This is a genomic window from Actinocorallia longicatena (assembly GCF_039534125.1).
GTDB classification, from domain to species: domain Bacteria; phylum Actinomycetota; class Actinomycetes; order Streptosporangiales; family Streptosporangiaceae; genus Actinocorallia; species Actinocorallia longicatena.
Window position 1 is genome coordinate 1 of the sequence record NZ_BAAAUV010000007.1, and the last position, 431,114, is coordinate 431,114.

Sequence of the window (431,114 nt, forward strand, 5' to 3'; positions counted from 1 at the left end):
GAGGGGGTGGTGTGGCCGGGGGCGGGGCAGGGGGACCGGAGACCGCGCGCAGGGTGGTGGCCGCTCGGGGGGCCGTGGGACGGGCTTCGGGGGCCGTCGACCGGCATCGGTGGCAGAGGGCGGTGGCCGCCGGGGGGACGGTGTCGGGGAGGGGGGTCGTGGGGGAGCGTTTTCCGGTCAGGCATTCGGTGAGCAGGATGCCGAGGGCGTAGATGTCCGCCGGCCGGGTGGGCGGGGCGGTCGTGGGCTGTTCCGGGGGGAGGTAGGGGAGGGCGTCCCAGGCCGGCTCGCGGGTGAGGCTGGGGGCCAGGACGCGCACGCCGTCGGGGGTGAGGAGCACCTTGGACGGCCGGATGTCGCCGTGGACGAGGCCCGCTCCGTGCACCTTGGACAGGGCCTCGGCGACCTGGGTGCAGACCTGGATGGCGGTCGCGACGGGGAGGGGGCCGCCGCGGATGCCGTCGGCGAGGCTCACTCCGTCGATCAGTTCCATGACGAGGTACGGGACGGGAGCGGCCTTGGCCCCGGAGGTCTCGTCGCTGTCGTAGACCGTCACGATCCCGTGGTGGGAGAGGGCGGCGCAGGCCAGGATGCCGTCGCGGACGCGGGTGCGGGAGGCCGGGTCGAGCAGGGGCTCGCCGGGCACCAGCTTGAGCGCGACGGGCCTGGCCAGGACCCTGTCCCAGGCGCGCCACACCTCCGTTCCGCGCCCGGAGTCGATCCGCTGCTCGAGCCTGTAGCGCTCGCCGAGCCATTCTCCGGAATCCACAGACCAGCCCCTTCCAGGAGACCCGGACCACCGGCACGTCCACAGGTACGCACGCGCTCCCCGGAAGGTTCGGATCACCCGGGTTCCGCCGCATATGTCTCCGCTCCGGCGAACAGGCCGCCGGGCGGCCGGGCTCGCTTCCGGGGCGAGCATCGGGGTTTCGGGCTGGGCATGTGCTGACAAAGTTCCGGTGATCATGGGTGGGGGCCGGGCTCCGCAGGGGATGTGCCGATCATGAGTGGTGACGTGATCGCCCGCGCCCCGGTGAGCCGGGAGGCCGGGATCGCCTCGCGGGGAACGGCCGGGGCGGCCGCCCCTGGTGTCCCCCGGTGACGAACGGCGCGGGGACGGACGAGGCGGGGACGGACGAGCGGCGGAGGATGCCGTTGCCGACTCTGACCGCGATGGTGGTCGGGTCGATGGTCGGCGCGGGAGTGTTCTCGCTGCCGCGGAACTTCGCCCAGGCGACGGGCGTGTTCGGCGCGGTGATCGCCTGGGTGATCGCGGGTGTGGGCATGCTGATGCTCGCGTTCGTGTTCCAGCTCCTCGCGGTCCGCAAGCCCCGGCTCGATGCCGGGGTGTACGCCTACGCGAAGGCGGGATTCGGGGAGTTCCCCGGCTTCTACTCCGCGTTCGGCTACTGGGCCAGTGCGTGCGTCGGCAACGTCACCTACTGGGTGCTGATCAAGTCCACGCTCGGCCAGGTGTTCCCTGCGTTCGGCGAGGGTGACACCGCCGTGGCCGTGATCGTCTCGATCGTCGGCGTGTGGGCCTTCCACTTCATGATCGTTCGCGGGGTCCGGGAGGCGGCGAACATCAACAAGATCGTGACGATCGCCAAGGTCGTCCCGATCCTCCTCTTCGTCGTCATCCTGGCCTTCACGCTGAAGGCCGACGTGTTCGCCGACAACCTCTGGGGCGGCACGGAGCGTTCGGCGGGGGCGCTGTTCGAGCAGGTGCGGTCGACGATGCTGGCGACGGTCTTCGTCTTCCTCGGCATCGAGGGCGCGAGCGTCTATTCACGGTACGCGCGCAAGCGCTCGGACGTCGGGCGGGCGACCGTCCTGGGCTTCCTCAGCGTCCTGGCCCTGTTCGCGTCCGTGACGCTCCTGTCCTACGGAGCGCTGCCCCGCGCCGATCTGGAGGAGCTGCGCCAGCCGTCGATGGCCGGTGTGCTGGAATCCGTCGTCGGCGCCTGGGGGACGAAGTTCATCAGCGTCGGCCTGATCATCTCGGTGCTCGGGGCCTACCTCGCCTGGACGCTCATGGCCGCCGAGGTCCTCTACGTGGCCGCCCAGGACAAGGACATGCCGGCCTTCCTGCGTCGCAGGAACGTCCAGGGGGCGCCGACCGCCGCCCTCGTCATGACCAGCGTGCTGGTCACCGCGGTCCTGGTGGTCACCCTCTTCTCGGACGACGCCTTCACCTTCACGCTCAAGCTCAGCAGTTCCCTGTCGCTGATCCCCTATCTGCTCGCGGCCGGATACGCCCTGAAACTGGGGATCCGCGGCGAGACCTACGCCGAGCGCCCCGACGGCCGTCGCAAGGAGACGGTGATCGCCTCGGTCGCCGTCCTGTACACCGGTTTCCTCCTCGTCGCGGCGGGCCCGGAGTTCCTGCTGCTGTCGTGCATCATCTACGCGCCGGGAACGGTGCTGTTCGCCATGACCCGCAAAGAGCAGGGACGCACGATGTTCTCCCGCCCCGAGCTCCTGCTCCTTGCCGTCACGATCGCCGGAGCGATCGCCGGCGTGATCAGCCTCGCCACCGGCGCCCTCACCATCTGACCGCGCTGGGAAGGCCAGGCCGCCGGGTGCGACGGCCTGGAAGGCGAGAGGGCCGGTCGGGCCGGTGACGGTGGAGTAAGCCGCCCCGACCGGACGGGCGTCATCGGCGAACGGGGTCATCTTGTACGGGCCGAGCTCGGACGGCGGCGCGGAGGTCCCCGGGTCGCCGGAGAACACCACGGCCGGACGCGGGCCGGCGGACAGGAGCCGTCGGCGGAGCGGCGGCTTGAACAGCTGGACGGTCGGCGTGGACACCCCGAGCTGCGGAATCCGGAGCGAGGCGGACGCCCCGAGGGTGCCGTCGAGGGTCCACCACGGGTCCTTGTCCTTGTCGGCGGCCAGGGACAGACCCGGTTCGAGGCTGATGCTCGGCCCGCCCACCCCGTACACCGCGACGGTCGGCTCGGCGCGCAGCCCGAGCTCGACCTTGCCGCTCGCGGTCAGCGGGGGAGCCTGCGCGAAGGAGGAGCAGCCGACCGAATCGACCGGCTTGACCTTGCCGCCCTCGTAGATGAGCCCGGCGGTGCCGGTCACGGTCGCCGAGACCCTGGCGGTCTGACCACCATGCCGCGCACACCCTTGGGCAAGCTGACGATGGAGACCTTCTGCGACGCCCGCTTCGGCGCCGCCGCGGGCGGAGCCGCCATGACCGGGACCCGGTCGACCAGATGTCCGAGCACGGCGAGGGCTCCGCCGAGCCGAGCGGTCATCCGAGAATCAGGCACCACCCGGCAGCCCGGTGGGGAGAGGTCAGCGTCATCGGGGTGCGGGCCCCGAGTGGTATGGCTAATGTGAGCTTTGCTCATGTATGTTCTGGTGCTCCACGTCGCCTTCGGGAGCCTCCTTGCCCTCGCGTCTGCTTTCCCCGCTGGTCTGCGGGAGCCTGCTGCTGCTGATCGTGATCGGTGCGGTCCTGGATCCGGTCGGGTTCTTCGCCCTGTACGGGATGCCGGGGCGGGTCGTTCCCGTCACGCGGTGGCAGGCGGCGCCGCTGGTCGTCCAGATGCCGCTGCTGCTCGCGGGGGTGTGGGTGGTGACGACGGCCTTCCGGCAGCTGGGGCGGTGGCGGAGGTTCGCCTCGATCTGGGGCGGGATCGTGCTCGTCTCCCTCGTCGCGAAGTTCGCCATGACGGTGGTGGCGACCGCGCCGTGGTCGGGCGCCGCCGATCTGGCCTGGGCGACGGGGTACACCGTGCCGAAGGCCGCGCTGTACGGTCTGGTCGCCGCCGGGACGTCCCTGCTCGTGCGGGGTCCGGGCGCGGTGCCGCGGACCGTCGCGGGGACGCCCTGGGCGTCGGCGGCGGGCGTCGCCGTTCTCGCGGGCGTCAGCGGGTCGTGGCTCGGGCAGGCCTGGGGGCGGGACCTGCCGCACGCGGTGCCCACGGTCTCCCCCTCGGGCGGCGTGCTCGGCCTGGCGGCCGGGCTCCTCGTGCTGTTCCTGGCCGCGGCGCGGACCCAGCGGACCTTCGCCCGCCGGTCCGGCGGACCGCTGGGGGACTTCCTCGGCGGATGGATCGCGACGCTCTGGGCGGGCGCGGTGCTCGGCCTGGTGCAGGCCGTCGCGATGGTCCTGGTCGACGGTGTGGGCAGCGCCCTGCAGACGCCCGCGCTGCTCTACGTGCGGGTCTGCGAGGGGGTGGCGTTCGGCGCGGCGATCGGCTGGGCGGCCGGGCTCGGCGCGCTGTACACCGCGCGCAGGCGGCGTGATCCGCTGCCCGTGGGCGCGGGAACGCGGCGGGCCGCCGTCACGGTGGCGCTCGCGGTCACCGGCGGTGCCGTGCTCGGCTCGGCCGGTGAGGCGGAGCCGCCCGTCCTGAGCGGCGGGGCGTCCGCCGCCACGCCGGGGGACGAGCTGCTGCCGCTGCACGCCGTGCGCGGCGAGCACCCTCGGATCGCCGACGCGGCGGGGCGGCAGGTCCTGCTGCGCGGCGTCAACGTGAACCAGCTCGTCGACTTCTACGCGCCCCGGCCCGAGGTTCCCGCCACCCGGCCGCTGACCGAGGCGGACTTCGCCTCGATGGCCGGGCTCGGCTTCGACGTGGTGCGGCTCGGCCTGTCCTGGTCGAAGATCGAGCCGTCGCCCGGCTCCTACGACCAGACCTATCTCGCCCGCGCCGACCAGGCGGTCGTCTGGGCCCGCGCCCACGGCCTCTACACCGTGCTCGACCTGCACCAGGACGGCTGGAACAACCAGCCGACACCGCCCGGGACCTCCTGCCCGGCCGGAACCTCGGCGATGGACGGCTACGACGGCGCCCCGGTCTGGGCGACCCACGCCGACGGAGCGGTGCGCTGCCAGTTCACCGGCCGGGACCTGTCCCCGGCGGGCGACCGGGCGTTCACGAACTTCTCCTACGACCGCGACGGCGTCCAGACCCGGCTCGTCAAGGTCTGGGGGATGCTCGCGGCCAGGTACGGCGACGACCCGTCGATCGCGGGCTTCGACCCGATGAACGAGCCCGGCTTCGGCGAGCAGGCCCCGATCACCTCGACGCTCCTGCTCGGCCGCTTCTACGACCGGGTCCTGAAGGAGATCCGGTCCACCGAGACCCGCCGCCACCTGTTCTTCTTCGAGCCGAGCATCTTCTGGTCGGGTCTCGGCTTCGACGCGATCCCCCGCGGCTCGTTCACCGACGACCCCGATCTCGTCTTCGCTCCCCACCTCTACGGCGAGTCGATCACGATGGACGCCTCGCTCGGCCTCCCCCCCGATCACCACGATCGAACACGGCTTCACCCTCGCCGAACGGGCCGCCAAGGACATTCCGATCTGGAGCGGCGAATGGGGCTACTGGGGTGACACCCCCACCGTCCAGGACAAGGTCCGCCGCTACGCCCGTGAGGAGGACGCCCACCGCATCGGCGGAGTGTTCTGGGTCTGGAAGCAGGCCTGCGGCGACCCGCAGAACGGCATCGGCCCCACCGGCAACGGCCTGGAGACCGTCGACTGCGCGACCGGCCGCGACCTCCCGCGCGACCCGGTCAAGGCCGCCGAGCTGTCACGGGCCTATCCGCGCGCCGTCCCCGGCGTCCTGACCGCCCTGTCCTCGTCGCCCGCGACGGGCACGGCGCCCCGCGCCCTCACCCTGGAGGGGACGGCGGGATCGGGCTCCTGCCGGCTGGACCTGTGGGTCCCCGGGGACGTCCGCCCTTCGCCCCTCGTCCGGAACATCACCGATCTCACCCTCCGGCAGGTGCCGGGCGGCTGGCGGATCGGCGGATGCGCCACCGGACCGTACCGGCTGACGCTCTGAGGCGCCGGACGCAGTCCGGACCCGGGATCGCCTCCGCCGAGGGCGCGGCTGAGACGGTCCCGGGGCCGGGGACCGGCGGCAGGCGTTCTCCGGCGCGTTGGAGAACGCCCGCCACCGGGGTTCACGGGGGTTAGAAGACGGTTCCGGCGTCGTGGGCGACGATGTCGTCGGTGGCACGTTCCGCGACCGCGGCGATCGTCATCGACGGGTTGCAGGCGGCGGTGGTGCCGGGCATGAGGGCGCCGTCCAGGACGTAGAGGCCGCGCTGGCCGTTGACCCGGCCGGACAGGTCGCAGACGGTCCCCATCGACGCCCCGCCCAGCGGATGCCAGGTCGAGGGGTAGACGGCGGTGGTGTCGGTGAGCAGGCCGCCGAATCCGGCGATCCTGGTGGCCCGCTGGTTGATGCGCCGGTAGAGAGTGTCGTCGGCGCCCTTGGTCCAGTTCAGGACGACGTCGTCCTTCGCCGCGTCGTAGGTGTAGCGGCCGCGGCCCTTGCTGACGCCGTAGCCGACCATCATGGTGGAGCCGATGTCGGGCAGCGGCGGCAGCGACGCCTGGATGATCGTGTTGGCGACGGTGGGGTCGTTCCATTCCTTGCTGCCGTAGACGACGGGGCCTCCCTGGGGGAAGTCGAAGTCGTCGAGCAGATCGGTCCACATGTAGATGCGGTCGCCGTTGGTGCCCCAGTTGGTGCCGAGACCGTCGGGCAGGTCGGGGATGAGGTTCTTGGCGTCGGCGCGCATGAGGAGCCTGGTGGTGTTGGCGGACCCCGCGGCCAGCACCAGCGCCTTCGTGGTGAGGATCTTCTTCTCCAGGACCGTGCCGTCCGTCGAGATCCGATCCACGTAGACGGTCCAGCGGCCGTCCGGCGCCTTCGCGACGTCCGTGACGTTGTGCAGCACCGCGACGGTCGCCAGCCCGGTCGCCTCGGCGGCGGCGATGTAGGTGACGTCGACCGAGTGCTTGCCGCCGTTGTTCACCCCCAGGGAGCAGTCGCCGTTGGTGTAGGCGGGTTTCATCTCGCCGTTGAGCTCCCGCAGGGCGAAGCTCCAGTCGATCGGCATCGGGATCTTCGACAGCTGGTAACCGGCGTTGGTGACGCCCCTGCCGAAGATCCGGGCCGCTTTGTAGGTCTTGCTGTTGATGAGGGCGTCGGGTGCCGTCTGGAGTCGCAGCATGTTCGCGACGCGCGGGTAGTAGACGCTGTTCATGCGGGCGTGGTCGAGGCCGTTCGGCATGGTCGCGTTGAACACCGCCTCGGACGGCTGGAGCGTCATGCCCTGGTAGACCAGGGATCCGCCGCCGACTCCGGACGCGCAGATGACGTCCATGCCGTTCCCGCCGATGGCCTGCAGCAGACCCGTGTAGGGGGCGTCGAACCCGCCGATCGTGATCCCGAAGATCTTCACGGGAGCTCCGAGCCAGAGCGCCCGCTTGTCCAGGGACGAGGTGACGCGCGGGAACGTCTCGGCGTTCGGCCCGGTGGGCCAGCGGATCCCCCGCTCCAGTACCAGGCAGGGCACACCGGCCTGGGCGAAGCGCAGCGCGGTCACCCCGCCGCCGAAACCCGACCCGATGATGACGACCCGGTGCTCCTCACGGGTGAGCGGAACCCTGGCCGCCGTCCGGGCGGCGGCGCGGGCGGCCGGAACGGTCCCGGCCATGGTCAGCGCGGCGGTGGCCGAGGCTCCGGCCAGCATGGAACGGCGCGTGATGGTGGACATACTGCTCCTCTGAACTGGGGGTGGGTGCGCTTGAGGCAGAGGTGGCGGCGCAGAGGTGGTGGGGTCCCTCCCGCATGGGCGACGGGAGGGACCCGGTACCCGGCCAGGCCGCCACCGGCCCACCGCGGACGAGGAGGAGGAGGAGTCCGCGGAGCGGGTCGGTCATGGCAGAACGGCGAGGCGGGCTCGGGGGAGGTGGCCTGTGCGGGGCCACCAGATCGGCAATGATGTTCTCTTCTGCGGAGACTGTGATTCTGCTCTCAGAAGTATGCACTTTCTTGGGACCGGAGGATTGTCACGGTTCCTCATGAACCCGAGAGGTTCCTTGTCACGAGCGCGATTACCGACGGGTAGCCGACGCGATGGACGCGCGCCCGCACCCGAGGCCAGAAAGATCCCGGCGGTCCCGCCCATGCCTGGACGGAGGAGAAAATGACCTCTCCGCATATTCTTACCGGCGAGTACGACCACGGATTTCGCGCCTTATCGCCGGGGACGTTTTCTCGGCTCTCCATCGCCTCCCACCAGGCGAAAGAAATTCTCGATTCTCCGAATCAAGATTTTCATAAGGTTCCGGAGAAGCCGAACACTCATGAGCTAGCATCACCGGATGAGTGCGGCGAATCATGACAAGTTCGACCCGACCGTTGCCAATGAGGCGCGCGTGCTCGACTACCTCAGGGGCGGCAAGGACAATTACAAGCCGGACCGCAGGCTGGGCGATCTGCTCCTGGAGGCGGCCCCCGAACTCGTCACGATGCTCAGGGAGGGCCGGAAGTTCCTGTCCCGGGCCGTCTGGTACCTGGCCGGGCAGGGCGTGCGGCAGTACGTGGAGATCGGGTGCGGCCTGCCCACCCGGGGAAGCCTCCACCAGATCCTCGCGAAGAGCGCACCCGACTCGAAGGTCGTCTATGTGGACAACGATCCGATGGTCGTGCGGTTCGCCCAGGCGCTCGTCGACGGCCCCTGCGAGGTCCGGGTCGTCGGCGCCGACGCACGGGACGCCAAGGAACTGCTGAGCCGTCCCGAGATCGGCGAGCTGCTCGACGTCCGGGAGCCGACGGCCGTCATCCTCCAGGGCGTGATCTCGACGATCCTCGACGACGACGTCGCGACGCGGATGGTCCGCGACTTCGCCGACTGGCTGAGCCCGGGAGGCTACGTCGTGTTCTCCCATCCGATCCAGGACCTGTGCGCGGAGCGGACCGACAAGCTCATCGACCTCTTCCACGAGGGCGAGTTCGAGGAGGGCGGCCGGCGGAACGGCCGGAGCCTGGAGGAGATCGCCCTGCTCCTCGACGGTCTCGAACTCGTCCCGCCCGGCCTCGTCCCCACCCCGGCCTGGCGTCCCCTCCGCGGCGAGCCCACCGTCGACATCACGACCTACTGGGGCATCTCCGCCATCGGCCGCAAACCCTGACGACCAGATTCTCGGCCCGCTTCGGTGAGGAAGCCGCGGGATCGGGCAGGGAAGGGGTCCAACGGACCTGACTGGGGACAGCCATGATGCTCGATGTGATCGTCGCGGCCGGGATCATCGGCGCCTTCGTCGGCGTCGTGGCGCGGCTGGCCAGGCCCCGGCGCTGACCGCCGCGGCGGCCCTCAGGGGCACGGGCCGCCGTACCCGACACATGAACGGGCGGAAGGTTGAAGTGATGGTGGTCACATTTCGGGGGAGACCAGAACTTTTCCCGATGAGCGCGACTCTGACTCCGCACTAGTCGCCGCGCCATTACGGGCGGCTCCGTGGTTTCGGGACGGACGTCCCGAAACCACGATCACCTAGGAGAGGAACAGTTCTCGTGCACAAGCGACTCATCAGCGGCGCCGTCGCCGCGACCGTCGCGGGCGGCCTGCTCCTGCAGGGCTCCCCGTCCTTCGCGGCTCAGGCGGTCTCCGCCGTTCCCGCCGTGGCCGCCGCCGCCCCCGCCAAGCTCGTCGCCGTCTCGGTGTCACCCCAGCGCACCACCGCCGGTCACAAGATCAAGCTCGCCGCCACGGCGCGGGTGCCCCGTGGGGAGGCCGCCGCGGTCTTCGCCGAGATCAAGCGTCCGACCGACGTGCTGAAGATCCGGCTCAAGTCCCGCGGGCACGGCCGGTACACCGGATCCTGGACGGCCCGCGGCGACTTCGCGGGCAAGATCACCTTCCGTCTGGTCGGCAAGTTCGCCGACTCGACGATCAGCAGGAAGATCGATGTCAAGGGGAGGCCGTCGGTCTACGACGGCAAGGCCACCCCGCCCGAGGTGCTGCCCAACGCCAAGACCACCCTGTCTGCGAAGGTCGTCGGACGCGGTGTCACCTCGGTGACCGCGGTCGTCGGCGCGCCCGGCGACCAGACGAACATCGCGCTGCGGCCGTCCGAGCGGCACAGCGGTTACGCCGTATGGAGCGGGCAGTTCACCGCGCCGGGCACCGACAAGCAGCTCAAGCTGCCGATCACCTATGTCGCCCGCAACAGCCGGGGCACGGCGCGGCTCACCACCGACGGCCTGACGGTCACCCCGCAGGCGCCGCCGGCTCCGGTCGTGGAGAAGGTCTCCGCGCCCGCGACGTCGGTCGTCTACAAGGGCGGCAACAAGTTCACCGTCACCGCGCAGGCGTCCAACGCCTCCGCCGGCGTGAAGATCTCCTACTGGGGGGCCGGCACGCCGTACCAGAACATCGACATGAAGCTCGTCACCCCGGACGTCTACACCGCGACCGTGGTCGTCCCCGGCACCGCCAAGGGCAAGATCGACTTCAATGTCAAGGCCTACGGCACGGCCGAGGTCAAGTCGGGCGGCTCCGTCGTGGTCAAGAAGGCCACGTGGCTGACGAAGTTCAACGCCTCGCCCGAGCCCGTCAAGAAGGGCAAGAGCATCAAGATCTCGGGCGTGCTGATCGGCCTCAACAGCGCCGGCACCGCCTACTCCGGTCTCAAGGGCGGCACGATCCAGATCCTCTTCCGGCCGACCGGCTCCAAGACCTACACGACGGTCAAGACCGTGACGTCCGGCTCCAGCGGCAAGATCTCGACGACCGTCACGGCGGCCGCGGGCGGCACCTGGTACACCAAGTTCGTCGGCACCGCCTACTGGAACCCCAGCGCCTCCGGCGGCGACTGGGTCAAGGTCACCGGCTGACACCCGTTTCGAAGGCAGAACCCTGAGGGCCCCGGCGCATCGACCGCGCCGGGGCCCTCTCCATGATGACGCAAGGCCGTTCCGGAGCGCGTAAGACGCGACGCGACCGGACCGTGTCCGACGCTGTGACCTGGGATGACGGTGTCCGGGACAGTGTCGTACAGGCTGACAACACGATCTTGTTGTGGACAGGGGGCGCCGACCGGAACTGTGGGTCGGGCCACGGGGAGCCGATCCCCGGGGACCGAACACAGGAGGTAGAGATGAGGGCGAGGACGTTCGCCGCCGGGGTTCTGGCGGCAGCGCTCGCCGCTTCGATGACCGGGGCGGCGGGGACTTCGGCGGCGGTGGCCGCGGATGCCAGGGCGCTCCCCAGCGTGAACATGGAGGCCGTCGTGAAGGCGGCCCAGATCGATCCGCGGCGGCGCGACAGCAAGCTGACGCCCGGGGCCAAGGCCGGGGTGCTGCTCGTCGAGAAGGCGCTGCGCGACCGGCACCTGCTGGACGCCCGCTGGGTGGACGGCTACTACGGGACGACCACGGTCACCGCGTTCGCCAAGTACCAGAAGTCGCTCGGGTTCCGCGGCATCGACGCCAACGGGCTGCCGGGGAAGGCCTCGCTCGCCAAGCTCGGGGCCGGCCGCTTCAAGGTGACCCGGGCCATCGGCCCCGGCGGACGGGTGAAGTTCGGCAAGGCCGTCGTGAACGTCCGGACGCGGACCATGCTGAACGAGGCCAAGCGGCTGCTCGGCCGCAAGCTCGTCCTCGACCAGGGGTCCTACAATCCCGGCGGCGACCCCACGTCTGCGGGGACGCATGACGGGGGCGGGGTCGTCGACGTGAGCGTCAAGGGGATGAGCGCCGCCACCCGCGTCTCGGTCGTGCGCGCGCTGCGCCGGGTCGGGTTCGCGGCCTGGGTGCGCAGCCCGCGGCAGGGCGACTGGCCGTGGCACATCCACGCCGTCGCCATCAGCGACACCACGCTCTCCGCCCAGGCGCAGCACCAGGCGGGCGACTACTACCTCGGGCAGAACGGTCTCTCCGGCCGCGGCAAGGACGACGGCCCGAAGGTGACCATCCGTACCTGGGAGGAGTACCGGCGACTTTAGAGCCTGTTCCGACAGGCCAAAGGAACTGTCCGGAATCCATCCGAACTCCCGGCCCCGACCGGCCATCCAAGATCACAGCTCCCCAGAAGAAAGAGATCGAGATGCGTACGCTCAACAGGATCCTCACCGGAACGACCGTCGCGGTGGCGCTCGGCGGTGCCGTGCTCGCGACCGCCTCCCCCGCCTCGGCGGCGACCCGCAACGGCGCCTGCCAGACCGGTGAGTTCTGCTACTACTTCAACAGCAACACCAAGGGGTCGGTCTCCGACTTCACCGGCTCCGTCGGCGACTACGGCACCAAGCAGCCCGGCTGCTTCGACTTCAAGGGCAAGGGCGCCGGCAAGGGCAAGTGCATCAAGAACGCCGCCGCCTCGGTCTGGAACCGCAGCACCAAGACCGTCCGGGTCTACTTCAACAGCGGTTACAGCGGCACCTACCAGGACTTCAAGGCCGGCGCGAAGGGCAACCTCAAGGCGTCGCTGAAGAACCAGAACGCCTCGCACCAGTTCAGCCCGTCGAACTCCAAGCGCGTCAACATGTCGTACGCGCTGTACAAGGCGAGCGGCGGCCACATCAGCTGCAAGTTCGACGGCTACACCAGCACCTCCGGCCGTCACGAGGGCATCGACATCGCGCGCCGGGTCGGCTCGGACGTCCACGCCCTGACCAGCGGCAAGATCATCTACATCGCGCGCGGCTTCAACGGCGGCCGTGGGCTCTCCACGATCTCCATCTACAACGCCTCGCTGAAGAAGACGGTCATCTACCTGCACTCCGCTCCGCGCTCCTCGCTGCGCGTCGGCCAGAACATCAAGCGCGGCCAGATCATCGCCGACGAGGCCTGGCACGGCGTGTCGTACGCCAGCGCCGCCCACACCCACGTGGAGATGCGCCCCGGCTACCAGAAGCTCGCCTCCAAGAGCGTCGGCGACCCGGTCCTGACCAACCCGAACCCCAACGCGTTCTGGGTCTCCCAGGGCTACAACGTCCGCTGACGCCCCGCGACCTCTGACGAAGGGAGGACCCCGTGTCCCCACGGATCACCCGGCTGATCTCGCGGTTCGCGGCCGTGACCACCGCGGCGGTGCTCGGCGGTGCGGCGCTCGCCGCCACCGCGACCCCCGCCTCGGCGGCGGCCCGCAACGGCGTCTGCCAGACCGGTGAGTTCTGCTACTACTTCAACAGCAACACCAAGGGGTCGGTCTCCGACTTCACCGGCTCCGTCGGCGACTACGCCGCCAAGCAGCCGTCCTGTTACGACTTCAAGGGCAAGGGCGCCGGCAAGGGCACCTGCGTCAAGAACCACGCGGCCTCGGTCTGGAACCGCAGCACCAAGACCGTCCGGGTCTACTTCAACAGCAACTACAAGGGGACGTACCAGGACTTCAAGCCCGGCGCCAAGGGCAACCTCAAGGCCGCGCTGAAGAACCAGAACGCCTCGCACAAGTTCCTCGGCAAGAGCTCGAACAGCTGCCTGAGCGACGGCACGAACACCCGGGTGCCCAAGACGATCCTGGTGTACCGGCAGTCGCTCAACCGGGTCGACCGGGTGTCGTTCAAGTACTACGTGAAGAACGTCCTGCCCAACGAGTGGTACTCGAACTGGCCCAAGGAGTCGCTCAGGGCCGGGGCGATCGCCGTCAAGAACTTCGGCTGGTACTGGTCGCTGAACTCGGCGAGCAAGACGCCGAGCGGCAAGTGCTACGACGTCACCGACCACACGACGAGCCAGGTCTACCGGCCCGGTTCGGCGACGGCCGCGACCAACGCCGCGGTGGACGCCACGTGGAACACCGAGATGACGCGCAACGGCAAGATCCTTCAGGCCCAGTACTGCCAGACCACGACGGCCTGCGGCCACTGGGTGACCGGCAACTGGATGTCGCAGAACGGCTCGCGTGACAAGGCGCGGGCGGGCTGGAGCCACTCCAGGATCCTGAAGTACTACTACCGCAACATCGTTCTCAGGTGACGACCCGCTGAGAACCCCCAGCTCCGACACCCCGCCGGGCCGCCACGGCGGGGTTTCGGGCGTCCGGAGCCCGTTGCGGGCCTCAGGCGCCGTCGACGTAGAGCTGGAAGTTGATCGCGCGGTTGCCGGGGAAGGTGAACCGGCCGGCGGCGTCGACCATCTTGAAGCGCGCGACGCACAGGCCCGGCTTCACCGGGGTGGTGACCTCGGTGCTGATGTCGACCGTCCCGCCGGGGGGCGTGTCCCTGATCGGCACGTGGGAGATGGTCTGGCACTGGTCGGCCTGCTGGGGGCTGTCGATCCGGCGCAGCCGGTAGCCCTTCCACGGCACGGTCCCGATGTTCTTGATCTGCCAGGTCTTGGTGACCGTCCGGCCCGCGTCGACGTGCGTGCAGTCGCCGAGCGTCACGTCCCTGACGAAGACGGCGGCGTCGCCCTCATGCTCCGGCGGAGCGGGCGGCGGATTGGGGAAGACCACCGGGCACCCGGCCGCGGCCGACGCCGGACCGGTCGCACTCGCGGTCGGCGTCTGCTTCCCCGGCTCCGACCCGCGGTCCACCGCGACGAAGACGATCACCGCCCCCACCCCGATGGCCGCCGCGGCGAGCACGCCGACGACCGGCCGGGACCTCCTGGACCGCACCCCCACCGCGGGACGGGCCGGCGGAACACCGCCCCCACCGGGCGGCGGCACCGGAACGGGCGCCGGACCGGTGGTCCCCGCCGCACCGGTCCTGGGCTCGATCGCCAGGTGGACGGCACGCCGCTCACCGGTCCCCGTGGCCGAAGCCGTCGCCGCCGCCGCGGGACGCGCCGCCGGATCCGCGGCCCCCGCCGTCCTGACCGCCCGGTTGGCGGCCTCCCAGCGCTCCCGGAACTCCCCGGGCTCACCCCCGCAGGCCCGCACGAACTCGACGGTCGTCTCCCAGCTGGGAAGACGATTGCCCTTCGTGGCCTCATGCAGAGTCGTGTGCGAGATCGCCCCGGATCGCCCGGACATCTCGCGAAAAGGTGGGTCGCCTACCGAGGCACGCAGTTCCCGCAGGTTCGCCGCGAAACCCTCGATCGCCTCAGCCCGTGCACGCCTGTCGTCCACCCGGCGAAGCTAACAGCACCCATGACCCTCACTCAACTCACAACCGTCGCGGGGGCCGTGGGACGGGTGGGGTGAAGGGTGTGGGGATTCGTGGGGGTAATTCGGTTCTGTTCATCTTTCTCTCATCGGGCGCTTGTAGCTTGGAGTGATGGAGCGGGAGGCGGAGAGGCCGAACGGTGCCGAGGCGCGGGAGTTCCGGGGGCGGGGCTCGCGGCGTGTGCTGGGCGTCGGGGTGGGCGTCGCCCTGCTCGTGGTGGTCGGGGTGCTCGGGTTCCGGGTGGGGGGTTCGGGCGAGGGGAACCGTGCTTCCTCGCCCACGCGGAGCCCGTCGGCGAGTGCCAGTGTCAAGCCGTCGGTCGCGGACGTGTTCAAGCGGGTCGGGCCGTCGGTGGTCGTCATCCGGGCGGACTCCTCGCTCGGGACCGGGGTGGTCGCGGCCGATGACGGGACGATCCTGACCGCGCATCACGTGGTCGAGGGGGCGAAGAAGGTCCGGGTGACCTTCTCCGACGGGACCGAGGTGGCGGCCCGGGTCGCCTCGGCCGATCCGAAACGCGACATCGCGACGCTGGCGCCCGCCGGGCTGCCGGAGATCCTCGTGCCCGCGACGCTCGGCGGAGGCCTCCAGGTCGGGGCGGAGGTCGTGGCCATCGGCAATCCGCTCGGGCTGACCTACAGCGTCTCGTCCGGGGTCGTCTCCGGGCTGGACCGGCGGGCCGACTCCAAGGGCTCACCGGGCATGACCGGGCTCATCCAGTTCGACGCCTCCGCCAACCCCGGCAGCTCCGGAGGACCCCTCCTCGACGCCCGGGGGCTGGTGGTCGGGATCGTCGTCTCGATCGCCGACCCCGGCCACGACGAGGCGTTCGCCGGGATCGCCTTCGCGGTGCCGATCGGCACCGCGCTGGGCGGCGCGGACGGGGAGGGACCGCCCGGGAACGGGCCTCAGATCTGACCTGAACGAGAAGGAACACGATGACCTCGAACCCCCTGGGACCGTCCGCCGCCGATGCCGTGAACCCGCTCGAACAGGTGCTGTTCGAGGTCAAGCGCACGATCGTCGGGCAGGACGTGCTGCTGGAGCGGATGGCCGTCGCCCTGATCGCCGGCGGGCACCTGCTCGTCGAGGGGGTGCCGGGCCTGGCCAAGACGCTCGCGGTGAAGTCGCTGGCCGCGGCGATCGACGGGCAGTTCCAGCGGATCCAGTTCACCCCCGACCTCGTCCCCGCCGACCTCGTGGGAACGCGGATCTACCATCAGCACTCCGGTGAGTTCCGGACCGAACTCGGACCCGTCTTCGCGAACCTGCTGCTGGCCGACGAGATCAACCGGGCGCCCGCCAAGGTGCAGAGCGCCCTGCTCGAGGTGATGCAGGAGCACCAGGTCACCATCGGACGGGAGACGTTCAGGGTGCCGCAGCCGTTCCTGGTCATGGCGACGGAGAACCCGATCGAGTCGGAGGGCACCTATCCGCTGCCCGAGGCGCAGGTCGACCGGTTCATGATGAAGGTCGTCGTCGGCTATCCGAGGCACGCCGAGGAGCACGCGATCGTCGACCGGGCGCTGCGTCCGCCCGAGGCGACCCAGCCGATGCTGGGCGCCGCCGACCTGGTCCGGATGCAGGAGCGGGCGCGGGAGGTCTACGTCGACCCGGCGATCGTCGACTACGCCGTGCGCCTGGTCACCACGACGCGTTCACCGGGGCAGGCCGGGCTCGGCGAGCTGGAGCGGTACATCACCTACGGGGCCAGCCCGCGCGCGTCGATCGCGCTCGTGGTCGGGGCGCGGGCCCTGGCGTTCCTGCGCGGACGCGACTACGTCCTGCCGCACGACCTGTCCGAGCTCGCCCTCGACGTGCTGCGCCACCGGATCGTGCTGTCGTACGAGGCGCTGGCCGACGAGATCGACGCCGACGCGATCGTCGCCCGGGTGCTCGGCGCGGTGCGGGCCCCCGAAGTCGTCCTGCAGAGCCGCTGACCATGCGGGCCGCCTCCGAGAAACTCCTCCTCCGTCTGGAGTGGCGGGTGCTGCGCCGCCTCGACGGGCGGATCCAGGGCGCCCACCGCACCGCGCACCGCGGGACGGGCATCGACTTCGCCGGGCTGCGCTCCTACCTGGAGGGCGACGACGCGCGGCACATCGACTGGAACGTCACCGCACGGCTGAACGAGCCGCATCTCCGGGTCTTCCACGAGGACAGGGAGCTGACGGCCTGGCTCGTGCTCGACCGGTCGGCGTCGATGACGGCGGGCAGGCCCGGACGGGGAAAGCACGACGTCCTCGCCGAGCTCGCGCTGGTCCTCGCCCGGCTGTTCGGCCGGGGCGGCAACCGGGTCGGCGCCCTGTTCTTCGACACCGGCAGGCCCAGGGTCGTCCCGCCGGGCGCGGGCCGCAGGCACGTCCTGCGCATCGGCGCCGAGCTGGAGCGCACCGCCGAATCGCACCGCGGCGGGACCACCGACCTGGCCGCGATGCTCGACGCGGTCGCGAACATCGCCCGCCGCCGCAGCCTGGTCGTCGTCGTGTCGGACTTCATCGGCGAGGGCGACTGGGAACGGGCGCTGCAACGGCTGGCGCGACGGCACGAGGTCGTGGCGCTCCGGGTCGTCGACACCGCCGACGACGTGCTGCCCGAGGCCGGGCTGATCGTCGTCGAGGACGCCGAGACGGGCGAGCAGCTCCTCGTCGACTCCGGCGATCCGCTGTTCCGGCTGCGGTTCCGCTCGGCCGTCGACGGCCGCGAGGCCCGCCTCGAGACCGGCATGCGCCAGGCCGGAGTGCCCGTCCACCGCGTCGACACCGACCGCGACCTGGGCGAGACCCTCGTCGAGGTCGTCGCGAGAACCCGGAGCCGGCCCGCATGACACTCGACTCCCCGCTCCTGCTCGCCGCCGGTCTCCTCGTCGCGGCGGCCCTCGGCTACGCCACCGTCGTGCTCGGACGCCGCCGCTCCACCGCCCTCTCCGCCGCCGGTCTCACCGTGGCCGCGGGCCGCTGGACGCGCCTCGGCGTCTGGGCGACCATCGGCGGCGTCGCGGTCCTCGCCCTCGCCATGGCCGGTCCGGCGGCGACCGTCCCGGTGCCGCGGGCCTCGGGCACCGTCATCCTCGCCATCGACGTCTCCAACAGCATGGGCGCCGACGACATCGCCCCGACCCGGCTGGCCGCCGCGCAGAAGGCCGCGCGGGCGTTCGTCGAGGCCCAGCCGGACAGCGTCGACATCGGGGTCGTCGCGTTCGAGCGCGGCGGCCTCACCACCGCGCGTCCCGACGCCGACCACTCCCTCGCGCTGGGCGCCATCGACCGGCTGAAGGTCACCGGCGGGACGTCCCTGGGCTCGGCCGTCTTCGCGTCGCTGTCGGCGATCACAGGGAAGACGGTCTCGGCCGGGCGCGACGGCGCCGTTCCCGACATCGGCTACTGGCCGTCCGCGACGATCGTGATGTTCTCCGACGGCCAGGACCAGGGCGAGGATGTCGACAAGGCCGCCGAGACGGCCGAGAAGGCGGGCGTCCACATCGACACCGTCGGCATCGGCACCACCGAGGGCACCTCGGTGACCGTCGACGGGTTCCGGCTGCAGACGGCCCTCGACGAGGACGCCCTGAAGTCGCTCTCGCAGACCACCGGCGGCGCCTACCATCCGGTCGCCGACCCCGGCGGGCTCGAGGGCGTCGCCTCGCGGATCGACCTGCGGCTCACCGTCTCCGACGAGCGGCTGCCGCTGGCCGGGGCGTTCATCGCGGTCGCCCTCGCCCTGCTGGCGGCGGGTTCCGTGCTCACCATCCTCCGTTCGGGGCGGGTGATCTGAGATGTCGTTCTCCTGGCCTTGGGCGCTGTCGGGGCTGCTGGTCCTGCCGCTGGTCTTCGCCGTCTGGTGGCTGACCCGGCGGCGGCGCAGGCGGGCCGCGGTGCGGGTCACCTCGATCGCGCTCGTCCGGACGGCGCTGCCGGGCCGCACCCGCTGGCGCCGGCGCGTGCCCGCGGCGTTGCTGATGACCGGGCTCGTGGTGCTCGGGGTCGGCGCGGCGCGGCCCCAGGCGAAGGTGCCCGTCCCGATGACCTCGGCGACGATCCTGCTCGCTCTCGACATCTCCGGCTCCATGTGCTCGACCGACGTCGACCCGAACCGGCTCACCGCGGCCCGCAAGGCCGCCGCCGGGTTCATCGAGTCGCAGAAGGGCGGCCCGCGGATCGGCCTGGTCACCTTCGCGGGCACCGCCGGGCTCCTCGTGCCCCCGACCGGCGACACCCAGGCCCTCCTGGACGCCCTCGACGGCCTCGTGACCTCCCGCGGGACGGCGATCGGCCAGGCCATCCTCACCTCGCTCGACGCCATCGCCGAGGTCGACCCGTCCGTCGCCCCGACCGGCGCCGACCCCAAGGACAGGGGTGACGGCGGCTACGCGAGCTCCGCGATCGTGGTCCTGACCGACGGCGCGAACACCCGGGGCGTCGACCCGCAGACCGCCGCCCAGCAGGCCGCGCTCCGCAGGGTCCGGGTCTTCCCGATCGGGTTCGGCACCACCGCGCCCGCGCCCATGGTCTGCGACAGCTCCCAGACCGACGGCAGTTTCGGCGGGCCTCCCGGCGGCGGCTTCGGTGGTTTCGGGGGCTTCGACGGCGGCGGCGGCCGCAACCCGCGCACGATCGACGAGCCCTCCCTCCAGCGGATCGCCTCCACCACCGGCGGCTCCTACCACCGCGCCGAGAACGCCGAGCAGCTCCGCGGCGCCCTCAGGAACCTGCCCAGCACCTTCACCGTGGTCTACGAGCGACGCGACATCGCCTCCTGGTTCGCCGGAATCGGCGGCGCCCTCGTCGTGACCGCCCTCGGCTTCTCCCTCTGGTGGAACCGCGCCAGGCTCCCCGCGACCCCGGGCGGCCCTCCGAAGTGATTTTCCTCGGTCCCGATGGTCTTCGATCATGCGGATCGGGGCATGTGACTTCGAGGGGCGGGGACGCCCCAGTCTGATCATCGCCAGGGCTTGAGACAGGCCCTAGGGTGATCTGGGGTTGTTCTGTGGCCGTATCGAGGGGTTGAAGCAGTGGACGACAGCGATATCACCCGGAGCTCCGAGTGGCTCGAGCTGGGCGAGCACCACCGGGCGGTGGAGGGCAGGACGCTGCGGGAACTCTTCGCCGAGGACCCGGAGCGCGCCGGGCGGATGAGCGTGTCGGCGGGGGAGCTGTTCCTCGACTACTCCAAGCACCGGGCCACCGCCGAGACCGTCGGGCTGCTGGTCCGGCTGGCCGAGCGGGCCGGGCTGCGGGAGTCGATCGAGAAGATGTTCGGCGGCGAGCACATCAACGTCAGTGAGGACCGGGCGGTCCTGCACACGGCGCTGCGCCTGCCCCGCGACGCCGAGCTCGTCGTCGACGGCCAGGACGTGGTCGCCGACGTCCACGCCGTGCTCGACGAGATGGCCGCGTTCGCCGACCGGGTCCGCTCGAAGGAGTGGCGCGGCGCGACCGGCGAGCCCATCGCGACCGTCGTCAACATCGGCATCGGCGGCTCCGACCTCGGGCCGTTCATGGCCTACGAGGCACTGGCCGACTACGCCGACGCCGGCATCGAGGCCCGGTTCGTGTCGAACATCGACCCGGCCGACATCTCGGGCAAACTCCGCGGGCTCGACCCCGCGACCACCCTGTTCGTGATCAGCTCCAAGACCTTCACCACGCTGGAGACGCTGACCAACGCCAGGGTCGCCCGCGACTGGCTCGTCGCCGCCCTCGGCGAGGAGGCCGTCGGCAAGCACTTTGTGGCCGTCTCGACCAACGCCGAGAAGGTCGGCGCGTTCGGGATCGACACCGCGAACATGTTCGGCTTCTGGGACTGGGTCGGCGGCCGGTACTCCTTCGACGGCGCCATCGGCCTGTCGCTGATGCTCGCGGTCGGCCCCGCGAACTTCCGCCGGATGCTCGACGGCTTCCACACCATCGACGAGCACTTCAGGAACACGCCCTTCGAGGCGAACATGCCCGTCCTGATGGGACTGCTCGGCGTCTGGTACACCGACTTCTTCGGCGCGCAGACCCGGGCCGTCCTGCCCTACAGCCAGCGGCTGCACCGCTTCCCCGCCTACCTCCAGCAGCTCACGATGGAGTCCAACGGCAAGTCGGTGAAGGCCGACGGCACCCCCGTCACCTCCGACACCGGCGAGATCTTCTGGGGCGAGCCGGGCACCAACGGCCAGCACGCCTTCTACCAGCTCCTCCACCAGGGGACCCGGCTCGTGCCCGCCGACTTCATCGGCTTCGCCGAGCCGCACGAGGACCCCGCGGGCATGCACGACATCCTCACCGCGAACCTGCTGGCCCAGACCACGGCGCTGGCCTTCGGCAAGACCGCGGAGGAGATCGCCGCCGAGGGCACCGCGGCCGAGATCGTGCCGCACAAGGTCATGCCGGGCAACCGCCCGACCTCGACGATCCTGGCGCCCCGGCTGACCCCCGAGGTCCTCGGCCAGCTCGTCGCGCTGTACGAGCACATCGTGTTCGTCGAGGGGACGGTCTGGGGCATCGACCCGTTCGACCAGTGGGGCGTCGAGCTGGGCAAGAAGATGGCCCTCGACCTCGCCCCGACCCTGACCTCCGAGGAACCGCCCACCGCCTTCCCGGACGCCTCGACGGAGAACCTCGTACGTAAGTACCGGCAGCTACGCGGAAGAAGAGTGTGACATGGAGCGTGCGGACGCCCTCGTCCTGTTCGGGATCACCGGCGACCTGGCCTACAAGATGCTGCTGCCGGCGCTCTACCGGCTGACCGCCGACGGGGTCCTCGACCTGCCGATCATCGGCGTGGCCAAGACCGACCTCGACCTCGACGGCCTGCGCGAGCGGGCCCGCAAGGCCTGCGGCGACAAGGTCGACGAGGCGGCGTTCGCGAAGTTCGCCGGCAACCTCCGCCTGATCTCCGGCGACTACAAGGACGCCGCCACCTTCGCCGCCATCAAGAAGGAGACCGAGGGCGCGGGCTTCCTCACGCACTACCTGGCGGTGCCGCCGTCGCTGTTCGCGGCCGTCGCCGACGGCCTCGCCGACGTCGGGCTGAACCGCAACGCCCGCCTGGTGGTGGAGAAGCCGTTCGGCCACGACCTCCAGTCGGCCCGCGACCTCAACGCCGAGCTGCTCAGGAACTTCGACGAGGACCATCTCCGCCGGGTCGACCACTTCCTCGGCAAGGAGCCGATCGAGGACCTCCTGGTGTTCCGCTTCGCCAACATGCTCCTCGAGCCGATCTGGAACCGGCACCACGTCCGCAACGTGCAGATCACCATGGCCGAGGACTTCGACGTCGCCGACCGCGGCTCGTTCTACGACGCCAACGGGACCGTCCGGGACGTCGTCCAGAACCACCTCCTGCAGATCCTCGCGATCCTGACCATGGACGCCCCGCCCTCCACCGACGCCCGGGCGTTCATCGACGAGAAGTGGCGGGTGCTGCGGGCCGTCCGGTCGATCGGCCCCGACGACATCGTCCGCGGCCAGTACGAGGGGTACCTGGGCACCGAGGGCGTCAGGGAGGGCTCGACCACCGAGACCTACGCCGCGCTGCGCCTGTTCATCGAGAACTGGCGCTGGGCGGGCGTCCCGTTCCTCATCCGGTCGGGCAAGGGGCTCGCCGCGACCGACCTCGAGGTCGTCGCCGAGCTCACCACCCCGCCGGTCACCCTCTTCGACGGCGAGATCGCGCCCAACCTGATCAGGTTCCGGATCCAGCCCGACGCAGGCGTCACCTTCGACCTGCTCGCCAAGGAACCGGGGAAGAACGCGACGCGCGGGGTGCCGATCAGCGTCGACTTCACCAAGACCCTCGGCCCGATGGAGGCCGCCTACCAGCGCATCCTCACCGACGCGGTCACCGGCGATCCCCGCCGTTTCGTCCGCTTCGACCTGGCCGAGGAGTCCTGGCGCATCGTCCAGCCGATCCTCGACCTCCAGGACGCCCCGCTCCCCTACGCCAAGGGCACGTGGGGCCCCGAGGAGGCGGACCGGCTCGTCGAGCCCGGCGGCTGGCACCCGATCTCGACGACCTTCGACTGAGTACCGGTTCTGAGTACCTGAGCGGATGTGCCCTGGTCGTCCCGGCGCGACGATCAGGGCATGAACGCACCGCGTTGTCCTGGTTGCACCGCATTTCTTCCGCGGCTGATGCCCGATGCCTGCGCCGTCTGCCACCTGCCCCTGGCCGGTGATCTGGCCAACGAGCTCTGGGAGCTCGACACCCGCCTGTTCTCGGCGCGGATCGAGATGGACCGGCTGCTGGAGCGCCGCTCGCGGCTGATGTACGAGCTGCGGCGCTCGGTCGCCCCGCCGGAGTACCGGGAGCCCGCCCGCGACCTGGACGGGCTCGGGGTCAGGAATCTCCTGCTGGCGCTCGGGGCCGGTCTCCTCGGCATCGCGGCCCTGGTCTTCACGGTCGTGAGCTGGGGCCATCTGGGCCTGACCGCCAAGGGCGCGGTGCTGACCTCGCTGGCGGCCGTCGCGCTCTACCTGCCGTGGCCGCTGGCCGGGCGCAGGCTGGGCGCCACGGCGGAGGCCGTCGGGGTGGTGGGGCTGCTGCTGACCGTCCTGGAGTGCTACGCGGCCTACTCCTACGGGGTCTTCGGCGAGGTGGACGCCCGCTGGTACACCGCGGGGGCCGCGACGCTGTTCACCGCCGGAACCGCCCTGTACGCCCGGTTCGGCCCCCTGGCCGCGCCCCGGATCGTGGCCGTGCTGTCCGCGCAGCTTCCGGTGCCGCTGGCCGCCTTCGCCCTGCACGCCACCGCGCTGGAGTTCGCCGCGTCGCTCCTGCTGACCTCCGCCCTGGGCCTGGCGGCCCTGGCGCGCTCCACCGGTGGCCGCGTGGTGCGGACCACCGGTGCCGTGACCGGCCTGGCCGGACTCGTGGTCGCGCTCGGAGCGGGCGCCCTGGCCCTGGCCGGGAACGGCGGGACCCCGGACGTGGCCGCCTGCCTGCGGGCCTCCGCCGGGATCGCGCTGGGCTGCGCGGTCGCCTTCCCGGCCGCCGCCACCGCCGGGGACGAGGGCGGGGGCGCCTGCTTCGCCGCCGCCGGAGTCCTGGTCATCGCGGCCGGGCGGGCCGTTCCCCCGAGATTCCGCACAGGCCTGTGGACGGCCGGTGCGCCGCTGCTCCTGCTGCCCGCCGTCTGGGCCGCGGTGGACGCCGCGGCCGCCATCGCCGGGCAGGCCGCTCCGCACGGCCAGAGCCCGGTGATCCTCCTCCTGCTCGCCTCCGTCCTGTTCGCGCTGCGCAGGCCGGTCGCCGGAACGGCCTTCACGGCCCTGGCGGCGACCGCGCTGCCCGTCCTGGCCGGTCTCCCCCTGCCGTGGGCGCTCACGGCGCAGCTCTCCCTGACCGCCTGCCTGCTGGCCCTGGCCGTGCTGCGGGAGGCGCCGGACGCCCGTCTCGAGGACCGCGGGCTCACCCTGCTCGGGCTCGCTGCGGCGGCCGTCGCGGTCGGCTGGGCCCTCGACGAGCGCCTCGCGACGGTCGTCGCGCTGTCGATCGTGTTCCTGCTGTGCACCGCCGTCGCCGTCCGCACCAGGACCAACGCGATCGCCGCGCTGTCCGCGGTGATCTCCTCCGGCCTGCTGTGCGGCGCGGTCGCGGCCCTGAACGGCTGGGCGGCCCCGGCCGAGGTGTACACGGTGCCCGTCACCCTCGGCGGGCTCCTGCTCGGACGGCTGTGGCGCGGCAGGCTCGCCTCCTCCTGGACGGCCTACGGGCCTGCTCTGGCGATCACCTTCGTGCCGAGCCTCGTCCTCGTCTGGGACCAGGCCGGCTGGCAGCGTCCCCTGGTCCTGGGCGCCGCGGCCCTCGCCGCCACCCTGATCGGGCTCAGGTACCGGCGCCAGGCACCGGCTCTCATCGGCGGTGTGGTGCTCGTGCTGGACGCCGTCCACGAACTGGCGCCGCGCCTCGTCCAGCTCGCCGGGCTGCTGCCCCGGTGGGCCCCGATCGCGGCGGCCGGACTGCTCCTGCTGGCCCTCGGCGCGACCTACGAGCGACGGCTCGGCGACGTCCGGCGCCTGCACGGCCGGTTCGCCTCGATGCACTGAGCGTAGGAGGAAATACCGGGAGTACACGGAGAGGCCAGGCATTTGACGACGTATCGCCGGGGCGTTACGGCGGCGTGAATATTGCGCGTGTTCCCGCCGGTCCCGGAATTCGCCGCCATTCCTCGTCATTCTTGAGTTCTCGGCTCCACGCCGGGACCCGCTCATCCTCTTCTCCGGAAGGCCTCCCTTGGACGACCTGGCCGAGCCCGCCGTCGAGAGCCTCCGCCATTCCGGCCGCCGATTCGCACCGGAGGCCGGATCCGTGCGCGAGATCCGCGACTACACCGCCGAGGTCCTGCGCGACTGGGACCTCGATCATCTGTCCGGCACCGTCCGCCAGCTCGTCAGTGAGCTGGCGACCAACGCCCTGCGGCACGGTCACGGCTTCGTCGAGGTCCGGCTGATCCGCGGCGACCGGCTGACCTGTGAGGTCCTCGACTCCTCCTGCCTGCTCCCCGAGCTGCGCTTCCCCGGCGAGGACGCCGAGTCGGGGCGCGGCATCCAGCTCGTCAGCCTGCTGGCGGACCGCTGGGGATGCCGGCCCCTGCCGACGGGGAAGGCCGTCTGGTTCGACCTCGATCTCCGGCCGTCGGGGGACGGCCGCTGAGCGGGGCTCAGCTCCGGGTGCCCGCCATCTCGGGATCGGCGGCCGCTCCCGCCGGAAGCGGCTGCTTCGAGCGGGATCCGGACAGCCGCCGGGCCGCGACCATGCCGTACCGCTGGACGAGATAGCCGGCGGCGAGGGTGGCCGCTCCGCCGACGGCGTCCAGGACGTAGTGGTTCGCGGTCGCGATGATCACCGTCAGGGTGGCCGGCGGGTAGAGCAGGCCGGCGATCCGCGCCCAGCGGGGCCGGGCGTAGAGGTAGAGCGACAGGCCCGCCCACAGCGACCAGCCCATGTGCATCGACGGCATCGCGGCGTACTGGTTGGACAGCGACGCCAGCCCGCCGGTCGAGAAGGACCCCCACGTCCCGTGGGTGATGATCGTGTCGATGTAGCCGGGCATCAGCCGCGGTGGGGCCAGCGGGAACAGGAAGAACCCGGCCAGCGCCAGCATCGTGGTGGTGAACAGGGTGCGGCGGGCGGGCCGGTAGTGCTCGGGCCTGCGGACGTAGAGCCAGACCAGGACGCCGAGCGTCACCGCTATCCACAGGGTGGAGTAGAAGTAGTTCATCGCGGTGATCAGCCAGCCGACGCCGTTGGCCGCCTTGTTGACCGTCTTCTCGAACGCGAGGCCGACGGCCCCCTCCCAGTCGAGAATGTCCCGCGCGTGCCGGTAAGCCGTCGCGGCGTGACCGTGCACCGAATTCTGGATCTTTGAGTACACCACGTACCCGGCTCCGACCAGGAGCACCTCCGCCCAGACCTTGGGCCGCGTTCGTTCCACCGCCGTCCTCCCTCCCCGCACCTCCCGCCATCTGATCTTCAACAAGGCGAGTAAGACCCCACATTCCATGGCAAAGCAACCCTCATCCGTGACTTTTACCTCATCCTAGGAACTCCCCTTCCATGATGAAGGGTCGGGAGATCTTGTGCGGCCGGTGAGTAGGGCGCGGTCCCGCCCCCGGGACAGGGTGGGGGACCTACCTCGAGGAGGCGCTGTGCGCGGAATCCGGCTGGCAACGGCCCTACTGGTGCTCGCTGTGACGACCGGCTGCGGGGGCGGCGGTGACGAGGGAACCGCTCCGCCGCCCGCCGTGCCGTCCCCCGGTGCGACCTCCGCGGCACCGTCGTCGTCGCCCGCCTCGACGGCGCAGCCGGACCCGGGGACATCGGCCCGTCCCACGGCCCCGCAGACCCCGACCGACGAGCAGCAGAAGAAGCAGCTCAGCAAGCTCGCCGCCTGCATGAAGAAGCACGGGATCGACATCCCGACCGACCCGTCGCAGACCTTCACCCCACCGCCCGGCTACGACCCCGTGAAGGCCCAGAAGGCCCTCCAGGAGTGCCTGCCGGCCGTCAGCCCGCGCTGACCTCCCTCCCCGGGTCAACGGGCGCGCAGCGCGGCGCGGGCGGCGTGGTAGCCGCCCATGCCGTGCACGCCCGCGCCCGGCGGGGTGGCCGCCGAGCACAGGAAGACCCCGGGAACACCGGTGGCATAGGGATTCAGCGCGGGCCGCGGCCGCAGGACGATCTGCCGCAGCGTGTTGGCCCCGGTGAGGATGTCGCCGCCGAGGTAGTTGGCGTTGTGCTCGGCGAACGCGGCGGGCGGGGTGGCCGCCATGCCCACGATCCGCTCCCTGACGCCGGGCGCGAACCGCTCGATCTGCCGCAGGATCGCCTCGGTGCCGTCGCCCGCGTACCCGGCGGGGACGTGCGCGTAGGCGTAGATCGGATGAACGTCGCCCGCCGACCGTGAGGGATCGGCGAGGTACTGCTGGGCCACCAGGACGAACGGCCGCTCCGGCATCTCCCCCCGCCACATCCGGCGTTCGGCGTCGGCGATCTCCTCGATCGTGCCGCCCAGATGCAGCGTGACGGCCTTCCGGCAGGCCTCGTCGCGCCACGGGACCCCTCCCTGGACGGCCAGATCGAGCTTGTAGGCGGCGGGGCCGTGCCGGTAGCGCAGGTAGGAGCGGCGGACCGCGGCGGGCAGCCGGTCGCCCGCCAGCCGGACCACGTCGCGCGGAGCCAGGTCCAGGATGATCGTGCGGGCCCGGCCCAGCTCGTCGAGGGAGCCGACCCGGACGCCCGTCTCGATCTTCCCGCCGTGCTCGGCGAGGAGCGAGGCCAGCGACCGGCTGATCATCCGCGAGCCGCCCACCGGCACGGGCCAGCCGACCCGGTGCACCGCCCCGATCATCAGGGCGCCGATCGCGGAGCTGGCCGGAGCGCTGAGCGGCGCGTAGTGGTGGGCGGCGACCCCGGCGAACAGCGCGCGGGCCCGCGGGGTGCGCAGGGCGCGGGCCAGGACCGTCGCCGGGGGCAGCGCCCGCAGCCCGAACCCCGCGAGTCTCACCGGATGCGACGGCACCCGCAGGATCGGCCCCATGACGTCCTCGGCGAGCCGGTCGAATCCGGCGGCCAGCGGCCCGAACAGCCGCTCCCAGGTTCTTCCGTCGGCCCCGAGCCCCGCCGCGGTCTCCTTCAGCGACCGGACGGCCACCGCGGTCCCGTCGTCGAGCGGATGGGCGATGTCGATCTCCGGCAGGGCCCACTCCAGCCCGTGCCGGTCGAGCCCGAGCCCCTTGAGGTAGGGCGACCCGATCCCCATCGGATGGACGCCCGAGCACACGTCGTGCAGCACCCCCGGCACCGTCAGCTCGGCGCTCCTGGTGCCACCGCCGATCTCCTCCGCCGCCTCCAGCACGGTGACGTCCAGCCCGTTGCGGGCGAGCTCGACCGCCGCGGCCAGCCCGTTGGGCCCCGACCCCACCACGATCGCATCGCTCATGACCCCAACGTACTCGGGCCGCGTGACGATCTAGAACCGGAGAAAGGATCTAGCCGACGTGGATCCACTTCGCGACGGACGGGACTCCCTTGGCGTCGGTGGCGAAGAGCATGTACCAGCCGGGCGGGGCGATGTTGCGGTTGTTGGTGAGCTTGAACTTCACGGTCCCGCCGCTGATCTTGAGCTTCTCGGGGGCGACGGCCCGCTGGTTGGGGTCGGAGGAGTGGGTGACGGCCACGGGCCGGATCAGCCAGGCCGTCTTGATCTTCCGGTTGGTCTTGAAGGTGTGGACCGAGCCGTAGGCCCACAGTTTGCCGTCCACTCCGGTGATCTTCGGCCGCGGGCCCTTGAACAGGTAGGGCGGGGAGAAGAAGGAGATGCGCGTCTCGTAGAAGCCGCTCAGCGGGTTGGAGCCCTGCGCCATGACCCGGCCGTCGGGGAGCAGCAGCGCGGTGTTGTGGTAGGTCCGGCCGACCGGGTCGCCGGCCATCTGGGTCCAGCCGAGGCCCGGACGCCGGGGGTCGTAGACGGCGGCCTCGTGGGTGTAGCCGGTGCGGTTGCCGGTGGAGCCGCCGGTCTCGAACAGGGTGCCGTCGGGGAGCAGCACCGCCGAGGCGTAGACCTTGGGGGTGCTGAGCGCGGGGCCCGCCTTGTACCGGGGGACGGCCGCGTTGAGGTCGACGATGTCGGTGTGGGTGTGCGCGGCCTGGCCCTGGTCGAAGTCCATGCCGCCCATGACCATGACCCGCTGGCGCTGGGCGGGGGCGAGCAGGACGCTCGTCGACTGGTCGCGGGCGAACGGCTGGCTGAGCCCGGCGACCGGCCACCAGGCGTTCGCGTCGGCCGGGTTGATCATGCCGGGGCCGAGGTAGGCGTCGTGGGTGTAGTTGTTGATGTCGCTCTTGCCGACCGGGTGGCCGAACACGCTGGAGCCGCTGTAGAACAGGCGGCCGTCCTGCATGAGGATCAGCGACGGGTAGGTCGCCCAGTTGATGCCGGTCTGGGCGACCTGGTCCTGCGGCAGCCAGGCGCCGCCCGTCTTGGAGTTCTTGGTGTACTTGAACCGCTCGGCCACCCGCGAGATGTGCTGCCAGCCGTTGGCGTCGTAGGTGTCGGCGTAGCCGCCGACGGAGTAGATGTCGCCGTTGCCGAGCTCGGTCGCCGAGGGGTACCAGTGGCCCTCGTTGGTGTTGTTGGTCTGGTGGTACTTGTTGTCGCGCGGGTCGAAGACGTAGGCGCGGTCCTCGCCCAGCCAGCCGTCGACCTGGCCCGGCTGGTCGGCCCTGGCGTCGGGGTACTTCTTGGTGCCGCCGACGACGAGCACCCGCCCGTCCGCGAGCTGGACGTGCCCGGCGCAGAACATGTCGGTGGGCGTCGGGATGGACTTGTGCTTGCCGGTGACCGGGTCGTACAGCCAGCTCACCAGGTGTCCGGCCTGGAGGCGCTGGTCGTAGTTGTCCCGGCTGTTGCCGGAGCCGGCGATCAGCAGCACCTTGCCGTTGGCCAGCAGAACGGCGTGCATCGCCCGCACGCCCTTCTTGATCCCCTGACCGGCGTCGCCGCCGTCGTTCTCGCCGTTGGGCACCGGGTCGCCGAACGAGCGGACCTTCCACTTGCCGCCGGTGCAGCCCCGGGGGTCGGTGCAGGGCCCGGACACGCCGGGCGCTCGCACCATCGCGTAGTCGTCGGTGATGATCGTGCCCTTGCCGGCGATGCCGAGGCCGAAGCGGATCGCGGTCGTCCCGGCCGGGACGAAGCCGGTGCGGACCCTGACCTTCTTCCAGGCCTGCGACGCCCCGCCGACGCCCAGGTTCCCCCAGTGGACCCACTTGCCCGCGGCCGTCCTCCGGAAGAACATCACCCCGGTCTTGTCGGAGGTGCTCCGCATGAAGAAGGACAGGTCGAAGCGCTGGCCGGCCTTGACCTTGATCGCGCAGGCCGGTGTCTGGATGAGGGCGCGCGCGCCGGACACCCGGACGCTCGCGGTGATCTTCACCGCGCGCTTGCCGGAGTGCCCCTTGACGACCGAGGCCGTGCCCTTGTTACTGCCGTACTTCCAGGGGGTCCAGCACTTCGGATACTTCCCGGCCATCGTCTCCAACCTGGGGTTGGGTACGAGGTTCGTGGCCGCGTGGGCGGTGGTCGCTCCCGGAATGACCGTGGCGGCGGCCATCGCGGAACCGAACAGCACGGCGCGAACGCGAGGGGATCGCGACGTGAACGACCCGCGGGCCGGGAAAGAGCGCTTTGACACGAGCCGGACGATAGCAGCCTGCTGATCACAGGTACTACCGGTTACGGGGGTCTCGGCGGCCTACGTCAGAGTTTGACGACCTTGGCGAAGGGAGCGGGGATGCGCCGCTGCTCCTCACCAAAGTTGATCACTACGGCGACGTCCTCGGTGACCTCGGTCACCCGGCCGACTCCGTACTTGTCGTGGCTGACGAGATCGCCGACCTCGAACTTCTCGAGCGGCGGCGGCGGGGGCGGCGGCTTGAAGGGGCTCGTCGGCAGATGGCGTGGGGTCGATCGTGAAGGTTTCATCTCCTCCAGTATTCGCTCTCCTGGGACCAGTCCGATACACCGACTCCCCTCTGATCTTTGGTTTTCACTCGCGAACCCTGCCCAGCCGGGCAAATTTCCCTCCGTCCGGGCATCCGACAGCACCCCTGCCCCACGGGCAGGGGTGCTGTCGGGACCGATCAGGCGCCCGGCTCGTAGGAAAGGTTGGGCCGGAGCCACCGCTCGACCTCGGTGATCTCCAGTCCGCGGCGGCGGGCGTAGTCCTCGATCTGGTCCCTGCCGACCCTGCCGACCGTGAAGTAGCGCGAGTCCTCGTGGGCGAAGAGCAGGCCGCTGACGCTCGCCGCGGGGATCATCGCGCCCGACTCGGTCAGCGCCATGCCGAGGTCGTCGGCCTTGAGGAGGTCGAACAGGTCCTGCTTGAGGCTGTGGTCGGGGCTGGCGGGGTAGCCGAGGGCGGGGCGGATCCCGCGGAAGCGCTCGGCGTGCAGGTCCTCCAGGGCGGGCTGGGCGTCGGGCTCGTACCAGCCGCGGCGGGCCTCGAGGTGGACGTACTCGGCGAACGCCTCGGCGAGGCGGTCGGCGAGGGCCTTCACCATGATCGCCTTGTAGTCGTCGTTGTCGGCCTCGTAGGCGGCGGCCAGCTTCTCCGCGCCCTGGATGGAGACCGCGAAACCGCCGAGGTGGTCGCCCTCGGGGGCCACGAAGTCGGCGAGGCTCCGGTTGGCGCGCCCCTCCGGCTTGACGGTCTGCTGCCGGAGCATCGGGAAGCGCACCGGCGTCTCGGTGTCGACGACGATGTCGTCGCCCTCGGCGTGGGCGGGCCAGTAGGCGTAGGCGCCGTGCGCCTCGAAGTGCCCGTTCTCGATGATCTCGTCGAGCAGGGCGTTGCCCTCGTCGAACAGCTCGCGGCCCTGCGGGGTGTCCAGGATCGCCGGGTACTTGCCCTTCAGCTCCCAGGCCAGGAAGAAGAACTGCCAGTCGATCATCTCGCGGAGCGCGCGGAGGTCGGGCCGGACGACCTTGAGGCCGGTGAAGGCCGGGACGGGCAGCGCGTCGAAGGAGACCTTCTCGGCGTTGGCCCTGGCCTGCTCGACCGAGAGCATCGGCTGGACCCGCCGGTTCTCGTGCTGCTCGCGCAGGACGGCCTGGTCGGCCCTGGTCGCGGCGGCCAGTTCCTCGGCCCGGTCGGGGTCGAGGAGGTCCGACACCACGCCGACGACGCGGGAGGCGTCCAGGACGTGGACGGTCGTGCCGGTGAACGCGGGCGCGATCCGGACGGCCGTGTGCTGCCGCGAGGTGGTCGCTCCGCCGATCAGCAGCGGCAGCTTCAGCCCGCGCCGCTCCATCTCCGCCGCGACGGCCACCATCTCGTCGAGCGAGGGGGTGATCAGCCCGGACAGGCCGATCGCGTCGGCGCCCTCGGCCACGGCCGTGTCGAGGATCTTCGCGGCCGGGACCATGACGCCCAGGTCGACGACGTCGTAGTTGTTGCAGCCGAGGACCACGCCGACGATGTTCTTGCCGATGTCGTGGACGTCGCCCTTCACGGTGGCCAGGACGACCTTGCCGTTGCCGCGGGAGGCCGCCTCGGCGTCCTTCTCGTCCTCGATGAACGGTTCGAGGTAGGCGACCGACCGCTTCATCACGCGGGCGCTCTTGACGACCTGGGGCAGGAACATCTTGCCCGAGCCGAACAGATCGCCGACGATCTTCATGCCGTCCATGAGCGGGCCCTCGATGACGTCGAGGGGGCGGGCGGCCTGGAGGCGGGCCTCCTCGGTGTCCTCCACGATGAAGTCCACGATGCCCTGGACCAGCGCGTGCGCCAGCCGCTCGGCGACCGGGGCCTCGCGCCACGACAGGTCGACCTCGCGCTTGGTGCCCGAGCCGCTGACGGTCGAGGCGAAGGTGACGAGCCGGTCGGTGGCGTCCTCGCGCCGGTCGAAGATCACGTCCTCGACGAGCTCCAGCAGGTCGGCGGGGATGTTCTCGTAGACCGCGAGCTGGCCGGCGTTGACGATGCCCATGTCGAGCCCGGCCCGGACGGCGTGCAGCAGGAACGCCGAGTGCATGGCCTCGCGGACGACGTCGTTGCCGCGGAAGGAGAACGACAGGTTGGAGATGCCGCCGCTGGTGCGGGCGCCGGGGCAGCGCTCCTTGATCCGCGGGAGCGCCTCGATGAAGGCCTTGGCGTAGCCGTTGTGCTCGGAGATGCCGGTCGCGACGGCCAGGACGTTCGGGTCGAAGACGATGTCCTCGGCCGGGAAGCCCGCCTTCTGGGTGAGCAGGTCGTAGGCGCGCCCGCAGATCTCGACCTTGCGGTCGGCGGTGTCGGCCTGGCCCTGCTCGTCGAAGGCCATGACCACGACGCCCGCGCCGTAGCCGCGGATCTTGCGGGCCTGCTCCAGGAAGGGCTCCTCGCCCTCCTTGAGGCTGATCGAGTTGACGACGCCCTTGCCCTGGACGCACTTGAGCCCGGCCTCGAGGACGCTCCAGCGCGAGCTGTCGATCATGATCGGGATCCGGGCGACCTCGGGCTCGGTGGCGATCAGGTTGAGGAAGGTCGTCATGGCCTCGACGCTGTCGAGCAGGTCGGCGTCCATGTTGACGTCGAGCAGGTTCGCGCCGCCGCGGACCTGCTCCAGGGCCACGTCGACGGCGGCCTGGTGGTCGTCGCCCTCGATCAGCCGGCGGAACTTCGCCGACCCGGTGACGTTGGTGCGCTCACCGATCATGACGAAGCCGGTGTCGGCGCCGATCCGGAACGGCTCGAGGCCGCTGAAGCGGGTGCCGGTGTCGGGCTTCCGGACGGTGCGCGGCGGCAGTCCCCTGACCGTCTCGGCGATCTTCCTGATGTGCGCCGGGCTGGTGCCGCAGCAGCCGCCGACGATGTTGGCGAGGCCGTCCTCGACGAAGCCGTGGAGCAGCCGGGCGGTCTCCTCGGGCTGCTCGTCGTAGCCGCCGAACGCGTTGGGCAGGCCGGCGTTGGGGTGGCAGGCGGTGTAGGTGTCGGCGAGCCGGGCCAGATCGGCGATGTGCGGGCGGATCTGCTCGGCGCCGAGCGAGCAGTTGACGCCCACGACCAGCGGCTTGGCGTGCTCGATCGCGGTCCAGAACGCCTCGACGGTCTGGCCGGACAGGGTACGGCCGGACAGGTCGACGATCGTCACCGAGATCCACAGCGGGATCTCCGGGGCCACCTCCTGGGCGGCGGAGATCGCGGCCTTGCAGTTGAGCGTGTCGAAGATGGTCTCGATGAGGAACAGGTCGACGCCGCCGTCGGCGAGGGCCTGGAACTGCTCGATGTAGGTGGCCTTCACCTGGTCGTAGGTGACGGCCCGGTAGGAGGGGTCCTCGACCTTCGGCGACAGGGACAGGGTCACGTTGAGCGGGCCGACCGATCCGGCGACGAACCGTCCGCCGAACTCGTCGGCGGCCTGGCGGGCCAGCCGGGCGCCCTGGAGGTTCATCTCGCGGACGTGGGACTCGAGGCCGTAGTCGGCCTGGGCGATCGCGGTCGCGGTGAAGGTGTTGGTGGTCGTGATGTCGGCGCCCGCCGCGAGGTACTGCCGGTGGACGTCGAGGATGACGTCCGGGCGGGTGATGTTCAGCAGGTCGGGGTCGCCGGTGACGTCCTTGGGGTGGGCGTCGGTGATGAGGTCGCCGCGGTAGTCCTCGGGGGTGAGCTTCGCGCCCTGGAGCATCGTGCCCCAGGCACCGTCGAGGACGGCCATCCGCTGGTCGAGCAGCTCGCGCAGGGCCTGAGTGGACGAAGACATGGGACGCCTCCCGCTCGGGGAGGCGCCCTTGTCGTCGTCAGGGGTGGCCGAGCGTGGCGGGGCTGTTCCCCGTTGCAGCGCCTCTCGACCTGTGTCCGAGGATACCGAAACCTCGCCTCAACCGGAGTAGAGGGCGGAGAGGAATCGGATGAGGAGCGCCTCGCGCGTCTCGGTGGGCAGGGCGTCGATGATGGCGTTGACCACGGCCATCTCCGGCTGGCCGTCGGAGGGTCCCGCGCCGACCGAGGCCAGGAGATCGGCGAAGCCCTTGTCGTCGACCGTGTCGAGGTCGAGGTCGGTGAGGAGCTCGACGATGCCCTCGGGGACCGGTGCCGGGCCGGACTCGACCGCCTCCGCCGCGGCCGTGGCGAGCACGTCGAGCAGGGCGTCGACCCCGGCGAGGCTGACGCCCGTCAGGGTGAGGTGGACGTTGGCGGGGATGCCGGGGTAGGAGAGCTGCGGCTGGATGAACCAGCCGTGGGCGCGCGCCTTGTCCGACAGGACGAACACGTCGAGACGCGGGTCGTCGGAGGCGATCGCGACCAGCGAGGCGGCCGGGTCGCCCATCACGCGCAGCCCCGGGATCTCCTTGACGCCCTCCGCGAGCCGGCGGGCGGCCGCGACGGCACCGGCGGCGAGGTCGCGGTAGCCCTGCGCGCCGATGGCCTGCATCGTGGCCCAGGCGCCGCCGAGCGGACCCGCCCCCTTGCTGCTCTGCACGGTCGAGTTGATGATCGTGTAGCCGGGCCAGTCGGCCGAGGCGAAGTAGGCGGCGCGGCGCAGCTTCTCGTCGGAGAACAGGACGACCGAGGCGCCCTTCGGGGCGTAGCCGTACTTGTGCAGGTCGCACGAGATCGAGGTGACGCCGGGCACCGACAGGTCGAACGGCGGGACCTCGGTTCCGGTGCCGCGCAGCCACGGCAGCAGCCAGCCGCCGACGCAGGCGTCCACGTGGCAGCGGACCCCGCGCTCGGCGCAGAGGGCGGCGATCTCCTCGACGGGGTCGATGACGCCCTGCGGGTAGGACGGGGCGGACACCACGACCAGCACGGTCCGGTCGGTGATCGCGGCGGCCGTCGCGGCGGGGTCGGCCCGGTAGGTCACGGTGTCGACGGGCACGGTGACCAGATCGACGCCCAGGTAGTGGGCGGCCTTGTGGAAGGCGGGATGCGCGGTCACCGGGACGACGATCTGCGGGTTCGGCGCGTCGGCGGAGTCCCGGGCGGCCTTCACCGCGAGGATGATCGACTCGGTGCCGCCGCTGGTGAAGATGCCCGGGGTGTGGGCCCCGCCGCCGAGCATCGCGGCGACCGCGCCGACGACGTCCTTCTCCAGGGCGACGATGCTCGGGAAGGCCGTGGGGTCGAGGCAGTTGACCTCGAGCATCTCCATGTAGGCCTTCGCGGCGACCTCGTGCACCTCGGGACGGCCGGTGTCGTACACGTACGCGGTGACCTTGCCGCCGCGCACCGGCAGGTCGGCGGCCTTCAGCCGGGTCAGCTCGGCCAGCAGGTCGGCGGCGGACCGCCCGTTCTCAGGCAGCATGGGTCCTTCTCTCGTAGGCGAGCAGCAGCGGCAGGCTGGCGAGCAGCAGCACCGCGGGCAGCAGGGTGTATCCGGCGGTGAGGCCGGTCAGCGCGGACTCCGGCTGGGTGACCGGGGCGTCGAAGTCGGCGGACCGGAATCCGGTGACCGCCAGCAGCAGCGCGAACAGCCCGGGGCCGAGGGCCAGCGCCCCGGTCTCGGCGGCCGTCCACACCCCGGTGAACGCCCCGGACTGGGCGTGTCCCGTCCGGCCCGCGTCGGCGTGGACGGTCTCGGGCAGCAGGGACAGCGGGATCAGCTGGACGGCGGCGTAGCAGACGCCGACCAGCGCGGTCAGGGCGAGGACCAGCCAGGTCGTCCCGCTCTGGAGCGCGGGGAACAGCGCGAGCGCGGCGAGGGCGAACAGCAGCACCGCGACCGCGTAGCAGCGCACCATCCCGTAGCGGCGGCGGAGCTCGGCCCAGGCCGGGACGGCGAGGGCGCTCGGCGCGACCATGCACACGAACATCACCGAGGTGAGGCCGTAGTCGTCGAGCCGGTAGGTCGCGGCGTACGGCGCCCCGGCGAGCATCGCCGCGACGGCCAGGGACTGCACGACGAACGCGCCGAGCAGGGCGAAGAACGGCCGGTTGCCGCGGGCCAGCCGGAGCGCGGCGGCGAAGCCGAGCTGCTTCGGCCCCGGCCTGGACTCGACCCAGCGGGTCGACAGCGCGGCCGTCAGCAGGGCGGCGCCGAGCACCAGCCCGATCACCACGCCCATCACGGCGTAGCCGGCGCGGCCCTCGCCCGCGGCGTCGACGATCGCGGGAGCCGCACCGCCCGCCAGCAGGATGCCGAGGGTCAGGGCGACGATCCGCCACGCCATCGCCCGGGACCGCTGGGCGGGCACCGCGGACAGCTCGGCGGGGAGCGCCACGTACGGCACCTGGAACAGGGAGAAGGCGCTGGCGGCCAGCAGGAAGGCGACCATCACCCAGACCGCGGCGGGCGCGGCGAACATGGCCGCGAAGAGGATCGGCAGGCTGAGGGCCCCGGCCAGCATCAGCCGGGTGCGCCGCCCGGTCCTGACGGCCTCGCGGTCGCTGGCCGCCCCGACGAACGGGTTCAGCAGGACGTCCCAGGCCTTGGGGAGCACGAGCACGACCCCGGCGAAGGCGGCCGAGACGCCGAGCACGTCGGTGAGGTAGTAGAGGAGCAGGAGCCCGGGCACCGCGGAGAACACCCCGGTGCCGACCGAGCCGACGGCGTAGCCGAGCAGCCGCTTGCGGGGGAGGGCCGTGTCCCCGGCCCGCGGGGCGCCGGTCGCGGCGGTCACGCGAGGCCCAGGAGACGGTCGGCGAGCACGTGCAGGTGGGCGCGGAAGCGGGCGAGGGCGTCGGGATCGTCGGTGCGGCAGCGGCGGCCCTCGGGATCGAGCACTCCGCCGCGGCCGAAGCCGTGGATGCTCCATATGACGGTCCACACCGCGAACTCCAGGTCGGTGCCGGGCCCCGCGACGTCCTCGACCAGCGCGACGACCTGCTGGATCAGGGGCCGGACGTACTCGGCCTCGAGCGAGGTGACGTCGTCGGCCTCCGACAGCCAGCGCCGCATCCACAGGGCGGGCACCTCGGGACGCTCCACGCAGAAGTCGAGATACCGGTCGAGCAGCAGGTGGATCCCCGCCCGGTCGGGTGTGAACACCTCCATCGCCCCTTCGAGGGCGGCCCGTTCGGCCAGGTGGGCGCGCTCCATCACCGCGAGGTACAGCTCGCGCTTGCCGCCCACGTGATAGCTGACGGTCGCGATGTTGAGCCCCGCGGCCTCGGCGATCAGCCGGGTCGAGGCGCCCTCGTAGCCGCGTTCGGCGAACAGCCGCGTGGCCGCCTCGACGATCCGATCCGTACTCATAGCCGCAAACTAGGACACTTCCCCTCCTTCCGTCAATCGATTGATGGGGAAGGTTCCCCGGCGGTCCCCTTCTGGTTTCCGGGGTCCGCGGGTACCATCGCCGACATGATCGTCGAGAGGAGCGAAGTTCTCACCGCGTGGTGAGGACTTCCGACACAGAGCGCCGGCTTCGGGCCGCCGCGATCCGCGATGAGTGGCTGGGCCGGGCGTACGCCTGCGAACCCGCCGACAGGGCCGCCGCCGAGGCGGCCGTCTCCGAGCTGTACCGCCTGATCGGCGAGGGTCCTCCAGAGTTCGTCTGGGTCCCGTCTCCGGCCGCGGCCCGGCCCCTTCTCCCAGCGCCCGTGCGGCTGCGCGGCACCGAGATGCCCGCCAGGCCGGCGGACTGGCCGGTCGCGACCCGCCTGGCCGGCCTGGCCTGCGACCTGCGCGGGCGGCTGGACCTCAGGACCGGGCGGAAGTGGTCCCCCTTCGGCTGGGAGCCGTTCTCCGGGCGGCCCACGGGGGAGATCATGGTCGAGGGCGTCCGGGATCCGCTCCGTCAGAGCGTCATCGAGGGGCTGCTGACCCCGCTGCGCACCGCGCTGATGCCCGACGGTCCGCCCCCGCTCGACCTCGCCTGGCGCGGGCAGCACGACGCCGCCTGGGTCGGCTACTACGACGCGTGGCGGCGGGCCGGGAGCATCGGCTACCGCCCGTCCGACGCCGCACAGCTCGACCTCTGGGCGGTGCTCGCCCGCTCCTGCGGCTGGTGGTGGCCGGGCGAGCACCGGTGCGTCATCGCCGAGCGGACCTCCTCGGTCCGCACCGAGGACCTGGGCGGCGGCCGGCACCGGCTGCACGACGCGACCGGACCCGCCGTGGTCTACCCCGACGGCTGGAGCGTGTACTCCTGGCACGGGACCCGCGTCCCCGCCTGGGTCGTCGAGGAGCCGACCGCGGAACTGATCTCCGCCGAGCCCAACATCGAGGTGCGCAGGTGCGCCATCGAACGGCTCGGCTGGGACACCTACATCGACCAGGCGGGCCTCCGGCTGGTCGGCGCCGCGCCCGACCCCGGCAACGACGGCTCCGAGCTGCGGCTCTACGACCTGCCGCGGACGGTGCTGAACCGTCCCGCGCGGGTGCTGCTCGTCGTCAACGGCTCGCTGGAGCGCGACGGCACCCGGCGCCGCTACGGCCTCGGGGTCCCCGCCCATCTGGACGATCCGCTGGCCGCCGCGGCCTGGACCTACGGCCTGCCCGTGTCCCGGTACGCCGAGCTCGCCCGCCGCACATGAACCGGCCCTCACGAAGGACAGGAGAGAACATGACGATCACCCTCGCGGAGCTGTCCCGGCGGACCGGGCTGAGCGTCCTCGACCATCTGGAGGACCAGCTCGAGATCCCCGTCATGGACGGGCTCCAGGCCCAGGGCGATCTGCTGATCGTCCCGCACGCGGCCGTCGCGGTGGCCGTCACGCTGCCCGTGCACCCGTGGCGGGAGGTCCCGCCGGCCGGGGTCGTGCTGCTGCGCGGCGCGGCGGGCGGCAATCCGCACACCCTGGTCGCCGACCGGGGCACCTGCACCTGGACGACCGACGTCCGCGACTCCTTCGGCCTGGCGCTCGGCGCCCTGCGCGCCACGGGCCCCGTCTACCTGCTGCATCCCGAGCACGGCGCGACGGGGCTGACGCCCGGCACCTACGTGGTCAGGCGGCAACGCGAGATCGGCCACCGCCCGCCGTCCCGCGGATTCACGGGCGGGGGCCATCGGCTCGTCGCCGACTGAAGCCGTCAGTCGGCGATGAACTCCTGGTAGGAGATCTCGCCGTCGTTGTTCTTGTCGGCCGTGGCGATGTAGGCGTCGATCTCCTCGACGGAGCGGGGATCGCCGGCGTTCGCGAAGGCGGCGATCAACTCGTCGCGGCTGAGGAACCCGGACCCGTCGGTGTCGAGGGCCCGGAACTCGGCGTGGTGGTCGGTGTTCGGGTTCTCATGCTTGCCCATGGCAGGTGATCGTACCCATCTCGGTAGGGTCGGTCCCGCTGTCGTGTCTGCTCGGGGGGCTGGAATGGGTGAGTTGCGGGCCGTCATGTTCGACATGGACGGGACGCTGGTGGACACCGAGGCCCCGTGGCTGGAGATCGTCAGGGAGGTCGCGGCGGAGTTCGGCCACGAGCTGACCGAGGCCGAGGTCCCCAGGGTGGTCGGGGCGGCCGTCGAGGACGTCATGGAACTCCTCGCGGCCGTCACCGGCACGGAGCCGCTCGCGCTGGGGCTGCGGCTGCACGAGGAGTTCCACGCGCGCATCGCCCAGGGCAGCCCGATGCGTCCCGGCGCCCTCGCCCTCCTGGACGCCCTCGCCGCGCAGGGCGTCCCGCTGGCCCTGGTCAGCGCGTCACCGCTGGACGTCATCCACACCGTGTTGAGAACGGTCGGCGCCGATCGCTTCGCCGTCATCGTCAGCGCCGACGACGTCGAGCGGCCCAAGCCCTTTCCCGACCAGTACCTCGCCGCGATGGCCGCGCTCGGCGTGGACACCACGTCCTGTGCGGCCGTCGAGGACTCGCCGACGGGCGTCGCGGCGGCGGTCGCCGCGGGCTGCCCGGTCGCGGTCGTGCCGATGGTGCTGCCCGTCGAGCCGGGTCCCGGCCGCCACCTGTTCGCCTCGCTGGAGGACGTCACCCCGGACGTCCTGCGCTCGCTTCTCTGACCACGGTCCCGACCCGGCGGACATTGTTACGTTACTGACTTCCGGTCGGATGAAACGTCAACCCACTGTGAGCTGCGGATAGAACAAAAGCGCCATGTGCGGCATTTGACCGGGCGAGAGTTTTCCTTCACGCTGAGTGCCAGCTCTCGGACTCCCCGGAGTCGGCGGGTTGTTTGATCACATATCGGGGCCTGCCAGCACAACCGTCCGATTGCCCGCGGACGGGCGTAGAGGGATGGTGGATGTGATTCGAGTCGTCATCGCCGACGAGGTCCGGCTCTTCCGGAGCGGCCTCACCGCGCTGCTCGGGACCGAACCTGACATGGAGATGGTCGACGCCGTCGAGGACGGCAGGACCGTGACCACCGCCGCGCGCGTCCAGGAGGCGGACGTCGCGCTCGTCGACCTGGAACTCCCCGACATGGACGCCTTCACCGTGACCGGGGCCGTCCGCGCGGCGGCGCCCCAGTGCGCCGTGCTCGTGCTCGCGGGCCGAAGGCGACCGGGCGACCTGCGCAGGGCCGTCGCCGCGGGCGCCGCCGGATTCGTGATGAAGGACAGCTCCCCCCACGAGCTCACCGACGCCATCCGCAGGGTCGCCCGCGGCGAACGCGTCATCGACGCCGATCTGGCCTTCGCCGAGCTCGTCACGGCACAGCCCGCGCCGCTGACCCCGCGCGAGCTGGACGTCCTGGGCGTCGCCGCCGAGGGCGCCACCGTCGGGGAGATCGCCGAACGGCTCCATCTGTCGCGCGGCACCGTCCGCAACTATCTCGGCCGGGTCGTCGCCAAGGTCGGCGCGCGCACCCGCATCGAGGCCATCACCATCGCCCGCGACAACGGCTGGCTGCTCGCCGAGGCACGCTCCAGGGGCGCCTAGGGTCTGTCAGCACGCGAGCCGGTCAGCATTCGAGCCGGTCAGCATTCGAGCCCGGTGTGGGCCGCGAGGAACGCCAGGAGATCGGCGACCAGTCCCGCCGCCCGGTCATGGGAGCGTCCGGCGTGCCCGACCTCCGGCTCGTGCCGGAGCACGATCGGCGCGGACGCGCCCGTCGCCCACTGGAGGGCGGCGCACATCTTGCGGGCGTGCAGCGGGTCGACCCTGGTGTCGCCGTCGTAGGTCGCGAACAGGGTGGCGGGGTAGCGGGTTCCCGGCCTGACGTGGTGGTAGGGGGAGTAGGCCAGCAGCGACGCCAGGTCGCCGGGGTCGCTCGCGGTCCCGTACTCGGCCGTCCAGGCGGGTCCGAGGCCGGTCCGCTCGTACCGGACCATGTCGAGCAGCGGGGCGGCGCACACCGCGGCGGCGAACAGGTCGGGCCGCTGGGTGATGGCCGCGCCGGCCAGCAGCCCGCCGTTGGACTCCCCCCAGACGGCGAGGCGCTCCGGGCTGGTCCTGCCGGTGGAGACGAGGAGCTCGGCGGCGGCCAGGAAGTCGTCGAAGACGTTCTGCTTGCGCGCCCTGGTCGCCTGTTCGCGGGTGCCGGGGCCGCCGCGGAGATGGGCGATGGCCAGGGCTCCACCGGAGGCGATCCAGGTCAGCGCGTCGGCGGCGAAGACCGGGGTCAGGGGGAGGCCGAAGCCGCCGTAGCCGTGCAGGATCGTCGGCCGGGGACCGTCGCCCGGCGGGGTCAGGAGGGTGATCCGCACCGGGGTCCCGTCGGCGGAGGTCGCGGTGAGGGTGTGGGTCTCGACCGCGGGGACGGCGATCCGGCCCGGCGCCGCCTCGAAGAGGGTGAGGCTGTTCTCGGCGTACTGCCACACCTGCGGCGGCGTGACCGGGTCGGTGTAGGTGAACCAGGCCGAGTGCCCGTCGGAGCTCAGCCGGCCGAGGGTGCCCGAGCCCGGCAGCGTGACCGGGTGCAGCGCCTCACCGGAGTCGCGCCGGTGCACGGTCAGCTCGCTGACCCCGTCGCGCAGCCGGACCACGAGCAGGACGTCGGGCAGGACGGTGAAGTCGGCCAGGAGGGCGTCCGGGTCGGCCGGCAGCAGAACCTTCCGGCGGGCCGGGTCCAGCGGGGACGCCACCTCGAGCGACATCCCCTCGGGCGTCGGCACCGCCAGATAGAGCCGCCCGTCGATCCCGACCGCGGCCGACACCGCCTCGTGGACGGCGCGCAGCGGGGGCGCGGTGTGCTCGCCCTCCCGCAGGTCGGCCAGGCCGAGACCGGTCCCGGTCGCGACGGTCAGCCAGCGGCCGTCCGCGCTGATGCCGAGGCCGATCCGCCCGGGCGGGGCCCCGCAGACCTCGACGTCCTCGCCGGTCACCCGGCGCAGCCGCAGCCGGCCGTCGAGCACGTAGTAGAACGCCTCGCGCGACAGCCACGCGACGGGGGAGTAGCGGCAGCCGGGGATCGGGGCGCCGAGCACGTCACCGGTCTCCACGTCCAGGACGTAGAGGGTGCCCTGCTCGGTGCCGCCCCTGGACAGCTGCACGGTGACCCTGCCGCCGTCGGGGGAGGGATCCCAGGCGTCCAGGACGGTCGTCCCCGACGGGTCGAGCGCGCCGGGGTCGAGCACGACCCGCTCGTCGGCGTACAGGACCGGGTGCATCTGCCCCGGCAGGCGCCGCAGCACGAAGCTCCGGCCGTCCCTGCGGACCGGGGCGGTGACCGTCCCGGCGTCGGCCAGGTCCAGGGCCCGCCGCAGGAGCCGCTCGCGGGCGGGCAGCGGGGTGGCGCGCCACAGGTCCTCCTGCGCCGCCGACCACCGGACGGTCTCCGCGTCCTCGGCGTCCTCCAGCCACCGGTAGGGGTCGGCGACGGGCTGCCCGTGCAGAAGCTCGACCAGGGAGTCCCGGGCGGCGGGCGGGTAGGTCGTGGTTCGCATCAGGTGGGCACCTTCTCGTCGAGGAAATCGGCGTAGCGCGGATTGTTCTCACGGAGCGTCTGATGAGTGCCGAGCGCGAGGTCGGGCCCGTCCATCAGCAGGACGCGGGGGGCGCGGAGCGCCGAGGTGGTGCGGTGGGCGATCACGACGAGGACCCCGCCGCGGCGCATGAACGCCTCCTCGGCGCGGGCCTCGGCCGCGGGGTCGAGATGGCAGGTCGCCTCGTCGAGGATCGTGATCCTCGCGGGCGCGAGATAGGCCCTGCCGAGGGCGATGAGCTGCCGTTCCCCCGCGGACAGTGCCCCGGGGTCGACCTCGCCGCCGAGCCCGCCGAGCCGTTCGGCGAACTCACCGAGGCCGATCTCGCCGACGGCCCTGGCGACCGCCGCGACGCCGGTGTCCGGAGCGTGGTAGCGCAGGTTCTCCAGCAGGCTCCCCCGGAAGACGTACGCCTCCTGGGGGATCAGGGTGCGGTCGGCGGGGTGCAGGGATCCGGCGTCGACTCCCCCGGCCAGCACCTCGCCCTTGCCGGGGACGAGCAGCCCGGCGATCAGCGCGGCGAGGGTCGACTTGCCGATCCCGCTCGGCCCGATGACGGCCAGGTGCTCGCCGTCGGTGAGCGTGAAGGAGAGGTTCTCGAACAGCGGCGCGGCGTGCTCCCCGTAGGCGAAGGCGACCTCGCGGACCTCGATCGCGGGCCGCAGGGCGCGTTCCCTGCGCGGTGCCGGGATCGACGGCGGGGTCAGCAGCCGGTCGAGGGTGACCACGAGCCGGACCCCGCTCATGCCCAGCCCCGACACGAGGCCGCCGAGCGCGGGGGACAGCGACTGCGTCACGTACGCCAGGGCTCCGACGACGTCGCCGGGGGTGACGTCCCGCCGCAGCAGCCAGGGGGTTCCGGCGAGGACGGCGAGCAGGGGCAGCCAGCCGCCCATCGCCAGCGCCACGGTCCGCATCCCGGTGACCGCGGCCAGGGCGCGTCCGGCGGCGGCCTGCTCCCGCACGGGCCCGGCGGCCCGGTCCCCCATCCGTTCCTCGGCTCCGCAGGCCACGACGTCCCGCAGGCCGGCCGCGATCTCGCCGACGGCCGTCACGCTGCGCTCGTCCGCGATCAGGAAGTCCCGCTGCCGCCGCGCCAGCACCGGCAGCGACACGAGGAACACCCCGAGCCCGGCCAGGAACGGCGGCAGCACCAGCAGCGCGATCTCGGGCGCCAGGGTCACCAGCCCGATGACCACGCCCGCCACGGTGAACAGGAAGGAACGCACCACGGTGATCACGGCGGCGAGGGCGTCCCGTGCCACCTCGACCTGGAGATTGGCCCGGGCCGCCGCGCCCTCCTCCTGCCGTGCGCCCTCGATCGACTCCCGCACCACATGGGTGAGCACGATGTCGCGGAACGGTTCGACGACCCGCGCGACCACGAGGACCACCCGCTGCGCTCCGATGGCCGCCGCCGCCCACACCGCCGCGAGGATCCCGAGCCACCGCACGGCCGAGCCGATGTCCCCGCCCGCGAACCCGCCGACGGCGCCCGCCACCGCGTGCCCGATGACGAGCGCGGGCAGCGCCTCGACGACCGACCATCCGGCGAGCGCCCTGGCGAGGCCCGGCTCCCGCCGCAGGGCCCGCCAGACGATCCACACGACGGCCCGCCGCCTCATGCGAAGACCGCCCGGTAGCCGGGGTCGTCCCAGAGGACACGGTGCGGCGCGCAGGCGCGGATCGCGCCGCCGTCCAGCCAGAGGACCTGGTCGGCGGCGGCGGCCGTGGCGGTCCGGTGGGTGACGACCAGCCGGGTGCCGGAGGTGGCGGTGAGGGTCTCGCCGACCCGCCGGGCGGTGACGGTGTCGAGGCTGGAGGTGGCGTCGTCGAGGATCAGCAGCCGCGGCCTCCCCGGCTCGGCGGGATGGGCGAAGGCCCTGGCCAGGCCGAGCCGCTGGCGTTCCCCGCCGGACAGCGGCGCCTCGGCGAGCGCCGTGGCATACCCCTCGGGCAGGGCGCGGACGAAGGCGTCGGCACCGGCGCGGGCGGCCGCGGCGGCCGGATCGGCGCCGGGGGCGCCGAGGGTGACGGCGTCGGCGAGAGTGTCGCCCAGCAGCACCGGACGGTCGAAGGCGTAGGCGACGCAGGCGCGGAGCGCGTCATGGGTGAGGGCCTCGATCGGGATCCCGTCGAGGGCGATGGGGAGCTCGGCGGGTGCCAGCCGCCCGATCTGTGCGGTGAGATGGGTCTTGCCGCTCCCCGAGTGGCCGACGATCGCGGTCAGGCTCCCGCCGGGCAGGACGACGTCGCCGAGGCGGAGCTCGCCGGGCCCGTCGGGGACGGGGGAGTTCCCGTAGGCGGGGCACGGCGCCTGGAGGATCTCCTCGACCCTGGTGCGGGCGGCACGGGCGCGGGCGAGGACCCCGATCTGGCCGAGCGCGGTGCTGAGCCCCGCGCCGAGCACGGCGTACCGGACCGCCGCGTACAGGTCGCCGACGCTGAGCGCGCCCTGGGTGAGCCGCCAGCCGCCGACGCCGAGCACCGCGATCTCCAGCAGCGGGACGACCAGCCCGGTCTGGACGCCCGCCCGCGCGTTCGCCGCCCACAGGGCGAGGCCGTGGCGCCGCAGTTCGGGCAGCGGGGTCAGCACCCGGGCGGTCTCGGCGCGGCCGGTGCCCGCCGCCTTGATGGTCCGGGCCCCGGCGAGCGCGTCGACGAGGCGTCCGGCGATCTCACCCTGGGTCCGCTGGTAGGCGGCGGCCGAGACGGCCGAGGCGCGGAAGAAGGTCTTGAGAGCCAGCGCGATGAGGACCAGCGCGGCCACGAGGGTGAGGGACAGCCACGGGTCGATCAGCGTGAGCGCGATCAGCCCGCCCGCCGTCGGGATCAGCAGGGCGACGGCCCCGATCCTCGCCTGGACGGCCTGCGCGGCCTCCTCGGCGTTGATCCCGGTCCTGGTGACGAGCTCGCCCTCGGGGAACCGGCGGGTCAGGGCGGGCCCCGCCCAGAGGATCCTGCGGACCATGCGTCCGCGCAGGTCGGCGGCCTCGGTGGCGCTGGTCGCTCCGGTCGCCCAGGTCTCGAGGGCGTCGCAGGCGACGGCCACGGCGATGAGCGCGGCGCAGAGGGCCAGCGGCCCGGTGTCACCGGCGAGCACGGAGTCGACGGTGCGGCCGAGCACGTACGGCAGCGCGAGCTGCAGGACGGCGCCCGCGAAGGCGAAGACCACGAGCCATCGCCGTATCACCGCGCCTCCCGTCCGCATCGCGGCAGAAAATGCGGGCTCGGCTCGTGGGACGGGTGCCACCACGAGCCGAGGGCTCCGCGTTTACTTCTTCACTTCAGGGGGTCTCCCGTTGCCGGGACGTCCATCACGGACGCGTGTCCGTGAGCGGCGTCCTAGTGGCAGAGCAGGAGGCTGAGGTTGCTGGGGGTGTGGGACTGGCAGCCCAGGACCGTCAGGGTGCTGCCGCCGCCACCGCCGTGGCCTCCGCCGCCGGGGGTCTCCATCGTCTGCAGGTCGAGCAGGGTCATTGCAGTTTCCTCTCGGTCGAGCCGTGTCTTCAGGGGGTGGTGCCACCGCTGGTGACCAGCGGCTCCCGCCGCCCGTCCCTCGGTTCGAGGAACGGGAGGAGGGTCCGCCCTTCAAGGGCGGAGTTCAGGGCGTGCAGGATGCCTGCGGTGCCGGTGGAGAAGTCCATGGAGAGCCTCAGGAGCTGGTCGCCGGGGAAGGCGAGCCCGCCGCCGAAGGGCAGCGCGTGCCAGCGGAGGCCGGCGATCAGCTCGGGCAGGTTCGGGTCGTCGTGCGGCAGCCCGGCGATGATCCCGGCGCGGCCGCTGAACAGGCCCGGCTGCACGAAGTAGCGGGCGCGGCCGACCAAACGCAGCTCGTCCAGGGCGAGGGCGAGCATCTCGTCGGGGCGGTGCCGCAGGTAGCGGGCGACGACCGGGGCGATGCCCGCCGATCCCTCCTCGAGGTAGGGCAGGCGCCGCCAGCCCTGGTTCACCTGGAGGGAGCCGTCGGGGCCGTGGACGCAGCGCCGCAGGTCCTGCCTGATCGCGTCGTGGGCCTTGTCGAGCCAGGCGGGATCGCCGTGCCGCTCGTAGGCGTCGAGGAAGAGCAGCGCCACCCCGGACGAGCCGTGCATCAGCCCGGCCCTCGGCCGGCCGCCGCCGCTCAGCTCCGGCACGTCGCGCGGGCCGCCGATCCGTTCGGCGCACCCGGCCGCCATCGCGTCGGCTGCCTCGTGCATCCCGAGCCCGGTGAGGGCGAGCGCCATGCCGGCGAGGCCGGAGAACAGGCCCAGTTCCAGCCCTTGCCAGGGCTCCTCGAGGCACCGTTCGGCCAGGCTCAGGGCGCGGCTCCGGTCACCCAGGAGGTTCAGGACATGGGCGACGCCGAGCGCTCCGTCGTAGAGCCCGAGGCCGCTGCCGGGGCGCAGGGCGCGGTCGGCCGTCCAGTCCTCATACTCGGGGAAGCGCCCCGCTCCGCTCTCGTACAGGGCGAGCAGCACTCCGGCGGAGCCGGTCGCGATGTTGACGGCGCCCGAGCCCTCGAACTGGGCGACGTCGCCCGGGAACAGCCGGTCGTCGCGTTCGGGGGTGGCGCTGGCGAGCAGCGCGTGGTGCAGGTCGCCGCGGACCTCGGGCCAGGCCTCGCGACCGTGCTTGACCAGCCGGTCGAGGCTCTCGAGGCCCTTGCGGGGACGGGTGTCGGCGGGCGAGCGGGTGAGGGTGGCGACGGCCTCGTCGATGACGGCCGGCTCGACCGGGAACGCCTCGATGACGAGCCGCGCGAGATGGTCGGCCTTGCCCGCGTGCAGCGGCAGGGTGATGGTCGCCTGCGGTGCGAACAGGCCCAGGGTGAGGCAGGCCAGCGCGTACCTGTCGGCCTCGACGCCGCCGCGGTCGGCGGGGGCGAGGAAGGCCGGGTGGGCGAGGGCGGGCCTGGCCTCCTGCTCGGCGAGGGTCGCGACCTCGAAGTCGATGAGGACCAGCCGGCCTTCGGCCGTCACGAGGATGTTGTTGGGGTGCAGGTCGCCGAACACGACTCCGCGATCGTGCAGGGCCGCGACGGCCCTCTCGGCCTTGGGCAGCATCTCGGTGACCCAGGCGGTGTACTCGGCGAGGTCGCCTTCGGTGCAGGTCGCCGAGGTCAGCGGGTACTTCTGCACCAGCAGCCGTTGCAGCGGGTTGCCGTCGACGAACTCCTCGACGAGGAACTCGTGGCCGCCGAGCTCGAAGTAGTCGACCAGCTCGGGCACCACGTCGAGGCCCGCGAGCCGTTCGAGCATCTCGCGCTCGTGCCGCGACCGGGTGACGGCGTCGCGGCCGTGGGAGTCGAGCCCCGCGCCCGGCCGCGCCTCCTTGAGGACGACCTGACGGCCGTCGCGGTCGCGGGCGAGGTAGACGCCGCCGCCGTTGGAGAACTGGAAGACGCTCTCGATCGTGTACGGCAGCCCGGCGAGCGTCACGGCGTTCCGGGCGGCGAGATGGGGTTCGAGGAAGGCCGGCAGCGAGGTCCAGTCGGGGACGGTGAAGGCGACGCCCCTGACGTCGGGGACCAGGGTGCCCTCTCCGTCCTCGACGGCCAGCACCCGCTCGCCGGAGGAGTTCAGGCACTTGCGTTCGGTGAAGGCGCCGTAGCGCACGTACATCGGCCCGTCGCCGTAGCGCAGGTCGCTCAGCACGTAGGGGCCCTCGACCCCCTCGAGCAGGGGGTCGAGCTCCGCCAGCACCCGCTCCAGCTCCAGCTCGTCCCTCGGGTAGAGGGTGACGAACTTCCCGCTGGACGCCCGGTCGGCCGCCTTGGAGTTGTGCATGACGAGCACGTGCTCGCCGCGCAGGAACTTGAAGGCCAGCTTGGTCCGCAGGCAGTACTCCCACACCACGTCCAGGACCCGCTGGGCGTCGCCGAGCCGCGTCGAAACGTGGATCTTCCATCCCTGGGCGGGCAGATCGCCCTCGGGCATGAAGTACATCCAGGTGTCAGTGGCATGACCGCGCCAGCCGGCGGGAACATCCCGGCTCACCTGCGGGTAGTCCGAGCCTTCGCGCACCGCCGTCTCGATCCGGTCGTAGAAGACGGGATCCATCTGGCAGTACAGCTCGTACTTGTCCACTGCTCTCCCTCCGCCACAGGTGCTGACAAGAAAGAGAATTCACGAAATCGTCGGCCACGCCAAGTAACATTCGGCAACAGAGAGTGATGAAATCCGCACCCCCCGGCCAGTGTGGAACGCACACTCCCCGCACCCGTGCGGATGCGGGGTGTGATCAGCCCGTCAGGGTCCGAGCAGCCGGTCGAGCTGTCCGGCGAGCGGCGGGGCGGTCAGCCGGTTGTCCACAGCGCGATGCGGGACGGGCGGCGGCTCCTCGGGGCGCATCCGGGCGAGAAACGCCTCGAAAGCCTCCAGTTTGCCCCGGTCGCGGGCGTGGCCGCGGACCGTGAGCCGGTGGTGGAGGGTGGCGGGATCGGAGCGGATCCACAGGAGGTGGACGGCGCCGCCGCCCAGGGCCGCGGTCCAGGCCTCCCAGCGGGCGGGGTCGCGGATCTGGGTGGTGAAGGGGCCGCTGAGCAGGACCGGGCAGCCGGGGGCCCGGATCTCCCTGGCGGCGGCCGTCATGCCCGCGTACTCGTGGTCCTTGACATGGGCGTCGTACCAGGGGCCCTCGCGTTCGGCGGGGTCGCGGCCCGCGGCGGCCAGGGCGGCGGCCACGAACGGCCCGTAGAGGGTGTCCTTGTCCAGCAGGGCGGGGACGGGCCTCAACCGGGCCAGGAGCAGGGCCGCGACGGTCGTCTTGCCGCTGCCGGGCGGGCCCGCCACGATCCACACAGGTCCTTGTTCCATCAGGCCAAGGTAGGGGCCGGAACCCTGGCGCGTCCCGGACGTTGCCTAGGGTGAAGGGGAGCCGACCGAGGGAGAACGATGAGCGTCGCACTGACACCGGGGGGCAACACGGGCCTGGCCGCCACCAGGATCACGGTCGAGGTCGCCGCGCCGGCCAGGCTGGACGTCTCGGCGCTGCTGCTCGACGCCACCGGCAAGGTCAGATCGGACGCCGACTTCGTCTTCTACAACGCCCCCAGCTCGGGCGGGGTCACCTACCGGCCCGCGTCGGGGAGCGACGCCGACAGCGTCACCGTCGACACCACGGCCGTCCCTCAGGCCATCGAGCGGATCGTCGTGACGGCCAGCGTCGAGGGCGGCACCTTCGCCGGGATCGAGCCGACCGCGGTGGCCCGCGACGCGGGTTCGGGCACCGTGCTGGCCACCTTCACCCCGCCGGGACTCGGCCCCGAGACCGCCCTGATCGTGGTCGAGCTGTACCGGCGCGGCGGCGACTGGAAGATCCGAGCCGTGGGCCAGGGCTACTCCAACGGCCTGGCGGGCATCGCCACGGACTTCGGCGTCTCCGTGGCCGAGGACGAGCCCTCCCCGCACGCGAGCGCCCCGAGCATCAGCGGCCCGCCCACGGCCCCCGCGAAGATCAATCTGGACAAGGGGAAGGTGTCCCTGACCAAGGGCTCCTCGGTGTCGCTGGTCAAGGGCGGCGCCCCGCTGCTGTCGCTGGTCCGGATGGGTCTCGGCTGGGACGCGGCCGTCTCGCGCGGCCGCCGCATCGACCTCGACGCCTCCTGCATCGCCTACGACGCGCAGCGCAAGGAGGTCGGCACGGTCTACTTCGGCAAGCTGACGGCCTTCAACGGCTCGATCCAGCACGCGGGCGACAACCTCACCGGCAAGGGCGACGGCGACGACGAGTCGATCGCGGTCCATCTGGGTTCGCTGCCGCCCCACGTGATGGGCCTGGTCTTCGTGGTCAACTCCTACTCGGGCCAGAAGTTCACCGAGGTCCGCAACGCCTACTGCCGCCTCCTGGACGGCTCCTCCGGCCAGGAGCTGGTCCGCTTCGACCTCACCTACGCCGAGCCCCGCACGGGCGTCATGCTCTGCAAGCTCGTCCGCCAGTACACGGGCGAGTGGGAGATGACCGCCCTCGGCGAGTTCGCCGACGCCAAGTCCGCCAAGGGCATGGTCAAACCCGCCGCCGCCCTCCTCTGACCCCGGGCCGGGGCCCTGGGCTTTTGTGATCATCCGGGCCTAAGGTGACGTTCGTGCTGAACGTCCCCCTTGCTCCGCGCGAGCGTTCACTGAGCGAGTCGACGGCCGCGATGCTGGCCATGCTGGCGGCCGTGGTCCTGGTCGCGGCGAACGTCGCCGACTTCCTCTCGGGCGATCGGGCGACGGCGACGGTGGCCTGGGTCGACGGCCTCGGCTTCCACCAGGTGCTGCCGATGCTCGTCGCCGCCTGCCTGATGCCGGTGCGCTCGCTCTTCCCGCTCGGTGCCGCGATCACGATCGGGTACGGCCCGCTCCGGGCCCTGGACGCGGCCGGCCGGATCGAGGCGATCGCCCGCGGCGGCCACGAGGAGTTCGCGCTCGGAGCCGGGCTGGCCCTGATCGCCGGGGCGCTGCTGCTCTGCGCCACGGGCTGCTCGGTCGCCGCGCTGGCCGGGCATGGCGAGCTGCGCCGCTCTCGTCGGTGGGCGGTCCTGTGGGCCGCGGCCGGAGGCCTGCTGGCGCTCGTCCAGCTCGTCGGGCTGTGGCTGCCGTGGACGCGGGTGAGCGTGGAGATGACCCGCGACGAGCGCCGGGTCGTCAAGGCCCATGAGTGCTGCACGATGTTCACCTCCGACGGCACCCTGTCGAGCAACGTCCTGACCGTCGCCGGCACCGTCCTGGCGGCCGTGGTGCTGACGCTCGCGCTGTGCCTTCTCTCGCGGGCGGCCGCCGCCGGGATGATCATCGGTGTCGGGGCCTTCTACCTGAGGGACGTCCTGGCCTCCGGGTCGACCTGGCTGATGGCGCGGGTCGCGCAGAAGGAGGTCCTCGCCGAGATGGGCGCGGGCCCCGAGGAGCTGGAGAAGTACCGGCCGGAGGTGAGCGTCACCCTGCTGCCCGGCATGTGGATCTCCACGGCCGGCGTCGGCCTCATCGTGCTGGCCGCCGTCGCCCGGACGGTCACGCGCGCCGCTCCCGAGGAACCGCCCGAGGAGCTCACCGGTCCCGTGATCGACCCCTACGGCATCGAGCGTCCGCATCCGGGCGTCGAGGTCATCAGCTCTCCCGGGCAGCGGTGGAACCGGCCGCACTGACGCCCGGACGCTCCTCCCCGGCCTGTGGACCATTCCGCGGGGAACCTTGCGCGGGGATGGATCCGCCCGCTTCCGGTGTCCATGCGCGCACCTGGATCATGAACAGTTCACGACCATGCGCCTGCACAAGATCATGATATTTCAACTCCATGCACATGCTTGGGCACGGCGTGCCATTGCACAGATCGCATTCGACGGAACGCGATCAGACGCGCGTGCTGACGACCCGCTTGAGCGCGCTCCCCTTGACCCAGGCCTTCCACGAAAGCTGATAAAACCCCCACCCGTTGTTCCAGGCGAGCGGCCGGGACGTGCCGGTGATCTTGACGATGTCACCACGATATGACCAGTTCATAAACCATTTGGCCTTATCGGCGGGCGAACGCACGCAACCATGACTGCAGTTGCGGTTACCCAGGCAAGAAGGATCATCCATGTTCTGGTGGATGTACTCGCCCGAAGCGGAGATACGGGTGGCCCACGGGACCTTCTCGTCGTACCACCCCGGATCGCCCTTCTTCTTACCGGGCGGGCGCATGCGCTCGAGCTTGCTGTGCGCCATCGTGAGGTGGTACCCGCTGGTGGTGACCTGGTGGTCGATGCCGTCGGGCCAGACGTCGCCGCCGCTGCCCATGCTGATCGGCCAGCTCGTGATGAGCTTCTTGTTCTTGTAGACCCTCAGCCGGTGGGTCTTGGCGCTCGCGACGATGTAGTGCGCGTCGCCGATCTTCCAGATCTGCTTGTAGTTCCGGATGCCGTAGATGCCCTTGCCCGACCGCACGCCCTTGAGCTTCGCCGCGAAGGCGATCTTGGTGTTGGCGGGCCAGTACTTCCCGTTCGGCGGCCGGAAGATCGCGGTCTGGACGCCGTTCATGACCGTCCAGAACCAGGCCCCCCGGGACGCCTTGGTGGTCTTGACGACCAGCATCCGCTCGACGGCCTTCTTGTCGGTGACCGTGCGGTTGAACTTCACGATCACCGGCATCCCGACGCCGACCTTCTCCCCCGGCATCGGCGTGATGTCGATGATCTGGAGGTTCTTGGCGGGCTTGAGCGTCTTGAAGGTGCTCGTCTCGGTGCTGACCTTGCCGTCCGGGTTCCTGGCGGTCGCGGTGACCGTGTACTCGGCGCTGGGCGCGAGCGGGTCACTGGCCTTCCAGGCGGTGCGGTCGGGGGAGAACTCGCCGGGGATCTCCTGCCCCTGGTAGGAGACCTTGACGTCGTCGAGCGTCCCGTCCGCCGACCGGACCACGACGCCCTTGTCCGGTGCGACCCCGGTCGCGGCGTTCCGCGGGCTGATGCTGATCGCGGCCGCACCGGCCGTGGTCCGCTCGACGCCGTCGACCTTCGTGGCCTTCTCGGGTGTCGAGGAACAGCCCGCGAGGAGCACCACCCCGCACACCGCGGCAACCATCCGTCGCACGTGGACCTTCTTTCCCCTCGACACCCCGAGCCCCCGGGGGACCTTCCGTACCTTACGATCGCTCTGCCTATGACTCCCCCACAGTCAGGAAAGTTCGGCACATCTCACAATTTTTCAGGTTGTGGCAAGGGCCGTGGTGGGGGAGAGCCGGGCCGCCCGGACGGCCGGATACAGCCCCGCGACGGCCCCGATGAGCAGCGTCGCGGCCAGCGAGCCGAGCACCGCCCAGGCCGGGACGACCGTCCGCCAGGACTGGGTGACCGCGTAGGCCCCGGTGACCCCGGTTCCCATCAGCACCCCGGCGAGACCGCCGAGCGCCGACAGCATCAGCGACTCGGTCAGGAACTGCAGCAGCACATGCCCGCGGGTGGCCCCGAGCGAGCGGCGCAGCCCGATCTCGGAGCGGCGCTCCAGCACCGAGATGACCATCGTGTTGGCCACGCCGACCCCGCCCACCAGCAGCGCGACCCCGCCCAGGCCGAGCAGCAGCGCGGTGAAGGCGCTGCTCGTGGCCTTGCGGGCGATGAGCACGTCGGACGGCCGCGACACCTTCACCTCGTTGGGCGCCTCCGGATTCGCCGTGGCCGCGAGGACGTCGCGGACGGCCTCGACCGCGTCGTCCCTGGTGCGCGTGTAGAGCATCGTCGGATGACCGTCGAAGCCCAGGAGATCCGCGGCGGCCTCGCGTCCGACCAGCGCGGCGGCGTCGAGTTCCGGCGCCAGCGGCACCGGCTCGAGCACGCCCACGACGGTGAACCACCGCCTGCCCACGAGGATCCGCACGTCGGGCCCCGCGGCCCCGATGCCCAGCCGCTCCGCCGCCGACGCCCCCAACACGACGGCCGGATAGCGGGCGGTGGCCCTGTTCAGCCAGGTCCCGTCCGCGATCCGTGCTCCCACGGCGCCGGGCAGGCCGAGGTCGGCGGCCTGGACCGTGATCCCTCCGCTCTCCCCCGCCGGGATCCGGTCGTTGCGGTACACCTTCGCGTCCGGGACCCGCCCGGTGGAGGCCGCGCTCGTCACCGGGCCGACCCTGGAGATCATCCGCACGGAGTCGAGGGGGAGCGTGGCGGCCTCACCGGACACCGAGTCCCCCGGCGCGACCGTCAGCAGGTTCGTCCCCAGCGCCGCGAGCTTGCGGTCGAGATCGTCCCGCCCGGAGGCGGAGATCCCGACGACCGCGACCATGGCGGCGATGCCGATCGCGATCCCGAGGGCCGACAGCACCACCCGGGTCCTGCGGGTCCGCAGCCCGGTCCCGCCGGCCCGCAGCACGTCACGGGGGCGCAGCCGCGACGGCGGCGGCAGCGCGTTCACCTCCGCCCGCCCTGCGTCGTGAGCAGCCGCCCGTCGAGCATCGGCAGCCGGACCGGCAGCGACGCCGCGATGTCGCGGTCGTGCGTGATCACCAGGACGGTCGTCCCGGCGGCGTTGAGGTCGTGCAGCAGACTCATGATCGATTCTCCGGAGGTCGAGTCGAGGTTCCCGGTCGGTTCGTCGGCCAGCAGCAGGGCGGGGGAGCCGACCACGGCCCTGGCGATCGCGACGCGCTGCCGCTCACCGCCGGACAGCTCGGTCGGGACATGGCCGAGCCGGTGCCCGAGCCCGACCCGCACCAGGGCCTCCTCCGCCCGTGCCCGCCGGCCCTTGAGCGGAAGGCCGGTGTAGAGCAGCCCGTCGGCGACGTCGTCCAGCGCCGGCTGCCCGTGGCTCAGATGGAACTGCTGGAACACGAAGCCGATCCGGTGCGCCCGCAGCGACGACAGCCGCCGGTCGGTCAGCCCCGCCACGTCGTGCCCCTGGATGCGGACCGTCCCGGTCGTGGGCCGGTCGAGGGTGCCGATGAGGTGCAGCATCGTCGACTTCCCCGAGCCCGAGGGCCCGACGATCGCCGCCATCTCCCCTTCTCCGACCGTGAGGCTCACCCCGCTGACGGCCGCGACCCCGCCCGGATAGGTCTTCGACACCTCGACGAGCTCGACGACCGGCGTCACGACGGCATCCCGACGACGAGCCCCGCCCGCAGGCCCGATCCGCCGACCTCCACCCGTCCCGACGCGAACAGCCCGATCTCCACCGGGACGATCCGCGCGGCACCGTTCTCCACCACCTGGACGCCGTAGCCGCCCTCCGCCAGGGCGAGCAGGGCGGCGACCGGCACGGTGAGCACGTCCTTGCGGCGCCCGGCGGTGAAGTCGACGTCGAGGGAGGCCTGGTCGAGCCCGTTCAGCGCGGCCGGCCGGTCGACCCCGACCGTCACCTCGAGCTCGGTGGTGTCGTCCGCCCCGTTCTCGCCCGGCTCCACCACGGTCCTGGACCGCAGGACCCGGCCCGGCACGCTCCTGCCCGACGGCAGCCGGACCGCCACCGCGACCCCCTTCCTCACGAGCCGCTGGTCGGCGACGTCCAGGGAGACGGTCACCACCCGGGCGCTCCCGCTGGTGGTCAGCACCGCCGCACCGGGCTGGAGGTCGTCCCCCTCGGAGGCCTTGCGCGCCGCCACCCTGACCGGCCCCCGCGCGAACAGGACCCGTCCCTCCTCGACGCTCCCCGTCTCCTCCAGCCCGAGATCGTCCTGCCACTCCCTGACGGCCTCGGCCGTGGCGGAGCTGTAGGTCTCATCGACGGTGAACCCGCGGTAGCCGAGCGCCCACAGGTTCCGCTCGAACTGCCTGACGTCCCGGCCCTTCACCCCGGCCGAAAGCGCCCGGTAGACGGGCAGGTCCCCGTACATCAGCACCACCGGGCCGTCGTCGAGGCGGTACAGCACCCGTCCCCTGGCGATCACCCTGCCGGTGGCGGGCAGCCAGGTCGCGGTCCCCGCCAGCCGGGTCGACAGGGTCCGGGAGCCGTCGAAGCCGAGGGTCCCGCTCTCCCGCCGGGTGTCGACGAGGGTCTGCCGGTCGATCGTCGCCGTCGTGGGCGGCAGCTTCCCGCGCGGCTGCGGCCGTCCCTGGCCTCCGGAGCCGATCCCGTTCGCCGCGGCCGCGACGACGGCCGTCCCGCCGACGGCGAGCAGCGCGGCGATCACCCGTCCGCGGCGTCTCACCCCTCCTCCCGGGTCGTGAGCCGCCCGCCGTCATCGCCCTCGGGCCGGTACTTCGCGCACGCCTTCTCCGCGGCCTTGAACTTCGCGCTCGTCGGGTCGAGGTCGTGGGAGCCCTGGATCTGGGTCGAGCCGTTCTCGTCGGGGTCGGGGAAGTCCGGCAGGCCGTTCTCCCGCATGCACTTGGCCAGCTTGCGCTGCGCCTCCACGACCTTCGGGTCGGCCTTCACCGGCTCACCGCCGTTGGGCAGCACCTTCTTGCACTTGAGGTTGGCGGCATCGGCCTTCTCGGGGTCGGCGCCCTTGGGCATACTGAGGCCCACGCCGCCGCCCTCCTCGATCTTCGGATCGGGGAAGTCGGGCACGCCGTTCTCCCGCATGCACTTCGAGTAGGCGAGCAGGGCGTCCTTCTCCGAACCCGCCTTGAGAGAGGCGCTCGCCGACGCGCTCGGGCTCCTGCCCCCGCCCGTCGCCACGTCGTCCCCGTTATCGGCCGGCGCACCGCACGCCGCGAGCGTCAGGGCCAGGACGGCCACCACGGCCGGAAATCTCATGTCGTCTCCCTTCGGCCCCGGAGCGGGGCCGTCGGGAGGGAGTCAAACGACCGGCCGGTTTCCCGGCCGTTACCGCGGACGCTAACGCCGGCGAAACACCGCCTCGGCTACTGATGACGCATGCGCATACTCGTCGTCGAGGACGAACCCCTGCTCGCCGGGGCCGTCGCGGAGTGGCTGCGCGGCGACGCCCACGCCGTCGACGTCGCAGGCGACGGCGGCACGGCCCTGGAGAACCTCGCGGTCCACGACTACGACGTCGTCGTCCTGGACCGCGACCTGCCCGTCGTCCACGGCGACGACGTCTGCCGCTCCATCGCCGCGGGCGGCTCCCAGGCCCGGATCCTCATGCTGACGGCCGCCACCGACATCGCCGACCGCGTCTCGGGCCTCACCCTCGGCGCCGACGACTACCTGCCGAAGCCGTTCGCCTTCCCCGAGCTCGCCGCCCGCGTCGTCGCCCTCGGCCGCCGTGCCAGGCCCGCCGCCCCTCCGGTCATCGAGCGCGCCGGGATCCGCCTCGACCAGCACCGCCGCGAGGTCTACCGGGACGGCCGCTACGTGCCGCTCTCCCGCAAGGAGTTCGCCGTCCTGTCGGAACTGCTGCGCGCCGACGGAGCCGCCGTCTCCGCCGAACGGCTGCTGGAGAAGGCCTGGGACGAGCACGCCGACCCGTTCACGAACGTCGTCCGGATCACCGTCCTGAAGCTCCGCCGCAAGCTCGGCGAGCCGCCCGTCATCCGCACCGAGCCCGGAGTGGGGTACCGCGTCCCGTGATCCACCGCATGACGATCCGCGCCCGCCTCGCCCTCGTCTACGGAAGCCTGTTCTTCCTCGCGGGAACCGTGCTCCTCGGCGTGACCTACGTGCTGGTCTCCAGCCGCATGCCCGCCTCCGGCGAGGAGACCTTCACCCGCGGCGGGCCCGAAGGGGGGATCCCGCCGGTCGGCGGGACCATCAGCTACCACGCCGCCCAGCAGGACGTCCTCGCCTCGCTCCTCACCCAGGGCGCGATCGCCCTCGTCATCGTCAGCGCCGCCGCCAGCAGCCTCGGCTGGCTCCTCGCCGGGCGCCTCCTCCAGCCGCTCAACCGGGTCACCGAGACCGCCCGCCGCATTGCCGAGGCGCCCGCCGCCGACCGCGGCCTGCACGAGCGCATCGCCCTGACCGGCCCTCCCGACGAGGTCAAGCAGCTCGCCGACACCTTCGACGTCATGCTCGAACGCCTCGACCACTCCTTCGACGGCCAGCGCCGCTTCATCGCCAACGCCTCCCACGAGCTCCGCACCCCGCTGACCCTGAACCGCGCCCTCCTCGAGGTCGCCGTCCACCGCCGCGACGCCCCGCCCGAACTCCGCCACCTCGGCGATACCCTCCTCGAGATCAACAGCAGGCACGAACGCCTCATCGACGGCCTCCTCATGCTCGCCCGCGCCGAACCCGAGGTCACCGAGCACTCCTACGTCGACCTGGCCGACATCGCCGACCATCTCGCCGCCCGGCTCCCGCCCGGCAAGACCGACCTCCGGCTGTCCCTCGAGGAGGCCCCCACCAGCGGAAACCCCGTCCTGCTCGAACGGCTCGCCCAGAACCTCGTCGAGAACGCCCTGCGCTACAACCTCCCCGAGGACGGCTGGATCCACATCACGACCTCGACCAGCCCCACCGGCGAGGCCGTCCTGACCGTCGCCAACACCGGCCCGGTCGTCCCCCGTTACGAACTGCCCGGCCTCTTCGAACCGTTCCGCCGGCTCGGCGAGCGCCTCCACACCACCGCGGGCGCCGGGCTCGGCCTCTCGATCGTCCAGGCCGTCGCCCGTGCCCACCACGGCGACATCACGCTGGAGGCCCGCGACTGCGGCGGGCTCACCGCCACCGTCACCCTCCCCGCACCAGGGTGACGTCCGGCCCCGCGGCCCTACGATGGCCCACGGTCCGTTTCCTCACCCCCGGAGACCCCCGTGACGTCCGACTGGCGCGACCTCGACCGCTCCACCCGCAAGGCCATCCTCCGCGGCGAGCCCGCCCCGGACGAGCGCACCGCGCACATCGCCGTCCACCACGCCACCACGGTCCTCGGCCAGAGCCTGTTCCGCCGCGCGCTGCCGCTGCTCGGCTGGGCCGTCGTCCTGGAGCTCCCCTACCTCGTCGCCCACGAGCTCGGCAGCCCCCTCAGCCCGCTCTTCCTCGCCGTGCTCGTCCTCGGCGCCCTCTTCCTGATGTACCGGGTCGCCGCCTCCCGGCTCGCCTACAACCGGGTCATCAACGGGACCGTCGCCTACCTGCCCGCCGCGCCCGCCCCCGCGCCCCTTCCCGCGACCGGCGAGCCCACCGCGTTCTTCCAGGACACCCGGCCGATCCTTCTGAAGATCACCGGCCTGACCGTGCTGTTCGCGGCGGCCTGCGGCCTCGGGTTCCTCCTTGACAGCACCCTGCTGGCCGTCACCGGAGCGGTCCTGACCGGGCTCCTGCTGTTCCTGCTCGGCTACTTCGTCCACACCTGCGTGCTCCGTCCCCGCCCGCTGTTCTCCTTCACCTCCGGCGGCATCGAGATCCCCTCCTGGCGGCTCACCATCCCCTGGCGGGAGATCGCCGAGATCCGGGTCACCCCGCTGCGCAACAAGCCGAACTCCCCCCACCGCGTCATCGCCTTCCTGCTCACCGACCCCGCCGCCACCATCGGCGCCCTCAGCCGCGTCAACGCCGTGGCCGCCCGCACCAGCCTGCGCTTCTACGCCACGCCCCTCGCCTTCGCCGACGCGACCCTCCACCACGACGCCGACGCCATCGCCCGCCTCGCCGCCCCCCACACCGCCGCCCCCGTCCTGCGCTCCGCGGTCTGAGGCGTGTCGTCCCCGCCCGGCACCGGACCCGATGGTCAGATGGGCGGATGCGCACGGCCCCGCTCCTGCTCGTCCTGCTGACCGGATGCGCCCCGACGGCGACCCCGGTGACGTCCACGACGACCGTCACGGCGGCTCCCCGGACACCGCAGCGGCTGCTCGCGGGCCTCAGGGTCGCCGCGAACCGCGACTCGGCGCACTACGACCGCGGGGCGTTCGGCCCCGGCTGGTCGGGCACCGGCACCGCCCCGCCGCTCCCCGACGGCTGCCGCGCCCGCGACGCCGTCCTGAAACGCGACCTCACCGCCGAGACCCTCTCCCGCACCAACCCGTGCCTGGTCATCGCGGGCACGCTCGCCGACCCCTACACCGGGACCACGATCAGCTACCACGTCGGCCGCGCCTACGAGGTCGAGCTCGACCACGTCGTCGCCCTCGGGGCCGCCTGGCGGTCCGGCGCCTCCCGCTGGACCGCCGCCCGCCGCGCCGCCTTCGCCAACGACACCTCCAACATGCTGGCCGTCGCCCGCCGGGCGAACCAGGAGAAGAGCAGCAAGGCCCCCGACCAGTGGAAGCCCCGCCGCGCCTACTGGTGCCCGTACGCCACCCGCTGGGTCACCGTGAAGTCCGCCTACTCCCTGACGATCACCGTCCGCGAGCGCGACGCCCTCACCGCCATGCTCGCTACCTGCGCTTGAACACGTTGAGGACGCCCCTGGCGATCTCCCGCCCCAGCGTCGTGCCCACCGTCCGCGTCATCGACCTGAACGCCGACGACTTCAGCACCTGCTCGACGGCCGACGCCTGCGGCTTCTCCTCCGGCGCGGGCGCCTTCTCCATCCGTCCCGCGAGCATCTCGTAGGCCGACTCCCTGTCCACCGCCTGTGCATAACGCGCCGTCAGCAGCGACGCGTCCAGGACGCCCCGCATCACCGCCGGATCCGACGGCGCCATCAGCGACCGCGGCGCCCGCAGCCGCGTCCACGCCACCGGCGTCGGCACCCCCTTGTCCGACAGCACGGTCACCACGGCCTCGCCCGTCGCCAGCGAGGTGAGCAGCTCACCCAGGTCGTAGTCCGTCTTCGGATAGGTCGACACGGTCGCCTTCAGCGCCTTCGCGTCGTCCGGGGTGTGCGCCCGCAGCGCGTGCTGCACCCGGCTGCCGAGCTGGGCCAGCACCTCCGACGGGACGTCCTTCGGCGTCTGCGTCACGAAGAAGATCCCCACCCCCTTCGACCGGATCAGCCGGACGGTCTGCGCGATCGACTCCAGGAACGCCTTCGACGCCCCCCGGAAGAGCAGATGCGCCTCGTCGAAGAAGAACACGAGCTTCGGCCGGTCGAGATCCCCCACCTCGGGCAGGTCGTTGAACAGGTCCGCCAGCATCCACATCAGGAACGAGGAGAACAGCGCGGGCCGGTCCTGCACGCCCGGCAGCTCCAGCACCGAGACCACGCCCCGCCCGTCCGGGGTGGTCCGCAGCAGCTCCGCGGTCTCGAACTCCGGCTCCCCGAAGAACTGGTCCGCCCCCTGGTCGGCGAACGCGATGAGCTGCCGCAGCAGCACCCCGGCCGTCTGCTTCGACAGCCCGCCGAGCGCCTTGAGCTGCTCCTTGCCCTCGTCCCCGACGAGAAACTGGATCACCGCCCGCAGGTCCTTCAGATCCAGCAGCGGCAGCCCGTTCTGGTCCGCGAAGTGGAACACCAGCCCCAGCGACGACTCCTGGACGGCCGTCAGCCCCAGCACCTTCGCCAGCAGCGTCGGCCCGAACGACGTCACGGTCGCCCGCAGCGGAATCCCGTCCCCGACCCCGCCGAGCGCGAAGAACTCACACGGAAACCCCGCCGGACGCCACTCCTGCCCCACCGAGGCGGCCCTCTCGGCCACCTTCGGATCATCCACCCCCGGCGTCGCCATCCCGCTCAGATCGCCCTTGACGTCCGCGAGGAACACCGGCACCCCGAGCTCGGAGAGCTGCTCCGCCATCACCTGCAACGTCTTCGTCTTCCCGGTCCCCGTCGCCCCCGCCACCAGCCCGTGCCGGCTGACGGCCTTCAACGGAACCCGGATCCCCGCCCCGCTGTCGACCATCCCGCCGACCACCAGCGCCCCGAGCTCCAGCACGGCCCCCTCGAACCGGTACCCGGCCGCCACGTCCACTCCGTCAGTCCCCATGGCTCATCCCCCCGAAAGATCACTTCCCCTCCGGCCCGCCCCGCGCGCCCCGATCCGGGCGAGAACAGGGCGGGAAAACGAAAAAATCCCCCAATGCACTGGGCATTGAGGGATGAATCCGATGAGAGCGGAGGTGGCGAGATTTGAACTCGCGATGGGCTTGCACCCAAACCGCATTAGCAGTGCGGCGCCATAGACCGTACTAGGCGACACCTCCGTGGCCCTGGGGCCGCCAACAGGTTACAGGGCCGACGGCGATGCGGCAAAGCAGAAAGCGCCGAGGTGGGGGGAACTAGTTCTGGGAAGGGGTGCAGAGCTTCTGGAGGGCGTCGGCGGTGGTGGCGACGCGGGTGGTGATCTGGGGGCCCGGGGGGCGGCCGAGGGAGACGGCGTCGGTGAGGGCGTCCAGGGCGTCGGCCACGGAGTTGGCGGCGGATTTGAGGGGCTGGTCGGTGGTGTTGGCGGCGGTGGCGCGGAACTGCTTGGCGGCCTCGGCGTAGGTCTGGGCGAAGGTCTGGCTTCCGGTGCCGGCGGTCTCGGGGACCGTCGTCCGGCCGAGGGCGTCGATCGTGGCCTGGATCTCGGCGCAGGCGGCCTTGCGGTCGGCCCCGTCGGAGCCGGTGCAGGCCGTCAGGGGCAGGAGGAGCGCGAGGGAGACGAGGGCGAGCAGGCGCATGGGAGGTTCCTGGGGGTGGGGGACTCCGTTGGGTGAACAGTATCGGGATCAGGCGGGTGCGCCCTCCGGGTTCCCGGCCGGCCGGGGGAGGGGGAAGTCGCGGCCGAGGTCGGTGTCGTCGCGGAGTTTGGCGACCGCGCGGGAGACGGTCGACTTGACGGTGCCGACGGTGACGCCCAGCCGCTGGGCGATCTCCGCTTCGGACATGTCCTCGTAGTAGCGGAGCATGACGGCCGTGCGCTGCCGGTCGGGGAGGCGGCCGAGGGCCCTGCTGAGGGAGTCGTTGAGCTCACAGCGGCGGGTGTGGTCGTCGACGGGCTGGTCGGGCAGGTCGCCGGTGGGGTAGATCTCGAGCTTGCGCCGCCGCCACCAGGAGATCTGGGTGTTGACCATGGCACGGCGGACGTAGCCGTCGAGGGCGGCGTGGTCGTGGATGCGGTCCCAGGCCAGGTAGGTCTTGGTGAGGGCGGCCTGGAGGAGGTCCTCGGCGTCGGCGCGGTCCCCGGTGAGCAGCAGGGCGGCGCGCAGGAGGGCGGGACCTCTTCCGGTCACGTACGCGGAGAAGGCCGCATGGGTGGGCTCGCCCACTACTGACCTCCGACCCGAGACCCGCGCTTGAGCGGTACTTTCGCACGAGGTCCGTCATTACGGCTTCATCAAAGCCCCATTTTCGGTTCAACCGGGTGGTGAGAACCTCTACCGGGTGCTGTAAATCCACTCCCGGACAGCAGCAGTTATGGACAAATTGGTCGACAGCAGTCCGGGGGTGGGTAACTGTTGACAAGCACTGTCCAACCGGATGAGTGGAGTGTTGATGCTACGTCGCCGCAGGTTGAGATCGGCGGTGCTGGGCGCGGCCCCGGAGCGGATCCTCTCACCGGGGGAGCCGCCGCTGCGGTCGGTCGAGGGCCGGATCGTCGACGCGAGCCCGCACCTGCTCGTGCTGCGGTACGGCGTGCGTGAGCTGCGGATGCCGATGTCGGAGAAGACGCTGGTCTGGTACGGGGGCCGGGCCGGCCTGGGGGAGCTGCTGCGGGGGCGCGACGTCGTGGTGCGCCCGACGGGCGACGGCCTGGCGGCCGACCGGATCTGGGTGGACATCGTGCGGGTGAGCGGGACGATCATCAGGGCGGAGAAGGACGTCGTCGAGGTCGACCAGGGCCCGCACCGGCCCCGCACCCGGGTGGTGATCCCGCGCCAGAACCAGAGCCAGATCCTGGTGCGTCATCCGCGGATGGAGCCGGGGCAGCTCTTCGACGTGATCGGCCGGTCGTCACGGCACGGGGTCGTCGCGGTCAAGCCGGGGACGGCTCAGCCGGGCGACATCGCGCCGCCTCCCGCGCGTCCGGGCGGCTCCGTGGTGCGGGGGACCGCGACCTGGTTCTCCGGCGCGGGGCGCGGGGCCGCCTATCCGCGCGTCGACCGGTGGGGCGACGCGGGCGGCTGCGCTGACGCCCCGCAGCCGTGCGCTCCGGTCCCCTTCCTGTCGGTGGGGAGCGCGATGAAGGTCCGCAACGACTGCACCCGCCGCTCGGCGGACGTGATCGTGCTGGAATGCGGCTGTGCCGGGGCCCGGTTCTGCGACCGGTGCGTGGAGTGCGGGACCTCGCCGCGGGGCCGGATCATCGAGCTGACACCGGCGAGTTTCGTGGATCTGGGCGGCGATCTCGCGGACGGCTGTTTCAACGTCACGGTGGCGGTGGGTGGGTGATGGACGCGTTCCGCGAGGCTCAGGTTCTCGTGCTGCTCGTGGTCTTCCTGCTGGCGTGCGTGGGGAAGACCGTGTCGCCGGGCAATCGTCACCAGCTCGCCTGGGCGGGCCTGGAGGGCGTGCTGTGCCTGCTCCTGCTGGTGTCGGGGCATCCGGCGGTGCGGCTGGCGACGGCGATGATCCTGGTGGCGGCGACCTGGATGCTGGGCGAGCTGAAGACGCGACGGCCGGAGGAGGGGTGCGGCTGTTTCGGTTCGATCAGCTCGTCCAGGATCGGCCGCCGGACGATCCTGCGCACGGGTCTGCTGGCGGCGGCCGCGGGGGCGGCCATGGGCGTGTCCGCGACGGGGGCCCGGATCTCCCTGGACGTCCTCGGCTGGCGGGGCGTGTTCCTGGTCGTGGAGCTGGGCTTCCTGATGGCGATCTCGCCGGAGCCGGTGGCGTTGCTGAAGCGCACCCGGATCACCTGCGACCGCCGGGACGTTCCGTTGCGGGCCACCATGGACGTCCTGCGCGGAAGCGACGCGTGGAAGACCTGGGAGGACCACGTGCCGGGAGAGCCGATCGAGGTGTGGCGGGAGCTGTGCTGGCGGTTCGTGGTGTTCGAGGTGGAGGGCGGCGAGCTGGTGTTCGCCGTCTCCCTCGGCCCGGACCGGGAGGTGCGCGTCACGCTGGTGGAGGAGGTCTCCGATGCCAGTGAGACGGGCCCGAATCCCGCCTATGTTCTCGTATAGCAATCTCTAGGCAAGTCGCTAGACAGCCGTAGAGGCCCCTGAGCAGGGGACTCTAAAGCTCTCTAGTAAAGACGCTAGAGATCCTTAGAAAGGGCGATGCCCGCTTCCGTCCTACTCCGGCTGTGCTCGCAGGAACTTGCCGAAGTGCGGGACGGTGAAGGCGACGATGCCGCGTTCCGCGCTGTAGATCAGGCCCTTCTTGATGAGGCCGTCGCGGGCCGGCGACAGGCTGGACGGCTTGCGTCCCAGCTCGTCGGCCACGGCGGAGGTGGAGACGGGCTCGTCGCCCAGGGCGGCCATGGCGCGCATGTAGTCGCGTTCGGCCGGGGTGGCGCGCTCGTAACGGCTGCCGAAGAAGCCGCCCGCGAGCTCGCTCTCGACCTCGGGCGAGGCGACCTTGATGTCGTGCTCGGTGATCGGGGTCTGCGGTGCCAGATCCCACACGATCTTCGCGTAGGCCTGGACGAAGTAGGGGTAGCCGTCGGCCGCCTCGTAGAGGGCGTCGAGGGCGCCCGGGGTGAAGGTGACGTCCTCACGCTCGGCGGGGGCGAGCAGCGCGTGGTCGGCGGAGTCGCGGTCGAGCCGGTCGATCCTGGCGTACCGGAACAGCCGCTCGGAGTAGGACTTCGACGCGCTGAGCACGGCCGGGAGGTGCGGCAGCCCCGCCCCTACCACGATCAGCGGCCCGCCCGTCTGCGACAGCTCGTGGCAGGCGGCGCACAGGGCGGAGACGTCGTCGGGCTGGACGTCCTGCATCTCGTCGACGAACAGGCCGATCCCGACGCCGAGGTCGGTGGCGACAGAGGCGGCCTCGACGAACAGCTCGAGGAGGTCGATCTCCATGTCGCCGGAGTCGGCCCGGCCGCGGGCGGCGGGCACGTCGATCCCGGGCGACCAGCGGTGCACGGAGGCCTTCTGCCGTCCGGCGCCCTCCTGCCCGGCCTGCGCGAACGCCTTCAGGATGCCGAGGAACTCCTCGATCCGGTCGGGGGCACGGTGCCGGGGGGCGAGCTCGCGGATGGCCGTGTGCAGCGCGGCGGCGACGGGCCGGCGCAGCGACTGCTCAGGCCGCGCCTCGATCTTCCCGGTGCCCCAGAGCCGCTGGATGGCCATCGAGCGGAAGGTGTTGAGCAGCACGGTCTTGCCGACGCCCCGCAGCCCGGTGATGATCATGCTGCGCTCGGGGCGCCCGCGCGCCACACGCTCGAGGACGACCTCGAACTGCTGGAGTTCCCGGTCACGGCCGGCGAGTTCGGGAGGACGCTGCCCGGCTCCGGGCGCGTAGGGATTGCGCACTGGGTCCACGCTCTCGGACTCTATGAGGGCGTATAGCTGCGGTCTTAGATTTCCGTATATACATCTACGGCGTGTCGCCAAAGTGGGCACAATTCACCCCCGTCCACCGGTCGCTCGACCCATCCCCTGGTCATCGAAGATGCGTTCGACTGTTCGAACACACTAGCGCACCGTTCGAGCGGCTGTCTGCCGCGTTACGCAATCTTTTGACGGGTAAACTCCCGCCCATGGGAGAACCCCGCTGGCTCGACGACGCCCAGCAGCAACAGTGGCGTGCGTACCTGCAGGGAAGCACCCAGCTCTGGGACGCTCTCGACCGCCGGCTGAAGTCGTCCTTCGGCCTGACCATGCCCGAGTACGAGATCCTCGCCCGGCTGTCGGCCGCCCCCGACCGCACCCGCCGGATGGCCGAACTCGCCGACGAGGCGCTCCAGTCGCGCAGCCGCCTCTCGCACACCGCGTCCCGGCTCGAGGCCAAGGGCCTGGTCATCCGCGAGCCCTGCCCCGACGACAGGCGCGGCATCAACGCGATCCTCACCGACGACGGCTTCCGGCTCCTGGAGAAGGCCGCCATCGACCACGTCGAGGCCGTCCGGGACTACTTCGTCGATCTGGCCGCCCCCGAGGACCTCGAGGCGATCGGCCGGGTCTTCGCCGCCGTCGCCGCCCGCACGGAGACGGCCTGACCCCGGCCCCGGGGTGCGGAACGGCCCGTCAGCTCAGCCCGGTCAGGAATCCCAGCGACAGCAGCGTCAGGGCCAGCCAGCCGCCGATCATCCCGAAGCCGAAGGCCCGCCACGCGCCGCCCACGACCCAGGCCAGCAGGGAGCCGACGCCGAAGGCCACCACGACGAGCACGACGGCCTGCGGCAGCGCGCTCACATGATGGTCGTGCAGCGGCACCCACATGACGATCAGGTTGACGATCGCGTACGTCACGAACCCGAACGCCGCGAGGATCCGGGTCTGCCACGACGGCACCGGCCCGAAGACCTGCGGCCACGCCGACCCGACGCCCAGCGCCTCCACCCGGGCCGCGCCCCCGCCGGTCTCCATCCCGAACAGTTCGTCCGAGAGTGTCGGCTGCTCATCGGGGGCCGTCATGCGGAATCCTGAGGCGATGGACGCCCGTGCTCACTCGAAACCGGCCCGCCGGACGCTCTGCGTCCTCGTGCTGACGCCTCTTCTGATCGGCGCGACGGCCGGATGTGGCCAGTCCGACCCGGCCCCGAAGCCGTCCTCCCCGGGGGGCGCTTCCTCTGCCGCGAAACCTTCTGAGAACCCGTCGTCACCCTCGTCCACTCCCTCCCCCACGGCCACCGACCTGCCGTTCCGAGCGACCATCGGCCCGGTGAACCGTCAGATGCTGCGATATTCGTGGAAATCCGGCTGTCCCGTGCCGCTGAAGGACCTGCGCGTCATCACGATGCCCTATTGGGGATTCGACAAACAGACCCATGCGGGCGGCAGGCTGGTGGTCAACGCGAAGGTCGCTACCGGCATCGTCAACACCTTCAAACAGATCTACGCCAAGCGCTACCCGATCAGGAAGATGGTTCTGGTCGACGAGTACAAGGGCAGCGACTTCGACTCGATCGAGGCCGACAACACCTCGGCCTTCAACTGCCGCGCCGCCACCGGCTCCTCGAACTGGTCCCGCCACGCCTACGGCATGGCCGTCGACATCAATCCGTGCGAGAACCCCTACGTCGACACGGCCGGAACGATCTACCACAAGCGCTGCGCGAGGTACTACACCAACCGCTCCGGCAAGCTGCCGGGCGTCATCACCGGCGGCGACGAGGTCGTCCGCGCCTTCCGCACCATGAACTGGAAGTGGGGCGGCTACTGGGCCGGCACCAAGGACTACCAGCACTTCAGCGCCTCCCGCTGACGACGGCCTAAGGGATCTTCCAGAGTTCGACGCGCTCGGACTCGGTGGCCACGGCGAGCCTGTCGTCGGCCCAGAAGGCGACCGCGGTGACGGTCGCCGACGCCTTCACGGTGCCGGGCAGCACGGCCATTCCCTCGCTGTTCCACAGCTTCACCGTGTCGCCGTCGGCGCAGGCGAGCATGGTGCCGTCGGGGCTGAACGCGATGGCCTGGATGGTCTTGCCCGTGCCGCTCAGGGTCTTCTGGCGGACCCCGTCCTTCCACAGCATGATCTTGCCGGTGTCGCCGCCGACGGCCAGCCAGCGGCCGTCGGGGCTGAACCGCACGACCGGCAGCACGCCGGGCGACTCCGCCAGCCGCCTCCGCTCCAGGTACACGCCCTCGACTCCGACGCGGGCGACGTCCCCCTGCCTGCTGATCGCGATGGCGAACGGGCCTCCCTCGGTCTTCGCGGGGGTCGTGGTCCGCTTGTGCGTCCGCACGGACCACTCGCTGAGCAGGCTGTTCCCCGCGATGGTCAGCTTGGCCGAGTCGGGCGAGAAGGCCAGGGAGTTCTTCTGGTCGAGCGCGAGCATGAGCTTGGAGGCGTCGAGGTCGGGCAGGTTCCACAGGAACGCCGGGGCGTCGTAACCGCTGGCCGCCAGGTGCTTGCCGTCGGGGCTGAACGCCAGGCCGAAGGTCGCGTACTGCGGCCCCTTGAGCACGGCCAGCCGGTGCTGGGCGTGCGGGTCCCACAGCTGGACCGACTTGCCGTCGGTGCCGACCGCGAGCGTCGCGCCGTCGGGGCTGACCGCGAGGGACCGCACGGAGGAGGCCCCCGTCAGCAGCTTTCCGGCGGCCTCCGGCAGCGCGGGGACGGGCTGCTCGGCCCGCGCCCTGACGGTGTCCGGCGGAGTGTCGCGGCCGGTCCAGAACAGCGCCCCCGCCGACAGGACGGCCAGCGTCACGATCGGCGCGAAGTAGCGGCTGCGGCGGGCCCTGCGGAGCTTCGCGGCCCGCCGCGGCCGGGACGGCAGCGTGACCTGCTCGCGCGGGGTTCCGGACTGGGTGGCGCCCGCCAGCAGCAGCGCGGTGTCGGAGGCGGTGAGCCGCTGGCCGATCTCCTTGATGAGCAGCCCGTCGAGCAGGGGCCCGAGCAGCCCGGCCCGGTGGCACGGCCGGTGCGGCGCGGTCAGGATCGCGTGGAAGACCTGGTTGGCGTTGGTGCCGGGGAAGGGCTGGTGCCCCTCGACGGCGTAGTAGAGGGTCGCGCCGAGCGACCACAGGTCGGAGGGCGCCTCGGCGCGGTCGCCCTTGGCGCGTTCCGGTGAGCAGTAGGCGGGCGCGCCCATCACGAACCCGCTCTGGGTGATCGAGGTGTCGCCCTCGATGGTGGCGATGCCGAAGTCGGTGAGGACCGCCCGCTTCGCTGTGATGATCACGTTGGACGGCTTCACGTCCCGGTGCACGACCCCCGAGGCGTGGGCGGCGCGCAGCACCTCGAGGAGCTGGAGGCCGATCTCGGCGACCTGCTCGACGGGCAGGGGGCCGTCCTCCTTGATGATGTCCTCGAGGGAGCGGCCCTTGAGGTACTCCATGACGATGAAAGGGCAGTCGTCCTCTTCGACGACGTCGTAGACGGTGACCGCGCCGCGGTGGTCGATCCTGGCGGCCGAGCGCGCCTCGCGCAGCGACCGGGTGCGCCGCTCCTTGCGCTGCCCCTCGGCCAGGTAGGCAGGCAGATACAGCTCCTTGACCGCGACTTCCCGGTCGAGGCGTTCGTCATGTGCCCGCCAGACGACGCCGAAGCCTCCCCGCCCGATCTTCTCGATCAGCCGGTACTGACCGGCCACGAGCCGGCCGATCTGAGCTACCACATGTAGAAAGATAACGAGAGCCGGCGCCCCTGCAAAGGGACCTATCGGACAGATGCATAGACGATGACGTTGGATGTGTAATGACCGCGGCTCTGGTCGAACGATCCGCCGCAGGTGATCAGCCGCAACTGGGCGTCCGGGGTGGGGCCGTAGACCGACGCCGTCGGGAAGTGGTCCTTCGGATAGGTGACGACCTGGTCGACCACGAACCGCACCGTGACCCCGGCGTCGTCCTCCACCAGGACCTCCTCGCCCTTCTTCAGCTCCCCGAGCTTCGCGAACACCCCGGGGCCGTCCTTGGAGTCCACATGCCCGGCGATCACCGCGGGGCCGGGGTCCCCCGGCTGGGCTCCGCCGCCGAACCAGCCCGCCTGCATGGCCACTTCCGGCGGCACGACCACTCCGGACGCGTCGGTTCCGAGGCGGATCAGGGAGCCGTCCACGCCGATCGACGGGATCCGCAGCCGCTTCGGATCCGCGTGGTCGGGCACCGCGACGCTCGTCTCGGGGACAGCGACCTGACCGGGCACCGCCGACCAGGTCGTCGAGGGCGCGGCGGATGCGGCCGCGGGCTCCCTGGCCGAGCCGCCGCTGCCGCACCCGGCCAGCGCGAGGACGAGCCCGAGCGCCGGGACGGCGGCACGGCGGAGATGGAAGCCGCATGGTCGCGATGGGGGCGCGGTCACCACCGCGACCATGCGGCGCTCAGGGGGTGTCATGCGGTTCTTCAGCCGGTGGTGCGGCGCCCGCGCACGACGAAGGCGGCGAGGGCGGCCGCGGGGAGCAGCAGCCAGAGCGGGGAGGGAGTCCGCGAGGGGCGCTCGGCGAGCCCGCCCATCCCGGTGTCGATCGCCCCGTTCGGGACGACCTTCCCGCCGGTCGTGTCGAGGATCGGCAGCAGGTCGAGCCCGGACGGCCGGTCCAGCACGACGACCGTGTACAGCGATCCGGCGCTGAGCGGCAGTTCCTTCGAGGCCGAGCCGTGCGCCCCGGTCACCTTCAGGACGCTCTTGCCGGCCTTGGCCTGCTGGTAGTCGGTGATCCCGGCGAAGGTGAGGCCCTTGAGCCGCAGCCCGGGAGCCTTGACGTCCAGCGTCGGGTTCTTGAGCGACGCGGCGAGCACCCGCACCCCGGCCCTGCCCGAGCCGAGGTCGGCGGCGTCGTCGAGGACCTGGAGCTTGATGCCCTTGTAGGGGCCCATCCCCGCGACGGTGTAGGCGCCGCCGGCCTCGACCTTCACCGAGGTCGACAGGACGGGATCGGAGGAGGCGGCGGCGTCGGCCGGCCGCATCGCGACGGTGTAGGAGCCGGTTCCGAGCTTCTGGTAGGGCGACAGCGCGCCGTATCCGACGTGCTTGAGGACCAGGCGCGGCTTCTTCTTGCCCGCGTCGTAGAGGTAGACGTCGACTGCCGGGGTGTCCGGTGACAGGTGCGCGAGGCGCACATAGCCGTCCTCGGGGGCCGCGTGGGCCGCGGCGGTGGGGGCGATGGAGGCGGCCGCCACGACGGCCACGGCGGCGATCCGGATACGAGGGGTCATGTCACGAACAATTACCTGTCAGAGAGCCACCATGCGACCACAACACCCAAATCCACCCCCGATCGATATCCCGCGTTCGTCAACTCAGGTTGACACCGCCCGGACGTCAACCTATGTTGACATCATGAACGACGGAGTCCAGCTCGCGCAGGACGCGAGCAGCCGCGACCCGGCCATCGGGCTGCGGGCGGTGCGGGCGCTCAGGGAACTGGCCGAACGGCTGGAGACCCTGCAGGTCCGCAACGCACGCGACCTCGGATGGTCGTGGCAGGAGATCGCCACGGTCCTCGGCGTCAGCCGCCAGGCCGTCCACAAGAAGCACAGGGGAGTCGACGAGCAGCGGCCGGGCTGGCTGCCGGGAAGGGGTAAGTGATGTTCGAACGCTTCACGAAGGAGGCCCGGTCGGCGGTCACCGCCGCCCAGCAGATCGCCCGGGGGATGAACCACGGCGGGATCGACACGGGCCATCTCCTGCTCGCCCTCTACGCCGAGCCCGCCGGTGCCGCCCACCGGTCCCTGGCCGCGCTCGACCTCGATCCGGCCGACCTGCGCCGCCGGGTCAAGAACACGATCGACGGCCTGGACCCCGAGGCGCTGGCGATGATCGGCATCGATCTCGACCGGGTCAGGGAGGCCACCGAGGCCAGTTTCGGACCCGGCGCGCTCGACGCGTCAGGACCGGTCAAATCCGGTCACATTCCGTTCAAGCCCGAATCGAAGAAGGCCCTCGAACTGTCGCTCCGACAGGCGATCAAGAACAAGGACACCTTCATCTGCGGCGGCCACGTCCTGCTCGGGCTGCTGATGCTGCCCGACTGCACCGCCGCGCGGGTCCTGCGTGAATGCCGGGTGAACACCGAATCGCTCAAGGTCGAGATCACCCGCGAAATCGCCGCGGACGCCGCCTGACACGCGGCCGAACTGTCCAATTTGCCGCCTTGTCGCCTCTTTCGGCTACGCTCGCGCGCATGACGGACAACGAACCGGATCCCGCGCGCAGCACGCAGCAGTTCCGTGCGTTCCAGCAGCAGCAGAGCCAGCCGGAGCAGGTACCCTCCGGCGGCTTCCCGACCGGCCTGGTCATCGGCGTCGCGGCGGTGGCCGTGCTGGTGATCATCGCGGTGGCCGCGTTCATGGTGTAGCTGCGGGACCGGAGCCCCGGACGGCGGAGGGTATGGGATTCGAACCCATGGGACCATCGCTGGCCCGGGCGCTTTCAAGGCGCCTGCACTCGTCCACTATGCGAACCCTCCAGGGTGCGGACACCAAGATATAGCGTGTGCCCCATGCATGCGATCTCGATTACCGAGCCCGGCGGGCCACAGTCCCTGGTTTGGGGTGAAGTGCCCGATCCCACCGCAGGTCAGGGCGAGGTTCTGGTCCGGGTGACGGCGAGCGCGGTCAATCGCGCCGACATCATGCAGCGGATGGGCTTCTACCCGCCGCCCGAGGGCGCCCCCGAGTACCCCGGCCTCGAGATCGCCGGGACGATCATCGCCCTCGGCCCCGAGGTCACCGGCTGGAACGTCGGCGACGAGGTCTGCGCGCTGCTGGGCGGCGGCGGATACGCCGAGCAGGTCGCCGTGCACCACAGCCTCCTGCTGCCCGTCCCTAAGGGCGTGGAGCTCCGGGACGCCGCCGCGCTCCCCGAGGTCGCCTGCACCGTCTGGTCGAACGTCTTCATGCTCGCCGGGCTGAAGAAGGGCGAGCGTTTCCTCGTCCACGGCGGGGGTAGCGGGATCGGGACCATGGCCGTCCAGCTCGCCCACGCGCACGGCGCCCGGGTGGCCTGCACGGTCGGCACGGAGGAGAAGGCGGAGCGGTGCCGGGAGCTCGGCGCCGACGTGCGGATCAACTACCGGACGGAGGACTTCGTCGAGTTCGGCCAGTTCGACGTCATCCTCGACAACATGGGCGCCAAGTATCTGGACCGTAACGTGACGGCCCTCACCAACGGCGGCCGGCTCGTCGTGATCGGCCTCCAGGGCGGCGCCAGGGCGGAGCTGGATCTGGGGAGGCTCCTGATGAAAAGGGCGAGCGTCCACGCAACCTCACTGCGGGCCCGCCCGTTGCAGGAGAGGGCGGCGATCGTCGCCTCGGTGCGCGAGAACGTGTGGCCGCTGATCGAGTCGGGCGAGGTCAGGCCGATCGTCGACCGGGTCCTCCCCATGGAGAAAGCGGCCGAAGCGCACCAGATCATGGAGAACAGCGGACACTTCGGTAAGATCATCTTGGAGAATGGGCATCATGAGTGAGCAGCAGGAACCCCAGGTAGTGATCGTCGGCCCCGGTGAGCTGAACGGGGAGGACGAGAACGAGAAGGGCGTCGTCGACATGGTCGAGCAGCCCGCCAAGGTGATGCGCATCGGCAGCATGATCCGCCAGCTGCTCGACGAGGCCAAGGCCGCCCCTCTGGACGAGGCCGCCCGGATCCGGCTCGCCGAGATCCACACGAAGTCGATCAAGGAGTTGAGCGACGGCCTCTCGCCCGAGCTGGTCGAGGAGCTGGAGCGCCTCGCCCCGTCCTTCAGCACCGAGGCGCCGAGCGAGGCCGAGCTGCGCATCGCCCAGGCCCAGCTCGTCGGCTGGCTGGAGGGGCTGTTCCACGGCATCCAGACCACGCTGGCCGTCCAGCAGATGACCGCCCGCGCGCAGCTCGAGCACATGCGGCGGGCCCTGCCGTCCGGCCTGGTCCAGCAGAACGAGTCCGAGCGCGGCGGCTCGACCGGTCCCTACCTGTAGGACCAGGGCACCGTTCCCGGGGCCGGGCCCGCCGGCGCTACTTCAGCAGGCGCTTGCGGAGCCCGGCCTTCTCCTTGGACGTGACGCGCAGGCCCTTGGCCAGGAAGCGGTCGAACGTCCCGTACCGCTTCTTGATCTCGGCGTACCAGGCGTCCAGGAAGGACCTCTGGACGTACAGCGTCGGCCGGATCAGGATCGGGTCGATGTGCTCGCTCTCGTACCACGTGAGCAGCTTCTTGTTGGAGGCGTCGAGCTCGGCGTTGGAGCGCAGGTAGTCGGCGTAGATCGTCTTCTTCGGCACGCCGAGGGCGGTCAGCACGATCGCCGTCATGACGCCGGTGCGGTCCTTGCCCGACGTGCAGTGGAACAGCAGCGGCTTCTTCGTCGCGGCGATCAGCCGGAAGGTCTTGGCGAACTGGGCCCGCTGCTTCGGGTCGCTCACGAAGCGGCGGTAGCCGTTCTGCATGAAGGTGACACCGGGGTTCAGCGAGATCGTTGTGAGGAGCTCGGCAAGGCTTCCGAACGGAATGCGGGCGGGCACCCGCTTCACCCCTTCGGGAAGCCGATCTGCCCCGTTGGTGTCGCGCTCGGAGGCCGACCGGAAGTCCACCGAGGTCTTGATCCCGAGCTTCTTGAGGGCCTTGATCCCCTCGGGGGTCACCTTGCTCAGGCTGGCCGAGCGGATCACCAGTCCGTAGCGGACCTTCTTCCCCTTGGCAGCGGTGTACCCGCCGATGTCGCGGACGTTGAGCGCGCCTCCGACCTTGATGATCCGGGGCGGCTCGTGGGCTGAGGCGGGCGCTGCGACCAGTCCTGCGAGCAGGACCGGGGGGAGGGTCAGGGCGACGAGTCTCATGAAGAGCCACTCTCACATACCCACCGGTCACTTATGCAACAAAATCAGGCAAACTGGGTGTCGATATGCCGAAACTCATCGCGTCAGACCTCGACGGCACCCTCCTGGGAGCCGACGGGACGGTCTCTCCCCGCACCGCAGCAGCCCTCCGCACCGCCCGCGCGTCCGGCGCCGGGTTCGTGATGGTCACCGGCCGCCCCGCCCGCTGGATCCACCAGATCGCCGACCAGGTCGACCACGCCGGGTACGCGATCTGCGCGAACGGCGCCCTCATCTACGACCTGTCCACCGAGCAGGTGGTCAGCAGCAGCTGCATCCCGCCGCGGACACTCGGCGAGGTCGTCGCCCGGCTCCGCGACGCCTTCCCCGACCTGCGCTTCGCCGTCGAGTACGGTCAGGGATTCGTCTTCGAGGCGCGCTTCAACCTCGGCAGCTGGGACGCCAAGGCGCTCCAGGGACGTCCCGTCGACGACGCCGAGCTGATCGCGACGCCGGCCGTGAAGCTCCTGGCGCTGCACCCCACCGCGGACCCGACCGAGCTCGCCGACCGGGCCGCCAAGGAGGTGGGCGACCTGGTCACGGTCACCCACTCCTCGTTCCGCGCCCTGCTGGAGATCAGCGCCCTCGGCGTCACGAAGGCCACCGCGCTCGCCGGCTACTGCGACGCCCGCGGCCTCACGGCGGCCGACGTCGTCGCGTTCGGCGACATGCCCAACGACCTGCCGATGCTCGCCTGGGCCGGACGCCCCTACGCCATGGCCAACGCCCATCCGGCCGTCCTGGCCGCGGTCGCCGACCACACCGGCGCGAACACCGAGGACGGTGTCGCGCAGGTGCTGGAGCGCCTGTTCCCCGGCTGACCTACTTGACCGGGGTGAGGACCTCTTTGCCGATGAAGCGCTGGAGGGCCTTGGGGACGCGGACGGAGCCGTCGGCCTGCTGGTGGTTCTCCAGGATCGCCACGATCCAGCGGGTGGTGGCCAGGGTTCCGTTGAGGGTGGCGACCGGGGCGGTCCTCCCCTCGCCGTCCTTGAAGCGGATCGACAGCCGCCGCGACTGGAACGTGGTGCAGTTCGAGGTCGAGGTCAGCTCGCGGTAGGCCTCCTGGGTCGGCACCCAGGCCTCGCAGTCGAACTTGCGGGCCGCGCTGGTGCCGAGGTCGCCGGCCGCGGTGTCGATCACCCGGAAGGGGAGCTCGCACTTGGCCAGCATCTCCTTCTCCCAGGCCAGCAGCCGCTGGTGCTCCTCGTGGGCGTCGGCGGGGTCGACGTAGGTGAACATCTCGACCTTGTCGAACTGGTGCACCCGGATGATGCCGCGGGTGTCCTTGCCGTAGGAGCCCGCCTCGCGGCGGAAGCAGCTCGACCAGCCGACGTACCGCTTCGGCACCTCGGCCAGGATCTCGTCCATGTGGTAGCCCGCCAGGCCCACCTCGGACGTGCCGACGAGGTAGAGGTCGTCGGCGGGCAGGTGGTAGACCTCGCTGGAGTGGTTGCCGAGGAACCCGGTGCCCTCCATGGTCTCCGGCTTCACCATCACCGGCACGTACATGGGCGTGAACCCGGCCTCGATCGCCTGCTCCATCGCGAGGTTCAGCAGCGCCATCTGGAGCTGCATACCCACACCGGTCAGGAAGTAGAACCGGCTGCCCGAGATCTTGGCGCCGCGCTCCATGTCGATCGCGCCGAGCAGCTCGCCCAGTTCGAGGTGGTCGCGCGGGGTGAAGTCGAAGACGGGAAGCTCCCCGACGTGCTCCAGGACCACGTAGTCCTGCTCGCCGCCGGCCGGTGCGCCCTCCTCGACCAGGTTCGGAACGGTCTTCAGCAGCTTCTCGAGCTCGGCGCCGAGCTCGGCGGCCCTGGCCTCGAGGTCCTTGACCTGCTGGGCCATCTCCTTGCCCTGGGCGATCAGGGCCTGCTTCTCCTCGCCCTGCGCCCGGGAGACGAGCTTGCCGGAGGCCTTCTGCTCGGCCCGCAGCTGCTCGAACGCGGTCAGCGCGGAACGGCGCTCCTCGTCCAGGCTGAGCAGGGACTCGACGACGGACTCGTCCTCGCCTCTGGCCCGCTGGGAGGCGCGCAGGACGTCCGGGTTCTCGCGTAGGGCTCGCAGGTCGATCACGCGTCCAGGTTATCGTCAGTGACATGCCCGAGGGCGACAGCATTTACCAGGCCGCATCCCGGCTGCAGAGCGTTCTGGGCGGGGAGACGCTGACGCGCGCCGATCTCCGGGTGCCCCGGCACGCCACCGCCGACCTCACCGGACGGAAGATCGTCGAGGTGGTGCCGCGCGGCAAGCACCTGCTCATGCGCATGCCGGATCTCACCCTGCACAGCCATCTCCTCATGGACGGCTCGTGGCGGATCTTCCGTTCCGGCGAGCGGTGGCGCGGTCCCGGCCATCAGATCAGGGCGATCCTCGAGGTGCCGGCCGCGAGCGTGGTGGGCTACCGGATCCACGATCTGCGGCTGGTCCGCCCCGCCGACGAGCGGCTGATCGTCGGGCATCTGGGCCCCGACCTCCTCGGTCCCGACTGGGACGCCGAGCTGGCCGTCCACAACCTGTGGAGGGAGCCGTCCCGGCCGATCGCCGAGGCGCTGCTGGAGCAGCGGAACCTCGCGGGGATCGGCAACGTGTTCAAATCGGAGATCCTCTTCGTCAGCCGGACCAGCCCGTGGGCGCCCGTCCAGCTCTCCGATCTGCCCCAGATCGTGGAGAACTCCTCGAAACTGCTGCTCGCCAACCGCGAGACCCGGGTACGGAACACCACGGGCTCCCTCCGCGATCCGGTGTGGGTCTACGGCCGCGCCGGACGCCCGTGCCTGCGCTGCGGAACCCCGATCAGGTCCGCCGAGCTGGCGGGACGGGTCACCTACTGGTGCCCCGAGTGTCAGCGGTGACGGCCAGCCACTCCGTGCCGCCCGCGTAGCGCAGGCGCCAGGTCCCCGCCCCGCCGGTGAGCGTCTTCTTGAAAGTGCCCTTCACCGTGAAGGTGCCCCTGGACACGAACGTCTTCGAGCCCTTCTTGCGGAAGGAGATCTTCACCCTGCCCTTGAGGGAGGACCAGGAGCCGTTCTCGATGGGCGAGCCCACGTACTGGACGAGCCGCGCGGACACGACGCTCCTGCCGCCCTTGCGGGTGATCTTCACCCGGGAGAAGCCGGTCTTGTACCGGGTGTTCGAGGTGATCTTCCGGCTGGTGGTCCCGTAGGCGGCCGTCCAGGTGCCGTCGTGCGGGAGGACGTGCCGCAGCGCGAAACGGCCCTGGGAGTCGCCGGTCAGCGGCACGTACAGCGAGTCGCCCGGACGGCCCTTCGGCACGTAGGTGAGGCCGACCGGCGCCTTCGCGACGCCCTTGCCGTCCTGGACGACGCGGCCCGTCACCGCGACGAAACCGTCCTTGCCCTGGACGGCCCTGAGGTCGCGGATCTGGGCGGCGGCGGCGTGTGCGGGCCCCGCCACGACGGCCCCGGCGAGCAGGGCCACCGCCGTGAGAAGAACCCGCACGAATGCCTCCTAAGCAATGAAGTGACAGCACTCTATGGCACGGTCACCGGACGTCGACGTAGTCGGCCGAACTCGTCGACCGGTAGTGATCTCCGTCGCCGTGGTAGCGGGCCTGGAACGAACCGTCCCTGACCGCCCTGGTCGTGAAGGTGTAACCGCCCCTGCGGCCCGTCCAGGCCCAGCCGGCGAACTTCCAGGCCTTGCCCTTCGGCTTGAACCAGATCCCGACGCGCACCTGGCGCACCGGCTTCCAGTGGCCGAAGACCAGGTCGGAGAGCGTGCCCTTCACGGTCAGCTTCCGGCCCTTGCGGACCGGCTCGGGCCGGGCGTCGGCCGACAGCCGCGTCCTGGCCTTGGTGTCGATGAAGATCCGGCACTCGACCGGGGGCACGACGGTCGCGTCGCCGGTGAAGCCCGGCAGCACGATCCGCCAGTGGGCGTCGTTCCTGGCGACGGCCTTGAAGGAGAACCGGCCCTTGCGGTCGGTCCTGGTGCGGGCGTAGGCGTCCCAGTGGACGCCGTCGGAGGAGGTGGACAGCTCGACCTTGGCCCGCCGGTTCGGCCGCCTGGTGCCGTCGGGCGAGACCAGCGAGGAGCGTCCCTTGATGGTGAACTTCGAGCCCAGGGTGAGCGTGGCGCTCTTGGTCAGGCCGTGGAGGGTGGCCACCTTGGTCACCGCGGGCTTGATGTCGACCAGGGTCGCCTCGGTCTGGCCGTCGGTGACGGCGTCGTCGACCGCGACCTTCCACTGCGCCTTGACCGTCGCGGGGGCGCTCACCCAGAACCGGCCGTGCTCGTCGGTCCTGGTGTTCTCCGCGGCCTTCCAGGTCTTGCCGTCGGCGGAGCTGAGCAGCGTGACCGCGCCCTGGTAGGGCACGGTCTTCAGGGCGGAGTCCCGGTAGGAGAAGGCTCCCTTGAAGATCACCTGACGGTTCTTCACGATCGGGCTCCGCGGCGGGGTGACCCCGACCGGGACGGCCTGGTACCGCAGGTCGAACTGGCCCGTGGCGGGACCGTCGGTGTACTCCTTCGTGACGGAGTCGTAGTACCTGACCCTGACATAGGAGTGCGGGGCGGCCACCCCGCTGAGGTCGAGATCGCTCTCGTAGAGGCCGTCGGCGCCCGTCTTGGCCGCGGTGGCCCCCTGTGCGGGGACGCACCCGAGGTCGCCGCAGACGCTGAAGGCCAGCGGCAGGTCGGCGATCGGCACGTCGGGGGTCGCCGGATCCGCGTCCGCGGTGACGAAGGAGCCCTTGACGCGCACCTTGTCGCCGACATGGCGGGTGGCGTCGCTGGTCGTGAGCGCCGCCGTCGCCTTGACGACGGGGGCCGGCGGGTCGGCGTGGGCGGGGGTGGACAGGAAGGGCACGGCCGTCAGCACGGCCAGGCCCGAGAGGAGTACGCGTTTCACGTGGGAGCCTCTCGCTCGATCTTTGGACCCCATGTGACGCGCGTCACGACCGATAAGTTCGGAAAATAACCAGAAAAGGCCGTCCTGATAAAGGACGGCCTTTCTGTGGCATTTGTTACTTAGCGAACGTTCACGTACGTGGTGCCCGAGTACGCCACGAAGTTACTGCCGCTGCCGTGGTACTTGACGCGCCAGTAGCCGTCGCGGGTGTCCTTGATCTTCTTGCTGTACTTGCCGTTGGCGCCGACCCAGGCCCAGCCCTTGAACTTCCAGGTCTTGGAGCCCTTGGCACGGAACAGGACCGCGACCCTGACCTTGCCGAGCGCGCTCCAGTGGCCGTCCACCTTGTGGACGAGCTTGCCGGAGACGGTGATCTTCTTGCCCTTGCGGATGTTGCGCGGCCCGACCTTGGCCGACAGGGACGTCCGGTAGCGGGCGTCCACCCAGACCTCGCGCTGCGTGCCGAGCAGGCCGTCCGCGACGGGGTTGGGCTTGAGCACGACGCGCCAGCGGGCGTCGCCGCCGGCGGTCTGGGTGAAGCGGAAGCCGCCGTCGCCGTTGCTGTTCGCCGAGGCGACCCAGTTCCAGACCTTGCCGCCGTCGGTGGAGGTCAGCAGGTCGAGACCGGCGGACGTGCGCTGGCTCTGGTCGTGCAGGTCCGAGTCCAGGCCGATCCGGTAGGTCGTGCCGGTGATGGAGAACGCCTGGTTCTTCTCCACCGGGTTGGGCCGGGCCTTGAAGTTGTAGATCGCGGTCCGGTACTGGATCGCGTAGTTCTGCGTCGTCGCCGAGGACTTCTTGTACGAGCCGTCCCCCAGGAAGCGGGCGCTCAGCACGCCGCTCTTGGGGAACTTGAGCTTGGCCACGAACAGCCCGTCGTCCGTGGTGGTGACGATCTTGTCGTTGCCCGCGGCGTCGAGCAGGACGGGACGGCCGGTGATGCCGTCGCCGTTCGCCTTGGACAGGGAGCCGACGATCGTGACGGAGTCACCGATGTAGTTCGGGGCGTGGTTGATGCTCTCGATCGTGATGACCGAGGTGGCGGGCGCCGCCAGCGCGGGGCTGGCGAACGTCAGGCTGCCGGCCGCGAGGGCCAGGCTGGTGGCAGCGGTGCCGATCTTCCGCACGGATCCTCCGAGGGGGGTACGTGCCCCTAAGGACACATGAGACGTATGCGGTGCGATCACCCGTTATACCAGTGTTTTAAGAAATCTTTCACAGTCGATGCAACCTTTGGGCCCACTCATGTGTCGGGTCTCCCGGCCCTCAGGGGCGGCGCCAGGTGAACCGGGGCGGACGCCGCTCCAGGAAGGCGGCGATGCCCTCGGGCGCGTCGGGACCGGCGATCTCGGCGTCGAGCCAGCCGCGGGTCCGCTCCCTGGTCAGGGTGCCGTCGGCCAGGCCGTTGACGATGTCCTTCGTCGCTTCGAGCGAGAACTGGGACCGGGACGTCAACGTGCCGGTCAGTGAGATGATCCTTTCGTCCAGATTGTTCGCGATCTCGGAGAGAAATCCGATGCGCAGCGCGTGTTCCGCCGGGACCAGGTCCGCGGTGTAGAGCAGGTACTTGGCCGAGGCCGGGCCGACGAGGCCGACCAGCCGGGCGATCGCCGAGCTCGGATAGACGATCCCGATCTTCGCCGGGGTGATCGCGAACCGGGCGTCCGGCGCGGCGATCCGCAGGTCGCAGGCCGCGGCGAGCTGGCAGCCGCCGCCCACGCAGAACCCCCTGATCGCCGCGATCGTCGGCTTCGGGAAGTTCGCCAGGGCGTCCTCGGCGGCCATCGAGAGGTTGGCCTCGCCGATCTTGTTGATGTCGGTCAGCTCGCTGATGTCGGCGCCGGCGCAGAAGTGCTCGCCCGCCCCGGTCAGCACGAGCATCCGCACCGCCGGATCCTTGGCGAACCCCGCCAGGAGCTCCGGCAGGGCCCGCCACATCTCCGCGTTCATCGCGTTCCGCTTGGCCTGGTTGTCGATCCGCACCGTCGCCACACCATCCGCGACATCCCACCGCAAGGTCATGAACGCGATCCTACGGCGCGGTAACTTCCCTCAGGCCTGCGGCCGGAGCAGCTTGATCTTCAAGGCCGCCTGCTGCGCCGGGCCGAAGCCGAGCCCCTTGGCCAGGAACGCGGAGAACGATCCGTACGAGGTGTCGATCTGGGTGAAGGCCGCGTCCAGGTAGGACGCCTGCACGCCGAGGACCGGCACGAGAAGATCCGCGTCGATGCCCTTGGACCGCAGGTAGGCGAGCGTCTGGGCGTTGCCCGCGGCGAGTTCGTCGTTGGAGCGCAGGAAGTCGGCGTAGACCGTCTCCTTCGGCACGCCCAGCAGCTTCAGCAGGACGGCCGTCATGACGCCCGTCCTGTCCTTGCCGGCGGTGCAGTGGTAGAGCACCGGCCGCCGCGAGGCGAGCAGGGTCCTGAGCGTGTCGCCGAGCGCCCGCCGGGCGGCCTCGTCGGTGACGATCAGCCGGTAGACCTGCTCCATCGCCCGAGCGCCCTTGCCGTCGCCGAGCAGGTCCCGGACCTGCTGCGGGGTCAGCGTGGCAAGGCTCGCCAGGGCCGTCAGAGGCGAGTTCGCGTCGCCGGGGGCGATCGGGGCCGCGACCGGCCGCACCCCGGCGGGCAGGACGTCGGCGCCGTCCCCCGCGACCTCGGACGGGCTGCGGAAGTCGATCGCGGCCGACAGCCCGAGCGGCGCCAGCGAGGCGGGGCCGGCCTTGCTGAGCTTGGCCGAGCGGAACACCCGGCCCCAGCGGACGGCGAGGCCGTCGCGGGTGGTGTAGCCACCGAGGTCGCGGACGTTGGCGGCGCCCTGGACCGGGACGACCCGGGTCGCCGCGATCTCGCCGAAGGGCACCCCCACCGGGGCGATCAGGAAGTACCAGCGGCTCGCCGGGTCGAGCCCGGCGACCCTGACGGTGGTGCCGCGGCCCGAGGCCACCCGCACCCGGTCCCCGCGCGGGACGTCCGGGTCCGTCGAGGCGAACACCTCGGTCCGCAGCCCCCTGACCTGCTTCCACGACACCTCGTGGACCCCGGCCGCGTCGAGGGTCACGACCGCTTCGGAGATCACCGCATGACGGGCGAAGTGCTGCTTCGCGGAGGGGGCCGCGATCGCGGGACCCGACACCGCGACCGTTCCGGCACCGATCATGACGGCAGTGAGCGCGGCGGCCGCGACCCGGTTCTTCGACATTAGGACAGACCCTCTTTCAACGGATTCAGTGGTACGAACCGTGACAGAGGGCCGAAAACCTCAGATGAACCCTACATATCCATGAAGGGACCGGCGTATGTGAACGGTCCTCGGATCTCCGGGTCGTAGGCCCGGAGGGGGAGGACCTGGAAGTGGGGGATCCACTCCTCGACCGGGGGATCGATGCCCAGGCCGGTGGAGAGGACGAAGCCGAAGCGGGAGTAGAAGGCCGGATCGCCGAGCAGGGCGACCAGGGGCTCGTTCCTGGCGTCGGCCTCGGCGACGAAGGCCGTCAAGAGCGTCCGGGCGATCCCCTGCCGCCAGCGGCCGGGCAGCACCGACAGGGGGCCCAGGGCCAGGACCGGGACGTCGCCGACGTGGGCGCGGGTGCCGAGGATGTGCCCGACCATCTCGGTGCCGTCGCGGGCGACCAGGGACAGGCCCGGAATCCATGCCTCGGTGGCCCTCAGCCGGTGCACCAGGCCGACCTCGACCGGGCGGCCCAGGTCGTCCAGCGGTGAGGGGAAGTGCTCGTTGGCCGCGAAGGCCACGTGCGTGACCGCCGCGATCTCCTCGATGTCGGCCGGGTACTCCGCCGAGACCCTCATCCGCGGAGTTCGTCGAGCCAGGCGGCGGCCTCGGCGAAGTCGGCGTCCGCGGTGCCCCGGCGCGAGTGCGGCGCGGTCCCGTCGGCACGGGCGTAGCTGCCGACGAACCGCAGGTCGGCGCAGACCCGGCGCAGGCCCATCAGCGCCTCGCCGACGCGGGCGTCGGAGATGTGGCCCTCGAAGTCCATCCAGAACAGGTACGAGCCGAGGCCCGCGCCCGTCGGCCGGGACTGGATCAGGGTCAGGTTGATGCCGCGGACGAAGAACTCCTGGAGGATCTCCAGCAGGGCGCCCGCGTGGTCGTCGCGGATGAAGGCGACGGCGGTGGTCTTGTCGGCGCCGGTGCGCTCCGGCGGGCGTCCCGGCCTGGCCAGCTCCACGAACCGGGTGACCGCGCCCTCCACGTCGTGGATCTCCGAGGCGAGGGCCTCGAGACCGTAACGGGCAGCCGCGAACGAGCCGGCGAGCGCCGCGTCGTACAGGCCGTCGGCGACGTGCTGGGCGGCCTCGGCGTTGGAGGTCGCGGCCCGCCACTCGGCGTGCGGGACGTGCGCCGAGAGCCAGCGCCTGCACTGCGGCTGCGCGTGCGGATGCGAGGCGACGGTCTTGATGTCGTCGAGGCGGGTGCCGGGACGCACCAGGAGCGCGAACTCGACCGGCAGATGGATCTCCGAGACGACCTGGAGCGGTTCGCCCGTGGCCAGTTCGTCCAGCGTGGTCGGCACGGACCCCTCGACGGAGTTCTCCAGCGCCACCACGGCCCGGTCGACGGTTCCGGAGCGGAGCGCGTCCAGCGCGGCCGGAACCGTCGGAAACGCGAACCGCTCCGCGGCCGCGGCGTTCGGCAGCGTCAGCAGTGCGGCTTCGGTGAAGGTGCCCTCTGGTCCCAGATAGGCGTAACGGTCCGGCATGAAAGCAAGGATAGCCAATACCGCCCCAGCGGCCCCCGGAGTCGCTCAGCTGTGGACGGCGTGCCCGAAGTCCGGGAGCGGGTCGTCCATGCCGACGACCGGGCCCTTGCCCAGCCGTGCGGCGCGCAGCGCCTGCTCCTCCTCGGGAGAGAGCATCGACAGGCCCCGGCCGTTCTTGACGACCTTGGCGTAGGTGCGGGTCTCGGTGCGGCCGTTGATCGAGCTGATCACGACACCGTCGCCCACGGCGTTGATGACGGCCAGGGAGAAGGACAGCTGTCCCGACATCTCCTTGAGCGCGTCGTAGTGCACGATCGCCATGTCGCGGAGGGCCTGTTTGTCGACCCCCGTCGCGACCTGCATCTGCCTGCGCAGCACATCGGCGCATTCCTCGACGACCTGGCTGACGCGGTTGTGCGCCACCAGTGCCACGGAAAGACCGGCCACCCCCGCGAGAGCTCCCACGACGGCCACGGTGATAAGCATCACGGGGCGAGCGTACCGACCTCCGCGGCGTCCTGAGAAACATCTTCGATATCCGCGGGTGTTTCCCGCCACATCCGCTTAACCAGCCAGACACCCAGAACGAACAGAAGCGCCACAGCGCCGAGGGCGTAGGAGCTCTGCATGATCCGGCCCAGGACCTTCTCCGGAACCGACTTCCACGGCTGGATGTGGGAGGTTCCCCACCAGGGGATGGTGAGCACGTAGAAAAGCCATGCCCCGGCCGCGGCGGCGACCCTCCGGCGGTCGGTCCCCGCACCCGCGAGAGCCCCGACGACCAGGACGATCCAGGCCAGATGGTGGATCCAGGCGACCGGCGAGAGCAGCACGGCGAGCAGGCCGGTGATCGCGACTCCGGCGATCTCGGCGCTCCAGGTGTCGGCCGGTCCGAGCCGTCCCGAGTCGGCGAGCAGCGACGCCCGGCGGGCGAACCTGAAGCCGAGGTAGGCCAGGACGGCGACCGCGATGAGCCAGACCAGCGCGGTGACCGCGTCCGGCCAGTACATCCGCAGCAGGAATCCGCGGAACGCCTGATTGGCGGTGCCGAAATTCGACCCGACCCGGTCCCCGTCGAACAGCGCCCCCTGGGAGTGCCAGGAGTGGAACGGCCACCAGAAGTCGAGGGAGTCCTCCGGCAGCAGCGCGAAGGAGACCAGGGTCGCCCCGGCCGCGGTCAACAGGGCGTTGGTCGCGGCCTCCCGGCGCCGGGTGATCAGCAGATAGATCAGGAAGACCCCCGGGACGAGCTTCACGGCCGTCGCGAACCCGATGAGGACGCCCCGCGGCCACCTCGTGCGCGGGGTGGCGCAGTCGGCGACGCACAGCAGCACCAGGAACAGATCGACCTGCCCGAACCGGAACTGGTCGTAGACCGGCAGCGGATAGGCCATCAGCGCCACCAGGACGCCCCACGCCAGCGGGCTCCAGTCCCCGGCGCGGGCGATCAGCGGCCGGAAGGCGTATCCGACCACGAGCACCAGGACCACGAAGATCAGCAGAGTCATGACGATCTGCGCGGCGGGCCACGACAGCAGCGCCATGGGCGTGGCGAGCAACGCCGCGAACGGCGGATAGGTGAAGGGCAGGAGCTGCGGCGGCTCGGTCAGGAAGTCGTAGACCGACGCCCCGCGCAGCACCGCGATCCCCGCGGTCCGGTAGACGTCGAGGTCCACCACCCGCTGGTCGATGGGGTTCGTCAGCCACCGGCCGACGATGGGGAGCATCGCCGCGACGGCGATCGACGCGCCGAGAAGGCAGGCGATCGCCCGCTTTCCACGCGAGCCGCCGGTGCTCTGACGATGAAATACGGGTCCGACCATGGGTCCATCCTGGCGTAATCCGACCACTAATCTGGGGACGGACCGTCTTGTAGGCCAGCAGTTGGAGGTGCCGTGGCCCGCAGGTGGGGTACCGCACGGGCGATGATCATTGCTCTCGTCGCAATGTTCGCCGTCCTGTTCGGCATACCCGCGAACGCCTCGTCCGCCCCGGCGAAGAGCGTAGTCGTCATCGGCGTTCCCGGTCTGCAGTGGAGCGACGTGACCCTCCGGGACACCCCCAACCTGTGGAAACTCACCGGCGAGAACGCCGCCGCCGCCATGAGCGTGCGGACCACGACGAACCGGACCTGCTCGATCGACGGCTGGCTGACCGTCTCGGCGGGCCAGCGGGCCCGGCTGAAGAGCGGAAGCTGTGCGCTGCCGCCCGAGCCCCAGCCGTCGGGGACGGGCGCCGTCGAACCCGGCTGGCAGGCGATCGTCGCCGACAACGCGAGCACGGGTTACGCGGCCAGGGTCGGGATGCTCGGCGACGCCGTCCACCGGGCGGGCGGCTGCACCTACGCCGTCGGCGCGGGCGGTGTGCTGGGCGCGGCCGACGCTTCCGGCTCGGTCGACCACTTCGCCCGCACGCCCTGGGACGTCCCCGCCGCCGACTGGACGAAGTGCGCGCTCACGATCGTCGACATCGACGAGCTTTCCGGCGTCTACGTCAGGGCCGGCGTCGACGCCTCGGGCGAGCAGGCGCCGGTCAGCCCCGCCCAGCGCGCCGCCGCGGCACGGGCCGTCGACGCGAGCGTCGGCCGGGTCGTCGCCGCCCTGCCCTCCGGAATCCCTCTGCTGGTCGCGGGCCTCGCGGACGCCACTGGAACGCCCCATCTCCACGCCGCGATCGGGACCGTCGCCTTCGAACGCGGCTACCTGACCGCGAACTCCACCCGCCGCGAGGGCCTGGTGACCCTCACCGACCTCCCCGCGACGGTCCTCCACATCCTGGGGATCCCGCAGCCGAGCGAGGCCGTCGGCTCCGCCTGGACCTCGGTGCCGTCCGCCGCCTCCGCCGCGCAGAAGGTCGAGAACCTCACCGACCAGGACATCGCCGCGCAGGCGATCCGGCTGATGAGCGGTGCCTTCTTCATCGTGCTGTTCGCCGGGCAGCTGCTGCTCTACGGGTTCGCCGCGATCGCGCTGCGCCGCGGCAGGCCCGGCCCCGGGCCGGTCACCCGCAGCCGGATCCTGGCCACCACCCGGGTCGGCGCCCTGGCGGGGGCGGCCGCGCCGGTCGGCACCTACCTGGCGAACCTGGTGCCGTGGTGGCGTTCCGCGCATCCGGCGCCCGCGCTCATGGCCTGTGTGCTGGCCGCCATGGCGCTCGTCACGGGTCTGTCGCTGGCCGGTCCGTGGCGGCGGACCGTCCTCGGCCCCGGCCTCGTCATCGCCGCGATCACGGCGTTCGTGCTCGGCCTCGACGCGATGACGGGCTCCGACCTGCAGATGAACGCCTTCATGGGGTACACCGCCCTGGTCGGCGGCCGGTTCTACGGCTTCGGCAACATGGCGTTCGCGGTGTTCGCCACCGCCTCGATCCTCAGCGCCGCCTGGCTGGCCGAGGGGCTGCTCGCCCGCGGCAGGCGGAACCCGGCGGTGGCCGTGGTCGTCACGATCGGGCTGGTCGCGATGGCCGTCGACGGGATGCCGGGCTGGGGCAGCGACTTCGGCGGGGTCGTGGCGATCCTGCTCGGCACCGCGGTCCTCACCCTGCTGATCGGCGGCTGGCGGGTCTCGGTCCTGCGTCTCGGGCTGGTCGGGCTGGCCGGGTCGGCGGTCGTCCTGGGGATGGCCTTCTTCGACTCGCTGCGGGCCGAGCCGACCCATCTCGGCAAGTTCTGGGACCAGCTCGCCGCCGGGGACGCCTGGGGCGTGATCATGCGCAAGTTCGAGGCGATGCTCCGCAGTTTCGGCTACTGGCCGTTCACGATCGTGGCGATCGGCGCGCTGCTCTTCCTGTTCCTCGTCCTCGCCAGGCCGCTGACCTGGCGGGCCGCCGCTCTGGAGGCCGCCTACCGGCGCACCTACACGCTGCGGCCCGCGCTGTTCGCCGGGCTGACCGTGGCCCTGGTCGGGATGCTGATGAACGACTCCGGCGTCGTGATCCCCGCCCTCGTGCTCACCCTGGCGGTGCCGCTGGTGCTCGCCGCGTGCGTCAGGGCGCTGGAACTCGACGCGGCGGACGCAGGCACGTCCAGATCAGAAGAGCCAGAACCGCGGCCGACACCAGCGGCATGACCGACGCGCGGAGCCCGGTCACCAGCCAGTGCAGGTCGTCGGGGAGGCCCGCCTTGAGCGGCGCCCTGGCCGGCAGGTAGGCCAGGCTCAGCAGGGACGTCCGCAGCAGCAGGACCCCGTCGAACCGCGACCACGGCAGCAGTGCCAGCAGCGCCCAGCCGAGCCCGTCGTACCAGGGCAGGGCGTAGGTCGCGGCGAACAGCCAGGCCAGCACCAGCGCCGCCGCCACCCGCAGGACGTCGCGGTCGTCGCCGGACGGCAGCGCCCTCGACAGCAGCCTGACCAGGTACAGCAGCAGGCACAGCGACAGGATCGAGATCAGCGGCTTGGGCAGGTCCATGCCGAGGACCCCGCCGCCCGCCCCGCCGAACAGATGCCAGACGTTGGCCAGGGAGATGAAGTCCGAGGCGTGCCTGACCTGGTCGAAGCCCTTCAGGCCGACGATCCCGTAGGCGACGCCGAAGGTCAGCCCTGCCCCGCCGAACAGGACGGCCGTCCCGCGGAGGTCGCGGGCGCTCCTCAGCAGGTGCCAGGCGGGCCCGCCGCCGACGAGCCCGGCGGGAAGCTTGATCGCCACGGCGGCGCCGACGATCAGGCCGGTGCCGAAGGTCCGCCAGAGCGTGGCGGCCCCGCGGGTGAAGACCGTCAGGGCCAGGACGGCCGCGGCGATCCCCCACACGTCGTTGTGGGCCCCCGACACGAGCTGGAACAGCAGCAGGGGATTGACCGTCCACAGCAGCAGGCCGCGCAGCCGGGCGCCCTCGTCGCGCGTCCGGAGGTACAGCACGAGCCCGACCAGGACGAACGCCACGCCGTTCAGCAGGGACAGGACGAAGACCGTGGTCCTGACCGACTCGCCGCCGATCCACGCGGCACCGGACTGGATCCAGGTGAGGATCGGCCCGTAGATCGACGGTGTGGTCCGCCACTCCTCGACGGCCCCCCCGAACGGCCCGCCCAGCTCCTCGGCCGTCGTCGTGTAGGGATTGAGGCCCTCCACGGCCATGTGCCCGTAGGCCGCGTAGTTGAGGTGGTCCGACGAGCCGACGGGGGGCGTCACGGCGAAGAGCGCCGCGACCGCGATCCCGGCCCCCAGCAGCCAGGCCGTGCGGGGCCGCCAGCCGCGCCGGGCGGCCACCAGGCAGCAGCCGGTGCCGGCCGCGCCCACCACGATTCCCGCGGCCATGAGGGAGATCGCCAGGTAGGGCGATGGATCCACGTGAAACATCCACGGCGCGCCGCCGCCGGGCAGGCGCGGCTGGACCGCCGAGGGGCCGGCCAGCGCCAGCCACAGGAACGCCGCCAGGCTCAGGCCGATCCCGGCCAGGCCGGTCGCGGCCCAGCCCCGATGACGGTCGGGAGCGGCCGGTTCGGCGGCGCGGCCGGAGGCGGGGGAAGCGGCGGTCGGTTCGGGAACGGCGCCGCTACCGCGCACGACGGCGAAGTTTGGCGAGCTGGTCACGGACGGCGGGATCACGGGTCGACAGGGCCCGCGCGACGTCCCGGAACTGCCGGGCCCGGTGGAGCTGGGCGCGGTAGTCGGTGCCGGTGGCCCGGTGCGCGAGCGGCACCTCGACCTCGGTGATCCGGAAGTCCTTGCGCAGAAGGTCGATGGTCATGGCCGTCTCGACCCCGAAGCCGGGGGCCAGGGGCCTGGCCGCCTCGAACGCCGCGCGGGTCAGGCAGCGCTGGCCGTTCAGCGGCTGGGTCGCGGTCCAGCCGGTCGCGCGCTGGATGCCGTCGCGGGAGAGCCTGACGACGAAGCCGTGCCCGCCGAGCTTCACCAGGCTGGAGAAGACCGCGATGGTCATGTCCGCGGTGCCGGAGGCGATGGGTTCGATCAGCGGGGCCGCGTCCCGGGCGGTGTCGCCGAGATCGGCGTCGAGGAAGAGCAGGTGCCGGGACGGTACCCGCTCGTGCTCGTCGAGCAGCCGGACGGCCTCCGCGCCGGTCTCCATGGCCGCGGCCTTCCCCCTGTTACGGGAGTGGCGCACGACCCGGGCCCCGGCGTCGGCGGCGATCTGGGCGGTGGTGTCGGCCGAGCCGTCGTCGACGACCAGGACGAGGTCGACGCCCGGCAGCCGGAGAGCCGCCCGGACGGTCGAGGCGATGCGGTCGCCCTCGTCCTTGGCCGGAATGATCACCGCGGTACCCGGCTGGACCGCGCCGGGCGTCGGTTCGGGCGTCGGTGTGGTGGGATCAGGCACAGCGCGATCGTAGCCGGGACGGCCTACATCGCGTCGAGCGCCGGGATGGCGTCGTGCACCGTGAAGACCGTGTCCAGGCCGGTCACCTGAAGGATCCGCAGCACGGCCGGGCGCGGCGCGGCCAGCTCGAAGACACCGCCGCGCTCCTTCACGCGCTTCATTCCGGACAGCAGCACGTTCATGCCCGTCGAGTCGCAGAACTCGACCCCGGACAGGTCGATGACGACCCGGTCGACCTCCTGCTCCCTGAGCAGTGCGACCAGGGCCTGCTGCAGCCTGGGCGCCGTGTACAGGTCGAGTTCGCCGACCGCAGTGACGACGGCGTGACCTGCCTGAGACACAGTCGAGACCTGAAGCTCCATGTGCGGCACCTTATCGGGCCCGGGGGCAGGTAGCCAGCCGAAGCGGTTCTGGGCAGGCGATTCGGGGTTATTGTCCGTAAATATCGCTTCTACCTGCGAGTATGGCACCGCGCGTCTGGCCGATTACGGCGCTGCGACCTTCCGCTTTTGGGAAGCTGAACAGGTGACGAACCAGCCCGACTGGCAGCGCTCCAGGCTCCGTGACCGCCTGGAGGCGATACGCGCCCGCTCGGCGAAGTCCACCTCCTGGCGCGGCACCACTTCGTACCTGCTCAAGCTGGTCAACCATGAGGGCCAGGTGCCCGTCAAGACCAGGCTGAGCCGCGAGGACCTCCTGTTCCTCACCTCCGCCCGCGACGAGCTCACCGGCTTCGCCGAGCTCGGGCTGCGGATCCTCGAACTCCACCAGCCCCGCGACGGCGGCGGTGTGTCGAGCGACCCGTCCACCCCGCTGCGGCGCTGCCGGAGCTGCATGGGCCGCTGGCCCTGCCCCACCTACCGGGCGCTCACCGACACCCTCGACCTCTGAGCCTCAGGGACCCGCGAGCGGGAGGGTGATCGTGAAGCGGCAGCCGGGACCGGTGTTGACCACGCCGATCTCGCCGCTGTGCGCCTCGACGATGCCCCGGGTGATCGCCAGGCCGAGCCCGGCCCCGCCGCCTCCGCCGGGCGTCCTGGCCGTCTCGCCCCGGAAGGCCACGTCGAACACGCGCGGCAGGTCGTCGGCGGGAATGCCGCCGCAGGCGTCCTCGACGGTCACCTCGACCCGGCCGTCCCTGACCGCCCCGACGATCTCGATGGACCCGTCGGACGGCGTGTGCCTGATCGCGTTGGTCACGAGGTTGCGCAGGGCCCGGCCCACCTCGGTCGAGTCGACCTCCAGCGGCAGCCCCCGCGCCGCCGACCCGTGCACCCGCACGCCCTTGGCCCTGGCCAGCGGCTCCGCCCCCGCGACGGCCTCCGCCACGAGATCGTCGAGCCCGACCCGCTGCCGCGACAGCCGCAGGGTCCCGGCGTGGATCCGGGACAGCTCGAACAGGTCGTCCACCATCTCGGCCAGCCGGTCCACCTCGACCCGGATCCGCGAGTGGTACCTGGCGACCGTCTGGGGATCGTCGACGACCCCGTCCTCCAGCGCCTCGGCCATCGCCCGCAGCCCCGCCAGCGGTGTGCGCAGGTCGTGGCTGACCCAGGCCACCAGCTCGCGCCGCGACTTCTCCAGCGCCTGCTCCCGCTCGTGCGCCTCGGCCAGCCGCCGGTAGGCCGCCTCCAGCTCCAGCGACAGCTCCCCCAGCTCGGCGGGCAGGGTCAGGGCGGGCCGCACGAAGGGCTCACTCCGCACGGCGTCGACGAGCGCCCTGTTCGCCATGGCCAGTCTCCGTCCCAGCATCCACGACACGGCCAGCCCGACCAGGCCCGCGACGGCGACCACGGTCACCGCGACGTCCCGGTCGTGCGTCGACACGTACATCTTCAATGTGATCACGACGATCCCCGCCGCGGTGGCCAGCACCGTCGCGGAGGCGACCACCGCGAGCTGGACCCCGATCGGCCTCGCCCGCAGCACCCACAGCAGGGCGGAGCCGAACACGCCGACGATCAGCGCGGCGATCCCCGCGGACAGCACGACGTCGAGGACGGCGGGAAGAGGCAGCATCATCGGTTCCGTTCACCGCGCGGGATCACCGGGCCGCGTCCCCGTAGCGGTAGCCCACGCCCCAGACGGTCTGGATGCGGGTCGGGTTGGTCGGGTCGGGCTCGATCTTCTCGCGCAGCCGCCTGACGTGGACCGTCACGGTCGAGGAGTCGCCGAACGACCAGCCCCAGACGTGCTCGAGGAGCTGCTCGCGGGTGAAGGCCTGGCGGGGATGGTCGAGCAGGTAGACCAGCAGGTCGAACTCGCGGGCGGTGAGGCTGAGGGGCTTGCCGTCGAGGGAGGCCTCGTGCGCGCTGACGTCCACGACGAGATCACCGTCGCGCAGCAGCCCGCTCCCGGCCGGCACCAGGGCCCCCTGGGCGCGGCGCAGCACCGACCGGACGCGCAGGGCCAGCTCGCGCGGGCTGAACGGCTTCACCACATAGTCGTCGGCGCCCATCTCCAGGCCGGTGAGCCGGTCGGCCTCCTCGCCGAGGGCCGTCAGCATGACGACCGGCACGGGGGAGTGCTCGCGGAGCTGTCGGCAGACCTCGAGACCGTCCATGCCGGGCAGCATCAGGTCGAGGACCACCAGGTCGGGCGGGTTCTCCAGGGCCTTGCTCAGGGCCATCCGGCCGTCGGGCACGCACTCGACGTCATGGCCGTCGCGCAGCAGATACCGCGCCACCACCTCGGCCACCGTCGGATCGTCGTCCACCACCAGGATCCGGCCCGTCACCTCGCTCATACGACCCACGGTAGGGCCAGAACCAGCTCAGCGGGTGATCCCGTCACCGCACCGTAAGACCGGGCGGGTCTTGGACGCTCGGAGTGCTGCCAACGGGGGCATGGCAGCACCCCGAGCTTGGAGGAACCCTAGCGGGTACCTTCAAGAAGATTTTGCACGGGGGTGCCCGAATCGTTCATCAGGCCCTCACCTGCGCCGACGCCGACCGCGGCCGGGGCGTGGAGCAGCGCCCAGACGGTGCTGCCGTGCTCGTCGCGCCGCACTCCCCAGGACTGCGCGAGGGTCTCGACGATGCCGAGGCCGCGGCCGCCCAGTGAGGACAGGGCCGGCTGGCCCTTGCGCGGCTCGGTGACGGCGCCGCCGTCGGTGACGGCCACCTCGACGGTGTCGCCGACCCTGGTCCAGGCGACCCGGACCTGGGAGGCCTCGCCCTCCAGCGGCCGGGCGTGGCGGAGGGCGTTGCTCAGGAGCTCGCTGACGATCACGGCCGCGTCGTCGGCGGTGTCATCCGACACCCCCGACGCCAGCAGTTCACGGATGAGGTGCCTGCGTGCCACCGAGACGCTGGCCGGAGCATGCGGCAGATACACGATGCTCAAGGCCTGCACCTCCTCCGGTTCGACTTCCACCACACACGTTGTACGACCGAAATGCCCATTTAGTGACATCCAGAAACCAGGCCGAAACGAACGCTTCCCAGCAGGGTCCACCTTCCACCAACGAGTGACTGACCGGGAAGTCACGCCCTCTCACCCCCGAATCAGTGGCACGATGCGGCCACACGGCCTCATATCCACGGAGAGGCATTTCCGCCCGGAGGGTTTCTTACGCGTCACACGGCCGTTTCGTACGTCACATTCACGCCATCGATACGGCGGTCACCCCGCGTCGGCCCGCGGAATCATCAACCGCAGGCGGGCGCCGCCGCCCGGTGCCGCCTCCGCCAGAACATCGCCGCCCTGGGCCGTGGCCAGGCGTTTCACGATGAAGAGCCCGAGGCCCACTCCCCCGAACCTTCGCCTGTCCCCCGTCTCGCCCTGGACGAAACGTTCGAAGACGCGTTCCCGGTCGGCCTCGGGGATGCCGATGCCCTCGTCGTCCACCGTCACGATCAGGTGACCGGCGAGGGCGTCGCGGCCCGGTGCGACGGTGACCCGGACGAGGCCTCCGTCCGGTGAGTACTTGACGGCGTTCTCCAGGAGCTGACCGATGATCACGTCGGTGGCCATGGGGTCGGCGCGGGCGTCCGGAAGGCCATCGGGAACGTCCCCTTCGAGCCGGTGCAGTTCCGACAGCGCCGTGAAAGCCGGGACGATCCTGAGCAGCAGCGCGCCGAGGTCGAACTCCTCGACCGCCACCGCGACGTCGTCGGCCCCCGCCCGCGAGCCGAGCAGCAGATGCTCGACCAGGCGTCCCAGCGAACGCGCCCGCTCGGCGATCATCCCGATGGCCTGACGGCGCTGGGCGTCGGGCAGCTCCTCCCAGCGGTTCACCAGGGTCTCGGCGAACCCCCGGACGACCGTGATCGGCGTGCGCAGCTCGTGGCTCGTGGTCGCGAGGAACAGGTCCTTGGCCTCCTCGAGCTCCTTGGCCGCCGTGATGTCGCGGAAGTCGAGGACCAGCTCACCGGTCTCCTCGATCTTCGCGCAGAGCACGTCGATCCAGGTGCCCGAGGGAAGCTGGCAGGTGACGGTCCCGCCGATCTCGAACTCGAACGGGGGAGGTTCACCGATCGCGTGCATGTGGTCGAGCCCGGTGATCCGGGTGGCCGCCGGGTTCCACTGGCAGACCAGGCCGTTGGCGTCCACGACCGCGATGCCGTCGGCGCTGGAGTCGATCACGGCCCGCTCGTGCGCCCGCTGCCGGACGACCTCCTGGTAGGCCACGACGTTCCCGACCGCGACCCCCGCGTGCCCGGCCAGCAGCTCCAGCAGCTCCAGCTCGGTCGGCCCGGCCGGGCGCTCGGCGAACAGCGCGTACAGCGCCCCGTAGGGCCGGTTCCCCAGGTTGGCCAGGGTCAGGGCCACGGTGTGCAGCCCTTCGAGCTCCTGCCAGATCAGGTCGTCGACCCGCTCCCCTGAGGCCAGCAGCACCGACCGGCCGCTGCTGAGGATCTCCCCGACCAGGCTGGACCGCAGCTCGACCTGGGTGCCGAGCATGTGCGGCGGCAGCCCGTGCGCGGCGACCAGCGTGAGCTTGTCGCCGTCGATGCTGACGAACCCGGCCGCGTCGGCGCCGGTCAGCTCGATGAGCGCCCCGGTGATCCGGTCGAGGACCACCTCGAGCTCGAGCTCGGCGTTGAGGTCGCCGAGGATGTCGTTCAGCCGGCGGACCAGCCGGGCCTTCTCGGCGACGGCCTGGTTCAGGCCCGCCTCGCCGTGCTGGTGGTAGACGCCGACCCAGCCGATGACCTCGCCGTCCTCGTCGTGCAGGGCGTTGGCGTCCACCCGGACGTCGACCTGCCGGCCCGACCGGGTCAGCCGCCGGGTGCTGAAGGAGATCGGGACCCCGTCGCGCACCCGTTCCAGGACCGCGTTGCGCTCGGCCTTCAGCTCGTCGGGGACGAGGCCGGGGACCCGGCCGAGCATCTCCGCCTCGGTCCAGCCGAACAGCCGCTCCGCGGCCGGGTTCCACAGGATGACCCGCAGGCCCAGGTCGACGGCCACGATCGGGTCCGCCGCCGACCTGATGACGGCGGACGTCGTCGGAAAGTGAGCGTCCCGTTGCACGAAGGTCATGGTGCCACCGGAACGCGGGCGGAACCGGCCGCTACGCCGATTTCCGCATCACACGGCCGATGATCCAGGCCGCGAGACCGGCCACGAGGAACGACAGCAGCGAGGCGCTCATCCACGCCTGCTTGGTGAAGCCGAGCCCATCCTGGACGTCCACCCAGAAGGACGTCCACCAGCCCGCGTCACCCGGGTTGATGATCTGGTAGACAGCGAAGCCGGCCAGCCAGGCCGCGATCATCCCCCAGCGGGACGGGGCGTCGGGGTCGGTGTTCCACTCGCCCTTGGCCCGCAGGAAGAAGTCCGCGGCCAGGACGCCCAGCATCGGCACGAACACGGACCCGATCAGGCCGAGGAAGCCGAAGTAGTCGTCCATCTTCCACCAGAGCGCGAGGCCGGTGATCAGCGTGCCGAGGCCGATCGACAGGACCCGCCGGTCGAGCCGGGGGAAGAGGTTCTGGATCGAGACCGCGGTGGAGTAGACGTTCGCGAACGACTGGTCGGCCTCGCGGACCACGAACACGAAGAAGAACAGCCCGCCGAGCGTGACCTGGAGGAACGGCCCGTAGACCCCGCTCTCCCCGGAGGCCAGCGCCAGCGCGAACAGGCCGAGCGTGTAGGCGATGATCTGGGTGATCGCGTAGGCGCCGCTGGCGGCGCCGAACGCCGCGCCGGTGCTCCTGGAGTGCCGGGTGTAGTCGGCGGCGACCGGCACCCAGGAGATCGAGACGGCCAGGGCGGCGTCGGTGGCGATCCAGAACAGGCTCCAGTCGACCCCGAACGGCCCGCTGCCCTCGGGACCGGGGTTCACGGTCAGGTCGGGCAGGCCCTCGCGCACGAACTGCACGTAGAACCAGACGAGCGCGACCAGGACCCCGGCGGTGACGAACCGGCGGAGCAGCCGCACCGAGCCGAGCGGCCAGATCGTCAGGACCGTGGTCAGCACGCCCGCGGCCAGCACGTAGAGCACGCGGGGCCCGCCGCCGAACAGCTCTTTGGCCGCGTCGGCGATGACGATCAGCTCGAAGGTGCCCCAGCCGATGAGCTGGGCCACGTTGAGGACCGTCGGCACGTAGGACAGCCGGGCGCCGAACAGCCCGCGCAGCAGGACCATCGCGGGCTTGCCGGTCTTCGCCCCGGGGACGGCGGCCAGGCCCAGCATGAGGCCGCCGAGGACCGTTCCCACGATCATGGCGACGATGCCCGCCGCGATCGAGATCTGCGGCAGGCCGTCCACGTTGGGGGCCAGCACGGTGTAGGCGCCGGAGAAGGCGAACAGGCTGACGCCGAGGTTGGCCCAGAAGGCGCTCTGGTCCCAGAAGGACAGCACCCTGGGGGCGGGCTCCTCCAGGGTGAGCGGCGCCTCGTGGCGCCCGGCTGAGGGCAGGGTCGATGAGGACATGCGCGAAGCACTCTCCCTACGCCGGCATTACCCGGACAGGTTCATGCGGTCGGCGGAGCGTGGGGCCCGCCCTCTCAGCCCGGCCATGCCCGAGCTCCCGCGGTGGGGGTTTCGGGCGAATTGTAGCGCTCGCTCAGGCGACGTAGGGGTCGGCTCCGCCGTCCGTCACCATCGGACGCCCGTGATGGGCCCACGCCAGCATGCCTCCGTCGACGTTCGACGCCTGCCAGCCGGCGTTGTTCAACGCCATCGTCACCTGGGCGCTCCGGCCGCCGACCCGGCAGATCACGTAGATGTCGCGGTCCTGCGGGATCTCCCCGGCCCGGTCGCGCAGCTGGCTCATCGGAATGTGGACGGCGTCGGGCGCGTGCCCGGCCACCCACTCGTCCGACTCGCGGACATCGAGCAGATACGCGTCGTTCGGCACCGCGGCGGCCTCAACAGTCGGTACGTTGTCCCCGAAAGCCATATCCGGTCTCTCCACCCCTCATCACGTATCCCATGGAACCCTGTGGACATCTCTCACGTCGAATCTCGCATGAGGACTCTTGCTCTCACGGGCCTGCTCACCGCCGCCGCGCTGGTGGCCGCGGCGGGATGTGGCAGCTCTGAGAAGGCTACGTCCGGGGACGGTGCGACCGTGTCACCGGCCCCCGCCCAGACGGAACTCATGATCACCCTCAAGAAGTCCCCGAAGGCGGAACCCGTCACCTGGACCCTCACCTGCGACCCCGCCGGGGGCACCCATCCTGCCGCCGAGAAGGCCTGTGAGCAGCTCGGGGGCGTCCCCGCGGACGTGTGGAAGCCCACCGCCGCCGGACAGGCCTGCACCGACATCTACGGCGGCCCCGAGCAGGGCGAGGTGACCGGCACCTGGAAGGGCCAGCCGGTCGAGGCCACCTTCTCCCGCAAGGACGGCTGCGAGCTGGACCGCTGGACCAAGGTCGGCGACCTGTTCGGCAAGCTCCCCAGGGTCCGCTAGCGGCCGGGGATCATTTCAGGAGGCGGGACATCCGGCGGTCGGCCAGGGGCTTGCCGCCGGTCTGGCAGGTCGGGCAGTACTGGAGCGCGGAGTCGGCGAAGCTGACCTCGCGGATGGTGTCGCCGCAGACCGGGCAGGCCTCGCCCGTCCGGCCGTGGACCCGCAGGCCCAGCTTCTTCTCCGACTTCAGGTCGCCCGCGGCGAGACCCTTGGAGCGCTTCACCGCGTCGTTCAGTGTGGTGACGATCACATCGTGAAGGTCGGCGATCTCCTCCTCGGTGAAGGTGGAGGCCATCTTGAACGGGGAGATCTTCGCCGCGTGCAGGACCTCGTCGGAGTAGGCGTTGCCGATCCCGGCGATGATCTTCTGGCTGCGGAGCAGGCCCTTGATCTGGGTCCTGCGGCCCTTGGTGATCTCGTACAGGGCGGCGGGGGTGAACTCGGGGGCGAGCGGATCCGGGCCCAGCTCCCGGATCGCCTCCACCTCCTGGGGGCTGTGGACGACATGGACGGCCAGGCCTTTCTTGGTGCCGGCCTCGGTCAGATCGAAGCCGGAGCCGTCGTCCAGATGGACGCGCAGCGCCACCGGGTTCTTGCCGCCCGGACGCATCGGCGCCTTGGGGATCTCGTCCTTCCAGCGCAGCCAGCCCGCCCGTGCGAGATGCACGACCAGGTGCAGGCCGTCGACGTCGAGATCGAGGAACTTGCCGTGGCGGGACACGTCCTTGATCTCCAGCCCCTGGAGGGCGTGGACGGGCGGATCGTAGGTTTTCAGCGCCGAGATCGCCAGCACGTCGACCCGCGCGACGACGCGGCCCACGGCGTGGTCCTTCAGGAACTCGACGAGCGATGCGACCTCGGGCAGCTCCGGCATGTCACCCAGTATGCCGCGCCCCTGTTTTCCCCACCCTTGTGGACGCCTGTGGAAATCGTCTGTGGATAACCGGCGGTGAGGTCGGATTCCGGGGCCATGACGTGGTTAAACTCCCCCAGAACCGGACTATTCACTACCTTCACCGACCGCCGGGTATTCCACAGGGGGTGTGGATAACTTCGGTGTGGACGACTTCAGGGTGGACGGCTTCAGGGAACGGACCAGAAGGCCAGTTCGTGGCGCATCCCCTCGCGGAACAGCAGCATCGCCCGTGCGGGGTCCGGCGCGGCCTCGTCGAGCATCTGTCCACAACGGGCCGCGAGCCCTGCGAAACCCGGGTCGGCGTAGGTGTCGACCCAGCGCCGGTAGCGCGGTTCGGCGGGCGGGTCCTCGGCCAGGAGCCGTCCGAGGGTGGAATATCCCCACATGCACGGGTAGAGGGCGGCGAGACCGTCGCCGTAGTTCGCGGCGGAGTCCAGGAGGAAGTTCGTGTAGTCCTCACAGGCCTTGCCCTTGACCGCTCCGTCCAGGTCCGCCCCGAACTCGCCGGACAGATCCCGGTGCAGGCGGAGTTCCTCGTGGAACGTGGTGTGCGCGAGGTCGACGAGGTCCCCGAGATGGGCTGCGGGCGCCTGCCAGGCGAGCCGCGAGAAGACCCGGACGTAGTCGAGGAGGAAGAGATGGTCCTGCTCCAGCCACGACCGGAAGACGTCCTCCGCCAGGTCCCCCGCCGCGATCCCCCTGACGGTCGGATGCTCCAGCTGCTCCTCGAGCAGCTCACGCCCGGCCCTTTCCAGCTCCCCAGCCAAACTCATCCCGGCATCCTCCCATCAAAGAGTGGAACGAAGTATTCCGTTCTGATACACTGGAACCATCAGCCCGACGGAAGAAGGAATGACATGACCTCCGGTTTCCCGCTTCTCGACCAGGCCCATGACGCTCTGCGGACCGTCACGGCGGGCGCGTCCGACCTGCTGGCCACGACCCCCTGCGACCTGTGGAACGTCACCCAGGTGATCCAGCACGCCGCGGGCGACCAGATCGCCTACGCCTCCTTCCTGACCGGCGGGCCGGGACCGGACTTCGACCCGTTCAACCCCGACGGCAACCTGGCCGTCCCGGCGGCCGAGATGATCGAGGACGCGGTCTCCAGGTCCGCCGCGGCCTTCGCCTCGATCGACCCCGAGGCCGCCGAGGTCCCCACCCCGATCCCGCCGAACAAGATGCCCGCCCGGCAGGCCGCGGCCGCCGCCGCGATGGACGCCGCCGTCCACGCCTGGGACATCGCCAAGGCCACCGGCCAGCCCAGCCCGCTCACCGACGAGCTCGCCGCCGCCCTCCTGCCGACCGCGAAGGCCCTGGTCGAGCCGCTGCGCGCCTGGGGCGCCTTCGCCCCGGCCGTCCCCGGCACCCCGGCCGACTCCCCGGCCGCCGATCTCCTGCACTACCTCGGCCGCAGGCCGTAACTTCTCCGGCCCACGAAAAAGCGCGCCCCGCGGGGCGCGCTTTTCGCTTGTCCCGGCTACGACCTGGGAGCCGCGGGGGAGGGGATCAGGCCGAGGACGGCCAGCAGGGTGAGCAGGGCGTCGTCCGCGGGGTCCCGGTGGGTGGCGATGGCCTCGCGCAGCGCCTCGGGGTCGACCTGCACGCCCGCCTTCGAGGCCCACAACGCCATCTGGGCGTGCAGGGCCTTGTTGTCGGCGCTGGGAACGGCGGGCAGCGGGGCCTCGTAGGCCCCGGCGTTGGCCTCGTTGAGGTAGAGCCGCCAGCAGGGCTCGCCGTCGAGGGTGCCGATGACGTCGGCGAAGTCGCCGTCGCAGACGATGGCCGTCAGGGCGGGGCCCGCGGTCTCCTCGATCGCGTCGGCCTCGAAGTCCCGCAGCGCCACCTCGGCGATCGACCAGCCCGGTGCCGTCTCCGGCGTCCATGCCTCGGCTCCGTGGCCGAGCAGGACGGCCGCGTCCGCGGGCCGGCGGCAGGCGAGGTAACCGGACCAGGTTCCCATGTGCAACTCCATCGTTCGGGGGGTGGCGGCAGCGTACAGGCCACTCCCGTTCGAGGGCAGGTCACAGGGCGGTCAGGGTCTCCCGGACGAGCCCCCGGAACCACCGGTGCGCCGGGTCGGCGTCGTGCCGGGGATGCCAGTCCGGCGACATCATCAGAGCGGCGCCGGTCCTGGCGAGCTCGGCGGTGGCGCTGTTCTGGTGGCGTCAGGCCCGCAGGTAGGACAGAAGGACCTTCTTGCACTCGGCGATCAGGGCGGGGTCGCCGTCGGGGTCGACCCGGAAAGCCAGCTTGAGGACGGCGTCGGCGCATTCCAGCGCGACCCGGACGGACAGGTCACCGGCCAGGGCGGGGAAGAGGTCGCGGACCCGGAGGGCGACGGCCGTGTTGTTGTCCACGGCGGGGTCGAGGACGTGCAGGAGCTCGGTCAGCATGGGCTCCGCCCGGCTCCCGGCACCGAAGTCGATCACTCCGAACCCCGGGACGGTCCTGCGCATCGCGACGAACGCCTCGACCGCTGCCTCGACGGTCCCCTCCAGCGTCTCGGGGCGTTCCACCGCGGCGAGCCGGTCGAGGTAGGCGTCCAGGTTGCGCGAGGCGAGGGCGTGGACGAGGACGCTCTTGTCCGGGAAGAACTGGTAGAAGGTCCCGATGGGCACCTCGGCCCTGCGGGCGACCTCCTTGGTGGTGAGAGCGGCGTAGCCCACCTCGTCGAGCAGGTGCGCGGCCGCGTCGAGGATCCGTTCGTACCGCTCCTGGCTGCGCCGCTGGACGGGCCGCCTGCGCACTGTTCCCTCCGCTGCCATGGCCCCCATTGTGCCGGGCAGATAACATGAGTCCGACTCATGTTAATTGGAGGCTCGATGACCGCCATGCCCGACTTCCCGCCCGGATTCGTCTGGGGCGTGTCCACCGCCGCCTACCAGATCGAGGGCGCGACCAAGGATGACGGCCGCGGGCCGTCCGTGTGGGACGTCTTCGCCGCCCGCGAGGGGACGATCAGCGACGGCCACACCGGGGACGTCGCGTGTGACCACTATCACCGGTGGCCGGAAGACGTCAGCCTGATGGGCGGCCTCGGCCTGACCGGCTACCGGTTCTCGATCTCCTGGTCGCGGATCCTGCCGTCCGGGAGCGGCGCGGTCAACGCCGCGGGCGTCGCCTTCTACGACCGTCTCGTGGACGGCCTGCTCGAACGCGGCATCGCGCCCGTCCCGACGCTCTTCCACTGGGACCTGCCGCAGGGCCTCGAGGACGGCGGCGGCTGGATGAACCGCGACACCGCCCACCGCTTCGCCGAGTACACCGAGATCATGGCCGACGCCCTCGGCGACCGGGTGAAGCGCTGGATCACCCTCAACGAGCCGTTCGTCCACATGGCCTGGGGGTACGCGCTCGGCAGCCACGCCCCCGGCCGGGTGCTGCTGTTCGACGCGCTGCCGACCGCCCACCACCAGCTCCTCGGGCACGGCCTGGCCACCCGGGCGCTCCAGTCCCGCGGCCTCGAGGCGATGATCTCCAACAACTGCACGCCCGTCTCGCCCGAGTCACCGGGCGACGAGGCCGCCGCTTCCGCCTACGACAATCTGCACAACCGCCTCTTCCTCGATCCGATCCATCTCGGCCGCTACCCCGACCTGTCGGCCTACGGCGACGACGGCACGCTCGGCGGCTCGGTCCGCGACGGCGATCTGGAGATCATCTCGACCCGTCCGGACGCCCAGGGGATCAACTACTACAACCCCACCCTGATCCGGACGCCCGCCGAGCCCGGGCTGCCGTTCGAGGAGGCCAGGATCGAGGGCGTCCCGCGGACGGCCTTCGACTGGCCCATCGTCCCCGACGGCCTGCGGGAGCTGCTCGTCCGGTTCAAGCAGCGCTACCCCGGCCTCCCGCCGGTCTACATCACCGAGAACGGCTGCTCGGTGGCCGACGAGGTCGTCGACGGCGCCGTGCACGATCCCGACCGCGTCGCCTACCTGGACGCCCATCTGCGCGCGATCCACGCCGCGATCGAGGAGGGCGTGGACGTCCGCGGCTACTTCACCTGGACCCTCCTCGACAACTTCGAGTGGGCCGAGGGCTACCACCAGCGCTTCGGCCTGATCCATGTCGACCACGAGACGCAGGTCAGGACCCCGAAGACGTCCTACGGCTGGTACCGCGACCTGATCGCCGACCAGCTCTCCAGGACGTCTTCCGGGACGTCTTAGACGTCCCGGATCGGGCTTAGGACGATCTGAGACGTCTTAGGCGCGCCTCCCTGGAACCCGGCCCCGGAGATAAGGCATCCGCCTCATGTGGGGCGGGGGGTCTTAGCGCGAGATTGAGGGTGTCGGAAAGAACCGCCCCCGATCCAGGGAGATCACCATGCACGCCGAGTTCGTCAAGCAGGCCGCCAAGGACCACGTAGCCCTCCTCCAGAAGGAGTCGGTGCTCCGCAAGCTGCTCCGCAAGGGCGTCTGATGCCAACGCCACGCCCTCGACCGGAAGAAGCGTCCCGCCCCAGGCGGGGCGCTTCTTCACTTCCCGGCACCAACCCCTGCACGACCCCGCTCCCTGCCGAACCCACCTACCCCGCATCCCTTCACCCCGAGCCCACCCGACCCCGCGACACCCAGCGCCGCCGCCGCACCCTCCTCTGCTCGGGGCGGTGACACACGGCGGTCAGCGCCTCGGCCACCCCGCCGGACCCCGGCCGCGGAATCCCGGCCACCGCTCCCCACCGGACTTCCCGCACCAGCCCCTGACCGGTCCCTTCACCGCCCCGTCCGCACCGAGCCCACCGCACCCGCGGCCCCGCCGCACCCCGCCCGGCCCCGGAAGCACCGGACTCCTGCTCGTCAGGCACCGGAAGTGCCGGAAGCACGCGACGCGGCGGACTCGATCCTCGTCACGAGGCCGAAAACGGCAGGACGGCGTTCGTCTCGGACACCGCGTGGATGCCGTGCCCCGCTTCGGCCGTCACCGGGGTAGGCACCCGGTAGAGCCACCGCGGAGCGGGACCGCCGCTCCTCACCGAACGTCCCGGTGGCATTCCGCGAGCCCCGGCCCGAAATCTCCGACGATCCGCTCGCCGATCTGACCCGGCCAGGGCAGCCGGTGGACGAACGAGACGGCGATGACGCCCCTGGCCTCCCCGTCCCCTTCGATGTAGGCACCCTCGAGAAACCCGAGGACGGCCCGCCAGTCCAGACCCTCGGTCCACTCCGACACCCGCCCCGAGTACGCCGAGACGACCTCCTCCGTCACCCCGTCAACGGCGAAGAACACGTGCGGCAACAGCCCACCGTTGTTCGCGAGATGACACTCATACATCTCCCCGAACTCCGGAAACCGCTCCACGAGCTTCTCCACAAGCCCGCACCCGTCCATGCACACCGTCCTCACCTGTGGACGACCACCCAGGAACCGTCACCTACCTGTGGACGACCGCGACCGCGACCGTCGAGGCGTTCGACCGCACCGCGCTCCCGCGCTTCAACCACTACGCACGCTCATCACTCATCGCCGGCATCGACCCCGCCCTCATACGCATCACCTTCCGATAGCCGGTACCGGGCACCCCGAATTCCCCGCTCGCGCTCAGCCCCCTGCGGACCACCGGACAGGCACCGTCATCCCGCATGTGGATACCCGCCGGGACCGTCGGCCCGCGTGTGGACGACCGGCCTGGAGCCGTCAGCCGCATGTGGATTTCGGCTCGGGGGCTGGCGGTGCGCCTGTGGACGGGTGGCCCGGTGTCGTCGCCTTGCCTGTGGATGACGTTGGAAGGAACGGGGGCTCGGCTGGTCGGGGTGCAGGGCGAGGGCTCTCAGGGGCCTCGGTTCGTCCGTGGATGCCGCAGTTCGGCCGCGCCGAAGTCCGGCGGGTGGCCGACTCCGCGTTCGGGGAGCGGGTCGGCGTGCTCCGCTGCTCCGCTCCCCTTCCCTTGCGCTTCTCCTGGGATGACACCCCTGCCCAGCCGTCTCGGTGTCCGTTCGCGTCTTGGTGTCATCTGACGCCGCCGTGTCCGCTCATGTCTCCATGCTGCACGCGGGGGTGCAGAGTCCGCCGGGTGATTTCTCGGCTGTGGACAACTCGCGTGGGCCGGTCAGGTGAGGGTGGAGGTGTCGATGACGAAGCGGTAGCGGACGTCGGAGGACAGGACGCGTTCGTAGGCGTCGTTGATGCGGTCGGCGTCGATGACCTCGATCTCGGCGCCGATGCCGTGCTCGGCGCAGAAGTCGAGCATCTCCTGGGTCTCGCGGATGCCGCCGATGGTGGAGCCGGCGAAGGAGCGGCCCTTGAGGATCAGGGAGAAGGCGTTGAGCTCCAGCGGCTCGGCGGGGGCGCCGACGTTGACCATCGTGCCGTAGACCTTGAGGAGCGACAGGTAGCGGTCGATCGGGAGTTCCGCGCTGACCGTGTTGATGATCAGGTCGAACGAGCCCGCGAGCTGCTTGAAGGTCGCCCGGTCGCTGGTCGCGTAGTAGTGGTCGGCGCCCAGGCGCAGCCCGTCCTCGCGCTTCTTCAGCGACTGCGACAGGACCGTCACCTCGGCGCCCATCGCGTGCGCGATCTTGACGGCCATGTGGCCGAGCCCGCCCAGCCCGACCACGGCGACCTTCTGGCCGGGGCCGGCTCCCCAGCGGCGCAGCGGCGAGTAGGTGGTGATGCCGGCGCACAGCAGGGGGGCCGCGGCGTCGAGCGCGAGACCGTCGGGGACGCGCACCACGAAGTCCTCGGCCACGACCACGTGGGTGGAGTATCCGCCCTGCGTGACGGTGCCGTCGGTGTCGACCGAGCCGTAGGTCATGGTGTTGCCCTTGAGGCAGTACTGCTCCTCACCGGCGACGCAGCTCGCGCACTCCCGGCACGACCCCACCATGCATCCGACGCCGACCCGGTCGCCGACGGCGTGCCGGGTGACCTCGGCCCCGACCGAGGTGACGATCCCGGCGATCTCGTGCCCGGGCGCCAGGGGATAGGTGGCGGGACCCCACTCGCCCCGGACGGTGTGGATGTCGGAGTGGCAGATCCCGCAGAACTTGATCTCGATGCCCACGTCCCGCGGTCCGACCTCGCGCCGCTCGATGGCCACGCGTTCGAGCGGCCCCTTGGCCGAGGTCGCGGCATAGGCGTTCACAGTCGTCATCGTCACTCCAGGGATCATGGCCTATCGAAAGAGCCGTACCCGACATAGATCTCACACGACTGCCCGCACCGCCAAAAGAACCTTTGCCGGACTGGTGCGCCGCACAAGATCCACCGGCTCGGACGGTCCCCGGCATAAGAGGCGCTTAAGCGGTCATTAAGCGCACCTGGAACGCCTGGCGGACGCGCCGAGACCGGGATTGGGTCGGGAACACGCAGGGACTCCTGCGGATGGATCGGCCCCTGGAGGTCTGATGGACAGGCGTTTTCTGGCGAGCGTGGTCGGAGTGGTCGTCGCCGGCACCGCGGGGACGGTCGCGACGGGAACCGGGGCTCAGGCCCACGGCACCCTGTCGAGCCCGGCGAGCCGGGTCTACACGTGTTACCAGGAGAATCCGGAGTCGCCGAAATCGGCGGCGTGCAAGGCGGCCGTGGCCGAGACGGGGCCGCAGGCCTTCTACAGCTGGAACGAGGTGTCGCTCGCGGACGTCGCCGGACGCCACCGCGACGTCATCCCCGACGGCAAGCTCTGCAGCGCGGGCCGCGACAAGTTCCGCGCGCTCGACCTGCGCCGCGCCGACTGGCCCGCGACCCCGGCCAAGGCGGGGGCGTTCCAGGTGAACTACCACGCGACCGCGCCGCACGCCGGAAGCGACTTCGAGTTCTACATCACCCGCGACGGCTGGAACCCGACCATGCCCCTGAACTGGGGCGATCTGGTCCATCTCACGACGTTCTCTAACGTCAACCCGGTCACCGACAACAAGTGGACCCTCGACCTGCCCCAGCGCAGCGGCCGCCAGCTCCTCTACTCGATCTGGCAGCGCGTCGCCGGCAGCGGCGAGGCGTTCTACACCTGCTCCGACCTCGATTTCGGCGGCGGCACGAGCACCCCGACCCCCACTCCCACCACGACCCCGAAGCCCACCGCGACGCCCACCACCGCACCGACGACGCCGGGCACGGCCACGCCGACCCCGAGCCGGACGCCGACGACCCGGCCCACGACGACGCCCCGCCCGACGGCCACCAAGACCCCGCGCCCCGGCGGCAAGCAGGCGTGGCGCGTCGGAGGCGTGTACAAGATCGGCAGCAGGGCGACCTTCCGGGGCCGCACCTACCGCTGCATCCAGGCGCACACCGCCTACGCGGGCTGGGAACCGCCCATCGTCCCCGCACTGTGGCAGCGGGTGTGACGCCGGTGCTGAGGATCATCGCCCCCGCGCTGGCGGCCGTCCTGCTCGTCTCGGGCTGCTCCGGCGGCTCGGCCGATCCCGGGACGCCGCCCGTCAAGGCCGCGCAGCAGCAGCCGGAGGACGTCATGTTCCTCCAGATGATGCTCCCCCACCACGAGCAGGGCCTTCAGATGGTCCGCATGGCCAGGACCAGGGCGAAGAACGGAAAGGTCAGGACCCTGGCCGCCGCGATCGAGGCCACCCAGTCGACCGAGGTCACCACGATGAAGGGCTGGCTGACCTCCTGGAACCAGCCCCTGACCGCCCCCGCCGGCTCCCACCAGGAGCACGGCGGCATGCCGGAGACCGCCGCCCGCCTGATCAAGGGCCTGGGCGGCAGCGACGCCTTCGACCGCGACTTCCTCAACCTGATGATCGGCCACCAGGACGACGCCGTTCAGATGGCCGTCACGGAATCGGCCGACGGCGCCGACCCGGAGGTCAAGGAGTGGGCCCACCAGGTGGAACAGTCCCGCCGAGGCCAGATCAAGGACATGCTCGCCCTCCTCAAGACCCTCCGCTGACCCCGGGCCCGGCGGAGTAACGGCCGCCGGGCCCCACCCGTCAACCGCGCTTGAGCCCGTCCAGCAGCGAAGCCCAGGTGGGCGCGCTGAGCCGCAGGTGAGAGTGCTCGGGATGCTTGGAATCGCGCAGGAGCACACGGGCGTCCCGGCCGGTGGAGGCTGCCTCGACGCAGGTGCTCGCGTCCGACTCAAAGGAGTGGGAGCTCTTTCGCCATCGCATAGTGCTTTACAACCTAGCCATCGGAGGCCGAGGGGTGAAGGGCGTCGTCTATGAGCTCACGCGTAGCCTCGGGGGACAGCGCCAGCCGCTTCAGTTCCTCGAACATCGAGTTGTAGAGCGCCACCTGGTCCAGGTCGTCGAGGAAGGTCGAGAAGGACCGGGACTCCACCAGGACGACCGAGAAGTCGCCCTCAAGGGCGTCGAAGACGATGAAGGCACCGCTCATGCCGGGATGGGTCTCAGCGGCGAACGGCATGATCTGGAGGCTGACGTTCTCCATCCTCGAAACGGTCAGGAGCGCCTGCATCTGCTCGCGCCAGACGGACTCTCCCCCGAACTTCTGCCTGATCACGGCTTCGGAGATGACAACGTGGAGCCGCGTCGCGGAGTCTCCGTGGAGGATCCTCTGACGCTCCATCCGGAAGGCCACCTTCGTCTGCAGATCCGGCTCGCGTTCCGCCTCCTCCGGAGTGGAGCCGCCCATCATCGCCGCCGCGTAGGCCGGTGTCTGCATCAGCCCCGGGACGACCATCGTCGAGAAGATGTCGATCCGCCCGGCCTCGGACTCGATGCTGAGGAAGTCCGCGCCCTTGCCGTCCACGACCTCCTTGTACTCCAGCCACCAGCCCTTCGCACGCCCGCGCTCCGAGAGGCGCAGGTAGGGCCCGCGCTCGGCGGCGTCGTACATCTCGTACTTCAAGAGGATGTAGTCGACTTCGGACGGCTTGAGCGCTACCTGGCCGTTCTCGAACTTGCCCAGGGCGGCCTTCGACTTGCTGAGCAGGTCGGCGGCTTCGGCGAGGTTCATGCCGCGGCGCTCGCGAAGCAGACGCATCCGCTTGCCGAGGATGGTCAGGCGTACGTTCGGTGATCCTTCCGTCACGGCATCCATATGAGCACATCTAGGAACAGGTGTCACCAGGAGCCGGAAAATCGAGACGTCTCGAAATCGGGGGGTCTCCCGGCGCCGGGGGTCTCGTTTTACCGGGGGTCTCGAAAGGGACGAAAAAGCTGATTTGACGGCACGGTCACACGCATTCTGTCGGCGGTGAGAGGACTCGGCGAAAGGAAAGCGAATGGACAAGGTCGGCGAGTTGACGTTGCCCGGGGTGACGCGGTCGGTGCGGATGGCGCGGCGGTTCGTGCGGGACATGATGCCCGAGGGATACGGGCGGTGCGACGATCTTCAGCTCTGCGTGAGCGAGACCGTCAGCAACGCGATCCTGCACACCGACAGTGGTCAGGACGGGTGGGTGACCGTCCGGATGGTGCTCGGCGCCGCCCTCGTACGGGTCGAGGTCGTCGACGACGGGGGCGGGGAGAAAGAGGCTCATGTGTGCCGTGGGGCCGACGGGGAGCATGGGCGGGGATTGCTTCTGGTGGAGGAAACGGCCGACCGGTGGGGCGTGGACGGAAGGAACGTGTGGTGCGAATTCGATGACTCCGTCAGACCCGTGACATAAATGAGTCATACCCGGATTCATATGACGTCTGGTGGCGAATGGCCCAGAGGTTCAATACTCCGTTGGATCTGAATGCGGAGGCGGAAATATGCTTGTTCGTCGAATTTTGACCGTTGGTGCGGCTGTCGTGTTCCTGGGCGCCGCGGTACCCGCGGTGGCCGATCCGGGCGACCCCACGGACACCCCCGCCACCGAGGCCCCCGCCTCGGACGCCCCCGCCGAGACCCCGCAGGCCCCGGAGACCCCGGAAGCCCCCGCGACCGACCCGCCGCCCGTGCCCGGGCAGCCCGTCTACTACCTGTCGATGGGCGACTCCCTGTCGACGGGCTACCAGCCGGGGATGGGCGACACCGACACCGGCTACCCCGACCAGCTCTACGCCACCCTCAAGGAGCGCACCCCCGGCCTCCAGCTCGTGAAGATCGGGTGCAGGGGCGAGACGACCGCGTCCTTCATCAAGGGCGGAAAGTGCTCCTACCCGACCGGCTCCCAGCTCAACGAGGCCCTCAGGTTCCTCAACGAGCACCCCGGCCAGATCAGGTACGTGACGATCGACATCGGCGGAAACGACGTCAACAGCTGCATCAAGAACAACTCGCCGGACGTGATGTGCCTGATCCGCAACGTCAGCGCTCTCGCCGGCAACCTGTGGACGATCGTCTCCAAGGTCCGCAGGGCGGGCGGCGCGGGCCCGTCCTACTCCGGAATGACCTACTACGACCCCCTGCTCGCGGCCTGGCTCACCGGCAAGAGCGGCCAGCGTCAGGCGAAGATCTCGGTCCCCCTGATCGAGTCGGTCAACGGCCTCGCCTGGACGATCTACGGCCTGGCCAACTTCCGCATCGCCGACGTCTCCCGCGCCTTCGAGACCAGGAACTTCACGATCCAGAACGGCCGCCCGGTCAACGTCAGCCGCATCTGCACGTGGACCCACATGTGCGCCCGGCGCGACATCCACCCCACCACCGACGGCTACACCCGCATCGCCCAGACCTTCGCCGCGACCCTCACGTAGGAAAGCCGCGAAAGGAAAGAGGACGGTCCGGGGGGGACCGTCCTCACCACCTCGAACCGGTGATCGTCATGCGGCTCCCGCTCCGTGCCCCTCGGCGAGTTCGACCTTCGGAAGCCTGCTGACCAGGGCGAGCGCGGTGGCGAAGACCGCGAGGTGCCACCAGAGCGAGCCGCGCATCGACCGGTTGAAGTCGTCGAGCCGGGCGTGCGGCACGGCGACGTCCTGAACGGCGGCGGCGACCTTCGCCTTCACCTCGGGGGCGGCGGGGGAGGCGGCGACCTCGGCGGCGACGGCCTTGCAGCTCTCCGGGGTCTCGGCCGGGTCCTCGGCGTGGGCCTGGTCGTCGAAGCAGGTCTCGAACCCCTCGACCACCCGGTCCTGCGCCTCGGTGGGCAGACCGGCCGCGACCAGCGAGGCCCTGAGCTGCGGCGTCGCGGCGGCCGACGAGCCCGCCGCGTTGGCGCCGATCAGGCCGAAGAAGACGACCCCGACCACCGCGACCCCGAGGGCCGCGCCGACCTGCTGGGCGGTGGCGAGCACTCCCGAGGCGGAGCCCGCGTCGTCCGATCGGATCCCGGCGAGGACCACATGGGTCAGCGGGGCCAGGAACAGCCCGCCGCCGAGCCCCGCGACGAACATCGGGACGACCAGGTGCCAGCCGCTCAGCGAGGTGCCGGTGCCGTACAGGACGGCCATGACCGCGGCCTGGCCGACCAGCATCAGCGCCGCGCCGAGCACCAGGATCCGGGTGCCCAGCTTCTGGGCCACCGCGGCCGACCGGGCCGATCCGACCGCCATGGCCAGGGCGAACCCGAGGGTGACGGTGCCCGCTTTGACCGGGCTGTAGCCGAGACCGGTCTGGAGCAGGATCACCAGGATCATGAAGAAGGACGGGATCCCGGTGAAGAAGACCAGCGACGCGGCCAGGCCGAGGGTGAACGGCTTCTGCCGGAACAGCTTCAGGTCGACCAGCGGGGCGGAGTGCCGACGCTCGGCCCGGACGAAGACGGCGAGGACCAGCGGGCTGACCGCCATGCAGATCCAGGCCCAGGCGGGCCAGCCCTGGTCGCGTCCGACGACCATCGGCATGACCAGCAGGAACAGCCCGGCGGTCAGCAGCACCGCGCCCCGGACGTCGAGGCGGGAGGCCTTGGCGGCCCGCGATTCGGGGATCATCCGCAGGCCCAGGGCCAGGGCCAGGATCCCGACGGGCAGGTTGATGTAGAAGATCGACCGCCAGCCGGATCCGAACAGGTCGGCGTCGATGAGCGCGCCGCCGGTGACCGGCCCGAGGACGGTCGCGAGCCCGACGGTGGCGCCGTACATGGCCAGGGCCTTCGCCCGCTGGGCGGGCCCGAACATGACCTGGAGGATGCCCAGGACCTGCGGGAACATCAGCCCTGATGTCAGGCCCTGGAGCACCCGTGCGGCGATCAGGGTGATCGCGTCCGGCGCCGCGCCGCACAGGGCGGACGCGAGGGTGAAGCCGAGCATCCCGGCCAGGAACATCCGGCGGCGGCCGTAGGTGTCGCCGAGCCGCCCGCCGAGCACGAGGACCGAGGCGAAGGCCAGCGTGTACCCGGCGACGACGAGCTGGATCTGCCCATAGGACGCGCCGAGGTCGGCCTGGATGGACGGGACCCCGACCATCGTGATCGTCGTGTCCAGGAGCTGCATGAACACGGCGGAGAGTGTGATCGCGAGGACCGCCCAGGGGCTGGTCTCCCGCTTCTTCTTCGGGGTTTCGGTGACGACGTTCATGGTTGCCGTCCCTTCTGTGGGGGGATGCCTCAGAAACTAATCGAGCGTTCGATTATTTACAAGACGGACGGCCGAGAAAAAATAATCACGTGCTTAGATAAGGGGCATGACCGAGACCCGCAGACGCGGGCGCCCCCGCAAGGAGGACGCCGGCGACACCAAGGCGCTCCTGCTCGAGGCCGCCATGGACCTGTTCTCCCGGCACGGCTACGCCGGCACCTCGATCCGCGCGATCGCCCGCCAGGTCGGGCTCAGCGAGTCGGTCCTCTACGCCCACTTCGAGAGCAAGCACGCGATCTTCGAGGCGGCCCTGGCCCAGATGGGCCCCCCGGGCGCGCACGCGCTCTTCGCCACCGTCGACCAGGACCTCGTCGCGACCGATCCGCCCGCGTTCGTCCGGGCGATCGCCCACCGGGTCATCGACGCCTGGACGGCTCCCGAGTCGCTCAAGTTCATGTCGTTCATGGGCCGCGACGGCCTCAGCCAGGATCCCGCCCTCGCCAACGGCGTCCGGGAGACCAACGAGGTCCTCGCCGGGTTCTTCGCGCGCTGGGCCGAGGAGGGCCGCCTCCCCGCCGGGCTCGAACCCGACGCCCTGGCCTTCGCCCTGCTCTCACCCATCGGCATGTGCCGGGTCCTGTGGTTCCACGCGGGAACGCCCCCTGAGGTCCTCGAAGCGGCCAGGCGACGCGCCCTCGACCACGTGGAGACCTTCATCCGCCTGGCGTTCGGCCCCGCATAGCCCTCTATCCACAACCTGTGGACAAGTTCTGTGGACGGCCTGTGGAAAACGCCGCCGGGCCCTGGGGAGAAGTCAGCCGAGCGAGGTGTCGCCGAGCGAGATCAGCAGCTTGCGCAGCTCCCCGGCCAGCACCGCCGGGTCCTCCAGCGCCTCGAGGACCCGGTTCTCGTTGGCGAAGTGGCCCGCCATCATCTCGTCGATCAGCCGGCCCCCCTCCGCGGTGAGGCTCACCCGGACCGAACGCCGGTCCGCCGGATCCTGCCGCCGCTCGACCAGGCCCTTGCGCTCCAGCCGGTCGATCCGGTTGGTGATCGCCCCCGACGTCACCATCGACGCCTTGAGCAGCGCTCCCGCCGTCAGCTCGCCGTCGTCACCGGCCCTGCGCAGCGTCGCGAGCATGTCGAACTCCCAGAACTCGAGCCCGAAGAGCCCGAAGTAGGAGTTGATGTGCTTCTCCAGCAGCCTGTTCAGCCGCGAGATCCGCCCGAAGACCCCCATCGGCGACGGATCCAGCTCCGGCCGGACCGTCCGCCACTGCTCCATCATCCGGTCCACGGCGTCGTCCATGCGCGGAGAATATCTCAACGTTGAACTACTTGACATCGCCTCGGCCCCGAGCGATTATCTCAATATTCGCTTAATCAACGTTGAGGGAAAATCATGGCCGTTCTGACCCAGCCCAGGCCGACCGCCACCGCCCCCGGTGGCGGGCTCCTCCGCGATCTCGCCCTCACCGCCCTGGCCCCCATGTCCTGGGGCACCACCTACGTCGTCACCGCGACCCTGCTGCCGCCGGACCGCCCGATGCTGGCCGCCGCGCTGCGCGCCCTGCCCGCCGGGCTCGTGCTGCTCGCCTTCACCCGGTCGCTGCCGCGCGGGATCTGGTGGCCGCGCACGCTGGTGCTCGCGCTGCTGAACTTCGGGGCGTTCTTCCCGCTGCTGTTCTTCGCCGCCTACCGGCTGCCGGGCGGGGTCGCCTCGACGCTCGGCGCGGTCCAGCCGCTGGCCGTCGCGTTCTTCGCCTACCTCGCCCTGCACGTCAGGCCCAGCGGCAGGACCCTGGCCGCCGCCCTGGTCGGCACGGGCGGCGTCGGCCTCATGACGCTCAGCTCCGAGGCCGCCATCGACCCGCTCGGCGTGGCCGCGATGCTGCTGGCCCTGTCGCTGATGGCGCTCGGGGTCGTGCTGGGCAAGAAGTGGGGACGGCCCGAGGGCACCAGCCTGCTGGCCTTCACGGGCTGGCAGCTCAGCCTCGGCGGGCTGATCCTGGTGCCGCTGACCCTGGCCACCGAGGGGCTGCCACCCGCGCTGACCGGCGAGAACATCCTCGGCTTCACCTTCATGGGCTCGGTCGGCACCGCCCTGGCCTACGCCCTGTGGTTCCGGGGCATCGAGCGGCTCCCCGCCACCTCGGTCTCGCTGCTCGGCCTCACCAACCCGCTGGTCGCCACCACCGCGGGCCTGGTCGTCCTCAACGAGACCCTCACCACCGGCCAGATGATCGGCTTCGTCATCGCCTTCGGCGCCCTCATCGCCGGCCAGCGCGCCCAGGCCCGGGCCACCGCCACGCCCTAGTCCAACCGGGACGGCACCGCGTTCCGCATCTGCTGGAAGACCATCGAGGTCTTGAACCCGGTGATCTCCCGGCGCTGGGAGAGCCGGTCCAGCAGGAACGCGTGGAGCTGGTCCATGTCACGGACGGCGACGTGCAGCAGGAAGTCGTCGCCGCCCGCCAGCACGAACACGCTCAGCACCTCGGGCATCGCCGCCGCCGACCGCTCGAACCGGGTGATCACCTCCCGGCTCAGCGGCCTGACCTGCACCGAGACCAGCGCCTGGGTCTGCCGGTTGAGCGCGGCGGGATCGATGTCGGCGTGGTAGCCGCGGATCACGCCCCGCCTGGTCAGCGCCCGCACCCGCTCCAGGCAGGTCGACGGCGCGACGCCCAGCTTGCGGGCCAGTTCCCGGTTCGACTGCCGCGCATCCGTCTGGAGAAGCCGGATGATCTCCGAATCAAGTTCGTCCACGGGCCCATTCTGTCCCGAATTCCGGCCGAACGTTCGGTGAGAGCCGATTCTGACCGAACGTTTGTCTACCGTCCGAAAGCATGACCTCCCTGAACAACGGTCGCCTGAACTTCGGTCAGGGGACCGCTCTGCTGATCGGCGCGGTGCTCGGCCCCGGCACCCTGGTGCTGCCCCGCCTCGCCTCCGACGCCGCCGGACCCGCCTCGATCCTCGCCTGGGCGGGCCTGCTGCTGCTCAGCGTCCCCGTCGCGCTCACCTTCGCCGCCCTCGGCGTGCGGCATCCGGGCAGCGGAGGCGTCGCGGCCTTCACGGCCCTGGCCTTCGGCCCGCGCGCCTCCGCGGTCGTCGGCTGGTGGTTCTTCGGCTCGGTCCCGGTCGGGACGCTCGCGGGGGCGCTCGTCGGCGGGGAGTACGTGGCCGCGACCCTGCACGTGGACGCCCGGATCGTCGCCTTCGGCCTGCTGGCCGCGGCCGTCGCGACGAACGCCCTAGGCCTCAGGACGTCGGGGCGGATCCAGCTCGGCCTGGTCTCGCTGCTGGTCCTCCTGCTGGCCACCGCGGTGATCACGGCCGCCCCGCACCTGCGCGCCGACCGGTTCACCCCGTTCGCCCCGCACGGCGCCCTCGGCGTCGCCCACGCGGCGGGGGTGCTGTTCTTCGCCTTCGTCGGCTGGGAGGCGGCCACCCATCTGTCCGCCGAGCTGACCGGGATCCGCCGCGCCACGCTCGCCGCGCTGACCGTGGTCGGCCTGCTCTACCTCGGGCTCGCGGTCACCACGACGGGGTTCGGCGCGTCCACGGTCACCGACCTCCTCACCCCCGTCCTCGGCCGTGCCGCGGCCCCGGTCACGGCCGTCGCGGCCCTCTTCCTGACCTTCGGCGCCATCAACACCTACATCGCAGGGGCGGCCCGCCTCGGGACCGCGCTGGCCCGCGACCGCCTCCTGCCCCGTGTCTTCACCGACCTGCACCGCAGCCTGCTCCTGATCGCCGCGCTGATGGCCGTCGCGGCCGTCCCGGTGGCGCTGTGGGACATCGGGCTCGACCCGCTGATGCGCGCCACCGCGGCCTGCCTCGCGGCCGTCACGACCGCAGGGGTGGCGGCCGCGGTCCGGCTGCTGCCGAGCCGCACCGCCATGATCGCCACGGTGGCCTCGGCGGTGGGCCTGCTCTGCTGCGGCCCCTACCTCCTGGTGCCCGCGCTCCTCGCCGTGGCCGTGGGGGGTGTAGCTGAGTACACCCTGGTTTCCGGGGGTTCGGTCTCCTGCGAACCCCGAGCAGAATGATCAGACTTGGAGGCGTTCCTCCCCCCATCGCAAGGAGTCCGCGCATGTTCCGCCTGAACATCGCCTGGCAGGGGTTCCTCCTGTACTGGCAGAAGCTTCTGGTCCTGGTCCTGGCGGCCCTCTGGCTGACGGCCCTCGCGGCCGTCCCGCTGGGCGTCGGCCTCGCCCTCCTGCCGCCGCTGACCGACCTGCTGCGCCGCTCCGCCGAGCACCACCGCGAGCTCGCCGGCCGCGCCACCGGCACGCCGGTGGCCAGCCCCTACCGGCCCGCCCCGCCCGGCGACGGAACCCTCCAGCGGGCCCGCTGGATCCTCACCGACCCGGCGACCTGGCGCGACCTGATCTGGTGGTTCGCCGACCCGGTCGTCGGCGGCCTGCTCGTGCTGCTGCCCGCCGCGCTGCTGCTGGAGGGCGTCTGGGGCCTGCTCCTGCCCTTCTTCTGGGACCGTCTCCTCCAGCAGGGCTACGACGACTGGTACCTGTTCCTGCACGTCCAGGGCTCGCGCTCCCTGCTCACCATCCCGCTCGGGCTCCTGCTGATCGCCGCCGGGTACCTGGCCGCCCCCAGCCTGTGGACGGCCCACGCCCGCTGGACGCGCGCCCTCCTGGCCCCCGACCCGAACCAGCGGATCAGGCACCTCGAGCACAGCCGCGGCGAGGTCATCGACGCCCAGGCCGCCGAGCTCCGCCGGATCGAACGCGACCTGCACGACGGCGCCCAGGCCCGGCTCGTCGCCATGGGCATGCACCTCGGGGCCGCCGAACGCCTCCTCGAATCCGACCCCGACGCCGCCCGCAAGATCCTCGCCGACCTCCGGCAGAGCTCGTCCCAGGCGCTGGCCGAGCTCCGCGACCTGGTCCGCGGCATCCATCCGCCCGTCCTGTCCGACCGGGGCCTCGTGGACGCCGTCCGGGCCCTCGCCCTCGACAGCGGCCTGCCCGTCGAGGTGATCACCGACCTGGACGGCCGCCCGTCCCCGCCGATCGAGTCGGCCGTCTACTTCACCGTCACCGAGCTCCTCGCCAACGCGGCCAAGCACTCCTCGGCCACCGAGGTCCTGATCGGCTTCGAGCACGACGACGACCTGCTCCGAGTGATCGTCAGGGACGACGGCCGGGGCGGCGCCCGCTTCGGCACCGGCCTGCTCGGGGTGCAGAAGCGCCTCGCGGCCTTCGACGGATCCCTGACCCTGTCCAGCCCGATCGGCGGGCCCACCGCCGTCACCATGGAGATCCCGTGCGCGTTGTCATCGCAGAAGACCTCGTCCTCCTGAGGGACGGCCTCGTCAGCCTGCTCACCGCCGGCGGCCACACCATCGTGGCCGCCGTCGGCACGGGCCCCGACCTGCTCGAAGCCCTCCTGGAGCACCGCCCCGACGTCGCCGTCGTGGACGTCCGGATGCCGCCCACCCAGACCGACGAGGGTCTTCGCGCGACGATCGAGGCCCGCAGGACCGTCCCCGGCCTTCCCGTCCTCATCCTCAGCCAGTACGTCGAGCAGCTCTACGCCCGCGAACTCCTCGCCGACGGCGGAGGCGGGGTCGGCTACCTGCTGAAGGACCGCGTCTTCGACACCGCCCAGTTCCTCGACGCCGTCGAGCGGGTCGCCGCCGGCGGCACCGCCCTCGATCCCGAGGTCGTCTCCCGGCTGATCACCCGCGGCGGTTCCGGCACCGACCGGCTGACGCCGCGCGAGTCCGAGGTGCTGGCGCTCATGGCCGAGGGCCGCTCCAACGCCGCCATCGCCCAGCGCCTGGTCATCACGGAGCGGGCGGTCACCAAGCACACCTCGAACATCTTCACCAAGCTCGACCTGCCGCCCTCCGACGACGACAACCGCCGCGTCCTGGCCGTCCTGGCCCACCTCGACGCCTGAGCACGGCTCTCGGTCCCCTCGGCGGTCAGTTCCGCAGCACGAGCCGGGCCACCCGGTCCCGCAGCCACCGGTGCGCGGCGTCCTTGTCGTGGCGCGGATGCCAGGCCATCGAGACGGCCAGCTCGGGCGGCTCGACCGGAAGATCGAAGGTGTGCAGGCCCAGCAGCCGCGGCGTCCAGGGGGCGAGCATCGAGGGGAACGGGCAGACCACGTCGGACTCCCTGGCCATGAACAGGCCCGCGGTGTAGCCCGGCAGCACGGCGACGACGTTCCGGCTCAGGCCGCTCTCGGCGAGAAGATCGTCGATCTCCCCGTGGGCCCGCCCCGTCCGCGAGACCGCCACATGGTCGGCGGCCGCGTACCGCTTCTTGGTGACGACCACCTCACTCAGCGGATGCCCCTCCCGCACCACCCCGATCAGCCGCCCGGTCAGCAGCGGCTCCACCCGGGTCGACGGATCGGCGTGCGCGATCACCCCGAGTTCGAGATCGACCCGCCCGTCCCGCAGCGCCGAGGTCCCGACGAGCTCGTCCGACCGGAAGCACAGCGACACCCCGGGCGCCTCGGCCCGCAGCCCGTCCACCAGGGGCGAGGCCAGCCCCGCCAGGAGCATCTCGTCGATCCGGAGCGTGAACCGGCGCAGCATCGCCGCCGGATCCGGCCCCTGTTCCGGCTGGAGCAGAGCCCGCCCGTACCTGACGACCTTCCGCACGTCCCCGCGCAGCTCCAGGGCCCGTGGCGTGGGGATCATCCGGTGCCCCGACCGGACGAGGATCGGGTCGTCGACCGCCTCCCTGATCCGCCCGAGCGTCCGGCTCATGACCGGCGGCGAGACCCCCAGACGCCGGGCGGCCGGTGTGACCCCGCCCTCCTCGAGCAGAGCGTCCAGCGCCACCAGCAGATTCAGATCGAGCCCGTTCAACCCACCCTCCCGGTTCCCCCTGCGGAAACCAGCAGTCGATCAGATTCCCCGGCTCACAACCCCGCCCAACCCGCCAAGGTCCCGGCAAGATCAGGACACCGGTCACCCCGCCACCCCCTGGCGCGAACCCGCTCCACCCCGTCAAAGTAGAGCCATGTCCCCACAAGGCACCCGATCTTGGCTGCGCCCTGCCAAACTCTCCGGAAACGCGAAAGCCGCCTCCGACTCCACGCTTGCGTGGGTCGAAGGCGGCTTGCCTTCGGTGGGCGAGGAGGGATTTGAACCCTCACACCCTTTCGGGCACACGGACCTGAACCGTGCGCGTCTGCCGTTCCGCCACTCGCCCGAGTGACTGCCCAGCTCAGCAAGTCATCCTTTCGGGTGACACGCTGTGCTTGGCGGCGCTTGAAAAGATTAGCACGGGTCACTCGGTGGTTTGGAAACGAGGACCGGGACCGAACCAGTCCGCAGATACGATCGTCTGACGAGCAGGGAGAGGAGGTGCCCAGTGGGCGTCCTACAACGCTTCGAACGTCGACTTGAGGGCATGGTCGAGGGTGCCTTCGCACGGGCGTTCAAGTCAGAGCTGCAGCCGGTGGAGGTGGCGAGCGCCGTCCAGCGGGAGATGGACGAGCGGGCCGCGATCGTCGCACAAGGCCGCACGCTCGTCCCGAACGACTTCGTGGTGGAGATTTCGCATCCGGACGGGCAGCGGCTCGAGGTTTACGCCGACAGCTTGAGCCAGGAACTGGCGAATCTGGCCAGGGAGTACGCGAAGGAACAGGGTTTCTCGTTCGTCGGCCCCGTGCGGGTGCGGTTCGAGCCGGCGCAGGACCTCGGGACGGGCATGTTCCGGATCAGGTCGGGCGTCGTCCGGGGTTCCACGATCGAGGGCGGCGAGATCCGCAGGCCGGTCAGCGACCAGCCGGCGGGCCGTCCGAGCGTCTTCCCCGGACGCCCGAGGCTGGACGTGACGACGGGGGACGGCCAGCGCCAGTCCTACGACATCACCACGCCCGTCACGCTCCTGGGCCGCGGAACGGACTGTGATCTGCGTCTGGTCGACCCGGGAGTTTCACGCCATCACGCAGAGATCCGCGTAGAAGGTCCCGAAATCGCCCTCGTGGATCTAGGGTCTACCAACGGCAGTTTCGTGAACGGTCAGCCGATCCGGCGAGTCACTCTCATCGACGGCACCCGCATCACGATCGGCCGGACCAACCTCGTGTTCCGCCGCGACCGGGAGTAGCACCCCTCGATGACCCCGATCACCCTGACGCTCATCAAGATCGCATTCCTCGCGGTCCTATGGCTCTTCGTCATCGCCGCGGTGGGCGTGATCCGCGCCGACCTGTTCGGTTCGCGGGCCGCCGAGCGCGCGGCCTCACGGCCCCCGCGCCAGCCCCGGCAGCGTGCGAACGCCCGTTCCCCCCGGACGTCGGAGACCTCTCCCGCGACGCCCCGTGGCGAACGGCAGGCCCCCCACCAGCAGCAGGCCCCCGTCCAGCAGCAGGCCTCGGCCGCGCCGACCACCCTCCTGGTCGTCGAGGGCCCCCTCCAAGGAACCACCATCGACCTCGCGACGTCGGGGCCGATCACGATCGGCCGGGCACCCGACTCGACTCTGGTGGTGACCGATGACTACGCGTCGAGCCGGCACGCCCGCATCCACAACCAGCAAGGTGTGTGGGTCGTGGAGGACCTGAACTCGACCAACGGCACTTTCCTGGGCCGGGCCAAGGTGACCCAGCCCACCCAACTCCCTGTCGGCGTCCCGGTGCGTATCGGCAAGACCGTAATCGAGCTGCGCAAATGAGCACACAACCACGTATCGGCATCCGTTATGCCGCCCGCTCCGATGTCGGCATGCTCCGTGAGGGCAACGAGGATTCGGCGGTCGCGGGGGCGCGGCTGCTGGCCGTCGCCGATGGCATGGGGGGCCATGTCGGAGGCGAGATCGCGAGCGCCGAGGCGATCGAGACGCTGCGCAAGCTCGACACCGACGTGCCCGCCGACCAGCTCCTGGTCGCGCTGGAGCACTCGGTGCGCGCCGCCAACGAGGCGCTGCGCCACCGGGTCGAGGGCGATCCGTCGCTCCAGGGCATGGGCACCACCCTGACGGCCATGCTGTGGTCGGGCAGCCAGGTCGCGCTCGTCCACATCGGCGACTCGCGCGCCTACCTGCTGCGCAACGGCGAGCTCTTCCAGATCACGCACGACCACACGCTGGTGCAGTCGCTGGTCGACGAGGGCCGGATCAGCCTCGACGACGCCGCGACCCACCCGCAGCGTTCCCTGCTGCTGCGCGCCCTCGACGGCCGCAGCGAGGTCGAACCGGACCTGTCGCTGCGCGAGGCCCAGGTCGGCGACCGTTACCTGCTCTGCTCGGACGGCCTGTCGGGCGTGGTCAGCGCCGAGACGATCCACCAGGTCCTCACCGCCCAGCCGGATCCCGAGCAGGCCATCCGCCAGCTCATCGACCTGGCCAACCGCGGCGGCGGCCCCGACAACATCACCTGTGTCGTGGCCGACGTGATCAACCTGGACGAGACCCCGCCCGCCGAGGGCCGTCAGGTCCTGGCCGGCGCCGCCGCGAGCAAGGCCCAGGAGGCGGCCGCGGCCGGCGCTCCCGGCCCGCTCCAGGCCGACTCCCCGGCGCTGCGGGCCCGCGACCACATCCGCGACACCCTGCCGCAGCCCCCCCTCCAGCTCGGCAACTCCGACTACGTGCCGCCGCCCGCGCCCGCCCCCTACCCGGGCGACCAGGGCCCCTACCAGCAGGAGTTCGCGGACTACGGCGAGCCCCAGCAGTTCCAGGGAGCGCCGCCCGTCGCCCCGCCTCCCGGTCACGGCACCGGCCCTCAGCAGCTTCCGCCCCGTCCGGGCGGCGGCGGCAGGAGCCGCGGCACCAAGGGCCCGCTGCTGCTCGGCGCGGTCGGCGTGGTCGGCCTGCTGGTGATCGGCGCCGGCTACTTCGGCTACAAGAGCTTCAACAGCGGCTTCTACCTGGCGCAGGACGGCAAGGAGGTCGCCCTGTACGAGGGGACCACCCGGACCATCCCGCTGCTCGGCAGCCCCGCGGGCAAGGCCAAGGACCAGCCGAAGATCGCCATCGACGATCTGCCGAAGCCCCAGCAGGACCGGGTCAAGAAGAAGATCAAGTCGGACACGAAGAAGGGCATCGCCGCGGAGATCGACAAGCTCCGCAAGTCCGTCTGCGTCTTCACGATCCAGAACCGTGAGAACAACGCCGTGATCGTCAAGGGCGCCGGCCAGGAAGGCTGCACCGAGATCCCGGTGAGCAAGGCCGCCGACGACAAGCCGCTCCCCGGCGTCGACACCCGCGCGCTCCCCAACGAGGACCGGGACAAGCTGGGCGCCATGCCGTTCAGCACGCTGGAGACGGCGACCCGTGAGCTGGAGAGGCTCAAGTCCGTCGCCGACAACTGCCAGGACAACCCGGGCGTCAACGGTTGCCCGAAACCGCCCAAGAGTTAGGACCTTCATTGAGCGCGGTAGCCACGCCGACGGCCCCTCCACGCCGGGCGGCCTCCCTGGGGCTGCTCATCTTCGCGATCATCGTGACGATCGCGGCCTTCGCCCAGGTGGGCCTGGTCCGTGACGGCCACCTGCCCACGCAGATGTTCACCTACGGCCTGGCCATCGCGGCCCTCGCCGGTGTGGCGTTCTATGTGATCCAGCGGTTCGCCCCCTACGCGGACCCGGTCCTGTTCCCGATCGCGATGCTGCTCAACGGCCTCGGCCTGGCGATGATCTACCGCATCGACCAGACCACCGCCGACGACTTCCAGGCCGCCGTCGAGGCGTACAAGCAGAGCCATCCGGGCGAGACCTTCAAGCCGTTCGGCGCCGGCGCCGACGTGCTGGGCCAGCTCCTGTGGACGGTCCTGTCGATCGCGCTCTTCATCGCCGCCCTGATCTTCCTCAAGGAGGTCAAGGCCCTCCAGCGCTACCACTACACCCTCGGCGCGATCGGCCTGATCCTGCTGGTGGCCCCGCTGGGCTTCCCCGGCATCAACGGCTCCAAGATCTGGATCCAGCTCCCCGGCCTGTCGATCCAGCCCGCCGAGTTCTGCAAGTTCGCGTTCATCACCTTCTTCGCGGCCTATCTGGTGAAGAAGCGGGCCGCGCTCTCCCTGGTCAGCCGGAAGGTCGGCCCCCTGGAGCTGCCGCGCTCGCGCGACCTGTTCCCGATCCTGCTGTTCTGGATCCTCGCGTTGATGATCGTCGCGGTCGAGAACGACTTCGGCACCGCGCTGCTGTTCTTCGGCCTGTTCGTCGCCATGGTCTACATCGCGACCGGCAAGGCCACCTGGGTCGTCATCGGCCTGACGATGTTCATCGGCGGCGCGCTGCTGCTCTACATCGGCGCCCACGTCATCGGCGGGCCGCTCGAGCACGTCAACCAGCGCATCGAGATCTGGCTGAACCCCGAGCCCTACTTCGGCGGCGGCTGCAAGCTCCCCAGCGGCGAGATCAAGAACATGGCGGGCGTCGGGTTCGCCCAGCGCGAGTGCTTCAAGATGGGCGGCGACTTCTCCACCAGCGACCAGCTCCTCAAGGGCATGTTCGCGATGGGGCAGGGCGGCGTCCTCGGCACCGGGCTCGGCCAGGGCCAGCCCTACCTGAACGACCTCGCGTTCTCCGACGAGATCTTCACCTCGTTCGGCGAGGAGATCGGCCTCACCGGCCTCATGGCCCTGCTCCTGATGTACGCGCTCCTGGTCGAGCGGGGCATGAAGATCGCGGTCGGCACCAAGGACGAGTTCAGCAAGCTCTTCGCGGGCGGCATCTCCTTCGTCTTCGCCCTCCAGATCTTCGCCATCGTCGGCGGCGTCACCAAGCTCATCCCGTTCACGGGACTCACCACCCCCTTCCTTACACAGGGCGGCTCCTCGCTGCTGGCCAACTGGATCCTCATCGCGATCCTGATCCGGCTCAGCCACGAGGCGCGCAAGCCCGCCCCCGTCGCCATCCAGGACGAGGGAATGACACAGATCGTGAATCTGGGGGGTCCGCGATGAGCAACGGCAACACCATGGACAAGCAGCTCCGGCGGGTCGCGATCGTCGGCCTCGGGCTGCTCGGGGTCCTGGCGATCAACATCAACTACATCCAGGGCTCGCAGGCCGAGAAGCTCCAGAAGAACGCCCTGAACACCCGCCAGTTCCAGGACATCTTCCTGCGCGACCGGGGCGACATCATCTCCGCCGACGGCGTCGTCCTGGCCTTCTCCGACCCGCTGAGCAAGAGCAACAAGCCCAAGTACCAGCGCAAGTACGTCCAGGACGGGGAGGCGTTCGTCCCGGTCACCGGCTTCTTCGCCGGGACGCTCCAGAAGAGCGGCCTCGAGGTCGCCTACGACTCCTACCTCGACGGCAAGGACAAGAGCCAGAACGTCGGCAAGTGGCTCGACCAGCTGTCCGGCAAGAAGCCGAGCGGCAGCAACGTCATCACCACGATCGACGCCAAGGCCCAGCGCGTCGCCTACCAGGCGATCCAGAAGACCGTGCGCCGCTCCTCCGCGATCGTGATCGACATCAAGACCGGCGCGATCAAGGTGGCGGCGAGCTTCCCGTCGTTCGACCCGAACACCGTCGCCAACGTCAACAAGGCCGAGGACGACCAGAAGGTCCTCACCAAGCTGAACGCCGACAAGCAGGGCACCCCGCTGATCAACAAGGCGTTCGGCGAGGTCTTCCCGCCCGGGTCGTCGTTCAAGGCGGTCGTCGCGGCGTCGTTCCTGCAGAACGGCAACAACAAGAACAGCACGGTCCCCTCGCCGGAGACCCAGGTGCCGCCCGGCGCCAGCCAGCCGGTCAAGAACGACTGCTCCGGCAACCCGACCGTGCTGCTCGAGGCCTTCGCCCAGTCCTGCAACAACCCGTTCGGCCTGATGGGCACGACCTCGCTGCTCGGCAACGAGAAGGTCGGCGAGACCGCGCGGGACTTCGGCTTCTACGAGAAGATCCCGATCGAGGAGGACCTGTCGGCCCCGGCCAGCCAGTACCCCGTCGACCAGGACACCGCGCTGGAGTACTTCGCCTCCTTCGGGCAGGGCGAGACCAAGACCACCACGCTGCAGATGGCCATGGTCGCCTCCGCGATCGCCAACGGCGGCAACCTGATGAAGCCCTACCTGGTCGAGAGCGTCAAGAACCAGAAGGGCGACGAGATCTACAGCGTCGACAAGAAGACGATGAGCAAGCCGCTCTCCAGCGACAGCGCCAGCGACCTCCAGGACATGATGCGCGCGGTCGTCGACCACGGCACGGCCCGGGACAGCGTCGGCGGCCAGAACATCGCCGGCAAGACCGGAACGGCCGAGCTCACCGAGACCCTGCGCGGCCTCTGGTTCGTCGGGTTCGCCCCGTCCAACAACCCCAAGTACGCCTTCGCCGTCCAGATCGAGGGCCGCCAGGGCCAGTTCGGTGCCAGCACCGCCGGTCCGATCGCCGCCCAGATCACCCAAGCCCTCCTGAACAAGTGACGGAGTTCTCCGCCGGCCCGCGCAGCGGCGCGACCATGGACAGGCAGCTGCGCCTGGTCGCGGTCGTCGGTCTCGGGCTGCTCGGAGTCCTCGCGGTCAACATCAACTACATCCAGGGCTCGCAGGCCGAGAAGCTCCAGAACGACGCCCTGAACACCCGCAAGTCCGGGCAGATCCTCCTGTACGACCGGGGCGACATCCTCTCGGCCGACGGCGTCGTCCTGGCCTCCTCCGACCCGGTCGGAGGAGGCAACAAGCCGAAGTACCAGCGCAGGTACGCCAAGGACGGCGCCGCGTTCGTCCCGGTGACGGGCTTCTTCGCCGGGACGCTCCAGCGCAGCGGCCTCGAGATCGCCTACGACTCCTATCTCAACGGCACCGACAAGAGCCAGAGCGTCGGCAAGTGGCTCGACCAGTTCGCCGGCGAGAAGCCCACGGGCGCGAACCTCGTGACCACGGTCGACGCCCGGGCCCAGCGGATCGCCTACAAGCGGCTCCAGATCAGCCAGCGGCGCGCGGCGGCCGTCGTGATCGATGTGAGGTCCGGCGCGATCAAGGTCGCGGCGAGCTTCCCGTCCTTCGACCCGAACACCGTCGCCGACATCGCCAAGTCACCCGCCGACCAGGAGACGCTCAACAAGCTCGACGCCCAGAAGTCCAAGGCGCCGCTGCTCAACAAGGCCTTCGGCGAGATCTTCCCGCCCGGATCGTCGTTCAAGACGGTCGTCGCGGCGGCGTTCCTGCAGAAGGGCAACACCAAGGACTCGCCGGTCCCCGCGCCCGCGACCCTGCCGGTGCCCGGCACGCGCAAGCCGATCAGCAACCACGGCAGCAACGGCATCTGCGCCTCGGCGGCCAGCCCGCTGATCGCGACGTTCGCGCAGTCGTGCAACACGACCTACGCCCAGCTCGGCGACGACGACGCGATCCTGGGGAACACGGCCGTCAAGGAGCAGTCGGAGCGGTTCGGCTTCTACAAGCCGATCCAGATCGAGCCCGACCTCGCCGCACCCGCCTCGCAGTACCCGCACAACGTGCAGGACCACGGCGAGATCCTGCGCGGCTCGTTCGGGCAGGGCGAGACCAAGGCGACGCCGCTGCAGATGGCGATGGTCGCGGCGGCCATCGGCAACGGCGGCACGATGATGAAGCCCTACCTGGTCGAGAAGGTCAGGACCCGCAAGGGCGACGTCATCCAGGAGGCCGACCGCAAGTCCCTGGGCAGGCCGATCAGCGGGGACACCGCCGACGAGCTCCAGGAGATGATGCGGGAGGTCGTCAGGACCGGCACGGCGACCAACCTCCAGGGCCACGACATCGCGGGGAAGACCGGCACCACCGAGCTCACGGCCACCTTCGGCGGTGCCTGGTTCATCGGCTTCGCCCCGGCGAACGACCCCAAGTACGGCTTCGCGGTCTTCGTCGAGGGCAACACCAGCTCCTTCGGCGCCACCACGGCCGGCCCCATCGCCGCCGCGATCACGGACTCGCTGCTGAAGTGACCACCGTCCTCGGCCACCGCTACCGCCTGCACGCGCTGCTGGCGGCGGGCGGCATGGGCGAGGTCTGGCGGGCCACCGACGAGATGCTGGACCGCGAGGTCGCGATCAAGGTGCTGCGGCGTGAGCTGGTCGCCGATCCGGGGGCGCGCGAGCGGTTCCGCGACGAGGCGCGGATCGCGGCGATGCTCCTGCACCCCAACATCGCACGGGTCTACGACCTCGGCGAGGACGGCGACCTGGCCTACCTGGTGATGGAACTGGTCACCGGCGATCCGCTGGCCGAGATCCTGCGCCGCAACGGCACCCTGCGCCCCGAGGCCACACTCGATCTGGTCGGCCAGGCGGCACGGGCCCTGGAGCACGCGCACCGCGCCGGGATCGTGCACCGCGACGTGAAGCCGGGCAACCTCCTCATCACCGAGGACGGCACCCTCAAGGTCACCGACTTCGGCATCGCCCAGACGGCCACCAGCAGCCGCCTGACCGCCACCGGGACGATCATGGGCACCGTCCAGTACGTGTCACCCGAGCAGGCCGACGGACGGCCGGCCGGCACCGCGAGTGATCTCTACTCGCTGGGAATCGTCGCCTACGAGTGCCTGGCCGGAGCCGTCCCCTTCGACGCCGAGACGCCGGTCGCGGTGGCCGTCATGCATCTTCAGGAGCCCCCGGGACCGCTGCCCGAGGACGTCCCGGACGCCACCAGGGCCCTGGTCGAGCAGCTCCTGAGCAAGGACCCGCTGGAGCGTCCCGGATCTGCGGGGAACGTCGCGGAGCGGTGCGAGGACCTCCGGCAGGCGATGATCTCGCTGCGCGAGGCCACCGAGGAGCTCCCGGAGTCCCCCGTGCGGCCTTTGGACCCCGAACGGCACTCCAGGGCCCTCCTGACGTGCCTGACGGCGGGAGTGGCCGTGCTCGGCGTGCTGACCGGGGCGGCACTGGTGCACAAGCCCACGGACGCTACCCTCAGCGGTGATGACCGACGCACGACGACCGAGACACCGGTCACACCGGGGAGTGAACCCGTGAGCACGGGTAAACCCAGCGTGGTGCCGGTGAAACCGCGCCGCACGGCGCCCGTAACAATTCCTGCAACCCCGTCTCACCCGGCCCCGGATCCCGCTAGCACTACCCCACGGGCGCTAGGTTCGGATGACAAGGTTTGACTCAGATGAGGGATAGAGCGAAATGACACAGCCTCGGCTGCTGGGCGGCCGTTACGAGCTCGGCGGGGTCATCGGCCGCGGCGGCATGGCCGAGGTGTACCGTGCGCGCGACCTGCGTCTGGACCGGACCGTCGCGATCAAGACCCTGCGCGCCGACCTCGCCCGCGACCCCACGTTCCTGGCCAGGTTCCGGCGGGAGGCCCAGTCGGCGGCCTCGTTGAACCATCCGTCCGTCGTCGCGGTGTACGACACCGGCGAGGACGAGATGGACGGCCAGCCGATCCCGTACATCGTCATGGAGTACATCGAGGGCCACACGCTGCGCGAGCTGATCCGTCCCGAGGGCGGCCAGGAGCGGCGGCTGCGTCCCGAGCGCGCCCTGGAGATCACCGACGGCATCCTGCGCGCCCTCGACTACTCCCACCGCGGCGGGATCATCCACCGCGACATCAAGCCCGCGAACGTCATGCTGACCCGCGGCCACGAGGTCAAGGTCATGGACTTCGGCATCGCCCGCGCGATGTCGGACTCGGCCGCCACGATGACGGCGACCGCCCAGGTGATCGGCACGGCCCAGTACCTGTCGCCCGAGCAGGCCCGCGGTGAGCGCGTCGACGCCCGCAGCGACCTGTACTCCACCGGCTGCGTCCTGTACGAACTGCTGACCGGCAGGCCGCCGTTCCAGGGCGACTCCCCGGTGGCGATCGCCTACCAGCACGTCCGGGAGGAGCCGATCCCGCCGTCCCAGCTCGACCCGGAGATCCCGCAGTGGGCCGACCGGATCGTCCTGAAGGCGATGGCGAAGGACCCGGCCCACCGCTACCAGTCGGCGTCGGAGTTCCGCGCCGACATCCAGCGCGCCATGCAGGGCATGCAGGTCGCCTCCCAGTCCACCTCGACCATGATCGCTCCGCCGGTGGCGGGCACCCAGGTCATGGGGCAGGTGCCGGGGCCGACCCGGGTCCAGCAGAACGTCGGGCCGGCCACCTACGCCGCCCAGGGCGGCTACGACGACCTGCCTCCGGTCCGCTACGACGACCAGCCGCAGTACGGTCCGCCCGGCGGAGCCACGGGCACCGCCCGGCGCGGCGACTACGACGAGCCCGGCAAGAAGGCCCAGAAGGCCGGCCTGTGGGTGCTCGCGGGCGTCGTCGTCGTGGCCCTCTTCGCCACGCTCGCCTACGTGCTGAGCAGCGGCGGGGACAACGGCGGCGACAAGGGCGACACCTTCGCGCTCAAGAGCTACAAGAACAAGGACAGCGTCCAGGTCCAGAACGAGCTCGACGGCCTCGGCCTGAAGGTCACCGAGAAGAAGAAGAACGACCCGGAGGTCGAGGCGGACAACGTCATCGGCACCGATCCGGCCGCCGGCACGCAGGTCAAGGCCGGTGACTCGATCATCGTCTTCACCTCGATCGGCCCGGCGAAGAAGAACGTCACCATCCCCACCGGCCTGGTCGGCCAGAAGTGGGAGAAGGTCCAGAAGCAGCTCCAGGACCTGAAGCTCAACCCGATCCCGCACGAGGTCGACGGCGGCAACCGTCCGGCGAACACCGTCATCTCGCTCAAGCCGAACTCGGGCTCCGTGCCCGAGGGCAGCGACGTCCAGGTCAACATCGCCAAGACGCCCGAGACCGCCACGGTCCCGCAGCTCCTCGGCCTGACCAAGGAGCAGGCGATCCCGCTCCTCAAGGAGGCGGGGATCACGAAGTACACCTTCATCCCGATGTCTCCCGAGGGCGACACCCAGCCGGGGACGATCTTCAAGGCCAATCCGGACTTCAACCAGCAGATCGCGAAGAACAAGACCCTGCTGATCTACATCGCGCGCGAGGAGACCACCCCGCCGCCGACCCAGCCGACGACCCCTCCCGTCACCGACAACCCGGACGACCCGGGCGACGGCGAGAACCCCGGCGGCCTCCCCCTCCCGTAGGGGACCCGCCGATCGGGAGCCCCCCGCCTCATCGAGGCGGGGGGCTCCCGTCGTTCCGGGACCGCCCGGAAAACCGGATGCGGTGCCCGCCGGGGTCACCTAACGTGCGGGACATGCGGGTCACCTTCACCAAAGGGCACGGGAACAGCTACGAGATCGCCGTGGAGCGCGAGACCGGGGCCGCGCTGGCGCCCCGGAACGGGCCCGGCGGGCATCCGTACCTGCCGCACGACCTGGTGCACTTCCTCGTCGAGGCGGAGGCCGGGATCGCCCTCGGCGTCTACGGGCGGCTCGCCGCGGGCGACGACGGCCTGTTCTGGGCGGCCGATCCCGCGGAACGGGCCAAGGCCGCCCGGCGGCGCAAGTCGAAGGGCGTGAAGTCCTCCGCGCGGGCCAAGGCCGACATGGAGCGCTCCGAGGAGCTGGCGGGGATCGCCCTGCCCGTGTGGGAGGCCCGCCACGGCCACGCGGCCGCGCTGCCGGCCCCTCTGGTGGCGCAGGGGATCCCGCCGGAGGTCGAGCGGATCGTGGCCCGGCTGGAGGAGCACGCGGGACGCTGGCACGCGCTGCCGGTCGGCGGCTCTCTCACGCTCGTCTGGTGATCCCGCCCGCCTGTTCCGGGCATGAAGAGAGGGCTTCCGCCACTCGGGGGCGATGGCGGAAGCCCTCACTCATGTCTTCGTCCGAAAGGGGAACGGCGTTACACGATCCTGGGATTCAGTTGAAGAATTCACAACCCGCGCAGCCAGGAGGCCAGGAGCGGGTGGCCGTGCTCGCTGAGGATCGACTCGGGGTGGAACTGGACGCCCTCGATCGGGGCGTCGCGGTGGCGGAGGGCCATGATGACGCCGTCGTCCGTCGTGGCGGTGATCTCGAGCTCGGCGGGGACCGTCGAGGGGTCGACGGCCAGCGAGTGGTAGCGGGTGGCCTTGAAGGGCGTGGGGAGCCCGTGGAAGATTCCTCCCCCCGAGTGGTGGATCTCGCTGGTGTAGCCGTGCACCACCTCGGGGGCGTGGACGACCTCGCCGCCGAGGGCGTGGGCGATGGCCTGGTGCCCGAGGCACACGCCGAGCAGCGGCCGGGAGGACGCCGCCGCCTCGTGGACGAGGTCGAGGCAGACGCCGGTGTCGGCGGGATGGCCGGGGCCCGGGCTGATGAGGACGCCCTGAGCCCGTGCGGCGTCGCTCAGGCGGGTGTCGGCCCGGTCGAGGACCGTGACGTCGGCGCCCAGCTCCCTGAGGTACTGGACGATCGTGTGGACGAAGCTGTCGTGGTTGTCCACGACCAGAACGCGCTCGGCGGAGTCCCGCCTAGCCCTCATTGATGGTGCCGTGGTCGAACTTGATGCGCGGCTCCAGCCACGGGAACGCGAAGTACCAGAGCGCCAGGGCGATCACCCCGATCAGGATGACCGTGATCGCGGCCTTGGCGGCGGGGGACTTAGCCGGGAGGTGGCGCCAGATCCACAGATACATGACTCAAGCCGCTTTCTTGCTCGGAGCGGTCACTCTGGGGACCTCGCTGACCAGCTCACCGAAGACGATATAGCGCTGGGCCGCCGAGTACTTCGGGTGGCAGGTCGTCAGCGTGATCATCTTCTTGGAGGGCAGCCGGCCCGGGTGGAACGGAACGGGGGCGATCACGTCGAGCTCGGTCGGCTGGACGATCTGATGCCCGGTGACCTTGTAGACGTACTGCTTGTCGCGGGTGTCGACGAGGATCTGGTCGCCCTGCCGCAGCTCGGCGGCCTTGTTGAACGGGGCGCCGTAGGTGGTGCGGTGCCCCGAGACCACGAAGTTGCCGAGCTGCCCCGGCAGCGCCGTCTTCGGGTAGTGGCCGGGACCCTTGCGCAGATCCGCCACCGTGACGCCCTCGACGACCACGAACTTGGTGTTCTTCCCGAACCGCGGAATCCGGATCATCGCGATGCCGTCACCGAGTTTGATCTTCTCGCTCGTGACCTTCGGGCCCTTCGCGGCCGGTTTCGCCCACTCCTCGTCCAGCTTCTTCGCCAGGCTGTTCTGCTGGGCATGGGTGTACTGGCCGGTTCCCCACAGCTCGTAAGCGACGAAGAACAGCAGGAGAAGCCCGAAGGTGATGCAGATCTCCCCGGTGCCCCTGATGAGGCCACGGATCATGGCGATTCCCTGATGACGGAGGGGCGGATGGACGAGTGGGGTCCATTATTCACGGACGTCGATCGGCTCCCATCGGCCCGGCTGTGGTCATGGGCTAATCGCGACTACACTTTGCCGGACTGCACGTTTGCGCGGTAGGCGCACGCGCGATACCGAGCGTCCCCGCTGAGGAGAATCCACCGTGGCCAAGTCCAAGACCCGCAAGAAGGCCGTCTACACCCCGCCGGTGCGGGCGGAGAAGGTCGCCGTCTCGCCGCGGTGGCTGGTGCCCGTCATGCTCGCCTGCTGGCTGCTCGGCCTGGGCTGGATCGCGACCTACTACGTGACGGCCAGCACCGGCGCCGACGTCCCCCTGATGACGGACCTCGGTAACTGGAACCTGGGGATCGGCTTCACCGCGATCATCATCGGCGTGGTGCTCTCCACCAAGTGGCGCTAGCCGCTACCCCGGTTTCACACAGCTCAATCCACGCATCTTTTCCACAGCCTGGGGACAAGTTCGGTACTTGTCCCCAGGCTGTGTGAAGTTATCCACAGGTTCGTCAGGACGTCAGGCTGGCGGTCTGCACGGCGATGACCGCCAGGACGACTACCAGGACCGCGACCGAAGCCCCCACCTGCACGGCGATCCGCCGCGCACGCGGCGCGTAGACATAGGCCAGGCCCAGCAGGAACCCGGTGACGAGCCCGCCGATGTGACCCTGCCAGCTGATGTTCGCGCCGAGGAAGGTTATCCCCAGGTTGAGGATGATCAGGAAGACCAGCGGCCCCATGCTCAGATTCAGCCTGCGGGCCAGCACGAAGAACGCGCCGAACAGGCCGTAGATCGCCCCCGACGCCCCCACCGTGAACGTGTCGGCGGCCAGTAGGTAGACCATCGCCGAGCCGCCCAGCCCGCTCAGGAAGTACAGCGCGCCGAACCTCACCCGGCCCAGCGCCGTCTCCAGGGGCTGGCCCAGCGAGTACAGCGCCCACATGTTGAACAGGATGTGCGGCGGGCCGTCGTGGACGAACATCGACGTGATGATCCGGTACCACTCGCCGTCGGCCACCGCCTGGCCGTTCAGGCCGAACTGGGCGATCTGCTTGGTGGAAGTGCCGTTCCTGAGCTGGCCCAGGAAGACCAGCAGATTGATGCCGATCAGCACATAGGTCACATACGGCCGGGCCACGGGAGCGCCGCCGAACTGGCCTTCGGCCTGGCGGACGCCCTTGTTGCCGTCCCGGACGCACTCCGGGCACTGGAAACCCACGGACGCCTCGACCATGCAGTCGGGGCAGATGTACCGGTCGCAGCGGACACACCGGACATGGGTCTCCCGGCCGGGATGCCGGTAACAGGTCGGCACCCCGGTCCGGTCGGGAGCCTGCGGAACCTCAGTCACGTCAGGTTCAACGACTAACGGCGCTCGATCGTCACCGTCTCGATGGCGACGTCCTGGAGCGGACGGTCGCCAGGGCCGGTCGCGACGTTGTTGATCGCGTCGACGACGTCGGTGCCCTCGATGACCTCACCGAAGATGGTGTGGCCGCCGTTGAGCCACGGGGTCTCCGTGGTGGTGATGAAGAACTGCGAGCCGTTGGTGCCACGGCCGCCGCGCTTGCCCGCGTTGGCCATGGCCAGCAGGTACTTGCGGTTGAACTGGTTCTGCGCGTGGATCTCGTCGTCGAAGTCGTAGCCCGGGCCGCCGATGCCCTTACCGAGCGGGTCCCCGCCCTGGATCATGAAGTTGTCGATGACCCGGTGGAAGATCGTCCCGTTGTAGAGCGGGGTGTTCGACACCTGGCCCGTGCCCGGGTGCTTCCACTCCTTGCTGCCCTCGGCCAGGCCGACGAAGTTGGCCACCGTGTTCGGCGCCAGGTCGGGGAACAGCCGGACCACGATCTTGCCGACGGTGGTGTTCAGGGTGGCGATCGTCTCCGCCATGTTTTTCCTCCTCGTGGGTACTCGAGGTTCATCCTCTCAGGTCCGGGGTATTCGCCAGTGCAGGGACCGCCATCATCGGGGGAGGAAAGCGTGCCCGTTCGAATTTTTGTTCGCAGAACGCCGGAACCGGAGATCTCCAAGTTGCGGGGGTTCGGCGCCAGCGCCATGTCCACCGCGCGTCACGGGGCTTCGTACGCGGCGAGGGGCACGGGGCGGGCCAGGCACATGGCCGCCGACGGCACCGTCGCCGCGCGCCGCATGGCCGCCGAGCGCACCATGGCCGCCCGTGGCTGGACCGGACCGCAGATGGAACGCGTCGCGTGCCTGTTCGACGACATGATCGCGCCGCGCATCAGCAACGCCATGCACGGAACCGCGGGCTGGATCGAGCCACCGCGCCCGGTCAGCCACCGCAGGCGCAACTTCGTCATGGGGTTCGTGGCGGCGTTCGCGGTGATCGGGGTCGCCGCAGTGGCCACCCAGTACCGCCGCGGCCAGCTCGCCGACATGCTCGAGCCGGAGGACGGCCTGGAGTACGAGCTCCGCTACCGCGAGGAGTCCGGGGAGGGCCGCGAGAGCGGCAACCTCTCCGGCACCTTCTCCTCCGCTTCGGGAGGCGCCTCGGGTGTCGGCCGCGGCGGCGGAACGGGCAGCAGCCGCGGCATCGGAAACGACTGACCGCGGTCAAAGCTCACGCAGGACAGGAACCGGTTGGGCTGCTCTTCGACTACCGACGAGTAGCCCATTCGGGGTTTACCGGTACCTTTCTCTCATGCTGAAGGACACCGCGCGCCGGCTCGCCGGGACCGCCGTGCACCGGGGCTACGCCCTCATCAGGCGCCTCGGCGAGATCAGCCCGGCCTCGCCGGGCGGCAAGCGCTTCCACCATCTCGGCGAGGGCGCCTGCATCGGCTTCCCGCAGGGTGCGATCTTCGGCGAGCCGTGGATCTCCATCGGGGCGCACACGCTGGTCGGGACCCATGTGTCGATCTCCGCGGGCTTCGTGCCGGATCTCGACCTCGGCCCGGACGTCATCGTCTCGATCGGCGAGAGCTGCTCGATCGGCCGGGGCAGCCACATCGTCGGCCATCAGTCGATCAGGATCGGCGACGACGTGTTCACCGGGCCGTACGTGTACATCACCGACCAGAACCACACCTATGCCGACCTCGACGCCCCGATCGGGCGTCAATGGCCGGAGAACGCGCCGGTCGAGATCGGTGACGGCTGCTGGCTCGGCACCCAGGCGATCATCCTTCCCGGCACCAAGCTGGGCCGGAACGTCGCCGTCGCGGGGGGAGCGGTGGTGCGTGGGGAGTTCCCGGACAACTGCGTCATCGCGGGCGTCCCGGCGAAGATCGTCCGACGGTACGACCCCGAGGAGGGGTGGCTGCCGCCGATGAAGACCCGGCCGCCGCTGATCTCCGCCGAGGAGCTCGCCCTGCTGTCCGTCGACGGGCTCGAGGGTCTCCAGCTCCTCCAGGACCGCATGATCGAGCAGAATCTCGAGGAGCAGGCGGGCTGATCAGCCCGGGCGGGGCGTCCGCCGGGCCTTGAGCCTCAGCGGGCCTCGTGGGCGTCGAAGTACTCCTTGCCAGGGACGGTCTCGCCGCCGAGCAGTTCCGTCACCGTGACCGGGGTGAGGCCCTTGTCCTCGCAGGCCTTCAGGATCCGCGGGACCGCGGCGACCGTCGTCGGGTAGATGTCGTGCATCAGCACGATCGACCCGCGGCGCAGGCCGCGGGTGGCCCGCCGGACGATCGAGGCGGTGTTCTGGCTCTGCCAGTCGAGGGTGTCGATGCTCCAGAGGATCTGGGCGAGGCCCTCCTTCTTGGTCTCGGCCCTGACCCGCTTGTCGGTGGCGCCGTAGGGCGGCCGGAAGACGGTCACGTCGACGCCGAGGAAGTCCTTGAGGGTCTGCCGGGTCCGGTCGATCTCGTCGTGGATCTTCTTCTTGGACATGGAGCGCCGGTTGAGCTGGAGATGGTGCTCGGTGTGCACGCCCAGCTCGTGGCCCTCCATGAACGCCCGCTCCACGTCGTGCTTGAAGTGCCTGGCCTGCGGTCCGACGACGAAGAACGTCGCGTGGACCTTGTGCTTCCTCAACGTGTCGAGCAGCCGGCCGGTGTCGAAGCCGGGGCCGTCGTCGAAGGTCAGCGCGACGCACTTGACCTCGGCGCAGTCGACCTGGGGGCGTTCGGGCCGCACCGGCGTGGTCGGCGTGGGCGTCGGCGCGGGGGAGGGAACCGGCGGATTCGGCTTCGCGACCATCTTCACGGTCGTGGGATGCCCTCCCACCCCGGATCCGGTCGCGAAGAAGGCCAGCGCGCCCAGCGCAGCCGCCCAGTAGCCGATCCCCCGACGCACGCGGTTTCCCCCGAATCACAGTGACTTTCGAGGATTCTAGACCCGCAAACAAGACAAAATGTGAAGACAGTAAGAAAGCCGGACACCTGAGGTGCCCGGCTTTCTTCTTCAGTACAGATCAGACGTTCGCCCTGCGCGCGCGGTAGGGACGGTCGCCGTTGTTGTGGCGCGGGGCGCCACCCTGCTGGCCGCCGCCCTGGCCCCGGTACGGACGCTCGCCGCCCCGGTTCTCGCGGTTGTCGAACGAGCCGCGGTTGTCGTGGCCGCGGTTGTCGTGGGAGCCGCCGCCCTGGCCGCGGTTGTCGTACGAGCCACCGGAGCCCCGGTTGTCGTAGGAACCGCCGCCGCTGTTGTAGCGCGGGGCGCCACCCTGCTGGCCGCCGCCCTGACCGCGGTACGGACGGCGCTCTCCGTCACGCTGCGGGCGACCCTGGCCGCCCTGACCGCCCTGACCGCCTTCGCGACGCTCGAACGGACGGCCCTCGGAGGAGCCTCCGCCCTCGTTGTCACGGCGGTAGGGCCGACGGGGTCCGCCGCGGCCGTTGCCGAAGCGTCCGCCACCGCCACCGCCGCCACCGCGACGGGCCGGGCGCTGCTCGCGCTCGGGGATGATCGGCTCGGGGATCGCGATGCCCGACGGCTGGCGCGCGCCGGTCAGCTCGACGAGCGCGGAGTCCATCGAGGTGACCTTGACGCGCTCGGCGTTGATGCCCGCGCGCTTCATCATCGAGGTCGTCGACCGGACCTGGTGGGAGAGGACCATCGTGATGACGGTGCCCTTCTCCCCGGCCCTGGCCGTGCGGCCGGCGCGGTGCATGTAGTCCTTGTGGTCCGCGGGCGGGTCCACGTGCAGAACGAGGCTGATGTCGTCGACGTGGATGCCGCGGGCGGCGACGTCCGTGGCGACGAGGACGCCGATCCGGCCCTCACGGAACTCCGCGAGGGTGCGGGTGCGGAGGTTCTGCGACTTGCCGCCGTGCAGGCCCGCGGCGCGGACGCCGACCTGGGTGAGCTGCTTGGCGATCCGGTCGACGCCGTGCTTGGTCCGGGCGAAGATGATCGTCCGGCCCTCACGGTTGGCGATCTCCGCCGTGATGAGGTTCTTCTCCTTCGGCGGCACCAGGATCAGGTGGTGCTCCATGGTGTCGACGGACTCGTCGATCTCGCCGATGGAGTGCTGGACCGGGTCCTGCATGTACTTGTTCACCAGCACGTCGACCTCGCGGTCGAGCGTCGCGGAGAACAGCATGCGCTGGCCGCCGGGGCGGACCTGGTCGATGATGTCGGTGACGTCGGGCAGGAAGCCCATGTCGGCCATGTGGTCGGCCTCGTCGAGGACGAGGATCTGGACCTCGGAGAGGTCCGCCGCGCCCTGGCGCATGAGGTCCTTGAGCCGGCCCGGGGTGGCGACGAGGATCTCGACGCCGCGACGCAGCGCGTCGATCTGCTTGGGCATGGACGTCTGGCCGATGACGGTCTTCATCCGCAGGCCGACGGCCCGGCCGAGCGGCTCGAGGTTCGTCTGGACCTGCTGGGCGAGCTCGCGGGTCGGGACCAGGATCAGGCCGAGGGGCTTCTTCGGCTTGGCCTGGCGGTGGGCGAGCAGGGTGAGCATCGGCAGGCCGAAGCCCAGCGTCTTGCCGGAACCCGTCTTGCCGCGGCCGAGGATGTCGCGACCGGCCAGGGCGTCCGGGATGGACGCGGCCTGGATCGGGAACGGGTGAGTGATGCCGCCGCGAGCCAGGGACTCGACGATGGCGGCGGGAAGCCCGAGCTCAGCGAACGAGGGGAGGTCGGAGTGGACCTCGTTGATCTCCTCGTTCTGGGCAGCATCGGACACGACGATGGAAACGTCTGACACGCAAAACCTTCCGAGAGGGGGGCACGTCTCGGGAGGCCCTGATCGTGGGTGCCATGACGACGGCACCTAAGGGTCGCTGCAAGGACGAGCCCGGCGGCCCTGCTAGGGGCGCGCCGCATGTGGGTTAACTCTGGGTCCAACGTTACGGAGGATGGGTCTTATTTCCGCAACAGCCTCCCAGCATACCCGGAGACGATCGAACACCCGACCGGCTTTTCCACGTCGGGGCCTCGGTGGCGGGCTCCGGACAGGCCTGCGGGCGGGGACTCTCCGCAGCGCAGCCGCTTGCGGGGCGTGAGGGGCCGATCGGGCTCTTCTTAGCAGAGTGATTCCGCCCACTCCCGCGCCGTGGGGCGGGTCACCCTCGCCCCACGGCGCACCGGCGCTACTTGGAGTGCTGGTGGATGATCTTCTCGACCTGCATGTTGAGCTTGGCCCCCTGCGGCCAGCCCGCGTAGTGGGTCAGGAAGATCACGATCTCGCGGAGCTCGTCGGGGGAGAGCTCCTTGTTGGTCAGGGCGGCCGGGATCTGGATGTCCAGGACGTCGTTGAGGCCGCTTCCGACGAGCAGGCCGATCAGCAGGAGGCGGCGGTCGCGCATCGACAGGCCGTCGCGGTTCCAGATCTCGGCGAACAGGTGGTCGACGGTGTAGCCGAAGAAGTCGCCGGGGCCGTCGCTGACGTCGAAGCCGTAGACCTCGGTCATCTTCTTCAGGCCGCGCTCGCGGATCTCACTCATCTGCCACTCCCAGGGATCGGGCGAAGTTCTCGATGGCCAGCCGGGCCAGCGGGACGTCGACGTCGAGTTCGTCGGCGAGGGCGATCGCCAGCGACAGGTCCTTGTCCCCCAGCGCCAGCGCGTGCTCGAAGGGCCCGCGCAGCGGATCGTCCGACGGGATCGGCGTCGCGGTCGACCTGATCATGATCGCGCCGGGACCGCCGGTGACCGCGTCGCTGTGGCGGACCACCCGGCCGAGCTTGCGGAGCGAGACGCCGCTCGCCTCGGCCAGCCGCGCCGCCTCCCCCGCCGCGGTGAAGGCGACGAAGTGCAGCAGGTTGCGGGCCAGCTTGGTGCGGGTCCCCGAACCGACCGGGCCCATGTGCAGGACCAGGCTGGCCCAGCGGCCGAACGGTCCCTCGCAGCGCTCGAACGCCGCCTGCGAGCCGCCGATCATGACGGCCAGGGTGCCCTCGGTGGCGCCCATGAACCCGCCGCTCACCGGGGCGTCGACGATCTCGATCCCCCGGACGGCGGCCTGTTCGGCGAGCTCCACCGCGGTGCTCGCCTGGATCGTGGAGTGGATCGCGATGACCGTGCCCGGCGCGACGAGGGGGAGCAGGACCCCGCAGACGTCCCTGACCTGGGCGTCGTCCCGGACCATCAGCGAGATCAGATCGGCCCCGGCCAGCTCCTCGAGCGACTGCGCGGGCTTCGCTCCGGCCTCGGCCAGGGACGCGGTCGCCTCGGGCACCACGTCGTAGACGATGACGCCGTCCGCGATGAGGCGCTTGGCCATCAGCGCGCCCATCTGGCCGAGCCCGACGAATCCTGTCGTCATGCGCGGAACACCTCTCCTCCGTCGACGTTGAAGATCTGTCCGGTGATCCAGCGGGCCTCGTCGGAGAGCAGGAACAGCAGCATGCCGACCAGGTCCTCCGGCTCCCCCATGCGCTTGATCGCCAGCTTGTCCCGGACGATCTTCTGCGCCATGTTGCCGGGCACGACGGTCCGGTTGGCCTCGGTGTCGATCGGGCCCGGCGCGATCGCGTTGACCCGGATGTTCAGCGAGCCGAGCTCGTGCGCGAGCTGCTGGGTGATGCCGTTGACGCCGACCTTGGCCAGCCCGTAGAAGCCGGAGTACTGCCAGGCCGCGGTCGACGACTGGTTGACGATCGCACCGCCCTCGGTCATGAAGGGCTGGACGTGGCGGGCGCACAGCAGCGCGCCGTCCATGTTCACCGCCATGAACTTCTTGTAGTAGTCCCACGGCACCGTGAACAGGAAGTCCAGCTCCATCGTGCCGAAGATGGCCGCGTTGTTGACCAGGTAGTCGATCCGGCCGGTGTGCTCGGCCGTCCGCTCGGCCATCTTCTGGACGGACGCGGGGTCGGAGACGTCGGTGTGGATGAAGATGCCCTCGATGTCGGCGGCGACCTTCTCCCCCTTGTCGCTGACGTCCGCGATGACGACGTGCGCTCCCTCGGCGGCGAGCGCCCTGGCGTAGGTCTCACCGATCCCCTGGGCCGCGCCGGTGACGATGGCCGTCTTGCCTTCGAATCTCATGCCAGCTCCGCGATCGACTTGGTTTCCAGGTATTCCTCGAAGCCCTGACGGCCGGACTCGCGTCCGATCCCGGACTGCTTGTAGCCGCCGAACGGCACGTCCGCGCCGTACCAGACGCCTCCGTTGACGCTCACCGTCCCGGTGCGCAGCCGCCGGGCGACGGCGTGGGCGCGTTCGGGGGAGCCGTGGACCGCACCGGACAGCCCGTAGGGGGAGTCGTTGGCGATCCGCACCGCGTCGTCGTCGCCGTCGTGGGGGAGGATCACCAGCACGGGGCCGAAGATCTCCTCGCGGGCGGCGCGGGAGGCGTTGGTGAGGCCGGTGATGAGGGTCGGCTCGATCCAGAAGCCCCGGTCGCGGTCGGCGCGGCGGCCTCCGGTGGCGAAGGAGCCGCCGTCCCGCTCGGCGATGGCGAAGTAGGACTCGACGCGGTCGCGCTGGCGGGCGGAGATGACGGGGCCGCAGATCGTCCCGGGGTCGTCCGGGTCGCCGGCGCCGAGGCTCTCCATCGTCTTGGCGGTGATGGCGACGGCCTCGTCGTACCGGTCGCGGGGGACCAGCAGCCGGGTCGTGATCGCGCAGCCCTGGCCGGCGTGGGGGAGCACCGAGAAGGCCGCGTAGGAGCAGGCGGCCTTCAGGTCGGCGTCGTCAAGGACCAGGAACGCCGACTTGCCGCCGAGCTCGAGGAAGACGCGCTTGAGGCCGGCGGCCGCGTCCGTCATGACCTGGCGGCCGGTGGCGGTCGAGCCGGTGAAGGAGATCAGGTCGACCCGCTCGTCCCGGACGAGCTGGGCACCCAGCCCGTGGTCGGAGCCGGTGATGATGTTGACGACGCCCGGCGGCAGATCGGTCTCCTCCTTGAGGAGCTGACCGAGCGCCGCCGCGACCCACGGGGTGTCGGGGGCGGGCTTGAGGACGACCGTGTTCCCCGCCGCCAGCGCGGGCGCCAGCTTCGCGACGGTGATCTGGGTCGGGAAGTTCCACGGGGTGATCGCCGCGACGACCCCGGTGGCCTCACGGCGGACCTTCCGCAGCGAGGCCATGCCCATGGGCTCGGCCCGGCCGAGATCGGTCTCCCAGTCGTAGGACTCGGCGAGCCCCGCGTACCAGAGCAGATCCTCGACGGGCGCGTCGAGCTGCGCCCCGTGGGTCAGGAAGCGCGGGGCGCCGACCTCGGCGATCGTGAGATCGCGGAAGCGTTCGCTGTGGCGGGTGAGGGCCTCGTTGAGCTGGCGGAGCACCCGCACCCGCAGCCCGAGATCGGTCGACCAGCCGGTTTCGTCGAACGCCCGCCTGGCCGCCGCGATCGCCGCGTCCATCTGGGCGGGGGTCGCGTCGGTGGCGAGGCCGACGACCTCTTCGGTGGCCGGATTGAGGGTTTCGAAGGACGCGTCGCCGACGGTCAGCTCGCCGTCGATGAGGAGGGGGGACGTCCCGGTGAACCAAGCGCTTGTACTGGACACCTGTCCAGACTACCGTTCAGGTCGGGGCAAAAAGCAAGGGCCGACCCGTTTTCCGGATCGGCCCCGCGCACCGTCTCTAGAAAAGGCCGAGCCTGCGGCGCGTGAAGAACAGGAAGACCGCGCCGGCCGAGAAGAACATCGTGCCGATGGAGGCGAACAGCAGGAGCGGGCCGCCTCCGGTCAGGGCCAGGTTGCCCGAGCCGGGGTCGCAGACCGGGGTGTCCCCCGCGTTGCCGACCATGAAGATCAGGGAGTCGGTGTCGGAGACCGCGGTCCCGTTCTCCAGGGTGCTCTTCTGGGTGAACTTGACCCGGTAGACGCCCTCCTTGGTGAACGCCCAGGTGCCATGGGCGTGCGTCCCGGCGGGGAGCGTGGTCGAACCCCTGCCGTTGAACACGACGGCCGGGGTCGTCGAGGTGCCTGTTCCGGTCGTGAACACGACGAGCTTGCCGGGTCCGGTCACCTTGTCGACCGTCCAGGTGACGGGCTTGGTGATCCCCTCGGTCGACCATCCGAGGAACGGGGTCCCGGTCGACTGGGTCTGCGGGAGCTGCCAGACGGTCGTCCCGGCCGAGCCGAGGAAGCTCTGGCCCGACGGGATCGAGATCGTCGGGGTCACCCTGACCGCCACCGACCCCGGCTCCTTCAGGTTGCCCGCGGCGTCCTTGATCTTCGAGTGGAGCGCGGTTCCCTCGATCTTCGCCGCGTAGTCGTAGTGACCGTCACTGATCACCGTGCACGTCACCGGGGAGGACGTGGTGGTCGGGCTGGTCGTCGTCGGCGTGGGCGTCGGGCTGGTGGTCCCGCCCGCCTTCACCGCGTAGCTCAGGGCGGTGGAGGTCGAGGCCGTGTAGTCGTCGGTGTACTTCGGCGAGTACTTCGCGGTCAGCGACTTGGTGCCCGCCGTCAGGGCCTTGGTCTTGAAGGTCGCGATGCCGTTCACCAGCTCGGCGTTGCCCAGGGAGGCCGTGCCGTCGAAGAACTCCGCGTAGCCCGTCGCCGTGTTCGGGGTGACGGTCGCGACCAGGGTGACCTCGTCCCCCGCCTTCGGCTCCGTCGCCGTCGCGATCGGCGTCGCGGTCAGCGCGGTCGTCGTCGCCGGCGCACCGACCACGAACGTCACCTTGACGGGGTCGGCCTTCAGCTCGACCGGGGTCGTCGTCGCGTTCTTCAGCGTGGCGGAGACGTCGAAGGTCGCCTGGTAGACGCCCTCCTTCGTGAACGCCCAGTTGACGTCCTTGTGCTCGGCGGGCGCCGCCTTGTAGGTGGTGAACTTGGTCTGGTCCATACTCGGGTCGGAGCTGAGCAGCCTGTTGAGGGTCCCCCCGGTGCCGCTCGCGGGGATGTCGGTCACCGTGAAGATCTCGAGCCGTCCCGGGCCGGTGACGGCGGACATCTTGACCGTCACGTCGCCCTGGAGCTTGTCGGCCGTCAGGTCGGCGAACGACCAGCCGAGCAGGGGCGACAGCGTCGTCGCCGAAGCGTTGCTCGGCGCGATCCAGATCTTCGTGTTCGCCGCGCCGAGGAAGTCCCACCCGGTCGTCGCCTCGGCCTGGGTGAGGGTGTGATCCTGCCCCACCTTGAAGATGAGGCCGGCCGGGTCGGCGTCCACCGGTGGCGTCCCGTGGCTCGTCTTCACCGCGAGCTTGGTATCCGCCCCGGTACCCGTGAGCCGACCGGCCAGCACGTCGGCATGGCCGGTCTTGATCACATTGGTGCGCGCAACGGGCGCGGGCGGGGCGTCGGCCAGGGCGGGCGCGGACCAGAGTCCGAGCGCGCCCACGGCGAGGCCAGCCAGCAGTCGCTTCATTGAGGAGTCTCCCCCGGTTTTCGCCATGGAAGGTTCACGGCGACCCCAACCGATCCCAGGAGATCACATCATGCCGCGACGGAACCTGTCACAACAGTCCCAGTATCAATCCGGATAGGGACAAATCCACAACAATGCCACCAGATGGCGCGCGTTCAGTAGCTGGACGGAGTCCGGTAGTAGCTCTCGGGCGCGACGGGCACATCCGCGAGGACGACCGTTCCCGCCATTTTGTCGTGCAGTGTCTGCTGGTAGGGCTTGTCCCAGAACTGCCAGAGCACGTTGAGAAGGCCGATTCCGGACCCGAGCAGCGGGATCAGCCCGATGACCATGAATCCGAACGGATACAGCAGTCCGCGGCCGAACGCCCGTCCGGTGGTCAGCGGCGCCATCGGGTTCGCGACGTCCGCGATCCGCAGCCTCATCAGCCGCTTCCCGACGGTTCTGCCGAACGCCACGAGCTGAAGCGGCTCCACCAGCACGATGGCCGCGAACACCCCGAGCCCCAGCACGACCCCCGCGAGCGTGCTCAACGGCCGCGCCTCACTGGGATCCGCCACCACCATCACCGGCACGACGACCAGCAGAACGACCCCGATGATGACAAGATCATCGATCATCCGCGCCCCGAGCCGCCGCCCCCGATGCGCCAGAACGGCCCCACCGGCGAACCCGCCGCCCCCGTACCCGCCCTGTGGATATCCACCGTGCGGATAGGCGTTCTGCGGATATCCACCCTGTGGGTATCCCGCCTGTGGATGACCCGCCTGTGGATGACCGGCGGGTGGATAGGCCCCTTGCCCGTACCCGGCCTGTCCATACTCCGACCGCCCGTACCCAGGCTGTGGATATCCCCCCTGTGGATAGCCCCCGGGCGGACCGGCTCCCTCGCTCATCGAACGGCACCTGTCTTCATGCCGCGAGATCATCCATGCCGCCACGAATGAGCGCAAGCGGAGATTTCCGCCCGCATCACGCCCCCACGCCCAGGAGAACGAGAAAACGGCCCCTCAGGCCTCCGACCGCTCTCGCTGATCGGTGACCCGAGGAACCGTTCCCTCCACGGTGGAGCTGAGGAGAATCGAACTCCTGACCTCTTGTATGCAAAACAAGTGCTCTACCAATTGAGCTACAGCCCCGCGTGAGAGACCAGGGTACCGAAGGTCGGGGCCTGGTCGCGCACGTATTTCCGGCGCCGGGCGGAGTGCGCCGGCGCCGGGATGGATCTTGGTGTTACTCGGCCGAGGTCGCCTCGGTCCACAGGTCGAGCTCGGCGCGGTCCTGCTGGAGGCGCTTCCAGACGGCGAAGCCGCCCAGACCAAGGATGGCGAGCACGAGAAGCTTCTTCACGGTGAGGACCCCTTCACCTCTGACAAGTGGACGGTTACGACTCTAGCAACGCCGACTCGGCGAACCGAACCCCCATGGTGCATTGGGGTCTGACCTGAAGCGGCGACCTTTCGTCGCCGAGGGCTCTCTGGGCGTACCGGCGTCGGGGTGGGGAAGGGCCTGGCCGGGCCCCTCCCCACCCGGAATCACCAGCCACCGCTCGCGCCCCGGCAGCGGCTGGAGCGGAAGGGAGACACCGATGGGCACTCCGGGAGAGCCAGCCGTCACCCGCGGGCCGCCCGGCGGACAGGGCGATGCGGGCCGGAACATCACTCGAAGGCAGTGATGGACCCGTTCACGACGGAAGCGGACAAAAGGACACCCGAATCGGTCCGTTCCCGTTCGCCTCTCGCGCTCCGTCCACAAACGGCGGCCCGCCGGGTCACCACAGCGGGACGGGCGCCTCCCCGCGCGGGTAGAAACCGGGGATCTTCGCCCCGGACGCCGCCCGCTCCAGCCTTCCCTTCATCCCGTCGGACAGGACGTCCGCCTTCATCATCTCGATGAAGATCGAGGTCACGTTGCCGAGGTCGAACCAGTCGCGCTGCCACGACCACTGCATGTTCCCGTCGTAGCGGAACCAGCTGCCGCCGATCCCCGCGACCTCGTACTTCGTCCCGTCGGGACGCGTCGCGTCGGCGACCTGCTTCCAGAAGCCGACCACCTCGCCCTTCACCTCGTCGATCAGGATCTGCTGGTAGGGGTACTCCCAGCCGTCGAGGCCGCCCATCTCCTGGCCGAGGGCGATGTCGCGGATCTCGTCGCGGCCGACGGCCATGAAGTCCTGGCCGGGGCCGAGGTTCCAGCCGTAGGTGGCGTCCTCGGTGTAGAGCTCGGCGAGCGGCTTCCAGTCGCCGAGCTCCTCGCAGCGGCGGTTGGTGTCCAGCCAGAGCTGGACCATCTCCTCGAGTTCGGCGCGGGGAAAGGTCATGACTCCTCCTCGAGTCTCAAAGCCTGGGTGGGGCAGTAGCGCACGGCGGCGCGCAGTTCCCGCGAGTCCGGCGGGTCGGAGTCGATCAGTACGGCCTTGCCCTTGTGCTCGACCTCGAAGACGTCGGGCGCCTCGAGCTCACAGACGGCGTGGCCCTGGCAGATGTCGAGGTCGATGCCGACCCTCACCGCTTCCTCCTCCGGTAGCGGACCGCACACGGCCTGGCGAGCTGGACGACCATCTTGGTGTGGTCGTTGCGATAGCTGTCGGACGGCTGCGCCAGCTCGAACTCCCAGTCCTGGAGCAGGACCGAGAAGATGGCCTTGAGCTGGATCATCGCGAAGTTGGCTCCGACACAGCGGTGCCTGCCCGCCCCGAACGGAACCCAGGTCCAGCGGTTGAGCAGGTCCTCCTCGCGCGGCTCGGCGTAACGGCCGGGGTCGAACGCCTCGGCGTCGGGGAAGTCGTCCTCGAGCCGGTTCGACACGGCCAGGGAGCAGCCGACCATCGTGCCCGCGGGGATGTCGTGGCCGAGCACCGACAGGTCCTTCTGCGCGACGCGCAGCAGCAGGATCAGCGGCGGATGCAGCCGGAGGGTCTCCTTGATCGCCGATTCGAGGACGGGGATCGCGCGCAGCGCCTGGAAGGAGACCTCCTCGCCGTTGGCGTAGAGGCCGTCGAGCTCGTCCACGACGCTGCTCATGAGCTGGGGATGGCGCAGGAGCTCGATGAGCGTCCAGGCGGCCGTGCCCGAGGTCGTGTGGTGCCCGGCGAACATCATCGAGATGAACATGCCGGTGATCTGGTCGGCGGTGAACGTCTTGAGCGAGATCAGGACGTCCAGGAGATCGCGTTCCTCGCGCGGGACCGGCGATGTTCCACGTGCGTCCATGATGCCCGTGACCAGCTCGACCAGGCCCGCGCGGGCGGCGTCCCGGCGGTGGAAGGACTCGATGTCGGCGTAGGGGTCCACATAGGCGATGGGATCGGTGCCGCGTTCGAGATCGTGGTAGAGCTCGGCGAAGCGGTGGTCGAGCTGCTCGCGGAACTTCGTGCCGATCAGGCAGGCCGACGAGGTGTAGATGGTGAGCTCGGCGAACCAGTCGAGCAGGTCGATCTCGCCCTCGTCGCCCCAGCCTGCGGTCATGCGCTCGACCTCGCCGGCGATCGTCGCGGCGTGGCCCTTGAGGAAGGAGCCCTTGAGCGCCTGGTTGTGCAGGGCCTCGCGGCGCTGCTCCGGCGTGGCGTCGAAGACGACGCCCTCGCCGAAGATCGGCGTCATGAAGGGGTAGGCCTCGGCCTGGTCGAGGTCCTCGTCGGGGGCTCGGAAGAAGAATTCGTTGGCCTCGGCGCCGGTCAGCAGGACGACCTCGCGCCCGGCGAGGGTGAACGCCCCGACGTCCCCGTGCTCCGCGCGCACCCGGCGCATCAGGCCGATCGGGTCGGTGCCCAGCTCTTCGAGGTGGTCGGGGCCGCCGGAGACCATCTTCGGCTTCATGTGAGGCTCCTACGGTGAAAGGTGCGGGTCATGACGGGAGGGGGCCTTCCGGCTGGATCTCCACCAGGGTCAGGTGGGAGCCCGGCGGCATCCCCACCATGTGAACGATGGCGTCGGCGACGTGCGAGGGGTCGAGGAACTGCGAGTGGCGGGCCAGTCCCCAGCTCACCCACTCGTTGAGGACGACTCCCGTGACCTCGGGGTCCCACGAGTAGCCCATCTCGGTGAAGGTCGGTCCCGGGCGCAGGATCGACGCCCGCACCCCGGTGCCCTCGAGCTCCATCTGCATGGCCCTGGCCATGCCCTCGACGCCGTTCTTCGCGGCGACGTAGGCGCCCATCCGGGTCCGGGGAGCCCGGACGACGTCGGAGGAGACGAAGACGATGTCGCCGCGGGTGCGTTCGACCATGTCGGGCACGAACGCCCGCACCAGCCGGTGCACGCCCAGCAGCTGCACGTTGAGCTGGGCCGCGAACTCCACGGAGTCCACCTCGTGGATCCGGTCGGGCTCCAGGTGGCCGGCGCTCGACACGACGATTTCCACAGGCCCCAGAGCGGTCTTGGTGGCTTCTGTGAAAGCTTCGACGGAGCCGGAGTCGCCGACGTCGAGGGGGTGCGCGAACGCTTCGCCGCCGTCCTTGCGGATCCGCTCGGCCAGCTCCTCGCACTTGTCCACGCGGCGGGCGCCCAGGGCCACGGGATGGCCCTGCGCCGCCAGCAGCAGCGCGGTGGCCGCCCCGATCCCCGAGGACGCCCCCGTCACGACCGCGGGACGCCGTTCGGGATGCGAAAGAGCCATATCGGAACCTCCTGGATGTGGGGGGTCAACGGGGGGTGGTGATGAGGGGGAGACGGGCGAACCCGCGGACGTTCGAGGAGTGGACCCGCACCGCGGCGGATTCGTCGATCTCGTAGTCGGAGATGCGGGAGGAGAGCTCGGCCAGGGCGATCTGGGCTTCGAGCCGGGCCATGTTGGCGCCGAGGCAGTAGTGCCGTCCCGCGCCGAAGCTGATGATCTGGGAGGTGTCACGGCTGAGGTCGTAGACGGAGGGATCGGTGAAGACCCGGGGGTCCCGGTTGGCCGCGCCGATCAGCAGGAGGAGCCGGTCGCCGGCCTCGACCTTCTGCCCGTGGTAGACGGCGTCCTGGGCGACGGTGCGGGCGATCTGCTGGCTGGAGGGGTCGTAGCGGAGCGTCTCCTCGATCCAGCCGTCCACAGGGTTGTGGAGGGCGTCGCGGGTGAGCCCGTGCTTCCACGCCCAGTAGAGGGAGTTGGCGAGCAGCTTGGTCGTGGTCTCGTTGCCCGCGACGACCATGAGGAAGAGGAAGGCGATGATCTCCTTGTCCTCGAGCCGGTCGCCGTCGATCTGGGCCTCGGTCAAAGCGGTGGTGAGGTCGTCGGCGGGCTTCCTGCGCTTCTCCGCGACCAGGTCGACGTAGTAGCCGATCAGGGTGAGGGCGGCCTCCATGCCGGCGGGCGGCACGTCGTTCAGGCCCTCCTCGCGGTGGACGACCATGTCGCCGAGCCTGCGCAGCTCGGCCCGGTCGGACTCCGGCACGCCCATCAGCTCGGAGATGACGTCCATGGGCAGCTTGCCCGCGAACTCGGCGACGAAGTCGAAGCTCCCCTCCTCGACGGCGGGCTCCAGGTACCGCTTCGTCAGCTCCAGGATGCGCGGGTGCAGCTCGCGGACCCGCCGTGGGGTGAACCCCTTGGACACCAGCGCCCGCAGGCGGGTGTGGCGGGGCGGGTCGAGCGCCAGGATCGACATCACCCGGTGCGCCTGCGGCCCCCAGGACGAGGGGTCGAGGGCGACCCCGTTGATGCTGGAGTAGGCCTCCCAATCGCGGAACGCCCCCGCGACGTCGGCATGCCGCGACAGCGCCCAGAACCCGAGTTCCTCGTTGCGGTAGATCGGCGCCTCCTCCAGGAGGCGCTCGTACACCGGGTAGGGATCCTCGTGAATCCGGTAGTCGTAAGGGCTGTAACTCAACTGACTGGACACGTGTCCAGACATTAGTTCAGTTGGCCCGCACTGACAAGAGCCCCACCCCCGACGGGGATGGGGCTCCGGCCGGAGGGAAGGCTCAGGAGGGTGCGATCAGCCCGGCGACCTTGTGGAGGCGGTCGGCCACTTCGGCGTAGGAGGTGTAGCCCATCCCCGCCTGGAGGAGGGCGCCGGAATAGGCCATCTCCAGGGCGTCCAGGATGACGGGGTCGTTGCGCCCGAGCGCCTGCTTCAACCGGTTGTGGATGGTCCCGCCGACCCTCAGCCGCAGTTCCTGGACATCCGGGTCGGAGGCGAGCATCGCGGTCGTGCAGGCGGCGGCCAGTTCGGGCTCGCCCGCCACCAGCAGGGCGATGTCGCGCAGGACCTCCGCGACGTCGCCGGTCGAGGGCGGCAGACCGTCGAGGCGGCGCCAGAAGACCTCGGTGAGCAGGTGGTTCTTGGAGGCGAAGTAGGTGTAGGCCGTCGCGGGCGCCACCCCGGCCCTGCGGGCGACGTTCCTGACGGTCAGCCCCTCGTACCCCGTTTCGCGGACCTCCGCGACGGCGGCCTCGGTCAGCCGCCGGACGGTGTCGGCCTGACGGTCGGTGAGCCGCCGGCGGGTGGATTCGTGGGGCGGATTCGCGCCGGCCGTGGCCCCGGGCGTGGACAGTTGTCCAGACATCTGTTCAGTATACCGTTGTCCGCAAGGATCCCTGACCACTCCGGTATGCCCTTAATGTGTGTGGTCCGGATATCCGAACGGGAGGTGGCGACGGTGGCAGAACCGCTGCCGATCGAGCGCGGCTCGCTCCGAGACCTGGCTTACGAGACCCTCAAGCGCCGGATCATCTCGGCCGAGCTCGCCCCCGGGCAGCGGCTGTTCGAACGCGACATCGCGGCCGAACTCGGAGTCTCCCGCATCCCCCTCCGCGAGGCGCTGCGCAGGCTCGAGACAGACGGCCTGGTGCTGGTCGTCCCCGGCAAGGGCGCCCTGGTCGCCCCCTTCACCCCCGCCGACGTCCGCGACCTGTTCGACCTGCGCGAGTCACTGGAGTCCCTCGCCGCCAGGCTCGCCGCCGAGCGGGCCGGCAAGGAGGGGCTGTGGCTGCTGCGCCGCCGGGTCCGGGAGATCGAGAAGGCCACCGCCCGCGCCGATCTGTCCCGGATCGCCCTGGCGAACGCCGCCTTCCACGCGGAGATCGTCCGGCTGGCGGCCAACCCGCTGCTGACGTCACTGATGCGCCCGGTCGAACTGCGGATGCAGCGCCTGTTCCACCTGACCGCCGAACGGGACATCGTCGAGCAGTGCGCCGAGCACGGCGACCTCTATGAGCAGATCGCCTCGGGCGACGGCGACAAGGCCGCCGACTGTGCTCTGCGCCACGTCGCCGACTGGCGGGAGCCGTCGGTCACCATGGCCCTGAGCTGGGCGGTTCCCGATTTCGACCCCGACAGGGTCGCCCGGGCACGGCGCAGGAAGCGCAAGCAGACCCCTTGATAGTAAGTATCCACTTATGCGACCGTGTCGCTCATGAGCAACGCGGTGGCCCCCCTGCCCTCCGAGCCCGGAGTGAAGGACGAGCCGATCCCCCCGATCGTCGACGACGCGCTGACCGGCCTGGCCCTCGCGGCCGCCTCGGCCAACATCATGATGCAGCTCGCCCGCCTGCCGGTCGGGCACGGCGTCGCCCACAGCAAGGTCGACAGCGGCCGGGTCGACCTGCACCCGGTGAAGCGGGCGCGCACCACCCTCTCCTACATCGCGATCGCGCTGATCGGCGGCGCCGACGAACGGCTGGCCTTCCGCGCCGAGGTCGACAAGCAGCACCGCCAGGTCCGCTCCTCGGCACCGGTCAAGTACAACGCCTTCGACCGCGAGCTCCAGCTCTGGGTCGCCGCCTGCCTCTACCTCGGCACCGAAATGGTCTACGAGATGCTCCACGGCCCCCTCGACGAGCAGGCCAAGGACGTCCTCTACCAGCACGGCGCCCGGTTCGGCACGACGCTCCAGATGTCCCGCGACCAGTGGCCCGCCGACCGCGCGGCGTTCGAGAAGTACTGGAACGACGGCCTCGACAAGATCGAGACCGATGAGACGACGCGCGCCTACCTGCTGAACCTCGCCCAGTTCGGCTTCCTGCCCGGACCGTTCCGCCGCACGCTCGGCCCGCTCGGCCTCTTCCTCACCACTGGCTTCCTGCCCCAGCGCTTCCGCGACGAGTTCGGCCTGCGCTGGGACGGCCTGAGCCAGCGCCGCTTCGACAACTTCATCCGCGTCTCGGCGAAGGTCAACAGGGCCATGCCGCGCGCGCTGCGCCAGTTCCCCTTCAACCTCTACCTGTGGGACACCCGCCGCCGCTTCCGCACCGGAAAGCCGATCGTCTGACCGCCCCGCAGGCCGTCCCTTCTAGCGGACGGTCAGCGCGTAGTCGACGCCGTTGGCGAAGGAGCCCGAGGCGCCTCTGAGCTCCAGGGTGTGCTCGCCGGCGGTGAGCGGGGGGATCCGGACGTACATTCCGCAGCCGAAGACCCGGTAGGTGCCCGGCTCCCACTCCAGCGGGTTGCCGGCCTCGGGCGTGGCGGTGAAGGGGGCGGAGGCCACGGTCTCCACCTCCAGCGACGCTCCGTCGAGCACCGCCGAGCCCTTGGCCGCCTTCATGAACTGCCGGCAGTCCTCCTCGCCCTCGGAGAACAGGTTGAGCAGCGGCGCGAGGATGTTGCGCCCCGCCGGGACGTCGCAGGAGCGCTGCACCGACCCGCCGAAGGTCCCCGCGAGGAACCAGACGTCCTCGGGCTGCTTCACCGCGCAGTTCGCGCCCTTGTCGTCACCGATCGGGCTGGTCGCGGTCTTGGTCGACAGCACCCAGTTCCACCAGCGGCCCTGCAGATCCGTGACGTTCGCGACGGGCTGCGCGAGCGGCTTGGCGTCCTCGTGTTCTCCGGACTTCTCGGCGCATCCGGTCAGAAGCAGCGAGATCCCAAGGGCAACAGCGGCGGTCCTGAACATTCCGGCACCTTAGCGCGCCCGATACGCCCCAGTGTGATCATTTCGTCTAACGGTCTGGCCTCAGCGGACGGCCAAAAGATCCTCTTCCACCGCCCGAAAGAGGTGCCACTCGCCGTCCAGTGGGAAGGGCACATCCGTGGAAGATCTCACAGCGACGACGCGCACCTGCCTGGAGAAGGCCCGTTCCGACGCCCACGGCCGCGGCGCCCACCTGTTCCTGACCCAGGGCCCCCTGCGCCAGACGGTGATCGCCCTGACCGCGGGATCCCGCCTGGAAGATCACAACGCTCCCCCGGCGGCCAGCCTCCAGGTTCTGACCGGCCGGGTCCTCCTCACCGCCTCCAGCGGCGACCAGGAACTGACCACCGCCCAGATCCACCCCATCCCCCAGGAACGCCACGGCCTCACCGCCCTGGAGGACTCCGCCGTCCTCCTCACCACGGTGACCAACCTCAACCCCTGACCCACCGGCATCCACACCCTGGGGATATCACCCCCGGCCATTTCCCCGACCACTTCATCAACGCCGAAGGGCCGGTTCTCTTTCACGAGAACCGGCCCTTCGACTTACGTGCTTCCGGTGGGCGTACCAGGACTTGAACCTGGGGCCTCATCCTTATCAGGGATGCGCTCTAACCGACTGAGCTATACGCCCGGGCGTTGCTCCGGGCTTTTGCTTCCCGGCAACGAGACAGAAGGTTACTCCATCTCGTTGGGCAACGCGAACTGGGTTACTCGGCTTCCTTGAGGGTGACCTCGACCCCGCCGACGAAGTCCGCGGCGAGGTTGTAGATCACGGAGCCGACCGTGGCGAGGGCGGTGATCAGCAGGACGTTCACGGCACCCAGGAGGGCCGTGTAGCCCAGGATGCGGCCGGCGCTGAACCAGGTGGCGGCGTCGGTTCCCGTGGTGTCCGAGGACGAGCGGGTCGTCTCGTTGATCGTCTCGGTGATCGAGTCGAAGACGCCGAGGCCGCTGAGGATCATGTAGAGGACCGTCACCGCCACGAACAGGACGACGAAGCAGACCAGCGACATGACGAAGCTGAACTTCATCACCGACCAGGGCTCGAACCGCGAGACCTGGAGGTGGGCCCTGCGGGCCGACTTCCCGTCGATGCTCGGGCTCGACCCCACGGCACGTCCGAACCGGGCGCTCAGGGACGAACCGGCGGCGCTCGCCACCGGCTTGTCGACCGGGGCCGTCATGGTCGCCGCGCCGGGCTCCGCCGTGTCCAGGGTCTCGACCGGGCTGAAGCCCGCGCCGGGGACCCGGTCGGCGAAGACCGAGTCCGAGGGCTCGGCCGCCGCGGTCCACGGCGGGTCGATCACGGTCGCCTCGGCCGGGTTCTCCGCGGCGGGAGAGGAGCCGTTCGCCTTCTGCTCGGCGCCCCCCTGCTCGGCGGAAACGGCCTCGTCCACGGTCTTCTCCTCGGCGTCGGGCTGTTTGCCCTCCGCCTTGCTGTCCTGGCTAGAGGTCGTACTCACGGGCTCTCACTTCCCTCTTCCCCCGGCTCGGCATCCGCGGAGTCCTCGATGGACTCTACGTTCCTCGCGATGGCGACCACGACATCGGATCCGCCCTCGGCGAGGTTGACGAGCCGGACCCCCATGGTCTGGCGACCGGACTGCTTGATCTCGCCCGCGCTGGTGCGGATGACGCCGCCGCTCGACGTCATAGCGAACACCTCGTCCTCGGGCCGGACCATGAGCGCCCCTACCAACCTGCCGCGGTTTTGCACGATCTTAGCGGTGAGCACTCCCTTACCCCCCCGGCCTTGAACCGGGTATTGGTCGGCGGGAGTCCGCTTGGCGTAGCCGCCCTCGGTCGCGACGAGCACCTCTTCGCTCTCGCCGGGGTGGATGACGTGGACGTCGAGGACTTCCTGCTCCTCCTCGAATCGCATGCCGATCACGCCCCGGGTGTCACGGCCCATGGGCCGCAGCTGGTCGTCGTCGGCGTGGAACCGGATCGCCTGGGCCGAGGTCGACACCATGAGCAGATCGTCATCCTGGGAGGCTAGCCGGGCCGCGATGACCTCGTCGTCATCCTTGAGGTCGATCGCGATGAGACCGGCCGAGCGCGGCGAGTCGTAGGCCGACAGCACCGTCTTCTTGATCATGCCGCTCTTCGTGGCGATGACCAGGTACGGGGCGACCTCGTAGTCGCGCAGGTCCATGACCTGGGCGATCTTCTCGTCCGGCTGGAAGGCGAGCAGGTTCGCGACGTGCTGACCGCGGGCGTCCCGGCCGGAGTCGGGCAGTTCGTAGGCCTTCGCCCGGTACACCCGGCCCTTGTTCGTGAAGAACAGGATCCAGTGGTGCGTCGTCGTCACGAAGAAGTGCTCGACGATGTCGTCCTGCTTGAGCTGCGCTCCCCGGACGCCCTTGCCGCCGCGGCGCTGGGCCCGGTACAGGTCGGTCCTGGTGCGCTTGGCGTAGCCGGAGCGGGTGATCGTGATGACCATGTCCTCTTCGGCGATCAGGTCCTCGATGGACATGTCGCCGTCGAAGGGGATGATCTCGGTACGGCGCTCGTCGCCGAACTTGTCGACGATGACGGCCAGCTCGTCCGCGACGATCTGACGCTGGCGCTCGGTCGAGCCCAGGATGTCGTTGTAGTCGGCGATCTCCGCCATCAGGGACTCGTACTCGTCCAGGATGGCCTGCCGCTCCAGGGCGGCGAGCTTGCGCAGCTGCATGTCGAGGATCGCGCGTGCCTGGATCTGGTCGATCTCCAGCAGCGCGATCAAGCCCTGCTCGGCCTCGGACGCCGACGGGCTGCGCCGGATGAGGGCGATGACCTCTTCGATCCGGTCGAGGGCCTTGAGCAGGCCGCGCAGGATGTGGGCGCGTTCCTCGGCCTTGCGCAGCAGGAAGCGCGTGCGCCGGACGATGACCTCGATCTGGTGGGTCACCCAGTTGCGGACGAACTGGTCGATCCGCAGCGTGCGCGGCACCCCGTCGACCAGGGCGAGCATGTTCGCGCCGAAGGTGTCCTGGAGCTGCGTGTGCTTGTACAGGTTGTTGAGGACGACCTTGGCGACGGCGTCGCGCTTGAGCACGATGACCAGGCGCTGGCCGGTGCGGCCCGAGGTCTCGTCCTTGACGTCCGCGATCCCGGTGAGCTTGCCGTCCTTGACGAGCTCCGCGATCTTCAGCGCGAGGTTGTCCGGGTTGACCTGGTACGGCAGGGCCGTGACGACCAGGCACGTCCGGTTCTGGATCTCCTCGACCTCGACGATCGCCCGCATCGTGATCGAGCCGCGGCCCGTCCGGTAGGCGTCCTCGATGCCGCGCTTGCCGACGATCAGCGCGCCGGTCGGGAAGTCCGGGCCCTTGATCCGCTCGATCAGCGCGTCGAGCAGCTCCTCGTCGGAGGAGCCCCAGTTGTCCAGGTACCACTTGACGCCGTCGGCGACCTCGCGCAGGTTGTGCGGCGGGATGTTGGTCGCCATGCCGACCGCGATGCCGGCCGAGCCGTTGACGAGCAGGTTCGGGAACCGCGCCGGCATGACGTCCGGTTCCTGCTGCTTGCCGTCGTAGTTCGGCGAGAAGTCGACGGTCTCCTTCTCGATGTCGCGGAGCAGCTCCATGGCCAGCGGGGCCATGCGGCACTCGGTGTAACGCATGGCCGCGGCCGGGTCGTTGCCGGGGGAGCCGAAGTTCCCCTGGCCGTCGACCATCGGGTAGCGCAGCGACCACGGCTGCGCCAGCCGGACGAGGGCGTCGTAGATCGAGGAGTCGCCGTGCGGGTGGTAGGAGCCCATGACGTCGCCGACGACGCGGGCGCACTTGAAGTAGCCCCGGTCAGGACGGTAGCCGCCGTCGTACATCGCGTAGAGCACCCGGCGGTGGACCGGCTTCAGGCCGTCCCTGACGTCCGGCAGCGCGCGGCCGACGATGACCGACATCGCGTAGTCGAGATACGACTTCTGCATCTCGACCTGGATGTCGACCGGCTCGATCCGGTCGTGCTGCGGACCTTCAGACACCTCAGTCACTTAATCCCCATTTACTACGTCAGTGGTCAAGAAGATGTGAAGGGACATCAGATGTCCAGGAAGCGGACGTCCTTGGCGTTCCGCTGGATGAATCCGCGCCGCGCCTCGACGTCCTCACCCATGAGGACGGAGAACAGGTCGTCGGCCTGCGCCGCGTCGTCCAGGGTGATCTGGAGCAGGACGCGCCGCGCCGGGTCCATCGTGGTCGACCACAGCTCGTCGGCGTTCATCTCGCCGAGGCCCTTGAAGCGCTGGATGCCGTCGCGGGTGCGCGGGTCGCGCTTGCCGTTGGCGATGCCGGCCTCGATGGCCTGGTCGCGCTCGCGGTCGGAGTACACATAGGTGTAGTCCGTGCCGGTCGTGTTCCACTTGATCTTGTAGAGCGGCGGCTGGGCCAGGAAGACGTGGCCCGCCTCGACCAGCGGCTTCATGAAGCGGAACAGCAGGGTCAGCAGCAACGTGCGGATGTGCTGTCCGTCGACGTCGGCGTCGGCCATCAGGATGATCTTGTGATAGCGCAGCTTGGTGATGTCGAACTCGTCGTGGATGCCCGCGCCGAGCGCGGTGATCATGGCCTGGACCTCGTTGTTCTTGAGGACCTTGTCGATGCGCGCCTTCTCGACGTTCAGGATCTTGCCGCGGATCGGCAGGATGGCCTGGAACTTCGGGTCGCGGCCGCCCTTGGCGGAGCCGCCGGCCGAGTCGCCCTCGACCACGTAGATCTCCGACAGGGCCGGGTCGGTCGACTGGCAGTCGCTCAGCTTGCCGGGCAGCGAGGTCGACTCCAGCAGCGACTTGCGGCGGGTCAGGTCGCGGGCCTGGCGGGCGGCGATCCGGGCGCGGGCCGCCTGCGACGCCTTGTCGATGATGGCCTTGGCCTCGCCGGGGTTCTCCTCGAACCAGTCCTTGAGGACCTTGTTGCAGGTCTTCTGGACGAACGAGCGGGCCTCGGTGTTGCCGAGCTTGGTCTTGGTCTGGCCCTCGAACTGCGGGTCCGAGAGCTTGACCGAGATGATGCAGGTCAGGCCCTCACGGCAGTCCTCGCCGCTCAGCCGCTCGTCCTTGCCCTCGCGCAGCAGGCCGCGGCCGAAGCCGTAGTCGTTGACGATGTTCGTCAGCGCCGAGCGGAAGCCCTCTTCGTGGGTGCCGCCCTCGGCCGTGTTGATGGTGTTGGCGAAGCTGTGGATGGAGTCGGCGTAGGAGCCGTTCCACTGCATCGCGATCTCGACGGCGATGCCCTCGCCCTCGGCGCCGAAGTCGATGACCGTCGGGTGGACGGCCTCCTTCTTGCTGTTGAGGTGCCGCACGAAGTCGGAGATGCCGCCCTCGTAGTGGTAGACGACCCGGAACGGCCGGCCGTCGTCGTCCTCGTGGCCCTCGCGCTCGTCGACCAGGGTGATCGACAGTCCCCTGTTGAGGAAGGCCATCTCCTGGAGCCGGCGGCTGAGGGTCTCGAAGCTGTACTCGGTGGTCTCGAAGATGTCGTCGTCGGCCCAGAAGGTGACGGTCGTGCCGGTGTCCTCGGCGACCTCTCCCTTGACCAGCTCGGTCTCGGGGACGCCGATCGCGTACTGCTGGCGCCAGTAGTGGCCGTCGGCCCTGACCTCCACCTCGAGCCTTGTGGACAGCGCGTTGACGACCGCCGCGCCCACACCGTGCAGACCGCCGGAGACCGCGTAGGACTGGCTGTCGAACTTGCCGCCCGCGTGCAGGGTGGTCAGCACCAGCTGGACGGCCGGCACCTTTTCCACAGGGTGGAGGCCGACGGGGATACCGCGGCCCCAGTCCTCGACCCTGACGGCGCCGTCGCGCATCAGCGTCACGACGATCCGGTCGTTGTGACCGGCCAGCGCCTCGTCCACGGCGTTGTCCACGATCTCGTAGACGAGGTGGTGCAGTCCTCGCTCTCCGGTGGACCCGATGTACATGCCGGGGCGCTTGCGCACCGCTTCCAGGCCCTCGAGAACAGTGATCGAACTAGCGTCGTACGACAAAGGGAAGCCTCCTGCCGGGGACACCCACCGTTTGCGCATGCCCCGTAACACACTTAAAGGCAACCCGTCGTCGGGTCGCCGCTACGGTGCAGTGTCCTGTACCCATAGTCAGTCTACCGGGTCAGGGCGTAGATAGTGGCACTGACGGGCCCTCAAGTCGTCGCAGAAGCCCGATGGGATCTCAGCGGATGTCCCCCTACTCGACCCGGGGGGTACTGGGGCGTACGTGCGGCTTGACAAACGAACTGGCGATGTCCAAAACATCCGCGCCCGGTTTGCGGCGGAATGCCTCAGCGGACGCGCCATTGCCCGGGCTTGCGCGGGGTCTGCGGCCCGACGACCTTCACCCTGGTGACGGTGTTGTCGCCCAGCTCCTGGTTGAGCCGCTTCACCAGCTGGCCCGCGAGCAGCCTGACCTGCTGCGCCCACGCGGGGGAGTCGCAGTTGACGACCAGCTCACCGCCCTCGAAGGCGCCGGGCGAGGTGTGCGCCGCCAGCTCGGGGCCGACGATGCCCGCCCAGTTGCCGAAGACGCCGCCGACGGCCGCCTTCTCCTCCCAGCCCCGGTCGGCGAGCAGTTTCTTGATCGTCGCTCCGAAGGCCTGGGGATCGCTGCGGCTGCGCTTGGGGTCCCGGGGCGTCACCCGGGTGTTCCTGCGGCGCTGTCCCGGCACCGACTGCCGCTTGGCGGCGTCGGCCCTGGCCTGCGCCAGCGCCTCGCGCGCCAGCTCGATACCGGTCTTCTTCGGCTGCTCGTCCTCAGACACGGGCCACCTCCCCGGAGGTGACGTTATAGGTCGCCCCCGACAGTTCTCGCGGGACGTCCTCGGGCACGGCCGCGGTGATCAGGACCTGCTCGGCGGGGGCGACCATCTCGGCGAGCCGGCGGCGGCGGCCGGAGTCCAGCTCGGCGAAGACGTCGTCGAGGATGAGGACGGGGTCGTCGCCGTCCGCCCGCAGCAGCTCATAGGCCGCCAGGCGCAGGGCCAGCGCGAAGGACCAGGACTCGCCGTGGCTGGCGTATCCCCTGGCGGGGAAGTCGCCGAGTTTCAGCAGGAGCTCGTCGCGATGGGGGCCGACGAGGCTCGTGCCGCGCGCCAGCTCCTGCCGCCGGACCTCCTGGAGCCCTGTCAACAGGAACTCCGCGAGCTGTGCACGGTCTGTGGACAACTCCCCTTCGCGCGAGCACTTGTACTCCAGCGCGGCGCCGCCGGTGGGGGCGAGCTCCTCGTAGGCCTTGGCCACGAGCGGCCCGAGCTGGGAGACGAGGTCGAGCCGGGCCGCGAGGAGCTCCGCGCCGACCTGGACGAGGTGGGAGTCGAAGACCTCGAGCGTCGTCAACAGCTCTGTGGACGGAGCGCGCCGCTGCTGCACCGCGGTTTTCAACAGGGCGTTGCGCTGCTTCAGGACCCGGTCGTAGTCGGAGCGGACCCCGGCGAACCGCGGTGTGCGCAGGGTGAGGAGCTCGTCGAGGAAGCGGCGGCGCTCGCTCGGATCGCCCTTCACCAAAGCCAGGTCCTCGGGCGCGAACAGGACGGTCCGCAGCATCCCCAGGATGTCCCGCGGCCTGGGGACGACGCCCCGGTTCAGCCGGACCCTGTTGGCACGGCCCGCGTTGATCTCCATCTCGATGAAGGCCTCACGGACGTCCCGGACGACCTTGGCCCGGACGATCGCCCGGGCCGCGCCCTGCCTGATCAGCGGGGCGTCGGTGGCGACGCGGTGGCTGCCGTGGGTGGCGACGTAGCCGATCGCCTCGACGAGATTGGTCTTGCCCTGCCCGTTCAGGCCCACGAAGGCGCTGACTCCCGGCTCCATCGGCACCTCGGCGGTGGCATAGGAACGGAAGTCGGCGAGACTCAGATGGGCGACGTGCACGAGAACCGAGGGTACGGCTTCCCGGCGGTGCGAGGGTGGTGCCGGGGCGGATCGGCGTTCGAAACGGTTCCGGACGCCGATCCACAGGGTCCGCGCCGTCCTACTTCTTTTCCACAGCGTGTCCACCGAACTGGTTGCGCAGCGCCGCGACGACCTTCATCGACGGGGAGTCCTCCTGGCGGGAGGAGAAGCGCGCGTACAGCGAGGCCGTGATCGCGGGCAGCGGGACCGCGTGGTCCACGGCCGCCTGGATGGTCCACCGGCCCTCTCCGCTGTCCTGTGCGTAACCGCGGATGTCGGCGAGGTCCGGGTCCTCCTTCAGCGCGTTGTTGAGGAGGTCGAGCAGCCAGGACCGGATGACCGTGCCCTCCTGCCAGCTGCGGAAGGTCTCCGGCACGTTGGTGACCACGCCCGAGGCCTTGATCAGCTCGTAGCCCTCGGCGAAGGACTGCATCATGCCGTACTCGATGCCGTTGTGGACCATCTTCACGAAGTGGCCCGCGCCGACCGCGCCGCTGTGGACGAAACCGAACTCGCCCTCCGGCTTGAGGGTGTCGAAGATCGGCTGAGCCTTGGCGACGTCGTCCTCCGTGCCGCCCACCATCAGCGCGTAGCCGTTCTGCAGGCCCCAGACGCCGCCGGAGACACCGCAGTCGACGAAGCCGATGCCCTTCTTCGCCAGGTCGACGGCGTGCCGCTGGTCGTCCACATAGTGGGAGTTCCCGCCGTCGATGACGAGGTCACCGGGGGAGAGCAGGGCTCCGAGCTGCTCGATGGTCGCCTGGGTGGGCCCGCCCGCCGGGACCATGACCCACACCACGCGGGGCGCGGGCAGCCGGGAGACGAGTTCTTCGAGGGACTTGACGTCGCTGATGGCCGGGTCGCGGTCGTAGCCCACGACCGTGTGACCGCCGCGGCGCAGCCGCTCGGCCATGTTCCCGCCCATCTTGCCCAAGCCGATGAGGCCGAGTTCCATGCCGCTCCTTGGTAGGGAGAATCCCCGGCCCGGCCGGGGCTTATATGTCGGTTCCTTGTGGGATCGCGCCGTCAAAGCTACTCCTCCACAGGGAACCCCCTACCCAGAAATCGGCATGAGCATGATCACTGCGCTCATCCACAAAAGGATCAACAGGCGGTCCACAGGCGTCCCCCTCCTGTGGATTCCACAGGAGGGGAGAAGCTGTGACACAGCCTGTGCACAACCGCCTAGTTGCTGAGGCGGACCGGCATGATCAGGTAGCGGTAGGCGGGGACTCCGCCGTCCTCGAGCGGCTTGCCCGTCAGTACCGCGGGCTTGGTGGGCGTGGTGAAGGAGAGCCTGGCGACGTCTGAGGCGATCTGAGCGAGGCCGTCGAGCACGTAGCCGGGGTTGAACGCGATGTTGATGTCATCGCCCTCCAGAGTGGCCTCCAGGGCCTCCACGGCCTGTGCCTCGTCCCCGGTCCCGGCCTCCAGGACGACCTCGCCCTGGTGGAACGACAGACGGACCGGGGTGTTGCGCTCGGCGACTAGGGCGACGCGCTTCAGGGCGTCGACGAAGGCGCTGGTCTGGACCTCGGCGTAGCCCGCGTACTCGGCGGGGAACAGGCTCCGGTACTTCACGAAGTCGCCGTCGAGCAGGCGGGAGGTGGTCTTGCGGCCGCCGCCCTCGAAACCGATCATGCCCTCACCCTGGCCGCCCTCACCGGTGCCCAGCGAGATCTTCACCTCCGCGCCCGAGGTCAGCGACTTGGCGGTGTCGGCCAGCGTCTTCGCCGGGATCAGCGCGACGGCGTTGGCGGAGAGGGTGTCGGGGCTCCACTTGAACTCGCGGACGGCGAGCCGGTAGCGGTCGGTGGAGGCCAGGGTCACGGTGTCCCCGTCGATTTCCACACGCACGCCGGTCAGCATGGGGATGGTGTCGTCGCGGCCGGCCGCGATGGCGACCTGGGCGACGGCCGAGGCGAACTCGTCGCTGCCCACGGTGCCCGCGACGGGCGGCATCGCCGGAAGGGACGGGTAGTCCTCCACAGGCATCGTCAGCAGTGTGAACTTCGCCGACCCGCACTGGAGCATGACCTTCGCCCCGTCGGTGGTGACCTCCACAGGGTGGGGAGGCAGCGCACGGCAGATCTCGGCGAGGAGCCGGCCGCTCACCAGGGCGGTGCCCGGCTCGTGGCAGTCGATGTCGGCCGAGACCTGCGCCGAGACCTCGTAGTCGAACGCCGAGAGCTTCAGGCGCTCCTCGGTGGCCTCCAGGTGCATTCCCGCCAGCACCGGGACGGGCGGGCGCACCGGCAGGGTGCGGGCCGTCCAGGCCACGGCGTCAGCAAGAGCGTCACGGTCGATGCGGAACTTCACGGAACCCGCCTCCTGTCGTTGAGGGTTTTGAAGGTGGGCTCATCGGGAAGGTTGATCCCCAGGGCCCTAGTTGGTTCTGAATCATTTTCTTTAGTTAGACATGGAGCAGTCATCGTCTTAGGGACTGTGGATACCGTGGAAAACCGGTGTTCCCGCAGTTCAGAGGCCGAATTTTCTCCACCGTCGCTGTGGGCGGCCGGGTGTGGGTAACCGGCGGGGCTGTGGGCGGACGGTTCGTCGTCCCCACACGTTCCCCATCTGTCCCCTGGTTGTCCACCTGTTCTCCTCAGGTTTTCCACCTCCGCGGCCCTTTGACCTCTCGAATCGTCCCAGAACGGACTGACAGTCTGGGGGAGTCCCTGTGGGTAACCCCGGCCGTCCCCAGGCCGTTCACAGGCAGCCCACAGGTTCTCCTCAGGTTCTCCACCGGTCTGTCCACCGCCGAGTCTCCGGCGCCGGATCCGTTTCCACACGGCGTCCCCAAGTCGTCCACTGCTTATCCTCAGGTTCTCCACCGGTTGTCCGCAGACTTGTCCCCAGCGATCCACAGGCTTTCCCACAGGCTGTGTGGAAAGAATTAATGGTTTGTCGCGAATGGGTGGTTATCGTCCGCGGGCCTGCTGCTTGATGCGTGAGGTCAGCTCGGTCACCTGGTTGTAGATGGAGCGGCGCTCCGCCATCAGCGACCGGATCTTCCGGTCGGCGTGCATGACCGTCGTGTGGTCGCGGCCGCCGAACTGCTGGCCGATCTTCGGCAGCGACATGTCGGTGAGCTCACGGCACAGGTACATGGCGATCTGCCGGGCCGTCACCAGCACCCGCGAGCGAGACGCCCCGCACAGGTCGTCTATCTCGATGCCGAAGTAGGTCGCCGTCTGGGCCATGATCACGGCTGCGGTGATCTCCGGGCCGCCCATGTCGGGGATCAGGTCCTTGAGGACGATCTCGGCCAGGCGCAGGTCGACGGACTGCCGGTTGAGGCTGGCGAACGCCGTGACGCGGATCAGCGCGCCCTCGAGCTCCCGGATGTTCGTGGAGATCTTCGTGGCGATGAACTCCAGGACGTCCGGCGGCGCGGCCAGACCCTCCTGGACGGCCTTCTTCCGCAGGATCGCGATCCGGGTCTCGAGCTCGGGCGGCTGGACGTCGGTGATCAGGCCCCACTCGAAGCGGTTGCGGAGCCGGTCCTCCAGCGTGACGAGCTGCTTGGGCGCCCGGTCGGAGGAGATGACGATCTGCTTGTTGGCGTTGTGGAGGGTGTTGAACGTGTGGAAGAACTCCTCCTGCGTCTGCTCCTTGCCCTCCAGGAACTGGATGTCGTCGACGAGCAGGATGTCGACGTCGCGGTAGCGGCGGCGGAAGCCCTCGGCCTTGCCGTCGCGGATCGCGTTGATGAAGTCGTTGGTGAACTCCTCGGAGCTCACGTACCTCACCCGGGCGCCCTCGAACAGGCTGCGGGCGTAGTGGCCGATGGCGTGCAGCAGGTGGGTCTTGCCGAGGCCGGACTCGCCGTAGATGAACAGCGGGTTGTAGGCCTTCGCCGGCGACTCGGCCACCGCGACCGCGGCCGCCTGGGCGAAGCGGTTGCTGGCGCCGGTGACGAAGGTCTCGAAGGTGTACTTCGGGTTCAGCCGGGCGGCCTCGATCGTGGTCTTGCCGCCCGCGGGGGTGCCGCCCTGCCAGGGAGCGGGCGAGGAGACCTGCTCCGGCTTGGGCTCGACGGGTGGCGGCGCATAGGAGAACTTCTCGGTCTGCGGCGGCCCCGTGAACGTGTGACCGGTGATGTGCGAAGGGTGCACAGGCTGTGGACCGGGTTGTCCACCGGCCGGTGCATAACCCTCGGAAGCCGAGGTGACCGGGGCCACATCCTGTGGACCGCCCTGTGGACCGCTCTGGGGAAGGTCCTGTGGGTAACCGTGGTCGGACTGGTCCTGCTGCGGCGGCGCCTGGCGCTGCGGCTGGCCGCCGTACTGCTGGGGCGGCGGGAACTGCGGCTGCTCGTAGGGCTGCTGCGCCTGGTCGTACTGGGCGGCGTCGTAGGAGTTCTGGTCGTACTGACCCTGGCCCGGCTGCTGGTCGTACTGCTGCGGCGGCGGGCCCTGGTCGTAGGGGACCGGCTGCGGCTGCTGCTCGTAGGACTGCTGGGGCTGCTGCCCGGCGGGGTCGTACGGCTGGGGAGGCTGCTGCTGGGGATAGGAGGGCCGCTGCTGCTCCGGATAGCGGTTCTGCTGCGGAGGCTGCTGCTGGGGCGGCATCGGCTGCTGCGGCGGCTGGACGTACTGCTGCTGCGGGACGGGCGCCTGCCGCGACATGTCGGGCTGGACGGTGAGGACGACCCTGATCGGCTGGCCGAGTTCCTGGGAGAGCGTCTGCTCTATGAGACTCGTCACTCTTTGCTCGAGAGTCTTCTTGGCGAAGTCGTTCGGGACGGCCAGCAGGGCCATACCGTCGAAGATGCCGATCGGGCGGGTCACCCCGAGCCAGGCTCGCTGATGCGCCGGAACCTCGGGGAGGGCGTCCACCGAACGGTTCCATAGCGACTCGAGGTCATGCCCGTCCATGGTGTGCGCCTTCCCCCAGCGGTAGATCCGTTGCCCCCGTGAAACGGGTCCACACACTGCTCAGGGGGACCGTCGTGCAACGGGAGCCCCTACTCTCTCATGTTTCATCCACAGGTTTGTACACAGGCTGTGTATAACTTGGAAGACGGCCGGTAGGGGCAGGGATCCAGACCGGATGAGCCCGTTCCGTTTGACCGGAGGCGGGCGCAGAACGTAACGTTCTACGGTCGAGTCGCATCGATGGTGGTGACGCGTGCCCGTCTGTTGGTTCAAGAGGGCGGGCCCCCGCTGCGAGGGACCAAACGTGCCCGCGATGCGACCTACCTTCACCAGAGCAGCAACGAACGCAGCCAGGAGCACCTAGTGAGCAAGCGTACTTTCCAGCCGAACAACCGTCGTCGTCACAAGAAGCACGGCTTCCGGCTGCGCATGCGCACCCGTGCCGGCCAGGCGATCCTCGCCGCGCGCCGTCGTAAGGGCCGCGCTTCCATCGCGGTCTGACGACCCACAATGCTGCCCTCCGGTCACCGGATGAGGCGGCGCCACGAGTTCACGCTGGCCGTCCGGCGCGGTAATCGCGCGGGGCGGCCGCATCTCGTTGCGCACCTGTATCTCCCGTCCGCGGACGAGACCGCGGAGCCGGAAGGGAACCCCCTGGTGGGCTTCATCGTTTCCAAGGCGGTGGGCAACGCCGTCGTACGGAACAGGGTGCAGCGCAGGCTCCGTCACCTCCTGCGGGACCGTGTGCACCGGCTTCCTGCGGGTAGCCTGCTCGTGGTGCGCGCCAATCCGAAGGCGGCGACCGCGCCCACCGAAGAACTGGTCAAGGACGTCGACTCCGCGCTCGGCCGGTTGTTGCGACAGTCCGCCAAGGGGCAGTGATGGAACAGAAGACCGGTCCGGTCGCCTGGCTGCTCATGCTGGGAGTCCGCGGGTACCGCAAGGTGATCAGCCCGCTTCTCCCGCCGACCTGCCGCTTCGCACCCTCCTGCAGCGCCTACGGGCTCGAGGCACTCCAGACGCACGGCGCTCTGCGCGGTTCCTGGCTGACGATCGCCCGTATCGCCCGTTGCCACCCTTTCCATCCCGGCGGGTACGATCCCGTCCCTGCGCGCCGTACCACCGGATCTTCCTCCGAACGTACGACCATTGAGCCTTCCGACACAGATATCGCTAGGAGCTGACCGGTGACGCTTGATCCGTTGTATCGGGCCGTCGCGTGGATCCTTGTCCAGATCCACGCGGGCCTGAGCCACATCGTCCCTGCCGACAGTGGCTGGGCCTGGGGTGGCGCGATCGTGCTGCTCACCGTGCTCATGCGGCTGTTGATCTTCCCGCTCTTCGTGAAGCAGATCCAGTCGTCCCGCAAGATGCAGGCGCTGAATCCGCAGATCCAGGCATTGCGCAAGAAGTACGCGGCGTCGAAGAACGACACCGACACCCGCAAGCGTGAGAAGAAGCAGAAGCTGCAGCAGGAGACCATGCAGCTGTACAAGGAGAACGGGGCCAACCCGATCTCGGGCTGCCTGCCGCTCCTCGTGCAGTTCCCGGTCTTCATCTCGCTGTTCCAGGTGCTGAACAAGATCGCCAATGCCAAGCCCGGCAACGGCAGCCACGGCATCTCCGCCGAGCTGGTGGAGAGCGCGAAGAACGCCAACATCTTCGGCGCCCACATCTCCGACAGCTTCCTGAAGGCCTGGGGCGCCGACCCCAAGTCCATCAGCGCCCTGGTCGTCTGTGGTCTGGCTGTCATCATCTCCTCGACGACGACCTTCCTGACCATGCGGTCCAGCATGAGCCGCCAGCCGGCCATGGACCCGGACAACCCGATGGCGTCCGCGCAGAAGATGATGGTCTGGCTCGCGCCGGTCTTCGGTCTGTTCGGCCTCGGCTTCCCGCTGGGTGTGCTCCTGTACTGGGTGACCTCGAACTCCTGGACCCTGGCCCAGTCGCACTACATCTACAGCCGCTACCCGATGCCCACGGTCGACGCGAACACCGACGGCGGTTCCGGTGGCAACGCCAAGGGCGGTCCCGTGAAGAAGACGCCCGCTCCGGTCGAGCCCTCCTCCTCGGGCGGCGGGCTGCTCAAGAAGCGCCGGGCCCAGGAAGAGGCGGCCGCGGCCGAAATCCGCAGCAACCCCCAGGTCGTGCGGAAGCAGCCCACAAAGCAGTCACGTAGCAAGCGCAGCGGCACCCCCAAGCGTTAGATTTACCTGTCCGCACTTGTGGACCGATCAGGAACGGAGACAGCGGTGGCTGAAACCGCAGAGGCCGACGTCGAGGCTCTCGAGCAGGAAGGCGACATCGCCGCCGACTACATCGAAGGCCTGCTCGACATCGCCGACTACGACGGCGACATCGACCTGGACGTCGAGGGCGAGCGGGCGATGGTGTCGGTCGTCGGCACCGACCTCGACGAGCTCGTCGGCAAGCGCGGTGAGGTTCTGGAGGCGCTGCAGGAGCTGACCCGGCTCGCGGTGCACCGGCAGACCGGCAACCGTACCCGGCTCATGCTGGATGTCGGCGGCTACCGTGAGCGTCGCCGTCAGGAGCTCACCAAGCTGGGCCAGGACGTGTGCGAGGAGGTCAAGCGGAGCGGGAAGCCGAAGCCGCTGGCCCCGATGACCCCGTTCGAGCGCAAGATCGTGCACGACTCCATCGCCGCCGCGGGCCTTCGCAGCGAGTCCGAGGGCGAAGAGCCCGAGCGTTTCGTGGTCGTCTACAACGACTGAAAAGCATGAGACCTGAGCCCCCCGCGCCCTCCTGGAGCGGGGGGCTCAGGCGTTCTGTGCCCCCAGGGTCCGTTCCGGGGTCAGCTGATCCGGAACAGGCCGTGGTGCTGCTTTAGAGTTCCCGGCGCTGATGCACGTGGGGGAGTTCCTCGCGGCCGTAGGCGTCGCGGTGGACGTGCGGCTGCGCGGGGGCGACGACCGGATCGTCCTGCACCGAGTACACCGGCTCCTCCACCACCGCACCCGAAGCCGTCATACGGGCGCGACGCGGCCGCATGTACAGCAGGGTGAAGGCGATGCTCGCGGCTCCGACCAGCATGAGGATCACGCCGATCAGCTGGACGTCGATCCCGCTCACGCTGAAGTCCGTGGCGAACGCCAGTATCGCGCCGATCGCGATGAATGTGAGTCCTACTCCGAGTCCCATGGTTTCCTCCCGGACTGGGTGATCTCTCTATAGGTCGCTCTGGTCCGGTGAAGTACCCGCAGGGCCAGAAATATGCGTGGCTCTGGTCTTCTGGGTTTCTCTCGGACATGGCGCATGTGGAACCATCGGTTCCGTGGTGACGACCGAATGACTGACGAGCTGCCCGAAGCCGTGCCGCCGGAGGCAGAATCTGTCTTCGGCGAAGCGCTGCCGACCGCCGAGCGCTACTGGAATCTCCTTGCCACCGCCGGCGTCGAGCGCGGCCTGATCGGCCCTCGAGAGGTCGGCCGGCTCTGGGAACGGCATCTGATCAACTGTGCCGTGCTGGGGGAGGCGGTGCCGGAAGGCGCCTCGGTGGTGGACATCGGCTCCGGGGCCGGGCTGCCGGGGCTCGTCCTGGCCATCGTCAGGCCCGACCTGGACATCACCCTCCTCGAGCCCCTGCTCCGGCGGACCACGTTCTTGAACGAGGCCGTCGAGGAGCTGGGCCTGAAGAACGTGACGGTGCGGCGGGGGCGGGCGGAAGAGGTGGCGAAGGAGTTCGCCGTTGACGTCGTCACCGCCCGGGCGGTCGCTCCGCTTGACCGGCTGGCCAAATGGGGGCTTCCCCTGCTGAGGGTCGGCGGGGAGCTGCTGGCGCTCAAGGGCGAGCGGGCCGCACAGGAACTCGAGGAAGCGGCGGACGTGCTGCACCGCCTCGGTGTGGATAAGTCCGAACTCCTTTTGGTGGGTCAAGGTAAGGTCGATCCGCCGACGACCCTCGTCCGGCTGGTCTCCTCTCGCCCGCCGGGCGGAGCCGCCGCGGGGCGTCGCGGAAGGCAGAACAGGAAGGGTGGTCGGTCCCAAACTCATGACTGAGCAGCCCGATGTGACTAAGGAGCCCGCGGTGGAGCCGTCATCAGGCCACGCGTTCAGCATGCAGGGGACAGCCGAGACTGCGTCGGTCACGCCGCGCATGGAGGGTGAGAAGGCCATGGATTCACGTGAAACATTGGTTCCGCCACCCGCCCAGAGCTCGGACACACCGATCGCCCGCGCCGCTGCCGCCGCGCTGGAGGTCATGGCCAAGCGAGGAGATCGGGAGTGGCCGCGGCCGGCTAAGACCCGGGTGATCACCGTTGCCAACCAGAAGGGCGGCGTCGGCAAGACCACGACCTCGGTGAACCTGGCGGCGGCGCTGGCCATGCACGGAGCCCAGGTGCTCGTGGTGGACCTCGACCCGCAGGGGAACGCCTCCACGGCGCTCGGAGTGGACCACCACGCCGATGTCCCCTCGATGTACCACGTGCTGATCGAGGACATGCCCTTCGCCGACGTGGTCGTGGCCTCCCCGGAGTTGCCGAACCTCTACTGCGCCCCCGCCACCCTGCACCTGGCCGGCGCGGAGATCGAGCTGGTCTCCAAGGTGGCCAGGGAGTCGCGACTGCGCCGTGCTCTGGATTCCTATGACAAGACCCGCTTCGACTATGTGCTGATCGACTGCCCGCCGTCGCTGGGACTGCTCACCCTGAACGCCCTTGTGGGCGGCGACGAGCTGCTGATCCCGATCCAGTGCGAGTACTACGCGCTCGAGGGACTCAGCCAGCTGATCGGGACCGTTGATCTGGTGACCTCCCACCTGAACCCCGAGCTGAACGTCTCCACGATCCTGCTGACGATGTACGACGCCCGTACCCGGCTGGCCTCCCAGGTGGCCGACGAGGTCCGGTCGCACTTCGGTGAGGTCGTGCTGAAGACCGTCATCCCCCGCAGCGTCAGGGTCTCCGAGGCGCCCAGCTACGGGCAGTCCGTCATGACCTACGACCCCGGTTCGACGGGGGCGCTGGCCTACAGCGAAGCGGCTTCGGAAGTCGCTCACCGTTGGGCCGAGGTCGCATCGTGAACATCGCTTCTGTGAATCGTCTCGGGGAGTCGGAATGAGTGCATCACGTCAGCCACGAGGCCTCGGCAAGGGGCTCGGTGCGCTGATCCCGACGGCGCCGCCCGCGGCCTCCGGCACCTCCTCAGCCAACGGGGGAACCGAGCTGGCGATGGTCGACGGCGCCCGGTTCGCCGAGCTCGCGGTCAAGTCCATCACCCCGAACTCCCGCCAGCCGCGCACGCACTTCGACGAGGAGGCCCTGGAGGAGCTGTCGGTCTCCATCTCCGTCGTCGGCCTGCTCCAGCCGATCGTCGTCAGGGAGATCAGCCCCGACACCCCGTTCGAGGCGGCCAGGTACGAACTCATCATGGGGGAGCGGCGCTGGCGCGCTTCCCAGCTCGCCGGGCTCGACAAGATTCCGGCGATCGTCCGGGAGACGTCCGACGACGACCTCCTCCGTGACGCCCTCCTGGAGAACCTGCACCGCCAGCAGCTGAACCCCCTGGAGGAGGCAGCGGCCTACCGTCAGCTCCTCGACGACTTCGGCGCCACCCACGAGCAGCTCGCCAACCGGATCAGCCGCTCTCGCCCGCACATCACGAACACCCTGCGTCTGCTGAACCTCCCCCCGGTGGTCCAGCGGCGGGTGGCCGCCGGTGTCCTGAGCGCGGGCCACGCCCGAGCCCTGCTCGGCCTGGACTCTCCCGAAGCCATGGAGGCCCTCGCCGGTCGCATCGTCGCCGAGGGCCTGTCGGTCCGCGCCGTCGAGGAGATCATCGCGATGCGCGAGCCGGAGGCCGTCAAGGCTCCTGCCCGCCGCCCGGTCAAGAAGCCCTCGGCCCCCCGCCTTCAGGAGCTCTCCGACCGCCTCTCGGAGCGCTACGAGACCAAGGTCCGCGTCGACCTTGGCGCCCGAAAGGGAAAGATCGTCGTGGAGTTCGCCACCCTCGACGACCTCGAGCGCATCATCTCGGCCATGGACCCCACCAAGGCCGAATGACGGTTTCACGTGAAACAAGAGGAGCCCCGGCCGAACGGCCGGGGCTCCTCTTGTTTCCGTACCCTCCGGCATGCTTTCGGTTTCACGTGAAACGAGCCGACTCAGGCAGAGCTCAATACCCGTGTGATGTCGATCCCGGCTGCATGGAGCGCCAGGGGGAGGAGGCTGGTCTCCGTCATCCCCGGCGCGACGTTAACTTCGAGCAGATACGGCGTCCCGTCCCGATCGATGATGAGATCGCTCCGCGACAGATGCCGAAGTCCCAGTGCCTCATGCGCCCTCAGGGCGGTGTCCAGCGCGGCGTCCATCGCCGCAGGCGCGAGCCGGGCGGGAGTCACGAACTCCGTCTGCCCGGCCGTGTAGCGGGCCGTGTAGTCATAGCGCTCGTTGAGGGGGACGATCTCCACGGCGGGCAGTGCCGTGGCCGTACCGTCGATTTCAAGGACGCCAACGGCCACCTCGACCCCGTCGATGAACTTCTCTATGAGTGCGGCGTCCCCATACGAGAAGCACCCGACCAGTGCAGCGGGAAGCTCCCCCGCATGGCGCACCACCGAGGCCCCCAGTGCCGACCCGCCTCGAGTCGGCTTCACGAACAACGGCAGCCCGAGCTTCTCGACCACGGCCGCCATCACCCCGGACGCCCCAAGGTCATGAAAAACCCCCTTGGGCAGCGTCACCGACTCGGGCGTAGCCAACCCGGCCGCCCGCATCACGGCCTTGGCAGTCGGCTTGTCCCACGCAAGCCGGCAAGCATCCGGCCGCGCTCCCACATAGGGAACCCCCAGCAGTTCGAGCACCTCCCGAACTGCCCCATCCTCTCCCTCGGCACCGTGCAGCACCGGAAACACAAGATCCGGCGGGTCCTCCACCAACACCGGCAACAACCCGGCATCCGCCTCCCGAATCTCCACCTCCAGCCCCGCGCCTTTCAGCGCATCAGCCACCCGCCGCCCAGAACTGAGCGAAACCTCCCGCTCATAAGACATCCCCCCAGCCAAAACGATCACGCGCTCCATACAGCCGACCCTATGCCCCACCCCGCCCCCACCCACGCCCAGCCCAACCCCTCCGTTTCACGTGAAACAAGCCCCCTACTCGTCCCTCCGCACCAGCCCCCCTATGCCCCGACCATCGACCACCCACCGACCCGCAGCCTGCCACCCCCAACCCTCCTCGCCCACCGCGGACACAATCCGCCGGGACGCCGGGACGCCGGGACGCCGGGACGCCGGGACGCCGGGACGCCGGGACGCCGGGACAAGGAAGAAGGCGACGTTATGAGGGTTGGCGGGGCGGGGGAGGAGGTCGACGCGATATGAGCGACGGCCTCCGATGGCGTTGGCGCAACGAGCGCGACGACGCGGTGAGGGGACAGAGACGGGTGCGACAGAGCGGCACGTTGTTGGGCCGAGACGGTAACCAGAATTGGACGGAAGAGCGTTGTCAGGTCGGTGGTGCGAGAGGCCAATGACAGTCAGGACGAGATGGGGACCTCGCCTCCGCAGGACGCCATGACGGAGGCCGGCAGGACAGCACAGATGCCTGGCAGTGTGCTTCCGGGTCGCGATGAGAGAAGGGCAGGACAGCACGGAAGACAGGCGAGCCTGAGCCAAGGCGGCATAAGGAAGGGAGCGCATGACGTCGTGAGAGCACAGTGCGAGGGGCGGACAGAGGCAGGACAGTGCGAGAGCCGGATGTCGGGGCGCGGCGATGCGGGGGCCACGGTGGCAGGACATCGCGAAGCTCACGGACATGCCCGAGCTGCAGTCTCAGGAACTGCCCACCCGGATGACGCTCGCTCTGTCCTGCTGGAGGCCTGACGACGGACCTGGAATACAGGACCGGCGCGACTAGCCTTCCATGTCTGCAAGTCGGCGCAGCGGGCAGGCCAGCGCGTGCCAGAGACAGCCCAGGACGGGACGGCGCACCAGGCAGGACGACACAGCCCGAGGGATGCCTGGTGTGCGTAGGTCGGCCCATCGGTTAAACGGATGGATGGGCAGCCACCGAGGAAGCCAGGGCCGCACAGACTTACCGGTGCTACGTGGGCTTGAGGGCTGAGGCGCTGCTGCCTGAGCGACGCTTGCTCTATTGGGAGCATCAGCGGGTGAGCTGAGTCACGACGACCAGTACGAGGCAGAGGCGGCCGCCCGAAGCCGGCGCAGGATCCGAGCTACGGCGCCCGGTGCGATAGGGCCGGGGCTACTACCGGAGGCGGACGGACGTCGCCTGTTCTCGGTGCGATGTGGTGCTCCTCGTAGAGAGCCGGAACGTCCGCGCCCAGTGGCGCCGGTGGAGGGAACGGATGGACCGGCTGCGTGAGATGTCGGGAGTTCTGGGACCGGCAAACGGTGCGGCGGCAGGACGGCACTGGGCACGAAGCAGGGCGGCATGAGGGTGACGGCAGGTTGCGTATGTCCTGAGGGATAGGTCGGAAGGACAGCACAGACGCCAGGACAGTCTTGCCGGGGCAGCGCGGCGCAGGACACCTTAGGGTGCCGGACGCCCGGTTCCACGGCGGCAGGACGGAGGCGGTCCTGGCGGCACAGGCTCGCTGTCATGTGAGGGCCCGCGGCTATGGAGCTGCCGTCTTGGCGGCACGTGTCCGTCTTGCCGGGAGCTGGTGGCAAAGCCGAGCAACCACGACTGGCGGTACAAGGCCGATGAGCTGCTATCTGGGGCACAGGCATTGCCCGTCCGGTGGCCGATCAGGTGCTGCTGTGCGGAGCCGAAACAGCTACATCCGGTTCCCCTGGCGGCCGACCCGACCGGAGCGGTGATGACGACCATCCGGCAGATACAGCCCCGGGACCGCCAAGACAGCACAACGCAGGACAGCAGACAGCACGGCGGTACGGCGCCAGGCCGGCGAGGTGAGAGGACAACGCAGCACCAAGACAACAAGCACGAGACGACGACCTACGGCGGGATCTCGCAGTCGCCAAACGCCATGATCCTCCGACGGAGGCCAGCAGGACAGCCCAGATCTCAGGACAGCAAGCATGGAGCAGACAGCATTGCGGCACAGAGCCAAGACTCCGCGAAAGGGCGCCAGGACCACACAGCGCGATGACGCGAAGGCGGGACATCCACCAGGACCACGCTCGACCCACGGCGCCGGGACGGCACGACGGCGAGACAAGACGACACCTCGACGGCACACGCCACGACCGCAGACTGTGCGACGGGGAGTGGACCAGGACTGTATGACGCCACGACGGCCCGCCAGCAAGACGCCACAGCGGCACGACGCGAGAACGGCAGGAACGAGAACGGCACGACGCCGCGAAGGCACGACGCCGCGACGGCACGGCGGGACGGCACGGCAGGACGCCGCGGCGGCACGGCGGCAGGACGGCAGGACGGCACGACGGCTCAGCGCCACGGTGGCACGACTCCAGGTCGGCGGGACGGCACGGCGGCACGGCGGCAGGACGGCAGGACAGCACGAGGGCAGGACAGCACGAGGGCAGGACAGCACGACGGTGCGGTAGAACGCGGCGGTGGGCGGGGTGGCCTGACGGTAGGAGACGCGGCGGCTGGGCTCTGTTGGCGGATCGGATGTCTGGGAGAGATGGATGTTGGTGGCTGCCATGACGGCAGGGGATGGGGATGGCGAAGCGCTCGGGGATGGGAGGCCAGATGATCTGGAGATGGCCGGAGGCTCAGCGAGGTGGTGAGGGCGGGAGAGCGCCTGCTCGGTGGTGAGCGGCGAGAGGCCTTGTTCCGCTGGCTTGGAGTGGTTCGTGGGGGTGATTCGAACCGGGGATGGGGTCTGTGGTGGGGGCGCGTTGGTCTGATGGCCACAGCGAAGCGAGGAGTAACGGTCGGCTGTAGGAGGTGCTTGCGGCAGCGGTGTGGCAGAGGGTCGTCGGTGGCCGTTCCGTCGAGTGTCCCTGTGCCGTCGGTTTGTCTCGTACGGCGTCCGATGGCTCATGTCGGGTTCGTTGTGGGGCCTGCGGTGGGCAATCAGCGCGGGTTTGCGGTTTCGTCAGCCGCGTGGCTGCTTCGTGGAGAGGGCCGACGAGGAGGGATGCCCCCCGCAGTGGACGTTCATGCTGGTCGAGCGATCCCAGGAATGCGCGACGTCTCCGCGCCTCGAACGGCAGCTTCTCGGCCTTGTCATACCGGTCGTCGTAGTGACTCCGCCGCGAGCGCTCCCAATAGAACAGGTGCCGCTGAGGCGGCATGGCCCCCCGTCAGCAGCTCGCGCAGTATCAGTGGACCCCATGCCAACGCCGGCATACAAGCGCCGATCAGAATGCGGGGCCTTCATCAGGGAGAAGCAGGCTGAAGGACGGCAGCGCCCCCGCATGCTCGGGGAGACCCTCGCGGCCGACCGGGACGAGCTGCTGCTGTCCGTGTGATCCCCGCGCTCTGGTGCTGGCTCGAGAGCTCGGCGCGTTGGTTCGAGGGGTCTGGGTTGCTCTGCTAGGTAAGAGCTCTGCCAGTGGGGTGGGGGCCGGAAGACTGCATGACTGGGTCGGAGCTCGTCTGGCTGGAGTGGAGTCAGAGGGCTGGGGCAGCTTGCGCGGGGAGTGCGGGAGGGCTTGGTTGAGGATGGTTCCACGTGAAACATCGGCTAATGAAGACGCCCCCTCCTGGGGGGAGGGGGCGTTGTTTCACGTGAAACGGAGGGGGTGGGTCAGGGGTGGAAGGTGTTGCGGAGGTCCACTTCGGCGTGGATGACTTCGGCTAGGCGGCGGACGCCTTCTTGGATCTGGGTGGGGTCGGGGTAGCAGAAGGAGATGCGCATGTGGCGGTGGCCGGAGCCGTCGGCGTAGAAGCCGGTGCCGGGGACGTAGGCGACGCGGTTGGCGATGGCGAGGGGGGCCATGGCCTTGGAATCGAGGCCCTCGGGGAGGGTGAGCCAGACGAAGAAGCCGCCGCCCGGACGGGTCCAGGTGGTGCCCTCGGGCATGTGGGCGGTCAGGGATTCGAGCATGGCGTCGCGGCGTTCGCGGTAGAGCTCGGTGAAGGACTTCACCTGCTCCTTCCACGGGTGGGTGGCGAGGAACTCCCGGACCGCGAGCTGGGTCAGGTTGGAGTGGGAGAGCATCGCCGACTCGGCGGCCAGGACCAGCTTGGCCCGCACTGCATGCGGGGCCAGCGCCCAGCCGACCCGGAGGCCGCTGGCGAAGGTCTTCGAGAAAGAGCCGAGATAGATGACGCGCTCGGACTCGTCGGCGCGCAGCGGCCGCGGCGGGTGGCCGTCGAAGCTCAGGAGGCCGTAGGGGTTGTCCTCGATGATGAGGAGGTCGAACTCCTCCGCGATGGCGAGGATCTCGCGGCGGCGGGCGGTGGACAGCGTCACGCCGGCCGGGTTCTGGAACGTGGGGATCGTGTAGAGGAACTTCACGCGGCGCCCGCGGAGGTTGGTCAGGGTCTCGCGGAGCGCCTCGGGGATGAGGCCCAGGGAGTCCATCGGCACATGGACGACGTCCGCCTGGTAGGCCGCGAACGTGCCGAGCGCGCCCACGTAGGAGGGGGACTCGGCCAGGACCACGTCACCGGGGTCGATGAAGATCCGGGTGAGGAGGTCGAGCGCCTGCTGCGAGCCGACCGTGACGGTCACGTCCTCGGGGCTCGCGGTGATGCCCTCCAGCGCCATCACTTCACAGATCCGCTCGCGCAGTTCCGGGTCGCCCTGGGCGGATCCGTACTGGAGGGCCTGCGCGCCGCGGGTCTCGATCAGGTGCTGGAGCATCGCTCCGACGTCGTCGAGCGGCAGCGCCGAGACGAAGGGCATGCCCCCGGCGAGCGAGACGATCTCGGGGCGGGTGGCCACCGCGAAGAGAGCTCGGATCTCGGACGCGACCATGCCACGGGCACGGGCCGCGTAACGGTCGAGATGCGAGTCGCTGCGGGTGGTCTCCATGATCTGCCTCCAAGAAGGGGCCGGTGGGCCTGGCCGAATCGGCCGGTTCCCACCGTACGACACGGGCTCCCGCCCGCGCCTGCCGGTATTGGATACGATGCGCGCAGGGTCGTTCCGGTTGGGACGTCGTACTTTGTGCTCGACCCAGAAGGGGCGCAACGCCTGGTGTCTCGCCGTCTCGTCAACATCACGCTCGACAATCTCGGCGACCTGCCGCGTCGCTGCCGCAACTGTGTCTTCTGGGAGCTCGACCCGGTGAGCCGTGAGCGGGCGGTGGACATGGGCGACCCGGGGCTGGAGAAGGAGGCCTGGGTCTCCGCGACGCTGCTGGAGTGGGGGAGCTGCGGCAAACTCGTCTTCGTCGACAACGTTCCCGCGGGGTTCGTGCTGTTCGCCCCGCCGCTCTACGTTCCTCGCTCGGTCGCGTTCCCCACGAGCCCGGTGTCGGCCGACGCGGTGCTGCTGATGACGGCGCACATCATCCCCGAGTTCGCCGGCGGGGGGCTCGGCCGGATGCTCGTCCAGGGCGTCGCGAAGGATCTGACCCGGCGCGGGGTGAAGGCGATCGAGGCGTTCGGCGATCTGAAGTCGGAGGAGGGCGGGTGCATGGTGCCCGCCGATTACCTGCTTTCGGTCGGCTTCAAGACGATCAGACCGCATCACAGGTACCCGCGGCTGCGCCTGGATTTGCGATCCGCTCTGTCGTGGCGTGAGGACGTCGAGGTGGCACTTGAGCGTCTCCTCGGCTCCATGGCCCCAGAGGGTGCCTTGCGTCCCGTCTGAGGCCATCTCAGGGCCTCGATATTTTCGGGTGAAACATGTCCATTTCGGACAGTGAGCCGATAGGCTCGCCCGACCCCGATATCGGCCACCCCCTGAGAGGCACGACCGCGTGAGACTACGGCTGACCACCATGACCGCCGTCGCGGCGCTGGCGTTGAGCGTGACCCAGGCTCCGGCAGCAGACGCCCTTCCCTCGGCCCCGGCGAAGGCTCCCGTCGCCAAGGCGGCCGCGAAGGTGCCCGCCCCCGTCAACAGGATCGGCTGGGCTTACGTCAAGAGCACCACGCCGAACAAGGGCTACGTCTTCAAGAAGACGTCCCTGCCCATCGGCCGCAAGGGTAAGGCGGTCTACCGCAGCTTCCTGCGGATGAACCTGTCCAGCGCGATGGACGCCACCAAGATCACCTCCGCCAAGCTGAGACTGCCGGTCCTCTCACCCAACCCGTGCAAGAAGAACAAGAACTTCGCGGTCCAGGTGTTCATCACCAGCGGGCTGACCAAGTCCGTCACCTGGAAGAAGCAGCCCAAGGGCAAGCGCTGGCAGTGGCTGAAGGTCAAGTGCTCGGGCAAGCGGCTCGAGGTCAACGTGACCAAGGCGGCCCAGAAGGCGGTCGACGCGGGCCGTGACTACATCTCCTTCGGCCTGCGCGCCGACAGTGAGAAGGACCCCCGCAAGTTCATGACCTTCTCGCGCAACGCCCAGCTCCTCATCAAGGCGACCTTCGAGGAGGACCCGGGAGGCGGCAACGACCCCGGCCCCGACCCCTCGGTCCACGTCCCGGTCAATGTCGGCAACGCGACGGCCGCCGGCCAGGGCTGCGGCGTCGGTGCGGGCCGTCCCACGATCGCGACCCCCTACGTGACGTTCGGCGGCACGACCTCCGACGCCGACGGCGGCTTCCTCGGCCTGCGGGCGGAGTGGCGCAAGGGTGCGGACGGTGCGGTCGCCGGAGCGAACAGCAAGCTCCGCTTCACCGACCCGAACGAGGCCGTGGGCTTCACCGTGACCACGGGCGAGGTCCTCACCGACGGCGTCTACCAGTGGCGCGTCCAGGGCTTCGACGACGTCAAGGGCGGCGCCTGGACCGACTGGTGCGAGTTCGAGGTGACGCTTCCGGTCGTCCCGCCGGTCGCGGGCTGATCACCCAGGGCTCCTCTCGCAGATGAGGAGCCCACAGGCACAGAAGGGCCCCGTCCACGATGGACGGGGCCCTTCTCGTGGCGCTCAGCGCCGGGAAGCGGCTACAGGAACTCCGCGAGCTCCCGGAGCAGGGCGGCCTTGGGCTTGGCGCCCATGATCTGCTTGACGACCTGACCGCCCTGGTAGACGTTCAGGGTCGGGATCTGCATGATCCCGTAGTTGCGCGGGATCTCGGGGTTCTCGTCGATGTTCATCTTGACGATGGACAGCTTGTCGCCGTGCTCGGCGGAGATCTCCTCGAGGATCGGGCCGACCATGCGGCAGGGGCCGCACCATTCGGCCCAGAAGTCCACCAGGACCGGCTTGTCGCTCATCAGGACCTCGTTGTCGAAGGTCTTGTCGGTCACTGCCTTCATGTCTAAGCCTCCTGGAGGTAACGCTCGGCGTCGATCGCCGCGGAACAGCCACTGGCAGCGGCGGTGATGGCCTGACGGTAGACGTGGTCGACCACGTCACCGCAGGCGAACACGCCGGGAATCTTGGTCTTGGTGGTCGGGCTCTCGACGAGGAGGTAGCCCTCGTCGTCCTTGTCGAGCTGGCCGGTGAACAGCTCGCTGCGCGGGTCGTGGCCGATCGCGATGAACAGGCCCGTCACGTCGAGGTCGGTCTCGTCGCCGGTCTTGAGGTTGCGGATCCGGACGGCGTCGACCTTGTTCTCGCCCAGGACGTCGACGACCTCGCTGTCCCAGATAAAGGAGATCTTCTCGTTCGCCAGTGCCCGGTCCTGCATGATCTTGGAAGCCCGCAGCGTGTCACGCCGGTGCACGACCGTCACCTTCGCGAACTTGGTGAGGAAGATGGCCTCCTCCATGGCGGTGTCGCCACCACCGACGACCACGATGTTCTGGTCGCGGAAGAAGAAGCCGTCACAGGTCGCACACCACGACACGCCCCGTCCGGACAGCCGCTTCTCGTTCGGCAGGCCCAGTTCGCGGTAGCCGGAACCGGTCGCGACGATCACGGACTTCGCATAGTGGACCTCGTCGCCTACCTTGACGACCTTCGGGTCGGCGCTCAGGTCGACCTCGGTGACGTCATCGGTGACGAGCTCGGTGCCGAAGCGCTCGGCCTGCTTGCGCAGGTTGTCCATGAACTCGGGGCCCATGATCCCGTCGGGGAAGCCGGGGAAGTTCTCCACCTCGGTGGTGTTCATGAGCGCGCCACCGGCGGTGACGGAGCCCTCGAACAGCAGCGGCTTGAGGTCTGCGCGCGCCGCGTAGATCGCCGCCGTGTACCCGGCGGGACCGGATCCGATGATGATCACATTGCGGACTTCGGTGGTCACGAGCTGCTCCTCTGGGGTGGTGCCGGTCCTCCGACGGTGGCGTCAACAGATCCTACGGCCCGCACATTCCCTACAGGGCCACCGCCTCCGCGCCCTATAGGTTGGAGGGGTGGCAGAGATCATGTTGTTCCACTCGATATACGGGTTGCGCCCGGCGGTCCACGGCGTGGCGGACAGGCTGCGCGAGGCAGGGCACGTGGTCCACGTGCCGGACCTCTACGACGCCAGGACCGCCGACACGATGGACGAGGCGCGGGTGATCCTCGACGAGATCGGCCGGGACGAGCTGCTGGCCAGGGCCGTCAAGGCCGCGGCTCCGCACACCGCGGGCGGCCTGGTCTACGCCGGGTTCTCCCTCGGCGCGGCCATCGCCCAGACCGTCGGTCTCGCCGACGAGAAGGCCAAGGGGCTGCTCCTGCTGCACGGCACGTCGGACCTGGCGGAGGACGCCGTGACCGAGCTGCCCGTCCAGCTGCACGTCGCCGATCCCGACGAGTACGAGCCGGCCGACTGGGTGAACTCCTGGTATCTGGAGATGCGGCGCGCCGGAGCGGATGTGGAGATCTTCCGCTACCAGGGCGCCGGTCACCTGTTCACGCACCAGGACCTGCCCGACTACGACGCTCACTACGCCGAGCAGGCCTGGGCCATCGCTCTGGACTTCCTCGCCGAGGTCGGCTGAACCGCCGACCGCGCTCCCGCTACGCGGGAACCTGCTGGTGGGCGACCTCGTCCGTCTCGGACGCCGAGCAGTTATCGCCGACGACCCACACGTCGTAGGCCTCGGCGTTCGGTGCCACGATCACGATCGTGGCGTCCTCGCCGTCCCACTTGGCCTGGTCGACCATCATCAGCGGGTTGTTCTTGGCGATCCGGTGGACGCAGTCGAGGAGCTGGTCGCTCGGCCTGGTCGTCGACGGGGCGCCGTTGAAGCGCACGAGCTGCTCGTGGATCTGCTGCATGAGCTGCCCGGCCTGGTAGTTCGTGCCGGACGCCACGGTGCGCGCCCTGCCGTTGGCGAACATGTCGCGCTGCGGGGTCGGGAGCGTGGCGTGCGCCTGCGAGCCGTCGTTGGGGTTGGAGTTCAGCGCGTTGACGACGACACCCGTCCCCAACCCGCCGACGACCACGACCGCCGCCGCCGCGGACAGAAGCTGGTAACCGCGGAATCTGCGTCTGGCCGCGAGCGAGGCCACCGGGGCCTTCGCGGCCTCGGCCATGAGCGCCTCGTCCAGCTTGGCCGCGAGCGACTCCGGCATCACCGGCATCGGCGCGGACGCCAGCAGTTGCGAGACCGCGCTCAGGTCGTCGAGCTTGCGGCCGCATTCCTCGCAGTCGTCCAGATGGGCTTCGACGGCACGCGTGGTCGTCTCGTCCAGCAGGCCTTCGGCGAGATCAGCAAGCACGTCGTAGTCGAGGTGCGTGCTGGTGCCCTCGCTGCGCTCGCTCACGTGGTGCCCCCTCCCTCTTCGAGAACCGTCGGTCTGCCCTGTCTCGGAATCACAGGGACATCCGTGTCAACGTTCGGTGATCCGACGTTGTTGCCGGAGGATCGGTTCCGTAGATGGAGAAGAAGTGGCGCAAGACGCGCTCTGCCGCGTGCGCAGCGGCTCTTGATCGTGCCGGGCGGCACTTCCAGGACGCGCGCGGCGTCCTCGACGGCGTAGCCCATCATGTCGACGAGGATCAGCGCGGCCCGCTGCTCGTAGGGGATCTGCGCGAGCGCCGCCGTGACGTCGAGGGTGACCTCGTGCGCCGACGTCGGATCGTTCCCCTTGGGGGCGACGGCCTCGAAGGACGCCTCGTCCTGGAAGTTGACGGTCGGCCGGACGGTCCGCCGCCGCAACCTGTCGAGGCAGGCGTTGACGACGATCCGGTGGAGCCAGGTGGTGACGGCGGCGTCGCCCCGGAAGCGTCCGGCGGCCCGGTAGGCGCTGAGGAACGCGTCCTGGAGGGCGTCCGCGGCCTCCTCGGGGTCGCCGATCGTGCGGAGCGCCACGGCCCACATGCGGTCGCGGTGCCTGGCCACCAGCTCGGAGAAGGCGTAGGGGTCGCCCTGGGCGTGGCGGAGCAGCAGTTCCTTGTCCGGAACCGCCTCCACCTGACCACGCCCGAACGCCATCAGCCCGTCCCGTAGACGGCCGCGTCGCCGACCTGGAGCTTGCCGGTCGGCGGTCCCTTGGGGAACCACAGGATGACGTACTGGCCGTTGGTGGGGGAGTCGAGCTTGATCTCGGTGGAGGTCGTGTCGATCCTGCCGGACTTCGCCTTCGGCACCCCGGTGCGGTTGTCGACGTCGCCGATGTAGACCTCGTAGGAGGCGCCGACGCTGGTCGTGGGGACGCTGAGGACGATCCGCGAGATCGACTTGCTCTTGCCGATGTTGAGGACGACGCCGACGCCCTTGAGGTAGTTGCCGTAGGTGGCGGCGTGGGAGGAGGACCCGTAGCCGTCGGTCTCGAAGTAGGTCGACTTGCTGCCGTCGATGATCTTCGAGGCGGTGCCCTCCGCCTTGCTGTCCGGGTGGCCCTGGCCCGCGGCGGTCAGCTCGAAGAAGCCGGTCGCGTTGGAGACCGACAGCTTGGTGCCGGCCGAGGCGGACGGGTTGGTCGAAGCGGTGGCGCCCGGACCGCCGGTGGCGCCGGGTCCCGGCTTCTCGTCGCTTCCGCCGCCGATCTTCCAGGCGGCGAAGACGATCACGAGCACGGCGAGCGCGGAGGCACCGGCGATCAGCGGCCGGTTCAGCGGCTTCGCCTCACCCGGGGCCTGCCTGACCGGGGCGGGGATCGCCGACGAGGGCAGCGCGGTGGTGGCCGTCTCGGCGGGGACCGGCCGCGGCTGCGGGACGGTCTTGGTCGGCTGGGGGTCGCGCGGCGGCCGGTTGATGATGGCGGGCGGCGGTCCGGTCTGCAGTCCGGCGAACAGCGGCAGCGGCGTGCGCGGCACCTTGGTCAGCGCGGCGGCGACCTCGGCGGGGGTGGTGAGCGGCGACTCCTGTTCGCCGAGCTCCATCGACCGCAGGACGATCGCCTCGACCTCGGCGGGGATCGTGTCGCGCACGGCGCGGGGCAGGACGAACTCGCCGTCCTCCTCGTCGGCCAGCGGAAGCGACGACTCGTCGGCCGAACCCGGCCACCGGCCCGTCAGCGCCGCGTACAGCATCTGGCCGAGGCCGAGCGCGTCGAGGCGTCCGGGGTTGGGGGTCGAGACGCCGCACAGGACCGCGTCGACGCCGAGGCCCGTCAGCTTGACGGTGCCGCCGGTGGTCCACACGAGGTTCCTGGCGGTGAGGCACAGGTGCGACATTCCGGCGTTGTGGGCGGCCGTCAGCGCCTCGGCCGCCTCCGAGACGAACCGGGTGGCCCGGCCCGACTCGAGCGGGCCGTCGGCGGTGATCATGTCCTCGAGGGACTCGCCGCTCACCCACTCGCTGACGACATAGGCCAGCTCACCGGTGTCGTCGGCGTCGAAGACCTGCGTGAGCCGCGGGTCGGTGAGCCGCGACGCGGTGCGCGCGGCGGTCACGACCTCGGCGGCACGCGGGAAGTCGGGTTCGAAGGTGCGGACCGCGACGGCCCGCGCGAGAATCTCGTCGATGGCCTTCCACAGCGTGGAGCCACCGGCCTCGGAGCACTTCTCCTCGAGGCGATACCGCCCGGCCAGCCGTGTCCCGGGCTCAATGACGGACGTGCTCATGACCGCTTCCGCCTGCCCGACTCAACGAAGACCCGCCCATCGCATCCCATGGTGCCTGACATGTTAGTAGCTTTACCGCAGCCCGGGGATCCGCGCACTGAGGGCCCTGGTCATCGTCTCCACTTCCGCCACGTGGAGCAAGCGTGCGGAGACGAGGTAAAGGATGCCACCACCGACGGACCCGACGACCAGGGCCAGCAATGATGGTACGAGACCGGTTCCGGCCCATTTCTCGAAACCCACGTGACAACCCCAGGCGAAAGCCGCGAGCGGACCGGCCGCCGCCAGCATTTTCACATGCGCGGCGATGATGCGCCCGGCGTCCATGCGGCCGAGACGGCGGCGCAGGACCAGCGAGCAGACGACGACGCCGACCACGTTCGTGACCACGAAGGCCGCCGCGATCCCGGTGACGATGTCCTGCGGCTCGAGCGTCTCGTAGGCGACGTAGGCGCAGACGATGTTGGTGATGACGGTCGCGATCGCGACCAGCGCCGGCGTCCTGGTGTCGCGGTAGGCGTAGAAGACGCGCAGCATGAGCTGGTAGATGGCGAAGGGCACCAGCGCCACGGCGAACACCTGCATGATCCGGGCGATGACCGCGGCGTCGGCCGCGGTGAACTTGCCGTGTTGCAGGAAGGCCGTCGCGATGTCGCCCGAGAGCGTCAGCAGCAGCGCGGCGCCGGGGATGATCAGTACGGAGGACAGCCGCAGGCCGGAGGAGAAGTCGTCGCGGACCAGGTCCTTCTGGTCCTCGGCGGCGTGCTGGCTCATCCGCGGCAGCAGCGCGGTGATCACCGAGACGGCGACGATCGCGTAGGGAAGCTGGAAGAACTGGTAGGCCGTCGAGTAGGACGCGAATCCGTAGGACGAGCCGAGCCCGGCCTCCTTGGCCAGGGCGTCGCCGCCGTTGACGAACCGGGTGACCATCAGGAAGCCGATCTGCGTCATCACGACGTAGAAGAGCGTCCAGCCGGCGGTGCGTCCGACGAGGCCCAGCTCACCGGGGCGGAAGTCCAGCCGCGGCCGCCACTTCCAGCCGACCCGCCGCAGCGACGGCCACAGCGCGACGGTCTGCAGCACGATGCCGCCGGTGGTGCCGATCGCGAGGAGCAGGAACTCGGTGTCGGAGATGTTCGCCGCGGTCGGGTCGTCGCCGGTGTGCAGGAAGAGGAAGATCCCGCCCATCGCGATCACCACGATGTTGTTCAGGACGGGCGCCCACATGGGGGCGGCGAAGGAGTTGCGGGTGTTGAGGATCGCACCGGCGAACGCGCCCACGCCGTAGAAGAAGATCTGCGGCAGGAAGAACACCGCGAACAGCACGGCGACGTCGCGTTCCTTGCCGTGCAGGTCGGGGTTGTAGGCGTTCATGATCACGGACGCGAGCAGCACGGCGCCGATCGTGATCGCGAGCAGGAAGAGGACGGCCGCGGTGAAGACCCGCTGCTCGTACTCCTCTCCGTACTGCTTGTCCTGTCGGCGCGCCTTCACCAGCAGCGGCACGACGACCGAGCTCAGGATTCCGCCGAGCAGCAGGTCGTAGACGATGTTGGGAATCGTGTTGGACAGGTTGTAGATGCTGCCGAGGCTGGTGCCGAGCGCGATGACGATCACCGCGGTCCGGACGAAGCCGGTCAGCCGGGAGGCGATCGTGCCGAGAGCCATGATGGCTCCGGACCGCATCAGGCTGGAGTTTCCGCCGCCGCTCTGGGGCTGCGGTTCAGCCTGCTGCCGCTCGGTCATGCTCTGCTTCCTCTGTCTCGGCTTCCGCGCTGCGCCTCTTCCGGGCGCGCATTCCACGGAAGCCTACGCCCAGACCCATGATCACGAGAGCGCCAATCGTGATCAACCACCCCGCGGGGGGAATGTCGTTCGTTCCGACCTTGAAGAACTGTTCCCGCACGAGCCTCGCCGGCTCGATCCCCGAGGTGATGATCTGGATCTTCACCTCGGTCTCCTTCTCGGGCGTGGTGTTGGTCTGCTCCATCGGCACCTGGAGCGGGACCTTGGCGCCGGCCTCGAGTTCGTCGTCGTAGATGAACATGTTCTTCTTGCCGTTGACGAGCAGGACGTTGCTCTTCGTCGACGAGATCTGGACGTGCACCTTGACGGGCTGCTTCAGATCGTTGACCAGGGTGAGCAGGACCGTCGCCGACGATCCGGTGACGCTCTTCTTCGTGTCCGCGTCGACCAGGACACGGACCTTGTTGATCTCCTTGCCGACATCGGTGCGCGTCACGCTCAGGAAGGTGCTCGCCTGGCTGCGGCGCCGGGCGGTCCCGCGCCAGTAGGTGGAGGAGGCGCGCATCCCGGCGTGGCGGAGCGACTCGTCCGGCTGGGGGATGAAGATCTTGGAGAAGGCCACGGCGTCGGCGTCCATCGCCCTCACCGACCGCAGGTGATCGGCGGTCAGCTCGGCGGACTGGGGCCGCTGCTGCGGCAGCCGCTCGACCTTGGTGCTCGTCGCGGCCTGGCCGAGGGAGACGGGCTTGAGCCAGGCGCTCCGCAGGGCCGTGTTCTTCAGCAGGAACTGGGCGAACTCGAGACCGGGATTCCACCGGCGGTCCGGGGAGACGACCAGGGTGCGCTGGCGACCGGGCTGCTCGGCGGTCATGACGGCGGTCTCGGCGAGGTAGCGCTGCTCGGCGGCGAAGATGTCCTCGGGCTTCTTGGTCGCGCCGCTGATCACGTTCTGGATCGTGTCGTCGAAGGCGAGGGCCGGGTGGCTCTTGCGGTCGGTCGACTGGATGCTCGTCGTCGCGGTCGGGGTGCCGTTCTGCCCGGCGGGCCAGAAGCTGCTGCTCAGCAGGAACAGATCGCTGCCGAGGCCCTTCTTGTAGTTGGTGGTCAGCTTGTCGATGGTGGCCTGGTCGATCGTTCCACTGGCCGGCCAGGCCACCCTCGGGTAGGTCTCGGGTACCTGGAGGACGGCTTGGCCGCGGCTCTTGTCGCGGTAGGCGGCCGACAGGAGGCCGAGCGTGCTGCCGTTCTTCTTGCTGCCGGTGCCCGCCATGTTCTGGCCGACCAGGGCGACGGAGTCGGGGTCGCCGTAGGGGGTGAGGAAGAACGCCGTCCTGCGCTCCTTCACCAGAGCTCTGAGCTTGGTGAGCCACGCCTGGGTCTGCGGGTTCTTCGGGACCGACTTGCCCTTTTCGGTGTCCTTGGGCGGGTCGAGGAAGTAGTTCGCGCTCGACATCGTCTGCAGGTCGTCGAGGAGGCCGGGGTCGATCGCCAGGGTCGTCCCGGTGTTCGGATTGGACTCGGCCGCGGTCAGCAGGGTGTTCAGCCGTCCGTCGGTCACGGCGTCGGAGAGCTGGTCGTCGAAGAAGATCGAGTCGGTCGTGCGGTGCGGACGGTCGATCAGCGGCCAGACGAAGGAGACCTTGGTCTTGACGAGCTTCTTCGCGTTCTTCGGTACATAGGTCACGAAGGTGTGCTGGGTGTCGAGCGGCTGGCCGTTGACGTCGAGGGCCTTGATCACCAGAGGGTAGGTGTTGAGCGTCGGGGCGTTGCCCGCGATCGCCCCGGGCCTGCTCCAGACCAGGTTCCTGACGGTGTCGCCGGGCTCGAGGTCGAACGGGCCGATGACCGGGGCCTCGGCGTCGGTGACGCCGGCGGGGTCGGCGTTCGACCTGGCGAACGCGTCGAGCTCGCTACGGGTGGTGATCTGGCCGCCGTAGGAGAGGTGGAGCCGCACCTTGGGAATCGCCGTGGCGCTGCTGTTCGTGATCGTCACGGTGAACCGGACGGTCTTGGTCCCGGCCGTGATGGACTGCGGGGACATCCTCGTCAGCTTCACGGTGACGGGGTTCTTCACATGCTGCCCGACCTGTTTCACGGTGCCGGGTCTGGGGCGGGCGGGATCGGCCGCCGCCGGTGGGGCACCGGTGACGGCGAGGGCCACCGCACAGAGGGCAGCGGAGAGCCGACCTCTCACCAGATGTTCCGCCGTGTCACGCGCTCGATCGTAGTGGCCCGGTGAGGGTGCAAGGCTTCGCGCCGGTCAGTGACCATAGATCGAAAGAGCGGATTCCCAAGGCTGTGGACCCTTCTCCCGTCGCGGTATAGACGACATCGTCGACGTCCAGGACGTCCATGAGCTCCTGATCCACCAGAATCGGCATCCGGTCCGGGAGCAGGAGGGGCGCGACGAGCTCGGCCACGTAGTCAGTGATCTTGTTGACGGCGTCGGAGGGCGCCTCGCGGATCAGCCGGGGCGTGCCGAGGCCCGAGCGCACCGCCTCGTACGGTGGACGGGTCCCGGCGGGGACGATCGCGGCCACGAGATCGTGGCGTCCGAACCAGTACATACGGGTGACGAGGCAGCGGTTCGCCGCGAGACCCAGCACTCTGGGCAGTTCGTCGGCATGGGAGATGACGCTCGGCAGCCGGATGATCTCGTGCTGGATCTCCAGGTCGAGAAGCGAACGGTGAATGGCCAGAGCGTCCTTCATGAGGTCCTCCCGGGAGTCATCAGAACGTAACTCGCATATCGCGCCGTGTGAATACTCGTTTTGGCGGCGGATCCACGAGGTTCTACCCTTGGTGATCGTGTCAAACGATGAGCAGCGCCAGGCGGTCGCCCAACTCCTGCGCCGGGTCGTCCCGGCCGAGGTAGAGGAACTGGGCGGGCTTTTCGCGACCGCAGGGCACGAGCTCGCGATCGTCGGCGGGCCCGTGCGGGACGCCCTGCTCAACCGTCCCGTCACCGATCTCGACTTCACCACCGACGCCCCGCCGCACCGGATTCTGGAGATCATCGACGGATGGGCCGACGCGATCTGGACGATCGGCATCGAGTTCGGCACGGTCGGCCTGCGCAAGGGCGAGCACCAGCTCGAGATCACGACCTATCGCAGCGAGACCTACGACCCGAAGTCCCGCAAGCCCGAGGTCTCCTACGGGACGTCGCTGGTCGAGGACCTGCGGCGCCGCGACTTCGCCGTCAACGCGATGGCCGCCACCCTGCCCGGCTGCGGCTTCGTCGACCCGTTCGGCGGGCTCGAGGATCTCGGCCGGCGGCTGCTGCGCACTCCGGGACGGCCGGAGGACTCCTTCTCCGACGACCCGCTGCGGATGATGCGCGCCGCCCGCTTCGTCTCCCAGCTCGGCTTCACGATCGCGCCCGAGGTCATGGCCGCGATGAAGGAGATGTCGGCGCGGATCGAGATCGTCTCGGCGGAGCGGGTGCAGGCGGAGCTGTCGAAGCTCGTCTGCGGCGCGCACCCGCGCGAGGGCCTGGCCGCGCTGGTCGAGTCGGGGCTCGCGCTGCACGTGCTGCCCGAGCTGCCCGAACTCCGGCTGGAGATCGACGAGCACCACCGGCACAAGGACGTCTACGACCACTCGATGATCGTGCTGGACCAGGCGATCGCCCAGGAGGAGGACGGTCCCGACCTCATCCTGCGGCTGGCCGCGCTGCTGCACGACATCGGCAAGCCGCGCACCCGCGCCCACCTGCCGGGCGGCCGGGTCTCCTTCCACCACCACGAGATGGTCGGCGCGAAGATGACCAAGAAGCGGCTGACCGCGCTCAAGTACCCGAAGGAAGTGATCGCCGACGTCTCCCGCCTGGTCGAGCTCCACCTTCGCTTCCATGGTTACGGCGAGGGTGAATGGACGGATTCGGCGGTGCGACGTTACGTCCGCGACGCCGACCATCTGCTTTCCCGCCTGCACAAGCTGACCAGGGCGGATTGCACCACGCGCAACAAGCGCAAGGCCGAGCGCCTGGCCCGCACCTACGACGCCCTCGAGGAGCGGATCTCCCGCCTCGCGGCGGAGGAGGAACTGGGCCGGATCCGCCCCGAACTCGACGGCGTGGAGATCCAGCAGGCCCTCGGCATCACCCCGGGTCCCCTGGTCGGCAGGGCTTACAAGTTCCTTCTGGAGCTGCGCCTCGATCAGGGAATGATCGGCAAGGAGGAGGCCCGCGCCGCACTCCTGGAGTGGGCGCGGGCCGAGAACGTCCTTTAGCCCAGCGTTCGGGCGGCGGCCCGCATCGCGGTGGTGATGCGGGTCAGGTCGTCGGGGGAGCTGATGTACGGGGGCATCGTGTAGATCAGGTTCCGGAACGGGCGTAGCCAGACGCCGTGGGCCATCACGGCGTTCTGGACCTTCTGCTGGTCGATGTCGATGGACGTCTCGATCACGCCGATCGCGCCCATGATCCTGACCTCGGCGACACCGGGCAGGGACTCGACGCCGTCCAGGCCCTCGCGGAGGGCGGTCTCGATGCCGCCGACCTCGGAGCGCCAGTCGCGGGCGGCCAGCAGGTCGAGGGAGGCCTTGGCGACGGCCGCGGCCAGCGGGTTGGCCATGAACGTCGGGCCGTGCATGAGGGGGGCCGAGCCCGCGGAGATGCCCGCGGCGACCCTGTCGGTGGTGAGCGTCGCGGCCATGGTCAGGTAGCCGCCGGTCAGGGCCTTGCCGACGCACATGATGTCGGGGAGGACGCCGGCGTGATCGGCGCCCCAGAACGCGCCGGAGCGGCCGAAGCCGGTGGCGATCTCGTCGAGGATCAGCAGCAGGCCGTGCTCGTCGGCGAGGGCGCGCAGGGCCCGCAGATGGGACGGATCGTAGAAGCGCATCCCGCCGGCGCCCTGAACGACCGGCTCGACGATGATCCCGGCCAGCTCGTGAGCGTGCTCGGCGACGAGTTTCCCCAGGCTGTGGACATAGTCCTCGTCCGGCCCCGCGGGCGGCTCCGGCGCGAAGACATGCGTCGGCAGGACGTCGGTGAACAGCTGGTGCATGCCGTTGACGGGGTCGCACACGGCCATGTCGCCGAAGGTGTCGCCGTGGTAGCCGCCCCGGACGGTCAGCAGTCGCGGCCGGTTGAGCCCCTGGTTCCGCCAGAACTGGAGGGCCATCTTGATCGCGACCTCGACGGCGACCGAGCCGGAGTCGGCGAAGAAGACCTTGGTGATCCCGGCCGGGGCGATGTCCACGAGCGTGCGCGCCAGCTCGACGGCGGGTTCGTGGGTGAGGCCGCCGAACATGACATGGGCCATCCTGCCGAGCTGCCCGGTGATCGCCTCGTTCAGGACCGGGTGGTTGTAGCCGTGGATGGCCGCCCACCACGACGACATCCCGTCGACCAGCTCGGTCCCGTCGGCGAGGGTGAGGGTCACGCCGCGGGCCGAGGCCACCGAGTGGATCGGGGCGGTGGCGGGCATCGGGGCATACGGGTGCCAGACGTGCTCGCGGTCGTAGGCGAGGAGATCCTCGGGCGTCCAGTCAGAAGTTGGGGGCACGGTCGACCAGGGTAGTCGCGTGATCTGTGTTACTCGCGAGTAGCTGACCTGGGGTTCCGGTGTCCGAGCGCCCCGGGTGATGCGTCTCACCTGCACTCGGGTGATAAGTAGACGTGCTGTCACTAGTAGCTTGATCGAGAAAGTCACTCCTTCCCCTCGGGAGACCTCGTGAAAGCCGCCGCCCTTCTCGTCCCTGTTCTGCTGCTGTCCACGGCACAACCCGTCCGGGCCGAAGCCGCCTCCGGTGCCGCCGTGAAGGTCACGCCGGGCACCGTCGTGGTGGGTGAGCGAGGCACCGGAACCTGGACCACGCTTTCCGCCACCGGCATTCCGGCGTGGGTCGAATTGATCGATGTGGATCTCTACGGTCCCGGTGGGGAGCACCAGCCGCTGGATCTGAGCGTCCGGGACCTGCCCGGGGTGTGGGAGGGCGAGGTCGCCTTCAGCCGGTTCGACCGGGCCGGAAAGTGGCGGGCGCGGCTGAGGTTCTACGGCTCGGGCCGCAGGGGCGAGGGACCTTCGGTCTCCTTCTCCGTCAAACGGCGGACCACGCTTTCCACCGGCGGCAAGAGCGCCCGGGGCGGCGCGCTGAAGGGCGTCCTGCGCCGGATCGGCAGCGGCGCGGGGTACCGGCCCTACGCGGGCCAGAAGGTGCGCCTGTACCGCTGGGCGGGCGGGACCTGGAAGTACGTCGCCACGGACGTCACCGATGCCGGCGGCCGGTACGCGTTCGCGAAGCGGCCGGGCCGCTTCCAGGTCCGGTTCGCCGGTACCGCTACCAACGCGCCGGCCAGCCGGACGGCGGCCGTGAGCTGAGGCCCGGCTTGGAGGTCAGGTCTTCGGCTGGTCGGGACCGGTCAGGCTCTCCGAGCCGCGCCGCTCGTAGGCGCGGGTGAGGTAGAGGTAGGCCGCCGACATCGCGGCGTAGGCGCAGATCGCGAAGCCGAGGACCGGATAGGACCTGCCGGTGGGCGGCAGGGCGAGGGCGGCGACGGCCGCGGCGGCGACGAAGACCGCGTTGAAGAGCATGTCGTAGGCGGAGAAGACCCGGCCGCGGAACTCGTCCGCGACCTGCTGCTGGACGATCGTGTCGACGCAGATCTTGATCCCCTGGGCGGCGACGCCCAGGACGAAGCCGCCCGCCACATAGAGCGTCTGCCGGAACGGCGTGGCCAGCAGCAGGAGCCCCGCGCTCGCGACCGCGAAGAGGATCGTGATCCACAGGTCCTTGCCGACCCTGCGGACGGCCGCCGGGGTGATCAGGGCGCCGAGCAGGTATCCGGCCCCTGAGACCGCGGTGATCACGGCGAGGCCGTCGAAGCCGGACGGGAAGTGGTTCCGGTAGAGCAGCAGCGTCATGATCAGCCAGAGGCCGTAAACGAAGCGGTAGAGCGAGATCGCGCCCAGGGCCAGGGCCGCGGGCCGTCGCTCCGCCACATGCCGGACGCCCGCGATCATGCCCTTGATCACGTTACGCACGGTTTCACGTGGAACCTCGTCCGGACCCAGGAGGTCGGGATGCAGGGTCCTGGCCACCAGCGAGGTCGCGACGTAGAGGCAGGTGGCGGTGGCCATGGAGGGAAGGGTGCCGCCGGTCAGGAAGCCCGCCGCCGCGCCGAGGAAGGCCGCGATCGTCCCGGACGTCACCGAGACCGTGTTGGCCAGCAGCAGGTTCTTCTCGGTGACGACATGCGGAAGCGAGGCCGGCAGCGCGGCCAGGAAGAACCGGTTGACGCCCAGGGCCACGAGTGCGGCGAGCAGGAACAGGTCGTTGTCGTGGCTGATCAGCCAGATCATGACCAGCACGCACAGGGCCCGCACGAGGGGCGTGTAGACCAGGATCTGGCGCCGCCGCCACCGGTCGATGAACACGCCGGCGAACGGGCCCAGAAGCGAGTAGGGGAGCAGGAGGACGGCGAAGGCCGTCGCCGCCTTGGCCGCGGAGGTCTGCTTCTCCGGCGAGAAGAACAGCTCGCCGCCCAGGGCGACCTGGATCAGCCCGTCGGAGAACTGGGAGGTCAGCCGCGTCGCGTAAAGACGCCGGAAATCATGATTCCGCCAGACCTCCCGAATCCCCACATCGATCACAGTACGCCCCAGAAGATGTGTTTCTTCTCGTCCGGGTCGGGTTGTCCGGCGGGGGTTCCGTCAGAGCCTGATCCGCGTCCAGTCGTAGGCGCCTGCCGTCGGGATGAACAAGGCGTTCCGGACGCGCGCCGAATGGTACAGAGCCAGTTTCCGGTCGAGCAGGGGGATGATCGCGGCGTCATTCATGATCAGACGGTCGGCCTCGTGCCAGGCATCGGCGGCCCTGGTCAGGGTGGACGCCGTGAGCGCGCGGTCGATGAGGGCGTTCACCTTCGGGTTGTCGTAGCCGCCGTAGTTCGTCGAGTTCTGGCCGTAGGTGCGGCCGTCGAAGAGCGGCTGGATGATCGAGCGCCCGTTGTTGCCGTACCAGTCGGGGGTCCAGCCGGGGGCGGCGATGTCCCAGGCCCCGTCGCGGGTCTGTGACGGTGTGACCAGGGTCTGGCCGTAGAGGCCGCCCGTCGTGTCGGGGATCAGCCGGACGGTGACGCCGCAGGCGCGCAGGTTCTGGGCGATCAGCTCGGCGATGCGCTTCTGGCTGCCGGTGGTCCGGTAGGGAAACCGCAGGGTGAGCGGAGTCTTCAGCCGGGAGCGGCAGGTCGCGGGATCGCCGGAGTCGCCGGGGGTGGGGTAGAGGTCGAAGTCGCGGTGGCCGAGGTTGCCGGGCGGGATGACGGTGTGGAGCGGCCTGGCGATGGCGGGGCCGCCGTAGAGCTTGGCGAGCGAGGCCCGGTCGACGGCGAACTGGAGGGCCTGGCGGACCTCCCTGCGGCCGAGCGCCCCGCCGTTGTTGGGGCTGAGGGTGTTGAAGACCAGGTAGGGGCTGTTGCTGGGAGTCTCCCGGACGGCGAACGACGGATCGTCGCGCAGCGACGGCAGTGCCGAGGCGGGCAGGGGCAGATCCCAGGACAGGTCGGCCGTGCCCTGCTGGAGCTGCTCGAGGACGGTCTCGGGGGAGTCCTGGGCGAGGGTGATCTCGATCCGGACGGGTCCCTGGCCGCGCAGGGGATCGTCGGACCAGTGCGGGTTGCGGACCAGCAGGTAGCGGCGGCCCGGCTCGTAGGTCTTGATCATGTACGGGCCGGTGGAGAGGGTGTGGCGGCGCAGCTCGGGACTGTCGGGGACATAGGCGTCGTATTCGGCCGGAGCCGGGGCCGCGAACCCCATCGACAGAATGTTGAGGAAGTCGCTCGCCGGCCGGACCAGGGTTATCCACAGGGTGTCCAGCGAGGTTCTCAGGCCCGTGATGGAGTGGGTGTTCTGGTACTTCGCGAGGGCGGTGGCGCTGCGGGAGGAGACGGCGCCGAAGCCCTCGCAGTAGGAGGCGAACCCGTGGATCGTCGAGGTGTAGTAGGCCATCCCGCCCGCGGGGGAGGCGGGGTTGCACAGGCGCTTGAGCCCCCGGACGAGGTCGTCGGCGACGACCGGGCGGCCGTTGCTCCACTTCACGCCCGGGCGCAGCCGGATCCGGTAGGTGCGTCCGTTCCGCGAGATCCCTCCGTTCTCGCGGGTGGGCACCTCGGCGGCGAGGTCGGCCTCGATCGGGACCGTCTCGGCGAAGGTGTTCGAGGAGGTGTAGCCGAAGAGGGTCCGGGCGAACACCCGGGTCAGCGCGTAGGAGCCGACACTGATCGAGCTGGCGGTGTCGAGATGTTCCACGTCGGTCGATCCGACGATCCGGAGCGTTCCGTCGTCGCCGAACCCGTCGGTGCCCGAGCACCCGGCGGCGCCCGCTGTGGCCATGCCCACGGCGACCGTCCCGGCCGCCAGCCTGCCCCGCAGGCCTGTTCTCTCCTGCCCTCGGGCTGCCGTACGCTTCGTCACCGGACGCCTCCACAACGTGAGAAAGCCCGGACGGTAACAGGTACCGGCCGGGCTTCTCGCGCTATGTGGTTATTTGGTTACCGTTCGGATCGATGTTCCTTACGGTGCCCAAGCGCCAGGTCAGCGCTCCACGTCACCGCGGATGAAGGCCTCGACGGCGAGGCGGGCCTCGTCGTCGTTGTACTGGACCGGCGGCGACTTCATGAAGTACGAGCTCGCGGACAGGATCGGGCCACCGACCCCGCGGTCCTTGGCGATCTTCGCGGCACGGACGGCGTCGATGATGACACCGGCCGAGTTCGGGGAGTCCCACACCTCGAGCTTGTACTCGAGGTTGAGCGGGGTGTCACCGAAGGACTTGCCCTCGAGGCGGACGTAGGCCCACTTGCGGTCGTCGAGCCACGGCACGTGGTCGGACGGGCCGATGTGCACGTCGGCCTTGGCCATCTCGTGCGGGATCTGCGAGGTGACGGACTGCGTCTTGGAGATCTTCTTGGACTGCAGGCGCTTGCGCTCCAGCATGTTCATGAAGTCCATGTTGCCGCCGAAGTTGAGCTGGTACGTGCGCAGCAGCTCGACGCCGCGGTCTTCGAACAGCTTGGCCATCACGCGGTGCGTGATGGTCGCGCCGACCTGGGACTTGATGTCGTCACCGACGATGGCGACACCGGCGTCGGTGAACTTCTGGGCCCACTCGGGGTCCGAGGCGATGAACACCGGCAGGGCGTTCACGAACGCGACCTTCGCGTCCAGGCAGGCCTGGGCGTAGAAGCGGTCAGCGTCCTCGGAACCCACCGGCAGGTAGGAGACCAGAACGTCGACCTGGGCGTCCTTGAGGACCTGGACGACGTCGACGGGGGTGGCGTCCGACTCCTCGACCATGTCGAGGTAGTACTCGCCGAGACCGTCGTAGGTGTGCCCGCGCTGGACCGTGACTCCGGTCGGGGGCACGTCCGCGAACTTGATGGTGTTGTTCTCGCTGGCGTGGATGGCGTGCGCGAGGTCCTGGCCGACCTTCTTCGCGTCGACATCGAACGCCGCGACGAACTCCACGTCACCGACGTGGTATTCGCCGAACTGAACGTGCATCAGGCCGGGGACCCGCTGGTCGAGGGACGCGTTCTTGTAGAACTCGACACCCTGGACGAGTGAAGAGGCGCAGTTGCCCACTCCAACGATGGCTACGCGCACCGAACCCATCCGGTTGCTCCTTTTCTCTAACCCCACAGGGGTACTGGGGGGTTGCCCCAGACGCTGGTTTACAAGAGGGACTCCCTAGAAGGGGAGGTCCAAGTTCTTTGATTTGTCGTCTTGCCGCTGCTCCGGGATCTGGGCAGCCGCCTGCGCGTGTTCCCGTCCGATGAGCTCGTTGAGCCATCGGACCTCGCGCTCGACGGATTCGAGTCCGTGATTCTGGAGCTCGAGGGTGTAGCTGTCGACCCGTTCCCGAGTCCGGGTCAGCGCCGTCCGGACGGTCTCCAGACGCTCTTCCAGCCGGCTGCGCCGGCCTTCGAGAATCCGCAACCGCACGTCGGCCTGGGTCTGGGCGAAGAACGCGAAGCGGACTCCGAATCCCTCGTCCTCCCATGCCGCCGGACCGGCCTCGGTGAGGAGCCTCTGCAGTTGCTCCTTGCCTTCGGCCGTCAGCTTGTAGACGATCTTCGCCCGCTTGCTCGCCAGCGTCCCGGGGGTCGGCTCCTCCTGATCCTCCATGATCAGCCCCTGTGCGAGGAGCTGCTTGAGGCAGGGATAGAGCGTGCCGTACGAGAACGCCCGGAACATACCGAGCAGAGTGTTGAGCCGCTTGCGCAGCTCGTACCCGTGCATGGGGGACTCGTGGAGCAGCCCGAGTACGGCGAGTTCGAGTACGCCGCCCTTCCTGCTGCTCACCGCGTCTCCCTCTGCACGACGTCTCGTCTAGATGTATCGAGCTAATGTATCGGTTCGATACATCGCAAAGATACGTACTGTTAACCAAGTCCGCAAGGCGGGATATTCCGGCACCTAGTTCGCAACGAGGTGGCCTATCCCACACCCTCCCCGGGATGGACATCGGTACGATGACCCGCTAGACACCTGACGCTGCTGGGCCACCCCCTGCTCAAGCCCTGGCAGTGCCGACGTACGGCCCCCCTTGGTCGTACCCCAGAGCCGAAGAGGTCGCGTGAGTTATCCGCCGTACGGGCCCGACAACGGACCCTCCGGCAACCTGCCGGAAGACGACTGGTTCCGACCAGCACCGAACGCTCGCGAGGAGATCTACCGCGAGTCGGAATACGGACGACCCCAGCAGCCCCCACAGGGACAGGCTTACAACTCGCACGCGGACGACCCCTACGGCCAGGATCCCTATGGTCAGGACGCCTACGGCTACGACGAGCCGGGCGGCTGGAACAACGACGCCTACGGCGCCGGCCAGGGCAACGACCACGTGGCCTCCCACGCGCAGCCCGCCCCCGGCGGTCCCGGTCAGCAGGGTCCAGGGCAGCCGGGCCCCGGCCAGCCTCCGTTCGGCCAGCCCGCCTTCGGCCAGCCCGGTCCCGGTCCGCAGGGTTCCGGCCAGTACGGTCAGGTCGGCCAGCCCGCGCACGGGGCGCCCGGCGGCTACTACGACGACGACCCCTTCGCCGATGCCTTCGCACCCGCGACCAGCCTGGACGCGATGGGCGGCGGCGGTCCGGTCGGCCCGGGGGCCCCCGGCGGCGGTGACGGTGAGGGCGGCCGCCGCGGACGCGGCAAGGCCAAGAAGACCGGCTGGAAGCGCTACATCCCCGACTGGAAGATCATCGTCGGCGTCTTCGCCCTAGGGGTGGTGGGCGTCGGGATAATGATCTTTGTCGGTTACTCGACGACGAAGATGCCCAGCCTGGACGAGTTCCAGAAGGACGTCACGGCGCAGGGCTCGACCGTCTACGTCAAGGGCAAGAACGGCAAGTACGTCGAGGCCTTCCGGCTCGGTGTCCCGCGGCAGAACGTCAAGCTCGAGCAGGTCCCCGAGGTCCTGCAGCAGGCCGTCATGGCCGCCGAGCAGCGCGAGTTCCTGAACGAGCCGGGCGTCTCGCCCAAGGGCCTGAGCCGGGCGGTCTTCAAGACCCTCACCGGCGGCCAGGTCCAGGGCGGTTCGACGATCACCCAGCAGGTCGCCCGCAACTACTTCAAGGGCCTGAGCCAGGAGCGCAGCCTCAGCCGCAAGTACAAAGAGATCTTCATCGCGATCAAGCTGGACAAGGAACTGTCCAAGCAGCAGATCCTGGAGCTCTACCTCAACACGATCTACTACGGCCGCAGCGCCGACGGCATCCAGGCCGCCAGCCGCGCCTACTTCTGCCAGGACGTCGGGCAGATCAACACCCCGGCCAAGGCCGCGCTGCTCGCGACCGTCCTGAACCGCCCCGACTGGTTCCACACCGTCGGCTCGCCGAAGACCGACCCCCAGCGCGCCGCCACCGAAGAGCGCTGGAACTACGTGCTCAACGGCATGGTCGAGAAGGGCTGGATCACCAAGGAGGTCCGGGACCAGCAGAAGTTCCCGAAGACCATCGAGAACGGCAGCTGCCAGCAGGACAAGGGCCAGGACACCTACATCCGGGACCAGATCTACCGCGACCTCGAGAAGATCAACATGACCGAGGAAGAGGTCAGCAAGGGCGGCTACAAGATCTACACCAGCATCGACCTGAAGCTGATGAAGTACGCCCGGGACTCGGTCAAGGCCAACGCGCCGCACCCGCTGGAGAAGAACGCGCGGATCGGCCTGGTCACCATGGACCCGCAGACCGGCGCGGTGGTCTCGTTCTACGGCGGTGACCCGACCAAGACCAAGAAGAAGGGCGGTCCCGACAAGGACTCCGCCTTCTTCGACCAGGCGCAGGTCGGCTCGTCGTTCAAGCCCTATGTGCTCGCCGCGGCGCTCAAGGCCGGCAACAACATCAACTCGGTCATCGACGCCCGGTCCCCGATCTGCCTGAACTACGACACGGGCGATGCCCTCCCCGCCTACCGGAGCGAGACCGCCTGCCAGGGGACGGTTCACCCGGGCGGCGTCACCGGGTACTGGATGCGGAGCACCCACGGCACGAAGGGCGCGACCACGCTCAAGAACGCCCTCGCCCAGTCCTACAACACCTCGTTCGTGCGGCTCGCCCGCAAGATCGGGTCCGACAAGGTCGTGGAGACGGCCGAGGCCCTGGGCGTCCCCAAGGCCGGCATCCCGGCCAAGGACGGCGACCGCTACGTCGCCTCACTTCCGCTGGGCGTCGCGCCGTTCCCCGCCGTCTACCAGGCCACCGGCTACTCGGCCTTCGCCAACGGCGGCTACCCGGTGATCCCGCACATCATCACCAAGGTCACCAACGGCACGACGACCAAGAAGATGCCCTGGGGCAAGAAGAGGCCGCGCTACCTGAGCGAGGACCAGTCGGCCCAGATCACCGAGGCGCTCCGCAGCGTCGTCACCGGCGGCACCGGCGGCGCCGCCCGCCTCGCGAGCGGCCAGCCGGTCGCGGGCAAGACGGGAACGACCGACGACGGTAAGGCGCTCTGGTTCGTGGGCTACTCGCCGCAGCTCGTCACCGCCTCGACGATGTACGGCGAGGGCAACACCAAGATCCTCGGCGGTAACGAGTTCGGTGGTGGCCCGCCCACCAAGATCTGGCAGTCGTTCATGACCAAGGCGCTCGCCAGCAAGAAGATCGAGCAGTTCCCGGTGCCCAAGTACGACGGCCTCCGCACGATCTGGGACAAGATCACTCCCAAGACGACCAAGGCCACGCCGACCTGTGACCCGAACACGATGATCAACGGCAAGTGCCCCGCGCCGGGAGACGGCAACCAGCACAAGAAGCCCGGCTGCGGCCAGTTCGACCCGCCGATCCTCTGCGACCCGACCGTGCCCCCGCCCGGCCAGGAGCAGAACCCGCCCCAGTGGTTCTGCGACAAGAACCCGCAGTACCCGACCTGTGCCAGGGACGGCGGCCAGGGCAACCCGGGAGACGCGGACGGCGACGGCGTCCCCGACGCCCAGGATCCCGACGTGGACGGCGACGGCATCCCCAACGAGATGGATCCCGACTACCAGAAGCCCGGCAACAACGGGAACGGGGGCGGCAACCCCAACGGCGGCCGCATCCCGACCTCCTGGAGCACGACTCCGAGAGACGAATCCCTGGGCGACTGACCCGCTGCCGAAAGGCCCGCATCCCTCGGATGCGGGCCTTTCGCCTTCTCAAGGCGATCGTTCCGGGAAGCGGAACCCCGGCGGTTCCCTGAGTCCCCCTGCCGCCCGCGACGGTCCTGCGAGCCTGGTCAGGCGAGGTGACCTTGATGGCCGGGCGGAGCCGCGGCCGAAAGCAGCCGGTCGGAGGGCCGCCGGGTGACGGATTTCCTTAACGGGGGCAGAGTGGGGACGTGGTAGAACGCATGACCATGGAGAAGTGGATACCTCGGCGTCCTGACAGGGCTGCGTTGGGCCTTTGGTTTCTGGCGGCGCTGGGTGTGGCCTGGTTCTCGATCGTCGTGATCCGGGTGGTGCCCCACGAGGGGGTGTGGCCGGACTATCTGGCCCGGTGGAACCAGTGGGACGCCGACCGGTTCCGGTGGCTGGCCATGTACGGATACGACGGGGGGCCGCCCGGGGTCTACACGCGCCCCGAGGAGTGGCCCGCGTTCTTCCCCGGATATCCGATGGCCGTCCGCTTCGTCGGTTTCGTCTTCACCGACTACCGGGCCGCAGGGCTCGTCGTCTCCCTGATCTCCGGCGCGATCGCCGCGGTGGCCCTCGCCCGGCTCGGCGACCACCCCTCCACTCTTCCGCGGACCTACCGCCGCCTCACCGGCGGCGACACCCTCGACCGGCTCACCGCCCCGCACATCGACGACGACCTCACGGGCGGCCGCTCCTCCCACAGGCGCCTCGCGGACGTGGAGGGTTACGGCTCCGGCGCGTTCGGGTCCCTGCGGTCCGATGACGGGCGGTCCGACGACGGGCGTCCCACGGCGGGCCGGTCCACCGCTCAGGCGGGCGCGGAGCAGTCCGGCCGCCCCGCCGCGCTGGGGACCTCGGACCCGTCCGGCCGTCTCGCGGAGCGTGCCGCCCCCGACGCGTCCGGCCGCCTTGCGGAGCACGCCTCCCCGGAGGCACAGGGGCGGCTGGAGAAGCTGACGGCCGGGACCTCCGGGCGTTTCGCCGGGGATGACGGCGAGGACCAGGGGAGTTCCGAGGCCTCCGGCCGGGAGCGGCGCGGCGGATCCCGGGGCGGATGGGGAGCGTCCGGCTCGCCCGGCCGGTTCGGGGACGGGTTCGGCAGGAACGGGCTCGGTGGGAACGAGTTCGCCGTCGCCGGGGTCGCCGGCACCGGCGAGCGGTGGAGGGGCCCCGGGTTCTTCGCGGTCCTGGCCTTGGTCGTCAGCCCGTGCGCGGTGTTCCTGTTCGCGGCCTACTCCGAGGCGCTGTTCCTCGCCCTGGCCGTCCCCGCGTGGCTGCTGGCCAAGAAGGGACGCTGGGAGCTGGCCGTGTTGTGCGCGGCCGGAGCCTCGATCGTGCGGATCACCGGGCTGTTCCTGGCGATCGCTTTGATCGTCGAGTTCCTCGTCGGCGAGAACGGCCGCAAGGGCCCGAACGGATGGCGCAACGCCCCCTACCTGATCACTCCGTTCCTCTCCATCAGCGCCTACATGGCCTACCAGTGGCACCGGACCGGCGACTGGCTGGCCTGGATGCACGCCCAGAAGACGGGCTGGAACCGTTCGATCGTGCCGCCCTGGAAGTCCTTCCAGACGACCTGGGACGCCGCCTTCAACATCGAGAGCGAGTGGACCAATGCCTTCCGCGTCGAGATCTTCGCCGCCGGGGTGGGGGTCGTCCTCGTCGCCTGGCTCCTCTACCAGGCCCAGTGGGGCGAGGCCGTCTACGTGGGCTCCCAGCTCGGCGCCCTCATGGTCTCGGAGTACTACCTCTCCATCGGCCGCGCCACCCTCGTCTGGTTCCCCCTCTGGCTGACCCTCGGCCACCTCGCCGTGCGCCATCGCTGGCTTTACGGCCTCTACCTGGCGCTGGCCGTTCCCGTCATGGCGGCCTTCGTCCTCTCCTTCACCCAGGGCCAATGGTCCGGCTGATCCGCTGATCCCCCCGGCGGCCCGTGTCTCCCGGCACGGGCCGTCCGTCTTCCCGCCGGTTCGGGTGGGGATCATCGGCGGTGCCGGAGCCGGGTGAGGCGGGCGGTGATGTGGGCGAGCTGCTGGGGGGTGGGGTTCCAGCCCGCGGCCATGAGGAGGTGGAGCCAGGCGTCGAGGTAGGGGGCGGGGGCGGTGCGGAAATCCTTGGTGACGGGCAGGATGCGCCAGCCCAGGTCGGTGAGGGTGCGGCGACGGAGAGAGTCGCGGAGGCGGGCCTCCCGGCCGGTGTGGTGGGCCTCGCCGTTGTACTCGGCGGCGACCAGGTACTCGGGGTGGCCCAGGTCGAGGCGGTAGGCGGTGGGCGGGGCGGTGAGCTGGCAGCGGGGGCGGGGAAAGCCCGCGTCGACGAAGGTGCCGCGGACCAGGGATTCGGCCGGGGAGCCCGAGGCGGGGTCGGCCATGGCGATGAGGGCGGCGGCCTGGGCGGTTCCCGGTCCCGAGGAGCGGGGGAGCCGGGCCAGCAGTGACTCCCGTGAGACGCCGCGGGCCAGGAACTGGTCGAGCGCCGACAGGGCCTCGTAGCGGGGAAGGCGGCGGGCGCAGTCGAAGGCGGTGCGCTCGGCGGTGGTCAGCCGGATGCCCTGCAGTTCGGTGACGTCCCTCGCCGGCAGATGCGCGTAGCGCACCACGCTGCCGGGCGGTGCGGCGGCCTCCCGCGCGGGACACGACGGCGGCGGGAAGCGCGGACCGGCGGGGACGGGCGCCGGAGCGGGGACGGCCAGCTCGAGCGGCCAGGTGGCGGCCACGGCCCCCGCGGGCAGGGTCTCGACGCCCCACAGGGCCGCGGCCGACCGGGTCGTCAGCACGAACCTCGCGGGGACGGCCCGGGCCAGCAGCCGCGCCCGCGCGGCCGGAGCCCCGCTGCCGCTGACGGGCAGTAAAGCGTAGGAGGTGGGATCGGCGGGGAACAGGGCCGGCTGCGGAACGTCGCTCATGGGTCCACCCTGCGCCCGCCATGAAGATCAACGAGAACCGAATCCGATTCTGTGGATACCGCGAACGACGCGTGTCCGCCCGGTTTGCCTGCCGGTGGGCCGCCTGGAAGGGTGGGGCGGTCGAGGTCGTGGCGAGAGGGGAGACCCGTGCGCGGGACGTTGCTGGCCGGAGGAGTCGCCGGGATCCTGCTCGCCGGGACGCTGCCGGGCGCCGCGCACGCGCGAGCGGACTCCGAGCAGCGAGGACCCGCTCCCAAGGTCCAGGCCAAGGCCTCCCTGCTGGTCCTCAACGGCAAGACCGTCTGGTCGGTGAACGCGGCCAAGCGTCGTCCGATCGCGAGCCTCACCAAGGTGATGACGGCCGTCGTGGTGCTGAGATCGGGCGGCAGCCTCGACCGGGTCGTCAAGATCAAGAAAAAGTACACGACGTTCGGCGACAAGTACGGAGCCACCGAGGCCGGGCTCAAGCCGGGCGACAAGGTCAAGGTCAGGGACCTGCTGTACGGAACCCTGCTGGAGTCGGGCGCAGACTCCGCTGCGGCGCTCGCCGACACCTACGGCCCGGGATACGCCGGCTTCATCGCGAAGATGAACGCCACGGCGCGGAAACTCGGCCTGCGCGACACCCACTACGCCAACTTCGACGGCCTGCCCTACCCGACCCAGTACACGACCTACTCGACGGCCGTGGAACAGGTGAAGCTCGCCGCCCACGCCTACCGCTACAAGACGTTCCAGAAGATCGTCGCCACCAGGAAGATCAAGGTGCGCACGACCGGTAAACGCACCTACACCTGGGTGAACACCAACACCCTGCTCGGCAAGTACAAGGGCCTCCTCGGCATCAAGACCGGCTACACCGACAAAGCGGGCTACTGCTTCGTCTTCGCGGCCAGGCGCGGCAAGAAGGTGCAGATCGGCGTCGTCCTCGGCTCACCCACGATCAACCGCCGCTTCGTCGACGCCGCCCACCTCCTCGACTGGGGCTTCGGCCTCCCCGCCCGCCGCTACGCCTTCACCGGCCCGGCCACCGCCGACTAGGCAGGTTGATCACAAAACGCGGCCAGGCGTGTCCGCGGGATCACTCCTCGGGTGCCGCCTAGTAACGTGACGCACCGTGATTTCGTCACCGCGCGCCGCCCTCCTCGCCGTCCTGCTCGTCGCGCTGACCGCCTGCACGTCGGTCCGGACGGAGAGTCCGGCGCCGAGCGCGGCGCCGTCGCGTTCGCCGGCCTCCGTCTCGGCCTCGGCCGTCCCGACGGGCGTCAGGACCATCGACCGCGCCGATCTGCCCGCCCAGGCGCGGACGACTTTGGCGCTCATCGCGCAGGGCGGCCCCTACCCGTACAAGAAGGACGGGACGGTCTTCGCGAACCGGGAGAGGCTGCTCCCGAACCGGCCCCGCGGCCACTACCGTGAGTACACCGTGCCCACACCGGGGGAGAATGACCGGGGCGCACGACGCGTCATCGCGGGCCGGGACGGCGAGCTCTTCTACACTCCCGACCACTACCGCACATTTCTGATGATCACGGGCTGAGGACGGACATGCACGGGCTGGAAGAGCTGATCGCAGGACGGGTCACGCCGGGCGTCTACCGCTGGGAGATCGAGCCGGACGAGCTGTTCCGCACGGCCAAGAAGCCGTCCGGGCTCACCAGGACGCCGGAGGGAAGGCTGGCCCTGCCGCTGGCGATGGGCGGCGGCCACGCCGACGTCGAGATGCCGCCCTGGCTGCGCGACGCCGAGGACACCGGCTGGGAGGTCTTCGGGATCGGCCCGGCCCGCACCAAGGAGGACTTCCTCGCGGCCGCGGGCGAGATCCTGGAGTTCCCCGACTACTACGGGCAGAACTGGGACGCCTTCTACGATCTGCTCACCGACATGGACTGGCTGCCGGCCGACAAGGGCTACCTGGTCGTCTGGCCGGGCTGGAAGGAGCTCGCGGACGCCGACCGTCCCGCCTTCGAGACCGCGCTGGAGATCTTCGCCGACGCCGCCGACGCCTGGTCGGAATCCGAGACGCCCATGATCGTCCTGCTTCCGGGCGGCGACGGCGACGGCGCGATCAAGGATCTAGAGCGACTCCCTTAGCCAGGCGATGTCCTCGGCCTGGCCGGCGGCGGGCGTCTCCACGACGATCGGCGCCTCGGCGGTCCGGCAGACCTGGAGGATCAGCTCCGGGTCGATCTGGCCCTGCCGCAGGTTGGCGTGCCGGTCGGCGCCGGAGTCGAAGGCATCGCGGCTGTCGTTGCAGTGGACGAGGTCGATCCGTCCGGTGATCGCCTTGATCCGCTCGACGGCGTCCAGGAGGGTCTCGCCGCCCGCGTGGGCATGGCAGGTGTCGAGGCAGAAGCCGACGTTCTCGTCCATGTTCGCGACGCCGTCCAGGGTCTCCCAGAGGCGGGCGATCCGGTCGAAACGGCGGGCCATGGCGTTGTCGCCGCCCGCGGTGTTCTCGATCAGCACCGGGATCGGGCACTCGAGGCGCTCGAAGACCTTGCGCCAGTTGTCGAAGCCGATCTGGGGGTCGGCCGCGCCGTCCAGATGGCCGCCGTGGACGATCAGGCCCTTCGCGCCGATCGACGCCGCCGCCTCGAGATGCTGCTGGAGGAGCTTGCGGCTCGGGATCCGGATGCGGTTGTTGGCCGTCGCGACGTTGATCCGGTAGGGGGCGTGGACGAAGACGTCGACGTCCGAGGCCCCGACCAGATCGCCGAGGCCGTCGGGGATCACCGGCGCCTTGTAGGACTGCGGGTCGCCCAGGAAGAACTGGACGACGTCCGCCTTCACCTCGGCCGCGGCTTCGAGGGGATCAAGGTCTCTGACATGGGCTCCGATACGCATGAACCCCAGGTTATCGGCGGGTCGCGGGTAGGTCTCGGGTTTTGTCCGAGCCCCGCGCTACAGTCGAACAGGACTTCGACAAGGAGCGCTGATGAACGAGCTGAGGGGCGTCGCGGACGCCGACCTGATCGATGAGCTGTCCACGCTGACCACCCAGACCGCCAGGATGCGGTCGCGGATGTTCGACCTCATGGCCGAGCTCGACAGAAGGCGCGCCGCGGCCTGATCTGATCGACTTCTTCGGTGAGCGCCATTGGGCCTGACGACCTGCTGGTTGTTGGTAGCCTGGTTGTTCTCGCGCACTATGCGCGGGCACGAAGGCTTAGCCCTCCTGTCACGGAACGCCCGTGACCGCATCAGTCCAAAGGAGGTAGGGACCAATGCGTCGCTACGAAGTCATGGTCATCCTCGACCCGTCGCTCGACGAGCGTCAGATCACCCCCACCCTCGACGGCTTCCTGAACGTCGTCAAGACCGGTGGCGGATCGGTCGAGAAGGTCGACGTCTGGGGCCGCCGGCGCCTGTCGTACGACATCCAGAAGAAGTCCGAGGGCATCTACGCCGTCGCCGACCTCACCGCTGAGCCCGCGCTGGTCAAGGAACTTGACCGCCAGCTCAACCTGAGCGAGTCGGTGCTGCGTACGAAGGTCCTGCGTCCCGAGGTCCACTAAGGCCTCGTGTTCGTTCGAACACCATCGTCGGGAGCGTTAACCCCTATGGCAGCAGGCGACACCACGATCACGCTGGTCGGAAATCTCGTCGAGGACCCGAACCTGCGGTTCACCGCGAGCGGCCAGGCCGTCGCGTCCTTCCGCGTCGCGTCGACGCCGCGGTTCCTCGACAAGGCCACGAACGAGTGGAAGGACGGCGAGAGCCTCTTCCTCACCGTCAACGTGTGGCGGCAGGCGGCGGAGAACTGCGCCGAAAGCCTCCAGCGCGGGATGCGCGTGATCGTTCAGGGCCGCCTGAAGCAGCGCTCCTACGAGACCAAAGAGGGCGAGAAGCGCACCGTCTACGAGATCGAGGCCGATGAGGTCGGCCCGTCTCTGAAGAACGCCTCCGCGAAGGTCACCAAGACCACCCGTCAGGGTGGCGGCGGTGGCGGATACGGCGGCGGTGGCGGTGGCGGCTACCAGCAGGGCGGCGGCGGCGGAGGTTACTCCGGCGGCGGTGGCGGCGGAGGCGGTTACAACTCCGCGCCCCCGGCCGACGACCCCTGGGCCACCAGCGCGCCCTCCGGCGGCGGGTTCTCCGACGAACCCCCGTTCTAAGAACCGCTTCATCCGGTCGAGGTGCTGCCCCGGCGGCGCCCCGGCCACCCGAAAGAATCATGTCCATTCCCGCTTCGGCGGGGCTCTTACAAAGGAGCACCACGATGGCCAAGCCACCGCCCCGTAAGCCCAAGAAGAAGGTCTGCCTGTTCTGCCAGGAGAAGATCTCTTACGTCGACTACAAGGACACGCCGCTTCTGCGGAAGTTCATCTCCGACCGGGGCAAGATCCGCGCCCGCCGGGTGACCGGCAACTGCACCCAGCACCAGCGCGACGTCGCCACGGCGATCAAGAACGCGCGCGAAATGGCGCTGCTCCCGTACACCTCGACTGCTCGCTAAGGAAGGGTGAACAGATCATGAAGCTCATCCTGACTCAGCAGGTGGCCGGCCTGGGTGGCCCGGGCGACGTCATCGAGGTCAAGGACGGTTACGGCCGCAACTACCTCGTCCCGCGTCAGTTCGCGATCCAGTGGACCAAGGGCGCCGAGAAGCAGATCGCCGTCATCAAGAAGGCCCGCGCCGCTCGCGAGATCGCGACGCTGGAGCAGGCCAAGGAGATCGCGGACTCGCTCAAGGGCCTCAAGGTCGCCGTCAAGGCGCAGGCCGGCAAGAGCGGCCGCCTCTTCGGCGCCGTGACCGCCGGTGACATCGCCGAGGCCGTCAAGGCCGCCGGCGGACCGGACATCGACAAGCGTCGCATCGAGATCGGCAACCCGATCAAGACGACCGGCTCGCACCAGGTCACCGTCCGCCTCCACCCGGAGGTCGCCGGAACCGTCAACCTGAACGTCGCCTAAGTCACGGCCGACAGGTTTCACGAAACGGGTCAGATCCCAGCGATCTGGCCCGTTTCGCATGTGTCCCCGAGGGAACATCAGGGGCGTGCGTCGCACCAACCCCTACGCCGTCGCGTCCCTCGTCTGCGGAGTCCTCTGGGGCTGCTGGATCGGCAGCGTCCTGGCGATCTTCTTCGGCCATCTCGCGCGGAGGCAGATCCGCCGCCATGACGAGCGCGGAGCCCCGCTGGCCCTCGCGGGCCTGGTGCTCGGCTACACGGCCCTCGTCGTTCTCGTCTTCGCCCTGATCCAGGGCGGCACCTGGGTCACCGACCCTCCCACCTGATCAAGGTCTTCGTGGCCTCTTCTGAGGGGCTCAGTTCTCTATGCCCGAATAGCGGGTGCGGCGTCGGATCTCCTCGGGATTGAGGCCCTCGACGAGGGCGAGGGTGACGGCTACGCGTTCGGCCAGGGCGTCAGGGGGCAACCCGGCGAGGCCGTGGGCCGCCAGGTCGTCGATGGCCTGAGTGAGGCGAGCCAGCCGGTCGCCGTGCGGTGAACGCATGTTCGAAGTCTAGCGAAAACCGCCGACACTTCGAGCAGGTTTTCGAACTCCTGTTCCATGAATCACGTCCTCACCGGACGGCACCCGTCACCAGCCAGGCACCCGATCGGGCACGGAATCCGAGCACGATGAGCCGGGCCAGCATCCACCAGCCGATGGCCAGCCACAGGGCCTCGAGACCTCGCCCCGAGGCCAGCCAGACCGCCGGGAGGAAAGCCACGAGGGCCGCGGCCTGGGCCCAGGCGAGGAAACGCATGTCGCCGGCGCCGATCAGCACTCCATCGAGGGCGAAGACCGGGCCGCCGAGCGGCTGGATCAGCGCCACGACCACGAGCGCGCCGCCGAGCAGCGCGTGGACCTCGGGGCTGGAGGTGAACACCCAGCCGATCCACGGCAACGTGAGCAGCAGGAACGCTCCGAAGGCACAGCCCGTCCACAGGCTCCACCAGATCATCCGCCGGGTCGCCTCGCGGGCGGACGGCACGTCCCCGGCGCCGAGGTACCGGCCGACGATCGACTGTCCCGCGATCGCCACCGCGTCCAGCACGAACACCGACAGCAGCCAGATCCGCGCACTGATCCCGTAGGCGGCGGCAGCGTCCGTGCCCTGGCGGGCCGCCGCGATCGTCGCCAGCACCAGCGTGGCCTGCAACGACACCGTCCGCACGACCAGCGCGAAGCCCGCGGCCGCCGCCGCCCGGACGCCGGGGCCGTCGGGCCGCAGCGAGGTCTCGTGGCGGCGCGCGAGCCGCACGACGTGCATCAGGTAGACGAGCGCGCCGCCGGTCTGCGCCAGTACCGTCCCCCACGCCGAGCCCGCGATCCCCCAGCCGAAGACCAGCACGAACAGGGCGTTGAGCACCAGGTTCACCACGAACATCGCGACCGACACCCGCAGCGGGGTCCGGCCGTCCTGAAGCCCGCGCAGCACTCCGGTGCCCGCCAGGACGACCAGCATCGACGGCGCCCCGAGCAGGCTGATCCGCAGGTAGTCGACCGCGTAGGCGTTCTCCCCGAACAACCCCACGATGGACGGGCTGAGCGGCACGCCCACCGCGATCAGCAGGACACCGATCCCCAGCGCCAGCCAGATCCCGTCGACCCCCTGACGCGCGGCCTCACGCAGCCGTCCCGCTCCGACCTGCCGGGCCACCGCGGCCGTCGTGCCGTAGGCGAGGAAGACGCAGACGCCGACGATGGTCGTCAGGGCCTGCGAGGCGATCGCGAGACCGGCCTGCTCCGCGGTGCCGAGCCGTCCCACGATCGCGGTGTCGGACAGCAGGAAGAGCGGCTCGGCGACGAGTGCGCCGAAGGCCGGAATCGCCAGGGCGAGGATCTCCCGGTCGTGTTTTCTTTTACCCACAGGCAGTGGATGACGTTTCCGCAGCTCAAGCACCTAATCTCGAAGGAAGTTCGACGGTTGTCCCCAGGTTTTCCACAGGACGTGCACACCCTTTTCGGAGTGTCTGCACAGGTCGTCCACAGACTCGTCCCCAGATCAAGTTGGGTCTCACGCCGATCACCCCGAGAATGTCAGACGCTTCAGTTACAACTGGGGTCTGGGTTCGTCTGGGGGAAAGGGGGTGGCCGGATGAGCGTCGCGGAGATCCCTCGGGATACCGAGTTCGAGCGGGTCCCGCCACACGACATCAACGCCGAGCAGTGCGTCCTCGGCGGCATGATGCTGGCGCCCGACGCGATCTCGGACGTGATCGAGGAACTGAAGTCCACCGACTTCTACCGGCCCGCCCACCAGCTCATCTACGACGCGATCCTCGACCTCTACGGCCGGGGCGAGCCCGCCGACGCCATCATGGTCGGCGCCGAGCTCACCAAGAAGGGCGAGGCCGCCCGCACCGGCGGCGCCCCCTACCTCTTCACCCTGATCAACTCGGTGCCCACGGCGGCCAACGCCGGTTACTACGCGAAGATCGTCCAGGAGCGTTCCACCCTCCGGCGCCTCGTCGAGGCCGGCACGCGGATCGTCCAGCTCGGTTACGCCCAGGGCGCCGACGCCGACGACCTTCTCGACCAGGCCCAGGCCGAGGTCTACGCCATCGCCGACAAGCGGAGCGGCGAGGACTACCTCCCCCTCTCCGAGATCATGCCGGGCGCTCTCGACGAGATCGAGGCCATCGGCTCCCGCGACGGCTCCATGACGGGCTGCCCCACCGGCTTCACCGACCTCGACGCCCTCACCAACGGCCTCCACGGCGGCCAGATGATCGTCGTCGCCGCCCGTCCCGCCATGGGCAAGAGCACCCTGGCGCTGGACTTCGTGCGGGCCGCCTCGATCAAGCACGGGCTGACCTCCGCGTTCTTCAGCCTGGAAATGGGGCGCAACGAGATCACGATGCGTCTGCTGTCGGCCGAGGCGCGGGTGGCCCTGCACGCGATGCGTTCGGGCACCATGAACGACGACGACTGGACGCGGCTGGCCCGCCGGATGAGCGAGGTGGCCGAGGCGCCGCTGTTCATCGACGACTCGCCGAACATGTCGATGATGGAGATCCGGGCCAAGTGCCGCCGCCTCAAGCAGCAGCACGACCTCCGGCTCGTGGTCATCGACTACCTCCAGCTGATGACCTCGGGAAAGCGGGTCGAGAGCCGCCAGGTCGAGGTCTCGGAGTTCTCCCGAAACCTGAAGCTCCTCGCCAAGGAGCTCCAGGTCCCCGTCATCGCGCTGTCGCAGCTCAACCGTGGTCCGGAACAACGCACCGACAAGCGCCCGATGGTGTCCGACCTCCGTGAGTCCGGCTCGATCGAGCAGGACGCCGACATGGTCATCCTGCTCCACCGCGAAGACGCCTACGAGAAGGAGTCCCCCCGAGCGGGCGAGGCCGACCTGATCGTGGCCAAGCACCGAAACGGCCCCACCGCCACCGTCACCGTCGCCTTCCAGGGCCACTACAGCCGCTTCATCGACATGGCCCCGAGCTAGGTTCCGTTCCACCCGGGCGGTGTGGCTGTCTACGCTCGGGGGATGCAGCTGGATCTGGTCACGATCGTCGTGGACGACTACGACAGTGCCATCGGGTTCTTCACCGGTGTCCTCGGCTTCGGCCTGGTGGAGGACTCGCCGTCGCTGACGAACGATGGACGTCCGAAACGGTGGGTCGTCGTCCGGCCGCCCGGCGGGCAGACCGGCATTCTGCTCGCGCAGGCCGATGGGGAGCGCCAGGCCGCCGTGGTGGGTGACCAGGTCGCCGGGCGCGTGGGGTTCTTTCTGAGGGTCGACGACTTCGACGCCGCCTACGCGCGCATGAAGGGGCTCGGCGTGGAGTTCGTCACCTCCCCGCGCAGCGAGCCCTACGGAAGTGTGGCCGTGTTCCTCGACATCGCCGGAAACCGATGGGACCTCCTCGGACCCGCCTGAGGGTCGGCGATCCCGGCCCGTCACCGTCATCGACTGCTCCGGCCAGGTCGTGCGAGGCATCGCTGACCCGGTTTGCCTTCGCGGAAACAGCGGATCGGGGGGTCGCCGTGGAGGGGGTGAAATGGCTTTGCCGGAGATTCCGGGTGGCGGGTAGCGTCGCTCGGGCGTCGTCGCCGGGCGTTCGGGTTCCGGTGGGCCGAGGAGGAGGGTGGGTTCGGTTCGTGGCATGCCGTATCGGTGAGCTTGTTCTCAAGTGCAGGGAGCCCGAGGTGCTGGCGCGCTTCTGGTGTGAGGTCCTCGACTTCGTCGAGCTCGACCGTGAGGACGACGAGCAGGGGCTCGTTCTCGTGGAGATCGGGCCGCGTGAGGGCTTCGGCGGGGCCCAGCCGACGATCATCCTCATCAGGAACGCGGATCCGAAGACGGGGAGGCTACCGCTGCATCTCGACGTCAACCCGACCGACCGGGACCAGGACGCCGAACTCGAACGCCTTCTCGCCGCCGGTGCCGTCCTCGTCGACATCGACCAGCCCGCTGAGGCCACCTGGCATGTCCTCGCCGACCCCGAGGGCAATGAGTTCTGCCTTCTCAGATCACGCCTCCAGCCGCTCTGACGCGCCGCGCTCCATGAGCCGCGGCCCGTGGCTTGCGGCTCGTCAGGAGGGCGGGCCGTCAGGAGGCGGGGCGTAGCGGGCGGCGAGGGTGGTGGCGCGGTCGTGGAGGGTGTCGCGGAGCCACTGCGGGGAGAGGGCCTCGGCGCCCGCGGCGAGCTGCCACAGCGCCCACCGGGCGTGCCGCGGATCCTGGAAGGTCACCTCCAGCCGGAGCCGGCCGCCCGGGTCGGCCTCCTCCGCCAGGACGGCCAGAGCCGTGCCGACCAGCTCCTCCCGCCGCTGCGGATCGACCAGGACGACGACGGTGACCTGGTCGTCGCCGCCGGTCCTGAACCGGTTGCCGCGCTCCTGCCACACCCGGCCGAGATCGACGCGCTCCGGACGTTCGGCGGGCTCGTCGAGTTCCTCGGCGGCCAGGATCCGGGACAACCGGTAGGTACGGTCGGCACCGGATCTCGTCGCCAGCAGGTAGCCCCGTTCGCGCACGGTGACCAGGCCGATCGGGTCGACCGTGCGCCAGGCGGGCGGCTGACCTGCGGCCGCGTAGTGGAGGCGCAGCCTGCGCCCGGAGAACACCGCGCGCAGCACCCCGGCCACGAGGGCGTCCGGCGCCTCCTCCTCGGCCAGGCGGCGCGAGAGGAGATCGGTCTCCGGGTCGATGAGCAGGCGTCCGGCCGCGCCCGCCGCGGTGTCCCGGTAGCTCTCGGGAAGCGCGTCGACGACCTTGAGCATCGCCGAGGCGAGAGCGGAGCCGAGGCCGAAGGCCTGCGCGCCGCGCCGTGATCCGGCGACCAGCAGGGCGAGCGCCTCGTCGTGGTTCAGCCCGGTGAGCTCGGCCCGGAAGCCGGGCAGCAGCGCGAAACCGCCGTGCCTGCCGCGTTCGGCGTAGACCGGGACCCCGGCCGCGGACAGCGCCTCCATGTCGCGCAGCACGGTCCTGGTGGAGACCTCCAGCTCGCGGGCCAGCGCGGTCGCGGAGAGCCGTCCGTGCCGCCGCAGCAGCAGGACCAGCGAGACCAGCCGGTCGGCGCGCATGCGAGAACCCTACCGAGATACATGACACAGGATGTCGTGATTCGCTGGGAGGCTTCGGGCATGACGAACGGAACCGATACGGCAGTGGTGCGGACGGCGGTCAACCCGTGGCCCTGGTCGGCAGGGCTCGGATACGACCAGGGCGAGATCGTCTCCGGTCACACCCGGACCCTGTACTGCGCCGGGCAGGCCGCGATGAGCGGCGAAGGCGAACCTCAACACCCCGGAGACATGGGGGCGCAGCTCGCGCTGAGCCTCGACAACCTGGAGGCCGTGCTCGGCGCGGCCGGAATGTCCCTCGCGGACCTCGTCCGGCTGACCGTCTACACGACCGACGCCGACCGGCTCTTCGAGCACTACGGAGTGCTGGCGTCCCGGCTGGGCGCCGCCGGAGCCACGCCGCCCACCACGATGCTCGGGGTCACCCGCCTGGCGCTCCCCGGCCTGCTGGTCGAGCTCGAGGGCACCGCGGCCGCCTGACGCGGCCACGCCGTGACGATCCCGGGGCGCCGCCCCGGGATCCGTCAGAGGAGCGGGGCGAGGAAGTCGGCGAGCTTGTCGCGGGTACGGCCGATCTGGGTCTCCAGCTGGAGGGACTCGTCGAAACGTCCGCCGGGGCCGGCCTTCTTGATGCCGCGCAGGTAGAGGGAGCAGTCCAGGTCGGTGCAGATGTACAGGCCGAAGGAGTTGCCGTCGGAGCGGCCGGCGGTCATGAGGGAGACGCCGTCGCCGGTGTGGCTGGTCAGGCAGAGGGAGCACAGGAGACGCCGCTGCCGGCCGCGGGACGGGGTCACGGTGCGGAGCACGACGCCGACGACGCGATCGTCCTGCTCGGAGATCAGATAGCTGCGATGGGACCCCGACGGGTCGCGCCAGCCGAGGAAGTCGAGGTCGTCCCAGGGCCGTTCGGGCAGGTCGCGGGGGAGCGAGAGACGCTTGGCCTCGCCTTTGGAGCAGTTGACGAAGGACGCCCTGATCTGGGCTTCGGTGAGCGGTCTCATGCATCCGAAGCTATGGTTCCCCGGCGATCGCAGGCAAATGATTTGACCGGTCCGGAGCCTCGGCGGCCTAGGGCCGCGGGGCCTCGCCGTCCGGGAGCCGGGTGACCCGCAGCCCCACTGTGATCATCGGCCGGAGGAAGGCGCCGTTGCGGGTCTCCGGCGTGCTCTCGAGGAAGGCCCGCGCCTTGGTCATGAGCTCGGATCTCTCGTCCTCGGGCAGCACCAGGATCTGGGAGTGGGTCTGGATCGTGGCGAGCATCGAGTCGATCGTGCGCGGCTGGGGGTTGGCGAACTCGGCGCGGACGGGCTGGGTGAAGTAGCGGCCGTCGGTGAGCATCGGCACCGGGCGGTCGTTCAGGTAGGACGCGGTGTTCCCCGTCATCTCCTTCAGCTCGCGCAGCCAGTCCACCCGGTCGTCGTCGAGGTTCCACAGCCCGGCCAGGGTTCCGCCGGGGACGAGGACCCTGGCCAGTTCGGGCAGGGAGGCGTCCTGGTCGAACCAGTGCATGGCCTGCCCGGCCACGATCGCGTCCACCGATCCGCCGGGCAGCGGGATCGCCTCGGCGGAACCGGCCAGCGCCCGGGCGCCGGGCAGCAGCCGGCGCAGCTCCGCGAGCATCCCGGGATCGGGTTCGACCGCCACGACCTCGCCGGGGAGCAGCCCGGTGAGCTTGCCCGTCCCGGCCCCGAGATCGAGAACACGCCTGCCCGGTGCCTCCGCCAGCGCCCAGGTGACGGCCTCCTGTGGATAACCCGGACGCTGATCGGCGTAGGCCGCGGCCTCGGCTCCGAAGGCGGCCGCCCGCCGCGACACGTACTCGGGATCGTCTCCCGGAAAAGCGCTCATCCTCGAACACTAGGCTCCGGCAGAACCTGGATGACAAATATCCAGATTAGAGGTAATCTGGATATCAGACATCCGGAACTGGGAGATGAAGATGCTCGTCCGCGCGAACGCCAATGAGATCCACGACGCCGACCCGAACAGCGTGCTGCACCTGATCGCCGACACCGAGACCGTCACCTCGAACCGCTCGGTCTTCCGTGACGGCTCCGACGGGGCGCCCCCGCACTTCCACACCAGGGCGAGCGAGATGTTCTACGTCCTCGGGGGCGAGCTGGAGATGCTGGTCGACGACCAGGTGCTCACCCTCACCAAGGGTGACTTCCTGCTCGTTCCGCCGCGCACTCCGCACGCGTTCGGTGCGGTGGCGGGGAAGGATGCCGATGTTCTGTGCGTCTTCACGCCGGGAATGGGCCGTTTCGACTACTACCGGCTGCTGGACCGTGTCCAGCGCGGAGAGGCCGACCCCAAGGAGATCGCGGCGTCGTCCCAGCGCTTCGACAACCACTACTTCGAGAGCCCGCTGTGGAAGAAGACCCGTGAGCGGGTGTCCCCGGGCGGAGCGTGACCGCACCACGCCCCGCCCGAGGTGTGTCTCCCCGACACCAGCCTTTACGGCCGCGCCGACAAGTCTGTCGCGGTGGGCGGCGGTGCCATACGTCGCCGATGACGAATTTCAGGGGCAGACACGTGCGTGGGTGGTGAGGTGGGAACCGGTCCACACGTGCAGGGCCAGCCCGGGCGGCAGGTCGTGGTCCACCGGCCACTCCAGCGCGGACTCGGCCGGGGTGAGGGCGGTGTTGACCGTCGCGGGAGCGATCGTCAGGGGGACGCCCGCGAAACCGGTCGCCCCCGCGAGGTGGGCGTGCCCCGCGATCACCGCGACGACCTGCGGGTTCCGCCGCACCACCGCCTCCAGCCTGGACGGTTCCCACAACGAGAGCCGGTCGACGTAGGGGATGCCGACCGGAGCCGCCGGATGGTGCATGCCGATCACGGTAGGGACGTCCCGCCGCTCCGCCAGCGCCTCCTCCAGCCAGGCGACGGTCGGATCGTCGAGATAGCCGTGGATCTCGCCGGGCACGGTGGAGTCGGCGAGCAGAATTGACAGGCCGTCCAGGTCGAGGGCCCGGTTCACCGGGGCGTCCGGGCGGCCGGTACCGGACGGGTCGGGGAAGGCCTCGCGGAGCCGGGCGCGGTCGTCGTGGTTGCCGGGGCAGAGGACGGTGGGGAAGGGGGAGGCGAGGACCTCGCGGGCGATCTCGTACTCGACCGCGGCGCCGTGCTCGGCGATGTCCCCCGTGATCAGGACGGCGTCGACGGGGAGGCCGCGCACATGATCCATGACGCGCGCCGCACGTTCGGTGTTGCGCGGGCCGCCGTCGATGTGGGTGTCGCTCACCTGAGCCAGGACCAGCATGATTACAGCATGGGAGCGCGCCCGCGCGGTGGGTAGGTCCAATGCGCTGTCCATGGCCTTACAGGACGTCGGTTAGAGTCTGTTTTCATGTCGTTCGGGATGTTCTTCATAGGCCGTGACCTGCCCGTTCACCGGATCGGCCTCGGTACCAGCCGCCTCGTCGGGCCGGGCTACTGGGGACCGCGCGAGACCGACGCCGCCGCGCTGCTGAAGCACGCCGTGCGGCGCGGCGTCGACCTGATCGACACCGCCGACAACTACGGGCCGGCCCTGGCCGAGGAACTCGTCGCCGAGGCGCTCCACCCGTATGCGACGGGCCTGGCCGTCGCGACCAAGGGCGGAGTGGTCCGCACCTCCGCGTCCGACTGGCACATCGATGGACGCCCCGAGGCGCTGAAGGCCGCCGCCGAGGCCAGCCTCAAGCGGCTCCGCCTGGACACCATCGACCTTTACCAGCTCCACCGCATCGACCCCCAGGTCCCGCTCGCCGACCAGCTCGGCGCCCTCGCAGAGCTGCGCGGGGAGGGCAAGATCCGGCACATCGGGCTCGACTCCGTGACGGTCGAGCAGTTGCGCGCCGCCCTGGAGATCACCGAGATCGTCTCGGTGCAGAACCGGTTCAACCTGCTGGACCGCGAGTCCGCCAAGGTGATCGAGCTGTGTGAGGTGCGCGACATCGCCTTCCTGCCCTGGTTCCCGCTCGGCGACGGGGTCCTGACCGCGAACGCCCCGGCGGCCGTCGCCGAGATCGCGGAGGCCCACGGCGCGACACCGGGCCAGATCGCGCTGGCCTGGCTGCTGCACTACTCGCCGGTCATCCTGCCCACCCCGGGCACCTCCAGCAGGGAACACCTCGACGAGAACCTCGCCGCGGCCGACATCGAGCTCTCCGACGACGACATGAAGGCCCTCGCCGCCCTGGACGGCTAGGAATATTTGGTTGACCTGTCAGGTTTCATCCCGGTTGGCTGGATTCACGGGATGAAGGAGCGGGTTTGAAGATCACACCAAAGGTCGCGGTCAGTGTGGTCTTCGTGGCGGCGATGTTCGTGTCCATCCTGGACACCACCATCGTCAACGTCGCCCTTCCCAAGATCGCTGAGGGCTTCGGCGTGCCCGTGACCGGCATCGGCTCGATGGTCACCGGCTACCTCGTCAGCCTCGCGGTGGTGATCCCCGCCTCCGGCTGGCTGGCCGACCGCTTCGGCGCCAAGCGGGTCTTCCTGTTCGCGTTCGCCCTGTTCACCGTGGCCTCCGCGCTGTGCGGATTCGCCGCGGACGAGGGGCAGCTGATCGCCTTCCGGATCCTGCAGGGCGTCGGCGGAGGCATGCTGACCCCCGTCGGGATGGCCATGCTCCTGCGCGCCTACCCGCCGGCCGAGCGGATGCGCGCCAACCAGATCCTCATGGTCCCGACGGCCATCGCCCCCGCGCTGGGGCCCGTCCTCGGCGGCCTGCTCGTCGACGGCGTGGGCTGGCGCTGGGTGTTCTTCATCAACCTGCCGATCGGCCTCGCCGCGATCGTCTTCGGGGCGCTGACCCTGCCCGAGCACCGCGACAACGCCGCGGGCCGCTTCGACCTCGCCGGATTCGTGCTGGCCGGCGCCGGGTTCGCCGGTCTCATGTACGCGCTGAGCGAGGGATCGGGGCTCGGCTGGGGCTCGGCCCGCGTCCTGGTGACCGGGCTGGGCGGCGTCGTGCTGCTGGCCCTGCTGGCCGTCGTCGAGCTCCGCAAGCGCGAGCCGATGCTGCACCTGCGCCTCTACTCCGACCGGTTGTTCCGCTGGACCAACGTCTCCTCGATCTTCTCCGCGGCCGGGTTCATGGGCGTGCTGTTCCTGATCCCGCTGATGCTCCAGGAGGGGCACGGTTTCTCCGCGCTGCACGCCGGGCTCTACACCTTCCCCGAGGCGCTGGGCGTGATGCTGGGGTCGCAGCTCGTCCCGCGGATGTACCGCAGGGTCGGGCCGCGCCGGATGATGGGGTTCGGGCTGGCGATCGTGGCCGCGCTGATCCTGCTGGCCGGCTGGGTGACCGGGCCGCTGATCCCGGTGGTGATGTTCTTCCTCGGCTACGTGATGGCCCATGTGTTCATCCCCGCCTCGACCGCGGCCTTCACGACCGTCTCCAAGGGCCTCTCCGCGCAGGCCTCGACGCTGTTCACCGCCCTGCGGCAGCTCGGCGCCGCGCTCGGGATCGCGCTTTTGTCGACCGTTCTCGCCGTGGCCAGGCCGGAGGGGGCCGCTCCGACCACGGGGACCTACCACTGGGCCTTCCTGGCCGCCGCCGTCATGTCGCTGATCGGCTCGGCCATCGCCTGGAAGATCAACGACGCGGACGCGGCGCCGACCATGGTCCCGGCGAAGGTCGTCACCGTCGAGCCGGAGCCCGTCCCCGCGTGAGGTGATCTTCTGCGGGGTACCGCAGAGGATGATGTTCCCGCTGGCCGAACCGCTGATCCTCGGGCTGTTCCTGCTGCTCGCCGCGGCCGCTTACTGGCGCTGGCCGGGCGGCGCGCAGATCAGCCGTGCCGCCGGATGGATGCGCGGCTGGGCGGCGGAGCATCCCGCCTCGGCGATCCTCTGGGCGCTGGTGCTGCTCCACGGGCTGATGCTCGCGGGCCTGCCCGACGCCCTCCAGGACGCCGTGCTCAGGGCGCACAGCACCAACCTGAGCGAGATGGAGCGCTACCCGATCTCGGTCCTGATCACCTCGGCCCTGTGGACGGAGCTCGACGATCTTCCCTATGTGACGCTGCTGGCGCTGTGCGTCTGGGGGCCGGTGGAACGGTGGCTGGGCACGCCCAGGACCGTCCTGGCCTTCTACGCCGGGCACATCGGGGCGAGCGTGATCACGACGATCCGGGCGGCCCGGCTGGTCGATGAGGGGGTGCTGCGGTACGACTTCACCGCGATCGTCGATGTCGGGGTGAGCATGGGCAGCCTGACCCTGGCCGGACTGCTCGTCTACCGGCTGACGGGCCGGCGCAGATGGACGCTCCTGGTCGGGCTGATCGTGCTCGTCCCGGCCTCGGTGGTCGTTTTCGGGCGGTACACCACGACCGGTCATGTTCTCGCCCTCGCCATCGGGTTCGCTCTCTGGCCGCTCACTCGAGGAAACCTGCCAGAAGTCCGGAATCGCTTGCGGCGGTGACCGCAAAGGGAGCACCATCGAGTCATCGGGTGCTCACCTCGAGTGATTTCGGAGGCGTTTCCTCATGACGGCGAAGGTGCCATGACTGCCAGAGTGCGCAGCCTGCGGCTTCCCGGGCGGCCCGACCAGGTCCGTTCGGCCCGGCGGTTCGTCGCCGACGAGCTCGGGGCCGAGCACGCCTGCCGGGACGATGCCGTCCTGCTGGTGAGCGAGACCGCCACCAACGCGGTCGAGCACACCGGGAGCGGCGGTCCCGGGGGCCACTTCGTCGTCACGGTCAGCCATACCGACACCTGGGCCAGGATCGTCGTCTCCGACGAGGGCTCGCACAGCACGCCCTGCTTCTGCCGGGTGTCGGTCGAATCCACCGAGGGACGGGGCAGTGAACTGCTCGACAACTGCGCCGCCCGCTGGGGGATCACCCGGGAGCCGGACGGCACCCGCGTGTGGTTCGACGTAGGACTTTCGGCCGCGGACGCGGTCGAAAAAGAAGGTCGTGGCCTTGAGGTCGAGCCCGCCGGTGAAACTGGAGGGCACCGGCCGGCGCTCCCTCGAGGCCACGGCACAGCCGCCTAGTTCGGAACGCGCCCGGCCATCGGGGGACGGGCGCGTTCCGGCGGGGTGGTCCTTCTCTTTTTCGAGGGTGCTGCCGGATTCCGGACCCTCCGCGTTGGATAATCGTGCCCATGCTTGAGCAGATCGTCGTCGACGAGGCGGTGCGCGCGCTGCGCCCCGACTTCGCGGTTCTCGTGCTGATCGCCGAGGGCCTCACCAACGGACCCGGCGACGAGGAGTCGGCCTCCTGGCTGACCGCCGCGGCGCGCACGGCCGCCCCGGACGACCCGCACGTGGAGTCCTGGCGAGAGGCCTACCGGGCGTTCGGCGCCAAGCCCAACCGCACCCGGCCCTCGGTCGACGCCCTGCTGCGCCGCGCCGATTCGCTGCCCAGCATCAACCGGGTCGTCGACGCCTACAACGCCGTCAGCGTCGAGTACGCGCTGCCGATCGGCGGCGAGGATCTCGACACCTACGCGGGCCCCGCCCGCCTGGTCGTGGCCGACGGCACCGAGACCTTCGGCGACGACGAGGCCCCGGCGGCCGGCGAGGTCGTCTGGCGCGACGACGAGGGCGTCACCTGCCGCCGCTGGAACTGGCGCCAGTGCGTCCGCACCCGCATCACCGAGTCGACGAAGAACGCCCTGTTCCTGCTGGAACGCCTCGAGCCCTACCCGCTGGAGCGCCTCGACGCCGCGGGCGAGGCGCTCGCGACCCGGCTGCGCGCGATCGCTCCCGACGTCGAGATCACCGGACGCCTGATCGGCGGATGATCAGGTGGCGGTCCGGCGGACGTGCTCGAAGCAGTCGAGCGTCGCCTGGGCCGCCGCGTCGGGGTCGCCCGCGGCGATGGCGTCGGCGATCGGCTCGTGCGGGACGGCCGGCAGCCCGCCCGAGAGGTCGACGCTCGCCCGGACCGCCGCGGTGAAGTCACGGTAGAAGTCGATCATCACCTGGTTGTGGGTGGCTTCGACGACGGCGACATGGAAGGCGACGTCGGCGTTGAGGAACTCCTCGTGCGTCCCCGATCCGAGGGCCCGCGCCCTGGCCGCGAGGGCGTCGCGGACGGCGGCGAGGTCCTCGGCGGTCCTGCGGACGGCGGCCAGCCGGGCGGCCTGCACCTCCAGAGCCGACCGCACTTCGAGGATCTCCAGCAATTCCGCGGTCCGCAGCCGGCGCTGCACCGCCCCGGAGAGCTCGCTGGTGGCGCGCACGTAGGTGCCGTCGCCCTGACGGCTGTCGAGCATCCCGGCGTGGGTGAGCGCCCGGACGGCCTCCCGGATCGTGTTCCGGCCGACGCCGAGCCGCTCGACCAGCACGGGCTCCGGCGGGATCTTGGATCCGACCGGCCAGGTGCCGTCCCCGATCCGCTCCGACAGCTGCCCGATCACCTGATCCACCAGCGACGCCCGCTGAGCGGCCCGCAGCCCCTGTGATCCCTCTGCCGCCATCACTTTCCCCCGATCATCCCATGACCGAGTCTACGCGCCCTCTCGGACGTCCCCGGGGGCCGGAGATCGAGAGGGCGGCGGGCCCGCGTCAGTGATCGGCGAGGGCCTGGGCGGTGGTGTGGCTGGTCGGGCGGAGGCCCACGGATTCGAGGGCCCTGCGGTAGGCGGCCGTCGCGGAGGCGCCGTCGCCCGCGGCGTCGAACAGGTCGCCGAGCTCGCGAGCGAGCGAGGCGGTGGCGCGGCTGGCGGGCAGCCGTTCGAGCTGGGCCGACGTGGTCCGCAGAACGGTCAGAGCCGCCTCACGGTCGTCGCGGGCCAGCTCCGCCTGGGCCAGGACCAGCTGGGCCTGGGCGGTGATCGGGTCGATGTCCTGGCGGGGCGGCTCGGCCAGGGCCGTGCGCAGCGAGGTGATCGCCTCGTCGAGCCGGCCCAGGGAGACCAGGGCGCGGGCGGTCTCGATGGCGCAGGCCGTCGCCTCGTCGCCCGAAAGGTCGGGCATGGCGGTGCCGAGCAGCCCGAGGGCCCGTTCGCTGTCGGGGTTCTCGCCGCGGATCAGGGCGCGGGCGGCCGCGACCTTGAGCCGGGCCTCGGCCCGCGACCTCGCCGTGGTGGAGGCGATGGCCAGGGCCTGGTCGGCCAGGTAGAGGGCGTCACCGAGGGCGCCTTCGGCGAGCGCGCGCTCGCTGGCCTCCTGGTAGGCGACGGCCGGTTCCCGCTCGCCGGTGAGGTGGGCGGTGAGCTCCCTGGCCCGCCCCGTGTCGGAGCGATCCAGGTAGGCGAGGAGCATGACGCGGGCGACCTCGGCGAGATCGACCCCGCATGTGACGCCCAGCTCGGTCAGCCGGCCGAGGGCACGCTCGCCCAGCGCGACGGCCTGACCGAGGTCGCCGACGGCGTGGTAGCAGCGGGTCAGTGCGATGACCGAGGGCAGCCAGCTCGTCCTTCCGGCGTCCCGCTCGGCCAGTTCACGCAGTTCTTCGAAAGCCGCGATGGCCTCGCCGGTCCGGTCCAGTTCCTCGAGCGCGGCGGCCCTGCCCCAGCGGGCCCTGAGGGTGAGGTCGGCGTTGTCATCGGCCGCGATCACCTCTTCGAACCCGTCGAGTGCGATCTGCGCGCGGCCCGCGAGCAACGCGAGTTCGCAGTGGCGCGCGCGCACTTCCACATGGGCGCGCTGTTCCGGCTCGATGCCCTCGGAAAGATATTCCGGGGTGCATCCGAGACGTTCCGCGAGCAGCTTGAGCACGGCCGGGGTGGGAGTGCGCTTACCCGACTCGATCAGAGAAATGTAGCTGTCGGAGAGGTCGTGTCCGGCGAGCTGAGCTTGCGACATGCGCCGCGTCAATCGTAGGTCACGTACACGTTCACCGACACTGCCAGGACCCGGCATGACAACTCTCTTTGTTCCTAGCCGCCTACCTCGCGGTAAGCGGAAGTTTCAGGCGGCGGTTCCGTCGAATCGCAAGACTAACGAACAGACCACCGCAATTGCTGCGCCGTATCACACCTGTGACATTGGGGGTCAGGAAGGTTGTGATGGTGAAAACGTAAGCGGCTCGTACCCCCGGGGTACGAGCCGCTTGACGAAACGGTTATGAGTCGGTTAGAGCTCCGGTGCCTCGCCGGGTGCGGATTTCTCGGCGAGCTGCCGGTGGAGTTCCCCGGCCTGCCGGTGCCATTCGCCCGACTCGGCGACGAGCTGCTCGAGCTGAGCCTGGACGCCCTCGAGCTTCAGCTTCCGGTTGGCGATGTCGTGGACGGTCCCGGTCGTGACGTCGGCCGCGAGCTCCGTCCGCATCTTGGGGATGGAGTCGATCATGTCCCGCAGGCGCTCCTCGAGGGCCTTCGGCTTCCCGCCGGGGAAGATCATCTGACAGACCTCGGCGTAGAGCTGGTCGGGGTAGGGCAGATGGTCGACGGTGCGCAGCGCCTGGTCCTGACCGGCGGACTCGGCGATGAACTTGCCGAAGCCCAGCAGCCGCCCGACCGGCGACCGCTCGTAGGACATGTCGGTGACCTTGCTGAGCGGCATCATCGCGACGTCACGCGTGAGCAGGCCGCCGGTCAGCAGCATCCGCTGGTTGGTGATGACGAAGTAGGCCACCGACCACTCGGCGACCTGCCAGACGAACCAGGCCAGCAGCAGCAGCCAGGCCCACCAGATCCAGCTCACGACGTTGCCGGCGTCGCTGCCCGCCATCGTGTTGCTCAGCACCCCGGCCAGGATCAGCCCGCCGAGGACGAACAGCACCGGCGTGAGCAGCACGGCCGGGTGCTTGCGCACCACGATGACCTGCTTCTCCTGCGGGAGGAGGAACCGGTTGATCGATGCGGGCGCCGAGTCGCCCGGAGTGACGAGCCTCACGACGCCAGCGCGTTCACGAACTGGGCCAGCGAGTCGGCCGCATCGCCGATCCCGCTCGCCGCGTTGTTCACCGCCGCCGCGGCTGCGTCGGGCTGCTTCAGCACATAGAACGCCGCGAACGCACCGGCGACCATTCCGAGGTTCTTCTTGTTCACGCGACCGCCTCCCGAAGGAACCCAGACCTGGCTCCAACAGTAGCGTTCCTACCCTGCGAAACCCCTTAGCGCACCGGGCTTTTCGCCGTCAGGTCGCTCCCGTGCGCCGGACGGTCGGTCAGTGATCATCTCTGCCCCTGCTCAGGCGGCGCATCCGCCGAATCCGCTGACCAGGACCGCTGCGGGCCGGATCGGGACACGGCGTGGCGTCAGGGCCTGCCGCGACGTCTCCTGCCCGCACGGGCGCCGGCTTCGGAACAGGCCTCAGGTGCCGATGCGCGGCTGACGCTCGGCGGCGACGATCGCCAGGACCCGCAGATGGCGGCGGGCGATCTTCTCGACGAGCTCGGGCTCACTGGAGCCGATGACGTCCTCGGCACCGTGCAGCGCGGCCGAGACGCAGCGGGTGACCGTGGTGATCGGATGGATGGCGGCGAACTCCTTGCGGAGCCGCTCGGTCACCTCTTCGTACTCCTGCGGGTCGTGAGCCATGTGCGCGCCCCTTGCCTTTGCTCGCGAGGCGTCCCGGCAGATCCCCGAGCGGGCCAGGACGGCGAGAGGAGCATCACGCTCCGTGGTGGGTTCCTACCCTGGGGGCAGGGGCGCTGAACATGGAAGACTCCGAAGCGTTACCTTCAAGTGGTCCTTGAGGCTTGAACGTCAGGCCGGCGGGGTCAGACGACGCCGTACAGCCGGTCGCCGGCGTCGCCGAGGCCCGGGATGATGTAGCCGACCTCGTTGAGCTTCTCGTCGATCGCGGCCGTCACGATCCTGATGGGGTGCTCGTCGCCGAAGGACTGCTCGACGAAGCGGAGCCCCTCGGGCGCGGCGAGCAGCACGACCGCCGTGACGTCCCGCGCGCCCCGGTCGAACAGCAGCTTGATCGCTGCGACCAGGGTGCCGCCGGTGGCCAGCATCGGGTCGAGGACGTAGCACTGCCGCCCGTCCAGGTCGTCCGGGATGCGGGTGGCGTAGGTCTGCGCCTCCAGCGAGTCCTCGTTGCGGACCATGCCGAGGAAGCCGACCTCGGCGGTCGGGATCAGCCGGGTCATGCCGTCGAGCATGCCGAGGCCGGCCCGCAGGATCGGCACCACCAGCGGCGCCGGCTTGGAGAGCTGGACGCCCTCCGCGGCCTGGAGCGGCGTCTGGACGGTCGCGGGGGAGACCCGCACGTCCCGGGTGGCCTCGTAGGCCAGCAAGGTCACCAGCTCGTCGGCGAGGCGGCGGAAGGTCGGCGAGTCGGTCTCGACGTCACGCAGGGTCGTCAGCTTGTGGGCGACCAGCGGGTGGTCGACGGCCAGGATCTCCATACCGATCACGCTACCCGTCCCCGGCCCCCACCCCGGAATAGCGGGCGCCTTCCGGGGAAGGAAGCCTTCATGGACGCTGAACCCCCCGAGGAGAAGGACTGGACGCCCGAGGAGATCCGGGAACGCCTGCGGCGCCGCGCCGCGTTCCTGCGCGATCTCGAAGAGCAACGCGCCCTGCGACGGAGAGTCGCCCCCCGGAGATCGCGACGCGCACGAATCCACGCCACCCTCCGGTCACGGACTTTCCGTACCGAGTAGTGTCGGTACTCACGGCGGGCGCCGTGGTCAAACTTCGGCTCCGCCGCACAACTGCGCCCGGCATCTGGGAACATTCCGGTGGCACTGGGACTGCGCGGTTGGGTGAGTGATGACGGACAGTGAGGCGACTGATTTCGCGGTCGTGGTTTTTCGGGAGGAGTCCCGCTGGGAGACCGAACTGCTCCCGGTCCGGCTCACGGAGGACCTCGACGGGCTGATCCACGCCCTGCGCCAGATGCCGGGCTTCGGCGGCACCATCGGCCTGGTCGCGGTCGGAGACGACTTCTTCGTGGCGATCAGGGTGCTCGGCGAGGAAGTGATGGTCTTCCTTTCCGACGTCACCGCCTCCGTCGAGTGGGTGCTGGCCCGGCAGGTGCTGGAGTACCTCGACATCGAGGTCCCCGACGATGACGACGACCTCGACCAGGTGCTCCCGGTCGGCGACATGTCGATCTTCACCGATCTGGGCCTGGACGAGATGGAGCTCGGCGCGATCTCCGGCGACCTCGAGGCCTTCCCCGACGAGATGCTCATCTCCATCGGCGAGAAGCTCGGTTTCGCGATTCCTTTGGAGAGGGCCCTCGACAGCCTGGCCTAACGGCAGGTCACAATGGGTCTGTGCCGTATTTCGCCGCTGTCTTCGCATCGACCGATGAGGGCTGGGTCGCCACCGAGGCCGACCTGACCGAGAGCGAAGCTCCCGACGACGTGACCGATCTCATGCGCGAGGTCGCCCTGGAGGCCGTGGGCGACCCCGTGCTGCTGCTGATCGAGGAGAACGACGCGTGGTTCGCGGTCGTCCGCCTCGACGGCGAGGAGGACCCCCGCATCTTCGTCTCCGACGCCTCCGCCGCCCAGGGCAGCGGACTCGGCGGCCTGCTGTTCGAGCTGGTCACCGAGGGCGTCGAGGTCAAGACAGACGGAGATCCGGCCGGGGATCCGACCCTCCTCGACGACCTCGGGATCACCCCGGTGAAGCTCCTCGACCTCGGGGAGCGGGCCGTCCCGACCGACGCGCTCGCCGAAGTGGCCGAGGGCGCCGGATTCACCGAGGAACTCGACTCCCTCCGTGTCTGACCCTTCTCCGGCTGACCCTTCTCCGTCCGGCTCCGTGTCGCCTGAACCCGTCTCGTCCGACCCGGCCTCGGCCTTCGAGGGGTGGATGCGCGAGGCGCTGCGGTGCGCGGACGAGGCCGGGGCCGACGTCCCGATCGGGGCGGTCGTCGTCGGGCCGCGCGGGGAGCTTCTCGCGCGGGCCCACAACGAGCGCGAGCTGACCGGGGATCCGACCGCGCACGCCGAGGTCCTCGCGCTGCGCAGGGCCTCGGAGGCCGTCGGCGGCTGGCGGCTGAACGGATGCACGCTCGTGGTCACCCTCGAGCCCTGCACGATGTGCGCGGGGGCCGCCGTGCTGGCCCGGGTCGACCGCATCGTCTACGGCGCGATCGACCTCAAGGGCGGGGCCGTCGGGTCGCTCTGGGACGTCGTCAGGGACCGCAGGCTCAACCACGGGGCAGAGGTGATCAGCGGTGTCCTGGCCGAAGAATGCGCCGCCCCGCTTATCCGATTCTTCTCTGGCCGCAGATTCGGGTAGGCTCTCCCGCGGTGGTGTCGCCTAGTGGCCGAGGGCGCACGCCTCGAAAGCGTGTGATGGGGCAACTCATCCGTGGGTTCAAATCCCACCACCACCGCTCACGGTCCGGCGCCGCACCTCCCAGAGGTGCGGCGCCGTTCGCCTTCCCCCCCGGAACGCCGCCTTGCGCGCCCGTCACCCCTTGTCCACGGTGATCGTCACCCCCCCTCGAACGGGGATTTCTGATGTTCGGGCCGCAGGGAGCCGGCACGGTCTTCGTGCTCATCACGCTGTTCGTGGGCTTCGTGGCCCTGGCGATCAGGTTCTCGCGATGGTGGATCCGCGGCGGCGCCGTCTTCGGCGCGTTCCTGCCGGCGATGCTCACCGGCTTCGTGTTCGTCAACCAGATGTACGCCTACTACCCCTCGTGGGGAGCGCTCTGGGGCGACCTGACGGGCACCCCGCCCACGCATGTGGTGACGCTCAGGGAACTGAGCGAGGCGGCCGTCCGGGAGAAGGCCGCGAGCGACGGGAAGGCGGCGAAGCGGGGCCTGCTGGTCGAGGCGTCACTGCCGGGGCCGCGGTCGGGCATCACCAGGGACGGCCTGGTGTACCTGCCTCCGCAGTACTTCCAGGAGGCCTACAAGGGGGCCCGGTTCCCCGCGCTGGAACTGCTGCACGGGGCGCCCGGCAACCCCTACGACTACGACCGGGTCATGGACATCGTCGGGACCTACCGCAAGGCCGCCCGGCAGAAGAAGGCACGTCCCGCCGTGCTGGTCATGCCCGACAGCAACGGCGGGCAGCAAAACGCGCTGCAGTGCCTGAACGTCAAGGACGGACCGCAGGACGAGACCTACCTCGTGGACGATGTCACCGCGGTCCTGGTGGAGAAGCTGAGGGTGCGGAACCGGGGGACGGGCTGGGGGATCGCCGGCTTCTCCGAGGGCGGGTTCTGCGCGACCAACCTGATGCTGCGCCACCCGAGGACCTACAAGGTCGCCGGGGTGATGAGCGGCTACTTCACGCCGCTGCCCGTGGTGAAGAAGCCCGAGGTCGTCGATCCGTTCGGGGGCTCGCCGGCCGTCCGGGCGGCCAACGATCCGCAGCAGGAGGTCGCCGCCTGGCCGGTCGGGCGCGATCTCGGCCGGTTCTGGTTCGCGGCGGGCGGCGACGACCAGCGGGACATGCTGGGCACGGAGGGCTTCATCCGGCAGCTCAGGCGGGTGCAGCCGCAGCTCGTCTACCAGGTCGTCCCGGGAGGAACGCACTCCTTCGGCGTGTGGCGGCAGGCCTGTCCGAAGTTCCTGCGCTGGGCGCTGCGGCAGCTTCCCGGTCCCGCCGGAGCGGCCCCCCGGCGCGGCGGCACGACGGGCGCCCCCGTCGACCGCTCCACGAGGACCCCCGGCCCCTCCGCCCGTCCGTCCGAACCCCGCACCCAGCGGCCCACCGGAGTTCCGGTCGTCCGCGAACGCTAGGCCGTGTCTTACGGATCTTCGGTCCTACTGCGCGGCGTCCAGGCACGCACCTCGGGGGCTTGTCGTCGGTCGCCGACCAAACCAGGTCGACTCCCTCCTCCGCACCCCCGAGGCACGCACCTGGACGCCGCTCGCTACGGACAAGATCCGTAAGACATGGCCTAGTGCTGGGGTGGGAGGTACTCGAAGACGCGGGCGTGCAGGACGGTCCGCTGGTGGAGGGCCGCTCGGAGGGCGCGGTGCAGGCCGTCCTCCAGGTAGAGGTCGCCCTGCCAGTAGACGACGTGCGGGAACAGGTCGCCGTAGAAGGTCGAGTCCTTGGCCAGCAGCGAGTGGAGATCCAGTTCGCGTTTGGTCGTCACCAGCTGGTCCAGCCTGACCTGGCGCGGGGGGATCTGCGCCCAGTCCCGCGGGACCATGCCGTGCTCGGGATAGGGGCGTCCGTCGCCCACCGCCTTGAAGATCACGTCTCAGAGTTTATGACCGATTCCGTGTGGCGGGTATCCGTAGCTACGCCTAGAACCGCACCTAGATGGCACCGGAGAAGGTCGTGCAGCGGCCGGGATCCCCATAGTCGTAGCCGATGTTGACCCATTTCGTCCGCTGGCGGGAGGTTCCGTGAGTGAAGGCGTCGGGCTGGACATATCCCTGGGTGCGGGACTGGATCCGGTCGTCCCCGACGGCCTCCGCGGCGCTCAGCGCCTGGGCGAGGTCCTCGCCGGTCACCTGGGTCAGGTAACCGGTCTTGACGGCGTTGCGCATCCACACCCCGGCGTAGCAGTCGGCCTGGAGTTCCAGCCGGACGGCCGGGCTCGACGCGCCGGTCGTCCCGGACTTGACCTTGTTCATGGTCCCGAGCAGGTTCTGCACGTGGTGGCCGTATTCGTGGCCGACGACGTAGGCCTGCGCGAACGGGCCGCCGGACGCCCCGAACTGCCGCTGGAGCTGCTGGAAGAAGGTGAGGTCCAGGTAGACCTTCTGGTCGGCGGGGCAGTAGAACGGGCCGACCTGGGACGTCGCGTAGCCGCAGGACGTCTGGGTGGCGCCGGTGAACAGCTGCGTCCTGGCGTTGCGGTAGGTCAGGCTGCTGGCCGCGAACGCGCCGGTCCAGTAGTTCTGGATGCTGTTGACGACGCCGACGATCCGGCACTGCTCGTTCTGGTCGGCGTCGGCGCCGGTCTGGCAGGCCGCCTGGAGGTCGGTCCGCTCGCCGATCTGCTGCCGCCCGGCGGCGGGGGTGGCCGTCTGCTGCTCCTCGAACGGGTTGAAGCCGAGGAACAGCATGGCGACCAGCCCCAGCAGCCCGGCCAGCCCGCCGCCGATGGCGGTGTTGCGGCCCCGGTGACCGCCGCCGTTGTTCACCTCTACCTGCGATGCGTCCAAGCGCGCGTCGTCATTGAAGTCCACGCCAAGGCCCCCCGACTCCTCGTGGTACTCCGGGGGCACTACCCGGCGGTTCCCGGGGATAAGGGCTGGTCAGGGGAAAGATCAGGGAACGGGTCAGAGGGCGGGGAGGCGTCCCACGGGGGTGCGGGTGGGGTAGTGGCCTCCGTCGAGCAGGGTCCGGCAGAGCGGGGCGGCCAGGGAGACCAGCTCGTCGATCTCCTTGTTCTCCAGGCGGAGGGCGGGGTCGAGGGCCAGGCGGTCGGTGTCGTCCTCGATCTCCTCGCGCAGCTTGACGCCGCGGGGGGTGAGGGCGCCGTCGGGGGTGAGGATCCCGCGGGCGCTGAGGGCGTAGACCGTCGAGTTCCACTCGTCGTCGGTCCAGCCGCGGCTCTCCTGGATGATCTTCCGGCTGACGGAGCCGCTCGACACATGGGTGATCCCGGCCTCGAGTCCGCTCAGCCCGGCCCTGGTCAGGGCCGCGACATGGCCGTCGCCGCGGTGCTCGCGCAGGACGGTCGCCGCCAGCCAGAGCCGTCCGTGGAGATCGTCGGGCCGGGGGACCTCCGCCCACGCGGCGGCCAGCGGACGCCCGTCGAAGCGGCAGTACCCGGCGGCCTCCTCCATCAGCTCGACGAGGCGCTCGGGGACCTCGGGCAGCGCGGCGCGCAGCGCGGCCGAAGCCCCCTCGATCTTGGCGGCGAGGATCGTCTCGACCGGGGCGAAGCTCCAGGCGTCGGGGAGGGCCCGCTCGACCCTGGCCGGGGAGAACACCAGGAAGGTGGCCCGGACGACGCTCGCGCTCACCGGTCCCATCGGTGCGGCCCTGCCCGCGAAGTACCCCATCCAGTAGCCGCGCAGGCCGGTCGCCGTCAGAGCCCCGGTGGCCTCGGGCGCGAAGTACGAGATCGCGTGCAGCGGTTCGACCGCCGCCCAGACCCGCCGTGCGGGTGTCAGATCGTCCATGCCCCGATCCTGGCCCGTCGGCCGCCGGATGACCAGATCAGCCGAGCCCCAGGGTCCCGGCGAGCTCGCTCCACGCGCGGAGCGGGAGGGCGTCGGCGATGACCTGGACGACGACGTGGTCGGCGCCCGCGGACTCGTACTCCTCGATCCTGGCGCGGACGGCGTCCGGGGAGCCCCAGGCGAAGACGGCGTCGACCAGCCGGTCGCTGCCGCCGTCGGCGAAGTCGGCCTCGGTGAAGCCCAGGCGCAGCAGGTTGTTCGTGTAGTTCGGCAGGGTCAGGTAGATGCCGAGATGGCCGCGGGCGAGCTCGCGGGCCTTCGCGGGATCGGTCTCCCAGACGACCTTCACCTCGGGCGCGAGCAGGGCGTCGCCGAGGCCCTCCCTGGCCCGCGCGGTGTGCTCGGGGGTGACGAGGTAGGGGTGGGCGCCCCTGCTGCGGGCCGCGGCCAGGGCCAGCATCTTCGGGCCGAGGGCGGCGAGCACGCGTTCGGCGGCGGGGACCGGGATCGGGGCGGCGTCGAGGCCGTCGAGGAAGGCGGCCGTCGCCGAGTAGGGCCTGCTGTAGTCCCTGGCCATGGCGGAGTGGCTCGCGCCGATGCCGAGCAGGAACCGTCCGGGGTGCGCGGCGGCGAGCTCGGCGCGCTGCGCGGCGACGGTCTCCGCGGCGCCGTCCCAGATGCTGAGGATCCCGGTGGCCACGACCAGCCGTGAGGTGGCCTCGAGCAGCGGGCGGGCGTGATGGACCGACGGGCTGCCGCCCAGCCAGACCGCCCCGTAGCCGAGCCGCTCCAGTTCGGCGGCCGCGGCGGCGATGTCGACGCTCCCGTCCTCGGACCGCAGCTCCCTGCTCCACACGCCGATCCGCCCGAGTTCCATCGCGTTCCCTCCGCTCGCAGTGTCCTCGGCGGCAACCGCGGGTCCGGCCGATCCATTCCGGGGACGGGCGGTGGGCTCGACCCGGTTCGGGGAAGGGCCCGACCATGAACATTGATCTGACCGGACGGACCGCGCTCGTCAGCGGCTCCACCCAGGGCATCGGCCGGGCCATCGCCGCGGGCCTGGCCATGGCCGGGGCCAGGACGATCGTGAACGGGCGGAGCCGGAGCCGGGTCGACGCCGCGGTGCGGGCGCTCACGGACGAGAACCCCGGCGCGGAGTTCGCCGGGGTCGCGGCCGACCTGGCGACCGCCGACGGAGCCCGGACGGTGCTGGAGCTCTTTCCCCGGATCGACATCGTCGTCAACAACCTGGGGATCTTCGAGGCGCGTCCCGTGCTGGAGATCGACGACGCCGAGTGGACGCGGTACTTCGAGGTCAACGTGCTGTCGGCGGTCCGGCTGACCCGTCAGTACCTGCCCGGGATGATGGACCGCCGCTGGGGGCGGGTGCTGTTCATCGCCAGCGATTCGGCGGTCGTGATCCCCGAGGAGATGGTCCACTACGGGATGACGAAGACGGCGCTGCTGGCCGTCTCGCGCGGATACGCCAAGGCCGCCGCGGGCACCGGGGTCACGGTGAACACGGTCATGGCGGGGCCGACCCACACCGCGGGCGTCGAGACCTTCGTGACCGACCTGGTCGGCGACCTGCCCTGGCCCGAGGCGCAGCGCAGGTTCATGGCCGAACACCGGACGAACTCCCTGCTCCAGCGGCTGATCGAGCCCGCCGAGATCGCCAACATGGTCGTCTACCTGAGTTCTGACCACGCCTCCGCGACCACCGGAGGAGCCGTCCGCGCCGACGGAGGCTACATCGACGCGATCATTCCGTGACTAATGTCGGAGTATGAGCATGCGTTATCGGGTCCTTGGCGGGACCGGCATCGAAGTGAGCGTTCAGTGCCTGGGGACGATGATGTTCGGGGCGATCGGCAATCCCGATCATGACGACTGCGCGCGGATCATCCATGCGGCGCTCGACCAGGGGATCAACTTCATCGACACGGCCGACATGTACTCGGCGGGCGAGTCCGAGGAGATCGTGGGGAAGGCGCTCAAGGGGCGGCGCGACGAGGTCGTGCTCGCCACGAAGGTGCACTTCCCGATGGGCGGCGGGCCGAACAGGGGCGGGAACTCGCGCCGGTGGATCGTGCGCGAGGTCGAGGAGAGCCTGCGGCGGCTCGGGACCGACTGGATCGATCTCTACCAGGTGCACCGGCCGGATCACCGGACCGATGTCGAGGAGACGCTGTCCGTGCTGACGGACCTCGTCCGGGAGGGGAAGATCCGGGCGTTCGGGTGTTCGACCTTTCCCGCCGAGGAGATCGTCGAGGCTCAGGTCGTCGCGGAAAGGCGGGGGCTCGGGCGGTTCAGGACCGAGCAGCCTCCCTACTCGCTGCTGGCGCGGGGCGTCGAACGGTCGGTGCTGCCGGTCGCGCGGCGGTACGGGATGGGCGTCCTGGTCTGGGGGCCGCTGGCGTCGGGGTTCCTCACCGGCAGGAACCGCAAGGGCCGGCCCATCGACATGACCAGCGGACGCGCCGCGCTCACACCCGGCCGGTTCGACCCGTCGCTGCCGCTGACCGCCACCAAGCTCGACGCGGTGGAGGCGCTGGTCGAGGTCGCGGACGGCCTCGGCTGCACCCTGCCGGAGCTCGCTCTGGCCTTCCCCGCCGCCCATCCGGCGGTCACCTCGGTGATCATCGGCCCGCGGACGATGGAGCAGCTCGAAGCGTCACTGAAGGGCGCCTCCCTGGTCCTCGACGACGCATCGCTCGACCGCGTCGACGAGATCGTCCCCCCGGGCTTCGACCTCTACCACCCCGACGGCGCCTGGGTCTCCCCGCACCTGTCTCCCGCCGCCCGCCGCCGTCCGGAACTCGACCGTCCTGCGGCGGGCTAAAGGGCGGCGGCGAGGTCCCAGGTGAGGTCGGCGACGACGTTGGCTCGCTCTTCGCGCAGGTAGAAGTGGCCGCCGGGGTAGGTGTGGACGGTCGGCGGGGCGGTGGTGAAGTGCGCCCACTCGGCCATCTCCGGCGGGGTGATGATGGGGTCGGACGTGCCGCAGAAGGTGGAGACGGGGCAGCCGATGTTTCCCGTGAAACTTTCGCCGTAGCTGGAGTGGAGGATCATGTCGGCGGCGACCGCGGAGAGGGCGGCCGTGCGGATCGCGGGATCCTCGAAGGCCGCTGCGGCCTGGGCGTCGAGGCTGAGGACGGTGCCCTCGAGGTCGGAGCGGAACCGTGCGCGGACGTCCAGGGCGCGGCCGGTCAGATGGGCGGCGGGGAACGCCGAGACGCCCAGCAGGACCGGCGGGATTCCCGCCTCGGCCAGCGCCAGGGCGACCCGGGTCGCGAAGAGGCTGCCGGAGCTGTGCCCGAACAGCGCGCAGGGGCGGGTGGAACCGCGCAGTGCCGCTGTGAACGCCGTGACCAGGGGTTCCGCCTCGGTGGCCGGCGGGAGTTCGGCGCGGTGCTCGCGTCCGGGCAGGGCCAGGGCGTAGGGGGCGACGAACGGGGGCAGGTGATCGGCCCATGCCCGGTAGACCGACGCGCCGCCACCGCCGTGCGGGAAGCAGTAGAGCTCCACCTCGGCCCGCGGACGGTCGGCGAGGGGCAGCAGCCAGCCGGAAGCGGCGAGCGTCGCGGTCATGAGGTGCCTCCGGAGGGCGTCAGGCGGGTGAGGAGATGCCCGGTGAGCAGGTCGAGGGTGGGATGGGTCCACACGACGGTCGCCGGGACGGGGACGCCCAGATCGGCCTGGAGCCTGCGGCGCAGGCGCATCGCGCTGAGCGAGTCGAAGCCGAGCGCGACCAGGGACGCCGCGGGGTCGATCGGGCCGGGCAGCTCCAGGACGGCCCCGACCAGGGTGGCGACATGGTCGCGCAGGGCGGCTCGCCGTTCGGGGCCGGACAGGGCGTCGAGAGCCGTGAGGATCTCGCCTGAGGAGGCTTCGTCCTCGGTCGCGGAGGAGGCCATCGCCGAGAAGAACGGGGAGGCCGCCAGGGACGGGGCCGGTGCGAGCCAGCGGGCGGGATCGGCGGGGAAGACGCCGATCGAGGGCGGGGCGGTGTCGCCCGCCTCGATGAGCAGGCGCAGGGCGTCGAGGGCGTCGCGGGTCGAGAGGGTCGCGTAACCGCGTTCTCCCAGCTCGACCGCCAGGCCGACCTCTCCCCAGGGGCCCCAGCAGACGCTCAGCGAGGGCAGCCCGGACGCCCGGCGCCAGCGGGCGAAGCCGTCCAGCCAGGCGTTGGCGGCCGCGTAGGCGCCGAGGCCCAGGGAGCCGTACATGGCCGAACCGGAGGAGAACGTCACGAACCAGTCGGGAGACTGGCCGGCGAGTGCCTCGTGCAGGCGGAGCGCGCCGTCGGCCTTGGGACGCCAGGTCCGGGCGAGCTGGGCCTCGGTGAGGGTGCTCAGCACGGCGTCGTCGACGACGGCCGCCGCGTGCAGGACCCCGCTGACCCGGACGCCGGTGACCAGGCGCTCGGCCAGGCCAGGCTCCGCGATGTCGCCGAGGACGACGTCGACTCTGACGCCGCCGGTCCTCAGTTCCTGGAGGGCTTCGGGGGCGCGTTCGCTCCGGCCGTTCAGGATCAGGTGCCGGGCGCCGAGGCGGACCAGCCAGCGGGCCGTCTCCAGGCCGATTCCGCCGAGGCCGCCGGTGATGACGTAGGCGCCGTCGGGGCTCGCGACCCGGGTGCCGGCGGTGGTGCCGGTCAGCGGGCGGGCGGCCAGGCGTGCGATCCGGCGGGTTCCGGCCGTCCAGGAGATCTCGTCGGCGGGGTCGGCGGCCAGGAGTTCGGGGACCAGCACCTGGTCGGCGAGGTGCTCGGGTCCGTGCTGCCCCGTGTCGTGAGTGAGCAGGGTCGGGCGGAGGTCCTCGTGCTCGAAGGCCAGGACCCGGGTGAGGGCGCGGACGGGCTCGGTGAAGCCCGAGGAGGTTATCCACAGGCGGCCCGTGACGTTCAGTGCCGGACGGGTTCGGGAGAGTAGCTTCTGGAGGGAAGGGAGGGTGTCGGCCGGGCCCGGGATCGGGTCGGTGACGACGACGATGCCGCCGTGGAAGCCGTTCTCGATTCTGCGGGACGCGCCGAGGCGGGTGGCGAGGGCGTCGGCCAGCGGGCCGGTGCCGAGGACCGTCCAGTGGTCGAAGGCCGCGGTCGGTACGGCGGGGGAGGGCACGTGCTCGATGTGGTGGAAGAGCGGGGCGAGGCGGCGTTCGGAGGCGTCGACGGAGCGGAAGTGGGCGTCGTGGACTTCGGCGAGACAGGTGCCGTCCTCGGCCAGCAGCCGGACCTCGGTGGTGAGGGATCCGCCGTCGCTGAAGGTCACCCGGCCCTCGCACAGGCGGGTGCGGGCGGTGTCTCCGTGGACCCGGAGGCGGCCGACGCTGTGCGGGGTCGCGGTGGCGGCGACGCCGGATCCCGCCGCGTGGGCGGCGCCGACCGCTTGGAGGCAGACGTCGAGCAGGACGGGATGCAGGTGCAGGGCCGGGTCCGTGCGGGCGTGGGCGGGCACGGCGACCCGGGCGAGGACCGTCCCGGCCGAGATCCGCAGGGCGCGCAGCCCGGTGAAGGCGGGGCCGTAGTGGTAGCCCGCTCCGCGCAGCCTGGCGTAGTAGGAGGGCACGTCGACGGGCACGGGATGGGCGGCCGTCAGCGCGTCGATGTCGGCGGAGGCCGGCGCTCCCGCGGGGACCCTGCGCAGGGTCGCGGTCGCGTGCCGCAACCAGGTGCCGCCGGGTTTGGTGAAGACCTCGAAGCGGGCCTCGCCGGGGCCGGAGCCCGTCACGGACGTCGACACGCGGGTCCGCTCGGCCAGCGCGAGAAAGCACTCGAACCGGACATCGGAGATCTCGACCTCGGTGGCGGGGACGGCGAAGTACTCGGCCGCCGCGGCGATCGCCAGCTCGCAGAAGCCCGTCCCGGGCAGCACGGCACCGTCGTTCAGGACATGGTCGCCGAGCCAGGGGACCCGCGTGGTGCCGAGATCGGACTGCCACACCCTTCCGCCGTCGCCCGGCACGTCGAACCCGGTGCCCAGCAGGGGATGGCCCGTCGCGGCCTCGAGCACCCTCGGTTCGCCGGGCGCCCCTCCCGGCCGGGGCCGCGGCAGCGGGATCCAGTGGTCGTGCCGGTTCCAGGCCCGTACGGGCAGATCGGCCAGCCGGCCGCGCGGATGGACCGCGGACCAGTCGACCGTGCCCCCGGCGACGTACAGCGCGCCGAGCTGGGCGCGCATCGACCGCAGGTCGTCGTCTCCGCGCCGCAGCGTGTGCAGCACGGCCGCGCCCTCCCCGACGGCCTCGGCGAGCGTCTCGGCGAGCGCGAAGGTCAGGACGGGATGCGGCGAGACCTCGAGGTGGATCCGGTGCCCGTCGGCGGCGGCCGCGGCGACGGCGTCGGTGAGGCGGACGGGTTCGCGCAGGTTGGCGGCCCAGTACGCGGCGTCGAACACGGCGGAGCGGCGCGGATCGCCGCCCGCGGTCGTGTAGAACGGCACCGCCGCGGGCCGCGGTTCGAGATCGCCGAGCAGTTCCACGAGCTCGCCCAGCAGCGGCTCCACCTGCGGGGAGTGGCTCGCGACATCGGCGGCCACGACCCTGGCCAGCAGCCCGCGCCCCGCCCACTCCGCGACCAGCCGCCCGACCTCTTCGGGATCCCCCGCGACAACGGTCGTCCCCGGCGACGACACGACCGCGACCGACACCCCCGGCGTGAGCACGACCCGGTCATGCGGCAGATCGACCGAGGCCATCGCCCCCAGCCCGGCGATCCGCAGCAGCAGCCGCGACCTCCGGCAGATCACCTTCACCCCGTCGGCGACCGAGAGCCCCCCGGCCACGACCGCCGCGGCGACCTCCCCCATCGACTGCCCGATCACGGCCCCGGGCCGCACCCCCCGAGCCCTCCACGCCGCCGCCAGCCCCACCTGCACCGCGAACAGCAACGGCTGCACCCGATCGATGCGGCTCTCCTCCCGCCCGCTCTCCAGCACCTCCCGCACCGAGAACCCGCTCTCCGCGAAGATCAGCGGATCGAGCTCGTCCACGGCCCGAGCGAACGCCGCGTCCCCCTCCAGCAGCCCCCGCCCCATCCCCACCCCTTGGGACCCCTGCCCGGAGAACACCCAGACAGCTCCTCCACCAGCCCCGACCCCGACCGCTCCAACCGCGCCGGACCCCTTCGAGCCGACCACGCCGCGCCCGGTCGGGACGGACGCGCCGAGGACGTTCGACCCCGCCATGTCGTGTTCGGCCGGAAGGGGCGTGTTTCGGGGGGGCGGCTGGGTGGGGGGTCCGGACAGGGTGGTCAGGGCGGTGAGGAGGTCCTGGGTGGTCGTGGCTTCGATGACGGTGCGGGCGGTCTGGTGTTCGCGCCTTGTCCCCAGTGTGTGGACGATGTCGGCGAAGGCGGTTTCGGGGGAGCCGCGGAGCCAGCTCGCGAGGCGGGCGGCGGTTTCCGGGAGGGTCGCGGTCGAGGCCGCCGAGATCGGGATGACAACGGGTTCGTCCGGTCGGGGCGGGTCGTCCGGGTGGGGGAGGGCCGGGATCGCGGGTGGGGCCTGCTCGAGGAGGAGGTGGGCGTTGGTGCCGCTGATGCCGAAGGAGGAGACCGCCGCGTAGCGGGGGCCCGAGGGCCAGCCGGCGGGGGTGGTGGGGAGGTAGAGGGCGGTTCCGGTGGCGGGGATCTTGGGGTTCCAGGCGGTGAAGTGGAGGTTGCGGGGGATGACGCCGTGGCGGAGCGCGAGGACGGTCTTGAGCAGGCCGGCGGCTCCCGCGGCCGCCTCGGTGTGGCCGATGTTCGTCTTCAGGGCGCCGAGGGCGCAGGGAACTCCCCGGCCGTAGATCGAGGCGAGGGCGCCGAATTCGATGGGGTCGCCGAGGGGCGTTCCGGTGCCGTGGGTCTCGACCAGGCCGACCTCGTCGGGGTCGATCGAGGCCTGGTCGAGGGCCGCGCGGATGACGGCCCGCTGGGCGCCCGGATGCGGCGCCGTGAGCCCCTGCGAGCGGCCGTCGGAGTTCACCGCGGAGCCGCGCACGACCGCGAGGACCCGGTCGCCGTCGCGGAGGGCGTCGGTCAGCCGCTTCATGACGATCATCGCGGCGCCCTCGCCGCGGACGATGCCGTCGGCGGTGGCGTCGAAGCTGCGGCACCGGCCCGTCGGCGAGAACACCCCCCAGCTCGACAGGGCGAGGGTGCTCTCGGGGCTGAGCATGAGGCTCGCGCCGCCCGCCAGCGCCAGATCGCATTCGCGCATCCGCAGGCTCTGGCAGGCCAGATGGATCGCCACCAGCGACGACGAGCACGCCGTGTCGACCGCGATGCTCGGCCCGGTCAGGCCCAGCAGGTAGGAGATCCGCCCGGCCGCGACACTGTGCGCGTTGCCGGTGCCGGTGTAGGCGTCGATGGCGTTCCAGTTCCCGCCGAGCCGCATCAGGTAGTCGTTGTGGCAGAGGCCCGCGAAGACCCCGGTGCCGCTGCCTGCCAGGGATCCGGGCACGATGCCCGCGTGCTCCAGCGCCTCCCAGCCGACCTCGAGCATCAGCCGCTGCTGCGGGTCCATGGCCGAGGCCTCCGCGGGGGAGATCCCGAAGGCGGCGGCGTCGAACCCGGTGACGTCGTCGAGGAAGGCGCCCCACCGGGTGGCGGCCCTGCCCCTGGAGCCCGGTTCACGATCGTAGAAGGCCTCCACGTCCCACCGGTCGTGAGGCCCCTCCCGGACGGCGTCGACACCGTCCTCGAGCAGGCGCCACAGGGCTTCGGGGGAGTCGGCGCCACCGGGAAGACGGCAGCCCGCCCCGATGATCGCGACGGGTTCGGCGGAGACCGTCGAGGCCGCCTGGTCGAGTCGTGCGCGCACTTCGTCGCGCCGCGCCGGAGAAAGATCGGCGAGGCGGCTGGAGATCGTCGTCATGAGCTCTCTGAGAGGAGGTCCGTCAGCGGATGCGGAGCCCTGGGCGGGGCGGGAGCCGGGGCACCGGCCGTCAGATGGGCGGCCAGCCCGTTCATGGTCGGGAACTCCCACAGCAGAGTGGGAGTGACCGCGGTGTCGAACCGGTCGGCGATGAGGCCGGTGAAGACGACGGCCGTCCGGGAGGAGAATCCGAGCTCCGCCAGCGGACGGGCGGGGTCGAGCTCGTCGGCGGGGAGGCCGAGCAGCCCGGCGGCGGTCTCCCGCAGCCAGCGCGTGGTGACGATCACTGGTAGCCGCCCGCGAGGTAGCGCTCCCGGCAGGTGCCGCGGCGCAGCTTGCCGCTGGTGGTCTTCGGCAGGCCGCCTCTCGTGATCACGCGCAGATCGTGCAGCTCGATCCCGTGGCCTACGGCCAGGGCCCGGCGCGCGGCCCGCAGCAGGGCCGACGGGTCGGAGTACGTGCCGACCTGCGAGCGCGGGTCGTTCTCCGCGACGACGACGAGGCGTTCGGTGTCCTCGACCTCGATCGAGAAGGCGATCACATGACCGCGACGCAGCCCGGGGAGGGTGCTCTCGATCGTCGCCTCCAGGTCGGACGGGTGGTGGTTGCGGCCGTCGACGATGATCAGGTCCTTGTAGCGTCCGGCGATGTAGAGCTGGCCTTCGTGCAGGAATCCGGCGTCGCCGGTGCGCAGCCAGCCGTCCGTCCCGTCGAGGTGGGCGCCGAAATCGGGGTGGTCGGCCTGCCCGAGATAGCCGCCGGCGACGTTCGGCCCCCGCACCCAGATCTCGCCGACCCTGCCGGAGCCCAGATCGGTGAGGGCTTCGGGGTCGACGATCCGGACGTCCTGGAGAGTGGGCGTCCCGCAGCCGACCATCCGGCGGGCCGTGGGATCGTCGGCTATGACGATCCGGACCCGCCCGGCGTCCAGCTCGGCCCGGTCGCAGTCGATGATCGCGGGCTCCGTCCCGAAGGGCTTGGCGGTCACCAGCACGGTGGCCTCGGCGAGGCCGAAGCTCGGCGCGTGCGCCTCCGGCCGGAATCCGGCGGACGCGAAGGCCTCGCTGAAGCGCCGCAGCGAACGGTCGCGCACCGGTTCGCTGCCGTTGGTGACGGCGGTGAGCCGGCTCAGATCGAGCCCGGCCCGCTGGGTGATGGTGGTGCGGTCGACGCACATGTCGAGCGCGAAGTTGGGGATCGCGGTGTAGGTCGCCCGGTGCGAGGAGAGCGCGTGCAGCCAGCGCAGCGGATGCTGCACGAAGGCCATCGGATCCATCAGCAGGCAGTGCGCGCCCGCGACGACCGGCGACGCGAGCCCGGCGATCAGCCCCATGTCGTGGAACAGCGGCAGCCAGCTGACCACCCGCGACGATCCGTCGATCCGATAGGCCTCCCGCACCTGCGCGGACGACCAGGCCAGATTCGCATGACTGATCACCGCGCCGCGCGGCGAGCTCGTCGAACCGGACGTGTACTGCAGATAGGCGGTCTCGTCCCAGCGCTCCGGGGGCCGCCAGGCCGTGTCGCCGCCGATCTCGTCGATGGCGAGCGACGGAGCCGCGCCCAGCCCGTCGACCGGGGCCCGGGCCGCCGACGTGGTCAGCACCAGGGTGGGCAGCGCGTCCTTCAGCGACGCCACGAGCCCGGCATCCGACCGGAACGGCTCGGGCGCGTAGAGCGGGACGGCCACGGCGCCCGCCGCCAGGCATCCCAGGAATCCGATCACGTAGTCCAGACCCTGGGGACAGAGGACGGCCACCGGCTCCCCGGGGGCGACCCGTCCGGCGATGATCTCGCCCAGAACCCTGACCCGCCGGTCCAGCTCCCTGAACGTGAGGGTCGTGGCCGTGCCCTCGGCGGCCCGCCCGTAGCCGACGAACGTCATGGCCGCCTCCGCGGGCCGCTCGAGAGCGTGAACTCCCAGCGAGCCGACAACGGACAACGGCTTCTCGAGTGCGGTCATCGCGGCCTCCAGTGTCACGAACGCGGCAACGAAGGGCCAGCCGACCCCCGCTCTTCGCGACCTAGCTAACACCGCCCGCAATATCGGGTGAAAGTTGAAACACGTAAAATGATCATGCTTCTGACCTGGGTAAACGCCCTTGCTGTCTAATGAGAGAGAGTTCCGGTGAAGACGGCTTGCGGGCTACGGCAGGGAGATCCAGGCGGCCGCGTCCGGGGGCAGCAGCCCGTCCTCGACCGGGACGCTGGTCAGGATGACGTCGCCCGGCGGGAGAAGAGCGGGCGCGGATCCGAAGTTGGCGACGAACACGAAGCCGGGCTCGCGTGTGAACATCAGCAGGTCGGGACGGGTGTCCGCCCAGGCCAGCTCGCCGTCCCCGAGCGCCGGGTGCTCGCGGCGCAGTTTGATCGCGGCTCGGTAGAGGCTGAGCGGGGAGCCGAGGTCGTCGCTCTGCGCCTCCCTCGTGAAGCCCGCCCAGCCTTCCGGCTGCGGAAGCCAGGGGGAGCCGCTCTCGCTGAAGCCGTACGGTGCGGTCCCCCCGCTCCAGGGCAGCGGGATGCGGCAGCCGTCACGGCCGACGACCAGGCCGCCCGTGAGGGCGAAGATGGGGTCCTGCCTGCGGTCGGCGGGGATGTCCAGGACCTCGAACAGCCCGAGCTCCTGCCCCTGGTAGACGTAGGCGGAACCGGGCAGGGCGAGCAGCAGCAGCGCCGCCGCCCTCGCCCGCCGCGCGCCCGTCTCGGCGTCGACCCGCACCTCTCCGCGCATCACCTCGGGCGTGGGATTGCGGATCAGCGCCTGGTCCACGCCCATCCGGGTGGCGAGGCGCGGGGAGTCGTGGTTCTCCAGCACCCACGGCGCCGCGGTCTCCGACCCCGCGCAGACGTCCAGCGCGAAATCGATGGACGCCCGCAGCTCCGCGGGCTGCCAGGGAGTCGCGACGAGCCCCAGGTTGAAGACCTGATGGAGCTGGCCGTCCTCCATGAAGGGGGCCATGACCGCACGGTCGTCATACCAGGCCTCGAGGACGGCGGCCCTGCGTCCGGGGAACACGTCGGCGGGGTAGGAGTCGAGCAGTTTCCGCCAGCCGCGGTAGAGCTCGAAGAGCGCCGGCTGCGTCATGTAGGGGGAGTCGGGGCCCACGCCGGGCGCGCCGGGCGGCAGGTCGGGCAGGCCCTCGGCCTTGTAGAGCCCGAGGGCCGCGTCGACCCGGAAGCCGGCCACGCCGCGGTCCAGCCAGAACCGCAGGACGTCCTCGAACATCGCGGGGACCGCGGGGTCGTCCCAGTTGAAGTCGGGCTGGCTCGAGTCCCACAGGTGCAGGTACCACTGCCCGTCCTCGACCCTGGTCCAGGCCGGGCCGCCGAACATCGACTGCCAGTTGTTGGGCGGGCTCCCGTCGGGTCCGCCGTCCCTGAAGTGGAACCGGCGGCGCTCGGGGCCGCCGGGCCCGCTCCGCAGGGCGTCCCGGAACCACGGGTGCTCGATCGAACAGTGATTGGGCACGATGTCCACGATGACGCGGATGTCGTGCGCGGCGGCGGCACGGATCAGGGCGTCCGCGTCGGCGAGGGTGCCGAACCGCGGATCGACGTCCCGGTAGTCGCTGACGTCGTAGCCCCCATCGGCCATCGGCGAGGGATAGAACGGGTTCAGCCAGATCGCGTCCACGCCCAGTTCGGCGAGGTGGGGGAGCCGCTCCCGCAGCCCCACGAAGTCGCCGACGCCGTCGCCGTTGCCGTCGGCGAAACTGCGCAGGTAGACCTGGTAGACGATGGCGTCCTTCCACCATTGACCGAGCTCAGCCATTGAACACCTCGCATGTCGAAGATCAGCTGGACGAGCGTCCCATCCGATCGACTCGGCCGCGGGTCGTGCCGCGGGTGCGATGCTGCCGAGCGCGCCTGATCACGATGTGGAGGCCGAGACGGCCGTCGCGACCGACGCTCCTCGTCACGGAGAGCATGATCCCTTCGGCTGTCGGGAGCACGCTAGCGCATTCCCGACATAAGGGGTATAGCGGAAATGAAGCGCCGTGTTCGTGCTGTTTTGCCAGGTGAGAGCCCTGCCATGAGAGATGGTGTTCGGCCCGGAGGGTCTCGGTGTGGCTGCGGTGAGTAACGGATTCCGGAGGAGGCGGCGGAGCCCGCCGGTGATCCTTTAGGATCCCCCGGCATGACCAGCAGCGTGTCGCCGGCGGGATATCGGATCATCAGCGCGGAGGAGGCTCAGTCACGGTTCGAGGTGTCGGAGGACGTGGCCCATCCGTTCGGGGACTTCGCCGCTGAGCAGGAGATCCGGCTGTACGAGGGCGGGCTGGTGGTCGCCGGTGATCTGGAGCCGGAGTCCGACGACGACTGGATCCCCTACAACGTGATCGTCGACGGAGACCTCTCCGTCGCGGGGACCCTCGACTGGTGGGACAGCGGCAGCGGGAACTTCCTCCTGGTCACCGGGGACGTGACCGCGCGGAACGTCATCCTGTCGGGCTGTCCCGAGCTGTGCGTCCGCGGCGACCTGACCGCGACGGGCGGAGTCCAGGGCAGCTACGGGGACGACGGCGGGGTGCTGACCGTCCGGGGACTGCTCCGGGCACCGTTCGTCATGAGCACCCTGTACTTCTGCATGTACTTCGACCGGCCGCCGGAGGCCCTGCACATCGCGGATCCCTACCGGACGAACCAGCCGGTCGACTTCACCCATGACGAGCTCGGCGAACTGGTCGTCCCGGAGATGTTCGGCAAGAACGGATCCGTGGACGAGCGGACCATCGGCGCCGCACTGCGCGAGGGCCGTCCCGTCCTGCGCGACGGGATCCGTCCGGCCCACGAGATCGCCCTGGCGGAGCTGAGGGCCCTTCGGGAACGGCCGGAGGAGGTGACCGAACTCGACCTGTCCGATCGCAAGCTGCGCGAGTTCCCGAGAGACCTGCTGTCCTTCCCCCGGCTGCGGATCCTGTCGCTCGCGGGCAACGGCGACCTCGGCACCCTGCCCGAAGGGCTCGGCGTCCTGTCCGAGCTGGAGGAGCTGAACCTCTCCGGCACCGGGCTGACCGCACTGCCCGGCTCGTTCGGCGAACTGCGAGCCCTGCGCGTCCTCGACATCTCCGGCAACGCGCTGACCGCCCTCCCGGACTCCCTCGGAGACCTCACGCACCTGGAGGTCCTGCGGGCGGCGAGGCTGTCCTGCCCGGTCCCGCCGGCGCTGGGCCGCCTCGGTTCCCTGCGCGAACTGGACCTCTCCAACCTCCAGCCGGGTGAGTACAACGACATCGTCGCCTTCCCGTCACCGATCACGGGTCTGGCGAACCTCCGCACCCTGAAGCTGTCCCACGTCTGGCTGGCCGAACTGCCCGACACCCTGCTCGCACTGACCGCACTGGAACACCTGGACCTGCGCGGCTCCCTGTCCGAGGGCCTGCGGCGCCTCCCCGACCTGGCACGGCTGCCGCTGCGCGTCCTGCGCCTGAGCGGCAACACCCCCTGGTCCTTCCAGCCCGAACCCGATCCCGATCTGCTGTCGGCCGTCTGGTCGATCACCACGCTCGAGCACCTCGAGATCGACCGCTGGAACGAGAAGCGCTCCGGGACCACCGTCACCCGCCGCCCCCTGATCACCCTCCCCGACGACGCCTTCGCGCGCATGCCGGGCCTCCGCCTCCTCGACCTCTCCTTCAACCCGCTGAAGACCCTTCCGGAGTCCTTCTTCTCCCTCCCCCTGCTGGCGGCGGCCGACCTCGGCCACACCGACCTGGACGCCCCCACCACGACCCGCGTCCACACCACCTACCCGGCCCTCCGCGGCTCCCTGCGCCCCGCCGGGGACTGACCCGCCGTCATCGGGTGCCGAGGGCGCGGATCCAGTCGATGGTCATGCGGGCGGGGAAGCGGGTGCTCGGCGGGGGCGAGCCCTGCCAGGCGCCGCCGATCTGGAGGTTGACGATGATCGTCAGGGGCTGGTCGAAGGGCCAGCCCTTGTAGCGGTCGAGGTGCCCGTAGGGGCGGCCGTCGATCGTCCAGGTGATGCGGGCCGGGGTCCAGTCGACGGCGTAGGTGTGGAATCCCCGGTCGACCCGGCCCGGCAGGGTCGTGCTGTGGGAGGCGACCCGGTCGAGGTGGTGGGCGGCGGAGAAGACCTGGCGGGGACGGGCGCCGAAGATCTCGCCGATGTCGATCTCGCCGTAGCGGGGCCCGCGCAGCTCGGAGCCGTTGGTCTGGAGCCAGAAGGCGGGGAAGACGCCGGCTCCGGTGGGGAAGCGGATGCGGGCGGCGACGCGTCCGTAGCGGACCGGCGTGACGGAGCGGATCCGTCCCGAGCCGTAGCTGCACGGCCCGTACCAGCAGGTGGTGTCGGCGGTCTGGTGGTCGGCGGTGATGACCAGATGGCCGCGCCCGTCCCGGCCGAGATGGGCGGCGTCGTAGGAGACCAGGCCGTGTCCTCCCCAGCCGCCGCGGTCACCGGTCACGATCGCCCATTTGCCCGGGGCGGGCGGGCCGGTGCCGTCGAACTCGTCGGACCAGGTCCAGGTGCGGCCTCGGGGCGCGGGAGGCGAGGCGGGGTCGACCGCGGGCGGGGGCGCCGGGCGGCTCGGTCTCGCCGCCGGAGGGGCCGGACGGGCCGGACGGCGCGGACGCTCTTCGGACGAGGTGATGTGGACGCCGGCGGAAACGGCCAGGAAGCCCGCGCCGGCGACGGCTGCGAGGACCTGCAGGAGCTCGGCTGCGGAACGGATCATCGGAGGCTCGCTACACGAGGTCGGGTTCGCGCAGGTCATGCGCGAGGTCAGCCGATGCCATCGAGATCTCGACGGTCTCCCGGGTGCCCCAGCCCGTCCGGGTGAGGGTCAGGAGGCAGAACAGCCGGAGAGGCAGCAGGAGCAGGATGTGCATGAGCCCGTACAGGGGTGCCATCGCGAAGACGCACAGCTGCTGGAAGGTGGTCGTGCCGGGACGGCGGAGGTCGAGATAGCGCACGGACCTCAGATAGCCGAAGGTCGCGATCATGGTGGCGTACGGGAGGATGAGCAGGCGCTCCTGAAGGAAAGGGGCGACCAGCAGCGCGTACAGCAGGGTCGAGGTGAACACGACCCAGCTCGTCATCTCCACGGCCGACAGCAGCCAGGCCATCGGGCGTCGCAGGGCGAAGGTCCGCAGGCACCACAGGGACTCCCGGAAGAACGAGCGGTTCCAGCGCGCCTGCTGGCGCAGGAAGTGACCGACCCGTTCGGGGACCATCGTCTCGGCGACCGCGGTGCTCTGCAGGAGGACCCGGCCCTCGGAAAGGCAGTAGTTGGTCAGCCTCCGGTCGTCCCCGATGATCGCGGGACGGCCCAGGAACCGCTGGTGGCGGAAGTCGTCGAGGTGGCGCCGCACGACCTCGCCCCGGTAGGCCGACAGCGAGCCGCAGCAGCACAGCACGCTGCCGAGCACCGAATAGGCGGCCCGCTCGTAGAGGAAGGCGTTGGCGTAGCGGAGGTCGAGCAGCCTGGTCAGCACGTTGGTGCGGGCGTTGGCGGCCAGGACGACACCGGTCACCGCCGTCACGCGCTCGTCGGCCAGGCCGACGAGCAGTTCGCGCACCGCGTCCGGCCGCAGGACCGTGTCACTGTCGATGGTGATGTAGACGCGCGCGTCCGGCCTGCTGAGGAACGCGCGGACGAGCGCCTCCCGCTTGCCGAGGTTGGCGGGTTGCCGCAGCACGTCCAGCTCCGAGCCCCGGGCACCGAACGCCTGGACGAGGCTCCTCCCCACGAGGAGGGCGCCGTCGTCGGCGTTGCCGTCGTCGACCATCACGACGGTCGGCGGCAGCACCTCCTGGTCCAGGATGGACAGCAGGCAGCGCCGGAGCGTTCCGAGGTCCTCGTTGAAGGTCGGAATGACCAGCACGACACCGGCCGCGCCGACGCCCGTCGCACGCCGGTTCCGGTAACAGGACGCCAGCAGCAGCTTGATCACGAGCAGGATCAGCATGCCCGGCCCCAGCGGACCGAACTCATCGGTTCCGGCCCACTCGAACCACGCGACCGCGATCACCGCGAACACCGCGAACCCGCGAACCCTCGATCCGCCCCCCACCATGGCGACCACCCCCTGAAGCGATGAGTCTTCCAACGCCACGGGCGAGAGAGTCTCCGCTCGACCTCCCTTCCCGGGCAAGAATCCCCATGATCGGGCGGGGGCTCCGCCGAGCCGGGAAGACGTGTCCTCCCGCGCTCAGCCGGTGGCGATGGCGCAGAGCGAGTTCAGTGCGCGGAGGTGCGCACTCGCGCGGGCATCCATCGCCCCTGGCGCGGCAAGTCTCCCCCGGAAGGGCCCGACATCATGATCAACTGCTCCGGGTCGCCGTAGGAGGAGTGGTCATGGTTCGGGGATTGTGGGCAGCGGGGGCGGTCTGCGCGGTGGGAGCACTGGTCACCGGGGGTTCAGGTGCTCCGGCGGCCTCGGCCGTCGCGGGGTCGCTGCTGGTGTCGGAGCAGTTCACCGGGGCGCAGTCCGATCCGCGGTTCCAGGGGTACGGGACGGCCTGCCTGACCGGCGCTCCACAGGTGATCGCGGTGGGCGCGGGCTCCCATCCGCTGCGGGGCTGCCCGGACGGCCAGGTGGGGCCGGTGCCGCCGAATCCGGGAGCGCCGTTCGGCTACCTCCAGCTCACCGACGCCGGCAAGGACCGGGCCGGCGCGGCGCTGTTCCAGAGCGAGATCCCGGCGTCGGACGGGCTGGACGTCAGTTTCGAGCAGTGGCAGTACGGCAGCACGACGCCGTCGCCGATCAGGCCGGGCATGCAGCACGCGGACGGGATCTCCTTCTTCCTCACCGACGGGATCGGTGACCTGGACGCTCCTGGCGCGTTCGGCGGCAGCCTCGGTTACGCCCAGAAGCGCCCCGACGGCGATCCGAACCGGCCGTTCATCCCCGGCGTGCGGAACGGCTATCTCGGCATCGGCCTGGACGCGCTGGGCAACTACTTCGGCGACTGGGAACAGCGCGGCGACGGCTGCCCGCGACGCTCACCCGCGGGCCAGAACTTCCGCATCCCCGGCCCCGGCGAGAACATGGTCACCGTCCGCGGTCCGGGCGACGGCACCACCGGCTACTGCTGGCTCACCGCGACGACCTCCAACACCACCACGACCGCGCCCTGGCCCTCGACCCTGCCCGGTCAGCTCGTCGGCCCGCTCGCCACGATCCCGCCGGGCACCACCGCCCAGGACGCCCAGACCCTGCTGGAACCCAGCAAGCGCACCGTTCGGATCCGCATCAGCCCCGCACCCGATCCCCAGGTCACCGTCGATGTCGACTTCCAGGACGGCCAGGGCTTCCACCGGGTCCTGACCTTCGACGCCCCCGAATCCGGCCAGAGCCTCCGCCGGGTCCCGGCCTCCGCCGCCGCCGCAACCGTCCCCGCCGGATACTCTTTCGGCTTCGCCGCCTCGACCGGTGCGTTCACCGACGTCCACCTCATCCGCAACGTCGTCGTCCGCTCCTTCCGCCCCCGGGCGGCCCTGTCCCTGCGCAAACTGGTCGACACCGCCCTCCCCGCTCCTCACACCGCCGGCCAGCGGCTGCCCTACCGGTTCGTCCTCACCAACACCGGCGACCAGGACCTCGACACCCTGCACATCACCGATCCCGGTGCCACCGCCCTGACCTGCCCGGCGATCACCCTCGCCCCCGGTCGCAGCACCACCTGCACCGGCCACCACACCCTCACCGCCGGCGACATCCAACGCCGCAAGATCGTCAACACCGCCACCGCGACCGCCCACCGCACCGACAACGCCGGGCTCGTCACCTCCGACCCTTCCACCACGACCTTCACCCTCACCCCCGGACCCCGCCCCCGGCCCGGCCCGCCCACCCACCGCCCCGAACCCAAGCCTCGCCCCAAGCTTCACCCCAAGCCGAAACCCGGACCGCACGGCTCCTGCCGCCAACCCATCGGGCACCGCACCTCCTGCTGAGGCCGCCTGCCCACCCGGCCGCACCTCCTCGGGATGGGATCACGATCTCGGAGTGCAGGGGTGAGCTCGAGGATGGGGCCGGGCCCTGCCCGGCAACGGGGTCGGACCGCGTGGTCCGTGGCGGCCGGCGACCAGGCCGTGACTCTGCACCGTCGGGACCCCGGTGGAACCGGCCGCGGCGGCCAGTCCGCTCTGCCTCCATGACGCACGGCCTCCCGCGGCCACGGTCCTGCTGATCCTGGGCGTCCCCGCGCCCACGGTGATGACGATCATGGGGTGGTCGAGCGTGTCCATGGCCGAGCGCTATCAGCACGTCGTTGACTCGATCCGAACCGGCGTGGCGCGGCAGGCCGGCGGACTGCTCTGGAACGACCAGCGGGCGGCGGTCCCGGCTGAAGCTGAGGAGGACGAATGGCTTCCCGGCCTGCCCTGACAGGTCAAGAACCGGCCGGTCGGGCCGAAGGAGACGGGGAGTGAGACTGCGAGAACGACAAAAGCCGGTGTCCTGGGGACACCGGCTCCTGTTCTGCCTGGTCAGGCGAGCGGAGGATACGAGATTCGAACTCGTGAGGGCTTGCACCCAACACGCTTTCCAAGTCTGCACGTCGGTGTTCGTAGGGGGCCAAAACCCCTGCTGACCAGGGGTTCGTTGTTCTGCTGAACGCTCCTGAACACCCACGGACACGTACGAATGCAACGGGAAATGCAACTGGCGAACCCAGATCAAGCCGAATGTCCACGAGCTGGACGATCAAGGCCCTGACCTGGATGGGCGATCCCGTACAGGGCTCCGCGTGGATGAAGACCGGCCCGACCTCCTCGTACGGGCCGGCCTCGTCCGCCGGCGGAGATCGGACCACCAAGTGGTCAGTTGACGACGGTCGGCGCGTTGCCCTTGGCGCCGACTCCCCAGACTCCGCCGCCGGGCGCTGCCGCGAGGTCCCCGACGGAGACACCGGCGGGGAGCTTCACCGGCTCCCACGCGCCGAGGACGTAGCGGTAGGGGAGGCCCGTCGCCGACCCGGACTTCCGCAAGGTGACCCAGGGGGTTCCGGACGCGTCCACGGCCAGGTCGGAGAGGCCGTCGGTCCCTGCGGGGGCGTTGACGCCGGTCCAGGCGGAGCCGGTCCAGTGCAGCAGGCGCAGGTTGGACAGGGCCCAGACGTTCTTGCTCGTGACCGGGGCGATGGCGGAGACGAACTCGTCGCCGAGGCCGGCGTTCAGTTTGGTGGACGTCCAGGTCTTGCCGTCGAAGTGCTGGACGTAGGAGGCTCCGCCGCTGCCGCCGCCCACACTCCAGAGGTCGTTCCCGGCCAGCCCCTGAACGTCGTAGGGCGAGAAGAGATCGGGCAGCTTGATCTCGGTCCAGGTGGTGCCGGTCCGCTTGGCCAGCCGGCTGTCCAGGCCCTCGTAGTAGGTGATGAACGTGCCCGCTGGGCTGGTGTAGAGCGAGCTGATGTCCTTGACCGGCAGGGTGACCGGCTGGAACGCCTTGCCGTCGAAGCGGGCCACGTAGGTGCCGGGGTAACCGGCCCGATCCGTGCCCATGACCCAGGTCTCGGCCCCGCTGGAGACGACCTTGGCGATTTGGCCCTGGCCGTTCAGGGGCTGGCCGTTCCAGCCGTTGAGCGGGTACTCCTTCCAGAAGGTGCCCTCGCGGTGGCGCAGGACCGGGTTGCCGGGGCTGCTCACCGCGCAGAAGTCGGCCCATTTGATGCAGTACTTGCCCTGGGCGCCGCCGATCCAGGCCCCGCCCCCGACATCGACGGCGACGGTCCCGAGCCCGGCCTCGGACCAGAGGAAGGGGAGTTTGACTTCGCTCAGCTCAGGGGCGGCGGCGTTGGCGGGGGTGGCGAAGGAGAGGACGGCGGCGATGGCCAGCAGACGTTTCATGACGATCACTATTCAGCGGTCTTCAAAAAAACGCTAGTGTCTTTTAGGCTCAATTCCGAGCCGGGGCGCCCTCGCGAGGACGGCGTTGCCGACAGGTGTCCCTGGCCCGAACCACCTCTGCCGTTGCGCTCCCGCCCCAGGGCTGCTCTAGCCGGGTTTCTAGGGCCAACTGCAACTGAGAACGACGAAGCCCCGGCTCTCAAGAGGGACCGGGGCTTGCGTTTGCCTTGGCATGCTGGCGGAGGATACGAGATTCGAACTCGTGAGGGCTTGCACCCAACACGCTTTCCAAGTCTGCATGGCGGTGTTCGCGGGTACCCGAAACCCTTGCTGACCTGGGGCTCCAGCTTCTGTCGGATGCTCCTGAACGCTCACGGACGCATTGGAATGCAACGGGGACTGCAACTGGCGAGGCCCAAGCCGGGTTCTGCGTGGATGAGCCGCGAGGGGAGCGCTGGCGGACGTCATGCCTCCCTGGGTTATCGGGGTCGGTAGGGATCGGTCAGGGTGGTCGGGGTGGTCGCGGTGGTGATGACGTCTTGGGGGAAACGGGGGCCAGCGGTGTAGTAGCGGGCACGGGTGCGGCCGATGGCTTCGAGGATTCCGGAGGCGGTCAGGTCGCGTAGGTCGCGTTGGGCTTGCTGGACGCTGAGGGCTTCAGCGTGTTCGTAGCGCAGGCGGCGGACGCGGCCGGTCATCGCGACGTCGTGCAGTGCGGAGACCAGACGCTCGTCCAGGCCCTCGGCTTCGGTGAAGTCGGTCAGCTGGGCGAGGACGTGGCGGGAGCGCTCGAGGCGGTTGCGGACGGTCTGGGCCTGCTGGTGGTAGGCGGTCAGGTTGAAGGTGATCCAAGAGGCGACGTTCTGGTCGGGTAGGTAGGTGGATCCACGGTCGGCGAGCTGGCGGTAGTACTCCCAGGTGTTGCCGGGCCGTCCCAGCCACGCTTCGACGGAGGAGAACTCGGGGGCCAGCACGCCCTCGCGGGCGATCATCAGGGTTTGCAGGGAGCGGGACATGCGGCCGTTGCCGTCGTTCCAGGGGTGAATCGACACCAGGTGCAGGTGGGCCATCGCGGCCCGCACCAGGGGGTGGTTGCCGTCGTCTTGGTTCAGCCAGTTGACCAGCTCGGCCATCAGGCTCGCGACTTCTTCGTGCTTCGGGGCGGTGTAGGCGGCGATGCTTGGGTCGCGGGCGTCGGTGACGTAGACGATGGCCTGGCGCCATTGGCCGGCTGGTTTGGCGACGGTATGCCGATGGCCTTGCAGCATCCAGTGCAGGCCGTTGAGTAGGCCCTTGCTATAGGCGAAGTCGGGAGCGTTGTGCAGGGTCTGGATGTAGGTCATCATCCGCTGGTAGGCGAGGGTCTCCTCCTTGTCGTCCTCCGATACCTCGACATCCCGTTCGCCTTCCATGAGGTCTGCGACGTCCACAGTGGAGACCCGGAAGCCCTCGATCGAATTCGAGGCCGCGACCAGGTCTGCGGTCAGGAACTTCCGGAGCCCCTCGGTCCACTTGTAGGGCGCGTTACGGATCTGATGGCGTAGGTCGGTACGCATCCCGTCGATCTCTTCCAGGACTAGGTGGTCGACTGGGGTGAGATCAGGCGTGGGAAACAACATGGGCCTATGATATGTTGACGCAATCAATACGTCAACACGTCGCCGACTTGTGGGCGGCGAGGCCGACCCCCTCGACCATGTCCCAGCTCGAAGATGGGTCCGCGGGCGGTCTGCTCTGGGTCGCTGATGCACCTGCTGAACCAGCTTCCGCCGACGACGACTCGATAGAAGACGAGTGCATGCTTGGAACCGCCTAACCGGCTCCCGGCTGAGAGCGGCTTGTTGGGTGGCCGCTCTCAGCTACCTCCCAAACAAGTACGAGCCAGGTTTGTGCGCGATGTGGTCGCTGACCACGAGACCGCCTCGCCATTTTCCGGTTTCGTCGCGGTAGCGAAACTGGAGGTCCCCAACTCGCTTCCCAAAGACCGAGCGGACACCGGCGTACGTGCCGGAGTAGTGCGGATTCCCCCCAGGTCTTCGCGGACAGTAGGCAGAGACGGCCATGGGGAATACCAGAGTGGAAGCCAAGAGATCAGCTATCTGAAGTCCGGCATGGTTGTCACTGGCGGCGAACAGGGGCACCTCGCGCATCGCTGGGTAGGGATCGCCGCCGGTCCGCCACTTCTGAGTGAAGATCGAATGAGCAACCATAAGGTTTGTGTGATGTTGTCTCCCGTCGGCGATCAATACGCCCACATCGTCTTGCGCTTCAAGGTGCTGGCCGTAGTGGGAGGAGATGTCTTGGACCGCGTAACAGTAACTAGATGCCGGGTCCATCCCCTTGCCGGGATCCTTGATCCAAACGCGGCCGACGATCCGGCACCCGTGAGTCTCTACGAGAGTCAGAAGCTCGTCGCGGAGCCTTTGGGCCTGGCGTCGCGGGTTGCGCCCCTTCTTACGTGTCATCTGGAGGATGTCGCTGCCCTTGACCTCTGTGAGGATGTGATCAAGGGCAAGTCCGCTGGTGAAACGGCCTGGGAAGTGCCTTCGCTTGAGGGCTAGGAAGTCTCGCGTCATGGCCGGCACGGAAGCCGCATCGACGATCAAGCCGAGGATCACCATCACCGGAGTGCCGGCTGGCCCAATGTCTGGGGCTTCCGCGCCTCCGGCTTCGTCCAGGTAGCAGACGTACATCTAGGCAACATAGCGCTAAGGCCGCTCCAGAGGAGCGGCCTTAGGATGTGGTGTTCGGGTTGCCCCTAGGCACCTGTAGAAGGTTTCTACCCTCAGTAGAGCACACGAACGTGCTTCGAGGCAAAAGAATGCGACAGCTAGCCCAGGCTGTCATGCAAGGATACCCCCACCTCGTACATGATTGCTTATGACTGCAAACCCCCAGGTAGCGGGCCATATGCCTGCGCGGGGCTTGACGGCCCGGTTAGGCTCGGGCGGTCGCTGCGCGATGCGCAAGCACCCCCTGGGCCGCCCGAGCCTAACCGGGCACCTTGGCGCTTCGGGGTTGTGAATGAGACTGTGAATGAGACTAGAAGATCAAAGAAGTCCGGTGCCCGTCGGGGCACCGGCCTTCGTCGTCTCTGCGCTTCGCCCGGAACGAGCAAAGGCCCCAGCTGCGGTCTCCCGCGCGGGGCCTTCGTCGTCGTGCCGGTGAGGCACTGGCGGAGGATACGAGATTCGAACTCGTGAGGGCTTGCACCCAACACGCTTTCCAAGCGTGCGCCCTAGGCCACTAGGCGAATCCTCCGTGGAGAAGCTTAGCGGGTGTTGGGGAGTGGGCGAACCTCGATTACGGACGACTTGGGGAGGGGGCCGTAGATGTGGGGGTAGAGGTCGTCTCCGGCGGGCTCGAAGCGGACGTCCAGGTGGCGGGGGTCGATCACCAGGAGGAGGAGGTCTTCGACGCCCTGGTAGTAGGTGGACAGGACGGTCTGGACCTGGGTGTCGGTCGCGGAGCAGTGGATGAAGCCCTCTTCTTCGAGGGTCTTGTCGATCGTGGACATCGTGTAGGGGGTGACGTCGGTCACCTGTTCCCAGGTGGTGCGGTCGGCGATGTGGAAGATGAAGGACATACCGGCGGACTGTACGGGGTGGGGCGGCGGATGCCATAGACTCGGGGCAGACCCCTCGTGCGGCGTCATCTTGTGAACCTCCCCAGGGCCGGAAGGCAGCAAGGATAAACAGGCTCTGGCGGGTGTGCGGGGGGTCCTTTTGTTTCCTCCGGCGCGGACGGGTCCAACGCATGAGTCTGGCTCTCTATCGCAAGTACCGGCCTGCCACCTTTGGTGAGCTCAAGGGCCAGGAACATGTGGCCGAGCCGCTGCAGCAGGCCCTGCGGAACGGGCGCGTCAACCACGCCTATCTGTTCTCCGGGCCGCGCGGATGCGGGAAGACCTCCAGCGCGCGGATCCTGGCGCGCTCGCTGAACTGCGAGAAGGGGCCGACGCCCGATCCCTGCGGCGTGTGCGAGTCCTGTGTGGCGCTCGGGCCCGGCGGAAGCGGGCACCTCGACGTGATCGAGATCGACGCGGCGTCGCACGGTGGTGTGGACGACGCGCGTGACCTGCGGGAACGGGCCTTCTTCGCGCCGGTCTCGTCGCGGTTCAAGGTCTACATCATCGACGAGGCGCACATGGTGACCCGCGAGGGGTTCAACGCGCTGCTCAAGCTCGTCGAGGAGCCGCCGCCGCACCTCAAGTTCGTGTTCGCGACGACCGAGCCCGAGAAGGTCATCGGGACGATCCGGTCGCGCACGCACCACTACCCCTTCCGGCTGATCCCGCCGAAGACGCTGCAGGAGCTGCTGGAGGAGATCCTCGGCTCGGAGAGCGTGCCGTTCGAGGCCGCCGCGCTGCCGCTGGTCGTCCGGGCGGGGGCCGGGTCGGCGCGTGACTCGCTGTCGATCCTCGACCAGCTTCTGGCCGGGTCCGACGAGGCGGGCATCACCTACGCCCGGGCCGTGTCGCTGCTCGGGTACACCGACTCCACCCTGCTCGACGAGGTCGTCGACGCGTTCGCCGCCCGTGACGGAGCGTCGGTGTACGCCGCGATCGACCGGGTCGTCGAAGGCGGGCAGGACCCGCGGCGCTTCACCGCCGATCTGCTGTCGCGCTTCCGTGACCTGGTGATCCTCGCCAATGTGCCCGAGGCCGCCAAGACAGGGCTCATCGACGGGCCGGCCGACGAGCTCGACCGCATGACGTCCCAGGCGAACGCCATGGGCCCCGCCGATCTCACCCGCGCCGCCGACCTGCTGCACACCGGGCTCACGGAGATGCGCGGCGCGACCTCGCCGCGCCTGCTGCTGGAACTCGTCTGCGCCCGCATCCTCCTTCCCGGCGCCTACCAGGACGAGGCGGCGCTGCTGGCCCGCCTCGACAGGCTCGAGCGCAGCGGCCCCGTCGCCGCTCCGGCACCGCGCCCGGCCCAGGAGACACGTCCGCGTCCCCCCGCCCCATCCTCGCGTCCCACGCGGGAATCCGCTCCCCAGCCTGTGGACGACTCCGGAGGGGGCGCCCCCGGCCAGGGTGCCGAGCGTCCCGGACCGGCCGCCGATCCGCAGGCCGCGGGCCGTCCGCCCGCGCAGAACGACGGCTGGGGCGCCTCCGTCCCGGCACCCGGCCAGGGCTCGGGCACCGCGCAGGAGCCCGGTCCGGGTCAGGACGACGGCTGGGGCTCCGCCCAGGGACAGCCGTCCGGACAGGGCCAGGCCCCGGGGCAGCAGGCCGCTCAGGGACAGTCCGGCCAGGGCCGGTCGCAGGGTTCCGCCCCAGGTCAGCAGCCTGGCCAGGGTCAGGCGCCGGGGCAGTCCGACGGCTGGGGAGCGCCCGCGCAGCCCTCCGGCCAGGGCGACGGCTGGGGTGCGCCCGCGCAGGGCGGCTGGGGTGGAGCGCCCGCCCAGGAGCCCGCCCCGGCGCAGGGGGCGTCAGGCGGCGGCGCCGACATCCACGGGGTGCGGCAGCTCTGGCCGCAGATCCTGGACGCCGTCCAGCAGCGCAGCCGCGTCGCCTGGATGACGATCATGGAAGGGGTCGCCCCGGTCTCGGTCGAGGGCAACCTGCTGACGATCGCCTTCTCGAACGCGGGCAAGCACAAGAACTTCACGATGGGCCGCCGCGAAGGCGTCCTGGCCGAAGTCCTCAAGGATCTCCTCGGTGTCGACTGGCGGATCGACGCCGTCGTCGGCAACGCTCCGCCGCCCGCCCGTCAGGCCGCCCCCCAGCCCCCCGCACCGACCTCCTGGGAGCCCGCGCCGCCACCCCCGCCCGCCCCCGCGCAGCCCCAGCAGGCCCCGGCCCCGCAGAGCCCCCCGCCCTCGGCCCCGGCTCAGCAGCGGCCCCCGCAGCCACAGCCGCGCCAGTCCGCCCCGATGCCGCCGCAGCCGACCGATCCGCTCCCGCCCCCGCCGGACGGCCCGATGGACGACGACGAACCCGAAGCGCCCCGCGGTGCCCCCGCCGGAGACGAGACCGTCACCGGTATCGCCCTGGTCCAGAAGGAACTGGGCGCCACCGTCATCAAAGAGATCGACACCCGCTGACCCACCCCGTCCCGGACGGCACCCGCCACCCCCCGCCGTGCCACGCTCCGCAGGAACTCGCACTCCGCGGAGCCATCGGCGGCCGGGAACCGGACCGGCTCGCACCTCCATCGGGCACGCGCCTGCCCGGCGCTCACTTGATCACCGGCGGCCGGCCGTCATCGCTACGGGCAAGATCTGTAAGACACGGCCTTCCACCAGCGAAGCCATGATCGACCCCGTCATGATCGACAACATGACCCACCAGCGAAAACACCCCAGCCTGGCGCGGAACCCGGACCTTGGAACCAAACAGAATCCACAGGATCAACGCCCACTTAGGGCCTTCGGCCTGCCTCGTCGCCGTGATCTTCGTTTGTCGGCGAGGTGGGTTCTTCCGGACGAGTTTCGCAGAGCGCGGCTGGGAGGACTGGTCGAGGCGATCTCCTCTCGCCCGGCGGTGGGGATCGTTGCTTGATCGTGTCCGGTGGGGTGGGTTGGGCAGGGGCGTAGGGGAACTGGGGGCGGGGTCGGAGAGGGCGGACGTGAGGAGGGGGTTGGGTGGGTTTTCCACAGGGTGTGGGAGGAGGGCGGGTCATCCTTCGGGATGGGTTGGGGCGGGGGTTGTATCGCTGGGCGGGTTCTCGTCGTAGTCTCGGGAGTTCAGTGGAGTTGGAGGGGGTCGACGTGGAACCCGGCGGGCAGCTTGATTTCCAGGCCGTGCTGGCTCAGGCGCAGAAGATGCAGGAGCAGCTCTTCGCGGCGCAGGAGCAGCTGGCGCATGTCGAGGTCACGGGCACGGCGGGGGGTGGGCTCGTCAGCGCTACCGTCAACGGACAGGGAGAGCTGGTGGGGCTCGTCGTCGATCCCAAGGTGATCGACGGGGCGGATCCCGTCGAGACGGCCGAGACCGTCGCCGATCTCGTTCTGGCGGCGGTGCGGGAGGCCTCGCGGCAGGCCGCCGACTTGCAGCAGCAGACTATGGGCCCACTCGCGCAGGGTTTGCCCGGAATGCCGGGGTTTTAGGTGTACGAAGGCGTTGTTCAGAATCTCATCGACGAGCTGGGGCGGCTGCCCGGCGTCGGGCCGAAGGGCGCGCAGCGCATCGCGTTCCACCTGCTCAACGCTGATCCCGCGGACGTCAACCGGCTCGCTGACGCCCTGCGTGAGATGAAGGACAAGGTCCGCTTCTGCAAGACGTGCGGGAACGTGGCCGAGGACACCGAGTGCCGCATCTGCCGCGACGTCCGCCGCGACCGGGCGGTGATCTGCGTGGTCGAGGAGTCCAAGGACGTCGTCGCGATCGAGAAGACCCGCGAGTTCCGCGGGACGTACCACGTACTGGGCGGCGCGATCAGCCCGATCGAGGGCATCGGACCGGAGGACCTGAGGGTCCGCGAGCTGATGCAGCGCCTCGCCGACGGCGAGGTCACCGAGCTGATCCTCGCGACCGACCCGAACCTCGAAGGCGAGGCCACGGCGACCTACCTGGCCCGCCTCGTGAAACCGATGAACCTCAAGGTGACCCGCTTGGCGAGCGGCCTACCCGTCGGCGGCGACCTGGAGTACGCCGACGAGGTCACGCTGGGTCGCGCTTTCGAAGGACGGAGACTTCTGGATGTCTAACACCACGAAGGACTGGGACGACCTCGCGGGACGCGTCGTCGTGCACGTCGAGAACTACCTCGCGGGCCTGGAGCGCTGCGCGGGCGGCGAGGGCGGCGGCAAGCTGATCCCGCTGCTCCTGCTCGAGGTGTCGCAGGTCATGCTGGCCGGCGCGCAGCTCGGGGCCAGCCCCGACGTCGTCCTGCCCGGCAACTGGGAGCCCGAGGTCGGCGAGGATCCCGACCTCGACGCCATCCGCCAGGGCCTCGCCGAGCGCCTGTCGGCCGTCGACGAGTACACCGAGGTCTTCGACCCGTACAAGGACGCCGAGGAGACCACCCCGTACCGCCTGTCGGACGACCTCGTCGACGTGGCCAGCGACCTGATCCACGGCCTGCGCCACTACCAGAAGAACCGTCCCCTCGAGGCCCTGTGGTGGTGGCAGTACTCCTACCTCAACCACTGGGGCAACCACGGCGGCGCCGCCCTGCGCGCCCTCCACGCGGTCGTCTCCGGCGCCCGCCTGGACGTCGCCGAGGAAGTCCTCGTCACCACCTGACGCCCACCCGCCGACCGGAGCCGGGCCACCTTGACGAAGCGGTGGCCCGCCCGGCCAGAGGCGGCGGCGACTAGATCCGATCGACGAGCCGCTCCCCGGCAGGCCGCTCGGCCACGTCGGGGGACGACGCGAGGCTTGCGGTGAGGATCTGCTGGTGGAACGCCCCGTGATGCGAGCGCACCGAACTGCGCCCGCTACCGGAGGACGACGCCGCCCTGGTCCTGATGGACCTGTCCGGCCCCGCCGCGGGCCTTGTCGAGGACGCGATGGTCCTGGCCATCCGCCTCGGCGGCCTCCCCCTAGCCCTCGGCCTGACGGGCTCCTTCGCCCTGATCGACCTCGACCGGGAGGAAGGCTCCCTCCGCCTCCACCCCCTCGTCCGCGATGCCCACCGCGACCGCGACCGCGACGAACAGACGCGATCAGCCCTGACGTCCCTGGCCTGCGCCCAGCTGAAGCAAGCCGCCGAATCCGACGCCCTCGGCTTCGCTGGAAGACCCCGCCGCCTGGCCGAAATGGAGCGCACTCCACCCGCACGCCACCGCCCTCATGAAGGAACTCTTCACCGAAGATCCCGAAGCCGCCGCACCCGAACCCCTCACCGGCATCCTGACCGCAGCCCAGCTCACCGGTAGCTGGCTCTTGGCCCGAGGGCAGTACAGAGAGGCTGAGCTCGAGCTCCGGCAGGTCCTTACCGCCCGCATGCGAGTGCTGGGTGCCGACCTCCCGCACACGCTCACCACCCGTACACCCTCACCACCCGTCACGAGATCGCTCGGATGATGTATCCACAGGGTGAGGCGAGCGAGGCGCTGGTGGAGTTCCGGGCTGTTCATGAGGCGAAGGTCCGGGTCCTGGGGGCGGAGCATCCCCGTACGAAGGCCACGGGGAGTTGGCTGGCGGCAAGGTGAGGTGGGGTGGTGCTGGTGAGGGTCGGGAGGGTCAGGGGGACTCCAGGGTGGATTGTTCGGAGAGGGCGAGGGTGAGGAGGGGGAGGGTGTCGGCTACGAGGGTCATGCAGAGGCCGGCGGTGAGTTCCTCGTCGGTGAGGTGGGTGCGGTCCAGGCGGGTGGCGATGAGGTAGTCGCTGGTGCGGGAGGGGCGGATGTGCCAGGTGGGGTGGAGGAGCTGGAGGGGGGCGTGGTCGGGGGTGGGCATCTTGGGGTCCTTCGGGGGCGCGTTCGGGGATTTGCGTGTCCAGGGTCACAGGGGGTGAATACGATGAGCAACGGACCGAGGACGCACCGGCGTTTGACCGGGAGGCGGTGCGGTTTTACCGAGTGGCGGTAACCCCCTGGAGGTCGATGTGATCGCGCAGTCCGAGCCGTTGCAGGATCCTGCTGTGAAGGCGTTCGCCATCACGCTCCGCGCCTTTCGGGAGAAGGGCGGGCTGGGGAAGAAGGAGCTCGCCGAGCTGCTCGGCTATACGCCCGGATACCTGAGCCAGGTCGAATCGGCGAAGAACACGCCGTCGGTGAAGTTCGCCGAGGACCTGAACACGTTCTTCGGGACGGACGCGTTCACGGACCTTCAGCAGAATATGTCGGAAAGCAAGGGTCGTCCGATCCTGCCCCGTGGATTCGAGGAGTATGTGGAACGGGAAGCGCAGGCTTCCATCCTGTACGTCTTCGAAATGAACGTGGTCAAGGGGATCTTTCAGACGCCCGAGTACGCCCGTGAAATCCTTTGGGAGGGGCGTACGGCTGAGGAACTCGATCAGGTCGTCGCCACTCGGCTCGATCGGCAGGGGCTTCTAACGAGGGACGCACCGCCTCAGATCGTCGCGATATTCGATGAGGGCGCCGTCAGGCGCATGATCGGCGGTGGCGAGGTGATGAAGGCTCAAATCGCGCGTCTCATTGAAATAGCGCGGATGCCGAGCGTTCAGCTGCATATCGTGCCTGCGAGCAAGGGCGCATATCCTGGCGTTCAGGGGTCCTTCACGATCCTGGAGTTCATCGACGCCCCGAGAGCGGTCTATACCGAAGGGCATGCGGGCGGAACACTCACGGAGCACCCTTTGGTCGTGCATGAGCACGCGCTAGACTTCAACGCGATCAGGGGCGCGGCTAAGTCCGCAGATGACTCCCTGGAATTGCTTCATTCCGTTCTGGAGGGCCTGTGAATACTCTGGACCTGTCGTCAGCCGACTGGCGCAAGAGTTCCCACAGCGGTACCTCGGGTGGGGACTGCGTCGAGGTGGCCGCGGTGGAGGGGGTGGTGGCCGTCCGGGATTCCAAGAATCCGGGGCGAGGGGCGGTCGGGGTGACGCGGAGCGCGTTCGGGGCGCTCGTGCGGGGTCTGCGCGGCTGAGGTCGCCGGGGAATGATACGGCTGTCTCACATTATGAGATAATTCGGGTGATGGTTCATGGGTTGACCTCGGTAGACTCGGGGCGTCAATGCTGCACCCGATCACCTGAGGAGCGCCCCAAGTGGCTCTTGTCGTGCAGAAGTACGGCGGCTCCTCCGTCGCCGACGCGGACTGCGTGAAGCGGGTCGCCCAGCGCATCGTTGCCACCAAGAAGGCAGGAAACGACGTGGTAGTCGTCGTTTCCGCGATGGGCGACACGACGGACGAGCTGATCGATCTGGCCCAGAAAGTGAGCCCCCTGCCGCCCGCGCGCGAGCTGGACATGCTGCTCACGGCCGGCGAGCGGATCTCCATGGCGGTCCTCGCCATGGCCATCGCCAACCTGGGCCACGAGGCCAAATCGTTCACGGGCTCCCAGGCGGGGGTCATCACGGACGGCTCGCACGGCAAAGCCAAAATCATCGACGTCACGCCCGGGCGCATCCAGAGCGCGCTCGAGGACGGCTCGATCTGCATCGTGGCCGGCTTCCAGGGGGTCTCGCAGGACTCCAAGGACATCACCACGCTGGGGCGCGGCGGCTCCGACACGACCGCCGTTGCCCTGGCGGCGGCGCTGAACGCCGACGTCTGTGAGATCTACACCGACGTCGACGGCGTGTTCACCGCCGACCCGAGAATCGTCAAGAAGGCGCGGAAGATCCCCTTCGTCTCCTACGAGGAGATGCTGGAGATGGCCGCGTCCGGTGCGAAGATCCTGCACCTGCGCTGCGTCGAGTACGCGCGCCGCTACAACATTCCGATTCATGTGCGGTCCTCGTTCAGCCAGAAGGAAGGCACGTGGGTCGTCGCGAGCACTGAGGGGACCGAGGTGGAGAACGCGATCATCTCCGGCGTCGCGCACGACCGGAGCGAAGCCAAGATCACGGTTGTGGGCGTGCCCGACAAGGTCGGTGAGGCCGCGGGGATCTTCCGCCTGCTGGCAGGGGCCGAGATCAACCTGGACATGGTCGTCCAGAACGTCTCGGCCGTCGCCACCGGGAAGACCGACATCTCGTTCACGCTGCCCGCGGCCGACTCCAAGACCGCCCTCGACGCCCTCAACAAGGCGCAGGGCACGATCGGCTTCGACTCGCTGCGCTTCGACGACCGGATCGGCAAGATCTCGCTCGTCGGCGCGGGCATGCGTTCGCACCCCGGCGTCACCGCGAAGTTCTTCGGCGCGATCGCCGACGCGGGCGTCAACATTGAAATGATCTCCACTTCGGAGATCCGCATCTCGGTCGTCGTCGCCCAGGACGACATCGACACCGCGGTCCAGGCCGCGCACAGCGCGTTCGACCTCGACTCCGACCAGGTCGAGGCAGTCGTTTACGGAGGTACCGGCCGATGAGCCGCAAGCCCACTCTCGCAGTCGTCGGCGCGACCGGCGCCGTCGGCACCGTCATGCTCGACATCCTCACCCAGCGCGAGGACGTGTACGGAGAGATCCGGCTCGTCGCCTCCGCGCGTTCGGCCGGCAAGGTCCTCCAGGTCCGCGGCGAGGACGTCGTGGTGCAGGCGCTGACCCCCGAGGTCTTCGACGGCGTCGACATCGCGATGTTCGACGTCCCCGACGAGATCTCCGCGATCTGGGCGCCGATCGCCGCCGAGCGCGGCGCGGTGGCCGTCGACAACTCCGGGGCCTTCCGGATGGACCCCGAGGTCCCGCTGGTCGTGCCCGAGGTCAACCCGGACGCGGCCCTGGTCCGCCCGAAGGGGATCATCTCCAACCCGAACTGCACCACCCTGTCGATGATCGTCGCGATGGGCGCGCTGCACCGCCAGTACGGCCTCGCCGAACTGGTCGTGGCCTCCTACCAGGCGGCGTCCGGCGCGGGCCAGGAGGGCATCGACGCCCTCTACGGGCAGATCGAGAAGATCGCGGGCAACCGGGAGCTCGGCCAGCGCGCCGGCGACCTGCGCGCCGTGGTCGGCACCGAGGGCCCCTTCCCGGCCCCGCTGGCGCTGAACGTCGTGCCGTGGGCGGGCTCGCTCAAGGACGGCGGCTGGTCGTCGGAGGAGCTGAAGGTCCGCAACGAGTCCCGCAAGATCCTCGGGCTGCCGGAGCTGCGGGTCAACGCGACCTGCGTCCGCGTCCCGGTCGTCACCACCCACTCGCTGGCCGTGCACGCGACCTTCGAGCGGGAGGTCGACCAGAAGGAGGCGCAGGCCGTCCTCGCGGGCGCCCCGGGCGTCGTCCTCGTCGACAACCCCGAACTGCACGAGTTCCCGACCCCGAACGACGTGGTCGGCACCGACCCGACCTGGGTCGGGCGCGTCCGGGCCTCCCTGGACGACCCGAAGTCCCTGGACCTCTTCCTGTGCGGCGACAACCTCCGCAAGGGCGCGGCCCTCAACACCGCCCAGATCGCCGAGCTCGTCGCCCGCGAGCTCACCGCCTGATCGGCGCGTCACCGGGGCCGGTCCGAGCACGTTCGGGCCGGTCCCCGGCGTTTCCGGCGTCCGAGTTCGCCCAGAACGTAAGAGACACGGGCACCCCGGCCCGCGACTGGTTGTAGACATGGACCATGAGCGACGAGCGGTGGAAGCAGCGGTTCCGGGCGGCACGGGTGAGCCTGCCGGGCTGGGCGAGGGAGGCTCCCGACCGGAGCCTGTTCCGGTCGAACGCGAGCGGCACCTGGGAGATCTACACCTGGGACCGCTCGACGGGCGAGCAGAGGCAGGCCACGTCGCGGCCGAACGGCACCCTGTCGGGCACGCTCGACCCGTACGGGCGCGAGCTGTGGTGGTTCGCCGACACCGACGGCGACGAGTTCGGGGTCTGGCGGAAGCAGCCGTTCGAGGGCGGTGAGTCGGTCGCGGCGACCGTCCTGGAGCCGGCCTACCCGGCGGGTCTCGCCCTGGCGCGGAGCGGACGGGTGATCGTCGGACGCAGCGGGCAGCACGGCACGTCGATCCACCTGATCGACCCCGGCCAGGACCCGGTGACGATCTACGAGCACGAGGAGAACGCCTACCTCGGCGGCCTCTCCCGCGACGAGCGGCTGATCGCGATCGGCCACAGTGAGCACGGCGACAGCCGCCACCCGTCCATCAAGATCGTGAACCCGGACGGCTCCCTGGTCGCCGAGCTGCACGACGGTCCCGGCAAGGGCGTCGGGCCGTCGGGCTTCGCCCCGGTCGCCGGCGACTCCAGGCTCCTGGTCAGCCACGAGCGTCGCGGCCGCGACGAGCTGCTGATCTGGAACCCGATCACCGGCGAGGAGACCGAGCTGACCTTCGACCTGCCCGGCGAGGTCGGCGCGAGCTGGTTCCCCGACGCCTCGGCGCTGCTGGTCGGGCACGGCTACGAGGCCCGCGACGAGATCTACCGCTACGACCTGGCCTCGGGCGAGCTCACCCGGATCGAGACCCCGCGCGGCTCGCTCGGCGGGGCGACCGTCCGGCTCGACGGGTCGATCGAGTTCATGTTCACGTCCGCGGCCGAGCCGCCGGTGATCCGCTCGACGACCGGCGCGGTCGTCCTGACCCCGCCCGGTGAGCCCGCGCCGCCTTCGGTGCCCGTCGAGGACGCCTGGGTCGACGGTCCCGGAGGGAAGATCCACGCCCTGGTCTCCAAGCCCGAGGGCGACGGCCCGTTCCCCACCGTCTTCGATGTCCACGGCGGGCCGACCGCGCAGGACACCGACGCCTTCAACCCGGGCACCGCGGCCTGGGTCGACCACGGGTTCGCGGTCGTCCAGGTCAACTACCGGGGCTCGACCGGCTACGGATCGGCCTGGCGGGACGCGCTGGAGGAGAAGGTCGGGCTGATCGAGCTGGAGGACGTCAAGGCCGTCCGTGACTGGTCGGTGGCCTCCGGGCTCGCCGACCCCGCGAAGATGGTCCTGACCGGCGGCTCGTGGGGCGGCTATCTGACGCTGCTCGGCATCGGCACCCAGCCGGACGACTGGACGGTCGCGGTCGCGGGCGTCCCGGTGGCCGACTACGTCGCGGCCTACGAGGACGAGATGGAGGCGCTCCAGGCCTTCGACCGCTCCCTGTTCGGCGGCTCCCCCGCGGAGGTGCCGGAGAAGTACGAGGAGTCGTCGCCGATCACCTATGTCGAGCGGGTCGAGGCGCCCGTGCTGGTGCTCGCCGGGGAGAACGATCCTCGGTGCCCGATCCGGCAGATCGATAACTATCTGGCGCGTCTCGACGAACTGGGCAAAACCCACGAGGTCTACCGATTCGACGCCGGTCACGGGTCATTGGTCGTTGAAGAACGGATCAAGCAGGTGGAAGCCGAGATCGGATTCGCCATGAAAAATCTGAATATGGGCTGATTAGCCCGTCGTTTTCGGTGATCACCCGCTGGGGATCTCCCCTCTCGGCTTTCGAGGGGGGAGATCATGAAGCGGAAACAGTGGCTGATCGGCGCGGCGGGTTGCGGAGCGACGGCGGCGTTCGTCGTGACCGTCGCGCTGGCGGGACGGCAGGAGCCGACGGTGATCGTCCGGCCGTCGGCACCGGTGCCCGCGGCCCCTGTCGCGCTCAAGCAGGCGGCGCCGGTGATCGACCTGACGAAGAAGGTGCGCCAGCCGTTCGTGGACACCACCTTCAGGGCCCAGGGCGTGAAGCGGTTCTCCTCGGGCGGATGCACCCAGCGGTGGAAGCACGGCTGCACCTCCTACGAGGGGATGCGCCGCGGGACGGTCGAGGGGATCCTCGCCTTCCGCAAGGCCAGCAGGTGCAAGGTCACCGTCTCGGGCGGCACCGAGAAGGGCCACGCCAGGATGCGGTTCAGCCACGAGAACGGCTACAAGATCGACATCATGCCGACCAAGTGCGTGACCAAGTACATCCACCGGACCATGAAGAAGGTCGGCGAGCGCAGCGACGGCTCGGAGATGTACCGGGTCCGTCCCGGCCAGCTGTTCGCCAACGAGCACGATACGCACTGGGACATCTTCTACGGCCCCGAGTGGTGCGTGAAACGGCTGATCAGGCACCGCGCCTGCGGATGACCGGCGCTCAGTCGCGGACGTTCCTGATGATGTCGACGAGCTCACGGGTGACGGACCGGAAACCGGGCAGCCGCGACATCGACACCATCTTGTTGACCAGCGGCACCGTCCGGTCGACCAGCAGGTAGGTCTTGCGGCAGCCGTCGGAGGAGTCGTGGACCCAGTACAGGACGAGGCCCATCGAGTACAGCCACAGGAGCTCGGGCAGCTCCTGCCGGAAGTCGGGGCTGAGCTTGAGGTCGCTCGATCCGTCCACGACCTCGCGGTAGATCGCGATGGCCGCGGTACGCGCGGGGCCCGACTCGGAGCTGAACGGGTTGAGCGGCGAGGTCGGCTCGGCGGCGAACTTGAAGAACTTCCCGGCGAACGCGTGGTAGGGCACCATCGTGTCGACCCGTGCCCGCAGGACGCCGAGCAGCCGCGCGGTGAACGTGGTCTCCCGGTCCAGGACCAGCCGGCAGGCCGCGTTGTGCGATTCCTGCAGCTCGTCGTAGTAGGCCTGGATCAGCTCCTCTTTCGAGGAGAAGTAGTAGTAGGCGTTCCCGACGGAGACCCCGGCCTCCTTGGCGATCACCCGCATGGTCGTCGCCTCGTAGCCGTGCTCGCGGAACAGCCGTAGCGCCGTCTCCACGATCAGCTCACGCGTCTGCTCCGACCGTCCGGCGACCGCCTTCTCACTCACCCGCACAACTCTAGGCGCACCCCACTTCACCCGCGGCGGTAGAAGGCGTTCTTTCCGCCCATCCTCACGGCTGGAGGCGCGAGGGCGACGGCCGCACCGGCGTGGCGCGCCATGGGGGTGACGATCCGGCGGGACGTTCCTGTCAGGAGCCGCTGGACGGGGGCTCGGGGTGGGGGCGGCCGTCGCGGAGGATGCCCGCCCAGGTGGAGCGGTCGTAGACGCCCGGGTCGGTGGTGTCGATGAAGGTCGTGAGGATCTCGGTGAAGCGGCCGGGGTCGTGGTGGTGGGGGAAGTGACCGGCCCCGTCGAAGATCTCGAGGCGGCTGCCCGGGAGGGCCGCGTGGGCGATCGCGGCGTGGGAGGCGGGGATGATGCCGTCGCGGCCGCCCCAGACCAGCAGGGTCGGCAGGTTCACGGCCAGGTAACTGCGGTCGAGCATGGTGATGGCCTGGCCGTTCCAGTCGGCGCCCGCGCGGAGCGTGCGCAGGAAGGCGCGGCGGGCGGTCGGCTTGGCGAACCGGGCGTAGCGGCTGAGGACGTAGTCGAGGTCGGGGCCGAGGCCGGCGCCGCCGGCCGCGCGCAGCAGCGGGGCCAGCGCGCGGGCGGCCGTGCGGACCGGGAGCGAGGCCAGCAGGGCCAGGCCGGGCCCGGCGCCGGGGGCGGCCGCGAGGCGGAACACCGGGTGGACCTCGCGGCCCATGCCCGCGCTGGAGATCAGGGCGAGGCGTTCGCAGCGCTCGGGGAACTGGTAGGCGAACTGCATCGCGACACCGCCGCCGAGCGAGTGGCCGACGACCGTCACACGGTCGATGTTCAGGACGGTCAGCAGGTCGCGCATGCCGCTGGCGTAGGCGGCGACCGCGTAGTCGGCGCGCGGTTTGGCCGAGTCGCCGTGGCCGAGCAGGTCGGGGGCGATGACGGTGTACCGCTTCGCCAGGTCGGGCAGGACGGGCGTCCAGGTCTCGGAGCTGTCGCCGATGCCATGGATGAGCAGGAGCGGAGGGCCGCTGCCCGTCATCCGGAACGCGCGCCGATAACCGTGGACCTCACGGAACTGCACCTCGCCTGTCATGTCCGAAGAGTGAACCGAACGCGTTTCGGCGGCGCTTCCCCCGCGTAAGCGTCACGTGTCGCCGCGGTTCACCAGCCGTCGACGGGCTCGAACGGCGCGCTGCCGTCGGAGATCTCCTCGACGGGCGACCGGAGGAAGCGGGCGCTGGTCTCCGGGTTCAGCGCCGAGTGGGCCGCGTGGGCGACGCGCTCGATCGACCGGATCCCGTAGGACATCGAGGAATTGCCGTGGGTGAGGACGACGAGCATGTAGTCGCGCTTCCTGCCGTCGAACGTCCCCAGGCTGTGGACGCGCCAGCCGTGGGTGCGCCGCGGCAGCCAGCCGTTCTTGACGTGCACCGACACCCCCTTCGGCACGCCCGCGGGGGTGCCCCATCGCTGGCTCGGCGTGACGGAGTGCATGAGGCCCAGCAGGTACCGGCGCGACCTCGCGGTCAGCACCTTCTCCTTGTACTTCGCGGTGTCCTTGCGGGTGAGGAGCATGAGCAGGCGGAGCTCGTCGTGGGCGGTGATCTGGGTGAGCCCCCACAGCCCCCCGGGCCCGAGCCGGGTCGACTTCATTCCGGCCAGGTCGAGCAGCCGCTGGATCCGGGCGCGGCCGAGCTGGGACCAGAGGGCGGAGGTCGCGTTGTTGTCCGACCGGGTGATCGCTGCGCGGGCCAGGGACTTCTCCCTCGCCGTGAGACCCCGCTTCTGCGCCGACCGCAGCAGTGCCGCGACGATCGTCACCTTCACGGTGCTGGCCGAGTCGTAGCGGCGGCTCGCCCCGACCCAGCACGAAAGGTGACGTTCGCGGTCGTAGAGCGCCACCGAGATCGTCCCGGACCGGCCGCGCAGCGCCGAGCGGATCTCCCCGCTCAGCCGTTTCGCGATCTTCGGGCTGATCTCGGACGTGCAGACCGGCTCCGCCGCGGCGGCCGGAACCCCCACGATCAGCCCCGCCACCAGCCCCCCGGAAACGGCGATCGCCCGCATCGGCACGGCCCACCCACCCTTCGTCGGCCGCCCACTCTAGCCACCCCGGACGATCACCGGCCACGCCCGGCGAGGTACTCGGCGAACGTCGTCCTCCCCGCGTGCGGGACGGCGGCGTGGGCGCCCTCGCGGAAGGCCCGCCCGATCCGGCCGGGCACCGGGACGCCGAGCACCGGCCGCCGCCGCCCGGCCGCGGCCAGGTAGGCGCGGGCCAGGACCGCGACGTCCAGCGTCTCCGGCCCGCCGAAGTCGGCGACGCGGCCCCGGGGCGGCCCCTGCGCGAGCCCGGCGAGACGGGTGGCGACCTCCTCGGCCGCGACGGGCGTCACCGGAGTCCGCGCGGGGACGACCAGCGCAGGCCCCTTCGACGCCAGGTCGAAGAACCCGGCGACGAACCCGTGCCACTGGGTGGCGCGCAGGATCGTGTGCGGACGGGCGGCGATCAGCCGCTCGGCCTCGCGCTTGACCCGGAAGTAGGGATAGGGGTGGCCGTCGATCCCGGCGATCGAGATGTAGACCAGGTGGGCGTCGGGACGGGCGGTGGCCAGCAGGGTCCGGACCTGACGGAGATCGTCCCTGCCCATCCGGCGGGTGTCACTGGCCAGATGCAGGATCACCGAGGCCTCCCCGACGACGGGTGCCGACAGCTCGCCCGCATGCCAGGTCGCACCGCCACCGGTCCGGGGCCGTCGGCTGAGCGCGTGCGGGGCGTCGAGCAGGGGCAGGACATGCGTGCCGAGGACTCCGCTCGCACCGGTCACCACGATCATTGGTTGCTCCTCTCCGAGGTGATGGGAGAAGAACCGGACGGCCGTTAGAGATGTGACAGCTTGTCTGGGTTGAGGATGAGGCGGGCGGCGGTGAGGTTTCCGGTGGTGTCGAACTCGAAGAAGGTGACGGCGCCGAGCAGGCCGTCCCAGAAGAAGGCGAGGGCGGGCTCGCCGTTGAGGGAGAGCATCCGGGGTTCGGCGTCGGCGTGCTTGAGCATCAGGCCGGTCAGGAGGCGGAGCACCTTGGCGCGGCCGGTGACCGGGTTGCGGGCGGCGGTGACCTTGCCGCCGCCGTCCGACCAGACCGTGACCTGCTCCGACAGCAGCGAGGTCAGGCCGTCGAGGTCGCCTTCGAGAGCGGCGGTCATGAACCGGTCGATCAGCCGCCGCTGCTCCGGCTCCGACGGCCGGAACCGGGGCCCGGCCGTGAGATCGCGCCGGGCCCTGCTGTGCAGCTGCCGGGTGTTGGCCTCGGACTCGCCGAGGAAACCGGCGATCTCGCGGTGGGAGTAGCCGAACGCCTCCTTCAGCACGAAGACGGCGCGCTCGGCCGGGGTCAGCCGCTCCATCAGCGTGAGCATCGCGTAGGAGACCGACTCCCGCAGCTCGGCCGGGTCGGCGTCGGTGACCATCGGCTCGGGCAGCCACGGCCCGGCGTAGGCCTCGCGGCGCACCCGGGCCGAGCCCAGCTCGTTCAGGCAGAGGTTGGTGACGACCCTGGTCAGCCAGGCCGCGGGCACCTCCACGCCCGTGGCCTTCGACCAGCGGAGATAGGCCTCCTGGACGACGTCCTCGGCCTCCTGGACGGACCCGAGCATCCGGTAGGCAAGCCCGGTCAGCCGCGGACGCTGCTCCTCGAAGACCTCGACCGAACCGCCGTCGGAGCCCGATCCGCCAGAGCCCGATCCGCCGTCAGGGCCCGATCCGTCCGCCATGCCTCCACTATGGCAGCGCCAGCCGGAAGATCTTCTTCCAGGTCGACGTGATCTGCGCGGGCAGCGACCCGGTCGTGTAGGGCAGGTCGTACTTCTCGCACAGCGCCCGGACGCGCGGAGCGATCTCCTGGTACCGGTTGCTGGGCAGGTCGGGGAACAGGTGGTGCTCGATCTGGTGGCTGAGATTGCCGGTCGCCAGGTGCATCAGCGGCCCGCCGGAGATGTTGGCCGAGCCGAGGAGCTGCCGGACGTACCAGGCGCCGCGCGTCTCGCCCTCCATCTGGTCCTCGGGGAAGATCTCGGCGCCGTCGGGGAAGTGCCCGCAGAAGATCACCACGTTGGTCCACACGTTGCGGACGATGTTCGCGGTGAAGTTGCCCGCCAGCACCGGGACGCTCGCGCCGGTCGGGATCGCCAGCAGCGGGAAGGCCACGTAGTCCTTCAGGACCTGCCTGCGGACCTTGCGGCCGATGGCCTTGAGCTGCGGCCAGGCCTCGGCCCGGGACTTCTCGCCCCGGCGGATCCGGTCGAACTCCAGGTCGTGCAGGGCGACGCCGTACTCGAAGAACATCGCGAGCAGGGCGGCGTAGACGGGCTGGGCGACGGTCCACGGCGACCAGCGCTGCTCGGGCGTGATCCGCAGCAGCGCGTAGCCGATGTCGCGGTCCTTGCCGAGCACGTTGGTGTAGGTGTGGTGGACGAAGTTGTGGGAGTGCTTCCACTGGTCGGCCGGTGAGGTGTTGTCCCACTCCCAGGTCGTGGAGTGGATCTTGGGGTCGCGCATCCAGTCCCACTGGCCGTGCATGATGTTGTGGCCGAGCTCCATGTTCTCCAGGATCTTGGCCGCGGACAGGGCGGCGGTCCCGGCGACCCACGCGGGCGGCAGCCACCCGGCCATCAGGATGGCCCGGCCGCTGATCTCCAGACCGCGCTGGAGCTTGATGACGTCGCGGATGTACTTCGCGTCGCGCTCACCGCGGTCGCTGATGATCTCCTCGCGGAGGGCGTCGAGCTCGACGCCGATGGCCTCGATGTCGGCCTCGGTGAGATGGGCCGTGGGGTCGGCGGCGGAGAAGGGCCTCCGCCGGGTTCGCTGCTCACGGGCGGTCTCTTCACGATCGTTCGCTTCACGATCGTTCGTGTCGTTCAGGGTCGCGATGCTCATGGATCCTCCTACTTCACAGGTCGATCTCGACGGGGCCGGCGGGGGCGGAGACACAGATCTGGACGAGCTCTCCGTCGTCTCCGTGCACCTCGCCGGTGCGCAGGTCGCGGACCTTGCCCGAGGTCAGGCGGCCGACGCAGGAGTAGCAGATGCCCATCCGGCATCCGCTCTTGAGCAGCGCGCCCGCCGACTCCCCGGCCTCGAGGATCGGGCCCTTGGTCGAGCAGGTGACGCCGCTCCTGGTGAGGGTGACCTCGCCGCCGTCGCCGACGACCGTCGGGGTCAGGCGGAAGCGTTCGGTGCGGACTCCGGGGAAGTGCTCCTCGAGGAGGCCGAGCATCTCCTCCGGGCCGCAGGCGTAGATCTCGCGTTCGTCCAGGTCGGGGACGAGGCTTCTGAGCTGGGCGGGATCGAGCCGGCCGTCGCGGCGGGTGTGCCGCTCGTGCAGGGTCAGCCCGGGCATCTCGCGCAGTTCGCGGCCGAAGATGACGGCCGGCCTGGACGGCGCGCTGTGCACCAGCACCGCATCCCGCAGCCGGCCGCGCAGGTGGGCCCGCAGCATGCTCATGACCGGCGTGATCCCGCTCCCGGCGGTCACGAAGAGGACCTTTCCGGGACGCGGGGCAAGGGTGAAGTCACCATCGGGCAACCCCAGCGCGACCAGCGCCCCCGGTCGCGTGCGGTGGACGAGCTGTGAGGACACGGCTCCGGCGGCCTTCACCGTGATCTGCAGCGGCGCTCCGGGCGCACTGGAGATCGAGAAGGTCCGCCAGTGCCTGACCCCGTTCACCTCGACGCCGATCTTCAGCCACTGGCCCGCCCGGTGCTCCTTCCAGCCCGGGCCCGGCTTGACGGTCAGAGTCGCGCAGTCGGCCGTCTCCCGGCGGACCGCGGTGATCCGGCCCTTCAGGTCGGCCGACCAGAGCGGGTTGACCAGGGAGAGGTAGTCGTCGGGGAGGAGCGGGGTGGTGAGCGCGGTGAGCACGCGGGTCAACGCTGTCATTGGATCCTCCGTCTAACTTACGCTTACGTAACCGTAACCAGAAGGAAGGGAAGACCGTCACCCCCTGCGGCTGTGCGATCCCTCACAGCAGCCTTCCTAGACTGTCGGCATGCGCAGTCGGGGGATCGCGGGCGGCTGGTGGGCCCTGGTGGCGGTCATGGTCGTCCTCGGCGAGACGGCGTCCCTCGCCGCGCACGGCGCGAAGGACCAGCTCGTCTACTTCACCCATCAGAGCAACATCTACCTGGGCATCGTCGCCGCGATCACGGCCCGGGGGCTATGGAGCGGACGACGAACCCCCGGTCCTCCCGTGCTCACATCGGCCATACTCTTCATCACGATCACTGGGCTGATCTACAACGTGGTCCTCGCGTCGACCGCCGCGCCCGTGCACGGACTTGCGGCCTTCTCCACCTTCACCCTGCACAAGGCCACGCCCGTGCTGGGGGTCGCCGGCTGGCTGGTCTTCGCGCCGCACGGCGGGCTGCGCTGGATCCACGCCCTCTGGTGGCTCGCCTACCCGCTGGCCTACTTCGCATTCGCCCTGATTCGTGGGCTCTTCGTCACATCGGGGGGCCTGCGCTACCCCTATGCGTTCCTGGACGTCGTGAAGCACGGCTACGCGGGAGGGCTCACCAACGCGGCCGTCTACGCGACGGTCTTCCTGGTGCTCGGCCTGCTCCTCGTGGCCGTCGACACGCTCCTGGCGCGCGGGGGATCGAAGTCCCTGGCGGAAGGGACCGCCGGGCAATAGCGTTCTCCTGGTCCGTCCCGTCCAGCAGAGGAAAACCATGCGCAAGATCGGTCTGTCGGCCGCCGCCCTCCTTCTCGTCGTGAGCCCGCTGACGGGCTGCTCCAGCAAGGAGAAGTGGTGCGAGTTCGATGCCACCGACACCGTCGTCGCCGACAGCTTCTGCGAGCAGAACACGCCGGGCTACGAGTGGGAGGAGGGCTCCTCCAAGACCAAGAAGAAGCACAAGAAGAAGTCCTCCTCGGGCACTAAGAAGTAGCCAGCCGGTCGGCCGGTTCGGCCTGGCCGGGAGCGGTGTGCACCCCGGCGAGCACGCCGTGGTCGTAGCCGGTCTCGGCGTGCAGGGCCAGGTCGACGCCGTTGACCTCGTCCTCCAGGGGCACCCGGAACCCGAGCGTCCGGTCGATCGCCTTGGCGAGGGCGAAGGTCACGGCGAAGGCGAACACCGCGACCGCGGCGATGGCCACGAGCTGCCTGCCGAGCTGGCCGAAGCCGCCGCCGTACAGCAGGCCCTCGGCTCCGCCCGTCATGGTGCCGGTGGCGAGCAGCCCGATCAGGACGGTGCCGATGACGCCGCCGACGAAGTGGACGCCCACGACGTCGAGGGAGTCGTCGTAGGAGAACCGGAACTTCCAGGCCACGGCGTAGGAGCAGACGGCCCCCGCGGCGATCCCGACCACGATCGCGCCGAGGGGATCGACCGACCCGCACGACGGCGTGATCGCGACGAGCCCCGCGACGATGCCGGAGGCCGCGCCGAACGTGGTCGGACGGCCGTCCCTGCGCTGCTCGACGAACAGCCAGCCGAGCATGCCGGTGCAGCCCGCGAGCAGCGTGTTGAGGAAGACCGCGGCGGCGGTGCCGTTGGCGTTCAGCGCGGATCCGGCGTTGAACCCGAACCAGCCGAACCACAGCAGGCCGACGCCCATCAGGACCATCGGCATGTTGTGCGGCCGCATGGCCTCCTTCTTGAAGCCGAAGCGCGGCCCGAGCACCAGGGCCATGGCCAGCCCCGACGCCCCCGAGACGACTTCGACGACCAGCCCGCCCGCGTAGTCGAGGGCGCCGAGCTTGAGGATCCAGCCGTCGGCGTTCCACACCCAGTGCGCTACGGGCGCGTAGACCGCGACGATCCACAGCGGCACGAACGCCATCCACGCGGAGAACTTCGCCCGGTCGGCGATGGCGCCGCTGACCAGGGCCGCGGTGACGATCGCGAAGGTCAGCTGGAAGGTCGAGTACAGCAGCGTCGGCACCCCGGACGTCACCGACTCGGGACCGATCCCGCGCAGCCCGGCGTGCTCCAGGCCGCCGATCAGCCCGGCGTGGTCGCTGCCGAACGCGAGGCTGTAGCCCACCGCGACCCAGGCCAGGGAGACCAGCGGGATCGAGATGAAGCTCATCATGATCATGTTGAGCACGCTCTTGGTCCTGACCATCCCGCCGTAGAAGAACGCCAGGCCGGGCGTCATCAGCAGGACGAGTGCGGTACTGGCCAGCAGCCAGGCGGTAGCGGCGGCGTTGATCTCCATGCCGTCTCCTCGGGGGTGGCGGTACGTCCCACGCAGGGTCCCCAAGGCCCGTTTCGCCACCACGTCGCGATTGTTTCCGTGGTGTTAAGTGTTTCGGCCACATTGCGCCTTCCTCACCACGAGTGCGGGAGGGGGCGCGGAAAAGGGCCCCCTCCCATGGCCGCGGGAAGGAGCCCTTTTCGTGGGGGTCCCCGTTTCTAGAACAGGGGGCAGTTGCCGAAGGTGAATTTGCCGGCGAAGCGGTCGCCGATCCACGACGTGACGTCGTTGATGGCGATGCTGTCGGTCAGCAGGTGCTCTCCGGGATAGGAGTTGTTGAACTGGGTGGTGATGCCCGCCTTGCAGTAGAGCCGGCGGGTCTCCTCTTCGGTCTCGTGCGGGATGATCTCTTCGAAGTAGCCGCGGTACTGGTAGGTCGGGAAGCCGATCTGGTACTTGGCACCGGAACCGGGCCTGCCGATGTTGACCCCGAGCTTCTGCTGCTCGACGGCGTCGCCCCAGCTCAGGCCGTTGGCGTCCTTGAGGGCGTAGAGCTGGTCGAGGGAGTAGCCCTTGGTGGTGAAGCTCTCGACCCGGGCGCCGAGGAAGCGGGCCAGGGTGCCGTAGAGGCAGTACTTCTTGGTGTCGGCGACCGCCGAGCGTCCGTTGTCGTTGACCAGCTCGTCGAACGGCAGCGTCGGGTAGGCCTCGTGCAGCCCGACGACGGCGTCGGCGAGGAATCCGGCGAACGCCCCGCCGTTGAGCTGCTTGGCCGTCAGCTTCAGGTCGCCGGGGACACCACCGGCCGCCGCGCCGACGACCTTCAGCTCGGGGGCGTAGGAGGCGGCGAGCTGCGAGGCCCACAGGGAGGCCGCGCCGCCCTCGGAGTAGCCCGAGATGGCGATCTTGCCATCGGCGGTGAGGGTGCCGCCGGGGACCTGGCGGGAGGCGCGGGCGATGTCGAGCAGCGAGTGGCCCGCGTTGGCGCCGATCATGTACGGGTGGGTGAGGCCCTCGATGTAGCCCATGCCGTCGGTGGCGGCGACCGCGAACCCGGCCTTGAGGAACGCGGCGACCTGCTCGCCCTCGTACTCGTCCTGGTAGGCGCCGGCGAGCTGCTTGGAGAACGCGCACTGCCGGCCGATGCCGAGCGTGCCGGGGTTGAAGGCGACGGTCGGCCGGCTGCCCTGGCCGGTCCACCTGGCGGTCGGGACGGCCACGGTGCCCGTCACCGGGACCTTCTTGCCGTTGAGGTCGGTCGAGACGTACCTGACCTGGACGGCCCGCATCGGGATGTTGCCCGGGACCTGGGTCAGCGTGACGTTCCGGCAGGCGAGGAGCTCTCCGGGGCCGCCCGAGACGCTGCCGGGAGCGGCGAAGACGTCGGCTTCGGAGGCGGTGCAGGCGGCGGGAGCGGCCTGCGCGGCCGGGGCGGTGACCACGGCGAGCGCGGGCGCGATGGCGAGAGCCGCCGCCGACGCGATCAGGGTTCTGGCTTTCAACTCGGCTCCTGGAGGGGTGGGACTGCTGAGAGAAATGTGCAGCCGACCACCTCTCCAGGCGTACGCAGGACGGCCAAAAACTCACGGGAAACACTGTCGGCAACTGAGTATTGCCGCGGTAACGCACGATTTACCGTCACGCAATGACCGCTGCCCCTGACGTCAACTCCCTCGAGCACCAGGACCTCACGGACGAGCCCTGGCGAGAGATTCCGTCCGAAGAGGCACAGTGGATGCGTCCCGCCATCCCCTCCGTGCTCAAGATCATGGTCGAGGGGGTGCGCCGGCTCGTCCCGGAGTACGCGCGCCCCGGCGACCACGTCTACCAGCAGACGGTCGAACTCGCCGTCTCGCACGCCATGACGCACTTCGTCCAGCTGATCGCGGACCCGGACGCCTCCTGGAAGGACGTCCACCAGGTCTACTTCGACGTCGGGTACGGCGAGGCCGTCGAGGGCCGGGGCCTGGAGCACCTGCAGAACGCGATGCGGATCTCCTCCCGGATCGCGTGGCGGCACCTGTCGGTCGAGGCGGGACGGCTCGGCAAGTCGCGGGAGCTGACCGCGCTGCTCGCGGAGGCGAACTTCGCCTTCCTCGACGAGCTGGCCTCGGCCGCCGCCCACGGATACGCGCGGGCCAGGGAGAAGCAGGCCGGTGAGCGGGAGCAGCGGCGGGGGCGGCTGCTCACCCTTCTGCTGTCGGATCCGCCCGCCACCCCCGACGTGCTGAACGAGCAGGCCGTGCTGGCGGGCTGGCCGCTGCCGCAGAGACTCGCCGTCGTCATCCTGATCCCGCGCACGGGAAGCGGCGGCGAGGGCCCGGCGGGGCTCGCTCCGCACCTGCTGAGCGGGCTCGACCACGGCCGTCCCTGCGTGGTCGTCCCCGATCCGGAGGGTCCCGGCAGGGCCGACCAGCTGACCACGATGTTCGCCGGCTGGACCGGTGCGATGGGGCCCGCGGTCCCCGTCGACCAGGCCGGGACGTCGCTGCTGTGGGCGCGCAGGACGCTGGAGCTGGTGGCGTCGGGGGTCATCTCCGGCCGGAGCACCCGGAAGGCCGGCTTCCTGGCCAGGGCCGAGGAGCATCTGCCGCGGCTGCTGCTGCACGAGGGCGGAACCCTCGCCGAGCTCGCCGCCGGGCGCAGGCTCGCGGCCCTGGACCGGGCGGGGCCCAAGCACGGGATGCGGCTGGCCGTCACGCTGCTGGAGTGCATGAAGAACGGGTTCAACGCCACCGGGGCCTCGACGGCCCTGTGCGTGCATCCGCAGACCGTCCGGTACCGGCTCGCCCAGCTTCAGGAGATCTTCGACTTCGACTTCGAGGACCCGGAGATCCGCCTGGAGATGATGCTCTTGCTCCAGGTATGGATCCAACGGGCACAAGCCTCCTAAACTCCGCCCCATGCGTATCGTGCTGCCCCTCGCGTTGACCGCCGCGCTCCTGGCCGTCCCGGTCCCGGCCCAGGCCGCGGCGCCGCTGGCCGCGCGCGCGGCCAAGGCCTACGGCAAGCCGGTGATCGCGCCGGGCAAGACGACCAAGGTCAAGGTCAAGGCGCATGTGACCGGCAGGAACGTGACCGAGGTCGACGTCCAGGTCGAGCACGTCGACGGTAAGGGCATCGGCTTCGTCCGCGACATCAAGCGGATCTCCGGCACGTCCGGCGACGGCGTGTACGAGGGCTACGTGGAGCTCGACAAGGCCGACTGGGGCGGCAGGTACAACATCAACATCGGCGCCACCAACGGCACGTCGAAGGACGCCGACTACGACTTCAGGACCTTCACCAAGGTCGCCGTCTTCACCGTCCACCGGCAGACGAAGCTGACCACGAGCGCGCCCAAGAAGATCAAGAAGGGCAGGAAGCTGCTGGTCCTCGGCCAGCTGACCGGGTTCGGGCGCAACGGCTTCGCCCCGATGCGCAGGCAGAAGATCGCGATCTACTTCCGGCCCAAGGGCAGCAAGAAGTACACGAAGGTCGCGACCGTCACCACGAACTCCAAGGGCCGGTACTCACGCCGGTTCACCGCGGCCAGGGACGGCTCCGTCGCGGCCGTCTACGCGGGCACCCAGGTCTGGCAGAAGCGCGTCACAGCCTGGAAGAAGATCGACGTAGTCTGAGGCCATGCAGACATTGATGGCCGTTCACGCCCACCCCGACGACGAGGTCCTGGGCACCGGCGGCGTGCTGGCGAAGGCCGCGGCGGCCGGGATCAGGACCGTTCTGGTGACCTGCACCAACGGCGAGCAGGGCGACGGACCCGGCGGGGTCAAGCCGGGTGAGGAAGGGCACGACCCGCACGCGGTCCGCGAGACGCGCCTGGCCGAGCTCGCCGAGTCCGCGAAGATCCTCGGGATCGAGCACGTCGAGCTCCTCGGCCACCAGGACTCCGGCATGGACGGCTGGGACGCCAACCACGCCGAGCACTCCTTCGCCAACGTCGACTTCGACTCCGCCGTCGCCCAGGTGGAGAAGCTGATGGAGCACTACCGGCCGCAGGTCGTCGTCACCTACGACGACAACGGCGGCTACGGGCACCCCGACCACATCCAGGCCCACCGGGTCGCCGTCGCCGCGACCGAGCGCACCGGCATCCCCCAGAAGCTCTACTACACGGCCATCCCGAAGTCGGGCATCCGCGAGATGTTCGAGTACGTGAAGGCCAACGAGATCGAGGTCGACTGGATGGCGGACGCCACGGAGCCGCCGGACTTCGGCACCCCCGACGAGATCATCACGACCGTCACGGACGTCTCGGAGCACGTCACCCAGAAGATCAACGCGCTGCGGGCGCACGCCAGCCAGGGCGAGAACATCTTCTTCCTGCGGCTGCCCGACGAGGCCGTCTCCATGATGATGGGCAAGGAGGCGTTCGTCCGGGTGCGCGGCGAGGGCCCCGAGAACGAAGACGATCTCTTCGCGGGCCTGGCTTGACGGAGGCCGTCCGGGGTTTGCTACATTGACGGCAAGGTCATGAGTGCCAGCACACAGCCCCGGCTTGCTGGCCGCCAACCCTCCTTCCGCGGTGGGGTGGTCCGGGTGACGACCTGGCCCCGCGCGCAGTGTGCGGGGCAAGCGCGGATCCCTCACTGAGCCTTCGGCTTCGGGATCCCCGAGGCCTCCGGAGGCTTGGTCATGTCCGTTCTCACCCGGATTCCGCAGATCGTCGGCGCCGACGTCCCCGTGCCCGTCAAGGGGGGCGTCGCGCCCTACGCGAACTTCGACTACGCCGCCTCCGCGCCCTGTCTGGAGGCCGTGCAGGACGCCGTGGCCAGGGCGCTGCCCTACTACAGCAGCGTCCACCGGGGCGCGGGCTACGCCTCCCAGGTCACCACCCGGGCCTACGAGCAGGCGCGCGAGACCGTCCGGGGGTTCCTCGGCGGGCCGCAGGCGGTCGTGTTCGTCCGCAACACCACCGACGCGTTCAACCTGCTGGCCAGGGCGCTGCCGTCCGGGACGTCCGTGGTCGTGTTCGAGTCCGAGCACCACGCCACCCAGCTTCCGTGGCGCAACGCCGTCCGGCTGCCCGCGCCGGGCTCGCCCGACGAGGCGCTGCGGGCGGCCGCCGAGGCGCTGCGCTCCTGCCCGTCCGGGCCGCGGCTGCTGGTCGTGACGGCCGCCTCCAACGTGACCGGCGAACTGTGGCCGATCGCCGAACTGGCCGAGGTCGCCCACCGCTGCGGTGCCCGGATCGCGGTCGACGCCGCCCAGCTCGCCCCGCACCGGCCCCTCGACGCGAAGAACCTCGACTACGTGGCGTTCTCCGGCCACAAGCTGTACGCGCCGTTCGGGGCGGGCGTCCTCGCCGGCCGGGCCGACTGGCTTCGCGCCGCCGACCCCTACCTGCGCGGCGGCGGCGCCAGCAAGCACGTCGGCGAGGCCGGGACGGTCGAATGGGCCGGCGACGCCGAGCAGCGGCACGAGGCCGGGACCCCGAACGTGCTGGGCGCGATCGCCCTGGCCGCGGCCTGCGAGACCCTCCGCGACTGGGACGTCCTGGTCGCCGAGGAGGAGCGGCTCCTGGCCCGGCTCCGGTCGGGCCTCGCCTCGATCCCGGCCGTCCGCGAGCTCGGCCTGTGGGGGCCCGGCCATCCGCGCGTCGGCATCGTCTCCTTCGTCGTCGCCGGGCACCCGGCCCGCGCGGTCGCCGAGCACCTGTCCGACGAGCACGGCATCGGCGTCAGGGACGGCAAGTTCTGCGCCCACCCGCTGGTCCGGCGGCTGGTCGGCGCGGGCGAGGGCGGCTGCGACGGCCCCGAGGGCACGGCCGTGCGCGCCAGCATCGGCATCGGCACCACCGACGAGCACATCGACCGGCTCGTCGCGGCCCTGCGCGCCTTCGCCGGGTAATCTCCCCGATCATGGATTCCTGGACGACGCTCGACGACCTGGCCGCCGCCCGTGAACGGTTCGCGGCGGCCCTGCCGGGCTGGCGGCCGCCGTCCGTCCACGCGATCGGGCTGGCCACGGCCGACGCGACCGACTTCCTCATCGTGAACAAGGGCGCGGCGCTCACCGCGGTGGTGCTGTCCACGGTCTGCGGGCACCGGTCGGGGACGGCCTCCTACACACTGACCGAGGAGCGGCTCGACGCGGCGATCGCGCTGCTCGCCCCCGCCGAGGCCTGCACCGAGGTCGGCCATCCGAACATGCGGGTGTGGCGGTCGATCCGCGCGACCCCGCTGCCCGCGGGCACGACGATCGTCGCGGTGTTCATCGACGACGATCTCCAGGTGGAGCGGCTGCGCGCCGAGCCGGCCGTCAGCTGAGGACGTTCTTCGGCAGCCCCGGCCCGGTCTCGCGGGGCTGCCACTCGCGCGGATAGCCGAGCGACACCTCCTTGAACGGCACCCCGTCGTAGACGGTGTCGCGCGGGATGTGGAGATGGCCGTAAACCATCGCGGCGACGTTGAACCGCAGATGCCACTCCTTGGTGAGCTCGGTGCCGCACCACTGCGCGAACTCCGGGTACCACAGGACGTCCGTGGGCGTCCGGACCGTCGGGTAGTGGTTGACCAGGACGAGCGGGATCTCCGGGTCGCATCCGGCCAGCCTCCGCTCGGTCGCGGCGACCCGCGCCTCGCACCACGCCTGCCGCGACGGGTAGGGGTCCGGATGCAGGAGCCGTTCGTCGTTGCAGACGATCCCGGTGCCCATCGCGTACTCCATGCCCTCCTCAGGAGTGGCGCAGCCGGGCGGAAGCCACGAGTAGTCGTAGAGCAGGAACATCGGGACGATCCGAACGGTCCTGCCCTCGAATGTCGCGACCGGATAGGGGTCCTCGGGGGTGAGCACGCCCAGCCGGCGGCAGAGCGCGACGAGATGCTCGTAGCGCGCGACACCCCTCGCACCGGCGGCGTCGTCGTTGACCGTCCACAGGTCGTGGTTGCCCGGCACCCACACGACCTGGGCGAACCGGTCCTTCAGAAGGGTCAGCGTCCACTCGATGTCGGCGACCTTGTCCGCGACGTCCCCGGCCACGAGCAGCCAGTCGTCGGGGCCGGTCGGCGTCAGCCCCTCGACCACCTCCCGGTTCTCCCGATAGGAAACATGCAGATCGCTGACGGCCAGAAGTCTCCCCACCCCCTCATTCTGGACGCTGACCGGGCCGATCGACCACAGAGATCCGCACCACGTCCTCCTCCCACCGGAGCCCGCCGTACTCCTCGGTCTTGACCCCCCGCAGGGCCCCAGGTAGGCGAGCGTCCGCAGGGCAGTGCGCGCACCATTTCTTGCCAGTAAGGCGGGGGAGGGTTCCGGAATTCTTTCTCAGAGGGGTGAGCGTTCCCAGGTGCCGTCGGCCTGGAGCCAGGACTGGTGGCCGGGAGGGAGGTCGGCGAAGGGGATGACCTGGGGGTGCTCGCCGAGGATCCGGGCGAGGGGGACGAGGGTGACGTCCTGGTCGGTGATCGGGCCGCCGTCGAGGAACTGCCAGTGTCCGTCGGTGTCGTGGACGATGCCGCAGACCTCGTTTCCCGCCTGCACGCTGTTCCCCGCCTGCACGCTGGTGCCGGACAGGACGCGTCCGAGGGTGGCGACGGGGTCGGCGGGGGTGGTGGCGGGGTAGGGCCAGGGGGTGAGGGCGGGAAGGTGCAGCCACATGCTCGGCGGGTGTTCCTCGCGGGGAATCCGCAGGTGGGGCTGGAGGCCGTCCTGGTCGGGCCAGACAGCCTGGAGGACGGGGACGGGGACAGGGACGGGGACAGGGACGGGGGCGCGGTAGAAGGCGTTGAGCCGGCCGAACAGGCCGTTCCAGCTCGGGTCGGCGGGTTCGAGGTCGAGGGGCAGGCCGACGTCCGCTCCTGTCGCGAGCTCGTCGAGGATCCACTGCATGTCCTCGATGGGCAGGCCGAACATCGCCAGCTCGGGACGGTCGAAGGTGTGCCGGAGGCCGATGGTGAAAGCCCAGGCGGGCTGTTCCCGGACGCCGACGACGCTCCAGCCGTGCTCACGCACCCTGGCGGCGATGCCCTCGTCGGCGGCTCCGATGTCGTTTCCGCAGATCACACAGCCACAGCTCATGATCGGCGAGGTTACCGGAGCGGCCCGTCACCGGGGCGGCGATGGGGCCGTCCGGGAGTTGTCCACAGGCTGGGGCGCCACCGGTGGGCGGCTGTGATCCGGCACCGGGTTTTCCCACAGGCTGTGGATATCTTGCCTGTGGATTTCGCGAGACCGATAGCCGAGGACGCCGGACGGCCGGGCCCGGACGGCCAGGCACTCGGCCGTGGCGACGGCCGGATCGGCTCGGCGGAGGCCGGTCCGATCCGCTGTTCGGACGCCTGGCGGAACGCGCGTTCCGGTGCCTGGTCCACCGGCGTCGTCCGTGCGGGATCGGGACGTCGCGGCGCCTTACACCCTGGCAGCAGGGGGTGGAGTGGTCGTTGTGCATGCTCCGCGTGCCCCCGCCGGATCGTCGGCGGGGATGCGGAAGGGCACGGATTTCCGTGGGCGGGAGAACGGGAATGGGCGTGACGGACGACCGGCGGAGTAGACGCGTCGGCGAGGGTAACGGCGGTGATGGAGAGGACCCGATCGGGTCCGGGCGGAGAAGGTGTTCTGGGGATTCCGGGCCGCAGGTTATCCACAGGGCTGTGGACGACGGCCCCTCTGAGGGGCTCGAAAGGTGCGGTGTGCCGATCTTAGGGGCGTCCGGGCCGCCCCGTCCCCGAGACGCGCCGACTCGGCATGGATCGTTCTTCTGACAGTGCCGTGACCCTTTTGGCGGGCTCTGTCGCGTGCTAGGAACGGAGATGGCCCAAGCAAGCGATCGGTCAGGAGACGGCATGCCCGACATCGACCTCGTCGACCAGGACGCCTACGCGAGCGGCGGAGTGCCGCACGAGCAGCTGGCCTGGCTACGGCGGCACGAGCCGGTCTACTGGCACCACGGCGAGCCCGAGCGCGGCTATCCCGGATTCTGGGCGATCACCCGGCACGAGGACGTCACCTACGTGTCCCGCCACCCCGAGCTGTTCTCCTCCCACACCCGGCTGGCCCTGTTCGACGAGGCGCCTCCCGAGCACGTCGCGATGCAGCAGATGATGATGCTCAACCAGGACCCGCCGGACCACACCCGCAAGCGCGGCTTCGTGAACCGCGGCTTCACCCCGCGCGCGATCGGCCTGCTCGCCGAGCACGTCCGCGACATCGCACGGCAGCTCGTCGCCGAGGTCGGCCCCGGCGCGGACTTCGTCCACGACATCGCCGCGCCGCTCCCGCTCTACGTGATCTGCGAGCTGCTCGGCGCGCCCGTCGAGGACCGGGAGAAGATCTTCAACTGGTCGAACAAGATGATCGGGTTCGACGATCCCGAGTTCCAGCTCACCCCCGAGGACGGCCAGGAGGCCGCCGCCCAGATCTACGCCTACGCCCACGAGCTGGCGGCCGAGCGGGCCGGCAGTCCCCGCGACGACATCGTGACGAAGCTTCTCGAACCGGACGGCAAGGGCGACCGGCTGTCCACCGACGAGTTCGACCTGTTCGTCCTGCTGCTGATGGTCGCGGGCAACGAGACCACCAGGAACGCGGCGTCGGGCGGCATGCAGGCCTTCTTCGACCACCCCGGCGAGTGGCAGCGGCTGCTCGCCGACCGCTCCCTCACCCGGACGGCCGTCGACGAGATCGTCCGCTGGGTCACCCCGGTCAACCTGTTCCGCCGCACCGCGACCCAGGACGTCGAGCTGCGCGGCCAGAAGATCCGCGAGGGCGACAAGGTCGTGGTCTTCTACAGCTCCGCCAACCGCGACGAGGCGGTTTTCACCGACCCCGGCGTGTTCGACATCGGCCGCGACCCCAATCCCCACCTGGGCTTCGGTGGCGGAGGCCCGCACTTCTGCCTCGGCGCCCACCTCGCCAGGCTCGAGCTGATGGTCCTGTTCGAGACCCTCGCCGACCTGCTCCCCGACATCGCTCCGAGCGGCCCGGCCCGCCGTCTGCGCTCCAACTTCATCAACGGCATCAAATCCCTGCCGCTGCGCTGAGCGGACCTCAGGCGGTGACCGCCCTGAGGTCGCGGGAGAACAGGCGGGTGAGGGCGGTCTCGGTGGCGGCGTCGGCGGGGAAGTAGGTGAGGATCCGGACGTCGTCGAGGGTCAGGGTCTCGTAGGCGAGCCGCAGTTCGCCGACGCGGGGATGGACCTGGCGCTCGACGCCGTTCCGGACGGACACCGGCGGAGTCCCGGCCAGGTAGCGGCGGGTGAAGGCGGCGCCGCCCCGGATCGTGAGGTCGTCGACCAGCTCGCCGAGTTCGGGATCGGCCGGCGAGCAGGCATGGCGCAGGGCCGCGATGACGTCGTCGGCGGCGCGCTCCCAGTCGGGATAGGACTCGCGGGCCCGCGGATCGGTGAAGACGTAGCGGATGATGTTGCCCGTCTCGACGACGGGCCCGGCGAGCAGCTCGTAGGCCTCGGTGTGGGCGATGACGTCGCCGAGCCGGTTCAGCACGAGGGCCGGTGTCGGCTCCAGCCGGTCGAGCAGGGTCCTGATCGTCGGACGGACCTCGGTGACCACGGGCTGGGCGCCGGGGCATCGCATGAACGCGTCACCGGTGGCGGCCTTCGCGGCGAACCGCAGGAAGAGCCGGTCGTCGTGGTCGAGGCGCAGCGCGTCGGCGAGGGCGCCGAGCACCTGCGGGGACGGGTTGCGGTCGCGGCCCTGCTCCAGCCGGGTCAGGTACTCGACGCTGATGTCGGCCAGCAGGGCGACCTCGCTGCGCCGCAGTCCCGGAGTCCTGCGCCGGTCGCCGGCGGGCAGCCCGACCTCGGCCGGGCTGAGCGCTTCGCGGCGGGCCCGCAGGAACCGGCTCATCTCGTTGTCGCTCACGGTGTTCACGCTACTCGCGAGGCCTCCGCCCAGCATGGCCCTGCGGGGGCCAGCCTCGGCCCGGCCTCCCTGGGCCGCGCCGATCGCGGCAGCGTGGGGTCCATGAGCGACAACGAACTCCGCCTGGCCGTCATCATCTCCAGCGTCCGCGACGGCCGGTACGCCCCGCTGGTCGCCGGCTGGTTCCTCGACCACGCCGCCGACTCGGCCTTCGAGCTGGACGTCATCGACCTCATCGACGTCGACCTGCCCCTGAACACGCCCGCGCACGGCGGCGAGGCGTCCGACCGGGCCAAGGCCGCCCTCGCCGACGTCACCCCGGTCCTGGAGCGGGCCGACGCCTTCATCGTCATCACCCCCGAGTACAACCACAGCTATCCGGCCGCGCTGAAGAACCTCATCGACTGGCACTCCACGCAGTGGCAGGCCAAGCCCGTCGGGATCGTCTCCTACGGCGGGTTCTCCGGCGGCATCCGCGCGACCGAGCACCTGCGGCACGTCTTCGCCGAGCTGCACGCCGTCACCCTCAGGGACGCCGTCAGCATCCCGGCCGCCTACGCCGCCTTCGACGAGGACGGCCGGATGAAGGAGCCCGAGGTCCAGAACACGTTCGCCAAGGCGCTGATGGTCCAGCTCGACTGGTGGGCCCGCGCCCTCAGGGACGCCCGCACCGCCCGCCCGTTCCAGCTCTCCTGATCGGGGGACGGGCCCCGTCCGTTTCCCCTCCGTCCATTCCCCATTGACCTGTGTCAGAGGCGAACTTACACTTCGCTGGCGGGCTCCTGACTCATCATCTGAAATTGCGGGAGTGACACAGAGGGGGAGTGGATGGCCTCCACTTACGATTTGATCGTCGTCGGCGGAGGCATCGTTGGATGCGGAATAGTGGAGCGGTTGCGGGGTGAACTTTCCCGCGTCTGCCTGGTCGAACAGGGTCCTCGGCTGGGGAGCGGGGCCTCGTCGGCGGCCATTGGCGGCATCAATCCGCATCTCGGCGATGATTGCATGGGACCGCTGGGACTCATGGCACAACACAGCCGCGAGCTATTTCCCGCATGGATCGACAGAATCGCATCGGTGTCCGAAAGAGCGATTCCCCTGCTGCCCACCGGTCTTCTCCAGGTCGCCGCCGACGAAAAGGAACTCGACCGTCTCGCCAACGAGGTGATGCCGGTTCTCGCCGGGCGCGGCCTCGGTGCGGAGCTCCTCGACGCCCGTCAGGCCCGCGCCAAGGAGCCGCTGCTGGGCCCGGGTGTCGCGGGCGGCCTCTTCCAGCCCGCGGACCTGGCCGTGGAACCCCCGCTGATCATGGACGCCCTGTCCCGGATCCTGACCGGCCCCGGCGGTCCCGAGCTGTTGCTCGACACGACCGTCACCGCGGTCGAAACCGGCGCCGCCGACGTCACCGTGGTCCTCGCCGACGGACGCACCCTGACCGCGGACCGGGTCGTGATCGCCGCCGGCCATCTCAGCCGCCACCTGCTCGGCCTGCCGGAGGACGTCCTGTTCCCGATCAAGGGCCAGGCCCTGGAGTTCGCCCCGAGGCCGGGACGCGCCCTGTCGGTGCAGTGCGACTCCCTGGTCGTCGACGACGCGGGCGAACACGTCGTTTTCGCGGTGCCCCGCCCCGACGGACGCATCGCCGCGGGCGTCACTTTCGAGGTGGGGGTCGACGACACCGTGCCCACGGAGGAGGCCCGCCGGACCAACCTGCACCATCTGTCCCTGATCTTCGGCGACCTGGCGAGCGCCCCCGTGACCAGGGTCTGGGCCGGGATCCGCCCCGGCACCCGCGACGCCGTCCCCGTCCTCGGCCATGTCGACGCCGACCGGCGGATCCTCGCGGCCACCGGCCACTACGGCATGGGCATCACCCTCGCCCCCGTGACGATCGACCTCGCCGCGAAGCTGCTGCTCGGCCTGCCGGTCACCGACGACGATCAGCGGGACCTCGACATCACCCGGCCGGACCGTTTCGACCAGGGCGGCCCGTCCTGGGCCCGGCCCACGATCTGACCGTCGGCCCGGGGCGTCAGAGGAACGGGGCGTCACAGGAGCGAGGCGGCCTCGCGGGCGCAGCCCCAGGCGAGCGTGACGCCCGACCCGCCGTGGCCGTAATTATGGATGACCGGAATCCCGTCGTGGATCACCCGCTCGAGGCGGACGTGCGGTCGCGCCGGCCGTAGCCCCACCCGGTGTTCGATCACCTTCGCCTCGCCCAGCCGCGGCTCGATCTCCACACACCGATCGATGATCTCCTGCCCGACGGAGGGGTCGGGGGTGAGGTCGGTGCGGTCGGCGATGACGGATCCGCCGAGGATGACCTTGTCTCCGTGACAGATGAAATAGGTGGGCGAGTCGGACTCTGGATAGTCGGAGAAGAACCCTTCGATTCCAGGGTTGTCCATTACGACGAGTTGTCCCCAGAGTGGCTGGAGTTCCGCGTCTGGAACCAGTTCCCTGGACCCGAGACCGGTGCAGTTCACAACGGTCTGCCCACGGCCCGCGATCTCCGTGAAATCGGTGGTGGGCCGGGGAAGAAGTTCAATCTTCACGTCGAGTTCGGTGAGCCGATCGGCGAGATATCGCAGATATACAGGCATGTCGATGATCGGTACCCGATAGCGCCAGCCCGACCGAAAACCCGCCGGTAGTTCGGAGACGTCGCAGAGCCCGAAGTCGGGCAGCTTGGCGATCCAGTCGCTCGGCTCGAACCGATGGCGACCCGCCTCGATCCCGGTTACCATGGCGACACCGGAACCCGGGACTGCGCTGATGCCCTCGAAATCCTCCAGGCTGCGCATGCTCCAGGTGAGCACCCGGGGATCAGGCGAGAAGTACGGGCCCCACAGGGCGCCTGCGATCGCGGACGTGGTCCGGCCGGGCGGTTGGTCGCTGAGAACCCTGACCGTAATGCCAGATTCGGCCAAAACGGCGGCAGTTGTCAGTCCGATGACTCCCGCCCCCAGCACGACTACCTCTGAAGATCGCATACGAGAGTCTGGCTTTCACGCGGGGAAAGTGATTACGATGGAACATTGGTCGCGCAGCCAGGAGGCCACGCTGTTCAGACATTATCATCTGCCTTCAAGTCTGCAGGAGTATCTGCCAGACCGGAATGAGCCGGTTGATCGTTGGCTCCAGGCGGAGAACGCGTCCAATGTCGACACCGTTGTGGCCACGATAGGCGATATTTGCGATGTCCCGCCGGAATTTCTGGTGGATCCCTTCGCCGGCGGCGGCAGTGTCGCCGTCGCGGCGCGCAAAATGGGAGTTCCGTTCTTCGGGATGGAGATCGACCCCGCCCTCGCCTGTGCCTGTATCGCCAAGATCACGGACGGTCCGGTCGCCGAGGGCTGCCTGAAGGTCGTGGGCACGATCCGTGACGCCATGGGCCGCCCGTTCGGCCATGACGAGGTCGCCGCCGACCAGAACCGCGCCAATCCCGTCGTCCCCGGCAGCCGCGTCCTGTGCGCCGACGGCACCGACCCCGAGTCCTGGAAGCGGCTCGACCCGCCCGCCCGCGGGCACGCGGTGATCTACACCTCGCCGCCGTTCGGCGTCTCCTCGCCCCGGGTCGTCCTGCCCGCGGTGGTCCGCCGCGACGCGCTCAAGGCGCTCGACGAGGGCCGGGTCCTGCTGCCGTCCGAGCCGCCGGCGGAGTTCCCCGACTACCTCAGCATCGCGATGGGCGCACTGTCGCTGGCGGTCCGAGGGCTGGAGAGCGCCACGCTGATCGTCGAGCACGAGCCCGACGACCAGGGCGCCGACTCCCGCCGGACGCTGGCCGAGAGCCTCGAGACGGGGCTCGGCCGCAAGGTCCGCGACGTCCGGGTGCTCGAGACGCGGGCCTTCTCCCGGCGCGGGCCGTTCTCGCTGATCGTCTGCGAGGTCGCATGACGACGGTACTCGTGACGGGCGCCAAGCTCGTCCCGGCCGAGGCACTGGACCTCATCGAGAGCCGCGGCTACACCGTCCGGCATCTGGCCGAGAACAAGCTCACCGACGGCGAGCTCGACAAGGCCCTCCACGACGTCGCCGGGTACCTGATCGGCGGCGAGGAGGAGCTGACGGCCGAGCACCTGTCCGACCACGCCGCGACGCTCCGCGCGATCGCCTTCGTCGGCACCGACTTCAGGGCGTTCGTGCCCGGCTGGCAGCGCGCCTTCGATCTCGGCATCCCCCTCATCAACTGCCCGGGCGCCAACGCGACCTCGGTCGCCGAGTACACCGCGCTGCTCCTGCTCATGATGGCCAGGCCGATCGCCGACCAGCCGCTGACCGCCGACGGCTCCGTGCCCCCGGCCCCCGCGCAGGGCATGGAGCTGGCCGGACGCACCCTGGGTATCGTCGGTCTCGGCCGGATCGGCTCGCGGGTCGCCTCGATCGCGGCGGGCTTCGGGATGAACGTCGTCTACAGCGGCCGCCACGAGGTGCCGGGCTCACCGCTGCGGTACGTGGACCAGTCCGAGCTGTTCCGGACCTCCGACGTGGTGTCGCTGCACCGGCCCGGTCTCGCGCACGGCGAGCCCGCGATCGTCGGCGCCCACGAGCTGGGGCTGATGCGGCCCGGCGGCATCCTCATCAACGCGGGCCACTACGACCTGGTCGATCCCGTCGCGCTCGCCGAAGCGATCTCGGGGAAGGGCGTCCGGGCGGCGTTCGACGGGATCGGCGCGGGCCGCGAGTGGCGCGAGCTGCTGCGCTACCCGCACGACAGGTTCCTCGCGCTGCCGCAGATGGGCTACCTCACCTCCGACGCCAACCGGCGGGCCGGCCTGATGGCGGCGACCGCGGTCTGCGACGTCCTCGACGGAGGCACCAGCCCGCTGGTGAACAACCCGGGCCATCAGGCCTCGGCGGCCCGGTCGGCCTCGTCGACCCGGGGCACGTAGGGCATCGCCGAGTCCCACAGCGCGTTGAAGTGGCGGCTGCGCTGCTCGATCGCCTCCGGATCGAGCGCCAGCCGCGTCGTCAGGAACGTCGGACGGTGGTCGGGCAGCCAGGCGGCCGAGTTGACCTCGTAGCTGACGGTGCCGTCGAACAGGATGATGTCGAACATCTGCTGCGGCGTCCCCGCCACCATCGAGGGGTTGAGCAGCCGCACCTCGATGCCCATCTGCTCCTGGAGCGCGCACAGCCGGGAGAACTGCCCGTCGCCGTAGGCGTCGTCGGTGCGGTCGAGCACGAACACGCGGCGCACCCGCACCCCGCGCTTGACCGCCTCCTTCTGGTAGTCGAGGTAGCGGCGGCCCAGGTCGGTCATCCAGAATCCGCCGTGGCCCTCGACGCCGGCGTCGACCATGCCGAGGCTGACGGCGTCGAGCGAGCGGGACGCCTGCCGGGTGAGCGCGAGCATCCAGTCGCGGTCCTCGCCGTCGTAGAAGACCATGCTTCCGTCGCCGAGCTCCTTGAGGAACCGGGAGACCCTGCCGATCTCGGACTGGGCCATGGCGAAGATGAGATCGGGCGCGCCCTTGATGCGGGTGGAGTTCCGGACGAGATTGGTGATCTCGTGGGTGTGCATGACCGACTCCTCGACGAGCCCGTAGAGCTCCGTCGCCTCACTGATCTTGGAGAAGCCCTCCTGGACCAGCCGGGTCGTCGACTCGTGGTGGCGGGCCAGGCGCATCTCCATCGACTCGACGCGCTTCTCGAACTCCCAGATGAACTGGACGACCAGGACCACGCTGCCGATCAGGACCGACAGCGTGATCTGCCAGGCCTGGTCGGTGTCGAACTGGTTGGTCGAGAAGTAGGTGAGGGCGCCGATGCCCCCGGTGGTGATCGCCTTGACGAGCACCGACGATCGGTGGGAACTACGCTCTCCGGAGGGCTGGCTCATCGGCATCCGCTCTGTAGCCGTCGGAGGCCGCGCTCAGCATGGTCACCGTGTTCAGCGCCAGCTGATCGCGCACCCTGTGGACCGACAGATCCCACTGCCGGGTGAAGCCCTGGGCCCGGTCGAGCGTCGCCCACAGGGGCATCAGCTCGGGCTTGACCCGCGCCGCGGGCATCCAGTGGTGCAGGACATGGTCGATGACGGGACGGACCAGCGGCAGCATCTTCGCGGGCGGGCCGGAGCCGAGCTGGGCGCGTTCGAGGATCTCCTCGACGGTGCTGAGCAGCCAGTCGTGCAGCGCGAGATCCTCGACGAGATCGATGACGTCGTCGAGGCCGTGGTCGGGGAGGGCCAGCCTGAGCAGCCGGGTGCCGTCCCCGAGGATCTTGAACCGGAAGAGCTCCCCGCCGCCCTTCTCCGGACGCTGGAACGCCCATCTCCAGGAACCGCGGCGCGCCCTGACCGGGAGGACCCCGTCGAGCATCGGGGAGTTCTGGACCCCGTTCATCTGCTGTTCGGCGATGATCCCGACTTCGATGCCGCGGGAGCCCCGCTCGGATTCGGCGAATCCCGCGGCGGCGTCCTCGGCGTTGAGCTTTCCCAGGGTCTCGACCACTCCGGGATGGGACAGGTAGTGCGACCAGGCCTGCCGGTTGCCCGATCCGGCCCTGACGATCTCGGCGTAGGAGCAGGCCTGCAGGATCCGTCCGCCGGTGAGGGTGACCCGGGAGGCGACGGTGCCGACCGCGCGGGTGCGGCGGCCGTTGAGCGAGGGGAGCACGCAGTCGATCCCGGTCAGCGGCTCGGGGGAGACGGCGTAGGCGCGGGGCCGTGAGGCGCTGCGCACCTGCTCACCGGGGACGAGTTCGAGCAGGATCAGAGCCGCTTCGAGCGACAGGGCCCGCGAGTGGCTGAGGAACCCCGTCCTGACCTCGCCGACCGCGAGGTCGCCCTCAGATGCCGTCCGAGAAGACATGAGAGACCCTTCGCACGATGTCGTCGGGCAGCTCGACGTTCTGCGCCGCCGCCTGCTGCCGCACCTGGGCGGCGACCACCGGATCGATGGCCACCCGGCCGAGGATCATCCTCACGGCCGCCTCGACGTCCGAGAACCTGGTCTCCAGGACGGTCATGGTCCGGAAGGCGTAGAACGGCTGGGCCCGTTCGCCGAGCTTGATCACCGCGGGGAGTTCCGACCACGCGTCGGGGTAGGGGCCCTTCCACTGATCGGGAGTGACGATCGCCTTGCCCTGGTGCCGCAGCAGCCCCAGCCGCAGGAGCTGCCAGACGGCGGACAGGAACGCGCACGACCAGCGGCGTTCGCCGTCGAGGGGGTTGTCCCACAGCTGGACGTCGAGGCAGACCGAGTGCGCGAGCGCCCCGTTCTCCTTGGGCGGTGCCCAGCGGCGGCCGGCCATCGCCTGGTTCAGCGAGGTCCGCATCCCCTCGGCGTTGGTGAGCCAGCCGGTCTCGTGGGCGGGCGGCCTGCTGCCGTTCGCGCCCTGCGGCGGATCCGGGACGACGCGCGCCATGACCAGGGAGGCGGGGGAGACACCGCCGGCCTCGGCGCAACCGGACTCGCGGGCCAGGTAGTCGATGACGATGCCCTCGGCGGAGGCCGCCTCGATCAGCTCGGGGATCAGCTCGGCGGGACTTCTGATCTTGCTGAAGTACTCGTCGACCAGGAAGCAGGTGCTCACCCGCTGCCCGGCATGTCGGGTCAGGAGGAAGTCCGTCCAGGGTTTGATCTTGGCGAAGTGCTCCCGGATCCTCTCCGGGTGGAGGAGGTCCTCCATGTAGAGATGCCCGAGTTCGATCGACAGATGCGACCGGGGAACGAGTTCCACCCGCGGCCGCGCCGTGACGACCTCGACCTCGATCTCGGGGCTGCTCACAGGCGTGACCAGGCGTCGGTTCCCCACACGTCGCGGGCCAGCCGCTGGAAGGCCTCGACGGTGACGGCGTTGGCGACGTCGTCGTGGACGTCCTTGTCGGTGAGGAGCTGCTCGCGCCACTGGAGCATCGGGTCGAGCGGGACGGTCGCGATGACCGAGCTCCGCCCGAGTTCCAGCTCGATCGCCCGCTCGTTGAGGTCGGCGTTGACGCGCTGGAGCCAGGCCTCCTGGGTGGCGCGCAGGCCCAGCGTGCCCTCGGAGTCCGGGGTGACGACGGCGGTCCTGACGAAGCGGATCATGTCGCGCATCTCGTCCTCGGTGTGACCGTGCAGCATGCCCACGTCGATGAGGCCGCGTTCGCCGTAGACCAGGCCGGCCGCCGCCGACACGTGCTGCCGGGTCCAGCGGTGGAAGACGAGCCAGCGCACGCCCATCGCCTGGACCTTGGCGTTCTTGGTGGCCGTCAGGACCATCTCGGCCGCGTGGGAGCGGCCGGCGCTCAGGTCCATGATGATCAGGTCGAACTCCTCGCGGAGCCGGAGCAGCAGGTTGACGCAGCGTTCGACGACGTCGTCGTCCATGTTGAACTCGCCGCCGCCGATGTCGCCGGGGAAGAGCACCAGCCGCCCCGCGCCGCCGGGTTTCGGGCCGAGGGAGCGGGGATTGCCCTCCCGCCACACGTCGAGTTCGTGCGGTTTGACCAGATCCCCCTGGAGGTACTGGTGCAGGCCTCCGTCCTTGGTGCCGTGGGTGGCGTCCTCGATGCCGAAGATCGCACCCGAGGTCGGCGAGCCGAAGTCGAAGTCGAGATAGCAGACGTCCTCGCCGCTCAGCGCCCGCCGGTAGGCGATGTTGCAGGAGGTCACGGAGCGTCCGGTGCCGCCCTTGTCCGATGTGGAAATGACCAGCATGTCAGCCCGATCCCTCCTCGGCCTTTCTGCGGGCCACCTCCAGCTTGTCGAGGAGGCGGAGCACTTCGAGCGTCAGGGATTCGGAGGTTCCGGGCCGCTGGTAGAGGACCTCGCGCGCCCGGTCGAGCATGGTCTGCGCCTGGTCGAGCTCGTTGCGCAGCGGCCCGCGGGCGGCGATCGTGCTGTTCATGACCTCGAAGTCGAAGAGGTTGTTGGCCTCGTTCAGCAGGTCGCGGGCATGGCTGACGAGCGCGCTGCTCTGCGGCGGCCGGTCGTTGACGAGCTTGGTCGCGAAGACCAGGCACTCCACGATCCGCTCGGTGTAGTACCAGGAGGCGGAGGGGATCCTGGTGGGTTTCAGCAGGTGGGGGAAGATCTTCGACGGGTCGTCCCACAGGCCCTTGCCGTCGCCGCCGTCGATGCGCCGCAGGCTGAGATGCGACCAGATCGTGTCACCGAACTCGATGAGGGCGTCGCGCATCTCGGTGCTGCGGGCCATGCCCGCCAGCTTCAGCGCGCGCTTGAGGATGACGGCCGAATAGTCGGTGACCTGCCAGAGCAGCCGCTCCCCGTCGTCGCCCTCGATGTCCTCGCTGCCGACGAGCCGCATCGCGCTGCCGGGCTGGTGGAACCGCACCCCCCAGTCCGCGTCGGACGCGCGGCGGGTGATCCGGCCGCGCTGGGCGAGCTCCTCCAGGATGCGGAGCAGCCGGCTCAGGTCGGCGTCGGACGCCCGCCGGTTCTCCAGTTCCTGGACGACCATCGAGGTGACCAGGAGGCTGTAGTAGTCGGACTCGCGTCCGTCCGTGGTCTTCCACGGGATGTCCTCCAGCGGCCACCGGTCGTTGCCGAAGGTCGCGATGATGGCCCAGTAGCGCTGGGTCAGCTCCCAGCGCAGGCGGAGGGCGGCCGACAGTCGCAGCTGCTCCTCGTTGAGCAGGCGGAGGACGACGGTGCGTGAGGAGAACAGGTCGGCGATGCCGTCCAGTGCGTTGACCGTGAAGTACAGGAAGGGCGCGCTCTGGGCGTAGCCGTCGCGCTGCTTGCCGATGCCCGTGACGGCCTCGATCTCGGGGGCGTCCTTGACGACGCCCCAGCTCCAGCCGATTTCGAACAGCCGGTTGCGGTTGTCGAGCTCACTGGTCTGCCCGGAACCGATCGTGAAGTCGCGCACCGAGGCCCGGACGCCCTGGAGCTCCCGGTAGAGGTCCTCGACGACATGGCGGGGGGAGTCCCCGTACTGGTTCACCGAGCGGATCAGGGCCTTGCCCTCGTCGGACTCCGGGGTGAACACGTTGACCACGAAGCTGCGCAGCAGGCCGACCATCGCGGCCGTCAGCCGGACGCTGGCGATCGACTCCAGGTGCGCCAGCTTCTCCAGCAGGTCGGTGTTGCGGACCGAGCCGCGGAACACCTGGACGAAGCCGATGGTGTTCAGCATCAGCGAGACCGACATCGAGAACGAGTCGACCACGTCGAGGGCGGCCTGCGCCTCGGTCGGCGGCTTCTTCGGGTCGGGGCTCTGGAAGTAGCTGCCGCCGGAGAAGTAGGGCGTTCCGTCCTCGGTGTAGTGCTCGATGTACTCGATGAGGATGTCGGTGAGGGCCTGGGGGATCTCCAGCTCGTCGCCGAGGAGCTTGAGGGAGCCGAGGACGTCGTCCGCGGTCTGGTCCGGCTGGTCCACCCGGAAGATGGGGACGTCCGTGGCCGGGTACATGATGGCCAGCAGCTGCTCCGCGTCGCTGATGGAGTTCCGCGGGATCTCACTGCCCCAGGTCCACCGGCCCTCGCGCATCGAGGTCTCGACCACGGCACGCCAGATGCTGAGGAGCTGCTCGCGGGGCTGAATCCTCATGTAGGTCCGGCTCTCTGTGTTAGGTCACTTCTTCTTTCCACAGACCAACATCATTGCTGCATATCCGCGGCGGAGTTGTGTCACGGAGTCACACAGTCGATGGAGATCATATATCTCGGCCCATGATCCGAGGGGCTCCTCACATCGCTATCACGGATCCCCACGCCCGGGAAGTGCCGGTCACCGGCGGTAAAGGGGCTGCCGGGCTCGAGTACTTGCATAAAACCGGTGATAGCCACAGGTAATTCATCAATTCGTCCAGGGATCGCCTCTGCCGTGCAAGGCATCGTTCTGGCAGCGCGTCGTCCACCATCGAGATGGAGGGCGAGCCCGGTCCAGGCCGGTCATCATGCATCGAATCCATTCCCCTTTATCTGGCCATAGTGCTACAGAACGGACATGCGTGTTCCACGTGAAACGTGCGTGACCGGAGTCGAGTGATCTTGTTCTGGCGTTGTCGCTGGTGAGAGTTTCCCTCTGGAGGCGGCATCCCCACACGTTTGTTACCGACGGGGAGGTCTCGCTCGAATAATGCATCCGTAAGATCCGCTACCGGGGCCCCGGATCCCCGGGTGCCCGGTCCACCCCTCGAAACAGTGAGGTGTCATGCGGCGCTTTTTGCTCAGTACGACCGCGATCGCCGCCGTCGCGGCCGCCCTGCTCACGGTGCCCGCCGAAGCGGCTCCGACGCAGGCGAAGGAATACGTCGTCCTGTACGCGGAGGGGGCGAACCTCGGCACCGCCCGCGACGCGGTCAAGGCCGCCGGTGGCACGATCCTCAGCGAGAACGGCAAGCTGGGCGTCGCGACGGTCAAGACGACCGACGCCCGCTTCCTGGCCAAGGTCCGCACCTCGGGTTCGCTCTCCGGTGCGGCCGAGGACCGGGCCGTCGGTTACGTGCCGAAGGTCAAGCGCGCGGAGACCGCGGCGAACTCCGTGGAGAAGGTGCACGGCGACGGCGAGGCCCCGACGGTCGTCCACGACAAGAAGGCCGAGCCGCTCGACTCCCTCCAGTGGGACATGAAGCAGATCGACCTGCCCAAGGCGCACAAGTCCGAGCTCGGCTCGCGCAAGGTGCTCGTCGGCATCATGGACACCGGCGTCGACGCCTCCCACCCGGACATCAAGGACAACTTCGACTTCGACCTGAGCCGGAACTTCACCACGGACCTGCCGGCCGACGCCAACGGCACCGAGATCGACGGTTCCTGCGCGTCCGACCCGGACGGCTCCTGTGACGACCCGGCGACCGTCGACGAGAACGAGCACGGCACCCACGTGGCGTCGACCATCGCCTCGCCGATCAACGGCGAGGGCATCACCGGCGTCGCGCCGCGCAGCACGATCGTCAACCTGCGCACCGGCCAGGACTCCGGCTACTTCTTCCTCAAGCCGACCCTCGACGCCCTCGCCTACGCCGGCGACCACGGCATCGACGTCGTCAACATGTCGTACTACATCGACCCGTGGCTGTGGAACTGCGCCGCCAACCCGGCAGACAACGCCGACCAGCAGGCGCAGCAGCGGACCATCATCGACGCCACCAACCGCGCCCTGCGCTACGCCTACGACCACGGCGTGACGCTCATCGCGGCGGCCGGCAACGACCTGGTCGACTACACCAAGACCAACACCGACGGCTCCAGCCCGGACTTCGCGACCGTCCCCGGTGAGGACCCGCACCCGCGGACCGTCCCGGCGAGCTGCGTGTCCCAGCCGTCCGAGGGCGACCACGTCATCCCGGTCTCCTCGACGGGCATCAGCACCCGCAAGGCCTACTACTCCAGCTTCGGCAACGGCTACGTCGCCGTCGCGGCCCCCGGCGGCGACAAGGTCGACACCCCGGACCAGCGCGTCAACGACGCGGTCGGCATCTGGGCGGCCTACCCCGAGTCGGTCGGCCGCGAGGCCGGGACGATCGACGCGAACGGCAACCCCACGGTTCCGTTCGTGGTCAAGCAGGGCAAGGGCTACTACCAGTCGCTCCAGGGCACCTCGATGGCCGCTCCGCACGCCGTCGGCGTCGCCGCCCTGATCATCAGCCACTTCGGCAAGCGCGACCGCGTCAACGGCGGGCTCACCCTCCCGCCCGCGACCGTCGAGTCCAAGCTCCTCGGCACCGCGGTCCCGCACGCCTGCCCGACCCCGGCGACCTTCACCTACAACTGGTTCACGCGCGGCGGCACCGCGCAGAGCTCCACCCAGACCTGTGAGGGCACCCTCGAGCACAACGGCTTCTACGGCAACGGCATCATCAACGCCGCCAACGCCGTCTCCTAGTTCACAGCATCAAGACGAGGCCCGCGATCCACTCCGGATCGTGGGCCTCCTGCGTCGCAGATGGAGGAAGGAGGCCAGGGCCACCGCGGTGCAGGCGCCGCCCAGGGTCCAGTAGGTGTGGCGGCGGCGCGGGCTGACGGCCGTCCCGTCGTGGCCGAGGGCGCAGGGCATGACGTTCCCGGGGTTCTCCGGGTCGAAGTAGACGCAGCGGGAGAAGCGCGTCGACCAGAGCGGCGACCACTCCAGCGTCACCTCACGGGACTCGCCGGGCGACGGCTTGTAGGTGACGGTCGCGACCGCCGCGCCGGTCGGCGGCGACAGCTTCACGTGCTGGGACCCGCCGTAGGCGTCGAGCCGCTGCGTGCCGGTCGGCCGTCGAGCCAGGCCGCCGCCGCCAGCCCCCGAGGACGGCCACGGTGATCCGCCCCCGGTACCGCCCCAGAAACCCTTCCCTCAGCCCGGGCATCAGTGGGCCGGGCCGACGAAGATCCATTGCATGAACATCGGGCCGGTCTCCCGGAATCGTTCCAGGAGGAAAGGCCTAATTCCGACGGGCCGGAGAGGGCCCAGCGCTTATAGACGACACCGTTTGTTAGCGTTCCGGGCATGAGCGACATCCCGCGGAAGGCCGTGTCCCGTACCGCCAAGCTCGCCGCGCTCCCGCTGGGCTTCGCCGGCCGGACGGTCCTCGGCCTGGGCAAACGCACCATCGGACGGCCCGCGGAGGCCGTCGCCCTGGAGATCCAGCGCCGTACCGCCGACCAGATGTTCGCGGTGCTCGGCGAGCTCAAGGGCGGCGCGATGAAGGTCGGCCAGGTCATGTCGATCTTCGAGGCGGGCCTTCCGGACGAGCTCTCCGCCACGTTGCGCGCCGGGCTGACCCGCCTCCAGGAGGCGGCGCCCCCGATGCCCTCCGCCACCACCCGCAGGGTCATGGCCGACTCCTTCGGCCCCGGCTGGCGCGAGAGGTTCACGAGCTTCGACGAGAGCCCGGCCGCCGCCGCCTCCATCGGCCAGGTGCACAGGGCCGTCTGGCACGACGGCCGCGACGTCGCCGTCAAGGTGCAGTACCCCGGCGCCCGCGACGCCCTGATGAGCGACTTCAGGCAGATGTCCCGGCTCGGCCGGATCATCGCCCCGCTCTTCCCCGCCCTGGACCTGAAGCCGGTCATCGAGGGCCTGCGGGAACGCCTGGAGAAGGAGCTCGACTACGCCGACGAGGCCCGTCTGCAGAACGTCTTCCACGAGGCCTTCCGCGACGACCCCGACTACGTGATCCCGGCGGTCGTCGCCCAGTCCGGCGGCGTCCTGGTCACCGAATGGCTCGACGGCACCCCCCTCGCCGAGGTCATCGCCGGCACCGACCAGGAGGACAGGGACCGGGCCGGCCTGCTCCTCTTCCGTTTCCTCCTGGTCTCCCGCGTCCGCTGCGACCTGATCCACGTCGATCCCCACCCCGGCAACTTCCGCCTGATGCCCGACGGCCGTCTGGGCGTCCTCGACTTCGGCGGCGCCGCCGAAGTCCCTCCCGACCTGCAACGCTCCATCGCCCGTCTCCTGCGGATCGGCACCGCGGGCACCGGCGAGGACATGATCGTCGTCGCGGAGCAGGAGGGCCTGCTGCGCCCCGGCTCCGGCGTCGATCCCCGCGAACTCGAAGCGTTCATGGCCCCCCAGCTGGCCCCCCTCGCCCACGAGACCTTCCGCTTCACCCGCGCCTGGCTGAAGGAGGTCACCACCGGCAGCGTCTCGGTCGCCACCGACCTCCGCCCCGGCAGCCTCGCCCGCAAGCTGGGTCTTCCCCCGGCCTACCTCCCCCTGGCCCTCGCGATGTCGGCCTGTGAGGGAGTCCTCTGCCAGCTCGAGGCCGAAGCCCCCTATCGGGCCGAGGCCGTCGCCCATCTGCCCGGTTTCGCCGACGAACCGGTCTGACCTCCCTCGCCGTCGAGGAGGTCGAGGTAGAGGTTCAGGGCGGTGGCGCCCCGGAGCATCGAGCGTCCCTGGGCGGACAGGCGGCCGTGCCAGTCGTCCACGGTCGACGCGAGCGGGCCGATGCCACCGGCGGAGTGGATCCGGGCGATGAGGGGCGCGATCTGCTCCAGCAGGTGGCCGCCCCTTCTGAGCTGGTGGATCAGCCGGGCGTCCCGGACGTCGGACGCGCTGTAGATCCGGTAGCCCGTCCCGGGATCGCGGACCGGGCTGATCAGCCCCGCCTTCTCCCATGCGCGAAGCGTGGCGGGACGGAGGCCGAGGCTGCGGGCCAGCGGTCCGACGAAGGTCTCGCCGCCCTCCCGGGGCACCGGCGCGAGATCGCGGAGCGCGGCCTCCACGGCCTGGAGCGTCCGCCGGTCGTCGAGGAGCCGGGCATGGCTCTCGTCGACGAGCCGCAGCGCCTTCCCGAAGTCGCCCAGGTTGACGGCCCGCATGACGGCCGTCGCCGCCGCGTGGCCGTGCCCGGGAACGAGGGCGAGGAACGCCCGCAGGGCCTGCGCATGAAGCGGGGAGTAGCTGCGGTACCCGTTGAGGGTTCTCTCGGAGGCGGGCAGCACTCCGGCATCCTCATAATTCCTGATGGCCTGGGTGGACAGGCCGTGTTCCCGTGCCAGATCCACAGGCCTCATGGAGCAAAAGTTTACACCGGAAGTTCAACGATACCGTTGAAGATATGGACATCACGGACCTGACCCGTCCGCTCGACGGCCCGGCCGTCTCGGAGTTCCTGCGTTCCCTGCCCGCCCGGCCTCTGCTGCTGGGCCTGGGCGAGGCCAGGCACTTCGTCCAGGAACTGGGCGAACTGCGCAACGACCTCTTCCGCCATCTCGTCGAGCACGAGGGCTACCGCTCGTTCGCCATCGAGAGCGACTGCCTCAGAGCCCTTCTCGTGGACGACCACGTCACGAAGGGCACCGGCACCCTCGACGACGTCATGGAGCACGGCTTCAGCCACCGCTTCGGCACGATCCCGGCCAACCGCGCCCTCGTCCACTGGATGCGCGCCCACAACGAGTCCCACGAGGAGAAGCTCCGCTTCTTCGGCGTCGACGCCCCCCTGGAGTACTGGGCGGAGAGCCCGCGCCAGGCGCTCACCGCCCTCTACGACCTCCTGGAGGATCCCCTTCCGCACACCCGCGAGACCCTGGACGACCTCCTGGGCCCCGACGCCCGCTGGACGAACAGGGCCACCGTCATGGATCCGGCCCAGTCGATCGGCCGCACCCCCGAGGCCCGGCGCCTCCGCCTCATCGCCGACGACCTCACGGCCCTCCTGGAAACCCGGCTCCCCGCCCTGGCCCCGCACGACCGGGAACGAGCCGCCCTCTACGCCCGCACCGCCACCGGCCTGCTCCGCTACCACCACTGGATGGCCGACCCCTCCCCGCTCCGGATCTCCCACCTCTCGGCCCTCCGCGACGCCCAGATGGCCGCCAACCTCCAGGCCGCCGCCACCCACCACGGCCCCACCCTGGCCTACGCCCACAACCTCCACCTCCAGCGCACCATGAGCACCATGTCCCTGGGCCCCCACCCCCTGACCTGGTGGAGCGCTGGCGCCCTCGCCCGAACCCACCTGTCCCCCCGCTACGCCTTCCTGGCCACCTCCTTCGGAACCCTCGCCGGCGACGGCCCACCCCCCGGCACCCTCGAAGCCGTCCTCAGCACCCACCCCGCTTCCCGAACCCTCACTCCCACCCGATCCCTCACACTCCCCGCTCCCGTCCCGCCCCGGCGCCGTACCTCCGACCCCGCCTACTTCCCCCTGGACCCCACCCACCTCCATGACCCGGACGCCCTGATCCACCTCAGGTCCGCCACCCCCCAGGACCCAACCTGACCGAACCCCGGGCCACTAGCCTGTGATGGTGACCGACCTGGACGAGCTGATCGTGGCCGACGGCGCGGCGCTGCGTGCGTGGCTGATGGACAACCACGCTTCCTCTCCCGGCGTCTGGCTCGTCCTGACCAGGAAGGGCGGCTCCGTCACCACGCTTTCCTGGCAGCAGGCCGTCGACGAGGCCCTGTGCTTCGGCTGGATCGACGGGCAGGCCCGCAAGCGCGACGAGGAGAGCTCCTGGAGGCGGTTCACCCCGCGCCGGCCCCGCAGCGTCTGGTCCCAGCGGAACGTCGCCAACGTGGCCCGGCTGGAGGCGGCCGGCCTGATGCTGCCCGCCGGCCGAGCCGCGGTGGACGCCGCGAAGGCCGACGGGCGGTGGGCGGCCGCCTACGCGCCGCCGTCGGAGGCGGAGGTGCCGGCCGACCTGCGCGCCGCGATCGCCGCCGAACCGGCGGCGCAGGCGATGTTCGAGATGCTCACCAAGACCAACCGCTTCTCCCTCATCACCAGGGTCAACTCCGTCAAGCGGGCTGAGACGCGCGCCCGGAAGATCGCCGAATTCGTGGCGATGCTGGCGCGGCACGAGACGATGCACCCTCAGCGAGCCAGGCCGACGGACCCGCCGACATCGTGACCGGATTCCGCCGGACTCCTCAGCCGTATCGCTCGACGAGTGCGTTGCCGATCGAGACCAGGTGGTCCCGCACGGCCGGAGGGCCGGTCACTTCGAGCCATTCGACCAGCCCGGCGAGTTCACCGGCGATGGTGTGCTCGTCGTAGCCGCGGATCACGACGTCGATGCGTCCGTCGGCCTTGGTGCCTCCGATTTCGAGCCTGTCGCCGAAGCCGATCCGGAGTATGCCGATGCCGTGGGGCGCGCAGACGGCCTGAACCTCGAAGGGCGTTCGTCTGCGGTCGATCTCGTCGGCGATCTCGTGCCAGCTCGCGGCGAGGTCGAAGTCCTCGGGCCGGTGGACGGGATCGTGGGTCGCGTCGGCGGATCTCACGCGGTCGATCCGGAAGGTCCGCCGACCCGTCTCGGTGTGGCAGACGAGGTACCAGACCGGGCCCTTGGCGACGATGCCCAGCGGGTGGACGGTTCTCCGAGTCTCGGCGCCCTTGCCGTCGACGTAGCCGAGCCGTACCTGGACGCCGCGGATGACCGCGTCCTGGAGCGCGTCGAGGAAGGGCGGCGGCCGGAGCTCGACCCGGTTCGATCCCCATCGTCGCGGATCCATGACCAGGGATGACGCCGCCGCCTCGGCCTGGGCACGGAAGGGTTCCGGCAGGGCCTGGACGAGTTTGCGCAGCGCGGCCTTCACGGTCGGCGTCGCGGCCGAGGCCGGGCCGGCGACCAGGAACAGGGCGCGGGTCTCGCCCGCGGTCAGGCCCGACAGATCGGTGCGGGAGCCGCCCACCAGACGCCACCCGCCGCCCCGGCCCTGCGTGGAGTAGAGGGGCACCCCGGCCATGGCCAGGGCGTCGAGGTCGCGGCGGGCGGTGCGCTCGGAGACCTCCAGCTCCCGGGCGACCTCAGCCGCCGTGACCTGCTCGCGCCGCTGCAGCATGAGGAGGACGGCCACCAGCCGGTCGGTTCGCATACTGACCAAACTCTCACGGGAAACCGGTCATGAGGTGACCGGTTTCGGGAGGCAGGGTAGCGGCATGACCTCAACCGATTTCCCCGAGCCCACCCTCGTTCCGGTCAACGGTGTGGAACTCGAAGTCTTCGAAGCGGGCCGGGAGAACGCGGGAAGGCCCGTCGTGCTGTGCCACGGCTGGCCGGACCACGCCTTCACCTGGCGCCACCAGATGCCCGCCCTCGCCGCGGCGGGCTACCACGTCATCGCGCCGAACCAGCGGGGCTACGGCAACTCCTCCCGCCCGGCCGAGGTGACCGACTACGACATCGAACACCTGTCGGGTGATCTCGTCGCGCTCCTCGACCACTACGGATACGACGATGCGACCTTCGTCGGCCATGACTGGGGCGCCTTCGTCGTCTGGGGCCTGACCCTGCTGCACCCCGCCCGTGTCAGCAAGGTGATCAACCTGAGCCTGCCCTACCAGGAGCGCGGTGCGAAGCCGTGGATCGAGTCCATGGAAGCCGTGCTCGGCGGCGACTTCTACTTCGTCCACTTCAACCGGCGGCCGGGCGTCGCCGACGCCGTGTTCGAGGCCAACACCCTCCGGTTCCTCCGCAACCTGTACCGGAAGGACCAGCCCCCCGCGGCGCCCGAGCCCGGCATGGCGCTGATCAACCTCGCCCACGCGCCGACGCCCCTCGGCGAGCCCCTCATGAGCGACGGCGATCTGGCCGTCCTCGTCTCCGCCTTCGAGACCTCCGGGTTCACCGGCGGAATCAACTGGTACCGGAACCTCGACCGCAACTGGAGCCTCCTGGCGGCCGCGGAGCCGATCATCCACCAGCCCACCCTCATGATCTACGGCGCCCGCGACACCGTCGCAAGGTCCGAGACCCTGACGGATTTCGTACCCGACGCGGAAGTGATCAGCCTGGACTGCGGCCACTGGATCCAGCAGGAAAGGCCGGAAGAAACGAACCAGGCCATTCTCACCTGGCTGGACAAGCAGAACACCGCCTGACGATCAAAGGCCGGTTCCGAGTGATCTCAGAACCGGCCTTCGAGTTGGTCGGGGTGGCGGGATTCGAACCCACGGCCTCTTCGTCCCGAACGCTGGATCTACGGCTGCTAGGTCCGGCATGAGAGCCCACGGGCGTATCCGGTTGTCTCTGGCCGACCCCGGCTGTTCCTGCGCGTCGTCAGGCAGTTGGTCAGGCTTCCACAGCTGGTAGCCCTCAACCAGCGCGGCTGCTCTGCACCGACCTAAGGCGACCAGCAGAGCGTCAACCTTGGCGTTCGAGGCGGGTCGGGCGCGTTGAGAGGTAGCGCGACGTTGGCCTGGCGACGGCTGACCTGCCTTTAAGGCCTCAACATGGCAACCCGTGAACCTCGGTTTTCCTGTTCTAGAGATCAGGAGCCTGCTAGAAGAGTAGCATGGCCTCGATCTAGAGCAGAGGCTGTACCTATTTAGACTCAGGGGTTGCGTAATGCAGCTAGCCGAGATTTCAGTAAAAGGCCTTTTTGGAAGATATTCCCACACCGTCACTTTCCCGACTTCTGAAGAAAATGATTCACGGCCATCCGTTACAATTCTCCATGGTCAAAATGGGATAGGCAAGACAACATTGCTCCGCATGCTCGAAGGTGCGATGCGTCTTGATTTCGACATCTTCCGAAGGACGCCATTCTCTAGCTTTCGGCTAATTTTCAACAGTGGTCAAGAATTGAAAGTTACGCCTAGCAACGGCGGCATATTTATTGAATTTGGCGAACTAAACGCAATCCTCAGCGCGACGGGAAAAGGCGCTGCGGATCCCGATGACCAGCCGCGCGTGGAGGAACTTAGGGCACGGTTTCAGAACGCCACGCAGGGGGTCACCCTAACCTACGTCGATGCGAACCGAAGTTTCGGATTTCCCTCATGGCTGCATGTGGATGAGGATGATCTATCCACTAGGCAAATCGCACTTGATCGCGAAATGCGTAATTTGCGGCGAATGCGCACGGGTGTCGAGTCTGACGTTCCTGACCCACTTAAGTTTTCGGCTCGTCCAAAGGACCTTCTTGCGCGGAGGGTGAAGAAGTTCATCCAGGACGCACAGCTCGATTACCGCCAGTTTTTCGCGGTAGGAGAACCGGATCTTCTACCAAGGATCATTCATAATCTCCGGACTCGGACCGCAGAACCAATGTCTCGTGACGCGGTAGCAAGCGAGCTGGGCAGGGTTTTCGAGCGGGCAGATGTTCACAAGAGACTAGGAATAGTCGGGACAGAAACCTGGGACTACGAGAGCCTAAAGGAGATCCTTGGCGATATCGGAGATAAGCCAGGCGATGAGCATGCCCTGGTCGCCTTCAATACGTACGTGGAGTTTCTGAGCGCGCAAGCCGATGCACGCCATCTAATCGCTGAACGCCTGCTAACCTTTGAAGAGGTAATGAAAGACTTCTTTGAAGATAAGGCGGTGATGATTGATCAAAAGCACGGCCTTAGAGTGATGACTGCTAATAATTCCTATCTGGACGAAAGCCAGCTCAGCTCAGGCGAGTACCAACTATTGTTTCTAATGGTATCAGCCTTGACAACGAGACGTCGTGGAACAGTCATCGCAATCGACGAGCCGGAGATCTCAGTCCATATTTCCTGGCAGCGTCGATTGGTTCATAACCTAATCCGGTGTGCGTCGCGGGCAGCTCCTCAGTTTATTTTTGCGACGCACTCTCCCGACATCGCGTCAGGTTACCCAGAGAGTATGGTCGAACTTTCCCCCAAGGTGTGAATAGATAAGATGCGTCGAGACGTCGCGGCAATCCTCATTGCCCATAAGTTCGATCCGCTTCGGCGGGAGCTATATGTGGAAGGGAAAAAGGATCGCGTCTTCCTCGAATGGGCTACAGGAACGCGCAAGAGCGATCAGGCGCTAATTATACAGATCGAGTTTGTCGATATTCCCGATTGCCCTACGGGAGGTAATCGGAGTCGGCTTCTCAAGTTTCTTAGTCAAGTGCAAGGGGAGGCCGCGGATATCCGCGGGCTAGTGGACGCTGATTCCGATCGGCTGAAGGATGTGATCCCGACATATCCAGACAATGTTTGGGTTACTGACTGGCGTAGTATCGAGTCGTATGTGATGACCGAAGAATGCCTGGATGCCGCTCTTCGGCTGGGCGGATCTATAGACTCTATCGACGCAAAATCTGCCTTGCGAAATGTAATGGTTGTCGCGCGATGGCTCGCGGCGGTGAGGTTCGCGTCGGAAAGTAATGATTTTAGGCTCAGCGTTTCCGAAGCGAAATGGGCAAAATACATCAAGTGTCAGCCTGGGGGAACGCTGACGGTGGATCAAGAATCGATAATTGTCTCCCTGTGTCAAAAAGCCGGGATCAGCCTGGCAAAAGCTTCGCTGGATAGCGTTGTCGGAGCGATCAAGGAAGCCGAGGAGCGTCTAGCTAAACTCGATGATCTTCATGTCGTTCACGGAAAAGACTTTATGAAGATCCTCACGATTCTTCTTGACAGATTTACTGTCAATGTGGATGATGCGGGCCGCCTTCTCTGGCCCGCCTTCCAGCGGGAACGCTTGTCTGAGTACCCTGCCCTGGCTGAGGTGGTCGAGTATTTGACTGTCTCGACCCTATCGGCCTAGGCAGTCAGTGGTCAGAGAGTTCCTGACCGGGACGCTAGATTGCCTATTTATGCGTTTCCACACTATTGCCATGGCTGGGACGGACCCGCGCTGTGTTCTGCCGCAACCCGGGGAGAAACGATAAAAGGCCCTCCCGCTAGAGCCGGAGAGCCTTTGTCAAAGGGCGATTCTACTACCGACTTAGGTAGGCGAACGTCGGCTTGGGGTGCATGAGGAAGTCGTGATGGGAGATGTTCCAGCCGTAGGCGCCAGCCATTGAGAAGGCGACGATGTCGCCGACACCGATTGTCTCCGTCTGGACGTCCTTCGCGAACACGTCCTTTGGGGTGCAGAGCTGGCCTACGAGGGTGACTGGCTGGCCCTCAGCTCGCGGGCCGTTGCTCGACCGGGGCAGAACGGTGAAGGGCTGGTTGTGCTGCTTGGTGACCGGCGTGCGGAAGTGCATGGTGCCGCCGCGAAGAACGACGTAAGCCTGGCCGTGTGCCTGCTTCACATCGAGCACGTCAGTCAGGTACCAGCCTGAATAGACGCTGATCGCCCGACCAGGTTCGATGCGGAGAGTCTCGTTCGGGCGAGCGAGCGTTGTGATGTTCTCTGCGTAGCGCTTCCAGTCGAAGCGGTCTTCGGGGGCTGCGTAGTTCACGGCCATGCCACCGCCGACGTTGAACTCTCGGGGTCCGATATGACCGATCTTGTCCAGCCATGAGCGGCCCCATACCGCGATCTCGGCGGATTGAGCGACCATCGCCGCATCGTTCAGCCCAGAAGCCAGGTGAGCGTGAATGCCGTGAAGCTTGATGTTCGGCGAGGAGGCGAGGATCTCGGTACATGACTCGATCAGCTCGGGATCCATGCCGAATGGTCCGCTCATCGCCAGAGCGACACCGGCGCGGTCGCCCGCGAGGTTGAGCCGGAGCAGGACATCAGCCTGACGACCCGCGGTTCGGGCGATGCGCGCCAGCCGCTCCAGCTCGTAAGGGCTCTCGACATGGATGCGTTCCACCCCGAGATGCAAGGCCAGTTCGAGTTCCTGATCCGTCTTGCCTGGACCACCGAACGCGAGACGGGCATCGGGCAGTGCATCCCGGACGTGCGCCAGCTCGCCGCCCGATGCGACCTCGATACCGTCCACGTAGGGGGCGATGGTTCGGAGAATCGGGACGTCCGGGTTCGCCTTGGCGGCGTAGAAGATTTCCGGGGCCCCCGGCGCGCTCAGGGCGTCGCGAACCTCAGCGACATGCCCCTTGAGTGCGTCGAGGTCGTAGACGAAGGCGGGCAGTTGGGCATTGGCGGCCAGCTCACCGGCCTTGGCTTCGACGAGATGCGAGATCATACGGACCTCCTTGTTCAGGTGAGCGGGAAGGTGTATTCGGCCATGAGGTAGTGGGCAGGAGCGACGGTTACCGTCACCTCCACCGCCCTGCCCTCAGCGGTCTTGCCGATGTGGGAGATCTGAACGACGGTGCGTTCGGGGCTGATCTCCAGCCCGTTTGCCTCCGCGTCGGTCGGGAGGCGGCTCGGGATGAGGCGTTCGGTCGCTGAGACCTGCGGGTAGCCCAGCTCTGCGAGAGCCGTCTTGACGCCGCCCACGATCACGGGGCCGTCCGCCTCCAGGACCGTGCCTTCGGCGATGTCGAGCGGGAACCAGCTCTCATTGAGACGGACCGGGATCCCGCTCGCGAGAAGCCGACGGCGGCGAACGAGGCAGTTCACTTCACCGACCGGCAGACCGAGGGCTTCCGCGACGTCGGCCGGCGGTTCTGACCTCTCGACCGTGATCTCGTGCTGCGGCTCCAGGCCCAATGAGCGGACTTCGTTGTCGAACGCGCCCTTCGCTCCCTGGTTCTCGCGGGCGGAACGGTCGTAGCGGGCGGGGGAGTGGAGCATGGGCGGAAGCCAGGTGACCATCGTTCCCCTGCCCTGACGTGCGCGAACGAGACCCTCGCCCGCGAGGACCTGCATCGCCCGGTTGACGAGGCTGCGGGACGCTCCGTACCGGTCGGCAAGCTGCGGCTCGGGCGGGAGCGCCTCGCCCGTCTTGTACTCGCCTCGCAAGATCCCTTCACGAATCTTCGCGGCGATTTCTCGGTACCCGTGACGCTCTGACTGCGGCATCTACCTGCCCCTCTCTAGCCCTTAGGGCTACCTAACCAGAGTCTGCGCGAAACAACAAACGATTGGCGACCCTTGACAGTTGGCTGTCTATAGGTTCACTCTATGGGCAATCGCCAAACGTTTGGCGAATCTCTTGGAGGTGGGCAGTGATCCCGAGTCAGCAGAAGCCGAACGTCCACTTGGCGGCGCTGCCGCTGGTGGACGTGTTGTCCCTGCTCGGTGAGCAGGGTGAGTGTAAGTACGACCCGGACCTGCACACCGGTCCGGACGCGTTCGAACCCGAGACGCTGCTGGAGCGGCAGGCGCGGATCGACGCCGCGAAGGACATCTGCGACTCCTGCCCGGTGTGGGCGGCGTGCCTGGAGTACGCGCTGCGCACCAAGCAGTCCGACGGCGTCTGGGCCGGTCACACGGCGCGTGAGCTGGCCGCGCTGCGCATGGCTTCCCGTTCGGGTTCGTTGGGGGAGGCGGCGTGATCCGGTTCGTGGTTCAGCTGCTGCTGGAGTCCGCTGTGGGCGGGCAGGCCGCGGGCCCGATCGAGTATGTGCTGATGGCGCTGATCGCCTTGGCGCTGGTGGCGGTCGCGGTGGCGCTGGTGTGGCGCGGCCAGGGGAGCCCCCGCCGGATCCGGTCGAACAAGGACGGTGGCCGCGGCGAGGGTCTGCTGACCTGCTGCGTGGCCGTCGTGGCGCTGCTGATCGCGCTGCACGGGATGTGGGCGGCGATCGTCGCGTTCGTCGCACTGGCCGCGTTCACTCTCAAGCTCCGCACGTCGCGCCAGCCGTCCCGGCCCGAGCCCGCCGACCAGGATGACGAGCAGCGTGCGGAGGGGATGCGGCGATGACCGCCAAGTCCGCGCGCTGGGAGGACGGCGCACAGATCGGCATCCTGCTGCTGGTCGGCTCGATGGCGGGGGCGGCGTCCTTCACTCACGTTCATGACTGGACGATGGCCAACAGCCCGGCGGGGACGGGGGATTGGTTCGGGTGGGCGAATGCGGTCATCTCCGAGCTGACCCCGACCGCGGTTGCGCTGGAGATCCGGCGCCGTAAGCGGACCGGGGCGGCGATCGGCTATCCGCTAGCCGTCCTGGTCGCTTCCGCGGCGCTGTCGATCGGCGCTCAGCTCGCGGTGGCCAAGCCCGGTGCCACGGGTGGTCTGGTGGCGGCGATTCCGGCGCTGGCGTTCCTGGCGCTGACGAAGCTGGTGTTCTCCCGTCCGGTCGCGGTCCCCGAGCAGGGACCGGTCCCCGTGCCCGTCCCCACGGTCCCCGCACCGGTCCCCGCGGACCTGTCTCGCGTCACGCAGACAGGCACGCAAGGGGGCGGCATCCGTCCGGAGCTGGAGGCTCCCGTCCAGGCCCCGGCTGCGGCTGTGAAGCCGCCCGCACCGGTCCCCGCTTCTGTCCCGGCCGCTCATGACGAGATCAAGGAACTGCTTCCTGCTGCCCGTGATGCTGCTTCTGCCCTGCTCAGCGACGGCCAGTCGTTGACGCGTGCGGCGCTGGCGAACCGGATGCGCGGCTCAGGGGTCGCGGTGGCCAACCGCAAGCTCGGTCCGCTGCTGACCGTGCTGAAGACCGAAGGGGCCGCCGTATGAACGCCATGCCCAACCCGGTCCCCGACCCCGGACCGACCAGCGAACCCCACCTGCCTAAACCCCTCGACCATTCCGAGCAGCAGCCCACGGCCGCCGCATTCGCCGCACCGTCCACGGACTCGCCCACGACTCCGTCCGCGGGTCCGTCCGGATCGTCGGACGGCACCGGGACCGACACCGAGCAGGACGACCAGGGCCGGACGGGGTTCCCGCTGGGCCAGTGGGTGGTCGGTGGCGTGTCGGTCGTCGCGATCGCCGGTGAGGTGCTGTGGCAGGTCGCCGGTCTGCCCGGGCTGCTGGCTACCGGGGCGATCGCGGCGGGCGGGCTGGTGCTGGCGACCGGCCGCCGCAACCGCAACCGCTCCGGTCAGGACTCGGCCCGGTCGGGCTGGACGTCCGGCGGTCGCGGTGGCTCGGGACCGGCCCGTCTGTGGTCGGGTGGCCGTGCCGGAACGGGTGGACGTTCGGGTAGCCGTTCGGCCGGCCGAATCCCGAGCGGCCGCGGTGCCCGCACCGGCTCTGGCACCGGCAGGTCCTTCGGTGGGCACGGTTCGCAGTCCGGCCGCCGCCCTGCGGCTGCTGCTGCGGGACGGCGTGGTCAGAGGGCGCGTGCGACCACCCCGGAGACTCGAAGCACGAACGGCACGGCGAAGGGCGGCCGGTCTGCACGCCGTACCCCGTGGGGGATGGGACGAGCAGCCGCCCGTAAGGCCTGGTCGAGTGCCGCCCGGTCCAAGCCTGCCCGGTGGACCTCGAATGCCCGCGGTCGCGCCCGTGCTGCCGCGGATGGGTCGAGGGGCAGCCGTCGTGCCCGCTTGGGTGCTGCTCGTCGTTCCTGGTCGCGGTCGCTGTACCAGGGTCGCGGTGCTCCGCTGCGGCTGCTGGCCGCGATCGTCGCGGTCCCGCTCAGCTTGCTGACGCTGCTGTGGGGCTGGTGGAGGTCCCGCAAGAACACCACCGCCCCCGCCGCTGCCGACAGCCCGTCCGGCCAGTCTTCCCCCGCCGATGAGACCCCGTCCGACCAGCCGATCACCGACCCCTCGACCTCCAGGGGTCCCGGGCAGCCCGCTCAGGAGCCGCATCGGGACCGTCACCGCAACACCCGCCCTGCACCGTCTCGAAGGAGCTTCACCGTGACCTCTGGTTTCCCGCTCGCCGTGGCTGCCGCTGACGTCAACACCGCCGCCGCGACCTATGACCCGCCCGATATGTGGAGGGTGGCCGCTGACCTGCGGCAGTTGCCCGACGTGTTCGCCAGTGTCGCCCTGGCGCTGCGCACCTACACCGGCCGCCTGGAGGGAGGGTTCCCGATTGACCCGCACGTGGTCGAGGCCATCGCCCAGCTCTACCAGGGGATCGCACAGGTTGCCGTCGCCGCCCAGGAGATCGAGCCGCTGTTCCGCCGCGTGCACGCCGACGACCTCAAGCGGGATGAGGCCCCCCGCACCAACGAGCCCGCTTGGAACGTCTGACCGCCCGTCCCGATGTCCGTCCGTCTCGATTCGAAGGAGGTAGTCAGATGACCGCGACCCGATCCCGTATCCGCTCCACTGGCACCGCCAACGCCGCGGTCCGGCGGGTGGACTGGTCCCCGGCCCCCCGCACCCCTCTGGCCGCGACCATGCAGGCCGCGGCCGGTCTGGTGGCGATCGCCGGAGCGACCACCCTCGCCGAGATGAACCCGTTCTGGGCCGCGGGCGGCGCTGCCGTCGGCGCGCTGGGGACCGTCGTGAACGGCACCATCAACGACCACACGCCTACCACTCTGCTGTACAGGATGGGTTGCTGGGCAGGTGCGGGAGGCTGGCTCACCTGGATGCTTACCGCGCCCGCCACGTTGTGGACCACGACCGGGCTTGCCTCGCTCGCCATTGGCGCGCTGGGGGCGGGTGTCCTGGCGCCGCTCGGTCGGCATGCCCCGCCGGTCAAGTCGGCGGAGCTGGTGCCCGCGCCGAATGCGACCCTGGCCAACCGGCCCGGCGGCCGGATCGGCTGGGAATGGGAACTGCGCTTCCAGCGGGTCTGCCGTCTCGCCGTCGCCGTGACCGACGTCCACCCGTGGGACAACGGTGCGGGCTACGACGTCGTCGCGGAACTGCCTCCCGGCCCGGCCACCCGATCCCAGATCGCCTCTGCGGCTGACGCGCTCGCCTCTGACGCGCGGTTGCCGGAGGGGTGCGGGGTGGAGATCCGGGCGGGGATGCATCGGGGCGGTTTCGTTGCGGCAGTCGCCACCAAGAACCGGCTCGGTACCCCGGGGGAGGCCGTGAAGATCCCCTACCCCGACGACTACAGCCCCCGCACCGTCCTCGACCCGATCGAGCTGGGGGAGCACCGCGACTCCTCGACCGCGGGGATCGCGATGCGTGAGGACTCTGTGCTGGTCGTCGGGCGTAAGCGCGGCGGCAAGACCAACCAGCTCGACGTCCTCACCCTCGGATTGAGCCGTTGCCGTGACGTGCTGGTGTGGCACATCGACATGAACGGCGGCGGCATGTCCCAGCCCTGGCTGCACGCTTGGTTGGAGGGAGAGACTGACGTCCCCGCGATCGATTGGGCCGCCTCGACCCCGCAGGAAGCCCTGTTGATGGTGAAGGTCGCGCTGCCGATCGCCCTCGACCGCAAGAGTAGCTACCGGACGCTGAAGATGCAGGCCAACGACAAGCTGCTACCCGTCAGCTCGACGCTTCCCGAGATCGTCATCATGATCGACGAATCCGCCGAACTCATGTCTCCGACCAACCGGGACCCGCTTACCCGGCAGATCCGCGACGGATTGGAGGAGATCCAGCGGGTTGCCGGGAACGAGGCCGTCAACGTCGTGTTCTCCTCACTGCGCCCCACCCAGGACATGATCAGCCCGCAGATCCTTAAGCAGTCCGCGACCAAACTCGCCCTCTACGGCCTCGACGAGGCCGACCTCGGGCACCTGTACTCCTGGGCCAAGGGCATCAGCATGGACGACCTGCCCACCAAGGGCTGCGCGTTCCTGGGCACCAGCAGCGACGGGATCCGCCCGATGAAGGGCTGGTACCTCGAACCCGACCAGATCCGCCACGCCGCGAAGATCGTCACTGCCTACCGGCCCCGCCTCGACCCCGCGGGCCTCGACGTCGCCAACACCGTCTACGACCTCGACATGGGCACCGGCCGCCCCGAACGCTACGAACACATCTACGCCGGACGCCACCAGCGCATGAGAGCCGCCTTCACCGGCCAAACTCCCGCCACCATCCCCGAAACCCGACCCACGCCCGCTCAGCGGCAGCCGCGACGACTTGCCGCCGTCCCCGGCGCCACCGCGGCCAACTGGCCCGACCCCATCCCCACCCAACAGCCCGCACCCCAGGCGACCGGCGCGGCAGGGTGGCCCGACCCCATCCCCGGGCAGCCCACCGCCCGGCCGACCGTCCTCCCCACACTTCCGTCCACGCCCGTGCCGATGACGGAAGTCCCCGGGCTGCTGGCAAGCGCGCTGGCCGCGTTCGCCGACGCGAACGACGACCGTATGCACAGCGAAACCCTGGCCGCTGCGCTCGGGTTCGAAACCGTGTGGGCCCTCGCTGACGCGCTGCGCCCCTTCGAGGTGAAGTCCCGCCCGCACAAGTTCAAGCGCGGCGGCGCTGACAGGCGCGGCTACTGGCTCGACGACTTGAACGCCGCCGTCCACCGCCTCACCCACCCCACCGCCGAGAGCGGCTGATAGGGCCCCCGGGGGCCGCCCCCGGGGGAGGCCCCCAACCCCCCGACCCAACCCCACCCGGCCCCCGGGGGCCACCAACCCCCACCCACCAGGACAAACGATCAATCCGGTGGCCCCCGGGGGCCACCAACCGCCCCCCTCCCACCCAGCACCAGCCCCTGGAAACCAGGGGGGCCGCTCCCGGCAAATCCACTCGTACGGAGGTGTTGACCCGCCATGCCCAAGACCCCCCGCATCACCCGCGCCGACCGGTTCATGGACCCGACCGCTACCCGCCACGACGTGCCGACGTGGCCGTGGCGGATGGCCCCCGCCCACCTGCTCACCCGCCGCCAGCTCACCGCACGCGGGCTGCGCCCCGGCGGACAGCCCATCGCCGGACAGATCCTGTGGGGCTCCCGCCACCGCCCTCACCTCCGCGTCGCCTACCTCTACGACATCCGCTTCGCCCTTCCCAAGCGGACCGCGACCCCGCGTCAATTGGCCGCCCTGGCCAAGGCCAACGCTGCCCGCCGGACCTGCCCCCGCTGCACCCGCGACGCGGGATACGTCCTGCCCACCCGCTACGGCTGCTGCCTCGACTGCCTCACCGACTGGGAGCAGCGCGCCGCCTAGCCGTGCCTCACCCGAACCGAGAGAAGGAGCCACCATGACCACGACCACGGCCACCGCCGTCACGGTCGCGCTGACCGGCCGCAGCCTGCGGAACCTGCTGGTCCCCGTGCTCACCCACACCGGCACGGACGACCCGTACGACCTCGACACCGTCCGCGTCGAGACCAACGGCCGGACCCTGTACCTGTCGGCCACCGACCGGTACACCCTCGCGGTTGTCCGGCACCGACTGCACGGCCGTCAGCCTGCGCTCGCCCCGATCCGGCTCGACGCTGCCCCGTTGGCGCTGGCGTGCGGGTTCCTCGACGACAACGACCGCATCCTGCTCAAGGTCACCCCCGAAGGCGCCCGCCTCACCTCGACGCCCGGGTTCGGGCCCGAGCACAACATCATCAAGGGCGACATCGACGCCCGCCGGTGCTACCTGCCCGACTGGCGCAAGATCCTGCTGGCCCCGCTCAACGAGCCGCCCACCGCGCCCCTGCTCCGCGCCGCCTACCGGCCCGAGCACCTGGCCCGCTTCCGCACCATGCCGGCCGACGAGCCGATCGTCTTCCGCCCCACCACGCCGAACCTGACACTCGTCACCTGCGGAACCCGCTTCCTGGGCGGCATCGCCCCCACCAAGACCGACAACACCCGAGCCGCTGCCACCCTCACCACCTGGATCCGCGAGGGGGAACTGTGATCACCGGCAACTGCGCCCGCTGCGGCGATCTTGACGACCTCAACAACTCCGAGCTCTGCTACTTCTGCGCCTGCTCGATCTGCGGCGAAGACCACGACGACGAGCCCTGCGACCTCGACCTCGACGAGGAGGACGAGTGGTGACCCGCACGCTACCGTTCGCCCTAGCTGCTGCTCGTCGTGGCTGGCACATCTTCCCCTTGCGCACCGGACACAAGACGCCCGTCGCCCGGTTCACCAACTGGGAAGCCCACGCCACCACCGACGCCGACCGGATCACCGCGTTCTGGACCCGCGGACCGTTCAACATCGCCATCGCGTGCGGCCCGTCCGGGCTCGTCGTGATCGACCTCGACATGCCCAAGCCCGGCGAGCAGCCGCCCGAGGAATGGAACATGCTCGGGATCAACGAGGGCGCCGACGTGCTCGCCGTCCTCGCCGAACGCCGCGGCAAGCCCTACCCCTTCGACACCTTCACCGTCCGCACGCGCCGCGGTGGGACCCACCTGTACTTCACCGCCCCGCCCGGTGTGGAGCTGCGCAACACCAACGGCCGCAGCAGCAACGGACTCGGCTGGCTGATCGACACACGCGCCGCAGGCGGCTACGTCGTCGCCCCCGGCTCCTACGTCGATCTCTCAGACGGAGCAGGCAGCTACGACATCGTCAACGACATGCCGCCTGCTCCGCTCCCAGACTGGCTGCGCTGGCGACTCACCATCGTCCGTACCCCCCGCCGCGCTACCCCCTTGAGTGCCCCGAAGGGCCCCCAGGTGGGGGACCTCGACGCCTACGCACAAGCGGCACTCAAAGGGGAGACGCAGCGAGTCGCGGACGCCCAGGTCGGGGGCCGTAACCACGCGCTCAACAAGGCCGCCTACAACCTGGGCCAACTAGTCGGCAGCGGCACGATCCCCGAGAACATCGCCCGCGACGCCCTCACCCACGCCGCGGCTGTTCATAGCGACCCCGGCATCAGGCCCTACCCCGTCACCGAGGCCGAAGCCCTCGCCACCATCAACGCCGCCCTCGCCGCAGGGGCCCGCCGCCCCCGCACCCTCACCCGACGACAGGAGGTCGCATGAGCATCCCCGAGCAGCCGCTGACGGCTGCTGCCCTGCTCGACGCCGTGCTCGACGCCCTCAACCGGTACGTCATTCTGCCCAGCCCCGAGGCCGCTGACGCTGTCGTACTGTGGATCGCCGCGACCCACGCTCAGCCCGCGTGGCCGCACGCGCCCCGTCTGGTGATCCGGGGGCCGGAGAAGCGCTGCGGCAAGTCCCGGCTGCTCGACGTGGTCGAGGCGACGTGCCATGACCCGTTCATCACCGTCAACAGCAGCCCGGCCGCCGTCTACCGGTCCATCACCGAAGACCCGCCCACCATGCTCGTTGACGAGGCCGACACGATCTTCGGGCCCAAGGCCGACGGGAACGAAGACCTGCGCGGACTGCTGAACGCGGGCCACCAGCGCAACCGGCCCGCCAAGCGGTACAACGCGGAGACCCGCACCGTGGAGTCCATCCCGACGTTCGCCATGGCCGCGCTGGCGGGGATCGGTGCGATGCCCGACACCATCGAAGACCGCGCCGTCGTGGTCAAGATGCGGCGCCGCAATCGTGCCGAACCGGTCTCTCCGTTCCGGCACCGCCGCGACCGGCCCGCCCTGCGCCAGCTCGCCCGGCAGCTCGCCGACTGGCTACGCGCTGACCTCTCCACCCTGGAGAACGCTGAGCCCCCGATGCCCGTCGAAGACCGCGCCGCCGACACCTGGGAACCCCTGGTCGTCGTCGCCGACCACGCGGGCGGAACCTGGCCCGACCGCGCCCGCGCCGCCATCCTCGCCCTGACCGGCGAGGCAGACGACACCGCACAGATGTCCATCCGCCTGCGGCTGCTCACCGACTGCCGTACCGCGTTCGGCACCGACACCGCTCTTCCGACCGCGACCCTGCTGGAAAGGCTCAAGGCCGACCCCGAAGCCCCCTGGGCCAGCCACGGAGTAGCCGGACTGACGGCTATGAAGCTCGGCAACCTCCTGCGCGAATACGAGATCCGATCGACGACCGCCCGCTTCGGCGGAGGGCAGGCGAAGGGCTACATGCGGGCCGACTTCACCGACGCATGGGGGCGCTACTGCGGAGACCCGAACCCGCCGACAGAGGCCGCCCCGGACGCCGAAATCCTCATCCTCGCCAGCGGTAGCCGTAACAGCCGTAACAGCATCAAAACCGCAGGTCAGGCCCACTGAGGCTCGTCTGAGTGGTACGGCTCAAGCCGTACCACAAAGGAAGCCGTACCAGCCCTGACCAGGCAAAACAATGCTGGTACGGCTGTTACGGCCACCCCCCTCAAATCACGTCCGTACGTCTCCTCGGAGGAGCCGTCATGCCCGCCGTTCTCACCCTCCCGAAGGTCCTCTACACCGTCCCCGAAGCCATGGCCGTCCTGTCACTCAGCCGCTCCCAGCTCTACCGCGAAGTCGCCGCCGGACGCCTCACCATCGTCAAGTCGGGCCGTGCCTCCCGCATCAGCGCAGGAGCGATCGCCGCCTATGTCGCCATCCTGGAGAACCCGGAGGTCGCCGCCTGATGACCAAGACCGCGCTCGACGTCCCAGAAGACGAGCCCAACGGACGGAAGCCCGGCGACAAGCGTCGCGCCCGGGGAGACGGGGGATTGCGCTGGAGCGAGAGCCGCCAGCGCTGGATCGGTGAGATTACCGTCGGCTACACCCCGGCGGGCAAGCGGATCGTCAAGACCGCCAGCGACCCCGAGAAGACGAAGGCTCATAAGAAGCTGCGGGACATGCTCCGCAAGCATGAGGACGGACTGACGATCGACTTCAGTCACTACACGGTTGAGCAGGCGGCCCGCGCGTGGCTGGACGAGGGTCTCGGGGACGTCGTTCCCCGGACCGTCCACAAGCTCACGAGCCTTTGCACAACGCACGTCATTCCCGACCTGGGCAAGCGGAAGCTGCGCGACCTCAAGGCGCAGGAGGTGCAGGTCTGGCTCAGGAAGAAGGCAGCGACCTACAGCACGCGGATGCTGCGTGAGCTGCACGCGTGCCTCAACCGCATGATCAGGCACGCCATGGCTCAGGAAGTGGTCTTCCGGAACGTGATGGACGTCGTCAAGGTCCCTCGCGGCAAGGACGGCCGGCCGTCCCGGTCGCTGACGTTCGCTCAGGCCGTCGAGGTGCTGCGCGCGTCGGAGACGCACCGGATGCACGGCTACATCGTGGTGTCCCTGCTCACCGGGGCGCGTACCGAGGAAATGCGCGAACTGCGCTGGGATCACGTCGAGCTGAAGGGTCAGCCCGCCGCGCTCGGGCTGCCCGAGACCCCTCCGCACATCGCCGTTTGGCGGTCGGTGCGGGCCGGAGGCGATACCAAGACCCGGAAGTCCCGGCGTACCCTCGCGCTGCCCGCCCGAGCGATCGAGGCGCTGAAGCAGCAGCGCACGCGCCAGCTCCGCGAGAAGCGGGCCGCTGGAGATCGCTGGGTGGACACCGGGCTGGTATTCACGTCCACTGTCGGGACGGCTCTGGACGCCTCGCACGTCCGCAGGGACTTCCGGAACGCGATCAAGGACGCGAAGGGGCTGGTCGCCGGTGCTTGGACGCCGCGAGAACTGCGGCACAGCTTCGTTTCCCTGCTGTCGGACCGGGGCGGACTCGCCAGCGACCAGATCGCCAAGCTGGTCGGGCACACCACGACCGCGACGACAGAGACCGTCTACCGGCATCAGATCAGGCCCGTGATCCAGACCGGAGCGACGGTAATGGACCAGATTTTCGGGGCTCAGTCAGGCAGTTAGACAGGCAGAGGGCCCTACCGCGAACGATAGGGCCCTCTGAGCTGGTCGGGGTGGCGGGATTCGAACCCACGGCCTCTTCGTCCCGAACGAAGCGCGCTACCAAGCTGCGCTACACCCCGGTGCCGGGTTTCCCTGGCGCCTCGAGAAGTCTAGCGGACGTTGGGGAGTGCTCGCGCTTTGGTTTTCGCGTGTGATCGGGATGGTGGGGCTGGGGTGAGTGCGGGGTCAGGAGATGCGGGGGGTGAGGGTGAGGAGGGAGGCTTCGGGGGGGCAGCAGAAGCGGAAGGGGGCCATGGGGGAGGTGCCGAGGCCGGCGGAGACGTGGAGCCAGGAGTCGGCGTGGCGGTGGAGGCCCTTCACGCGGGGGCGGTCGATGCCGCAGTTGGTCGCCAGGGCGCCGTAGAAGGGGACGCAGACCTGGCCGCCGTGGGTGTGGCCGGCGAGGAGGAGCTTGTAGCCGTCGGCGGCGAAGCGGTCGAGGTTGCGGGGCTCGGGGCTGTGGGTGACGCCGATCGTGAGGTCGGCGCGGGGGTCGACCGGGCCGGCGATCTGGTCGTAGCGGTCGCGGTTGATGTGGGAGTCGTCGATGCCGGCGAGTTCCACGTCGAGGCCGGCGATCTTGAGACGGCCCATCCGGTTGTTGAGGTCGAGCCAGCCGGAGGACTTCAGGGCGGCGCCCAGCTCGCGGTAGGGGAGGTCGGCGACGCGGCGGCGGCGGGCGTAGTCCTTCTTGGACGTGCGCCAGATGTAGCGCATCGGGTTCTTGAACACCGGCGAGAACATGTCGTTCGAGCCGTACACGAACACCCCGGGACGCTCCAGCAGCGGGCCCAGGAGCTCGAGGAACGGGCCGATGGAGTCCGGGTGGGAGATCGAGTCGCCGGTGTTGACGACCAGGTCGGGCTCGAGGGCGTCGAGCGCGCGGACCCAGCGGATCATGCGGGTGCGGCCGGGCGTCAGATGGGCGTCCGAGATGTGCAGGACCTTGACCGGGTGGGTGCCGGGAGCCAGCACGGGCACCTCGAAGCGGCGCAGGTGGAACCAGTTCCGCTCGATCACCGAGGCGTATCCGAAGGTGGCCGCGCCCGCGCCCGCCAGGCCGAGGGGTACCGCGAGAAGCTTCCGCATGGGTTCAATGCTGCCAGACGCGGGGCGTCCCCCGTCATAAACGGCGTGATCCACACCCTGGGGGCGGGCATGATGGACCCATGTTGAAGGAGAAGCTCGAGGCCGACCTCACGACCGCGTTGAAGGCCCACGACGAGGTCCGCAAGCGCACGCTCCGGATGGCGCTCGCGGCCGTCACCAACGAGGAGAAGGCCGGCAAGACGCAGCGCGAGCTGTCCGACGAGGACATCGTCAAGGTCCTCACCCGCGAGGCCAAGAAGCGCCGGGAGGCGGCCGAGGCCTTCGACCAGGGCGGACGCGCCGAGCAGGCCCAGGCCGAGCGGGACGAGTTCGCGGTCCTCGAGACCTATCTGCCGCAGCAGCTCTCCGACGACGAGCTGGCCGCGATCGTCAAGGCCGCCGTCGCCGAGTCGGGCGCCGAGGGCCCCCGCGCGATGGGCGCCGTCATGAAGATCGTCAACCCGAAGATCGCGGGACGGGCCGAGGGCGGCCGGGTCGCCGCCGAGGTCAGGAAGCAGCTGGCCTGAGAGACGCCGAAGCCCCGGTGGACCGGAGTCCGCCGGGGCTTCACGCTGTGAGGCGTCAGAACGGCCAGGTGTTGCCGTCCGGTCTGTCGTGGCCGCCGCCGTCGGGCCTGCCGCCGTTCCCCGCGCTGATGTAGATCGTCACGGTGGCGCCCTCGTCGGCCTGGCCGCTCGGGCTGGTCCTGGCGACCTTGCCGAACGGGACGTCCGACTTGACCGGCCTCGGGTCGACCTTCACCGCGAAGCCGGCACCCTTGATCCTGGCCAGGGCCTCCGGGAGGTCCATGCCCCTGACGTCCGGGATCCCCTTGGTGACGATGTCGCCGAAGTCCTTGGTGGGCGCCTTGAAGTCGAGCACCGGCTTGCCCTCGAGGGCCTTCAGCATGGTCCGCTGCCACACCGGGCCGGGGATCGTCGCGCCGAAGATGCCGGGCATCGGGTGGCTCGGGCCGCCGCGGAAGTCCCAGGTGGCCGACGCGGCGGCGAGCTGGGGCGTGTAACCGGCGAACACCGCGCAGGAGTGCTCCTCACAGGTGCCGGTCTTGGAGGCGGCCGGACGGCCGATGCCGAGCCCGACGCCGGTGCCGTGCGAGATGACGCCCTCGAGGATCTGCGAGGTGGCGTCCGCGATCTGCGGGTCGACGGCCTGCGAGCAGTCGGCCTTCGGCAGGTCGAGCTTCTTGCCGTCGCTGTCGGTGATCGAGGTCAGCGAGGTCGGCGCGCAGTACTTGCCGCGGGCCGCGATGCCCGCGTAGGCGGCGGCGAGGTGCACGATGTCGATCTCGTTGGAGCCCAGGACCTGGGAGGGGACGGTCCACAGCGGGTTGCCGTCGGCGCGGACCATGCCGAACTTCTCGGCCATCTTGACGGCGGCGCAGACTCCGACCTTCTTCTCGAGCTGGGCGTAGAAGGTGTTGATGGAGTGCCAGGTCCCGTCCTTCATGTTGTAGTTCTTGTTCTCGCCCGGGTCGGAGTTGGCGACCGTCCAGGGGCCGCCGCCCATCCGTCCGTCCTTCGACAGGTACTTGATCGGCGGCCCGGTGTAGGCGCAGTCGGAGAAGCCCTGGACGGTCATCGAGGACGGCGAGTGGAAGTTCGTCCGGATGGGCAGCCCCTGGTCGAGGGCCTCCATCAGGGTGAAGGTCTTGAAGGTCGACCCGGCCGAGACGCCCGATCCGCCGCCGTGGGCCTGGTCGGCGGCCAGGTTGATCGTGGTCTGGCCCTTCTTGCTGCCGTACTTCTTGCTGCTGGCGATCGCCAGGACCTTGCCGGTGCCGGGCTCGACCACGGCGACGACATTGGTGCGCCAGGCCGTCGGGGTCGTGCTGTACTTCACGCCGTAGTCGGCGGCCTTCTGGACGTCGGGGTCGAACGTGGTGCGGATGACGTAGCCGCCGCGCAGGATCTTGTCGGCGGCCTCGTCGCGCATCGACTGGGCCTCGGCGGCGTCCTTGGGCTTCTTGGTGCCCATGAAGTACTTGACCAGGTCGCCGTAGACGTACTGGCAGAAGAACGGCGACTTGCTGGTGACGCAGCCGCCCTTGGGCTTGTACTCCTTGATCCCGAGACCCTGCTTCTTGGCGGCGTCGGCGTCGGCCTGGGGGACCACGCCCAGGTCGGCCATCCGCTGCAGGACGGTGTCGCGGCGCTTCTTGGAGTCGACCTTGTTGCGGATCGGGTCGAGCTGGTACGGGTTCTTGGTGATGCCCGCGAGGGTCGCGGCCTGGGCGAGGGTCAGCTTCGAGGCCGGCTTGCTGAAGTACCGCTGGGACGCCGCCTCGACGCCGTAGGCGCCGGCGCCGAAGTTGGCGATGTTCAGGTACTCCTCGAGGATCTCCTTCTTCGTCAGCTTCTGCTCGAGGTAGACCGCGAGCCGCAGCTCCTTGAGCTTGCGGTCGAGGGTCGGCGCGGTGACCTTCTCGTAGCCCTCCTTGCTGGTCGTGTCGTTGACCAGCTTGTTCTTGGCGAGCTGCTGGGTGAGCGTCGAGCCGCCCTCCTGGGTGCCGCCGGAGGTGACGTTCTTGGCCAGCGCGCGGAAGGTGCCCTTGAGGTCGAGCGCCCCGTGCTTGAAGAAGCGGGCGTCCTCGATCGCGACCATGGCCTCCTGCATGACCGGCGCGACCTTGTCGAGCTTGACCTCGCGGCGGTACTGGTCGAAGAAGGAGACCAGGAGCTTGTTGTCCGCGCCGTAGACCAGGGTCTGCTTGGCCGGGTCCCGGTCGATCTTCGGAACCTCGATGTTCATGAAGTCGTCGAACTCGTCGCGGGCGGTGAGGCCCGTGCTCCCCACCACGGGCAGCGCGATCAGAGCGATCAGCACACCGGCAAGAGCGCTGGCCGCGACCAGCTTGAACAACGTCGCGACCACGTTCTTGCGATCTTCAGTGGAAGGAAGCACGGCACCAAGGTACCCGTAAGCCCGAACCGCCCCGGACTAAAAGGGGACAGTTCACCCAGTCGGGCCGTTCGAGAGATAGACCATCACCGTGCCGCCCTTCTCCAGGCGGGTGCTCGGCGAAGTGTAGGCGACGCTGCCCATCGGGAGCGCGGAGTTCACCGGGCCGTTGGAGACGACCGTCCGGAACCCGCCCCTGTTCAGGACGGTCATCGCCGCTCCGAGCGCCATGCCCTTGGTGGCGGGCAGCGGCACCAGGGGCCGGCGGGCGGCGTTGGCGCTGCGCAGGCTCGACGACCACACCTTCGCGGGCAGCCCGGCCCCGTAGACGCCCCAGACGGGATGGCGGAATCCACCGCGGTAGTCCCAGTAGGCGACGGCCGAGGCCAGCCGGCCGTAGGCGCCGGCGAAGACCGCGCAGGAGAAGCTCTCGCAGGTGCCGGTCTTGCCGCCCGCCCCCGCTCCCGGCGGGGAGACCTTGTTGGCGGTGCCCTCGTGGCCGAAGATGCCGCGCATGATGTTCATCGCGGTGTCGGCGACGTGCGGGCCGACGACCTGACGGCACTGGTTCGCGGGCAGCCGGACCATCTTGCCGTTCGGCCGGGTGATCTCGGTGATGGCGGTGGGCGCGCAGTAGCGGCCGTGGTTGGCGATGCCGGCGAACGCCGCCGACAGGTGCACCATGTCGACCTCGTTGCTGCCGAGGACCTGCGGCGCGACCTGCTGGAGCGGACGGCCGTCGGCGCGCCTCATGCCGAACCGCTCGGCCATCCGGACGGCGCTGCACAGCCCGACCGACCGCTGGAGCTTGGCGTAGAAGGTGTTGACCGACTGGAGCGTCCCGGTGCGCAGGTTGAACACGCCCGCGACGCTCTCGTGGGAGTTCTTCACCGTCCACAGCGGCAGCCGCTTGCCCTTGCAGGTCTTGAACCCGCCGATCCGGATCGCGCCGGGCGAGACGTAGCTCGTGCCGACCGGATAGCCCTTCTCGAGCGCCGTCATCAGAGTGAAGATCTTGAAGGTCGATCCGGCGGAGACGCCCACGCCGCCGCCGTGCGCGGCGTCGGCCGCGAGGTTGATCGTGGTCTTCGGCTTCCTCATGCCGAACCTCTTGGACGACACCAGCGCCTTGATCTGCCCGGTGCCGATCTCGATCAGCGCCTCGGCCGCCACCTTGTTGCTGCTGGACGACGTGCGGGCGTCCAGGGCCCGCTGGGCCGCGGCCTGGGCGTTCCAGTCGAAGGAGGTCCTGACGGTGAAGCCGCCGCTCTGGATCCGGTCGATCGCGTCCTTGACCCTGTCCTTGTCGCCGCGCGAGAGGATCTTGATCATCTCGTTGCGGATGTAGGTGCAGTAGAAGGGCACCCTGCTGGTCGAGCAGCCGCCCCGCGGCAGCCGGGGCCGCAGCTTGATCTTCTTGGCGATCAGCTTGGCGGCCGTGGCCTGCGGGACCAGCCCCAGCTCGGCCATGCGCCTGAGGACGGTGTCGCGGCGGAGCTTGGCGGCCTTGGGGTGCCGGGTCGGGTCGAACGCGACCGGGTTCTTGGTGAGCCCCGCCAGCAGGGCCGCCTCCGGAAGCGTGAGCAGCGACGCCGGCTTGCTGAAGAACCGCTGGGCCGCCGCCTGCACGCCGTAGGCGCCCGCGCCGAAGTAGGCGATGTTGAGGTAGCCCTCGAGCACCTGGTTCTTCTGCAGCGCCTGCTCCAGGGAGATCGCGTAGCGCAGCTCCCTGACCTTGCGGAGGACGGTCGACGCCGTGACGCGCTGCCGGTCGGCCTTGGTGCGCGCGTTGGCCAGCAGCAGGTTCTTGGCGTACTGCTGGGTCAGGGTCGAGCCGCCCTCGACGGTCGCGCCGGACGAGGCGTTGCGGGTGAGCGCCCGCAGGGTCCCCTTGACGTCCAGCGGGCCGTGTTCGTAGAACCGCGCGTCCTCGATGGCGACGATGGCCTTGCGCATCGTCATCGACACCTGGTCGAGCCGCACAGGTTCACGGAATTCGTTGAAGAAGGTCACGATGGGACGGCCGTCGGCGGCATAGACGATCGTCTTCTCCGACGGACTCCGTGTGATCTTCTCGATGTTCATGTTGCGGAAGTCGTCCGCGGCCTTCTTGGCACCCAGGCCCGCCGCGCCCACTCCCGGCAGAACGAGCAGAGCGGCCAAGCCGCCCATGGTGGCGCTGGCGGCGACCAGTTTCGCGAGGCCGCCCAGCTTGCCTTCCCGCCGATCCCCCGATTCGAGCATGTGGATCTTGGTACCCCGATAGGGTCAAGGCAAGCGCAGCACTCTAGCAGTAACTAGTCATCACGCGCGCCATGGCCCCATGGGGCTATATCGAGAATGGGCCCTCCGGGGACTGTTGAATCGCCCCTCGCTTCCGTAAGTTCTTCCCCACGGCTTTTGTTTGCCGGTCAAGACGTCCGCGCCCGTCTCGGCCAAGTAGGGCAAAACAACACACAAGACCCTAGGGGAGTGGGGCCAAGATGTGGATTACGGATTGGACCGCCCGTGCCGCGTGCAGAAACGCGGATCCGGACGCTCTGTTCGTTCAAGGCGCGGCTCAGAATCGGGCGAAGATGATCTGCCGGGGTTGCCCGGTACGCACCGAATGCCTCGCTGACGCACTGGACAACAAGATCGAGTTCGGGGTCTGGGGAGGCATGACAGAGCGGGAACGCCGCGCTCTGCTGCGTCGCCGGCCCGACGTCACCTCGTGGCGTGACCTGCTCGAGACGGCCAAGGAAGAGTACGAACGCACGTCGGACGCCGACGCCGACGCTGACGAGCTCGTCGCCAGTTAATCAACGAACCGAAGAGCCGGGGTGCCGCTAAGCGGTACCCCGGCTTCGGTATGTCCTAATCCTCCCGGCGGTTGCATGGCCGGATGTGGCCAGAGAGTTCCGGTCAGGAAGCGGCCTTCGCGAGAGATTCGCCGATCCGGCGGAGCCCGTCGAGGTCGTGGACGTCCTCCGCCTGAGCCGGGACGGTCGTGATCGGCACGATCGGATGCGCCGAGGCGAAGTGGTCGCGCAGCCGTTCCTGCCGGGCCGCCAGCCGCATCCGCTCGGCGTGCAGGCGCAGCAGGGACGCCGCCAGGGGATGCTCCTCGCGCTCGTCGAGGGTCTCGGCCGCGGCCTGGCTGCGGGCCTGGGAGAGCGACGCGGCGCCGCTGGAGGCCATCCGGTTCACCACCAGGCCCGCGAGCGGCATCTTCTCCTTGGTGAGCCGCTCGATGAAGTACGTGGCCTCACGGAGGGCGTCGGGCTCGGGGGCGGCCACGACCAGGAACGCGGTGCCGGGGGTCTTGAGCAGCTCGTAGGTCTTCTCGGCGCGCTCGCGGAACCCGCCGAAGACGGTGTCGAACGCCGTGACGAAGGTCGAGACGTCCTTGAGGAGCTGTCCGCCCAGAACCTTGGTGACCGCGTTGGTGACAATTCCAAAACCCGCGGAGAACACCTTCATTCCCAGACGGCCACCCGCTTTGGCCGGGGCGAAGAGCAGTTTGATGAACCGGCCGTCCAGGAAGCGGCCCATCCGCTCGGGGGCGTCCAGGAAGTCCAGGGCGTTCCGCGACGGCGGGGTGTCGACGATGATCAGGTCCCAGGCGTCGCTGCGGTGCAGCTGGCCCAGCTTCTCCATCGCCATGTACTCCTGCGTGCCGGAGAAGGACGAGGAGAGCGACTGGTAGAAGGGGTTGGCCAGGATCTGCTTGGCCCGGTCGGGGTCGGAGTGCGCCTCGATGATCTCGTCGAAGGTGCGCTTCATGTCGAGCATCATGGCGTGCAGCTCGCCGGTGCCCGTCACTCCGGTGATCTTGCGCGGGCTGTTGTCGAGCTCCGACAGGCCCATGGACTGGGCGAGGCGCCGGGCCGGATCGACCGTGAGCACGACGACGTCGCGGCCCCGGTCGGCGGCCCGGAGGCCGAGGGAGGCGGCGGTGGTGGTCTTGCCGACCCCGCCCGCGCCGCAGCAGACGATGATCCGCGTGCGCGGGTCGTCGAGCAGGGCGTCGATGTCGAGTTCCTTCATCATGCGGCTCCCTGGTCGCGGAGGGCCTCGGCCAGCTCGTAGAGGCCGGCCCGGTCCATGCCGTCGGACAGGAACGGCAGATCGTAGCGGGGCAGGTGCTCCAGGCGCGCCTTCTCGCGCTGCTCGAGCGCCGTGCGCTGGGCGTGCTCACCGGCCTCGACGGCCAGGATCGCCGCGTACTCGGCGGCGTGCTGGTCGAGCCCGGCGGCCTTCAGTCCCTGGGTGATCTCGTCCAGGTCCAGCTCACCGGCCGTGGCGGCGGCCAGGTCGGCCTCGGTCAGCAGGGAGGGGCGCTCCATGTTGACGATCACCGATCCCAGCGGGACGCCCGTCTCGCGCAGGTCGTGCAGCCCGTCGAGGGTCTCCTGGACGGGCATCTCCTCCAGCAGCGTCACGAAGTGGACGGCCGTCTGCGGCGAGCGGATCACGCCCATGACCAGGTCGCCGTGGTTGCGCACCGGACCGACCTTCGCCAGGGTCGACACCTCGTCGCTGACGTTCAGGAACTTGGTGATCCGGCCGGTCGGCGGGGCGTCCATCACGACGGCGTCGTAGATCAGCCGGCCGTTCTTCTCCTTCCGGCGCACGGATTCGCTCACCTTGCCGGTGAGGATCACGTCGCGCAGACCGGGGGCGATCGTCGTCACGAAGTCGATGACGCCCAGCTTGGTGAGGGCCTTCCCGGCGCGCTTCAGGTTGTAGAACATCTCGAGGTACTCGATCAGAGCTTCCTCGGTGTCGATGGCCAGGGCGAAGACCTCGCCGCCGCCGGGGGCCACGGCGACCTTGCGTTCCTCGTACGGGAGCGGGGGCACGTCGAAGAGCTGGGCGATGCCCTGTCTCCCCTCGACCTCCACGAGCAGCACCTTCTTGCCGCCCGCGGCGAGTGCGAGTGCCAGGGCCGCGGCCACCGTCGTCTTGCCGGTGCCGCCCTTGCCCGTGACAACGTGGAGCCTTACGCCGTCCCAGTCGGTATCTTTCGCGCTCACGCCTCCGAGGTTATCGTTCGCGGCGCAAAGACCCTGATGTCCCGCATAAGTGATTCCTGACACCCGCTTGCCGGGTTTCCGTGGGAAAAGCGCCTACGGTGGAAACCGGACGAACGCAACGTCCGTCCTAGGAGGCAGCGTCTCCTTGAGAGGGGTGTTCCGTCATGGAAGTCATCCTGGTTCTGGCCGCGATCATCGCCTTCTTCGCCCTGGTGGGCCTGGCGACCGGCGTGCGGGTCGTCCAGCAGTTCGAGCAGGGGATCGTGTTCCGGTTCGGCCGGATTCAGATGGACGCGGTCCGGGGGGCGGGGCTGACGGCCATCGTGCCCATCGCCGACCGCCTCCAGAAGGTCAACATGCAGACCGTCGCGATGGGGGTGCCCTCGCAGGACGGGATCACGATGGACAACGTGTCCGTAAAGGTGGACGCGGTCGTCTATTTCCGGGTGGTCGATCCGGTAAAGGCCATCGTGAACGTCCAGAACTACGTGTACGCCGTCTCCCAGGTGGCGCAGACCTCGCTCCGGTCGGTCATCGGACGGTCGGAGATGCAGGATCTGCTGGCCGAAAGGGACAAGATCAACGGCGAGCTCCGCGAGATCATGGACGGGATGACCGAGGGGCCCTGGGGCGTCCGGATCGAGCGGGTCGAGATCAAGGACGTCTCGCTGCCGGAGAGCATGAAGCGCTCGATGGCGCGGCAGGCCGAGGCCGAGCGGGAGCGGCGGGCGCGGATCATCACCGCGGACGGCGAGTACCAGGCGTCCAAGCGGCTGGCCGCCGCCGCCCACGAGCTCTCCAAGGATCCGGCCTCGCTCCAGCTCCGGCTGCTGCAGACCGTCACGGAGGTGGCGGCCGAGAAGAACAGCACCCTGGTGATGCCGCTGCCCGTCGAGATGCTGCGGTTCTTCGACAAGCTCTCCGAGCACGTCCCCGACACCCCCGCGACCCGCGAGGAGCGCGAGGAGGACGTCACGCCGCCCGCCCTCGAGGAGGCGATCAGCGAACCCGGCGACCAGATCGTCGCCGAGGTCGCGGGCGACCCGGTCAAGTCCCCGCCCCGGCCCTGAGCCGCCGCGCACCGTGTCACTCCTGAAGCCCTAACCTTGGGTTCATGACCAAGTGGGAGTACGCGACAGCGCCGTTGCTGATTCATGCGACGAAGCAGATTCTGGACAACTGGGGCATGGACGGGTGGGAGCTCGTCCAGGTGATCCCGGGACCGCAGGGCGGTGACACGCTGGTGGCCTACTTCAAGCGGCCGCTGGCATGAGCAGGGTCGAGGACAGGCTGAAGGAGCTCGGGCTCGAGCTGCCGGCCGTCGCGGCGCCGCTCGCGGCCTACGTGCCCGCCGTGCGGACGGGGAACCACGTCTACACCTCGGGGCAGCTCCCCTTCGTCAAGGGGGTGCTGCCCTCGACGGGCCGCGTCGGCGACGGTGTGACGCCCGGCGAGGCCGAGCAGATGGCCGCGCTCTGTGCGCTCAACGCGATCGCCGCGGTGGGGTCGATCGTCGACCTCGACGACGTCGTGCGGATCGTCAAGGTCGTCGGTTTCGTGGCCTCGATCCCGGAGTTCTACGGGCAGCCCGGCGTGGTCAACGGGGCGTCCAACCTGCTGGGCGAGGTCTTCGGCGACGCCGGGGTGCACGCCCGCAGCGCGGTGGGCGTCTCCGCCCTGCCGATGAACTCACCGGTCGAGGTGGAGATCATCGCCGAGGTCCGGTAACCCTTGACTTATTCGATGCACTCTGCACGAATGTGGCGTTATGAACGGACTGAAGCTTCCTGAGGAGTTCCGGGAACTGATCCTGGACCTCCAAGAGGGCCGCAAGCAGGCGCCGGTCCCTCGGCACGCGGCGACCGTCGTGCTGCTCAGGGACCGCGACGGCATCGAGGTTTTCATGCTGCGCCGGGTCTCGTCGATGGCGTTCGCGCCGGGGGCCTACGTGTTCCCCGGCGGGTCCGTCGACGCCCGGGACGCCGAGTACGAGGCCGGCGAGGACTGGACGGCCTGGGGCGCGGCCTTCGGCGCCACCCCCGAGCTGGCCAAGGAGCTCGTCTGCGCGGCGGTCAGGGAGACCTTCGAGGAGGCCCATGTCCTGCTGGCGGGTCCGTCCGCGGACCGGATCGTCGAGGACACCGCCCCGTTCGAGGCCGACCGGCTCGCGCTGCTGGACCGCAGCCAGTCGCTGGCGTCCTTCCTGACCGCCCGCGACCTGGTCCTGCGCTCGGACCTGCTGCGGCCCTGGGCACACTGGATCACCCCGGCGATCGAGCCGAAGCGCTACGACACCCGCTTCTTCATGGCGGCCCTTCCCGACGGCCAGCGGGCGCTCGACGTCAGCACCGAGGCCGACAAGGTCGCCTGGGTGCGGCCGGCGGAGGCGCTGGAGCGGGCGACCGCGGGCGAGCTGTTCATGCTGCCCCCGACGGTCGCGACGCTGCAGGACCTGACCCGGTTCAAGGACGTCGCCGAGGTGCTGGCCTCGCCGCGCGAGGTCTACGTGCACGAGCCGGTCGGCCGGATCGTCGATGGTGATCCTTATCTCGTTCTTCCCGACGACGAGCACAGACTCAAGTATTCCGACCATTATGGGGAGTAATGGGCATTTCGCGGCTTGAGCTGGCGATGGCTCGGAAGTTCCTGTCCGAGCCGTCCGCCGCCCTGGGGATCCTGGCGTCCCGGGGCGGCGTGTTCGGCGCGCTCGCGGCGCGCGGCCGGGCCCCGGTGGAGATCGGCGGCACGGAGCGGGCGGTCAGCGTGCTGGCCCGCAATCCCTCCCCGATGACGCTCGACGGCACCAACACCTGGATCCTCGCCGAGCCGGGATCGCGCCGCTGCGTCGTCGTGGACCCGGGGCCGAACGACGCCCGGCACCTCAAGCGGGTCGTGAAGGAGGCGGCCGCACGGGATCTGACCGTCGCGGAGGTCCTCCTGACCCACGGCCACCACGACCACGCGGCCGGAGCCAAGCGCTTCGCGGCCCTGACCGGGGCTCCTGTCCGCGCGCTCGACCCCGCGCACCGCCTGGGCTCCGAGGGCCTCGCCGAGGGCGACGTCGTCGAGGTGGACGGCCTGGAGATCAGGGTGTGGGGCACCCCCGGCCACACCGACGACTCCCTGTCGTTCTTCCTCGCGGGCGACCACGCCGTCCTGACCGGCGACACGGTCCTCGGTTACGGCACCACGATCGTCTCCAGCCTCGGCGACTACCTCGACTCCCTCGACCGCCTGCGCGCCTACACCGACGAGGTCGGCATCGCCGCGATCCTTCCCGGCCACGGCCCGGTCGTCGCCAAGCCCGCCGAGGCCCTCGACGGCTACATCACCCACCGCCGCGCCCGTCTCACGCAGATCGAGGCCGCCCTCGCCGCGGGCGCGACCACCCCCCGCGAGGTCGTCGAGATCGTCTACGCCGACGTCGACCGCTCCCTCTGGCCCGCCGCCGAATGGTCCGTCCAGGCCCAGATGGAGTACCTGGCCTCCCGCTAGACACGGCGAAAGGCCGCCGTCCCGGGGGACGGCGGCCTTTGCGTGACCGACTACTTGGAGCGCTTGCGGAGGCGCTCGATGTCGAGGATGACGACGGCGCGGGCCTCGATGCGGAGCCAGCCGCGGGCCGCGAAGTCCGCCAGGGCCTTGTTGACCGTCTCGCGGGAGGCGCCGACGAGCTGGGCGAGCTCCTCCTGGGTGAGGTCGTGGTGGACGTGCAGGCCGTTGTCCGTCGGCTGGCCGAAGCGCTCGGCCAGGTCGAGCAGGGCCTTGGCGACCCGGCCGGGGACGTCGGTGAAGACGAGGTCGGCCATCACCTCGTTGGTCTTGCGCAGCCGCTCCGACAGGGCCTGGAGCAGCGCGATCCCGACCTCGGGGTGGGCCGTGAGGAACGGGCGCAGGTCGTCGTGGCCGAGCCCCGCCAGACGGCACTCCGTGACCGCGATGGCCCCGGCGGTGCGGGGGCGCGGGTCGAAGAGCGACAGCTCGCCGAACATCTCGCCCGGGCCGAGCACGCTGAGCAGGTTCTCGCGGCCGTCAGGGGCCATGCGCGTGAGCTTGATCTTGCCCTCGAGCACGACGTAGAGACGGTCGCCCGTGTCCCCCTCGTGGAAGAGGCTCTGGCCGCGCGCGAGCCGGACCTCGGTGACGAACGCGCGCAGCGCCTTCGCCCCCTGCTCGTCCAGTGCCTCGAAGAGCGGGGCCTTGCTGAGTACTTCGATGTCGCGATCCGACACGCCTTCTCCTCCCGAACACTTCTCTGCCCAGTGTGACGCATATCGCACCGGACGTGTGAACGTGGGGTCATGACGCGCCCGCGCGAAGATTCCCGACGCTCGATACAGAGCCCGACTTTACCGATCCAGTGCCGGTGATCTGTCCGGCGGTCGCATTTTACGCCCATCCGACCTGCTCGGATGGACCGGCACCCTGGCCGCGTTCAGTCAAGACTCCGGGCTACGAAATCCCCGCTCCCGAACGATCAAGGCGTGCGTAGGCTGGGGCGACGATCGGATCAAGGGAGATCAGATGGGCAAGGGACGGATCGACGAGCATGCGATCGTCAGCGAGCGTCTGAGGGGCAATCCCCTCGGCGACCCGAACGAGCGCCCGCTGTGGGTGTACGTGCCCCCGGGCTACGACACCGGGACCGCGAGCTACCCGGTCATCTACGTGATCCAGGGGTACACCGGGCAGATCGGCTCGTGGCGGAACCGGGCGCCGTGGCGGCCGAGCTATCCCGAGCTCGTCGACGAGGTGTTCTCCGACGGCGAGACCCCGCCCGCCCTGGTCGTCTTCGTGGACGCCTGGACGAAGGTCGGCGGCAGCCAGTACCTGGACTCGCCCGGCACCGGCGACTACCACTCCTACCTGTGCGAGGAGGTCGTCGCCTTCGTCGACACCCGGTACCGCACCCTCGCCGCCCCCGAACACCGGGCCATCACGGGCAAGTCCAGCGGAGGCTACGGGGCGATGATCACTCCGCTGCTCCGCCCGGACGTGTTCGGCGCGCTCGCCACCCACGCGGGAGACGCCCTGTTCGAGGTCTGCTACCAGGCGGACTTTCCCCAGGTGGCCCGGATCCTGCGCGACACCTACGCGGGCGACTGGCAGGCCTTCCTGGCCGACTTCCACTCCGGACGCCCGGTGGGGACGAAGCCGAGCGACTTCCCGCTGATCGAGATCTACGGCTACGCGGCCTGCTACTCCGCGCTGCCCGACGGGACCGTCCAGCTGCCCTTCGACGAGTTCGGCACGCCGATCGCGGAGATCTGGGACCGCTGGCTGCTCCGCGACCCCGTCCGCATGGTCGCCGCGCTCCCGGACGCCGCCCGCTCGCTCAAGGCCGTCTGGATCGACGCCGGCCGCTCCGACGAGTACTACCTGGACTTCGGCGCGGAGGCCTTCGACCGGGCCCTGCGGAAGGCCGGCGTCGCGGACGAGGCCGTCCACTTCGAGCTCTTCGACGGCAAGCACGGCGCCATCGAGTACCGCTATCCGCTGGCCCTGAAGTGGCTGGCCCCCCGCCTGACTCCTTGAACGGCGACGGCGGAGGGGCCGGGCCCCTCCGCCGTCATTCGCGTTCCGGCATCAGCCCTTGGGCATGAGCACGGTGTCGACGATGTAGACGGTCGCGTTGCCGGTCGGGACGTTGCCGCAGACGACCTTGGAGGTGCCGTTGACGGTGAAGTCGGTGCCGCTGCCCATGGTCGCGACGTTGCCGCCCTGGAGCGACTTGAAGGAGCCCGACTCGAGCGCGGCCGGCGCCTGGCGTCCCGGGACCACGTGGTAGGTCAGGACCTCGGTGAGCTTCTTCTTGTCGGCCAGGAGCGCCTTGAGGTCGGCCGCGGGGACCTTCGCGAAGGCGTCGTTGGTCGGGGCGAAGACGGTGATGTCCTTCGCGGTGTTGAGCGTGTCGACCAGGCCCGCCTTCTTCACGGCCGTGACCAGCGTGGACAGGGCCGGGTTGTGGGAGGCGGCGGTCGCGACCGGGTCGGCGGCCATGCCGCTGAAGCTGCCCGGGCCGGTGGCCGGGACGGCGGCGCAGCCCGCGCCGAACGTCTGCGAGGCAGGGTCGGCGGCGGCGGAGGTCGTCGTCGCCGGGGTGGTCGTCGCCGTGGACTCGGCGTCCGAGGAGCTGCCGCCGCACGCCGCCGCGCCGAGACCGAGGGCCACGAAACCGACGACGAGGAACTGACGCTTCATGAGGTGTCTCCTTGTGGTGATCTTGAATGGATGGGGATCAGGTGATGGTCACGACCACCGAGTGCCAGCCGGTGGCCCCGTCGGGAAGCGGGGGCTCGCGGCGCTGCTGCTGGGTGGCGCCCGACCCGTCGGTGGCCCGGGTCTCGATGCGGTGGACGCCCGGCGTCGCGGCCCACTCCAGGGACCACTGCCGCCAGGTGTCGGTGTTCGGGACGGCCGCGAGCCTGGCCCGTCGCCAGGGTCCGTCGTCCACCCGGACCTCGACGGCGGAGATGCCGCGCCGCTGGGCCCAGGCCACGCCCGCCACGACCACGGGACCGGCCGGCAGCTTCTGCAGGGGCCGGGGGAGGTCGATGCGGGCGAGGGTCTTGATCGTGGAGCGCTCGGCATAGCCGCGGGCGACCCAGTAGGCCTTGGAGTCGGTGAAGCGGGTGACCTTCATGTCGACGACCCACTTGGTGGCCGAGCCGTAGCCGTACAGGCCGGGGACGACCATCCGGGCGGGGAATCCGTGCGCGATCGGCAGCGGCTCGCCGTCCATGCCGACGGCCAGGAGGGCCTCGCGGCCGTCCAGGATGGCCTCGATGGGCGTTCCGGCCGTCCAGCCGTCGGCGGAGCGGCTCAGGAGCTGGTCGGCGCCGGACCGCACGCCGGCCTCGCGCAGCAGGTCGGCGAGTGAGGCGCCGAGCCAGCGCGTGCTGCTGACGTAGGGGCCGCCGACCTCGTTGGAGACGCAGGTCATGGTCGCGTCGTACTCGAGGAGCGGGCGCCGGAGGAGGTCGTCGAAGGTCAGCTCGATCGGACGGTCCACGAGGCCGCTGATCCGCAGGGTCCAGTCGGCGGGGTCGACCTGCGGGAGGACCAGGGCGGTGTCGACGCGGTAGAAGTCCTTGTTGGACGTCACGAACGGGGTCAGGCCAGGCATCTTCATGTCGACCCCGGCGGGCAGCGGCCTGGCCGGACGGGCGGGGGCGGGCAGCCTGAGCGCGGCGCGGGCGTCCTCGACGTTCCTGCGCGAGGCCAGCAGCCTGCCGATCCCGCCACCGGCGACGGCCACCCCCGCGGCCCCGGCCGACAGGGCCAGGAAGCGCCGCCGCCCGGCCCCGCCGCCGACCGCGGGCCCCTCGGGAGCGGGCTCGCGCGGCACGCACAGCAGCCGTAGCGTGAAGATCCCGGCCGTGATCCCGATCAGGGCGGGGAGGGCGTCGAGGGGACCGGCTCCCGGCCTGGTCACGGCGGCCGCGGCGGCGAGCAGGCCGAAGGCGCCCATGCCCGCCGCGGCGAGCGGCCACCGGCGCCGGGCCAGCAGCCCGAGCAGCAGGCTCAGCAGGACGACCCCGACCGCGATCCCGCCGACGAGGACCAGCTTGTCCTTGTCGCCGAACTGCCGGATGGCGAACTGCTTGAGCGCCTCGGGAGTGCGGTCGACCATCGCGGAACCGACCGCGATCATCGGCCCCGGCCGCGGACCGATCAGGGCGGCGACCGTTTCGGCCACGCCCAGGGCCACGCCCGCCGCCAGCAGTCCGCCGACGGCCGCACGCATCCGGCCCGCTCCGATGTCCACACCCCCGATTCGGAGGCGATGACGCTGCGGATTGGTCCGCTCTCACAAAGAAAAAGGCCGGGACGCTTCTTCGCGTCCCGGCTCTCGCTTCGTCAGCCCACCAGGTCGACCGACTCGCGGGTCAGCGGCTCCGTGCGCCGCGACGCCCTGCGCCCGGGCCACCAGACCCGCTCGCCCACGTCGATGACCAGGGCGGGGATCAGAAGGGTCCGCACGACGAGGGTGTCGAGCAGGACCCCGATGGCCACGATCGCGCCGATGTGCAGCGCCATCACGACCGGCAGGGTGATCAGGGTGGCGAAGGTCGCCGCCAGCACGATCCCGGCGCTGGTGATCACGCCGCCGGTGACCGTCAGGGCGGTCAGGACGCCCTGCCGGTGGCCGCGCTCCCCGACCTCCTCACGGGCTCTGGTCATCAGGAAGATCGTGTAGTCGATGCCCAGGGTGACCAGGAACAGGAACCCGTAGAGCGGCAGCGACGGCATGAAGTGCGGATGCCCGAGCAGCTTCATGAGCAGGCCCGCCGCGCCCATCGCCGCGCCGAAGGAGAGGATCACGCTCGCCGCGAGGAGGATCGGGGCGAGGGCGGCCCGCAGGAGCAGGACCAGCACGGCCAGGACCACGACCAGGATCAGCGGGACCACGACCAGGTTGTCGTGATAGGAGGCCCGTTCGACGTCGAGGGTGGTGGCGGTCTGCCCGCCGACCAGGGCGCCGGTGCCGTCGAGGCCGTCCCGGAGGCGGTCGATGGTGGCCTTGGCGGCCCCGGAGTCGGGCGGATCGGCCAGGACGGCCTCGATCACGGCCGTCCGGCCGTCGGCGGAGAGCCTCGGCGTGCCCACCGAGGAGACCCTGTCGGCCTTCGCCGCCGCGACGACGGGTCCGGCCGCCGACGCGGGGGCGACGATCCTCGCGGGACCGGACGCGCCACCGGGGTAGTGCCGCTCGACGAGCCGCTGCCCGACGACCGATCCGACCTCCTTGGTGTAACTCTGCTCGGCGGTCTGGCCGGGCCTGAAGCCGAGCGCCCCGGCCGACAGCACCACCAGGGCGAGCACGCTGAGCACCCAGATCCGGCGCGGACGCCGGTCGACGAGGGCCGCGGCCCGCGCCCACACGCCCGCCCCGCCGGAGGCGGCCGGGGCCTCGCCCGCCCGCGGGATGAACGGCCAGAACACCCACCGGCCGAGCAGCACCAGCAGCGCGGGGAGCAGCGTGGTCATCACCGCGAACACGACCACGATCCCGGCCGCGGCGATCGGCCCGAACCCGCGCACGTCGTTCATCCGGGCCGCGAGCAGGCACAGCATCCCGACCGTGACGGTCCCCGCGGAGGCGAGGATCGCCGGGAACGAGCGCCGCACCGCGACGGCCATGGCGACGAACCGGTCGGCGTGCCGGTGCAGTTCCTCCCGGTAACGGGCGATCAGGAGCAGGGCGTAGTCCGTGCCGACCCCGAACAACATGATCATCATCAGGGCGGTGGCGTCCTCGGTCACCGTGACGTCCGCGTGCTCGGCCAGCAGGTAGACGATCCCCGTGGCGGCCTGCCCGGCGAGGCCCACCGCGAACAGGGGCAGGATCCACATCGACGGGCTGCGGTAGGTGATCAGCAGCAGGACCGCGACGACCAGGGCGGCCGACAGCAGCAGGGTCGTGTCGGTGCCGGACACGGCGTCGGCTCCGTCGGACAGGGCGCCGGCGGAGCCGGTCACGGCGGTCTCCAGGCCCGCGGGGGAGTCCTCGAGGCCCTTCTTGATCTTCTTGACGGCGTCCACGGGTTCGCCGCCGTCCTCGCGGAGGGGGAAGGACACCAGGAGCGCCTGCCCGTCGGCGCTGGGGGCGGCGGGGTCGATCCGGCCGTCGGAGGAGAGGGCGGCGAAGGCCGTCCGGTCGGCCTCGACCGCGGCGCGGTCGGCGCCGGTGATCCCGGTGCCGCGGACGTAGACGAGCACGGCCACGGGGGTGTCGGAGCCGGGGAACGCCTCACGCTCGGCGATCAGCGCCCGGGTCGCCTCCGAGCTGCGCGGGAGCAGGAGGGCGGGGTCCTTGGAGACGATGTCGCCCGACTTGCCGGCGAGGGGTACCAGCAAGGCGGTGATCGCGATCCACAGGGCGACGGAGCCCCAGGCCAGCAGCCGGAGGCGGTTCATTCGACGGTCCGGAGGATCTTCTCGATGGAGGCGGTGCGGGTCCGGAGCTCGGCCAGGTCGGCGGCGGCGCGCTGCTGTGCGTCGAGGGTGTTCTCGGCGAGCTGCTCGAACCGGTGGACGAGCTGGCGCAGGTCGTCCACCTGCTGGGCGCCGGCCTTCTGCTTGCGGAACTCGAGCCAGGACGAGATGCAGATGCCGATCAGGAAGGTGAGGATCAGCGCCATCCCGAGGAAGGCGGTCACCTCCGACCAGCTGATCTCCTCCGCGGCGGCGACGGTCTTCACGACTTCTCCTTCAGGGTCAGGGTCGCGACGGCCTCGGCGAGGGTCGTCGCTGTCAGGCGCAGATCGAAGTCGGCGACTTCGTAGTACTTCATGGCTTTGCCGTCCTCGGACAGTTCGAGGTTGCCGACGATCAGGCCGACGGCTTCCAGACGTTGCAGGTGCATGTGGAGCAGGGGGCGGCTCACGCCGATCACGCGGGCGAGGTTGCTCACGTAGTCACGGCCGTTCGCCAGCTCGGCGACGATGCGCAAACGCAGGGGATTGGACAGCGCAGCCAGCATCCCCACCAGCTGATCGCCGGTGGGCGGAGTGGCTGTCATGGATCTCCTTGAGGTGTAAGAAAACTCTGACAGGTGAAAACGTAGCATTTCGCGTTAGGGATGAGAAGAGGCGTTCAGGCGCGCGGATGGCCGTGGCCGGTCATCGGCCGGTCATCAGGCGATCGCGCCGGAGCGGGGGGCGGATCCCACGCCCGCTCGGGCTTCGGCCGATCCCGGGTCTTCGCCGCGGGATCGGCCGGTACGGACCTCAGACGTCGTCGGCGCGGAGGTCTTCGAGGAGGTCGGCCTGTCCGGAGAGGACGCCGCCGAGGATCTTGCGGGTCACGGACAGGAGCGTCGCGACCTGGGGATCGGTCAGGGCGTAGTGGACGGTCGTGCCCTGCTTGCGGCTGGTCACCAGGTTGGAACGCCGGAGCACGGCGAGCTGCTGGGACAGATGGGCGGGCTCGATGCCGATCTCGGGGAGCAGCTCGGCCACGGAGTGCTCCCGCTGGCTGAGCAGCTCGAGAACGCGGATGCGGGCGGGGTGCCCGAGGGTTTTGAAGAAGTCGGCCTTGAGCTGGTAGAGCGGTGCGGCGACGGTCGTGGCACGCGCCGGACCGCTGGTCACTACCGGTCCTCCTCGTACTCGTCGTCGTCGGTCTCGGCGGGCTCGGAGGGACGGTCGGCGACGCCCAGGTCGTTCCGGAGCCTGTCGAGGTCGGTTCCGCTGCCGTCGTACTTCAGCGCACGGGCGATCTTCGTCTGCTTGGCCTTGGCCCGACCACGTCCCATGATCGCGTCCTCTCGTCTGCCGCGCTCTCGGCGCGTTACATTCTCTGTAATTGCCAACATTAGCAAGTCAACACAGGATCGGCGCCGAGGCTTCCGGCGAGAAGGGCGAGGGTGTCGGCCGGGCGGGGGCCCGTGGCCGCCCAGATCCGCCGGGGCGGGGGGTCGGGGCGCAGCGGCCGCACGGTGACGCCGGGGTGCGGCACCGACAGGGCCGTCCGCGGGACGAGCGCGATGCCGTGCCCCGCCGCGACCAGGGCGAGGATGGTGGCGTAGCGCCCGGAGCCCACGGTGAGGCGCGGGGCGAAACCGGCGGCCCCGCACAGGGTCCGGAGCGATTCGGCGCAGGAGTGACCGGCGAGGCTGACCCACGGCTCGTCGCGCAGCCCGGCCAGATCGACGATCGGAAGATCGGCGGAGGGGTGATCGTCGGGCAGGACCAGGCGCAGCGGGTCGTCGAGGATCCGCCGGGCCGAGAGGCCCGCCAGATCGAGGGGGTCGGCGGCGTGGTCGTAGGCCAGGGCGAGGTCGGCCTCGCCCCGCCGGACCAGCGCGACGGACTCCGCGGCGTCGGTCTCGATCAGGACGCACGGCGTGCCGGGGCTCAGCCGGGCGAACCCCGCCAGGGCCCGGGGGAGCAGGACGGCGGCGGCGGTGGGAAAGGCCGCCACCCGGATCGGCGCGCGGGCCCGCGACCGGAACTCCGCCAGCTCGCGCCGGGCGTCGTCGGCGATCGCGAGGATCGCGTGGGCGTGGCGGAGGGCGATCGCGCCCGCCTCGGTCAGCCGGGCGCCGGTCGTGCTCCGGTCGACCAGGCGGTCGCCGAGCTCGCGTTCGAGGGCGCTGATGTGCTGCGACACCGACGGCTGCGACAGGGACAGCGCGGCGGCCGCGGCCGTGAAGGACCCTTCGAGGGCGACGGCCCGCAGCACCCGCAGGCGCTGGAGGTTCTCCATCTCCGCACGCTATAGCCGATCCTTATGGGGAGGTCGGCCGATCGGGGATTCCGGCTCATGGCCGCCGCTCCTAGAGTGACGGCCATGACGGCTTCCGCGTTCCTCGCCCTGCACCACGCCCCCGGCCCGCTGGTGATCCCGAACGTGTGGGACGGCGGCTCGGCGAAGATCATGGCAGGGGCGGGCTTCCCCGTGCTGGCGACGACCAGCGCCGGCATCGCCTTCAGCCACGGCGTCCCGGACGGGACCCTGGGCCGGGCGGCGATGACGGCCCGCATCGCGCAGATCGTCGAGGCGGCCGGGGTGCCGGTCACCGCCGACCTGGAGTCGGGCTACGGCGACGTCGCGGGGACGGTCGCGGACGCCGTCGCGATCGGGGTCGTCGGAGTCAACCTCGAGGACACCGACCACGGGGTCCTGGTCGAGGCGCGGGAGGCCGCGGCCAGGATCGCCGCCGCCCGTGCCGCGGCCCCCAGCGGCACCCTGGTGCTGAACGCCCGCGTCGACACCTATCTGGCGGGCGCCGCCGACCCGTTCGCCGAGACGCTGCGGCGGGCCGGGCTCTACCTCGACGCGGGCGCCGACTGCGTCTTCGTCCCCGGGGTCGACGACCTGGACGTCATCGCGGAACTGGTCCGCCGCGTCCCCGCGCCGCTGAACATCGTCGCGGGCCTCACCGGCACCCCGCTGACCGTCGCGGAACTGGCCGGTGCGGGAGTCGCCCGCGTGACGGTCGGCGGCAGCCTCGCCCGGGCGGTCCTGGCGACGGTCGAGACCGCCGCGCACGACATCCGCGACCACGGGACCTTTCCCTTCACCGCGACGGCCCTCCCCCACGCGGCGCTCCAGGCCCGCTTCGGAGCCTAGACCTGGTCTAGAGCGTGGGGAGGGCGCGGGAGCGGAGCCAGGCGTCGAAGAAGGGGGTCAGGGAGCGGTTCGCGAAGGCGGCGGCGTGGTCGATGAAGGCCGCGGTGGTGACGACGCCGTGCCGGTGGGCCGCGGTCCAGCCGCGCAGCAGGGCGAAGAAGTCCTCGTCGCCGAGCAGGAGGCGCAGGGCGTGCAGGGTCAGCGCGCCGCGCTTGTAGACGGCGTCGTCGAAGATCCGGCGCTCGCCGGGGTCGGCGAGGGCGTACTCCAGCGGGCGGCGGGCGAGCCGTTCGCGCCAGCGGCGGGCGTGCTCGTCGGCCGTGCCCTCGCCGCATGCCTCCCACCACAGCCACTCGGCGTAGCAGGCGAAGCCCTCGTGCAGCCAGATGTCGCGCCAGGACCCGATGGTCAGGCTGTTGCCGAACCAGTTGTGCGCCAGCTCGTGCGCGATGAGGCGCTCGTTGCGGCCGTCGAGGTGGTTGGCGCCGAAGGTCGCCATGCCCTGCGCCTCGACGGGAATCTCCAGGTCGTCGTCGGTGACCACGACCGTGTACGACGGGAAGGGGTACGGCCCGAAGTAGGCGGAGAAGGCGGCGACCATCCGGTCCTGGCGGGCGAAGTCGCGCAGGACCTCCTCCGCCAGGTGCGACGGATGATGGACGGTCTGCGGGACCGTTCCCGGAAGGCGTGTGCTGCTGTAACGCCCGATCTGGACGCTCGCCAGATACGGCGCCATCGGGGCGTCCTGCTCGTACACCCAGGTCGTGGAGGCCCCCGAGCGGCGCCGGGAGGCCAGTTCCCCGGTCGCCAGGACGTCGTATCCGGCTCCGGTCGTCACGGAGATCCGGAAGCGGGCCTTCGCGCCGGGCCTGTCGTCGCAGGGGAACCAGGAGGGGGCGCCGGTCGGCTGGCTCGCGACGAAGGATCCGTCGGTGAGCTGGTCCCAGCCGAGCCCGCCGAAGTGGCTGGGGACCGGCTTGGGGTTGCCCGCGTACCTGACCTCGATCGAGAACTCCCCCTGGACGGGCCGGGCGGGGGAGATCCGCAGTTCCTCCGAGCGGTGGGTGAACCGGGCGGGCCGGCCGTCCACGAGGACCTTGGAGATCCGGAACGTCCCCAGGTCGAGGACGAGCCGGTCGAGCGGGGCCGGGGTGGAGCAGGCGATGACGGCCGTCCCGGCCAGCCGGTTGGGGCCGACCCTGTAGTCGAGCGTCAGGTCGTAGGCGAGCACCCGGTAGGGCTTCGGTGCGCGCTCGGCGAAGTACGCACGGGGCACGCTCACTCCTTCGCCGCCACGATCGGGTTCCCCGACCAGCGGGTGTGGCCGGGCACGGACTCGCCGCGCAGCACCAGGGAGGCGGGCCCGACGGAGGCGTTCTCGCCGAGGCTGGCGGCGGGCAGCACGACCCCGTTCGGGCCGAGGGTCGCGCCGTCCATGAGGGACACCGTATCCATGCTGAGGACCCGGTCATGGAACAAATGCGTCTGAAGCACACATCCTCTGTTGACGGTGGCGCCGTAGCCGAGATGGACGAGGTCGGCCTCGGGCAGCCAGTACGTCTCACACCACACGCCGCGGCCGATCCGGGCGCCCATCGCGCGCAGCCACCAGTTGAGCGGGGCGGTGCCGAGCCAGGCCGTCGCGAACCAGGGGGCCGCGACGATCTCGACGAAGGTGTCGGCGAGCTCGTTGCGCCAGACGAAGGAGCTCCACAGCGGCTTCTCACCGGCCGAGATCCGCCCGACGAGCAGCCACTTGGCGGCGACCGCCGTGAGCGCGCCGAGGATTCCGGCGGCGAGCAGGCCCGCCCCGGCGAGGGCGAACGCGGCGAGGAAGCCGGACGTCCCGGCCGTCCACAGGAAGAACACGGCGAAAGCCACCGCGAGCCCCGCGGTGATCATGACGGGGACGAGCCTGCACACCTCGACCAGGACGCGCGCCGTCCGGACCGCCCGCGACGGCGCGTAGGTCCTGGACCGGTCGCCCTTGGCGCTCTCGCGGTACAGCTCCACCGGCGGCAGCCCCACATAGGAGGCGCCCTTGCCGGCATCGCGCGGGGTCGCCGACAGCACGCCGATCAGGCCGCCCTTGGGGATCTTCCGGCCCGGCGCGGCCATCCCGGAGTTGCCGAGGAACGCCCGCTTGCCGATCTTGGCTCGGGCCAGCATCATCCAGCCGCCGTTGAGCTCGTACGGCGCGATCATGGTGTCGTCGGCGAGGAAGGCCCCGTCGGCGACCGTGGTCAGGGCCGGGATGGCCAGCACCGTCGAGGCCTCGACGTCCCGGCCGACACCGGCGCCCAGCGCCCGCAGCCACGACGGCGTCAGTGAGCTGGAGTACAGCGGGAACAGCCACACCCGGGCCATGGCCATCAGCCGGACGGTCGTCCAGGCCTGCCAGGCCACCCGACTGTGCACCGGGTAGCGGCCGGCGCCGAGCCCGCGGGCCAGCAGCCGGACCGAGGCCCAGGTCAGGAACGCATAAGCGACCAGGACCGTGCACGCCGCGGCGGGGACGCCCGCCAGCAGCCCGAGCGCGGTCGCCCGGTCGAGCAGGACCGGAGCGGCGGGCAGGAACAGCGACAGCACGGCCAGCCCCGGCAGCATCGCCACGACCGGCAGCAGGCCGAGGCCGAGCGCCGTCGCCGCGTACACCGTGATCCACAGGCGGGAGCGGCGCGCGCTCTCCTCCGGCCGCCAGCGCCGGGAGGCCTCCGAGCGTGCGGCCGGGGCGCCCGCCCACGACTGCCCCGCCGGGACGGTCCCGGCGACCATCGTGCCGGGCGAGACCTGCGCCTTGCGGCCGATCCGCGCCCCCGGCATCAGCGTGGACCGGACGCCGACCCGCGCCCCGGCGTCGATCCGGATCTCGCCGATCCGCAGGACGTCGCCGTCGATCCAGTGGCCCGCGAGATCGACCTCGGGCTCGACGGCCGCCCCGGGACCGACCCTGAGCAGGCCGGTGACCGGCGGGATCGAGTGCAGGTCGGCGTCATGGGCGACGTCCGCGCCGAGCATCCTCGCGTAGTGCCCGAGCCACGGCGCCCCGGACAGCTCCGCGGCGCCGAGCCGGGCGGCGAGCTGCTCGGCCAGCCACAGCCGCAGATGGACGGCGCCGCCGCGCGGATGGCCGCCCGGCTCGACGCCGCGCAGCAGCAGCCGGGCGGCCAGCGCCGAGACGACCATCCGGCCGAACGGGTTGACGAAGACCACGAGCCCGGCCCCGATGAACCACCACGACAGATGCGGCGCCCAGGGCAGCAGGTGGGCGAGTGCGGCCAGCGCGACGCCCCAGCGCACCGCGCCGAGCGTCAGCAGCGGCAGCATCAGGACGGTCTGCAGGACCGCCATCGTGCGCGGCACCCGGCCGACCACGTGCTCGGACGTGCTCACCGACCCGGACGGCAGATGGGCGGCCATGTCGCGCAGCCCCGGATGGTCGTACAGCTCCGCGACGGTCACCGCCGGATACCGCTCCCGCAGCGCCGTGACCAGACGGGCCGCCGCCAGGCTGGATCCGCCGAGCGCGAAGAAGTCGTCGTCGGGGCCCGCGGGGGACGCGCCGAGGACGGCCTCCCACCGGTCGGCCAGCCACTGTTCGTCGTCGGTCAGGTCCTCCGCGCGGACCTCGGTGAGCACGAGCGGCCACGGCAGGGCGTCCCGGTCGACCTTGCCCGACGTGCGGGTCGGGAGCTCGTCGACGAGGGCCAGCCGGGGGACGAGGGCGGCGGGGAGCTCCTGGCGCAGCAGATCGCGGGCCTCGGCCAGATCGAGGCCCGGACGGGCGACGAGATACCCGACGAGGAGCTTGTGCCCGGCGGGCGTGGTGCGGACGGCCGCGGCGGCGCCCTTCACATCGGGCAGGGCCAGCAGGGCGGCGTCGATCTCACCGAGCTCGATCCGGCGTCCACCGATCTTGATCTGGTCGTCGGCGCGGCCGAGGAACACCAGGCCCTCGGGGTCGGCGCGGACCATGTCGCCGCTGCGGTAGGCGCGTTCCCAGCCGAGCGACGGCATGGGCGCGTACTTCTCGGCGTCCTTGGCGGGGTCGAGATAGCGGGCCAGGCCGACCCCGCCGATGACCAGTTCGCCCTGTTCACCGGGGCCGACGAGCTCACCGGAGGGGTCGACGACGGCGAGCTCCCAGCCGTCCAGGGGCAGCCCGATCCGGACGGGAGCGGTCGCGGTGAGCGGGGCGGCGCAGGCCACGACCGTCGCCTCGGTGGGGCCGTAGGTGTTCCAGACCTCGCGGCCCGGCCTCGCGAGCCGGGCGGCGAGCTCCAGCGGGCACGCCTCCCCGCCGAAGATGAGGAGCCGGACGCCTTCGAGGGATTCCGCGGGCCACAGCGCGGCCAGCGTCGGGACCGTCGACACGACCGTCACGGCCTTGTCGAGCAGCCACGGGCCGAGATCGGTTCCGGCCCGCACGAGGGCGCGCGGCGCGGGCACCAGGCAGGCCCCGTACCGCCAGGCCAGCCACATCTCCTCGCAGGAGGCGTCGAAGGCCACCGACAGGCCGGCCAGTACCCGGTCGCCCGGCCCGATCGGCTCGTCCCGCAGGAAGAGCGCGGCCTCGGCGTCGACGAACGCGGCGGCGCCGCGGTGCGAGACCGCGACGCCCTTGGGCCTGCCCGTCGAGCCGGAGGTGAAGATGATCCACGCGTCGTCGGCGAGGCCGGGCTTCTCCCGGGGCCGCGGTGGCCGGGCCTCGGCGCCCTCCGGCCTGGTCAGCTCGGGGGTGAGGACGGCCGTCACGGCGGCCTCGGTGAAGACGAGGGCGGCGCGCTCCTCGGGGTCGTCGGCGTCCACGGGCACGTAGGCGGCGCCCGCGAGCAGGGTGCCGAGGATCGCGACATAGAGCGCGTTGGTTCCGGACGGGACCCGGATCCCGACCCTGTCGCCGCGGCCGATGCCGGCGGCGCGCAGGTCACGGGCCGTGCGTTCGGCCGCCCTGGTGAGCTGCCGGTAGGTGAGGACGCTGCGGCCGTCGTCGAGGGCGGGCGCGTCGGGGTGGCCGCCCGCCGTGGCGGCCAGGACGTCGGTGAGCGTCCGGGGTTCGGGCGCGCCGGACGCGCTCGTGTAGAGGGCACGGCTCGTCGGGAGAGCGGGAGTGGACACGGTGTTTCAGAGCTCCGGATCGCAGGGACGGCACCGTTCGCGGCCCGGGTCGTCCGTCCGGGGCCCGTCGTTTCGCTGCACAGATCACGCTCCCTCGACAACAAAGCGTCATCGTCCCCCGATTCCCGCCCGCAACGTGGTTCTCCCCACAGCCGGGACATCAACGCCTCGCGCGGTGGATCAGGACTTTCCGAGGAGGTTCCGGGCCAGCTCGAGGGGGCCGGGCGTGGAGAGGGGTCGGCGCGTGGCGGTGCGGCTGGCGACGGCGCGCTCGACGACGGCGGTGCCGGTCTGGGCCTCCAGGACGGGCGTGTACCCGGCGGAGCGCAGGGCGTCCAGGGTGACGGCCGGAGGCTCGGCGCTGACGACGACGGTCGGGGCGATGCGGCGCAGACCCAGCCTGCGGAGCGAGCGGTGGGCCTGGAGTTCGAGCAGGAGCGTCTCGTCGTCGGAGCGGATGCAGCAGGCGGAGGCGATGACGGTGATGTGGCCGTGCCGCCGGGCGACGTCGCGGACCAGGTACTCGAGGGGCTGCGGCAGCGGCGTGGTGGACAGGGTCGCGAGGCGCTTCAGGAGGGCGTCGGGATCGAGGCCCGAGTCGAGGGCGCGGCGGATCGTCGCGGCGCTGAACCGCCAGACGACGGCGTGGCCTTCGGACTCGCGGTCGGCGGCCGAGTCGAGCAGGTCGGTGACCGCTGGGGCGGGCAGCCCGGGGACGACGGCCGTCATGTCGGCCTGGAAGTGCGCGTGCGCGACCGGCGGCGGAAGCAGGGCGGCCAGGGCGTCGGTGAGGGCGTCGAGCGAGCCGGTGCGGCGTTCGACGGTGGTCAGCGCGGCCCAGCCGAGCGACGTGAGCGCGCCGTGGGCGACGAGGCCGAGAAGCCGGGCCTCCTCCAGGGTGGCGGCGACCCGGGCGGGGGCGTCGGCGGAGAGGAGGACGGGACGGTGCCAGGCTGCGGCCTGCTGGAGGCCGGCGAGGGCGGGCTCGCTGGTGACGTCCATGCCCTGCCCGTCGGGGAAGGAGGCGAGGACGCGCAGCAGCGCCGCGCGGAGCGCGACCGCCGACGGATCGTCGGCGGCGACCAGCGCGACGGGCGTCTCACCGCCGGGCCACCAGGTGATGACGTTGCCGTGGCCGAGCCAGGCCGCGATGACCGGGGCGAGCCGTTCGGCCGGCGGGGCGGCGAACCAGCGGTCGTACCGGCCGGACGGCATGAGCCGGGACGGCCCGGCGGGTTCGGGACGACGGCGGCCCTTGACGGGAGCGGGCGTCTCGGCCTGGACGCCCAGGATCCCGGCCGCGTCGGCGAGATCGATCCAGAGCCGGGTCTCGTCCTCGGGCGCCCCGATGGCCTTGGCGAGCCGACGGGTGTCCCGGACCGCGAGCCCGCCGGACTTGCGCACCTGCGCGGGCGTCTGCGACAGATCACGGCAGAGCGCCTCCAGCCGCGTCACGGCGGTCGTGACCGCGGCGCGCGCCTCGCTCTCGACCCGGACGGCCGACGCGGCGGCGACCGTCGCGACCCGCGGCGGCGCCGGGACGAACTCCGCCGCGGCCTGGACCCCGAACGCCTCGAACACCTCCAGCGGCATCTCGGCGATCGAGTCGTCGACGGGAACGAGGAGACCCCGGTCGGCCAGCCAGTCGGTCCCCGGATCACCGGATCCCCCCGGCCTGAAGACGAACCTGTCCCACCCGGTGAACCGGTCCGTGGCGATCGGCGCCGGCCGCGAGAAGATCAGCTCCATCAGCTCGACGGCCCGCGCCGGAGCCTCCTGGAGCACCTCCCTGATCCGCTGATGGTCGGCGAACAGCGCGCCGAGCCCCTCGACGAGCTGAGCCCGCGTGCCGGGCGGCACCCCGAGATGCCCGGCGACATGCTGCAGCTCCGCCTTGTTGAAGGCCCGCGTCAGCAGCTGCACGGCCGGCACCGGCGTGTACCGCCCCCTCTCCAGCGCATCCGCGACCGCCCCCGTCAGCCCGAACCGCCCCGGCCGCGACGGCAGCAGGATGAGCCGGTTCCGCAACGCCCGCAGAATCCCTCCCACCGCCTCCCGATGCTCCTCCGCGAACCCCTCGACGACCTCGGCCTCGGCGACGTCCCGCACCCCGTAGGCCCCCCGCACCGAAGGCTCGGACCGCCCGGACGCCTCGATGAGCACCTGAAGCTCGGCCAGATCACAGGCCTCCAGCGCACTCATCGCCCGATACGGATGGCCGATCCGCACCGCCACGTCCCGCAGGTTCTTGGGCCCCCGCCCCTCCTCCAGGACCCGCCAGTCCTCGATCACCCGAGCCAGCTGCTCCTCCCGCAGCCCGCCCAGCACACCCAGAATCGCCTCGACATCAGCCACACCTCATTATCAGTCCCCACCCCACCGCGACAGGCCACGAGCCGACATCGGTGTTCACCGCTCTGCGGTCAGGAACCGGGCCCACCCGGCCGCAGGGAAGATCACCGGGAGGCACGCGGCGTAGATATAGGGCTATGATTAATAGAAACATATCTCTATGTCTATGACGGTGGTGTGGATGGACAGGCCGGCCGAGATGTTCGACCGTGAGTATGAGTGGGCGGCGCTGACCCGTTTCATCACCGACGACCAGGCCGGAGCCACGTTGGGCGTGGTCTCCGGACGGCGCCGTCAGGGAAAGACCTTCCTGCTCGACGCCGCGTGCCGAGCCGCGGGCGGCTTCTACTTCGGCGCGACCGAAGCGGTCGACGCCGAGTCGTTGCGCCGGTTCAGCGGTGCGCTCACGGCTCACGCACGACCGGTCACGCCCTACCACTTCGCTCACTGGTCCGAGGCCATCGACGCGCTCCTGGCCCTCGGCTCCGAACGTCCCGTGCCCGTCGTGATCGACGAGTTCCCGTACCTGGCCAAGGCCAATCCGGAATTGCCATCGGTCATCCAGGAGGCCTTTCGGCCGCTGCGCGATCAGCGCACGGCGTCGCGTACGCGGCTTCTCCTGTGCGGATCGGCGCTTTCCCTCATGGGCAGGCTGCTGTCCGGGAACGCGCCGCTACGAGGCCGGTCGGGCCTCGAACTCCTCGTACGGCCCCTCGACCATCGGCTTGCCGCCGAATTCTGGGACATCACCGATCCTCGACTGGCCCTGATGGTCAATTCGATCGTCGGCGGTACCCCCGCCTACCGCAGGGAGTTCGCCCGGGGCGACTCGCCGGCGGGCCCGGACGACTTCGATGACTGGGTCGTACGGACCGTCCTGAATCCCGAGACGCCGCTGTTCCGCGAGGCGCGCTACCTGCTGGCCGAGGAACCGGACCTGCGCGACACCGCCCTCTATCTATCAGTCCTGGGAGCCGTGGCCGATGGCAACGCCACCCGGGGCGGTATGGCGGGCTATCTGGAGCGCAAGGCCACCGATATCGCTCACCCCATCAACGTTCTCGAAGACGCCGGGCTCCTGCATCGGGACGCCGACGTTTTCCGTGATAATCGTCCCACCTATCGCATCGCCGAACCGTTGATCGGCTTCTACCACGCGATCATGCGGCCGGTCTGGGATCAGCTGGAGCGTCCTGGCAGCGCGGGCAGGGTCTGGCAAGCAAGCCGCCGCCGGTTCGCCAGCAACGTCCTCGGCCCCCACTTCGAACAGGTCTGCCGCGACTGGGTCCTGCATCACGCCGACCCCGACCTGCTCGGCGGGCTGCCCGCCCGCGTCGGCCATGGTGTCGTCCATGATTCCAAAGCCCGCACCGGTCACGAAGTGGACGTGGCGGTCATCGGCATCGCCGACAGTGGCAAGCCCCCACTGCTGGCGATCGGCGAAGCCAAGTGGAACGACGTCATGGGCGCCGCCCATGTCGAGCGCCTCCACCACATCCGCGATCTCATCACCCAGGTCGGCCGCTTCGACACCACCCGCACCCGGCTGATCTGCTTCAGCGGAGCGGGCTTCAACGACAGGGCCCGAGAGCTGGCCGCCGCGTCAAATGATCTTCGATTGATCGATCTGGCGGCACTGTACGGCCGATGAAGGGTGGATCAGCTTTCGGGGATCCCACGCCACGACAACGGGCGAAGCGGTTTCAGACGCAACCCGGCTCGGGCTGGTGCGGAGGGCTCGCCGAATGAACCGGGTCCTGGCAGAGACCTATCCGGACGCGCACTGTGAGCTGAACTTCAACAGCCCGTTCGAGTTGCTGGTCGCGACGGTGATGTCGGCGCAGACGACGGATGCCCGGGTGAACCTGGTGACGCCGACCCTGTTCGGGAAGTGTCCGACGCCGGAGGACATGGCTGGGGCGAACCTTGAAGATGTCGAGGAGATCATCAAGTCGACCGGGTTCTTCCGGGCGAAGACCAAGTCGATCATGGGCCTGTCGGCGGCGATCAGGGATCGCTACGCCGGCGTGGTCCCGGGTCGGCTCGAGGATCTCGTGACACTGCCGGGAGTGGGCTGCAAAACCGCCAACGTGGTGCTCGGCAACGCCTTCGCCTGACCGGGGGCGACGCCGAAATCGATCAGTGACTCGGCGTTACTGGGGTGCTCGGGTCACAGATCGGCCTTGGTGAGTCTTTCCATGAGGCTCGGCTTGCGTTGATGTGCTGTCCGCAGCTCGTCGACGCGTTGGCGGAACGCTCGGATGGTCTGGTCCCGTTCGGCGAGTTCGCGTAGGTCGTGCAGGAGGGTGATCGCGGCGTCGTATTCGGTGGGCTTCTTGGTGGCGATGCGGGTCTCGACGCGCTGCCAGGCGAGATCGCCTTCTTGGCGGAGGGCTTGGAGCCGCTGTTCGCGGGCTTCGGCGGTGATGCGTTCGCGACGTTTCTGTTTTCTGGCTTCGCGCTCTTGCTCGGCCTTCCTGCGTTCTGAGTCTCGGTTCTCGGCGGCTGTGAGGAGCTGGCCCGCTGTACGGCTGGAAGGATCCGGTGTCGGTTGGGGGCGTCGGTCACTGTGGAATCGGCGCTGGAGGGCGGCTCGAGCCGCTGTCGGGTTCCGCAGGGTCTGCAGGAGGAGGGCGTCCTTGTCTCCGCCGGGAAGGGGCTCGATCCAGGTGGTGTACTCGGCGTCGGTCGGCTCGTCCGAGACCAGGTAGGGGCTGGCTTCGGCGGCGACGGCCAGGAGGTCGTCGTCGAGGCGGAGGAAGTCGGCCATGGAGCGTTGGGCGGCGCTGAGGGTGGCGAGGTTCGCCGGGACGGGGGGCTCGGTCTCGTCGTCGTCGATCTCGCCGCTCTGAACGGAGAGGAGCCAGGCCAGGTAGAGGGGCCGGAGGTCACCGGACGCGATTTCGGTGCGGAGGCCGACGATTCCACCGAGGCGGTGTTCGCCGTCCTCGTCCCAGTACTCCTCTTCCTCTTGGGAAGAGAGGTAGAGCAGGACGTGGTCGCCTGAGGCCCAGGCGGCGACGTTGTGCCCGCCGCAGTACCGCTGGGCGATGGTGAGTCCGAGGGCGGCGCGGGGGAGCCGGAGGATGAGGATCCGGGTGCCCCAGTTCGCGAGGTACAGGTGCGCGTCGAAGTAGCGCTCCATCATTTTGTGCGGATCGCCTCGGAAGCTGCCCCAGTGGTATTCGTTGACGAAGCTCGTCGAAGTGATCCGTGCCCTGGTCGACAGCGCCCGGAGCTCGCTGCGACGCCGTGCGTCCAGTGGCTGGTCGACCGCCACGAACTCGTAGTACTCGTAGCTGCTCACGTCATCCTCGTAGCCAGTGCCGGTACGCGGCGATCCATTCGGCTCCCTCCGGCGGCGGCTCGGGAAGAGGCAGATCGAGAATGCCGATCCGCTGCCGCATTCGCCCGGCGGCGCAGACGGCGACGATCCCGTTGTCGGCTGCTTGCTCGATCTTCTTGACGACGACCTCGACCCCCAGGACACATGTGGTGAACGGGGTTCTCAGGTGCTCCTCGATCATGGTGGCGAAACCGGTGATCGCCTCGTCGTCGGTGTAGCAGTCGACGACCGCCTCGGCGATCATCTCTTCTAGCCGTTCTCTGCCCGGACCGGCCACGGTCTTAGATCCAGGTGGTTCGGGTGATGACGACTCGGTGTTCGTCCAGCTCGGGGTGTTCGATGATGACGTAGATCGCCAGGCCGTGTCCCGAGCCGAAGGGCTGCGTACGCATGTTCGCACCGGCCGGATTGTCGGGGTTGTACTGGTTGCCGCTCCATGGAGTGAGCTCCAGAGTGGTTCTCAGCTCCAGGTAAGCGGTGAGGGCTTCGGCGGGGAGGGCGGAGAGTTCGGCGAGGACTTCCTCGGTCTCTTCGACGTGGTAGATCACCGGTTGAGGTCGGCGAGGCGTCGCCGGATCAGCTCAGTGGCGTCGACAGTGCGGACCGGTTCTCCTCGGAGGAGGGCTTCGCCATCGCGACGGGCGGCACGGTGCCGCTCGGGATCCATCGAGGAGACGGCGATCCGCCACCAGGCTTCGATGAACTCGTGGACGGGTGCCAGGTCGAGGTGGTCGGCCGCGGTGTTCATCGCCCTGCGCAGCCCCGAGTCGAAGTCGCTGAGATCCTCGGGCAGCAAGGCCGTCCGGATGGATTTCAGGTCCTTCGCCGGAGGAACGGGAGCGGTCGGCTCCGGTGCGGCAGCGGTCATGAACCCAAGTTTACGCAGTCACCTGGAAGATCACCGGTGGCGCGTCCAAATCGGTGGAGGCACGGCGGGTTGTGGAGCGCGTGCGTCTAACCTGGCGTCATGGCGACGCAGGCGACCTCGAAACAGCGCGCGAAGCGGTTCCAGAACGAGACCCGCCTGGGCCTGATTCGCAGGGCCCGTCGGATGGGCCGGATTCTGGCGGAGACCTATCCGGACGCCCACTGCGAGCTGAACTTCAACAGCCCGTTCGAGTTGTTGGTCGCGACGGTGATGTCGGCGCAGACGACCGATGCCCGGGTGAACACGGTGACGCCTTCGCTCTTCGCGAAGTATCCGACTCCCGAGGACCTGGCCGCGGCGAACCCAGAGGATGTCGAGGCGATCATCCAGCCGACCGGGTTCTTCCGGGCGAAAACCAAGTCGATCATGGGACTGTCAGCGGCGTTGCGGGACAACTTCGCTGGTGAGGTGCCCAGGACGCTGGAAGAGATGGTCACTCTCCCCGGTGTCGGCCGCAAGACGGCGAACGTCGTTTTGGGCAACGCACGTGATCCTGAAACGGGAGAACCCTTCGGCGTCCCTGGTCTGACGGTCGACACCCATTTCGGCCGTGTGGTGCGGCGCTTCGGCTGGACCGGCGAAGAAGACCCGGTCAAGGTCGAGTCGGCCATCGCGGAGATCTTCCCGAAGAAGGACTGGACGGATCTGTCGCAGCGGCTGATCTGGCACGGACGGCGCCGATGCCACTCCCAGCGGCCCGCCTGCGGGGTCTGTCCCCTCGCCGCGGACTGCCCGTCCTTCGGCGAGGGGCCCGTCGACCCGAAGGCGGCCGCGAAGCTCGTCCGCGACCGCTCGTTCGCCCTGCCCCGCCCCGCCCCGGCCTCCTAGGTGCGCGGGGCGGCGATGTCGACGTTCTCCAGGATGCCGATGGCGTCGGGTACCAGGACGGCCGCCGAGTAGTAGGCGCTGATGAGGTAGCGGGCCACCGCCTGCTCGGTGACGCCCATGAAGCGGAGGTTCGTGGACGGCTCGATCTCGTCGGGGATGCCGGTCTGGTGCAGCCCGACGACTCCGGAGACGTCCTCGCCGGTCCGCATGGCGATGATCGAGCTCGTGTACTCCCCCGAGGTGGGGATCTTGCCGCAGGGATAGATCGGGACGCCCCGCCAGGCGAGCAGCTCCTTCCCGTTCTCGTTGATCAGCTGGGGGTAGACGCCGCGCCGGGTGCACTCCCGGAAGAACGCGGCGATGGCCTTGGGATGGGCGAGGAACAGCTTGGTCCCGCGGCGCATCGTGAGCAGGTCGTCCATGTCGTCGGGGGTGGGCGGTCCCGACCAGGTCGAGATTCGCTGGGCGGGTTCGGCGACGTGGAGCAGCCCGAACCCGGGGTTGTTGACCAGCTCCCACTCCTGGCGTTCGCGCAGTTCCTCGACGACGAGGCGCACCTGCTCGTCGAACTGGCTCATCGGCCCGTTGAACAGGTCGGTCACCCGGGTGTGCAGGTTGAGCACGGTCTGGGCGACCGACAGTTCGTACTCGTGCGGGACGAGCTCGTAGTCGGCGAAGGTCTGCGGGATCTCCGGCTCGCCCTCGTGGCCCGCCAGGACGTCGATCGCCGCCTCGCCCTTGCGGTTGACGGCCTGAGCCGCCCTGGCCCGATGGCCGTCGAGCGCCGCCCGCAGTCCCGGATCGGCGTCGACGATCTGCCGGAGGGCGTCGCGCGGCAGGGTCAGGACCGTCGCGGACGTCGCCGCCCGGACGGTCTCCGCCCAGACCGGTTCCCCGCCCGAGAGGATCTCCCCGCCGAGGTGGTCGCCGCCGGTCAGCACCCCCAGCTGCGCGACCGAGCCGAACCGCCCCGCCCCGAGCCGGTCGAATCGACCGGACCCGAGGACGAGGATCCCGGTGATCGGGGCGCCGGCCTCGGCCACGACCTCACCGGGCCCGACCTCCCGCCGGACGAACCGCGACGCCAGCGCGGTCAGCGCCGCCCGCTCCGCGCCGTGGAGCGCGGGGAGCCCGCCGAGGCTCGCGGGCACGATCCCCGCGCCGTCGAAGGTGATCCGTCCCTTCGACGGGAGCGGGGTGCGCCTGCGGTTGACCCGGTAGGTGCCGCCCCTGACCTCGACCCACGGCAGCTTGCGCAGCAGCCAGCGCGAGGACAGGGCCTGCATCTGCGGCCGGGTCTTGGTGGTCGTGGCGAGGTTGCGGGCCCCCGCCGTCGACAGGCTGAGGGGTTCGGCGGCCTCCGCGGCGATCCGTGTCATGGTCAGACCCGGTCGGCGACGATGAGCAGGTAGTGGAAGCTGCCGTCCCCGTAGGCCTCGAGGAAGGCGTCCTCGATGCCCGTGACCAGGTTCGACTGCGCCCGCAGCCGCCAGTACGGGATGGTCGCCGCGGTCAGGTCGATGACGTTGATCGGGACGAGGTTGTGGGCGGCCATCGCCGCGAAGTACTGGCTGCGCGGGTGGATGTCGCAGATGTAGTGTGAGTTGATCTTGCTGACGGCCTGGGACGGCAGCCCGTAGACGTCGTTGTAGCAGCCGGTGACGCAGACGTAGCGTCCGCCGGGCTTGAGCAGCCGGCTGTGCGCGGCGAAGAGCTGGTCGAGGTTGACGTACATCGTGGACTCGTTGTTCCAGATGCCGTCGAAGCCGCCCGCCTCGAAGCCGGTGTCGAGCATGTTCCGGAAGCTGAAGGAGACCTGGTCGGCGACCCCGCGCCGCCCGGCCTGCTCGTTGGCGAACCGCACCTGCTCCTCGGAGATCGAGATCCCGTCGACCCGGCAGCCGAACTTCAGGTTGGCCATGATGCTGGAGCCGCCGCGCCCGCAGCCGGCGTCCAGCAGCCGCCCGCCGGGCGGGATCGGCCCGAGGTTGTCCAGCAGCAGCTCGGCCTGGGCGGTCTCGAGCCGGTGCAACTCCTCGATCATGCGGCGCTCGCGGGTGTCCTCCGGCCCCTCCAGGACGGACCAGTCGGGCTCGCCGATGCCGTAGTGGTGGTGGTAGATCCCGTCGACGTCCCCGAGCGCCAGGTTGACCGGGTTGCGTTCGGCGTTCCAGTAGCGGGCGACGGACTGCTGGTAGGCACTGGTCAGCACGGACGGGTTCTGCTGCGTGGTGGTCATGAAGCGAGGGGCCCTTTCGTCATGGTTCGTCGGGGGATGACATGTAGCGAGCGTTGGTGGAGTGCCACTCGAATCCGCCGCCCATCCAGGCCCGCAGGCCGTGCAGGAACCACTGGAGTTCCGGCGAGGGGAGGGCGGCGAGCTCGGCGCAGATGGCCTCGAAGCCGCGGACGACCTCGTTGTGGAGCTCCACCGTGGTCTCGACCGCCTCGGCGATCGAGCAGCCCCGGTCGTCGGCGACCAGGAGGACCATGTTGCAGACCGGCATCTCGTCGGCGGCGTCCTTGGCCACCGAGTGCAGGTCGTTGACGAGGACGGCCGCGGTGCCCGCCCGGAAGGCCGCGTCGCGCACCCGCGGCTCGTAGAAGAGGTTCGCCGGCAGCTCGTAGCCGCCGACGACGTCGATGAGCGTCATCGACGTGTAGAAGCTGTCGTGCTGGCGGGCGGCCAGGTACTCCCAGGCGGGGGGCTGCTCGCCGTTCTCGCGCCAGGCCGCGTAGGCCGTCCAGCTCACGAACATCGAGAAGGTCGCGTAGCAGGCGCGCTGGACCTGGGACGGGGTGCCGTGCCGCTCCAGATGCCGCACCGCGGTGCCGAGCATCCGCAGGACCAGATCGTCCTGGAGGGAGGCCTCGAGCGGGGCGGTGAAGGGGCCGGCGGCCGGCGGCGGGTCCATCGCGGCCATCGCGAGGGTGAGCCGCCGGGGCAGCAGGGCGGGGACGGCGCCGAGCGCGGTGTCGTCGGCGTAGTAGTCGTCGGCCGCCCACCAGGAGGCGTTGAGCTGGGCGGCGACCAGAAGGGAGTCGGGGTCGTCGGTGTCGGGGTGGGTGAGCATGGCGAGCCGGCCGAATCCGGCGCTGCTCAGGGCCTTGAGCTCGTCGTCGTCGCATCCGCACTCCGCCGCCCACAGGCCGAGCCGGTGATCGACCTCTGCGCCCAGCGGTTCGTCGATCCGCTCGACCGGCGGGCAGTAGAGCGGCGGACCCGAGCCGTCGCCCCAGGCCCGCATCGTGTATCCGCCGGGCGCCGCGGACGGACCGCGCAGCCCGGCCGGGATCCGCCCCGCGGCGCACGGCGGGATCCCGGGTCCGGCGGCAGCCGAGGAGAGCAGAGTGGGGAGCCGGGCGGCCGCGGTGCCGGGACCGGTGGGCCCCGGCGTCCGCCAGGAGGGGCCGGCCGGAGCGCCGGGCGGCGGTGACGTGGCACGCATGATCGGGGAGATCTCCTCAGTGGGGGCGCCAAGGGAACGGCGAAGCCGGCCGCACTACCTGCGGACGATCACGCCGACCACCTCAAGCTATCTCCCTGTGTAGTCAGTCGGCTACGTTTTCCCCTTTTCCTGGAGGTGACATCTGCGAGCGGTGCAGCCTGACGACCAGATCCCGGAAGACAGCGAGCTCCTCCTCCGAAAGGGCCGAGAACCACCCGGCGACGGCCGCGTGGTCGCCGGCGTTGCGGGCCTCCCAGTAGGCGGCGCTGACGGTCGTGGTCCGCAGGACCCGGCGACGCCGGTCGGCGGGATCGGGCTCCGTGGAGAGCATCCCCTTCCGTTCGAGCGCCGTGACCAGCTGCGCGACGTTCTGGTGGGTGGAGCCGAGGAAGACGGCCGCCTCGCCGAGCGAGGGCCCGCCGAGATGGTCGACGGCCGTGAGGAGGGCGGCCTGCTGGGTGGTGAGGCCGTCGGGGCGCAGGCGCTCGTCCATCCGGTTGCGCAGCCGCAGGGCGAGGCCGATGACGGCCTGGAAGGAGTCGACGGCGTTCCGGGTCTTCTGTTCTTCCGACATGCGCAATATATTACCTAATATGATCGCACTGCTGCCCAACGCCGCCTACCTGTCCGAGACCTCCCGCATGCTGGAGATCTACAAGGCGCTGGCCGGGCTCGGCGCCCCGGTCAGGTTCGCCTCCCACGGAGGCTCCTACGAGGACGTCATCGACGTGCCGTGGGACCTCGTCCCGCCCCGCATGGACGCCGGACGCTCCGCCCGGTTCGTCCGGGAGGGCCTCGGCCTCGGCGCCGGGGACCAGTCGATGTACTCCGACGCCGAGATGAGGGAGCACGTCCTGGCCGAGGCCGCCTACTTCCGTGAGCACGGGGTGAAGATCGTGGTCACCGGGATCGCGCTGACGACGCTCCTGTCGTCACGGCTGGCGGGGGTCGCGCTGGCCACCGAGCACGCCGGGGTCTTCGTGCCGCCGGTAACCGGCGACGGCCCGGCCGGCTCGCGGCTGCACTGCGACGGGTTCGACCGGGTCGCCGCCGAGCTCGGGGTCGAGGGGGTTCCCAGCCTCGCGGCGCTGCTCCTGGGCGACCTCACGCTCGTACCGGAGATCCCCGAGGTGACGGGCGTCCCGGCGGAGGTGCTGGAGGCCTGGTCGCCGGGGGAGGATCCGCGCTACCGGCCGGGCACCCGGCTGCGGTACACCGGGCCGCTCTTCGCCCACCTCGACCGGCCCGTCCCGGCAGCCGTCGAGGCCTTCCTCGACGCCCCGGGACCCGTCGTCTACGTGGCCCTGACCAGCACGGGGCCCGATCTGGTCCGCGCCGTCGTCGAGGGGTTGCTGACCGTCGACGGCCTGCGCGTGCTGGTCGCCGCGACCGTCCACGACCTGGCGGACCTCGGTTCCGGCCGGGTGCTCGTCGGCGGGGTGCTGCCCAGCCACGAGATCATGCCGCGGGCCGCGCTGGCCGTGACGGCGGGCGGCCAGGGCAGCGTCCAGACGGCCCTGGCCTCGGGGACCCCGCTGATCGCCTTCCCGCTCCAGCCCGAGCAGGCCCTCAACGTCGCCCTCGCCGAACGCCTGGACGCCGCTCGCGCCCTGGCCCCCCGGGACGTCGCCGATCTTCCCGCGCTGGCCGCCGAGATGCTCGCCACGGACGCCCACCGCAAGGCGGCCGGGCGGATCGCCGACCTCTACCGGCGGGTCGACGGCCCGGCCCGTGCCGCGGAGGCCGTTCTCGACCTCTACAAGACCCTCGCCTGAGCGGACGGGTAGGTTCTCTCCTCGGGACGGCGGACGGGGAGAAGTGAATAAAAAGCAGGCCGGTGGCGTTGGCGCAGAAGTGATTCCGACGTGGCTCGACCGGTTCAGGGAGCAGGCTCCGCTGCTGGAGGTGCCCGCCTTCCTGCGGCCCGCGCCCACGGCGCGTCCCGCGGCGGTGCTGATCCTGTTCGGCGACGGCCCGGACGGCCCCGACGTGCTCCTGCTGGAGCGGGCCGCGACCCTGAACAAGCACGCGGGGCAGCCCGCCTTCCCCGGCGGATCCATCGATCCCGAGGACGACGGCCCCGTGGGCGCGGCCCTGCGCGAGGCCCAGGAGGAGACCGGCGTCGACCCCTCGGGAGTGACGGTCCTGTCGGTCATGCCCGAGCTGTTCCTGTCGCGGAGCAACTTCCGGATCACCCCCGTCGCGGGCTGGTGGCACACACCCTGTGCGATCGCTCCGGGTCACCCCGGCGAGGTCGCCTCGGTCAGCCGGGTGCCGATCTCCGAGCTCGTCGATCCGGCGAACCGGATCTCCCTGCGCGGTCCCGGCGGGTTCGTCGGACCGGCCTTCGAAGTGCACGACATGCTGGTCTGGGGCTTCACCGCGGGCCTGCTGACCAACCTCCTGGACCTCGGAGGCTGGAGCGTCCCGTGGGACGAGAACAGGGTCGTGGAGCTGCCTCCCGAGGTCCTGGATCTCGCCCGTCGAGGCTGATATCAGCCCGGAAGGTGACACGCCGGGTCACCAAGTCGTCCACAGAGGGGACTCGGAAACCGGCGAGAACCCTGTACTTTGAAGCGGTGTTGGACGTCCTCGATGTTGGCCTGCTCGTACTCATCGCGTTGTTCGCGGTCTCGGGGTACCGGCAGGGTTTCGTCGTCGGCCTCCTGAGCTTCGTCGGGTTCGTGGGCGGCGGCGTCCTCGGCGTCGTGATCGCTCCGCCCCTGGTGAAGTCGGTGGTCGACGGCCAGGCGCAGCAGGCGCTGCTGGCGATCGTGGTGGCCTTCCTGGCGGCCACGTTCGGTCAGCTGATCGCCTCCTCGGCGGGGGCGGTCCTGCGCAACCGGGTCACCGGCAACAACGCCCGCGCGGCCGACGCGGCGGGCGGAGCCGTCGTCAGCGTCGCCTCCCTGCTGCTCGTGGTCTGGTTCATCGGCCTCGTGCTGCTCCAGCCGACCAGCTGGGAGTGGCTGAACAAGCAGGTCAACCAGTCCTCGCTCCTCAACGGCGTCGACGACGCGATGCCGCAGGCCATAGGGGACTGGGCCGGATCCTTCAAGGGATTCGTCAACGACACCGACTTCCCGAAGGTCTTCAACGGGCTGGGCGGCGAGCCGCTGGTCGACGTCGGGCCGCCGGACGCGTCCGTGCTGACCTCGCCCGGCCTGCGTCACGCCGACGAGAGCATCGTCAAGATCGTCGGTACGGCGCCGGAGTGCTCCCGCCGGATCGAGGGCACCGGATTCGTGTTCGCCAAGGACCGGATCATGACCAACGCGCACGTCGTGGCGGGTACCGAGGGGGAGCTGAAGATCGCGCTGCCGAGCGGCAGGACCCTGTCGGGCAACGTCGTCCTCTACGACTCCAACCGCGACATCGCGATCATCCACGCTCCCGGCCTGCGCGCGCCCGTTCTCCAGTTCAGCCCGGATGCCCAGCGCGGCGACCCGGCCGTCGTCGCGGGGTTCCCCAAGAACCGCTCCTACACGGTCAAGGCCGCCAAGATCAGCTCCAAGCACACCGCCAAGGGCCCGGACATCTACCGCAACAACGAGGTCGTCCGCGAGATCTACGCCCTGCGCGGGATCGTCGAGCCCGGCAACTCCGGCGGCCCGCTGCTCGCCAAGGACGGCCGCGTCTACGGCGTCATCTTCGCGGCGGCCTTCAGCGACCGCGACACCGGCTACGCCCTGACCGCCGCCGAGGTCGCCCCCGACGCCGCCGCCGGCCAGTCCGCCACCCAGCCCGTCGCCACCGGCCGTTGCGCCGACTAGAACCCGGCTAGACCAGCTTTACCGGCGTGTGCGGGGCTTCAGGGAGCTTCTGGGCGGTTTTGATGATCGTTGGGAGGTCCAGGCCGTATCCGGGGCCGGGATAGGCGCTGAGACCGTCACAGGCCCGGCTGAGCAGGGTGGCGGCGCCCGTGGGGTTGCCTCGGCGGAGATGGGTGATCCCGACGGCGAGCTGCGCGAGGGCGCGCCAGAGCGGGCGCTCGGCCGGGGGGCAGGTCTTCCAGCGGGCCTCGAGGACCTCGTGGGCGTGGAAGGGACGGTCGGCGTCGAGCAGACGCTGGGCCTCGGCGAGGGTCTCCCCGGGGCCGAGCAGGAGATCGTCCGGGGTGGTCGGGATCCCGCCGGGCGCGTCGTGCGGGAGGGGACGGCCGTAGGCGTCGCGCGGACGGGCGTTGCGGGGACGGCCCGCGCCGTCGCGATCGCGGCCCTCGTCGTCGCCCGCCATGCTCAGCGGGCCAGCCAGGACAGGAGCTCCTCGTTGAACGTGTGCGGACGCTCCTCGTGCGGGAAGTGGCCCGCGGCCTCGATGAGCGTCCAGGTGTAGGGGGCCTCGACATAGCGGCCGGAGCCCTGGGCCGCGTACGGCGGCAGCGCCGGGTCGAGGGCGCCGTGCAGATGCAGCGTCGGGACCTGGACGGGCGCCGCCATCCGATGGGCGTAGCGGATGCCGTCCGGGCGGGGCACCGAGCGCAGGAACCAGCGGTGGTACTCCAGCGCCGAGTGGGCGACGCCCGGGATCTGGACGGCGTCCCTGACGTGGCGTTCGGTGCGGTCGTCCGGCCAGCCGGCGGCCGACCACTCGTGCAGCAGCCGTCCGGCCTGGGCGGCGTCGTCCTTCACGAGCTGCCGCTCCGGCCACAGCGGAACCTGGAACCGGACGGTCCTGGACATCCAGGGCGTCCCCGGCGACTGCCGGAGCCGCAGCGGATGCGGCGCCGACACCGCGACCAGCCGGGAGACGACCTTCGGGTGGTAGACGGCCATCGTCCAGGCCAGGAGGCCGCCCCAGTCGTGGCCGATCACGATCGCGTTGGCCTCGCCGAGGGCCCGGACCAGCCCGGCGGCGTCCCCCGCCAGGGTGATCAGGTCGTAGCCGCGCGGCGGTTTGTCGCTGCCGCCGTAGCCGCGCAGGTCGACCGCCGCCGCCCGGTATCCGGCGGACGCCAGCGCGCCGAGCTGGTGGTGCCAGTTCCACCAGAACTCGGGGAAGCCGTGCAGGAGCAGCACGAGGGGGCCCTCGCCCGCCTCCGCGACATGGAACCGCGTGCCGCCGGCGCTGACGTCCCGATGGGTCCAGGGACCGGAGATCTCGGCGGTCATGCGATGTCCCGGATCATGACTTGGAGGGCCGCTTGAACAGCTTCGCGTTGTCCTGCATGGTCTGGATCGTCCGCTTCGGCGGGGAGAGCTTCTTCATCTTCCGGTAGCCGAACCAGATGCACCCGGCGGCCGTCAGCAGGTAGAGCGCGCCGACGAGCAGGAACGCCGCCCAGGTCCAGACGCCGAGCGCGACCAGCCCGTAGGCCAGCGCGATCGACCAGAGAATCACGATCATCGTGCCGAGCAGGCCGGCGACGATGAACATGACGCTGCCGATGGCCGCCTTGATGGCCTCGGCCTTGAGCTCGATCTTGGCCAGCTCGATCTCCGAGCGGACCAGCTTCGACACGTTGCCGGTGGCGGCGGCGACCAGCTCGCCGAGGCTCTGGCCGTCGATGTCAGAGGTCGTCATGGGACTCCTTCCCTTCCTGGGCGTGCACCCGGACCCGGAACCGGAACGCCACCGTGGCGACCAGGGACGCCACGAGGCTGGCTATGAGGACCGCAGTGGTCACTCTCTCCGAATGTTCGGTTCCCTCGTAGGCCAAATCGCCGATGAGCAACGAAACGGTGAAACCCACACCCGCGAGCATCGCCACGGCGGCGAGGTCCCGCCAGTGCAGGCCGTCCCCGAGCCGCGCGAAGCCGAGTCTCACCGCGACGTACGCGCCTGCGAGGACGCCCATGAACTTACCGACGATCAGGCCGAGGATCACACCCAGGGCGATCCTGTCCCTGAACACCTCGCCCAGAAGGGACGGGCTGAGCGCCACTCCGGCCGAGACGAGGGCGAACAGCGGCACGCAGATTCCGGCGCTGAACGGCCGCAGGACATGGTCGGCGTACTCGGCGTTGGAGCGCAGCTCGTCGGGGGAGTCGTCGGGTGCGGGACTGGTCAGCAGGCCGAGCGCGACTCCCGCGACGGTCGCGTGGATGCCGCTCTTGTAGGTGAAGGCCCAGGCCGCGATCCCGATCGGAGCGTAGATCCACGGGCTGCGGACCCCCCGGCGCTGGAGCAGCCCGTACAGGACGACCAGGGCGGCGGCCACGGCGAGCAGCCCGAACCTCAGGTCCGTCGAGTAGAACAGCGCGATGATCGTGATGGCGATGAGGTCGTCGACGACGGCGAGGGTGAGCAGGAAGGCGCGCAGCGCGGGCGGGCAGTTCGAGAACGTGATCGCCAGGACGGCCAGCGCGAACGCGATGTCGGTGGCGGTCGGGATCGCCCAGCCGTGACCGGCGTCGTCGACCCCGGCGCTGACGGCCAGGTAGATCAGCGCGGGCATGATGACACCGCCGACGGCCGCCAGGACCGGCAGCAGGGCGTCGCTGAGCCGTTTCAGTTCTCCGTGCGCGAGCTCCTCGCGCAGTTCCAGCCCGGCGATGAAGAAGAAGACGGCGAGCAGCCCGTCGGACGCGAAGTGGGCGACGGTCAGGTGGAACCAGCTCGGGCCGAACTCCCACTCCGTGAACGCCGTGTAGTCGGCCTTCCAGGGAGAGTTGGCCCAGAGCAGGGCCACCACCGTCGCGGCGAGCATGACGATGCCGCCGATGGTCTCGGTGCGGAGCGCCTCGGCCAGGTTCCGGGCGTGACGGACCGTCGGACGTAGCGGAAAAACGGCAGCTCGACGCCGTGACATGGATCCCCCCGAGGCGCCGATTCCGGCGCCATCGGCCGAGATCGTACCCAACGATCTTCGACCCAAGCCCGCCGCGGCGGGGGCCGGTGCCGTTTCCGGACCGGCCCCGCGCGGGCGCTACAGGTTGAGGGCCTTCTTGATCGCCTCCATGACGGAGGTGTCGGCGAGGGTGGTGGCGTCGCCGATCTCGCGGCCCTCCGCGATGTCCTGGAGGATCCGGCGGACGATCTTGCCGGAGCGGGTCTTGGGCAGCTCGGGGACGACCAGGATCTGGCGTGGCTTGGCGATCGGGCCGAGGGTCTTCGCGACGTGCGCGCGCAGCTCCTCGACGTCGACATCGCCCTCGCCGCGCGGGATCACGAACGCCGCGATGGCCTGCCCGGTGACCGCGTCGGTCGCGCCGACGACGGCCGCCTCGGCGACGCGTGGGTGGCTGACCAGGGCCGACTCGACCTCGGTGGTCGAGATGTTGTGACCGGAGACGAGCATGACGTCGTCGACGCGGCCGAGCAGCCAGAGGTCGCCGTCCTCGTCCTTCTTGGCGCCGTCGCCCGCGAAGTACAGGCCGTCCCAGCGTGACCAGTAGGTCTTCACGAACCGCTCGTCATCGCCCCAGATGGTGCGGAGCATCGAGGGCCACGGCTCGTTGAGCACGAGGAAACCGCCGGAACCGTCCGGGACGCTCTGGGCGTTCTCGTCCACCACGTCGGCGGAGATGCCGGGCAGCGGGCGCATCGCGGCGCCGGGCTTGCCGTGCGTGACGCCGGGCAGCGGGCTGATCATGATCGCGCCCGTCTCGGTCTGCCACCACGTGTCGACGATCGGTGTCTTTCCGGCGCCGATGTTCTGGCGGTACCAGACGTAGGCCTCGGGGTTGATCGGCTCGCCGACGCTGCCCAGGACGCGGATGCTCGACAGCGAGAACTGCGCGGGGATCGCGTCGCCCCACTTCATGAACGTCCGGATCGCGGTGGGAGCCGTGTAGAAGATCGTCACGCCGTACTTCTGGATGATCTCCCACCAGCGGCCCTTGTGCGGGGTGTCGGGAGTGCCCTCGTAGATGACGGAGGTCGCGCCGTTGGAGAGCGGCCCGTAGACGATGTAGGAGTGGCCGGTCACCCAGCCGACGTCGGCGGTGCACCAGTAGACGTCGGTGTCGGGCTTGTGGTCGAACACCGCGTCGTGGGTGTAGGAGACCTGCGTGAGGTAGCCGCCGGTGGTGTGCAGGATGCCCTTCGGCTTTCCCGTCGTACCGCTGGTGTAAAGGATGAACAGCGGGTGCTCGGCGTCGTGCGCCTCGGGCACGTGCTCCTCGGACTGGCGGTCGACGAGCTCGTGCCACCAGACGTCGCGGTCGGTCCAGTCGACGTCCTGGCCGGTGCGGCGCACGACGAGCACGTTCTCGACCGTGTCGGTGACGGCCTGGTCGACCGTGGGCTTCAGCGCGCTCGGGGCGCCCCGGCGGTAGCCGCCGTCCGCGGTGATGACGAGCTTGGCCTGGGCGTCCTCGATGCGGGTCTTGAGGGCGTCGACGGAGAAGCCGCCGAACACGACGCTGTGGGTCGCGCCGAGACGGGCGCAGGCCAGCATGGCCACGGCGGTCTCGGGGATCATCGGCATGTAGATGGCGACCCGGTCGCCCTTGACGACGCCCAGCTCGGTGAGCGCGTTGGCGGCCTTGTTGACCTCGCGCTGGAGGTCGGCGTAGGTGATGACGCGGGAGTCGCCCTCGGGCTCGCCCTCCCAGTAGAAGGCGACCTTGTCGCCCCGCCCTGCCTCGACGTGACGGTCGACGCAGTTGTAGGCGATGTTGATCTCGCCGCCGACGAACCACTTCGCGAACGGCGGGTTGCTCCAGTCGAGGACCTCGTCCCAGGGCTTGGCCCAGGACAGCCGGCCTGCCTGCTTCGCCCAGAAGGCCAGGCGGTCCGCCGAGGCCTCCGCGTAGGCGGCCTCGGTGACGTTCGCGCCGGCCGCGAGCTCGCTCGGAGGGGCGAACCTGCGGTTCTCCTGCAGCAGGTTCGACAACGCTTCCTGGCTCACTGGGTTTGCTCCTTCGCTTCGCGCCGCAACGGGGGTGGGCCTCCACTAAAGCGGTGGTCCTGTCGCGGCTTCAAGTATGCGCTTACTTGAAAGATTCTTTACAGATGGTATGTGACGCGGGACACGGACGCACTCTGTGTACCCTCGGGACCCGTGACTGACGCTCTCTTGCAGGTAAGCCGACTGCCCGGAGTTACCGAGGCCTGTGACGAGGCGCGCAAGGCCGTTGACCGGCTGCGCGGCCACCGGATGCTGCGGCGCAAGAGCGTCGAGGTGTCGACGGAGTCGCTGCTGCGCGGGGCCAGGGCGTCCGCGGAGCTCGAGGGCGCCTCGGCCCACCTCGAGGAGGTGCGGTCGGGCAAGGCGTCGCATCCGCTCGTCCAGGGGGCGCTGCGGATCTCCCAGGAGCTCGGGTCGCTGGTCGGGACCTGGCAGGTCGCGCCGCCGCAGGTGCTGGCCAGGCTGCACGTCCTCGGCGCCCGCGACGCGGTGGACTCCGCGCTGCTCGGCCGTCCCCGCGAGTCGGGCACGCCCGCTCCCGCCGAGGTCTCGGCCCGGCTGTCGGGGCTCACGTCCCTGCTGACCGCGCCGTCGACCGCCCCCGCCGTCGTCGTGGGCGCGATCGTGCACGGCGAGATCATGGCGCTGCGTCCCTTCGGCTCGGCCGACGGCCTGGTCGCCCGCGCCGCCGAGCGGCTGACGCTCATCTCGCGCGGTCTCGACCCGAAGGCGCTGGTCGCGCCCGAGATCGGGCATGCCGAACTCGACTATGACGACGCGCTCAAGGCCTATTTGACCGGTACTCCCGAAGGCGTCGCCGTCTGGATCAGGCACTGCGCGTCGGCGATCGTCGTGGGGGCGCGTGACTCGCAGGCGATCTGCGAGGCGATGCAGCGCGGCTGATCCGGGCGCGGGATCCGCAGGGCCGTATGTAGAGCGGCGGCGCTTTCCCTGAGGAAAACGCCGCCGCCGTCACGTCACTCCCGGTTACCAAGCGTGCAACTTGTATCGTCGGACCGGGTCAAGCCCGTCTCGACGCGCCTCCCGCGGCTGGTCGCGCGTGGGTGCCTGGGTGCCGTGCCCGGACAACTCGTCCGTGCTTCCTGTGTACGCCTCATTTCGGCCTTTGACAAGCCCCTTCTTCGTGCGGCGACCGTTCTTTGACGCCTCTGTCGGTGCTTGTCCCGCGACGTCCCTTGTGTGGTTCCGCGCAGTACGGGAGGGGATTACCGGTGGGTAAGAGGCGCGAATTCGATCACTGTCCGTGAGGGCGGAATCAAGGAAGATCTACCACTCGCGGTGGGCTCTCTCTTGATCGCTGTCGGCCGGTGAGAAAAAGCTCACCGGGTATCAAGTCCGATCCTCGACGGATGTCTCGACTATCGGGCAGCATATGTTGTATCTGCCTACACTGGCAGCCGGACGGGGCCCCGTTGTGGCGCCGTACCCCCCTCGCTCTCTTGGAATAGCGGGCCGGCTCTACCCCCCCGGAGCCGGACCGTGGCGACGACCCCCGCTCTCCCCCCCCCCCCCGGCGGGGGTCGTCGTATGTCCGGGACCTGTTTATCCACAGGTGGGAAAACGGTCTTGGCAGGGTGTGGGGCACCGTTGGGTGCATGAATGCACTGCTGCTTTCCCGTGATCCGGGATTGGCCGACGATCTTTTCCGGCTGGCCGCCGCGGCTTCCGTGGAACTCGCCGTTCCTTCGAGTGCGGCACAGGCTCGGGCGTTGTGGACCGAGTCGCCACTCGTCCTTCTGGGGGCCGATTTACCTTTTGCTTCCTATCCGCGCAGATCAGGGCTGGTGCTCGTGGCCCGGGCGGAGTCGGTGGAGCTCTATCGGCACGCGATGGCGGCCGGGGCCGAGCATCTCGCCGTTCTTCCCGAGGGCGAGCCGTGGCTGATCGACCGGCTGGCCGCCACGACCCGTCCGGGGCCGGCCGGGAAGGTCGTCACGGTCACCGGGGCCAGGGGCGGCGCGGGGGCCTCGGTGCTGGCCGCCACCCTCGCGCTCGTCGCGGCCCGCGAGGGCCTGCGGGCGCTCCTGGTGGACTTCGATCCGCTCGGTGGGGGCATCGATCTGCTCTTCGGGCTCGAGGCGGGGCCCGGGCCCCGCTGGCCCGAACTGTCCGGTCTTCGCGGGCGTCTTCCGCCGGACGCCCTCACCACCCTTCCCGCCGAGCGCGGGGTCAGCGTGCTGTCGCACAGCCATGCGGCGCCGGTCCGGATCCCGGCGCAGGTCCTGGACGCGGTTCTCCTCACCGCCCGGGCCACCCATGATCTGACGATCATCGATCTTCCCCGGGGGCAGGTGGCGGGGTGCGACCACTCGATCCTTCTCGTTCCCACTGATCTGCGCTCTGTTCTGACGGCCTCGACGCTGGCGTCGACCCTTCGCTCACCGCTTCTCGTCACGCGGGGGCCGGCGCCCGCCCGGCTACCGCCGTCCGCGGTCGCCGAGGCGACCAGCCTTCCGCTCGCCGCCCACTACGACTTCGACCGCCGCACCCCTGCCGCCGCCGAACAGGCCGGGCTCCCCACGAAAGGCGCCCTCCCCAGCCTGTGCACAGCTCTCCTGCCCCTGCTCCAGTGACTTCGCCGTCCGTCTCCGTGACCTCTTCTCGCGATCCCGGCCGTGGTGGCGGTCGTGGTGGCCGTGATCGCCGGGTGGATCGGCCGGGTGGATCGGCCGGGTGGATCGGCCGGGTGGATCGGCCGGGTGTACGCCGTCCCCGGTCGCCCGATCGGTGTCGCTCCGATGACGCGCAGGCGCGGCCCAGGCCGGTCTCGTTCCTGTTCTTGTTCCGTTCGCTCTCGGCTCCTGGAGGTCTCGATGTCATGGTTCGTGCTCGCGCGGAGCGGGGCGGTGGGGAAGCGGTGAGCCTGACCGACGCGGTGCGGGGCAGGCTCGCCGACAGCGGGCGTGCGGCGACCCCAGCCGCGGTGGCGGCGGCCGTACGTGCCGAGGACCGCGTGCTCGGCGACGCCGACGTGCTGGCCCTGACCAGGGAGGTGCGGGCCGACCTCGTCGGGGCGGGCCCGCTGGAACCGCTCCTGCGCGACCCCGACGTCACGGACGTGCTCGTGAACGGCCCGTCCGAGGTCTGGGCCGAACGCCACGGCGAACTCCTGCGCACCTCGGTGCGCTTCCCCGACGAACAGGCCGTCCGCAGGCTCGCCCAGCGGCTGGCCGCGGCCGCCGGACGCCGTCTCGACGACGCCGCCCCCTACGTCGACGCCCGCCTCCCCGGCGGCGTCCGGTTGCACGCGGTCCTCGCGCCCGTGGCCGTCGCGGGCACCTGCCTGTCCCTGCGCTCACCGCGCGGCCGGGCGTTCACCCTTCCCGAACTGGTCCGCGCGGGAAGCGTCTGCCCCGAGGGAGCGAGCCTGCTCACCGCCATCATCACCGCGCGGGCGGCGTTCCTCATCACGGGCGGCACCGGCACCGGCAAGACGACCCTCCTGAGCAGCCTCCTGGGCCTGGTCCCACCGGACGAGCGCCTCCTGCTCGTCGAGGACTCGGCCGAGCTCCGTCCCACCCATCCGCATGTCGTCCGCCTCGAGGCCAGACCCCCGAACGTCGAGGGCGCGGGCGGCGTCACCCTGCACGACCTGGTCCGCCAGGCCCTCCGCATGCGCCCCGACCGCCTCGTCGTCGGCGAGGTCCGAGGCAACGAGGTCATCGACCTCCTGGCCGCCCTCAACACCGGCCACGAAGGCGGCTGCGGAACCCTGCACGCCAACACCCCGAGGGACGTCCCGGCCCGGCTGGAAGCCCTCGGCTGCGCCGCGGGCCTCACCCGTGAGGCCCTCCACAGCCAGCTCTCCGCCGCCCTCGACCTGGTCATCCACCTGACCCGCCACGGCCCCGCCCGCCGCATCTCCGAGATCTCCCTCCTGACCCGCACCCCCACCGGCTACGTCACCGCCACCCCCGCGGCCCACCTGACCCCCACCGCCATCACCTTCACCCCGGCCGCCCCCACCCTCTTCGCCCTCCTGTCCTGGGCGCCGAAGCAGAGGACCCAGACGACATGATCGCTCTAGCCCTTCTCCTGGCGGCCGCGGCGCTCCTCTGGTCTCGAACGGGAACCTCAGAACACCGCCTGCGACGAATCCACACCACCGGACACCGACAGTGGAACACCCACGCCACCGGCCACCAGCAGAACCCGTCTTCGACGTCGGCCGGCTCACGTTCCCAGCGCTCCTCCGCAGACCCGCACACCTACCGGCCGCCCGCCAGTTCGCACGCTCACCCCGCGACGTTCGGCTCACCTGCTCATCCCTCGTCCTCCGGCTCACCTGCTCACCCGTCGTCCAGCGGCTCGTACGTTCACCCCTTGGTCTTCGGCTCGCGTGCCCACTCGTCCGGCGTCTCGAGCACCGAGGTCCCGCCCTCCGGCCCGCTTGCCCAAGCCAGGCCGTTCGGCTCGCGTCCCAAGGCGTCGCCGGTCGGCTCACGGATCCGGAACTCGCGGCTCGGCTCACGTGCTCGAACGAAGCCCGGAGACCCGTCCGTCCGGGCCTCGTTCGTCCTGCGGCCTCGGGCCTCGTCACCCACCCCGTCCGAACGAGCCCTGGCGCTGGCGAAGGCCACCACCGCACGTCTGCGTCCGAACCGCACAGAGACGGCAGGACGCCAAGCGGTGATCGAACTCTGCGACGGCCTGGCCGCCGAACTCACCGCAGGAAGAGCACCGGAAGAAGCCCTGGCCAGAACCCTCTCAACCCTCCCCACCGAACTGACCGCACTCCTTCAGCACCTGACCACGCCCTCCGGCACCGCCACGGCCTGGAATGCCCCCGTTTCGGGCATCTCTGCCATATCGGGTATCCGCAGCATCGCGAACACCCCTGCCGCCGCGGGCGTCTTCACGACCCCTGGAATCTTCACGGCCCCGGGTGTCACGGCCCCGGGCGTCATGTATCCGGGCGCGCTTCCAGGCATCCCGCCCGAGTTGGACATCCCCACCGAGTTGGACAGAGCCTCCACCGCCCCGGGCGCCGAAAGCCTCCGCCTCCTGGCCGCTTCCTGGCGCATCGGCGTGGAACGCGGCGCCACCTTCGCCACCGTCATCGACAGCCTGGCAGCGGCCCTCCGCGATGAGACCGCCCACCAGGAGCACATCACCTCCCAGCTGGCGGCCCCGAAAGCCACGGCGAAACTCCTGGCCGCCCTCCCCCTCCTCGGCATGACCATGGCCTGGGCCATGGGCGCCAACCCCCTCGCCTTCCTCTTCACCACCCTCCCCGGCCTGGCCTCCCTGACAGCGGGCACCCTCCTCAACGCCGCCGGCCTCCTCTGGACCCACCGCATAGCCCAAGCCGCCCAACACCCCACCTGACCCATGCCCCACCCACCCCGCCTCCTTCAGGACCACGACCACCAGCCCCCACTCCTCTCACCACGCCACCGGCGGACCTGCCTAGCAGACATCCACGCCTGACAGCCGTGCGGTCCGGCTTGACGTGCGTCCCCGCCAGAGCCATGCGTCGCCGCTCAGCGGCGCCCATCCCGGACGGCTGGGAGTTCCTGTCGATGAGCCTCCCTCCCCGAGGATCGGATGTCGCCGATCGACGGCGTCCGACCCTGACGGCGGGCCGTCCTTGCTCAGCAGTGTCGGTTCAGGCGGGCCTTCCCCACCTGTGGGCCCGGGGAGGGCCGCCTGGCGGCATCCAGGCTCGATGGCCGGGCATTTCTGCCCTGCGGACGCCCTCGCCGAGGACCGGGCCTCGCCGATTGAAGGCGCCCGCCCCTTATGGCGCCCGCCCCTGACCGCGTTCGGCCCTGATCGCGTCCGCCCTCATGGCGCCCAAACCTGACCGCGTCCGACCCTGCCGGCGGGCCGTCCTTGCTCGGCGGTGCCTGTTTCGGACGGGCCTCCCCGTCCGTGGCACGAGGAGCCTGCGTGGCTGGCGGCATCCAGGCTCGATGGGCGGGCATTCCTTTCCGGCGGACGCCCTCGCCGAGGATCGGGCGCGCCAGGTCGGCGGAGTCATGCCCGGCCTCCGGCCGTCTTGCTCGGCGGCGTCTGTTCTGGGTGTCCCTGCAGGGAAGCCGGGCGGCGTTCGGTGGGTCTGCGCCTGATGGCTGGGTGCTCCGTCCGGTGGACGCCCGCCTGACGAAGGCGCAGCTCCCGGCTGATCGTCGCCCGGCGGCCAGGCGTCTTCCTCGATGCCGCCGAGCTTCGCGGACCCACTCCACAGCCCAAACCGTCCAGTACCTCAACCGATCGAGGCTCCATGCTCCCCGCTCTCCTCCTGGCCCTCGCCACAGCCCTGGCCCTCCCGCCCTCTCCTTTGGGCAGGCTCCACCGCCTGATCGCACGTCCGCGTCCCTCATCCCGCTTCAGACCCTCATCCGGTTCCGGGTCCGCACGCGGCTCGGCACCTCCACTCGGCGCGCTCCCTCCGTCGCATCCAGCACGTTCGAACCGATGGAGGTCCTCTGCACCGGCCTTCACCGGGCTCGGCCCCCGTGCGTCAGCGCGTCTCGATCCCTCGTCCTTGTCGGCCCAGGCCGGTGACTCCTGGGTATACGCGGGTGCCCCGGCGAGCGGCGCCCGGCGGAGAGGAGATGCGGCGCGGCGGGGAGGGACGGATCAGGGGGAGGCGGGGGCTCCGGGCGCTCGGCGGTTCCCGGGACGGCTGGTTCTGGTGGGCGTCGTCGGGTGCGGGGTCTGGGCGACGGTGGGCGGCGTCCTGGGAATGGGGGCCGGAGGACTCGCGGCGTTCGGGATGTGGCGGCTGCTCGCGCGGATGACGCCGCGGGAGGAAAAGAGGCGTCATGCCAGGCTCGTAGCCGACCTGCCCGTGGCGGTGGATCTGCTCGCGGCCTGCCTGTCGGCCGGAGCGTCGTGGACGGAATCCGTCGAAGCCGTCGCCGGCGCGCTCGGCGGGCCCCTGGGCGAGGAACTGACGACCGTCGCAGCCCGGGTCAGGCTGGGTGCCGACCCGGCCGAAGCCTGGCTGACCCTCGCCACGACACCGGCGCTGGCCGCCCTCGCACGGACGGCGTCCCGGGCCTCGGACACCGGAGCGGCACTGGCGCCGACGCTCGCCCGCCTCGCCCGCGACCAGCGGCGCGCCGCCCGTAACGCCGCGGACGCCAGGGCACGAACGGCCGCCGTCCATGCCGTGGCACCGCTCGGCCTCTGCTTCCTCCCGGCCTTCGTCCTCCTCGGCATCGTCCCCGCGATCGCCGGGATCGCCCACTCCATCACCCTCCCCTGAACGCCGCTGAGCTGCGGATCAACGGCATCCAGTGGGTTTTCCACAGGCTGGAGAACGGTCTTGGACGAGTCGGCGCATGCTGGGGGCAGAGCGGGAGAACGTCCCGCAGAACCGAAGCGGAGTCCGCATGAAGCGCACCATCTCGATCCGCCCCGGCAGGAGGATCCACAGCCGCCGGGACGAGGGAATGTCCACGGCGGAATACGCCGTCGGCACCGTCGCCGCGGCCGGATTCGCCGCCCTCCTGTTCAAGATCGTCACCAGTGACGAGGTCCGCGAGCTGCTCTTAGGGATCATCAACCGGGCCCTCCAGCTGGCCGGATGATCACCGCATCTCCCGGCACGTCCCGTAAGGACAGAGGCTCGGCGACGGTGGAGACGGCCCTGGCCCTCCCCGCCCTCATGACCGTCGTCGCGATCGCCCTCTGGGGCATCGCGGCGGCGGCCGCCAACCTCACCTGCATCGACGCCGCCCACACGGGAGCCCGAGCCGCCGCCAGAGGCGAACCCCCCGAAGCCGTCCGCACCGCGATCCTCCGAGCCGCTCCACCCCACACGACCGTCACCCTGACCACCACCCCCGACACCACCCACCTCACCGTCACCACCGTCTTCCACCCCCCGCTCCACCTCCCCCTCCCCGCCCTCACCTTCCAGGCCACAGCCGAAGCCCCCACCGAACCCACCCCCTGACCGGCTCGCTCCGGTACGGCGGTCGTCATGCCGATGAGGAGATGTCTTGCCCGAATGCGCGCGTCCGGTGCGGTGTGTTCATCTGGTCTGCAGGTCCGGGGCCTGCCATGCGGCGGGCAGCGGCCGACGCCGGGAAACGGGGTGGACGAGAAGGTGCGGGCCCCGTGGCGGGTCCGGGTCCCGGCGTGGAGGTGCTTCGTGAAACCGCTGTCGAGGCCGGGGCCGGGTCTTCGGAACCGGCGGAGCGCTCCCCGGATTCTGCTCGTGGTGCCTACGGGTTCTCTTTCCGACCGGGTGGCCGCTTCAGGGCCCCGGGCGGGATCGAAGAGGAAGCGGGATCGGGGGACCGCCACATTGTGGGTGGTCGCCTTCGCGGGCTTGCTGTGGACGGTGGCGGCCGTCGTGATGCTCGCCGGTGGGGTTCGTGGTGCCCGTCATCGGGCGCAGATGGCCGCCGATACCGCCGCGCTGGCGGTGGTGACCAGGGAGGTCTGGGGATTCGGGGACGGGTGCAGGTTCGCCCGCCGGGTCGTGGAGAGCGCCCGGGCCAGCCTGACGGCCTGCGTGCTGACCCCGAATGATCCGGCCTCCGGGGTGACGGCCGAAGTATGCGTGGCCGTGCCGTTTCACGGCCCTCCCTGGCTGGGCGATCTGCGCATCCAGGCCAGGGCCCGAGCGGGCCAGTCCCATGAGCAGGAGCGCCCGTGATGCGCGAAGAGGCCTCGTACCCACGACGGACGCCGTCCCGGAACAGGGTTATACGTGCTGTCAATAGAGCTAGGGTGCAGGTGGCGATAGTTTGTCGCCTTCCTGTGACTTTGGCTACCGGTCGGTCATATACGCTGCCGTAAGCATTGGGGTACCGGACTGTGACGGAGGGAACCGTGCGGATGCGGATCAGGTCGCTGATGGTCGCGGGTCCTCTCGTGCTCGCGGTCATGGGACCGGGTACGCCGGCGAAGGCCGCGGCCGGTCCGGCGATCTCCCCGGCCAACGGGTCCGTCGTCACCAGTTCCTCGGTGCGCATCTCGGTGAAGACCGGATTCCTCGGTGGGCAGCTCTACGTCAACGACGTCCCGCGGAGGTCCGCGAAGGGCTCCACGCTCCTCACCTGGACGATCAACGGGCACTCCTCGCCCAACGGCACCTATCACGTCCTTCTCAAGGACCCGGTCCTCGCGCTGAACAACAGCACGAGCACGTTCAGGATGGCCGTGCCCGCCTACGCGCCCAGCGGTCTCCAGGCGAAGGCCAGCGGCGGGACCGTCACGATCTCCTGGAAGCGCGGCGAGGAACCCGACCTGACCGGCTACACCGTGTCCAGCAGCCTCGGCAGGAGCCGGAGCGTCGGCATGGGGGCGTGCGGCGGCGGACGCTGCACGACCACCCTGTCGGTCGGGGCGAACATGGGCGGCCAGATCGCCGTCCAGGTCGTGGCCAAGCGGAAGGGCGCGGCCCCGTCGGGCGCCGCCGGCGGCACGGTCAAGCTGACCGGCACCGGTGGCGGAAACGGCGGTAACACCAACCCGGTTCCGCCCCCCAACAACAACACCTGGCCGGCCCCGGGCAACAACACGACGCCCGATCCGTTCCCGACCGTCCAGCCCGGTCCCGACTGGAGCACCGTCTCCCCGCAGCCGACGGCCGACAATCCCTTCAGCTCACCCCAGGCCGAGCCGAGCGTCGACACCTCCCTGATGCCGCAGCCGGTCGCCGACACCCGCACCGCCTCGGCGGCGGACAGCCTGCAGTGGGGCAAGAGCGTCGCGATCGCCCTGGTCCTCCTCCTGTGCGCGGGCCACCTCGGCACCTGGACACGCCGCCTCCGGACGGCCCGGGCGGGCGGCCCCGTCTCAGGCCCCCGCATCATCCCCGGTTCCGCCCACGCCCGCGTCGAGGCGAACCGCCACCACATCCAGGCCGCCCTGGCCGCTTCCCGCACCATCACGGACGAAGAGGACACCAAGCCGAAGCGCCGCCGCTTCTCCAAGAAGCGCGCCCTCTCCGCCCCTCCGGCCCCCGACCTCCTCCCGTCCGCGCCCGCCCTCGACGACGAGCCCGGCACCCTCCTCGTCGACGACGACCTCACGACCCCGGCGTTCACGACGACCGACCACTCGCCGTACCTGCCGCCGTCCCCGCACGACGCGGGCGTCTACGCCGTCATGGACCCGGCCCTCTACGACGCGATCCCCGACGATGACGACCCGCCCTACGACTCCGCACGCTCCTCCGCCGACCTCGACGAGCCCTCCTCCCATGCTTTCGCGGACCCCCTCGCGACACGCACCGAGAACAGCGAAGGCCCGATGTCGGCGGCCCGCGACTACAGCGGCTCCACCCCCGATTCGGACGAGGAAGCCTCCGCCCCCCGACCGGAATCGGGCCTGGCCGCCCTGATGGACCTCTCGTCCCCCACCGACCCCGACCCCGCCTTCACCCCGGACTCCAGCCGCACCGAACTCCTGGACACCCCCCGCCCCCGCCGCCTCTTCCGCCGAGGCCGCCGCTCCTGACCCGAGCCTGCGCTCGTGCCTTGAGCTCGTCGCTCCCGAGTGGCCGCCGCTTCCGCTGTGGCCCCGCTGCGCAAGCTCCGCCCTCGAACCGAAATCGGGCCCGCCCGCCCGGATCGGACCCGTCGGTTCCTGACCGCACCGGCTGATCTTCGCCGCGGGTCGCAGTCGCGTTGGGCCATGGACGTCCCGCCGAGGCTGTCACTCGTTCCCGCGGCTCTGCTGTTCCTGCCGCGCTGACGTTGCCGGGTGTCGCTGCTCAACCGAATGCCGCCGGACGCCCGATGCTCGCCTGGTCCTGCCGGTGGCCTTCCGCTCGGGGTTATCGCTGATGCGCGGGTCGGGAGGCTCGTGGTGGTGGGGCGGGTCGCTCGGTGCGGCCGGTCGCCGAGGCCTTTTTACTGGTCTGCGCCGGTCGGGCCGAGGGAGGCGGGGCCGAGGGGAGGGGTGGGCGGATGGTCGTGGAGAAGGACGGAGAGGAGGGCCAGGGCGTCGCGCTTGTTGAGGGGGTCGTTGCCGTTGCCGCATTTCGGGGACTGGATGCAGGACGGGCAGCCGTGGTCGCAGTCGCAGGAGGCGATGGCCTCGTAGGTGGCCAGCAGCCAGGGGTGGGCCGCGGAGTAGGCGCGTTCGGCGAAGCCCGCGCCGCCGGGGTGGCCGTCGTAGACGAAGACGGTCAGGAGGCCCGTGTCGGGGTGCAGCTGGGTGGAGACGCCGCCGATGTCCCAGCGGTCGCAGGTGGCGAACAGCGGGAGGAGGCCGATGGAGGCGTGCTCCGCGGCGTGGGCGGCGCCCGGGGCGTCGAAGTCGCCCAGGGAGTCGAAGGCGTCGGGGGAGATCGTCCACCAGACGGACTTGGTGCGGAGGGCGCTCTCGGGGAGGTCCAGGGGCTTCTCGCCGATGACCTCGCCGGAGCCGTTGCGGCGCATCTGGTAGGCGACGACCTGGCGCTTGACCTCGACCGTCCCGAAATGCAGGCCCGATTCGCCCCAGAAAGAAGACTTCTGGACGTCCAGGATGTGGATCTCCGTGACCGAGCGCGCCGATGTCGTGTAGTCCGGGTAGGCCTGGCTCACCAGCGCGACCGAGTCCTCGAGGTCGAGGAGCTCGACCAGGAAGCTCTCGCCCTGATGGACGTAGACGGCGCCCTCGTGGACGGTGCTGTGCGCGGAGCCCTCGTCGACGGTGCCGAGGAGCCGGCCGGTCCCGGCCTCGACGACCTGGACGGGCATCGAGCCCGATCCGCGGAGATCCGCCTTGGGACGTTCGCGGTGCGTCCAGAACCACCCGGTCGGTCGGCGCCTTAGCTGACCTGCGGAAACGAGGTTGTCCACAAGCTGTGCGGACGTCGGTCCGAACATCGTGAAATCGTCGGCGGTGAGGGGCAGCTCGGCTGCCGCCGCACAGAGATGAGGTTCCAGGACGTAGGGGTTGTCCGGATCGAGGACCGTCGCCTCGACCGGTGTCCCGAAGATCGCGGAGGGGTGGTGGACGAGATAGGTGTCCAGAGGATCGTCGCGGGCCACGAGCACGGCGAGGGCGTCCTGGCCGGAGCGTCCGGCCCGGCCGGCCTGCTGCCAGAGGGATGCCCGCGTGCCGGGCCAGCCGCAGATCAGCACCGCGTCGAGCCCCGAGACGTCGATGCCGAGTTCCAGGGCGTTGGTCGTCGCGAGCCCGAGCAGCTCTCTCGAACGCAGAGCCCCTTCCAGGGCGCGCCGCTCCTCCGGCAGGTATCCGCCGCGATAGGCCGCCACTTGCGTCTCCAGGCCCGGCGAGACCTCCTCCAGACCCCGCTTGGCCGCCAGCGAGACGTTCTCCACACCCCGCCGAGACCGCACGAACGCCAGCGTCTGCGCCCCCATCACCACAAGATCGGCCAGCAGGTCGGCGACCTCGGAGGTCGCGGCCCTCCGAACCGAGACCTCGCCGGCCTTCCCGTCCCACTCGAACGCCTCGGCCTCGGCATGTCTCGCGTCCCGGTCCGATCGGCGCGTCTTCGCGTCCTCCGCGGGGGGCCTCCGGCCCTTGCTCGCCGGACGAAGGGCCGTCTCGTCCACGACACGCCCGGGGACGTCATCGGTCCGGAGCGGATCAGCGGCGTCGACGGCGGGCCCTGAGTCCTCGCTGAACCGGTGCGGCTCCGCCTCGGCCTGGTGCGTCTCCACGCCATCCACTCGGGGTGGAGCGGTCTCGTCGAGGGCGGGTTCGGGGACGTGCGGCCCGGACCGGTTCGTCTCGATGCTTCGGCCGGACGGGTTCGCGTCGAGACCCTGGCCGGAGGGGTCGCTTGCGGAACCCGCGGCGCTCGCGGCACTCGCGTCGTTCGTGGCGGTGGTGTGGGGCGATTCGTGGAGGGACGGTGCATGGAGGGAAGGTGCGTGGAGGGAAGGTGCGTGGAGGGAAGGGGCGGTGTGTTCGCGGGGTGGGAGGGGGAGGTGGGAGACGGCGTCGAGGAGAGGGGGTTCCCAGAGGGCGAAGGTGGTGGCGCCGCGGGGGGAGGCGTCGGTGGTGACGGCGGTCATGGGGAGGCCGGTCAGGGTCGTCGCCGAGACGGCGGGGGCCGAGACGGTGGCGGAGGCGAGGATGAAGGTGGGGGAGGTGCCGTAGCGGGCGCAGACGCGGCGTAGGCGGCGGATGATCTGGGCGACGTGTGAGCCGAAGACACCGCGGTAGCCGTGCGACTCGTCGATGATCACGTAGCGGAGGCGGCGGAGGAAGGACGACCAGCGGGCGTGTCCCGGCAGGATGCCGTAGTGCAGCATGTCCGGGTTGGTCAGGACGAAGTTGGCGTGGCGGCGGATCCAGTCGCGGGCGTCGGGCGGTGTGTCGCCGTCGAAGGTCGCGGCGCGGACCGAGGCCAGGTCGAGGGACTCGACAGAGCGGAGCTGGTCGTGGGCCAGGGCCTTCGTGGGGGCCAGGTAGAGGGTCGCCTCGTCGGAGAAGGCGGCGGTCAGGGACGGGAGGAGGTAGGCGAGGGACTTGCCCGAGGCCGTCCCCGTGGCGACGATCACCGAGTCGCCGGCGTGCGCCAGGGAGGCCGCCGTGGCCTGGTGCTCCCACAGCCCGGGAATGTTCAGGGCCGAAATGACGGAAGCGGGTACCCACTCCGGCCAGGGGGCGAATGTGGCGGGACGTGCGGGAATGACCTGCACATGAGTGACCCGGCCGCGTCGACGGGGGTCGCGCAGCAGCTGATCGAGAAGATGATGGTCAGACACAGGTTTCCAGTTTCGCACTTGGGGAAGGGAAGGAAGAACGCCCCGGCACCCCCGAGGACCGTGCGGGCAGGTCAGACCACGCGAACACGTGATTTCGTGTGAAGACGACGTCGGAGCGTGGTTGAATTTCGGCGGGCGAACGCCGCCACGTCCGATTACATGGCGGCATATGCGCTGGAGGTTCTGTGGACCTGAAGGTGAACGACTACACCACCGACGACGGCCTCACGGTCATCAACGTGGAGGGGGAGATCGACGTCTACACGGCGCCGAAGCTCCGCGAGAAGCTCATCGACTTGGTCAACAAGGGCAAGTTCCACCTCCTCGTGGACATGGAGAAGGTCGAGTTCCTTGACTCGACCGGGCTCGGCGTCCTAGTGGGCGGTCTTAAGCGCGTCCGGGCTCATGACGGCTCTCTCGAGCTCGTCTGCACCCAGGAGCGCATCCTCAAGATCTTCCGGATCACGGGCCTCACCAAGGTCTTCGGGATCCACGACACGATCGACGAGGCGCGGGAGAAGCGCAAGGGTAAGTGACCACGGTGGCGACCGTTGAATTGGCCTTCAGCGCGCTGCCCGTCCATGTGAGGACGGCGCGTCTGATCACTACGGCTGTGGCTCGGCGCAGCGGGGTAGCCGAACCCCTGCTGGACGAGGTGCGTCTCGCGGTGGGCGAAGCCTGCTCGCGAGCGGTAGAGGCGCACCAGAAACACTGCCCCGACCAGCCGGTACGACTGGAGCTGACCGATGGTGGGGGCCGTTTCTCGGTCTCGGTCAGCGACCAGGCTCAGGCCGAGCCCGAGCACGGCCTGAGCATGGCCGTCATCAAAGGCCTGGCCGACGAGCTCGAGATCGACTCCTCTCCCGAGGGCATGAAGATCAGCATGAGCTGGCCGGCACCCTAGACTCTCGCAACACCCACGACGCGCCCGGCGCCCGCACCCTCTTGCGGCACCGGGCGCGCCGCATTTCCAATGCGCCCTGGGCCGTGTCTTACGGATCTTGTCCGTGGCGAGCGGCGGTCAGGTGCGTGCCTCGGAGGTGCGGAGGAGGGAGTCGGCCTGGTGTGGCCGTCGACCGACGACAAGCCTGCGAGGTGCGTGCCTGGGCGTCGCGCAGTAGGACCGAAGATCCGTAAGACACGGCCTAGCCCAACCAGCCCGCACTCGCGCGGCCCGAGCCACCGCTCGGCCTGACGCGGCTCCGTCCGACCCCGCCCGCCCTGACGCGCTCGGCAGCCCCGCCTGGCCGACTGGGACCGCTCGCCTCTTTCCTCTCGACGCTTTCGGCGTGGCGCAGCCGACGAGCTCGGCCCGCGCCGCCTGCTTTGACGCACCGGCCAGGCCCGGCACGCCCGCGCGGCCGCTCTCTACCAGACCTGGCGCGATTTCGGACAGCCTCGCCCGGCGTGACGCGGCTCCGTCCTGCCCGCCCTGACGCGCTCGGCCGCCCCGCTCGCTTCGCCCGGCCCGATGCGGTTGCGGTCGGCTCGGCCGGCCCGCCTCGCTCGGGATGGGTGATGGGTGGGTTCGGGGGTGGTCGGTGGGGGTGGGGTGGGTGGGAGTCATTTCGGGGGGAGATTTGGGAGCAGGGGGAAATGGGTGGGGAATTGATGATCCTTTTTGGGGTGGGGGTGTGAAGGGTCGGGTGGGGGTGGGGGGTGGAATTCGGGGGCTGTTGGGGGTGGTGTGGGGGTTGGGGGGAAAAGAGGGATTCTGGCGAAATTGAGCCTTCTCCTGACTCAAAAGGCGTGCCTACACTCCCGGCATCACGCCGAACGGTCGAGGAGGACGGATGGGCGAGATCGACATTTCTGGAGGAGATCTTTTTCTGGTCGGGATCGTCGGGGTGGTCGGGCTGCTGGCGCTGGGCGTCGCGGCTGGGCTGGTCAGGGAGGTTCTGGCTGCTGAGCAGGGCACGGAGAAGATGCAGGAGATCGCCAAAGCGGTGCAGGAGGGGGCCGGTGCTTATTTGAAGCGTCAGTTCCGGACTGTGGGGATCTTCGTGGTGCTGATCCCATTCCTGTTGTTGCTGCTTCCGGCGGACAGTACCGGAGTGCGCATCGGAAGATCCATTTTCTTCGTGGTCGGCGCGCTGTTCTCGGCGATCACGGGATTCACCGGAATGTGGCTCGCCGTGCGCGGGAATGTTCGGGTCGCGGCGGCGGCGCGTTCGGGTGGGGAAAAGATCGCCATGCGGATCGCGTTCCGGACCGGTGGGGTCGCCGGGATGTTCACGGTCGGGCTCGGGCTGTTCGGGGCGGCCGTCGTCGTGTTCGCCTATCAGGGGGACGCGCCGGGGGTGCTCGAGGGGTTCGGGTTCGGGGCCGCGCTGCTGGCGATGTTCATGCGCGTCGGCGGGGGGATCTTCACCAAGGCCGCGGACGTCGGCGCGGACCTGGTCGGCAAGGTCGAGCAGGGCATCCCCGAGGACGATCCGCGGAACGCGGCGACCATCGCCGACAACGTGGGCGACAACGTCGGCGACTGCGCGGGCATGGCCGCCGACCTCTTCGAGTCCTATGCCGTGATGCTCGTCGCGGCGCTGATCCTCGGTAAGGCCGCGTTCGGGGTCGAGGGTCTGGTCTTCCCGCTGATCGTTCCGATGATCGGTGTGATCACCGCGGTGATCGGGATCTTCGCGGTGGCGCCGCGCGACAGCGACAGGTCCGGGATGACGGCGATCAACCGCGGGTTCTTCGTGTCCGCGGTGATCTCGGCGGTGGCCGTCGCCGGGGCCGCGTTCCTCTATCTGCCGTCCTCGTTCGAGCAGCTCCACCAGGCCTCCAGCGTCGACGCCGACCCGCGGTGGATCGCGATCGGGGCCGTGCTGATCGGCATCGTGCTCGCCAGCATGATCCAGCTGCTGACCGGCTACTTCACCGAGACCAACCGCAAGCCCGTCCGGGAGGTCACCGACAGCGCCAGGACGGGGGCGGCGACGGTCGTCCTGTCCGGGATCGCGGTCGGCCTGGAGTCGGCGGTCTACTCGACGCTCCTCATCGGTGGCGCGATCTACGGGGCGTTCCTGCTCGGGTTCGGCAACACGACGGTCGCGCTGTTCGCGGTCGCCCTCGCCGGGACGGGCCTGCTCACGACCGTCGGCGTGATCGTCTCGATGGACACCTTCGGGCCCGTCAGCGACAACGCCCAGGGCATCGCGGAGATGTCGGGCGACGTCCAGGGCGAGGCCGCCGCCATCCTCGAGCGCCTCGACGCCGTCGGCAACACCACCAAGGCGATCACCAAGGGCATCGCGATCGCGACGGCGGTCCTGGCGGCCACCGCCCTGTTCGGCTCCTTCCGCACGACGGTCGAAGGCGCCCTGGCCGACGCAGGGGACGACGCCAAGGACGCCATCGGCTCGGCCTTCCTGAACTTCAACCTGTCGATCGACCAGCCGAACGTCCTGGTCGGGCTGCTCGTCGGCGCGTCCGTGGTCTTCCTGTTCTCCGGGCTGGCGATCATGGCCGTCGGACGGGCCGCGGGACGGGTGGTCGTCGAGGTCCGCGAGCAGTTCCGTACCAAGCCCGGAATCATGGACTACAGCGAGAAGCCGGACTACGACCGCGTCGTCGACATCTGCACAAGGGACGCCCAGCGCGAGCTCATCACCCCCGGCCTGCTCGCCATCCTCACCCCGATCGCCGTCGGGTTCGCCCTCGGCTACGCCCCGCTCGGCGCGTTCCTCGCGGGCGCGATCGCCTGCGGTTCCCTGATGGCCGTCTTCCTGTCCAACGCCGGCGGGGCGTGGGACAACGCCAAGAAGCTCGTCGAAGAGGGGCATCTCGGTGGAAAGGGCTCCGAGGCCCATGCCGCCACGGTCATCGGCGACACGGTCGGCGACCCGTTCAAGGACACCGCGGGCCCGGCTATCAACCCCCTGATCAAGGTCATGAACCTGGTGTCGCTGCTCATCGCGCAGGCCGTCGTCACCTACGCGGGGAACACCGCGCTCCGGATCGCGGTCACGGTCCTGTCGGTCGGGATCATCGTCGTCGCGATCGTCCTGTCCAAGCGGCACGCCCCCGACCCGCAGCCCACCCCGGCCGCCCTCGACGACCGACTCGCGGCCGGCTGACCGGCGGCGGCCCGGGCCGTCCACAGGTCCGGGCCGCCTCGGCGGGGGTGGGGGCCGGAGTGTCGCCGGGGGCGCCTACTCTTGGGCGCATGAGTGGTGGACGCGGGTTCGCGATCGTGTTCGGCGGGATGCTTCTGGTCATGGCGCTGCTGTGGGCCGTGGCCTGGACGGTGGCGCCGTGAGCAAGCGGCTGGCCGTCCTGCGGCACTCCAAGGCGGTCCAGGTTCTCGGCCTGGCCGACCACGAGCGCTCGCTGGCGGAGCGGGGCCGGGGCGACGCCGCCGCGATGGGCGGCTACCTGCGCTCGAGCGGTGTCGTGCCGGACCAGGTGCTCTGCTCGACCGCGCTGCGGACCAGGGAGACGCTCGACGGCCTCGCGCTCGGCGACGTCCCCGTGGCCTTCGAGCGGGGGATCTACATCGGCGACGGCTATGACCTGCTGACCCTCATCCAGATCACCGAGGACGACGTCGACACGCTGCTGCTCGTCGGCCACAACCCCGCCGTGCACGAGCTGGTGCTGGTCCTGTCCGGCGAGTCGGTGCCGGAGTTCCCGACCTCGGCGCTGGCCGTGATCGAGATGGAGGACTGGTCCGTCTCCGGCGGTCGCCTCCTCGACTACCGGACGCCCAAAACGATCTAGCGCCTTGGTCGGGCGGCTGCCATGACCTGCGATTGACGATGCCCGCTGGACAATGGCGGGGTGTTCGAGCGGGTCAGGGCCAGGGCGGCGATCGACTACGGCCTCACCGCGGCCGTCGGGGTGGCGCTGCCGCTGCTGCTGGGCGCCCTGACCGGCCATGTCGATCTCGGATCCTGGGGTTCGCTCGGCGCGTTCTTCCTGGCGAACTCGGCACCGGACGGGCCCTATGGGCTGCCCACCCGGCGCCTGTGGGCGACGCTCGGGGTCGTCGCCGTCTGCGTCGCCTGCGGGGCCGCGCTCGCCGGGAACCTGTGGCTGGCCGCGATCTTCGTCCCGCTGGCGGCGGCCCTGAGCGTCGCCGTGTCCTGGATCGGCTTCACGGCCCCGCTGGTGCTGGTCACGACCACGGTCCAGCCGCCCGGTGCGGACTTCGGGCTACAGGCCCTGTGCGAGATCGCCGGCGGCCTGTGGATGATCTGCCTGATGCTGCTGCCGTTCGAGCGGAGAATCCAGCGGCCGGTCAGGACGTCGGTGGCGGCGGTGGCCCGCGACCTCGCCGATCTGCTCGTCCCGGCGGGGACCCTCGAGGACGCCGACTGGGAGAACGCCCGGGCCGAGGCCGCCGAGACCTTCGCGGCCGCGCGGGAGGCCCAGGCGCTGAAACGCTCGGTCGAGGGCGCCGACCGGGGCGAACGGCTGATCGACGCGCTCGCCCGGGTCCTGCACGAGGTCGTGACGCTCCGTGCCCTGTCCTCCGACAAGGTGCTCTGGACGGTCTTCCCCGCCGGGCACCTGGCCGAGATCGACGAGGCGGTCGCCTACCAGGCGGCCCGGCTGCGGAGCCTCGCCGAGGCCATCGGGAACGGTCATCCGCTGCCCGAGGGCGACACCGGCCCCCTCGAACGTCTGGCCGCGCGGATCGAGCGCCCGCAGCAGGAGTGGGCGGACGAGGACACCGAGCATGTCGGGATCTTCGTGCTCCACCAGATCCGGCGGTCGCTGGCGCGGATCGGATCGACCGTGGACTCGGCGGCACGGCTGGCCGCCGAGCTGTCCTTCGAACGCGCCCCGCTCCGGCTCCCGCACCGTCCCCACCCTGTGGAGAAGGCCGGGGCCGCGCTCACCCACATGGCCGAACGGTCGCCCAAGTTCCGTTACGCCACCCGGCTCGCCGCGTCGACGGGCACCGGGATGGTCGCGCTCGCGGTGTTCCGGCCGGAGCACGGGCACTGGCTGCCGCTGTCGGCGATGCTCACCACCCGCGACACCTACGGCGAGACGGTCCACCGGGTGACGGGCCGCATCGGCGGGACGCTCGTCGGCGGCACCATCGCGGCGCTCCTGCTCCAGGCGGTCCACAGCAAGGTGCTGCTCGCGCTGGTGGTGTTCTGCTTCGCCCTGCCCGCGTACGCGTTCCGGCACGTGGGCTACGGCGTCTGGGTGGTCCTGATGACGCCGACCGTCATGACGGTCATCGACTTCTCGGCGCCGATCGGCTGGGACGTCGCGGTCAGCCGCATCCTGCTGAACGTCGCGGGGGCCCTGATCGGCCTGGCCGCCGGGCGGCTGCTGTGGCCGAGGGCGGGGGCGGCGCTCGTCCCCGAACGCATGGAACGTCTCCGGCACACCCACGCCGACCTGGTCCGCAGCATCGCGGCGAGACTCGACGGCAAGCCCGACGCCTTCGCCGCCGCCCACACCGCGGCCCGGCTCGCCGCGACGGACCTCGCCGCCGCCCGCACCCGGCTCGCGGCGGAGCCCGTGCCGGACACCGAGGAGATCGCCGCGCTCCGGTCCACGCTGGCCTCGGCGCAGCGGATCCGCGACCATCTCCAGACCCTGCACCGGCTGATGCCGGAGGGCACGTTCGACCCGGGGCCGATCCCGGAGATCCTCGACAAGGTCGCCGACGGCCTCGACGAGCGCACCGCACCGGAGGTCGCGCCGCTGCTGAAGGCCCTCGACGCCCATCTGGCCGATCTGGCACGGGCCCGCCGCGAGGAACTCCTCGCCGGAACCGCGCTCGACGAGCGGACGCCGCTGCGCCGCGCGCTCCTGCACGTGGCGGCGGTCCGGCACGCCCTGCGCGGCCTGTCCCGCGACACCCTCGGCTGATCCGGGGACCGAGGCGGGGGACGGGTCAGGGAGTGGGGTCCTCGGCGTCGGCGGCCTCGATCTCGGCTCTGGAGATGCCGAGGAGGAACAGGATCGTGTCGAGGTAGGGGACGTTCACGGCCGTGTGGGCGGCCTGCCGGACCACCGGCTTGGCGTTGTAGGCGACCCCGAGCCCCGCCGCCTGGAGCATGTCGAGGTCGTTGGCGCCGTCGCCGATCGCGACGGTCTGCGACATGGGGATGTTGGCGGCGTTGGCGAAGCGGCGCAGGGCCGTGGCCTTGCCGGCGCGGTCGATGATCGGGCCGATGACGCGGCCCGTCAGCACGCCGTCCTTGATCTCCAGGGTGTTGGCGGCCGAGTAGTCGATGCCCAGGTCCTCGACGAGGGAGTCGGTGAGCTGGGTGAAGCCGCCGCTGACGATCGCGAACTTGTAGTCGAGGCGCTTGAGCGTGCGGACCAGGGTGCGGGCGCCGGAGGAGAGCTCGATTCTGGCCCTGACCTCGTCGATCGCGGACGCGTCGAGGCCCGCGAGGAGGGCGACGCGCTCGCGGAGCGAGCCCTCGAAGTCGAGTTCGCCGCGCATGGCGGCCTCGGTGATCTCGGCGACCTTGTCGAGCTGGCCCGCGTGCTCGGCGAGGAGTTCGATGACCTCGCCCTGGATGAGGGTGGAGTCGACGTCCATGACGATCAGTCGCTTGGCCTTGCGGTGCAGCCCGGCCTTCTGGACGGCCACGTCGACCTGGAGCTCCGTGGCCACGACGGCCAGCGCGGCCCGCAGCGACTTGGAGTCGGCGCCGGAGACGGCGAGCTCGATCGCGGTGACCGGGTAGCTGGCCAGCCGCTCGATCCGGTCGATGTTCGCGCCGTGTGCGGCGATCTTCCCCGCGACGCCCGCGAGTGCCGCGGGCATCAGCGGCCGTCCCAGCACGGTGACGTGCAGGCGGCCCTTCTTGTTCTTGGGGATCTTGCTGCCCCCGGTGGACAGCTCGACGTCCATCTCGAGGTCGTCGGCGACCTTCTCCACCGCGTCGAGCAGCGCCTCGATGCCGGAACTGTAGGTGACGAGCACGCCCAGGACGAGACGGCCTCTGATCACCACCTGTTCGACGTCCGAGACCTCGACGGGGAAGTCGGCGAGCGTGCCGAACAGCCGCGAGGTGACCCCGGGGCGATCGCGGCCGGTCAGCGTGATGAGCAGTGTCCGTTCCATGCTGGTGCACACGCTACCGGCAGCGGTCGCGATCCATGCCCCCGCGTCCAGCATGTGGACGGATTCCGATTTGCTCCTGTATGTCATATTTTGACGTGTTCTTTACGTGGGACCTTCGGGTTCGGCGCACCCCCTGAAAGGCGAAACGTTGATCCTCCGCATCGCCACGGCCGGAGTGGCCGTCGCCGCCCTGCTGGCCGCCCCGGCCCCGGCGCAGGCCGCTCCGCCCGCGTTCAAGGTGGTCAAGACCACCGGAATCCGCGGGGGCGACTACCTGACCCGGATCGTGGCCCCGACGCGGACCTCGGCCTTCGCCTTCGGCTACCGCGACAGCGGCCAGCGGCCGGTCGTCTTCCGTTACGACGGCAGGACCTGGCACCGGGCGGCGCTTCCGAAGGCGATGGGCGCCGAGTTCTCCTCCGTGAGCGCCTCCTCGGCGAAGGACCTGTGGGCGGCCCAGCCGGGCAACACCTCCATCGCCGAGGCTTACAACCCGTTCAAGGATCTGTTCGACTCCGACGCCGAATGCCCGCAATGGACCGAGCGTGCGCGCCTCCCCCTGCTCAAGGCGGCCCGCGCGGCGAGGGCGGCCGGACGCGCCACCGAGCGGCCGTCCCGGCTGCTGCGCTGGAACGGCACCAAGTGGACGATCGGCGCCACCTTCAAGTCGGCCGCGATCGGCGACGTCGTGACCCGCGGCCCCAAGGACGTCTGGGCGTTCGGCCTCGACCGCATGGGCCCCGCCTCCTGGCACTTCAACGGGAAGAAGTGGCGCCGCATCGCCACCGGATCCCTGATCGGCAGCGTCACCAGGGGGCCCGGCAGGACGCTCTGGGCGCTCTCCTACGGCCGCACCGGAATGAAGGTCGTCCGGTTCGACGGCCACCGCTGGCAGGACCGGACGCCCCGCTCCATTCCGCCGATGACGATCCCCACCAAGGACAAATCCGGCACCTACACCTTCTTCAGCGCCCCCCTGGCCTCCGCCGGACGGGCCTACCTCACGGCCATGACCTTCACGGGCAAGGCGTGTGACGAGGGCAAGCTCACGACCAGGACCTTCACCGGGACAGGCCGCACCTGGCGCGTTCTGACGCCACCGAAGAAGTTCGACGCCTTCGAGGGGTTCCTGCTCGGCGGTGGTACCGGCGACGGCAAGGGCGGCTTCTACAGCCTGGGCACCATCTTCACCGAGGACAAGGGGCGCCAGACCAGCCTCCTCCACCTGACCTCGAAGGGCACGTGGAGCAGCCGGGTCATCTACTCGGGGACCGATCGTCGCGAGTACAACACGCTCGCCCCCGTCCCCGGCACCTCCTCCCTCTGGGCGGCCGGGTCGGTCGAAGGAACCTGGGACGTCGACGGCTTCATCGCACGGAAGGGCGGCAAGTGATCCTCCGCATCGCCACCGCGGGCGCGGTCACCGCGGCCCTGCTGGTCCCCGCGGCCGCCCACGCGGCCGGATCCCCCTGGAAGACCGTCGCCTCGACGAAGATGGCGGGCAGCGAGCAGTTCACCGACATCGCGGTGGCGGGGAAGAACGCCGCCTGGTTGTTCGGCACCCGCGCCGGTACCCAGAAGGGCGAACGCCTCGCCTACCACTGGAACGGCCGTAAGTGGGCCAGGGCCGCGCTGCCCCGGGGCCTGCGCTCCATCAGCGCCCGCGGGGTCGGCTATGGGTTCAGGGAGCCCACGCTCAGCGCCTCCTCGGCGCGGAACGCCTGGAGCTACATCCCGGGCGACTATTCCTACAACGAGGACGACGGTTCCGGCGAGATCTGCCCCGAGACCGGCTACAGCAGGCGGCGAGCCCACGTCCCCCGGCTCCGCAAGGCCGCCCCTGACGCTCTGACGATCAAGAAAGCCGCCCGCGTCCTGCGCTGGGAAGGCACGAAGTGGGTCGTCGCCCGCGTGCTCAAGGACGTCGTTCCGGAGGCCATCGTGGCCCGCGGCACCAAGGAGACCCTGGTCTTCGGCCAGAGTGCCCGCACCGGCGCCCAGGTCGTGCTCCGCTTCGACGGAAAGCGCTGGCGCACCGCGAAGCTGCCATTCTACGTCACCGCCGCGAAGCTCTCCGGCGGGAAGGTCTTCGTGGCCGGCTACGACGCGAAGACCTTCGGTGCGGCCGTCCTGCGCTGGGACGGCCGCCGCTGGAAGGACCTCGGCCTCGCCCAGGCCCTGCCCAGGGAGACCGTCGCGACGAAGGACCAGCCCGGAACGTCCAGCTACGTCACCGACTTCTCGGTCGAGGGCGCCAAGGTCACCGTCAGCGGTGCGACTTACCGCGAAACGCTCTGCCAGCAGAATGCGCCGAGTCCGGTGCCCTTCCTGCTGGCCGGGAACGGCACGTGGCGTCACCTCACCCTCGATGGCCTCGGCTCCATGCGGATCTCCGGCCAGACCGGCGACGGAAGGGGCGGCCTCTACGCGGTCGCCGACAACTTCAGCGTCATGCCCGAGGACTTCGCGAACTGGGAGCCCCGCACGGACCTGTTCCACCGGACGGCGACCGGCCGCTGGAAGCGCGAGTCCCTGCCCCGCGGCGTCGAGTACGCCGCACTCCCGGCCCGCGTCCCCGGCACCCGCTCGATCTGGCTCACCGGCGTCCGCGACTCCGTCGACGTCGACGCCGTCGTCCTCCGCCGCGGCTGACCTCTCCTTCGCGACCGGCAAGGTTCCCCGAACATGCGCGTCCTCCTGGCCCTGAGCCTGCTCGCCCCCGCCCCGGCGGCCGACTGGCGGCCGTCCCTGAGGCTCGACCACGGCCGCTTCGTGCTCAGGGAGCTCGAGGCGACCGGTCCGAAGGACGCCTGGGCCTTCGGCACGACCCCGCAGGGCATTCCGGCCGCCCGCCGCTGGAACGGCCGGACCTGGAAGAAGGCCGTCCTGCCGGGGGCGGTCTTCGGATCGATCACCTCGGTGGACAGCTCGTCGCCGCGGAACGTCTGGGCGTTCGGCGGCGACGCGATGCGCTTCGACGGCCACCGCTGGAAGATCGTCAAGAGGTTCGGCAAGGCCACCGGGATGAGCTCGCGGGTCTTCGGGCCGAAGAACGTCTGGGTGGTCCTGGCCGGTGACCGGGGCCGGGACCGTCTCGCACACTACGACGGCCGCCGCTGGAAGACCGTGAGGACGGGCCTGGACGGCGTCCGGATCGGCGGCACCTCCTCCACGGACCTGTGGGCGATCGGCGACGCCGGCGCGAAGCCGGTGCTCCGGCACCGGACGTCCAAGGGCTGGTCCACCGTGCGTCCCGGCGCGATGCCCCGTCAGATCCCCCGCAAGGAGGTCGCGGGAAGCGTCTCCCAGGACGTCCGGCTGACCGGCCTCACCGTCGTGAGCCGGAAGAACGTGTGGGTGACCGGCGAGATCTGGCGGGACGTCGTCAGCGGAGACCCGGTCAGCGACCCGACCGACGAGATCCTGCCGTTCGCCCTGCACTGGAACGGCAGGCGCTGGAGCCGGGTCACCCTGCCGGAGACCAGGAACGGCGAGGCCGGACCGCTGGCGCCCGACGGCCGCGGCGGCTACTGGTGGTCGAGCTCCGACGACGCCTACGACGTGTACGGCCCGGGCAGGGCCCGCCTCTTCCACTGGACGGGGAAGGACGGCTGGCGTGAGCGCCCGGCCCCCGGCGGCCAGATGATCCTCGCCTTCGAGCGGATCCCCGGTACCCGCGGCCTGTGGGCTCAGGGCCTGTCCTACGTGACGGCGGCGCAGACCATCTTCCGCTCGGGGGCCCAATGACGATCTTCGAGGCGGTTCCGGTTCCCGGGTCCGTCCGTTTCTGAGAGGGTCTTTGCGATGAAGCCCGTACTTCCCGTCGCGGTCGCCGCGGCACTGCTGCCCGTCGTTCCCGTTCATGCCGCCGCTCCGCGGAACCCCTTCGTGATCGTCAAACGGACTCCGGGCACGCCCGGTGCGGTCGTTCTGACCGGGAAGAAGTCCGGCTTCTCGTTCTGGGTGAGCGGTCAGGGCAAGGCAAGGAAGGTCACCGCGTACCGGTACGACGGGAAGGCGTGGAAGGCGTCGCGGCTGCCCGCGGGGCTGTCGGGGTACGACCCGGCGGTCGGCGCGGCCGCGTCCGGCGCCTCCAGCGTGTGGGCGGTGATCACGGCGGGGAGCAAGCGGTCGTCGACCCTGATCCGGTGGGACGGCCGCCGCTGGCGGATCGTCAAGCGGTTCCCCGGCGAGAGCCTGACCGGAGTGGCCGTGCTGAGCCGCCGGAACGTCTGGGTGTTCGGCGACGCGGGCGAGAAGTCGGTCGCCCGCCACTTCGACGGGCGGAAATGGACCCGCCGGACCCTGCCGGACCTGGACCTCGACGGCGTCCACCAGGGCGCGGGCCGGATCTGGGCGATCTCGGCCCGCAAGCGCCAGGTGGTCCGCTGGACGGGGAAGGCGTGGAAGCCGGTGGCCCTGCCCAAGGGCTCGGGCGAGGCCATGACCCTGGCCGTCACGGGCGGCCGGGTCACCCTCGGCACGATGACGGTCGACACCTCGGGCGCCGAGCCCAAGCTCGCCTCCCACCTGCTCACCTGGGACGGGAGGGCCTGGCGGAAGGAGCCGGGCTCACCGCTGGTGGAGAAGCTCTGGCTGCGCGCCGCCGTCCCGGCCCGCGACGGCGGCCTGTGGGTCCTCGGCTACGACTTCGACGACGAGTCGCAGCACCTGCTGCGCCGCGCCCCCGACGGCCGCTGGAGCCGTCAGGCCCTCGGCACCGCCGACAACCCCTACACCTACTACACGCTCACCCGCGTGCCCGGAACGTCCCGGCTGGTGACCGTCGCGGACCGCTGGGACGGGGAGAAGAACACCGGCGCGATCCTGATGACCCGCTGACGCCCGGACGCCTCACTCCTCGGTCCTGAGCAGCGCCGAGAGCCGTTCGAGCAGGGCCATGGCCTCCTCGGGATCGGTCGTGGCCGCGGCCAGCGCCGGTTCGAGCGGCGCCTCGCGGACGACCTTCGCACGCGGCGGCAGGTCCGGGTTCGGGTGCAGGAGCGTCCGGCGCCGGTCGGCCGGATCGGGCGCCGCCAGGACGGTCTCCACCGATCGGAGGCGGGCCACGCAGTTGGAGATGTGGCTCTGCACGATGCCGGTCCGCCGGGCGATCTCGGTGACGGTCGTGCCGGGATGCTCGCGGATGTCGGCGGCGACGACCAGGACCGTCTGCGTGCTCGTCGGATGGTCCCCGACGCCGTCGCTCGGGATGGCGGCCTCGGCGATCTTCTGGATCCGCCGCCCCAGCAGGAAGAGTTCGGAGGCGTTCACGAGAGGCAGATTACATCAACAACAGATGCATCTCTCTTGATGTATCTGTGAAGATGTATTACTGTGGCGCGCATGATCGAGAAGCTGCGCGGCAACCCCTGGGCCGTCCTCGCCACCCTGTCCCTCGGGTTCTTCATGACCCTGCTCGACCTGACCATCGTCAACATCGCGATCCCCGGGATGATGACCTCCCTGCACGCCCCGCTCGATCTGGTCCTGTGGACCGTGGGCGCCTACTCCCTCGTCCTGGCCGCCCTGGTCGTGACGGCCGCCAGGCTCGGCGACCTCCTCGGCCAGCGGACGATGTTCGCCTGGGGGATCGCGGTGTTCACCCTGGCCAGCGCGGGCTGCGGGCTGGCCCCCGGGCCCGCGGCCCTGATCGCCGCCCGGATCGTCCAGGGGATCGGGGCCGCTCTGCTGACGCCCCAGACGATGGCCCTGATCGTCGCGACCTTCCCGGCGGCACGGCGGGGGACCGCCCTCGGCGTCTGGGGCTCGGTCGCCGGGGTGGCGACCCTCGCCGGGCCGACCCTCGGCGGATTCCTGTGCAGCGCGCTCGGCTGGCGCTGGATCTTCTTCGTCAACGTCCCGGTCGGGCTGCTGGTCCTGGTCATGACCTTCCTGTTCGTCCCGGGCCTGCGGACCGGCCGCGCGCACCGGCTCGACCCGTCCGGGATCCTGCTGTCGTCGTCGGCGCTGGCCTGTGTCGCGTTCGCCCTGATGGAGGGGCAGCGGTTCGGATGGAACCCGGCGATCTGGGCGCTGGCCGCCGCAGGGCTCGTCCTCGGCGCGCTGTTCCTGCGCCACCAGGGCCGCCGCCAGGACTCCGGTCCGCTGATCCCGTTCGTGCTCTTCCGGGACCGGAACTTCGCGGTCATGACCGTCCTGATCGGGGCGGTCGGCGCCGCGATGGTCGGCGCGGTGCTGCCGCTGGGACTGCTCCTCCAGCAGGGGCTCGGGCTGAGCGCCGTCCAGGCCGGGCTGGCGCTGGCGCCGTCGCCGCTGGTGTCGCTGCTCGTCTCGCCGTTCGCCGGGCGGCTGGCCGACCGGATCGGCGGGCGGCGGGTCCTGCTCGCCGGGCTGCTCGCCTACGTCCTCGGCCTCGCCGTGATCGCCCCGCTCGCCACCGCCTCCGCCCAGGCCCTGACCTTCGCCCTGCCGCTGGCGCTGATGGGCCTCGGCGTCGGCTGCATGATCGCTCCGATGAGCACCGAGGCGATGCGGAACGTCCCGCCGGCGCTGGCCGGGGCCGCCGCCGGGATCAGCAACACCGTCCGCCAGCTCGGCTCCGTGTTCGGCACCGCCGGGACGACCGCGCTGCTGGCGTCCGGGGTCTCCTTCCAGCTCGTCCTGCTCCTGCCGATCGGCCTCCTCACGGCGGCCGCGCTCGTGGTCAGGGGCGGGTGAGGATCAGGTTGAGATCGCCGAACTCGTGCCACAGGTACCGCTCGGCGAGCGCCGCCTCGTAGGCCGCCGTCAGCACCTCCTCGCCCGCGATCGCGGTGAGCATCATCAGATGTGACGACCGGGGCTCGTGCAGCCCGGTGAGCAGGCCGTCGACGGCCTTCACACCGTCCTCGGGGCGCACCACGCGCGAGGTCCAGCCGGCGGCGGCGCGGACCGTCCCGGCGTCGTTCACCGCGGTCTCCAGCGCCCGGACGGCCGTGGTCCCGACCGCGATCACCCGGCCACCGCTGGAGCGGACATGGCCGACCAGCGCGGCCGTCGCGGCGGGCACCGAGAAACGCTCGGCGTAGGGCGGCTCGTGCGCCTCGGGCGAGGCCACGCCCGTGTGCAGGGTGATCGGCGCGATGAGGATCCCGGCCGCCACCAGCCGGGTCACCAGGGCCTCGGTGAAGGGGCGCGCCGCGGACGGCATCTCCGCGCTCGCCTCCTCCGCCCCCGGACGGGCGAAGACGGTCTGGTAGGCGGAGATCGGCCAGTCCCGCGGCACATAGCCGTACCGGATGGCCGTTCCGTGCGCCCGCAGGTAGGGCACGACCGGGACCGACAGCCGCGCCTGCCACAGCCGGGGCGTCTCGCGGCGCACGAGGGTCAGGGTCGCGCCGCCGGGCATCGGGAACCACTCGCCCGGGGTGCCGCCGGGGAAGGGCACACTGGCCTTGCCGTTGCGGCGCCGCAGCTCGACCAGCCACAGGCCGTCGGTGCCGGGGGCGGGGGTGGAGAAGTGGACGGCGAGCCGGTCGATCCGGACCGCGGCGGGCAGCGTCGCGGAGTCGTTGACGACCAGCAGGTCGCCCGGCCGCAGCAGCGACGGCAGCTCGTCGAACGCGTGGTGGGCGACGGAGCCGGGGGCCGAGACCAGCAGCCGCACACCGTCCCGGCGGGCGGGCGGCTCGTGCGCTTCGAGCGCCGAGGGCAGTGCGAAATCGATCATGGGAGGAACCTCTCTCACAGGTCGCGGGCGCGGTACCGGCCGGACGGCCGCCGCTCGGAGACGAGACGGACCAGCGCGGGCACGACCGTCTCGGGGTAGGGGGCGGCGGCGGCGTCCTCGCCGGCGTCGCGCAGCATCCGGGTGTTCATCTCGCCGGGGTCGACCGACCAGACGGCGAGCTTGGGCTCCTCGGCGCCGAGGACGGCCGACATCAGGTCGAGCGCCGCCTTGGACGCCCCGTAGCCGCCCCACCCCTCGTAGCCCTCGACGGCCGCGTCGGAGGTGATGTTGAGGACGGCCCCGCCGTTCATCCGGAGGGCGGGCAGGACGAGCTGGATCAGGGCCAGCGGGGCGACCACGTTGACCTCGAGCGTCCGGGAGAACTCGCCCAGCGGAAGGTCGGCGAGCTTCGGCAGCGGGACGGCGCCGAGCGTCGAGGCGTTGTTGACGAGCAGGTCGAGCCCGTCGGCGACGGCGGAGGCGAGCCCCGCCCTGTGCCAGGAATCGGTGACGTCGCCGTGCAGCGGGACCCCGATCCCCGGCAGGCCGCCGCGGGCCGTGGAGACGACATGCCAGCCGTCGCGGTGCAGCCGGGACGCGAGAGCGAGGCCGAGGCCCCGTGAGGCGCCGGTGATCAGTGCGGTTTTCATGTCCTCGACGTTAGAAACGCCCAGGAATAGGCACATCGGTCATTCGCCGGGACGAGCCCGGACAAAAGACGTAGGTCCCCAGACTGATACCGCCGGGGGCCCGGAAGGGTAGCGTTTCCACTATGGATCTCGGGGAGTCGGGTGCGCTGCACGCGGTGAGCTCCGCCGTGCTCGCCGTCAACCGGCACCTCTCCGTCCGCGAGGTCCTCCAGGTGATCGTCAGGGCCGCCGCCGAACTCATCGACGCCCCCTACGCGGCCCTCGGCATCCCCGACGAGGACGGCGCTTTCGCCGAGTTCGTCACCGAGGGCATCCCGCCCGAGCGCGAGCGGGCCATCGGGCCGATGCCCCGCCAGCACGGCATGCTCGCCGTGATGCTCAAGGACGGCGAGGTCCACCGCCACGGCGACATCCGCAAGGAGCCCGGCTTCTGGGGCTGGCCCGCCGCCCATCCGGTCATGAAGGGCTTCCTCGGCGTCCCGATCCGCGACGGCGACACCACGCTGGGCATCCTGTTCGTCGCGAGCGAGGAGGGCGTCGGCTTCAGCGACCGCGCCGAGGAACTCCTCACCCTGTTCGCCGCGCACGCCGCCATCGCCCTCAGCAACGCGCGGCTGCACGAGGCCAACCGCGAGCTGTCGGTCGTCGAGGAGCGCAACCGGCTGGCCCGCGAGCTCCACGACGCCGTCAGCCAGAAGCTGTTCTCCCTGCGCCTGCTGGCCCGCGCCGGGCTCTCGGGCAACCCCGTCGGCGCGCTCACCCAGGTCGAGCAGCTCGCGGGCGAGGCGCTCGGCGAGCTGCGCACCGCCATCTACGCCCTCACCGACCTGCCGGGGGACGGCCTGGCCGACCGGCTGCGCAAGCACTGCGAGGTCCTCGACCACGTCTATCCGGCGGCCGTCACCTTCACCGCCGAGGGCGCACCCGACGACGACCAGGCCGTCTACCGCATCGCCCAGGAGGCGCTCCACAATGCGCTCCGGCACGCCGAGGCCCACAATGTCTCCGTGACCCTCACCGACCGCCTCCTGGAGATCCGCGACGACGGCCGCGGCTTCTCCGACGCGGGCAGCGGGCTCGGCCTGGCCTCGATGCGGGAGCGGGCCCGGCTCGCGGGCGGGGAGCTGTCGGTGCGCAGCGGCGGCGAGGGCACGATCGTCCGGCTGGAACTGCCATGATCCGGATTCTCGTCGCGGACGACCACCCGGTGGTCAGGCAGGGGCTGCGGGCGTTCCTGAGCGTCCAGGACGACCTCGAGGTCGTCGGCGAGGCCGCGGACGGCGACGAGGCCGTCCGGCTGGCGGAGGAGCTGAAGCCCGACGTCGTCCTGCTCGACCTCAGGATGCCCGGCCTGGACGGCCTGAGCGCCCTCCCGAAGCTCGCGGGCGCCAGGGTCCTGATCCTGACGAGCGTCACGTCCTCCAACGTGCTCCCCGCGATCCGCGCGGGCGCGGCCGGCTTCCTCTACAAGGACGTCGATCCGCAGGCACTCGTCCAGGCGATCAGATCGGTGCACGAGGGGAATGTGATCCTCGCCCCGGGGGCACTCCTCGTTCCCGGCGACACACCCCTGACCGAGCGCGAGAACGAGGTGCTGACCGAGATAGCACGCGGTCGATCGAACCGGGAGATAGCTCACGAACTGGGCATTTCTGAAAAGACCATTAAAACTCATGTATCGAGCCTGCTGATGAAACTCGGGGTGCAGGACCGCACACAGGCAGCGCTGTACGCGATCCGGAACGGACTGGTGGACAGTGACCCACTACTCTGATCGGAAGCCACCGGCTGAACGTGGACGGCCGGGCCGGTTTGCAGGAGCGGTGGTGGCACGAACTGCCGCAAGGAGATCGTCATCGAAACTGGTATGAACGTCGCAATCAGGTACGCAGCGGGTTCGGACATCGGCTGTAACCGGGAGAACAACGAGGACTCCGGGTACGCCGGTCCGCACCTCCTCGCGGTCGCCGACGGCATGGGCGGATACGCGGGCGGCGAAGTCGCCAGCTCGACCGTCATCAGCGCGCTGCGCCGGTTCGACGCACCCGTGTCCGACGCCGAGCTGCAGAACACGCTCGGCCGGGCCGTCGCCGAGGTCAACGGCGCGCTCGGGCAGGCCATCAAGGCCAATCCCGAGCTGAACCGGATGGGCACCACCCTCACGGTGATGCTCTGGAACGGCAGCACCCACTTCGCGCTCGCGCACATCGGCGACTCCCGCGCCTATCTGCTCCGCGACGGCGTGCTCTTCCAGATCACCAAGGACCACACTCTGGCCGAGCTGCTGGCCGAGGGCGGCGAGGGCGGTGAGAACTCCCACCTGTCGCACATGCTGTTCAAGGTCCTCGACGGCGGCCCCGACCGGGAACCCGACATCTTCATGCGCGAGGCCCGGGTCGGCGACCGGTACCTCCTGTGCTCCGACGGCCTGTCCGGCCCGGTCGGACCGCAGGCCATCTTCGACGCCCTGACCGCGGAGGCCGAGCTCACGGGTGCGGTCGAGCGCCTCATCAGGCTCGCCCGCGACGGCGGAGGACCCGACAACATCACCTGTGTCGTCGCTGATGTCATTCCGGCAGAACCGCAGGCCGACTCCCAGCGTCCCACCATTGTGGGAGCGGTCGCCGGGTAGGGCCATCACGGCCCGGTCTCGAGGTCGCCCCCCGGCTTGACACACATAGTGGTCAAGCCGATATAAGGGGTCAACATAGGGACAAGGTGTCCGGGTGGAGGCATTCATGACGGGGGTCATGGCACTGCGCCGTCGTCCCCGTTTCGAGGTCGCCGGAAGGGTCGCGCTGATGACCGCTGCGGCCCTGGCGGTGGCTTTGGCGCATCGGGTCGGTGACCCGGGAATCCTGTGCCCCGTCCGCAGGTTCACCGGCATCCCCTGCCCCTTCTGTGGTGGTACCACCGTCTTCATCGAGCTTGGCTCCGGGCACCCTGTCCGGGCGCTGGCGGCCAATCCCCTCGTGTTCGTCGGCGCGTTCGTCTTCGCGTTCGCGCCGCTCGGGCCGGCCGCTCGATGGTGGGCGTTGAAAAACAGGACCCGCAACGGGATCCTGACTCTCGCCATCGCAACGTCCGGAATCTGGCAGCTAGCCCGTTTCGGGATTCTGTAAGCCCCGCGCGCCGTACCCCCGGCTTCGCAAAACGGCACATTCACAAGGAGAAACAGCGTGGGAAACCCCTACGACCCGTACGGCCAGCAGCAGCCCCAGCAGCCTGGCTATGGTCAGCAGCCCGGCTACGGCCAGCAGTACCCGCCGCAGCAGCCCCCGGCCTACCAGGCGCCGCCGCCCGCCTACCCGGCCCAGCCGGCCTTCCCGGCCGCCGCCCAGCCGCAGTACGGCGTCCCGCAGCAGCCCTACGGCCACGCCGGCGCCGCTTACGGTGCCTACGCGGGCTGGGGTTCGCGCTTCGCCGCCCGGATCATCGACAGCCTTCTGATCGGCATTCCGATCATCATCTTCGTGGTCATCGGCGTGGCCATCAGTGCCTCGACCGCCTCCACCGACGCCTATGGCAACACCACCGGCGGCGGCGCGGGCGTGATTTTCATCATTCTGGGCTATCTGGCCGGATTCGTGGTGGGTCTGTACTTCATCTACCAGGAGGGCGTCACGGGCCAGACCCCCGGGAAGAAGATGGTGAACATCCGCCTCATCAGCGAGCAGACCGGGCAGCCGATCGGCTTCGGCATGTCGTTCGTCCGTCAGATCGCGCACGTCATCGACGGCATTCCCTGCTACATCGGTTACCTGTGGCCGCTGTTCGACGCCAAGAAGCAGACCTTCGCCGACAAGGTGATGAACACGGTCGTCGTCCGCTCCGTCTGAAGCTAGCGTTAGCGGGGCGTTCCACCGGGAATGCCCCGCTAATTTCCGTTTGGGAGGCCGTCCTTGCACGAAGGACTCGTGCTCATCGACCGCTACGAGGTCGTGCGCAAGCTCGGCCAGGGCGGGATGGGGGCGGTCTGGGAGGCCAGGGACCGGCTCCTCGGCCGCCGGGTCGCCATCAAGACCCTCGCGGTCAACCCCGGGGCCGACGCCACCCGGCGCTTCCGCGGCGAGGCCCAGATCGGGGCGTCGCTCCAGCACCCCGGCATCACCGTCGTCTACGACATCGGCGACTACGACGGCACCCTCTTCCTGATCATGGAGTATCTGGAGGGGCACGACCTCAAGCAGCTCATGACCGCGGGTCCGCTGCCGGTGCCGCGGGCCGTCGAGCTCGCCTCCGAGCTGCTGAAGGCGCTCGGCGCCGCCCACGCCCAGGGCGTGGTGCACCGGGACATCAAGCCCGGCAACGTCATGGTGACCGGCGCGGGCCAGCTGAAGATCCTCGACTTCGGGATCGCCAGGTTCACCGACTCCACGATGACCGGATCGGTCATGGGAACGCCCGCCTACATGGCCCCCGAGCAGTTCACCGGCGGCTACGAGGTCGACGGCCGGTGCGACCTCTACTCCTTCGGGATCGTGCTCTATGAGCTGCTGACCGGGCGTCAGCCGTTCGAGTGCTCCACGATGCCCGAGTTCGTCTACGCCCATCTGCACCGGGTGCCCGCCTCGCCGCGCTCCGCCCGTCCCGAGATCCCGGCGGGGCTCGACCGGCTGGTCCTCGACCTGCTCGCCAAGGACCCGGCCGAGCGTCCCGGCTCGGCCGAGGCCGTCGTGGCCCGCCTGGAGGGGGCGCTGAACGCCCCCTCGGTGTTCGAGCAGCCGCCGCAGCAGCGGGGTGAGCCCTCGCCCTACAGCGCCCAGTCCCGGGCCGCGGTCCGGACGCCGCCGCCCTTCTCCCGGCCCGAGACGCCGCAGCCGTTTCCCCCGCACGAGACGGTGCGCCCGGCCGAGACCCGGCAGCCGCAGACGCCGCCGCCCTTCGGACAGCAGGCGCCGCAGCAGCAGACCTACCCGGCGCCGACGCCCGCCCCCTACTCCGTGCCCTACCAGCAGCCCCCCGCCTACCAGCAGCAGGGTTACGCCGCGCCGTTCCCGACCGCACCGGTGTTCCAGCCGCCGGTCTACGGGTACGTGCCCGCGGGCGGGGTGCGGCTGGCGTCCTGGTGGCGCAGGGCCGCCGGGTTCGTGATCGACTGGCTGATCGGCGGCTTCATCAGCATCCTGTGCCTGGTCGCGATCACCTGGGGGGACCCGCCCGACGCGGAACTGACCGACGCCCAGGGCATCGGCTGGGTCACCGTCTGGTCGCTGGTCTATCTGGGCATCGGGCTGATGGAGGGGGCCGTCGGCTGGGGGCCCGGCAAGGGCATCTGCATGATCCGGGTGGTGGACGCCCGGACGGGGCTCCCGATCGGCGTCCTGCGCGGCCCGGCCAGGACGGCGCTCCAGCTCGTCAACTACGCGTCCTGCTACGTGGGGTGGCTCTGGCCGCTCTGGGACCGCGAGCGCCAGACCTTCGCCGACAAGATCGTCAATACGAAGATCATCGTCAGGAGCTGAGGCTCAGCGGGCGGGTTCCAGGACGGCGTTGTGCGCGGCGACCCTGGCCCGGCGGACGGCCCGGTCGAGCAGGCGCAGCGCCTCCTCCCTGCGGTGCATCTGGGACGCCGTCAGGTTGCTGCCCGCCAGCTCCTCGGCGATGCCCAGGACCAGCTTGAGCCTGGCCGCGAGGGCGTCGACGCGGTGGGCCCTGGCCGGATAACCGGGGGGCAGCGCGCTGTCGGTGTCGGCGCGCAGGGCGTTGAGCGCCTCGCCGCGCCGGCCGTTGACGTCGTCGATCTCCATCAGGACCTCGGTGACGTCCCGGATCGCCAGGGTCAGCCGCCCGTCGGCCTCGGCCAGCGAGGGGACGTCCGGGACGGAGGGCCTGCACTCGAACAGCCGCCAGGAGATCCCCGCGTAGGACGAGCCGCGCAGATCCTCGGCGGGGACCAGCCCGACGATGGAGTCCGGCACCGCGAAGCCCGTGCCGGAGTCCGTCACGGAGGCCAGCACCGCCTGGCCCGCCTCGACGGCCGCCTCGTTGAACGGGGCGGGGCCGGTCAGGCCGAGCGGATCACCGGGGGCGGGCAGTGCCAGCCGGAAGGACCGCAGCCCGACCGGGCGCAGCTCGGCCAGCCACGACCGCAGCGGAACCTGCCCGACGAGATGGGGCCCCGACCGCTCCACGGCGTCGACGGCCTCGTCCAGCCCGACATGGCCGGACAGCCAGGCATTCCCCCAGGCGGCCAGGGCCGGGGCGGGCTGTGAGGAGAGACGCATGAGAAACACGATAACCGCCAAACGAGCAGGACGATTGGACCGATCGGCTGCAATAGGGTGGGAAGTGTGAGCGGTGAGGTGTTGAGGCTCGAGGGCGTCGTGATCCGACGCGAGGGAGCCACGTTGCTCGACGGCGTCGACTGGTCCGTCAACGAGGGCGAGCGGTGGGTCGTGGTCGGGCCGAACGGGGCGGGGAAGACCACCCTCCTCCAGGTCGCGGCGACCACGCTGTTCCCGACCGCGGGCACCGTCGACGTCCTGGACGAGCGGCTGGGCAGGACCGACCTGTTCGAGCTGCGTCCCAGGATCGGCTTCGCCAGCGCGGCCGTCGCGGAGAAGGTGCCCGCCAGCGAGACGGTCATAGACCTCGTCCTGACCGCCTCCTACGCCATCATCGGCCGGTGGCAGGAGGAGTACGACTCCAGCGACGTCACCCGGGCCGTGGAGCTGCTGGAGGCCCTGGGCTGCGCCGATCTGCTGCGCCGCCGCTTCGTGACCCTGTCCGAGGGCGAGCGCAAGCGCGTCCAGATCGCCAGGGCCCTGATGCCCGATCCCGAGCTCCTGCTGCTCGACGAGCCCGCCGCGGGCCTCGATCTGGGCGCCCGCGAGGACCTGGTGGCCCGGTTGTCCCGGCTCGCCGACGACATGACCGCCCCGTCGATGGTGCTGGTCACCCACCACCTCGAAGAGGTCCCGGTGGGCGTCACCCACGCCCTGCTGATCAAGAAGGGCAAGGTCGTCGCGGCCGGCAAGGTCGACGAGGTCTTCACCCCCGAGCACCTGACGGCCTGTTTCGGCATCCCGCTCGACGTCGAGCGCCACAACGGCCGCTGGTTCGCCCGCGCCGTCCTCGACTGAGCGAGGAGTTACCCCCGCGTAGAGCGTCGTTTGGCCAGGTCATTACGATCTGGGGCATGACGCCGTGGGAGGGAGTCGCGATCTTCGCGGCGGGAGTGGGTGCGGGCGGGATCAACGCCGTGGTCGGCTCGGGTTCGCTGATCACCTTCCCCACGCTGCTGGCGCTGGGGTATCCGCCGGTGCTGGCGAACGTGTCGAACAACATCGGCCTGGTGCCGGGGGCCGCCGCGGGAACCTACGGGTACCGGCGGGAACTGGCCGGGCAGTGGAACCGGGTGCTCAGGCTGGGCGCCGCCTCGCTGATCGGGGCGCTGGTGGGCGGGATCCTGCTGCTGGCGCTGCCCGAGGGCGCGTTCAAGGTCATCGTCCCGGTGCTGATCGTCGTGGCGCTGGTGCTGGTCGTGCTCCAGCCGAAGGTCGGCGCCTGGGTGCAGAAGCGGCGCAAGTCCCACCAGGCCGACGGCGGGCCCGCGCTGTGGATCGGGGTCCTCGCGGCGGGCGTCTACGGCGGCTACTTCGGGGCCGCCCAGGGCATCCTGCTGATCTCGCTGCTGGGAATCTTCCTCGCCGACGACATGCAGACCGTCAACGGGATCAAGAACGCGCTGGCGGGGATCGTGAACGCCACGGCGGCGATCCTGTTCGTCCTGGTCGCGGACGTGGACTGGGCGGTGGTCGCCCTCATCGCGGCCGGCGCGACCATCGGCGGCTCTCTGGGCGCCCGGGTGGGCCGCAGGCTCCCGCCCTGGCTCCTGAGAACTGTCATTGTCTGCGTGGGTCTGACCGCGATTGCGAAGCTTCTGTTCGGGTAAAAATCGAATATGAGTTCGATATCGTGTTCGGAGTCCTGATGAGGGGCGACCGCGTCGAGATCGTCGTCGAAGCGGGCGACGCGCCCCGCACCTACGAGGTCACCGCCACCAAGGCGGGCCGCCGAGTCGAGATCACCAACCGCAGGGGCGTCGTCGAGGTCAGCGAGGTGACCCGCTCCGGCACCCCCGTCCGCACGGCCCGTTTCATGGCCAGCCGGGTCCTCGCCCTGGTCGAACATCCCGCCGACCAGGTCAAGCCGGAGATCTAGGTCGAGCCGGAGCTCTAGATGGGCCTGACCTGGACGGTCCCGTTCTCCAGGACGCGGGTGTCGAAGGCCGGCTGACGGCCGGTGGCGGGGCCGTCGACGACGGAGCCGTCGGCGACCCTGAAGGTGCTGCCGTGCCAGGGGCAGACGACGCAGACGTCGTCGTCCACCCGGACCATGCGGCCCTGGTGGAGCGGGCCCGCGAGATGGGCGCACCGGTCGGCCAGCACCCGGACGTCGTCGTCGAGGCGGAGTACGAAGAGGTCGATGTAGCCGAGGGTGTGGTGGACGGGCCACCCGTTGGGAAGATCCTCCATCTGGCAGAGGTCGTGCCAGCCGAGCGGCACCAGATGGGCGATCGACTCGGCGTGGTTGGCCCCCGCGGCCTGCCGGAAGGCCAGATGGCCGCCCAGGTAGCCGCCCGCGAACAGGGCGGTGAGGCCGGTGAAGCCCAGCGCCTTGCCCGTCAGGTGGTGGCCGCGGACCCTGGCCAGCAGGGAGGCGGCGTAGAGGATCGACGCCGTGCCGGTGCCGATCGCGTGGATCAGCCCGACCCGCTGCTGCTCACGGTGGAGGGCCGACCAGTCGGCGATCCCGGTCAGCGCCGTCGGGACGGCCCCCGCGAGACCGGCCGCGATCAGGACCCTGGACGCCTTTTCGGTACCGGGCAGAAGATCGAGGACGGCCGCCGAACTCCAGGCCCCGATGGGCAGATCGGTCAGCGGCGCGTGCACCGGATGGCCGACCGGAACCCCGTGGAGCAGGTTCTTGAGCGGGCCGCGGGGCAGGGCCTCGCGCACGGCCTCCGAAAGGGCCCTGACGGGCCGGTCCAGCCCGCCGTTCAGTTCGATGCGCTCGGCCAGTTCCACCGGATGCGCGCGACGCATCGGCTGGGCGATGCCCCTGAAGATCCTGGCTGCTCTTCCGCGGTTCACTGGCTTTGGTTTCCCCTCTGCCCGGCTCCGACACCACGACACTAACTCACACCCTCAGTGACGACTCTCGCCGCACCCGGTGACAGATTTGAGTAACCCACCTTTTATGGCCGAAATCTGACAAAGCGGAACTCTCGCTTGGAATCAGTCCATCGCTTACCGTGAAGACGGCTGAGTCCTCCAACGTGGGCGATGATCATGGAGACCCCGGTTCCCAGCGGTTCCCTCGAGCGGCAGGCCACGGTCCAGCGGATCGAGGCGGACTTCCCTGGCTGGGGGGTGTGGCGCAGCGACGCCGACCGGTGGTGGGCGTACCGGACCGCGCGCAGCCCGCTGACCTTCGAGCAGCTGCGCGCCGGATGCCGCCTGATCGTGCAGGCGGACACCGGCGCGGAGCTGTGCGAGGCCATCCGCGCGGAGATCACCCGAGCGGCGCGAGTCGAACCGGGACTCCGTTGAAGACCGCGTTCCCCGACAGCGGGTCGATCTCCTGCTCGTCGGTCAGCGTGTTGACGCTGACGCCCGCGTTCTGGGCCGCGACCCTGGTCCGCGACCCGTTCCTGCCGTGACCCCAGCCGTGCGGCAGGCTCACGACGCCCGGCATCATCTCGTCGTTGCACTCCAGCGGGACCTCGACCTCCCCCGCGCGTGAGGTAACTCTCACCTGCTGGCCATCCCCGACGCCGAGCTTCGCGGCGTCATCGGGGTGCACGCGGAGTGTGCACTGGTTGGAACCGCCGACCAGCGAGGAGATGTTGTGCATCCAGCTGTTGTTCGACCGCAGGTGCCGCCGTCCGATCAGCACGAAACCGTCCGGCAGGGCGGTGGAGCGCATCCGGGCGACGTCCGCGGCGAAGGGCTCGGGGCACAGGTCGACCCGTTCCCTGACCAGGATCTCCTCCAGTCTCGGCTGGAGCGGGCCCAGGTCGACTCCGTCCACGATGTCGGCCAGGCGCAGCCCGTACGGGCCGAGCCGGAGCATCATGTCCAGCCGCGCCTCGGCCCCGGCCGGGCCGAGCTCGGCGCGCAGGTCCTCGCGGCCGGCCTTGCGCAGGGCTCCCGTGATGACCATCTCGTCGAGGTCCTCGGGGGACATCCCGGTCACCTCCGACGCGATCCGCGCCAGGATCTCCCACTCGGCCGGACGGTCGCCCTTGTCGGCCGCGGGCGGTGAGTAGCGGGCGTAGTTGCGGACGGTGAAGCCCAGCAGCGCCAGGTCGTAGTGCGGGGTCCGGGTGTGCGGCGGCGGCGGCAGGAGCACGTCGGCGTGGGCGGTCGTCTCGTTGAGGTACGGGTCGACGCTGACCATGAACTCGAGGTGCTCGAGGGCCTTGCCGATCCGCTCCCCGTTGGGCGCCGACAGGACCGGGTTGCCGCCGATCGTGATCAGCGCCTTGATCTGGCCTTCGCCGGGGGTCTCGATCTCTTCGGCGAGGGTCGCGACGGGCAGTTCGCCGTTGGCCTCGGGGAGGCCGCGGACCCGGCTCCTCCAGCGTCCCGTGGTGTAGGGGCGGTTCCGCTTCCCGCCCCAGTGGGCGGGCTTGGGGAACATCGCCCCGCCCGCGCGGTCGAGGTTGCCGGTCAGCACGTTGAGCACGTCGGCGAGCCAGCTCGAGAGCGTCCCGAACGACTGGGTGTGGGTGCCGATGCGGCCGTAGACGGCGGCGGTCTCGGCGGCGGCCAGCTCGCGGGCGATTTCCCGGGTCACCTCGGCGGGCACCCCGGTCACCGCGGCGGTGGCCTCGGGGGAGAAGTCCGCGGCGAGCTCGCGGAGCCGCTCCAGGCCGTCCACCTCGTGGCGGAGCGCGGTCAGGTCCTCCGTGAACAGGGTGTGGACGAGGGAGAACAGGAACCACGCGTCGGTTCCCGGCCGGATCGGCACATGCCGGTCCGCGAGCCCCGCCGTCCTGGTCTTGCGCGGGTCGACGACCACGAGACGGCCGCCGCGTTCCCGGAGGGCCTTGAGCCGTCCGGGGAAGTCGGGCGCCGAGCACAGCGACCCGTTGGACTCCAGCGGGTTGGCGCCCAGCATCAGCAGGTAGCCGGTCCGGTCCAGGTCGGGCACGGGGATGGCGAGCGGGTCGCCGAACATGTAGCCGGTGCTGACGTGCTTGGGCATCTGATCGCTCGTGGACGCGCTGAAGACGCTCTTGGTCCCGATCCCTCGGACGATCATCGGGCTGTACATCGGGCCCGCGATGCCGTGCGCGCTCGGGTTGCCGAGGTAGACGGCCACGGCGTTCTTCCCGTGCTCGTCGATGATCCGCCGCAGCCGGGCGCCGACGGTCGTGAACGCGTCGTCCCAGGTGGCCTCGGCGCCGTCGACCAGCGGGGCGGCCAGCTTGTCCGGGTCGCCGTCCAGCTTGCCGAAGCTGGCACCCTTGGGGCAGATGAACCCCTGGCTGAACGGATCGGCCTTGTCGCCCCGCACCCTGACGACCTGATCACCGTCCATGGTCAGCTCGAGCCCGCACAGGGCCTCGCACAGCGGACACGTCCTGAACGCCGTTCGGTTCGTCATACCCATAGGTAACCACTTACGCGCCCCGAACAGAATCCCCGGGGCCGCCGTGAACCCGATCGGGGGGAAGCGGAGAGACAGATCCGACTCTGTTCCCTACGGAAGGCCGGTCATGACGTGTCCGCTCCCGTTGCCCCCGGGCGGGACCCCGCGATGGTGACGTCCGTGCGGGTCGACGACTCCGATCTGATCGGGGAGTCGCTGCGCAGGCCCGAGGCGTTCGCCGAGCTCTTCGACCGCTACGCGGGCCTGCTGTACCGGTACACCTCGCGGCGGCTCGGCGGCGAGAACGCCGAGGACGTCGTCGGCGAGACGTTCCTGGTCGCGTTCGCCCGGCGCAGGACCTACGACCGCTCCTACCGGGACGCCCGGCCGTGGCTGTTCGGGATCCTGACCAAGCTGATCTCCCGGCACCACCGGCAGGAGGCGGCCAGGTACCGGGCGCTGGAGCGCAGCGGTCCCGGCGTGCCCTACGAGGAGTCGCCCGACGAGCGGGTCGCGGCGGGCGTCGCGGCCGAGGGCGTGCGGGCGGAGCTGGCCTCCGCGCTGGCCGGCCTGAACCCGGGCGACCGCGACGTGCTGCTGCTGATCGCCTGGGGCGACTTCTCCTACGAGGAGACCGCCCAGGCCCTGGCCATCCCCGTCGGGACCGTGCGATCCCGGCTCAACCGCGCCCGCCGCAAGGTCCGTGCCTCGCTCGGCGACGTGAATCCCCTGGACGAGGTGTGAATCCCATGGACGACATGAACCTTCTGCGCGAGTTCGGGCGTGAGCTGGAGCACGAGCCGCCCGCGTCGCTGGCCCGCCAGCGCAACCGGCTGACCGGGAAGGCCCGGCGGCCGTTCTTCGCGCGCCCGGGCGGGTTCGCGGTGCTGGGCGCGGTCGCGGCCGTCACCGCGGCGGCCGTCCTGGTCCCGACGGTCGTGCTGAACGGCCACGCGGGCCGGACCCTGCCGCTCCCCCCGGGGGAGATGGCGAACGGCGACGACCTGCGGAGCGACCTCAACGTGCTCGTCCTCGGCACGGACAGCCGGGAGGGCGCCAACGGCGCGTACGGCCGGAAGGGGCCGGGGGAGCGCTCGGACACGATCATGGTCGCCCACATCCCGGCGGACGGGACAAAGGTGCGGGTCGTGAGCCTCCCGCGCGACCTGATGGTGCGGCTGCCCTCCTGCCGGACCACGGCCGGGGGCACGTCGCCCGGGCACACGGGGCTGATCAACGAGGCGTACACGATCGGCGGGGCCGCCTGCTCGAAGAAAGCCGTCGAGTCGCTCACCGGCCTCCGCCTGAACCATGTGGTCGAGATCGACTTCACGGGACTCAAGAAGATCGTGGACGCCGTCGGCGGGGTGGAGATCACGCTGCCGAAGGCGGTCGACGATCGCGGTTCCGGGCTGAAGCTGCCGGCGGGCAGGCACCTCGTCAGGGGGGAGACGGCCCTGGCGTACGTGCGGGCCCGCCACGGTCTGGGTGACGGCTCCGATCTCGGCCGGATCGAACGCCAGCAGCTCTTCGTGAAGTCGCTGCTGGGCAGGGCCGCGAAGGTCAGGACCGATCCGGTGAAGATGACCCGGCTGGTGCGGGCGTTCGCGGCGGCCGTCAGGAGCGACGGGAACCTGACCGTCCAGCGGATGCTCACCATCGCCGCGTCGGTCGGCGGAGCGGAGGACGCCGCGTTCAGCACGGTGCCGTGGGCCCCCTACCCCGCCGACCCGAGCCGGATCCAGCTCAGGCAGCCCCAGGCGGAGAGGCTGTTCACGAGCCTTCGATGACCAGCACGACCTTCCCCCTGCCATGGCCGGTCGCCACGATCTTGTGGGCCTCGGCCACCCCGGCGAGGGGGAAGACCCCGCGCAGGACGAGGTCCAGCTCGCCCCGCTCGTAGAGGTCGACGGCCTCCGCGAGCCGGGCCAGCGACCGCTTCAGCGGGGTGGTCCGCACGCCGAGCCCGGGGGCCTTGGCGTGCTCGACCAGCGTGACGATCCGGGAGGGGTCGTCGACGAGTTCGAGGGAGCCGGTGAGCGCCTCGCCGCCCGCGCCGTCGACCACGGCGTCCACACCCTGGGGAGCCAGCGCGCGGACCCGCTCCACCATCCCTGGCCGTAGGCGACGGGCAGCGCCCCGAGCGAGCGCAGGTAGTCGTGGTTGGCCTCGCTCGCGGTGCCGATCACCGTGGCGCCCCAGGCCCTGGCGAGCTGGACGCCCGCGGGCCCCACCCCGCCCGCCGCGGCGTGGATGAGCACGGTCATGCCGGGGCCCACGCCCAGCTCGGTCAGGGCGATGTGCGGGGTCATGATCGCGGCGGGGAAGACGCCCGCGATCTCCCAGGGCATGGTCTTCGGCTTCGGCATGACCTGGTCGGCCGGGACCAGGGTGTACTCCTGGTAGCAGTTCAGCCGGGAGAAGGCCAGGACCTCGTCGCCGGGCTCGAACCCCGTGACGCCGGGCCCGGTCGCGTCGATGGTGCCCGCGACCTCGTTGCCGACGACGCGCGGCCACACGTCGGGGACGCCGGGCATGGTGTACCCGCCGCCGACGGCGAGGTCGACGGGCTGGACGCCCGCGGTCCGCACGCGGATCCGCACCTCGCCCGCTCCGGGCTCGGGAACGGGGAGTTCGATGATCTCTACGACGCCGGGGGAGGTGAACGCTGCTGCTCTCATGCCGCGATCCTTCAACTTGAACAAAGGTTGAAGTCAACCGGTGCGCATAAAGTGCGGAACCCGGCCCCCGCAGCGGACACAGGCGGACGTGAGCATCTCTGGTTCGACCGACGAAGCGCTCTGGCGCGCGGCGCTGGACGGGGACGAGGGAGCCTTCGGGGTCCTGTTCGACCGGCACCACCGCGCGGTCTACAACTACTGCTTCCGGCGCACCGCCGACTGGGCCGCCGCCGAGGACCTGGCCTCGGTCGTCTTCCTGGAGACCTGGCGGCGGCGCGCGGACGTCCGTCTCGATCACGACTCCCTGCTGCCCTGGCTGTACGGGGTCGCCACCAACGTGCTGCGCAACCACCAGCGCGCCCTGCGCCGCCACGCCGCCGCCCTGGCCAGGATGCCCAGGACGCGCGACGAGGACGACACCGAGGCCGTCGCCGCGAGGGTCGACGACCGCCGGCGGATGCGCGAGATCCTCGACCGCATCTCCAGGCTGCCCCGCCGCCACCAGGACGTGCTGGCCCTGTGCGTCTGGGAGGAGCTCTCCTATGAGCAGGCGGCCGCCGCGCTGGGCGTGCCGGTCGGCACGGTCCGCTCCCGTCTCAACAGGGCCCGCGAGAAACTTCGGGAACCGCTGCCGACGGCCGGACACAGAGGAAGAGAACACGCTTTCAGGGAGGAACTGTCATGAACATCCCGGATCGACGGGACCTGCCTGGGCACTCGACCCGGAGGCAGCATCTGATGAACGAACTCTCCGCCCCCCGCCGCAGCCGTGCGCCGCTCTTCCTCGCGGGCGGTCTCGGCACCGTCCTCGCGGGCGCCGCGGCGGCCGTCCTGCTCCTCGGGGGAGGCACCGGCGGCACCGCCGTCCCCACCGCGACGCCCGACGGCCCCGTCGCCCCCGGCGAGCCGGTCCTGATGTCGGCCGGCCAGGTGCTGACCAGGGCGTCCCATGCGGCGGGCGCGCGTCCCGCGCTGAACCCGAAGCCCGGCCAGTACCTCTACTTCGCCTCGAAGAGCCACCAGCAGGGCCTGTCGGCCGGCACCGGGCAGCAGGCCCCGGAGCCCTTCGACACGACGCGCCAGATCTGGCTGTCGGTGAGCGGGAAGAACGCGGGCCTGATCGACCAGAAGTCGGGCGGCGACCGGATCCACGAGTGGCTCTGCGACGGCCGGAGCCTCCCGGAGGGGCAGAAGAAGGAGAAGCTCGTCGCGTTCGACCCGGCCCACCCCCCGACGGGCTGCGCCAACGAGCCGGCCCACCTGCCGAACCTGCCGGTCACCGCGGCCACGGCGCTGAAGTGGCTCTACGACCACAGCCAGGGCGGCAACCCGCCGGACGTCCAGGCCTTCACCACCGTCGGCGACACGATCCGCGAGCGCTACATCGCGCCGAGGTCGCTGGCCGCCCTGTTCGCCGCCGCGGCGAAGCTGCCCGGCACGAAGGTCTACCGCGACGTCCCCACGCTGGCCGGCGGGAAGGGCATCGCGGTCGGCCAGACCTTCAACGGCCTGCGCCAGGAGCTGATCTTCGACCCGAAGACCTTCCAGTTGATCGGTGAGCGGCAGGTCCGCGACTTCGACACCTCGTTCAGGCCGAAGGGCGGGAAGACGGCCGGCACCTCCTTCACCCCCGAACCGGGCACCAGGGAGGGAGAGGTCGTCTACGCCAGCGCCGAGACGGCGTTCGGCCTGGTGGACGAGCCCGGGACCACTCCCTAGGCCCTTCCCGCTCCCTTCGCGAGAGCGATGTCATCATCGGTTCCGCACGGGAAGGAGCCCGATTTGCAACTCAACGGATCTTCCCGTGCGCAACTTATGTCCGATATGTTGCGACCTACCCCACGGCAATCTTGAAAGTTTCTCATCCAGGCGCGAGGACAGTGAGTGCGGTAGTGATGCGTCGCGTGTTCAGCATGGCGGCTTCGGCCGCGCTCGGGCTCGGTCTGCTGTCGGTCACCGGCCAGGCCGTCGCCGCGGCCCCGGTGCCCGCCGACGACGGCGGGAAGATCATCGAACGTGTGCAGATCGACGCGCAGACGGTCGACATCACGATCGACACCCCGCTCATCGACTCCGAGGACCCGAAGGTCCGGATCATCGTCCCGGTCGGCTGGAGCGCCCGCGCCAAGCGGACGTGGCCGGTCCTGACCGTCCTCACCGGCGGTCCCAGCGACTACCTCGACTGGGTGAACAAGACCGACCTCGAGGTCACGTCGAAGGCCGGCCGGGCGATCGTCGTGATGCCGAGCGGCGGCCGGGGCCAGGGTTATACCAACTGGTACAACAAGGGCAAGTTCGGCAACCCGAAGTGGGAGACCTTCCACACGAAGGAGCTCTCGCAGCTCATCGAGCGGAACTTCCGCGGCGGCACGAGCCGCGCGGTCATGGGCATCTCCTCCGGCGGGCAGGGCGGGGTCACCTACGCCGCCCGCAACCCCGGCTTCTACAAGTACGTGGCCAGCTACAGCGGCATCGTGCACACCACCAAGCCGGGCATCCCCGCGATGATGATGCTGACCGACTTCGGCGACGCCGAGTCCACCCTGAAGGACCCGTTCGACAAGTGGGGCAACCCGCTCACCGACCGGATGAACTGGATGGACCACGACCCCTACGTGCTGGCCGACCGGCTGCGCGGGACCGGGCTCTACCTGTCGGCCGGCAACGGCGACCAGGGCCCGCTCGACAAGGGCCTGCTGGAGCAGATCGGCAGCGCGGGCACCGACGGCGCCCAGACCTACATCCTCGGCTCGATCAGCGAGCGCCTGGTCGGCATGACCAACCAGGACCTGGTCGCCAAGCTGAAGGCCCTGGGCATCCCGGTCACGGCCTCCCTCTACGGCCCCGGCTTCCACCAGTGGGGCTACTGGGACCGCGAGTACAAGAAGGCCTGGCCGCTCATCATGAAGGCCATCGGGGCCTGATTCTCCGGCTCGTCCTCTTCTCCGGCTCGTCTTCGCCCGACGGACGAAGCCCCGCCGCGCAGGGGAGTGCGGGCGGGGCCGATGGGTCCCATGATGACGCGTGGGGCCACGGCGGGACGGGCGCTGGACGGCGTCTTGAACTCCGTGCGGCCGGGTGTTGGTGATCGAGGCCACAATGTGACATCGAGTCGCAAGTTGTAACGCCGTGAAACCGCGCGCCGGGGGATGATGGACGGGTGGCAGGAACAAGCACCCCCGAGACCGGAACCCCGTTGAGGCGCCGACCGGCACAGCGCCGCTCGGCCGAGCGCGTCCAGCGGATGCTCGACGCATGCGCCGAGCTGCTCGACGAGGGCGGGTACGACGCCCTGTCCACGACGCGGATCGCCCAGCGGGCCAACGTCGCGATCGGCTCGGTCTACCAGTTCTTCCCCGACAAGCGCGCCGTCGCCCAGGCCCTCGCGCTCCGCAACCTCGAGGACTTCGGGATCAGGATCGGCGAGCTGCTGTCGGGCTCACGGTTCGAGCGCTGGTCCCAGCTCGTCGGGAACGTGATCGACATCTTCGTCGACATGCACCGGACCGTCCCGGGCTTCCGGGTCCTGCGCTTCGGCGACGTCGCCGACCTCAACCTGCTGGACGAACAGGCCGACAACAACGCCGTCGTGGCGGGGCGGCTGCGCGAGCTGATCGTCACCACGACGGGCGTCGCGGACGGGCCGGAGCTGGAACGCGCCTTCGCCATAGCGGTCGAGACGGGCGACGCCCTCATCAAAATGGCCTTCCGGCGTGAGGTCGACGGAGACGACTCCGTCATCACTGAGGCCAAGGCCCTGATCGAGGACTACTTGTCCAGATATCTCGATCGTTAGGTTGCTTGGGGGGATATCTACCCCTAGGTTGCCTGGCGTGGATATGAACTGGGTTCAGGCGCAGACCAAATTCCTGGTGCGTCAGCGCGTCACCCTCATGGCGAACAAGTACGAAGTGCACAGCTCCACTCCCGACGGGAGGGAGGAGCACATGATCGCCTTCGCGCAGCAGAAGCGCCTCGCGTTCAAGGAGCAGGTGACGCTCTACACCGACGCGAGCAAGCAGTACGTCCTCGGTGGCTTCAAGGCCCGCCAGCGCATCGACCTCGCGGCGACCTATGACATCACCGACCACAACGGCCAGCCGATCGGGTCGTTCAAGAAGGACTTCAAGCGCTCGCTGACCGCCTCCACCTACCACCTGGAGCAGCCGGGCCTGGGCGTGACGACCGGGACCGAGCGCAACAAGAACATCGCGATCCTGCGCCGCATCTGGGGCTTCCTGCCCTACATCAGCGACCTGCCCTTCGCGTGGCCGTACCACTTCGACTTCACCGCGGGCGGCACCCACCCGGTCTTCTCCGTGGTCAAGAAGTTCGGCCTGCGCGACAAGTACACGGTCGAGATCCACGACCCCCGGATCGACCGCCGCCTCGTCATCGCGATGGCCGTCGCCCTGGACGCCCTCCAGCACCGGTAGAAACGGTCGCCTCGGATCGGATGGCGTAATCGGCACTTTCTCAGGTGTTCGATCAGCTCGGATGTCACCATATGGATATGTCCGGTGACGAGCTGACACGGCCGCGCAATGGTTCGGTGCGCGGCGTACCCTTTGTCGCGCTTCCGCCCACGGCCGTGGACGCCCCCGCCTGCGAGGGCCTGGTCGTGTCCTGGCACGCCTTCGACGCGCCGCGGACCGAGGCGGCCCTGGCGGCCGCGGTGCCGATGACCGGGGTGCCCGTCTGGCGGGTCTACCTCGGGCTGCGCCTGCCGGACATCGGGGGGCAGGACTATCTCGATCTGCTCGGCGCCAAGGTGGAGAGCGCCGTGGCCGAGCTCCCGGCCGTCGTCGCCGAGCTGCGGGAGCTGCTGGGCTGCGGCGACGGGGCGATCGGGCTGGCGGGACACGGCGAGGGGGGGACCGCGGCGCTGCTGGCGGTGGCCGAGCAGGCCGTCCCGGTGTCGGCGCTGGCGCTGGTCTCGCCGATCGCGGACCCGGCCAGGACCGTCGCGGCCAGGGAGCGCCGGTTCGGCCCCTACCCGTGGACCGAGGCCTCGCGGACCGTCGCCGAGCGGCTCGACCTGGTCTCCCGCGCGGGAGACATCGCCCGCTGCGACCCCCGCACCCTGCTCGTCGCCGGGGCCACCGACCTGCTCGTTCCCGCCGCCGAGGTCCTCGCCCTGCGTGACGCCCTGACCGGCGCCGGAGTGACGATCACCGAGGCCTCGACCTTCCGGATGGGCCACGCCCTGGCCGCCGAGCCCGGCATGGAGCCGCGGCCCCCGATCGCCGCCGCGGTCAGCGTCGACGCCGCCCTCACCGACTGGTTCCGCCGCCACCTGACCACCCACCCGCCGAAGGCCACCCGGCCCCTGGCCGTCCATCTGTCGTAGCCGCCGCGTAGCGTGAGCCGCATGATCGCGGTCATCTTCGAGGTCACACCCGCGGACGGCAGACGCCAGGACTACCTCGACCTGGCGGCCGGGCTGCGTCCGCTCCTGGAGAAGATCGACGGCTTCGTCTCCATCGAGCGCTTCGCATCCCTCACCACCCCCGGCAAGATGCTGTCGCTGTCGTTCTGGCGCGACGAGCAGGCCGTCCGCGCCTGGCGGGCGGTCGGCGAGCACCGCGCCGCCCAGACCGCCGGCCGCGAGGGCGTCTTCGCCGGCTACCGCCTCCGGGTCGCGGGCGTCATCCGCGACTACGGCCTGACCGACCGCGAGGAGGCCCCGGCCGACAGCCGCGACGCCCATGATCAGAGGCCGTGATCAGAGGGATCGCAGGATCTCCACGGCCTCGGTGAGCTCGTCCTCGGTCACGTAGTAGTGGAACGAGGCGCGGACGCGGTGGCGGGGGGCCGGGCCCTCGTCGTAGCGGTAGGTCTGCTCCGAGACCCGGGTGACGACGCCGCGGGCCGCGAGGGCGGCGACGAGGTCGTAGGCCGCGAAGCGGTCGTGGGTGAAGGTGACGATCGCGCTCTTCTCCAGGCCGCGGTCGTGGACCGTGATCCCCGGCAGATCCGCCAGGGCCGCGCGGAAGGACGCCGCCAGGGCGCGGACGCGGACGGAGATCGCCTCCAGGCCGAGGCCCAGGGCGTAGCGGGCGGCCTCGGCCAGGGCCAGCTCGGCGGCCACGGAACGTTCCCATGTCTCGAACCGGCGGGCGTCGTCGCGGAAGGTGAAGGAGCCGGGCCCGGTCAGGTCGGCGGAGTGCAGATCGACGACCGGCGGATCGAGCTCGGCCATGATCTCCCGGCGGACGTAGAGGAAGCCGGTGCCGCGGGGGCCGCGCAGGAATTTGCGCCCGGCCGCCGAAAGGAGGTCGCAGCGGATCTCCTCGACGTCGAGGGGGGTCTGGCCCGCCGACTGGCAGGCGTCGAGGAGGAACAGGGCGCCGTGCTCGCGGGCCAGCCGGCCCACGTCGGCGACCGGATTCACCAGGCCGTCGTGGGTCGGCATGTGGTTGATCGACACCAGCCTGACCCCGCCGCGCCCCAGCGACCGCTCCAGGGCCTCCAGATCGATCGTGCCGTGCGCGTCGTCGGGGACGACCTCGACGGCCGTGCCGTACCGCTGGGACGCCTGCACGTAGGCCAGGGCGTTGCTGTTGTACTCGCTCGTGGTGGTCAGGATTCGATCGCCCGGTTTGAAGGGGATCGCGTAGAAGGCCCGGTCGAAGGCGTGGGTGGCGCTCTCCACGAAGGCGATCTCCCCGGGACGGGCCCCGACGAGCCGCGCCAGGTCGGCGTAGCCCTCGGCCCGCCGCCCGGCCACGGCGTCGGCCGCCTCGTAGCCGCCCAGCTCGGCCTCGAGGGTGAGGTGCGTCACCATCGTCTCGAGGACCGGCCGCGGCACCAGGGACGCCCCCGCCGCGTTGAGATGGATCGCCCGCCCGGCGCCCGGGGTGTCGCGGCGGAGCGCGGAGATGTCCACTGACGTCCTTTCGCAGCTGAATGCCCGAACCAGCATATTCAGCACGGCATCCTAGGGAACATGATGCGCAGACTGATCGCCCTGGGCGCCGTCCCGGCCCTCCTTCTCACCGGCTGCTCGGACTCCGGTGACGGCGGAGGCGGCGGCAAGAGCGCCAAGGAGCCGGTCACGATCGCGTTCGGCGGCGACGTCCACTTCGAGGGGCAGCTCGCCGGGCGGCTGAGCGACCCCGCCACCGCCCTCGGCCCGATCAAGGAGCAGCTGTCCAAGGCCGACCTCGCCATGGTCAACCTGGAGACGGCCGTCACCGACCGGGGCACGGGCGCCGCGAAGCAGTTCGCCTTCCGCGCTCCGTCGTCCGCGTTCGCCGCGCTCAAGGGAGCGGGTGTGGACGTGGCGACGATGGCCAACAACCACGGCCTCGACTTCGGGGCCGAGGGGCTCGAGGACTCCCTGAACGGTGCCGAGGACAGCGGCTTCCCCGTCGTCGGCATCGGCAGGAACGCCGCCGAGGCGTTCAAGCCCCATGTCGCCACGGTGAAGGGCTCGAAGATCGCCTTCTTCGGCGCCACCCAGGTCCTCGACGACGAGCTCGCGACCGCCTGGACCGCCACCGACGCCCAGGGCGGCCTCGCCTCGGCCAAGGACCCGGCCCGGCTGATCGCGGCCGTCAAGGCGGCGGCGGGCGAGTACGACACGGTGATCGTCGACCTGCACTGGGGCGTGGAGAAGCAGAGCTGCCCGACCGAGAACCAGAAGACCCTCGCCCAGCAGCTCGTCGACGCGGGAGCCGACGCGGTCGTCGGCAGCCACGCCCACGTCCTCCAGGCCGGCGGCTTCCTCAAGACCGACAAGTACGTGCACTACGGTCTCGGCAACTTCGTCTTCTACAACTTCAACGGCCCGACCGCCCAGTCCGGCGTCCTCACCCTGACGGTCAGCGGGCACGCGGTGAAGAACGCCGACTGGGCTCCGGCCGTCATCCAGGGTGCCGGGCTGCCCCAGCCGCTGACCGGCGCCCAGGCCCAGAACGCCTATGTCGCCTGGCAGGCGCTGAGCGCCTGCGCCGGTTTCCCCGCCAAGGCCCAGTAACTTGGTGCCTGCTCAGGGCGGCGATCTGCCATCCTGGCGCCAACACGTTCGGCTGAGGAGTGGGATTGCGCGCGAAGATCATGCTCGGGGTGGCGCTGAGCGCGGCGCTGGCGGCCTCGGCCTGCAGCAGCTCGAAGGGCAATTCCGAGGCCGAGGGCGACACGGGGACGACCGCGCCCAAGACCTCCAGGTCCGCGAAGCCGGGCCCGGAGGCGGAGGCCAAGGAGCCCTTCGTCGTCGCCTTCGGCGGTGACACGCACTTCGAGGGGTCGCTGCGGGCCCGGCTGAACGACCCGAAGACCGCCCTCGGGCCCATCGCCGCGACGCTCCGCAAGGCCGACCTCGCGATGGTCAACCTCGAGACCGCGATCACCACGGCCGGGACGCCCGCCCCGGGCAAGGAGTTCCACTTCCGGGCCCCGATCAGCGCGTTCGCCGCGCTCAAGGGCGCGGGCGTCGACGTGACGACCATGGCCAACAACCACGGCATGGACTTCATGGAGTCCGGGCTCCGCGACTCCCTCAAGGCGATCAAGAAGTCGGGCTTCCCGACGGTCGGGATCGGCAGGAACGCCGAAGAGGCCTACAAGGCCTGGCACACGACCGTGAAGGGCAACAGGGTCGCCGTCATCGGCGCCACCCAGGTCCTCGACGACCACCTCATCCCCGCCTGGACGGCCACCGCGACCAAGGGCGGCCTCGCCAACGCCAAGCTCGTCGCCCCGATGGTGAAGTCGGTGAAGGCCGCTCGCGCCACCTCCGACGTCGTGATCGTCAACCTGCACTGGGGCCAGGAGCTCAGCCCCTGCCCGCTGCCCCGCCAGCAGGAACTCGCCCAGCAGCTCATCGACGCCGGCGCCGACGTCGTGGTCGGCAGCCACGCCCACATCCCGCTCGGCGGCGGCTACCTCGACGGCCGCTACGTCCACTACGGGCTCGGCAACTTCGTCTTCTCCTCGGCGAACGGCCAGACAGCGAACTCCGGTGTCCTGCTGCTGAGGATCGAGGGCCGCAAGGTCACCAAGTCGGTGTGGAAGACCGCGCGGATCTCCGGCGGCCTGCCCTACCTGCTGAAGGGCCCGGCCGCCAAGGCCGAGCTGACCCGCTGGAACGGCCTGCGCCGCTGCGCGGGCCTGAAGGCCACTCCCTAGACGGCTAGAGCCAGCCCTGGGTGCGCGCCCGCTGGACGGCCTCGATCCGGTTCCGGGCGCCCACCTTGTTGATGGCCGTCGACAGGTAGTTGCGGACCGTGCCCTCCGACAGGTGCAGGGACCGGGCGATGTCGCTGATGGCGGCGCCGCTCTCGCTGGCGTTCAGGACGTCCCGCTCGCGCTGCGACAGCGGGTTGGGGCCCGCGCTGAGCGCCGCGGCGGCCAGCGCCGGGTCGATCACCCGCTCGCCCTTGAGGACCCGGCGGATGGCGGCGGCGAGCTCCTCGGCGGGGCTGTCCTTCACCAGGAACGCCGCGGCGCCCGCCTCCATGGCCCGCCGCAGGTAACCGGGGCGCCCGAAGGTCGTGAGGATCATGACCTGGCAGCCGGGGACGGTCCTGCGGATCTCACCGGCCGCGGTGAGCCCGTCCATCTCGGGCATCTCGATGTCGAGCAGGGCCACGTCGGGCCGGACCTCCACGGCGAGCGCCACCGCCTCGGCGCCGTTCGCGGCCGTCGCCACGACCTCCAGGTCGTCCTCGAGGCCGAGCAGGGTGGCCAGGGCGCCCCGGACCATCCCCTGGTCCTCGGCGAGCATCACACGGATCACAAAGAGACCTTAACGGCGAATCCGCCGCCCGCCCGGGGACCGGCCTCGACCTCGCCCCCCGCGGCCGCGACCCGCTCGCGCAGCCCCGTCAGCCCGTTGCCCGGCCGGAGGTCCGGCGCGCCCCGCCCGTCGTCGACGATCTCGACCGAAGCGTCCGTCACGGTGATCGCGCAGTGCTCCGCTCCGGAGTGCCGGACGGTGTTGGTGACCGCCTCGCGCACCACCCAGGCGAACAGGGCGTCCCGGCCGGGCGGCAGCGGTGTCCCGCAGGTCCGGACGGCCGGGGTGATCCCCGCCGCGCCGAGCACGGCCCGGCCGGAGTCGAGCTCCTCGGCCAGCGACCGCTGCCGGTACCCCGACACCGTCTCCCTGACGTCCGCGAGGGCCTCGCGCGCCACCTTGTTGACGTCCTTCACCTCGGCCAGCGACCGCTCCGGGTCCTTGACCGCCATCCGCGCCGCCAGCTCGCTCTTCAGCACGATCAGCGACAGGCTGTGCCCCAGCAGGTCGTGCAGGTCCCTGGCGATCCGCAGCCGCTCCTCCGACGCCGCCAGCCGCGCCACCTCGGCCCGCGCCTCACGGAGCTGCTCGACCAGCTCCCGGGAGTGCCGGAACGCCATCATCATGACGCCGAGGCCGAGGGTGGCGAAGATGATGTACATCGAGCCGGACTCGTCATCGTTGATCAGTACGCACAGCAGGGCCGTCACCGCGGTGGTGGCCAGGATCGCCGGCAGCACGAACCGGCGCGGCAGGAACAGCGCCGAGACGATCGAGACGTAGATCGGCAGACCCGTCCAGTCGGGGCCCATCACCACAGGGAGCAGGACGGCCAGCCCGGCGAGCGAGCCGTACAGGATCCAGCCCCTGCGGGTGATCGGGGCGTTCCAGTGGTCCTGGATCAGCGCGGTCCCGTAGTAGAGGCCGAGGAAGAGCGCCAGCGCGAGCAGCCCGGCGATCCGCTTCGCGTGGCCGTACCCGGCGATCTCCTGGACCAGGGGGATCAGGAATCCCATGCCGAAGGAGAGGCCGATCGCGCGTCCGCGGCGGGGGGCGATCCTCCGCTCCCCGTCCGCGGTGTAGCCGAACACACTGTTCATCACGCCGCCACGGTAGCCCTGCGGTACCCGAAGGTGGCGAGCGCGCCCAGGGCGGCCGTCCAGACCACGAGCACCAGGACGCCCGCGCCGGAGACCCCGTTGCCGCCGACGATGTCCCAGCCGAGCTCGGCCATCCGGTTCGCCGGGGTGTAGGGGGCGATGTCCTGGAGGAAGGAGGGCAGGTTCGACACCGGCACCCACAGCCCGCCGATGATCGCGAGCGGGAAGTAGACCATCAGCATCGCGGGCTGGGCCGAGTCGCCCTTCACGGTCGCGCCGATCAGCGTGCCGAGCGCCGCGAAGGGCAGGACGCCGAGCGTCAGGGCCACGACGGTACCGGCCCACTGCGCCGCCGACAGGCTGACGCCCTTGGTGATGACCGCCGTGAGCGCGACCAGGAGCATGCTCGGCAGCGCCACGGTCAGCGCCGTGACGATCCGGGCCGAGATCACCTGCCACGACCGCAGCGGGGTGACCTGGAGCTGCCGCAGCCAGCCGTCCTGGAGCTCGGTCGCCAGCCGGGGCCCGGTCGTGCTCAGGGCCGCGCCGATCGCCCCGTAGGCGCCGAACGCGACCATCATGTAGGTGTCGACGGTCAGCCCGGTCGTCTTGTCGGACGAGCCGTCGTCGCCGAAGACGTTGGTCCACAGCAGGTAGAGCATCACCGGGAAGCCCACGGAGAAGAACAGGAACCGGCGGTCGCGGAAGGTCCGGAGGATCTCGAGACGCGTGTACTTGATCATTTTCGTGGTCCTTACTTGGTGAGGGAGAGGAAGGCGTCTTCGAGACCGGCGCCCGTGATCTCGAGGTCACGGATCTTCAGCGTGGTCTTCTTGAACAGGGCCTCCGCGGTGCCGTCGGAGTCGTCGGTCCGCAGGGTCACGGTCGCGCCGTGGATCTCGACGGCGGTCACGCCCGGCAGGGCGTCGAGCCCGGCCGAGGGCTGCTCGCCCAGGGTGAAGCGGACCGTGCGGCCGCCGGCCATCCTCTTGATCTCGGCGGGGGCGCCCTCGGCGATCACCTTGCCGTGGGCGATGACGATCACCTGGTCGGCGTTCTCGTCGGCCTCCTCGAGGTAGTGGGTGGCGAACAGGACCGTCCGGCCGCCCGCCGCGTAGTCCCGCATCGACGCCCAGAACAGCCGCCGCGATTCGACGTCCATGGCCGCGGTGGGCTCGTCCAGGACCAGCAGGCGGGGGGAGCCGGCGATCGCCATCGCGAACCGCAGCCGCTGCGCCTGCCCGCCGGACAGGGTGTCGGCGCGGCGGCCCGCCAGTTCGGTGAGGCCGGCGAGCTCCAGCAGCTCCGCCAGCTCCAGGGGGGCCGGGTAGAGGCCGCGGACGAAGTCGGCGATCTCCCCGACGGTCAGGCCTGAGGGGAGCTTGGCCTCCTGGAGCATCGCTCCGACGTAGCCCTTCTCGACGGCCTTGGCGGGCGTCTCGCCGAAGACCGAGATCTCCCCCGAGTCGATCTTCGCGAGACCGAGCAGCATGCTGATCGAGGTGGACTTGCCCGCGCCGTTCGGGCCGAGGAGGGCGATGGACCGGCCGGCCGGGATCGTGAGGTCGATGCCGTCGACGGCCTGGACGGCGCCGAAGGCCTTGCGTACCTGGGAGAAGGTGATCGCGTTCATGTCTTCGATACTGGATTCCGGGCCGCCGCCGGGTTAGTGCCGCCGATCACCGCTTCGCTGTGACAAAAGTCAGAAGCCCCGGAACCACAGGGGTTCCGGGGCTTCTGAGGGGCTTTCGGGTGTGCGGGGGCCTTCGGGTGCTACTCGCCGTTGTCGAACTGGAAGCTCGCGGGCACCTTCACCTTGGCGTTGTCGGCGGCGGTGCCGTAGACGACACCGATCTCGCGGTGCGCGGTCAGCTCGATCTTGCTCGGGTCCTCCGTGACCTCCTTGCCGTCCACGTAGAACTTCAGCGTGTGGGTGGCGTCGGTCTTGAGCAGGCCGATCTCGGACGCGCTCAGCGGGACCTCCCAGATCTTGAAGACCTGGTCGAGGTAGAACGGCTTGCTCTGGAACGCCTCGACGTGGATCACGCCGCGGGCGTCATGGGTGTGCAGCTCGGCGATGTGGCCGCTCAGCGTGTCGATGCCGAGGTTGGCCGGGACCGCGACGGGCTGCCCGTTGATGAAGATCGAAAGGTGGGAGTGCTCGTGCTTGGCCGAGCCCTCCTCCATGCCGCCCTTGACCTCGAGGCCCAGCTTCTCGGCCGCGGCGACCGGGTCGGCCGGCAGCGCCCAGGACCCGCCCTTGGGCGGTCCCTCCGCCAGCCGGGCGGCGTTGGCCTTCTCGGCCTTCTTCTTCTTGTCCTCGTCGCTCTTCTGGATGGCCCAGAAGGCGCCGCCCACCAGGGCCGCGACGATCACGAGGACGACAGAGAAGGTGAGCAGCCAGCGCAGGCGTTCCTTGCGCTTCTCGGCCGCGCGCATGGCCGCCACCCGCTCCTTGGCGCTGCCGCCGCCCGCCTTGCTCTTGGTTGCCACTGCTCTGTCCTCCGGGGTCTCTTCGCGACCACACCATGGCATGGTCCCGCTAAAGGGTAGTTAAGAGCTTGGCCTGGTTGGACCCGTTTGCGCTACCTGCCCCGCGACGGTCACCGCCCCGGCGGCCGTCCGGTTAGGTGTGCTTCGATGACAAAAGTGACCTGAGAAATGGCGGATATGCCATTCCGGTAGATCGTTCTCTCCGTTCTTCATGAATTCGGGATTCGGCTGTGCGCTCGCCGTGACCTGTACTAACGTCCCCGTCTCGAACGGTGCCGCCGAAGGGGCGGTGAATTGAGCCACCTCCGGGGGGAACAGAAATGAAGAGCACGACCAGGAATATGCTGCTCGCCGCCGCGGTCGCGCCGGTCGCGCTGTTCGGCGCGCTTCCCGCGCACGCCGACACGACCGACGGACCCACCGCGGCGCTGCTGCGGGGCGCCACCGCGCAGACCCCGGTCGCCGACCTCGCCGACCCGGTGGTCTCGGGTCCGGCGAAGGTGGTCGACGGCCTGGTCACCACCACGCAGGGCAACGGCCGGGTCAGCGCCTCCCGCACCGGCGCGCAGGACGTCTTCGCCGAGCTCGGCACGGTCGCCGGCGACGCCCTCGGCCTGAAGATGGACGGCCTGTCGTCCCGCTGCGTCACCACCTCGAAGGGCGCGATGCGGGCGGTCACGAAGATCACCGGTGGCTCGGTCCAGGGCAGGAGGCTGCCGCGGACGCCGGTCGCCAACACGAAGGTCCCGCTGCTGGACGGCGCGATGGCGATCTTCAACAAGCAGACGAAGGACGCCGAGGGCGCTCTGACCGTCACCGGGATGCACGTCACGGACCGGACGGGCAAGGTCAGCGAGCTGGCCGTGGCCAAGTGCGTGCCGGCGCAGCGGATCGTGGCGTCCGCGCGCAGGAAGGGCGGAGACCCGGTGTCCGCGCTGCTGACGGACCTGCTCGGCGGCAGGCTGCCCGGCCCGGCGGGACCGGCGCTCCAGTCGCACGCCGACCGGGTCAACGGGTTCGGCGGCGTGACCGACCAGGTCACCGGCCTCGCCCAGGGACTGCCGATCGCCGACCCGGCGCGGGCCGTCGAGAGCCTCACCGGCGGCCTTCCCGCGGCCGGCCTGCCCGGCGGCGCGAGGCGTTCGACGACGCAGGGCCTGCCCGACGTGCTGCCGGTGGGGCAGGGCGACACCCTGTCCGGCCTGCTCGGCGGGCTGCCCGGCACCCCGGGCACGCTGCCCGCGGGCATCGGCGGCCTGCTCCCCGCGCTGCCGATCGGCTGAGCCGTATAACACCGAGAGATCTGCACGACCGGACGCGGTCGTGCAGATCTTTTTCTGTTGTGATCGATAAGAGATCTGCGAGATAACCACACGGTAACGGTGATCTTCCTCTAGTGTCACTCTCGGTCGAAATCCGGGGTGAGAAATCCCACAACAGGCGTTCGGAACGGAAGGTTCCGGCAATTCCGACGTAGCGTCGCGTCCTGTGCTCCCCGGCCCCATGGGTGTGGCCGCGAACTGAACAAGCACCCCCGCGCAGGCCTCCAGTGCCGCGCCGTCCTTGCCCCCTAGCTTGGGATCCCCCTGTGCGCAGAATCGTGATCATCGCTGCCGTCGTGCTGTCCGCCGTCCCGCCGGCCGTCAAGGCCGTCCCCGGGGCACTGGCCTCGCTCCGCGGCACCGAGACCACCGACGTCGCCCTCGTCCCCTCGGCTCCGGCCGCCTCCGCGAGCCCCTCGGAGGCCCCGGTCTCCGGCGGTCCGGCCCCCGGCGGCGCGGCCCCCGCGGAGGACGCCTTCGCGGCGCCGAAGCTCCAGGTCAAGAAGGCTCCGGCCGGGGCGAAGGTCGTCTCCACCGGAGAGTGCCGGGCCTCCTTCTACGGCGAGGGCCAGGCGACGGCCAGCGGCGAGCCGTTCGACCCCGAGGCGCTGACCGCCGCCCACCGCACGTTCCCGTTCGGCTCCCGGGTCCGTGTCGTCAACGAGAACAACGACGAGGCCGTCGTGGTGCGGATCAACGACCGCGGCCCGTTCACCCCGGGCCGCTGCCTCGATCTGTCGACCGCCGCGATGCGCGCCGTCGGCGGCACCGGCTCCGGCGTGATCCCGGTCCGGTACGAGCTGCTCGCCGCTTAGGGGCTGTTTCAAAGTCAACTGCCCTACTGCGCGGCGCCCAGGCACGCACCTCGCGAGGTTGTCGTCGGTCGCCGACCCAACCAGGTCGACTCCC

General features: G+C 70.3%; 414 protein-coding genes, 8 tRNA genes, 1 other RNA gene, 5 pseudogenes and 2 riboswitches. Of the genes and pseudogenes, 214 read left to right on the forward strand and 214 right to left on the reverse strand.

What is annotated here, in order from left to right; translation table 11 throughout:
- Window positions 1–769: serine/threonine-protein kinase (locus ABD785_RS15635; RefSeq protein WP_344828561.1), on the reverse strand; the 769-nt coding region annotated here is incomplete at its 3' end.
- A gap of 380 nt (window positions 770–1,149) precedes the next feature.
- On the opposite strand from ABD785_RS15635, the gene ABD785_RS15640 reads away from it, so the two are divergent.
- The 3 genes from ABD785_RS15640 to ABD785_RS15650 all read left to right on the forward strand — a co-directional run bounded on the left by ABD785_RS15640 (window position 1,150) and on the right by ABD785_RS15650 (window position 5,810).
- Complete coding sequence (locus ABD785_RS15640; protein WP_344828564.1) at window positions 1,150–2,556, forward strand: basic amino acid/polyamine antiporter; 1,407 nt, start codon at window positions 1,150–1,152, stop codon at window positions 2,554–2,556.
- A gap of 844 nt (window positions 2,557–3,400) precedes the next feature.
- Window positions 3,401–5,356 carry a glycoside hydrolase family 5 protein gene (locus tag ABD785_RS15645; RefSeq protein ID WP_344828567.1) on the forward strand — a complete coding sequence of 652 codons (1,956 nt, stop codon included), beginning with the start codon at window positions 3,401–3,403 and terminating at the stop codon, window positions 5,354–5,356.
- Window positions 5,357–5,423: 67 nt separating this feature from the next.
- A complete protein-coding gene (locus ABD785_RS15650; RefSeq protein ID WP_344828570.1) occupies window positions 5,424–5,810 on the forward strand; it encodes a hypothetical protein in 387 nt (128 codons plus the stop codon).
- Window positions 5,811–5,940: 130 nt separating this feature from the next.
- Here the strand turns inward: ABD785_RS15650 and ABD785_RS15655 are convergent, their stop codons facing one another.
- Window positions 5,941–7,536, reverse strand: coding sequence for a GMC oxidoreductase (locus tag ABD785_RS15655; protein WP_344828572.1), 1,596 nt, complete (start codon window positions 7,534–7,536; stop codon window positions 5,941–5,943).
- A 610-nt stretch (window positions 7,537–8,146) separates the two neighbouring features.
- On the opposite strand from ABD785_RS15655, the gene ABD785_RS15660 reads away from it, so the two are divergent.
- The 5 genes from ABD785_RS15660 (at window position 8,147) to ABD785_RS15680 (ending at window position 13,742) form a co-directional block, all read left to right on the forward strand.
- Window positions 8,147–8,956: an SAM-dependent methyltransferase gene (locus ABD785_RS15660; RefSeq protein WP_344828576.1), complete on the forward strand. Its 810-nt coding sequence runs from the start codon at window positions 8,147–8,149 to the stop codon at window positions 8,954–8,956.
- Between the two features lie 382 nt (window positions 8,957–9,338).
- On the forward strand, window positions 9,339–10,661 hold the full coding sequence (locus tag ABD785_RS15665) for a hypothetical protein (RefSeq protein ID WP_344828579.1): 1,323 nt from the start codon (window positions 9,339–9,341) through the stop codon (window positions 10,659–10,661).
- 263 nt (window positions 10,662–10,924) lie between these two features.
- Window positions 10,925–11,770 (forward strand): peptidoglycan-binding protein, encoded by an 846-nt coding sequence (locus ABD785_RS15670; protein ID WP_344828582.1) that lies wholly within the window; start codon window positions 10,925–10,927, stop codon window positions 11,768–11,770.
- Between the two features lie 101 nt (window positions 11,771–11,871).
- Window positions 11,872–12,765, forward strand: coding sequence for a peptidase inhibitor family I36 protein (locus tag ABD785_RS15675; RefSeq protein ID WP_344828585.1), 894 nt, complete (start codon window positions 11,872–11,874; stop codon window positions 12,763–12,765).
- Window positions 12,766–12,797: 32 nt separating this feature from the next.
- Window positions 12,798–13,742: a SpoIID/LytB domain-containing protein gene (locus ABD785_RS15680; protein ID WP_344828588.1), complete on the forward strand. Its 945-nt coding sequence runs from the start codon at window positions 12,798–12,800 to the stop codon at window positions 13,740–13,742.
- An 82-nt stretch (window positions 13,743–13,824) separates the two neighbouring features.
- On the opposite strand, the gene ABD785_RS15685 is transcribed toward ABD785_RS15680, so the two are convergent.
- Window positions 13,825–14,742, reverse strand: a complete 918-nt coding sequence (locus ABD785_RS15685) for an NBR1-Ig-like domain-containing protein (protein ID WP_344828591.1) — start codon at window positions 14,740–14,742, stop codon at window positions 13,825–13,827.
- A gap of 244 nt (window positions 14,743–14,986) precedes the next feature.
- On the opposite strand from ABD785_RS15685, the gene ABD785_RS15690 reads away from it, so the two are divergent.
- From ABD785_RS15690 to ABD785_RS15730, 9 genes are all read left to right on the forward strand, one after another.
- On the forward strand, window positions 14,987–15,793 hold the full coding sequence (locus ABD785_RS15690; RefSeq protein WP_344828594.1) for a S1C family serine protease: 807 nt from the start codon (window positions 14,987–14,989) through the stop codon (window positions 15,791–15,793).
- A 20-nt stretch (window positions 15,794–15,813) separates the two neighbouring features.
- Window positions 15,814–16,815, forward strand: coding sequence for an AAA family ATPase (locus ABD785_RS15695; RefSeq protein ID WP_344828597.1), 1,002 nt, complete (start codon window positions 15,814–15,816; stop codon window positions 16,813–16,815).
- Between the two features lie 2 nt (window positions 16,816–16,817).
- On the forward strand, window positions 16,818–17,702 hold the full coding sequence (locus ABD785_RS15700) for a DUF58 domain-containing protein (RefSeq protein WP_344828600.1): 885 nt from the start codon (window positions 16,818–16,820) through the stop codon (window positions 17,700–17,702).
- Complete coding sequence (locus ABD785_RS15705; RefSeq protein WP_344828603.1) at window positions 17,699–18,649, forward strand: VWA domain-containing protein; 951 nt, start codon at window positions 17,699–17,701, stop codon at window positions 18,647–18,649. The genes ABD785_RS15700 and ABD785_RS15705 overlap by 4 nt, the downstream gene beginning before the upstream one ends.
- A gap of 1 nt (window position 18,650) precedes the next feature.
- Window positions 18,651–19,736 (forward strand): VWA domain-containing protein, encoded by a 1,086-nt coding sequence (locus ABD785_RS15710; protein ID WP_344828607.1) that lies wholly within the window; start codon window positions 18,651–18,653, stop codon window positions 19,734–19,736.
- Between the two features lie 150 nt (window positions 19,737–19,886).
- Entirely contained in the window at window positions 19,887–21,521 is a 1,635-nt protein-coding gene (gene pgi / locus ABD785_RS15715; RefSeq protein WP_344828610.1) for a glucose-6-phosphate isomerase, read from the forward strand.
- A gap of 1 nt (window position 21,522) precedes the next feature.
- Window positions 21,523–22,887, forward strand: coding sequence for a glucose-6-phosphate dehydrogenase (gene zwf / locus ABD785_RS15720; protein WP_344828612.1), 1,365 nt, complete (start codon window positions 21,523–21,525; stop codon window positions 22,885–22,887).
- 108 nt (window positions 22,888–22,995) lie between these two features.
- A complete protein-coding gene (locus ABD785_RS15725) occupies window positions 22,996–24,909 on the forward strand; it encodes an SCO7613 C-terminal domain-containing membrane protein (protein WP_344828614.1) in 1,914 nt (637 codons plus the stop codon).
- 187 nt (window positions 24,910–25,096) lie between these two features.
- On the forward strand, window positions 25,097–25,516 hold the full coding sequence (locus ABD785_RS15730; RefSeq protein ID WP_344828617.1) for an ATP-binding protein: 420 nt from the start codon (window positions 25,097–25,099) through the stop codon (window positions 25,514–25,516).
- A 7-nt stretch (window positions 25,517–25,523) separates the two neighbouring features.
- Here ABD785_RS15730 and ABD785_RS15735 read toward each other — a convergent pair whose 3' ends face one another.
- Window positions 25,524–26,297: a phosphatase PAP2 family protein gene (locus ABD785_RS15735; protein ID WP_344828620.1), complete on the reverse strand. Its 774-nt coding sequence runs from the start codon at window positions 26,295–26,297 to the stop codon at window positions 25,524–25,526.
- Between the two features lie 214 nt (window positions 26,298–26,511).
- On the opposite strand from ABD785_RS15735, the gene ABD785_RS15740 reads away from it, so the two are divergent.
- Window positions 26,512–26,883 carry a hypothetical protein gene (locus ABD785_RS15740; protein ID WP_344828623.1) on the forward strand — a complete coding sequence of 124 codons (372 nt, stop codon included), beginning with the start codon at window positions 26,512–26,514 and terminating at the stop codon, window positions 26,881–26,883.
- Between the two features lie 14 nt (window positions 26,884–26,897).
- Here the strand turns inward: ABD785_RS15740 and ABD785_RS15745 are convergent, their stop codons facing one another.
- The 7 genes from ABD785_RS15745 to ABD785_RS15775 form a co-directional block, all read right to left on the reverse strand.
- Window positions 26,898–28,304 carry a phytoene desaturase family protein gene (locus tag ABD785_RS15745; protein ID WP_344828626.1) on the reverse strand — a complete coding sequence of 469 codons (1,407 nt, stop codon included), beginning with the start codon at window positions 28,302–28,304 and terminating at the stop codon, window positions 26,898–26,900.
- 49 nt (window positions 28,305–28,353) lie between these two features.
- Window positions 28,354–30,495 carry a galactose oxidase early set domain-containing protein gene (locus ABD785_RS15750; protein ID WP_344828629.1) on the reverse strand — a complete coding sequence of 714 codons (2,142 nt, stop codon included), beginning with the start codon at window positions 30,493–30,495 and terminating at the stop codon, window positions 28,354–28,356.
- A 128-nt stretch (window positions 30,496–30,623) separates the two neighbouring features.
- Window positions 30,624–30,848 (reverse strand): CarD family transcriptional regulator, encoded by a 225-nt coding sequence (locus ABD785_RS15755; protein ID WP_344828632.1) that lies wholly within the window; start codon window positions 30,846–30,848, stop codon window positions 30,624–30,626.
- Between the two features lie 158 nt (window positions 30,849–31,006).
- Window positions 31,007–34,609, reverse strand: coding sequence for a methionine synthase (metH, locus tag ABD785_RS15760; protein WP_344828635.1), 3,603 nt, complete (start codon window positions 34,607–34,609; stop codon window positions 31,007–31,009).
- A gap of 117 nt (window positions 34,610–34,726) precedes the next feature.
- Complete coding sequence (locus tag ABD785_RS15765) at window positions 34,727–36,154, reverse strand: pyridoxal phosphate-dependent decarboxylase family protein (RefSeq protein ID WP_344828637.1); 1,428 nt, start codon at window positions 36,152–36,154, stop codon at window positions 34,727–34,729.
- Window positions 36,144–37,469 (reverse strand): MFS transporter, encoded by a 1,326-nt coding sequence (locus tag ABD785_RS15770; protein WP_344828639.1) that lies wholly within the window; start codon window positions 37,467–37,469, stop codon window positions 36,144–36,146. Before ABD785_RS15770 ends, ABD785_RS15765 begins: the two co-directional genes overlap by 11 nt.
- A complete protein-coding gene (locus ABD785_RS15775; RefSeq protein ID WP_344828641.1) occupies window positions 37,466–38,044 on the reverse strand; it encodes a TetR/AcrR family transcriptional regulator in 579 nt (192 codons plus the stop codon). The genes ABD785_RS15770 and ABD785_RS15775 overlap by 4 nt, the downstream gene beginning before the upstream one ends.
- 140 nt (window positions 38,045–38,184) lie before the next feature.
- Here ABD785_RS15775 and ABD785_RS15780 point away from each other — a divergent pair, with 140 nt between their 5' ends.
- A complete protein-coding gene (locus tag ABD785_RS15780; RefSeq protein WP_344828643.1) occupies window positions 38,185–39,324 on the forward strand; it encodes a DUF6745 domain-containing protein in 1,140 nt (379 codons plus the stop codon).
- A 29-nt stretch (window positions 39,325–39,353) separates the two neighbouring features.
- The gene (locus tag ABD785_RS15785; protein ID WP_344828645.1) at window positions 39,354–39,815 is read left to right on the forward strand and encodes a hypothetical protein; all 462 of its coding nucleotides are present in this window, start codon (window positions 39,354–39,356) and stop codon (window positions 39,813–39,815) included.
- A gap of 5 nt (window positions 39,816–39,820) precedes the next feature.
- Here the strand turns inward: ABD785_RS15785 and ABD785_RS15790 are convergent, their stop codons facing one another.
- The gene (locus tag ABD785_RS15790) at window positions 39,821–40,033 is read right to left on the reverse strand and encodes an EF-hand domain-containing protein (protein ID WP_344828648.1); all 213 of its coding nucleotides are present in this window, start codon (window positions 40,031–40,033) and stop codon (window positions 39,821–39,823) included.
- 64 nt (window positions 40,034–40,097) lie between these two features.
- Here ABD785_RS15790 and ABD785_RS15795 point away from each other — a divergent pair, with 64 nt between their 5' ends.
- Window positions 40,098–40,739: an HAD family hydrolase gene (locus ABD785_RS15795; RefSeq protein WP_344828651.1), complete on the forward strand. Its 642-nt coding sequence runs from the start codon at window positions 40,098–40,100 to the stop codon at window positions 40,737–40,739.
- Between the two features lie 244 nt (window positions 40,740–40,983).
- The gene (locus ABD785_RS15800; protein WP_344828654.1) at window positions 40,984–41,619 is read left to right on the forward strand and encodes a response regulator transcription factor; all 636 of its coding nucleotides are present in this window, start codon (window positions 40,984–40,986) and stop codon (window positions 41,617–41,619) included.
- A gap of 38 nt (window positions 41,620–41,657) precedes the next feature.
- Here ABD785_RS15800 and ABD785_RS15805 read toward each other — a convergent pair whose 3' ends face one another.
- The 6 genes from ABD785_RS15805 to ABD785_RS15830 form a co-directional block, all read right to left on the reverse strand.
- Window positions 41,658–43,565: a prolyl oligopeptidase family serine peptidase gene (locus tag ABD785_RS15805; protein WP_344828657.1), complete on the reverse strand. Its 1,908-nt coding sequence runs from the start codon at window positions 43,563–43,565 to the stop codon at window positions 41,658–41,660.
- The gene (locus ABD785_RS15810; protein WP_344828660.1) at window positions 43,565–45,229 is read right to left on the reverse strand and encodes an ATP-binding cassette domain-containing protein; all 1,665 of its coding nucleotides are present in this window, start codon (window positions 45,227–45,229) and stop codon (window positions 43,565–43,567) included. Before ABD785_RS15810 ends, ABD785_RS15805 begins: the two co-directional genes overlap by 1 nt.
- The gene (locus tag ABD785_RS15815) at window positions 45,226–46,797 is read right to left on the reverse strand and encodes an ABC transporter transmembrane domain-containing protein (RefSeq protein ID WP_344828663.1); all 1,572 of its coding nucleotides are present in this window, start codon (window positions 46,795–46,797) and stop codon (window positions 45,226–45,228) included. The genes ABD785_RS15810 and ABD785_RS15815 overlap by 4 nt, the downstream gene beginning before the upstream one ends.
- A gap of 152 nt (window positions 46,798–46,949) precedes the next feature.
- Window positions 46,950–47,084: a SapB/AmfS family lanthipeptide gene (locus tag ABD785_RS15820; RefSeq protein WP_344828666.1), complete on the reverse strand. Its 135-nt coding sequence runs from the start codon at window positions 47,082–47,084 to the stop codon at window positions 46,950–46,952.
- Between the two features lie 29 nt (window positions 47,085–47,113).
- Window positions 47,114–49,672: a class III lanthionine synthetase LanKC gene (gene lanKC, locus ABD785_RS15825; RefSeq protein ID WP_344828669.1), complete on the reverse strand. Its 2,559-nt coding sequence runs from the start codon at window positions 49,670–49,672 to the stop codon at window positions 47,114–47,116.
- 162 nt (window positions 49,673–49,834) lie between these two features.
- The gene (locus ABD785_RS15830) at window positions 49,835–50,401 is read right to left on the reverse strand and encodes a P-loop nucleotide/nucleoside kinase family protein (RefSeq protein ID WP_344828672.1); all 567 of its coding nucleotides are present in this window, start codon (window positions 50,399–50,401) and stop codon (window positions 49,835–49,837) included.
- A gap of 78 nt (window positions 50,402–50,479) precedes the next feature.
- On the opposite strand from ABD785_RS15830, the pseudogene ABD785_RS41330 reads away from it, so the two are divergent.
- The 3 genes and pseudogenes from ABD785_RS41330 to ABD785_RS15840 all read left to right on the forward strand — a co-directional run.
- A pseudogene (locus ABD785_RS41330) lies at window positions 50,480–50,971 on the forward strand (TerD family protein); the annotation flags it as partial.
- Between the two features lie 102 nt (window positions 50,972–51,073).
- Window positions 51,074–51,616 (forward strand): annotated as a pseudogene (locus ABD785_RS41335) (TerD family protein); the annotation flags it as partial.
- Window positions 51,617–51,669: 53 nt separating this feature from the next.
- Entirely contained in the window at window positions 51,670–52,710 is a 1,041-nt protein-coding gene (locus tag ABD785_RS15840) for a hypothetical protein (protein WP_344828678.1), read from the forward strand.
- A 205-nt stretch (window positions 52,711–52,915) separates the two neighbouring features.
- Here the strand turns inward: ABD785_RS15840 and ABD785_RS15845 are convergent, their stop codons facing one another.
- From ABD785_RS15845 to ABD785_RS15865, 5 genes are all read right to left on the reverse strand, one after another.
- On the reverse strand, window positions 52,916–54,124 hold the full coding sequence (locus tag ABD785_RS15845) for a L,D-transpeptidase (protein ID WP_344829301.1): 1,209 nt from the start codon (window positions 54,122–54,124) through the stop codon (window positions 52,916–52,918).
- A gap of 123 nt (window positions 54,125–54,247) precedes the next feature.
- Window positions 54,248–55,450: an ABC transporter permease gene (locus tag ABD785_RS15850; protein ID WP_344828681.1), complete on the reverse strand. Its 1,203-nt coding sequence runs from the start codon at window positions 55,448–55,450 to the stop codon at window positions 54,248–54,250.
- Window positions 55,447–56,127 (reverse strand): ABC transporter ATP-binding protein, encoded by a 681-nt coding sequence (locus ABD785_RS15855; RefSeq protein WP_344828684.1) that lies wholly within the window; start codon window positions 56,125–56,127, stop codon window positions 55,447–55,449. Before ABD785_RS15855 ends, ABD785_RS15850 begins: the two co-directional genes overlap by 4 nt.
- Window positions 56,124–57,182 (reverse strand): peptidoglycan-binding protein, encoded by a 1,059-nt coding sequence (locus tag ABD785_RS15860; RefSeq protein ID WP_344828687.1) that lies wholly within the window; start codon window positions 57,180–57,182, stop codon window positions 56,124–56,126. The genes ABD785_RS15855 and ABD785_RS15860 overlap by 4 nt, the downstream gene beginning before the upstream one ends.
- The gene (locus ABD785_RS15865) at window positions 57,179–57,733 is read right to left on the reverse strand and encodes a hypothetical protein (protein ID WP_344828690.1); all 555 of its coding nucleotides are present in this window, start codon (window positions 57,731–57,733) and stop codon (window positions 57,179–57,181) included. Before ABD785_RS15865 ends, ABD785_RS15860 begins: the two co-directional genes overlap by 4 nt.
- Window positions 57,734–57,853: 120 nt before the next feature.
- On the opposite strand from ABD785_RS15865, the gene ABD785_RS15870 reads away from it, so the two are divergent.
- Genes ABD785_RS15870 through ABD785_RS15885 form a run of 4 tightly spaced genes read left to right on the forward strand, consistent with a single transcriptional unit; the run spans window position 57,854 to window position 61,274 of the window.
- Window positions 57,854–58,510: a response regulator transcription factor gene (locus tag ABD785_RS15870; protein WP_344828693.1), complete on the forward strand. Its 657-nt coding sequence runs from the start codon at window positions 57,854–57,856 to the stop codon at window positions 58,508–58,510.
- Window positions 58,511–58,518: 8 nt separating this feature from the next.
- The gene (locus tag ABD785_RS15875) at window positions 58,519–59,634 is read left to right on the forward strand and encodes a sensor histidine kinase (protein ID WP_344828696.1); all 1,116 of its coding nucleotides are present in this window, start codon (window positions 58,519–58,521) and stop codon (window positions 59,632–59,634) included.
- Window positions 59,635–59,694: 60 nt separating this feature from the next.
- A complete protein-coding gene (locus ABD785_RS15880; protein WP_344828699.1) occupies window positions 59,695–60,576 on the forward strand; it encodes a hypothetical protein in 882 nt (293 codons plus the stop codon).
- Window positions 60,577–60,623: 47 nt separating this feature from the next.
- Window positions 60,624–61,274 carry an HNH endonuclease family protein gene (locus ABD785_RS15885; protein WP_344828702.1) on the forward strand — a complete coding sequence of 217 codons (651 nt, stop codon included), beginning with the start codon at window positions 60,624–60,626 and terminating at the stop codon, window positions 61,272–61,274.
- Here the strand turns inward: ABD785_RS15885 and ABD785_RS15890 are convergent.
- The 4 genes from ABD785_RS15890 to ABD785_RS15905 form a co-directional block, all read right to left on the reverse strand.
- The gene (locus ABD785_RS15890) at window positions 61,261–62,751 is read right to left on the reverse strand and encodes a helicase HerA-like domain-containing protein (protein ID WP_344828705.1); all 1,491 of its coding nucleotides are present in this window, start codon (window positions 62,749–62,751) and stop codon (window positions 61,261–61,263) included. The two genes, ABD785_RS15885 and ABD785_RS15890, sit on opposite strands and share 14 nt — an antisense overlap.
- 128 nt (window positions 62,752–62,879) lie before the next feature.
- Window positions 62,880–62,968 (reverse strand) — tRNA-Ser (locus ABD785_RS15895).
- A 75-nt stretch (window positions 62,969–63,043) separates the two neighbouring features.
- On the reverse strand, window positions 63,044–63,427 hold the full coding sequence (locus ABD785_RS15900) for a hypothetical protein (protein WP_344828708.1): 384 nt from the start codon (window positions 63,425–63,427) through the stop codon (window positions 63,044–63,046).
- A gap of 48 nt (window positions 63,428–63,475) precedes the next feature.
- Window positions 63,476–64,015 carry a SigE family RNA polymerase sigma factor gene (locus tag ABD785_RS15905; RefSeq protein ID WP_344828711.1) on the reverse strand — a complete coding sequence of 180 codons (540 nt, stop codon included), beginning with the start codon at window positions 64,013–64,015 and terminating at the stop codon, window positions 63,476–63,478.
- 226 nt (window positions 64,016–64,241) lie between these two features.
- Between ABD785_RS15905 and ABD785_RS15910 the strand changes: the two genes are divergently transcribed.
- Both ABD785_RS15910 and ABD785_RS15915 read left to right on the forward strand, forming a co-directional pair.
- Entirely contained in the window at window positions 64,242–65,138 is an 897-nt protein-coding gene (locus ABD785_RS15910) for a hypothetical protein (protein WP_344829303.1), read from the forward strand.
- Window positions 65,138–65,872 (forward strand): MauE/DoxX family redox-associated membrane protein, encoded by a 735-nt coding sequence (locus tag ABD785_RS15915; RefSeq protein ID WP_344828714.1) that lies wholly within the window; start codon window positions 65,138–65,140, stop codon window positions 65,870–65,872. The genes ABD785_RS15910 and ABD785_RS15915 overlap by 1 nt, the downstream gene beginning before the upstream one ends.
- 111 nt (window positions 65,873–65,983) lie before the next feature.
- On the opposite strand, the gene ABD785_RS15920 is transcribed toward ABD785_RS15915, so the two are convergent.
- The gene (locus tag ABD785_RS15920) at window positions 65,984–67,177 is read right to left on the reverse strand and encodes an ATP-binding protein (protein ID WP_344828717.1); all 1,194 of its coding nucleotides are present in this window, start codon (window positions 67,175–67,177) and stop codon (window positions 65,984–65,986) included.
- A gap of 218 nt (window positions 67,178–67,395) precedes the next feature.
- On the opposite strand from ABD785_RS15920, the gene ABD785_RS15925 reads away from it, so the two are divergent.
- Window positions 67,396–67,854, forward strand: a complete 459-nt coding sequence (locus tag ABD785_RS15925; RefSeq protein WP_344828720.1) for a MarR family winged helix-turn-helix transcriptional regulator — start codon at window positions 67,396–67,398, stop codon at window positions 67,852–67,854.
- Window positions 67,855–67,882: 28 nt separating this feature from the next.
- Here the strand turns inward: ABD785_RS15925 and ABD785_RS15930 are convergent, their stop codons facing one another.
- Entirely contained in the window at window positions 67,883–68,272 is a 390-nt protein-coding gene (locus tag ABD785_RS15930) for a hypothetical protein (RefSeq protein ID WP_344828723.1), read from the reverse strand.
- A gap of 292 nt (window positions 68,273–68,564) precedes the next feature.
- On the opposite strand from ABD785_RS15930, the gene ABD785_RS15935 reads away from it, so the two are divergent.
- Window positions 68,565–69,062 (forward strand): M15 family metallopeptidase, encoded by a 498-nt coding sequence (locus ABD785_RS15935; RefSeq protein WP_344828726.1) that lies wholly within the window; start codon window positions 68,565–68,567, stop codon window positions 69,060–69,062.
- Between the two features lie 7 nt (window positions 69,063–69,069).
- On the opposite strand, the gene ABD785_RS15940 is transcribed toward ABD785_RS15935, so the two are convergent.
- From ABD785_RS15940 to ABD785_RS15950, 3 genes are read right to left on the reverse strand one after another with little or no spacing between them, the layout of a single operon-like run.
- Window positions 69,070–70,917 carry a protein kinase domain-containing protein gene (locus ABD785_RS15940; protein WP_344828729.1) on the reverse strand — a complete coding sequence of 616 codons (1,848 nt, stop codon included), beginning with the start codon at window positions 70,915–70,917 and terminating at the stop codon, window positions 69,070–69,072.
- Between the two features lie 41 nt (window positions 70,918–70,958).
- Entirely contained in the window at window positions 70,959–71,636 is a 678-nt protein-coding gene (locus ABD785_RS15945; RefSeq protein WP_344828734.1) for a class F sortase, read from the reverse strand.
- Between the two features lie 8 nt (window positions 71,637–71,644).
- Window positions 71,645–72,457, reverse strand: a complete 813-nt coding sequence (locus ABD785_RS15950; RefSeq protein ID WP_344828738.1) for a DUF4397 domain-containing protein — start codon at window positions 72,455–72,457, stop codon at window positions 71,645–71,647.
- Window positions 72,458–72,581: 124 nt separating this feature from the next.
- Here ABD785_RS15950 and ABD785_RS15955 point away from each other — a divergent pair, with 124 nt between their 5' ends.
- Genes ABD785_RS15955 through ABD785_RS15965 form a run of 3 tightly spaced genes read left to right on the forward strand, consistent with a single transcriptional unit; the run spans window position 72,582 to window position 73,599 of the window.
- Window positions 72,582–72,830, forward strand: a complete 249-nt coding sequence (locus ABD785_RS15955) for a helix-turn-helix domain-containing protein (RefSeq protein ID WP_344828741.1) — start codon at window positions 72,582–72,584, stop codon at window positions 72,828–72,830.
- Window positions 72,830–73,366, forward strand: a complete 537-nt coding sequence (locus ABD785_RS15960) for a Clp protease N-terminal domain-containing protein (RefSeq protein WP_344828744.1) — start codon at window positions 72,830–72,832, stop codon at window positions 73,364–73,366. Before ABD785_RS15955 ends, ABD785_RS15960 begins: the two co-directional genes overlap by 1 nt.
- A 59-nt stretch (window positions 73,367–73,425) precedes the next feature.
- On the forward strand, window positions 73,426–73,599 hold the full coding sequence (locus tag ABD785_RS15965; RefSeq protein ID WP_344828747.1) for a hypothetical protein: 174 nt from the start codon (window positions 73,426–73,428) through the stop codon (window positions 73,597–73,599).
- A 24-nt stretch (window positions 73,600–73,623) separates the two neighbouring features.
- Here ABD785_RS15965 and ABD785_RS15970 read toward each other — a convergent pair.
- A tRNA-Ser gene (locus ABD785_RS15970) sits at window positions 73,624–73,710 on the reverse strand.
- Window positions 73,711–73,743: 33 nt separating this feature from the next.
- On the opposite strand from ABD785_RS15970, the gene ABD785_RS15975 reads away from it, so the two are divergent.
- Together ABD785_RS15975 and ABD785_RS15980 are read left to right on the forward strand one after the other, a co-directional pair.
- Window positions 73,744–74,712 carry an NAD(P)H-quinone oxidoreductase gene (locus tag ABD785_RS15975; RefSeq protein ID WP_344828750.1) on the forward strand — a complete coding sequence of 323 codons (969 nt, stop codon included), beginning with the start codon at window positions 73,744–73,746 and terminating at the stop codon, window positions 74,710–74,712.
- Window positions 74,696–75,199, forward strand: a complete 504-nt coding sequence (locus ABD785_RS15980; RefSeq protein WP_425547775.1) for a bacterial proteasome activator family protein — start codon at window positions 74,696–74,698, stop codon at window positions 75,197–75,199. The genes ABD785_RS15975 and ABD785_RS15980 overlap by 17 nt, the downstream gene beginning before the upstream one ends.
- Before the next feature lie 37 nt (window positions 75,200–75,236).
- On the opposite strand, the gene ABD785_RS15985 is transcribed toward ABD785_RS15980, so the two are convergent.
- Entirely contained in the window at window positions 75,237–76,055 is an 819-nt protein-coding gene (locus ABD785_RS15985) for a tyrosine-protein phosphatase (protein ID WP_344828756.1), read from the reverse strand.
- A gap of 65 nt (window positions 76,056–76,120) precedes the next feature.
- Between ABD785_RS15985 and ABD785_RS15990 the strand changes: the two genes are divergently transcribed.
- Complete coding sequence (locus ABD785_RS15990) at window positions 76,121–76,915, forward strand: Cof-type HAD-IIB family hydrolase (RefSeq protein WP_344828758.1); 795 nt, start codon at window positions 76,121–76,123, stop codon at window positions 76,913–76,915.
- Window position 76,916: 1 nt separating this feature from the next.
- Here the strand turns inward: ABD785_RS15990 and serS are convergent, their stop codons facing one another.
- The gene (serS, locus tag ABD785_RS15995) at window positions 76,917–78,173 is read right to left on the reverse strand and encodes a serine--tRNA ligase (protein WP_344828760.1); all 1,257 of its coding nucleotides are present in this window, start codon (window positions 78,171–78,173) and stop codon (window positions 76,917–76,919) included.
- A gap of 23 nt (window positions 78,174–78,196) precedes the next feature.
- On the opposite strand from serS, the gene ABD785_RS16000 reads away from it, so the two are divergent.
- Window positions 78,197–78,952, forward strand: coding sequence for a DNA-formamidopyrimidine glycosylase family protein (locus tag ABD785_RS16000; protein ID WP_344828763.1), 756 nt, complete (start codon window positions 78,197–78,199; stop codon window positions 78,950–78,952).
- On the opposite strand, the gene ABD785_RS16005 is transcribed toward ABD785_RS16000, so the two are convergent.
- The 9 genes from ABD785_RS16005 to ABD785_RS16045 form a co-directional block, all read right to left on the reverse strand.
- Entirely contained in the window at window positions 78,921–79,559 is a 639-nt protein-coding gene (locus ABD785_RS16005; RefSeq protein ID WP_344828766.1) for a hypothetical protein, read from the reverse strand. The genes ABD785_RS16000 and ABD785_RS16005 overlap by 32 nt on opposite strands.
- A gap of 43 nt (window positions 79,560–79,602) precedes the next feature.
- Window positions 79,603–80,970: a hypothetical protein gene (locus ABD785_RS16010; protein ID WP_344828768.1), complete on the reverse strand. Its 1,368-nt coding sequence runs from the start codon at window positions 80,968–80,970 to the stop codon at window positions 79,603–79,605.
- A 119-nt stretch (window positions 80,971–81,089) separates the two neighbouring features.
- Window positions 81,090–82,097: a hypothetical protein gene (locus ABD785_RS16015; protein ID WP_344828770.1), complete on the reverse strand. Its 1,008-nt coding sequence runs from the start codon at window positions 82,095–82,097 to the stop codon at window positions 81,090–81,092.
- Between the two features lie 139 nt (window positions 82,098–82,236).
- Window positions 82,237–82,992, reverse strand: a complete 756-nt coding sequence (locus tag ABD785_RS16020) for an enoyl-CoA hydratase/isomerase family protein (protein ID WP_344828773.1) — start codon at window positions 82,990–82,992, stop codon at window positions 82,237–82,239.
- A 30-nt stretch (window positions 82,993–83,022) separates the two neighbouring features.
- Window positions 83,023–84,171, reverse strand: coding sequence for a tyrosine-protein phosphatase (locus ABD785_RS16025; RefSeq protein ID WP_344828775.1), 1,149 nt, complete (start codon window positions 84,169–84,171; stop codon window positions 83,023–83,025).
- Between the two features lie 71 nt (window positions 84,172–84,242).
- The gene (locus ABD785_RS16030) at window positions 84,243–84,779 is read right to left on the reverse strand and encodes a GNAT family N-acetyltransferase (RefSeq protein WP_344828777.1); all 537 of its coding nucleotides are present in this window, start codon (window positions 84,777–84,779) and stop codon (window positions 84,243–84,245) included.
- Window positions 84,776–85,690: a prephenate dehydratase gene (gene pheA, locus ABD785_RS16035; protein ID WP_344828779.1), complete on the reverse strand. Its 915-nt coding sequence runs from the start codon at window positions 85,688–85,690 to the stop codon at window positions 84,776–84,778. The genes ABD785_RS16030 and pheA overlap by 4 nt, the downstream gene beginning before the upstream one ends.
- A 45-nt stretch (window positions 85,691–85,735) precedes the next feature.
- Window positions 85,736–86,176 carry a DUF4446 family protein gene (locus ABD785_RS16040; protein ID WP_344829304.1) on the reverse strand — a complete coding sequence of 147 codons (441 nt, stop codon included), beginning with the start codon at window positions 86,174–86,176 and terminating at the stop codon, window positions 85,736–85,738.
- Complete coding sequence (locus tag ABD785_RS16045; RefSeq protein WP_344828781.1) at window positions 86,176–87,513, reverse strand: glycosyltransferase 87 family protein; 1,338 nt, start codon at window positions 87,511–87,513, stop codon at window positions 86,176–86,178. Before ABD785_RS16045 ends, ABD785_RS16040 begins: the two co-directional genes overlap by 1 nt.
- Window positions 87,514–87,615: 102 nt before the next feature.
- Here ABD785_RS16045 and ABD785_RS16050 point away from each other — a divergent pair, with 102 nt between their 5' ends.
- Complete coding sequence (locus ABD785_RS16050) at window positions 87,616–89,757, forward strand: V-type ATP synthase subunit I (RefSeq protein WP_344828783.1); 2,142 nt, start codon at window positions 87,616–87,618, stop codon at window positions 89,755–89,757.
- On the opposite strand, the gene ABD785_RS16055 is transcribed toward ABD785_RS16050, so the two are convergent.
- The 3 genes from ABD785_RS16055 to ABD785_RS16065 all read right to left on the reverse strand — a co-directional run bounded on the left by ABD785_RS16055 (window position 89,675) and on the right by ABD785_RS16065 (window position 92,326).
- Window positions 89,675–91,219 (reverse strand): MptA/MptB family glycosyltransferase, encoded by a 1,545-nt coding sequence (locus ABD785_RS16055; protein WP_344828785.1) that lies wholly within the window; start codon window positions 91,217–91,219, stop codon window positions 89,675–89,677. The two genes, ABD785_RS16050 and ABD785_RS16055, sit on opposite strands and share 83 nt — an antisense overlap.
- Complete coding sequence (locus ABD785_RS16060; protein WP_344829305.1) at window positions 91,182–91,901, reverse strand: glycosyltransferase family 2 protein; 720 nt, start codon at window positions 91,899–91,901, stop codon at window positions 91,182–91,184. The genes ABD785_RS16055 and ABD785_RS16060 overlap by 38 nt, the downstream gene beginning before the upstream one ends.
- A gap of 86 nt (window positions 91,902–91,987) precedes the next feature.
- Window positions 91,988–92,326 carry an STAS domain-containing protein gene (locus ABD785_RS16065; RefSeq protein ID WP_344828787.1) on the reverse strand — a complete coding sequence of 113 codons (339 nt, stop codon included), beginning with the start codon at window positions 92,324–92,326 and terminating at the stop codon, window positions 91,988–91,990.
- Window positions 92,327–92,489: 163 nt separating this feature from the next.
- On the opposite strand from ABD785_RS16065, the gene ABD785_RS16070 reads away from it, so the two are divergent.
- Complete coding sequence (locus tag ABD785_RS16070) at window positions 92,490–92,855, forward strand: hypothetical protein (RefSeq protein WP_344828789.1); 366 nt, start codon at window positions 92,490–92,492, stop codon at window positions 92,853–92,855.
- A 3-nt stretch (window positions 92,856–92,858) separates the two neighbouring features.
- Here ABD785_RS16070 and ABD785_RS16075 read toward each other — a convergent pair whose 3' ends face one another.
- The 6 genes from ABD785_RS16075 to ABD785_RS16100 form a co-directional block, all read right to left on the reverse strand.
- Window positions 92,859–93,986, reverse strand: coding sequence for a sensor histidine kinase (locus ABD785_RS16075; RefSeq protein ID WP_344828791.1), 1,128 nt, complete (start codon window positions 93,984–93,986; stop codon window positions 92,859–92,861).
- A gap of 22 nt (window positions 93,987–94,008) precedes the next feature.
- On the reverse strand, window positions 94,009–94,710 hold the full coding sequence (locus ABD785_RS16080; RefSeq protein ID WP_425547776.1) for a response regulator: 702 nt from the start codon (window positions 94,708–94,710) through the stop codon (window positions 94,009–94,011).
- A gap of 128 nt (window positions 94,711–94,838) precedes the next feature.
- Window positions 94,839–95,318, reverse strand: coding sequence for an ATP-binding protein (locus ABD785_RS16085; protein WP_344829308.1), 480 nt, complete (start codon window positions 95,316–95,318; stop codon window positions 94,839–94,841).
- 270 nt (window positions 95,319–95,588) lie between these two features.
- A complete protein-coding gene (locus ABD785_RS16090; protein WP_344828793.1) occupies window positions 95,589–97,439 on the reverse strand; it encodes a PAS domain S-box protein in 1,851 nt (616 codons plus the stop codon).
- Window positions 97,440–97,479: 40 nt separating this feature from the next.
- Window positions 97,480–98,844 (reverse strand): purine-cytosine permease family protein, encoded by a 1,365-nt coding sequence (locus ABD785_RS16095; RefSeq protein ID WP_344828795.1) that lies wholly within the window; start codon window positions 98,842–98,844, stop codon window positions 97,480–97,482.
- Window positions 98,840–98,955: riboswitch (TPP riboswitch) on the reverse strand. It overlaps the preceding gene by 5 nt.
- 22 nt (window positions 98,956–98,977) lie before the next feature.
- Window positions 98,978–99,313, reverse strand: a complete 336-nt coding sequence (locus ABD785_RS16100; RefSeq protein WP_344828797.1) for a rhodanese-like domain-containing protein — start codon at window positions 99,311–99,313, stop codon at window positions 98,978–98,980.
- Between the two features lie 69 nt (window positions 99,314–99,382).
- Here ABD785_RS16100 and ABD785_RS16105 point away from each other — a divergent pair, with 69 nt between their 5' ends.
- Entirely contained in the window at window positions 99,383–99,826 is a 444-nt protein-coding gene (locus tag ABD785_RS16105; protein WP_344828798.1) for an SSI family serine proteinase inhibitor, read from the forward strand.
- A 10-nt stretch (window positions 99,827–99,836) separates the two neighbouring features.
- On the opposite strand, the gene ABD785_RS16110 is transcribed toward ABD785_RS16105, so the two are convergent.
- Both ABD785_RS16110 and ABD785_RS16115 read right to left on the reverse strand, forming a co-directional pair.
- The gene (locus tag ABD785_RS16110; protein ID WP_344828799.1) at window positions 99,837–100,700 is read right to left on the reverse strand and encodes an Fpg/Nei family DNA glycosylase; all 864 of its coding nucleotides are present in this window, start codon (window positions 100,698–100,700) and stop codon (window positions 99,837–99,839) included.
- Window positions 100,701–100,909: 209 nt separating this feature from the next.
- Window positions 100,910–101,515: a TenA family protein gene (locus ABD785_RS16115; protein ID WP_344828801.1), complete on the reverse strand. Its 606-nt coding sequence runs from the start codon at window positions 101,513–101,515 to the stop codon at window positions 100,910–100,912.
- Between the two features lie 84 nt (window positions 101,516–101,599).
- Between ABD785_RS16115 and ABD785_RS16120 the strand changes: the two genes are divergently transcribed.
- Complete coding sequence (locus ABD785_RS16120) at window positions 101,600–102,166, forward strand: TIGR03086 family metal-binding protein (RefSeq protein WP_344828803.1); 567 nt, start codon at window positions 101,600–101,602, stop codon at window positions 102,164–102,166.
- A gap of 56 nt (window positions 102,167–102,222) precedes the next feature.
- On the opposite strand, the gene ABD785_RS16125 is transcribed toward ABD785_RS16120, so the two are convergent.
- Complete coding sequence (locus ABD785_RS16125) at window positions 102,223–102,705, reverse strand: hypothetical protein (RefSeq protein WP_344828805.1); 483 nt, start codon at window positions 102,703–102,705, stop codon at window positions 102,223–102,225.
- Between the two features lie 205 nt (window positions 102,706–102,910).
- Window positions 102,911–103,510: a TetR/AcrR family transcriptional regulator gene (locus tag ABD785_RS16130; protein WP_344828807.1), complete on the reverse strand. Its 600-nt coding sequence runs from the start codon at window positions 103,508–103,510 to the stop codon at window positions 102,911–102,913.
- 57 nt (window positions 103,511–103,567) lie between these two features.
- Between ABD785_RS16130 and ABD785_RS16135 the strand changes: the two genes are divergently transcribed.
- The gene (locus ABD785_RS16135) at window positions 103,568–104,917 is read left to right on the forward strand and encodes a GH1 family beta-glucosidase (protein WP_425547777.1); all 1,350 of its coding nucleotides are present in this window, start codon (window positions 103,568–103,570) and stop codon (window positions 104,915–104,917) included.
- An 802-nt stretch (window positions 104,918–105,719) separates the two neighbouring features.
- On the opposite strand, the gene ABD785_RS16140 is transcribed toward ABD785_RS16135, so the two are convergent.
- Window positions 105,720–106,049 carry a hypothetical protein gene (locus tag ABD785_RS16140; protein ID WP_344828809.1) on the reverse strand — a complete coding sequence of 110 codons (330 nt, stop codon included), beginning with the start codon at window positions 106,047–106,049 and terminating at the stop codon, window positions 105,720–105,722.
- A gap of 47 nt (window positions 106,050–106,096) precedes the next feature.
- On the opposite strand from ABD785_RS16140, the gene ABD785_RS16145 reads away from it, so the two are divergent.
- Window positions 106,097–106,255: a hypothetical protein gene (locus ABD785_RS16145; RefSeq protein WP_344828811.1), complete on the forward strand. Its 159-nt coding sequence runs from the start codon at window positions 106,097–106,099 to the stop codon at window positions 106,253–106,255.
- Between the two features lie 542 nt (window positions 106,256–106,797).
- On the opposite strand, the gene ABD785_RS16150 is transcribed toward ABD785_RS16145, so the two are convergent.
- Window positions 106,798–107,841: an NAD(P)-dependent alcohol dehydrogenase gene (locus ABD785_RS16150; protein ID WP_344828813.1), complete on the reverse strand. Its 1,044-nt coding sequence runs from the start codon at window positions 107,839–107,841 to the stop codon at window positions 106,798–106,800.
- Window positions 107,842–108,094: 253 nt separating this feature from the next.
- Here ABD785_RS16150 and ABD785_RS16155 point away from each other — a divergent pair, with 253 nt between their 5' ends.
- Complete coding sequence (locus tag ABD785_RS16155; RefSeq protein ID WP_344828815.1) at window positions 108,095–109,036, forward strand: lytic polysaccharide monooxygenase; 942 nt, start codon at window positions 108,095–108,097, stop codon at window positions 109,034–109,036.
- Window positions 109,021–109,599, forward strand: a complete 579-nt coding sequence (locus tag ABD785_RS16160) for a DUF305 domain-containing protein (RefSeq protein WP_344828817.1) — start codon at window positions 109,021–109,023, stop codon at window positions 109,597–109,599. Before ABD785_RS16155 ends, ABD785_RS16160 begins: the two co-directional genes overlap by 16 nt.
- Window positions 109,600–109,639: 40 nt before the next feature.
- On the opposite strand, the gene ABD785_RS16165 is transcribed toward ABD785_RS16160, so the two are convergent.
- Window positions 109,640–109,819, reverse strand: coding sequence for a DUF397 domain-containing protein (locus ABD785_RS16165; RefSeq protein ID WP_344828819.1), 180 nt, complete (start codon window positions 109,817–109,819; stop codon window positions 109,640–109,642).
- A gap of 13 nt (window positions 109,820–109,832) precedes the next feature.
- On the reverse strand, window positions 109,833–110,654 hold the full coding sequence (locus ABD785_RS16170) for a helix-turn-helix domain-containing protein (protein WP_344828821.1): 822 nt from the start codon (window positions 110,652–110,654) through the stop codon (window positions 109,833–109,835).
- 241 nt (window positions 110,655–110,895) lie between these two features.
- Between ABD785_RS16170 and ABD785_RS16175 the strand changes: the two genes are divergently transcribed.
- Window positions 110,896–111,282 (forward strand): ATP-binding protein, encoded by a 387-nt coding sequence (locus ABD785_RS16175; RefSeq protein ID WP_344828823.1) that lies wholly within the window; start codon window positions 110,896–110,898, stop codon window positions 111,280–111,282.
- Window positions 111,283–111,409: 127 nt separating this feature from the next.
- Window positions 111,410–112,297 carry an SGNH/GDSL hydrolase family protein gene (locus ABD785_RS16180; RefSeq protein ID WP_344828825.1) on the forward strand — a complete coding sequence of 296 codons (888 nt, stop codon included), beginning with the start codon at window positions 111,410–111,412 and terminating at the stop codon, window positions 112,295–112,297.
- Between the two features lie 66 nt (window positions 112,298–112,363).
- Here ABD785_RS16180 and ABD785_RS16185 read toward each other — a convergent pair whose 3' ends face one another.
- Window positions 112,364–114,058 (reverse strand): DHA2 family efflux MFS transporter permease subunit, encoded by a 1,695-nt coding sequence (locus tag ABD785_RS16185; RefSeq protein ID WP_344828826.1) that lies wholly within the window; start codon window positions 114,056–114,058, stop codon window positions 112,364–112,366.
- Between the two features lie 106 nt (window positions 114,059–114,164).
- Here ABD785_RS16185 and ABD785_RS16190 point away from each other — a divergent pair, with 106 nt between their 5' ends.
- Window positions 114,165–114,800, forward strand: a complete 636-nt coding sequence (locus ABD785_RS16190; protein WP_344828828.1) for a TetR/AcrR family transcriptional regulator — start codon at window positions 114,165–114,167, stop codon at window positions 114,798–114,800.
- Window positions 114,801–114,872: 72 nt separating this feature from the next.
- Here ABD785_RS16190 and ABD785_RS16195 read toward each other — a convergent pair whose 3' ends face one another.
- Complete coding sequence (locus tag ABD785_RS16195) at window positions 114,873–115,367, reverse strand: MarR family winged helix-turn-helix transcriptional regulator (protein WP_344828829.1); 495 nt, start codon at window positions 115,365–115,367, stop codon at window positions 114,873–114,875.
- Window positions 115,368–115,460: 93 nt separating this feature from the next.
- On the opposite strand from ABD785_RS16195, the gene ABD785_RS16200 reads away from it, so the two are divergent.
- Window positions 115,461–116,375, forward strand: a complete 915-nt coding sequence (locus tag ABD785_RS16200; protein ID WP_344828830.1) for an EamA family transporter — start codon at window positions 115,461–115,463, stop codon at window positions 116,373–116,375.
- Here the strand turns inward: ABD785_RS16200 and ABD785_RS16205 are convergent.
- A complete protein-coding gene (locus ABD785_RS16205) occupies window positions 116,372–116,827 on the reverse strand; it encodes an Lrp/AsnC family transcriptional regulator (protein WP_344828831.1) in 456 nt (151 codons plus the stop codon). The genes ABD785_RS16200 and ABD785_RS16205 overlap by 4 nt on opposite strands.
- 80 nt (window positions 116,828–116,907) lie before the next feature.
- Here ABD785_RS16205 and ABD785_RS16210 point away from each other — a divergent pair, with 80 nt between their 5' ends.
- From ABD785_RS16210 to ABD785_RS16220, 3 genes are read left to right on the forward strand one after another with little or no spacing between them, the layout of a single operon-like run.
- Window positions 116,908–118,113 carry an APC family permease gene (locus ABD785_RS16210; RefSeq protein WP_344828832.1) on the forward strand — a complete coding sequence of 402 codons (1,206 nt, stop codon included), beginning with the start codon at window positions 116,908–116,910 and terminating at the stop codon, window positions 118,111–118,113.
- 44 nt (window positions 118,114–118,157) lie between these two features.
- Entirely contained in the window at window positions 118,158–119,387 is a 1,230-nt protein-coding gene (locus tag ABD785_RS16215; protein WP_344828833.1) for a sensor histidine kinase, read from the forward strand.
- Complete coding sequence (locus ABD785_RS16220) at window positions 119,351–119,989, forward strand: LuxR C-terminal-related transcriptional regulator (RefSeq protein WP_344828834.1); 639 nt, start codon at window positions 119,351–119,353, stop codon at window positions 119,987–119,989. The genes ABD785_RS16215 and ABD785_RS16220 overlap by 37 nt, the downstream gene beginning before the upstream one ends.
- A gap of 25 nt (window positions 119,990–120,014) precedes the next feature.
- Here the strand turns inward: ABD785_RS16220 and ABD785_RS16225 are convergent, their stop codons facing one another.
- Both ABD785_RS16225 and ABD785_RS16230 read right to left on the reverse strand, forming a co-directional pair.
- Window positions 120,015–120,911 carry a LysR family transcriptional regulator gene (locus ABD785_RS16225; protein WP_344828837.1) on the reverse strand — a complete coding sequence of 299 codons (897 nt, stop codon included), beginning with the start codon at window positions 120,909–120,911 and terminating at the stop codon, window positions 120,015–120,017.
- Window positions 120,912–121,174: 263 nt separating this feature from the next.
- A tRNA-Leu gene (locus ABD785_RS16230) sits at window positions 121,175–121,257 on the reverse strand.
- 162 nt (window positions 121,258–121,419) lie between these two features.
- Between ABD785_RS16230 and ABD785_RS16235 the strand changes: the two genes are divergently transcribed.
- The 9 genes from ABD785_RS16235 to ABD785_RS16275 all read left to right on the forward strand — a co-directional run bounded on the left by ABD785_RS16235 (window position 121,420) and on the right by ABD785_RS16275 (window position 132,628).
- On the forward strand, window positions 121,420–122,160 hold the full coding sequence (locus ABD785_RS16235; RefSeq protein ID WP_344828839.1) for an FHA domain-containing protein: 741 nt from the start codon (window positions 121,420–121,422) through the stop codon (window positions 122,158–122,160).
- A 9-nt stretch (window positions 122,161–122,169) separates the two neighbouring features.
- A complete protein-coding gene (locus ABD785_RS16240; protein WP_344828841.1) occupies window positions 122,170–122,727 on the forward strand; it encodes an FHA domain-containing protein FhaB/FipA in 558 nt (185 codons plus the stop codon).
- The gene (locus ABD785_RS16245) at window positions 122,724–124,409 is read left to right on the forward strand and encodes a PP2C family protein-serine/threonine phosphatase (RefSeq protein ID WP_344828843.1); all 1,686 of its coding nucleotides are present in this window, start codon (window positions 122,724–122,726) and stop codon (window positions 124,407–124,409) included. Before ABD785_RS16240 ends, ABD785_RS16245 begins: the two co-directional genes overlap by 4 nt.
- Window positions 124,410–124,417: 8 nt before the next feature.
- Window positions 124,418–125,956: an FtsW/RodA/SpoVE family cell cycle protein gene (locus ABD785_RS16250; RefSeq protein ID WP_344828845.1), complete on the forward strand. Its 1,539-nt coding sequence runs from the start codon at window positions 124,418–124,420 to the stop codon at window positions 125,954–125,956.
- Window positions 125,953–127,422, forward strand: coding sequence for a peptidoglycan D,D-transpeptidase FtsI family protein (locus ABD785_RS16255; protein ID WP_344828847.1), 1,470 nt, complete (start codon window positions 125,953–125,955; stop codon window positions 127,420–127,422). Before ABD785_RS16250 ends, ABD785_RS16255 begins: the two co-directional genes overlap by 4 nt.
- The gene (locus ABD785_RS16260) at window positions 127,419–128,924 is read left to right on the forward strand and encodes a peptidoglycan D,D-transpeptidase FtsI family protein (protein ID WP_344828849.1); all 1,506 of its coding nucleotides are present in this window, start codon (window positions 127,419–127,421) and stop codon (window positions 128,922–128,924) included. Before ABD785_RS16255 ends, ABD785_RS16260 begins: the two co-directional genes overlap by 4 nt.
- Complete coding sequence (locus ABD785_RS16265; RefSeq protein WP_344828851.1) at window positions 128,921–130,090, forward strand: serine/threonine-protein kinase; 1,170 nt, start codon at window positions 128,921–128,923, stop codon at window positions 130,088–130,090. Before ABD785_RS16260 ends, ABD785_RS16265 begins: the two co-directional genes overlap by 4 nt.
- A 22-nt stretch (window positions 130,091–130,112) precedes the next feature.
- Complete coding sequence (gene pknB / locus ABD785_RS16270) at window positions 130,113–132,026, forward strand: Stk1 family PASTA domain-containing Ser/Thr kinase (RefSeq protein ID WP_344828853.1); 1,914 nt, start codon at window positions 130,113–130,115, stop codon at window positions 132,024–132,026.
- Between the two features lie 113 nt (window positions 132,027–132,139).
- Window positions 132,140–132,628, forward strand: a complete 489-nt coding sequence (locus ABD785_RS16275) for a hypothetical protein (RefSeq protein WP_344828855.1) — start codon at window positions 132,140–132,142, stop codon at window positions 132,626–132,628.
- 128 nt (window positions 132,629–132,756) lie between these two features.
- On the opposite strand, the gene ABD785_RS16280 is transcribed toward ABD785_RS16275, so the two are convergent.
- From ABD785_RS16280 to ABD785_RS16290, 3 genes are read right to left on the reverse strand one after another with little or no spacing between them, the layout of a single operon-like run.
- Window positions 132,757–133,347, reverse strand: coding sequence for an anthranilate synthase component II (locus tag ABD785_RS16280; protein WP_344828857.1), 591 nt, complete (start codon window positions 133,345–133,347; stop codon window positions 132,757–132,759).
- Window positions 133,337–133,501 carry a hypothetical protein gene (locus ABD785_RS16285; RefSeq protein ID WP_344828859.1) on the reverse strand — a complete coding sequence of 55 codons (165 nt, stop codon included), beginning with the start codon at window positions 133,499–133,501 and terminating at the stop codon, window positions 133,337–133,339. The genes ABD785_RS16280 and ABD785_RS16285 overlap by 11 nt, the downstream gene beginning before the upstream one ends.
- Before the next feature lie 3 nt (window positions 133,502–133,504).
- Window positions 133,505–134,164: a class E sortase gene (locus ABD785_RS16290; RefSeq protein WP_344828860.1), complete on the reverse strand. Its 660-nt coding sequence runs from the start codon at window positions 134,162–134,164 to the stop codon at window positions 133,505–133,507.
- Between the two features lie 181 nt (window positions 134,165–134,345).
- Between ABD785_RS16290 and ABD785_RS16295 the strand changes: the two genes are divergently transcribed.
- Complete coding sequence (locus tag ABD785_RS16295) at window positions 134,346–134,603, forward strand: cell division protein CrgA (RefSeq protein ID WP_344828861.1); 258 nt, start codon at window positions 134,346–134,348, stop codon at window positions 134,601–134,603.
- 103 nt (window positions 134,604–134,706) lie between these two features.
- Here the strand turns inward: ABD785_RS16295 and ABD785_RS16300 are convergent, their stop codons facing one another.
- The gene (locus ABD785_RS16300; RefSeq protein ID WP_344828863.1) at window positions 134,707–135,549 is read right to left on the reverse strand and encodes a rhomboid family intramembrane serine protease; all 843 of its coding nucleotides are present in this window, start codon (window positions 135,547–135,549) and stop codon (window positions 134,707–134,709) included.
- Window positions 135,550–135,563: 14 nt separating this feature from the next.
- Window positions 135,564–136,091, reverse strand: a complete 528-nt coding sequence (locus ABD785_RS16305) for a peptidylprolyl isomerase (RefSeq protein WP_344828865.1) — start codon at window positions 136,089–136,091, stop codon at window positions 135,564–135,566.
- Between the two features lie 165 nt (window positions 136,092–136,256).
- On the opposite strand from ABD785_RS16305, the gene ABD785_RS16310 reads away from it, so the two are divergent.
- Together ABD785_RS16310 and ABD785_RS16315 are read left to right on the forward strand one after the other, a co-directional pair.
- Window positions 136,257–136,769, forward strand: coding sequence for a hypothetical protein (locus ABD785_RS16310; protein WP_344828868.1), 513 nt, complete (start codon window positions 136,257–136,259; stop codon window positions 136,767–136,769).
- A gap of 94 nt (window positions 136,770–136,863) precedes the next feature.
- A complete protein-coding gene (locus tag ABD785_RS16315; RefSeq protein WP_344828870.1) occupies window positions 136,864–137,616 on the forward strand; it encodes an acyltransferase in 753 nt (250 codons plus the stop codon).
- A 35-nt stretch (window positions 137,617–137,651) separates the two neighbouring features.
- On the opposite strand, the gene ABD785_RS16320 is transcribed toward ABD785_RS16315, so the two are convergent.
- The 16 genes from ABD785_RS16320 to ABD785_RS16395 all read right to left on the reverse strand — a co-directional run bounded on the left by ABD785_RS16320 (window position 137,652) and on the right by ABD785_RS16395 (window position 152,367).
- Window positions 137,652–138,458: a polysaccharide deacetylase family protein gene (locus ABD785_RS16320; protein ID WP_344828872.1), complete on the reverse strand. Its 807-nt coding sequence runs from the start codon at window positions 138,456–138,458 to the stop codon at window positions 137,652–137,654.
- A 118-nt stretch (window positions 138,459–138,576) separates the two neighbouring features.
- Window positions 138,577–140,319 (reverse strand): DEAD/DEAH box helicase, encoded by a 1,743-nt coding sequence (locus tag ABD785_RS16325; protein ID WP_344828874.1) that lies wholly within the window; start codon window positions 140,317–140,319, stop codon window positions 138,577–138,579.
- Window positions 140,320–140,704: 385 nt separating this feature from the next.
- On the reverse strand, window positions 140,705–141,058 hold the full coding sequence (locus tag ABD785_RS16330; protein ID WP_344828876.1) for a carboxymuconolactone decarboxylase family protein: 354 nt from the start codon (window positions 141,056–141,058) through the stop codon (window positions 140,705–140,707).
- Window positions 141,051–141,878, reverse strand: coding sequence for an NAD(P)-dependent oxidoreductase (locus tag ABD785_RS16335; RefSeq protein ID WP_344828878.1), 828 nt, complete (start codon window positions 141,876–141,878; stop codon window positions 141,051–141,053). Before ABD785_RS16335 ends, ABD785_RS16330 begins: the two co-directional genes overlap by 8 nt.
- The gene (locus tag ABD785_RS16340; protein ID WP_344828880.1) at window positions 141,875–142,603 is read right to left on the reverse strand and encodes an SDR family oxidoreductase; all 729 of its coding nucleotides are present in this window, start codon (window positions 142,601–142,603) and stop codon (window positions 141,875–141,877) included. Before ABD785_RS16340 ends, ABD785_RS16335 begins: the two co-directional genes overlap by 4 nt.
- The gene (locus tag ABD785_RS16345; RefSeq protein ID WP_344828882.1) at window positions 142,600–144,066 is read right to left on the reverse strand and encodes an aldehyde dehydrogenase; all 1,467 of its coding nucleotides are present in this window, start codon (window positions 144,064–144,066) and stop codon (window positions 142,600–142,602) included. Before ABD785_RS16345 ends, ABD785_RS16340 begins: the two co-directional genes overlap by 4 nt.
- 76 nt (window positions 144,067–144,142) lie before the next feature.
- On the reverse strand, window positions 144,143–145,876 hold the full coding sequence (locus ABD785_RS16350) for a choice-of-anchor M domain-containing protein (protein ID WP_344828884.1): 1,734 nt from the start codon (window positions 145,874–145,876) through the stop codon (window positions 144,143–144,145).
- 155 nt (window positions 145,877–146,031) lie between these two features.
- Window positions 146,032–146,805 (reverse strand): RDD family protein, encoded by a 774-nt coding sequence (locus ABD785_RS16355; protein ID WP_344829312.1) that lies wholly within the window; start codon window positions 146,803–146,805, stop codon window positions 146,032–146,034.
- 137 nt (window positions 146,806–146,942) lie between these two features.
- Window positions 146,943–147,015: transfer RNA gene (locus ABD785_RS16360), tRNA-Ala, on the reverse strand.
- 94 nt (window positions 147,016–147,109) lie between these two features.
- Window positions 147,110–147,226 (reverse strand): DLW-39 family protein, encoded by a 117-nt coding sequence (locus tag ABD785_RS16365; protein ID WP_344237191.1) that lies wholly within the window; start codon window positions 147,224–147,226, stop codon window positions 147,110–147,112.
- A gap of 421 nt (window positions 147,227–147,647) precedes the next feature.
- Entirely contained in the window at window positions 147,648–148,196 is a 549-nt protein-coding gene (locus tag ABD785_RS16370) for a Cif family virulence factor (RefSeq protein ID WP_344828886.1), read from the reverse strand.
- Window positions 148,193–148,384 (reverse strand): ferredoxin, encoded by a 192-nt coding sequence (locus tag ABD785_RS16375; protein WP_344828888.1) that lies wholly within the window; start codon window positions 148,382–148,384, stop codon window positions 148,193–148,195. The genes ABD785_RS16370 and ABD785_RS16375 overlap by 4 nt, the downstream gene beginning before the upstream one ends.
- Entirely contained in the window at window positions 148,381–149,694 is a 1,314-nt protein-coding gene (locus tag ABD785_RS16380) for a cytochrome P450 (RefSeq protein ID WP_344828890.1), read from the reverse strand. The genes ABD785_RS16375 and ABD785_RS16380 overlap by 4 nt, the downstream gene beginning before the upstream one ends.
- Window positions 149,695–149,722: 28 nt before the next feature.
- Complete coding sequence (locus ABD785_RS16385) at window positions 149,723–150,493, reverse strand: SDR family oxidoreductase (RefSeq protein ID WP_344828892.1); 771 nt, start codon at window positions 150,491–150,493, stop codon at window positions 149,723–149,725.
- A gap of 25 nt (window positions 150,494–150,518) precedes the next feature.
- Complete coding sequence (locus ABD785_RS16390) at window positions 150,519–151,700, reverse strand: cytochrome P450 (protein ID WP_344828894.1); 1,182 nt, start codon at window positions 151,698–151,700, stop codon at window positions 150,519–150,521.
- An 82-nt stretch (window positions 151,701–151,782) separates the two neighbouring features.
- Window positions 151,783–152,367 carry a TetR/AcrR family transcriptional regulator gene (locus ABD785_RS16395; protein WP_344828896.1) on the reverse strand — a complete coding sequence of 195 codons (585 nt, stop codon included), beginning with the start codon at window positions 152,365–152,367 and terminating at the stop codon, window positions 151,783–151,785.
- 93 nt (window positions 152,368–152,460) lie between these two features.
- Here ABD785_RS16395 and ABD785_RS16400 point away from each other — a divergent pair, with 93 nt between their 5' ends.
- Window positions 152,461–153,183, forward strand: a complete 723-nt coding sequence (locus ABD785_RS16400; protein ID WP_344828897.1) for a GntR family transcriptional regulator — start codon at window positions 152,461–152,463, stop codon at window positions 153,181–153,183.
- 33 nt (window positions 153,184–153,216) lie between these two features.
- Window positions 153,217–154,071 carry an oxygenase MpaB family protein gene (locus ABD785_RS16405; protein WP_344828898.1) on the forward strand — a complete coding sequence of 285 codons (855 nt, stop codon included), beginning with the start codon at window positions 153,217–153,219 and terminating at the stop codon, window positions 154,069–154,071.
- 21 nt (window positions 154,072–154,092) lie between these two features.
- Here ABD785_RS16405 and ABD785_RS16410 read toward each other — a convergent pair whose 3' ends face one another.
- Window positions 154,093–154,692, reverse strand: coding sequence for a signal protein (locus ABD785_RS16410; protein WP_344828899.1), 600 nt, complete (start codon window positions 154,690–154,692; stop codon window positions 154,093–154,095).
- Between the two features lie 136 nt (window positions 154,693–154,828).
- Between ABD785_RS16410 and ABD785_RS16415 the strand changes: the two genes are divergently transcribed.
- The gene (locus ABD785_RS16415) at window positions 154,829–155,155 is read left to right on the forward strand and encodes a cupin domain-containing protein (RefSeq protein WP_344828901.1); all 327 of its coding nucleotides are present in this window, start codon (window positions 154,829–154,831) and stop codon (window positions 155,153–155,155) included.
- 118 nt (window positions 155,156–155,273) lie between these two features.
- Here ABD785_RS16415 and ABD785_RS16420 read toward each other — a convergent pair.
- From ABD785_RS16420 to dnaA, 9 genes are all read right to left on the reverse strand, one after another.
- Window positions 155,274–155,347 (reverse strand) — tRNA-Ile (locus tag ABD785_RS16420).
- A 76-nt stretch (window positions 155,348–155,423) separates the two neighbouring features.
- Window positions 155,424–156,179, reverse strand: coding sequence for a DUF3566 domain-containing protein (locus ABD785_RS16425; RefSeq protein ID WP_344828902.1), 756 nt, complete (start codon window positions 156,177–156,179; stop codon window positions 155,424–155,426).
- Entirely contained in the window at window positions 156,176–158,695 is a 2,520-nt protein-coding gene (gene gyrA / locus ABD785_RS16430; RefSeq protein ID WP_344828904.1) for a DNA gyrase subunit A, read from the reverse strand. Before gyrA ends, ABD785_RS16425 begins: the two co-directional genes overlap by 4 nt.
- A gap of 47 nt (window positions 158,696–158,742) precedes the next feature.
- Window positions 158,743–160,689 (reverse strand): DNA topoisomerase (ATP-hydrolyzing) subunit B, encoded by a 1,947-nt coding sequence (gene gyrB, locus ABD785_RS16435; RefSeq protein WP_344828906.1) that lies wholly within the window; start codon window positions 160,687–160,689, stop codon window positions 158,743–158,745.
- Window positions 160,690–160,979: 290 nt separating this feature from the next.
- Window positions 160,980–161,456 carry a DciA family protein gene (locus tag ABD785_RS16440; RefSeq protein ID WP_344828908.1) on the reverse strand — a complete coding sequence of 159 codons (477 nt, stop codon included), beginning with the start codon at window positions 161,454–161,456 and terminating at the stop codon, window positions 160,980–160,982.
- Window positions 161,449–162,567 (reverse strand): DNA replication/repair protein RecF, encoded by a 1,119-nt coding sequence (gene recF, locus ABD785_RS16445; protein WP_344828910.1) that lies wholly within the window; start codon window positions 162,565–162,567, stop codon window positions 161,449–161,451. The genes ABD785_RS16440 and recF overlap by 8 nt, the downstream gene beginning before the upstream one ends.
- A 100-nt stretch (window positions 162,568–162,667) precedes the next feature.
- Window positions 162,668–163,543: a phosphogluconate dehydrogenase (NAD(+)-dependent, decarboxylating) gene (gnd, locus tag ABD785_RS16450; protein ID WP_344828912.1), complete on the reverse strand. Its 876-nt coding sequence runs from the start codon at window positions 163,541–163,543 to the stop codon at window positions 162,668–162,670.
- A gap of 230 nt (window positions 163,544–163,773) precedes the next feature.
- Entirely contained in the window at window positions 163,774–164,907 is a 1,134-nt protein-coding gene (gene dnaN / locus ABD785_RS16455; protein ID WP_344828915.1) for a DNA polymerase III subunit beta, read from the reverse strand.
- A 602-nt stretch (window positions 164,908–165,509) separates the two neighbouring features.
- Window positions 165,510–167,468 carry a chromosomal replication initiator protein DnaA gene (dnaA, locus tag ABD785_RS16460; RefSeq protein ID WP_344828917.1) on the reverse strand — a complete coding sequence of 653 codons (1,959 nt, stop codon included), beginning with the start codon at window positions 167,466–167,468 and terminating at the stop codon, window positions 165,510–165,512.
- Between the two features lie 363 nt (window positions 167,469–167,831).
- Between dnaA and rpmH the strand changes: the two genes are divergently transcribed.
- The 5 genes from rpmH to ABD785_RS16485 are packed head-to-tail and all read left to right on the forward strand — an operon-like array spanning window position 167,832 to window position 170,203.
- Window positions 167,832–167,969 carry a 50S ribosomal protein L34 gene (gene rpmH, locus ABD785_RS16465; RefSeq protein ID WP_344828919.1) on the forward strand — a complete coding sequence of 46 codons (138 nt, stop codon included), beginning with the start codon at window positions 167,832–167,834 and terminating at the stop codon, window positions 167,967–167,969.
- A 30-nt stretch (window positions 167,970–167,999) separates the two neighbouring features.
- A complete protein-coding gene (gene rnpA / locus ABD785_RS16470) occupies window positions 168,000–168,350 on the forward strand; it encodes a ribonuclease P protein component (protein WP_425547778.1) in 351 nt (116 codons plus the stop codon).
- Between the two features lie 35 nt (window positions 168,351–168,385).
- Window positions 168,386–168,652, forward strand: a complete 267-nt coding sequence (gene yidD, locus ABD785_RS16475; protein ID WP_425547783.1) for a membrane protein insertion efficiency factor YidD — start codon at window positions 168,386–168,388, stop codon at window positions 168,650–168,652.
- A 3-nt stretch (window positions 168,653–168,655) separates the two neighbouring features.
- Window positions 168,656–169,678: a membrane protein insertase YidC gene (gene yidC / locus ABD785_RS16480; RefSeq protein ID WP_344828925.1), complete on the forward strand. Its 1,023-nt coding sequence runs from the start codon at window positions 168,656–168,658 to the stop codon at window positions 169,676–169,678.
- 45 nt (window positions 169,679–169,723) lie between these two features.
- Entirely contained in the window at window positions 169,724–170,203 is a 480-nt protein-coding gene (locus ABD785_RS16485; protein WP_344828927.1) for a Jag family protein, read from the forward strand.
- Between the two features lie 112 nt (window positions 170,204–170,315).
- Here the strand turns inward: ABD785_RS16485 and ABD785_RS16490 are convergent, their stop codons facing one another.
- Window positions 170,316–170,630 (reverse strand): DUF6458 family protein, encoded by a 315-nt coding sequence (locus ABD785_RS16490; protein WP_344828928.1) that lies wholly within the window; start codon window positions 170,628–170,630, stop codon window positions 170,316–170,318.
- 147 nt (window positions 170,631–170,777) lie between these two features.
- Here ABD785_RS16490 and rsmG point away from each other — a divergent pair, with 147 nt between their 5' ends.
- The 3 genes from rsmG to ABD785_RS16505 all read left to right on the forward strand — a co-directional run bounded on the left by rsmG (window position 170,778) and on the right by ABD785_RS16505 (window position 173,491).
- The gene (gene rsmG, locus ABD785_RS16495; protein ID WP_344828930.1) at window positions 170,778–171,488 is read left to right on the forward strand and encodes a 16S rRNA (guanine(527)-N(7))-methyltransferase RsmG; all 711 of its coding nucleotides are present in this window, start codon (window positions 170,778–170,780) and stop codon (window positions 171,486–171,488) included.
- Window positions 171,489–171,690: 202 nt separating this feature from the next.
- Window positions 171,691–172,512: a ParA family protein gene (locus ABD785_RS16500; protein WP_425547784.1), complete on the forward strand. Its 822-nt coding sequence runs from the start codon at window positions 171,691–171,693 to the stop codon at window positions 172,510–172,512.
- A gap of 34 nt (window positions 172,513–172,546) precedes the next feature.
- Window positions 172,547–173,491 (forward strand): ParB/RepB/Spo0J family partition protein, encoded by a 945-nt coding sequence (locus ABD785_RS16505; protein WP_344828934.1) that lies wholly within the window; start codon window positions 172,547–172,549, stop codon window positions 173,489–173,491.
- A gap of 101 nt (window positions 173,492–173,592) precedes the next feature.
- On the opposite strand, the gene ABD785_RS16510 is transcribed toward ABD785_RS16505, so the two are convergent.
- Entirely contained in the window at window positions 173,593–174,510 is a 918-nt protein-coding gene (locus tag ABD785_RS16510; RefSeq protein WP_344828936.1) for a D-alanine--D-alanine ligase family protein, read from the reverse strand.
- A gap of 3,213 nt (window positions 174,511–177,723) precedes the next feature.
- Here ABD785_RS16510 and ABD785_RS16515 point away from each other — a divergent pair.
- Window positions 177,724–177,861: a hypothetical protein gene (locus ABD785_RS16515; RefSeq protein ID WP_344828938.1), complete on the forward strand. Its 138-nt coding sequence runs from the start codon at window positions 177,724–177,726 to the stop codon at window positions 177,859–177,861.
- A gap of 278 nt (window positions 177,862–178,139) precedes the next feature.
- Here the strand turns inward: ABD785_RS16515 and ABD785_RS16520 are convergent, their stop codons facing one another.
- Window positions 178,140–179,372: an aminotransferase-like domain-containing protein gene (locus ABD785_RS16520; protein ID WP_344828940.1), complete on the reverse strand. Its 1,233-nt coding sequence runs from the start codon at window positions 179,370–179,372 to the stop codon at window positions 178,140–178,142.
- A gap of 165 nt (window positions 179,373–179,537) precedes the next feature.
- On the opposite strand from ABD785_RS16520, the gene ABD785_RS16525 reads away from it, so the two are divergent.
- Window positions 179,538–180,155: a GNAT family N-acetyltransferase gene (locus ABD785_RS16525; RefSeq protein WP_344828943.1), complete on the forward strand. Its 618-nt coding sequence runs from the start codon at window positions 179,538–179,540 to the stop codon at window positions 180,153–180,155.
- A 109-nt stretch (window positions 180,156–180,264) separates the two neighbouring features.
- Window positions 180,265–181,296, forward strand: a complete 1,032-nt coding sequence (locus tag ABD785_RS16530; RefSeq protein WP_344828945.1) for a DNRLRE domain-containing protein — start codon at window positions 180,265–180,267, stop codon at window positions 181,294–181,296.
- Between the two features lie 101 nt (window positions 181,297–181,397).
- On the opposite strand, the gene trxA is transcribed toward ABD785_RS16530, so the two are convergent.
- Both trxA and trxB read right to left on the reverse strand, forming a co-directional pair.
- The gene (gene trxA / locus ABD785_RS16535) at window positions 181,398–181,712 is read right to left on the reverse strand and encodes a thioredoxin (RefSeq protein ID WP_344828946.1); all 315 of its coding nucleotides are present in this window, start codon (window positions 181,710–181,712) and stop codon (window positions 181,398–181,400) included.
- 2 nt (window positions 181,713–181,714) lie between these two features.
- The gene (trxB, locus tag ABD785_RS16540; RefSeq protein ID WP_344828948.1) at window positions 181,715–182,641 is read right to left on the reverse strand and encodes a thioredoxin-disulfide reductase; all 927 of its coding nucleotides are present in this window, start codon (window positions 182,639–182,641) and stop codon (window positions 181,715–181,717) included.
- A 121-nt stretch (window positions 182,642–182,762) separates the two neighbouring features.
- Between trxB and ABD785_RS16545 the strand changes: the two genes are divergently transcribed.
- Window positions 182,763–183,323, forward strand: a complete 561-nt coding sequence (locus ABD785_RS16545) for a dienelactone hydrolase family protein (RefSeq protein WP_344829314.1) — start codon at window positions 182,763–182,765, stop codon at window positions 183,321–183,323.
- A 19-nt stretch (window positions 183,324–183,342) separates the two neighbouring features.
- Here the strand turns inward: ABD785_RS16545 and ABD785_RS16550 are convergent, their stop codons facing one another.
- The 6 genes from ABD785_RS16550 to ABD785_RS16575 form a co-directional block, all read right to left on the reverse strand.
- The gene (locus ABD785_RS16550; protein WP_344828950.1) at window positions 183,343–184,092 is read right to left on the reverse strand and encodes an anti-sigma factor family protein; all 750 of its coding nucleotides are present in this window, start codon (window positions 184,090–184,092) and stop codon (window positions 183,343–183,345) included.
- Complete coding sequence (sigM, locus tag ABD785_RS16555; protein ID WP_344828952.1) at window positions 184,089–184,763, reverse strand: RNA polymerase sigma factor SigM; 675 nt, start codon at window positions 184,761–184,763, stop codon at window positions 184,089–184,091. The genes ABD785_RS16550 and sigM overlap by 4 nt, the downstream gene beginning before the upstream one ends.
- The gene (locus ABD785_RS16560; protein ID WP_344828954.1) at window positions 184,763–186,337 is read right to left on the reverse strand and encodes a protein kinase family protein; all 1,575 of its coding nucleotides are present in this window, start codon (window positions 186,335–186,337) and stop codon (window positions 184,763–184,765) included. Before ABD785_RS16560 ends, sigM begins: the two co-directional genes overlap by 1 nt.
- Before the next feature lie 72 nt (window positions 186,338–186,409).
- A complete protein-coding gene (gene murJ, locus ABD785_RS16565; protein ID WP_344828956.1) occupies window positions 186,410–188,083 on the reverse strand; it encodes a murein biosynthesis integral membrane protein MurJ in 1,674 nt (557 codons plus the stop codon).
- Window positions 188,061–190,277, reverse strand: coding sequence for a DUF6049 family protein (locus ABD785_RS16570; RefSeq protein WP_344828958.1), 2,217 nt, complete (start codon window positions 190,275–190,277; stop codon window positions 188,061–188,063). The genes murJ and ABD785_RS16570 overlap by 23 nt, the downstream gene beginning before the upstream one ends.
- 16 nt (window positions 190,278–190,293) lie before the next feature.
- Window positions 190,294–190,794 (reverse strand): hypothetical protein, encoded by a 501-nt coding sequence (locus ABD785_RS16575; RefSeq protein WP_344828961.1) that lies wholly within the window; start codon window positions 190,792–190,794, stop codon window positions 190,294–190,296.
- 91 nt (window positions 190,795–190,885) lie between these two features.
- Between ABD785_RS16575 and ABD785_RS16580 the strand changes: the two genes are divergently transcribed.
- Window positions 190,886–192,316, forward strand: coding sequence for a CCA tRNA nucleotidyltransferase (locus ABD785_RS16580; RefSeq protein ID WP_344829317.1), 1,431 nt, complete (start codon window positions 190,886–190,888; stop codon window positions 192,314–192,316).
- Here ABD785_RS16580 and ABD785_RS16585 read toward each other — a convergent pair.
- Window positions 192,313–193,596, reverse strand: a complete 1,284-nt coding sequence (locus tag ABD785_RS16585; protein ID WP_344828963.1) for an adenosylmethionine--8-amino-7-oxononanoate transaminase — start codon at window positions 193,594–193,596, stop codon at window positions 192,313–192,315. The genes ABD785_RS16580 and ABD785_RS16585 overlap by 4 nt on opposite strands.
- A 168-nt stretch (window positions 193,597–193,764) precedes the next feature.
- Here ABD785_RS16585 and ABD785_RS16590 point away from each other — a divergent pair, with 168 nt between their 5' ends.
- Window positions 193,765–194,412, forward strand: a complete 648-nt coding sequence (locus tag ABD785_RS16590) for a hypothetical protein (RefSeq protein WP_344828966.1) — start codon at window positions 193,765–193,767, stop codon at window positions 194,410–194,412.
- Window positions 194,413–194,427: 15 nt separating this feature from the next.
- Here ABD785_RS16590 and ABD785_RS16595 read toward each other — a convergent pair whose 3' ends face one another.
- The 4 genes from ABD785_RS16595 to ABD785_RS16610 all read right to left on the reverse strand — a co-directional run bounded on the left by ABD785_RS16595 (window position 194,428) and on the right by ABD785_RS16610 (window position 199,395).
- Window positions 194,428–195,675: an MFS transporter gene (locus ABD785_RS16595; protein WP_344828968.1), complete on the reverse strand. Its 1,248-nt coding sequence runs from the start codon at window positions 195,673–195,675 to the stop codon at window positions 194,428–194,430.
- A gap of 69 nt (window positions 195,676–195,744) precedes the next feature.
- On the reverse strand, window positions 195,745–197,505 hold the full coding sequence (locus ABD785_RS16600) for an ABC transporter substrate-binding protein (protein WP_344828970.1): 1,761 nt from the start codon (window positions 197,503–197,505) through the stop codon (window positions 195,745–195,747).
- Window positions 197,506–197,625: 120 nt separating this feature from the next.
- The gene (locus ABD785_RS16605) at window positions 197,626–198,705 is read right to left on the reverse strand and encodes an inositol-3-phosphate synthase (RefSeq protein ID WP_344828972.1); all 1,080 of its coding nucleotides are present in this window, start codon (window positions 198,703–198,705) and stop codon (window positions 197,626–197,628) included.
- Window positions 198,706–198,780: 75 nt separating this feature from the next.
- On the reverse strand, window positions 198,781–199,395 hold the full coding sequence (locus ABD785_RS16610; RefSeq protein WP_344828973.1) for a PadR family transcriptional regulator: 615 nt from the start codon (window positions 199,393–199,395) through the stop codon (window positions 198,781–198,783).
- Window positions 199,396–199,669: 274 nt separating this feature from the next.
- Here ABD785_RS16610 and ABD785_RS16615 point away from each other — a divergent pair, with 274 nt between their 5' ends.
- The gene (locus ABD785_RS16615; protein ID WP_344828974.1) at window positions 199,670–202,681 is read left to right on the forward strand and encodes a transglycosylase domain-containing protein; all 3,012 of its coding nucleotides are present in this window, start codon (window positions 199,670–199,672) and stop codon (window positions 202,679–202,681) included.
- Between the two features lie 287 nt (window positions 202,682–202,968).
- Window positions 202,969–204,618, forward strand: coding sequence for a hypothetical protein (locus ABD785_RS16620; RefSeq protein WP_344828976.1), 1,650 nt, complete (start codon window positions 202,969–202,971; stop codon window positions 204,616–204,618).
- A 71-nt stretch (window positions 204,619–204,689) separates the two neighbouring features.
- On the opposite strand, the gene ABD785_RS16625 is transcribed toward ABD785_RS16620, so the two are convergent.
- On the reverse strand, window positions 204,690–205,613 hold the full coding sequence (locus ABD785_RS16625) for a hypothetical protein (protein ID WP_344828978.1): 924 nt from the start codon (window positions 205,611–205,613) through the stop codon (window positions 204,690–204,692).
- Between the two features lie 147 nt (window positions 205,614–205,760).
- Between ABD785_RS16625 and ABD785_RS16630 the strand changes: the two genes are divergently transcribed.
- From ABD785_RS16630 to ABD785_RS16640, 3 genes are all read left to right on the forward strand, one after another.
- The gene (locus tag ABD785_RS16630; protein WP_344828980.1) at window positions 205,761–206,654 is read left to right on the forward strand and encodes a D-alanyl-D-alanine carboxypeptidase family protein; all 894 of its coding nucleotides are present in this window, start codon (window positions 205,761–205,763) and stop codon (window positions 206,652–206,654) included.
- Window positions 206,655–206,730: 76 nt separating this feature from the next.
- Window positions 206,731–207,153 (forward strand): guanyl-specific ribonuclease, encoded by a 423-nt coding sequence (locus tag ABD785_RS16635; RefSeq protein ID WP_344828982.1) that lies wholly within the window; start codon window positions 206,731–206,733, stop codon window positions 207,151–207,153.
- A gap of 8 nt (window positions 207,154–207,161) precedes the next feature.
- Window positions 207,162–207,707, forward strand: a complete 546-nt coding sequence (locus ABD785_RS16640) for a barstar family protein (RefSeq protein ID WP_344828984.1) — start codon at window positions 207,162–207,164, stop codon at window positions 207,705–207,707.
- On the opposite strand, the gene ABD785_RS16645 is transcribed toward ABD785_RS16640, so the two are convergent.
- On the reverse strand, window positions 207,690–208,460 hold the full coding sequence (locus tag ABD785_RS16645; protein ID WP_344828986.1) for a deoxyribonuclease IV: 771 nt from the start codon (window positions 208,458–208,460) through the stop codon (window positions 207,690–207,692). The genes ABD785_RS16640 and ABD785_RS16645 overlap by 18 nt on opposite strands.
- Window positions 208,461–208,551: 91 nt before the next feature.
- On the opposite strand from ABD785_RS16645, the gene ABD785_RS16650 reads away from it, so the two are divergent.
- From ABD785_RS16650 to ABD785_RS16675, 6 genes are all read left to right on the forward strand, one after another.
- Window positions 208,552–208,686 carry a hypothetical protein gene (locus tag ABD785_RS16650; RefSeq protein ID WP_344828989.1) on the forward strand — a complete coding sequence of 45 codons (135 nt, stop codon included), beginning with the start codon at window positions 208,552–208,554 and terminating at the stop codon, window positions 208,684–208,686.
- 154 nt (window positions 208,687–208,840) lie between these two features.
- Complete coding sequence (gene rpsF, locus ABD785_RS16655; protein ID WP_344828991.1) at window positions 208,841–209,131, forward strand: 30S ribosomal protein S6; 291 nt, start codon at window positions 208,841–208,843, stop codon at window positions 209,129–209,131.
- A gap of 45 nt (window positions 209,132–209,176) precedes the next feature.
- On the forward strand, window positions 209,177–209,731 hold the full coding sequence (locus ABD785_RS16660) for a single-stranded DNA-binding protein (RefSeq protein WP_344828993.1): 555 nt from the start codon (window positions 209,177–209,179) through the stop codon (window positions 209,729–209,731).
- A 104-nt stretch (window positions 209,732–209,835) separates the two neighbouring features.
- Window positions 209,836–210,072, forward strand: a complete 237-nt coding sequence (gene rpsR / locus ABD785_RS16665) for a 30S ribosomal protein S18 (RefSeq protein WP_106396786.1) — start codon at window positions 209,836–209,838, stop codon at window positions 210,070–210,072.
- A gap of 17 nt (window positions 210,073–210,089) precedes the next feature.
- Window positions 210,090–210,530 carry a 50S ribosomal protein L9 gene (gene rplI / locus ABD785_RS16670; protein ID WP_344828995.1) on the forward strand — a complete coding sequence of 147 codons (441 nt, stop codon included), beginning with the start codon at window positions 210,090–210,092 and terminating at the stop codon, window positions 210,528–210,530.
- An 85-nt stretch (window positions 210,531–210,615) separates the two neighbouring features.
- Entirely contained in the window at window positions 210,616–210,855 is a 240-nt protein-coding gene (locus ABD785_RS16675) for a DUF4190 domain-containing protein (protein WP_344828997.1), read from the forward strand.
- A gap of 30 nt (window positions 210,856–210,885) precedes the next feature.
- Here ABD785_RS16675 and ABD785_RS16680 read toward each other — a convergent pair whose 3' ends face one another.
- Both ABD785_RS16680 and ABD785_RS16685 read right to left on the reverse strand, forming a co-directional pair.
- Entirely contained in the window at window positions 210,886–211,074 is a 189-nt protein-coding gene (locus tag ABD785_RS16680; protein WP_344828999.1) for a hypothetical protein, read from the reverse strand.
- Between the two features lie 70 nt (window positions 211,075–211,144).
- Window positions 211,145–212,443: an MATE family efflux transporter gene (locus ABD785_RS16685; protein WP_344829319.1), complete on the reverse strand. Its 1,299-nt coding sequence runs from the start codon at window positions 212,441–212,443 to the stop codon at window positions 211,145–211,147.
- Between the two features lie 222 nt (window positions 212,444–212,665).
- Between ABD785_RS16685 and dnaB the strand changes: the two genes are divergently transcribed.
- The 3 genes from dnaB to ABD785_RS16700 all read left to right on the forward strand — a co-directional run bounded on the left by dnaB (window position 212,666) and on the right by ABD785_RS16700 (window position 215,064).
- Entirely contained in the window at window positions 212,666–214,015 is a 1,350-nt protein-coding gene (gene dnaB / locus ABD785_RS16690) for a replicative DNA helicase (protein WP_344829001.1), read from the forward strand.
- Between the two features lie 42 nt (window positions 214,016–214,057).
- Window positions 214,058–214,450: a VOC family protein gene (locus ABD785_RS16695; RefSeq protein ID WP_344829003.1), complete on the forward strand. Its 393-nt coding sequence runs from the start codon at window positions 214,058–214,060 to the stop codon at window positions 214,448–214,450.
- A 221-nt stretch (window positions 214,451–214,671) separates the two neighbouring features.
- Window positions 214,672–215,064: a VOC family protein gene (locus tag ABD785_RS16700; RefSeq protein WP_344829005.1), complete on the forward strand. Its 393-nt coding sequence runs from the start codon at window positions 214,672–214,674 to the stop codon at window positions 215,062–215,064.
- Between the two features lie 42 nt (window positions 215,065–215,106).
- Here the strand turns inward: ABD785_RS16700 and ABD785_RS16705 are convergent, their stop codons facing one another.
- Window positions 215,107–216,099, reverse strand: coding sequence for a helix-turn-helix transcriptional regulator (locus ABD785_RS16705; protein ID WP_344829007.1), 993 nt, complete (start codon window positions 216,097–216,099; stop codon window positions 215,107–215,109).
- 84 nt (window positions 216,100–216,183) lie between these two features.
- Here ABD785_RS16705 and ABD785_RS16710 point away from each other — a divergent pair, with 84 nt between their 5' ends.
- Window positions 216,184–216,579: a RidA family protein gene (locus ABD785_RS16710; RefSeq protein WP_344829322.1), complete on the forward strand. Its 396-nt coding sequence runs from the start codon at window positions 216,184–216,186 to the stop codon at window positions 216,577–216,579.
- A gap of 44 nt (window positions 216,580–216,623) precedes the next feature.
- Here the strand turns inward: ABD785_RS16710 and ABD785_RS16715 are convergent, their stop codons facing one another.
- Both ABD785_RS16715 and ABD785_RS16720 read right to left on the reverse strand, forming a co-directional pair.
- On the reverse strand, window positions 216,624–217,100 hold the full coding sequence (locus tag ABD785_RS16715) for an FBP domain-containing protein (protein ID WP_344829009.1): 477 nt from the start codon (window positions 217,098–217,100) through the stop codon (window positions 216,624–216,626).
- 67 nt (window positions 217,101–217,167) lie between these two features.
- Window positions 217,168–217,947 carry a class I SAM-dependent methyltransferase gene (locus tag ABD785_RS16720; protein ID WP_344829011.1) on the reverse strand — a complete coding sequence of 260 codons (780 nt, stop codon included), beginning with the start codon at window positions 217,945–217,947 and terminating at the stop codon, window positions 217,168–217,170.
- Window positions 217,948–218,038: 91 nt separating this feature from the next.
- On the opposite strand from ABD785_RS16720, the gene ABD785_RS16725 reads away from it, so the two are divergent.
- On the forward strand, window positions 218,039–218,512 hold the full coding sequence (locus ABD785_RS16725) for a cupin domain-containing protein (protein WP_344829013.1): 474 nt from the start codon (window positions 218,039–218,041) through the stop codon (window positions 218,510–218,512).
- Window positions 218,513–218,620: 108 nt separating this feature from the next.
- On the opposite strand, the gene ABD785_RS16730 is transcribed toward ABD785_RS16725, so the two are convergent.
- Window positions 218,621–219,364, reverse strand: coding sequence for a metallophosphoesterase (locus ABD785_RS16730; protein WP_344829015.1), 744 nt, complete (start codon window positions 219,362–219,364; stop codon window positions 218,621–218,623).
- An 87-nt stretch (window positions 219,365–219,451) separates the two neighbouring features.
- Between ABD785_RS16730 and ABD785_RS16735 the strand changes: the two genes are divergently transcribed.
- The 5 genes from ABD785_RS16735 (at window position 219,452) to ABD785_RS16755 (ending at window position 223,845) form a co-directional block, all read left to right on the forward strand.
- On the forward strand, window positions 219,452–220,294 hold the full coding sequence (locus tag ABD785_RS16735) for an aldo/keto reductase (RefSeq protein WP_344829017.1): 843 nt from the start codon (window positions 219,452–219,454) through the stop codon (window positions 220,292–220,294).
- A 65-nt stretch (window positions 220,295–220,359) separates the two neighbouring features.
- Window positions 220,360–221,766, forward strand: a complete 1,407-nt coding sequence (locus ABD785_RS16740) for an MDR family MFS transporter (RefSeq protein WP_344829019.1) — start codon at window positions 220,360–220,362, stop codon at window positions 221,764–221,766.
- 28 nt (window positions 221,767–221,794) lie between these two features.
- Window positions 221,795–222,517, forward strand: coding sequence for a rhomboid-like protein (locus ABD785_RS16745; protein WP_344829021.1), 723 nt, complete (start codon window positions 221,795–221,797; stop codon window positions 222,515–222,517).
- An 81-nt stretch (window positions 222,518–222,598) separates the two neighbouring features.
- A complete protein-coding gene (locus ABD785_RS16750; protein WP_344829024.1) occupies window positions 222,599–223,093 on the forward strand; it encodes an ATP-binding protein in 495 nt (164 codons plus the stop codon).
- A 110-nt stretch (window positions 223,094–223,203) separates the two neighbouring features.
- Window positions 223,204–223,845 carry a B3/B4 domain-containing protein gene (locus tag ABD785_RS16755; protein ID WP_344829026.1) on the forward strand — a complete coding sequence of 214 codons (642 nt, stop codon included), beginning with the start codon at window positions 223,204–223,206 and terminating at the stop codon, window positions 223,843–223,845.
- Here ABD785_RS16755 and ABD785_RS16760 read toward each other — a convergent pair whose 3' ends face one another.
- The 6 genes and pseudogenes from ABD785_RS16760 to upp form a co-directional block, all read right to left on the reverse strand.
- Window positions 223,846–224,523 carry a FadR/GntR family transcriptional regulator gene (locus ABD785_RS16760; RefSeq protein WP_344829028.1) on the reverse strand — a complete coding sequence of 226 codons (678 nt, stop codon included), beginning with the start codon at window positions 224,521–224,523 and terminating at the stop codon, window positions 223,846–223,848.
- 88 nt (window positions 224,524–224,611) lie between these two features.
- Complete coding sequence (locus tag ABD785_RS16765; protein ID WP_344829030.1) at window positions 224,612–225,910, reverse strand: helix-turn-helix domain-containing protein; 1,299 nt, start codon at window positions 225,908–225,910, stop codon at window positions 224,612–224,614.
- A 468-nt stretch (window positions 225,911–226,378) separates the two neighbouring features.
- Window positions 226,379–226,885, reverse strand: a pseudogene (locus ABD785_RS16770) (PH domain-containing protein); the annotation flags it as partial.
- The gene (locus ABD785_RS16775; RefSeq protein ID WP_344829031.1) at window positions 226,882–227,040 is read right to left on the reverse strand and encodes a hypothetical protein; all 159 of its coding nucleotides are present in this window, start codon (window positions 227,038–227,040) and stop codon (window positions 226,882–226,884) included. The pseudogene ABD785_RS16770 and the gene ABD785_RS16775, both read right to left, overlap by 4 nt.
- A 264-nt stretch (window positions 227,041–227,304) precedes the next feature.
- On the reverse strand, window positions 227,305–227,532 hold the full coding sequence (locus ABD785_RS16780) for a hypothetical protein (RefSeq protein ID WP_344829032.1): 228 nt from the start codon (window positions 227,530–227,532) through the stop codon (window positions 227,305–227,307).
- A 182-nt stretch (window positions 227,533–227,714) separates the two neighbouring features.
- Window positions 227,715–228,350 carry a uracil phosphoribosyltransferase gene (upp, locus tag ABD785_RS16785; protein WP_344829034.1) on the reverse strand — a complete coding sequence of 212 codons (636 nt, stop codon included), beginning with the start codon at window positions 228,348–228,350 and terminating at the stop codon, window positions 227,715–227,717.
- A gap of 367 nt (window positions 228,351–228,717) precedes the next feature.
- Here upp and ABD785_RS16790 point away from each other — a divergent pair, with 367 nt between their 5' ends.
- The 5 genes from ABD785_RS16790 to ABD785_RS16810 all read left to right on the forward strand — a co-directional run bounded on the left by ABD785_RS16790 (window position 228,718) and on the right by ABD785_RS16810 (window position 231,659).
- Window positions 228,718–229,206 (forward strand): tRNA adenosine deaminase-associated protein, encoded by a 489-nt coding sequence (locus ABD785_RS16790; protein ID WP_344829036.1) that lies wholly within the window; start codon window positions 228,718–228,720, stop codon window positions 229,204–229,206.
- Window positions 229,207–229,226: 20 nt separating this feature from the next.
- Window positions 229,227–229,685, forward strand: coding sequence for a tRNA adenosine deaminase-associated protein (locus ABD785_RS16795; protein ID WP_344829038.1), 459 nt, complete (start codon window positions 229,227–229,229; stop codon window positions 229,683–229,685).
- 85 nt (window positions 229,686–229,770) lie between these two features.
- Window positions 229,771–230,202 (forward strand): nucleoside deaminase, encoded by a 432-nt coding sequence (locus ABD785_RS16800; RefSeq protein WP_344829325.1) that lies wholly within the window; start codon window positions 229,771–229,773, stop codon window positions 230,200–230,202.
- Window positions 230,203–230,212: 10 nt separating this feature from the next.
- Window positions 230,213–230,299, forward strand: a tRNA-Ser gene (locus tag ABD785_RS16805).
- Window positions 230,300–230,426: 127 nt separating this feature from the next.
- Window positions 230,427–231,659, forward strand: a complete 1,233-nt coding sequence (locus tag ABD785_RS16810; RefSeq protein ID WP_344829040.1) for an alpha/beta hydrolase — start codon at window positions 230,427–230,429, stop codon at window positions 231,657–231,659.
- A 161-nt stretch (window positions 231,660–231,820) separates the two neighbouring features.
- On the opposite strand, the gene ABD785_RS16815 is transcribed toward ABD785_RS16810, so the two are convergent.
- The 4 genes from ABD785_RS16815 to ABD785_RS16830 form a co-directional block, all read right to left on the reverse strand.
- Window positions 231,821–232,126, reverse strand: coding sequence for a type II toxin-antitoxin system VapB family antitoxin (locus ABD785_RS16815; protein ID WP_344829044.1), 306 nt, complete (start codon window positions 232,124–232,126; stop codon window positions 231,821–231,823).
- A gap of 61 nt (window positions 232,127–232,187) precedes the next feature.
- Complete coding sequence (gene ypfJ / locus ABD785_RS16820; protein ID WP_344829046.1) at window positions 232,188–233,042, reverse strand: KPN_02809 family neutral zinc metallopeptidase; 855 nt, start codon at window positions 233,040–233,042, stop codon at window positions 232,188–232,190.
- A gap of 117 nt (window positions 233,043–233,159) precedes the next feature.
- Complete coding sequence (locus tag ABD785_RS16825; RefSeq protein WP_344829048.1) at window positions 233,160–234,008, reverse strand: SCO6745 family protein; 849 nt, start codon at window positions 234,006–234,008, stop codon at window positions 233,160–233,162.
- Between the two features lie 37 nt (window positions 234,009–234,045).
- Window positions 234,046–234,885: an LLM class F420-dependent oxidoreductase gene (locus ABD785_RS16830; protein WP_344829050.1), complete on the reverse strand. Its 840-nt coding sequence runs from the start codon at window positions 234,883–234,885 to the stop codon at window positions 234,046–234,048.
- Between the two features lie 104 nt (window positions 234,886–234,989).
- Between ABD785_RS16830 and ABD785_RS16835 the strand changes: the two genes are divergently transcribed.
- Both ABD785_RS16835 and ABD785_RS16840 read left to right on the forward strand, forming a co-directional pair.
- Complete coding sequence (locus ABD785_RS16835) at window positions 234,990–235,781, forward strand: SDR family NAD(P)-dependent oxidoreductase (RefSeq protein WP_344829052.1); 792 nt, start codon at window positions 234,990–234,992, stop codon at window positions 235,779–235,781.
- Window positions 235,782–235,794: 13 nt separating this feature from the next.
- Window positions 235,795–236,850, forward strand: coding sequence for an aldo/keto reductase (locus ABD785_RS16840; RefSeq protein ID WP_344829054.1), 1,056 nt, complete (start codon window positions 235,795–235,797; stop codon window positions 236,848–236,850).
- On the opposite strand, the gene ABD785_RS16845 is transcribed toward ABD785_RS16840, so the two are convergent.
- The 5 genes from ABD785_RS16845 to ABD785_RS16865 all read right to left on the reverse strand — a co-directional run bounded on the left by ABD785_RS16845 (window position 236,847) and on the right by ABD785_RS16865 (window position 246,638).
- Window positions 236,847–237,599 (reverse strand): thioesterase II family protein, encoded by a 753-nt coding sequence (locus tag ABD785_RS16845; protein ID WP_344829056.1) that lies wholly within the window; start codon window positions 237,597–237,599, stop codon window positions 236,847–236,849. The two genes, ABD785_RS16840 and ABD785_RS16845, sit on opposite strands and share 4 nt — an antisense overlap.
- Window positions 237,596–242,866 carry a type I polyketide synthase gene (locus ABD785_RS16850; protein WP_344829059.1) on the reverse strand — a complete coding sequence of 1,757 codons (5,271 nt, stop codon included), beginning with the start codon at window positions 242,864–242,866 and terminating at the stop codon, window positions 237,596–237,598. Before ABD785_RS16850 ends, ABD785_RS16845 begins: the two co-directional genes overlap by 4 nt.
- Window positions 242,863–243,153, reverse strand: a complete 291-nt coding sequence (locus tag ABD785_RS16855) for an acyl carrier protein (protein ID WP_344829060.1) — start codon at window positions 243,151–243,153, stop codon at window positions 242,863–242,865. Before ABD785_RS16855 ends, ABD785_RS16850 begins: the two co-directional genes overlap by 4 nt.
- A complete protein-coding gene (locus tag ABD785_RS16860) occupies window positions 243,150–244,829 on the reverse strand; it encodes a fatty acyl-AMP ligase (protein WP_344829062.1) in 1,680 nt (559 codons plus the stop codon). The genes ABD785_RS16855 and ABD785_RS16860 overlap by 4 nt, the downstream gene beginning before the upstream one ends.
- A 183-nt stretch (window positions 244,830–245,012) precedes the next feature.
- Window positions 245,013–246,638: an alpha-amylase family glycosyl hydrolase gene (locus ABD785_RS16865; RefSeq protein ID WP_344829064.1), complete on the reverse strand. Its 1,626-nt coding sequence runs from the start codon at window positions 246,636–246,638 to the stop codon at window positions 245,013–245,015.
- A 366-nt stretch (window positions 246,639–247,004) separates the two neighbouring features.
- On the opposite strand from ABD785_RS16865, the gene ABD785_RS16870 reads away from it, so the two are divergent.
- Window positions 247,005–248,657 carry a leucine-rich repeat domain-containing protein gene (locus ABD785_RS16870; RefSeq protein WP_344829066.1) on the forward strand — a complete coding sequence of 551 codons (1,653 nt, stop codon included), beginning with the start codon at window positions 247,005–247,007 and terminating at the stop codon, window positions 248,655–248,657.
- Between the two features lie 7 nt (window positions 248,658–248,664).
- On the opposite strand, the gene ABD785_RS16875 is transcribed toward ABD785_RS16870, so the two are convergent.
- Window positions 248,665–249,564, reverse strand: a complete 900-nt coding sequence (locus tag ABD785_RS16875) for a glycoside hydrolase family 16 protein (RefSeq protein WP_344829068.1) — start codon at window positions 249,562–249,564, stop codon at window positions 248,665–248,667.
- Window positions 249,565–249,574: 10 nt separating this feature from the next.
- Complete coding sequence (locus tag ABD785_RS16880) at window positions 249,575–250,945, reverse strand: glycosyltransferase (protein ID WP_344829070.1); 1,371 nt, start codon at window positions 250,943–250,945, stop codon at window positions 249,575–249,577.
- Between the two features lie 242 nt (window positions 250,946–251,187).
- Here ABD785_RS16880 and ABD785_RS16885 point away from each other — a divergent pair, with 242 nt between their 5' ends.
- Together ABD785_RS16885 and ABD785_RS16890 are read left to right on the forward strand one after the other, a co-directional pair.
- Window positions 251,188–252,789, forward strand: coding sequence for a DUF7507 domain-containing protein (locus ABD785_RS16885; RefSeq protein ID WP_344829072.1), 1,602 nt, complete (start codon window positions 251,188–251,190; stop codon window positions 252,787–252,789).
- Window positions 252,790–252,952: 163 nt separating this feature from the next.
- Window positions 252,953–253,222 carry a tyrosine-type recombinase/integrase gene (locus ABD785_RS16890; protein WP_344829074.1) on the forward strand — a complete coding sequence of 90 codons (270 nt, stop codon included), beginning with the start codon at window positions 252,953–252,955 and terminating at the stop codon, window positions 253,220–253,222.
- A 434-nt stretch (window positions 253,223–253,656) separates the two neighbouring features.
- On the opposite strand, the gene ABD785_RS16895 is transcribed toward ABD785_RS16890, so the two are convergent.
- From ABD785_RS16895 to ABD785_RS16915, 5 genes are all read right to left on the reverse strand, one after another.
- Window positions 253,657–254,682, reverse strand: a complete 1,026-nt coding sequence (locus ABD785_RS16895) for a beta propeller repeat protein (protein ID WP_344829076.1) — start codon at window positions 254,680–254,682, stop codon at window positions 253,657–253,659.
- 479 nt (window positions 254,683–255,161) lie between these two features.
- A complete protein-coding gene (locus ABD785_RS16900; protein WP_344829078.1) occupies window positions 255,162–256,238 on the reverse strand; it encodes a Fic family protein in 1,077 nt (358 codons plus the stop codon).
- 303 nt (window positions 256,239–256,541) lie between these two features.
- A complete protein-coding gene (locus ABD785_RS16905; RefSeq protein WP_344829080.1) occupies window positions 256,542–257,375 on the reverse strand; it encodes a DUF3800 domain-containing protein in 834 nt (277 codons plus the stop codon).
- Window positions 257,376–257,855: 480 nt separating this feature from the next.
- Window positions 257,856–257,943: transfer RNA gene (locus ABD785_RS16910), tRNA-Ser, on the reverse strand.
- A 10-nt stretch (window positions 257,944–257,953) separates the two neighbouring features.
- Window positions 257,954–258,268: a DUF952 domain-containing protein gene (locus ABD785_RS16915; protein ID WP_344829082.1), complete on the reverse strand. Its 315-nt coding sequence runs from the start codon at window positions 258,266–258,268 to the stop codon at window positions 257,954–257,956.
- Between the two features lie 46 nt (window positions 258,269–258,314).
- Here ABD785_RS16915 and ffs point away from each other — a divergent pair.
- The 5 genes from ffs (at window position 258,315) to ABD785_RS16940 (ending at window position 262,879) form a co-directional block, all read left to right on the forward strand.
- Window positions 258,315–258,410: signal recognition particle sRNA small type (gene ffs, locus ABD785_RS16920), an RNA gene on the forward strand.
- A gap of 28 nt (window positions 258,411–258,438) precedes the next feature.
- A complete protein-coding gene (locus ABD785_RS16925) occupies window positions 258,439–260,736 on the forward strand; it encodes a DNA polymerase III subunit gamma and tau (protein ID WP_344829084.1) in 2,298 nt (765 codons plus the stop codon).
- Window positions 260,737–261,402: 666 nt separating this feature from the next.
- Window positions 261,403–261,741 carry a YbaB/EbfC family nucleoid-associated protein gene (locus tag ABD785_RS16930; RefSeq protein ID WP_344829086.1) on the forward strand — a complete coding sequence of 113 codons (339 nt, stop codon included), beginning with the start codon at window positions 261,403–261,405 and terminating at the stop codon, window positions 261,739–261,741.
- Window positions 261,742–262,341 (forward strand): recombination mediator RecR, encoded by a 600-nt coding sequence (gene recR, locus ABD785_RS16935; protein ID WP_344829088.1) that lies wholly within the window; start codon window positions 261,742–261,744, stop codon window positions 262,339–262,341.
- Window positions 262,334–262,879 (forward strand): DUF5063 domain-containing protein, encoded by a 546-nt coding sequence (locus ABD785_RS16940; RefSeq protein ID WP_344829090.1) that lies wholly within the window; start codon window positions 262,334–262,336, stop codon window positions 262,877–262,879. The genes recR and ABD785_RS16940 overlap by 8 nt, the downstream gene beginning before the upstream one ends.
- Window positions 262,880–263,821: 942 nt before the next feature.
- Here ABD785_RS16940 and ABD785_RS16945 read toward each other — a convergent pair.
- A complete protein-coding gene (locus tag ABD785_RS16945) occupies window positions 263,822–264,037 on the reverse strand; it encodes a hypothetical protein (RefSeq protein ID WP_344829092.1) in 216 nt (71 codons plus the stop codon).
- 148 nt (window positions 264,038–264,185) lie between these two features.
- Here ABD785_RS16945 and ABD785_RS16950 point away from each other — a divergent pair, with 148 nt between their 5' ends.
- The 6 genes from ABD785_RS16950 (at window position 264,186) to ABD785_RS16975 (ending at window position 270,198) form a co-directional block, all read left to right on the forward strand.
- Window positions 264,186–265,004, forward strand: a complete 819-nt coding sequence (locus tag ABD785_RS16950) for a helix-turn-helix domain-containing protein (RefSeq protein WP_344829094.1) — start codon at window positions 264,186–264,188, stop codon at window positions 265,002–265,004.
- Window positions 265,001–265,192, forward strand: coding sequence for a DUF397 domain-containing protein (locus ABD785_RS16955; RefSeq protein WP_344829095.1), 192 nt, complete (start codon window positions 265,001–265,003; stop codon window positions 265,190–265,192). The genes ABD785_RS16950 and ABD785_RS16955 overlap by 4 nt, the downstream gene beginning before the upstream one ends.
- 121 nt (window positions 265,193–265,313) lie before the next feature.
- Entirely contained in the window at window positions 265,314–266,582 is a 1,269-nt protein-coding gene (locus ABD785_RS16960; protein WP_344829097.1) for an aspartate kinase, read from the forward strand.
- A complete protein-coding gene (locus tag ABD785_RS16965) occupies window positions 266,579–267,634 on the forward strand; it encodes an aspartate-semialdehyde dehydrogenase (protein ID WP_344829100.1) in 1,056 nt (351 codons plus the stop codon). Before ABD785_RS16960 ends, ABD785_RS16965 begins: the two co-directional genes overlap by 4 nt.
- Before the next feature lie 125 nt (window positions 267,635–267,759).
- Window positions 267,760–269,517, forward strand: a complete 1,758-nt coding sequence (locus tag ABD785_RS16970) for a S9 family peptidase (protein ID WP_344829102.1) — start codon at window positions 267,760–267,762, stop codon at window positions 269,515–269,517.
- Between the two features lie 66 nt (window positions 269,518–269,583).
- Entirely contained in the window at window positions 269,584–270,198 is a 615-nt protein-coding gene (locus ABD785_RS16975) for a hypothetical protein (protein WP_344829104.1), read from the forward strand.
- A 7-nt stretch (window positions 270,199–270,205) separates the two neighbouring features.
- Here ABD785_RS16975 and ABD785_RS16980 read toward each other — a convergent pair whose 3' ends face one another.
- The 7 genes from ABD785_RS16980 to ABD785_RS17010 form a co-directional block, all read right to left on the reverse strand.
- On the reverse strand, window positions 270,206–270,880 hold the full coding sequence (locus tag ABD785_RS16980; protein WP_344829106.1) for a TetR/AcrR family transcriptional regulator: 675 nt from the start codon (window positions 270,878–270,880) through the stop codon (window positions 270,206–270,208).
- Between the two features lie 142 nt (window positions 270,881–271,022).
- Window positions 271,023–271,952, reverse strand: a complete 930-nt coding sequence (locus ABD785_RS16985; RefSeq protein ID WP_344829108.1) for an alpha/beta fold hydrolase — start codon at window positions 271,950–271,952, stop codon at window positions 271,023–271,025.
- 68 nt (window positions 271,953–272,020) lie between these two features.
- Window positions 272,021–272,926 carry a serine hydrolase gene (locus ABD785_RS16990; RefSeq protein ID WP_344829328.1) on the reverse strand — a complete coding sequence of 302 codons (906 nt, stop codon included), beginning with the start codon at window positions 272,924–272,926 and terminating at the stop codon, window positions 272,021–272,023.
- A 53-nt stretch (window positions 272,927–272,979) separates the two neighbouring features.
- Window positions 272,980–273,696 (reverse strand): SDR family oxidoreductase, encoded by a 717-nt coding sequence (locus tag ABD785_RS16995; protein ID WP_344829110.1) that lies wholly within the window; start codon window positions 273,694–273,696, stop codon window positions 272,980–272,982.
- 44 nt (window positions 273,697–273,740) lie between these two features.
- The gene (gene sigJ / locus ABD785_RS17000; RefSeq protein WP_344829112.1) at window positions 273,741–274,631 is read right to left on the reverse strand and encodes an RNA polymerase sigma factor SigJ; all 891 of its coding nucleotides are present in this window, start codon (window positions 274,629–274,631) and stop codon (window positions 273,741–273,743) included.
- Between the two features lie 7 nt (window positions 274,632–274,638).
- Window positions 274,639–275,796, reverse strand: a complete 1,158-nt coding sequence (locus ABD785_RS17005; protein ID WP_344829114.1) for a fatty acid desaturase family protein — start codon at window positions 275,794–275,796, stop codon at window positions 274,639–274,641.
- Between the two features lie 13 nt (window positions 275,797–275,809).
- Window positions 275,810–276,799 (reverse strand): ferredoxin reductase, encoded by a 990-nt coding sequence (locus ABD785_RS17010; protein ID WP_344829116.1) that lies wholly within the window; start codon window positions 276,797–276,799, stop codon window positions 275,810–275,812.
- A 109-nt stretch (window positions 276,800–276,908) separates the two neighbouring features.
- On the opposite strand from ABD785_RS17010, the gene ABD785_RS17015 reads away from it, so the two are divergent.
- Window positions 276,909–277,553 carry a Pr6Pr family membrane protein gene (locus ABD785_RS17015; RefSeq protein WP_344829117.1) on the forward strand — a complete coding sequence of 215 codons (645 nt, stop codon included), beginning with the start codon at window positions 276,909–276,911 and terminating at the stop codon, window positions 277,551–277,553.
- A gap of 37 nt (window positions 277,554–277,590) precedes the next feature.
- Window positions 277,591–277,809 (forward strand): hypothetical protein, encoded by a 219-nt coding sequence (locus tag ABD785_RS17020; protein WP_344829119.1) that lies wholly within the window; start codon window positions 277,591–277,593, stop codon window positions 277,807–277,809.
- Here ABD785_RS17020 and ABD785_RS17025 read toward each other — a convergent pair.
- Together ABD785_RS17025 and ABD785_RS17030 are read right to left on the reverse strand one after the other, a co-directional pair.
- Entirely contained in the window at window positions 277,799–279,082 is a 1,284-nt protein-coding gene (locus ABD785_RS17025) for an ammonium transporter (RefSeq protein WP_344829121.1), read from the reverse strand. The two genes, ABD785_RS17020 and ABD785_RS17025, sit on opposite strands and share 11 nt — an antisense overlap.
- Before the next feature lie 197 nt (window positions 279,083–279,279).
- On the reverse strand, window positions 279,280–280,563 hold the full coding sequence (locus ABD785_RS17030) for a lipase family protein (RefSeq protein WP_344829123.1): 1,284 nt from the start codon (window positions 280,561–280,563) through the stop codon (window positions 279,280–279,282).
- Between the two features lie 143 nt (window positions 280,564–280,706).
- Between ABD785_RS17030 and ABD785_RS17035 the strand changes: the two genes are divergently transcribed.
- From ABD785_RS17035 to ABD785_RS17055, 5 genes are all read left to right on the forward strand, one after another.
- A complete protein-coding gene (locus tag ABD785_RS17035) occupies window positions 280,707–281,954 on the forward strand; it encodes a PucR family transcriptional regulator (protein WP_344829125.1) in 1,248 nt (415 codons plus the stop codon).
- Window positions 281,955–281,964: 10 nt separating this feature from the next.
- Window positions 281,965–282,681, forward strand: a complete 717-nt coding sequence (locus tag ABD785_RS17040; RefSeq protein ID WP_344829127.1) for a hypothetical protein — start codon at window positions 281,965–281,967, stop codon at window positions 282,679–282,681.
- Window positions 282,682–282,685: 4 nt separating this feature from the next.
- Window positions 282,686–283,495: a PIG-L family deacetylase gene (locus ABD785_RS17045; protein ID WP_344829129.1), complete on the forward strand. Its 810-nt coding sequence runs from the start codon at window positions 282,686–282,688 to the stop codon at window positions 283,493–283,495.
- A gap of 35 nt (window positions 283,496–283,530) precedes the next feature.
- A riboswitch (SAM riboswitch) is annotated at window positions 283,531–283,645 on the forward strand.
- Window positions 283,646–283,696: 51 nt separating this feature from the next.
- Window positions 283,697–284,911 carry an aminotransferase class V-fold PLP-dependent enzyme gene (locus ABD785_RS17050; protein WP_344829131.1) on the forward strand — a complete coding sequence of 405 codons (1,215 nt, stop codon included), beginning with the start codon at window positions 283,697–283,699 and terminating at the stop codon, window positions 284,909–284,911.
- A gap of 11 nt (window positions 284,912–284,922) precedes the next feature.
- Complete coding sequence (locus ABD785_RS17055; RefSeq protein ID WP_344829133.1) at window positions 284,923–285,330, forward strand: hypothetical protein; 408 nt, start codon at window positions 284,923–284,925, stop codon at window positions 285,328–285,330.
- On the opposite strand, the gene ABD785_RS17060 is transcribed toward ABD785_RS17055, so the two are convergent.
- Window positions 285,323–286,144 (reverse strand): metallophosphoesterase family protein, encoded by an 822-nt coding sequence (locus ABD785_RS17060; RefSeq protein WP_344829135.1) that lies wholly within the window; start codon window positions 286,142–286,144, stop codon window positions 285,323–285,325. The two genes, ABD785_RS17055 and ABD785_RS17060, sit on opposite strands and share 8 nt — an antisense overlap.
- A gap of 186 nt (window positions 286,145–286,330) precedes the next feature.
- Window positions 286,331–287,083, reverse strand: coding sequence for a DUF4262 domain-containing protein (locus ABD785_RS17065; protein WP_344829137.1), 753 nt, complete (start codon window positions 287,081–287,083; stop codon window positions 286,331–286,333).
- Between the two features lie 764 nt (window positions 287,084–287,847).
- Between ABD785_RS17065 and ABD785_RS17070 the strand changes: the two genes are divergently transcribed.
- Complete coding sequence (locus tag ABD785_RS17070; protein ID WP_344829139.1) at window positions 287,848–289,044, forward strand: cytochrome P450; 1,197 nt, start codon at window positions 287,848–287,850, stop codon at window positions 289,042–289,044.
- Window positions 289,045–289,051: 7 nt separating this feature from the next.
- Here the strand turns inward: ABD785_RS17070 and ABD785_RS17075 are convergent, their stop codons facing one another.
- The gene (locus tag ABD785_RS17075) at window positions 289,052–289,885 is read right to left on the reverse strand and encodes a helix-turn-helix domain-containing protein (RefSeq protein WP_344829141.1); all 834 of its coding nucleotides are present in this window, start codon (window positions 289,883–289,885) and stop codon (window positions 289,052–289,054) included.
- 102 nt (window positions 289,886–289,987) lie between these two features.
- On the opposite strand from ABD785_RS17075, the gene ABD785_RS17080 reads away from it, so the two are divergent.
- Window positions 289,988–290,581 carry an NADPH-dependent FMN reductase gene (locus ABD785_RS17080; RefSeq protein WP_344829143.1) on the forward strand — a complete coding sequence of 198 codons (594 nt, stop codon included), beginning with the start codon at window positions 289,988–289,990 and terminating at the stop codon, window positions 290,579–290,581.
- Window positions 290,582–290,713: 132 nt separating this feature from the next.
- Window positions 290,714–291,901: an NAD(P)/FAD-dependent oxidoreductase gene (locus ABD785_RS17085; RefSeq protein WP_344829144.1), complete on the forward strand. Its 1,188-nt coding sequence runs from the start codon at window positions 290,714–290,716 to the stop codon at window positions 291,899–291,901.
- A gap of 32 nt (window positions 291,902–291,933) precedes the next feature.
- Here ABD785_RS17085 and ABD785_RS17090 read toward each other — a convergent pair whose 3' ends face one another.
- Complete coding sequence (locus ABD785_RS17090) at window positions 291,934–292,878, reverse strand: FAD-dependent oxidoreductase (protein ID WP_344829146.1); 945 nt, start codon at window positions 292,876–292,878, stop codon at window positions 291,934–291,936.
- Between the two features lie 226 nt (window positions 292,879–293,104).
- Here ABD785_RS17090 and ABD785_RS17095 point away from each other — a divergent pair, with 226 nt between their 5' ends.
- Together ABD785_RS17095 and ABD785_RS17100 are read left to right on the forward strand one after the other, a co-directional pair.
- Window positions 293,105–293,785, forward strand: a complete 681-nt coding sequence (locus ABD785_RS17095) for a hypothetical protein (RefSeq protein ID WP_344829147.1) — start codon at window positions 293,105–293,107, stop codon at window positions 293,783–293,785.
- A complete protein-coding gene (locus ABD785_RS17100) occupies window positions 293,782–294,780 on the forward strand; it encodes an NAD(P)-dependent oxidoreductase (RefSeq protein ID WP_344829148.1) in 999 nt (332 codons plus the stop codon). Before ABD785_RS17095 ends, ABD785_RS17100 begins: the two co-directional genes overlap by 4 nt.
- Here the strand turns inward: ABD785_RS17100 and ABD785_RS17105 are convergent.
- From ABD785_RS17105 to ABD785_RS17125, 5 genes are read right to left on the reverse strand one after another with little or no spacing between them, the layout of a single operon-like run.
- The gene (locus ABD785_RS17105) at window positions 294,735–295,688 is read right to left on the reverse strand and encodes a DUF6879 family protein (RefSeq protein ID WP_344829150.1); all 954 of its coding nucleotides are present in this window, start codon (window positions 295,686–295,688) and stop codon (window positions 294,735–294,737) included. The genes ABD785_RS17100 and ABD785_RS17105 overlap by 46 nt on opposite strands.
- A gap of 16 nt (window positions 295,689–295,704) precedes the next feature.
- Complete coding sequence (locus ABD785_RS17110) at window positions 295,705–296,703, reverse strand: SCO2521 family protein (RefSeq protein ID WP_344829151.1); 999 nt, start codon at window positions 296,701–296,703, stop codon at window positions 295,705–295,707.
- Window positions 296,681–297,622 (reverse strand): SCO2522 family protein, encoded by a 942-nt coding sequence (locus ABD785_RS17115; protein WP_344829152.1) that lies wholly within the window; start codon window positions 297,620–297,622, stop codon window positions 296,681–296,683. Before ABD785_RS17115 ends, ABD785_RS17110 begins: the two co-directional genes overlap by 23 nt.
- Window positions 297,619–298,533, reverse strand: coding sequence for an SCO2523 family variant P-loop protein (locus tag ABD785_RS17120; RefSeq protein ID WP_344829153.1), 915 nt, complete (start codon window positions 298,531–298,533; stop codon window positions 297,619–297,621). The genes ABD785_RS17115 and ABD785_RS17120 overlap by 4 nt, the downstream gene beginning before the upstream one ends.
- Before the next feature lies 1 nt (window position 298,534).
- Entirely contained in the window at window positions 298,535–300,388 is a 1,854-nt protein-coding gene (locus ABD785_RS17125) for an SCO2524 family protein (protein WP_344829154.1), read from the reverse strand.
- A gap of 606 nt (window positions 300,389–300,994) precedes the next feature.
- On the opposite strand from ABD785_RS17125, the gene ABD785_RS17130 reads away from it, so the two are divergent.
- Window positions 300,995–302,668, forward strand: a complete 1,674-nt coding sequence (locus ABD785_RS17130) for a S8 family peptidase (RefSeq protein ID WP_344829155.1) — start codon at window positions 300,995–300,997, stop codon at window positions 302,666–302,668.
- A 9-nt stretch (window positions 302,669–302,677) separates the two neighbouring features.
- Here the strand turns inward: ABD785_RS17130 and ABD785_RS17135 are convergent, their stop codons facing one another.
- Complete coding sequence (locus ABD785_RS17135; RefSeq protein WP_344829156.1) at window positions 302,678–302,995, reverse strand: hypothetical protein; 318 nt, start codon at window positions 302,993–302,995, stop codon at window positions 302,678–302,680.
- 279 nt (window positions 302,996–303,274) lie between these two features.
- On the opposite strand from ABD785_RS17135, the gene ABD785_RS17140 reads away from it, so the two are divergent.
- Window positions 303,275–304,600, forward strand: a complete 1,326-nt coding sequence (locus ABD785_RS17140; protein ID WP_344829157.1) for an ABC1 kinase family protein — start codon at window positions 303,275–303,277, stop codon at window positions 304,598–304,600.
- Here ABD785_RS17140 and ABD785_RS17145 read toward each other — a convergent pair.
- Complete coding sequence (locus ABD785_RS17145) at window positions 304,546–305,289, reverse strand: TioE family transcriptional regulator (protein ID WP_344829158.1); 744 nt, start codon at window positions 305,287–305,289, stop codon at window positions 304,546–304,548. The genes ABD785_RS17140 and ABD785_RS17145 overlap by 55 nt on opposite strands.
- A gap of 44 nt (window positions 305,290–305,333) precedes the next feature.
- Between ABD785_RS17145 and ABD785_RS17150 the strand changes: the two genes are divergently transcribed.
- Together ABD785_RS17150 and ABD785_RS17155 are read left to right on the forward strand one after the other, a co-directional pair.
- Entirely contained in the window at window positions 305,334–306,500 is a 1,167-nt protein-coding gene (locus ABD785_RS17150) for an erythromycin esterase family protein (RefSeq protein WP_344829159.1), read from the forward strand.
- A gap of 25 nt (window positions 306,501–306,525) precedes the next feature.
- Complete coding sequence (locus tag ABD785_RS17155; RefSeq protein WP_344829160.1) at window positions 306,526–307,134, forward strand: YdeI/OmpD-associated family protein; 609 nt, start codon at window positions 306,526–306,528, stop codon at window positions 307,132–307,134.
- 19 nt (window positions 307,135–307,153) lie between these two features.
- Here ABD785_RS17155 and ABD785_RS17160 read toward each other — a convergent pair whose 3' ends face one another.
- Window positions 307,154–308,101: a helix-turn-helix transcriptional regulator gene (locus ABD785_RS17160; RefSeq protein ID WP_344829161.1), complete on the reverse strand. Its 948-nt coding sequence runs from the start codon at window positions 308,099–308,101 to the stop codon at window positions 307,154–307,156.
- 64 nt (window positions 308,102–308,165) lie between these two features.
- On the opposite strand from ABD785_RS17160, the gene ABD785_RS17165 reads away from it, so the two are divergent.
- From ABD785_RS17165 to ABD785_RS17175, 3 genes are all read left to right on the forward strand, one after another.
- Window positions 308,166–309,107: an alpha/beta fold hydrolase gene (locus ABD785_RS17165; protein ID WP_344829162.1), complete on the forward strand. Its 942-nt coding sequence runs from the start codon at window positions 308,166–308,168 to the stop codon at window positions 309,105–309,107.
- Window positions 309,108–309,573: 466 nt separating this feature from the next.
- Window positions 309,574–310,866, forward strand: a complete 1,293-nt coding sequence (locus ABD785_RS17170; RefSeq protein WP_344829163.1) for an AAA family ATPase — start codon at window positions 309,574–309,576, stop codon at window positions 310,864–310,866.
- A 9-nt stretch (window positions 310,867–310,875) separates the two neighbouring features.
- On the forward strand, window positions 310,876–311,733 hold the full coding sequence (locus tag ABD785_RS17175) for a hypothetical protein (RefSeq protein WP_344829165.1): 858 nt from the start codon (window positions 310,876–310,878) through the stop codon (window positions 311,731–311,733).
- Between the two features lie 172 nt (window positions 311,734–311,905).
- Here the strand turns inward: ABD785_RS17175 and ABD785_RS17180 are convergent, their stop codons facing one another.
- Both ABD785_RS17180 and ABD785_RS17185 read right to left on the reverse strand, forming a co-directional pair.
- On the reverse strand, window positions 311,906–313,066 hold the full coding sequence (locus tag ABD785_RS17180; protein ID WP_344829166.1) for a type III PLP-dependent enzyme: 1,161 nt from the start codon (window positions 313,064–313,066) through the stop codon (window positions 311,906–311,908).
- 14 nt (window positions 313,067–313,080) lie between these two features.
- A complete protein-coding gene (locus tag ABD785_RS17185) occupies window positions 313,081–313,848 on the reverse strand; it encodes a GntR family transcriptional regulator (RefSeq protein ID WP_344829167.1) in 768 nt (255 codons plus the stop codon).
- 146 nt (window positions 313,849–313,994) lie between these two features.
- Between ABD785_RS17185 and ABD785_RS17190 the strand changes: the two genes are divergently transcribed.
- From ABD785_RS17190 to ABD785_RS17245, 12 genes are all read left to right on the forward strand, one after another.
- Window positions 313,995–314,324 (forward strand): WhiB family transcriptional regulator, encoded by a 330-nt coding sequence (locus ABD785_RS17190; protein ID WP_344829168.1) that lies wholly within the window; start codon window positions 313,995–313,997, stop codon window positions 314,322–314,324.
- Window positions 314,321–314,692, forward strand: a complete 372-nt coding sequence (locus ABD785_RS17195; RefSeq protein WP_344829169.1) for a hypothetical protein — start codon at window positions 314,321–314,323, stop codon at window positions 314,690–314,692. The genes ABD785_RS17190 and ABD785_RS17195 overlap by 4 nt, the downstream gene beginning before the upstream one ends.
- Window positions 314,689–315,447 carry a hypothetical protein gene (locus ABD785_RS17200; RefSeq protein WP_344829171.1) on the forward strand — a complete coding sequence of 253 codons (759 nt, stop codon included), beginning with the start codon at window positions 314,689–314,691 and terminating at the stop codon, window positions 315,445–315,447. Before ABD785_RS17195 ends, ABD785_RS17200 begins: the two co-directional genes overlap by 4 nt.
- An 815-nt stretch (window positions 315,448–316,262) precedes the next feature.
- A complete protein-coding gene (locus ABD785_RS17205; protein ID WP_344829172.1) occupies window positions 316,263–316,919 on the forward strand; it encodes a hypothetical protein in 657 nt (218 codons plus the stop codon).
- A 47-nt stretch (window positions 316,920–316,966) separates the two neighbouring features.
- A complete protein-coding gene (locus ABD785_RS17210) occupies window positions 316,967–319,150 on the forward strand; it encodes a hypothetical protein (RefSeq protein WP_344829173.1) in 2,184 nt (727 codons plus the stop codon).
- Between the two features lie 216 nt (window positions 319,151–319,366).
- Window positions 319,367–319,765 (forward strand): RRQRL motif-containing zinc-binding protein, encoded by a 399-nt coding sequence (locus ABD785_RS17215; RefSeq protein WP_344829174.1) that lies wholly within the window; start codon window positions 319,367–319,369, stop codon window positions 319,763–319,765.
- A gap of 34 nt (window positions 319,766–319,799) precedes the next feature.
- Window positions 319,800–320,453, forward strand: a complete 654-nt coding sequence (locus tag ABD785_RS17220) for a hypothetical protein (protein ID WP_344829175.1) — start codon at window positions 319,800–319,802, stop codon at window positions 320,451–320,453.
- Complete coding sequence (locus ABD785_RS17225; protein WP_344829177.1) at window positions 320,450–320,596, forward strand: hypothetical protein; 147 nt, start codon at window positions 320,450–320,452, stop codon at window positions 320,594–320,596. Before ABD785_RS17220 ends, ABD785_RS17225 begins: the two co-directional genes overlap by 4 nt.
- Window positions 320,593–321,537 (forward strand): bifunctional DNA primase/polymerase, encoded by a 945-nt coding sequence (locus ABD785_RS17230; protein ID WP_344829178.1) that lies wholly within the window; start codon window positions 320,593–320,595, stop codon window positions 321,535–321,537. The genes ABD785_RS17225 and ABD785_RS17230 overlap by 4 nt, the downstream gene beginning before the upstream one ends.
- A complete protein-coding gene (locus tag ABD785_RS17235) occupies window positions 321,534–322,703 on the forward strand; it encodes a DUF3631 domain-containing protein (RefSeq protein ID WP_344829179.1) in 1,170 nt (389 codons plus the stop codon). The genes ABD785_RS17230 and ABD785_RS17235 overlap by 4 nt, the downstream gene beginning before the upstream one ends.
- 137 nt (window positions 322,704–322,840) lie before the next feature.
- A complete protein-coding gene (locus ABD785_RS17240) occupies window positions 322,841–323,044 on the forward strand; it encodes a helix-turn-helix domain-containing protein (RefSeq protein ID WP_344829180.1) in 204 nt (67 codons plus the stop codon).
- A complete protein-coding gene (locus ABD785_RS17245; protein WP_344829181.1) occupies window positions 323,044–324,273 on the forward strand; it encodes a tyrosine-type recombinase/integrase in 1,230 nt (409 codons plus the stop codon). Before ABD785_RS17240 ends, ABD785_RS17245 begins: the two co-directional genes overlap by 1 nt.
- Before the next feature lie 42 nt (window positions 324,274–324,315).
- Here the strand turns inward: ABD785_RS17245 and ABD785_RS17250 are convergent.
- Window positions 324,316–324,392: transfer RNA gene (locus tag ABD785_RS17250), tRNA-Pro, on the reverse strand.
- A 106-nt stretch (window positions 324,393–324,498) separates the two neighbouring features.
- Window positions 324,499–325,401: a metallophosphoesterase gene (locus ABD785_RS17255; RefSeq protein ID WP_344829183.1), complete on the reverse strand. Its 903-nt coding sequence runs from the start codon at window positions 325,399–325,401 to the stop codon at window positions 324,499–324,501.
- 80 nt (window positions 325,402–325,481) lie between these two features.
- On the opposite strand from ABD785_RS17255, the gene ABD785_RS17260 reads away from it, so the two are divergent.
- On the forward strand, window positions 325,482–325,928 hold the full coding sequence (locus tag ABD785_RS17260) for a GatB/YqeY domain-containing protein (protein ID WP_344829184.1): 447 nt from the start codon (window positions 325,482–325,484) through the stop codon (window positions 325,926–325,928).
- A 55-nt stretch (window positions 325,929–325,983) separates the two neighbouring features.
- On the opposite strand, the gene ABD785_RS17265 is transcribed toward ABD785_RS17260, so the two are convergent.
- Window positions 325,984–328,323, reverse strand: coding sequence for a penicillin-binding protein (locus ABD785_RS17265; RefSeq protein ID WP_344829185.1), 2,340 nt, complete (start codon window positions 328,321–328,323; stop codon window positions 325,984–325,986).
- Between the two features lie 51 nt (window positions 328,324–328,374).
- Window positions 328,375–330,564, reverse strand: a complete 2,190-nt coding sequence (locus ABD785_RS17270; protein ID WP_344829186.1) for a transglycosylase domain-containing protein — start codon at window positions 330,562–330,564, stop codon at window positions 328,375–328,377.
- 239 nt (window positions 330,565–330,803) lie between these two features.
- On the opposite strand from ABD785_RS17270, the gene ABD785_RS17275 reads away from it, so the two are divergent.
- Window positions 330,804–331,121, forward strand: a complete 318-nt coding sequence (locus ABD785_RS17275) for a WhiB family transcriptional regulator (RefSeq protein WP_344829187.1) — start codon at window positions 330,804–330,806, stop codon at window positions 331,119–331,121.
- A 103-nt stretch (window positions 331,122–331,224) separates the two neighbouring features.
- Here ABD785_RS17275 and bagB read toward each other — a convergent pair whose 3' ends face one another.
- Together bagB and bagA are read right to left on the reverse strand one after the other, a co-directional pair.
- Complete coding sequence (bagB, locus tag ABD785_RS17280; RefSeq protein ID WP_425547779.1) at window positions 331,225–332,352, reverse strand: ATPase BagB; 1,128 nt, start codon at window positions 332,350–332,352, stop codon at window positions 331,225–331,227.
- Window positions 332,349–333,338 carry an ATPase BagA gene (gene bagA, locus ABD785_RS17285; protein ID WP_344829189.1) on the reverse strand — a complete coding sequence of 330 codons (990 nt, stop codon included), beginning with the start codon at window positions 333,336–333,338 and terminating at the stop codon, window positions 332,349–332,351. Before bagA ends, bagB begins: the two co-directional genes overlap by 4 nt.
- 164 nt (window positions 333,339–333,502) lie before the next feature.
- Here bagA and ABD785_RS17290 point away from each other — a divergent pair, with 164 nt between their 5' ends.
- From ABD785_RS17290 to ABD785_RS17310, 5 genes are read left to right on the forward strand one after another with little or no spacing between them, the layout of a single operon-like run.
- Window positions 333,503–334,408 carry an SPFH domain-containing protein gene (locus ABD785_RS17290; protein ID WP_344829190.1) on the forward strand — a complete coding sequence of 302 codons (906 nt, stop codon included), beginning with the start codon at window positions 333,503–333,505 and terminating at the stop codon, window positions 334,406–334,408.
- A 44-nt stretch (window positions 334,409–334,452) separates the two neighbouring features.
- Window positions 334,453–334,611, forward strand: coding sequence for a Sp36 family protein (gene sp36 / locus ABD785_RS17295; protein ID WP_344829191.1), 159 nt, complete (start codon window positions 334,453–334,455; stop codon window positions 334,609–334,611).
- Window positions 334,608–335,066, forward strand: a complete 459-nt coding sequence (locus tag ABD785_RS17300) for a RidA family protein (RefSeq protein ID WP_344829192.1) — start codon at window positions 334,608–334,610, stop codon at window positions 335,064–335,066. Before sp36 ends, ABD785_RS17300 begins: the two co-directional genes overlap by 4 nt.
- Window positions 335,067–335,106: 40 nt before the next feature.
- Window positions 335,107–335,943: an NUDIX hydrolase gene (locus tag ABD785_RS17305; RefSeq protein WP_344829194.1), complete on the forward strand. Its 837-nt coding sequence runs from the start codon at window positions 335,107–335,109 to the stop codon at window positions 335,941–335,943.
- 26 nt (window positions 335,944–335,969) lie between these two features.
- The gene (locus ABD785_RS17310; RefSeq protein WP_344829195.1) at window positions 335,970–336,833 is read left to right on the forward strand and encodes an MBL fold metallo-hydrolase; all 864 of its coding nucleotides are present in this window, start codon (window positions 335,970–335,972) and stop codon (window positions 336,831–336,833) included.
- A 50-nt stretch (window positions 336,834–336,883) separates the two neighbouring features.
- Here ABD785_RS17310 and ABD785_RS17315 read toward each other — a convergent pair whose 3' ends face one another.
- Window positions 336,884–337,570 carry a Crp/Fnr family transcriptional regulator gene (locus ABD785_RS17315; RefSeq protein ID WP_344829196.1) on the reverse strand — a complete coding sequence of 229 codons (687 nt, stop codon included), beginning with the start codon at window positions 337,568–337,570 and terminating at the stop codon, window positions 336,884–336,886.
- Between the two features lie 292 nt (window positions 337,571–337,862).
- Here ABD785_RS17315 and ABD785_RS17320 point away from each other — a divergent pair, with 292 nt between their 5' ends.
- On the forward strand, window positions 337,863–338,873 hold the full coding sequence (locus ABD785_RS17320) for an alpha/beta hydrolase-fold protein (RefSeq protein WP_344829197.1): 1,011 nt from the start codon (window positions 337,863–337,865) through the stop codon (window positions 338,871–338,873).
- Between the two features lie 51 nt (window positions 338,874–338,924).
- Here ABD785_RS17320 and ABD785_RS17325 read toward each other — a convergent pair whose 3' ends face one another.
- From ABD785_RS17325 to ABD785_RS17360, 8 genes are all read right to left on the reverse strand, one after another.
- A complete protein-coding gene (locus ABD785_RS17325) occupies window positions 338,925–339,539 on the reverse strand; it encodes a fasciclin domain-containing protein (protein ID WP_344829199.1) in 615 nt (204 codons plus the stop codon).
- A 37-nt stretch (window positions 339,540–339,576) separates the two neighbouring features.
- Window positions 339,577–341,106, reverse strand: coding sequence for a molybdopterin-dependent oxidoreductase (locus ABD785_RS17330; RefSeq protein WP_344829200.1), 1,530 nt, complete (start codon window positions 341,104–341,106; stop codon window positions 339,577–339,579).
- A 92-nt stretch (window positions 341,107–341,198) separates the two neighbouring features.
- Window positions 341,199–343,259: an MMPL family transporter gene (locus tag ABD785_RS17335; RefSeq protein ID WP_344829201.1), complete on the reverse strand. Its 2,061-nt coding sequence runs from the start codon at window positions 343,257–343,259 to the stop codon at window positions 341,199–341,201.
- Window positions 343,256–343,543 carry a hypothetical protein gene (locus ABD785_RS17340; RefSeq protein WP_344829202.1) on the reverse strand — a complete coding sequence of 96 codons (288 nt, stop codon included), beginning with the start codon at window positions 343,541–343,543 and terminating at the stop codon, window positions 343,256–343,258. The genes ABD785_RS17335 and ABD785_RS17340 overlap by 4 nt, the downstream gene beginning before the upstream one ends.
- Window positions 343,540–343,863, reverse strand: coding sequence for an ArsR/SmtB family transcription factor (locus ABD785_RS17345; RefSeq protein WP_344829203.1), 324 nt, complete (start codon window positions 343,861–343,863; stop codon window positions 343,540–343,542). Before ABD785_RS17345 ends, ABD785_RS17340 begins: the two co-directional genes overlap by 4 nt.
- Window positions 343,864–344,071: 208 nt before the next feature.
- Window positions 344,072–344,434, reverse strand: a complete 363-nt coding sequence (locus ABD785_RS17350) for an ArsR/SmtB family transcription factor (RefSeq protein WP_344829205.1) — start codon at window positions 344,432–344,434, stop codon at window positions 344,072–344,074.
- A complete protein-coding gene (locus tag ABD785_RS17355) occupies window positions 344,434–344,598 on the reverse strand; it encodes a DUF3073 family protein (protein WP_344829206.1) in 165 nt (54 codons plus the stop codon). Before ABD785_RS17355 ends, ABD785_RS17350 begins: the two co-directional genes overlap by 1 nt.
- Before the next feature lie 59 nt (window positions 344,599–344,657).
- Window positions 344,658–345,551 carry a LysR family transcriptional regulator gene (locus ABD785_RS17360; RefSeq protein WP_344829207.1) on the reverse strand — a complete coding sequence of 298 codons (894 nt, stop codon included), beginning with the start codon at window positions 345,549–345,551 and terminating at the stop codon, window positions 344,658–344,660.
- An 84-nt stretch (window positions 345,552–345,635) separates the two neighbouring features.
- Between ABD785_RS17360 and ABD785_RS17365 the strand changes: the two genes are divergently transcribed.
- A complete protein-coding gene (locus ABD785_RS17365) occupies window positions 345,636–346,418 on the forward strand; it encodes an isocitrate lyase/PEP mutase family protein (protein WP_344829209.1) in 783 nt (260 codons plus the stop codon).
- 7 nt (window positions 346,419–346,425) lie between these two features.
- Here the strand turns inward: ABD785_RS17365 and ABD785_RS17370 are convergent, their stop codons facing one another.
- The 3 genes from ABD785_RS17370 to ABD785_RS17380 form a co-directional block, all read right to left on the reverse strand.
- Entirely contained in the window at window positions 346,426–347,694 is a 1,269-nt protein-coding gene (locus tag ABD785_RS17370; protein ID WP_344829210.1) for a M1 family metallopeptidase, read from the reverse strand.
- Between the two features lie 2 nt (window positions 347,695–347,696).
- A complete protein-coding gene (locus tag ABD785_RS17375) occupies window positions 347,697–351,536 on the reverse strand; it encodes a Pls/PosA family non-ribosomal peptide synthetase (RefSeq protein WP_344829211.1) in 3,840 nt (1,279 codons plus the stop codon).
- 180 nt (window positions 351,537–351,716) lie between these two features.
- Window positions 351,717–353,891, reverse strand: a complete 2,175-nt coding sequence (locus ABD785_RS17380; RefSeq protein ID WP_344829213.1) for a helicase-associated domain-containing protein — start codon at window positions 353,889–353,891, stop codon at window positions 351,717–351,719.
- Between the two features lie 163 nt (window positions 353,892–354,054).
- On the opposite strand from ABD785_RS17380, the gene ABD785_RS17385 reads away from it, so the two are divergent.
- Both ABD785_RS17385 and ABD785_RS17390 read left to right on the forward strand, forming a co-directional pair.
- Window positions 354,055–355,539, forward strand: a complete 1,485-nt coding sequence (locus tag ABD785_RS17385) for an AAA family ATPase (protein ID WP_344829214.1) — start codon at window positions 354,055–354,057, stop codon at window positions 355,537–355,539.
- 94 nt (window positions 355,540–355,633) lie between these two features.
- Window positions 355,634–355,999: pseudogene (locus ABD785_RS17390) on the forward strand (endonuclease III domain-containing protein); the annotation flags it as partial.
- A 59-nt stretch (window positions 356,000–356,058) separates the two neighbouring features.
- Here ABD785_RS17390 and ABD785_RS17395 read toward each other — a convergent pair.
- The 4 genes from ABD785_RS17395 to ABD785_RS17410 are packed head-to-tail and all read right to left on the reverse strand — an operon-like array spanning window position 356,059 to window position 358,102.
- On the reverse strand, window positions 356,059–357,195 hold the full coding sequence (locus ABD785_RS17395; RefSeq protein ID WP_344829216.1) for a hypothetical protein: 1,137 nt from the start codon (window positions 357,193–357,195) through the stop codon (window positions 356,059–356,061).
- Window position 357,196: 1 nt separating this feature from the next.
- On the reverse strand, window positions 357,197–357,478 hold the full coding sequence (locus ABD785_RS17400) for a hypothetical protein (RefSeq protein ID WP_344829217.1): 282 nt from the start codon (window positions 357,476–357,478) through the stop codon (window positions 357,197–357,199).
- 37 nt (window positions 357,479–357,515) lie between these two features.
- Window positions 357,516–357,782 carry a hypothetical protein gene (locus tag ABD785_RS17405; RefSeq protein WP_344829219.1) on the reverse strand — a complete coding sequence of 89 codons (267 nt, stop codon included), beginning with the start codon at window positions 357,780–357,782 and terminating at the stop codon, window positions 357,516–357,518.
- Window positions 357,779–358,102, reverse strand: a complete 324-nt coding sequence (locus tag ABD785_RS17410; RefSeq protein ID WP_344829220.1) for a DUF6247 family protein — start codon at window positions 358,100–358,102, stop codon at window positions 357,779–357,781. The genes ABD785_RS17405 and ABD785_RS17410 overlap by 4 nt, the downstream gene beginning before the upstream one ends.
- Window positions 358,103–358,201: 99 nt before the next feature.
- Here ABD785_RS17410 and nth point away from each other — a divergent pair, with 99 nt between their 5' ends.
- Window positions 358,202–358,990: an endonuclease III gene (gene nth / locus ABD785_RS17415; RefSeq protein WP_344829221.1), complete on the forward strand. Its 789-nt coding sequence runs from the start codon at window positions 358,202–358,204 to the stop codon at window positions 358,988–358,990.
- On the opposite strand, the gene ABD785_RS17420 is transcribed toward nth, so the two are convergent.
- From ABD785_RS17420 to ABD785_RS17435, 4 genes are all read right to left on the reverse strand, one after another.
- Entirely contained in the window at window positions 358,987–360,369 is a 1,383-nt protein-coding gene (locus tag ABD785_RS17420) for a family 2B encapsulin nanocompartment shell protein (protein WP_344829222.1), read from the reverse strand. The two genes, nth and ABD785_RS17420, sit on opposite strands and share 4 nt — an antisense overlap.
- Before the next feature lie 2 nt (window positions 360,370–360,371).
- Window positions 360,372–361,229 carry a geranyl diphosphate 2-C-methyltransferase gene (locus tag ABD785_RS17425; RefSeq protein ID WP_344829223.1) on the reverse strand — a complete coding sequence of 286 codons (858 nt, stop codon included), beginning with the start codon at window positions 361,227–361,229 and terminating at the stop codon, window positions 360,372–360,374.
- A 19-nt stretch (window positions 361,230–361,248) separates the two neighbouring features.
- Window positions 361,249–362,439 (reverse strand): family 2 encapsulin nanocompartment cargo protein terpene cyclase, encoded by a 1,191-nt coding sequence (locus ABD785_RS17430; protein ID WP_344829224.1) that lies wholly within the window; start codon window positions 362,437–362,439, stop codon window positions 361,249–361,251.
- A gap of 103 nt (window positions 362,440–362,542) precedes the next feature.
- Complete coding sequence (locus tag ABD785_RS17435) at window positions 362,543–363,013, reverse strand: MarR family winged helix-turn-helix transcriptional regulator (RefSeq protein WP_344829225.1); 471 nt, start codon at window positions 363,011–363,013, stop codon at window positions 362,543–362,545.
- A 19-nt stretch (window positions 363,014–363,032) separates the two neighbouring features.
- On the opposite strand from ABD785_RS17435, the gene ABD785_RS17440 reads away from it, so the two are divergent.
- From ABD785_RS17440 to ABD785_RS17450, 3 genes are all read left to right on the forward strand, one after another.
- Entirely contained in the window at window positions 363,033–364,214 is a 1,182-nt protein-coding gene (locus tag ABD785_RS17440) for a glycosyltransferase (RefSeq protein WP_344829226.1), read from the forward strand.
- Window positions 364,215–364,293: 79 nt separating this feature from the next.
- Window positions 364,294–364,932: an NUDIX hydrolase gene (locus ABD785_RS17445; protein WP_344829228.1), complete on the forward strand. Its 639-nt coding sequence runs from the start codon at window positions 364,294–364,296 to the stop codon at window positions 364,930–364,932.
- Window positions 364,933–365,018: 86 nt separating this feature from the next.
- Window positions 365,019–366,212 (forward strand): MarP family serine protease, encoded by a 1,194-nt coding sequence (locus tag ABD785_RS17450; protein WP_344829229.1) that lies wholly within the window; start codon window positions 365,019–365,021, stop codon window positions 366,210–366,212.
- Between the two features lie 7 nt (window positions 366,213–366,219).
- Here the strand turns inward: ABD785_RS17450 and ABD785_RS17455 are convergent, their stop codons facing one another.
- The 5 genes from ABD785_RS17455 to acs all read right to left on the reverse strand — a co-directional run bounded on the left by ABD785_RS17455 (window position 366,220) and on the right by acs (window position 371,233).
- Window positions 366,220–366,675, reverse strand: a complete 456-nt coding sequence (locus ABD785_RS17455) for a DUF309 domain-containing protein (RefSeq protein WP_344829230.1) — start codon at window positions 366,673–366,675, stop codon at window positions 366,220–366,222.
- A 2-nt stretch (window positions 366,676–366,677) separates the two neighbouring features.
- Window positions 366,678–367,550, reverse strand: coding sequence for an alpha/beta fold hydrolase (locus tag ABD785_RS17460; protein ID WP_344829231.1), 873 nt, complete (start codon window positions 367,548–367,550; stop codon window positions 366,678–366,680).
- A 13-nt stretch (window positions 367,551–367,563) separates the two neighbouring features.
- The gene (locus tag ABD785_RS17465; protein ID WP_344829232.1) at window positions 367,564–367,962 is read right to left on the reverse strand and encodes a phage holin family protein; all 399 of its coding nucleotides are present in this window, start codon (window positions 367,960–367,962) and stop codon (window positions 367,564–367,566) included.
- Window positions 367,949–369,190, reverse strand: coding sequence for a Na+/H+ antiporter NhaA (gene nhaA / locus ABD785_RS17470; protein ID WP_344829233.1), 1,242 nt, complete (start codon window positions 369,188–369,190; stop codon window positions 367,949–367,951). Before nhaA ends, ABD785_RS17465 begins: the two co-directional genes overlap by 14 nt.
- Before the next feature lie 117 nt (window positions 369,191–369,307).
- Complete coding sequence (gene acs / locus ABD785_RS17475) at window positions 369,308–371,233, reverse strand: acetate--CoA ligase (RefSeq protein ID WP_344829234.1); 1,926 nt, start codon at window positions 371,231–371,233, stop codon at window positions 369,308–369,310.
- A 153-nt stretch (window positions 371,234–371,386) separates the two neighbouring features.
- Between acs and ABD785_RS17480 the strand changes: the two genes are divergently transcribed.
- The 9 genes from ABD785_RS17480 (at window position 371,387) to ABD785_RS17520 (ending at window position 381,679) form a co-directional block, all read left to right on the forward strand.
- On the forward strand, window positions 371,387–372,136 hold the full coding sequence (locus ABD785_RS17480) for a Fic family protein (RefSeq protein WP_344829235.1): 750 nt from the start codon (window positions 371,387–371,389) through the stop codon (window positions 372,134–372,136).
- A 713-nt stretch (window positions 372,137–372,849) separates the two neighbouring features.
- Window positions 372,850–373,827 (forward strand): septum site-determining protein Ssd, encoded by a 978-nt coding sequence (ssd, locus tag ABD785_RS17485; RefSeq protein WP_344829237.1) that lies wholly within the window; start codon window positions 372,850–372,852, stop codon window positions 373,825–373,827.
- 245 nt (window positions 373,828–374,072) lie between these two features.
- Entirely contained in the window at window positions 374,073–375,272 is a 1,200-nt protein-coding gene (locus tag ABD785_RS17490) for a TadA family conjugal transfer-associated ATPase (protein ID WP_425547780.1), read from the forward strand.
- Between the two features lie 941 nt (window positions 375,273–376,213).
- Window positions 376,214–376,582 carry a type II secretion system F family protein gene (locus ABD785_RS17495; protein WP_344829239.1) on the forward strand — a complete coding sequence of 123 codons (369 nt, stop codon included), beginning with the start codon at window positions 376,214–376,216 and terminating at the stop codon, window positions 376,580–376,582.
- A gap of 1,312 nt (window positions 376,583–377,894) precedes the next feature.
- Window positions 377,895–378,470: a type II secretion system F family protein gene (locus ABD785_RS17500; RefSeq protein WP_344829241.1), complete on the forward strand. Its 576-nt coding sequence runs from the start codon at window positions 377,895–377,897 to the stop codon at window positions 378,468–378,470.
- Window positions 378,471–378,597: 127 nt separating this feature from the next.
- Window positions 378,598–378,795, forward strand: coding sequence for a DUF4244 domain-containing protein (locus ABD785_RS17505; RefSeq protein WP_344829242.1), 198 nt, complete (start codon window positions 378,598–378,600; stop codon window positions 378,793–378,795).
- Window positions 378,792–379,163: a TadE family type IV pilus minor pilin gene (locus ABD785_RS17510; RefSeq protein WP_344829243.1), complete on the forward strand. Its 372-nt coding sequence runs from the start codon at window positions 378,792–378,794 to the stop codon at window positions 379,161–379,163. Before ABD785_RS17505 ends, ABD785_RS17510 begins: the two co-directional genes overlap by 4 nt.
- A gap of 54 nt (window positions 379,164–379,217) precedes the next feature.
- The gene (locus tag ABD785_RS17515) at window positions 379,218–379,871 is read left to right on the forward strand and encodes an Rv3654c family TadE-like protein (protein ID WP_344829244.1); all 654 of its coding nucleotides are present in this window, start codon (window positions 379,218–379,220) and stop codon (window positions 379,869–379,871) included.
- A gap of 161 nt (window positions 379,872–380,032) precedes the next feature.
- Complete coding sequence (locus tag ABD785_RS17520; RefSeq protein ID WP_344829245.1) at window positions 380,033–381,679, forward strand: hypothetical protein; 1,647 nt, start codon at window positions 380,033–380,035, stop codon at window positions 381,677–381,679.
- A 395-nt stretch (window positions 381,680–382,074) separates the two neighbouring features.
- Here ABD785_RS17520 and ABD785_RS17525 read toward each other — a convergent pair whose 3' ends face one another.
- On the reverse strand, window positions 382,075–384,894 hold the full coding sequence (locus ABD785_RS17525; protein WP_425547781.1) for a DEAD/DEAH box helicase: 2,820 nt from the start codon (window positions 384,892–384,894) through the stop codon (window positions 382,075–382,077).
- Window positions 384,895–385,079: 185 nt separating this feature from the next.
- On the opposite strand from ABD785_RS17525, the gene ABD785_RS17530 reads away from it, so the two are divergent.
- The 5 genes from ABD785_RS17530 (at window position 385,080) to ABD785_RS17550 (ending at window position 391,731) form a co-directional block, all read left to right on the forward strand.
- Entirely contained in the window at window positions 385,080–385,430 is a 351-nt protein-coding gene (locus tag ABD785_RS17530; protein ID WP_344829247.1) for an STAS domain-containing protein, read from the forward strand.
- Window positions 385,431–385,435: 5 nt separating this feature from the next.
- A complete protein-coding gene (locus ABD785_RS17535) occupies window positions 385,436–385,798 on the forward strand; it encodes an ATP-binding protein (RefSeq protein ID WP_344829334.1) in 363 nt (120 codons plus the stop codon).
- 889 nt (window positions 385,799–386,687) lie between these two features.
- Complete coding sequence (locus ABD785_RS17540; RefSeq protein WP_344829248.1) at window positions 386,688–388,973, forward strand: sodium-translocating pyrophosphatase; 2,286 nt, start codon at window positions 386,688–386,690, stop codon at window positions 388,971–388,973.
- A 178-nt stretch (window positions 388,974–389,151) separates the two neighbouring features.
- Window positions 389,152–389,616 (forward strand): SixA phosphatase family protein, encoded by a 465-nt coding sequence (locus tag ABD785_RS17545; RefSeq protein ID WP_344829249.1) that lies wholly within the window; start codon window positions 389,152–389,154, stop codon window positions 389,614–389,616.
- Between the two features lie 60 nt (window positions 389,617–389,676).
- The gene (locus tag ABD785_RS17550) at window positions 389,677–391,731 is read left to right on the forward strand and encodes an FUSC family protein (RefSeq protein ID WP_344829250.1); all 2,055 of its coding nucleotides are present in this window, start codon (window positions 389,677–389,679) and stop codon (window positions 391,729–391,731) included.
- A gap of 25 nt (window positions 391,732–391,756) precedes the next feature.
- Here the strand turns inward: ABD785_RS17550 and serB are convergent, their stop codons facing one another.
- A complete protein-coding gene (gene serB, locus ABD785_RS17555) occupies window positions 391,757–392,941 on the reverse strand; it encodes a phosphoserine phosphatase SerB (RefSeq protein WP_344829252.1) in 1,185 nt (394 codons plus the stop codon).
- A gap of 148 nt (window positions 392,942–393,089) precedes the next feature.
- Here serB and ABD785_RS17560 point away from each other — a divergent pair, with 148 nt between their 5' ends.
- Genes ABD785_RS17560 through ABD785_RS17575 form a run of 4 tightly spaced genes read left to right on the forward strand, consistent with a single transcriptional unit; the run spans window position 393,090 to window position 397,783 of the window.
- Entirely contained in the window at window positions 393,090–394,334 is a 1,245-nt protein-coding gene (locus ABD785_RS17560; protein ID WP_344829253.1) for a hypothetical protein, read from the forward strand.
- Window positions 394,331–395,593, forward strand: a complete 1,263-nt coding sequence (locus tag ABD785_RS17565) for a hypothetical protein (protein ID WP_344829254.1) — start codon at window positions 394,331–394,333, stop codon at window positions 395,591–395,593. Before ABD785_RS17560 ends, ABD785_RS17565 begins: the two co-directional genes overlap by 4 nt.
- Window positions 395,594–395,626: 33 nt before the next feature.
- Window positions 395,627–396,688 carry a hypothetical protein gene (locus ABD785_RS17570; RefSeq protein ID WP_344829255.1) on the forward strand — a complete coding sequence of 354 codons (1,062 nt, stop codon included), beginning with the start codon at window positions 395,627–395,629 and terminating at the stop codon, window positions 396,686–396,688.
- A gap of 57 nt (window positions 396,689–396,745) precedes the next feature.
- Complete coding sequence (locus ABD785_RS17575) at window positions 396,746–397,783, forward strand: hypothetical protein (protein WP_344829256.1); 1,038 nt, start codon at window positions 396,746–396,748, stop codon at window positions 397,781–397,783.
- A 12-nt stretch (window positions 397,784–397,795) separates the two neighbouring features.
- Here ABD785_RS17575 and ABD785_RS17580 read toward each other — a convergent pair whose 3' ends face one another.
- Window positions 397,796–398,215: a MarR family transcriptional regulator gene (locus ABD785_RS17580; RefSeq protein ID WP_344829257.1), complete on the reverse strand. Its 420-nt coding sequence runs from the start codon at window positions 398,213–398,215 to the stop codon at window positions 397,796–397,798.
- Window positions 398,216–398,287: 72 nt separating this feature from the next.
- Between ABD785_RS17580 and ABD785_RS17585 the strand changes: the two genes are divergently transcribed.
- A complete protein-coding gene (locus tag ABD785_RS17585) occupies window positions 398,288–399,622 on the forward strand; it encodes a DHA2 family efflux MFS transporter permease subunit (RefSeq protein WP_344829258.1) in 1,335 nt (444 codons plus the stop codon).
- On the opposite strand, the gene ABD785_RS17590 is transcribed toward ABD785_RS17585, so the two are convergent.
- Both ABD785_RS17590 and ABD785_RS17595 read right to left on the reverse strand, forming a co-directional pair.
- Window positions 399,609–400,613, reverse strand: a complete 1,005-nt coding sequence (locus tag ABD785_RS17590) for an S-adenosylmethionine:tRNA ribosyltransferase-isomerase (RefSeq protein ID WP_344829259.1) — start codon at window positions 400,611–400,613, stop codon at window positions 399,609–399,611. The genes ABD785_RS17585 and ABD785_RS17590 overlap by 14 nt on opposite strands.
- A gap of 14 nt (window positions 400,614–400,627) precedes the next feature.
- Window positions 400,628–401,263: an SDR family NAD(P)-dependent oxidoreductase gene (locus ABD785_RS17595; RefSeq protein WP_344829260.1), complete on the reverse strand. Its 636-nt coding sequence runs from the start codon at window positions 401,261–401,263 to the stop codon at window positions 400,628–400,630.
- A gap of 122 nt (window positions 401,264–401,385) precedes the next feature.
- Between ABD785_RS17595 and ABD785_RS17600 the strand changes: the two genes are divergently transcribed.
- The 6 genes from ABD785_RS17600 (at window position 401,386) to ABD785_RS17625 (ending at window position 406,728) form a co-directional block, all read left to right on the forward strand.
- The gene (locus tag ABD785_RS17600) at window positions 401,386–402,441 is read left to right on the forward strand and encodes a GAF domain-containing sensor histidine kinase (RefSeq protein WP_344829261.1); all 1,056 of its coding nucleotides are present in this window, start codon (window positions 401,386–401,388) and stop codon (window positions 402,439–402,441) included.
- Complete coding sequence (locus ABD785_RS17605; RefSeq protein ID WP_344829262.1) at window positions 402,438–403,037, forward strand: response regulator; 600 nt, start codon at window positions 402,438–402,440, stop codon at window positions 403,035–403,037. The genes ABD785_RS17600 and ABD785_RS17605 overlap by 4 nt, the downstream gene beginning before the upstream one ends.
- A 93-nt stretch (window positions 403,038–403,130) precedes the next feature.
- Window positions 403,131–403,895 (forward strand): PP2C family protein-serine/threonine phosphatase, encoded by a 765-nt coding sequence (locus ABD785_RS17610; protein WP_344829263.1) that lies wholly within the window; start codon window positions 403,131–403,133, stop codon window positions 403,893–403,895.
- A 94-nt stretch (window positions 403,896–403,989) separates the two neighbouring features.
- Window positions 403,990–404,385: a DUF2752 domain-containing protein gene (locus tag ABD785_RS17615; protein WP_344829264.1), complete on the forward strand. Its 396-nt coding sequence runs from the start codon at window positions 403,990–403,992 to the stop codon at window positions 404,383–404,385.
- 57 nt (window positions 404,386–404,442) lie between these two features.
- Window positions 404,443–405,102 carry an RDD family protein gene (locus ABD785_RS17620; protein WP_344829265.1) on the forward strand — a complete coding sequence of 220 codons (660 nt, stop codon included), beginning with the start codon at window positions 404,443–404,445 and terminating at the stop codon, window positions 405,100–405,102.
- A gap of 63 nt (window positions 405,103–405,165) precedes the next feature.
- Entirely contained in the window at window positions 405,166–406,728 is a 1,563-nt protein-coding gene (locus ABD785_RS17625; protein ID WP_344829267.1) for a protein kinase domain-containing protein, read from the forward strand.
- 3 nt (window positions 406,729–406,731) lie between these two features.
- Here ABD785_RS17625 and ABD785_RS17630 read toward each other — a convergent pair whose 3' ends face one another.
- Window positions 406,732–407,490: a hypothetical protein gene (locus ABD785_RS17630; RefSeq protein ID WP_344829269.1), complete on the reverse strand. Its 759-nt coding sequence runs from the start codon at window positions 407,488–407,490 to the stop codon at window positions 406,732–406,734.
- A 66-nt stretch (window positions 407,491–407,556) separates the two neighbouring features.
- Between ABD785_RS17630 and ABD785_RS17635 the strand changes: the two genes are divergently transcribed.
- Genes ABD785_RS17635 through ABD785_RS17645 form a run of 3 tightly spaced genes read left to right on the forward strand, consistent with a single transcriptional unit; the run spans window position 407,557 to window position 409,429 of the window.
- Window positions 407,557–408,348 (forward strand): ABC transporter ATP-binding protein, encoded by a 792-nt coding sequence (locus ABD785_RS17635; protein WP_344829271.1) that lies wholly within the window; start codon window positions 407,557–407,559, stop codon window positions 408,346–408,348.
- A 56-nt stretch (window positions 408,349–408,404) separates the two neighbouring features.
- Window positions 408,405–409,160, forward strand: coding sequence for a sulfite exporter TauE/SafE family protein (locus tag ABD785_RS17640; RefSeq protein WP_344829273.1), 756 nt, complete (start codon window positions 408,405–408,407; stop codon window positions 409,158–409,160).
- 38 nt (window positions 409,161–409,198) lie between these two features.
- A complete protein-coding gene (locus tag ABD785_RS17645; protein ID WP_344829275.1) occupies window positions 409,199–409,429 on the forward strand; it encodes a hypothetical protein in 231 nt (76 codons plus the stop codon).
- A 14-nt stretch (window positions 409,430–409,443) separates the two neighbouring features.
- Here the strand turns inward: ABD785_RS17645 and ABD785_RS17650 are convergent, their stop codons facing one another.
- Window positions 409,444–410,313, reverse strand: a complete 870-nt coding sequence (locus ABD785_RS17650) for a Rieske (2Fe-2S) protein (RefSeq protein WP_344829276.1) — start codon at window positions 410,311–410,313, stop codon at window positions 409,444–409,446.
- 246 nt (window positions 410,314–410,559) lie between these two features.
- On the opposite strand from ABD785_RS17650, the gene ABD785_RS17655 reads away from it, so the two are divergent.
- On the forward strand, window positions 410,560–410,820 hold the full coding sequence (locus tag ABD785_RS17655) for a hypothetical protein (protein WP_344829277.1): 261 nt from the start codon (window positions 410,560–410,562) through the stop codon (window positions 410,818–410,820).
- On the opposite strand, the gene ABD785_RS17660 is transcribed toward ABD785_RS17655, so the two are convergent.
- Window positions 410,783–412,882 carry a molybdopterin oxidoreductase family protein gene (locus ABD785_RS17660; protein WP_344829278.1) on the reverse strand — a complete coding sequence of 700 codons (2,100 nt, stop codon included), beginning with the start codon at window positions 412,880–412,882 and terminating at the stop codon, window positions 410,783–410,785. The two genes, ABD785_RS17655 and ABD785_RS17660, sit on opposite strands and share 38 nt — an antisense overlap.
- A gap of 117 nt (window positions 412,883–412,999) precedes the next feature.
- Between ABD785_RS17660 and ABD785_RS17665 the strand changes: the two genes are divergently transcribed.
- Both ABD785_RS17665 and ABD785_RS17670 read left to right on the forward strand, forming a co-directional pair.
- Complete coding sequence (locus ABD785_RS17665) at window positions 413,000–413,611, forward strand: RNA polymerase sigma factor (protein WP_344829279.1); 612 nt, start codon at window positions 413,000–413,002, stop codon at window positions 413,609–413,611.
- A gap of 5 nt (window positions 413,612–413,616) precedes the next feature.
- Complete coding sequence (locus tag ABD785_RS17670; protein WP_344829281.1) at window positions 413,617–414,657, forward strand: LCP family protein; 1,041 nt, start codon at window positions 413,617–413,619, stop codon at window positions 414,655–414,657.
- Here the strand turns inward: ABD785_RS17670 and ABD785_RS17675 are convergent.
- Window positions 414,641–414,979 carry a zinc-binding dehydrogenase gene (locus ABD785_RS17675; RefSeq protein ID WP_344829282.1) on the reverse strand — a complete coding sequence of 113 codons (339 nt, stop codon included), beginning with the start codon at window positions 414,977–414,979 and terminating at the stop codon, window positions 414,641–414,643. The genes ABD785_RS17670 and ABD785_RS17675 overlap by 17 nt on opposite strands.
- Window positions 414,980–415,281: 302 nt before the next feature.
- Window positions 415,282–415,548, reverse strand: a pseudogene (locus tag ABD785_RS17680) (alcohol dehydrogenase catalytic domain-containing protein); the annotation flags it as partial.
- Between the two features lie 88 nt (window positions 415,549–415,636).
- On the opposite strand from ABD785_RS17680, the gene ABD785_RS17685 reads away from it, so the two are divergent.
- From ABD785_RS17685 to ABD785_RS17715, 7 genes are all read left to right on the forward strand, one after another.
- Window positions 415,637–416,233, forward strand: a complete 597-nt coding sequence (locus ABD785_RS17685) for an RNA polymerase sigma factor (RefSeq protein ID WP_344829283.1) — start codon at window positions 415,637–415,639, stop codon at window positions 416,231–416,233.
- Window positions 416,230–417,267: a CU044_5270 family protein gene (locus ABD785_RS17690; RefSeq protein ID WP_344829284.1), complete on the forward strand. Its 1,038-nt coding sequence runs from the start codon at window positions 416,230–416,232 to the stop codon at window positions 417,265–417,267. The genes ABD785_RS17685 and ABD785_RS17690 overlap by 4 nt, the downstream gene beginning before the upstream one ends.
- A gap of 194 nt (window positions 417,268–417,461) precedes the next feature.
- Window positions 417,462–418,472, forward strand: a complete 1,011-nt coding sequence (locus tag ABD785_RS17695; RefSeq protein WP_344829285.1) for an alpha/beta hydrolase — start codon at window positions 417,462–417,464, stop codon at window positions 418,470–418,472.
- Between the two features lie 236 nt (window positions 418,473–418,708).
- Window positions 418,709–419,344, forward strand: a complete 636-nt coding sequence (locus ABD785_RS17700; protein WP_344829287.1) for a TetR/AcrR family transcriptional regulator — start codon at window positions 418,709–418,711, stop codon at window positions 419,342–419,344.
- Between the two features lie 43 nt (window positions 419,345–419,387).
- Window positions 419,388–419,984 carry an LURP-one-related family protein gene (locus tag ABD785_RS17705; protein ID WP_344829335.1) on the forward strand — a complete coding sequence of 199 codons (597 nt, stop codon included), beginning with the start codon at window positions 419,388–419,390 and terminating at the stop codon, window positions 419,982–419,984.
- A gap of 77 nt (window positions 419,985–420,061) precedes the next feature.
- Window positions 420,062–420,898, forward strand: a complete 837-nt coding sequence (locus ABD785_RS17710; RefSeq protein ID WP_344829288.1) for an alpha/beta hydrolase family protein — start codon at window positions 420,062–420,064, stop codon at window positions 420,896–420,898.
- A 21-nt stretch (window positions 420,899–420,919) separates the two neighbouring features.
- A complete protein-coding gene (locus tag ABD785_RS17715) occupies window positions 420,920–421,273 on the forward strand; it encodes an antibiotic biosynthesis monooxygenase family protein (protein WP_344829289.1) in 354 nt (117 codons plus the stop codon).
- On the opposite strand, the gene ABD785_RS17720 is transcribed toward ABD785_RS17715, so the two are convergent.
- A complete protein-coding gene (locus tag ABD785_RS17720; protein ID WP_344829291.1) occupies window positions 421,274–422,437 on the reverse strand; it encodes an aminotransferase class V-fold PLP-dependent enzyme in 1,164 nt (387 codons plus the stop codon).
- Window positions 422,438–422,497: 60 nt separating this feature from the next.
- On the opposite strand from ABD785_RS17720, the gene ABD785_RS17725 reads away from it, so the two are divergent.
- Together ABD785_RS17725 and ABD785_RS17730 are read left to right on the forward strand one after the other, a co-directional pair.
- Window positions 422,498–423,529: a CapA family protein gene (locus tag ABD785_RS17725; RefSeq protein WP_344829292.1), complete on the forward strand. Its 1,032-nt coding sequence runs from the start codon at window positions 422,498–422,500 to the stop codon at window positions 423,527–423,529.
- A 65-nt stretch (window positions 423,530–423,594) separates the two neighbouring features.
- Window positions 423,595–424,680, forward strand: a complete 1,086-nt coding sequence (locus ABD785_RS17730; RefSeq protein WP_344829293.1) for a CapA family protein — start codon at window positions 423,595–423,597, stop codon at window positions 424,678–424,680.
- Between the two features lie 4 nt (window positions 424,681–424,684).
- Here the strand turns inward: ABD785_RS17730 and ABD785_RS17735 are convergent, their stop codons facing one another.
- From ABD785_RS17735 to ABD785_RS17755, 5 genes are all read right to left on the reverse strand, one after another.
- Window positions 424,685–425,290, reverse strand: a complete 606-nt coding sequence (locus ABD785_RS17735) for a response regulator transcription factor (protein WP_344829294.1) — start codon at window positions 425,288–425,290, stop codon at window positions 424,685–424,687.
- Entirely contained in the window at window positions 425,287–426,390 is a 1,104-nt protein-coding gene (locus ABD785_RS17740) for a sensor histidine kinase (RefSeq protein ID WP_344829336.1), read from the reverse strand. The genes ABD785_RS17735 and ABD785_RS17740 overlap by 4 nt, the downstream gene beginning before the upstream one ends.
- Complete coding sequence (locus ABD785_RS17745) at window positions 426,390–427,133, reverse strand: ABC transporter permease (RefSeq protein WP_344829295.1); 744 nt, start codon at window positions 427,131–427,133, stop codon at window positions 426,390–426,392. The genes ABD785_RS17740 and ABD785_RS17745 overlap by 1 nt, the downstream gene beginning before the upstream one ends.
- Window positions 427,134–427,144: 11 nt before the next feature.
- On the reverse strand, window positions 427,145–428,023 hold the full coding sequence (locus tag ABD785_RS17750; RefSeq protein ID WP_344829297.1) for an ABC transporter ATP-binding protein: 879 nt from the start codon (window positions 428,021–428,023) through the stop codon (window positions 427,145–427,147).
- Window positions 428,024–428,163: 140 nt separating this feature from the next.
- The gene (locus tag ABD785_RS17755; protein ID WP_344829298.1) at window positions 428,164–428,883 is read right to left on the reverse strand and encodes a hypothetical protein; all 720 of its coding nucleotides are present in this window, start codon (window positions 428,881–428,883) and stop codon (window positions 428,164–428,166) included.
- Window positions 428,884–429,203: 320 nt separating this feature from the next.
- Between ABD785_RS17755 and ABD785_RS17760 the strand changes: the two genes are divergently transcribed.
- A complete protein-coding gene (locus tag ABD785_RS17760; protein WP_344829299.1) occupies window positions 429,204–430,166 on the forward strand; it encodes a hypothetical protein in 963 nt (320 codons plus the stop codon).
- Window positions 430,167–430,471: 305 nt separating this feature from the next.
- Window positions 430,472–431,020: a septal ring lytic transglycosylase RlpA family protein gene (locus ABD785_RS17765; protein ID WP_344829300.1), complete on the forward strand. Its 549-nt coding sequence runs from the start codon at window positions 430,472–430,474 to the stop codon at window positions 431,018–431,020.
- Window positions 431,021–431,114: the final 94 nt, after the last annotated feature.

Bases quoted from the DNA above. Each gene is read 5' to 3' on its own strand.
- ABD785_RS16030 (WP_344828777.1), bottom strand. From the start codon at position 84,779: ATGAGGGTCTCGGCGGAGTACCCGGCCGACATCGAGGAGATCGCGGCG.
- ABD785_RS15885 (WP_344828702.1), top strand. From the start codon at position 60,624: ATGCGCACGGCCCCGCTCCTGCTCGTCCTGCTGACCGGATGCGCCCCG.
- ABD785_RS17255 (WP_344829183.1), bottom strand. From the start codon at position 325,401: ATGCGGAAGCTTCTCGCGGTACCCCTCGGCCTGGCGGGCGCGGGCGCG.
- ABD785_RS15870 (WP_344828693.1), top strand. From the start codon at position 57,854: ATGCGCATACTCGTCGTCGAGGACGAACCCCTGCTCGCCGGGGCCGTC.
- ABD785_RS17705 (WP_344829335.1), top strand. From the start codon at position 419,388: ATGAACTGGGTTCAGGCGCAGACCAAATTCCTGGTGCGTCAGCGCGTC.
- ABD785_RS16970 (WP_344829102.1), top strand. From the start codon at position 267,760: ATGAGCGACGAGCGGTGGAAGCAGCGGTTCCGGGCGGCACGGGTGAGC.
- ABD785_RS16240 (WP_344828841.1), top strand. From the start codon at position 122,170: ATGACCCCGATCACCCTGACGCTCATCAAGATCGCATTCCTCGCGGTC.
- ABD785_RS16165 (WP_344828819.1), bottom strand. From the start codon at position 109,819: ATGCGATGGCGAAAGAGCTCCCACTCCTTTGAGTCGGACGCGAGCACC.
- ABD785_RS16245 (WP_344828843.1), top strand. From the start codon at position 122,724: ATGAGCACACAACCACGTATCGGCATCCGTTATGCCGCCCGCTCCGAT.
- ABD785_RS15955 (WP_344828741.1), top strand. From the start codon at position 72,582: ATGAACGACGGAGTCCAGCTCGCGCAGGACGCGAGCAGCCGCGACCCG.
- ABD785_RS16340 (WP_344828880.1), bottom strand. From the start codon at position 142,603: ATGAGATTCGAAGGCAAGACGGCCATCGTCACCGGCGCGGCCCAGGGG.
- ABD785_RS15790 (WP_344828648.1), bottom strand. From the start codon at position 40,033: ATGGGCAAGCATGAGAACCCGAACACCGACCACCACGCCGAGTTCCGG.
- ABD785_RS17040 (WP_344829127.1), top strand. From the start codon at position 281,965: ATGCGTATCGTGCTGCCCCTCGCGTTGACCGCCGCGCTCCTGGCCGTC.
- ABD785_RS17165 (WP_344829162.1), top strand. From the start codon at position 308,166: ATGACCTCAACCGATTTCCCCGAGCCCACCCTCGTTCCGGTCAACGGT.
- ABD785_RS17360 (WP_344829207.1), bottom strand. From the start codon at position 345,551: ATGGAGAACCTCCAGCGCCTGCGGGTGCTGCGGGCCGTCGCCCTCGAA.
- ABD785_RS16105 (WP_344828798.1), top strand. From the start codon at position 99,383: ATGAGGACTCTTGCTCTCACGGGCCTGCTCACCGCCGCCGCGCTGGTG.
- ABD785_RS15690 (WP_344828594.1), top strand. From the start codon at position 14,987: ATGGAGCGGGAGGCGGAGAGGCCGAACGGTGCCGAGGCGCGGGAGTTC.
- ABD785_RS16735 (WP_344829017.1), top strand. From the start codon at position 219,452: ATGTCGTTCGGGATGTTCTTCATAGGCCGTGACCTGCCCGTTCACCGG.
- ABD785_RS17145 (WP_344829158.1), bottom strand. From the start codon at position 305,289: ATGAGGCCTGTGGATCTGGCACGGGAACACGGCCTGTCCACCCAGGCC.
- ABD785_RS17080 (WP_344829143.1), top strand. From the start codon at position 289,988: ATGAGCGACAACGAACTCCGCCTGGCCGTCATCATCTCCAGCGTCCGC.
- ABD785_RS15845 (WP_344829301.1), bottom strand. From the start codon at position 54,124: ATGGTTGCCGCGGTGTGCGGGGTGGTGCTCCTCGCGGGCTGTTCCTCG.
- ABD785_RS17270 (WP_344829186.1), bottom strand. From the start codon at position 330,564: ATGCTCGAATCGGGGGATCGGCGGGAAGGCAAGCTGGGCGGCCTCGCG.
- ABD785_RS16255 (WP_344828847.1), top strand. From the start codon at position 125,953: ATGAGCAACGGCAACACCATGGACAAGCAGCTCCGGCGGGTCGCGATC.
- ABD785_RS16870 (WP_344829066.1), top strand. From the start codon at position 247,005: ATGACCAGCAGCGTGTCGCCGGCGGGATATCGGATCATCAGCGCGGAG.
- ABD785_RS17400 (WP_344829217.1), bottom strand. From the start codon at position 357,478: ATGATCGCCGAGGCGGTCGTCGACTGCTACACCGACGACGAGGCGATC.
- ABD785_RS17430 (WP_344829224.1), bottom strand. From the start codon at position 362,439: ATGCGTGCCACGTCACCGCCGCCCGGCGCTCCGGCCGGCCCCTCCTGG.
- ABD785_RS15865 (WP_344828690.1), bottom strand. From the start codon at position 57,733: ATGAGATTTCCGGCCGTGGTGGCCGTCCTGGCCCTGACGCTCGCGGCG.
- ABD785_RS17515 (WP_344829244.1), top strand. From the start codon at position 379,218: ATGCGCGCGTCCGGTGCGGTGTGTTCATCTGGTCTGCAGGTCCGGGGC.
- ABD785_RS17510 (WP_344829243.1), top strand. From the start codon at position 378,792: ATGATCACCGCATCTCCCGGCACGTCCCGTAAGGACAGAGGCTCGGCG.
- ABD785_RS17440 (WP_344829226.1), top strand. From the start codon at position 363,033: ATGATCGCACTGCTGCCCAACGCCGCCTACCTGTCCGAGACCTCCCGC.
- ABD785_RS16050 (WP_344828783.1), top strand. From the start codon at position 87,616: ATGATCATTGCTCTCGTCGCAATGTTCGCCGTCCTGTTCGGCATACCC.
- ABD785_RS16745 (WP_344829021.1), top strand. From the start codon at position 221,795: ATGATGTTCCCGCTGGCCGAACCGCTGATCCTCGGGCTGTTCCTGCTG.
- ABD785_RS17240 (WP_344829180.1), top strand. From the start codon at position 322,841: ATGCCCGCCGTTCTCACCCTCCCGAAGGTCCTCTACACCGTCCCCGAA.
- ABD785_RS16350 (WP_344828884.1), bottom strand. From the start codon at position 145,876: ATGAAGCGACTGCTGGCTGGCCTCGCCGTGGGCGCGCTCGGACTCTGG.
- ABD785_RS16405 (WP_344828898.1), top strand. From the start codon at position 153,217: ATGAGCAACGCGGTGGCCCCCCTGCCCTCCGAGCCCGGAGTGAAGGAC.
- ABD785_RS17200 (WP_344829171.1), top strand. From the start codon at position 314,689: ATGACCGCCAAGTCCGCGCGCTGGGAGGACGGCGCACAGATCGGCATC.
- ABD785_RS16760 (WP_344829028.1), bottom strand. From the start codon at position 224,523: ATGGCGGCAGAGGGATCACAGGGGCTGCGGGCCGCTCAGCGGGCGTCG.
- ABD785_RS17120 (WP_344829153.1), bottom strand. From the start codon at position 298,533: ATGCTGGTCATTTCCACATCGGACAAGGGCGGCACCGGACGCTCCGTG.
- ABD785_RS16150 (WP_344828813.1), bottom strand. From the start codon at position 107,841: ATGACGACTGTGAACGCCTATGCCGCGACCTCGGCCAAGGGGCCGCTC.
- ABD785_RS16125 (WP_344828805.1), bottom strand. From the start codon at position 102,705: ATGGGAACCTGGTCCGGTTACCTCGCCTGCCGCCGGCCCGCGGACGCG.
- ABD785_RS17385 (WP_344829214.1), top strand. From the start codon at position 354,055: ATGACGGTGGTGTGGATGGACAGGCCGGCCGAGATGTTCGACCGTGAG.
- ABD785_RS16310 (WP_344828868.1), top strand. From the start codon at position 136,257: ATGTCCACCGCGCGTCACGGGGCTTCGTACGCGGCGAGGGGCACGGGG.
- ABD785_RS16025 (WP_344828775.1), bottom strand. From the start codon at position 84,171: ATGTCGAAGAACCGGGTCGCGGCCGCCGCGCTCACTGCCGTCATGATC.
- ABD785_RS16210 (WP_344828832.1), top strand. From the start codon at position 116,908: ATGACCTCCCTGAACAACGGTCGCCTGAACTTCGGTCAGGGGACCGCT.
- ABD785_RS16065 (WP_344828787.1), bottom strand. From the start codon at position 92,326: ATGGAGCTTCAGGTCTCGACTGTGTCTCAGGCAGGTCACGCCGTCGTC.
- ABD785_RS16730 (WP_344829015.1), bottom strand. From the start codon at position 219,364: ATGCTGGTCCTGGCTCAGGTGAGCGACACCCACATCGACGGCGGCCCG.
- gnd (WP_344828912.1), bottom strand. From the start codon at position 163,543: ATGGAACTCGGCCTCATCGGCTTGGGCAAGATGGGCGGGAACATGGCC.
- ABD785_RS16135 (WP_425547777.1), top strand. From the start codon at position 103,568: ATGACCGCCATGCCCGACTTCCCGCCCGGATTCGTCTGGGGCGTGTCC.
- zwf (WP_344828612.1), top strand. From the start codon at position 21,523: ATGGAGCGTGCGGACGCCCTCGTCCTGTTCGGGATCACCGGCGACCTG.
- ABD785_RS15945 (WP_344828734.1), bottom strand. From the start codon at position 71,636: ATGACACCCCCTGAGCGCCGCATGGTCGCGGTGGTGACCGCGCCCCCA.
- ABD785_RS16985 (WP_344829108.1), bottom strand. From the start codon at position 271,952: ATGACAGGCGAGGTGCAGTTCCGTGAGGTCCACGGTTATCGGCGCGCG.
- pheA (WP_344828779.1), bottom strand. From the start codon at position 85,690: ATGCCGGACCGTTACGCCTATCTGGGACCAGAGGGCACCTTCACCGAA.
- ABD785_RS17425 (WP_344829223.1), bottom strand. From the start codon at position 361,229: ATGACCACCACGCAGCAGAACCCGTCCGTGCTGACCAGTGCCTACCAG.
- ABD785_RS16170 (WP_344828821.1), bottom strand. From the start codon at position 110,654: ATGCGTCTGCTTCGCGAGCGCCGCGGCATGAACCTCGCCGAAGCCGCC.
- ABD785_RS17355 (WP_344829206.1), bottom strand. From the start codon at position 344,598: ATGGGACGTGGTCGGGCCAAGGCCAAGCAGACGAAGATCGCCCGTGCG.
- ABD785_RS17185 (WP_344829167.1), bottom strand. From the start codon at position 313,848: ATGCCGCAGTCAGAGCGTCACGGGTACCGAGAAATCGCCGCGAAGATT.
- ABD785_RS17125 (WP_344829154.1), bottom strand. From the start codon at position 300,388: ATGAGGATTCAGCCCCGCGAGCAGCTCCTCAGCATCTGGCGTGCCGTG.
- ssd (WP_344829237.1), top strand. From the start codon at position 372,850: ATGAATGCACTGCTGCTTTCCCGTGATCCGGGATTGGCCGACGATCTT.
- rpsR (WP_106396786.1), top strand. From the start codon at position 209,836: ATGGCCAAGCCACCGCCCCGTAAGCCCAAGAAGAAGGTCTGCCTGTTC.
- ABD785_RS17750 (WP_344829297.1), bottom strand. From the start codon at position 428,023: ATGAACGCGATCACCTTCTCCCAGGTACGCAAGGCCTTCGGCGCCGTC.
- ABD785_RS15875 (WP_344828696.1), top strand. From the start codon at position 58,519: ATGACGATCCGCGCCCGCCTCGCCCTCGTCTACGGAAGCCTGTTCTTC.
- ABD785_RS15810 (WP_344828660.1), bottom strand. From the start codon at position 45,229: ATGAGGCGGCGGGCCGTCGTGTGGATCGTCTGGCGGGCCCTGCGGCGG.
- ABD785_RS16885 (WP_344829072.1), top strand. From the start codon at position 251,188: ATGGTTCGGGGATTGTGGGCAGCGGGGGCGGTCTGCGCGGTGGGAGCA.
- ABD785_RS17605 (WP_344829262.1), top strand. From the start codon at position 402,438: ATGATCCGGATTCTCGTCGCGGACGACCACCCGGTGGTCAGGCAGGGG.
- ABD785_RS17180 (WP_344829166.1), bottom strand. From the start codon at position 313,066: ATGATCTCGCATCTCGTCGAAGCCAAGGCCGGTGAGCTGGCCGCCAAT.
- ABD785_RS16720 (WP_344829011.1), bottom strand. From the start codon at position 217,947: ATGAGCGCTTTTCCGGGAGACGATCCCGAGTACGTGTCGCGGCGGGCG.
- rnpA (WP_425547778.1), top strand. From the start codon at position 168,000: ATGAGGCGGCGCCACGAGTTCACGCTGGCCGTCCGGCGCGGTAATCGC.
- ABD785_RS17660 (WP_344829278.1), bottom strand. From the start codon at position 412,882: ATGACGAACCGAACGGCGTTCAGGACGTGTCCGCTGTGCGAGGCCCTG.
- ABD785_RS15695 (WP_344828597.1), top strand. From the start codon at position 15,814: ATGACCTCGAACCCCCTGGGACCGTCCGCCGCCGATGCCGTGAACCCG.
- ABD785_RS17055 (WP_344829133.1), top strand. From the start codon at position 284,923: ATGGATTCCTGGACGACGCTCGACGACCTGGCCGCCGCCCGTGAACGG.
- ABD785_RS16100 (WP_344828797.1), bottom strand. From the start codon at position 99,313: ATGGCTTTCGGGGACAACGTACCGACTGTTGAGGCCGCCGCGGTGCCG.
- ABD785_RS16335 (WP_344828878.1), bottom strand. From the start codon at position 141,878: ATGACGACAGGATTCGTCGGGCTCGGCCAGATGGGCGCGCTGATGGCC.
- ABD785_RS16800 (WP_344829325.1), top strand. From the start codon at position 229,771: ATGCGCGAGGCGCTGCGGTGCGCGGACGAGGCCGGGGCCGACGTCCCG.
- ABD785_RS15700 (WP_344828600.1), top strand. From the start codon at position 16,818: ATGCGGGCCGCCTCCGAGAAACTCCTCCTCCGTCTGGAGTGGCGGGTG.
- ABD785_RS17070 (WP_344829139.1), top strand. From the start codon at position 287,848: ATGCCCGACATCGACCTCGTCGACCAGGACGCCTACGCGAGCGGCGGA.
- dnaB (WP_344829001.1), top strand. From the start codon at position 212,666: ATGAGCGTCGCGGAGATCCCTCGGGATACCGAGTTCGAGCGGGTCCCG.
- ABD785_RS17320 (WP_344829197.1), top strand. From the start codon at position 337,863: ATGGGCAAGGGACGGATCGACGAGCATGCGATCGTCAGCGAGCGTCTG.
- ABD785_RS17245 (WP_344829181.1), top strand. From the start codon at position 323,044: ATGACCAAGACCGCGCTCGACGTCCCAGAAGACGAGCCCAACGGACGG.
- nhaA (WP_344829233.1), bottom strand. From the start codon at position 369,190: ATGTCACGGCGTCGAGCTGCCGTTTTTCCGCTACGTCCGACGGTCCGT.
- ABD785_RS17760 (WP_344829299.1), top strand. From the start codon at position 429,204: ATGAAGAGCACGACCAGGAATATGCTGCTCGCCGCCGCGGTCGCGCCG.
- ABD785_RS17300 (WP_344829192.1), top strand. From the start codon at position 334,608: ATGAGCAGGGTCGAGGACAGGCTGAAGGAGCTCGGGCTCGAGCTGCCG.
- ABD785_RS17675 (WP_344829282.1), bottom strand. From the start codon at position 414,979: ATGGTGGAGCGGGTCCGCGCGCTGGCTCCCCAGGGTGTGGACGCCGTG.
- ABD785_RS16305 (WP_344828865.1), bottom strand. From the start codon at position 136,091: ATGGCGGAGACGATCGCCACCCTGAACACCACCGTCGGCAAGATCGTG.
- ABD785_RS16490 (WP_344828928.1), bottom strand. From the start codon at position 170,630: ATGGGACTCGGAGTAGGACTCACATTCATCGCGATCGGCGCGATACTG.
- ABD785_RS16130 (WP_344828807.1), bottom strand. From the start codon at position 103,510: ATGGCAGCGGAGGGAACAGTGCGCAGGCGGCCCGTCCAGCGGCGCAGC.
- ABD785_RS17310 (WP_344829195.1), top strand. From the start codon at position 335,970: ATGGCTCGGAAGTTCCTGTCCGAGCCGTCCGCCGCCCTGGGGATCCTG.
- ABD785_RS16830 (WP_344829050.1), bottom strand. From the start codon at position 234,885: ATGGAACTCGGGCGGATCGGCGTGTGGAGCAGGGAGCTGCGGTCCGAG.
- ABD785_RS16505 (WP_344828934.1), top strand. From the start codon at position 172,547: ATGAGTGCATCACGTCAGCCACGAGGCCTCGGCAAGGGGCTCGGTGCG.
- ABD785_RS16195 (WP_344828829.1), bottom strand. From the start codon at position 115,367: ATGGACGACGCCGTGGACCGGATGATGGAGCAGTGGCGGACGGTCCGG.
- ABD785_RS17020 (WP_344829119.1), top strand. From the start codon at position 277,591: ATGCGCAAGATCGGTCTGTCGGCCGCCGCCCTCCTTCTCGTCGTGAGC.
- ABD785_RS17130 (WP_344829155.1), top strand. From the start codon at position 300,995: ATGCGGCGCTTTTTGCTCAGTACGACCGCGATCGCCGCCGTCGCGGCC.
- ABD785_RS17100 (WP_344829148.1), top strand. From the start codon at position 293,782: ATGACGACGGTACTCGTGACGGGCGCCAAGCTCGTCCCGGCCGAGGCA.
- ABD785_RS16500 (WP_425547784.1), top strand. From the start codon at position 171,691: ATGGCCAAGCGAGGAGATCGGGAGTGGCCGCGGCCGGCTAAGACCCGG.
- ABD785_RS15775 (WP_344828641.1), bottom strand. From the start codon at position 38,044: ATGAGTACGGATCGGATCGTCGAGGCGGCCACGCGGCTGTTCGCCGAA.
- rpsF (WP_344828991.1), top strand. From the start codon at position 208,841: ATGCGTCGCTACGAAGTCATGGTCATCCTCGACCCGTCGCTCGACGAG.
- ABD785_RS17655 (WP_344829277.1), top strand. From the start codon at position 410,560: ATGGAGACCCCGGTTCCCAGCGGTTCCCTCGAGCGGCAGGCCACGGTC.
- ABD785_RS16095 (WP_344828795.1), bottom strand. From the start codon at position 98,844: ATGTCCTCATCGACCCTGCCCTCAGCCGGGCGCCACGAGGCGCCGCTC.
- ABD785_RS16965 (WP_344829100.1), top strand. From the start codon at position 266,579: ATGAGCCGCAAGCCCACTCTCGCAGTCGTCGGCGCGACCGGCGCCGTC.
- ABD785_RS17610 (WP_344829263.1), top strand. From the start codon at position 403,131: ATGAACGTCGCAATCAGGTACGCAGCGGGTTCGGACATCGGCTGTAAC.
- ABD785_RS16680 (WP_344828999.1), bottom strand. From the start codon at position 211,074: ATGCGTTCACCGCACGGCGACCGGCTGGCTCGCCTCACTCAGGCCATC.
- ABD785_RS16705 (WP_344829007.1), bottom strand. From the start codon at position 216,099: ATGCGCGCCGACCGGCTGGTCTCGCTGGTCCTGCTGCTGCGGCGGCAC.
- ABD785_RS17025 (WP_344829121.1), bottom strand. From the start codon at position 279,082: ATGGAGATCAACGCCGCCGCTACCGCCTGGCTGCTGGCCAGTACCGCA.
- ABD785_RS17650 (WP_344829276.1), bottom strand. From the start codon at position 410,313: ATGCGTCGCGCGCATCCGGTGGAACTGGCCGAGCGCATCGAACTGAAC.
- sp36 (WP_344829191.1), top strand. From the start codon at position 334,453: ATGACCAAGTGGGAGTACGCGACAGCGCCGTTGCTGATTCATGCGACG.
- ABD785_RS16040 (WP_344829304.1), bottom strand. From the start codon at position 86,176: ATGCTTATCACCGTGGCCGTCGTGGGAGCTCTCGCGGGGGTGGCCGGT.
- ABD785_RS17600 (WP_344829261.1), top strand. From the start codon at position 401,386: ATGGATCTCGGGGAGTCGGGTGCGCTGCACGCGGTGAGCTCCGCCGTG.
- ABD785_RS17235 (WP_344829179.1), top strand. From the start codon at position 321,534: ATGAGCATCCCCGAGCAGCCGCTGACGGCTGCTGCCCTGCTCGACGCC.
- ABD785_RS15660 (WP_344828576.1), top strand. From the start codon at position 8,147: ATGAGTGCGGCGAATCATGACAAGTTCGACCCGACCGTTGCCAATGAG.
- ABD785_RS15725 (WP_344828614.1), top strand. From the start codon at position 22,996: ATGCCCGATGCCTGCGCCGTCTGCCACCTGCCCCTGGCCGGTGATCTG.
- ABD785_RS16410 (WP_344828899.1), bottom strand. From the start codon at position 154,692: ATGTTCAGGACCGCCGCTGTTGCCCTTGGGATCTCGCTGCTTCTGACC.
- pknB (WP_344828853.1), top strand. From the start codon at position 130,113: ATGACACAGCCTCGGCTGCTGGGCGGCCGTTACGAGCTCGGCGGGGTC.
- ABD785_RS16200 (WP_344828830.1), top strand. From the start codon at position 115,461: ATGGCCGTTCTGACCCAGCCCAGGCCGACCGCCACCGCCCCCGGTGGC.
- ABD785_RS17090 (WP_344829146.1), bottom strand. From the start codon at position 292,878: ATGCGATCTTCAGAGGTAGTCGTGCTGGGGGCGGGAGTCATCGGACTG.
- ABD785_RS16045 (WP_344828781.1), bottom strand. From the start codon at position 87,513: ATGGTCGGACCCGTATTTCATCGTCAGAGCACCGGCGGCTCGCGTGGA.
- ABD785_RS16810 (WP_344829040.1), top strand. From the start codon at position 230,427: ATGTTCGGGCCGCAGGGAGCCGGCACGGTCTTCGTGCTCATCACGCTG.
- ABD785_RS16875 (WP_344829068.1), bottom strand. From the start codon at position 249,564: ATGATCCGTTCCGCAGCCGAGCTCCTGCAGGTCCTCGCAGCCGTCGCC.
- ABD785_RS16385 (WP_344828892.1), bottom strand. From the start codon at position 150,493: ATGGCTCTTTCGCATCCCGAACGGCGTCCCGCGGTCGTGACGGGGGCG.
- ABD785_RS17150 (WP_344829159.1), top strand. From the start codon at position 305,334: ATGGACATCACGGACCTGACCCGTCCGCTCGACGGCCCGGCCGTCTCG.
- ABD785_RS16000 (WP_344828763.1), top strand. From the start codon at position 78,197: ATGCCCGAGGGCGACAGCATTTACCAGGCCGCATCCCGGCTGCAGAGC.
- ABD785_RS16845 (WP_344829056.1), bottom strand. From the start codon at position 237,599: ATGACCGCGACGCTCGCCGCTTCCGGCTGGCTGCTGCCCCTCGCCGAC.
- ABD785_RS16650 (WP_344828989.1), top strand. From the start codon at position 208,552: ATGAACGAGCTGAGGGGCGTCGCGGACGCCGACCTGATCGATGAGCTG.
- ABD785_RS16560 (WP_344828954.1), bottom strand. From the start codon at position 186,337: ATGAGCACGTCCGTCATTGAGCCCGGGACACGGCTGGCCGGGCGGTAT.
- ABD785_RS16715 (WP_344829009.1), bottom strand. From the start codon at position 217,100: ATGAGACCGCTCACCGAAGCCCAGATCAGGGCGTCCTTCGTCAACTGC.
- ABD785_RS16645 (WP_344828986.1), bottom strand. From the start codon at position 208,460: ATGCGTATCGGAGCCCATGTCAGAGACCTTGATCCCCTCGAAGCCGCG.
- ABD785_RS16995 (WP_344829110.1), bottom strand. From the start codon at position 273,696: ATGATCGTGGTGACCGGTGCGAGCGGAGTCCTCGGCACGCATGTCCTG.
- ABD785_RS17420 (WP_344829222.1), bottom strand. From the start codon at position 360,369: ATGACACGGATCGCCGCGGAGGCCGCCGAACCCCTCAGCCTGTCGACG.
- ABD785_RS17160 (WP_344829161.1), bottom strand. From the start codon at position 308,101: ATGCGAACCGACCGGCTGGTGGCCGTCCTCCTCATGCTGCAGCGGCGC.
- ABD785_RS16905 (WP_344829080.1), bottom strand. From the start codon at position 257,375: ATGTACGTCTGCTACCTGGACGAAGCCGGAGGCGCGGAAGCCCCAGAC.
- dnaA (WP_344828917.1), bottom strand. From the start codon at position 167,468: ATGGACGGGCATGACCTCGAGTCGCTATGGAACCGTTCGGTGGACGCC.
- murJ (WP_344828956.1), bottom strand. From the start codon at position 188,083: ATGACCGAGCGGCAGCAGGCTGAACCGCAGCCCCAGAGCGGCGGCGGA.
- ABD785_RS15830 (WP_344828672.1), bottom strand. From the start codon at position 50,401: ATGGAACAAGGACCTGTGTGGATCGTGGCGGGCCCGCCCGGCAGCGGC.
- ABD785_RS16155 (WP_344828815.1), top strand. From the start codon at position 108,095: ATGGACAGGCGTTTTCTGGCGAGCGTGGTCGGAGTGGTCGTCGCCGGC.
- ABD785_RS16660 (WP_344828993.1), top strand. From the start codon at position 209,177: ATGGCAGCAGGCGACACCACGATCACGCTGGTCGGAAATCTCGTCGAG.
- ABD785_RS15990 (WP_344828758.1), top strand. From the start codon at position 76,121: ATGCCGAAACTCATCGCGTCAGACCTCGACGGCACCCTCCTGGGAGCC.
- trxA (WP_344828946.1), bottom strand. From the start codon at position 181,712: ATGAAGGCAGTGACCGACAAGACCTTCGACAACGAGGTCCTGATGAGC.
- ABD785_RS17305 (WP_344829194.1), top strand. From the start codon at position 335,107: ATGAACGGACTGAAGCTTCCTGAGGAGTTCCGGGAACTGATCCTGGAC.
- ABD785_RS17710 (WP_344829288.1), top strand. From the start codon at position 420,062: ATGTCCGGTGACGAGCTGACACGGCCGCGCAATGGTTCGGTGCGCGGC.
- rsmG (WP_344828930.1), top strand. From the start codon at position 170,778: ATGACTGACGAGCTGCCCGAAGCCGTGCCGCCGGAGGCAGAATCTGTC.
- ABD785_RS16330 (WP_344828876.1), bottom strand. From the start codon at position 141,058: ATGAGTGAGATCCGCGAGCGCGGCCTGAAGAAGATGACCGAGGTCTAC.
- ABD785_RS17010 (WP_344829116.1), bottom strand. From the start codon at position 276,799: ATGACAGCGTTGACCCGCGTGCTCACCGCGCTCACCACCCCGCTCCTC.
- ABD785_RS17015 (WP_344829117.1), top strand. From the start codon at position 276,909: ATGCGCAGTCGGGGGATCGCGGGCGGCTGGTGGGCCCTGGTGGCGGTC.
- bagB (WP_425547779.1), bottom strand. From the start codon at position 332,352: ATGATGAAGGAACTCGACATCGACGCCCTGCTCGACGACCCGCGCACG.
- ABD785_RS16840 (WP_344829054.1), top strand. From the start codon at position 235,795: ATGAGCATGCGTTATCGGGTCCTTGGCGGGACCGGCATCGAAGTGAGC.
- ABD785_RS16640 (WP_344828984.1), top strand. From the start codon at position 207,162: ATGCACGGGCTGGAAGAGCTGATCGCAGGACGGGTCACGCCGGGCGTC.
- ABD785_RS15670 (WP_344828582.1), top strand. From the start codon at position 10,925: ATGAGGGCGAGGACGTTCGCCGCCGGGGTTCTGGCGGCAGCGCTCGCC.
- ABD785_RS15795 (WP_344828651.1), top strand. From the start codon at position 40,098: ATGGGTGAGTTGCGGGCCGTCATGTTCGACATGGACGGGACGCTGGTG.
- ABD785_RS15890 (WP_344828705.1), bottom strand. From the start codon at position 62,751: ATGGGGACTGACGGAGTGGACGTGGCGGCCGGGTACCGGTTCGAGGGG.
- ABD785_RS16215 (WP_344828833.1), top strand. From the start codon at position 118,158: ATGTTCCGCCTGAACATCGCCTGGCAGGGGTTCCTCCTGTACTGGCAG.
- ABD785_RS15685 (WP_344828591.1), bottom strand. From the start codon at position 14,742: ATGTCCGGGCGATCCGGGGCGATCTCGCACACGACTCTGCATGAGGCC.
- nth (WP_344829221.1), top strand. From the start codon at position 358,202: ATGGCGACGCAGGCGACCTCGAAACAGCGCGCGAAGCGGTTCCAGAAC.
- ABD785_RS17220 (WP_344829175.1), top strand. From the start codon at position 319,800: ATGACCACGACCACGGCCACCGCCGTCACGGTCGCGCTGACCGGCCGC.
- ABD785_RS17335 (WP_344829201.1), bottom strand. From the start codon at position 343,259: ATGAACCGCCTCCGGCTGCTGGCCTGGGGCTCCGTCGCCCTGTGGATC.
- ABD785_RS17345 (WP_344829203.1), bottom strand. From the start codon at position 343,863: ATGACAGCCACTCCGCCCACCGGCGATCAGCTGGTGGGGATGCTGGCT.
- ABD785_RS15705 (WP_344828603.1), top strand. From the start codon at position 17,699: ATGACACTCGACTCCCCGCTCCTGCTCGCCGCCGGTCTCCTCGTCGCG.
- ABD785_RS16695 (WP_344829003.1), top strand. From the start codon at position 214,058: ATGCAGCTGGATCTGGTCACGATCGTCGTGGACGACTACGACAGTGCC.
- ABD785_RS15975 (WP_344828750.1), top strand. From the start codon at position 73,744: ATGCATGCGATCTCGATTACCGAGCCCGGCGGGCCACAGTCCCTGGTT.
- metH (WP_344828635.1), bottom strand. From the start codon at position 34,609: ATGTCTTCGTCCACTCAGGCCCTGCGCGAGCTGCTCGACCAGCGGATG.
- ABD785_RS16605 (WP_344828972.1), bottom strand. From the start codon at position 198,705: ATGGGTTCGGTGCGCGTAGCCATCGTTGGAGTGGGCAACTGCGCCTCT.
- ABD785_RS17670 (WP_344829281.1), top strand. From the start codon at position 413,617: ATGGACGACATGAACCTTCTGCGCGAGTTCGGGCGTGAGCTGGAGCAC.
- ABD785_RS16835 (WP_344829052.1), top strand. From the start codon at position 234,990: ATGAACATTGATCTGACCGGACGGACCGCGCTCGTCAGCGGCTCCACC.
- ABD785_RS17155 (WP_344829160.1), top strand. From the start codon at position 306,526: ATGGTGACCGACCTGGACGAGCTGATCGTGGCCGACGGCGCGGCGCTG.
- ABD785_RS17215 (WP_344829174.1), top strand. From the start codon at position 319,367: ATGCCCAAGACCCCCCGCATCACCCGCGCCGACCGGTTCATGGACCCG.
- ABD785_RS16185 (WP_344828826.1), bottom strand. From the start codon at position 114,058: ATGAACGTCGTCACCGAAACCCCGAAGAAGAAGCGGGAGACCAGCCCC.
- ABD785_RS17170 (WP_344829163.1), top strand. From the start codon at position 309,574: ATGCAGCTAGCCGAGATTTCAGTAAAAGGCCTTTTTGGAAGATATTCC.
- ABD785_RS16900 (WP_344829078.1), bottom strand. From the start codon at position 256,238: ATGCGTACCGACCTACGCCATCAGATCCGTAACGCGCCCTACAAGTGG.
- ABD785_RS17490 (WP_425547780.1), top strand. From the start codon at position 374,073: ATGGTTCGTGCTCGCGCGGAGCGGGGCGGTGGGGAAGCGGTGAGCCTG.
- ABD785_RS16175 (WP_344828823.1), top strand. From the start codon at position 110,896: ATGGACAAGGTCGGCGAGTTGACGTTGCCCGGGGTGACGCGGTCGGTG.
- ABD785_RS16075 (WP_344828791.1), bottom strand. From the start codon at position 93,986: ATGATGCTGCCTCTTCCCGCCGTCCTCGACGTCGTGCTGTCCGCGGGG.
- ABD785_RS17505 (WP_344829242.1), top strand. From the start codon at position 378,598: ATGAAGCGCACCATCTCGATCCGCCCCGGCAGGAGGATCCACAGCCGC.
- ABD785_RS16020 (WP_344828773.1), bottom strand. From the start codon at position 82,992: ATGACCTTGCGGTGGGATGTCGCGGATGGTGTGGCGACGGTGCGGATC.
- ABD785_RS15930 (WP_344828723.1), bottom strand. From the start codon at position 68,272: ATGACGGCCCCCGATGAGCAGCCGACACTCTCGGACGAACTGTTCGGG.
- sigM (WP_344828952.1), bottom strand. From the start codon at position 184,763: ATGGCGTTCGGGCGTGGTCAGGTGGAGGCGGTTCCGGACAAGGAACTG.
- ABD785_RS16780 (WP_344829032.1), bottom strand. From the start codon at position 227,532: ATGGCTCACGACCCGCAGGAGTACGAAGAGGTGACCGAGCGGCTCCGC.
- ABD785_RS15925 (WP_344828720.1), top strand. From the start codon at position 67,396: ATGGGAGAACCCCGCTGGCTCGACGACGCCCAGCAGCAACAGTGGCGT.
- ABD785_RS16395 (WP_344828896.1), bottom strand. From the start codon at position 152,367: ATGTCTGGACAACTGTCCACGCCCGGGGCCACGGCCGGCGCGAATCCG.
- ABD785_RS16765 (WP_344829030.1), bottom strand. From the start codon at position 225,910: ATGCCGGGTCCTGGCAGTGTCGGTGAACGTGTACGTGACCTACGATTG.
- ABD785_RS15965 (WP_344828747.1), top strand. From the start codon at position 73,426: ATGACGGACAACGAACCGGATCCCGCGCGCAGCACGCAGCAGTTCCGT.
- ABD785_RS17690 (WP_344829284.1), top strand. From the start codon at position 416,230: ATGAACATCCCGGATCGACGGGACCTGCCTGGGCACTCGACCCGGAGG.
- ABD785_RS17210 (WP_344829173.1), top strand. From the start codon at position 316,967: ATGACCGCGACCCGATCCCGTATCCGCTCCACTGGCACCGCCAACGCC.
- ABD785_RS17455 (WP_344829230.1), bottom strand. From the start codon at position 366,675: ATGGCGGGCGACGACGAGGGCCGCGATCGCGACGGCGCGGGCCGTCCC.
- ABD785_RS15745 (WP_344828626.1), bottom strand. From the start codon at position 28,304: ATGAGCGATGCGATCGTGGTGGGGTCGGGGCCCAACGGGCTGGCCGCG.
- ABD785_RS16355 (WP_344829312.1), bottom strand. From the start codon at position 146,805: ATGATCTCGCGGCATGAAGACAGGTGCCGTTCGATGAGCGAGGGAGCC.
- ABD785_RS17585 (WP_344829258.1), top strand. From the start codon at position 398,288: ATGATCGAGAAGCTGCGCGGCAACCCCTGGGCCGTCCTCGCCACCCTG.
- ABD785_RS17065 (WP_344829137.1), bottom strand. From the start codon at position 287,083: ATGAGCTGTGGCTGTGTGATCTGCGGAAACGACATCGGAGCCGCCGAC.
- ABD785_RS16285 (WP_344828859.1), bottom strand. From the start codon at position 133,501: ATGTATCTGTGGATCTGGCGCCACCTCCCGGCTAAGTCCCCCGCCGCC.
- ABD785_RS16110 (WP_344828799.1), bottom strand. From the start codon at position 100,700: ATGCCGGAGCTGCCCGAGGTCGCATCGCTCGTCGAGTTCCTGAAGGAC.
- ABD785_RS15675 (WP_344828585.1), top strand. From the start codon at position 11,872: ATGCGTACGCTCAACAGGATCCTCACCGGAACGACCGTCGCGGTGGCG.
- ABD785_RS17715 (WP_344829289.1), top strand. From the start codon at position 420,920: ATGATCGCGGTCATCTTCGAGGTCACACCCGCGGACGGCAGACGCCAG.
- ABD785_RS17570 (WP_344829255.1), top strand. From the start codon at position 395,627: ATGCGCGTCCTCCTGGCCCTGAGCCTGCTCGCCCCCGCCCCGGCGGCC.
- ABD785_RS16860 (WP_344829062.1), bottom strand. From the start codon at position 244,829: ATGACCGCACTCGAGAAGCCGTTGTCCGTTGTCGGCTCGCTGGGAGTT.
- ABD785_RS16945 (WP_344829092.1), bottom strand. From the start codon at position 264,037: ATGCCCACCCCCGACCACGCCCCCCTCCAGCTCCTCCACCCCACCTGG.
- ABD785_RS15640 (WP_344828564.1), top strand. From the start codon at position 1,150: ATGCCGTTGCCGACTCTGACCGCGATGGTGGTCGGGTCGATGGTCGGC.
- ABD785_RS16940 (WP_344829090.1), top strand. From the start codon at position 262,334: ATGTCTAACACCACGAAGGACTGGGACGACCTCGCGGGACGCGTCGTC.
- ABD785_RS17005 (WP_344829114.1), bottom strand. From the start codon at position 275,796: ATGAGCATCGCGACCCTGAACGACACGAACGATCGTGAAGCGAACGAT.
- ABD785_RS17460 (WP_344829231.1), bottom strand. From the start codon at position 367,550: ATGACCGCCGAGATCTCCGGTCCCTGGACCCATCGGGACGTCAGCGCC.
- ABD785_RS16575 (WP_344828961.1), bottom strand. From the start codon at position 190,794: ATGAAGGACGCTCTGGCCATTCACCGTTCGCTTCTCGACCTGGAGATC.
- ABD785_RS16825 (WP_344829048.1), bottom strand. From the start codon at position 234,008: ATGGACGATCTGACACCCGCACGGCGGGTCTGGGCGGCGGTCGAACCG.
- ABD785_RS16625 (WP_344828978.1), bottom strand. From the start codon at position 205,613: ATGAGCGACGTTCCGCAGCCGGCCCTGTTCCCCGCCGATCCCACCTCC.
- yidD (WP_425547783.1), top strand. From the start codon at position 168,386: ATGCTGGGAGTCCGCGGGTACCGCAAGGTGATCAGCCCGCTTCTCCCG.
- ABD785_RS16865 (WP_344829064.1), bottom strand. From the start codon at position 246,638: ATGGCTGAGCTCGGTCAATGGTGGAAGGACGCCATCGTCTACCAGGTC.
- ABD785_RS16120 (WP_344828803.1), top strand. From the start codon at position 101,600: ATGACCTCCGGTTTCCCGCTTCTCGACCAGGCCCATGACGCTCTGCGG.
- ABD785_RS17540 (WP_344829248.1), top strand. From the start codon at position 386,688: ATGGGCGAGATCGACATTTCTGGAGGAGATCTTTTTCTGGTCGGGATC.
- ABD785_RS16990 (WP_344829328.1), bottom strand. From the start codon at position 272,926: ATGCGGGCGATCGCCGTTTCCGGGGGGCTGGTGGCGGGGCTGATCGTG.
- ABD785_RS15950 (WP_344828738.1), bottom strand. From the start codon at position 72,457: ATGACCCCTCGTATCCGGATCGCCGCCGTGGCCGTCGTGGCGGCCGCC.
- ABD785_RS15900 (WP_344828708.1), bottom strand. From the start codon at position 63,427: ATGCGCCTGCTCGCCCTCGTCTCCCTCGCGCTCCTCCTGCCCCTGACG.
- ABD785_RS15915 (WP_344828714.1), top strand. From the start codon at position 65,138: ATGGACGCGTTCCGCGAGGCTCAGGTTCTCGTGCTGCTCGTGGTCTTC.
- ABD785_RS17035 (WP_344829125.1), top strand. From the start codon at position 280,707: ATGACCGCTGCCCCTGACGTCAACTCCCTCGAGCACCAGGACCTCACG.
- ABD785_RS15805 (WP_344828657.1), bottom strand. From the start codon at position 43,565: ATGCGAACCACGACCTACCCGCCCGCCGCCCGGGACTCCCTGGTCGAG.
- ABD785_RS17745 (WP_344829295.1), bottom strand. From the start codon at position 427,133: ATGATCAAGTACACGCGTCTCGAGATCCTCCGGACCTTCCGCGACCGC.
- ABD785_RS15655 (WP_344828572.1), bottom strand. From the start codon at position 7,536: ATGTCCACCATCACGCGCCGTTCCATGCTGGCCGGAGCCTCGGCCACC.
- ABD785_RS15820 (WP_344828666.1), bottom strand. From the start codon at position 47,084: ATGACCCTGCTCGACCTGCAGACGATGGAGACCCCCGGCGGCGGAGGC.
- ABD785_RS15910 (WP_344829303.1), top strand. From the start codon at position 64,242: ATGCTACGTCGCCGCAGGTTGAGATCGGCGGTGCTGGGCGCGGCCCCG.
- serB (WP_344829252.1), bottom strand. From the start codon at position 392,941: ATGGAACGGACACTGCTCATCACGCTGACCGGCCGCGATCGCCCCGGG.
- ABD785_RS17725 (WP_344829292.1), top strand. From the start codon at position 422,498: ATGATGCGCAGACTGATCGCCCTGGGCGCCGTCCCGGCCCTCCTTCTC.
- ABD785_RS16915 (WP_344829082.1), bottom strand. From the start codon at position 258,268: ATGTCCTTCATCTTCCACATCGCCGACCGCACCACCTGGGAACAGGTG.
- ABD785_RS17740 (WP_344829336.1), bottom strand. From the start codon at position 426,390: ATGAACAGTGTGTTCGGCTACACCGCGGACGGGGAGCGGAGGATCGCC.
- ABD785_RS17275 (WP_344829187.1), top strand. From the start codon at position 330,804: ATGTGGATTACGGATTGGACCGCCCGTGCCGCGTGCAGAAACGCGGAT.
- ABD785_RS15710 (WP_344828607.1), top strand. From the start codon at position 18,651: ATGTCGTTCTCCTGGCCTTGGGCGCTGTCGGGGCTGCTGGTCCTGCCG.
- ABD785_RS16315 (WP_344828870.1), top strand. From the start codon at position 136,864: ATGCTGAAGGACACCGCGCGCCGGCTCGCCGGGACCGCCGTGCACCGG.
- ABD785_RS17110 (WP_344829151.1), bottom strand. From the start codon at position 296,703: ATGTCTTCTCGGACGGCATCTGAGGGCGACCTCGCGGTCGGCGAGGTC.
- ABD785_RS15765 (WP_344828637.1), bottom strand. From the start codon at position 36,154: ATGCTGCCTGAGAACGGGCGGTCCGCCGCCGACCTGCTGGCCGAGCTG.
- ABD785_RS15980 (WP_425547775.1), top strand. From the start codon at position 74,696: ATGGGCATCATGAGTGAGCAGCAGGAACCCCAGGTAGTGATCGTCGGC.
- ABD785_RS17045 (WP_344829129.1), top strand. From the start codon at position 282,686: ATGCAGACATTGATGGCCGTTCACGCCCACCCCGACGACGAGGTCCTG.
- ABD785_RS17630 (WP_344829269.1), bottom strand. From the start codon at position 407,490: ATGCGTCTCTCCTCACAGCCCGCCCCGGCCCTGGCCGCCTGGGGGAAT.
- ABD785_RS16790 (WP_344829036.1), top strand. From the start codon at position 228,718: ATGACGGACAGTGAGGCGACTGATTTCGCGGTCGTGGTTTTTCGGGAG.
- ABD785_RS17140 (WP_344829157.1), top strand. From the start codon at position 303,275: ATGAGCGACATCCCGCGGAAGGCCGTGTCCCGTACCGCCAAGCTCGCC.
- ABD785_RS17365 (WP_344829209.1), top strand. From the start codon at position 345,636: ATGACGGCTTCCGCGTTCCTCGCCCTGCACCACGCCCCCGGCCCGCTG.
- ABD785_RS17595 (WP_344829260.1), bottom strand. From the start codon at position 401,263: ATGAAAACCGCACTGATCACCGGCGCCTCACGGGGCCTCGGCCTCGCT.
- ABD785_RS15985 (WP_344828756.1), bottom strand. From the start codon at position 76,055: ATGAGACTCGTCGCCCTGACCCTCCCCCCGGTCCTGCTCGCAGGACTG.
- rplI (WP_344828995.1), top strand. From the start codon at position 210,090: ATGAAGCTCATCCTGACTCAGCAGGTGGCCGGCCTGGGTGGCCCGGGC.
- ABD785_RS17175 (WP_344829165.1), top strand. From the start codon at position 310,876: ATGCGTCGAGACGTCGCGGCAATCCTCATTGCCCATAAGTTCGATCCG.
- ABD785_RS16520 (WP_344828940.1), bottom strand. From the start codon at position 179,372: ATGGAGACCACCCGCAGCGACTCGCATCTCGACCGTTACGCGGCCCGT.
- ABD785_RS16280 (WP_344828857.1), bottom strand. From the start codon at position 133,347: ATGAGGGCTAGGCGGGACTCCGCCGAGCGCGTTCTGGTCGTGGACAAC.
- ABD785_RS16925 (WP_344829084.1), top strand. From the start codon at position 258,439: ATGAGTCTGGCTCTCTATCGCAAGTACCGGCCTGCCACCTTTGGTGAG.
- ABD785_RS16190 (WP_344828828.1), top strand. From the start codon at position 114,165: ATGACCGAGACCCGCAGACGCGGGCGCCCCCGCAAGGAGGACGCCGGC.
- ABD785_RS15960 (WP_344828744.1), top strand. From the start codon at position 72,830: ATGTTCGAACGCTTCACGAAGGAGGCCCGGTCGGCGGTCACCGCCGCC.
- ABD785_RS17260 (WP_344829184.1), top strand. From the start codon at position 325,482: ATGTTGAAGGAGAAGCTCGAGGCCGACCTCACGACCGCGTTGAAGGCC.
- ABD785_RS17435 (WP_344829225.1), bottom strand. From the start codon at position 363,013: ATGTCGGAAGAACAGAAGACCCGGAACGCCGTCGACTCCTTCCAGGCC.
- ABD785_RS16510 (WP_344828936.1), bottom strand. From the start codon at position 174,510: ATGGAGCGCGTGATCGTTTTGGCTGGGGGGATGTCTTATGAGCGGGAG.
- ABD785_RS16975 (WP_344829104.1), top strand. From the start codon at position 269,584: ATGAAGCGGAAACAGTGGCTGATCGGCGCGGCGGGTTGCGGAGCGACG.
- ABD785_RS17465 (WP_344829232.1), bottom strand. From the start codon at position 367,962: ATGACGACCTCTGACATCGACGGCCAGAGCCTCGGCGAGCTGGTCGCC.
- ABD785_RS16275 (WP_344828855.1), top strand. From the start codon at position 132,140: ATGCGGGTCACCTTCACCAAAGGGCACGGGAACAGCTACGAGATCGCC.
- ABD785_RS16895 (WP_344829076.1), bottom strand. From the start codon at position 254,682: ATGAAACGTCTGCTGGCCATCGCCGCCGTCCTCTCCTTCGCCACCCCC.
- upp (WP_344829034.1), bottom strand. From the start codon at position 228,350: ATGGAGATCCTGGCCGTCGACCACCCGCTGGTCGCCCACAAGCTGACG.
- ABD785_RS17325 (WP_344829199.1), bottom strand. From the start codon at position 339,539: ATGAAGCGTCAGTTCCTCGTCGTCGGTTTCGTGGCCCTCGGTCTCGGC.
- ABD785_RS16115 (WP_344828801.1), bottom strand. From the start codon at position 101,515: ATGAGTTTGGCTGGGGAGCTGGAAAGGGCCGGGCGTGAGCTGCTCGAG.
- ABD785_RS17290 (WP_344829190.1), top strand. From the start codon at position 333,503: ATGGAAGTCATCCTGGTTCTGGCCGCGATCATCGCCTTCTTCGCCCTG.
- ABD785_RS16725 (WP_344829013.1), top strand. From the start codon at position 218,039: ATGCTCGTCCGCGCGAACGCCAATGAGATCCACGACGCCGACCCGAAC.
- ABD785_RS16545 (WP_344829314.1), top strand. From the start codon at position 182,763: ATGTTGTTCCACTCGATATACGGGTTGCGCCCGGCGGTCCACGGCGTG.
- ABD785_RS16850 (WP_344829059.1), bottom strand. From the start codon at position 242,866: ATGACGACGATCTCCAGCCGCCTCGCCGATCTTTCTCCGGCGCGGCGC.
- ABD785_RS16755 (WP_344829026.1), top strand. From the start codon at position 223,204: ATGCTTGAGCAGATCGTCGTCGACGAGGCGGTGCGCGCGCTGCGCCCC.
- ABD785_RS16290 (WP_344828860.1), bottom strand. From the start codon at position 134,164: ATGATCCGTGGCCTCATCAGGGGCACCGGGGAGATCTGCATCACCTTC.
- ABD785_RS17085 (WP_344829144.1), top strand. From the start codon at position 290,714: ATGGCCTCCACTTACGATTTGATCGTCGTCGGCGGAGGCATCGTTGGA.
- ABD785_RS17050 (WP_344829131.1), top strand. From the start codon at position 283,697: ATGTCCGTTCTCACCCGGATTCCGCAGATCGTCGGCGCCGACGTCCCC.
- ABD785_RS17575 (WP_344829256.1), top strand. From the start codon at position 396,746: ATGAAGCCCGTACTTCCCGTCGCGGTCGCCGCGGCACTGCTGCCCGTC.
- ABD785_RS17590 (WP_344829259.1), bottom strand. From the start codon at position 400,613: ATGATCGATTTCGCACTGCCCTCGGCGCTCGAAGCGCACGAGCCGCCC.
- ABD785_RS16370 (WP_344828886.1), bottom strand. From the start codon at position 148,196: ATGACCTTTCCCCGCGCCGAACTCGAGGAGATGGTCCAGCTCTGGCTG.
- ABD785_RS16080 (WP_425547776.1), bottom strand. From the start codon at position 94,710: ATGAGCGAGGTGACGGGCCGGATCCTGGTGGTGGACGACGATCCGACG.
- ABD785_RS17695 (WP_344829285.1), top strand. From the start codon at position 417,462: ATGGCGGCTTCGGCCGCGCTCGGGCTCGGTCTGCTGTCGGTCACCGGC.
- ABD785_RS16750 (WP_344829024.1), top strand. From the start codon at position 222,599: ATGACTGCCAGAGTGCGCAGCCTGCGGCTTCCCGGGCGGCCCGACCAG.
- ABD785_RS17640 (WP_344829273.1), top strand. From the start codon at position 408,405: ATGACGCCGTGGGAGGGAGTCGCGATCTTCGCGGCGGGAGTGGGTGCG.
- ABD785_RS17410 (WP_344829220.1), bottom strand. From the start codon at position 358,102: ATGACCGCTGCCGCACCGGAGCCGACCGCTCCCGTTCCTCCGGCGAAG.
- ABD785_RS15785 (WP_344828645.1), top strand. From the start codon at position 39,354: ATGACGATCACCCTCGCGGAGCTGTCCCGGCGGACCGGGCTGAGCGTC.
- sigJ (WP_344829112.1), bottom strand. From the start codon at position 274,631: ATGGCGGACGGATCGGGCCCTGACGGCGGATCGGGCTCTGGCGGATCG.
- ABD785_RS16515 (WP_344828938.1), top strand. From the start codon at position 177,724: ATGCCAACGCCGGCATACAAGCGCCGATCAGAATGCGGGGCCTTCATC.
- ABD785_RS16380 (WP_344828890.1), bottom strand. From the start codon at position 149,694: ATGAAGCCGAAGATGGTCTCCGGCGGCCCCGACCACCTCGAAGAGCTG.
- ABD785_RS17645 (WP_344829275.1), top strand. From the start codon at position 409,199: ATGAGGGGCGACCGCGTCGAGATCGTCGTCGAAGCGGGCGACGCGCCC.
- ABD785_RS15755 (WP_344828632.1), bottom strand. From the start codon at position 30,848: ATGAAACCTTCACGATCGACCCCACGCCATCTGCCGACGAGCCCCTTC.